The 457,844-nt window shown below is 63.7% G+C and carries 400 protein-coding genes, 1 tRNA gene, 12 pseudogenes and 1 riboswitch (1 of these 414 running past the window's edge); of the genes and pseudogenes, 223 read left to right on the top strand and 190 right to left on the bottom strand.

The window, feature by feature from the left end; all coding sequences use genetic code 11:
- From doeB to AB3X96_RS11320, 10 genes are all read right to left on the bottom strand, one after another.
- On the bottom strand, positions 1-492 hold the beginning of the coding sequence (doeB, locus tag AB3X96_RS11365; protein WP_368589782.1) for a N(2)-acetyl-L-2,4-diaminobutanoate deacetylase DoeB. Its footprint begins 534 nt before the window's first position; the window shows 492 of its 1,026 coding nt (coding positions 1-492); its start codon is at positions 490-492; the stop codon falls past the left edge of the window.
- 53 nt (positions 493-545) lie between these two features.
- On the bottom strand, positions 546-1,550 hold the full coding sequence (locus AB3X96_RS11360; protein ID WP_368589781.1) for a cyclodeaminase: 1,005 nt from the start codon (positions 1,548-1,550) through the stop codon (positions 546-548).
- Positions 1,547-2,578: a hydroxyectoine utilization dehydratase EutB gene (gene eutB / locus AB3X96_RS11355; RefSeq protein ID WP_368589780.1), complete on the bottom strand. Its 1,032-nt coding sequence runs from the start codon at positions 2,576-2,578 to the stop codon at positions 1,547-1,549. The genes AB3X96_RS11360 and eutB overlap by 4 nt, the downstream gene beginning before the upstream one ends.
- A 182-nt stretch (positions 2,579-2,760) precedes the next feature.
- Positions 2,761-4,158, bottom strand: a complete 1,398-nt coding sequence (locus AB3X96_RS11350) for a PLP-dependent aminotransferase family protein (protein ID WP_368589779.1) — start codon at positions 4,156-4,158, stop codon at positions 2,761-2,763.
- A gap of 236 nt (positions 4,159-4,394) precedes the next feature.
- On the bottom strand, positions 4,395-4,931 hold the full coding sequence (locus AB3X96_RS11345; protein ID WP_368589778.1) for a chromate transporter: 537 nt from the start codon (positions 4,929-4,931) through the stop codon (positions 4,395-4,397).
- Positions 4,932-4,973: 42 nt separating this feature from the next.
- Positions 4,974-5,597 carry a chromate transporter gene (locus AB3X96_RS11340; RefSeq protein ID WP_176106903.1) on the bottom strand — a complete coding sequence of 208 codons (624 nt, stop codon included), beginning with the start codon at positions 5,595-5,597 and terminating at the stop codon, positions 4,974-4,976.
- A 10-nt stretch (positions 5,598-5,607) separates the two neighbouring features.
- Complete coding sequence (locus tag AB3X96_RS11335) at positions 5,608-7,236, bottom strand: efflux transporter outer membrane subunit (RefSeq protein WP_368589777.1); 1,629 nt, start codon at positions 7,234-7,236, stop codon at positions 5,608-5,610.
- Positions 7,233-10,547 (bottom strand): efflux RND transporter permease subunit, encoded by a 3,315-nt coding sequence (locus tag AB3X96_RS11330; RefSeq protein ID WP_368589776.1) that lies wholly within the window; start codon positions 10,545-10,547, stop codon positions 7,233-7,235. Before AB3X96_RS11330 ends, AB3X96_RS11335 begins: the two co-directional genes overlap by 4 nt.
- Entirely contained in the window at positions 10,544-13,669 is a 3,126-nt protein-coding gene (locus tag AB3X96_RS11325; RefSeq protein WP_368589775.1) for an efflux RND transporter permease subunit, read from the bottom strand. The genes AB3X96_RS11330 and AB3X96_RS11325 overlap by 4 nt, the downstream gene beginning before the upstream one ends.
- A 15-nt stretch (positions 13,670-13,684) precedes the next feature.
- Positions 13,685-14,956 carry an efflux RND transporter periplasmic adaptor subunit gene (locus AB3X96_RS11320; protein WP_368589774.1) on the bottom strand — a complete coding sequence of 424 codons (1,272 nt, stop codon included), beginning with the start codon at positions 14,954-14,956 and terminating at the stop codon, positions 13,685-13,687.
- A gap of 439 nt (positions 14,957-15,395) precedes the next feature.
- Between AB3X96_RS11320 and AB3X96_RS11315 the strand changes: the two genes are divergently transcribed.
- Positions 15,396-16,286: a 2OG-Fe(II) oxygenase gene (locus tag AB3X96_RS11315; RefSeq protein WP_368589773.1), complete on the top strand. Its 891-nt coding sequence runs from the start codon at positions 15,396-15,398 to the stop codon at positions 16,284-16,286.
- 131 nt (positions 16,287-16,417) lie between these two features.
- Here the strand turns inward: AB3X96_RS11315 and AB3X96_RS11310 are convergent, their stop codons facing one another.
- The 8 genes from AB3X96_RS11310 to AB3X96_RS11275 all read right to left on the bottom strand — a co-directional run bounded on the left by AB3X96_RS11310 (position 16,418) and on the right by AB3X96_RS11275 (position 24,558).
- A complete protein-coding gene (locus tag AB3X96_RS11310) occupies positions 16,418-17,425 on the bottom strand; it encodes a response regulator (protein ID WP_368589772.1) in 1,008 nt (335 codons plus the stop codon).
- Positions 17,425-18,549: an ATP-binding protein gene (locus AB3X96_RS11305; protein WP_368589771.1), complete on the bottom strand. Its 1,125-nt coding sequence runs from the start codon at positions 18,547-18,549 to the stop codon at positions 17,425-17,427. Before AB3X96_RS11305 ends, AB3X96_RS11310 begins: the two co-directional genes overlap by 1 nt.
- Before the next feature lie 8 nt (positions 18,550-18,557).
- The gene (locus AB3X96_RS11300) at positions 18,558-19,913 is read right to left on the bottom strand and encodes a sensor histidine kinase (protein ID WP_176106911.1); all 1,356 of its coding nucleotides are present in this window, start codon (positions 19,911-19,913) and stop codon (positions 18,558-18,560) included.
- Positions 19,914-19,935: 22 nt separating this feature from the next.
- Positions 19,936-21,327 (bottom strand): class I SAM-dependent methyltransferase, encoded by a 1,392-nt coding sequence (locus tag AB3X96_RS11295; RefSeq protein ID WP_176106912.1) that lies wholly within the window; start codon positions 21,325-21,327, stop codon positions 19,936-19,938.
- 612 nt (positions 21,328-21,939) lie between these two features.
- Positions 21,940-22,347 carry a DUF2000 family protein gene (locus tag AB3X96_RS11290; RefSeq protein ID WP_368589770.1) on the bottom strand — a complete coding sequence of 136 codons (408 nt, stop codon included), beginning with the start codon at positions 22,345-22,347 and terminating at the stop codon, positions 21,940-21,942.
- 45 nt (positions 22,348-22,392) lie between these two features.
- Positions 22,393-23,238 carry a helix-turn-helix domain-containing protein gene (locus AB3X96_RS11285; protein WP_368589769.1) on the bottom strand — a complete coding sequence of 282 codons (846 nt, stop codon included), beginning with the start codon at positions 23,236-23,238 and terminating at the stop codon, positions 22,393-22,395.
- A 117-nt stretch (positions 23,239-23,355) separates the two neighbouring features.
- On the bottom strand, positions 23,356-23,877 hold the full coding sequence (locus AB3X96_RS11280; RefSeq protein WP_368589768.1) for a hypothetical protein: 522 nt from the start codon (positions 23,875-23,877) through the stop codon (positions 23,356-23,358).
- A gap of 84 nt (positions 23,878-23,961) precedes the next feature.
- On the bottom strand, positions 23,962-24,558 hold the full coding sequence (locus AB3X96_RS11275; protein WP_368589767.1) for an isochorismatase family cysteine hydrolase: 597 nt from the start codon (positions 24,556-24,558) through the stop codon (positions 23,962-23,964).
- A 232-nt stretch (positions 24,559-24,790) separates the two neighbouring features.
- Between AB3X96_RS11275 and AB3X96_RS11270 the strand changes: the two genes are divergently transcribed.
- Both AB3X96_RS11270 and AB3X96_RS11265 read left to right on the top strand, forming a co-directional pair.
- A complete protein-coding gene (locus tag AB3X96_RS11270; RefSeq protein ID WP_368589766.1) occupies positions 24,791-25,786 on the top strand; it encodes an aldo/keto reductase in 996 nt (331 codons plus the stop codon).
- A gap of 93 nt (positions 25,787-25,879) precedes the next feature.
- Positions 25,880-26,278 (top strand): hypothetical protein, encoded by a 399-nt coding sequence (locus AB3X96_RS11265; protein ID WP_368589765.1) that lies wholly within the window; start codon positions 25,880-25,882, stop codon positions 26,276-26,278.
- Between the two features lie 10 nt (positions 26,279-26,288).
- Here the strand turns inward: AB3X96_RS11265 and AB3X96_RS11260 are convergent, their stop codons facing one another.
- A complete protein-coding gene (locus AB3X96_RS11260; RefSeq protein ID WP_368589764.1) occupies positions 26,289-27,908 on the bottom strand; it encodes a DHA2 family efflux MFS transporter permease subunit in 1,620 nt (539 codons plus the stop codon).
- Positions 27,909-28,110: 202 nt separating this feature from the next.
- Between AB3X96_RS11260 and AB3X96_RS11255 the strand changes: the two genes are divergently transcribed.
- Positions 28,111-29,352: a cystathionine gamma-synthase family protein gene (locus AB3X96_RS11255; protein WP_368589763.1), complete on the top strand. Its 1,242-nt coding sequence runs from the start codon at positions 28,111-28,113 to the stop codon at positions 29,350-29,352.
- 66 nt (positions 29,353-29,418) lie between these two features.
- Here AB3X96_RS11255 and AB3X96_RS11250 read toward each other — a convergent pair whose 3' ends face one another.
- A complete protein-coding gene (locus AB3X96_RS11250) occupies positions 29,419-29,787 on the bottom strand; it encodes an NUDIX hydrolase (RefSeq protein WP_176121004.1) in 369 nt (122 codons plus the stop codon).
- Positions 29,788-30,027: 240 nt separating this feature from the next.
- Between AB3X96_RS11250 and AB3X96_RS11245 the strand changes: the two genes are divergently transcribed.
- A complete protein-coding gene (locus tag AB3X96_RS11245) occupies positions 30,028-30,939 on the top strand; it encodes a CHAD domain-containing protein (protein WP_368589762.1) in 912 nt (303 codons plus the stop codon).
- A gap of 786 nt (positions 30,940-31,725) precedes the next feature.
- Here the strand turns inward: AB3X96_RS11245 and AB3X96_RS11240 are convergent.
- Entirely contained in the window at positions 31,726-33,381 is a 1,656-nt protein-coding gene (locus AB3X96_RS11240; RefSeq protein ID WP_368589761.1) for a hypothetical protein, read from the bottom strand.
- Between the two features lie 522 nt (positions 33,382-33,903).
- Here AB3X96_RS11240 and AB3X96_RS11235 point away from each other — a divergent pair.
- Positions 33,904-34,074: a hypothetical protein gene (locus AB3X96_RS11235; RefSeq protein WP_176378694.1), complete on the top strand. Its 171-nt coding sequence runs from the start codon at positions 33,904-33,906 to the stop codon at positions 34,072-34,074.
- Between the two features lie 147 nt (positions 34,075-34,221).
- Positions 34,222-35,637 (top strand): UbiA family prenyltransferase, encoded by a 1,416-nt coding sequence (locus AB3X96_RS11230; protein WP_368589760.1) that lies wholly within the window; start codon positions 34,222-34,224, stop codon positions 35,635-35,637.
- A 120-nt stretch (positions 35,638-35,757) separates the two neighbouring features.
- On the opposite strand, the gene AB3X96_RS11225 is transcribed toward AB3X96_RS11230, so the two are convergent.
- Positions 35,758-36,174, bottom strand: a complete 417-nt coding sequence (locus tag AB3X96_RS11225) for a cupredoxin domain-containing protein (protein WP_368589759.1) — start codon at positions 36,172-36,174, stop codon at positions 35,758-35,760.
- Between the two features lie 324 nt (positions 36,175-36,498).
- On the opposite strand from AB3X96_RS11225, the gene AB3X96_RS11220 reads away from it, so the two are divergent.
- Positions 36,499-37,047 (top strand): carboxymuconolactone decarboxylase family protein, encoded by a 549-nt coding sequence (locus tag AB3X96_RS11220; protein WP_368589758.1) that lies wholly within the window; start codon positions 36,499-36,501, stop codon positions 37,045-37,047.
- 130 nt (positions 37,048-37,177) lie between these two features.
- Here AB3X96_RS11220 and AB3X96_RS11215 read toward each other — a convergent pair whose 3' ends face one another.
- From AB3X96_RS11215 to AB3X96_RS11200, 4 genes and pseudogenes are all read right to left on the bottom strand, one after another.
- Positions 37,178-37,894: an O-methyltransferase gene (locus AB3X96_RS11215; protein WP_368589757.1), complete on the bottom strand. Its 717-nt coding sequence runs from the start codon at positions 37,892-37,894 to the stop codon at positions 37,178-37,180.
- 22 nt (positions 37,895-37,916) lie between these two features.
- Positions 37,917-38,034, bottom strand: a pseudogene (locus AB3X96_RS11210) (4Fe-4S binding protein).
- Between the two features lie 2 nt (positions 38,035-38,036).
- A complete protein-coding gene (locus AB3X96_RS11205) occupies positions 38,037-38,345 on the bottom strand; it encodes a hypothetical protein (protein WP_368589756.1) in 309 nt (102 codons plus the stop codon).
- A 12-nt stretch (positions 38,346-38,357) separates the two neighbouring features.
- Positions 38,358-38,945, bottom strand: a complete 588-nt coding sequence (locus AB3X96_RS11200; protein WP_368589755.1) for an RNA polymerase sigma factor — start codon at positions 38,943-38,945, stop codon at positions 38,358-38,360.
- Here AB3X96_RS11200 and AB3X96_RS11195 point away from each other — a divergent pair.
- Both AB3X96_RS11195 and AB3X96_RS11190 read left to right on the top strand, forming a co-directional pair.
- Positions 38,869-39,087, top strand: a complete 219-nt coding sequence (locus tag AB3X96_RS11195) for a hypothetical protein (RefSeq protein WP_368589822.1) — start codon at positions 38,869-38,871, stop codon at positions 39,085-39,087. The genes AB3X96_RS11200 and AB3X96_RS11195 overlap by 77 nt on opposite strands.
- Positions 39,084-39,821, top strand: coding sequence for a transporter substrate-binding domain-containing protein (locus AB3X96_RS11190; RefSeq protein WP_368589754.1), 738 nt, complete (start codon positions 39,084-39,086; stop codon positions 39,819-39,821). Before AB3X96_RS11195 ends, AB3X96_RS11190 begins: the two co-directional genes overlap by 4 nt.
- 55 nt (positions 39,822-39,876) lie before the next feature.
- Here AB3X96_RS11190 and AB3X96_RS11185 read toward each other — a convergent pair whose 3' ends face one another.
- Positions 39,877-41,076, bottom strand: coding sequence for a TIGR03118 family protein (locus AB3X96_RS11185; RefSeq protein WP_368589753.1), 1,200 nt, complete (start codon positions 41,074-41,076; stop codon positions 39,877-39,879).
- Between the two features lie 332 nt (positions 41,077-41,408).
- Between AB3X96_RS11185 and AB3X96_RS11180 the strand changes: the two genes are divergently transcribed.
- Positions 41,409-41,741, top strand: coding sequence for a hypothetical protein (locus AB3X96_RS11180; protein ID WP_368589752.1), 333 nt, complete (start codon positions 41,409-41,411; stop codon positions 41,739-41,741).
- Positions 41,742-41,902: 161 nt separating this feature from the next.
- On the opposite strand, the gene AB3X96_RS11175 is transcribed toward AB3X96_RS11180, so the two are convergent.
- Entirely contained in the window at positions 41,903-43,120 is a 1,218-nt protein-coding gene (locus tag AB3X96_RS11175; protein WP_368589751.1) for an FAD-dependent monooxygenase, read from the bottom strand.
- A 125-nt stretch (positions 43,121-43,245) separates the two neighbouring features.
- On the opposite strand from AB3X96_RS11175, the gene AB3X96_RS11170 reads away from it, so the two are divergent.
- A complete protein-coding gene (locus tag AB3X96_RS11170) occupies positions 43,246-44,190 on the top strand; it encodes a LysR family transcriptional regulator (RefSeq protein WP_176120990.1) in 945 nt (314 codons plus the stop codon).
- Between the two features lie 39 nt (positions 44,191-44,229).
- Here the strand turns inward: AB3X96_RS11170 and AB3X96_RS11165 are convergent, their stop codons facing one another.
- Complete coding sequence (locus AB3X96_RS11165) at positions 44,230-44,847, bottom strand: dihydrofolate reductase family protein (RefSeq protein ID WP_368589820.1); 618 nt, start codon at positions 44,845-44,847, stop codon at positions 44,230-44,232.
- 478 nt (positions 44,848-45,325) lie between these two features.
- Here AB3X96_RS11165 and AB3X96_RS11160 point away from each other — a divergent pair, with 478 nt between their 5' ends.
- A complete protein-coding gene (locus tag AB3X96_RS11160; RefSeq protein WP_368589819.1) occupies positions 45,326-46,330 on the top strand; it encodes a DMT family transporter in 1,005 nt (334 codons plus the stop codon).
- 31 nt (positions 46,331-46,361) lie between these two features.
- Here the strand turns inward: AB3X96_RS11160 and AB3X96_RS11155 are convergent, their stop codons facing one another.
- The 3 genes from AB3X96_RS11155 to galU all read right to left on the bottom strand — a co-directional run bounded on the left by AB3X96_RS11155 (position 46,362) and on the right by galU (position 49,420).
- Entirely contained in the window at positions 46,362-47,429 is a 1,068-nt protein-coding gene (locus AB3X96_RS11155) for a rhodanese-like domain-containing protein (RefSeq protein ID WP_368589750.1), read from the bottom strand.
- 57 nt (positions 47,430-47,486) lie between these two features.
- Positions 47,487-48,143 (bottom strand): peroxiredoxin, encoded by a 657-nt coding sequence (locus AB3X96_RS11150; RefSeq protein ID WP_176106935.1) that lies wholly within the window; start codon positions 48,141-48,143, stop codon positions 47,487-47,489.
- Between the two features lie 377 nt (positions 48,144-48,520).
- The gene (gene galU, locus AB3X96_RS11145; RefSeq protein ID WP_368589749.1) at positions 48,521-49,420 is read right to left on the bottom strand and encodes a UTP--glucose-1-phosphate uridylyltransferase GalU; all 900 of its coding nucleotides are present in this window, start codon (positions 49,418-49,420) and stop codon (positions 48,521-48,523) included.
- 740 nt (positions 49,421-50,160) lie between these two features.
- On the opposite strand from galU, the gene AB3X96_RS11140 reads away from it, so the two are divergent.
- Positions 50,161-52,143, top strand: coding sequence for a phosphatase PAP2 family protein (locus AB3X96_RS11140; RefSeq protein WP_368589748.1), 1,983 nt, complete (start codon positions 50,161-50,163; stop codon positions 52,141-52,143).
- Positions 52,144-52,247: 104 nt separating this feature from the next.
- Here AB3X96_RS11140 and AB3X96_RS11135 read toward each other — a convergent pair whose 3' ends face one another.
- Genes AB3X96_RS11135 through glnH form a run of 5 tightly spaced genes read right to left on the bottom strand, consistent with a single transcriptional unit; the run spans position 52,248 to position 56,442 of the window.
- Positions 52,248-53,246, bottom strand: coding sequence for a MurR/RpiR family transcriptional regulator (locus AB3X96_RS11135; RefSeq protein ID WP_176106948.1), 999 nt, complete (start codon positions 53,244-53,246; stop codon positions 52,248-52,250).
- Positions 53,182-54,267 (bottom strand): C45 family autoproteolytic acyltransferase/hydolase, encoded by a 1,086-nt coding sequence (locus tag AB3X96_RS11130; RefSeq protein ID WP_368589747.1) that lies wholly within the window; start codon positions 54,265-54,267, stop codon positions 53,182-53,184. Before AB3X96_RS11130 ends, AB3X96_RS11135 begins: the two co-directional genes overlap by 65 nt.
- A 10-nt stretch (positions 54,268-54,277) precedes the next feature.
- Complete coding sequence (gene glnQ / locus AB3X96_RS11125) at positions 54,278-55,015, bottom strand: glutamine ABC transporter ATP-binding protein GlnQ (RefSeq protein ID WP_368589746.1); 738 nt, start codon at positions 55,013-55,015, stop codon at positions 54,278-54,280.
- Positions 55,012-55,668, bottom strand: a complete 657-nt coding sequence (glnP, locus tag AB3X96_RS11120) for a glutamine ABC transporter permease GlnP (RefSeq protein ID WP_018438276.1) — start codon at positions 55,666-55,668, stop codon at positions 55,012-55,014. Before glnP ends, glnQ begins: the two co-directional genes overlap by 4 nt.
- A 27-nt stretch (positions 55,669-55,695) precedes the next feature.
- A complete protein-coding gene (gene glnH / locus AB3X96_RS11115; RefSeq protein WP_368589745.1) occupies positions 55,696-56,442 on the bottom strand; it encodes a glutamine ABC transporter substrate-binding protein GlnH in 747 nt (248 codons plus the stop codon).
- A 441-nt stretch (positions 56,443-56,883) separates the two neighbouring features.
- Here glnH and AB3X96_RS11110 point away from each other — a divergent pair, with 441 nt between their 5' ends.
- The 12 genes from AB3X96_RS11110 to AB3X96_RS11055 all read left to right on the top strand — a co-directional run bounded on the left by AB3X96_RS11110 (position 56,884) and on the right by AB3X96_RS11055 (position 68,785).
- On the top strand, positions 56,884-57,465 hold the full coding sequence (locus AB3X96_RS11110) for a cytochrome b/b6 domain-containing protein (RefSeq protein WP_368589744.1): 582 nt from the start codon (positions 56,884-56,886) through the stop codon (positions 57,463-57,465).
- Positions 57,466-57,468: 3 nt separating this feature from the next.
- A complete protein-coding gene (locus AB3X96_RS11105) occupies positions 57,469-58,263 on the top strand; it encodes a molybdopterin-dependent oxidoreductase (RefSeq protein WP_368589743.1) in 795 nt (264 codons plus the stop codon).
- A gap of 49 nt (positions 58,264-58,312) precedes the next feature.
- On the top strand, positions 58,313-58,927 hold the full coding sequence (locus AB3X96_RS11100) for a hypothetical protein (RefSeq protein WP_368589742.1): 615 nt from the start codon (positions 58,313-58,315) through the stop codon (positions 58,925-58,927).
- 257 nt (positions 58,928-59,184) lie between these two features.
- On the top strand, positions 59,185-61,569 hold the full coding sequence (locus AB3X96_RS11095) for a bifunctional salicylyl-CoA 5-hydroxylase/oxidoreductase (RefSeq protein ID WP_368589741.1): 2,385 nt from the start codon (positions 59,185-59,187) through the stop codon (positions 61,567-61,569).
- Complete coding sequence (locus tag AB3X96_RS11090; protein WP_368589740.1) at positions 61,566-62,339, top strand: SDR family NAD(P)-dependent oxidoreductase; 774 nt, start codon at positions 61,566-61,568, stop codon at positions 62,337-62,339. Before AB3X96_RS11095 ends, AB3X96_RS11090 begins: the two co-directional genes overlap by 4 nt.
- An 8-nt stretch (positions 62,340-62,347) precedes the next feature.
- Positions 62,348-62,887: a MarR family winged helix-turn-helix transcriptional regulator gene (locus AB3X96_RS11085; protein WP_368589739.1), complete on the top strand. Its 540-nt coding sequence runs from the start codon at positions 62,348-62,350 to the stop codon at positions 62,885-62,887.
- A gap of 19 nt (positions 62,888-62,906) precedes the next feature.
- Entirely contained in the window at positions 62,907-63,758 is an 852-nt protein-coding gene (locus AB3X96_RS11080; RefSeq protein WP_368589738.1) for an enoyl-CoA hydratase family protein, read from the top strand.
- Between the two features lies 1 nt (position 63,759).
- Positions 63,760-64,971, top strand: coding sequence for an acyl-CoA dehydrogenase family protein (locus tag AB3X96_RS11075; protein ID WP_368589737.1), 1,212 nt, complete (start codon positions 63,760-63,762; stop codon positions 64,969-64,971).
- Positions 64,968-65,408 carry a thioesterase family protein gene (locus AB3X96_RS11070; RefSeq protein WP_176120955.1) on the top strand — a complete coding sequence of 147 codons (441 nt, stop codon included), beginning with the start codon at positions 64,968-64,970 and terminating at the stop codon, positions 65,406-65,408. The genes AB3X96_RS11075 and AB3X96_RS11070 overlap by 4 nt, the downstream gene beginning before the upstream one ends.
- Positions 65,408-65,803: a RidA family protein gene (locus tag AB3X96_RS11065; protein ID WP_176366474.1), complete on the top strand. Its 396-nt coding sequence runs from the start codon at positions 65,408-65,410 to the stop codon at positions 65,801-65,803. The genes AB3X96_RS11070 and AB3X96_RS11065 overlap by 1 nt, the downstream gene beginning before the upstream one ends.
- 84 nt (positions 65,804-65,887) lie before the next feature.
- Positions 65,888-67,528, top strand: coding sequence for an AMP-binding protein (locus tag AB3X96_RS11060; RefSeq protein ID WP_368589736.1), 1,641 nt, complete (start codon positions 65,888-65,890; stop codon positions 67,526-67,528).
- A gap of 33 nt (positions 67,529-67,561) precedes the next feature.
- Positions 67,562-68,785: a dienelactone hydrolase family protein gene (locus AB3X96_RS11055; RefSeq protein ID WP_368589735.1), complete on the top strand. Its 1,224-nt coding sequence runs from the start codon at positions 67,562-67,564 to the stop codon at positions 68,783-68,785.
- An 89-nt stretch (positions 68,786-68,874) separates the two neighbouring features.
- Here AB3X96_RS11055 and AB3X96_RS11050 read toward each other — a convergent pair whose 3' ends face one another.
- Complete coding sequence (locus AB3X96_RS11050; protein ID WP_368589734.1) at positions 68,875-69,249, bottom strand: hypothetical protein; 375 nt, start codon at positions 69,247-69,249, stop codon at positions 68,875-68,877.
- On the bottom strand, positions 69,246-70,460 hold the full coding sequence (locus AB3X96_RS11045) for a DUF6402 family protein (RefSeq protein ID WP_368589733.1): 1,215 nt from the start codon (positions 70,458-70,460) through the stop codon (positions 69,246-69,248). The genes AB3X96_RS11050 and AB3X96_RS11045 overlap by 4 nt, the downstream gene beginning before the upstream one ends.
- Positions 70,461-70,764: 304 nt before the next feature.
- On the opposite strand from AB3X96_RS11045, the gene AB3X96_RS11040 reads away from it, so the two are divergent.
- The 3 genes from AB3X96_RS11040 (at position 70,765) to AB3X96_RS11030 (ending at position 73,951) form a co-directional block, all read left to right on the top strand.
- Positions 70,765-71,439 (top strand): glutathione S-transferase family protein, encoded by a 675-nt coding sequence (locus AB3X96_RS11040; RefSeq protein WP_368589732.1) that lies wholly within the window; start codon positions 70,765-70,767, stop codon positions 71,437-71,439.
- Positions 71,440-71,578: 139 nt separating this feature from the next.
- Positions 71,579-73,072, top strand: a complete 1,494-nt coding sequence (locus AB3X96_RS11035; protein ID WP_368589731.1) for a DHA2 family efflux MFS transporter permease subunit — start codon at positions 71,579-71,581, stop codon at positions 73,070-73,072.
- Positions 73,073-73,117: 45 nt separating this feature from the next.
- Positions 73,118-73,951 carry a GyrI-like domain-containing protein gene (locus AB3X96_RS11030; protein ID WP_368589730.1) on the top strand — a complete coding sequence of 278 codons (834 nt, stop codon included), beginning with the start codon at positions 73,118-73,120 and terminating at the stop codon, positions 73,949-73,951.
- A gap of 58 nt (positions 73,952-74,009) precedes the next feature.
- Here AB3X96_RS11030 and AB3X96_RS11025 read toward each other — a convergent pair whose 3' ends face one another.
- Together AB3X96_RS11025 and AB3X96_RS11020 are read right to left on the bottom strand one after the other, a co-directional pair.
- Positions 74,010-75,374, bottom strand: coding sequence for an MFS transporter (locus AB3X96_RS11025; protein WP_368589729.1), 1,365 nt, complete (start codon positions 75,372-75,374; stop codon positions 74,010-74,012).
- A gap of 355 nt (positions 75,375-75,729) precedes the next feature.
- A complete protein-coding gene (locus AB3X96_RS11020; RefSeq protein WP_368589728.1) occupies positions 75,730-76,602 on the bottom strand; it encodes a GyrI-like domain-containing protein in 873 nt (290 codons plus the stop codon).
- 149 nt (positions 76,603-76,751) lie between these two features.
- Here AB3X96_RS11020 and AB3X96_RS11015 point away from each other — a divergent pair, with 149 nt between their 5' ends.
- The 3 genes from AB3X96_RS11015 (at position 76,752) to AB3X96_RS11005 (ending at position 79,751) form a co-directional block, all read left to right on the top strand.
- The gene (locus AB3X96_RS11015; RefSeq protein ID WP_368589727.1) at positions 76,752-77,135 is read left to right on the top strand and encodes a hypothetical protein; all 384 of its coding nucleotides are present in this window, start codon (positions 76,752-76,754) and stop codon (positions 77,133-77,135) included.
- A 401-nt stretch (positions 77,136-77,536) separates the two neighbouring features.
- Positions 77,537-79,111 (top strand): PQQ-binding-like beta-propeller repeat protein, encoded by a 1,575-nt coding sequence (locus AB3X96_RS11010; protein ID WP_368589726.1) that lies wholly within the window; start codon positions 77,537-77,539, stop codon positions 79,109-79,111.
- Between the two features lie 142 nt (positions 79,112-79,253).
- The gene (locus AB3X96_RS11005; protein ID WP_368589818.1) at positions 79,254-79,751 is read left to right on the top strand and encodes an N-acetyltransferase family protein; all 498 of its coding nucleotides are present in this window, start codon (positions 79,254-79,256) and stop codon (positions 79,749-79,751) included.
- 75 nt (positions 79,752-79,826) lie between these two features.
- On the opposite strand, the pseudogene AB3X96_RS11000 reads toward AB3X96_RS11005, so the two are convergent.
- The 3 genes and pseudogenes from AB3X96_RS11000 to AB3X96_RS10990 all read right to left on the bottom strand — a co-directional run.
- Positions 79,827-79,949 (bottom strand): annotated as a pseudogene (locus AB3X96_RS11000) (flavin reductase); the annotation flags it as partial.
- A gap of 168 nt (positions 79,950-80,117) precedes the next feature.
- Entirely contained in the window at positions 80,118-80,453 is a 336-nt protein-coding gene (locus tag AB3X96_RS10995; protein WP_176106988.1) for a hypothetical protein, read from the bottom strand.
- A 203-nt stretch (positions 80,454-80,656) separates the two neighbouring features.
- Positions 80,657-82,258 (bottom strand): PLP-dependent aminotransferase family protein, encoded by a 1,602-nt coding sequence (locus AB3X96_RS10990; protein WP_368589725.1) that lies wholly within the window; start codon positions 82,256-82,258, stop codon positions 80,657-80,659.
- 93 nt (positions 82,259-82,351) lie between these two features.
- On the opposite strand from AB3X96_RS10990, the gene AB3X96_RS10985 reads away from it, so the two are divergent.
- The 8 genes from AB3X96_RS10985 (at position 82,352) to AB3X96_RS10950 (ending at position 92,461) form a co-directional block, all read left to right on the top strand.
- Positions 82,352-83,086: a GNAT family N-acetyltransferase gene (locus AB3X96_RS10985; RefSeq protein WP_368589724.1), complete on the top strand. Its 735-nt coding sequence runs from the start codon at positions 82,352-82,354 to the stop codon at positions 83,084-83,086.
- A gap of 208 nt (positions 83,087-83,294) precedes the next feature.
- The gene (locus tag AB3X96_RS10980; RefSeq protein ID WP_368589723.1) at positions 83,295-83,957 is read left to right on the top strand and encodes a VC0807 family protein; all 663 of its coding nucleotides are present in this window, start codon (positions 83,295-83,297) and stop codon (positions 83,955-83,957) included.
- Positions 83,958-84,177: 220 nt separating this feature from the next.
- Entirely contained in the window at positions 84,178-85,695 is a 1,518-nt protein-coding gene (locus tag AB3X96_RS10975; protein ID WP_368589722.1) for an efflux transporter outer membrane subunit, read from the top strand.
- Positions 85,696-85,749: 54 nt separating this feature from the next.
- Positions 85,750-86,901: an efflux RND transporter periplasmic adaptor subunit gene (locus AB3X96_RS10970; protein WP_176378731.1), complete on the top strand. Its 1,152-nt coding sequence runs from the start codon at positions 85,750-85,752 to the stop codon at positions 86,899-86,901.
- Positions 86,902-86,917: 16 nt separating this feature from the next.
- On the top strand, positions 86,918-89,986 hold the full coding sequence (locus tag AB3X96_RS10965; RefSeq protein WP_368589721.1) for an efflux RND transporter permease subunit: 3,069 nt from the start codon (positions 86,918-86,920) through the stop codon (positions 89,984-89,986).
- A gap of 95 nt (positions 89,987-90,081) precedes the next feature.
- Entirely contained in the window at positions 90,082-91,050 is a 969-nt protein-coding gene (locus tag AB3X96_RS10960; protein ID WP_368589720.1) for a zinc-binding alcohol dehydrogenase family protein, read from the top strand.
- Between the two features lie 150 nt (positions 91,051-91,200).
- Complete coding sequence (locus AB3X96_RS10955) at positions 91,201-91,788, top strand: DUF4337 domain-containing protein (RefSeq protein ID WP_176106995.1); 588 nt, start codon at positions 91,201-91,203, stop codon at positions 91,786-91,788.
- Between the two features lie 55 nt (positions 91,789-91,843).
- Positions 91,844-92,461, top strand: coding sequence for a LysE family translocator (locus AB3X96_RS10950; protein ID WP_368589719.1), 618 nt, complete (start codon positions 91,844-91,846; stop codon positions 92,459-92,461).
- A gap of 25 nt (positions 92,462-92,486) precedes the next feature.
- On the opposite strand, the gene AB3X96_RS10945 is transcribed toward AB3X96_RS10950, so the two are convergent.
- The 5 genes from AB3X96_RS10945 to AB3X96_RS10925 all read right to left on the bottom strand — a co-directional run bounded on the left by AB3X96_RS10945 (position 92,487) and on the right by AB3X96_RS10925 (position 96,532).
- Positions 92,487-93,761, bottom strand: a complete 1,275-nt coding sequence (locus tag AB3X96_RS10945) for an RNA polymerase sigma factor (RefSeq protein WP_368589718.1) — start codon at positions 93,759-93,761, stop codon at positions 92,487-92,489.
- Between the two features lie 16 nt (positions 93,762-93,777).
- Positions 93,778-94,191 (bottom strand): YciI family protein, encoded by a 414-nt coding sequence (locus AB3X96_RS10940; protein ID WP_176106998.1) that lies wholly within the window; start codon positions 94,189-94,191, stop codon positions 93,778-93,780.
- A gap of 179 nt (positions 94,192-94,370) precedes the next feature.
- Positions 94,371-94,724 carry a YciI family protein gene (locus tag AB3X96_RS10935; protein WP_176106999.1) on the bottom strand — a complete coding sequence of 118 codons (354 nt, stop codon included), beginning with the start codon at positions 94,722-94,724 and terminating at the stop codon, positions 94,371-94,373.
- Positions 94,725-95,047: 323 nt separating this feature from the next.
- The gene (locus tag AB3X96_RS10930) at positions 95,048-95,521 is read right to left on the bottom strand and encodes a hypothetical protein (RefSeq protein ID WP_368589717.1); all 474 of its coding nucleotides are present in this window, start codon (positions 95,519-95,521) and stop codon (positions 95,048-95,050) included.
- Between the two features lie 738 nt (positions 95,522-96,259).
- A complete protein-coding gene (locus AB3X96_RS10925; protein WP_368589716.1) occupies positions 96,260-96,532 on the bottom strand; it encodes a DUF1488 domain-containing protein in 273 nt (90 codons plus the stop codon).
- Positions 96,533-96,877: 345 nt separating this feature from the next.
- Here AB3X96_RS10925 and AB3X96_RS10920 point away from each other — a divergent pair, with 345 nt between their 5' ends.
- Positions 96,878-97,363: an N-acetyltransferase family protein gene (locus tag AB3X96_RS10920; protein ID WP_368589715.1), complete on the top strand. Its 486-nt coding sequence runs from the start codon at positions 96,878-96,880 to the stop codon at positions 97,361-97,363.
- A gap of 48 nt (positions 97,364-97,411) precedes the next feature.
- Entirely contained in the window at positions 97,412-97,762 is a 351-nt protein-coding gene (locus AB3X96_RS10915; RefSeq protein ID WP_368589817.1) for a DOPA 4,5-dioxygenase family protein, read from the top strand.
- A gap of 26 nt (positions 97,763-97,788) precedes the next feature.
- Here the strand turns inward: AB3X96_RS10915 and AB3X96_RS10910 are convergent, their stop codons facing one another.
- The 5 genes and pseudogenes from AB3X96_RS10910 to AB3X96_RS10890 all read right to left on the bottom strand — a co-directional run bounded on the left by AB3X96_RS10910 (position 97,789) and on the right by AB3X96_RS10890 (position 102,626).
- Complete coding sequence (locus AB3X96_RS10910; protein ID WP_176107002.1) at positions 97,789-98,103, bottom strand: high-potential iron-sulfur protein; 315 nt, start codon at positions 98,101-98,103, stop codon at positions 97,789-97,791.
- A gap of 36 nt (positions 98,104-98,139) precedes the next feature.
- Positions 98,140-98,829: pseudogene (locus AB3X96_RS10905) on the bottom strand (nitroreductase).
- 110 nt (positions 98,830-98,939) lie between these two features.
- The gene (locus AB3X96_RS10900) at positions 98,940-99,662 is read right to left on the bottom strand and encodes a PepSY-associated TM helix domain-containing protein (RefSeq protein WP_368589714.1); all 723 of its coding nucleotides are present in this window, start codon (positions 99,660-99,662) and stop codon (positions 98,940-98,942) included.
- Entirely contained in the window at positions 99,659-100,342 is a 684-nt protein-coding gene (locus tag AB3X96_RS10895) for a Fe2+-dependent dioxygenase (protein ID WP_368589713.1), read from the bottom strand. Before AB3X96_RS10895 ends, AB3X96_RS10900 begins: the two co-directional genes overlap by 4 nt.
- A gap of 79 nt (positions 100,343-100,421) precedes the next feature.
- A complete protein-coding gene (locus AB3X96_RS10890; RefSeq protein WP_368589712.1) occupies positions 100,422-102,626 on the bottom strand; it encodes a TonB-dependent receptor in 2,205 nt (734 codons plus the stop codon).
- A gap of 479 nt (positions 102,627-103,105) precedes the next feature.
- On the opposite strand from AB3X96_RS10890, the gene AB3X96_RS10885 reads away from it, so the two are divergent.
- The gene (locus AB3X96_RS10885) at positions 103,106-104,101 is read left to right on the top strand and encodes an aldo/keto reductase (RefSeq protein ID WP_368589711.1); all 996 of its coding nucleotides are present in this window, start codon (positions 103,106-103,108) and stop codon (positions 104,099-104,101) included.
- Between the two features lie 47 nt (positions 104,102-104,148).
- Here AB3X96_RS10885 and AB3X96_RS10880 read toward each other — a convergent pair whose 3' ends face one another.
- Positions 104,149-104,730 carry a YbhB/YbcL family Raf kinase inhibitor-like protein gene (locus tag AB3X96_RS10880; protein WP_368589710.1) on the bottom strand — a complete coding sequence of 194 codons (582 nt, stop codon included), beginning with the start codon at positions 104,728-104,730 and terminating at the stop codon, positions 104,149-104,151.
- A 142-nt stretch (positions 104,731-104,872) separates the two neighbouring features.
- Here AB3X96_RS10880 and AB3X96_RS10875 point away from each other — a divergent pair, with 142 nt between their 5' ends.
- Positions 104,873-105,295, top strand: a complete 423-nt coding sequence (locus tag AB3X96_RS10875; RefSeq protein WP_368589816.1) for a type VI secretion system amidase immunity protein Tai4 — start codon at positions 104,873-104,875, stop codon at positions 105,293-105,295.
- A 7-nt stretch (positions 105,296-105,302) separates the two neighbouring features.
- Here the strand turns inward: AB3X96_RS10875 and AB3X96_RS10870 are convergent, their stop codons facing one another.
- From AB3X96_RS10870 to AB3X96_RS10855, 4 genes are all read right to left on the bottom strand, one after another.
- Positions 105,303-106,127 carry an ROK family protein gene (locus AB3X96_RS10870; RefSeq protein WP_368589709.1) on the bottom strand — a complete coding sequence of 275 codons (825 nt, stop codon included), beginning with the start codon at positions 106,125-106,127 and terminating at the stop codon, positions 105,303-105,305.
- Positions 106,128-106,191: 64 nt separating this feature from the next.
- Entirely contained in the window at positions 106,192-107,811 is a 1,620-nt protein-coding gene (gene zwf, locus AB3X96_RS10865) for a glucose-6-phosphate dehydrogenase (protein ID WP_368589708.1), read from the bottom strand.
- Between the two features lie 110 nt (positions 107,812-107,921).
- The gene (locus tag AB3X96_RS10860) at positions 107,922-110,693 is read right to left on the bottom strand and encodes a glucosidase (protein ID WP_368589707.1); all 2,772 of its coding nucleotides are present in this window, start codon (positions 110,691-110,693) and stop codon (positions 107,922-107,924) included.
- A 52-nt stretch (positions 110,694-110,745) separates the two neighbouring features.
- Positions 110,746-112,716, bottom strand: a complete 1,971-nt coding sequence (locus AB3X96_RS10855) for an amylo-alpha-1,6-glucosidase (protein WP_368589706.1) — start codon at positions 112,714-112,716, stop codon at positions 110,746-110,748.
- Between the two features lie 210 nt (positions 112,717-112,926).
- On the opposite strand from AB3X96_RS10855, the gene AB3X96_RS10850 reads away from it, so the two are divergent.
- Positions 112,927-115,062: a phosphocholine-specific phospholipase C gene (locus tag AB3X96_RS10850; protein ID WP_368589705.1), complete on the top strand. Its 2,136-nt coding sequence runs from the start codon at positions 112,927-112,929 to the stop codon at positions 115,060-115,062.
- A 77-nt stretch (positions 115,063-115,139) separates the two neighbouring features.
- On the opposite strand, the gene AB3X96_RS10845 is transcribed toward AB3X96_RS10850, so the two are convergent.
- From AB3X96_RS10845 to AB3X96_RS10835, 3 genes are all read right to left on the bottom strand, one after another.
- A complete protein-coding gene (locus tag AB3X96_RS10845) occupies positions 115,140-116,057 on the bottom strand; it encodes a dihydrodipicolinate synthase family protein (protein ID WP_368589704.1) in 918 nt (305 codons plus the stop codon).
- Between the two features lie 324 nt (positions 116,058-116,381).
- The gene (locus AB3X96_RS10840) at positions 116,382-117,497 is read right to left on the bottom strand and encodes a succinylglutamate desuccinylase/aspartoacylase family protein (protein ID WP_368589703.1); all 1,116 of its coding nucleotides are present in this window, start codon (positions 117,495-117,497) and stop codon (positions 116,382-116,384) included.
- Positions 117,498-117,533: 36 nt separating this feature from the next.
- Positions 117,534-118,301, bottom strand: coding sequence for a transporter substrate-binding domain-containing protein (locus tag AB3X96_RS10835; RefSeq protein WP_368589702.1), 768 nt, complete (start codon positions 118,299-118,301; stop codon positions 117,534-117,536).
- 114 nt (positions 118,302-118,415) lie between these two features.
- Here AB3X96_RS10835 and AB3X96_RS10830 point away from each other — a divergent pair, with 114 nt between their 5' ends.
- A complete protein-coding gene (locus AB3X96_RS10830) occupies positions 118,416-119,336 on the top strand; it encodes a LysR substrate-binding domain-containing protein (RefSeq protein WP_368589815.1) in 921 nt (306 codons plus the stop codon).
- Positions 119,337-119,346: 10 nt separating this feature from the next.
- Here AB3X96_RS10830 and lysA read toward each other — a convergent pair whose 3' ends face one another.
- Positions 119,347-120,603 carry a diaminopimelate decarboxylase gene (gene lysA / locus AB3X96_RS10825; RefSeq protein ID WP_368589701.1) on the bottom strand — a complete coding sequence of 419 codons (1,257 nt, stop codon included), beginning with the start codon at positions 120,601-120,603 and terminating at the stop codon, positions 119,347-119,349.
- 119 nt (positions 120,604-120,722) lie between these two features.
- Between lysA and AB3X96_RS10820 the strand changes: the two genes are divergently transcribed.
- Positions 120,723-121,661, top strand: coding sequence for a LysR family transcriptional regulator (locus AB3X96_RS10820; RefSeq protein ID WP_368589700.1), 939 nt, complete (start codon positions 120,723-120,725; stop codon positions 121,659-121,661).
- Between the two features lie 215 nt (positions 121,662-121,876).
- Positions 121,877-122,731, top strand: coding sequence for an oxidoreductase (locus AB3X96_RS10815; protein ID WP_368589699.1), 855 nt, complete (start codon positions 121,877-121,879; stop codon positions 122,729-122,731).
- A 33-nt stretch (positions 122,732-122,764) separates the two neighbouring features.
- On the opposite strand, the gene AB3X96_RS10810 is transcribed toward AB3X96_RS10815, so the two are convergent.
- The 6 genes from AB3X96_RS10810 to AB3X96_RS10785 form a co-directional block, all read right to left on the bottom strand.
- Positions 122,765-123,199 (bottom strand): rubredoxin, encoded by a 435-nt coding sequence (locus AB3X96_RS10810; protein ID WP_368589698.1) that lies wholly within the window; start codon positions 123,197-123,199, stop codon positions 122,765-122,767.
- 71 nt (positions 123,200-123,270) lie between these two features.
- On the bottom strand, positions 123,271-123,396 hold the full coding sequence (locus AB3X96_RS10805; protein ID WP_368589697.1) for a hypothetical protein: 126 nt from the start codon (positions 123,394-123,396) through the stop codon (positions 123,271-123,273).
- Positions 123,397-123,626: 230 nt separating this feature from the next.
- Positions 123,627-124,817 carry a Rieske 2Fe-2S domain-containing protein gene (locus AB3X96_RS10800; RefSeq protein WP_368589696.1) on the bottom strand — a complete coding sequence of 397 codons (1,191 nt, stop codon included), beginning with the start codon at positions 124,815-124,817 and terminating at the stop codon, positions 123,627-123,629.
- A gap of 224 nt (positions 124,818-125,041) precedes the next feature.
- The gene (locus tag AB3X96_RS10795) at positions 125,042-126,493 is read right to left on the bottom strand and encodes a glycosyltransferase (RefSeq protein ID WP_368589695.1); all 1,452 of its coding nucleotides are present in this window, start codon (positions 126,491-126,493) and stop codon (positions 125,042-125,044) included.
- Positions 126,494-126,556: 63 nt separating this feature from the next.
- Entirely contained in the window at positions 126,557-127,156 is a 600-nt protein-coding gene (locus AB3X96_RS10790) for a cytochrome b (protein ID WP_368589694.1), read from the bottom strand.
- Positions 127,157-127,276: 120 nt separating this feature from the next.
- Complete coding sequence (locus AB3X96_RS10785) at positions 127,277-128,254, bottom strand: LysR substrate-binding domain-containing protein (RefSeq protein ID WP_368589814.1); 978 nt, start codon at positions 128,252-128,254, stop codon at positions 127,277-127,279.
- A 179-nt stretch (positions 128,255-128,433) separates the two neighbouring features.
- Here AB3X96_RS10785 and AB3X96_RS10780 point away from each other — a divergent pair, with 179 nt between their 5' ends.
- A complete protein-coding gene (locus AB3X96_RS10780) occupies positions 128,434-129,417 on the top strand; it encodes an aldo/keto reductase (RefSeq protein ID WP_368589693.1) in 984 nt (327 codons plus the stop codon).
- Positions 129,418-129,438: 21 nt separating this feature from the next.
- Here the strand turns inward: AB3X96_RS10780 and AB3X96_RS10775 are convergent, their stop codons facing one another.
- On the bottom strand, positions 129,439-130,104 hold the full coding sequence (locus AB3X96_RS10775) for a TetR/AcrR family transcriptional regulator (RefSeq protein ID WP_368589692.1): 666 nt from the start codon (positions 130,102-130,104) through the stop codon (positions 129,439-129,441).
- 74 nt (positions 130,105-130,178) lie between these two features.
- Between AB3X96_RS10775 and AB3X96_RS10770 the strand changes: the two genes are divergently transcribed.
- On the top strand, positions 130,179-130,823 hold the full coding sequence (locus tag AB3X96_RS10770) for a glutathione S-transferase C-terminal domain-containing protein (RefSeq protein WP_368589691.1): 645 nt from the start codon (positions 130,179-130,181) through the stop codon (positions 130,821-130,823).
- A gap of 9 nt (positions 130,824-130,832) precedes the next feature.
- On the opposite strand, the gene AB3X96_RS10765 is transcribed toward AB3X96_RS10770, so the two are convergent.
- Positions 130,833-131,717, bottom strand: coding sequence for a LysR family transcriptional regulator (locus AB3X96_RS10765; RefSeq protein ID WP_368589690.1), 885 nt, complete (start codon positions 131,715-131,717; stop codon positions 130,833-130,835).
- Between the two features lie 186 nt (positions 131,718-131,903).
- Between AB3X96_RS10765 and AB3X96_RS10760 the strand changes: the two genes are divergently transcribed.
- The 3 genes from AB3X96_RS10760 to AB3X96_RS10750 all read left to right on the top strand — a co-directional run bounded on the left by AB3X96_RS10760 (position 131,904) and on the right by AB3X96_RS10750 (position 135,033).
- Positions 131,904-132,128, top strand: a complete 225-nt coding sequence (locus tag AB3X96_RS10760; protein WP_368589689.1) for a hypothetical protein — start codon at positions 131,904-131,906, stop codon at positions 132,126-132,128.
- Positions 132,129-132,314: 186 nt separating this feature from the next.
- On the top strand, positions 132,315-133,577 hold the full coding sequence (locus AB3X96_RS10755) for a multidrug effflux MFS transporter (RefSeq protein WP_368589688.1): 1,263 nt from the start codon (positions 132,315-132,317) through the stop codon (positions 133,575-133,577).
- Between the two features lie 55 nt (positions 133,578-133,632).
- On the top strand, positions 133,633-135,033 hold the full coding sequence (locus AB3X96_RS10750) for a DHA2 family efflux MFS transporter permease subunit (RefSeq protein WP_368589687.1): 1,401 nt from the start codon (positions 133,633-133,635) through the stop codon (positions 135,031-135,033).
- Positions 135,034-135,065: 32 nt separating this feature from the next.
- Here AB3X96_RS10750 and AB3X96_RS10745 read toward each other — a convergent pair whose 3' ends face one another.
- Entirely contained in the window at positions 135,066-135,785 is a 720-nt protein-coding gene (locus tag AB3X96_RS10745) for an SDR family oxidoreductase (protein WP_368589686.1), read from the bottom strand.
- Between the two features lie 82 nt (positions 135,786-135,867).
- On the opposite strand from AB3X96_RS10745, the gene AB3X96_RS10740 reads away from it, so the two are divergent.
- Entirely contained in the window at positions 135,868-136,818 is a 951-nt protein-coding gene (locus AB3X96_RS10740) for a LysR family transcriptional regulator (protein WP_368589685.1), read from the top strand.
- A 93-nt stretch (positions 136,819-136,911) separates the two neighbouring features.
- On the top strand, positions 136,912-137,316 hold the full coding sequence (locus tag AB3X96_RS10735) for a DUF3224 domain-containing protein (protein ID WP_368589684.1): 405 nt from the start codon (positions 136,912-136,914) through the stop codon (positions 137,314-137,316).
- Between the two features lie 105 nt (positions 137,317-137,421).
- On the opposite strand, the gene AB3X96_RS10730 is transcribed toward AB3X96_RS10735, so the two are convergent.
- Complete coding sequence (locus AB3X96_RS10730; protein WP_368589683.1) at positions 137,422-139,689, bottom strand: glycoside hydrolase family 3 C-terminal domain-containing protein; 2,268 nt, start codon at positions 139,687-139,689, stop codon at positions 137,422-137,424.
- A 199-nt stretch (positions 139,690-139,888) separates the two neighbouring features.
- On the opposite strand from AB3X96_RS10730, the gene AB3X96_RS10725 reads away from it, so the two are divergent.
- Both AB3X96_RS10725 and AB3X96_RS10720 read left to right on the top strand, forming a co-directional pair.
- A complete protein-coding gene (locus AB3X96_RS10725; RefSeq protein ID WP_368589682.1) occupies positions 139,889-140,908 on the top strand; it encodes a helix-turn-helix domain-containing protein in 1,020 nt (339 codons plus the stop codon).
- 7 nt (positions 140,909-140,915) lie between these two features.
- A complete protein-coding gene (locus AB3X96_RS10720) occupies positions 140,916-141,527 on the top strand; it encodes a hypothetical protein (protein ID WP_368589813.1) in 612 nt (203 codons plus the stop codon).
- A gap of 1 nt (position 141,528) precedes the next feature.
- Here AB3X96_RS10720 and AB3X96_RS10715 read toward each other — a convergent pair whose 3' ends face one another.
- A complete protein-coding gene (locus tag AB3X96_RS10715; RefSeq protein WP_368589681.1) occupies positions 141,529-142,461 on the bottom strand; it encodes a LysR family transcriptional regulator in 933 nt (310 codons plus the stop codon).
- Between the two features lie 186 nt (positions 142,462-142,647).
- Between AB3X96_RS10715 and AB3X96_RS10710 the strand changes: the two genes are divergently transcribed.
- From AB3X96_RS10710 to AB3X96_RS10700, 3 genes are all read left to right on the top strand, one after another.
- Positions 142,648-143,937, top strand: a complete 1,290-nt coding sequence (locus AB3X96_RS10710) for an MFS transporter (RefSeq protein ID WP_368589680.1) — start codon at positions 142,648-142,650, stop codon at positions 143,935-143,937.
- A 74-nt stretch (positions 143,938-144,011) separates the two neighbouring features.
- Positions 144,012-145,547 carry a M81 family metallopeptidase gene (locus AB3X96_RS10705; RefSeq protein ID WP_368589679.1) on the top strand — a complete coding sequence of 512 codons (1,536 nt, stop codon included), beginning with the start codon at positions 144,012-144,014 and terminating at the stop codon, positions 145,545-145,547.
- A 217-nt stretch (positions 145,548-145,764) separates the two neighbouring features.
- Positions 145,765-146,100, top strand: a complete 336-nt coding sequence (locus AB3X96_RS10700; protein ID WP_368589678.1) for a DUF4148 domain-containing protein — start codon at positions 145,765-145,767, stop codon at positions 146,098-146,100.
- On the opposite strand, the gene AB3X96_RS10695 is transcribed toward AB3X96_RS10700, so the two are convergent.
- Positions 146,094-146,642, bottom strand: coding sequence for a hypothetical protein (locus AB3X96_RS10695; RefSeq protein ID WP_368589677.1), 549 nt, complete (start codon positions 146,640-146,642; stop codon positions 146,094-146,096). The two genes, AB3X96_RS10700 and AB3X96_RS10695, sit on opposite strands and share 7 nt — an antisense overlap.
- A gap of 762 nt (positions 146,643-147,404) precedes the next feature.
- Between AB3X96_RS10695 and AB3X96_RS10690 the strand changes: the two genes are divergently transcribed.
- Complete coding sequence (locus AB3X96_RS10690) at positions 147,405-148,016, top strand: hypothetical protein (RefSeq protein WP_368589676.1); 612 nt, start codon at positions 147,405-147,407, stop codon at positions 148,014-148,016.
- A gap of 81 nt (positions 148,017-148,097) precedes the next feature.
- Here the strand turns inward: AB3X96_RS10690 and AB3X96_RS10685 are convergent, their stop codons facing one another.
- Together AB3X96_RS10685 and AB3X96_RS10680 are read right to left on the bottom strand one after the other, a co-directional pair.
- Positions 148,098-149,408: an MFS transporter gene (locus tag AB3X96_RS10685; protein ID WP_368589675.1), complete on the bottom strand. Its 1,311-nt coding sequence runs from the start codon at positions 149,406-149,408 to the stop codon at positions 148,098-148,100.
- A 178-nt stretch (positions 149,409-149,586) separates the two neighbouring features.
- Positions 149,587-150,681, bottom strand: coding sequence for a tartrate dehydrogenase (locus tag AB3X96_RS10680; RefSeq protein WP_368589674.1), 1,095 nt, complete (start codon positions 150,679-150,681; stop codon positions 149,587-149,589).
- Positions 150,682-150,805: 124 nt separating this feature from the next.
- Here AB3X96_RS10680 and AB3X96_RS10675 point away from each other — a divergent pair, with 124 nt between their 5' ends.
- From AB3X96_RS10675 to AB3X96_RS10590, 18 genes and pseudogenes are all read left to right on the top strand, one after another.
- The gene (locus AB3X96_RS10675; RefSeq protein ID WP_368589673.1) at positions 150,806-151,732 is read left to right on the top strand and encodes a LysR substrate-binding domain-containing protein; all 927 of its coding nucleotides are present in this window, start codon (positions 150,806-150,808) and stop codon (positions 151,730-151,732) included.
- A 220-nt stretch (positions 151,733-151,952) separates the two neighbouring features.
- Positions 151,953-152,369 (top strand): annotated as a pseudogene (locus AB3X96_RS10670) (BPSL0067 family protein).
- 556 nt (positions 152,370-152,925) lie between these two features.
- On the top strand, positions 152,926-154,224 hold the full coding sequence (locus AB3X96_RS10665) for a TAXI family TRAP transporter solute-binding subunit (protein WP_368589672.1): 1,299 nt from the start codon (positions 152,926-152,928) through the stop codon (positions 154,222-154,224).
- A 236-nt stretch (positions 154,225-154,460) separates the two neighbouring features.
- Positions 154,461-154,664 (top strand): DUF3562 domain-containing protein, encoded by a 204-nt coding sequence (locus AB3X96_RS10660; protein ID WP_176107043.1) that lies wholly within the window; start codon positions 154,461-154,463, stop codon positions 154,662-154,664.
- 142 nt (positions 154,665-154,806) lie between these two features.
- Entirely contained in the window at positions 154,807-155,268 is a 462-nt protein-coding gene (locus AB3X96_RS10655) for a GNAT family N-acetyltransferase (protein ID WP_176107044.1), read from the top strand.
- A 192-nt stretch (positions 155,269-155,460) separates the two neighbouring features.
- On the top strand, positions 155,461-155,757 hold the full coding sequence (locus AB3X96_RS10650; RefSeq protein ID WP_176107045.1) for a hypothetical protein: 297 nt from the start codon (positions 155,461-155,463) through the stop codon (positions 155,755-155,757).
- Between the two features lie 102 nt (positions 155,758-155,859).
- On the top strand, positions 155,860-157,572 hold the full coding sequence (locus tag AB3X96_RS10645; protein ID WP_368589671.1) for an acid phosphatase: 1,713 nt from the start codon (positions 155,860-155,862) through the stop codon (positions 157,570-157,572).
- A gap of 216 nt (positions 157,573-157,788) precedes the next feature.
- Positions 157,789-158,148, top strand: a complete 360-nt coding sequence (locus AB3X96_RS10640) for a DUF3564 domain-containing protein (RefSeq protein WP_013092796.1) — start codon at positions 157,789-157,791, stop codon at positions 158,146-158,148.
- Positions 158,149-158,469: 321 nt separating this feature from the next.
- On the top strand, positions 158,470-159,219 hold the full coding sequence (locus tag AB3X96_RS10635) for a DNA/RNA non-specific endonuclease (protein ID WP_368589670.1): 750 nt from the start codon (positions 158,470-158,472) through the stop codon (positions 159,217-159,219).
- Complete coding sequence (locus AB3X96_RS10630; RefSeq protein WP_368589669.1) at positions 159,212-159,472, top strand: hypothetical protein; 261 nt, start codon at positions 159,212-159,214, stop codon at positions 159,470-159,472. Before AB3X96_RS10635 ends, AB3X96_RS10630 begins: the two co-directional genes overlap by 8 nt.
- 309 nt (positions 159,473-159,781) lie before the next feature.
- On the top strand, positions 159,782-160,897 hold the full coding sequence (locus AB3X96_RS10625) for a SpoIIE family protein phosphatase (RefSeq protein ID WP_368589668.1): 1,116 nt from the start codon (positions 159,782-159,784) through the stop codon (positions 160,895-160,897).
- 12 nt (positions 160,898-160,909) lie between these two features.
- Positions 160,910-161,473 carry a SiaB family protein kinase gene (locus AB3X96_RS10620; protein ID WP_368589667.1) on the top strand — a complete coding sequence of 188 codons (564 nt, stop codon included), beginning with the start codon at positions 160,910-160,912 and terminating at the stop codon, positions 161,471-161,473.
- A 19-nt stretch (positions 161,474-161,492) separates the two neighbouring features.
- Complete coding sequence (locus AB3X96_RS10615) at positions 161,493-161,888, top strand: DUF1987 domain-containing protein (RefSeq protein ID WP_368589666.1); 396 nt, start codon at positions 161,493-161,495, stop codon at positions 161,886-161,888.
- A gap of 1 nt (position 161,889) precedes the next feature.
- Positions 161,890-162,615, top strand: a complete 726-nt coding sequence (locus AB3X96_RS10610) for a GGDEF domain-containing protein (RefSeq protein WP_368589665.1) — start codon at positions 161,890-161,892, stop codon at positions 162,613-162,615.
- Between the two features lie 136 nt (positions 162,616-162,751).
- Positions 162,752-164,746 (top strand): putative bifunctional diguanylate cyclase/phosphodiesterase, encoded by a 1,995-nt coding sequence (locus AB3X96_RS10605; protein ID WP_368589664.1) that lies wholly within the window; start codon positions 162,752-162,754, stop codon positions 164,744-164,746.
- 148 nt (positions 164,747-164,894) lie between these two features.
- Positions 164,895-165,281 carry a hypothetical protein gene (locus AB3X96_RS10600; protein ID WP_176107054.1) on the top strand — a complete coding sequence of 129 codons (387 nt, stop codon included), beginning with the start codon at positions 164,895-164,897 and terminating at the stop codon, positions 165,279-165,281.
- Positions 165,282-165,522: 241 nt separating this feature from the next.
- Complete coding sequence (locus tag AB3X96_RS10595) at positions 165,523-165,840, top strand: hypothetical protein (RefSeq protein WP_368589663.1); 318 nt, start codon at positions 165,523-165,525, stop codon at positions 165,838-165,840.
- A 129-nt stretch (positions 165,841-165,969) separates the two neighbouring features.
- On the top strand, positions 165,970-166,509 hold the full coding sequence (locus tag AB3X96_RS10590; RefSeq protein WP_368589662.1) for a DUF962 domain-containing protein: 540 nt from the start codon (positions 165,970-165,972) through the stop codon (positions 166,507-166,509).
- 20 nt (positions 166,510-166,529) lie between these two features.
- Here the strand turns inward: AB3X96_RS10590 and rarD are convergent, their stop codons facing one another.
- Entirely contained in the window at positions 166,530-167,420 is an 891-nt protein-coding gene (rarD, locus tag AB3X96_RS10585; RefSeq protein ID WP_368589661.1) for an EamA family transporter RarD, read from the bottom strand.
- Positions 167,421-167,976: 556 nt separating this feature from the next.
- Here rarD and egtD point away from each other — a divergent pair.
- Positions 167,977-168,960, top strand: a complete 984-nt coding sequence (egtD, locus tag AB3X96_RS10580; protein ID WP_368589660.1) for an L-histidine N(alpha)-methyltransferase — start codon at positions 167,977-167,979, stop codon at positions 168,958-168,960.
- 102 nt (positions 168,961-169,062) lie between these two features.
- Here egtD and AB3X96_RS10575 read toward each other — a convergent pair whose 3' ends face one another.
- The gene (locus AB3X96_RS10575; protein ID WP_013092809.1) at positions 169,063-169,356 is read right to left on the bottom strand and encodes an acylphosphatase; all 294 of its coding nucleotides are present in this window, start codon (positions 169,354-169,356) and stop codon (positions 169,063-169,065) included.
- A gap of 144 nt (positions 169,357-169,500) precedes the next feature.
- Between AB3X96_RS10575 and hpnA the strand changes: the two genes are divergently transcribed.
- Both hpnA and AB3X96_RS10565 read left to right on the top strand, forming a co-directional pair.
- On the top strand, positions 169,501-170,511 hold the full coding sequence (gene hpnA, locus AB3X96_RS10570; protein ID WP_368589659.1) for a hopanoid-associated sugar epimerase: 1,011 nt from the start codon (positions 169,501-169,503) through the stop codon (positions 170,509-170,511).
- A gap of 99 nt (positions 170,512-170,610) precedes the next feature.
- A complete protein-coding gene (locus AB3X96_RS10565; RefSeq protein WP_368589658.1) occupies positions 170,611-171,177 on the top strand; it encodes a hypothetical protein in 567 nt (188 codons plus the stop codon).
- 92 nt (positions 171,178-171,269) lie between these two features.
- Here AB3X96_RS10565 and AB3X96_RS10560 read toward each other — a convergent pair whose 3' ends face one another.
- Together AB3X96_RS10560 and hpnC are read right to left on the bottom strand one after the other, a co-directional pair.
- The gene (locus AB3X96_RS10560; RefSeq protein ID WP_368589657.1) at positions 171,270-172,442 is read right to left on the bottom strand and encodes a glycosyltransferase; all 1,173 of its coding nucleotides are present in this window, start codon (positions 172,440-172,442) and stop codon (positions 171,270-171,272) included.
- Entirely contained in the window at positions 172,442-173,308 is an 867-nt protein-coding gene (gene hpnC, locus AB3X96_RS10555) for a squalene synthase HpnC (protein WP_368589656.1), read from the bottom strand. The genes AB3X96_RS10560 and hpnC overlap by 1 nt, the downstream gene beginning before the upstream one ends.
- A gap of 377 nt (positions 173,309-173,685) precedes the next feature.
- Between hpnC and ispH the strand changes: the two genes are divergently transcribed.
- Together ispH and hpnH are read left to right on the top strand one after the other, a co-directional pair.
- Positions 173,686-174,630 carry a 4-hydroxy-3-methylbut-2-enyl diphosphate reductase gene (gene ispH, locus AB3X96_RS10550; RefSeq protein ID WP_368589655.1) on the top strand — a complete coding sequence of 315 codons (945 nt, stop codon included), beginning with the start codon at positions 173,686-173,688 and terminating at the stop codon, positions 174,628-174,630.
- Positions 174,631-174,640: 10 nt separating this feature from the next.
- Positions 174,641-175,795, top strand: coding sequence for an adenosyl-hopene transferase HpnH (gene hpnH, locus AB3X96_RS10545; protein WP_176107065.1), 1,155 nt, complete (start codon positions 174,641-174,643; stop codon positions 175,793-175,795).
- Between the two features lie 115 nt (positions 175,796-175,910).
- Here the strand turns inward: hpnH and AB3X96_RS10540 are convergent, their stop codons facing one another.
- The gene (locus AB3X96_RS10540; RefSeq protein ID WP_176107066.1) at positions 175,911-176,513 is read right to left on the bottom strand and encodes a phospholipid-binding protein MlaC; all 603 of its coding nucleotides are present in this window, start codon (positions 176,511-176,513) and stop codon (positions 175,911-175,913) included.
- Between the two features lie 210 nt (positions 176,514-176,723).
- On the opposite strand from AB3X96_RS10540, the gene AB3X96_RS10535 reads away from it, so the two are divergent.
- Positions 176,724-179,339, top strand: coding sequence for an MMPL family transporter (locus tag AB3X96_RS10535; RefSeq protein WP_368589654.1), 2,616 nt, complete (start codon positions 176,724-176,726; stop codon positions 179,337-179,339).
- Positions 179,340-179,341: 2 nt separating this feature from the next.
- Complete coding sequence (locus AB3X96_RS10530) at positions 179,342-180,361, top strand: VacJ family lipoprotein (protein WP_368589653.1); 1,020 nt, start codon at positions 179,342-179,344, stop codon at positions 180,359-180,361.
- A 97-nt stretch (positions 180,362-180,458) separates the two neighbouring features.
- On the opposite strand, the gene AB3X96_RS10525 is transcribed toward AB3X96_RS10530, so the two are convergent.
- Positions 180,459-180,944 carry an acyl-CoA thioesterase gene (locus AB3X96_RS10525; protein ID WP_176107069.1) on the bottom strand — a complete coding sequence of 162 codons (486 nt, stop codon included), beginning with the start codon at positions 180,942-180,944 and terminating at the stop codon, positions 180,459-180,461.
- Between the two features lie 265 nt (positions 180,945-181,209).
- The gene (locus AB3X96_RS10520; RefSeq protein ID WP_368589652.1) at positions 181,210-181,686 is read right to left on the bottom strand and encodes a DUF3828 domain-containing protein; all 477 of its coding nucleotides are present in this window, start codon (positions 181,684-181,686) and stop codon (positions 181,210-181,212) included.
- Between the two features lie 68 nt (positions 181,687-181,754).
- Between AB3X96_RS10520 and AB3X96_RS10515 the strand changes: the two genes are divergently transcribed.
- Both AB3X96_RS10515 and AB3X96_RS10510 read left to right on the top strand, forming a co-directional pair.
- Positions 181,755-182,210 carry a hypothetical protein gene (locus AB3X96_RS10515; protein ID WP_368589651.1) on the top strand — a complete coding sequence of 152 codons (456 nt, stop codon included), beginning with the start codon at positions 181,755-181,757 and terminating at the stop codon, positions 182,208-182,210.
- Between the two features lie 60 nt (positions 182,211-182,270).
- Positions 182,271-182,486, top strand: a complete 216-nt coding sequence (locus AB3X96_RS10510; protein ID WP_368589650.1) for a hypothetical protein — start codon at positions 182,271-182,273, stop codon at positions 182,484-182,486.
- A gap of 23 nt (positions 182,487-182,509) precedes the next feature.
- On the opposite strand, the gene AB3X96_RS10505 is transcribed toward AB3X96_RS10510, so the two are convergent.
- From AB3X96_RS10505 to AB3X96_RS10475, 7 genes are all read right to left on the bottom strand, one after another.
- Positions 182,510-183,268: a phosphorylase gene (locus AB3X96_RS10505; RefSeq protein ID WP_368589649.1), complete on the bottom strand. Its 759-nt coding sequence runs from the start codon at positions 183,266-183,268 to the stop codon at positions 182,510-182,512.
- Between the two features lie 3 nt (positions 183,269-183,271).
- Entirely contained in the window at positions 183,272-185,356 is a 2,085-nt protein-coding gene (gene shc, locus AB3X96_RS10500) for a squalene--hopene cyclase (RefSeq protein ID WP_368589648.1), read from the bottom strand.
- The gene (gene hpnE / locus AB3X96_RS10495; protein WP_368589647.1) at positions 185,353-186,621 is read right to left on the bottom strand and encodes a hydroxysqualene dehydroxylase HpnE; all 1,269 of its coding nucleotides are present in this window, start codon (positions 186,619-186,621) and stop codon (positions 185,353-185,355) included. Before hpnE ends, shc begins: the two co-directional genes overlap by 4 nt.
- Before the next feature lie 4 nt (positions 186,622-186,625).
- A complete protein-coding gene (gene hpnD / locus AB3X96_RS10490; RefSeq protein WP_176378802.1) occupies positions 186,626-187,474 on the bottom strand; it encodes a presqualene diphosphate synthase HpnD in 849 nt (282 codons plus the stop codon).
- A gap of 232 nt (positions 187,475-187,706) precedes the next feature.
- Positions 187,707-188,657 (bottom strand): diguanylate cyclase, encoded by a 951-nt coding sequence (locus tag AB3X96_RS10485; protein WP_176107077.1) that lies wholly within the window; start codon positions 188,655-188,657, stop codon positions 187,707-187,709.
- Positions 188,654-189,277 carry a chemotaxis protein CheC gene (locus AB3X96_RS10480; protein WP_176107078.1) on the bottom strand — a complete coding sequence of 208 codons (624 nt, stop codon included), beginning with the start codon at positions 189,275-189,277 and terminating at the stop codon, positions 188,654-188,656. Before AB3X96_RS10480 ends, AB3X96_RS10485 begins: the two co-directional genes overlap by 4 nt.
- Positions 189,270-189,635, bottom strand: coding sequence for a response regulator (locus tag AB3X96_RS10475; protein WP_176120865.1), 366 nt, complete (start codon positions 189,633-189,635; stop codon positions 189,270-189,272). The genes AB3X96_RS10480 and AB3X96_RS10475 overlap by 8 nt, the downstream gene beginning before the upstream one ends.
- 604 nt (positions 189,636-190,239) lie before the next feature.
- Between AB3X96_RS10475 and AB3X96_RS10470 the strand changes: the two genes are divergently transcribed.
- Positions 190,240-192,534 (top strand): response regulator, encoded by a 2,295-nt coding sequence (locus AB3X96_RS10470; protein ID WP_368589646.1) that lies wholly within the window; start codon positions 190,240-190,242, stop codon positions 192,532-192,534.
- A 236-nt stretch (positions 192,535-192,770) separates the two neighbouring features.
- Positions 192,771-193,943, top strand: coding sequence for a hypothetical protein (locus AB3X96_RS10465; protein WP_368589645.1), 1,173 nt, complete (start codon positions 192,771-192,773; stop codon positions 193,941-193,943).
- Between the two features lie 104 nt (positions 193,944-194,047).
- On the opposite strand, the gene AB3X96_RS10460 is transcribed toward AB3X96_RS10465, so the two are convergent.
- Positions 194,048-194,605, bottom strand: coding sequence for an NADPH-dependent FMN reductase (locus tag AB3X96_RS10460; protein WP_368589644.1), 558 nt, complete (start codon positions 194,603-194,605; stop codon positions 194,048-194,050).
- Positions 194,606-194,894: 289 nt separating this feature from the next.
- Between AB3X96_RS10460 and AB3X96_RS10455 the strand changes: the two genes are divergently transcribed.
- Positions 194,895-195,110, top strand: a complete 216-nt coding sequence (locus AB3X96_RS10455; protein ID WP_176107084.1) for a hypothetical protein — start codon at positions 194,895-194,897, stop codon at positions 195,108-195,110.
- 81 nt (positions 195,111-195,191) lie between these two features.
- Here AB3X96_RS10455 and AB3X96_RS10450 read toward each other — a convergent pair whose 3' ends face one another.
- Positions 195,192-195,326 (bottom strand): hypothetical protein, encoded by a 135-nt coding sequence (locus AB3X96_RS10450; protein WP_260331982.1) that lies wholly within the window; start codon positions 195,324-195,326, stop codon positions 195,192-195,194.
- 452 nt (positions 195,327-195,778) lie between these two features.
- Here AB3X96_RS10450 and AB3X96_RS10445 point away from each other — a divergent pair, with 452 nt between their 5' ends.
- Both AB3X96_RS10445 and AB3X96_RS10440 read left to right on the top strand, forming a co-directional pair.
- Positions 195,779-196,387, top strand: coding sequence for an RNA polymerase factor sigma-70 (locus AB3X96_RS10445; protein ID WP_176107085.1), 609 nt, complete (start codon positions 195,779-195,781; stop codon positions 196,385-196,387).
- Entirely contained in the window at positions 196,374-196,580 is a 207-nt protein-coding gene (locus AB3X96_RS10440) for a zf-HC2 domain-containing protein (RefSeq protein ID WP_176120862.1), read from the top strand. The genes AB3X96_RS10445 and AB3X96_RS10440 overlap by 14 nt, the downstream gene beginning before the upstream one ends.
- A gap of 24 nt (positions 196,581-196,604) precedes the next feature.
- Here AB3X96_RS10440 and AB3X96_RS10435 read toward each other — a convergent pair whose 3' ends face one another.
- On the bottom strand, positions 196,605-196,892 hold the full coding sequence (locus tag AB3X96_RS10435; RefSeq protein WP_368589812.1) for a DUF1272 domain-containing protein: 288 nt from the start codon (positions 196,890-196,892) through the stop codon (positions 196,605-196,607).
- A 180-nt stretch (positions 196,893-197,072) separates the two neighbouring features.
- Between AB3X96_RS10435 and AB3X96_RS10430 the strand changes: the two genes are divergently transcribed.
- Positions 197,073-198,056 (top strand): sulfonate ABC transporter substrate-binding protein, encoded by a 984-nt coding sequence (locus AB3X96_RS10430; protein WP_368589643.1) that lies wholly within the window; start codon positions 197,073-197,075, stop codon positions 198,054-198,056.
- Between the two features lie 54 nt (positions 198,057-198,110).
- Here AB3X96_RS10430 and arsC read toward each other — a convergent pair whose 3' ends face one another.
- On the bottom strand, positions 198,111-198,470 hold the full coding sequence (arsC, locus tag AB3X96_RS10425; protein WP_176120860.1) for an arsenate reductase (glutaredoxin): 360 nt from the start codon (positions 198,468-198,470) through the stop codon (positions 198,111-198,113).
- 726 nt (positions 198,471-199,196) lie between these two features.
- On the opposite strand from arsC, the gene parA reads away from it, so the two are divergent.
- Entirely contained in the window at positions 199,197-199,859 is a 663-nt protein-coding gene (gene parA, locus AB3X96_RS10420) for a ParA family partition ATPase (RefSeq protein WP_013092840.1), read from the top strand.
- Positions 199,860-199,883: 24 nt separating this feature from the next.
- Positions 199,884-200,939, top strand: coding sequence for a ParB/RepB/Spo0J family partition protein (locus AB3X96_RS10415; protein ID WP_368589642.1), 1,056 nt, complete (start codon positions 199,884-199,886; stop codon positions 200,937-200,939).
- A 59-nt stretch (positions 200,940-200,998) separates the two neighbouring features.
- On the opposite strand, the gene AB3X96_RS10410 is transcribed toward AB3X96_RS10415, so the two are convergent.
- A complete protein-coding gene (locus AB3X96_RS10410) occupies positions 200,999-202,348 on the bottom strand; it encodes a replication initiation protein (RefSeq protein ID WP_368589641.1) in 1,350 nt (449 codons plus the stop codon).
- Between the two features lie 1,965 nt (positions 202,349-204,313).
- On the opposite strand from AB3X96_RS10410, the gene AB3X96_RS10405 reads away from it, so the two are divergent.
- Positions 204,314-205,543, top strand: coding sequence for a DNA-binding protein (locus tag AB3X96_RS10405; RefSeq protein WP_368589640.1), 1,230 nt, complete (start codon positions 204,314-204,316; stop codon positions 205,541-205,543).
- A gap of 70 nt (positions 205,544-205,613) precedes the next feature.
- Here the strand turns inward: AB3X96_RS10405 and AB3X96_RS10400 are convergent, their stop codons facing one another.
- The 3 genes from AB3X96_RS10400 to AB3X96_RS10390 all read right to left on the bottom strand — a co-directional run bounded on the left by AB3X96_RS10400 (position 205,614) and on the right by AB3X96_RS10390 (position 207,924).
- On the bottom strand, positions 205,614-206,696 hold the full coding sequence (locus tag AB3X96_RS10400; protein WP_368589639.1) for a tyrosine-type recombinase/integrase: 1,083 nt from the start codon (positions 206,694-206,696) through the stop codon (positions 205,614-205,616).
- A gap of 114 nt (positions 206,697-206,810) precedes the next feature.
- Positions 206,811-207,209, bottom strand: a complete 399-nt coding sequence (locus AB3X96_RS10395; protein WP_368589638.1) for a DUF2471 family protein — start codon at positions 207,207-207,209, stop codon at positions 206,811-206,813.
- Between the two features lie 67 nt (positions 207,210-207,276).
- Positions 207,277-207,924, bottom strand: coding sequence for a helix-turn-helix domain-containing protein (locus AB3X96_RS10390; protein ID WP_368589637.1), 648 nt, complete (start codon positions 207,922-207,924; stop codon positions 207,277-207,279).
- Between the two features lie 137 nt (positions 207,925-208,061).
- Between AB3X96_RS10390 and AB3X96_RS10385 the strand changes: the two genes are divergently transcribed.
- Together AB3X96_RS10385 and tdh are read left to right on the top strand one after the other, a co-directional pair.
- Positions 208,062-209,267, top strand: coding sequence for a glycine C-acetyltransferase (locus tag AB3X96_RS10385; protein ID WP_368589636.1), 1,206 nt, complete (start codon positions 208,062-208,064; stop codon positions 209,265-209,267).
- Positions 209,268-209,295: 28 nt separating this feature from the next.
- A complete protein-coding gene (tdh, locus tag AB3X96_RS10380) occupies positions 209,296-210,327 on the top strand; it encodes an L-threonine 3-dehydrogenase (RefSeq protein WP_368589635.1) in 1,032 nt (343 codons plus the stop codon).
- Between the two features lie 41 nt (positions 210,328-210,368).
- Here tdh and AB3X96_RS10375 read toward each other — a convergent pair whose 3' ends face one another.
- Positions 210,369-211,019, bottom strand: coding sequence for a YceI family protein (locus tag AB3X96_RS10375; protein ID WP_368589634.1), 651 nt, complete (start codon positions 211,017-211,019; stop codon positions 210,369-210,371).
- 123 nt (positions 211,020-211,142) lie between these two features.
- Here AB3X96_RS10375 and AB3X96_RS10370 point away from each other — a divergent pair, with 123 nt between their 5' ends.
- From AB3X96_RS10370 to AB3X96_RS10355, 4 genes are all read left to right on the top strand, one after another.
- Entirely contained in the window at positions 211,143-211,814 is a 672-nt protein-coding gene (locus tag AB3X96_RS10370; protein WP_368589811.1) for a TetR/AcrR family transcriptional regulator, read from the top strand.
- A 9-nt stretch (positions 211,815-211,823) separates the two neighbouring features.
- Complete coding sequence (locus AB3X96_RS10365; RefSeq protein ID WP_176378817.1) at positions 211,824-212,303, top strand: nuclear transport factor 2 family protein; 480 nt, start codon at positions 211,824-211,826, stop codon at positions 212,301-212,303.
- Positions 212,304-212,552: 249 nt separating this feature from the next.
- Positions 212,553-213,068 (top strand): hypothetical protein, encoded by a 516-nt coding sequence (locus tag AB3X96_RS10360; protein WP_368589633.1) that lies wholly within the window; start codon positions 212,553-212,555, stop codon positions 213,066-213,068.
- A 324-nt stretch (positions 213,069-213,392) separates the two neighbouring features.
- Positions 213,393-213,590 (top strand): hypothetical protein, encoded by a 198-nt coding sequence (locus AB3X96_RS10355; RefSeq protein ID WP_368589632.1) that lies wholly within the window; start codon positions 213,393-213,395, stop codon positions 213,588-213,590.
- A gap of 307 nt (positions 213,591-213,897) precedes the next feature.
- Here the strand turns inward: AB3X96_RS10355 and AB3X96_RS10350 are convergent, their stop codons facing one another.
- Together AB3X96_RS10350 and AB3X96_RS10345 are read right to left on the bottom strand one after the other, a co-directional pair.
- Complete coding sequence (locus AB3X96_RS10350) at positions 213,898-214,101, bottom strand: type IV toxin-antitoxin system AbiEi family antitoxin domain-containing protein (RefSeq protein WP_368589810.1); 204 nt, start codon at positions 214,099-214,101, stop codon at positions 213,898-213,900.
- Entirely contained in the window at positions 214,074-214,574 is a 501-nt protein-coding gene (locus AB3X96_RS10345) for an AbiEi antitoxin N-terminal domain-containing protein (RefSeq protein WP_368589631.1), read from the bottom strand. Before AB3X96_RS10345 ends, AB3X96_RS10350 begins: the two co-directional genes overlap by 28 nt.
- Before the next feature lie 353 nt (positions 214,575-214,927).
- On the opposite strand from AB3X96_RS10345, the pseudogene AB3X96_RS10340 reads away from it, so the two are divergent.
- A pseudogene (locus tag AB3X96_RS10340) lies at positions 214,928-215,204 on the top strand (transposase); the annotation flags it as partial.
- Positions 215,205-215,862: 658 nt separating this feature from the next.
- Positions 215,863-215,955 (top strand): annotated as a pseudogene (locus AB3X96_RS10335) (hypothetical protein); the annotation flags it as partial.
- Between the two features lie 7 nt (positions 215,956-215,962).
- Here AB3X96_RS10335 and AB3X96_RS10330 read toward each other — a convergent pair.
- Positions 215,963-216,451 (bottom strand): Lrp/AsnC family transcriptional regulator, encoded by a 489-nt coding sequence (locus tag AB3X96_RS10330; protein WP_176124932.1) that lies wholly within the window; start codon positions 216,449-216,451, stop codon positions 215,963-215,965.
- 76 nt (positions 216,452-216,527) lie between these two features.
- Here AB3X96_RS10330 and AB3X96_RS10325 point away from each other — a divergent pair, with 76 nt between their 5' ends.
- The 5 genes from AB3X96_RS10325 (at position 216,528) to AB3X96_RS10305 (ending at position 223,981) form a co-directional block, all read left to right on the top strand.
- Positions 216,528-217,949 carry an MFS transporter gene (locus AB3X96_RS10325; protein ID WP_368589630.1) on the top strand — a complete coding sequence of 474 codons (1,422 nt, stop codon included), beginning with the start codon at positions 216,528-216,530 and terminating at the stop codon, positions 217,947-217,949.
- A 404-nt stretch (positions 217,950-218,353) separates the two neighbouring features.
- Positions 218,354-219,943 (top strand): gamma-glutamyltransferase family protein, encoded by a 1,590-nt coding sequence (locus AB3X96_RS10320; protein WP_368589629.1) that lies wholly within the window; start codon positions 218,354-218,356, stop codon positions 219,941-219,943.
- Between the two features lie 26 nt (positions 219,944-219,969).
- Positions 219,970-221,217, top strand: coding sequence for a diaminopropionate ammonia-lyase (locus AB3X96_RS10315; RefSeq protein ID WP_368589628.1), 1,248 nt, complete (start codon positions 219,970-219,972; stop codon positions 221,215-221,217).
- A 14-nt stretch (positions 221,218-221,231) separates the two neighbouring features.
- Entirely contained in the window at positions 221,232-222,503 is a 1,272-nt protein-coding gene (locus AB3X96_RS10310) for a M20 family metallopeptidase (protein ID WP_368589627.1), read from the top strand.
- 17 nt (positions 222,504-222,520) lie between these two features.
- Positions 222,521-223,981 carry a winged helix-turn-helix domain-containing protein gene (locus tag AB3X96_RS10305; RefSeq protein ID WP_368589626.1) on the top strand — a complete coding sequence of 487 codons (1,461 nt, stop codon included), beginning with the start codon at positions 222,521-222,523 and terminating at the stop codon, positions 223,979-223,981.
- 114 nt (positions 223,982-224,095) lie between these two features.
- Here AB3X96_RS10305 and AB3X96_RS10300 read toward each other — a convergent pair whose 3' ends face one another.
- The 7 genes from AB3X96_RS10300 to AB3X96_RS10270 form a co-directional block, all read right to left on the bottom strand.
- Entirely contained in the window at positions 224,096-225,610 is a 1,515-nt protein-coding gene (locus tag AB3X96_RS10300) for an alginate export family protein (protein ID WP_368589625.1), read from the bottom strand.
- 92 nt (positions 225,611-225,702) lie between these two features.
- Complete coding sequence (locus AB3X96_RS10295; RefSeq protein WP_368589624.1) at positions 225,703-226,398, bottom strand: YoaK family protein; 696 nt, start codon at positions 226,396-226,398, stop codon at positions 225,703-225,705.
- The gene (locus AB3X96_RS10290) at positions 226,395-227,309 is read right to left on the bottom strand and encodes a glyoxalase (RefSeq protein ID WP_368589623.1); all 915 of its coding nucleotides are present in this window, start codon (positions 227,307-227,309) and stop codon (positions 226,395-226,397) included. The genes AB3X96_RS10295 and AB3X96_RS10290 overlap by 4 nt, the downstream gene beginning before the upstream one ends.
- Positions 227,310-227,349: 40 nt before the next feature.
- A complete protein-coding gene (locus AB3X96_RS10285; RefSeq protein ID WP_368589622.1) occupies positions 227,350-227,796 on the bottom strand; it encodes a DoxX family protein in 447 nt (148 codons plus the stop codon).
- A gap of 1 nt (position 227,797) precedes the next feature.
- A complete protein-coding gene (locus AB3X96_RS10280) occupies positions 227,798-229,687 on the bottom strand; it encodes an amidohydrolase (protein WP_368589621.1) in 1,890 nt (629 codons plus the stop codon).
- A gap of 28 nt (positions 229,688-229,715) precedes the next feature.
- Entirely contained in the window at positions 229,716-229,883 is a 168-nt protein-coding gene (locus tag AB3X96_RS10275) for a DUF1427 family protein (RefSeq protein ID WP_013092658.1), read from the bottom strand.
- Between the two features lie 169 nt (positions 229,884-230,052).
- Complete coding sequence (locus AB3X96_RS10270) at positions 230,053-230,739, bottom strand: hydrolase (protein ID WP_368589620.1); 687 nt, start codon at positions 230,737-230,739, stop codon at positions 230,053-230,055.
- A 286-nt stretch (positions 230,740-231,025) separates the two neighbouring features.
- On the opposite strand from AB3X96_RS10270, the gene AB3X96_RS10265 reads away from it, so the two are divergent.
- Positions 231,026-231,307 (top strand): XapX domain-containing protein, encoded by a 282-nt coding sequence (locus AB3X96_RS10265; RefSeq protein WP_368589619.1) that lies wholly within the window; start codon positions 231,026-231,028, stop codon positions 231,305-231,307.
- Between the two features lie 277 nt (positions 231,308-231,584).
- Here AB3X96_RS10265 and AB3X96_RS10260 read toward each other — a convergent pair whose 3' ends face one another.
- Both AB3X96_RS10260 and AB3X96_RS10255 read right to left on the bottom strand, forming a co-directional pair.
- On the bottom strand, positions 231,585-231,938 hold the full coding sequence (locus tag AB3X96_RS10260) for a hypothetical protein (protein ID WP_368589618.1): 354 nt from the start codon (positions 231,936-231,938) through the stop codon (positions 231,585-231,587).
- Positions 231,939-232,284: 346 nt separating this feature from the next.
- Entirely contained in the window at positions 232,285-233,280 is a 996-nt protein-coding gene (locus AB3X96_RS10255; protein ID WP_368589617.1) for an alpha/beta fold hydrolase, read from the bottom strand.
- A 491-nt stretch (positions 233,281-233,771) separates the two neighbouring features.
- Between AB3X96_RS10255 and AB3X96_RS10250 the strand changes: the two genes are divergently transcribed.
- Positions 233,772-235,352 (top strand): cation:proton antiporter, encoded by a 1,581-nt coding sequence (locus tag AB3X96_RS10250; RefSeq protein WP_368589616.1) that lies wholly within the window; start codon positions 233,772-233,774, stop codon positions 235,350-235,352.
- A 41-nt stretch (positions 235,353-235,393) separates the two neighbouring features.
- Positions 235,394-235,572, top strand: a pseudogene (locus tag AB3X96_RS10245) (pirin family protein); the annotation flags it as partial.
- Between the two features lie 14 nt (positions 235,573-235,586).
- On the opposite strand, the gene AB3X96_RS10240 reads toward AB3X96_RS10245, so the two are convergent.
- From AB3X96_RS10240 to AB3X96_RS10230, 3 genes are all read right to left on the bottom strand, one after another.
- Entirely contained in the window at positions 235,587-237,293 is a 1,707-nt protein-coding gene (locus AB3X96_RS10240; RefSeq protein ID WP_368589615.1) for an FAD-dependent oxidoreductase, read from the bottom strand.
- 717 nt (positions 237,294-238,010) lie between these two features.
- Positions 238,011-238,403, bottom strand: a complete 393-nt coding sequence (locus tag AB3X96_RS10235) for a TetR/AcrR family transcriptional regulator C-terminal domain-containing protein (RefSeq protein WP_368589614.1) — start codon at positions 238,401-238,403, stop codon at positions 238,011-238,013.
- On the bottom strand, positions 238,324-238,491 hold the full coding sequence (locus tag AB3X96_RS10230) for a TetR family transcriptional regulator (protein ID WP_368589613.1): 168 nt from the start codon (positions 238,489-238,491) through the stop codon (positions 238,324-238,326). The genes AB3X96_RS10235 and AB3X96_RS10230 overlap by 80 nt, the downstream gene beginning before the upstream one ends.
- On the opposite strand from AB3X96_RS10230, the gene AB3X96_RS10225 reads away from it, so the two are divergent.
- Positions 238,458-239,456, top strand: coding sequence for an XdhC family protein (locus AB3X96_RS10225; RefSeq protein ID WP_368589612.1), 999 nt, complete (start codon positions 238,458-238,460; stop codon positions 239,454-239,456). The two genes, AB3X96_RS10230 and AB3X96_RS10225, sit on opposite strands and share 34 nt — an antisense overlap.
- Positions 239,457-240,179: 723 nt before the next feature.
- A pseudogene (locus tag AB3X96_RS10220) lies at positions 240,180-240,419 on the top strand (flavin reductase); the annotation flags it as partial.
- Between the two features lie 144 nt (positions 240,420-240,563).
- Here the strand turns inward: AB3X96_RS10220 and AB3X96_RS10215 are convergent.
- The 5 genes and pseudogenes from AB3X96_RS10215 to AB3X96_RS10195 all read right to left on the bottom strand — a co-directional run.
- Positions 240,564-242,213 carry an NRAMP family divalent metal transporter gene (locus tag AB3X96_RS10215; RefSeq protein ID WP_368589611.1) on the bottom strand — a complete coding sequence of 550 codons (1,650 nt, stop codon included), beginning with the start codon at positions 242,211-242,213 and terminating at the stop codon, positions 240,564-240,566.
- A gap of 46 nt (positions 242,214-242,259) precedes the next feature.
- Entirely contained in the window at positions 242,260-242,400 is a 141-nt protein-coding gene (locus AB3X96_RS10210; RefSeq protein ID WP_368589610.1) for a hypothetical protein, read from the bottom strand.
- A gap of 710 nt (positions 242,401-243,110) precedes the next feature.
- The gene (locus AB3X96_RS10205) at positions 243,111-243,491 is read right to left on the bottom strand and encodes a BON domain-containing protein (RefSeq protein ID WP_176107117.1); all 381 of its coding nucleotides are present in this window, start codon (positions 243,489-243,491) and stop codon (positions 243,111-243,113) included.
- Between the two features lie 870 nt (positions 243,492-244,361).
- The gene (locus AB3X96_RS10200; RefSeq protein WP_368589609.1) at positions 244,362-245,120 is read right to left on the bottom strand and encodes an SDR family oxidoreductase; all 759 of its coding nucleotides are present in this window, start codon (positions 245,118-245,120) and stop codon (positions 244,362-244,364) included.
- Positions 245,121-245,173: 53 nt separating this feature from the next.
- Positions 245,174-245,401, bottom strand: a pseudogene (locus tag AB3X96_RS10195) (helix-turn-helix domain-containing protein); the annotation flags it as partial.
- Positions 245,402-245,409: 8 nt separating this feature from the next.
- Here AB3X96_RS10195 and AB3X96_RS10190 point away from each other — a divergent pair.
- The 5 genes and pseudogenes from AB3X96_RS10190 to AB3X96_RS10170 all read left to right on the top strand — a co-directional run.
- Positions 245,410-245,568 (top strand): annotated as a pseudogene (locus AB3X96_RS10190) (phosphohydrolase); the annotation flags it as partial.
- A gap of 90 nt (positions 245,569-245,658) precedes the next feature.
- On the top strand, positions 245,659-246,648 hold the full coding sequence (locus AB3X96_RS10185; protein ID WP_368589608.1) for a LysR family transcriptional regulator: 990 nt from the start codon (positions 245,659-245,661) through the stop codon (positions 246,646-246,648).
- Between the two features lie 104 nt (positions 246,649-246,752).
- Positions 246,753-247,946: a CaiB/BaiF CoA transferase family protein gene (locus AB3X96_RS10180; protein WP_368589607.1), complete on the top strand. Its 1,194-nt coding sequence runs from the start codon at positions 246,753-246,755 to the stop codon at positions 247,944-247,946.
- Positions 247,943-248,908 (top strand): hydroxymethylglutaryl-CoA lyase, encoded by a 966-nt coding sequence (locus AB3X96_RS10175; protein WP_368589606.1) that lies wholly within the window; start codon positions 247,943-247,945, stop codon positions 248,906-248,908. Before AB3X96_RS10180 ends, AB3X96_RS10175 begins: the two co-directional genes overlap by 4 nt.
- A gap of 75 nt (positions 248,909-248,983) precedes the next feature.
- On the top strand, positions 248,984-250,315 hold the full coding sequence (locus tag AB3X96_RS10170; RefSeq protein ID WP_368589605.1) for an MFS transporter: 1,332 nt from the start codon (positions 248,984-248,986) through the stop codon (positions 250,313-250,315).
- 393 nt (positions 250,316-250,708) lie between these two features.
- On the opposite strand, the gene AB3X96_RS10165 is transcribed toward AB3X96_RS10170, so the two are convergent.
- Complete coding sequence (locus AB3X96_RS10165; protein ID WP_368589604.1) at positions 250,709-251,440, bottom strand: GntR family transcriptional regulator; 732 nt, start codon at positions 251,438-251,440, stop codon at positions 250,709-250,711.
- Between the two features lie 161 nt (positions 251,441-251,601).
- Here AB3X96_RS10165 and AB3X96_RS10160 point away from each other — a divergent pair, with 161 nt between their 5' ends.
- The 4 genes and pseudogenes from AB3X96_RS10160 (at position 251,602) to AB3X96_RS10145 (ending at position 258,118) form a co-directional block, all read left to right on the top strand.
- A complete protein-coding gene (locus tag AB3X96_RS10160) occupies positions 251,602-252,822 on the top strand; it encodes an alanine--glyoxylate aminotransferase family protein (RefSeq protein ID WP_368589603.1) in 1,221 nt (406 codons plus the stop codon).
- Positions 252,823-252,998: 176 nt separating this feature from the next.
- A complete protein-coding gene (locus tag AB3X96_RS10155; protein ID WP_368589602.1) occupies positions 252,999-254,285 on the top strand; it encodes an MFS transporter in 1,287 nt (428 codons plus the stop codon).
- Between the two features lie 2 nt (positions 254,286-254,287).
- Positions 254,288-255,038 (top strand): annotated as a pseudogene (locus AB3X96_RS10150) (2-keto-4-pentenoate hydratase).
- Between the two features lie 47 nt (positions 255,039-255,085).
- Entirely contained in the window at positions 255,086-258,118 is a 3,033-nt protein-coding gene (locus AB3X96_RS10145; RefSeq protein WP_368589601.1) for an FAD-binding and (Fe-S)-binding domain-containing protein, read from the top strand.
- 38 nt (positions 258,119-258,156) lie between these two features.
- Here the strand turns inward: AB3X96_RS10145 and AB3X96_RS10140 are convergent, their stop codons facing one another.
- The gene (locus tag AB3X96_RS10140; protein ID WP_368589600.1) at positions 258,157-259,032 is read right to left on the bottom strand and encodes a helix-turn-helix domain-containing protein; all 876 of its coding nucleotides are present in this window, start codon (positions 259,030-259,032) and stop codon (positions 258,157-258,159) included.
- A 234-nt stretch (positions 259,033-259,266) separates the two neighbouring features.
- Here AB3X96_RS10140 and AB3X96_RS10135 point away from each other — a divergent pair, with 234 nt between their 5' ends.
- The 4 genes from AB3X96_RS10135 to AB3X96_RS10120 all read left to right on the top strand — a co-directional run bounded on the left by AB3X96_RS10135 (position 259,267) and on the right by AB3X96_RS10120 (position 263,726).
- The gene (locus AB3X96_RS10135; RefSeq protein ID WP_368589599.1) at positions 259,267-260,169 is read left to right on the top strand and encodes a DMT family transporter; all 903 of its coding nucleotides are present in this window, start codon (positions 259,267-259,269) and stop codon (positions 260,167-260,169) included.
- Between the two features lie 328 nt (positions 260,170-260,497).
- The gene (locus AB3X96_RS10130; protein ID WP_368589598.1) at positions 260,498-262,681 is read left to right on the top strand and encodes a hypothetical protein; all 2,184 of its coding nucleotides are present in this window, start codon (positions 260,498-260,500) and stop codon (positions 262,679-262,681) included.
- A 94-nt stretch (positions 262,682-262,775) separates the two neighbouring features.
- On the top strand, positions 262,776-263,033 hold the full coding sequence (locus AB3X96_RS10125) for a hypothetical protein (protein WP_176107130.1): 258 nt from the start codon (positions 262,776-262,778) through the stop codon (positions 263,031-263,033).
- 93 nt (positions 263,034-263,126) lie between these two features.
- Positions 263,127-263,726 (top strand): LysE family translocator, encoded by a 600-nt coding sequence (locus AB3X96_RS10120; RefSeq protein ID WP_368589597.1) that lies wholly within the window; start codon positions 263,127-263,129, stop codon positions 263,724-263,726.
- Positions 263,727-263,770: 44 nt separating this feature from the next.
- Here AB3X96_RS10120 and AB3X96_RS10115 read toward each other — a convergent pair whose 3' ends face one another.
- The 4 genes from AB3X96_RS10115 to AB3X96_RS10100 form a co-directional block, all read right to left on the bottom strand.
- Entirely contained in the window at positions 263,771-265,501 is a 1,731-nt protein-coding gene (locus AB3X96_RS10115) for an FAD-dependent oxidoreductase (RefSeq protein WP_368589596.1), read from the bottom strand.
- A gap of 118 nt (positions 265,502-265,619) precedes the next feature.
- Entirely contained in the window at positions 265,620-266,612 is a 993-nt protein-coding gene (locus tag AB3X96_RS10110) for a DedA family protein/thiosulfate sulfurtransferase GlpE (RefSeq protein ID WP_368589595.1), read from the bottom strand.
- Between the two features lie 407 nt (positions 266,613-267,019).
- Entirely contained in the window at positions 267,020-267,271 is a 252-nt protein-coding gene (locus AB3X96_RS10105; RefSeq protein ID WP_008921056.1) for a hypothetical protein, read from the bottom strand.
- 499 nt (positions 267,272-267,770) lie between these two features.
- Positions 267,771-269,171, bottom strand: a complete 1,401-nt coding sequence (locus AB3X96_RS10100) for a GntP family permease (protein WP_176107134.1) — start codon at positions 269,169-269,171, stop codon at positions 267,771-267,773.
- Between the two features lie 329 nt (positions 269,172-269,500).
- Between AB3X96_RS10100 and AB3X96_RS10095 the strand changes: the two genes are divergently transcribed.
- The 7 genes from AB3X96_RS10095 to AB3X96_RS10065 all read left to right on the top strand — a co-directional run bounded on the left by AB3X96_RS10095 (position 269,501) and on the right by AB3X96_RS10065 (position 278,758).
- The gene (locus AB3X96_RS10095; protein WP_176378835.1) at positions 269,501-270,967 is read left to right on the top strand and encodes a sigma-54-dependent Fis family transcriptional regulator; all 1,467 of its coding nucleotides are present in this window, start codon (positions 269,501-269,503) and stop codon (positions 270,965-270,967) included.
- Positions 270,968-271,071: 104 nt separating this feature from the next.
- Complete coding sequence (locus AB3X96_RS10090) at positions 271,072-271,335, top strand: hypothetical protein (protein ID WP_176107136.1); 264 nt, start codon at positions 271,072-271,074, stop codon at positions 271,333-271,335.
- A 518-nt stretch (positions 271,336-271,853) separates the two neighbouring features.
- On the top strand, positions 271,854-272,057 hold the full coding sequence (locus tag AB3X96_RS10085) for a hypothetical protein (RefSeq protein WP_018438439.1): 204 nt from the start codon (positions 271,854-271,856) through the stop codon (positions 272,055-272,057).
- A gap of 142 nt (positions 272,058-272,199) precedes the next feature.
- Positions 272,200-273,399 (top strand): serine hydrolase domain-containing protein, encoded by a 1,200-nt coding sequence (locus AB3X96_RS10080; RefSeq protein ID WP_368589594.1) that lies wholly within the window; start codon positions 272,200-272,202, stop codon positions 273,397-273,399.
- Positions 273,400-273,524: 125 nt separating this feature from the next.
- Entirely contained in the window at positions 273,525-273,824 is a 300-nt protein-coding gene (locus AB3X96_RS10075) for an H-NS family nucleoid-associated regulatory protein (RefSeq protein WP_176120804.1), read from the top strand.
- Between the two features lie 709 nt (positions 273,825-274,533).
- A complete protein-coding gene (locus AB3X96_RS10070; RefSeq protein ID WP_176107139.1) occupies positions 274,534-276,135 on the top strand; it encodes a peptide chain release factor 3 in 1,602 nt (533 codons plus the stop codon).
- Positions 276,136-276,307: 172 nt separating this feature from the next.
- Positions 276,308-278,758 (top strand): GNAT family N-acetyltransferase, encoded by a 2,451-nt coding sequence (locus AB3X96_RS10065; protein WP_368589593.1) that lies wholly within the window; start codon positions 276,308-276,310, stop codon positions 278,756-278,758.
- A gap of 42 nt (positions 278,759-278,800) precedes the next feature.
- Here AB3X96_RS10065 and AB3X96_RS10060 read toward each other — a convergent pair whose 3' ends face one another.
- Complete coding sequence (locus tag AB3X96_RS10060; protein ID WP_368589592.1) at positions 278,801-279,346, bottom strand: hypothetical protein; 546 nt, start codon at positions 279,344-279,346, stop codon at positions 278,801-278,803.
- A gap of 128 nt (positions 279,347-279,474) precedes the next feature.
- Complete coding sequence (locus AB3X96_RS10055; RefSeq protein WP_176366385.1) at positions 279,475-280,260, bottom strand: IclR family transcriptional regulator; 786 nt, start codon at positions 280,258-280,260, stop codon at positions 279,475-279,477.
- 246 nt (positions 280,261-280,506) lie between these two features.
- Here AB3X96_RS10055 and AB3X96_RS10050 point away from each other — a divergent pair, with 246 nt between their 5' ends.
- From AB3X96_RS10050 to AB3X96_RS10035, 4 genes are read left to right on the top strand one after another with little or no spacing between them, the layout of a single operon-like run.
- Positions 280,507-281,547: an aldo/keto reductase gene (locus tag AB3X96_RS10050; protein ID WP_368589591.1), complete on the top strand. Its 1,041-nt coding sequence runs from the start codon at positions 280,507-280,509 to the stop codon at positions 281,545-281,547.
- Positions 281,548-281,554: 7 nt separating this feature from the next.
- A complete protein-coding gene (locus AB3X96_RS10045) occupies positions 281,555-282,385 on the top strand; it encodes an amidohydrolase (protein ID WP_368589590.1) in 831 nt (276 codons plus the stop codon).
- A gap of 33 nt (positions 282,386-282,418) precedes the next feature.
- A complete protein-coding gene (locus tag AB3X96_RS10040; protein ID WP_013092903.1) occupies positions 282,419-283,162 on the top strand; it encodes an SDR family oxidoreductase in 744 nt (247 codons plus the stop codon).
- A 52-nt stretch (positions 283,163-283,214) separates the two neighbouring features.
- Entirely contained in the window at positions 283,215-284,063 is an 849-nt protein-coding gene (locus AB3X96_RS10035) for an ureidoglycolate lyase (protein WP_176107145.1), read from the top strand.
- A gap of 86 nt (positions 284,064-284,149) precedes the next feature.
- Here the strand turns inward: AB3X96_RS10035 and AB3X96_RS10030 are convergent, their stop codons facing one another.
- The gene (locus AB3X96_RS10030) at positions 284,150-284,584 is read right to left on the bottom strand and encodes a PaaI family thioesterase (RefSeq protein ID WP_013092905.1); all 435 of its coding nucleotides are present in this window, start codon (positions 284,582-284,584) and stop codon (positions 284,150-284,152) included.
- A gap of 283 nt (positions 284,585-284,867) precedes the next feature.
- Here AB3X96_RS10030 and AB3X96_RS10025 point away from each other — a divergent pair, with 283 nt between their 5' ends.
- Complete coding sequence (locus AB3X96_RS10025) at positions 284,868-286,490, top strand: methyl-accepting chemotaxis protein (RefSeq protein ID WP_368589589.1); 1,623 nt, start codon at positions 284,868-284,870, stop codon at positions 286,488-286,490.
- A gap of 130 nt (positions 286,491-286,620) precedes the next feature.
- Here the strand turns inward: AB3X96_RS10025 and AB3X96_RS10020 are convergent, their stop codons facing one another.
- Together AB3X96_RS10020 and AB3X96_RS10015 are read right to left on the bottom strand one after the other, a co-directional pair.
- Positions 286,621-286,824, bottom strand: a complete 204-nt coding sequence (locus AB3X96_RS10020; RefSeq protein ID WP_013092907.1) for a cold-shock protein — start codon at positions 286,822-286,824, stop codon at positions 286,621-286,623.
- Positions 286,825-287,122: 298 nt separating this feature from the next.
- Complete coding sequence (locus AB3X96_RS10015) at positions 287,123-288,256, bottom strand: AGE family epimerase/isomerase (protein WP_368589588.1); 1,134 nt, start codon at positions 288,254-288,256, stop codon at positions 287,123-287,125.
- 457 nt (positions 288,257-288,713) lie between these two features.
- On the opposite strand from AB3X96_RS10015, the gene AB3X96_RS10010 reads away from it, so the two are divergent.
- From AB3X96_RS10010 to AB3X96_RS09990, 5 genes are all read left to right on the top strand, one after another.
- A complete protein-coding gene (locus AB3X96_RS10010) occupies positions 288,714-290,084 on the top strand; it encodes a hypothetical protein (protein ID WP_368589587.1) in 1,371 nt (456 codons plus the stop codon).
- Between the two features lie 162 nt (positions 290,085-290,246).
- A complete protein-coding gene (locus AB3X96_RS10005; RefSeq protein WP_176107149.1) occupies positions 290,247-290,405 on the top strand; it encodes a hypothetical protein in 159 nt (52 codons plus the stop codon).
- Between the two features lie 428 nt (positions 290,406-290,833).
- On the top strand, positions 290,834-291,148 hold the full coding sequence (locus tag AB3X96_RS10000; RefSeq protein WP_368589586.1) for a hypothetical protein: 315 nt from the start codon (positions 290,834-290,836) through the stop codon (positions 291,146-291,148).
- Between the two features lie 164 nt (positions 291,149-291,312).
- Positions 291,313-292,239 carry a 3-hydroxyacyl-CoA dehydrogenase family protein gene (locus AB3X96_RS09995; RefSeq protein ID WP_368589585.1) on the top strand — a complete coding sequence of 309 codons (927 nt, stop codon included), beginning with the start codon at positions 291,313-291,315 and terminating at the stop codon, positions 292,237-292,239.
- 73 nt (positions 292,240-292,312) lie between these two features.
- The gene (locus AB3X96_RS09990) at positions 292,313-292,924 is read left to right on the top strand and encodes a flavin reductase family protein (protein ID WP_368589584.1); all 612 of its coding nucleotides are present in this window, start codon (positions 292,313-292,315) and stop codon (positions 292,922-292,924) included.
- A gap of 4 nt (positions 292,925-292,928) precedes the next feature.
- On the opposite strand, the gene AB3X96_RS09985 is transcribed toward AB3X96_RS09990, so the two are convergent.
- Positions 292,929-294,368 (bottom strand): polyhydroxyalkanoate depolymerase, encoded by a 1,440-nt coding sequence (locus AB3X96_RS09985; RefSeq protein WP_368589583.1) that lies wholly within the window; start codon positions 294,366-294,368, stop codon positions 292,929-292,931.
- 240 nt (positions 294,369-294,608) lie between these two features.
- Between AB3X96_RS09985 and AB3X96_RS09980 the strand changes: the two genes are divergently transcribed.
- Complete coding sequence (locus AB3X96_RS09980) at positions 294,609-295,262, top strand: glutathione S-transferase family protein (protein WP_176107154.1); 654 nt, start codon at positions 294,609-294,611, stop codon at positions 295,260-295,262.
- 44 nt (positions 295,263-295,306) lie between these two features.
- Here AB3X96_RS09980 and AB3X96_RS09975 read toward each other — a convergent pair whose 3' ends face one another.
- The 3 genes from AB3X96_RS09975 to AB3X96_RS09965 form a co-directional block, all read right to left on the bottom strand.
- A complete protein-coding gene (locus AB3X96_RS09975; protein ID WP_368589582.1) occupies positions 295,307-297,277 on the bottom strand; it encodes a Cache 3/Cache 2 fusion domain-containing protein in 1,971 nt (656 codons plus the stop codon).
- Between the two features lie 183 nt (positions 297,278-297,460).
- Positions 297,461-300,124, bottom strand: coding sequence for a heavy metal translocating P-type ATPase (locus AB3X96_RS09970; RefSeq protein ID WP_368589581.1), 2,664 nt, complete (start codon positions 300,122-300,124; stop codon positions 297,461-297,463).
- Between the two features lie 95 nt (positions 300,125-300,219).
- Positions 300,220-300,867 carry an FMN-binding negative transcriptional regulator gene (locus AB3X96_RS09965; protein ID WP_176123370.1) on the bottom strand — a complete coding sequence of 216 codons (648 nt, stop codon included), beginning with the start codon at positions 300,865-300,867 and terminating at the stop codon, positions 300,220-300,222.
- Positions 300,868-301,162: 295 nt separating this feature from the next.
- On the opposite strand from AB3X96_RS09965, the gene AB3X96_RS09960 reads away from it, so the two are divergent.
- On the top strand, positions 301,163-302,581 hold the full coding sequence (locus AB3X96_RS09960; RefSeq protein WP_368589580.1) for a DUF1254 domain-containing protein: 1,419 nt from the start codon (positions 301,163-301,165) through the stop codon (positions 302,579-302,581).
- A gap of 213 nt (positions 302,582-302,794) precedes the next feature.
- On the top strand, positions 302,795-306,577 hold the full coding sequence (locus AB3X96_RS09955) for a DUF748 domain-containing protein (protein ID WP_368589579.1): 3,783 nt from the start codon (positions 302,795-302,797) through the stop codon (positions 306,575-306,577).
- Positions 306,578-307,596: 1,019 nt separating this feature from the next.
- Here the strand turns inward: AB3X96_RS09955 and acnA are convergent.
- The 6 genes from acnA to AB3X96_RS09925 all read right to left on the bottom strand — a co-directional run bounded on the left by acnA (position 307,597) and on the right by AB3X96_RS09925 (position 315,876).
- Complete coding sequence (gene acnA, locus AB3X96_RS09950) at positions 307,597-310,311, bottom strand: aconitate hydratase AcnA (RefSeq protein WP_368589578.1); 2,715 nt, start codon at positions 310,309-310,311, stop codon at positions 307,597-307,599.
- Between the two features lie 42 nt (positions 310,312-310,353).
- Positions 310,354-311,805, bottom strand: a complete 1,452-nt coding sequence (locus tag AB3X96_RS09945; RefSeq protein WP_368589577.1) for a bifunctional 2-methylcitrate dehydratase/aconitate hydratase — start codon at positions 311,803-311,805, stop codon at positions 310,354-310,356.
- 24 nt (positions 311,806-311,829) lie between these two features.
- Complete coding sequence (locus AB3X96_RS09940; RefSeq protein ID WP_176107162.1) at positions 311,830-312,333, bottom strand: hypothetical protein; 504 nt, start codon at positions 312,331-312,333, stop codon at positions 311,830-311,832.
- A 100-nt stretch (positions 312,334-312,433) separates the two neighbouring features.
- The gene (prpC, locus tag AB3X96_RS09935; RefSeq protein ID WP_368589576.1) at positions 312,434-313,621 is read right to left on the bottom strand and encodes a 2-methylcitrate synthase; all 1,188 of its coding nucleotides are present in this window, start codon (positions 313,619-313,621) and stop codon (positions 312,434-312,436) included.
- A gap of 57 nt (positions 313,622-313,678) precedes the next feature.
- Positions 313,679-314,695, bottom strand: a complete 1,017-nt coding sequence (locus tag AB3X96_RS09930) for a CoA ester lyase (protein ID WP_368589575.1) — start codon at positions 314,693-314,695, stop codon at positions 313,679-313,681.
- A 197-nt stretch (positions 314,696-314,892) separates the two neighbouring features.
- Positions 314,893-315,876 (bottom strand): malate dehydrogenase, encoded by a 984-nt coding sequence (locus AB3X96_RS09925; protein ID WP_018438465.1) that lies wholly within the window; start codon positions 315,874-315,876, stop codon positions 314,893-314,895.
- A 538-nt stretch (positions 315,877-316,414) separates the two neighbouring features.
- Between AB3X96_RS09925 and AB3X96_RS09920 the strand changes: the two genes are divergently transcribed.
- The 24 genes from AB3X96_RS09920 to AB3X96_RS09805 all read left to right on the top strand — a co-directional run bounded on the left by AB3X96_RS09920 (position 316,415) and on the right by AB3X96_RS09805 (position 341,870).
- Positions 316,415-317,215: a GntR family transcriptional regulator gene (locus AB3X96_RS09920; RefSeq protein ID WP_176107165.1), complete on the top strand. Its 801-nt coding sequence runs from the start codon at positions 316,415-316,417 to the stop codon at positions 317,213-317,215.
- A 157-nt stretch (positions 317,216-317,372) separates the two neighbouring features.
- The gene (gene sdhC / locus AB3X96_RS09915; RefSeq protein WP_062128183.1) at positions 317,373-317,789 is read left to right on the top strand and encodes a succinate dehydrogenase, cytochrome b556 subunit; all 417 of its coding nucleotides are present in this window, start codon (positions 317,373-317,375) and stop codon (positions 317,787-317,789) included.
- A 3-nt stretch (positions 317,790-317,792) separates the two neighbouring features.
- Positions 317,793-318,161, top strand: a complete 369-nt coding sequence (gene sdhD / locus AB3X96_RS09910) for a succinate dehydrogenase, hydrophobic membrane anchor protein (RefSeq protein WP_013092932.1) — start codon at positions 317,793-317,795, stop codon at positions 318,159-318,161.
- Between the two features lie 4 nt (positions 318,162-318,165).
- Positions 318,166-319,941: a succinate dehydrogenase flavoprotein subunit gene (gene sdhA / locus AB3X96_RS09905; RefSeq protein WP_368589574.1), complete on the top strand. Its 1,776-nt coding sequence runs from the start codon at positions 318,166-318,168 to the stop codon at positions 319,939-319,941.
- A gap of 26 nt (positions 319,942-319,967) precedes the next feature.
- Positions 319,968-320,672: a succinate dehydrogenase iron-sulfur subunit gene (locus tag AB3X96_RS09900; protein WP_368589573.1), complete on the top strand. Its 705-nt coding sequence runs from the start codon at positions 319,968-319,970 to the stop codon at positions 320,670-320,672.
- A gap of 85 nt (positions 320,673-320,757) precedes the next feature.
- Positions 320,758-321,030, top strand: a complete 273-nt coding sequence (locus tag AB3X96_RS09895) for a succinate dehydrogenase assembly factor 2 (RefSeq protein WP_008924386.1) — start codon at positions 320,758-320,760, stop codon at positions 321,028-321,030.
- 72 nt (positions 321,031-321,102) lie between these two features.
- Positions 321,103-322,404, top strand: a complete 1,302-nt coding sequence (gltA, locus tag AB3X96_RS09890; protein WP_368589572.1) for a citrate synthase — start codon at positions 321,103-321,105, stop codon at positions 322,402-322,404.
- Between the two features lie 319 nt (positions 322,405-322,723).
- Positions 322,724-324,133, top strand: coding sequence for a 3-isopropylmalate dehydratase large subunit (gene leuC, locus AB3X96_RS09885; RefSeq protein ID WP_176378862.1), 1,410 nt, complete (start codon positions 322,724-322,726; stop codon positions 324,131-324,133).
- Between the two features lie 5 nt (positions 324,134-324,138).
- Entirely contained in the window at positions 324,139-324,297 is a 159-nt protein-coding gene (locus AB3X96_RS09880; RefSeq protein ID WP_013092936.1) for an entericidin A/B family lipoprotein, read from the top strand.
- Positions 324,298-324,382: 85 nt separating this feature from the next.
- Entirely contained in the window at positions 324,383-325,036 is a 654-nt protein-coding gene (leuD, locus tag AB3X96_RS09875; RefSeq protein WP_368589571.1) for a 3-isopropylmalate dehydratase small subunit, read from the top strand.
- Between the two features lie 86 nt (positions 325,037-325,122).
- Positions 325,123-326,190: a 3-isopropylmalate dehydrogenase gene (gene leuB, locus AB3X96_RS09870; RefSeq protein ID WP_018433950.1), complete on the top strand. Its 1,068-nt coding sequence runs from the start codon at positions 325,123-325,125 to the stop codon at positions 326,188-326,190.
- Between the two features lie 327 nt (positions 326,191-326,517).
- A complete protein-coding gene (asd, locus tag AB3X96_RS09865; RefSeq protein ID WP_368589570.1) occupies positions 326,518-327,639 on the top strand; it encodes an aspartate-semialdehyde dehydrogenase in 1,122 nt (373 codons plus the stop codon).
- Positions 327,640-327,777: 138 nt separating this feature from the next.
- Entirely contained in the window at positions 327,778-330,279 is a 2,502-nt protein-coding gene (locus tag AB3X96_RS09860; protein WP_368589569.1) for a FimV/HubP family polar landmark protein, read from the top strand.
- Positions 330,276-331,088: a tRNA pseudouridine(38-40) synthase TruA gene (gene truA / locus AB3X96_RS09855; protein ID WP_368589568.1), complete on the top strand. Its 813-nt coding sequence runs from the start codon at positions 330,276-330,278 to the stop codon at positions 331,086-331,088. Before AB3X96_RS09860 ends, truA begins: the two co-directional genes overlap by 4 nt.
- Positions 331,085-331,795 carry a phosphoribosylanthranilate isomerase gene (locus AB3X96_RS09850; RefSeq protein ID WP_368589809.1) on the top strand — a complete coding sequence of 237 codons (711 nt, stop codon included), beginning with the start codon at positions 331,085-331,087 and terminating at the stop codon, positions 331,793-331,795. The genes truA and AB3X96_RS09850 overlap by 4 nt, the downstream gene beginning before the upstream one ends.
- Positions 331,796-331,858: 63 nt before the next feature.
- Entirely contained in the window at positions 331,859-333,052 is a 1,194-nt protein-coding gene (trpB, locus tag AB3X96_RS09845) for a tryptophan synthase subunit beta (RefSeq protein WP_013092943.1), read from the top strand.
- 9 nt (positions 333,053-333,061) lie between these two features.
- The gene (locus AB3X96_RS09840; protein ID WP_368589567.1) at positions 333,062-333,976 is read left to right on the top strand and encodes a site-specific DNA-methyltransferase; all 915 of its coding nucleotides are present in this window, start codon (positions 333,062-333,064) and stop codon (positions 333,974-333,976) included.
- A gap of 80 nt (positions 333,977-334,056) precedes the next feature.
- Positions 334,057-334,869, top strand: a complete 813-nt coding sequence (gene trpA, locus AB3X96_RS09835) for a tryptophan synthase subunit alpha (protein WP_368589566.1) — start codon at positions 334,057-334,059, stop codon at positions 334,867-334,869.
- A gap of 78 nt (positions 334,870-334,947) precedes the next feature.
- Positions 334,948-335,820: an acetyl-CoA carboxylase, carboxyltransferase subunit beta gene (gene accD / locus AB3X96_RS09830; RefSeq protein ID WP_013092946.1), complete on the top strand. Its 873-nt coding sequence runs from the start codon at positions 334,948-334,950 to the stop codon at positions 335,818-335,820.
- Positions 335,821-336,051: 231 nt separating this feature from the next.
- Positions 336,052-337,362, top strand: a complete 1,311-nt coding sequence (gene folC, locus AB3X96_RS09825; RefSeq protein ID WP_368589565.1) for a bifunctional tetrahydrofolate synthase/dihydrofolate synthase — start codon at positions 336,052-336,054, stop codon at positions 337,360-337,362.
- Positions 337,363-337,391: 29 nt separating this feature from the next.
- Positions 337,392-338,354 (top strand): SPOR domain-containing protein, encoded by a 963-nt coding sequence (locus AB3X96_RS09820; RefSeq protein ID WP_368589564.1) that lies wholly within the window; start codon positions 337,392-337,394, stop codon positions 338,352-338,354.
- A gap of 7 nt (positions 338,355-338,361) precedes the next feature.
- On the top strand, positions 338,362-338,913 hold the full coding sequence (locus AB3X96_RS09815) for a CvpA family protein (protein WP_368589563.1): 552 nt from the start codon (positions 338,362-338,364) through the stop codon (positions 338,911-338,913).
- Between the two features lie 89 nt (positions 338,914-339,002).
- Positions 339,003-340,553 carry an amidophosphoribosyltransferase gene (gene purF / locus AB3X96_RS09810; protein ID WP_176107179.1) on the top strand — a complete coding sequence of 517 codons (1,551 nt, stop codon included), beginning with the start codon at positions 339,003-339,005 and terminating at the stop codon, positions 340,551-340,553.
- Between the two features lie 120 nt (positions 340,554-340,673).
- On the top strand, positions 340,674-341,870 hold the full coding sequence (locus AB3X96_RS09805) for an O-succinylhomoserine sulfhydrylase (RefSeq protein WP_368589562.1): 1,197 nt from the start codon (positions 340,674-340,676) through the stop codon (positions 341,868-341,870).
- 17 nt (positions 341,871-341,887) lie between these two features.
- On the opposite strand, the gene AB3X96_RS09800 is transcribed toward AB3X96_RS09805, so the two are convergent.
- Entirely contained in the window at positions 341,888-342,676 is a 789-nt protein-coding gene (locus AB3X96_RS09800; RefSeq protein ID WP_368589561.1) for a helix-turn-helix domain-containing protein, read from the bottom strand.
- 19 nt (positions 342,677-342,695) lie between these two features.
- Complete coding sequence (locus AB3X96_RS09795; RefSeq protein WP_176107182.1) at positions 342,696-343,037, bottom strand: FKBP-type peptidyl-prolyl cis-trans isomerase; 342 nt, start codon at positions 343,035-343,037, stop codon at positions 342,696-342,698.
- Positions 343,038-343,234: 197 nt separating this feature from the next.
- Here AB3X96_RS09795 and AB3X96_RS09790 point away from each other — a divergent pair, with 197 nt between their 5' ends.
- Both AB3X96_RS09790 and AB3X96_RS09785 read left to right on the top strand, forming a co-directional pair.
- Positions 343,235-344,056, top strand: coding sequence for a sensor histidine kinase (locus AB3X96_RS09790; RefSeq protein ID WP_368589560.1), 822 nt, complete (start codon positions 343,235-343,237; stop codon positions 344,054-344,056).
- A gap of 90 nt (positions 344,057-344,146) precedes the next feature.
- Positions 344,147-345,490 carry a hemolysin family protein gene (locus AB3X96_RS09785; RefSeq protein WP_368589559.1) on the top strand — a complete coding sequence of 448 codons (1,344 nt, stop codon included), beginning with the start codon at positions 344,147-344,149 and terminating at the stop codon, positions 345,488-345,490.
- 40 nt (positions 345,491-345,530) lie between these two features.
- On the opposite strand, the gene treY is transcribed toward AB3X96_RS09785, so the two are convergent.
- The 8 genes from treY to AB3X96_RS09745 all read right to left on the bottom strand — a co-directional run bounded on the left by treY (position 345,531) and on the right by AB3X96_RS09745 (position 365,243).
- Positions 345,531-348,398, bottom strand: coding sequence for a malto-oligosyltrehalose synthase (gene treY, locus AB3X96_RS09780; protein WP_368589558.1), 2,868 nt, complete (start codon positions 348,396-348,398; stop codon positions 345,531-345,533).
- Positions 348,395-350,593 carry a 4-alpha-glucanotransferase gene (malQ, locus tag AB3X96_RS09775; RefSeq protein WP_368589557.1) on the bottom strand — a complete coding sequence of 733 codons (2,199 nt, stop codon included), beginning with the start codon at positions 350,591-350,593 and terminating at the stop codon, positions 348,395-348,397. The genes treY and malQ overlap by 4 nt, the downstream gene beginning before the upstream one ends.
- Complete coding sequence (treZ, locus tag AB3X96_RS09770; protein ID WP_368589556.1) at positions 350,590-352,494, bottom strand: malto-oligosyltrehalose trehalohydrolase; 1,905 nt, start codon at positions 352,492-352,494, stop codon at positions 350,590-350,592. Before treZ ends, malQ begins: the two co-directional genes overlap by 4 nt.
- 135 nt (positions 352,495-352,629) lie before the next feature.
- Entirely contained in the window at positions 352,630-354,843 is a 2,214-nt protein-coding gene (glgX, locus tag AB3X96_RS09765; RefSeq protein ID WP_368589555.1) for a glycogen debranching protein GlgX, read from the bottom strand.
- Between the two features lie 116 nt (positions 354,844-354,959).
- A complete protein-coding gene (gene glgB, locus AB3X96_RS09760; protein WP_368589554.1) occupies positions 354,960-357,170 on the bottom strand; it encodes a 1,4-alpha-glucan branching protein GlgB in 2,211 nt (736 codons plus the stop codon).
- Positions 357,163-360,630, bottom strand: a complete 3,468-nt coding sequence (gene treS / locus AB3X96_RS09755) for a maltose alpha-D-glucosyltransferase (protein WP_368589553.1) — start codon at positions 360,628-360,630, stop codon at positions 357,163-357,165. The genes glgB and treS overlap by 8 nt, the downstream gene beginning before the upstream one ends.
- Positions 360,627-364,079, bottom strand: a complete 3,453-nt coding sequence (locus AB3X96_RS09750) for a maltotransferase domain-containing protein (protein ID WP_368589552.1) — start codon at positions 364,077-364,079, stop codon at positions 360,627-360,629. The genes treS and AB3X96_RS09750 overlap by 4 nt, the downstream gene beginning before the upstream one ends.
- Positions 364,080-364,580: 501 nt before the next feature.
- Positions 364,581-365,243 carry a DUF1345 domain-containing protein gene (locus AB3X96_RS09745; protein ID WP_176123338.1) on the bottom strand — a complete coding sequence of 221 codons (663 nt, stop codon included), beginning with the start codon at positions 365,241-365,243 and terminating at the stop codon, positions 364,581-364,583.
- Between the two features lie 337 nt (positions 365,244-365,580).
- Here AB3X96_RS09745 and AB3X96_RS09740 point away from each other — a divergent pair, with 337 nt between their 5' ends.
- From AB3X96_RS09740 to AB3X96_RS09725, 4 genes are all read left to right on the top strand, one after another.
- Positions 365,581-366,207: a sugar dehydrogenase complex small subunit gene (locus AB3X96_RS09740; RefSeq protein WP_368589551.1), complete on the top strand. Its 627-nt coding sequence runs from the start codon at positions 365,581-365,583 to the stop codon at positions 366,205-366,207.
- A gap of 80 nt (positions 366,208-366,287) precedes the next feature.
- Positions 366,288-367,889, top strand: a complete 1,602-nt coding sequence (locus AB3X96_RS09735) for a GMC family oxidoreductase (protein ID WP_368589550.1) — start codon at positions 366,288-366,290, stop codon at positions 367,887-367,889.
- Between the two features lie 20 nt (positions 367,890-367,909).
- The gene (locus AB3X96_RS09730; protein WP_368589549.1) at positions 367,910-369,340 is read left to right on the top strand and encodes a cytochrome c; all 1,431 of its coding nucleotides are present in this window, start codon (positions 367,910-367,912) and stop codon (positions 369,338-369,340) included.
- A 189-nt stretch (positions 369,341-369,529) separates the two neighbouring features.
- Complete coding sequence (locus AB3X96_RS09725; protein WP_368589548.1) at positions 369,530-370,267, top strand: metallophosphoesterase; 738 nt, start codon at positions 369,530-369,532, stop codon at positions 370,265-370,267.
- A gap of 37 nt (positions 370,268-370,304) precedes the next feature.
- On the opposite strand, the gene AB3X96_RS09720 is transcribed toward AB3X96_RS09725, so the two are convergent.
- Both AB3X96_RS09720 and AB3X96_RS09715 read right to left on the bottom strand, forming a co-directional pair.
- Positions 370,305-371,006 (bottom strand): RES family NAD+ phosphorylase, encoded by a 702-nt coding sequence (locus tag AB3X96_RS09720; protein ID WP_176107197.1) that lies wholly within the window; start codon positions 371,004-371,006, stop codon positions 370,305-370,307.
- Positions 371,003-371,365, bottom strand: coding sequence for an MbcA/ParS/Xre antitoxin family protein (locus AB3X96_RS09715; RefSeq protein ID WP_018424156.1), 363 nt, complete (start codon positions 371,363-371,365; stop codon positions 371,003-371,005). Before AB3X96_RS09715 ends, AB3X96_RS09720 begins: the two co-directional genes overlap by 4 nt.
- Positions 371,366-371,551: 186 nt before the next feature.
- Between AB3X96_RS09715 and AB3X96_RS09710 the strand changes: the two genes are divergently transcribed.
- Complete coding sequence (locus AB3X96_RS09710; RefSeq protein WP_368589547.1) at positions 371,552-372,178, top strand: hypothetical protein; 627 nt, start codon at positions 371,552-371,554, stop codon at positions 372,176-372,178.
- Between the two features lie 44 nt (positions 372,179-372,222).
- Here the strand turns inward: AB3X96_RS09710 and AB3X96_RS09705 are convergent, their stop codons facing one another.
- A complete protein-coding gene (locus AB3X96_RS09705; RefSeq protein WP_368589546.1) occupies positions 372,223-373,074 on the bottom strand; it encodes a LysR family transcriptional regulator in 852 nt (283 codons plus the stop codon).
- A gap of 98 nt (positions 373,075-373,172) precedes the next feature.
- On the opposite strand from AB3X96_RS09705, the gene AB3X96_RS09700 reads away from it, so the two are divergent.
- The 7 genes from AB3X96_RS09700 (at position 373,173) to AB3X96_RS09670 (ending at position 379,173) form a co-directional block, all read left to right on the top strand.
- Positions 373,173-373,562 carry a tautomerase family protein gene (locus AB3X96_RS09700; RefSeq protein ID WP_368589545.1) on the top strand — a complete coding sequence of 130 codons (390 nt, stop codon included), beginning with the start codon at positions 373,173-373,175 and terminating at the stop codon, positions 373,560-373,562.
- Positions 373,563-373,736: 174 nt separating this feature from the next.
- The gene (locus AB3X96_RS09695) at positions 373,737-374,069 is read left to right on the top strand and encodes an ArsR/SmtB family transcription factor (protein WP_368589808.1); all 333 of its coding nucleotides are present in this window, start codon (positions 373,737-373,739) and stop codon (positions 374,067-374,069) included.
- Positions 374,070-374,082: 13 nt separating this feature from the next.
- Positions 374,083-374,577, top strand: coding sequence for an arsenate reductase ArsC (locus AB3X96_RS09690; protein WP_368589544.1), 495 nt, complete (start codon positions 374,083-374,085; stop codon positions 374,575-374,577).
- Between the two features lie 18 nt (positions 374,578-374,595).
- A complete protein-coding gene (gene arsB / locus AB3X96_RS09685; RefSeq protein ID WP_368589543.1) occupies positions 374,596-375,663 on the top strand; it encodes an ACR3 family arsenite efflux transporter in 1,068 nt (355 codons plus the stop codon).
- 36 nt (positions 375,664-375,699) lie between these two features.
- Positions 375,700-376,422: an arsenical resistance protein ArsH gene (arsH, locus tag AB3X96_RS09680; protein ID WP_368589542.1), complete on the top strand. Its 723-nt coding sequence runs from the start codon at positions 375,700-375,702 to the stop codon at positions 376,420-376,422.
- A gap of 62 nt (positions 376,423-376,484) precedes the next feature.
- Entirely contained in the window at positions 376,485-377,873 is a 1,389-nt protein-coding gene (locus tag AB3X96_RS09675; protein ID WP_368589541.1) for an NAD(P)-binding domain-containing protein, read from the top strand.
- Between the two features lie 49 nt (positions 377,874-377,922).
- On the top strand, positions 377,923-379,173 hold the full coding sequence (locus AB3X96_RS09670) for an MFS transporter (RefSeq protein WP_368589540.1): 1,251 nt from the start codon (positions 377,923-377,925) through the stop codon (positions 379,171-379,173).
- Here AB3X96_RS09670 and AB3X96_RS09665 read toward each other — a convergent pair.
- Entirely contained in the window at positions 379,170-379,418 is a 249-nt protein-coding gene (locus tag AB3X96_RS09665) for a hypothetical protein (protein WP_368589539.1), read from the bottom strand. The two genes, AB3X96_RS09670 and AB3X96_RS09665, sit on opposite strands and share 4 nt — an antisense overlap.
- 104 nt (positions 379,419-379,522) lie before the next feature.
- On the opposite strand from AB3X96_RS09665, the gene AB3X96_RS09660 reads away from it, so the two are divergent.
- Both AB3X96_RS09660 and AB3X96_RS09655 read left to right on the top strand, forming a co-directional pair.
- Positions 379,523-380,227, top strand: coding sequence for an SDR family NAD(P)-dependent oxidoreductase (locus AB3X96_RS09660; RefSeq protein ID WP_368589538.1), 705 nt, complete (start codon positions 379,523-379,525; stop codon positions 380,225-380,227).
- A gap of 85 nt (positions 380,228-380,312) precedes the next feature.
- Positions 380,313-381,158, top strand: a complete 846-nt coding sequence (locus tag AB3X96_RS09655) for a TOBE domain-containing protein (RefSeq protein WP_368589537.1) — start codon at positions 380,313-380,315, stop codon at positions 381,156-381,158.
- Between the two features lie 59 nt (positions 381,159-381,217).
- On the opposite strand, the gene AB3X96_RS09650 is transcribed toward AB3X96_RS09655, so the two are convergent.
- The 4 genes from AB3X96_RS09650 to AB3X96_RS09635 all read right to left on the bottom strand — a co-directional run bounded on the left by AB3X96_RS09650 (position 381,218) and on the right by AB3X96_RS09635 (position 384,290).
- Positions 381,218-381,928: a sulfate/molybdate ABC transporter ATP-binding protein gene (locus AB3X96_RS09650; RefSeq protein WP_368589536.1), complete on the bottom strand. Its 711-nt coding sequence runs from the start codon at positions 381,926-381,928 to the stop codon at positions 381,218-381,220.
- A gap of 1 nt (position 381,929) precedes the next feature.
- Positions 381,930-382,604: a molybdate ABC transporter permease subunit gene (gene modB, locus AB3X96_RS09645; protein WP_176123321.1), complete on the bottom strand. Its 675-nt coding sequence runs from the start codon at positions 382,602-382,604 to the stop codon at positions 381,930-381,932.
- 21 nt (positions 382,605-382,625) lie between these two features.
- On the bottom strand, positions 382,626-383,399 hold the full coding sequence (modA, locus tag AB3X96_RS09640) for a molybdate ABC transporter substrate-binding protein (protein ID WP_368589535.1): 774 nt from the start codon (positions 383,397-383,399) through the stop codon (positions 382,626-382,628).
- Positions 383,400-383,588: 189 nt separating this feature from the next.
- Complete coding sequence (locus AB3X96_RS09635) at positions 383,589-384,290, bottom strand: phosphatase PAP2 family protein (protein WP_368589534.1); 702 nt, start codon at positions 384,288-384,290, stop codon at positions 383,589-383,591.
- A 359-nt stretch (positions 384,291-384,649) separates the two neighbouring features.
- Here AB3X96_RS09635 and AB3X96_RS09630 point away from each other — a divergent pair, with 359 nt between their 5' ends.
- Positions 384,650-385,828 carry a PHB depolymerase family esterase gene (locus AB3X96_RS09630; protein ID WP_368589533.1) on the top strand — a complete coding sequence of 393 codons (1,179 nt, stop codon included), beginning with the start codon at positions 384,650-384,652 and terminating at the stop codon, positions 385,826-385,828.
- A gap of 109 nt (positions 385,829-385,937) precedes the next feature.
- A complete protein-coding gene (locus AB3X96_RS09625; protein WP_176107213.1) occupies positions 385,938-386,120 on the top strand; it encodes a DUF3563 family protein in 183 nt (60 codons plus the stop codon).
- Here AB3X96_RS09625 and AB3X96_RS09620 read toward each other — a convergent pair.
- From AB3X96_RS09620 to AB3X96_RS09590, 7 genes are all read right to left on the bottom strand, one after another.
- A complete protein-coding gene (locus AB3X96_RS09620) occupies positions 386,117-386,575 on the bottom strand; it encodes a TspO/MBR family protein (protein WP_368589532.1) in 459 nt (152 codons plus the stop codon). The two genes, AB3X96_RS09625 and AB3X96_RS09620, sit on opposite strands and share 4 nt — an antisense overlap.
- A gap of 44 nt (positions 386,576-386,619) precedes the next feature.
- Positions 386,620-388,119: a deoxyribodipyrimidine photo-lyase gene (locus tag AB3X96_RS09615; protein ID WP_368589531.1), complete on the bottom strand. Its 1,500-nt coding sequence runs from the start codon at positions 388,117-388,119 to the stop codon at positions 386,620-386,622.
- A gap of 185 nt (positions 388,120-388,304) precedes the next feature.
- Positions 388,305-388,724, bottom strand: a complete 420-nt coding sequence (locus tag AB3X96_RS09610; RefSeq protein ID WP_368589530.1) for an organic hydroperoxide resistance protein — start codon at positions 388,722-388,724, stop codon at positions 388,305-388,307.
- Positions 388,725-388,895: 171 nt separating this feature from the next.
- Entirely contained in the window at positions 388,896-389,348 is a 453-nt protein-coding gene (locus AB3X96_RS09605) for a MarR family winged helix-turn-helix transcriptional regulator (RefSeq protein ID WP_176367595.1), read from the bottom strand.
- Between the two features lie 174 nt (positions 389,349-389,522).
- A complete protein-coding gene (locus tag AB3X96_RS09600) occupies positions 389,523-390,329 on the bottom strand; it encodes a BPSS1780 family membrane protein (RefSeq protein WP_176107218.1) in 807 nt (268 codons plus the stop codon).
- On the bottom strand, positions 390,320-391,315 hold the full coding sequence (locus AB3X96_RS09595; RefSeq protein ID WP_368589529.1) for a homoserine kinase: 996 nt from the start codon (positions 391,313-391,315) through the stop codon (positions 390,320-390,322). The genes AB3X96_RS09600 and AB3X96_RS09595 overlap by 10 nt, the downstream gene beginning before the upstream one ends.
- Positions 391,316-391,529: 214 nt before the next feature.
- The gene (locus AB3X96_RS09590) at positions 391,530-391,871 is read right to left on the bottom strand and encodes a hypothetical protein (protein WP_246392159.1); all 342 of its coding nucleotides are present in this window, start codon (positions 391,869-391,871) and stop codon (positions 391,530-391,532) included.
- A 248-nt stretch (positions 391,872-392,119) separates the two neighbouring features.
- Between AB3X96_RS09590 and AB3X96_RS09585 the strand changes: the two genes are divergently transcribed.
- The gene (locus AB3X96_RS09585) at positions 392,120-393,646 is read left to right on the top strand and encodes an AMP nucleosidase (protein ID WP_176110515.1); all 1,527 of its coding nucleotides are present in this window, start codon (positions 392,120-392,122) and stop codon (positions 393,644-393,646) included.
- 262 nt (positions 393,647-393,908) lie between these two features.
- Here AB3X96_RS09585 and AB3X96_RS09580 read toward each other — a convergent pair whose 3' ends face one another.
- Positions 393,909-394,652 (bottom strand): TIGR00730 family Rossman fold protein, encoded by a 744-nt coding sequence (locus AB3X96_RS09580; protein ID WP_368584119.1) that lies wholly within the window; start codon positions 394,650-394,652, stop codon positions 393,909-393,911.
- Between the two features lies 1 nt (position 394,653).
- Here AB3X96_RS09580 and polA point away from each other — a divergent pair, with 1 nt between their 5' ends.
- The 3 genes from polA to AB3X96_RS09565 all read left to right on the top strand — a co-directional run bounded on the left by polA (position 394,654) and on the right by AB3X96_RS09565 (position 399,880).
- Complete coding sequence (gene polA, locus AB3X96_RS09575) at positions 394,654-397,395, top strand: DNA polymerase I (RefSeq protein WP_368589528.1); 2,742 nt, start codon at positions 394,654-394,656, stop codon at positions 397,393-397,395.
- Positions 397,396-397,552: 157 nt separating this feature from the next.
- Positions 397,553-398,908, top strand: a complete 1,356-nt coding sequence (locus AB3X96_RS09570; protein WP_368589527.1) for an NAD(P)/FAD-dependent oxidoreductase — start codon at positions 397,553-397,555, stop codon at positions 398,906-398,908.
- Positions 398,909-399,007: 99 nt separating this feature from the next.
- Complete coding sequence (locus AB3X96_RS09565; protein WP_176378912.1) at positions 399,008-399,880, top strand: dienelactone hydrolase family protein; 873 nt, start codon at positions 399,008-399,010, stop codon at positions 399,878-399,880.
- A 108-nt stretch (positions 399,881-399,988) separates the two neighbouring features.
- Here AB3X96_RS09565 and AB3X96_RS09560 read toward each other — a convergent pair whose 3' ends face one another.
- Together AB3X96_RS09560 and AB3X96_RS09555 are read right to left on the bottom strand one after the other, a co-directional pair.
- A complete protein-coding gene (locus tag AB3X96_RS09560) occupies positions 399,989-400,858 on the bottom strand; it encodes a sulfurtransferase (RefSeq protein WP_368589526.1) in 870 nt (289 codons plus the stop codon).
- A gap of 149 nt (positions 400,859-401,007) precedes the next feature.
- Positions 401,008-402,114, bottom strand: coding sequence for an aromatic ring-hydroxylating dioxygenase subunit alpha (locus AB3X96_RS09555; RefSeq protein ID WP_176107226.1), 1,107 nt, complete (start codon positions 402,112-402,114; stop codon positions 401,008-401,010).
- Positions 402,115-402,434: 320 nt separating this feature from the next.
- Between AB3X96_RS09555 and AB3X96_RS09550 the strand changes: the two genes are divergently transcribed.
- From AB3X96_RS09550 to folE2, 4 genes are all read left to right on the top strand, one after another.
- On the top strand, positions 402,435-402,743 hold the full coding sequence (locus AB3X96_RS09550) for an exodeoxyribonuclease VII small subunit (RefSeq protein ID WP_368589525.1): 309 nt from the start codon (positions 402,435-402,437) through the stop codon (positions 402,741-402,743).
- Positions 402,740-403,621, top strand: a complete 882-nt coding sequence (locus AB3X96_RS09545; RefSeq protein WP_368589524.1) for a polyprenyl synthetase family protein — start codon at positions 402,740-402,742, stop codon at positions 403,619-403,621. Before AB3X96_RS09550 ends, AB3X96_RS09545 begins: the two co-directional genes overlap by 4 nt.
- Before the next feature lie 88 nt (positions 403,622-403,709).
- Positions 403,710-405,617, top strand: coding sequence for a 1-deoxy-D-xylulose-5-phosphate synthase (gene dxs, locus AB3X96_RS09540; RefSeq protein WP_368589523.1), 1,908 nt, complete (start codon positions 403,710-403,712; stop codon positions 405,615-405,617).
- 243 nt (positions 405,618-405,860) lie between these two features.
- Positions 405,861-406,667, top strand: coding sequence for a GTP cyclohydrolase FolE2 (gene folE2 / locus AB3X96_RS09535; RefSeq protein ID WP_176107229.1), 807 nt, complete (start codon positions 405,861-405,863; stop codon positions 406,665-406,667).
- Between the two features lie 97 nt (positions 406,668-406,764).
- Here folE2 and tsaD read toward each other — a convergent pair whose 3' ends face one another.
- Positions 406,765-407,793 (bottom strand): tRNA (adenosine(37)-N6)-threonylcarbamoyltransferase complex transferase subunit TsaD, encoded by a 1,029-nt coding sequence (tsaD, locus tag AB3X96_RS09530; RefSeq protein WP_368589522.1) that lies wholly within the window; start codon positions 407,791-407,793, stop codon positions 406,765-406,767.
- A 145-nt stretch (positions 407,794-407,938) separates the two neighbouring features.
- On the opposite strand from tsaD, the gene AB3X96_RS09525 reads away from it, so the two are divergent.
- The 8 genes from AB3X96_RS09525 to AB3X96_RS09490 all read left to right on the top strand — a co-directional run bounded on the left by AB3X96_RS09525 (position 407,939) and on the right by AB3X96_RS09490 (position 417,226).
- A complete protein-coding gene (locus AB3X96_RS09525; RefSeq protein ID WP_368589521.1) occupies positions 407,939-409,156 on the top strand; it encodes an NAD(P)/FAD-dependent oxidoreductase in 1,218 nt (405 codons plus the stop codon).
- A 68-nt stretch (positions 409,157-409,224) separates the two neighbouring features.
- Positions 409,225-409,437 (top strand): 30S ribosomal protein S21, encoded by a 213-nt coding sequence (rpsU, locus tag AB3X96_RS09520; protein ID WP_008919901.1) that lies wholly within the window; start codon positions 409,225-409,227, stop codon positions 409,435-409,437.
- Between the two features lie 233 nt (positions 409,438-409,670).
- The gene (locus tag AB3X96_RS09515; RefSeq protein WP_368589520.1) at positions 409,671-410,117 is read left to right on the top strand and encodes a GatB/YqeY domain-containing protein; all 447 of its coding nucleotides are present in this window, start codon (positions 409,671-409,673) and stop codon (positions 410,115-410,117) included.
- A gap of 117 nt (positions 410,118-410,234) precedes the next feature.
- Positions 410,235-412,109: a DNA primase gene (gene dnaG, locus AB3X96_RS09510; protein WP_176378919.1), complete on the top strand. Its 1,875-nt coding sequence runs from the start codon at positions 410,235-410,237 to the stop codon at positions 412,107-412,109.
- A 91-nt stretch (positions 412,110-412,200) separates the two neighbouring features.
- The gene (gene rpoD / locus AB3X96_RS09505) at positions 412,201-414,591 is read left to right on the top strand and encodes an RNA polymerase sigma factor RpoD (RefSeq protein ID WP_176107234.1); all 2,391 of its coding nucleotides are present in this window, start codon (positions 412,201-412,203) and stop codon (positions 414,589-414,591) included.
- A 153-nt stretch (positions 414,592-414,744) separates the two neighbouring features.
- Positions 414,745-414,832, top strand: a tRNA-Ile gene (locus AB3X96_RS09500).
- A 197-nt stretch (positions 414,833-415,029) separates the two neighbouring features.
- Positions 415,030-415,200 carry a hypothetical protein gene (locus tag AB3X96_RS09495; RefSeq protein ID WP_368589519.1) on the top strand — a complete coding sequence of 57 codons (171 nt, stop codon included), beginning with the start codon at positions 415,030-415,032 and terminating at the stop codon, positions 415,198-415,200.
- 883 nt (positions 415,201-416,083) lie between these two features.
- Positions 416,084-417,226 carry a porin gene (locus tag AB3X96_RS09490; RefSeq protein WP_176123242.1) on the top strand — a complete coding sequence of 381 codons (1,143 nt, stop codon included), beginning with the start codon at positions 416,084-416,086 and terminating at the stop codon, positions 417,224-417,226.
- A gap of 150 nt (positions 417,227-417,376) precedes the next feature.
- Here AB3X96_RS09490 and AB3X96_RS09485 read toward each other — a convergent pair.
- Positions 417,377-418,219, bottom strand: a pseudogene (locus AB3X96_RS09485) (porin); the annotation flags it as partial.
- A gap of 91 nt (positions 418,220-418,310) precedes the next feature.
- Between AB3X96_RS09485 and AB3X96_RS09480 the strand changes: the two are divergent.
- Positions 418,311-418,667 carry a transposase gene (locus tag AB3X96_RS09480; RefSeq protein ID WP_368589518.1) on the top strand — a complete coding sequence of 119 codons (357 nt, stop codon included), beginning with the start codon at positions 418,311-418,313 and terminating at the stop codon, positions 418,665-418,667.
- Positions 418,668-418,685: 18 nt separating this feature from the next.
- Here AB3X96_RS09480 and AB3X96_RS09475 read toward each other — a convergent pair whose 3' ends face one another.
- Positions 418,686-419,426, bottom strand: coding sequence for a Crp/Fnr family transcriptional regulator (locus tag AB3X96_RS09475; protein WP_176123241.1), 741 nt, complete (start codon positions 419,424-419,426; stop codon positions 418,686-418,688).
- 182 nt (positions 419,427-419,608) lie between these two features.
- Here AB3X96_RS09475 and AB3X96_RS09470 point away from each other — a divergent pair, with 182 nt between their 5' ends.
- Complete coding sequence (locus tag AB3X96_RS09470; RefSeq protein WP_368589517.1) at positions 419,609-421,243, top strand: acyl-CoA synthetase; 1,635 nt, start codon at positions 419,609-419,611, stop codon at positions 421,241-421,243.
- 72 nt (positions 421,244-421,315) lie between these two features.
- Here AB3X96_RS09470 and AB3X96_RS09465 read toward each other — a convergent pair whose 3' ends face one another.
- Positions 421,316-421,954, bottom strand: a complete 639-nt coding sequence (locus tag AB3X96_RS09465) for a LysE family translocator (protein ID WP_368589516.1) — start codon at positions 421,952-421,954, stop codon at positions 421,316-421,318.
- A 462-nt stretch (positions 421,955-422,416) separates the two neighbouring features.
- Here AB3X96_RS09465 and AB3X96_RS09460 point away from each other — a divergent pair, with 462 nt between their 5' ends.
- A complete protein-coding gene (locus AB3X96_RS09460) occupies positions 422,417-422,683 on the top strand; it encodes an H-NS family nucleoid-associated regulatory protein (RefSeq protein WP_176107241.1) in 267 nt (88 codons plus the stop codon).
- Between the two features lie 95 nt (positions 422,684-422,778).
- Here the strand turns inward: AB3X96_RS09460 and pcaG are convergent, their stop codons facing one another.
- Together pcaG and pcaH are read right to left on the bottom strand one after the other, a co-directional pair.
- On the bottom strand, positions 422,779-423,366 hold the full coding sequence (gene pcaG, locus AB3X96_RS09455; RefSeq protein ID WP_176107242.1) for a protocatechuate 3,4-dioxygenase subunit alpha: 588 nt from the start codon (positions 423,364-423,366) through the stop codon (positions 422,779-422,781).
- Positions 423,367-423,369: 3 nt separating this feature from the next.
- Positions 423,370-424,074 carry a protocatechuate 3,4-dioxygenase subunit beta gene (gene pcaH, locus AB3X96_RS09450; RefSeq protein ID WP_368589515.1) on the bottom strand — a complete coding sequence of 235 codons (705 nt, stop codon included), beginning with the start codon at positions 424,072-424,074 and terminating at the stop codon, positions 423,370-423,372.
- 111 nt (positions 424,075-424,185) lie between these two features.
- Between pcaH and pcaQ the strand changes: the two genes are divergently transcribed.
- Both pcaQ and AB3X96_RS09440 read left to right on the top strand, forming a co-directional pair.
- Positions 424,186-425,208, top strand: coding sequence for a pca operon transcription factor PcaQ (gene pcaQ, locus AB3X96_RS09445; RefSeq protein WP_368589514.1), 1,023 nt, complete (start codon positions 424,186-424,188; stop codon positions 425,206-425,208).
- A 274-nt stretch (positions 425,209-425,482) separates the two neighbouring features.
- A complete protein-coding gene (locus AB3X96_RS09440) occupies positions 425,483-426,610 on the top strand; it encodes a 4-hydroxyphenylpyruvate dioxygenase family protein (protein WP_368589513.1) in 1,128 nt (375 codons plus the stop codon).
- 55 nt (positions 426,611-426,665) lie between these two features.
- Here AB3X96_RS09440 and AB3X96_RS09435 read toward each other — a convergent pair whose 3' ends face one another.
- Positions 426,666-427,598, bottom strand: coding sequence for a LysR substrate-binding domain-containing protein (locus AB3X96_RS09435; RefSeq protein WP_368589512.1), 933 nt, complete (start codon positions 427,596-427,598; stop codon positions 426,666-426,668).
- Between the two features lie 126 nt (positions 427,599-427,724).
- Between AB3X96_RS09435 and AB3X96_RS09430 the strand changes: the two genes are divergently transcribed.
- Positions 427,725-428,762: a DUF1338 domain-containing protein gene (locus AB3X96_RS09430; RefSeq protein WP_368589511.1), complete on the top strand. Its 1,038-nt coding sequence runs from the start codon at positions 427,725-427,727 to the stop codon at positions 428,760-428,762.
- A 62-nt stretch (positions 428,763-428,824) separates the two neighbouring features.
- Positions 428,825-431,797, top strand: a complete 2,973-nt coding sequence (locus AB3X96_RS09425; RefSeq protein ID WP_368589807.1) for an FAD-binding and (Fe-S)-binding domain-containing protein — start codon at positions 428,825-428,827, stop codon at positions 431,795-431,797.
- Positions 431,798-431,822: 25 nt separating this feature from the next.
- On the opposite strand, the gene AB3X96_RS09420 is transcribed toward AB3X96_RS09425, so the two are convergent.
- Positions 431,823-432,458 carry a helix-turn-helix domain-containing protein gene (locus tag AB3X96_RS09420; protein WP_176107248.1) on the bottom strand — a complete coding sequence of 212 codons (636 nt, stop codon included), beginning with the start codon at positions 432,456-432,458 and terminating at the stop codon, positions 431,823-431,825.
- Positions 432,459-432,640: 182 nt separating this feature from the next.
- Positions 432,641-433,462 carry an oxaloacetate decarboxylase gene (locus tag AB3X96_RS09415; RefSeq protein ID WP_368589510.1) on the bottom strand — a complete coding sequence of 274 codons (822 nt, stop codon included), beginning with the start codon at positions 433,460-433,462 and terminating at the stop codon, positions 432,641-432,643.
- Between the two features lie 229 nt (positions 433,463-433,691).
- Between AB3X96_RS09415 and AB3X96_RS09410 the strand changes: the two genes are divergently transcribed.
- Complete coding sequence (locus AB3X96_RS09410; protein WP_368589509.1) at positions 433,692-434,003, top strand: hypothetical protein; 312 nt, start codon at positions 433,692-433,694, stop codon at positions 434,001-434,003.
- A 188-nt stretch (positions 434,004-434,191) separates the two neighbouring features.
- Here AB3X96_RS09410 and AB3X96_RS09405 read toward each other — a convergent pair whose 3' ends face one another.
- The 3 genes from AB3X96_RS09405 to AB3X96_RS09395 form a co-directional block, all read right to left on the bottom strand.
- Positions 434,192-434,503, bottom strand: coding sequence for a DUF4148 domain-containing protein (locus AB3X96_RS09405; RefSeq protein ID WP_176378933.1), 312 nt, complete (start codon positions 434,501-434,503; stop codon positions 434,192-434,194).
- 191 nt (positions 434,504-434,694) lie between these two features.
- Positions 434,695-435,789: an aldose epimerase family protein gene (locus AB3X96_RS09400; protein ID WP_368589508.1), complete on the bottom strand. Its 1,095-nt coding sequence runs from the start codon at positions 435,787-435,789 to the stop codon at positions 434,695-434,697.
- Between the two features lie 34 nt (positions 435,790-435,823).
- Positions 435,824-437,044: a XylR family transcriptional regulator gene (locus AB3X96_RS09395; protein WP_368589507.1), complete on the bottom strand. Its 1,221-nt coding sequence runs from the start codon at positions 437,042-437,044 to the stop codon at positions 435,824-435,826.
- A gap of 322 nt (positions 437,045-437,366) precedes the next feature.
- Between AB3X96_RS09395 and xylA the strand changes: the two genes are divergently transcribed.
- From xylA to AB3X96_RS09365, 6 genes are all read left to right on the top strand, one after another.
- On the top strand, positions 437,367-438,689 hold the full coding sequence (gene xylA / locus AB3X96_RS09390) for a xylose isomerase (RefSeq protein WP_368589506.1): 1,323 nt from the start codon (positions 437,367-437,369) through the stop codon (positions 438,687-438,689).
- Positions 438,690-438,818: 129 nt separating this feature from the next.
- Positions 438,819-439,847, top strand: a complete 1,029-nt coding sequence (xylF, locus tag AB3X96_RS09385; RefSeq protein ID WP_176107254.1) for a D-xylose ABC transporter substrate-binding protein — start codon at positions 438,819-438,821, stop codon at positions 439,845-439,847.
- A 95-nt stretch (positions 439,848-439,942) separates the two neighbouring features.
- A complete protein-coding gene (gene xylG / locus AB3X96_RS09380; RefSeq protein WP_176107255.1) occupies positions 439,943-441,502 on the top strand; it encodes a D-xylose ABC transporter ATP-binding protein in 1,560 nt (519 codons plus the stop codon).
- Entirely contained in the window at positions 441,499-442,698 is a 1,200-nt protein-coding gene (locus tag AB3X96_RS09375; RefSeq protein WP_368589505.1) for a sugar ABC transporter permease, read from the top strand. Before xylG ends, AB3X96_RS09375 begins: the two co-directional genes overlap by 4 nt.
- Before the next feature lie 291 nt (positions 442,699-442,989).
- On the top strand, positions 442,990-445,260 hold the full coding sequence (locus tag AB3X96_RS09370; RefSeq protein WP_368589504.1) for a molybdopterin cofactor-binding domain-containing protein: 2,271 nt from the start codon (positions 442,990-442,992) through the stop codon (positions 445,258-445,260).
- A gap of 55 nt (positions 445,261-445,315) precedes the next feature.
- A complete protein-coding gene (locus tag AB3X96_RS09365) occupies positions 445,316-445,777 on the top strand; it encodes a (2Fe-2S)-binding protein (RefSeq protein WP_368589503.1) in 462 nt (153 codons plus the stop codon).
- 214 nt (positions 445,778-445,991) lie between these two features.
- On the opposite strand, the gene AB3X96_RS09360 is transcribed toward AB3X96_RS09365, so the two are convergent.
- The 7 genes from AB3X96_RS09360 to AB3X96_RS09330 all read right to left on the bottom strand — a co-directional run bounded on the left by AB3X96_RS09360 (position 445,992) and on the right by AB3X96_RS09330 (position 454,846).
- The gene (locus tag AB3X96_RS09360) at positions 445,992-447,569 is read right to left on the bottom strand and encodes an efflux transporter outer membrane subunit (RefSeq protein WP_368589502.1); all 1,578 of its coding nucleotides are present in this window, start codon (positions 447,567-447,569) and stop codon (positions 445,992-445,994) included.
- Complete coding sequence (locus tag AB3X96_RS09355; protein WP_368589501.1) at positions 447,566-448,576, bottom strand: efflux RND transporter periplasmic adaptor subunit; 1,011 nt, start codon at positions 448,574-448,576, stop codon at positions 447,566-447,568. The genes AB3X96_RS09360 and AB3X96_RS09355 overlap by 4 nt, the downstream gene beginning before the upstream one ends.
- Positions 448,573-448,782, bottom strand: coding sequence for a DUF1656 domain-containing protein (locus AB3X96_RS09350; protein ID WP_368589500.1), 210 nt, complete (start codon positions 448,780-448,782; stop codon positions 448,573-448,575). The genes AB3X96_RS09355 and AB3X96_RS09350 overlap by 4 nt, the downstream gene beginning before the upstream one ends.
- A gap of 70 nt (positions 448,783-448,852) precedes the next feature.
- The gene (locus tag AB3X96_RS09345) at positions 448,853-450,955 is read right to left on the bottom strand and encodes an FUSC family protein (protein WP_368589499.1); all 2,103 of its coding nucleotides are present in this window, start codon (positions 450,953-450,955) and stop codon (positions 448,853-448,855) included.
- A gap of 6 nt (positions 450,956-450,961) precedes the next feature.
- Entirely contained in the window at positions 450,962-451,582 is a 621-nt protein-coding gene (locus AB3X96_RS09340; RefSeq protein WP_368589498.1) for a MarR family winged helix-turn-helix transcriptional regulator, read from the bottom strand.
- Between the two features lie 84 nt (positions 451,583-451,666).
- Positions 451,667-453,325: an ATP-binding protein gene (locus AB3X96_RS09335; protein WP_368589497.1), complete on the bottom strand. Its 1,659-nt coding sequence runs from the start codon at positions 453,323-453,325 to the stop codon at positions 451,667-451,669.
- Positions 453,326-453,328: 3 nt separating this feature from the next.
- A complete protein-coding gene (locus AB3X96_RS09330) occupies positions 453,329-454,846 on the bottom strand; it encodes an ATPase domain-containing protein (protein WP_368589496.1) in 1,518 nt (505 codons plus the stop codon).
- Positions 454,847-455,042: 196 nt separating this feature from the next.
- Here AB3X96_RS09330 and AB3X96_RS09325 point away from each other — a divergent pair, with 196 nt between their 5' ends.
- Entirely contained in the window at positions 455,043-455,483 is a 441-nt protein-coding gene (locus tag AB3X96_RS09325; protein WP_368589495.1) for a hypothetical protein, read from the top strand.
- A 13-nt stretch (positions 455,484-455,496) separates the two neighbouring features.
- On the opposite strand, the gene AB3X96_RS09320 is transcribed toward AB3X96_RS09325, so the two are convergent.
- Entirely contained in the window at positions 455,497-456,117 is a 621-nt protein-coding gene (locus tag AB3X96_RS09320; protein WP_368589494.1) for a histidine phosphatase family protein, read from the bottom strand.
- 77 nt (positions 456,118-456,194) lie between these two features.
- Positions 456,195-456,350: riboswitch (cobalamin riboswitch) on the top strand.
- A gap of 40 nt (positions 456,351-456,390) precedes the next feature.
- Between AB3X96_RS09320 and AB3X96_RS09315 the strand changes: the two genes are divergently transcribed.
- Positions 456,391-456,612: a CbtB-domain containing protein gene (locus AB3X96_RS09315; protein ID WP_013093044.1), complete on the top strand. Its 222-nt coding sequence runs from the start codon at positions 456,391-456,393 to the stop codon at positions 456,610-456,612.
- An 11-nt stretch (positions 456,613-456,623) separates the two neighbouring features.
- A complete protein-coding gene (locus AB3X96_RS09310; RefSeq protein ID WP_368589493.1) occupies positions 456,624-457,364 on the top strand; it encodes a CbtA family protein in 741 nt (246 codons plus the stop codon).
- 171 nt (positions 457,365-457,535) lie between these two features.
- On the opposite strand, the gene AB3X96_RS09305 is transcribed toward AB3X96_RS09310, so the two are convergent.
- The coding region (locus AB3X96_RS09305) for a hypothetical protein (protein WP_368589492.1) at positions 457,536-457,844 on the bottom strand (309 nt) is incomplete at its 5' end.

Here is a 457,844-nt window from a genome sequence, read left to right as displayed (position 1 = left end):
CGCGTCGGGCAGCACGTGAATCGCGGCGAACGGCACGAAGTCGAGCGTGCGGCCGCCCGCGTGCAGATCGAGCACATAGTCGGCGAGCGGCAGCAGATAGCGCTGAAAATAATCGGCGATCTTCTCGGTCACGGTGCCATCCGGCTTGCCCGGAAAGCTGCGATTCAGATTGCCGCGATCGATCGGCGACGTGCGCGTGCCCGCGCGAAACGCCGGAAAATTCATGAAGGGCACGATGATCACGCGCCCGCGTACGTCACTCGCCTTCAAGGTGGCGGCGAGCTTCGACAGCGCGATCGGCCCTTCGTATTCGTCACCGTGATTGCCGCCCGTTAGCAGCGCGGTCGGTCCCTCGCCGTTGCGGATCACGGTGATGGGGATCATCTCCGCGCCCCACGCGGAGACATCGTGAGAATGAGGCAGCTTCAGGAAACCATGCTGTTCGCCGTCGGCGTTGAAATCGACCGTCGGTTGAATCGGGGATGCCCGCATCTGTGCTACTCCTTCGTGAGCCGCTTGTGCGGCGTTTTACCGTTGATCGCGCGTCATTTCAGCGGCGCGCCGTTGCCAAATGTCGTCCCCGCCTTCGCGGCACGCGCGCGCTGCAAGGCGAGCGCGGCAATCGCGGTGTCCTGCGCGCCGGTTCCGGTCAGATCGCAGATCGTCACGTCGGTGTCGCTCGTGCGGCCCGCCGCCTGTTTGGCTATCACCTGACCCAATTCGACGATCGCCGCATCGTCACGCATCGTGCCCGCGGCAATCGCGTGATGCAGTTCGCCGAGCACCCGCGTCTGCTGCGCGCGGTCGCACACGTAGCGCGCCGCCGCGAGCGCGGCCGGCGCGATTTCGTTCTTGTGTTCGGCGTCCGAGCCCATCGCGGTGATGTGCAGGCCCGGATGCAGATCGGCGGCTTCGATGAGCGGCGTGCGGCTCGGCGTCGTCGTGATCGCCACGTCCGCTTCGGCGAGCGCGTCGTGAACGCTGGCCGCGACGTCGCAGCGCACGCCGAGCGTGTTGTTCGCTTCTGCTGAGAAACGTAGCGCGCTCGCCGCGTCGCGCGCCCACACCCGTACGAGTTCGACGCGGCGCACCAGCATCAGGGCGCGCAGTTGCAGGCGCGCCTGCTCACCCGCGCCGATCACCGCGACGTGCGGCGTGTTGGCTTTCGCGAGCCAGCGCGCCGCGACCGCGCCGGCGGCCGCCGTGCGTATCGCGGTCAGATAGCCGTTGTCGAGCAGCACCGCCTCGGTCAATCCGGTCTTCGCCGACAGCACCAGCATCAGGCCGTTCAGGCTCGGCAAACCAAGCGACGGGTTATCGAAAAAGCCCGGACTGACTTTGATTGCGAAGCTGTCGAGGCGCGGCAGCCATGCCGTCTTCACATCGACTTCGCCGTTATGCGCTGGCAGATCGAGCCGCAGGATCGGCGGCATCGCGACCGCTTCGGTCGCGAGCGCGACAAAGGCGGCTTCGATTTGGTCGATAGCCGCGAGATCGAGCGGCACGAGATTGCGAAGCTCGGCTTCGCCAAGGAGCGTGATCGAGGTCATGATGCGGTATGTGGGTTCGGTGGCGGTGCGGCTTGCGATGTTTCGTTGCCGACGATCCGCCGATGCAGATCCATATCGATGTTCGCGCCCGTCACGACGAGCACGAGCGGCCCGCGTGCGATGCGCTCAGCGGGCAGCGCGCGATCGAGCACCGCGGCAATCCCCACCGCCGCCGCGCCTTCGACGACGAGCCGTTCCTGCCGATACGCATGCGCGATACCGCGCGCGATCGACGCCTCATCCAGCAGCACGGTTTCGTCGATCAGATCGCGCGTCAGCGCGTACGTGTAGCGGTTTTCTAGTCCGATGCCGCCACCGAGCGAATCGGCCAGCGTATCGACTTCCTCGACCAGCACCGGCTGACCGACCGCGAGACTCGCGTGCATCGCGGCGCCGCGCGCCATCGTCACGCCGGTCAAACCGATCGCGGCACTCGTGCTTCTCGCGGCGAGCGCGATGCCGGCAAACAGCCCGCCGCCCGACAACGGCACGACGATGTTCGCGACGTCGGGCAAGGCCTCGACGATTTCGAGCCCGATCGTCCCTTGTCCAGCGATCACGCGCGGATCGTCGAATGGCGGCACGTAGGCATAACCTTCTTCGCGCGCGAGTCGCAATGCTTCGTGCTCCGCCTCGTCCTGGCTTTGGCCGGTAATCCGTACGTGCGCGCCGAGTGCGCGCACCGCATCGACCTTGTTGGCGGGCACGAGGCGCGACAGACACACGGTTGCGTCGATACCGAGCGCGCGCGCCGCATGCGCGAGCGCGCGGCCATGATTACCGGTCGATGCGGTCACCACGCGAGTGCAGCCCTGCTCGGCCAGTTGCGCGAGCGCATTGGTCGCGCCGCGCAGCTTGAAGCTGCCGGTCGGCTGCACGGTTTCGAGCTTCAGATAGACCGGCGTGCCGGCGTGCGCCGACAGGCTCGGTGATTCGACGAGCGGCGTACGGCACACGCGGCCGTCGATACGGCTGCGCGCGCGGTAAATGTCGGCTAACGACAGATCGGCTGACGATGGAACGGACATGCGCGAGGCCCTGCATCAAAGTGGTCGATTCGCTATTCGATGCGGGCACGGCTGTCGCAGATAAACGCAGTGATTCGCGGCCGCATCGTTTTCCATGCAGCCCAGTCTAGTGTTCTAAAAAAGGATTTCTATTGTCCTAGTTCATTTCGGTCAGAGTGCACGCAATTCGCGCACCCGCGCGATCAGGTGAAGTCGTGCACCTGCGGGTATTGCTCGAACACATCGTGCATCGTTTCGAGCGCGGTTTTGTAGGTGTCTTCGCTAACCTCGGCGCCGACGCAAACGCGCACCGCATTAGGCCGGTCCGCGTCGCGCACGAGGAATGGATCGGGCGACGTCACCGCGATGTCGCGGTTGCGCAGTTCGCGCACCAGCCGGTCGGTGCGCCAGTGATCGGGCACCCGCAACCATGCCGACAATGCCTGCGGATGCGCGCCCAGGACATATTTACCGAGCGTCTGCTGCAATTGCGCCTGACGCCGCCCGAGCCGTTCACGCTGAATTTCGACGAGCCGCGCGGCCGTGCCGTCGACGATCCAACGCGTGGCGATCTCGGCCATCGGCGGGGTCGCCATCCAGCTGCTCACGCGCAGCACGCTCTCGGCGCGCAGCGCGAGCCGGCGCGGCGTCGTCAGATAGCCGATGCGCAAACCGGCCATCACCGACTTCGTCAAGCTCGTGCAGTAGAACGACAGATCGGGAATCAGGCTCGAAATCGGCGTGGAATGTTTGGCGGGCAACGGGCCGTACACGTCGTCCTCGATCACGTAGACGCCGTAGCGTTCGGCGATTTTCGCAATCGCGCGACGCCGCGAATCGGGCATCAGCGCGACGGTCGGGTTGTTCAGCGTCGGCGTGCAGACGAGCGCGGAGATGCGCTCGCTGTCGCACATCTCCTCGAAGTGTTCGGGGTGTATGCCGTACTCGTCGATTTCGAGGCCCTTCAGCGTGAAGCCGAGCACGTTGGCCGAACCTATCACGCCGTGATCCGTCAGGCTTTCGCACAGCACGGTGTCGCCCGGTCCCACCAGCGAAGCAAGCGCGAGAAAGATGCCGTGCGCGGCGCCGTTGGTGACGAGCAGCGTATCGGCCGAAGCCGGCATGCCGAGCGACGCGAGCCACGCAATGCCCGCCTGGCGATGATGCTCGAAGCCCGCGATCGGCCGGAACGCGCGAATCCACGGCTGATCGTCGAGCGTCGAGAGCGTCGCGCAGACCTTGCGCCACATCGCATCGTGCTCGGAGGTGTGAATGATGCGCGCGATCGAAAAATCGACCACCGAGCGCTCGGCCGTATCGAGCATGTAGCTCGACATCGTTTCGGTGACGCGCGCCGCGACGAAGCTGCCGCGCCCTACCTCGCAGCGGATCAGCCCTTGCCGCTCCAGTTCCTTGTATGCGTTGGTCACGGTCTGCACGCTGATCGCGAGTTCGGCGGCGACGTCGCGCTGCGGCGGCAGGCGCGCGCCCGGCGGCAGCGACGTGTTCTCGATGTCGCCGGCAATCGCCTTGACCAGCCGCTTGTATTTCGACTCCACGCCGTGCACCGCGCGCACGGCCTCGCGCCATTGCTCGATCACCGTTGCTCCTCCGTTTATCGCGACGCCGGCTCCGTTTGAAGTCGTGTCGTCTTGCCTGATCTCCAATAGTGAGGCAAAAACGGGGCGGAAAATAATTGTCCTAGAGCAATTGGGGCGAAAAAATGTGGGGCGGGATGCAGGCGATTTTTTGGTTCATCGCCTGAGCACAGTCACGGCGGGAAATCGCGTCAGATACTGAACGTCTCGACTGGCGAAGGTAGTTGTGTTCCCCCGCGCTACAGCAACCCCGCAAAATGCATCAGCACAAAAACGATCGCCCCTCCCGCGATCAGCACCAATGCATTGATACGCGTCCTCATCACGAGCACGGTCGCGATGGCCGCGGTGAGCCACGCAATCCATCCGCCTTCGAGGTCCTTGATCAGCACATAGACGGCCGCGAGAATCAGCCCGGCGGCCACGGGGCGCAGCCCAGCCTGCAACGCATTCAGCCAGCGCGCGCCTTCGTGTCGATTCCACACGTGCACGACGCCATACATCAGAAACGCCGTTGGCCCGAAAAGCGCAACGGTTGCGACGAGCGCGCCGCCGACGCCGCCGACCTGATAGCCGATCAGCGTCGCAAGCAACGAGCCGGGACCGGGCGCGAGCCGCGCGATCGCGAAGTCGCTGAGAAATTGCGCATGGGTCATCCAGTGATGCACGTCGACGACCTGGCGTTGCACTTCGGGGATGATCCCCTGCCCGCCACCGACGGTGACGAGCGACAGCGGCGCGAAAACCGAAAACAGCGCGATAAGAGTTCTGAGCACGGCGGAAGCTTTAGTGGGTTTGACTTGTGCGACAAAAGCCGATCAGGGCTGGCGCGCCTCGCGCACGTACTCGTAGCCAACGCTCAACGCGCCGGCGATCAGCACGGTCCACACCAGCGACACGCGAAACACCGCGGCGGCCGCGAACGTCGCGAGCAGCACCAGATAGGGAAACACGCGGCGCGGCAAGCGGCGCGCCGCGGTGATCGCCATCGACAGCGACAGCCCGATCGCACCGGCCGCGGCGCCAGCGAGCGCAATATGCGTGAGCGGAAACGACGCGATCGCCGAAAAGAACGCGCCCAGCAGAATGATCACGACGGCGGCCGGAAAAATGATGCCAAAAAATCCCGCGACGGCGCCGCGCCAACCGAGCAGCCGGTAACCGATCCAGATCGCCAGATTCTTCACGTTGACGCCGGGCAGCGCCTGCGACAACGCGAGGCCGTTGAGAAATTCGTCTTCGCTCATCCAGTGCCGGTCGTGCACGAACTCGCGCATGAACCAGCCGCTCAAGCCGCCGCCAAAACTCGTCAGACCGATGCGAGCGAAGATCAGAAAGAGGCCCAGCGAGGTCACATCGCGAGGCGGTGTGTGGTGTGGCGCGTCATCTTCGGGTGCCGATACCGGGCCGCTGACGTGGTGCCCGTGGATGCCTTTGGCCAATTGCTCGTCCTTAGTCGTTTTGATCGTGCCGCGCTTGCCGCGCGCCCGGCATGATAGCCGCAGATGTCCCCGCTGACGCAGCCGATGGAGCAGACGCAGCCGACGGCGAGGAAGCCGCAGACGCAGCCGGCGATGCAGCCGCCGCCGGATGCCGCGGATCATGCAGCTCACCGGTCGACCACCCGCCGCCCAGATCGCCAAACAACGACGCCGCGTGCAGCAAGCGGGATTCCTGCACGTTCAGCGCGGTCTGCCGCGTGGTCAGCTGCGTCGCTTGCGCGGTCGCGACCGTCGTGTAATCGACGGTGCCCGCCTGGTACTCGTTGAACGCGATCTCCGCGCCTCGGTCCGCATCGCGCACCGCCGTTTCGAGCACGTCCGCCTGCTCGGCGAGAATGCGCAGGCCGGACAGATCGTCCTCGACGTTCTGGAACGCGCCCAGCACCGTGCCGCGATAGTTGGCAACGGCCGAGTCGTAGGCCGCCTTCGCCGCATCGACGTTGGCGCTGCGCAGGCCGCCGTCGAACAGCGTCTGGGTCGCGCTGCCGCCGAGCGACCACACATAGTTCGCGACCTTCAGCAGACCGGACAGCGGCGACTGCGTGAAACCCGCCGCGGCCGACAGCGAGATGTCCGGGTAATACGCGGCCACCTCGACACCGATCGCCGCATTCTGCGCGGCCATCTTGCGTTCGGCGGCGGCGATGTCGGGCCGGCGTTCGAGCAGCGTCGACGGCACGCCGACCGGCACCGACGGCAGCGCCGGCATCGCGGTGCTATGCGTGATCGACAGCTCCTCCGGGTTCTTGCCGACCAGCACCGCGATCGCATGCGCTTGCTGCGCGCGCGCGACGCCGAGCGCGATCAGATCGGACTTCGCGGTATTCAACTGGCTGCGCGCGGTGATCACGTCGCTCGGCGGAATGGTGCCCGCGCGATCCTGCTCGGTGACGACGTCGAGAGAATGCTGATATGCGACGACCGTTTGCTGCAGCAGGTCGATGTTCGCGTCGCTGGTGCGCAATTCGATGATCGCCGTTGCGAGCGCGACCTGCTCGGAGAGCGTCGCATTCGCGAGCGTCGCTTCGCTCGACTGCGCGCTCGCGGCGTTTTCCTCGACGGTGCGGCGCACCTGACCCCACAGGTCCGGCGCCCAGCTCACGTTGCCTTCCAGCGAACCCGAATTGACGATGCGCGTCGACGTACCATTGACGAAGCTTCCCGCTGCACTGACCGAACCGCTGCTCGCGCGTTCGCGCGTCGCCGAGCCGGTTGCGCCGATCGTCGGGAACAGCGCCGCGTGCGCGGCGCGCACTTCGGCGAGCGCTTGCTGGTAGTTCGCGTAGTCCGCGCGCACGGTCTGGTTCGACACCGCGACGAGCGGTTCGAGTTCGTCGATCAGCGGATCGTTGAACGAGGTCCACCACGTGCCCTTCGGGCCGGTCGCGTTCGGCTCGGCCTGGGTCCAGCCCGGCAGCTCCGAGTACGTGGCGGGCACGCTGACCTGCGGCCGGTGATATTCCGGGCCGACCATGCAGCCGGCGTTGAACAGCGCGAGCAGCGCGACGGCGAGCGTCGCGACGCCCGGCAACCCGGCGCGCGGCCCCGTCATTCGTTCAGAAGAAATCTTCATCGTCATGCCTTCGTACCCGGTTGTCCCGGCGTCGCGTCGCGGTTCCAGCGCAGCCCCGCGGACCATCTGACCAGCCGTGCGCGCAGGCGGTCGAGATACAGATAAATCACCGGCGTCGTATAGAGCGTGAACATCTGGCTCAGAATCAGCCCGCCCATCACCGTGATACCGAGCGGCTGGCGCAGCGAGCCGCCCTGGCCGATGCCGATCGCGAGCGGCACCGCGCCGAGCACGGCCGCGAACGTCGTCATCATGATCGGCCGCAGACGGATCAGCGCGGCCGCGTGGATCGCGTCGCGCGCGGGCATCCGGTCGTGGCGCTGCAACTGGATCGCGACGTCGACCATCATGATGCCGTTCTTCTTGACGATACCGATCAGCAGGATGATGCCGATCATCGCGATCACCGAGAACGGCGTGCCGAAGATCAGCAGCGCGAGCGTCGCGCCGATGCCCGCGGACGGCAGCGTCGACAGGATCGTCAGCGGGTGGATCGAGCTTTCGTACAGCACGCCGAGCACGATGTAGACGACGCCGAGCGCCGCGAGAATCAGCAGCGGCACCACGCCCAGCGACTGCGAATAGGCCGCCGCCGCGCCCGCGAACGAGCCGTGAATGCTCGCGGGCATGCCGATGTCGCGGATCGTCTCGTTGATCGCCGCGCCTGCCTGGCTCAACGACCCGCCGGCCGGCAGGTTGAACGAGATCGTCGCGGCGACGAGCCCGCTCTGGTGGTTCACCTGCGTCGACGTATGGCTGTTCCTGTACGACGTCAGCACCGAAAGCGGCACCATCGTTTCGGCAGCCGTACTATCTGCGCTGCCGGTCGAGCTGCCGCCCTTGCTATTGGCGATGCTGTTGTTGGTCGCGTTCGACTGCGCGTCCGAGTTGCGCGAGTTCGTGTTCGACGATGCGCTGGCCGTGGTCGCGCGAGTCGTCGCCGACACCGTGCCATGCGGCATCTGCGTCGCGGCCGTGCCGGCCGGATTACCCGCGGACGCGCTCAGATAGATCTGGCTCAGCGTCTCCGGATACTGCCAGTACTCGGGCGCGACCTCCATCACCACGAAGTACTGGTTCAGCGGGTTATAGATCGTCGACACGGTGCGCTGGCCGAACGCGTCGTACAGCACATTGTCGATCTGGTTCGGCGCGAAGCCAAAGCGCGCGGCGGTCGCGCGATTGATCGTCAGGTAGGTCTGCAGGCCGTTCTGCTGCAAGTCGGAGTTCACGTCGAGCAGCCGCCCTCGCTCCTTCGACAATGCGACGACGAGTTTCGGCGTCCACGCGAACAGTGCGGCGGAATCGTCGCTCGTCAGCGTGTACTGGTACTCGGCCGCCGATTGCCGCCCGCCGATGCGCAAGTCCTGCTGCGCCTGCAGAAAGAGCCGCGCGCCCGACACTTCGTCGAGCTTCGGACGCAGGCGGTTCACGACCTGGGTGGCCGTCGCGTGCCGCTGCGATAGCGGCTTCAACTCGATGAACACGTTCGCGGTATTGAGCGCGCGTCCGCCGGTAAAGCCCGCGACCGACTGCACCGCCGGATCTCTCTGCACGATCGACTGCAACTGCGCGAGCTTCTTCTGCATCGCGGTGAACGAAATGCTCTGATCAGCGATGATCTGCCCGATCACGATGCCGGTGTCCTGCTCGGGAAAGAAGGTGGCGGGCACCAGCTTCAGCATGAACACGTTGCCAACCAGCAGCGCGAACAGGAGCAGGATCACCAGCAGCGAATGATCCAGCACGGCCGTCAGCGAGCGCGCATAGACATCCTTGAAGCGATCGAACTGCCGCTCGATCCACTGCGCCCAGCGCGCTTTCGAATGACCCGTGTTGTCGCGGCTCAGCACGTACGCGCACATCGCGGGGGTGACCGTCAGCGAGATCACCAGCGAGATCAGGATCGCGATCGACAGCGTGATCGCGAACTCATGAAACATCAGTCCGACGATGCCCGGAAACAGAATGATCGGCAGAAACACCGCGATCAGCGACAGACTCATCGAAATCACCGTGAAGCCGACTTCGCCCGCGCCCTTCACCGCGGCCTCTTTCGGACTCAGTCCCAGCTCCATGTGCCGCACGACGTTTTCGAGCACGACGACCGCGTCGTCGACGACGAAGCCGGTGCCGATGGTCAGCGCCATCAGCGACAGGTTGTCGATGCTATAGCCGAGCAGATACATCGGCCCAAAGGTACCGACGATCGACAGCGGCAACGCGACCGCCGGAATCAGCGTGGCGCGCGGCGACTGCAGGAAGATGAACACGACGCCGACCACCAGCAGCACCGCGATGAACAGCGTGCGCTCGGTATCGCCGACCGACGACGTGACCGACTGCGAGCGATCGATCGCGACATCCACGTGCACGCTGCTCGGCAACGTCGCTTCGATCGCCGGCAGTACGTTGCGGATCTGCTGCACGGTGCTGACCACGTTGCTGCCCGGCATCGGATAGACGATCACCAGAATCGCCGACTTGCCGTTGAAAAGCCCGGCATTGCGGATATTTTCGTTCGAGTCGCGCACCTGGGCGACGTCGCGCAACTTCACCGGCGCGCCGTCGCGATACGCGACCACGAGGTCGCGATACGGCGCCGCGTGCGTGATCTGATCGTTCGAGGTGACCACGTAGCGCTGATCGCCGACGTCGATATGCCCCTTCGCGCTGTCGGCATTGGCCGCGCTGATCGCCGCGCGCACGTCTTCCATGCCGATGCCGTAGCTATTGAGCTTGCCCGGCTGCAACTCGACGCGCACGCTCGGCAACGCGCCGCCGCCGAGCGTGATCTGGCCGACGCCCTGCACCTGCGACAACTGCTGCTGGATCACCGAATCGGCGGAGTCGTAGAGTTGCGCTTTGGTCAGCGTGTCCGAGGTCAGCGACAGCACCACGATCGGCGCGTCGGCCGGGTTGTACTGGCGGTAGCTCGGATTGCTGCGCAGCGTGGTGGGCAGATCGGCGCGCGCGGCCTGGATCGCCGCCTCGACGTCGCGCGCGGCGCCATTGATGTCGCGCTTCAGACCGAACTCGACGATGATCATCGACGAGCCGACGTAGCTGATCGAGGTCAGCTCCTCGACATCGGCGATCGTCGCGAGCCGCCGTTCGAGCGGCTCGGCCACCGTCGACGCCATGATGTTCGGGCTCGCGCCGGCCATGTTGGCCTGCACGACGATCACTGGAAACGCGATGTTCGGCAGCGGCGCGACCGGCATGCGGAAATAGGCGAGCGTGCCGGAGATCAGGATCGCGATCGCGAGCAGCGTCGTCGCGACCGGTCGCCGGATGAAGAGCGCCGGGATGTTCACCGCGTGCCCTCCGCGCCGCCTGCGTTGCGCTTAGCGCGCTCGGCGCGCCAGCGGTTCACGCGCGTGGCCATCCGGTCGAAGAACAGATAGATCACCGGCGTGGTGAACAGCGTCAGCACCTGGCTCAGCGTCAGACCGCCGATGATCGCGAGGCCGAGCGGGCGGCGCAGTTCCGAACCGGTGCCGGTGCCGAGCAGCATCGGCAGCGCGCCGAGCATCGCCGCGAGCGTGGTCATCAGGATCGGGCGGAAACGCAGCAGCGACGCCTCGAAGATCGCCTCGCGCGGCGCCTTGCCGTGATTGCGTTCGGCGTCGAGCGCGAAGTCGACCATCATGATCGCGTTCTTCTTGACGATGCCGATCAGCAGCACGATACCGATGATGCCGATCACGTCGAGATCCATCCCGGCGAGCATCAGCGACAGCAATGCGCCGATGCCCGCCGACGGCAGCGTCGACAGGATCGTGACCGGATGGATGAAGCTCTCGTACAGCACACCGAGCACGATATACACGGCAACGAGCGCGGCGATCAGCAGGTAGACCTCGCTCGATAGCGAATCCTCGAACGCCGCGGTCGCGCCTTGCAGCGACGACGTGATCGACGGCGGCAGGTCGATCGCCTGCTCGGCCTGGTGAATATCCTTGACCGCGGTGCTCAGCGACGCGCCCTTCGCGAGATTGAACGAGATCGTCACCGACGGGAACTGCGCAAGGTGACTGATCACGAGCGGGGCCTTCCTGATCTCGATCTTCGCGATGCCGGACAGCGGCACCTGACCCGTGCTGCTGGTCTGGCTCGGCAGATACAGATTGCCGATCGATTGCACGGTCGGCATCGACTCCGGCTTCGCGACCAGAATCACGCGGTACTGGCTCGACTGCTCGAAGATCGTCGACACGATGCGCTGGCCGAGCGCGTCGTACAGCGCGTTGTCGATCGTCGCGGGCGTGATGCCGAAGCGCGCGGCCAGTTGCCTGTTCACTTCGACGTTCACGCTGAGGCCGTCGGTGTTGAGGTCGCTCTGCACGTCGGACAGCGACGGAATCTGCTTCAGACGCGCGACGAGTTCCGGCACGTACTTCTGGAACGCCTGCTGGCTCGGTCCACGCAACACGAAGCTGTACTGGTTCGGCGACACGGTCGTGTCGAGTGTCAGGTCCTGCTCGGGCTGCATGAAAAGCTTCACGCCCGGCACATGCGCGACTTCCTGCGCGAGCCGGCGCGCGATTTCCTGCGCGTTGTCTGAACGCTTGTCCTTGTCGCGAAGATTGATCAGGAAGCGGCCGTTGTTCAGCGTCGCGTTGGTGCCGTCGATGCCAACGTACGACGTCAGCGACACCACGTCCGGGTCCTTCAGGACCGCATCGGCGAGCGCGCTCTGCCGCTTCACCATCGCCGCGTACGACACCGAGTTGTCGGCGACGCTGATGCCCTGGATCACACCGACGTCCTGCACCGGAAATAGCCCCTTCGGAATCACCACATACAGGATGCCGGTCAACACGACGGTGGCGACCGCGACCATCAGCGTCAGCGTCTGATGGTCGAGCACCCAGCGCAGGCCACGCTCGTAGGCAGCAAGCGTCTTGTCGAACAGACGCTCGCTGATGCGCTCGAAGCGGCTCGGATGCCGCTCGGCCTGCGCGCGCAGCATCCGCGCGCACAGCATCGGCACCACCGTCAGCGACACGACCGCCGAAATCACGATCGTTACCGCGAGCGTCACCGCGAACTCGCTGAACAGGCGCCCGATCACGCCGCCCATGAACAGCAGCGGAATCAGCACCGCGATCAGCGAAATCGTCAGCGACAGAATCGTGAAGCCGATCTGCCCCGCGCCTTCGAGCGCGGCTTCGAGCGGCGACATGCCCTCTTCCAGATAGCGCACGATGTTCTCGATCATCACGATCGAGTCGTCGACCACGAAGCCGGTCGCAATGATCAACGCCATCAGCGACAGGTTGTCGATCGAATAGTTGAGCTGGTACATCACCGCGAGCGTGCCGATCAGCGAGACCGGTACCGAGATGCTCGGAATCACAGTGGCGGGCACGTTGCGCAGGAACACGAAGATCACCGCGACGACCAGCACGATCGCGAGAATCAGCTCGAACGCGGCGTCCGCGACCGACGCGCGAATCACGCCGGTACTGTCCGACACCACCGTCACTTTCATGCCGGCCGGCAGCGTCGATTCGAGCTGCGGCAGCACCTTCATGATCTGATTGACCGTCTGGATCACGTTCGCGCCGGGCTGGCGCTGCACGTTCAGCACGATCGCGGGCGAGCCGTTGTACCACGCGCCGCGCTCGACGTCCTGCGCGGCCTGGCTCACCCGCGCGACGTCGCGCATGTAGACCGGCGAGCCGTTCTGATAGGCGATCACCGTGTCCAGATAGTCTTTCGGGTCGGTGATCTGATCGTTGCCGTTGATCGTGTAGTCGAGATCGGGGCCGTCGAAATTGCCCTTCGGCTGACTCACGTTCACGTAGCTGAGCAGCGTGCGCAGATCGTCGATATTGAGGCCGTAGGCGGCGAGCTTGTGCGGGTCGGCCTCGACGCGGATCGCGGGCACGTTGCCGCCGCTCGTCGTCACGACGCCGACCCCCGACACCTCCGAGATCTTCGTGCCGAGGCGATTGTTCGCGACGTCCTCGAGCTGCGTCAGCGACATCGACTTCGACGTGACCGCGAGCGTCAGAATGGGCTGGTCGGCGGGATTGACCTTCGCGTACGTCGGCGGCGCCGGCAGGCCCGATGGCAGATAGCTGTTCGCCGCGTTGATCGCCTGCTGCACGTTCTGCTCCGCGATGTCGAGGTTCAGCGACAGATCGAACTGCAGCGTGATCACCGACGCGCCGTCCGAGCTGTACGAGGTCATCTGCTGCAGGCCCGGAATCTCGCCGAGCTGCACTTCGAGCGGCGCCGTCACGGTGGTCGCCATCACCGTCGGGCTCGCACCCGGATAGAAGGTCTGCACCTGAATCGTCGGATAGTCGACGTTCGGCAGCGACGACACCGGCAGCACGCGCATCGCGATCAGACCGATGAGCACGAGCGCGATCATCAACAGCAGCGTCGCGACCGGGCGAAGTATGAACAGGCGGGAAATGTTCATCGGCGCGGCGGTCCGTTACGACGAAGCGGCTTCTGACGCGGCCGCCGCGGGCGATGCCGCCGCGCTCGACGCCGGCGCTCCTTCGGACGCCGCGGCGGGCGCCTTCGGGCCGGCGGCGGCCGCGCCGCTTGCCGCGGCGGCGGACTTCTGATGCGCCGGCTGGATCTTCGCGCCGTCGTTCAGACGATCCGTACCGTCCGTCACGACCTGGTTGCCGGCCGCGAGACCCGACTCGATCACCGTATTCCTGCCGTCGCTCGGGCCCAGCTTGACCTTGTGCACGGACACAGTGCTGTCCGGATTGACCAGATAGACGAAGTCGCCCGGCGCGCCGGACTGCACCGCGGCGGTCGGCACGAGCACCGCGTTCTGCATCGTGTCGACGAGCAGCTTCACGTTGACGAACTCGTTCGGGAACAGCGCTTCGTCGTCGTTCGCGAAGGTCGCGCGCAACGTCACGGTGCCGGTCGCGGTCGCCATCTGGTTGCTGACCGCGTACAGCGTGCCGGTCGCGATCTCGCGCGAATTGTCGCTCGAATACGCGGTGACCGGCAGCTTCGCGCCGGTGGACAGACGCTGCACGATCGACGCGAGCGAATCCTGCGGCACCGTGAACTGCACCGTGGTCGGCTTCACGGTCGTGATGACGACGATGCCGGTCGTCGACGATGCGGTCACGTAGTTGCCCGGATCGACGAGCCGCAAGCCGACCTTGCCCGCGATCGGCGCGGTGATACGGCAATACGCGAGGTCGAGATCGAATTGGGCGATGTTGGCGAGATCGACCTTCACCGCCGCTTCGTCCTGCTGCACGAGAAACTGCTGATCCGCGTAGGTCTGCTGCGCGATCGACTTGCGCTCGTTCAGCTGCGTATAGCGCTCGAGATCGGCGCGCGCCTGCGCGAGCAAAGCGCGGTCTTTCGCGAGCGTCGCCTGCGCCTGCTGCTTGCTGATCTGATACTGGCGCGGATCGATCTGCGCGAGGAACTGTCCTTTTTGCACCTCCTGCCCTTCGTGATAGCCGACCTCGGTCAGATAGCCGCTCAGCTGCGGCAGCACGGTCACGGTCGCGATCGGAATGACGGTGCCGAGCTCGCTCAGCGTGACCGGCATCGAACCGAGCGTCGCCTGCGCAACGGTGACGACGATCGCCGCGTTCTCGCGCGCTGGCTTCTTGCGCGTCAGCAGATGAACCACGACGAGCGCGACCAGCACGAGCAGGACAACCGCGAAGATGATGAGCCCGCGTCGCGAGCGCTTTGGCGGCGGGGACACGGTTTCGCTCATGTTGATCTCCGGGAACGGATATTGGTGTCGAGATTCGGCTGGAAGCTCGTCCTCTGACGGGACTGCGCAAAAGTGACACGGTTCGCGCGCGTTGTCATCAGTCGAAGCCCTCGGGTCCTGTTGTTATGAAGACGTAAGAAAGCGGGACGCGACTTTGGCGTGGGGCATGCGTGAATGTAGCCGGCTTGCGCAGGGCTTGAGTTACAGGGGTGCAACATGTTGGCGGGTGAAAGGATCGGGGTGTCGATCAGGCGGCGCGCGGGCGGCGGACATCCGCATGGGTCGAGTTTTGAGCGCGGCGGGACAGCGCAACATGCGGTAACAGACGACAGCCAAATGAAAACCGGGCCGTCCGTCCAGAGTCGTCACATTCGTCCGATATCATCGCGAGCCAGCGTCGCGCGCCGCGACTGTCACGACACCCCACAAGCTCGCCCCGATGTCCATCACCGTCAATTTCCCCGCCGAAGTCCGCGACTGGATCGCCGCCAATCTTTCGCGCGGCGTCGCGCCGCAAGCGATCGTCAACGAACTGGTGAGCCGCAACAACGCGGCCGAGCTGGCCGCGGCGATGGTCGAGGCGGTCGCGTCGGCGTTCCTGTACGGCATGGCGCTGCCCGGCGACAAGCTCGAAGTCGGCGGCGCGCCGCTCAGCTACCAGCCCGAGCCGCTGCGCGTGCCCGAAGGTCCTCTGATCCAGCTCGGCGAGCGCAAGGTGCGCGTGCTGTCGCGGCTGCAACGACCGGCCGCCGTGCACCTCGCCAACTTCCTGAGTGCCGACGAATGCGAGCAGCTGATCGCGCTCGCACAGCCGCGGCTGGACCGCTCGGCCGTCGTCGATCCGGTGACCGGCCGCGATGTGATCGCCGCTCATCGCAGCAGTCTCGGGATGTTTTTCCGTTTGGGCGAGACGCCGCTGATCGCGCGCATCGAGGCGCGCATCGCGGAACTGACGGCGACGCCGGTCGAGAACGGCGAAGGCCTGCAAATGCTTCACTATGAGGAAGGCGCGGAGTCGACGCCGCACGTCGACTATCTGATGACGGGCAACGCAGCGAATCGCGAGTCGATCGCCCGCAGCGGCCAGCGCATGGGCACGCTGCTGATGTATCTGAAAGACGTGGAAGGCGGCGGTGAGACGGTGTTTCCGCAGCTCGGCTGGTCGGTCGTGCCGCAGCGCGGGCATGCGCTCTACTTCGAATACGGCAACCGCTACGGGATGTGCGATCCGAGCTCGCTGCACGCGAGCGCGCCGCTGCGGTCAGGGGACAAGTGGGTGGCGACCAAATGGATTCGCACGCGGCGCTTCGTGCCGCGCATTCAGGCTTGAGAAGGATCGACCGAAGCGGGGACGGCTCGTGCGAGCCTTGGTCAGCTTCGCGCTGCTAGCCGAGGCGGGCTGCGGCGCGAAGCCAGTGTGAGTAGGGGCGCGTCAGACGCCGCGCCCTCTAAGCAAACTGATCAGAACTGCTCGATCCACGTGGCGAGGCGATCGGCGGCGAACTCGCTACCGCGCTGCGCCGGCCGGAACGCGATCGCATTGCCTTCGCGTGCCGGCTGCAATGCACCGTCAGTGCCGTCGAGCCACAGCAGGCTCGCCAGCCATGCCGCGTGTCCGCTCGACACCGTGTTGTTGCCGGGCTCCGCGAGAAACTCCGCGAGTATGGCCGGCTGGTCGCACACGAGACCATCGCCTGCGCGGCGCACATTGATGCCAGCCTCGGAAAACGCCCCGGCCAGCGCCGTCAACGCGTCACTCGCGGTCACGCTCGCGCCGCCGTGCCGGTTGCGCAGCGTGGCGAGGTGCGCCGCGACCGCATGACCGAACGCGCCGCTGCGGGCACTCTCGGCCGCGATCAGGTCGGAGTAGTCCTGCAGCAGCCAGTCCGGCTCGGAGTTCGGCACTTCGGCGAGCACCGCCGCCGCAAGATACGTCTCGACCGGCTGGAAGCGCTCGGGCCCGATCAGCGTAGCCGACAGCGAACGCACCAGACCAATGCGGGTGGCGACCACCTGCTTTTGCAGCACGCCTAGCTTCTCGCGCACCAGCGTGTCGCGCTCCTTGCGCAGCTCGGCCAGTTCGAGCGCCTGCTTCAACTCCATGCGCAGCGCCGTGATGTCCCAAGGCTTCTTGATGTAGCGATGGATGTGGCCGAGGTTGACGGCCGCGACGGTCTGATCGATTTCCGAATACGCGGTGGTCAGAATCCGCACGACATGCGGAAAGCGCTCGCTCGCATAGCGCAGCAGCTCGTTGCCGAACTCGCCCGGCATGCGCTGGTCGGAGACGAGAACGCCGACCCTGTCGCCGTGCTCGTCGAGCAGCGCCTTGCCCTCTTCCACCGAGCCGCCAGTCAGGACCGGCGCCAGGCTTCCGATGGCACGCTGGAAGTACTTTACGGCGGTAGCTTCGTCATCGACGAAGATGATCGCCGGCGCCAACTCCTCTGTGGCTTTTGCTTCGTTCATCAACAACTCCTGTGCGTTTGACCTTTGATATGGGGGAAATCCAGCACTACGGTGGTGCCTCCCCCCGACGTGGACTCGATCCTGAGTCCGCCGCCACAGGACTGCATGACACGGTTGCATAGAATCAGGCCCAAGCCGTTCCCCCCGGATTTCGCGTGCGTTGTAATTGGGTCCGTCAACAGGCGGTCTTTGATCTCGGGCGGAATTCCGGGCCCGTTGTCGCAGATGCCGATGCTCGGGTGGGGTACCGTCGCTACGGTAAAGCGCACCGACGGCGACGGCACATCCGCGAGCGCGCGCAACGCGTTGGACAACAGCGACGAAAGCACTAGCGCCACGCAATTCGGCTGCGTGAGCACCGCAAAGTCGCTTTCGACATCGACATGCACCCACGAGCGCTGCGTGGTCGTAAACGGATACGTATCGAGCAACGCCGAGATCAGCCCATGCGCGGTGCTCTCGATACGCGCCTCGTCGCCCTCCTGTTGCCGGCGCCGCCCGTTGTGCACCGAGCGCCAGAACGACGACACCACCGCCATGCAGTACTGCGCACTCTCGCGCATCGATTTCGCGGCACCGAGAATTTCGCCTTCGGCATCGCGCTCCGCGTCGGTGCGATCTTCGATGCTGTGCGCGTTCAACGCGATCGCCGCGAGCGGCGTGTTCAGTTCGTGCGCGATGAACGCGAGGGTTTCGTCGATCGCGATCAGACGCTGATTCTGCATCGCGCGTTCGTGGTAGCGGTCAAATGCCAGTTGCAGCGTATCGCGCACCGCCGCCGGCTTCAGCGGCTTTTCGAGGATGCGGAACACCTCACCGGTGTTGACCGTCTGCAACAGCATCTCGACGTCTGCGTAAGCAGTGACCAGAATCCGCACGATGTGCGGATACTCCAGCGCCACCTGGCGCAGCAGGTCGCCGCCGTCGCGCCCCGGCATGCGGAAGTCCGTGACCAGCACCGCGATCCGGGCACTGTCCTGCTCGAGGATAGCGATGGCCTCGTCGCTGCTCGTCGCGAGCAGGACCTCGTAATCGGCACCGACCGTGCGCGCGAAATATTTGCACGCCAGCTCTTCGTCATCGACGTAGAGAAGAGTGGGCTGTGTCTGACGGATGTCATTCATGGTGTTTCTCAGGGTGCGGGCGACAGATCGAAACTGAACGCAGCCCAACTTCCCAGCTCGCTCTCGGCAAACAGCAGGCCGCCATGGCGCTCGATCACCGCATAGCTGATCGACAGTCCGAGGCCCAGGCCCTGTCCCACTTCGCGGGTGGTAAAGAACGGTTCGAACACGCGCGCGATATTCTCCGGCGCGATGCCCGGCCCATTGTCTTTCACCGTCACGTGCAGGCGCTCTTCCGTCCATCTGACGTTGACGTGGATCGCCGGCGCGGGCGTGCCCGCCTTGCGCATCGCCAGCACCGCGTTCGACAGCAGGTTGATCAGCACGCCGATGATGGCCGCCTCGTCGCCCTGCACCAGCGTATCCGCGGGCAGCTCGCGCGTCACGGTGACGCCGCGCAATTCATGCCCGACGAGCCGGATCGCCGAATCGAGCGCCTTTTCGAACAGGAACGGCGTGCCCAGCTCCGCCTCGGCGCCGGGCTTGCGATACGCGAACGTCTTCAGGTCCGACACGATGTGCTGGATGCGCTGCATGCCCTGCCGCGCATCGACCAGACATTCCTGCAGCGTCGGCTCCTTCTTCGAGATCGGTTCCTCCAGCGCAACCTCGATCGCCATCAGGCAGAAGTTCACCGGGTTGTTCACTTCATGCAGCAGGCCCGCCGCGAGCGTACCGATCGCCGCCATTTTTTCCTGCTGCAGCAGTTGGCCCTTGATGTCGAGCAACTGCCGATTGATCACTTCGAGCTCGGCGTTCTTCGCGGAGACCTCCGCGTTTTTCTCGGACACCTCGGCCTTCAGGCGAAACAGCATGAAGCGCACGCGTTCATTGAAGAACGTGTAGACCGCACTCGCGGCCGCGGCGAACAGAAGCAGCAGAACATTGACGGTCAACGTGCCGAGCGGCAAGCCGTCATGCGGAGGCAACAGGCAGGCCAGCAGATACAGAAGGCACGACAACACGCCAAACACGAGGTTTTGCCACAAGCCAAACGGCAAGGCAATGCCGGACGCGAAGATGGCCAGATTCAGCCCCATATAGTAGGGCGACAGCACGCCATCGGTGCGCCAGATCATCCATGAAATCATCACCTGCGGCAGCAGCAGCCAGGACAGCGTCAGCCATGGAGTAAGCCGTCGCCCCATGTCGGTGTCGAGCAAGGCGACGATACCGCCGATCATCAACGACACGAGCAGCCGCGCGAGCGCGAACGACGTCTGATACTGCGGATACTGCGCGTAATCCAGCCCCACGCCGAGCAGCACGAGCGCAATCGCGGTGCACGCGCCACCCCGGCTGAACGTGACGCGAAAGTCGGCGAGCTCGGTTTGATAGCCGCTCTGCAGGGGACTGGTAGTCATGGACAGGGATGTCGACACGGTTTCAGAGGATCGTTGCTTCCGCGAACACATTCACCCCGGTCTCGTCGACGTAGAGCTTCTGGTCAGTGGAGTTGGGGGGAAGCAGCGAGCTCATGCCGCTCTCGTTCCGATAGATCAGGTACCACTCGAGCAGATGCTCCATCCCGTACTTCTCCGGATTCGCGGAATGGACGTTGGTGACCAGCAAGTGGCCGCCGGGTCGGGTGCGAGCGGCGAAGTAACTGAGCAGACGTGCGCAGACCTTGTCCGACAGATAGTCGAACAGACCGGCGCAGTACACCGCGTCGAATTCGCGCGCGGAGGGGTCCGTGGAAATCTTACGCTTGAGCAGGTCGTGCACCGACTGATGCACCATTTGCACCGAGGCTTTATGGCCCGCGGCGTGCGCCGAGCTCTCGATCGCGTCCTTCGTAAACGCCAGCGTTTCCTCGCTGAAGTCGACCAGCTCGAACGACAGCAGCTCCGGATGCGGATATTCACGCACGAACCGCTGGATCTCGAAAGCGGGCCCGCAACCGACGTTTAGAATGCGGAACGGCCTGCCGGCCGCGCGCGCCGCCTCGGCCTGCCGCGTCAGAAAGTCGATCAGCAGCGTGATGCGGTTGCGGTGCGCGGTCGCGACCGCCGCCTGCAGGAACGCGGTATTGACGATCTGAAAGTAAGTGGTCGGCCCCTGCTGCGGATCGCTGAGGATCTGATTGACCATCTCGTAGTCGCCGGCATAGCCGAGCGGCTTGGTGAACGTGCGGTAGACGAACGGCGCGCGCAGCAGCAACGGATGCAGCGCCGATTGCGCATAGGTACGATGCACGGGTGCGATCTCCGCGTCGACGCGCTCGGCTTCTTCCTCGAGACGGTCGAGGTAGGACTTGATCTTGAGCATGATCGGCGTGGCGAGCTCGTAGAACAGGTCCTCGCGCAGCCGGCCGCCTTCGGTCTTCGGCAAGCTCTCGGTCAGATCGACCTGCTCCACCCAGCGCGACACTTCCGACAGAAACGCGCGCATCTCGTTCACGACGATCTGATAGTCGCGGCGGATATTGAAGCGCGCGTCCCAGTCGCTAATAAAGAGTTCCGCTTCCCGCCCGACCGACTTCGCTTCATTGGGCAGAACGCTAAGCTCGCGCCATTCGTCGATGAGTGCCAGTGAAACCACCGCGGTCAGACCGGTGTTCACCAGACTCACCACCACCGCCTTGCCGAGATAGGCATTCTTGGTGCCCATGCGCACGCTCAGTTCGCTTAAGACTTCGCTGACCTGCACGATGGAATAAGGGTTATAGACCTCCATGACCAAAGACTTTCTCTGGAGGTTAATGATCGTCCCACGCACATGCTCGCGCTGCGAGTTGCGGAAGCTGACCACCGGGTCGATTTGCGTTTGAGAGTACACGGTATTAGTACCTGAGGAATCCGGGAACGCAGCAGGGTGTTGGAGAAGTCCAGTGAATGGCTGCCGCACGCACGACACCAGCGACAAGTCGTGGACGCGTTTCAAACCACAGTTGAGCTGGAAACACCAAAGCCCTTTGCCAGAATGGCTCCAGCGGCTTGCAGTGTAACATCAACAGATTCAATTCTGAATGAGGTTCAATTTAGGTTGAAACGTATACGCAAGGTTTTCTTGCGAGCATGTCCATGCTATTGAAAGCAGTTTTTGCAAAGAATAATTTGAAACGAGTTGGCGACCGCGTCGGCGCAATCGCCGACAATTCGTTTCCCGACAAAGACTTGCAATCGCATTGCCACGACGGCGACACGATCCGCTAAAGAGGGGGAGCGTTACGTGTGCCTTTCCGATCTATGCCCGTTGGATAGACCTGTGCTTTGACGCATTACCGCTTCGAGACTCGAAACGATGTGAAATGAAGCGGCAATTGATGCCTCGTGCATTCGCCGAATAAGCTTTTTTGTTTTAACGCAATTCAGGTCCGGCGCGGCAAACGCTTTTTTAAGCTTCGGCGCGAGTGCCGTCGACAATCGAGCGGCTCGCGCACTCGTCGACTCACTCGTGCAAGGCCAAACCTTTCACGGCCTTGTCGACGGCTTTCTTCGGTCCGTGCAGCGCGAGACCGACGAGGTCGAGATTGGCCGCGTCCTCGGCGCGAAACACTGCGCGATTCGCCGCGTCATGCCCCGTCGAAAACATCGCGTGCACATACGGCACGATTCTGAGCTCGCGCGACAGCGCCTGCCGGTGCGCACCCTGCAGACCGGAGCGGTCGGCGGCGAACACCATCATCGGCTGGCCGAGCATGCGGCCGTAGCGGTGCCCGGCGGCATCCTCGTAGGGCTCGCCCAGCGCATCGGGCGCCGCGGCCGCGACGCCGATCGCGAGAAACGCGACCACATTGAGCTTCTGCCAGACCGCGAGATCGCTGCGCACGATCAGCGCCACTTTGGTATCGAACATGACGACTCCTTCGTTGAGCCGCTCATGATCGACGATGCCGCGCGATCAGTCTGGAACGTTTGTGCACATCTGCCGGTACGCGGCTGGCGTCATCCGGTACGCGCGACGAAACCAGCGGCCGAGATGGCTCTGGTCGGCGAAGCCGACTTCGGCGGCGACCTGCGCAGGCGTGCGGCCGGCCGCGAGCAGGCGCCGCGCGGCGCGCAGGCGCAGGCGCACCAGATACGCGTGCGGCGACGTGCCGAACGCGCGCTGGAACAGACGCGTCAGCCTGAACCGGTCGATGCCGGCAACTTCGGCGAGTTCGTCGAGCCCGGGATTGCCGTCCATCTGTTCGTGCAGCAGATCGCGCACCCGCGCGATCGCGGGCGACGCGGCGGAGTCGCCGGCGAGCGGCGCGTCGCGCAGCTGTGCGCCGAGTCGCAGCAGCAGACGATCGAGCGTCTGGTCGCGCGCGAGCCGACCCTCGTTGCCGTGAATCGCGACGAACGCCTGGCGGATCGCATCGACGAGAGCATGGTCGTCGACGAGCGTATGGCCGAACGCCGCCTCGACGCCGGCCAGTCCCGGCAGGTCGAGCCGGCGCGCCGCGCGCTCGACCCAGCCTTGCGGCAGATACAGCATCGCGTACGTGAAGCCGGCCGCCTCGGGCGCGTGACCGTCGTGCAGCGCGCCGGGCTCGATCAGGATCGCGCGGCCCGGCACGCTGGTGTGCAACGACCGATGACACTGGAAGCGTTGCACGCCCTGCTCCGTGTAGCCGATCAGCATGTCGTCGTGATCGTGCGGATCGTAGGCGTGGCCGCTGAAATGCGCGCGCAGGCTTTCAATGCCGGTTTCGGCATCGCGGCGGGCGGTTAGCCAGTTGGCGGGATCGAGTGGAGTGGGCATGGGTTGGAGCTGACGGCCCGCGGGCGATGCGGCCAGCGGATAGTGTACGGCAGCGTGGGAATCGGGATCGGCGGGCTCGCCAGCGCCTGGCGCATGCGAAGCGAGCCGCGACCGGGTTCACGGCTTCTTCGAGCGCGGCGGCCGGGCGTTGACGAAGGGGTTGTAGCCGTGCGGGCTCGCCGGCCGATCCGGTTGTTGGTTCGTGCGGCGGCGCTTGCCGGGTGGTTCGTTGCCGGACAATTGCGCAAGCAGTTCTTGCGATTCCGTTTCCGTTTCCGTTTCCGTTTCCGTTTCCGCTTCCGTTTTGTCCGCCGGCGCTACGGCTTTTCTACCGCGTCTCGCGGGCTCCGGTTCGGCTTGCGAGGCGACGCCCGCGATGTGTTCGATCACGGACATGAAGGATGCCGATGACGATCGCAGCGGCTGTCCGGGCAGCATCGTCAGCACGACGATTTCATGCAGTGAACGGCCATCGACTGAACGGCCCTGCACGGGGCCATGCCAGTCGACATCGGCTTGTGCGAAAGCGCCGACGACACGTTCAAGCACCGCCGGCGACAGCACCCCGCCGTCGTACAAGCGGATGACGACGCGCTCGAAAATCTGAAACGAGCTGATGTCCGTTGCTTTCGGCGCCACGGTTTGTCGCCTGGTGAGTTTGTCTTCCGGTTTCAGTCAGCAAATGGCATGCCGAGGCTAACGGGTCGAGTCGTCGGTATCGGTCTATGCGAGCAGTAGCAACGCGTCCGCCAGTGACAGCACCGTCGTGCGTGAATCGAATGCCGTAGCAAACAGATGTTCATGGACCACCTGGTCCGGGTCGTAACAGCAATCCTTGACCGTGTACAGGCGGAAGTCCGCGTCGCTCGCGTACGCGACCGAGGAGAGCACGACTCCGGTCGACGCGATGCCGACCATCATCAGCGAATCGATACCTTGCGCGGAGAGTCGCGCCTCCAGGTCGGTGCCGAAGAACACGCTCGCACGATGCGCGATCACGAGTGGTTCGTTGGCCTGCTGGCCCAACTCCGGCGCGGTCCGGTCTTCGAGGAAGAGGCCAAGTTTTTTGATTCCCTGCCCGTTCCTGTTCAACGGGCTGACTTCCGAATAGCCCGGACTGAACCTGAGATTGGCGAAATAGACGCTGACGCCTTTGGCCCGGGCCGCGTCGCATAACCTGCGCGTATTGGCGAGCAACGCCGGCGCGACCGATGGAAATAGTCCGAGAATGTCGGTCTGGTAGTGCATCACGATGAGCGCGGTTCGCGATGGTGCGATGGCCTCGTTCGCGATGTCGTCAGAACCTGCGTTGCTTGTCATTGCGCCACCTTTTTTCCGGTTCCACGTCCTGTTGTCAGAGCGGCCGTTCCGGTGCCGTGGCAATCATACTTCATCGCATCGCGGGCGAGCATCGGCTCCGCCCGGTGCATGCTCCATCCGCTTCAACGTCCGTGCCCGCTTGCTACACTACGTACCAAGGTCGCCGGCACTCCTGCAAGGACAATGAAGCACCTGCGACGTAACTTCGCAAAAACAGAGGATGAACATCCAAATGACGCTTTCGACGAGAAAATTTGGTCGTACCGGCTGGAATGTGTCGGAAATCGGTTTTGGGGCATGGGCGATCGGCGGCTCGTGGGGCAGTGTTGCGGAAGATGACGCCAAGGCCGCGCTGAACGCCGCGCTCGATAACGGTGTGACGTTCATCGACACCGCCGATGTCTACGGCGACGGTCGCTCGGAACGGATCATCCGGGACGTGCTGCGGCAACGAGGCGGCGAACGTCCCATCGTCGCCACGAAGCTCGGGCGCCGACTCGACCCGCATGTGACCAGCGGCTATCTGAACAGGCGCGAGCTCGAAGCGTTCATCGACCGGAGCCGCTCGAACCTCGGCGTCGACACGCTCGACCTGGTGCAGCTGCATTGCCCGCCGACCGAGGTCTACTACCGTCCCGAAGTGTTCGACGCAATGGACGACTTCGTCGCCGCCGGCAAGATCCGCTATTACGGCGTGTCGGTCGAAAAGGTCGAAGAAGCGCTGAAGGCGATCGAATATCCGAATGTGGTTTCGGTGCAGATCATCTACAACATGTTCCGTCAGCGTCCCGCCGATCTGTTCTTCAGGCAGGCGCAAAAGAAAGACGTTGCGGTCATCGCGCGAGTGCCTCTGGCGAGCGGCATGCTCACGGGAAAGCTGTCCGCGGAATCGGTTTTCGCGTCGGACGATCATCGTGCATTCAATCGGCATGGCGAGGCGTTCGATGTCGGCGAAACGTTCTCCGGCGTGCCCTACGACATCGCGTTGAAGGCGGTCGACGAACTGCGCGGCCTCGTACCCGTGGACGCCTCGATGGCGCAACTGGCCCTGCGCTGGATCCTGATGGAGGATGCCGTCTCCGTCATCATCCCTGGCAGTAAAAACGCCGCCCAGGCGGCGTCGAACGTATCGGCCGCGAGCCTCGCGCCGCTGTCCGACGAGCTCATGCAGCGGGTCCGGGAAATCTATCAGCACCATATCGCACCCCACGTCCACCAGCGCTGGTAAAGGCAACGCGGTGGCGGCTTCGCCGCGGGCGCATTCGACATGCAGGGAGCACTCGGAGTAAATTGTGCTGGCACCTCGACTCTGGAGAACCTCATGACGGACATCGCACTTGCACGCAAAGATGCTTGCCTCGCAGTGGTTCATGCGGTACTGACGGACTTGAGCGACGACAGCAATCTGATTGGCGCGGCGCTACGTGTTGCGGATTACCTCGTCGATGATCTCGAAGGCAAGATCACCGAGACCGACGCGATCCTGCTCGCCGTCACCGCGCTAACCAAGATCAATCGCGCGATTCGCGAGTGGAACGACGTGGACGGCAACGCGATGGACGCGATGAGAGTCGCGGACTTCGTCATCGATGAACAAATGAACGGGTACGACAGCGCAACCATTCCGCATCAGCCTACTTCGTCCGCGGAAAGAATCGAGGCGCGAGCGGCCGCGGTGATCCGCCCGACGGGGTCGCCGGTACGGCCCGTTCACCACTGAGTTTCGACTCTCACTGCGGGCGCGCTACCGCAGCCCGATTCATCGGCTGGAGGGTGGCCATCGCGAGCCCCGCTCCAGCGAACGCGCACGCGGCGCAAACGAGGGCGACGGCGCGCAGCGCGTCGGTCATCGAATCGGCTTGCGCGCGCGCCACGGCTGCGTCGCGCGGCGTAGGCGAGGCGCTTGCTGCCGCTCCCGCTTGCTCCACCGGCGCCAACAGTTGCCCGCTCTGGCGCACATCTTGCGGTACGTGCAGTTCGTCGAGGCGCGCCGATAGCGCCGCGTGGTGCGACCACAGGAAGACGATGCCGAGCACCGCAATCGCCAGCAGGCCTGCCACGCGCGCAACCGCGTTGTTGATGCCGGACGCTACGCCTGTGCGGTCGCTCGGCACCGCGCCCATCACGGTCGTAGTGAGCGGCGCGACGGTGATCGTCATGCCGAGCCCAAGCACGACGAGCGCGGGGAAAAATCCAGTCAAGTAGCTGCCGCGCACGAACGGCAGCGCCAGCAGCGTGAAGCCGATTCCGGCGACGCCCGGGCCAACGGTCAGCAGCGCGCGCGAACCGAAGCGGCTCGTCAGACCGCCGGTGAAGCGCGATAGCAGACCGATGATGAAAGGCACCGGCAACAGCGCCGCGCCCGCTTGGGTCGCGCTGAAGCCATGCGCGCGGATCAGCGTGAACGGCAGGAAGAAGAACGCGCCGCCAAGGCCAAAGTAAAGCAGCAGGGTGACGAGATTGGCACCGGTGAAGTCGCGCGAGCGAAACAGATCGAGCGGCACCATCGGGTTAGAGCTGCGCGCTTCAACGATCACGAATGCCGCGAGAATCAGCACGCCGGCGCCAATCGCACCGAATACGAGCGGATGCGCGAAGCCACGCGCCGATGCTTCGGTCAGGCCGAACGTGAGCGCGGCCAGTCCCGTGGCCGCGCTCAGTGCGCCGGGCCAGTCGAGCTGTCGCGGCGCATCGGCGCGGTGGCTGTTGGGCACCGCCAATATCGCGAGCGCGATCGTCAGCGCCGCGAGGGGGACGTTCAGGAAAAAGATCGCGCGCCACGACCACGCATCGACGAGCCAGCCGCCCGCCACCGGCCCCGCGGCCGACGTGATCGCGCCGACGCCCGCCCAGGTGCCGATCGCCCGTCCGCGCGCGGCGTCGTCGAACACCGCGCCGATGATCGCGAGACTGCTGGGCACGAGCAGCGACGCGCCGATGCCCTGAACCGCGCGCGCGGCGACCAGCGCAGACGCATTCGGCGCAAACCCGCAAGCGACCGACGCCAGCGTGAAAAGCCCGACGCCCGCAATGAACACCGTGCGCCGGCCGAGTTTGTCGCCCATCGATCCGCCGACCAGCACGAGGGAGCCGAGAAACAGCAGATACGCGTTGACGACCCACTGCATCGCCGCGACGCTCGCGCCGAGTTCGCTCTGAATGGACGGCAGCGCGACGTTGACGACGGAGCCATCGATGAACGCCATGCTCGAACCAGCGATGGTCGCGGCGAGCGCGAGCCGCTTGCGCCGGCACGGGCGGTCGATCGTGAGGGGCTGTGTGCGAATGACGAGCTCGTCGCACGGACTCGCCTGCGCGGCAATGATGCGCGCCGTATTCGGCTTGGCCACGTTTCCTCCAGTGCTGGTCGATGGAGATTTAGAGCCTGTGCGTGCCACCGAGGCTAGTCAACCCCGCAGCGCAACATCGCGGAGCGCGTTTTGTCCATTCGGAGCGCCCGGCGCCGCCGGGCGGGACGCTAAGGACTTCGCCGGCGGAGGGTTACAGGCGATAATCGGTCGGAAGCAATCGATCTGAAAAGGCGGAGAAGGAATGGACAAGCAAGGTTTCACCACTGGCATCGTTCACGGCGACAGAACCGCGGGCACTGAGCACGGCGCCTTGCGTCAGCCAGTTCATACGTCCGTGCAATATGGTTTCGAGCGCGTCGAGGACCTGATCGGCGTGTTCCAGGGCACGAAGAAAGGCGGCTTCAATTACGCACGGCAAGGCACCCCCACCACCGCCGCGCTCGAGCGCAAGATCACCAGCCTCGAAGAAGGCGTCGGCACGGTCTGCTTCAGCACCGGCATGGCCGGCATCACCGCGACGTTCCTCACGCTGCTGCGCGCGGGCGATCATCTCGTGTCGAGCCGTTACGTGTTCGGCAACACCAACAGTCTGTTCGGCACATTGCGGGCGCTCGGCGTCGAAGTGACGACCGTCGACGCGTGCAACCTCGACGACGTGGAGAACGCAATCCGGCCGAATACGCGCATGGTGTTCGTCGAAACCATCGCGAATCCGGGCACGCAGATTCCGGACCTGCAAGGTATCGGCGACGTGTGCCGCGAGCGCGGCATCGCGTACGTGGTCGACAACACGATTACCTCGCCTGCCTTGTTCAAGCCAAAGGCGGTCGGCGCGAGCCTCGTCATCAACTCGCTGACCAAGACCATCGCGGGTCATGGCGCCGCGCTCGGTGGCGCGGTGACGGATACGGGCCTGTTCGACTGGAGCGCGTATCCGAATATCGCCGACGACTATCGGCGCTCGGCGGCGAAGGATCAGGGGCTTCTGCAGATCCGCAAGAAGGGCCTGCGAGACATGGGAGCGTCATTGTCGTCCGAGCAGGCGCACTCGATCGCGATGGGCGCGGAAACGCTCGCCTTGCGCGTGAAACAAAGCAGCGACAATGCGCTCGCGCTCGCGCAGTTTCTCGAAGGGCACGAAGCGATCGGCAAAGTGTTCTATCCTGGCCTGAAAAGCCATCCACAATACGAGATCGCTCAGACGCTGTTCAAGGGCGCGTCATGGCTGTTGTCGTTTGAATTGCTCAACGCGGATCGCATGGTCGAAGTCGTCAACGCGCTCAAGCTGCCGGTCAAGGCGACCGGTCTCGGCGACACGCGCACGCTGATCATTCCCGTTGCGCCGACGATCTTTTTCGAAGCCGGGCCGGAAACGCGCAAGACGATGGGGATTTCCGACGGCATGCTGCGGCTCTCGGCGGGCATCGAGGACATCGACGACCTGATTGCCGATTTTGCGCAGGCGCTGAAATTGGCGGCGTAGTTGGCGGGACTTTGAAATTGGGGTGAGACTGGTGCGCCGGTCTCGCTCGTCTCACCGCTGGCAGTGCTACTTCCTGCGCCGCTGATTCATCAGCTTCACGATATCGGTCGTCGGCCCGCTGGTCACGAGGCGAGGAATGTCGTCCAGGTGAAACCAGCGACACCTGGATATTTCGTTACTCGGGCGAGCTTTGGCGCGATTCGGAATTTCGCAGGAAAACACGTGATGGTGCTTCTGCTTGCCGCGGAAGTCGAATAGGTGCTTGGCTGACTTCCCGGAGAGTTGTGTTTCTTCCTTGAGCTCCCGAAGTGCGGCGTCGGTGCGGTGTTCGCCGCGCTTGAGAATCCCGCCCGGCAAAGCCCACTTTGATGCACTACGTGCGACCAGAAGGATTCGCTTACCTCTGCGACAGATCACGGTGGCGCGTTTCTTCAAACCGAACTCCCACTTATGCCCTGGATGCTCTCAAGACGCTCACGACGCGGCGGCGTATCGGGCGTTATCAGACATAGTTGAGCATGCTAATACAGAACCGCAGAATGCGGTGATGTTTTCGAAGCGAGGACCATGACCGCGCGGCACGTTAAAGCCCGTCATCAGCGCGTCACAATCGCGGCGGTCGAAACTCCTGTGGTAAGGTCTCGGCAGTATATTTTTTCCGATTCGAGGGCTGCAATGGATATGGATGGTGACTGGTCCTTGCCACGGCCAAATGCGCTCTTCAAGGTCAACCACCGGACGGCCGGTTCATCACTGTCTAAATCGAGTTCCATTGCCAGTACCTTCTCGTCGCTCGCGGCGCCGGTGGTGGCTGAAGCCGTGCAAAGGGCAAAAGAGCTATCCACGCAGAGCGACGCCGAAGGGTTTCATCAGCTTCGCGTTGCTTTCAGAAAGCTTCGGGCTTTGTACTGGGCGTACTCCCCATACCTCGGGGACGAATCGACCGCCCAAGTCACAGAAGAATTCAAGCGTCTTGCGGCCGTCGCAGGCGGAACGCGTGACTGGGACATAGCAGGCGATCTGCTGAAAGCCGCCCAGCAGTCCGGCGCCTCGATCGAACCGCTGGTGGCCGCGGCGCGCGAGAGGCGAGCGCAGGCGGTCGTGCATAGTCAGACGATGATCAAAAGCGACGATGTCGAGGCGTTCCTGAACGATGCCCTGCTTCGCGCGCAAACCACACTGCTGTCGCGCTGCGACGGTCTACCCATTCGGGCGTTCGCCGAAAAGCGTGTCCGTTTAGCGCAACGCGCACTTCAAAAGCGCAGCAAACGCGCTGCACGTAGCGTGGACCCCCACGAGGAGGATCTCCACGATGTCAGAAAAGCAGGCAAAAAACTGAGGTACCTGCTGGAGTTTTTTCAACCCGTTATCAAAGGTGGACACGGTCGCACCATCAAGGAACTGACATCCGTGCAGAACAAGCTGGGGCAGTTCAACGACATTGCCGCAAGCGAGGCGCTGATTCGCAACGCGTCCTTCAATGAAGTTCCACCCGAGGTCGTGCAGGAATCGCTGCAATGGTTGGAAAAACAGAAGTCCCTACGGATGCAGGCGGCATCGCGACAGGTTCGAGCCATCTCTAGCTGAGACGGGGATCAGTTCGTTGACGCTCGCTTTGCGTCATCTCCCGAATAGCTTCTTTCGCGCGACGCTGCAAATGCGTCTTTGATGTGGGCATTGCCAGGTTCGGCGGCGAGCGAATATGCCTGCTTTTCGGTCATCCAGTACCGCTGGCTGGCTGCTTCCCGGTATCGATAGCCATGACGGCCTCCTCACCTTGCAAAGACAGGGACCATCCACTGGATCAGATCCAATTGCGGATCGGGGATTGGATCGCAGAGCCCTAAACCCGATTGGCAAAGAAGCGCGGCGGGCAAGCTGAATCGGACCGTATCGGACTCAATCCGGCCAGGCGCGAGCGGCGGGCTCGACGGAGGTGTCGTTGTTCAAGCGCCAAACATCATCGACGATGTGATCGCGATTACGATCACAAATCCCGGTCCGCGTCCGGTTCCGCACAATCTGAATATCCAGGACTGGAACTGAAATGTCGAAAATCTCTGTCATCAGCCAAAATGGCAAATTGGTAGGAACCTGGATACCGCCGCAGAACGCAAGATCTCGGGTGCCGATTTCAGTCCCCGTAGCCGGGCCCAATCAGACTCTTCACGAAATCGACATTGAGGACCCAGAATCCTTCGTGCGCCGGAAGGCTCTTCCCGAGTTGCACAGGTTGGTCAGACAGCGTTTGGGGCTCAAATAGATCGGTGCCACTCGACAGTGATCTTCAGCGAGCAGACCCGCCGAAGTCCTGCAGAACAATGATGACCCATTCTGTCGCTTGAGCAATAGAGAGGATTACGCGCTAGACGCCTACTTCTTCATTACCATCATCTCGTCGAAGTTCACGGGACAACTCGAATTGGCCGGATGCCTCCCCGCCGCAACAACAACGAGACGGTCGTCGCGCAAATCCGCTTCCCAATTCATCTCCGAAGATGCTAGCAATATTGGTTCTTCACCGCACATGGTGCGCACTGCAGCCACCTGGTTTTTGTAGTGCGTTTCCTTCAGCAGGAGGTAGCCGGTAACGCTTGCCGCGGCGAGAACCGAGTTCGCGATGGCGACGGCGACTACCACATGGAATAGTTTCCGAGCGGATGAAAAGCCCGCAATGACCAGAAAAGGGACCATATAAAACATCGGGACGTAGCGGGCCCACCACGATTGCGGATGTAGCAGCACGCTCGCTAACGTCGCGAGAAGAAATATCTTCGCAATCTCACCGCCGCCTCTCCTCCTCCAGAACAAAGAAGCGATGCACGCAATAAACATAACCCCGAAGAAGGGTCCGAATGCGCCAAAACGCGTAGCAGCCGTGTGCAGCGCGATAAACGCGTCTCGCAAGTGTGCGTACGACGGGACGAAGGTAGGCTCCGCGTTCTCGCACGGCCTGCAATCCAGTGGCAGCGAGAAATACGAGAGGAATATCCTTTGCAAAGGATTCATTGCAAGAAAGTCTGCTGACACTCTTCCACCGATGATATCGATCTTGTCGCTGCCCAGCACGGGGTAAAAAATGTGTTTTCCAGCGACTATGTTCTCCACGTACGGCGAATAGCCGATCACTACGATAGCAACAAAAGACCAGATGACCAGCTCTCCAATAACTCCCCGGTTCTGAGTCAGAAAGCGTCTCTTTTCGCCGCCAATAAACGCCGCTGTGAAGAGAACAGCAATCGAGATGGCGGCGAAGGCGGGTCCTGTCAGCTTCGAGCCGATCAGAAGCACGAGTGCGATACCTAGTTGAACTCTGGAATAAGGCCTACGCTTGAGGGCGAAAAGCAAATGGACAGAAAAGATGACCCAGCAGAAGTAATGCGCAGCGTCGACATAAAAACTCGTCACCTGGCCGAGCACCACCGGGTTATAAACGCAGCAAGCCGAAGCAATCAGTGAAGCTCTGGCAGATATTCCCGTTGACTGGAGCACACGCATTAGAGCAACACAGGCAGGAACACTGAGCAATAGCGTAAATGACTTTCCACTATTGAATCGTGAAGCCAGAACCTTGGCCGTGTATGCAAAATATTCAAATGCCTTGGGGTAGTGTTCGGCCCAGAAGCTTCCGCCCAGTGCGTCGGTATCGGCGATGCCGTTTAGGGTGTGGTCTATCGATAGCGGTGTCGCGACGTGGTAGTTCAAGCCGTCGAAACTGAATTCTCGCAGGAATCCGAACGCAAACAACACTACCGCGATGAATAGTACCGTAACGATCGTGGTGCGCCATTCGAAACGGGAAACATAGCCATAGATGACGACGGCTACAACGATCGCGAACGCCCAGATTCCCGCCAGCACGCCGCTATTGATGTCGAAGTTGTAGAGGATTGCGGCATATAGCGACGAGCCGAATACGAAAATGAGGATCTGGTCGCACAGCTGCGTCCAGTTCACACGCTCGAGGGCGGCTTGCATCCTCATCGATTTCCGCGTGGAGTTCACGCGCTGAGTGGCGTCTTTCGTCATCGTGGAAATGCGGGCCTTCTCTGGTTGATGGAGACCCCTCGTCCGTCGACGCATGGCCGCCCTCTATCAGGTCACCGCTCTGACCATCGAAGCATGCCCACGACAACACAACGCACGGCCGGGGTTGGGATGAACGAAGTAGAGGAGGAACGATAGCGACGTCGAACACTGCCGATTATGTGCATTTGTGTGGCGTTGCACAAGCTCGCATTGCGCGAACCGCCAAGGCGCTTTTCTGCTGTCGGAGCGCCGCAAAATAACGCGGCTCGATGGGTGGGTGCCTCGAAAGTCGAGGCGTGCACCCTGACGGGGTGAGTGTTCAACGTTATCGGCCAATATCACCACATTCCGAGCCCCTGTCACACCGCTTAGAGCCGGCAGGTCTATGCTCGCTGCAGGTTCTAACGTTTCGCTGCTGCGCAGCGAACGGGCAATAGCCAGCGATTGGCTTCATTGTCCGCGCACGAATCTGTCGTGCTACCCCTATCGACAGATCGATGCGGTCAGACAAGGGTCGAGTGCATGACGATCACGATCTTCATGCAGGGAGCGTGCGCGCACCCTTCACTGCAGCATGGCGCGTTCCAGCCGCAGTTGCGCTTCTCAAGTAGAAAAATTCACTGGAATCAGGAGATGTTCGTGGCTGGCAGAGCCGGCGATTGCGCTCGCCAGACTCCTTTTGCAACGCCATGAAAGTCGAGAACCCGACCGAGCCGACGACGCAGAAATGGGTCGCGGCAGCGGCGCGTGCGCTCGCGGGCTGCTCCAGCGGCTCAATGCGGCTTTGCATTGCTCAAACTTTGGAAGGTTTGATGACGATTCAGGTACATCGAGGTCACTATGGCTGCCATTCCACTTTGCGTTGATCTGGACGGGACACTGACGTCCAGCGATCTTCTGATCGAGTCGTTTTTCGCCCTCGTCAAGCGTAATCCGCTCTATCTGCTTTATTGTCTGGAATGGTTGCTGCGTGGAAAGGGTTATCTAAAAGCGCAGATAGCCGAACGCGCCGCAATCGACGTGTCACTGCTGCCATACAACGGACGCCTGATCGACTTCCTGAAGAAAGAGAGCGCGGCCGGCCGCGACCTCTATCTGTGCACTGCGGGGAATCAACGGTTTGCCGAACAGATCGCGCGTCACCTCGGATTCTTCAAAGGGGTGATGTCGAGCAACGAGTCGATCAATCTGTCAGGCACGAACAAGGCGTCGGTTTTAACGGCGGAGTTTGGCGTGCAAGGGTTCGACTATTGCGGAAACGCGCGAGCCGATCTGCCGGTGTGGAAGCAGGCGCGCACGGCGATCGTCGTTGGAGGAACGAGCATCCAGGCGGCCGCGCGGAAGGTGAATCAAACCACGGTCATCTTCGATAACAAACGGTCTCTCTTCAGACTGGCCGTACGGGAAATGCGCGTCTATCAGTGGGTGAAAAACCTGTTGATCTTCGTGCCGCTTCTTGCGTCGCATCGCTTCACGGATGTCGACGCACTGAAGGTTGCCGGGATCGCATTTCTTTCGTTCTGCTTGTGTGCGTCTTCGGTATATATATTGAATGACATGCTCGATCTCGACGCGGACAGGCGCCATAGTCGCAAGTGCAAACGTCCGTTTGCGTCAGGCGAATTGCCGCTAGTTAGCGGCATTGGCATGTTGTTCGTCCTGTTGCTGGCGTCGGCGAGCCTGGCGGCTTTCCTGCCGCCGGCGTTTCAGCTCGTGCTAGCGTGTTACGTCGCAATGACACTCGCTTATTCCTTCCACCTGAAGCGGGTGATGCTCGTAGATGTCTTCACGCTGGCTGCGCTCTATACCACCCGCATCGTGGCCGGGGGCGCGGCGGTCGATGTCGTGCCGTCAGACTGGCTAATCATGTTCTCGGTGATGATATTCCTCAGTCTCGCGTTGGTGAAGCGCTATACGGAACTCGACAAAATGCAGCGGGAGGGCAAGGACTCCACGTCTGGCCGAGGTTATCTGACGGCGGACATGAGCATCGTGCGCTCGTTTGGACCCGCTGCGGGCTATGTCGCGGTACTCGTTCTTGCGCTCTACATGAATTCTGCTGCCGTGACGGGGTTGTATCGTCATCCCCACAGGCTTTGGATCTTCTTTGTTCTCGTGCTGTACTGGATCAGCCGCGTCTGGATGGTAGCGTTCCGAGGCCAGATGCATGACGACCCGATCGTATATGCGTTCAGGAACCGTTCTAGCCTGGTCATCATGATGCTTTGCGTAGCCGCAGTCCTTTTTGCGATTTGATCAAACGCTAGCTCTTTATTCTGCGCCCAGCCATGCATGCACAGAACCACGGTCCGCTGCGACTGTCACCTGGTGAAGGCGAACACCGTTTGCGGTGGCTCGCTTGTGAGTAAGCATGCTCTACGGCGTGACGACGAGCGCCGTGTGCATTCCCGCTGCATAGTGTCCCGCCTTGTTGCAGATTAACGCGTAGTGGCCAGGCGCAAGCTTGAACGACACGCGCTTGCTCTTGCCCGGCGCGATGTCTTCCACTTCGCCGATCTTTTTCAGCCTGCGCTCCAGCACCTGTCCTTTGCTGACGGGCAGTGCATCGTCCGAGAGATCTGTCTTGAGCACCACGAGTTCGTGTTCCATGTTGTTGTCCGCAGCATTCTTGACTTCAAGCGTGATGGGACCCGCCTTGACGGTGTGCGTCCCGAGCTGGATCGAGTTCGATAGCAATGTTGCATCAACGGTTTGCTCCGCCCAGCTTGAATGCGATGTCATCCCAAGCGCGATCACAGCCGCGAGGATGGCGATCCTGTAAGTGCCATACATGGCACCCTCCTTTGAATCGACATATCGCGCGTGTCTGGCGTCGAGCGCTTGCCGCGGCCAATTCATCGGACAAGCAGGTACCCCTGCCTGTGCGATGGCATTAGCGCTTCGTGAATTGCGCGATACGTGCAGTAAACGTGCGCGGCGGAAGGCTTATTCCGTAAGTCCGCTGAGGCGCGGCATATCGCTTTGCTCGCCGCGCCCCGTGAATAGTGTGGTTCGTTTATTACCTGCCATGTAATTGGCGGGACTCGCGCCTCTGACTAATCTGTGCATGTCGCCCGAACGTACCCAGCGATATCCCCCGAACCTCAAGGAAATACCATGGCCAACTTTCCCACCTATACGCTCGAATCCGCACCCGAACAATCGAAGCCCGCGCTGAACAGCCTCGCCGAGATCTTCGGTATGGTGCCCAATATGCCTGCCAAAATGGCGGGCTCACCGAGACTGATCACTGCCCTCGTGGGTGTGTTCAATCAGGCGCACGGCGGCAACCTCGACGAACAGCAGATGCAGGTACTGCTGCTCACGAATGCGGTGACCAATGGCTCCGCCTGGCCGGTCGCATTCCACTCATTCCTCGGGCTTAAGGAGGGCCTGAGCGAGACCGACGTGCAGGCGATCCGCGAACGCCGCTTCCCGCAGGACGCCAAGCTTGCGGCGCTGTCACGCCTCGCACGCACGCTGATCGAAAAGCGCGGCCGCATCGACGACCACGACATCGCTGCGTTCACCGAGGCCGGCTTCGATCAGGCGCTGGTGCTTGATGTCGTCCTCGTGGTCGCCGCCTCGACGATGACGAACTACACCGCGAACGTCACCCAGCCGCCGCTCGAAGAACTCTTGCAGCCCTACGAATGGAAGGCTTGATGCAAGTTGGGGCGGCGTGAAGAGCAATAGAGCCCGCTGCCGCGGAATGCCTGATAAAGCCCTTTCCTCACGGGGAAAGGGCCTTTTCGCCTGCATGCCTGTTCGGTCAGGCACATGAACCGATTTCTGCCTAAGACACGACAACGGTAAATTCGACCCCCGATTCGAAGTTCAGCGTCGTGGTGGAAAAGCGCGAATCGCCGTCGAGATAGCGCTTGTATGGCCGAACGGCGTCCTCGGCTGTGTACATATTGTCGGCGAGAACGATCGACCCCGGCCGCAGCAGGCGCTCGATCCCCTTGAACAGATTCAGATAGCTGTCGGCCCATATGTCGATAAACACCATGTCGAAAGTACCGTCCAACTCGGCAACGGTCTCGAACACATCGCCCTCCCGCACGTCGACATAAGCGTCTACGCCCGCCATTCCGACATGGGCCCGAAGTTGCGCGCACTTGCCGGCATCGAGTTCAGTCGCGACAACCATGCCACTGCCTAACATGCGAAGAGCCTCGGCGAAATACAGCGTGGACACCCCGCACGAACTGCCGAGTTCGAGGATTCGAGCTGGTTTGTGCGAAAGCACCATGTTGCGCAAAAACCTTCCCGTTTCCGCCGACACCGCCAACGATAAAGGCGGGCCTTGCGACGATTCGAAATCTTCGCTGGATAGTCCGAGCGTTTCGAGAAACCGTCCACGGAGTCGCGGCGCGAGGGTTTCGTAATCCTCCGACAGAGTCAGAAACTCCTCACTCGATCCCTGGAATTGCGCGCGTGCGCGGGCTATCACCTCGGTCTGACTCTGTTCGTGAAGCCGTCGCAGAAGATCCGTGGTTGACGAAGCCATATGCGCTCCTTGACGTGTACCGCTATGCCGTTCTGGCGAGCTTGATCGCGCCTTCGGGGCACGCCGCCACACAAAGACCGCACGACCGGCGCAATCACGCCCGACCGCTGTTTGCAGTCGACCGTCGATTCCTCGCGCATGTTCAATCTCCCTCGCGCCGGTCGCGGTCCGATCGCCATGCCGCCCGAAAATGCTCGCGCTCTTCAGGCGTCATCGCTTCCCATTTTCGCCAGTGACGCCGTCCGCGCCAGCCGCCATGTCCGCGGAATCCGCCAAACAGGATGCGGCTCAAAACCAGCAAGCCCAACGCATGCGCGAAGTCGATCGCGCGGGCGCCAACGAATAGCGCCGGCATCACCCAATTCCATAGCGTCATCACCACCAACCCGAGCACGGCTATGGCGACCACCACGAGCAGCGCTTTACCCACGCATCTGATTCGAAACTTCATCCGTCGACTCCTCTAAATATCCAATTCGTCGTAAATGGCCTGCAGTCGGGCGCGCAGATGCAAGACCGCGTAGCGCTTGCGCGCGAGCAGCGTGTTGAGCGCGACGCCGCTTTCCGCCACCATGTCTTTGAAGGACCGCCCCTCCAGTTCGTGCGCGATAAATACCTCACGTTGATTCGGCGGCAATTCATCGAGCGCATCCTGCAGAGCCTTGAGCAATACAGCGCGAGCGTAGAGGGCTTCGGGACCGGCATCGTGCGCCGGTAGCGCGAGGTCGAGGCGATACTCGCCGCTGGCGTCGTCCTCGGCCTCGGCCTCGGACAGATCCGCCAGCGGTTGCTCCTTCTTCTTGCGAAAACGATCGATGATGCGATTGCGCGCCGCGCGAAAAAGCCACGCGCTCGCCTGTTCGATCGGAGCCGGAAGCCGGTAAGCCTGCACGAATTCGTGGAACACATCCTGCAGGATGTCCTCGGCATCGTCCGGGTCGCGTATCCGACGCCGGATAAAATTGACGAGCCTCGTGCGCTCGCGCACCACGGTCGCGGTGATGTCGCTGTCTCGGTCGGTCATCGGGTGCGCGGTGGGTGGCGGTTCCATGCGCCTGAAGACGTTTCAGCAGCGCGAATATTGTGGCGAGCGCGAAAATTTTTTCCCTGAGAAACTGCCGATTCGCGCGATGCAATGCGTAGCAGGTTTGCGACCGTTACGTAACGGCAAGAAGTGGGAGACCCAGCCATGAAGGTCACGATTGCGTACATCGAAGAGCCCCCGTTCGGTTGGACGGAAACAGATGGTACTGCCAGTGGCGCTGACATCGCTCTGGCCGACACGGTGCTTCGGGCGATCGGTGTCACCCGGATCGAGCACCATCTGACATCGTTTAGTGAACTCCTGCCCGGCGTCGAAGCAGGCAGGTGGGATATGAACGTTCCGCTGTTCGTCACGCGTGAACGCGCCGATAGGGTCGCGTTCAGCGTCCCCGTATGGGGGATCGCAGACGGTTTTCTGGTTCGGACTGGAAACCCGAAAGCGCTCGACAGCTACGCGTCACTCGCCAAACGCGCTGACGCGCGCGTTGGCATCATAGCCGGACAGGTTCAGCACGACTCAGCGAGAGCATCTGGCGTAAGCGAGGATCAGATTACCGTCTTCGAGCATCAGGCCGATGCTATCGAAGCGGTGCTCTCCGGCGCCATCGATGCCTATGCGAGCACGGCCTTGGGGAATCGGATAGTGGCGAACCGGATCGGAGGCTCAATGCTCGAGGCCGTCGCGCACGAACCGGGAACGAAGGGCCAGCAGCAGAAGCCTCCGCTCGGGGCATTCTCGTTCAATAGAAGTAACAGCAATCTGATCCAGGCGGTAAACCAGGCCCTTCGTTCATATCTGGGCTCACCGGATCATCGTGCTCGCATGGCGGCTTTCGGCCTGACACACAACGAGATCGATCCCGCTCTCGCGGGTCGAGGATAAAGAAATCCCGCCGCTCTCGCATCAAGAGCGGCGCTTGTCCATTGCGCGCTTGGCGCTACATTCCAACGCTCATCCCTCCGCCCGCGCTTGTGCCCGTGCCCGTGCCCGTGCCCGTGGGCGTGGTCGTGCCCGAGCTCGACGTTGCCGGATTCAGATCGATTCTTCCGTAGACGCCATCTGCTTCGTCATTCGGGCCTGCCGCGAAGAAGAGCGTGCTGGAAGGCTGATTGCTGAGGTCGTTGCCGAACGCGATGCCCCATATGCCGTGTTCGACGATCGGGCTGTTGTTCGGTCCACTGATCGGTCCCATCGACTGCCCGCTCGATGCGTTGAACGCATTGATCATGCCATCACCGAAATTGCCGATTATGATTGCGCCGCTCATCGAGCCGAAACTCGCGGGCGCCTGCGCAATACCCCACGGCGCGTTCAGCGGACCGCCTGTTGCGAAGCGTTGCTTCAGATTGCCCGCGGTGTCGTACACATCGACCATGCCGAGCCCCGCGCCCGGGACATCGTCGTGTTTGGCTGCGTCCTGCATTGCATAGGTGACGAACAGATTCGAGCCGATCGCCTGAATGCCGAACGGCGCGAAGCCCGCCGGCATCGCCGGGTCCGTGAAGGCGCCGGGCATCGAGACCTTCGTGAACGAGGTATCGAATACGTCGATCTTGTTGTTATGGAAGTCCGTCGCGTAGAGGAAGTTGCCATTGTTCATGGCGGCGAGCGCGAGGCCCTTATAGACGGCACCACCGGCACCATCGTCGTACATGACGAACGCATTGGTCGGCCCGACGGCGGGCGCCCAAGCGGTGATGGTGCCGCCTTCGCCCGTGAAGATGAATGCAGCGACTCCGGACTTGCCGTTTTCCGTGACGAGGAAGCTTTGTGTTCCGTTGAACACGATGCCCGTCGGCGATGCGGAGCCGTTCTTGCCATCGGGTATCGTGACGACCAGCGATTGCGGCACGCCATTGCCGTCATACAGCGTCGCGACATTGGTGCCATTGTCCGCGACCCAGGCGAAACCATTGGGATTGAAGGCGACGCCCCAAGGGTTTTTCAGATTTGCGTCGGTGTGTGCGGCCGGCACCGCGCCATCGGATACGAGCGCCGTCGCTGTGAACGACGACTGAACCGGCGGGCTCGTGCTGCTCGAATTCGAGCTACCGCCGCCCCCGCCGCCGCATGACACCAGAGTCGCGACGGCCGCGCCGCATGCAACGACGCCGAATATAGCGAGTAGAGACTTCATGACCGCACTCCTTGTTCTGCCCCAAAGGACCTAACGCTCAATGAACGAGCACGGCATGGGGTTTATTCCGGCGGAGCGGCTGATTTCGCGGCAGATCTCGTGCGATCGCCATGGTCGCGTTCGTCCAGACAAAAGCGATTGGTACGCAACGAATACGGGGTGTGACTATTCCATACGTGCGGCCAAAAACTTGTATCGAACCGTCATTGCGTGAAATTCAACCGTCGATTCAGCACTGAGAAAACGCGCGGCACGCTGATTGCGACATTTCCTGTAGCGCAGGCGACAACTGTCTGCGTCTATCTTCCAGTCCAATCAAGGAGGGGCGGATCATGAGCAAGGCAACCATAACAGTAGTCGCGGCCGTCGCCGCACTCTCGCTGTCGGGAGGCGCTTTTGCGCAGATGGCCGGAGGTCAGAGCGGCAGCGGTTCGACCGGAAACGCAGGCAGCACCGCCAGTCCGTCGAATCAGATGAACGGCACAACGTCAGGCGGCTACGGCATGCCAGGCAACACCAACTCGGACAGCGGCATGGGCGCCAAGGCGCCGAACTCGGGCCTGCCGAGCAACGACACCGGCTCGACGACCGCCACCCCCGCGCCCAAGACCAACAACACGCTGGCGACCCCGAGCGTGGTATCGCCAGCCGCTACCGGCCATTAACAGCTGGCAAAAATGACCGTCGGCTGCGAACCAGTGCGGCACAAACGCTCCGTTCGCAGCGGCGTAGGTGTAATTGCGACCGGCGCCCAGTTTGTCGAATAGCAGATGCATGGCCGTCACACGCGGCCAACCGCCTGGCTATCGATGCGTCACGGACAGACTCAAAGCCACGTGCCCCCTTGCCGGTCGCTCGGCTCCTGCGCGAGCGCATCGAAGTCGTGAATCCAGTCGAGGTGATGCAGCATGCTATCGCGCGCCCCAAGCCGCGCGTTGCGTTCCTGCGCGGCGGGGCCGTCCGGCAGATGCAGGACGTCCGCGGTGCTGATCGACGCGTATTGCACCTTGCGCGTGCGCCCCCGGCGCAGACGCTCGTAGCCCTCCTGCGCTTCCCGCCAGTTGCCTGGGCCCGCCTTGGCCAGTTGTGCGGCCAGCACCACGGCATCTTCGATCGATTGATTGGCGCCCTGGCCGTGATGCGGCACGAGCGCATGCGCGGCATCGCCGATCAGCGTCACGCGACCCTTGCTCCAGCGGCCGAGCGGCGGACGGTGAAACAGGCCCCAGCGCTGACTGATCGGCACCGCCGTGATCATCTGCACGACGGCCGGATGCCAGTCCTTGAAGAGGCGCAGTTGTTCGCCTTCGGTCGATGGCATGACCCAGTCGCGCGACGGCCACGGCGACGGATGACGCTCGACCAGCAGGAAGTTCTGATCGCCGTTGTCGCCGATCGGATAGTGCAGCAGATGGCCGCCGGGCCCGACCCAGAACTGGATCGTCTCCGGATCGGGCAACAGGTCCATGCGCTCGGCCGGTACGATGCCACGAAAGCCCGAGCAACCGGAATACAGGACGTCGTCGTAGCCGAGCATCCAGCGTCGCGTGATCGAGCGTGCGCCGTCGGCACCGATCACGAGATCGGCATCGATACGCCGACCGTTGTCGAACGCGAGGCTCACACGATCGGGATGCTGCACGAGATCGACCAGCCGATGACTGAGCTCGATGTGCTCGAGACCGACCGCCTTCGACAGCACCGCCTGCAGATCGGCGCGATGGACGCCCCAGTACGCGCCACCGAACTGCTCGCGATAGCTGGGCATGCCGCGATGATGGCCAATCACGCTGCCGCTGCGGCCGTCACGATAGATGAGCCCCGGTACTTCGGCGCACACGTCGTCGAACGCGGAGCGTAGTCCCATACGCTCGTAAAAGCGCGTCGCGTTGGCCGACAGCGCGACGGCCGCGCCCACTTCGCGCAACTCGTCGGTCTGCTCGTAGAGTTGCGCATCGATGCCATGCTCGCGTAGTGCGAGCGCCAGCGTAAGGCCGCCGATGCCGGCGCCGACGATCGCGATGCTCAGGTCCATCCGGGTCATGATTGTGTCTCCGATATGCGGGTTTATCGTGTCGGTATTTTCAGCACTAGACCGTCATTGCTCAATAAGATGAAATGAATCTCCTTCATCACCGAAATGAATGATCTTTAAGTCATGCCGAAGCCATGGAACTGAGCGATCTCGACCTCAACCTGCTGCTGCTATTCCAGCGGCTGATGCAGGAGCGGCGCGTGGCGAGCGTCGCCGAGCAAATGAACATGAGCCAGCCGGGCGTCAGCAATGCGCTCGCGAAGCTGCGCCGCCTGCTGGGTGATCCGCTGTTCGTGCGCGCGCCGGGCGGTGTGGTGCCTACCCCGTTCGCGCTGCGTCTCGCGGAACCGGTCTCGCAGGCGCTCGCCACCTTGCACGCCGCGCTCAATCCGGTGACGGGATTCGATCCGCTGCGCGCAATGCGAACGATGACGATCGGTATGACCGACATCGGTGAAGTCGTGTTTTTGCCGGCATTGCTGGAACGATTGTCGCGCGTCGCGCCAGGCGTCGCGATGAATACGGTCCGCAATACGAGCGTCAATCTGAGCAAGGAGATGGCCGACGGCCGCGTCGATCTGGCGATCGGACTGTTGCCGCAGTTGAAGGGCGGTTTCTATCAGCGGCGTCTGTTCGATCAGCGCTACGTCTGTCTGTTCAGACGCGGCCACCCACTCGAAGAGGCGCCGCTCACGCTTTCCGCGTGGCGCGAAGCCGAGCATCTGGTGGTGGTGTCGGCCGGCACCGGCCACGGTCAGGTGGACGAGTGGCTGAAACGGCGCGGCGTGCGGCGTCAGGTGCGACTGACGGTGCCGCACTTCATGAGCGTGGGCTACATCCTGCAACGTACCGACCTGATCGCCACGGTGCCAGAGCGTCTCGCACTGGAGTTGGCCACGCCGTTCTCGCTCAGCCTGCGTGCGCTGCCGATGACGCTGCCCGCCGCGCCGATCCATTTGTTGTGGCACGAACGGGTCCATCACGACGAAGGCAATCGCTGGCTGCGCGAGGTCGTGATCGACCTGTTCGCGGATACGGCGACGAGTGGCAGGCGAGCGCGGGACGTGAGGAAGAAATAGGGCTTTTTTTGTAAACGTCGATCCTCCGAAGCTTCACGTCTACTCGAACACTCCGGTTCGCACCTCGCCATTGCGCGTGTAGCGCGTGATCAGCACGCCGCCGGGCGTGCTCGTCGCCTGTTCCAGCGTGAAGGCCGACGCTTGTGCGTCGTTGCCGAACAGACGTTTGCCGTGCCCGAGTATGACGGGGTAAATCAGAAGCCGGAGCTCATCCACGAGGCCCGCGGCCAGCAGTTGGCGCACCATGTCGCCGCTGCCGAACGTCAATAGATCGGCACCGTCCTGAAGTTGCAGCGTGCGTATCGCGTCGGCAAGGTCGCCGTTCAGCGGGTGGCTGTTGTGCCAATCGAGCGTATCGGATCGATGCGTGGCCACGTGCTTGCGGACCTGATTGAACTGGTCGGCCATGCCGCGGCTGCGTGAATCGGCCGGGACATGGGGCCAATAAGACGCGAATATGTCATACGTGCAACGCCCGAGCAGCAACTCGAACGGCTGAGCGAGCAGCTCGTGCACACTCACGCCGATCGCTTCGTCGGCGTAAGGGACGATCCAGCCGCCCAGGCGAAAGTTGCCACTGGCATCCTCCTCGGGCCCGCCGGGGGATTGAGTGACGCCATCCAGGCTGACGAACATGGAAACGATGTGCTTGCGCATGATGGGCTCCTGGTCGATGAAGCTGATCGGTTTATCTTTACGACGAACGACTCGCACGCGGATCGACAATCGGCGTGCGGACTGCGTGAAGCCGCGCAAGCGGGCATCGCGCGATCGGCGCAGAATAATTGGACCCACGGGTGCCTGCGCCGCAGGTGTGAAGGTGCGCACCACTCGCCAGCGTATGGTCGGAAGATCGCCCGACACAGTGATGCGCACATAGCAGCCGGCGTAACGTCCGGTCGCCCGTGGCCTTTCGCGCAATGGCCGATGAGTGTTCGCGGCCCGAATTCGCGTAGACGTTCGACGCATGGCTAGATGCGAGGCAACCGCTCCTCCCTGACATTACAATTGCATTTGCGTATAATTTCGCGAAGCCTTCATGCGGTATCACTGAAAAGCAAATAAGCGATACCGCGATAAAAAAGCACTGCTGTGGCCTGCCCACATAGTGCACAAAGACAACATCACCCGAAAAATGTCCGTGCCTTCAGCCACAACCGGATCGCGCGATTCCGCGCGGTTTTTCACCCAACCGAAAGTGCTCGTCATCGTGGCGACGCTATGCTGCCTGCTTTGGGGCAGTTCATACCCGGCAATTAAAATTGGCTACGCGTTACTCGGAATCACACAAAACGATATTCCTTCGAAGCTGATCTTCGCGGGCTACCGGTTCGTGCTCGCGGGACTGTTGTTGTTGATTCTTGCTGCCTTTTCAAACAAGCCTGTTTTCGAATTGAATCGACGCAATAGCGGACAGCTGATGCTATTGGGTTTCACGCAAACGGCCATTCAATATGTTTTCTTCTATATCGGTCTCGCCTACACGACCGGCGTTCGCGGTTCGATCCTGAACTCGACGACGACCTTCTTCAGCGTGCTGCTTGCCCATTTCATCTACAAGAACGATAAGGTCTCGCCACGCAAAGCGCTTGGATGTCTGCTGGGATTCGTCGGCGTGATGGTCGTCAATTTCGGCGACGGTCTGTTTGAATTTGCATTCACCTTGCTCGGCGAAGGCTTTATCGTGATTGCCGCATTCGTGCTATCCGCTGCATCGATTTACGGAAAGCGCATTTCGCAGAGTATGGACGTCATGGTCATGACGGGTTATCAACTCGGGTTTGGCGGCGTCGTTCTGCTTGCGGCGGGGTACGCGACCGGTGGTTCGTTGCACGCGTTCACGCTGGGATCGATGGCTTTGCTGGCCTACCTGGCGTTGCTGTCTGCAGCGGCCTTCACGTTGTGGAGTCTTCTGCTCAAATATAACCAGGTCGGCAAAGTTACCGTTTTCAATTTCCTGGTGCCCGTGTTCGGTACCGTGCTGTCCGCGATTTGCCTGAACGAGAACATCATGGAATTGAAGAATCTCGTCGCGCTGGTGCTGGTATGCGGAGGAATCTGGCTGGTTACGCGCTCGGCGCAACGGAGCGCTGGCTATTCGAAGGCTGGTGTCGCCGTGGGCCCTCAGGGTCGCGGCTGAGTTCGCGGGGTTCCGTAGCGTCGGCTTCCCGTCAAACGCTGTCCGACGCAACCGGCAACCCCTCCGTCCGCCACCGCAGCATCCCACCGGCAAGATTCGCCACCTTGCCGAACCCCGCCTTCGTCAACAATACGCTCGCCTGCGCCGAGCGCACGCCGGACCGGCACACCGCGACCACCGGCCGCTCGCGATCCAGTTCTTCGAGCCGCGCTGTCAATTGCGACAGCGGCACCAGCTTCGCGTCCGGCAGATGACCCAAACGATCGATGAACTCCGGCGCCTCGCGTACATCGACGATCTGAAATTTCGCGCCATGCTCGAGCAGCGCCATCGGCTCGATTTCCCACACGCCGCTAAAGCGCAGCGTCAACGGTGCCCAATCCGGTGTTTCGGTCGCAACTTCGGCGCCGCCTTCCGGCTGCCCGCAACGCATGTTCGCGGGCACCGCGACCGCCATCTGCTTCGGATGCGGCAAATTCAGGTTGTTCATGTACCCGGCAAAATCACCGACGTCGACGTCGCCGCCCAGACGCGGATTGAAGCGCCGCTCCTCGGTCACGCTCGTCACCGTGATGCCGCGATAATCGTGCGCGGGATAGTGGAGGCAGCCGTCCGGCAGCGACAGGATCTGCTCGCGCACGGACGCGAACAACTGCTGCGGACTGCCCTGCTGGAAATCGGTGCGGCCGCAGCCGCGAATCAGCAGGCTGTCGCCGGTAAAGGCCATGCTCTGATCGTCGAGCACGTAGGTCAGGCAGCCATTCGTATGGCCAGGCGTCGCGCGCACGGTCAGGTGACGCGTGCCGAAGTCGATCCGATCGCCATGCGCGAGCAGCCGCGTCACGCCTTTCGCCCCCACGACCGCGGCAAGACCGATCTCGCTGCCGCAACGCAAACGCATGCGCCATGCGCCGGTTACGTGATCGGCGTGCACGTGGGTATCGAGCGTAGTAAGCAGCCAGAGGCCCAGCTCGCGCAGCAGTGCCTGATCGCGCGGCACCTGCTCGTAGACGGGGTCGATCAGCACCGCCTCGCCGCTGTCGCCGAGCAGGTACGTGTAGGTCGAAGAAACAGGATCGAACAGCTGACGAAAAATCATCTGTATCTCTCAAGAAGATCGGCGAGGCGGCCGCGAACGGCCGCCGTGCCGCATCTGTCAGCGCGGTTGCTTGGTGGTGCGCAGATACGGTTTGATGGTCTTGAAGCCAGGGAACACCTGCTGCGCCTCTTCGTTGCTGACCGCCGACGTGATGATCACGTCTTCGCCCTGCTTCCAGTTGACCGGCGTCGCGACCCTATGTTTGGCGGTCAGTTGGATCGAATCGAGCACGCGCAGGATTTCGTCGAAGTTGCGGCCGGTGCTCATCGGGTAGGTCAGCGTCAGCTTGATCTTTTTGTCGGGACCGATGATGAAAACCGAGCGCACGGTCGCGTTGGTCGCTGCGGTGCGGCCCTCGCTGGTATCGCCCGCGTCGGCCGGCAGCATGTTGTACATCTTGGCGACTGCGAGGTCGGTGTCGCCGATCATCGGGTACTTGACGGCGGCGCCCTGCGTTTCCTCGATGTCCTTGGCCCATTTTTCGTGGTCTTCGACCGGATCGACCGATAGCCCGATCAGCTTCGCGTTGCGCTTGGTGAACTCCGGCTCGATCTTCGCCATGTAGCCCAGTTCAGTCGTGCAAACCGGCGTGAAGTCTTTCGGGTGAGAAAACAGGATCGCCCATTGGTCGCCGATCCAGTCATGGAAATCGATGGTGCCCTGCGTGGTCCGCGCGGTGAAATTGGGCGCGGTGTCATTGATACGAAGTGACATATTGCCGTCCTGTGAAGTCGTGGTTAAGCGGAAGACCCGAGCGAGGCCTGTCTGCAACGGTCCAACACGAGCCCGGTTAATCTCGGGGATCGAAAATCACCAAGGCTCACAACGATAGATGAAGCTTTCGAGGCGCATACTCGCGCGGCAAGTAGCGCATCGCCGCATCGCGCAGTGAGAATTCAAATATAGCGCGTTACGCGCAAGCCCATGCTGACACCCATCGAAATCTGGCCGGCTGGCCACTCCGGAATGGCTGACAGGAATGACGTTCATCGGTAAATCATGGACATTCGATGCGTCGGCGTGTGTGCGATAGCGCACAGATTTACCGGGCCCTGCTTTGAACAGACCGTGCCGTCGTCCAATGGGCGGCGCTAATGCGTGGTGCCCAGCGCGGCCGTCTCGCCGTCGAGCCGCTTGCGCAACCAGGCGCCGAATGCATCGTGCACTTCGTTATGCCGCAGCGCGAAGTCGACGGTCGCCTGCAGATAACCGAGCTTGGTCCCGCAGTCGTAGCGTTTGCCGATGAATTCATACGCGAGCACCTGCTCTTCCTCGAGCATCGAATGAATGGCGGGTGTCAGTTGAATCTCGCCGTGAGGGCCGGGCCGCTGCGCGCGCAAGTGGTCGAATACCGCTGGCATCAACACATAGCGCCCCGCGACGCCGAAGCACGAAGGCGCTTTTTCCGGCGCGGGCTTTTCGACGATGCTCGACACGTTGATCACACGCTCGTCCCAATGACGTCCGCCGACCACGCCATGCGCGCAAGCGCCGTCCGCTTCGAATTCCTCGACCCCGATTACCGACGAATCGTAATGGCTGAAGATGTGCACCATCTGCTCGAGAACGGGCGGCTGACCCTCGAGCAGATCGTCGGCGAGAACGACCGCGAACGGCTCGTCGCCGATCAGTTTTTGCGCGCACAACACCGCATGCCCGAGTCCGAGCGGCTCGGCTTGCCGAACATAGATGCAGCTGACGTTGGGCGGTTTGATGCTTTGCACGAGTTCGGCGAGGTTTTGCAGCCCGCGCGCCCGCAGCACGTGTTCGACTTCGTAGGATTTGTCGAAATGATCTTCGATCACGCGCTTTCCGCGGCCCGTGATGAAGATCAGCTCGGTGATACCCGCGGCAACCGCTTCTTCGACCGCGTATTGAATCAGCGGTTTGTCGATGACCGGCAGCATCTCCTTCGGACTCGCCTTCGTGGCCGGCAGAAATCGCGTGTCGATTCCCGCGACCGGAAACACCGCCTTGTGAACTGCGAGCATGATGAACTCCTCGTCCGGCTGGTAGACGGAGCAGCACGGCTGTAGAGCATGGCCGGATGCCGCCGGCTGGGCGTCCCGCTTCGGCTGGCCAGTGCTGCGCGTCGGAGCGTGCGGTACTGATGAAGCGCTTGCAACAAACGTGGCTTCCGTCCGCTCGCAAACATCTGCTGAATGCTCGCCATGATGGCACGGTTTGCCGGCGGATGTGGATATTCGCCCTTGCGGCGCGTCAGTCAGCAGCGCCGGGCGACTCGGGAGAACCCGGGTCGTCAAGGGGACAGGCTCGGGCTAAGCGGCTTTTAAGCTTGCAGGGCGTAACTTCATACCCACGCTGAATGCCGGGCGCCCCGTCGATCGCTGCCTGGCCGCGATCCATCTCAGCGTGCCCGTGAGCGCTCGACATTCCGCACAAGCGCGTTTCGATACTCACGCACGCCTGACTCCCTGTTCACATGCGGACGTCGCACGTCCGATCCGACTTTGATATGAAAAAGCTAGCGCGCTCGATTGACTTCATTCTGTTGACCGCCGCGTCGGTGGGCCTCGTCATGTTTGTCGTCTGGCGAGTGGCGACGGTAAAGGGTTGGCTTTAGGGGTTGGCTTTAGGGGTTGGCTTTCTCCCTCTCTGCGCTCAGACGTCTGCGATGCATGTCCCCCTTGCCTGAAAATAGGTCGCAACAATGCCGTAATAATTCATCCGCACAATTCGACGCCACCAACAACGACAAGAAAGTCTCGTGATGACTCATCTTCGCGTCTCTCTTCCGCTGCGCCTCACTATTCTCGCAAGCGTGGCGGCACTAGCCGCGTGCGGTGGCAGCAATGACTCTTCTACGCCGACGTCCTCGAATACTTCAACGACAACGGCGACGGCCTCGATCCCGGCTCCGCCTGCCGACCCCGGTTTTGTCGACAACGCCGCAATCCCCGACGTGCCCGCGTTCGTCGACACGATTGCGACCAACCAGCGCGGCGACGCTCGATATGCGACGCTCGCCACGAATGCGGGCGTGCGTGTCGTCTCGCGATTCCTCGATATCTGGCAACCGTTGACCGAGATCGTCGATGCGGGCGTATCCGCCCCCGCCAATGGTTCGTTTCCGGCTGTCGTGCAGTCCACGTGGACCGGACTACCCAATGACGGTACGCCGGGTGGGGCGGTCGTGAATAGCGCCGTCCATGCCGCAAATATTCAATTCGTGGTCACCGAAACGACCAACCGCACCCAGGCGCAGGCCGATGCAGCCTACTACGACGACCGGCGCGGCAAAGGCTACAGCGTGACCGACGGCATGGGCCCGCTCACCAACGCGTGGCGCACGGCGGCGCAGCAGACGACGACGATCACGTCGATCCCGGCGGATGCGACGACCGTGCTGTACAACGACGCCGGCAACAACATCGGCGTCGGCAGCAGTGGCGGCAATAGCAATTTCGGCCAGGTTGTCGATCTGCTCAGCAATATGGGCAACAACGCATCGACCGAGCCGGCCAAGCGCTTCTACAAATACGCGCGGCCGTACCGCTGGAGCACGAGTGTCGTGGTAGCTCCGACTCTGGTGCCGGCCGAGAGCACCACGCCTTCGACCGATGGCGGATATATCAGCGGTCACGAGGCGGAGGCGATGCGCGACGCGATGACAATGGCCTACGTGCTGCCGGAGCGGTTCCAGGAGATGGCGAGCCGCGGCCTCGAACTTGGCGAAAACCGTATTTTTGCCGGTATGCATTCGCCGCTCGACGTCATTGCTGGTCGAATGTTTGCACTCGCGGCGACTGCTGCGAATCTCTCCGATCCCAGCAACGCCACCTTGAAGAGCGCCGCATTTAGCCAGGCGCACGCAGCCCTGATGCAGTCGACCAACACCAATTCGACGAACTTCGCCGCTTTCGCCCACTCCGGCACGGCAGCGACGGACCGCTTCGCCGACTATGCGACGAACAAAGCAGACTTCACCCGCCGTATGACGTTCGGCTTTGCTCCGATCGAATCGACCGATGCGCCTCCCGTCGTGCCGAAGGGTGCGGAAGTATTGCTGGAGACGCGCTTTCCGTATCTGAGCGCAGCCCAGCGCCGCGTAGTGCTCAAGACGACCGAGCTTCCTTCCGGCTATCCGGTCATGGATGACGCGGAAGGATGGGGCCGCCTCAACATGTTTGCGGCCGGCGACGGATATGGTGCGTTCAATGGCAGCGTCATCGTTTCGATGGATGCGTCCCAAGGCGGATTCAACGCGTCGGATCTGTGGCGCAACGACATTTCCGGCGCGGGGATGTTGACGCTGCAGGGTAGCGGTACGTTGAAGCTCGGTGGCAACAACACCTGGTCGGGCGGTTCCCTGGTAAGCGGCGGTGTGCTCGAGGCGGATTCTCCGAATGCGTTCGGCACGGGCGACGTGTATGTGGGTGCGGGCGGCGTCACCATCGCGGCGACTTCGCCCGTGTCCATCGTCGGCAAGTACACGCAGCTCGCTGGCACGACGCTCGAACTCGACATCGACGGTAATGGCGCTGGCCAATTGCACGTTGGTAATCAACTCACCATCGCAGGCGGCACGCTGCACGTGAAGTTCGTGAACGGCTTTGCGCCCAAGGTCGGCGACACCATCGATCTGATCGATGGCAATGGGGCGAACAAGCAGTTCACGACGATCACGGTCGACGGCCACAAGGCGACACCCGTCTATTCGGCGAACGGGGTGTCGGTGCACATCGATTCGTAATCCGGCGGATGCGTGAGCTACGGACCGCGCTCGGCCCTCGTAAAGCGAGGGCCGCTCTCGTCAAGTCAGCGCGCGCAGAACGGAGTTCGCACCCCTCGCCAGCATTAGTCCGTCTCGATCCCCAACGCGGTAATCAATCGTTCGCGCCGCGATAGCGCCTGCAAAGACCGCTTCCCCAGATGCGTCGCGACCAGATTGAGCAGGCCTTCGCAAAAGATCAGATACGCGCCCATGCTATTGCTGAAGAAACTGCTGTCATGCGGAATCAGGAACGCGTGGCGCGCGGGCGGCACCAGTGGAGACGCGAGCGTATCCGTGATCGCGATGACCGTCATACCCGCCTCGGCCGCTGCCTTCGCAGCTTCAGCGACGCTGCGCGTGTAAGGCGAAACGCTCGTGACGACCACCACATCGCCCGGTTGCAACTGCGCGAGTCCTTCAGCCACGCCGAGCCCTTGCGCATCTAGCAGTGCGACGTCGGTGCGGATCATCCCGAGCCCATAGCAAAGAAAGCTGGCGAGCGCGCTGAACTGCCGCAAGCCGTGCACGCGCACGCGCGGCGCCCCCGCCAATAGCGCGGCCGCGCCACGCAGATCGTCAGCCGATAGCCGCGCGAGAAACGTCTCCACATTGACGATGGATTCGTGCGCGAGTTGCACGACGACCTCGACCTCGGGCGAGGTTCCGCTATTGACGGGCGTGTGCGCACGCTGCTTTTTCCCTGCAACGAGCCGCTCCGCCTGATTCGTATAGAAATGCCGGTGACGCTCCGCCAGCGAATCGCGAAACACGCTCTGAAAATCCGCGAACCCTGTATAGCCGAGCTTCGTGCTGAGCCGCGTCAGCGTCGACGCATTGACGTCGAGTGCCGTCGCCAGATCGGTGATGGTCCGCACGGCCACTTCCTCCGGCCGTTCGAGCAGCCACGCCAGCACGGCGTGCGCCTTACCGCCGAGCGACAGGCCCGCCTCGTCGCGACCGATGCGCACCACCAGTTCGCGCAGCGCATCGACGCTGCGCGGCGCGCCAGCGACGGCTTCAGGCGCGCTCGCCTCGTCCTTGTTCGCCGGCTTGCGGCGCTTCGTGCGTAGGTTTGTGTCCATTGATCAATCGATATCGCGGCGGCGTCCCTGGTTGTTCATAAACGTCCCATTCTATGTGAGACGCCCTGATCACGATATCAGCGGTTGCGAGCGTGTTTTCGTCGTCGGGATCGGCGGGGTCGGTGCGGTAGATCGGCAGCGATTCGTCGTGCGTGTCGGCGAGGATCGCGAGCGGCTCAGGCGCATGCCCCGCTTCGCTTGCGTCCCGCAACATCCGGTCGCCGCGCGCCTGCCGACTACGCGATGAATCTGTCACGAGTTGGGCGAAGCCCCGCATCGGCGGATGAATCGCGTGATTCGCATGCAATGACGGCTGCGTGATCTCCTGCACGGAACAACCGTGCGCGCTGTACTCGACGCTCAGCAACGGCGCGCTCGCCCGATGCGCAAGCGTCAGATGGAAGCCGCCCGCGCGGGGGTTGTCGCGCACCACGGCAACGGCCGCATCGAGGTCGCGCGCGTCCAGCAGGGCGCGCGTGAGCACCATGCGCGGCACGCCCGCCTCGGTCTGGCGCACCCGCAGGTTGTTCACGGTGACGGCAAGACCCGCGTCCGTCACGGCGAACGTATGGCCCGGCAGCGAGCCCGGATACACGAACGCCGCAAAGCCCGGACTGCCGTCGATCCGACACGCGGCAATCGCGCAATGCCCCGCGAAGCCGGGGTCGCCGTCTTCGTTGTGACTGATGCGCTTGCCATCAACCGATGGCAATTGCACCGTCGTGCAACCGTCGGGCGACGCAGCCCACAGGTCGCCGCGGCAGTTCCACAGGAACACATCGTCGAAGGGCAGTCCGAGGCCGTTGGCAAGCCCCTGCAATTCCGCCCAGATTCGCGGAAAGCGCTGCCGCGTATGTGCGGAAAGCGCGGCCGCGAGCGGCGTGCCATGCCATTGCATGACGTCGCGCCAGGCGGCCGATTGCACCAGGTGGCGATGCACGGCCAACGCGCCGAAACGGCCTAGCGCGTCGCCCGCGTCGAACGGCGACCCGGAGATTTCGATGAATCCAATTGCAGACATGAGTTCGAGATCATTCGACGTGTTGAAGGAAATCGCGCAGGCGCTGATTCGGCGGATTGTCGAGCAACTGCGCGGGCGGCCCGTCGACCGTGATGTGGCCGTCCTCCATGAAGATAAGACGTGTGCCGACCTTGCGCGCGAACGTCATTTCGTGCGTCACGACGACCATCGTCATGCCCTCTTCGGCCAGCGACTGCATCACCCGCAGCACTTCCTGCCGCAGTTCGGGATCGAGCGCCGAAGTCGGCTCGTCGAACAGCATCAGCTTCGGTTTGACAGCCAGCGCACGCGCAATCGCGACGCGTTGCTGCTGACCGCCCGACAACTCGCTTGCATAGTGCCCGACGCGGCCCGCCAGGCCGACTTTCGTCAGCAGCTCGTGCGCGAGCGTTTCAGCGTCGGACTTGCTCATGCCGCGCACCTGACGCGGACCGAACGCGACGTTTTCGAGCGCCGTCAGTTGCGGGAACAGGTTGAACTGCTGAAACACCATGCCCGCTTCGCGGCGAATCTCGCGCACTTTCTTCGAGCCGCCGTGCACGCTGATGCCATCGACGATCAGATCGCCGCCGTCGATATGCTCCAGCGCATTGATACAACGCAGCAGCGTCGATTTGCCCGAACCCGACGGCCCGATCAGCACCACGACTTCGCCCGCGCGAATGTTCAGATCGACGCCGTCCAGCACGGTGGTCTGCCCGAAGCGCTTCGTGACCTGCTTGAACTGCACCATATCGAGCGCGCTCATAGTATCCGCATCCTCTTTTCCATCGTGCGCAGACAGAACGTCAGCACACCGATCATGCACAGATAGATTGCGGCCACGGCCGTCCAGATTTCAACGGCCCGAAAATTCGCCGCCATGATTTCCTGACCCTGACGCGTGAGTTCACCGACGCCGATCACGATGAACAGCGACGTATCCTTCAGGCTCACGATGAACTGGTTGCCAAGCGCAGGCGTCATGCGGCGAATCGCAACGGGCCCGACGACGAACCCGAGCACGCGCCACATCGGCATGCCCAGCGCGAGTCCCGCTTCCTTCAATCCGCGCGGCACCGACAAAAACGAGCCGCGCACGATCTCGGCGATATACGCGCCCGAATTGACGATGATCGACACGATCGCGGCCGTCAACGCATCGACGCGCACGTTAAGCAGCACGGGCAGAGCGAAGTAGATGAACATCACCTGCACGACGATCGGCGTGCCGCGCACGAACTCGACGTACGCGAACGCGATCTTCTGCATGAAGGCGTTCCCGTACGCCCGCATCAAGCCGAACAGAAAGCCGACCGCCAGGCCTCCCGCAAGGCCCGCGATGGTGATGAGCACCGTCAGCTTCGCGCCCTGCAAGAGTGCCGGTAACGCATCGACGACGACTGACAGATCGAACTGCATGACTTGCCTCCCGCAGCCGTTGCGTTATCAGGACTTCGTCGGCTCGGCGCCGAACCACTTCTTGTAGATCGCCGCGTAGCGACCGTCAGCCTTGATCTTCGCGAGCGCCGCATTGACTTTCGGCACGAGCGGGCTGCCCTTCGGAAAGCCGATGCCGTATTGCTGCGCCATCATCTGCGAACCGACCGCCTTCACATGGCCCTTGCCGGCCGTGTTGATGTAGTAGAGAACGTTCGGCGTGTCGTGCATCGCTGCATCGACGCGTCCTGTCTGCAACTCCAGATACGCGTTGTCGATGTTCGGGAACTGGCGCAGATCGGTACCCGCGAAGTGCGTCTTCGCGTAATCCGCCGCCGACGTCCCCGTCTTGATCGCGAGCGACTTGCCCTTCAGGTCGTCCGGGCCCTTGATCGCGCTGGTGGCCGGCACCATCAGCGTGAAGCCGCTGTCGTAGTAGCCATCGGAGAAGTCGATCACTTTCTTGCGCTCGTCCTTGATCGTGATGCCCGCGAGCGCGACGTCGACGTTATGGGTTTGCAGCGCCGGCAGGATGCCGCTGAAATCCATCGGCTGCAGCTTGTAGTCGAGCTTCAGGTCCTTCGCAATGGCTTCCCACAGGTCGATATCGAAGCCGACGTATTTGTCGCCCTGCTTGAATTCGAACGGCACGAACGCCGTGTCGCAGGCGACCAGCAAGGTCTCGGCCCGCGCGGCATGACCGAGGACGGAAACGGCGACGAGTGCAGCCGCGGCGAGCTTTGCTACGAGTTTCATGACGACCTCTTCGAGGTGGGGTTGAGGAACGACAGCAAACCGATTTGCGATGAGTATCTTCCCGCAAATTTATTTGCACAATAGTTTGACGCGCAAATTTGCTTGCGAACCGGGTATACCCCGATGGGAGATGTCGGACGGAAGGCGCTGGGTGCCGAAGCGTGTCTTTGCGCCGAAGTGCTTTGCCCGGCGCAATACGGCATGCCGGATGCTGCGAATCCCTTGGGGCGGGACGGCTTTCGCGCGCGGTGTGTGTCGCTATTGAAAGTCGATTGCAAGGGAAAATCTTCACTCGCGACGGAATAACGGTCGATCGATCGCGTTAGCCCTTGTGTTGCAGATGGCAGCCTGACGGTCGGAGCGTGATTCGGTGTCCGACCGGCTTGCTCCCGCGCTACTGGAATGAATGCCACCGAATCTGGAGTGATCTTGAGTCACAACATGGTTCAACCCGGATGGGTACGGATTACGCACTGGATCAATGCTGTCGCGGTCGTGCTGATGGTCATGAGCGGCTGGCAGATTTACGATGCGTCGCCAATCTTTCCAGCCATTCAGTTTCCACCTTCGATCACACTTGGCGGTTGGCTCGCCGGAGCGCTGCTATGGCATTTCGCCGTGATGTGGCTGCTGGTCGCCAATTTCCTGGTCTATCTCGCGCTGAATCTGGCGTCCGGACGCTTGCGACGCAAACTGCTGCCCATCAGGCCGAAACAGCTGGCCGCCGATCTGGCCGCCGCACTGCGCGGGCGCCTGAAACACGACGACCTCGCGCACTACAACTCGGTGCAGAAGCTCGCCTATCTCGTCGTGATCGCCGACATCGTGCTGATCGTGTTGTCGGGGCTCGTCATATGGAAGTCGGTGCAGTTCCCGCTGCTGCGCACGCTGATGGGCGGATATGACAATGCGCGCGTCGTGCACTTCGTATGCATGAGCGTACTGGTGGCGTTTTTCATCGTTCACGTCACGATGGCCGCGCTCGTGCCGCGCTCGTTACTGTTGATGATACGGGGACGGTAAATCGTGACGATCCGCAAACGCACCGCGCCACCAGGCACTTTTCTCGCGACGCATGCCGAATCGATCATCCGTGACGCACAGCGCGAACTCAGATCGCCCGCGCGCCGCCTGTTCGGCCGGCAGCTGCTGACCCTGGGCGGCATCGCGATGCTCTCCGGTTGCGATCTGACCAACGACAAGGCGGTGGACACCGCGCTGCGCCGCATCTCGCTCTTCAACGACCGCGTGCAGGCGCTGCTGTTCGATCCGGACAAGCTGGCGCCCACGTATCCGGAATCGTTGATCACGCGGCCGTTTCCGTTCAACGCGTTCTATGAGATCGACGACGTACCCGAGATCGATGCCGCGACCTACCGTCTGCAGGTCACCGGCCTCGCGCACGGCAAGCGCACCTGGTCGCTCGACGAACTGCATGCGCTGCCGCAGGAAAGCCAGATCACGCGCCTTGTCTGCGTCGAAGGATGGAGCGCGATCGGCCGCTGGGGCGGCGTGCGCTTTTCCGAATTCCTGCGTCGTGCGGGTGCGGACACGACTGCAAAGTACGTGTCGCTGCATTGCGCGGACTACAACTACTGGACCAGCATCGACATGCCGACGGCGCTCCACCCGCAGACGCTCCTCACGCTGACTTACGACGGTGACGTGCTGCCGCCGAAGTATGGCTTCCCGATGAAGCTGCGCGTGCCGACCAAGCTCGGCTTCAAGAATCCCAAACATCTCGTCGCTATCGAAATCACCAACCAGTATCCGGGCGGCTATTGGGAGAACCAGGGCTACAACTGGTTCAGCGGCTCGTGAAGCAATGATGTCTTTCCCCCGTCCTTCAACCATCCAGTTGGGAGGTTCTATGACACTCCGCATCAAACTTGGCGCAGCCTTTATGGCTGCCGCGCTCGCGAGCGCTGCTTTCGCGCAGGCGCCGGCGACGACGCCCACGCGCATCCGTGGCGAAATCGTGTCGCAAAACGGTGAGACGCTCAAGGTCCATCGCCGCAGCGGCGATACCGTGTCGGTCGATGTAAAGCCGGATGTGCGTGTCTCGGCTGTGAAAACGATGCAGCTATCGGATATCAAGCCGGGTACGTTTATTGGCACGGCTGCAACCACGGGCACCGACGGCAAGCTGACGGCAACGGAAGTGGTGGTGTTCCCCGAGTCCGCGCGCGGCACGGGCGAAGGGCATTACCCGTGGGACCTGGGCCCGAAAAGCTCGATGACCAACGCGAACGTCGACTCCGTCGTGCAGAGCACTAACGGACGCGACCTGAAGCTGTCGTACAAGGGCGGCAGCAATGTGGTGACGGTGCCGCCAAACGTGCCCGTCGTCACGTTCACGCCGGCGGAGCACAGCGATCTTACGGCCGGCAAGAAGGTGTTCATTGTCGCAACGCCTGCGTCGCAGGGAAGTTACGTTGCGCAACGCGTCGTGGTCGAAAAGGACGGCGTGGTACCGCCGATGTGACCGCTGACCTTCGCCTCGGCGAGCGCCACGCACGGCGTCATGTGTCGACGCCGTGCATGCCGACGCATGGTCACGATTGATTTCCCTGGATGGGGTGCATTCATCTCGCTGCCCGCCGACCGCGCAGCCGCACGAGCATCGTCTGCGGATTCATGCGGGCAAAATTCCTCCATGCCGGCACTCCCGAAAATTACTTGACATCTAAACTATCAAAACCTAAATTAATCTCAACGCGGAGTTCATTTTGGGGAACCAGCATGCGCATAGTCTGTATCGGGGGCGGCCCGGCCGGTTTGTACTTCGGTCTGTTGATGAAGAAGCGCAACCCCGGCTATGAAGTCACGGTGATCGAGCGCAACCGCCCCTACGACACCTTCGGCTGGGGCGTCGTGTTCTCCGACCAGACGCTCGGCAATCTGCGCGCCGCCGACGCCCCGAGCGCCGAGGCGATCCTCGACGCGTTCAACCACTGGGACGACATCGAGATCCACTTCCGCGGCCGCAGCGTGCGTTCGTCGGGCCACGGCTTTTGCGGCATCGGTCGCAAACGCCTGCTGAATATCCTGCAGGCGCGCTGCGAAGAACTCGGCGTGAAGCTCGTGTTCGAAACCCAGGTCGTGGACGACAGCGCATACGACGCGGACCTGATCATCGCGAGCGACGGCCTGAACAGCGCCGTGCGCCAGAAATACGCGCACACCTATCAGCCGGACATCGACGTGCGCGACTGCCGCTTCGTGTGGCTCGGCACGAAGAAGCTGTTCGACGCGTTCACGTTCGCGTTCGAGGAAACCGAATTCGGCTGGTTTCAGGCGCACGCCTACCGCTTCGACGATCAAACCTCGACGTTCATCGTCGAAACCCCGGAACGCGTATGGCGCGCCGCCGGTCTCGACGAAATGAGCAAGGAAGACAGCATCGCGTTCTGCGAGAAGCTGTTCGCGAAGTACCTCGACGGCAATGCGCTGATGTCGAACGCGGCACATCTGCGCGGCTCGTCGCAATGGATCCGTTTTCCGCGCGTCGTCAACAAGGAATGGGTGCATTGGCGCCGCAATGCGAACGGCACACGAACGCCAATCGTGCTGATGGGAGACGCCGCACACACCGCGCACTTCTCGATCGGCTCGGGCACCAAGCTCGCGCTAGAAGACGCGATCGAACTCGCGAACAGCATCAGCGCGCATCCGGGTTCACATCCCGACGATCTGGCCGCAGCGTTGAAGCACTACACCGAAGTACGCAGCGTCGACGTGCTGCGCATCCAGAACGCCGCGCGCAATTCGACCGAATGGTTCGAGCACGTCGATCGCTATACGTCGTTCGAGCCGGAACAGTTCGCCTATTCGCTGCTCACGCGCTCGCAGCGCATCTCGCACGAGAACTTGCGCGAGAGAGATTCGCAATATCTGTCCGGCTTCGAAGACTGGCTCGCGAAGCGCGCGGGCGTCGAGCGCGCGGCGGACAAACATTCGATTCCGCCGATGTTCACGCCCTTCAAGGTGCGCGGCGTCACGCTGAAGAATCGCGTGATGGTGTCGCCGATGGCGCAGTACTCGGCGGTAGACGGCGTGGCAGGCGACTACCACCTGATGCATCTCGGCGCGCGCGCAATGGGCGGCGCCGCGCTCGTGATGACCGAGATGACCTGCGTGTCGCCCGAAGCGCGCATCACGCCGGGATGCCCCGGCATGTACGCGCCCGAGCATCTGGCCGCGTGGAAGCGCATCGTCGATCTGGTGCATCTGCAATCGGATGCGAAGATCGGCATCCAGCTCGGCCACTCCGGTGCGAAAGGTTCGACGCGCGTCGCGTGGGAAGGCATCGACCAGCCACTCGACGAAGGCAACTGGCCGCTCGTTTCGGCGTCGCCGCAGCAGTATCTGCGCGGCATCAGCCAGCATTCGCGGGAAGCCACGCATGAAGAGCTACGCGCAATCGAGCAGCAGTTCGTGAAGGCGACGCGCATGTCGATCGAAGCGGGTTTCGACTGGCTCGAATTGCACTGCGCGCACGGCTATTTCCTGTCGAGCTTCCTGTCGCCGCTGACGAATCACCGTACCGATGAATACGGCGGCTCGCTCGAAAACCGTCTGCGTTATCCACTGCAGGTATTCAGCGCGATCCGCGCGGTGTGGCCGCAGGACAAGCCGATTTCGGTGCGGATTTCCGCGCACGACTGGGTCGAAGGCGGCAACACGCCCGACGACGCCGTGAAGATCGCGCAAGCGTTCAAGGCCGCCGGCGCGGACATGATCGACGTGTCGTCGGGCCAGGTCAGCAAGGAAGAAAAGCCCGTGTTCGGCCGCATGTTCCAGACGCCGTTCGCCGACCGCGTGCGCAACGAAGCCGGCATCGCGACGATCGCGGTCGGCGCGATTTCCGAAGCGGACCACGTGAACAGCATCATCGCGGCGGGCCGCGCGGACCTGTGCGCGATCGCGCGTCCGCATCTCGCGAATCCGTCGTGGACGCTCAACGAAGCGGCGAAGATCGGCTATCTCGACATCGCGTGGCCGAAGCCCTACACCGCCGCGAAAATGCAGCTCGAACGCAACCTCGAACGCGAGCGCGCGCATGCCATCGCCAACGCCGGCCTGACGGCGCAACAACGCGCGCAACGCGCCGAAGGAACCGTGTGAACACGTCAGACACCTCTCTCGCCGGTCAACACGCGGTCGTCACCGGCGGCGGCAGCGGCATCGGCGCGGCCATCGCGCAGGCGCTGCTGCACGCCGGCGCGCGCGTCACGCTGATGGGCCGCAACGCACAACGCCTCGAAGCGCAGCGCGAACAATGCGCGGCACTCGGCGATGTCGCGTGCATCAGCATGGACGTCACGCAAGAAGAGTCGGTGGCGCGCGCATTCGGTGAGGCGGGCGCCGTCGATATCCTCGTCAACAACGCGGGGCAGGCGCAGGCCGCGCCGTTCACTCACACCGATCTCGCGCTCTGGCAGCGCATGCTCGACGTGAATCTGACCGGCGTGTTTCTGGGCACCCGCGCTGTACTGCCGGGCATGCTCGAGCGTGGCTATGGCCGTATCGTCAACGTCGCAAGCACCGCGGGGCAGATCGGCTATGCGTACGTCGCCGCGTATTGCGCCGCGAAGCACGGCGTGATCGGTCTCACGCGCGCGCTCGCGCTCGAAACCGCGACGCGCGGCATCACCGTCAACGCCGTGTGCCCCGGCTACACCGAAACCGAGCTGCTGCATGCATCGCTCGAACAGATCACGAGCAAGACCTCGCGCACCGAAGCCGAGGCGCGCGACACGCTGCTGCGCTCGAATCCGCAGCGCCGCTTCGTGAGTCCGGAGCAGGTCGCGAACGCGGTGTTGTGGCTGTGCCGCCCCGGCTCGGATGCGATCACGGGGCAATCCATTTCCATTTCGGGTGGGGAAGTAACGTGAGCAAATCAATGCAAGCAAAAAAGTCGGCCGATGCGAAGCCGTCGCGCAAAGGCGTCGCCCAACCCGCGGAGAACGTCGTGGACCTCGAAATGAGTACCGGTGCGGACAGCCATATGGGCCTGCGTCTGTGGTTGCGCATGCTGACCACCACCAACCTCGTGCAGGCCGAATTGCGCAAACGTCTGCGCACCGAATTCGACACCACGTTGCCGCGTTTCGATCTGATGGCGCAACTCGAACGACATCCCGAAGGCCTGAAGATGACCGAGCTGTCGCGCCGTTTGATGGTGACGGGCGGCAACGTCACCGGCATCACCGATCAGCTCGAAAAAGAGGGGCTCGTCACGCGCGATACCGACCCGAACGACCGCCGCTCGATCAGCGTGTGCCTGACGACCGCTGGCCGCAAGGCGTTCGACAAAATGGCCGTCGTGCACGAGCAATGGGTCGTCGAAATGTTCGGCGGCCTGAGCCTCGACGAAAAGATGAAGACCCATCAGGACCTCGGCAAACTCAAGCGGCATTTGCTCGACAGCCTGAAAGGCTGACTTCGCACTGGAGGAATCCATGACACGATCCAACGCCGACGCACTGTTGGCCGGCAACCGCCTGACCCTGGCAGGCTATGAGGCGAAGCACTTCGGCTGGTCGGTGACCAGCAAGGTCGCGACGATCACGCTGAACCGCCCCGAGCGCAAGAACCCTCTGACCTTCGAATCGTATGCGGAGTTGCGCGACCTGTTCCGCGACCTCGCGTACGCGACCGACGTGAAAGCCGTCGTGCTGCACGGCGCGGGCGAAAACTTCTGCTCGGGCGGCGACGTGCACGACATCATCGCGCCACTGATCGATCTGCCGATGCCCGAGCTGTTGCTGTTCACGCGCATGACCGGCGACCTCGTCAAGGCCATGCGCCATTGCCCGCAGCCGATCATCGCGGCCGTCGACGGTGTCTGCGCGGGCGCCGGCGCAATCCTCGCGATGGCTTCCGATCTGCGCCTCGGCACCGCGCGCAGCAAGCTCGCGTTCCTGTTCACGCGGGTCGGCCTCGCCGGTTGCGACATGGGCGCATGCGCGATGCTGCCGCGGATCATCGGCCAGGGACGCGCCGCCGAGCTGCTGTTCACCGGCCGCTCGGCAACCGGCGACGAAGCTCACGCATGGGGCTTTTACAACCGCCTGTGCGACCCGGCCGCGCTCATCGAAGAGGCACAGAAGCTCGCCGCCGATCTCGCGTCCGGCCCGACCTTCGCGCACGGCATGACGAAGAAGATGCTGCACCAGGAATGGAGCATGAGCATCGACGAAGCGATCGAATCCGAAGCGCAGGCGCAGGCGATCTGCATGGGCACGCGCGACTTCGAGCGCGCGTACGACGCGTTCGCGGCGAAGACACGTCCGGTGTTCGAAGGAGACTGAGTTGAGCGCCGACCATCAGAACGCGCCGATCGACTTGCATAACCCGCTCGCGTGGCCGTTTTTCGAGCCGCGTCATCGCCAACTGGCGGCCGGCATCGACGCGTGGTGCCGCGAGCATCTCAAGCATCAAGATCATGGCGACACCGACGCGACCTGCCGCCTGCTGGTGCGTGAAATCGGTGAGGCCGGCTGGCTGAAATACGGCGTCGGTGGCGTCGCTTATGGCGGCCACGGCGACACGATCGACACGCGCGCGGTGTGTCTGCTGCGCGAAACGCTCGCGCGCTATTCGGGCCTCGCCGATTTCGCACTGGCAATGCAAGGCCTCGGCTCGGGCGCGATCTCGCTCGCCGGCACGCATGAGCAGAAATCGCGCTATCTGCCGCGCGTCGCGAGCGGCACGGCGATCGCCGCATTCGCGCTGTCGGAGCCGCAAGCGGGCTCGGACGTCGCGGCGATGGCGCTGGCCGCACGCGAAGAGGGCGACCACTACGTGCTCGGCGGCGAGAAGACGTGGATATCGAACGGCGGCATCGCGGACTTCTACGTGGTGTTCGCGCGCACCGGCGAGGCACCGGGCGCGCGCGGCATCAGCGCGTTCATCGTGGATGCAGAAACGCCGGGCCTGGACATCGCCGAGCGCATCGACGTGATCGCGCCGCACCCGCTAGCGCGTCTTAGCTTCACGAACGCGCGCGTGCCGAAGAGCCAGATGCTCGGCGCGCCCGGCGAAGGCTTCAAGATCGCAATGCGCACGCTCGATATTTTCCGCACGTCGGTGGCGGCCGCATCGCTCGGCTTCGCGCGTCATGCGATGGCCGAAGGCCTCGCGCGCGCGGCGTCGCGCAAGATGTTCGGCCAGACGCTCGGCGACTTTCAGTTGACGCAGGCGAAGCTCGCGCAGATGGCGCTGACGATCGACAGCAGCGCGCTGCTCGTCTATCGGGCCGCGTGGCTGCGCGACCAGGGCGAAAGCGTCACGCGCGAAGCCGCGATGGCGAAGTGGCACGCGAGCGAAGGCGCGCAGCAGGTGATCGATGCAGCCGTACAGCTTTACGGCGGCATGGGTGTGCAAAGCGGCAGCGCGGTCGAGATGCTGTACCGCGAGATCCGCGCGCTGCGCATCTACGAAGGCGCGACCGAAGTGCAGCAGTTGATCGTCGGCCGCGATCTGTTGAAGGCGCATGCCGCCGCGAACGGTAACGCGCAATGAGTACATCGTTCGAGCGGCCCGTCCGCATCCGCTTCTCGCACTGCGATCCCGCGGGCATCGTGTACTTTCCGCAGTACCTCGTGATGACCAACGTGCTCGTCGAAGACTGGTTCAACGAGGGCCTGCGCATCGACTACGCGCACATGATCGCGCGGCGCCGCATCGGCCTGCCGATCGTCAAGCTCGACTGCGAGTTCTCGCGGCCGAGCCAGATGGGCGAAACGATCCTGCTCACGCTCGAGGTCCACACCATCGGCCGCAGTTCTATCGGCATCGAGATTCACGGGCATTGCAACGGCGAAACGCGCTTTCGTTCGAAACAGGTGCTCGTGTTCATGTCGTTCGACAGCGCCAAATCGATCGATATTCCCGGCGACATCGCGAGCGCGCTCGCGGCGTACGCTCCATCGCCCTCCCCCATCGAGGCTCAGCGCTGATGAAAAAAGCTCTCCTTCCCGCCGGCTGGGTCAAACCGCGCGGCTATGCGAACGGCGTCGCGGCGAGCGGCACACAGGTGTTCATCGCTGGCCAGATCGGATGGGACGAACAGGCGCAGTTCCATTCCGATGATTTCGCGCTGCAGTCCGAGCAGGCGCTGAAGAATCTGCTCGCCGTGCTGCGCGAAGCGGGAGGCAAGCCCGAACATCTGGTGCGCCTCACCTGGTACGTGACCGACAAGCGCGAGTACCTCGCATCGCTGAAGGACATCGGCCGCGTGTTTCGCGAGCTGATCGGCGACTACGACATCGCGATGAGCGCGGTGCAGGTCGTCGCGCTGATGGAAGACCGCGCGAAGGTCGAGATCGAAGCCACCGCGGTGATTCCGCACTGAACGTCATACAGGTACCGAACGCACAGGCAAGCCCTTCACACCGAACGAAGCGCATTTTCCGGCTCAACGCCCCGGGAGACCATGATGGAACCGTCAGCACACGTCGATACTTTCGCGCGCGACAATCTTCCGCCGCAGGATCAATGGCCCGTCTTTCTGCTCGACAATCCGGACGTCGCCTATCCGCCGCGGCTGAACTGCGCGACGGAACTGCTGGAGCGGACCATCGAGGCGGGGCATCGCGACCGGCCGGCGATCTGGTCCGACGTGCATGGCAAGCCGCAAGCGACCAAGTACGGCGAACTGCTCGCGCTGGTCAACCGCAGCGCGCATGTGCTCGTCGATGAAATGGGCTTGCGGCCCGGCAACCGCGTGCTGCTGCGTGGACCGAACACGTTGCAGATGGCCGTCGCCACACTCGCGGCGCTGAAGGCGGGGCTCGTCGTCGTGCCGACCATGCCGCTGCTGCGCGCGAAGGAACTCAAGCAGATCATCGAGAAAGCGCAGGTCAGCGCCGCGCTTTGCGACGCGCGCCTGACAGCGGAACTCGAGCGCTGCACGAATCCGCGCGACGAGTTCTACTGCGCAGTGCTGAAGCAGACGCGCCGCTTTCACGACGATTCCGCCGATTCGCTCGAGACGCTCGCCGCCAACAAGCCCGAGCACTTCACCGCATGCGACACCGCCGCCGACGACGTCTGCCTGATCGCGTTCACGAGCGGCACGACCGGCGCGCCGAAAGGCTGCATGCATTTCCATCGCGACATGATCGCGATGTGCGATCTGTTCCCGCGTCATGTGCTGAAGCCTTCCGCGAGCGACATCTTCTGCGGCACGCCGCCGCTCGCGTTCACGTTCGGGCTCGGCGGCCTGCTGTGCTTTCCGCTGCGCGTCGGTGCGTCGACGGTGCTCGTTGAAAAGCTCACGCCGCAGACCTTGCTCGACGTGGTCGAACGTTTTCATGCGACCGTGATGTTCACCGCGCCGACGTTCTATCGGCAGATGGCGCCGCTCGTCGCGCAACACGACGTGTCGTCGCTGATAAAGACCGTGTCGGCCGGCGAGGCGCTGCCCGATTCGACGCGGAGTCTGTGGCGCGACGCGACTGGCATCGACATGATCGACGGCATCGGCGGCACCGAGCTGATTCACATCTTCGTTTCGTCGCAAGGCGCGGAGATCCGCCCGCACGCGATCGGCCGCGCGGTGCCGGGCTACGTCGTGCAAGCCGTCGATGACGACATGCACCCGGTACCGCCCGGCACGATCGGCAAACTGGCGGTGCGCGGGCCGACCGGCTGCCGCTATCTGGCCGACGACAGACAGTTGCACTTCGTGCGCGATGGCTGGAACCTGCCGGGCGATTCGGTCTATCTCGACGCGGAAGGCTACGTGTTCTACCAGGCGCGCGCCGACGACATGATCGTGTCGGCCGGCTACAACATCTCCGGTCCTGAAGTGGAAAGCGTGCTGATGCAGCACGAGGCGGTGGCCGAATGCGGCGTGATCGGCGTGCCCGACGAAACGCGCGGGCAGATCGTGCGGGCCTTCGTCGTGGTGAACCCCGGCTACACGGCCGACGATAAACTGGTCGCGCAACTGCAGGATTTCGTTAAGAATAACGTCGCGCCGTATAAATATCCGCGCGTCATCACGTTCGTCGGCGCGCTGCCGCGCACCGAAACGGGCAAGCTCAAACGTTTCGAGTTGCGCATGATGACGTAACCCGTATAGATCATAAGACTGGAGACAGACCGCATGGCCGGCTCTTTCATCGAAGTCCTCGCCCACGATGGCGGCCGTTTCAACGCTTACGTCGCGCGCCCCGCGCAGGGCTCGGGCCCGGGGCTCGTGCTGCTGCAGGAAATCTTCGGCGTCAATGACACGATGAAGGCGACGGCCGATCGCTACGCCGAAGAAGGCTACGTCGTGCTCGTGCCCGATCTGTTCTGGCGCATCAAGCCGGGCATTTCGCTTGGCTACGGCGACGCCGATATGAAACAGGCCCTCGGCTATCTGGGGCAGTTCGATACGGATGTCGCCGTGAAGGACATCGCCGCCACGATCGCCATGTTGCGCGAACTGCCCGAGCAGGCCGGCAAGGTGGGCGTGGTCGGCTACTGCCTCGGCGGCAAGCTCGCGTTTCTGAGCGCGGCGCGCACCGAAATCGATTGCGCGGTCAGCTATTACGGCGTGGGGCTTGACGCGCATCTCGACGAAGTATCGGCAATCAACTGCCCGATGGTGTTCCACTTCCCTGAAAACGACGCGCACTGCCCGCCCGAAACGCGCGAACGCATCGGCGCCGCACTGCGTACGCGGCCGCAGATCGAGCAATATGTGTATCCCGGCTGCAATCACGCGTTCGCCGCGCCGCAGCGCAAGCAGTACGACAAGCCCGCCGCGATGATGGCGTACTCGCGCACGCTCGCGCTGCTGCGCAAGGTGCTCGGTCCAGTCTACGATCTGAACACGCTGTGGGAAGCGCATTGCTATCACGAGTTCGCGACACGCGACGTCGATGCGGTGATGCCGACGATGGTCGCCGAGCCCTACGTCAATCACGTGCCGACGATGACGGGCGGTGTCGGGCATGACAATCTGAAGCGCTTTTACACGCAACATTTCGTCAACTCGAATCCGCCCGATACGAAGCTGATCCCGATTTCGCGCACGATCGGCTCGGATCGCGTCGTCGATGAGTTCATTTTCAGTTGCACGCATAGCTGCGAGATCGACTGGCTGCTGCCGGGCGTCGCGCCGACCGGCAAGTACTTCGAGGTGCCGATGCTCGCCGTGGTGTGCTTCCGCGGTGACAAGCTTTATAACGAGCACATCTATTGGGATCAGGCTTCGGTGCTCGTGCAGGTGGGGTTGCTCGATCCGGAGGGTTTGCCGGTGGCGGGGATTGAGAGTGCGAGGAAGTTGCTGGATGAGACTTTGCCGTCGAATGGGTTGATGGGGGGTAAGTCTAAGGTTTAAGGAGGTGGTGCTGCCGTCGCTGTGCATCGTCCGAATGACTCGCGCCGGCAGCGCGTATTAATGACGGCATGCGAGGACGAAGAAGCTCGTCATCCCCTCGATGAAAATCTGGCGATCATCCGGTCATAGAATGACGGCGGCAGTTTTATGAACGACGCGTCGTCGCCGCCACGGGAAAATGAAACGCCTTCGTCGTCCACCCAGATCAATTCAGGAACAGGTGTGCTGAAGGTTCTGCGCACCAGCAATTTGCCTGACGAGGCGTCGTAGACCTGACCGCGATAGTCCGGATCGTTGCCGCCTCGCCATTGGAGCAGGCATCGCTCTGCAATGTAGCGGCCGTTTTTTGACGTGCTTTTGATGCATTCGCTCGCATTCCCGGTATCGGCGTGCGTCGCGACGAGAAGTACGGCAAACACTGCAAGCACTATCGCGGCCGATCCGATCGATCGCCGCCGTTTCATAAATACACCTTGATCGGTGGGTCGATTCGAACAAACTTTCGATCCGAATAGATCACGAAGTCACCTCCTCGGTGGTGTTTTATTGCCCACTCTCTAAAGTCCTTATTGTGAACCGGGTAGTACACGTTGCCATTGACCTTCGGGTTCCCCAGTGCAACCGGATAGGAAAAGTACAATCGCGGTTTGTTCAGGTATGACATGGCGCCGTTGTACGCCAGAACGATCACTCCGTTCTTGCTCCAATGACCGAGATATTGCGATACTTCGCCAGGCTTGTCGGTGAAGTCGTAGCTATCCTTGATATAAACATAGATACCCGAGATTTCTGCCACCCTGGAATTGCCTTCCCTGCGAAAGTCGGCGTACCCCAAGGCTGCGTATATGCAGAATGACCCCAGCGCGCCGGTCAGATCGTCCGGGACACCGTTGTTGTGGAAACCTGCATAGAGGAGCTCTCCGATCTTCTGAGATAGCGAACTTCCGACCTTCACATATTGAAACTGGAATTTCTGGTGAAGCTTCGAAAGATTCTCTCCGCACTCGGTTCTCGAATCAAGACATGGTCTTCCAGCATATGGCTGGAGAATCTCCTTAAGCGCCTGCCTTGCCCGTGACGTACGAATATGCGTCGCTATCAACTCCTCGTATTGGTCTTTGGCTCGTCGATGTTTCAATACCCATTCGAGCTTGATCGTTGTCGTGTCGTACATATCCGGAGGATAGTGCTCCCCTTTCTGATTGACTTCACCGACAACGTCTTTATCGGTAGGAGCGTAGTTGAGTTCGCCGGCAAACCACCGCTCCATTAGCTTTGCCGACACTGGCATAAATTCCTTGCGCATAGCGCCGGGAATCTCCTGAATGTCGAACGACGGGACAATCTTCTCTTGTTTCTGCTTTGCATGCCGTACTGGCGGGAGGTCCTTCGGCGGATCGGGCGCATCCAACCAGGACTTGAAGCGCGACAAGGCGCCGGTTATTTTCTCTATATCATCGAAAAATTTGACCGATGGATCGGATCGGCCCGGCTTACGGGCGAGTTTGCTCGGTGTCACCTTCGGTTCTGGTGGCTTTGGCAGCAGCGGCGGGGCTTTATCCATTGAAAGCCGCGCTTCCCGAACAACGGTGCAACCCTCGGCACCATCGAATCGCTTCCACCGCCACAGAAGCTTGTTTACCTTGAAATAGGGAATCTTATCCTCGTCGCTCATAACTAGATCGTCTTATTCAATTTTTCCAGGCCCGGATACGCGAAACTCCGGCTGAAAGCTATCTCCTCTTCAATTTGATTTTTGACTGTCAAATCAGTTGATCGCAATCAGAGAATGCTGAAAACGGCTCGGAGCAGACATCCGAGCCGTAAGATATGTTTCCTGCAGCGGACCATTAATGTTCAGTACATCGACGTCTTCTTCACCGCGAGCCTTTCTTCGTGTATAGAGCACCGACACTAGAACACCGCCTCCTCACAAGCCGCCTATCATGTAACGCTCCAACCATCACCGCACGCCACTCATGCTCACCGTCCATCATCTGAACAACTCCCGCTCGCAACGCGTGCTGTGGCTGCTCGAAGAACTCGGCGTTCCGTACGAGATCAAGCGTTACGAGCGTGATCCAAAGACGATGCTCGCGCCGCCCGAACTGCGTGCGATCCATCCGCTCGGCAAGTCGCCCGTCATTACCGACAATGGCCTCACGATCGCCGAGTCGGGCGCGATCATCGAGTACCTCGTCGACAGATACGGCGCGGGGCGCTTCGCGCCGCCGTCTGGCACGCCGGAGCGCTTGCGCTATACGTACTGGCTGCACTACGCGGAAGGCTCGGCGATGCCGCCGCTGCTGCTCAAGCTCATCGCGCGACGCATCGCCAACGCGTCGATGCCATTCTTCGCGAAGCCGATCGCACGCAAGATCGCGGCGAGTTTGCAAGCGAACTTCGTCGATCCGCAATTGAGGCTGCATTTCGGCTATATCGACAACGAGCTCGGCGCGACCGGCTGGTTCGCCGGCAACGACTTCACCGCCGCCGACGTCCAAATGAGCTTCCCGCTCGAAGCCGCCACCGCGCGCGGCATCACTGCGCGATTGCCCGCGATAGGCGCGTTTTTGCAGCGCACTCACGCCCGGCCCGCGTATCAGCGCGCGCTCGAACGCGGCGGCAAATACGAAATTCTCACCGGCGATTGATGCGGAACCGCGCGCCGCTTCGCGCGGCGCAGCCGCCCAGGATTTCGTAGTTGGACGCGAAATGCGCGGGTGCTAGACTCGAAAACCCATCGTCGGTGATCGACCGAATCCGCGTAAATCCGCGTAAAGGGGCACCCGCATGACCCACTCCCTCCACGGCAAGCAACGTTGGCTCGCACTGATCGTGCTCTGCCTCGGCGTGCTGATGATCGTGCTCGACACGACCATCGTGAACGTCGCGCTGCCGTCCATCGCCGCCGATCTCGGCTTTAGCGAAACCTCCCTCGTATGGGTCGTCAACGCCTACATGTTGACGTTCGGCGGCTGTCTGCTGCTCGGGGGACGGCTTGGCGATCTGTACGGACACCGCAAGCTGTTCCTGTGCGGCATTACGCTCTTCACGCTCGCTTCGCTCGCCTGCGGCCTCGCGAATTCGCAAGTGCTGCTGGTCGCCGCGCGCGCCGTGCAGGGCCTGGGTGGCGCGATCGTCTCGGCAGTCTCGTTGTCGCTGATCATGAATCTGTTCACCGAACCCGGCGAACGCGCGAAAGCGATGGGCGTGTATGGCTTCGTCTGCGCGGGCGGCGGCAGCATCGGCGTGCTGCTCGGCGGACTGCTCACCAATCTGCTGAGCTGGCACTGGATCTTTCTGGTCAACCTGCCGATCGGCATTGCGGTGTACTCGCTGTGCCTCGGGCTCTTGCCCGCCGCGCGCGGACACGCGCACGGCGAACGGCTCGACGTGGCCGGTGCGCTCAGCGTGACCGCATCGCTGATGCTGGCGGTCTATGCAATCGTCAACGGCAACGAAGCGGGCTGGACTTCTGCGCAAACGCTCGGCCCGCTGTGCGTCGCGCTCGCGCTGCTTGCGGTGTTCCTCGCAATCGAGGCGAGAGTCGAACATCCGTTGATGCCACTCGGTCTGCTGCGTTTGCGCAATGTCGCGACCGCGAACGTGGTCGGCGTGTTATGGGCGGCCGCGATGTTCGCGTGGTTCTTTATTTCGGCGCTGTATCTGCAGCGCGTGCTCGGGTACCGGCCGTTGCAGGTGGGGCTCGCGTTTCTGCCCGCGAATCTGATCATGGGACTCTTTTCGCTGGGATTGTCGGCGCGTGTTGTGATGCGTTTCGGGCTGCGCGGGCCGCTCGCGGCGGGCCTGCTGATCGCTGCATGCGGGCTCGCGCTGTTCGCGCGAGCGCCCGTCGACGGCAGCTTCGTCCCCGACGTGTTGCCCGGCATGTTGCTGCTCGGCTTCGGCGCCGGCATCGCATTCAACCCGCTGCTGCTCGCCGCGATGAGCGATGTCGATCCCGCCGATTCGGGCCTCGCGTCGGGCATCGTCAATACGTCGTTCATGATGGGCGGGGCGCTCGGGCTCGCGGTGCTCGCGAGTCTTGCCGCGGCGCGCAGCGAGGCAATGCAGGCGTCGTCGAGCGCGGCGGCCGCGCTGAACAGCGGGTATCACGTCGCGTTTCTGTTTGGGGCGGTCTTTGCGGCGGCGGCCGGCGTGCTGGGTGGGCTGTTGCTGAGGCCGGGGCAGGCGGGCGGCGCTGCGGGCGCGCAGAGTGATGTGGTGGAGTCGCCCCGGCCCTCCGCCGCGACTGCAAAACAGCAAGCGCGATCAAATGCCTGAGTTCGCCGCTGACTATGCTGGCTTCATGCTGACATGAGAGCTGACATGAACCCGGTTGGAAAAGCGCTCTGGTATATCGAAAGCCACTTCGCGGGCGAATTGACGCTCGACGACATCGCCCGCGGTGGCTGCGTATCGCGCTTTCATCTCGCTCGCGCGTTCGAAGCGGCCACCGGGATGCCGGTGATGCGCTACGTTCGCGCACGGCGTTTGAGCGAGGCCGCACGACGTCTCGCCGATGGTGCGCCCGACATCCTCGCGGTCGCCCTCGACGCCGGTTACGGCTCTCACGAAGCATTCACGCGCGCGTTTCGCGACCAGTTCGGGCTCACGCCCGATGCGCTGCGCGCGCGGGGTCATCTCGACAACCTGAGCATCGTGGAGCCGATCAAAATGGACGAAACCCTTCTGACCCATCTGGAACCGCCGCGCTTCGAAGACGGCAAGCCGCTTCTCATCGCTGGACTGAGCGAGCGCTATACGTGCGAGACCAGCAAGGCGATTCCCTCTCAATGGCAGCGCTTTGGCGCCTGGTACGGCAGGGTGCCGGGACAGGTCGGCAAGGTGGCTTATGGCGTTGGCTATAACGCCGACGAATTGGGCAACTTCGACTATATGTGCGGCGTCGAAGTCAGCGATTTTTCCGCATTGCCGCCGGAGCTGAGTCGCGTACGCATCGCGGCGCAACGCTATGCGGTGTTCAGTCATCGCGAGCACATCTCGGGCATTCGTCGCACGATGAATACGATCTGGAATCAGTGGTTGCCCGCATCAGGGCACGTGCCTGCCGATGCACCGCATTTCGAACGGTATGGCGAGCAGTTCGATCCGGTGACGGGAATGGGTGGAGTCGAAGTCTGGTTGCCGCTGATAAGCTGATGCCTGATTCGGCGGATGGCCGCGGTTGGCCGCTGCGACCGGCCATCCGCCTGATCGATCACGGAGTGGCGTGTCCCCGATCATGCAATGCATGCACGTCGTCGTATTCCCGCGAAATGTCCTTATTCGTGTAATCGCTCAATCGCATAGCGGCGGCCACGCTAATCACCGCACACACGAACACATACCACGCCACCGCAAATCCCGAATGGAAGTAGGCATAAAGCGCGGTCGCAATCAACGGTGCCGGACCGCCAGCGATGACGGAAGCCAACTGGTATCCCATCGACGCGCCGCTGTAGCGCAAGCGCCCCGTGAACGATTCTGCGATCAACGCGGCTTGGGGACCATACATCATTGCGTGCGGCACCAGCGAAAGCACGATCGCCGCGAAGATCCATCCCGGGTTATGAGTTCCGACCATGACGAAGTACAGGAAACCGAATAGCCCGACAGCAGCGGCGCCTATCACATACATGCGTCGGCGTCCGATCAGATCGGACACGTGACCGAACAACGGAATCGTGAAGAATTCCAGCACCGAAGCAGCCAGCACCGCGGTGAGCAACAGATCGCGTGTAACGCCCAGACTCATCACGCCATAGGTGAAGATAAAAGCCGTGAAGATATAGAAAGGCGCCTGTTCGGCCATACGCGCAAGAGCCGACAGAAGAATGTCTTTCGGCTGCCGGCGCAAGACTTCACGCATTGGCGCCTTTTCGATCCTGCGCTCAGCGAGAAGCTTCGCGAAGATCGGCGTCTCGAGGATACTCAAGCGGATATAAAGGCCAATCGCGACCAGCGCAATACTGAGGAAAAACGGCACTCGCCAGCCCCACGCGAGAAACGCGCTACCGGAGATCCGACTGGTGGCCAGTACCACCAGATTCGCGACGAACAATCCCGCCGGTACGCCGAACTGCGGCCACGACGCGACGAAACCACGGTGCTTGTTGGTGCGTGCCCATTCCATCGACATCAGCACAGAACCGCCCCACTCGCCTCCCACGCCCACACCCTGAATAAAGCGCAGAGCCGTGAGCGCGATGGCCCCCCAGATGCCGATCGACGCGTAGGTCGGAACGAAGCCGACGGCGAATGTCGCGACTCCCATCAGCAATAGCGTCACGATCAACGTTGCTTTACGTCCGATGCGATCGCCATAGTGGCCGAAAATCGCCGCGCCCACCGGCCGCGCGATAAAGCCGACGGCGTAAATCAGAAAAGCCTGGAGTGTGCCGACGAGCGGGTCCGATTCAGGAAAAAACAGCTTCGCGAATACCAGACCAGTGACCGTGCTGTACAGGAAGAAGTCATACCATTCGATCGTGGTACCAATCGTGCTGGCGATGACAGCGCGGCGCAACTGGCGCCGTGCCTCCTCATCGGAGAGGGGCATAGCCCCAGATTGCGTGGCGGCCATTTGATATCTCCCCAAAATGGACGGGTGACATCCTCAGTTGACACTTAGGATATTGGGTGGTTCCGGTGATTAGGCGAGATGCCGAAAGCGGAACCGCCTTTCGGCTCCTGTCCTGGCCGAGAGCCTGAATCGATGAAAACCCGTATCTGAACCATTATTCGCAGAGATCGGGGCTTTGTTTCAAAGATACATTCCGCAACTGCATTTTTTGCCGCATCTACAATCCGGCCATCATCGCTTCAATGCAATTGATACCGACGCGAAAATTCGATCGGAGCCCGAATGAACCCAAACTTCGCAGACCTCGCGCAGAACGGTTAGGCATCTCATATGCTGATCGACTCCGTTCCCCGAGTCACACCAACGGAATGTAGATATCCGTCTGCCATTGATCGAATGGCGTCTCGGGATAGACGCTCAGGTAGTGGAAAAACAGCGGATGATCTCGCAACTCTTCTCCACTCGAAGGCAGCCAGTCCCGATAGATCGGGTAGATCGTCTCGCCGATGTGATCGGTCGATCCCGCGTGTCGCACCACTGCGCACCGTCCGCCCGGCATGACGAGTTCGCGCACGCCATAGCGATTCGGTGCGACCGGCTCGTCGATCTCTCCGCAGATATCGAAGCGGAATTCCTCCGCTGGCACGGTGTCCGGATTGCCGTGCGGGATGCCGAAGGTCCTGCTCGACCCCACCGGCGATTGTCCGCTTTGAATACGCCAATCGATGAACTTGCGCGCACTCTCGTTGACGAGTCCAGGTGAACCACAATGCTCGAGCGCGGCAACCCGGGTTTCCGCAAAATCGACGATTTTCACTTGCATGGTCAGTCTCCTCGAAAGATAGGGAACAATAAAACTCGCACTCCAGAACTGCCATGCTGGATGCCGTCGAAACGCGCTCGGCGCCATGCCGAACGCACGCTTGAACGCGCGGCTGAAGGCTTCGGGACTGTCGAAGCCGGCGTCGAGCGCGGCATCGAGAACCGAGCACGACGCCCGCGATGCGAGGCGGTGAGCCGCGCGACGCAAGCGCATCAACTGCACGTAGCGTGCGACGGGCACGCCGACATACGCGACAAACTGTCGATGGAAATGGAACATCGAGAAGTTTGCGATACGGCTTAGCGCGTCGACCGACAGATCGCCCTCGAGGTTTGCGTCGATATAGGCGAGAACGGCCTCGAAGCGTTTAGCGTAAGCGGCGGTGGCGTCTGTGTGAGTTAGCATGGTCTGGATCGTGCGAGTTCCGATATGGTCGCCGAGGTTGGACACATCTTACCTAGCCGGACTTGCTCGATCTTCGATTGGCTCGCTGCCGAGCCTGGACAATCTGCGTAAACTTATTCCTTTGCGTCGCTTCCTGAGATTATCCGCCGATGCCCTCTTCGATCAGCAATTCGCTCCTCTGGATCTTCGACGCGTTCGAACGCGATCCGACTTATCTGCGCCGGCGGATGTTTGGCAGCGATGCCGCGTATATCGACGGCCTGTTGTGTCTGGTCGCGGCCGATCGCGATAAGCCGTGGAATGGCCTGCTCGTCTGTACATCGCAGGAACGCCATGCTGCGCTGATTGCCGATCTGCCTGCATTGCGGCCTCACCCTGTACTCGGGAAGTGGCTTTATGTGCCGCAGGAGGACCCTGCGTTTGAAGACACTGTCGAGCAGTTGACGGCGCTCGTTCTGGAGCGGGACTCGCGAGTGGGGGTGGAACCAAAGCCGAAAAAGCGGCGCGGAAAGTCGGTATTGCCGGAGGCTTGAAGCGCGTCAGACTCTTGCCGGCGAACCCGGCAAGCCTTCTTTGCCTTTCAGATACCCCACTCCCTCCGCCAGACCAAATTCACGCCGTGCCCCATCCCTCGACCAACGCACATCGAATATCGCAACGATGCCGAGAACTCATTTTATTCAAATAGCATAGATACTCGAAATAACTTCGCAATGTAGAAATCACCATTTGATTCGGTGTGCCTGACATGAAGCACTCTGTGCGATTCCGCACATTACGCCAATGCGCCTTGAGTAGGCGTTCACTATATTTTCGATTGCCCCACCACCCTACGGCCAAAGATTGTTTAGTTAGTCGGTCTTATTAACAGTCTTTATTCCGGCTTCGCAAAAAGCGCAAACGCAGCTTTCCAAATAATCACTGAGGAGACGACATGAGAACTGACACGTTGCATTTAACGTGTGCGCTGCTATTCGGTTTGACAACGAGCAGCATTGCCTACGCGACCGATTGGACGACCTCCGGAAACGATTTGATGAACTCCCGAAATCAGGCGAATGAATCGGCGATTGGTCCGAAGACAGCGAGCTCCCTTCACAAGCTCTGGGCAACTGATACGAGCGGAAACGTGACGGCGACCCCTGCTCTCGATGACAGCTATGCCTATTTCCCGGATTCCGCGGGCTATCTCTACAAAGTCGACAGGAAGACCGGTCAAGTTGTCTGGAAGAACCTCGTATCGTCCTACACGGACATCCCTAACGACTACGCGCGTGCAACGCCCGCTATCTCCGGAAACGTACTGATACTCGGCAATCAAAGCGGCAAACTGTCGAGTCCGCAACCGGCCCAGGTCTTTGCCGTCGACAAGAACACCGGCCTGCGGCTTTGGCACACGCAAGTCGATCCAACCACGTATTCAATGGTCACGCAGTCTGCCGTCATCGCGAACGGTACGGCTTTCGTAGGAACCACATCGAACGAAGAATTGATGGCCGCCTATGTCCCCCCGCCTGCGTGGCAGTGGAGTTTCCGCGGCAGCGTCGTCGCGCTCGAGGTCGCGACCGGCGCAATCAAGTGGCAGACATACACGATGCCGACGGGTTATTACGGCGGCTCCGTCTGGGGAAGCACGGGCGCCGTCGACGTCGATCGCAATACGGTGTTCATGGGTTCCGGCAACAACTGGGCAGTACCTCAGGCCGTACTCGATTGCATGAACAGCGGCGGCACGCCGACATCGTGCATCGACCCGAACGACCACTTCGACTCGATCCTCGCGCTGGACATGACGACGGGCGCAGTCAAATGGTCCGCGCGCGGACTGCCGTACGACACGTGGAATGTCGGCTGCGGCCTCAACGTCCCGGGCGTCTTCACTCTTCCGCCGAACGCCAACTGCCCCAATCCGCAGGGTCCGGACTGGGACTTCGCGCAAGGGCCGATGCTCTTCGGTGGCAATGGCAATGCCGGCCGACTGGTCGGCGCGGGACAAAAGAGCGGGATGTTCTGGGCCTTCGATGAAGAAACGGGCGCACTGCGTTGGTCCACCCAGGTCGCCCCCGGCGGACTCACAGGCGGTCTGCAGTGGGGATCGGCCAACGACGGCCAATTTATTTACGTTGCGGCATCGAACAGCGGGATGACCGGCTCGGGCACGACGCCAGGCGTATGGCAGTTGGCGAACGGCGGCGGCACCACCACGTCGGGCGGCTGGGCATCGCTCAACGCGAATTCCGGCGCGGTGAAGTGGACCACGCCGGACCCACTCGGAAGCCGCGCGGAGGCAGCGGTCAGTGTCGCGAATGGCGTGGTGTTCGGATGCAATCTCGACTACACGAAAGGCACGATGTACGCGCTCGATTCTTCCAACGGAAAAGTACTGTGGTCATTCGATAGCGGCGGCGCGTGCAATGCCGGACCGGCCGTTGCGGACGGCGTGGTGTTCTGGGGCTCTGGTTCAACGAACGGACCGGGGCCGCAAAAATTGTTCGCCTTCGGTCTGTAGGAAACGCCAAAGGCCTCGTCCTTTCACGGCGGGGCCTTTGGCTCTTTGCTACGATGTGAGTCTGTTCCGAGGCCGGCGCATTTGGCGCGTGCGTACCGCCAGCCGGACCGGAATCACCACCGAACTCACCGAGCACCAGACCTTGACGATCCACATCCGCCCCGCCACCGCCTCCGACGCCCCCCTGATCCTGCGCTTCATCACCGAACTTGCGATCTACGAGAAAGCCGAGCACGAAGTCGTCGCCGGTATCAAAGACATCGAGAAAAGCCTGTTTTCCGAGGGCGCGCCCGCGAAAGCGCTGATCTGCGAAATGAACGGCGAGCCCGTCGGTTTTTGCGTGTACTTCTTTTCGTATTCGACGTGGCTCGGCAAGCAAGGGCTTTATCTGGAAGACCTGTACGTGTCGCCCGCATCGCGCGGCAGCGGCGCGGGCAAACAGATGCTGCGCCATCTCGCGCAAATCGCCTGCGAAACGGGCTGCGGCCGCTTCGAATGGAGCGTGCTCGACTGGAACGAGCCGGCCATCGGCTTCTACAAGTCGATCGGCGCGAATCCGCAAAGCGAATGGGTGCGTTACCGTCTCGCGGGCGACGCGCTCAAGGCATTCGCCGAAGGCGAAACCGCACCGAACACCTAAGCGCGAACACTGAGCGAAGGCCGCGACGGGCGCCACCTCGAACGCATCGCCCGTCGCGAAGAAAGTGCCGCCTGCCGCCCACGAGGCGGCCATCACGTTCGATCGACCAGTGTGCGCGCTGGTGATCAGCGTCACGGGTCCGTGATTGAGCAGTTGAGTCGCGCGCGACAATTCCACGGGTTCTCGGGTGGCGTTCATGGCATCCGATGGCGTCGAAAGGATGACGCTGATCGTAGTGGGGCGGGAGAAATGCGATGCGCGCAGTGCGCAGCCGCAGTGTGGAGCGATGGGCGGGCAAATCGAGCTGCCAGGCGGCAGCCCACGAGCCGCCGCCCGACCAGACTTCAAGCGAACTTCAATGGCCGCTCAATGATGCGGCGCCTTGCCGTTCGGCACCACATTGTGCGGCTTGTGCTGCTCTTCGCCGAGTCCCGGGAAGAACGCGTTCCAGGCGGCGCGCACACCCTGCGCCGCGGTGGCCTCGGCGCTGACCGACTCGGCCGCGCCGTCCGCGGCTTTCGACGGATCGGCGGATAGGCCGCGCCAATGCGTGAACACGAGCAACGGCTTTTCGGTCCATACGCCGTCGCCAAATTTCGCAAACGCCGTGTCCCCGCTCGCCAACTGCACCTCGTACCAGCCTTCGCGTACGGGTGTATGGATGGCCAGCTCAAACCACGGGGTCGGTTCGATTTCCTTCATATCGTCTCCGGTCGGATAAATCGTCATCGAAAACCACACTCAATGCATTGTTCGTGCCCATCGCCGGCGCCACACCTGCGACGCGGCGGGCCGCGCAACCACGGCACATGCGGGCAGACCCAGCCAGACCCAGCACCTCCGAGCGAAGTCGCCGCGCATACGACACGATAGCGCGACATGGTCCGGGCGGACAAACGTAAAACTTACATATCCTGGGTGGCGGGCGTACGACGTTGCGGGGTGGGCTTTTTGCGGGAGCGGGCGGGTTTTCCAGCGGGTTTTCCGGCGGATTTTGCCGCGCGCTTCGCAGCCGGTCGCGCCTCGCTCCGCATCTCACGCACCAGCTCCGCCAGCGCTTTCACCGCCGGCCCCAAGCGCTCCGCCTCCGTATTGCCATACCCGATCACGAGCCCGTTGGTCTGCTCCGACGCCCCCATCGCGAACCCCGACAGCGCGCGCGGACCGAGCCCCAACGCCTGCGCCCGCGCCGTCAGCGCGCGATCGTCGAGCGACGCGGGCAGCCGCAGCGTCAGATGCATCCCGCAATCGCCGCCAAGAATCGTCGCCGCCGGAAAATGCTCGGCCAGCGCGTCGCGCAGCGCCTGCTGGCGCTCGCGGTACAGCCGCCGCATCCGCCCGAGATGCCGCCCGAATTCGCCGCTTTCGAGGAAATGCGCGAGCGCCAGTTGCTCCAGCCGGTGCCCGCCGCGCAGCATCTCTTGCAGCGCAACAGCGGCATGCGCGGCGATCGCCCGAGGCAGCACGACGAAGCCGATGCGCAGCGCCGGAAACATCGTCTTGCTGAACGAGCCGACGTACAGCACGGGCGCCTCGTCGACGAGGCCCTGCATGCTCGCGATCGGCTCGCCGGTGTGGCGCACCTCGCCGTCGTAATCGTCCTCGATCAGCCACGCGCCGCAACGCCGCGCCTCTGCAATCAGTTCGAGCCGCCGCGCCACCGACAACACCGCGCCGGTCGGATACTGATGCGCGGGCGACGTGTAGATCAGCTTCGGCGGATGCGTGCGCCACGCGTCGGCCGGCACGGCCATGCCTTCGGCATCGACGGGAATCGGCAGCAAGCGCAAATCGCCCGCGTTGAAAGCGGCCTTCGCGCCGCGGTAGCCGGGGTCCTCGGTCCATGCGATATCGCCGGGATTGGTCAGTAGCCGCACGCACAGGTTCAGCGCCTCCTGCGCGCCCTCGGTGATCACGACCTGCGAGCCGTCGCAGCGCACGCCGCGCGCCATCCGCAGATGCGCGGCGATCGCGTCGCGCAACGCCGGTTCGCCGGCCGGCGTGCCGTAGCCGAGCGCGTGCGGTAAGGCGCGCTCCATCGCACGTTCGAGCGCGCGCCGCCACGCGGCCAGCGGGAAGCGGTCGAGCGCGGGCGTGCCGGGGGTCAGCGCATAGCTGTTGTCGGCGTGCTTGTGCGTCGCCGCGAACTGCTCGACGCGCGTCGCGTACAGGACCTCCGGCGCGGCCGGCGCCGTCGCCCGCTCGCCGCGCGCGGCGGGGCTCGACAGCGGACTCACGCGCGTGCCCTGACGATCGGCGATGACGTAGCCCACCGCGGCGAGATGTTCGTAAGCGATCACGACGGTGTTGCGCGACACGCCCATTTCGGCGGCGAGCAGCCGCGACGACGGCAGCAACGACCCGGCCGGCAGACGGCCGGCGTGAATCGCCTGCTGCAGACGTTCGATCAGCTGCTTTTGCAGCGGCGCGGGCCGAGTGGCCCCGCTGGCGCCGCTCGCGGCGGAAACGTCGTTCGCATGGACGAGCGGTCCGATAATTTCGATCATGGTGGCTGGACCTATCGAATAAGCGTCTCGTGGATCTTTTGAACATACCACGTTTGCCGTATCGTTCCTGCATCGACGACCAGGAGGAAGGACATGGAACCCACACGTAACGCCTACGGCCAGCCGATCGGCGCGCCCATGCCCGGCTGGCACGGCGCGCAGCCGCCGGGCCGCGAGCCGCTGAGCGGCCGCTATTGCCGGCTCGAAGCCGTCGACGTCGAGCGCCACGCGGCCGACCTGTTCGACGCATACCGCTCGGCCACCGACGGCCGCGACTGGACCTATCTGGCGGTCGGCCCGTTCGACAGCCTCGCGGCCTATCGCGAGCACCTGACGCGGATGGCGGCATCGAAAGATCCGCTGCACTACGCGGTGATCGACCTCGCGACGGGCAAGCCGGTCGGCACGCTGTCGCTGATGCGGATCGATCCGGCCAACGGCGTGATCGAAGTCGGCCACGTCACGTATTCGCCGCGACTCAAGCGCACGCGCGTCGCAACTGATGCCATGTACCTGCTGCTCGCCGAAGTGTTCGACAAGCTCGGTTACCGCCGTTTCGAATGGAAATGCGATTCGCTGAACGAGCCGTCGCGCAAGGCTGCGCTGCGCTACGGGTTCACGTTCGAGGGGATCTTCCGGCAGGCGATCGTCTACCGCGAGCGCAATCGCGACACGGCGTGGTTTTCGATCATCGACAGCGAATGGCCGGCGTTGCGCTCGTGTTATCAGCGGTGGCTGGACGCGGGCAATTTCGATGCGCAAGGGCAGCAGGTCGAGCGGCTTGCCGATCTGATCGCGCAGCGGCGAGCGGCGGACGAGGCCCGGTAAAACCAGGCGATCGCATCGGCGCGCCGCCGATGCCCCGCACGCGGCGCGCTTGCACCAGCCTTTCGCTGCGCGCCGCCCACCCCGGCAACGCGCGCAACTTCGCCCTACACTGGCTCCATACGTTCGTGCGCCGCTGCCGAAGCGCGATTGTCACAGCGCACCAGCATGTGCCGCGCATGCCTCCTTCCATGCCGTTACAGCCCAGCCGATGAAATCCCGCCTGCGCTACCTGAGCGCATTGCTCTTCAATCTCGCGCTGCCCTTGCTTGTCTACCGGCTCGCGTTTCCGCACTGGGGGCAGACGGGCGCGCTCGCCGCATCGGCGTTGCCGCTGATCGCATGGATGACGGTGGATCTGCTGCGTTACCGGCATTTCGACGCGCTGAGCGCACTCGTGCTCGCGGGCGTGCTGCCAGCGCTCGCCACGAGCCTCGTGTTCGGCGACGCGCGTCTACTGTTGATCGAAGATCCTATGGTGTCTGGCTTTATCGGCATCACGTTTCTCGCGTCGCTCACGCTGCGCAAGCCGATGGTGTTCTATCTGGCGCGCTCGACGATGTCGCGCGAAGACCATCGCAGCGTGGAAGTGTTCGAGCGACATTGGCGCGATCGTCCGATGCTCTCCGCCTATATTCGCCTGATGACACTCGTCTGGGGGATTGGCATGATCGGCGAGAACATCCTGCGAAGCGCGATCGTGCTGCATTGGCCGAACGACCCGCGCTCGGCGCTTGCATCCACTGCGCTGCGTTATGGTGTGTACGTATCGCTGACGCTGTGGACGATCCTGATTCGCCGGCGTATCAAGAGGGACGCGCAGCGCTATCCGGCGGATGAGCAGGCGGCGGAGAGTTCGGCCGCAAATGCGTGAATGACCTCGCCGGCCGTGGCAGACAGCGCGCAGCTCCAGCCGTTATCACCACCCTCCTACGTGATCTCGTATCCGCCTTCCGCGGTTAGCGCCCGCGAGGCCAAGCGCGGCTCGCGCCGTGCGTGGTAAATTCCAGCGTCGGCAAGACAACTCCAAGAACGTTCGGGTGCCCTGAACATCTTCGTCCGGTCCACCCGCCCCTGGCGTACAAGGTAGATCGATGATCGACGTGAGTCAGCGTATTGTCTGGCGGCGCCTCTACGTTGCGCTGTGCAGTTGCATCGCGCTGGCCGGCTGCATGGTCGGCCCCGACTACCACGTGCCGCCCGCGCCGGCCACGAACACTTTCACCCCCACGCCACTGCCCGACCAGACCGCCTCCGCGCCCGGCCCCGCCGGCCTGCCGCAGCGTTTCGCGCCGGCCCAGGACATTCCCGCCGCGTGGTGGACGCTGTTTCATTGCGAGCCGCTCGACGCGCTGATCCGCGAGGCCATCGCCAATAGTCCGAACATGACCGCGGCCCAGGCCGCGTTGCGCCAGGCCCGCGAAAACTACATCGCGCAGGCGGGGGGCACCTTGCTGCCGAGCGTCGACGCGCAACTTAACGCCACGCGCGAAAAGATCAACGGCATCGCGTTCGGTCAGCCCGGCCTGGTCGAAGAATTCAATCTCTACAACGCGTCGGTCAACGTCTCGTACAAGCTCGACGTGTTCGGCGGCGCGCGGCGCGAACTCGAAGCGCTGCATGCGCAGATCGACTATCAGCGCTTCCAGCTGCAGGCCGCCTATCTGACGATATCGGCCAACATCGTGACCGCGGCGGTCAAGGAAGCGTCGGTGCGCGCACAGATCGACGCGACCGAGCGGATCGCCACCGAGGAAGAGCAGCAGCTGAACGTGCTCGACCAGCAACTCTCACTCGGCGGCGTGAGCCGCGCGGCCGTGCTCGCGCAGGAAACGCTGCTCGCGCAGACCCGCGCGACGCTGCCGCCGCTCTACCAGCAACTCGATCAGGCGCGCCATCAGCTTGCGGTGCTCGCCGGCAAACTGCCGAGCGACACGGGCGTGCCCGAATTCACACTCGACATGTTCTCGCTGCCCGACACGCTGCCCGTGAGCCTGCCGTCGTCGCTGGTGCGCCAGCGCCCCGACATCCTCGCCGCCGACGCCACGCTGCATCAGGCGAGTGCGCAGGTCGGCGTCGCGACCGCGGCGATGTATCCGCAGATCACGTTGTCCGCGAGCTACGGCGCCGAGGCGCTGACGCCCGCGCAAGTGCTCAGGGCGGGCAGCACGATCTGGAGCATCGGCGCGGGCTTGCTGCAACCGGTCTTTCACGGTGGCCAGCTGAGCGCGCAGAAGCGCGCGGCCGAGGCCGCCTATGAGCAGGCCGGCGCGCAATACCGCGAGACGGTGCTGCTCGCGTTCCAGAACGTCGCGGACACTCTGCGTGCGCTCGAACACGATGCGACCGGCCTCAAGGCGCAGACCGACGCGTCGCGCGCCGCGAGCGATTCGCTCGAACTGACGCGCGGGCAGTATCGCGTCGGCGGCGTGAGCTACCTCGCGCTGCTCGACGCGCAACGCCAGTATCAGCAGACAGTGGTGAGTCTCGCGCAGGCGCAGGCCGCGCGTTACGCCGACACGGCCGCGCTGTTCCAGGCGCTCGGCGGCGGCTGGTGGAATGGCGCGGCGCCCGAGTCGGCCGCCGCGCCCGCCGCCGCAACGCCACATTGACCGTGCCCTGACACAACCCTCAGCCCTCGCCCCAAGCCGAGCAAGGACATCACGATGGCCGAAAGAAAACCGATGACGAAGCGCATGGTGATCATGTTGATCTGCGTCGGCCTGCTGCTCGCCGGGCTGGTCGGCTTCAACCTGTTCCGCGCGCACATGTTCGCGAAGTTCATGGCGGCCAACACCACGCCGCCCGCGACGGTGTCGGCGGTGGTGGTCCACTATCAGTCGTGGCAGCCGCAGCTCGCGGCGGTCGGCAGCCTGCGCGCGGTGCGCGGCGTCGACGTGACGACCGAAGTCGCCGGCCTCGTGCGCCAGGTCGCGTTCGTGTCGGGGCAGGAAGCGAAAGCCGGGCAGATCCTCGTGCGACTCAATGACGACAGCGACGTCGCGCTGCTGCAATCGCTGCAGGCCGCGGCCGACCTCGCGCAGACGGTCTACGAGCGCGACCGCGCGCAGTACGACATCAAGGCGATCGCGAAAGCGCAGCTCGACGCCGATGCGGCGGACCTCAAGGGCAAGAAGGCGCAGGTCGCGCAACAGCAGGCGCTCGTCGACAAGAAGACGATTCGCGCGCCGTTCGCGGGGCGCCTCGGCATCACGACGATCAATCCGGGGCAATACCTGAATCCGGGCGATACGATCGTCACGCTGCAAGCCATCGATCCGATCTACGCCGACTTCTCGGTGCCGCAACAGCAGCTCGGCCAGCTCGCGATCGGCGCGACCGTCAGCGTCGATACCAACGCGTACAGCGGACGAAGCTTCACCGGCAAGATCCAGTCGATGAGCCCGAAAGTCGACAGCGCGACGCGCAACGTGCAGATCGAGGCGAGCGTCGACAATCGCGAGCGCAAGCTGCTGCCCGGCATGTACGCGAACGTGAAGATCGACTCGGGCGCCGAGGAGCGCCACTTAACGCTGCCGCAAACGGCGATCACCTACAACCCGTATGGCGCGACCGTGTTCATCGTGAAGCCCGGCACGCAGCCCAACGCGCAGGGCAAAACGCTGCCCGTCGCGCAGCAGGTGTTCGTGACGCCGGGCCCGACGCGCGGCGACCAGGTGGCGATTCTGAAGGGCGTCGACGACGGCACGCAGGTCGTGACGAGCGGCCAGCTCAAGCTGAAGAACGGCACGCCGCTGATCATCGACAACCGCGTCCAGCCGTCGGACAGTCCGAATCCGACGCCGCAGGAACAATAAGCGAGGCCGCCCGATCATGTTCACGGACATCTTCATCCGCCGGCCGGTACTCGCTTCGGTCGTGAGCCTGCTGATCCTCGTGCTCGGGCTGCGCGCGCTCGCGGTGCTGAAGGTCAGCCAGTATCCGCAGACCGAGAACGCGGTCGTCACGATCACGACGGCCTACTATGGCGCGAACCCGGACACCATCGCCGGCTTCATCACCCAGCCGCTCGAAGCGGCGATCGCGCAGGCGCAGGGCATCGACTATATGTCGTCGACGAGCATCACGGGCGTGTCGACGATCGTCGCGACGCTGCGTTTGAATTACGACGCCAACCGCGCGCTGACCGAGATCAACACGCAGATCGGCTCGGTGCGCAACCAGTTGCCGCCGCAGGCGCAGCAGCCGGTGCTGACGGTGCAGACCGGGCAGACCACCGACGCGATGTACATGGGCTTCTACAGCAGCGTGCTGCCGAGCAACAACGTCACCGACTACCTGTTGCGCGTGGTCAAGCCGAAGCTCGACTCGATCCAGGGCGTGCAGACCGCCGAAGTGCTCGGCGGCCGGCAGTTCGCGATGCGCGCGTGGCTGGATTCGGCGCGGCTCGCCGCGCACGGCGTCAGCGCGAGCGACGTGTTCGCCGCGCTCGGCAACAACAACTATCTCGCGACGCTCGGCACGACGAAGGGGCAGATGGTCAGCGTCGACCTCGAAGCGGGCACGGACCTGCATACCGTCGACGATTTCAAGCAACTCGTCGTCAAGCAGAAGAACGGCTCGATCGTGCGTCTCCAGGATGTCGCGAACGTCGTGCTCGGCGCCGACAGCTACGACTTCAACGTCGCGTTCAGCGGCAAGCGCTCGGTGTTCATCGGTATCAAGGTCGCGCCGGACGCGAACATTCTCGATGTGGCCAAGCGGGTGAAAACCGTGTTCCCCGATCTGCAGAGGCAGTTCCCGACCGGTATGACGGGCGACATCGTGTATGACGCGACCGACTTCGTGAACACCGCGATCAGGGAAGTGATCAAGACGCTCGTCGAAGCGCTCGTGATCGTCACCATCGTGATCTTCCTGTTTCTCGGCAGTTTCCGCGCGGTGATCGTGCCGTTGATCGCGATGCCGCTGTCGCTGATCGGCACGTTCTTCGTGATGCAGGCGCTCGGCTATTCGATCAATCTGCTGACGCTGCTCGCGCTCGTGCTCGCGATCGGGCTCGTCGTGGACGACGCGATCATCGTCGTCGAGAACGTCGATCGGCATATGAAGCACGAAGGCAAGACGCCGTTCGACGCGGCGCTGATCGCCGCGCGCGAACTCGGCGGCCCGATCGTCGCGATGACCGTCGTGCTGATCGCCGTGTACGCGCCGATCGGCTTCCAGGGCGGGCTGACTGGCGCGCTCTTCACCGAATTCGCGTTCACGCTCGCGGGGGCTGTGACGGTATCGGGCGTAATTGCGCTCACGTTGTCGCCGATGATGTGTTCGCGCTTCTTTCGCGCCGAGCAGGAGTCGGGACGTTTCGCGCGTTTCGTCGACCGTCAGTTCGAGCGCGTGCATCGCGGCTATGGCCGCCTGTTGCATGCGACGCTCGATACCTGGCCCGTGTTCGTGATCATGGGCGCGCTGCTGCTGTGCGGCACCGTGTATCTGTTCATGACCTCCAAGTCGGAACTCGCCCCGCAGGAAGACCAGGGCGTCGTGCTGTCGCAGATCATCGGGCCGCCGAACGCGACGATCCAGCAGATGCAGACCTACGCGGACCAGGTGTTCGATGCCTCGAAATCGCTCCCCGAGTACTCGCAGATGTTCCAGCTGACGGGTTCGCCGACCATCAACCAGGGCATCGGCGGGGTGCTGTTCAAGACCTGGGATCAGCGCGGCAAAAACGCGACCGTACTGCAGGAGGAATTGCAGCAGAAGTGGAATCAGATCGCGGGCGCACGCGTCGCAGCGTTCCAGTTTCCGCCGCTGCCGGGCTCGCAGGGCTTGCCGGTGCAGTTCGTAATCAGCACGACCGAGCCGTTCCAAAACCTCAACGAGGTGTCGCAAGCGGTGCTCGAAAAAGCGCGCGAGAGCGGCATGTTCTTCTTCGTCGATACCGACCTGAAAATCGACAAGCCGGAAGCGGTGCTCGTCGTCGATCGCGACAAGGTGGCCTCGCTCGGGCTGTCGCAAAGCGACGTCGGACAGGCGCTCGGTTCGGCGCTGGGCGGCGGCTACGTCAACTATTTCTCGATCGCGGGGCGTTCGTACAAGGTGATTCCGCAGGTGCTGCAGACCGATCGGCTCAATCCGTCGCAGGTGCTCGACTACTATCTGCGCACGCCGGACGGCAGCGTGATTCCGGCCTCGACGGTCGCGCATATCAAGCACAGTGTCGTGCCCGAATCGATCAATCACTTCCAGCAGTTGAACTCGGCGACGATCTCCGGCGTGACCGTGCCGGGCGTGTCGCAAGGCCAGGTGCTCGATTTTCTGCGCAAGGCGACCGCGCAGGTCGCGCCGGCCGGCTATTCGGCCGATTACTCGGGAGCGTCGCGCCAGTTCGTGCAGGAGTCGGGCGGCTTCGTCATTACGCTGCTGCTTGCGACGATCATCGTGTTCCTCGCGCTCGCGGCGCAATTCGAGAGCTTCCGCGATCCGATCGTGATCCTGATCTCGGTACCGATGGCGCTGTTCGGCGCGCTGATCTTCATCAACATCGGCCTGACTACGCTGAACATCTACACGCAGGTCGGCCTCGTCACGCTGATGGGACTCGTCAGCAAGCACGGCATTCTGATCGTGCAGTTCGCCAACGAACTGCAGCGCGCGGGCCGCGGCAAGCGCGAAGCGGTCGAGGAAGCCGCGGGCGTGCGGCTGCGTCCGATCCTGATGACGACCGCCGCGATGGTGCTCGGCGTGGTGCCGCTCGTGATCGCGTCGGGCGCGGGTGCGGCGGGCCGCAACGCGATGGGGCTCGTGATTTTCACAGGGATGTCGATCGGCACGCTGTTCACGTTGTTCGTCGTGCCGGCGATGTATATGTTTCTGGCCGCCGATCATCAGCGGCATGCTCAGGCGCCGAAAGCCGGCGAGGCGGGTCAGGCGGGTTAGGGCCTGGGTGTTCGCGTACCCGCTGCGCGTTCGTCACCTAGACTACGGAGCATTCGCTGCGCAACGCGGCGCAAGACCAACCGGAGCCACGCACGATGAAAGCGATCCAGTTCAAATCTTTCGGCAACCCCGAAGTGCTCGAATACGTGGATCTGCCGACGCCGCAGGCCGACGCGGAGCATGCGGTCGTGCGGGTCATGGCGGCCTCGGTCAATCCGAGCGACGTGAAGAACGTGGCCGGCCGTTTCGAACATACGGTGCTGCCGCGCATACCGGGACGCGACTTCAGCGGCGTGGTGGTGGATGGCCCGGCCGCGTGGCGTGACGCCGAAGTGTGGGGCACCGGCGGCGACATCGGCTTCACGCGCGACGGCACGCACGCCGAGTACCTCGGCATTCCGGTCGCGGCGCTGTCACGCAAGCCCGTTGCGCTCAGCCATGTCGAGGCGGCGGCAATCGGCGTGAACTTCGTGGTCGCGTGGCTCGGCACCGTCGAATACGCAAGGTTGCAGGCCGGCGAGACCGTCGCGGTGCTCGGCGCGGGCGGCGGTGTCGGCGGCGCGGTCGCGCAGATCGCGAAGGCACGCGGCGCGCGCGTGATCGCCGTCGATCGCCGGCCGCTCGATCCGGCCACGCCCGCGGGCCGCCTGATCGACGCCTACGTGCCGTTCGACGAACACGCGGCCGAACGTGTGCGCGAGCTGACCGGCGGCGCAGGCGCGGAAGTCGTCTACGACACGGTAGGCGGTGTCGCGTTCGAGACCGCGCTGAGTCTCGCGAAGCGGCGCGGCCGCGTGCTCGAAATCAGCGCGACCGGCAAGCGCCGGGTCGAGTTCGATCTGATCGATTTCTATCACAACGAGACGCAATTGCTCGGTGTCGACAGCGCGAAGCTCGGCGTGGCGCAATCGGCGCCGCTGATGACGTCGCTCGTCGAGGGCTTCGACAGCGGCAAGCTGAGCGGCCCGGCGATCGCACAGGAATTTCCGCTCGCCCGCGCGCGCGAAGCCTACGAGGCGGTCGCCGCCGGCACGCGCGGGCGCGTCGTGATTCTTATGCAATAACCAACCTCCGACACAGGTCTTTGCAACCCGCTGGCGGCGACACTGCATTGAAGCCGCGGCCTCAGGCCGCCCGCAACACGCTAAGATTGAGGCCGCCGGGCGCCCGCGCCGCCCGGCGAGAACGACAAAAGCATTGCCTCGGAGAATCTGATGTCTGATGAATATGAAGTGCACGGTCCGCACGACCACGCCGTCGAACACGCCGGCCACGCCGGGCATCACGACGCCGATCCGTTCGCGAGCCGGATGGCCGTGATGACCGCGATCCTCGCGACGATCGGCGCGCTGTGCGCGTACCAGAGCGGCAACGCCGAAAACCTCGCGCTGTTCTTCAAGAACGAAGCCGCGATCAAGAAGACCGAAGCGTCGAACCAGTGGAGCTACTACCAGGCGAAGGGCGAGAAGGAGAACCTCGCCGAACTCGGCGCGGCGCTGTCGGCGCCCAATACCGACGCGCACGCGAAATTCGTCGCCGACGTCGAGAAATACAAACAGCAGAAGGAGCCGATCCGCGCGAACGCCGAAGCCATCGAAAAACAGGTCGTCGCCGCCGACACGCGCAGCGAAACGCTGCTGCACGGCCATCATCGCTGGGCTCAGGCGACGCTGCTGATTCAGGTCGCGATTGCGCTGTGCGCGATCACGCTGCTCACGCGCAAGAACTGGCTGCGCAATGTGTCGTACCTCGTCGCGGGAGCAGGCGTTCTGACCGCGGGCGCGGCGTTTTTCGGGCTATGAGCGAGGTGCATCGGTTGCCCTCTTTGAGCTGGAGCTTTTCAACAGGGAGTGTGTCGTGATCGATGGGTCCGCCGTGGTCGGCGTGTTTTCCGTGTATGTCGCGGGCGTCGTGAGTCCGGGCCCGAACTTCGTCGCGGTCGCGCATAAGGCCGCTTCGGCGACGCGCATCGAAGCGCTCGCGATGGTCGCCGGCATCGTGCTCGTCAATCTGTTCTGGGCAAGTTGCGCGATTCTCGGCGTCGGCATCGTGTTCGCGGCGTTCCCGTGGCTTGCGCTCGTGGTGAGGATCGTGGGCGCCTGTTATCTGCTGTGGTTCGGCGGGCGGCTGATCTTCAATGCGTCGGCGGCAAGGCAGGCGGTGCTCGTCAAAGCACCGGCGGGTGGCTTCAGGCAGGCGTTCGCGCAGGGTTTCGCGACCAACATCGCGAATCCGAAGTCGATGGCGTTTTTTGCCGCGGTGTTTTCGTCGGCGGCGCCCGCGCACGTAAGTACCGGCACGTTTGCCGCGATGCTCGGCATGGTGTTCGTCGTCGCGAGCAGCTGGTACGGGTTCGTCGCGCTGGCGTTGTCGCATGCGCGGATCGCGTCGGTGTATCGGCGCGGCAAGATGTGGGTCGATCGCGTGTGCGGCGGGTTGATCGTTGCGTTGGGAGTGCGGCAGTTGATTCGTTGAGGCGGCACTCGGAGGTGCCCAAAACTCAATGCGCAAGCCCGCGCGCACGCTCCAGCAACAGCTCGCGCTCGCGCGTATTGCGCGTCATCGCCGCGGCGCGCTCGAACTCAGCGCGCGCTTCGTCGATGCGTCCGAGCTTGACCAGCAGATCGCCACGCACGCTCGGCAGCCAGTGATAATTCTCGAGCGCTGAACCAGCGGCGAGCGCATCGACGATCTCGAGTCCGGCCGCCGGCCCGAACGCCATCCCCACCGCGACCGCGCGATTCAACTCCACGACCGGCGATGGCGCGACCTGCGCCAACGCATCGTAGAGCGCGACGATCTGCGCCCAGTCGGTGTCCTCGGCGCGGCGTGCCCGCGCATGACACGCGGCGAGCGCCGCCTGCAACGCATACGGCCCGCTTGCGCCGCCGAGTGCATGCGCGCTGTCCAACGCCGCGAGGCCGCGGCGAATCAGCAGCGGGTCCCAGCGGCTGCGATCCTGATCGAGCAACAGCACCGGCCGCCCCTGCGCATCGGTGCGCGCATGCGTGCGCGACGCCTGGATCTCCATTAGCGCAACCAGACCGTGGACCTCGCTTTCGTCGGCGACGAGTCCGCTCAACACGCGCCCGAGCCGCAGCGCCTCCTCGCATAGCGCCGGGCGCATCCAGTCGTCGCCGGCAGTGGCCGAATACCCTTCGTTGAAAATCAGGTAGATCACCTGCAGCACCGACGCGAGCCGCGCCGCGCGCGCGTCCGCCTGCGGCACCTCGAACGGCACGCGCGCCGCCGACAGCGTGCGCTTTGCGCGCACGATCCGCTGCGCGATGGCCGGCTCCGGCACGAGAAACGCGCGCGCGATTTCGTCGGTGGTAAGGCCGCCGAGCAGGCGCAGCGTCAGCGCGACGCGCGCATCGGTCGACAGCACCGGATGGCACGCGGTGAAGATGAGCCGCAGCAGATCGTCGCCGATGTCGTCGGCGCGCGCGGCATCGAGCGCATCGACGAAATCGGGCACCACGTGCGCCTCGATCGCGTCGAGATCGTGGCCGAGCTCCTCGCGCTTGCGCGCATGCAGCGCTTCCTGGCGCAGGCGATCGAGCGCGCGGTTTTTCGCGGCCGTCATCAGCCAGGCTCCGGGGTTGTCGGGCACGCCCGCGTTCGGCCAATGCTCGAGCGCGGCCACCAGCGCGTCCTGCGCGAGTTCCTCGGCGAGCCCCACGTCGCGCACGATCCGCGCGACGTGAGCGATGACCTTCGCGGATTCGATCCGCCAGACAGCGTCGATCGCACGATGGGTGGCCTGTATCGTCACGGCGTCAGCCTTCACCTCAGCGGTGATCTTCTTCGAGCTTGCGAAAGCGCTCGACTTCCGGCCCCGGCTCGAAGTCGTCGATCTCGAACAGCTGCCGCACTTCGATTTCGCCATCGGCGTGCTCACCGAACGGGGCCGGGAAACGCCGCGCCCATTCCATCGCCTCGTCGCGCGAGCGCACCTGGATCAACGTGTAGCCAGCAATCAGCTCTTTGGTCTCTGCAAACGGTCCGTCCACGACACTCCGTTTGCCGCCGCTATAGCGCACGCGCCAGCCTTTCGAGCTCGGCTGCAGGCCGGTTGCGTCGAGCAGGACACCGGCCTTCGAGAGTTCTTCGTGGTAGGCGCCCATCGCGGCGATCAGCGACGGTTCGGGCATCTCGCCGGCTTCGCTCGCGGCCGTGGCTTTTACGATGATCATGAATCGCATGTCGTTGCTCCTTGTTGTTAGTGGTTCGTGGTGAGTGGATTCGCGTGAATCGCTTGAAGAGGCCATTCCGGGCAAGCCCCTTGCTCACACGACGCGCGATGCAAGGTCAGATCGACACCCGCGGCGGTCCCGGCATCCCAGGGAAAACACGAAGCGGATGACGTGAGAGCCACCCGTGGCTAGATGAAGCACGGGCCGAGCTTGCGGACCTCGACCGTGCACCACGCCGCCGCCGGACAGGTTTGCGCGATCGCCACGGCCTCTTCGCGGCTGTCGCAGTTCAGCAGAAAGAAGCCGCCGATCATCTCCTTCGCCTCGGCGAACGGCCCGTCGACGAGCTTCGACTGGCCATTGCGGACCTGCACGCGCACGGCGTCCTTCTGCGAAGTCAGCGATTCGACCGCGAGCAGCTTGCCGCGCGCTTTCAGGTTCTCGGAGAACCGCACCATCTGGTCATAGAGGTCGCGACCGGCGGCTTCGCCGCGCTCCTCGCGTTGGTCCGTGGGTTCGACGATCAGCAGCATGTAGGACATGGGGTGTCTCCGACAGGGCTCGGTTGTATGCGCGGGTCGGCATCGCAACGACGTCAGCGACGCCTGGCCTCGGCGGCATAACAGGTAGGCAGGTAGACAGATAGATAGGTGGCAATCAGGCGCAGCCAGTCTAGCAAGCGGGAACCTCAGCGGCAAACGCGCCCGGCGGGACTTCTACGGACACTCGTAACGAGCCGCGCGCGCATCAGCCGGCCGCGCGCGACACGTCGATGCCGCATTCAAGTATTCTCCGGAATCAATTTACGTCCGCGCCGAATGTGAAAAGCGCCCCTATGTGGGGCGTTTTGCATGTTGCGGGACGCTCAAACTGGCGCTTCCGCCAGCGCTCTCAGCCGTGCGGAGCGCATCAGACCTTCGATCATTTTCGCTTCCGCGCTCACCAGCTCGCTCAGCGACGCGGCCGACAGCTGTCCGTCGAAGATCGCGAGCGCCGTGCACAGACGTGCGTAGTCGTCGTCTTCGAGCGACCAGCGGCCGGTCTTGCGCTCGCGCATGTCGAGCCGCACCATCGCCGCATGCGCGCTTTCGATGTCCGCGAGCGCGTCGGCGCCCAGTCCGGCGCGGGTCAGTTCCTGCGACACCAGCAGATGCCGGCTCAGCGTAGTGTGCAGCATGCGTGCGCCGTGGCCGCGGCGGAAGGCATCGAGCGCGGCGTAGGCCTGCAACAGCATGGTCTGCGTGACCGGCGCGTGCGCGGTGCGGCTCTGCGTCAGGGAACGCAACAACGGGGACATGGCCGTGCGGCCGGGCTTGCGAACTCGCGATTTGCTGGACATCGATTCAACCTCCTTCTTTCGGCAGCGCGCCCGGACTTCGGCACGCGACGGCGGCAAACGCCGCGCTCGAACGTCCGACGCATTTCGCGCCCGACAGTTCACGCTCTGCGACGTGCCGGTTCTTCGACGTATCGAAGAACACACTGTCCCCATATCGGTTCGAAGCCGCCGGAGACAAGCAGCGCGTTTCGTTGCGACGAAAAAAAGCCCTGTTCCGCGAGGGAACAGGGCTGACAGGATGGAACAGTGGAGCAGGCGCGTGGAGTGCCTGCAAACCTATAACCACCTAACCTGCAAAGCTATTGCTTACGTGTACTGCAACGGCAATTTCTACCGCTCGACAGCAAGTTTCGAACTGTCGATTCAATTCACTTCCAAATACCACTGCATGTGGGCCGGTCCTCGTTATTTCCTACTGCTGGCCGCTACCCCATTTGCTTCGCGCGCGTGTTCGATGCATTGCGCGCTTTGTATTGCGTCAACTGCGACTGCGAACTGCGAACTGCGAACTGCGAACTGCGAACTGCGAACTGCGAACTGCAGACTACTTCATCAACGGTACGGTTCAAATCCGACACGAGGGGAAGTCGCATCGATGGAGTTCGGTGATTTGTCGCTCCATGGAAAAGAGTGTAGGCGCGCACCCGCGAATGCAATTGCGCGAAGCGAGGGACATTGGCGGCTTAATTTGGCGAATCGATGTAACAACGGGCTTTTCGGCCCGCCGCGCCACGCACGTCAACCGCGTGTAGAGAAATCGTCGATCGTTAGCAAGACCTTCTCACCGGGACGCGCGAGCATTTTTCGTTCGGCGATCGCGGTAATGCGTTGGCGCCCATCCGCGAACGTCTTCAGAATGCGCGCCTCACCCGCGCCGCGTTGCAACCAGAAGTGCTGTTCGAGCGCCTCGCGCGTGACCGCGCATTCAAGGTCTCGTCCCCGCGACGAAAGCTGGAAAATCACCGCCCGTCCATCTGCCGAGACGCTGGGTACCGCCTCGATCATCGTCATAGCACACCTCGCAACGTTGATTACGACGTTCGCCGTATGACGCGAACGTCCCCGGAAAATCATCTGACGCTCGCCGCATCGCGAGGCGCGTTTTGTCTGTTCGTACGGTGGTGCGGATAGCGCGGCCGCGATGGAGCCAGACGCTAGAGCAAAGCGCATGCCATCCAACGCCGATAGCGTCACAGGCACTCGCGGCACCGGCAACGATAACCGCATCGCAAAGTGGGAAGACCGCAACCTGGCCGCGTGGTAAAAAAGCGCAGCGGACGCGACAATCGACGAAAATTCTTACTCGCGCTTCGCACGATCATCGCGTGCCCGATCGCGCGCTACCACCTTGCCGACATGACCGCCCCACTGCCCGACCAACGATCCGGGTTGACCTTGCGCCCCGCGCAACCCGACGACGAACCCTTCCTGCTCGAACTGCGCAAGGCGACGATGACCGAACACCTGGCGCGCGCCGGCGAGCCGACCGACGAAGACGCCCATCGCGCGCGACTGCGGCATCGCTACGACGCCGCGCAGGTGATCTGCATCGGCGGCGCGCCCGCGGGCCTGTTGAAGGCGCATCGCAACGACGACGAATGGTTCGTCGCGCAGTTGCAGATCGCGCCGGCGCTACAAGGCCGCGGTATCGGCGAGCAGGTGCTGCGCACGATCCTGCGCGCCGCCGCGGCCGAAGCGCTGCCGGTCAGCTTGCAGGTGCTCAAGGGCAATCCCGCCAAACGGCTGTACGATCGTCTTGGCTTCGCGATCGTCGGCGAGGATCAGACACAGTTTCACATGCGCGTTGCAGCGCGCGCGCCGGCGGAAAACGAAGCAGAATGAATGTCGGATAAAGACTGATATGGAACGAGCCTGGCAATGAACTCTGATATGAACTTTCGCGATGCTTCAGCAATACAAAGCTGGCACGCGCACATTTATTTCGACGCGGCGAGCCGCGACGCCGCGTGGGCGTTTCGCGAGCAGATCGACGCGCATTGGGGCGACAAACTGCAGATCGGGCGCTTCCATGAACGGCCGGTCGGCCCGCATCCGATGTGGTCGTATCAGCTCGCGTTCGCGCACCAACAGTTCGCCGACGTGGTCAGCTGGCTCACGCTCAATCACGGCGCGCTTGATGTCTTTCTGCATCCGAATACCGGCGACGCGCTGCGCGATCATCGCGACGCCGCCGTGTGGATCGGGCACTCGCACGAGCTGGCGTTGAAAGCACTGCTGTAGCAGCCGCGAACGATGCAGCGGCGCGCTTACATATTCGTGTACGCGCTGCACCAGCCGCGCGACGCGACCTGTTTGGCGCCGAACAGCGTGCAGCCGCCGTACGCATCCGACGCCTTGCCCTGGAACAGCGAGCAGTTCGCGCACGATTGCCCGGCCGCGAAGTTCGGGAATTTGGCCTTGTCGACCTTCGACGCATCTTCGGTGTAGCCGACCTTCTGCGCCTGCGGATCGCTCTCGCTCAGCGCATTGGGAACGGTCGCGGCGAACGCGACGCGAGACAGCGCGAGCGACGAGCCGACGCCCGCGCTGACCAGCAGGAAATGGCGGCGCGATGTTTTCATTTTCGTTTGCCTCTGGGTGGGGACTGAGGTCTGCGGTCAATCGAGAAAGCGCGTGAAGCGCTCGACCGGCTCGCGCTCGGGGCGCAGCGTATTGACCAGCGCGTTGGGATCGGCGAAGCCGAGCGACATGCCGCACACGAACTGCTCGTTCTAAGGCAGGCCGAGATGTTCGGCAATCAGCCGATGAAACTGCATGAACGCGGCCTGCGGACAGGTGTCGAGGCCGCGTCCGCGCGCGGCGGTCATGATCGCCTGCAGGAACATGCCGTAGTCGAGCCAGCTGCCGCGCTGGAGGCTGCGATCGATCGTGAACAGCAGGCCGACGGGTGCGTCGAAGAAACGGAAGTTGCGCGAGTGCTGTTCGTGCATGCGCGCCTTGTCGCCCTTCTCGATGCCGAGCAGGCCGTACATATCCCAGCCGATCTTGCGGCGCCGGTCGATGTACGGCGACTGCCATTGGCGCGGGTAGTACGCGTACTCCTCCTGGTACAGCTGGTCGCGCTGCGGATCGTCGTAGGCCGCGAGCAGATCGCGCGACAGACGCGCGAGCGATTCGCCCATCAGCACGTATACCTTCCACGGCTGCGTGTTGGTGCCCGACGGCGCGTAGCTGGCGGCTTCGAGAATGGCTTCGATGTCGGCGCGCTGCACCGGTGTAGGCAGAAAGGCGCGCACCGCGCGTCGCGTGGTCAGCGCGGTGTCGACGGGGTTCGCGGGAGAGGTCATCGGCGAATGGCGGCAGAGCCAGCGAAGTAGGTCTGCGACGATTCTAGCGCGTACCGCTCCAAGCCTGCCCGCCAGCGCGCAGGCTTCGTCCAGGGCGTTGTGCTGCGCCCTTACATCGTCCCCAACGCCAACGCCGCCGCAATCGAACCCGCCACGAGCACGAGCCCCACCGTCTTACGCTTGTTCAACTCGGTCCACAACAGCACGCCCGTCAGCGATAGCAGGATCAGACTGCCCGCGAGCGTATCGATCAGCAGCACCCAGCCGATGCTCAAGCCCACGCCCTTGTGCATGTTCGTCAGCATCGCGAGAACGGTGTTCGCGCTGCGCTTGACCGTCACGGTGTTATTGCCCACCCAGTATTCGGCCGAGGTGTTTTCTTTCGGCGACGCGAAATTTAGCTGCCAGTGCTCGGGCTGCACGACGCTGCGATCGCCCCATGCCACCGCATGCGCGGGTTCTTTCTGCACACGCCCCGGATTGCCGGCGATCTTCAGCTCCTGCTTGAGCCACTTCGCGAGTTCGCGCGGGGCTTCCGGTACCGGATGCGGCAGCGGCACCTGCATCACCGAGACCTGCGGCTCGCCGGTCGACACGCGCAGCGGACCGCCGCGATGGTTCAGGAAGAAGCCCGTCGTGCCGAACAGCAGACCGAGCGCCGCGCCCCACAATCCAACCCAGCCATGCACGTTGCGCAGCCACTTGATGAAAGTCGCGCGGCGCGAGCGCTGCTGGCGCGCCTTCAGTTCATCGCCATCGAGCCGACGCGGTTCGTGCGCGCCATGTTGGCCGGCCGCCGGCGGTTGCATGTCGAGGGTGTCCGATTCGCTCACGTTTCACTCCAGGTACGCAGCAGATTGTGATAACAACCGACGAGGCTGCGTCGCGCAGCCTCGTCGGCATGGGTTGCATTGAGCCGTTGAATCGCGGTGTCCATGTCGAACAGCAGCGCGCGATGCGTGTCGCTGCGCACGAGACTCTGCACCCAGAAGAAGCTCGCCACGCGCGCGCCGCGCGTGACGGGCGTCACCCGATGCAGACTCGTCGCCGGATAAACGATCATGTCGCCGGCCGGCAGCTTTACCTGCTGCACGCCGTAGGTGTCTTCGATCACGAGTTCGCCGCCGTCGTATTCGTCTGGCGCGCTGAGAAACAGCGTCACCGACACGTCGGTGCGCAGCTTCACGCCGTTCGGCAGCACGCGCACCGCGCCGTCGACGTGGCTGCCGAACTGCATGCCGCCCTCGTAGCGGTTGAACAGCGGCGGATACACCTGGTTCGGCAGCACCGCGCTGATGAACAGTGGATTGCGCTCGATCGCCGCGACAATCACGTCGCCGAGTTCGCGCGCGATCGCAGAGTGCTCGGCGATCTGCTGATTGCGCTTGACCGGCGCGCCCTGATAGCCCGCGGTCGCGCGGCCATCGACCCACGCGTCGCCGGCTCGATCGAGCCGCTCGCGCACGAAGCGCAATTGCCCGGCGTCCAGTACCTTCGGAATGTGCAGCAGCATAGTGTGTCCTTCGAGTCGGCTTGCCGTTTGCAAAGCGGCAAGCCTAACGGATGCGCTCAGTGCGTCGCAAAAGCGGCCATCAGAAGCGGTAATCGAACGTCGCGAGCAACGTGCGGCCGATGCCCGGCACCGAACGTCCGCCGTCCGACGGAATCAACGCGTCGTAGTAGTACTTGTTGGTCAGGTTCAGCAGGTTCAGGCGCACGTCGTACTTCTTCGCGTGATAGGCCGCGGTCGCGTCCCAACGCGTGTAGCCCGGCACCTTCACGAAGTTCGTGTTCGATGCATAACGCGACGACATATAGATCGGACCGCCGCCGATTTCCCAGTGCGGCGTGATCGCGCACGTGGTCCAGAACGTCAGCGTGTTGCGCGGCGTGTTCGCCGGCGTGTGGCCCTGCGTGCCGTCGGCCGCTTTCAGGATCTTCGCGTCCATGTACGTGTAGCCGCCGAAAATCTGCCACTTGTCGGTGATGTGCCCGGTCACGCTCGCCTGGAAGCCGTCGACGCGAATGTCGCCGGCCAGCTCGTATTCGGTCGGCGAGACCTGGGTACGCGCGTTGTCCTTCTCCTCGCGGAACAATGCCGAGGTCAGCGAGATGTTGCCGCCGAACAGATCCCACTTGCCGCCGACTTCATACGACTTCGTCGATTCCGGTGCGAGGTTCTGCGTGAGGTTCGTGACCGTCAGGTTTTCGAGCGACGGGTTGAACGACGTGCCGTACGACACGTAGTACGACTGCCAGTCGGTCGGCTGATAGATGAGGCCCGTGCGCACGCTCGTGAAGTAGTTGGTCTGGCTCGCGAAAGCCGGCGCGCTGACGGTGTTGTGGATCTCGGCCGAGAAGCGATCCCAGCGCAGACCGCCGATCAGCTTCCAGTGCGGCGTCAGCGTGATCGTGTCGTTCAGGTAGGCGGCGATTTCGTTCGCGCTCGAATCGGCGTAGTTGCCGACCGTCGTCGTCACGTTCGACGGCGTGCCGATGATCGGCGGATTGAGCATCGGCACGATCGGCAGGTTGTTGCGCGTGTATGCCTGGTTCGTATAGCTGTCGTGGCCTACTTCGACACCGGCAATCACGTCGTGCCTGACCGGCCCGGTGTCGAATTTGTATTCGACCATCGTGTCGTTGTAGATCGCGTGATTCTGGATCACGCGGTCATGGCTCTGCAGCTTGATGAACAGGGCCGACGGCGGCAGCGTCGTGAAGTTGCCGTTGCTCAGCGCAGTGCTCGACGACAGCGGCCCGGTCAGCACCGCTTGCGGCGCGGTTTCGCGCGCGTCGGTCATCGAGTGCGAGATCTGCGTCTGGTTCGTCAGCGTCAGGTCGTCGGAGAACTTGTGCTTGATCGCCCCGGTGAAGATCTGCACGTTCTGGATCGTGCGGTCGCTGGTCAAACCGTAGAACGTGTTTTTCGGCACCGGCGACGGGCGGCCGTTCAGCGCCTGGATGCCGTAGTCGGGCATGTCGTTGTTGCGCTGGATCAGCGCCGACAGCGTGATCTCGGTAGGCGTGCCGATACCGAAGCGCAGCTCCGGCGCGACGCCGAAATCCTTGTTCTTCATCACGTCGCGCGTCGAGCCGAGGCTCTGGCCGAACGCGTTCAGGCGGATCGCCGAGGTGTCGGTGAGCTTGTGGTTCACGTCGACGGTGGAGCGGTAGCGGTCGTTGGTGCCGATCATGCCGGAGACTTCCGCCGAGTCCGTCAGGTTCGCCTTCTTGCTGACCTGATTGATCACGCCGCCCGTCGAGCCGCGGCCGAACAGCATCGACGACGGACCATATAGCACCTCTAGCGCTTCGAGGTCGAACGTGTCGCGGTAGTACTGGTTGCGGTCGCGAAAGCCGTCCAGATAGATGTCGTTCTGCGCGGTGAATCCGCGCAGGTTGATGTTGTTGCCGATCTGGCCGCCCTCGGCCGCGCCGATCGTCACGCCGGGTGCGTTGCGCAGCGCGTCCGTAAACGACGTCGCGCCCTGCGAAGCGAGCAGGTCGCGATTGATCACGGTGACGGTCTGCGGAATGTCGCGCAGCGCGGTCGGGGTCTTCGCACCGACGCTCGCGCGCTCGGCCTGGAAGTCCTGCTGAACGGTCTGAGCCTGCACGCCGATGGTCGGCAGCGTCTGCGCGGCGGCGGGTGCGTTGTTCTGTGCGTTGGTTTGTGCGTTCTGCGGCGCGCTGGAGGCGGCCGGTTGCGACGCGCTTTGCGCGAGCGCAGGCGTCGCATAAGGAATGGCAAAAGCGAGCGCCAGCGCTGTCGCCAGCGGCGTGTGATTGAGCATGGAAATCCCGTCAGAAATGCGCTTTGTCGAATTCGCATCAATGACGTCGAATTCATGACAAAAGCGCAAATGGCTGGCTGCCGCTCTCCGTTGTGTGAGATGGAGATGACGGGATGGCTGGCTGGTTTAAATGAGAATCGCTATCATTTCATACGCACAAGAAGGCATCAATCGCGGCGTACATTACTTCGCGTAATGGTTTTGTTTCTGTTTTTTACTTTTCGAAAGCAATACGTAAACTTAAGGGTTCTACTTGCGCAGATTCATTACTATTTGTAATTCGTTGCTTGCAAAAGGCTTATGAGTGACGTACTCAGAGCGAATTCAACCTTACGCGCTTTCTTTCATTTAAATAACATTCCACCGCGGCGGTCGCGCACATCGAATCGCGAATCCGTTTATCCTTTTTACAACACCGCATACAACATGAAAGTCCCACCCTTCCGGCAAATGCTTTCGTCCCCTCTGGAGTCGACTCTATGCAATATCGCCAACTCGGCCGCACCGGCCTGACCGTTTCGCGCCTGTGTCTCGGCACCATGACTTTCGGCCTGCAAACCGAAGAAGCCGCATCGCACCGCATCCTCGACACGGCCGCGGACGCCGGCGTCAATTTCATCGATACCGCGAACGTCTACCCGCTCGGCGCCGGCGAAGACCTGTCCGGACGCACCGAGGAAATCGTCGGACGCTGGTTGAAGGGCAAGCGCGAGCGCTTCATCGTCGCGACCAAGGCGGTCGGCAAGATGGGGCCCGCCGCGTGGGATCAGGGCGCGTCGCGCAAACATCTGCTCGATGCGATCGACGCGTCCTTGCAGCGCCTCGGCACCGACTACGTCGACCTGTACCAGCTCCATTCCGACGACCCGAAAACCCCGCTCGACGAGACGCTCGAAGCACTCGATACGATCGTGCGCTCCGGCAAGGCGCGCTATATCGGCGTATCGAACTTTCTTGCGTACCGGCTCGCGCGAGCTTTGGGACGCGCGGACGTACTGCGCGTCGCGCGCTTCGTGTCGGTCCAGCCGCGCTACAACCTGCTGTTTCGCCAGATCGAGCGCGAGCTGCTGCCGCTGGCCGCCGAGGAGCAGCTAGCCGTGATGCCGTATAACCCGCTCGCGGGCGGACTGCTGACGGGCAAGCATCGGCTCGATGCGACGCCCACCGAGGGGCGCTTCACTGAAAGCGTCGGCAAGGCTGGCGCGATGTATCAACAGCGCTACTGGCACGAGCGCGAATTCGACACGATCGAAAGACTGAAGGCGATCGCCGCGCCGACCGGCGAATCGTTGGCGAAGGTATCGCTTGCGTGGGTGCTCGCGAATCCGCTGATCACGTCGGCGATCATTGGTGCGAGTCGCGCCGAGCAGTTGAGCGATACGCTCTCGGCGGCCGAGTTCACGCTCGACGACGCAATCAAGACTCAGCTCGATGACGCGAGCGTGCAGTATCGATGGGGGGATGCGGCGCGCTAAGCGCCCTTCTGCAGATCAAGCGCGGCCCGGCGTTCGCCCGCGCGACTTCATCGTCCGTAGCGCAGCACGGTGCTCGTCGCGGCGAGCACGTGATCCTTGATCGCGGCGAGGAACGCATCGCGCGTCAAGCCGGCCGGCAATGCGTCGGGCGGCAGATCAAGCGCATAGACCTGCGCGACGTAGTGATGCGGCACATCGCCGACTGCCGGACACGGGCCGTAATAGCCGGGGCCGCCGGTGCGATTCGTGCCGGCGACGCTGCCCGCCGGCGCGGCTTCGCCCTCGGCGAGTCCGGTGGTACCCGGTGCGATGCCGTACACGATCCAGTGCACGACGCCGAGGCCTTTCGCGCCGTCGGGATCGAAGATCGTCACCGCGAAACTCTTTGCGCCGGCCGGCGCGTTATGCCATTGCAATGCGGGCGACACGTTGCCGCCGCCGCAGTTGTTCGCGCTCGCCGCATGGCTCGCGTTGAGCGTGCCGCCATCAGCCAGTCCCGGTGACGACACTGCGAAGGACGGTGCTGCGAAGGACGGTGCCGCGTAGGCATGTGCGCTCGCGTAAGCGAGCAGCGCGCACGCGACAGCGGAGAGGAGGTGCCGCGCGAGGGCCGAGTGGATGCGACTCATGGGGCGTCTCCATTGAGAGTTTATGCATCAACTATAGCGAGAATGTTGTTTTGAGATGGAAGAGGCGGCATATTGCGCACGGAGCGAACTTCTGGAGTTTGCCGTGAAGAAGGTTTGGGTGTGCATCGTAACTGCTTCTGCCATCATCTTCGGTGTGTCTGCTTGCTATGCGAAAGCCGATCAAGTCGCGACTCCACAAGCTGGAGCACGCACTCATGCACAGAATTACAGAGACATGGTTCTGGCTACTTGTATCGCGAACGCCTACAAAAACGACAAAGATGCTGCTATCGATGCCGGAAGCAGCGTCAGTGCATTGCGAGACTGGACTTACTATGACCTGGAGAAGGCTCCAGACGCGATCAAAACCTTGGTGGACAATTATTTGGCTCGAGATTATCAAAACCCGCTGGTCGAATCGGAAACTGAAGGTATCCGATTCGACTTCCTGAAGTGCCTGGACCTGTATCACAGTAAGGAATTGGACGAACAGGTAAAGCGCTTGGTCGTCAACCCCAAGCGCACCTACAGGCAAGATAATCCGTTGCCGGCAAGACCGAAGTAACTTCCCCTCACTTCGGCTTAAACCGCCCCGTCTTCTCCGTCGCCTCCGGATACTGCCGCGTCTCGCGCACCGACAGCGGATGCCACAATTTCGCGCCGCCCTCGATCCCCGCGTCGTTCGATACGGTCGCCACGTTCGCCGGCAGCTTGAACTTGATGCGCGCCGCGTTGCCGCCGCCGATCCACAGCTTGTCGTAATTGACCAGTGACTCGAGAATGCCGATCACCTTCTCGACGCGCCGGCTCCAACGCTTGTTGCCGACCTGCTCGCGCGCGGCCTCGCCGATGTATTCGTCGTACGCGACACCCTTCTTGCTGACCGGATGATGCGCGAGCTCCAGATGCGGCATCAGCTCGCCATCGCGAAACATCGCAGTGCCGGCGCCGGTGCCGAGCGTCAGCACGAATTCGAGGCCGTGGCCTTCGATTGCCGCGAAGCCCTGCATCTCGGCGTCGTTGATCATTCGCACCGGCAAACCGCCCAGGCGCCGCGCGAGCGAATCCGCGAGCGCAATGTCGTGCCAGCCTTCGATGCCGAAATGCGGCGCGGTCAGAATGCGGTTATTACGCACGACACCCGGAAAGCCGATCGAGATACAAGCGGGCTGCACCTGCTCGATGAGCGGAGCTACGAGTTGCGCGAGCGCGTCAACCAGTTGATCCGGCGTGCACGGATGCGGCGTCGCAACGCGCACGCGCTCGGTTTTCATCTGCCCGTTGGCGTCGATGATCGCGGCCTTCAGGCCGGTGCCGCCGACGTCGATCGCGAGGATGTGCTCGCTGCCGCTTTTCGGCGCGTTCCGTTTCACTGCTTTCTTGTTGCGTGTTGGCACGATGTCTCCCGATTGTGGTGAGGCGGTTGTGATGCGCGAACTGCGGGTTCATTCAAAGGTGCCGCTACGTCTTGCCACCGGGCGCTTTCTGCTGCAACGGCCGCCACGCGTGGCCATCGCGCGCGAGCAGCGCGTCGGCTTCGGCCGGCCCGTCGCTGCCTGCCGCATAACCGTGCACGGGCAGAACACCGCCGTTCTTCGGATGCAGCACGTCGTCGACCGCACACCAGGCCGTCTCGATGCCATCGGCGCGCTGGAACAACGTCGCGTCGCCTAGCATGCAGTCGTATAGCAGCGTCTCGTATCCGACGTTCGCGCGCTCGTCGAAGAAGTCGCCATAGTTGAATGACGACTGCACCGCACCGATCTGCATCACCGGGCCCGGCGCCTTCACGTTGAAATCGAAACTCGAGCCGTGCTCGGGATCGATGCGCAACGTCAGCACGTTCGGCGTCAATGCGTTGACCGGCGTGTCGCGGAACAGGCGGAACGGCACCGGCTTCAACTGCACCGAAATTTCGGTGCGGCGCACTGAGAGCCGCTTGCCGGTACGCAGATAGAACGGCACGCCGGCCCAGCGCCAGTTCTCGACGAACACGCGCGCCGCCGCGTAGGTTTCGGTCGTGCTGCCGGGCGCGACGTCGGGCTCCTCGCGATAGCCCACACCGGCGGACCCTTTTTCATACTGGCCGAACACGACGTCGTCGGGCTTGAGCGGCTGGATTGCGTCGAACAGCTCGACCTTCTTGTCGCGGACGGCTTCGGCGTCGAACGAATTCGGCGGCTCCATCGCCACGATGCCGAGCAGCTGAAACAGATGGTTCGGCACCATGTCGCGAAACGCGCCGGTCTGCTCGTAGAATCTGCCGCGCCCTTCGACGCCGATCGTTTCCGCCGCCGTAATCTGCACGCAGTCGATGTACTCGCGCCGCCAGACCGGCTCGAACATCGCATTCGCGAAGCGCACCGCGAGAATGCTCTGCACGGTGTCCTTGCCGAGAAAATGATCGATGCGGTACACCTGCGACTCCCGCGCATACGACAGGATGTGCGCGTTCAGATCGCGCGCCGATGCGAGATCGGCGCCGAACGGCTTCTCGATCACGAGACGCCGAAAGCCGCCGTTCGCGCCGTCGCCTTCCTTCAGCAGGCCGGTTTTGCCGAGCCGCTCGGCGATCGGTTTGAAAAAGCGCGCGCCGACCGCGAGGTAAAAAATCACGTTGCCGACTTTCGACTGATCGAGCTTCTGTTTCAGCTTCGCGAACGTGTCGTCGGATTCGAACTCGCCCGCGATGTATTCGAGGCGCTGCGCGACCCAGCTCCACGCGTTGTCGTCGAGCTTGCCGGCGTGGAAGGTGCTGGCTTTGTCGGCGGCGAATTTCTGCAGCGACGTATGCAGTTCGTCGCACCATTCGCGCGTTTCGCGCTCACCGTGATTGACGCCGATGATCTTCATGCTGTCATCGAGCAGGCCATCGACTGAGAGGTTGTACAGCGCCGGCATCAACAGACGTTTGGTCAGATCGCCCCCCGCGCCGAAGATCACGAGCGTGCACGGCGGCGCGGGCTTCTTGCCGGCCGGCGACGACAGCGTGTCGTATCGGTTCGAAATGAGCTTGCAGCTCAAGGCGGGCGTTGCGTTGGGTTGATCGGAAGAGGCGGAAGAGTTCGGTGTAGTCGACATGAGATTCACCTGGAACTTGGAAAGCCGAGAGAACGAACGTGGCGATACATGAAAGACCACGCGCGCTGCCGCACAGTTCAATCGCCTTCGCGCGCGAGCGCGCGGCGTGCTTACTTCGTCGTCGCGGCCGCGAGCGACGGTACCGGTTCTTTCACCGGAATCGGCGCGGGCGCCGGCTCCGGTTCCCCCGCCAGCGGCACGTTGCCCGATGCCGCCATCGCGCGCGGCTGCAACAGCAACGCGACGAGCCCGGTCCAGCCGGTCTGATGCGAAGCCCCGACGCCACGACCGTTGTCACCATGAAAATACTCGTGGAACAGGATCAGATCCTGCGAACGCGGGTCCGCCTGCAACAGCGGATACGCGCCCATCACCGGCCGCTCGCCGTTCTTGTCCTTCAGGAACAGCGTGGTCGCGCGGCGCGCGAGTTCGTCGCCGATTTCGCTCAACGAGAACTTTTGGCCCGACCCGGTCGGATACTCGACGCGGAATTCATCGCCGTAGTAACGATGAAACTCGTACAGCGATTCGATCAGCAGATAGTTGACCGGCATCCACACCGGCCCGCGCCAGTTCGAATTGCCGCCGAACACACGGGTATCGGATTCGGCCGGCAGATACTTCACACAGAAGCTGTTGCCGTTGTGTTCGAACACGAACGGATGGTCGCGATGGCAACGCGACAACGCGCGCACGCCGTGATCGGAAAGAAATTCGCTTTCGTCGAGCGCGCGCCGTAGCAGCGCCTTCATCCGATGCCCGCGCAGCAGCGACAGCAGCAGCGCGTTGCCCTTGCCGGGCTCGTTCCAGCGCGACACCAGCTTCGCGAGATCGGGCCGATGCTCGAGAAACCATACGAGGCGCTCGCGCAAGCCCGGCAAGCCGCCATGCAAACGCTCTTCGAGCACATGCACGGCGAACAGCGGTATCAATCCGACGATCGAGCGAACGCGCATCGGCATGTTGCTGCCGTCGGGCAAGCGCAGCTTGTCGTAGAAGAATTCGTCCGCGCTGTCCCACAGGCCCGTGTCGCAGCCGTCGTCGCAACTGACCGCTTCCGCGATGTACAGGAAGTGCTCGAAGAACTTCACGCCGATATCGACGAACACGTGATTCGCGTAGGCGAGTTCGAGCGCGATACGCATCAGGTCGAGCGCATACGCGGCCATCCACGCGGTGCCGTCGGCCTGGTCGATGTGGCCGCCGGTCGGCAGCGGCGACGAGCGGTCGAAGATGCCGACGTTGTCGAGACCGAGAAAACCGCCCTGAAAAATATTGTGGCCGTCGGCGTCCTTGCGGTTCACCCACCACGAGAAATTCAGCAGCAGCTTGTGAAACACGAGTTCCAGAAAATCACGGTCCGCCTTGCCGGTCAGCGCGCGATCGATCTCGTACACGCGCCATGCGGCCCACGCATGGACAGGCGGGTTCGCGTCACTGAGCGCCCATTCGTAAGCGGGCAACTGACCGTTCGGGTGCTGATAGCGGTCCTTAACGAGCAGCAGCAACTGCTTCTTCGCGAACGCCGGATCGATCAGCGCGAACGCGGCCGCGTGAAACGCGAGGTCCCACGACGCGTACCACGGGTACTCCCACTTGTCCGGCATCGACACGATGTCCGCATTGCACAGATGTCGCCAGTCCCTGTTGCGGCCCTGCTTGCGCGCGGCGGGCGGGCTCGGCTGCAGCGGGTCGCCGTCGAGCCAGCGTTGCACGTCGTACTGGTAGTACTGCTTCGACCACAGCATGCCGGCGAGCGCCTGACGTTGCACGAGGCGCGCATCGGGGTCGGTGATCTCGTGCTGCAATGCGCCATAGAATTCGTCGGCCTCGGCGAGGCGGCGCGCGATCAACGCGTCGGCATCGAATGGCGCTTCGTCGCTCGCCGCTTGCGGGTGCCAGCGCAGATACACGACCGCGCTTCCATGCGGCCCGAGTTCCAGCGGTGCATGTGCGGCGGCCTTGGTACCCGCGTCGCGACGGATCGCGTTCGCGTCGCCGTGCACGAGGTAATCGTTGAAGCCGTCCTTGAACGGGCCCGCGCCGTCCATGCCGAACAGCCGCTTCACGTTGGTGTCGTTCTCGCAGAACAGCCACGCGAGTTGCGGTGCGTCCTTCGACCACGCGGTCACGACGATCGGCTCATGCACATGATGATGGCCAAGCAGACGCACCGCGCCGTCGTGGTCGGTGCCGGCGACGAGCTTCGGCTTGTCCTTGTTCTCCTTCCACGACCACGAGTTGCGCGCCCAGATCTGCGGCAGCACATCGAGCGACGCCGCCTCGTCCGCGCGATTTTCGATCGTCACGCGCATCACGATGTCGTCGGGCGTGTGCTTCGCGTATTCGACCTGCACGTCGAAATAGCCCAGATCGTCGAACACGCCGGTATCGAGTACTTCGTACTCCGGCATGTCGCCGCCGCGGCGCGCGTTTTCGTCGATCAGGTTCTGGTACGGATAAGCCGCATGCGGGTACTTGTACAGCATGCGCATGTAGGAGTGCGTGGGCGTGCCGTCCAGATAGAAGTACAGTTCCTTCACGTCCTCACCGTGATTGCCCTGCGCGTTGGTCAGGCCGAACAGGCGCTCCTTGATGATCGGGTCCTTGCGGTTCCACAGCGCGAGCGATACGCACCAGCTGAGCCGGTCGTCGCCGAACCCGGCGATGCCGTCTTCGCCCCAACGGTAGGCGCGGCTGCGCGCATGGTCGTGCGGAAACGAGTCCCAGGCGGTGCCGTTCGCGCTATAGTCCTCGCGCACCGTGCCCCACTGGCGCTCGCTCAGATACGGCCCCCAGCGCTGCCAGTGGCCGCATTCGGGCGAATGCAGCCGGGAACCTTCGATCGTGGCAAGCAGATTGGCAGCGCGCAGCGGTGGCATGAGAACGTCCTTGCAACAAGCCTGGCGGTAGGACCCAACATCGTAGCGCGGTTTACGCCCCGTCGCGCTCGAATCGGGCAAGCAGACTTTCGACGCGCAGCATTTCACCGAGCGACCATGCCTGGAACGGCGTGCCGGCGGGCGCGTACGGCGCGTCGCCGTCGGCGATCTCGGACAGGTGGTCCAGGCCCGCGTGATCGAGATGCGCGTACAGCGGGGCGAGAAAACGCCTCCTCGCCTGTGTGAGATTCGTGGCGCTTGCGCCATTCACTCGCAGCCACGCATCGACGAACGGGCCGATCAGCCACACCCACACGGTGCCCTGATGATAAGCGCCGTCGCGTTCGAGCGGCGCGCCGCCGTAGTGGCCACGATAGGCCGGATCGGAAGGCGCGAGCGAGCGCAGGCCGAGCGGCGTCAGCAATTGCGCTTCGACCTGAGCCACGACCGCGCGCGCCGCCGCGCCTTCGAGCAGCGGAAACGGCAGGCCACCGATCGCGAAGATCTGGTTCGGCCGGATCGAGCGGTCGACCGTGCCCGGCACATGATCGACGTCGACGTTATCGAACAGCGTCTGCGTGGCCGGATCGACGAAGCGCCGGTGAAATGCGAGCGCCGCGCGCTCGGCAGCCTGCCGCCACTGCGGGTTCCATGCCGACGCGATTCGCAGTGCGTTGATCCATAGCGCCTGCACTTCGACCGGCTTGCCGATGCGCGGCGTGACGATCCAGTCGCCGACTTTCGCGTCCATCCAGGTCAGTTGCACGCCGGGGATGCCGGCGCGCAGCAGACCGTCGTCGGGACAGCAGCCGATGTTAAAGCGCGTGCCGTTCGTGTAGCCGGTCAGGATCGTTTCGGCGGCTTGCTGCAGATGCGAGCGCGTCCGCGCGCTTGCATGAGGCGTAGCCAGAAAGTCGTGAACGGCGACGATGAACCATAGCGACGCATCGACCGAGTTGTATTCGGGCGCGTCGCCGTAGTCGGGGAAGCGGTTCGGCAGCATGCCGTCGGACAGCGTGCCCGACCATTCGAGCAGGATCGCTTCGGCGTCGTCGAGACGGTTCGACGCGATCAGCAGGCCGCGCATCGCGATGAAGGTGTCGCGGCCCCAGTCGGTGAACCACGGAAAGCCCGCGAGGATCGTGCGGCCTTCGTTGCGCGTGACGACATAGGCGTCGGCCGAGCGTTGCAGGCGCGAGCCGAGTGCGGCCCGGCGTCGTTGTTCGGTGTCGGCGAGTTGGGAGGCGCGGGCGGTGGTCCGGGGATTGTCGTTGGTGCTCTGGGTGGCGGCCGTGCTCGCTGCACTCAGAATCATCACCGCTTCGCCCTCGGCGAGATCGAAGCTGAACACGCCGGGCGCCGCGAGGTCTTCGCTGCAATCGAGACCGCGCTCCTGCTCGCGCACGTAGCAGAAGTTGCGATACCAATCGGGCGCATGCGTATAGGTGCCGTTCGTCGCCGCCCGCACGACCGGCAGTCCGCCATAAGGCTGCCAGTTCGCGCACGATTGATCGGCGTTGACCTGCGCGCCGAAGTCGAAGGCCGGATTCTCGTGATGCAGCGCGTGATAATCGCGGCCCGACAACAGCGGTCTGACCTTCAGCACGGGCGCATCGAGTTCGCCGCCTTCGAGCCGCCAGCGCAATACCGTTTCGCACGTCGCTTTGCTGACGAACACGTCGGCGATCATCGCAGTATGCGTATCGAGTTGAACGCGCCAAGTCGGCCACGGCGCGGTATCGAAACCGAGCAGGTTGCCGCGCAGATCCGGATAGATCAGGTCAGGCCCATAGCGTTGCATGGTCAACGGGAAACGCTCGCCGCCCGCCTCCACCCACGCCTCGATGCCGTTGACGAGCACCATGCGCCCGCCCGGCGCGCGCGTCGCGGCTAGCAGCAGAGCATGGTAGCGGCGCGTGCGCAACATACCGACCGTGCCCGACGCAAAGCCGCCGAAGCCGTCGGCTTCGAGCCATTCGTCTTCGAGTCGAGAGATGTCGATGGGTGGATCGATGCGAGTCATTGAATCGTGCTCATACGCAAATCGGAATGCAGCAAACATAGCGCAGATGGCAGCGCCATGAACATCGATCTTCCCAATACTTTCCATTTTCTTTCGATCAACCGACGACTGGCCCGCAACTGATCGGCAAGAGCAACGCGTCACCGACGGCGAAACACCCCAACGGCGCGTTCACCCGCTATTCTTCCTGTACGCAGAAGGTGATATTCGATGACATCAACTAGCCGTCGCCGTTTCCTGCAAACCGTGGCTTCATCCGCAGGCGCCGCCGCCGCGATGACCGCATTGCCCCAGTCGATCCGCAACGCGCTGGCAGTGCCCGCGTTTTCGCGCACGGGCACGATTCGCGATGTCGAGCACATCGTCGTGTTCATGCAGGAGAATCGCTCGTTCGACCACTACTTCGGTCATTTGCGCGGCGTGCGCGGCTACAACGACCGCTTCCCGATCCCGCTGCCGAGCGGCCTGCCGGTGTGGAATCAGCCGTCGAAGGAAGACCCGGCGAGGCCGGTGCTGCCGTTCCACCTGAACACCGCGACGACGAGCGCGCAGTGCGTCGGCGAACTCGACCACACGTGGTACAAGACCCATTCCGCGATCGACGGCGGCCGCCACGACCAGTGGCCCGCCAACAAGACCGACATGACGATGGGCTACCACCTGCGTAGCGACATCCCGTTCCACTACGCGCTCGCCGACGCGTTCACGATCTGCGATGCGTACTTCTGCTCGCTGCCGGGACCGACGCACCCTAACCGCGCGTATCTGATGACCGGCATGGTCGACCCGAGCGGCACGCTGGGCGGCCCGCTGCTCGACAACAACGATTGGGCGGACGGCGATCGTCCGCCGAACTATCAGTTGCTGTCATGGACCACGTATCCGGAGCGTCTGCAGGCAGCGGGCATTTCATGGCAGATCTATCAACAGGGCACGACGGGCTTCGATCCGCTGTACGGCAACTACGGCACCAACGTCCTGCAGAACTTCACGAACTTCATCAACGCGCGGCCGGGTTCGCCGCTCCACGAGCGCGCGCAAACCGTGCGCACGATCGACGACCTGAAGGCCGACGTGCTCGCGAACCGGCTGCCGCAGGTCTCGTGGCTGTGCCCGCCGGCCGCGTATTCGGAGCATCCGCGCTACACGCCCGCGTACGGCGCCGAATACACGTCGCAGATTCTCGACGCGCTGACGTCGAACCCCGAAATGTGGAGCAAGACCGTGCTCTTCATCATGTACGACGAGAACGACGGTTTCTTCGATCACCTCGTGCCGCCGCAACCGCCGACGAAGTCCGCGCAGGGCAAGTCGACGGTGACGACCGACGGCGAGATCCACGACGTCGTTAATCCGCTGCGCGGCGGCAGCTACAGCGCCGACGGCTGTCCGTATGGCCTCGGACCGCGCGTGCCGATGACGATCGTGTCGCCGTGGACCAAGGGCGGCTTCGTATGCTCGCAAGTGTTCGATCACACGTCAGTGATCCGCTTCATCGAAACGCGCTTCGGCGTGCATGAGCCGAACATCACGGCATGGCGTCGCGCGGTGTGCGGCGACCTGACCACCGCGTTCGACTTCCGCACGCCGGATTCGAAGATGCCGACGCTGCCGGATACCAAAAGCTACGTGGACATGGCCGACAACCAGTGCAGGACGCAATCGAAGCCGACCGTGCCGACGACGCCGACTCCGGTCGAAGCGCAGGAAGCGGGCATCCGCTTCGCGCGCGCGTTGCCGTATGAACTGCATGCGAACGGCACGGCGAATGTGGGCAACAACACGTTCGAAATCACGCTCGGCAATACCGGCGAGCAGGGCGCGCACTTCTACGTGTACGCGACGAATCGCGCCGACGGTCCGTGGCGCTACACGGTCGAAGCGGGCAAGTCGCTCAGCGATACGTTCGACCTGAGCGCGACGAACGGCGTGTATGCGTTTGACGTGTTCGGCCCGAACGGCTTCGTGCGCAAGTTCGCGGGCCACACGCTGGCGAGTGCGCAGAATGGACACGGCAACGACAAGCCGGCTCAGCCTGAAGTGACCGCGCGATACGGCGTCGCGAATGGCAACGTGTTCCTGAAGTTCACCAACAGCGGTGGTGGCATCGCGCATCTGACGGTGATCGACAACGCATACGGCGCGCGGCCGCGCACCGTGGTCGTGCCCGCCAATGCGCGTATCGAAGAAGGCTGGGTGCTTGCGTCGAGCCATCACTGGTACGACCTGACGGTGACGAGCAGCGACGACGCACGCTTCTCGCGCCGCTTTGCCGGTCACGTCGAGAACGGCCGGCCGAGTATCAGCGATCCGGCTGCGGTTGCGCCGGTGCTGACGGCGAGTTGATGTCTGCGCTCGCGGTTGGGTTCGGCATCCTGTTCCCCCTACCAGGCGGACAGGATGCCGATGTCTTTCAGGCGTTCTTAAAGACCAACGTCCGGCAGCGTCGGACGCGTAGCGAGCGCCTTTGCGACGATTTCTTTGACTTCGGCGAGCGTATCGCCTTGCAGCGCGAGGCGTGGCGGACGCGTGACGGCGCTGCCGCGCCCGAGCAGTTCCTCGCATAGCTTGATGCATTGCACGAGGTCGGGGCGCGCGTCGAGGTGCAACAGCGGCATGAACCAGCTATACAGCGCCAACGCTTCATCGAAGCGCTTTTGGGTGGCGAGGCGAAACAGCGTCTCGCCTTCCTTCGGGAACGCGTTCGACATGCCCGACACCCAGCCTTCCGCACCGACCGCGATGCTTTCGACCACCACGTCGTCGAGGCCGGCGAACAGCACGAAGCGGTCGCCCACCGCGTTGCGCAGATCGATGAAGCGCCGCGTATCGCCCGACGAATCCTTGAAGCAGACAATGTTCTCGCAGTCCTGCAGCGCGATCAGCACGTCCGGCGTCACGTCGTTCTTGTAGATCGGCGGGTTGTTGTAGATCATCACCGGCAGGTCGGTGCTGGTCGCGACCGAGCGGAAATGCGCGGCGGTTTCGTGCGGCTTCGCGGAATAGACGAGCGCCGGCATCACCATCACGCCGTCGACGCCGGCACGCGCGGCTTCACGCACCGTCTGCCGTGCAAACTCGGTCGTGAACTCGGCGACGCCCGCGACGACCGGCACCTTGCCGCGGGACGCGTCACGCGCGGCCTCGATCACCTGCAGTTTTTCCGACGTGCTCAGCGAAGTGTTTTCGCCAACCGTGCCGCAGACCACCAGACCCGACACGCCGTCCTTGACGAGATTGCTGACCACGCGGTGCGTCGCGTCGATGTCGAGCGAGAAATCCGGCTTGAACTGGGTGCTGACGGCGGGAAACACCCCGCTCCATTGGATAGCCTTGCTCACTTTATCCGTCTCCTTCAAAAAGCCGGCCGCGCCGACACACGTTGAGTATGACGACGAGTATCGACCTTTGTCCGGAAGCGGGCTTGGGCTTTTTCGCGGCTGAAAGAGATTAAATCCGCACAGTCGGCGAGACGCGGAATGGCCGCGTCGGATCGCGCCATCCAACTTCACGGCAACGCGGCTGCGGCGCATGTGGGCGCCGTCGCGCGAGGCGTTGACGCGGTCCTGGATGCCGAGTCCGGCATAGCGGCATGCGATGCGTCGTAACTCGTGCCGCCGGCGCGGAGGCGGTGCGACGAAGAGCGCGGGCCCTCTGTCAATCGATCAGGCGCCCAGCAACACGCCCGTTCTGATCGGCCGCGTGCCGGTCACGCGACCGAGCGGCGCACCGGCCGTCACGAAACGGATCGCGCGTCGCATATACAGCACCCCTTCGGTCTGGCTCGCGATCGTGGTCGTCTCGTCGGTCAGCGGATCGACGATATCGAACAGCGGCTGGCCGACGCGGATCGTGTCGCCGATCTTCGCGCGGTGCACGAGAATCCCGCTTACCGGCGCATAGAACTGCTCGCTGCCCGCGAGCGGCGTCGCCGGCGACAGAAGCGGCGGCAACGGCTTGGCCTCACCGCGAATCGCACCGCGCCACACCAGATAGTCGACGAGCGCGTCGGCATCCTGCTGCGCGACTTCGTAAGACACGTCGCGCTGGCCGCGGCATTCGACCGTCACCGCGATCGACCCGGTCGGCACCGGCTTGCTCGCCGGCATCTGCTGCTGCAACTTCCACCACAGCAGGCTGTGCGTTTCGTCGAACGCGCCACCGCCCGAATCCGTCGCGAGCAACGAGGCCTCGGCGCCGAGGTAGCGCGACAGCGGCTCGAACTCGGCCCACGCGGCCTCGCTCGTGTACACATGCATCGCAGCTTCGAGCGAGCAATGCAGATCGATCACGACGTCCGCGTCGCATGACAGCTTCAGCAGCGCCAGTTGCAGCGACTCGAATTCGGTCAACGGCTTCTGTCGCGCGAGTTCGGCCGTGAGCAGTGCGCGCACGATGCGGCGGTTCGCGTTCGCGTCGGCTCCCAGCGCCTCCTTTGCATCCTCGACGAGCTTCGTGAACTGCACGAAATGCCGGTTGAAGTTCTTGCCGCTGCCGAGATCGAAGCGGCCGACGAACTGACCGAGCACGTATTGACTGAGCCCGACCGGATTCGACACCGGCACGAGCACGATTTCCGCATTCAGCGCGCCGGCCTGTTCGAGGTCCAGCAATCTCCGCTTCAACAGCACCGTGGTCAGCATCGACGGCGTTTCGTCGGCATGCAGCGACGCCTGGATGTAGATCTTCTGCCCGCTATTGGCCGGGCCGAGATGAAACGACACCAGCTCGCGGTGCGTGCCGATAGCCGGCGACAGAAGCGGAATCGATTGCCTGTTCATGAAGGGAAAGCCGTGAAGAAAAGTTGGAAACCTCGATCAATTGCCGTACGGATCGAAGTCGAAGTACTTCTTCGCAATCTGCGCATAGGTGCCGTCCTGGCGCATCGACGCGATCGCCGCGTTGATCGATGCCTGCACTTCGGTTTCATCCTTGCGCAAGCCGATGCCGACGCCGCGATCGCCCATCGAAAGCGGCTCGCCGACAAACGCGAAGCCCTTGCCCGCCGGCGTACGCAGGAAGCCGTAATCGGCCTCGACGGTGCCGAGCAACGCGCCGTCGAGCCTCCCGTTGCGCAGATCGGCGAACACCTCGTCCTGGCTCTTGTAGGCGACCACGTTCGCGCCGAGCGGCGTCCAGTTCTCCAGCGCGTAGCCCTCGAACTGCGTGCCCGACTGCACGCCGATCTGCTTGCCGGCAAGTCCGCTCGCCGTAGGCGCGAGCGATGAGCCTTGCCGCGCGATCAGCCGCGACTTGAACTGGAACAGCTTCGACGAAAACAGGATCTGCTGCTCGCGCTTTTCGGTGATCGCCATCGACGACATCACCGCGTCGATCTTGCGTGCCTGCAGCGCCGGAATCATGCCCGAAAACTCGAGTTCGACCCACTGGCAGTGCGCGTGGATGCGCCGGCAAATCTCGTTGCCGAGATCGACGTCGAAGCCCTTCAGACTGCCGTCGGGTGCCTTCGAGTCCATTGGCGGATAGGTCGGGTCGATGCCGAGGCGCAACGTGTTGGCGTCAGCGGCGAACGCGCCGCTGCTGAAAGCCAGCGCGGCGCAAAGAGTCATCAGCGAAGTTTTCATGGACGGCGACGGGAGCGGATCAGGACAGCGCGATCGTAAGCTGCCGCCGCGCCTCAAAGAAGTCCCGTTCGGACTATCATGATCACTTTTACCGATCACCAGTCCCTGACGCCAATGGCATTGACGATTTCGCAGTTGCGCGCATTCACGGCGGTCGCCGAGCATGGCAGCATCCGCGCGGCATCGCGCGCGCTCGGCATTGCGCAAAGCGGCATCACGCAGCAGTTGCAGAACCTAGAATCGATGCTCGGCGCGACGTTGTTCACGCGCACCAATCGCGGCATTGCGCTGACCGCGCTGGGCCAGCGGCTGCTCCAGCGGGCCGGCGCGATCCTCGGTGAATGCGAGCGGGCCGAGGAGGACGTACGTCAGTTGCGCGGCGACTACGTGGGCGAGGTCACGTTCGGCATGACGACCGAGCCGCTCGTCGACGCGTTCGCGCCGGTGCTGATGGAGTTTCGCACACGCTTCGAGCGCGTCGCCGTGCATCTGCGCACGGGCACGTCGCGCATGATGATTTCGTGGATCCGTGAAGGCACGTTGGATTTCGCCGTCGCGCTCGTCTCGAAGCAGACCGATACCGCCGATCTGTCGGTCACGCCACTCTATCCGTCCGACCCGGTGATCGTGTGCCGGCGCGGTCATCCGAAGGCGGGTGCGAAGTCTCTGGCCGAGCTCGTCGATTGCACGTGGGTGACGACGCGCTCGCCGAATCTCACCGAGGAGCCGCACGTCAACCGCTTGAGTCATCTGTTCGACAGCCACGGTTTGCCGCCGCCGAAAATCGTCGCGACCGTCGAGGGCTTATACGAGACGTTGCATCTGGTAGGCGCGACGGATTGCCTGTCGCTCGAATCGTCGGTCATTACGAAGCGGGGACCGTTCGCGGACATGCTGACGACGATCCCGGTGCGCGAGCGCGCGTTGCAGCAAAACGTCTGTCTGCTGCAACGCGCGGCGATTCCGCTGACGCCAGCCGCGCAGGAGTTCGCGACGATGATCGCGTCGTACACGCGCACGGTGCGGGCGCGTTGAGCCTTGAACTTCAACCCGCCGTTTCTTCGAGCGCGATCAATTCTTCGATGCGTTGCCTGCGCCGGATCAGCCGCGCATTGCCGCGCTCGATCAGCACCTCGGGAGCAAGCGGCCGGCTGTTGTAGTTCGATGACATCGACGCGCCGTACGCGCCCGCATCATGAAACACGAGCAGGTCGCCCACTTGAGGCGCGGGCATCGAGCGGCTCGTCACGACACCGCCTTCCGCCTGCGTAAACACGTCGCCGGCCTCGCACAACGGCCCCGCTACGCTGAACGAGCCGACCGGTGCATCGCTCGGCGTGCCGTCGCGCCTAAGCACGCTGATCTCGTGATGACTGCCGTAGAACGACGGCCGCACGAGGTCGTTGAAGCCCGCGTCGAGCAATGCGAATTGCCGCGACGGCCGCCGGTTCAGCGCGTGCACTTCGGCAACCAGCACCCCCGCCTGCGCGACCAGAAAGCGCCCCGGTTCGATTTCGAGCCGCACACGATGCCCAACCTGTGCTTCGATGCGCCGCCGAGTATCGTCCCACAGCCGGAAATAATGCGCGGTATCGACGCTAGGCTCGCCATCGCGATACGGAACCGACAAACCACCACCCGCGGAAATCGCCTCGATATCCTGATCGAGTTGCGACACTCCATCGACCATCGCGTCGCAAACTTTCGCGAGATGCGCGTAATCGACACCGGAGCCGATATGCATGTGCAGCCCGACGAGCTTCAGCCGATAGCGCCGCACCAGTTCGAGCGCGCGTGGCAGGTCATCGCGCCAGATGCCGTGCTTGCTGTGCTCGCCGCCGGTGTTGGTCTTGCTGCTGTGGCCGTGACCGAAGCCGGGATTGATCCGCAGCCACACGCGATGGCCTTCGCTCGCATGTCGTCCGAACCGTTCGAGCATGTCGAGCGAGCCGGCGTTGACCGTGATCCGCTCGTGGAGCACGGTGGCTAGCGTCGCGTGGTCGAGCACGTCGGCGGTAAATACCACGCCTTCGGGTGCGTCGTGCGACATAGGTTGAGTCGCAAACCCCGCCGCAAAACTGCGCGCCAGTTCGCCTGAAGAGACTGCATCGACCATCACGCCTTCGTCGCGCATCAGCTTCAGGATGTGCACGTTCGAACAGGCCTTCTGCGCGTAGCGGATCGTGTCGAAGCTGCGCAACTGCCCGATGCGCTGGCGGATCGCGTCGGCGTCGTACACCCATAGCGGCGTGCCGTGCTGGCGCGCGAGATCGGCGAGTTGATGAGGGTTGAATGGCGTCATGGTCGGTTGCATGTCGAAGCTTTGCGAAAGCGTTAGCCGACATGATGAGCCGCGGCGATCATTCAGTAAAATACCAATCTATCGCTGATCTATTCACTTCTGATATATCCCGAACCACAATGGCGCTCACGCACCGGCACATCGAAATCTTCCGCGCGCTGATGACAGCCGGCAGTGTCACCAAGGCAGCCGAGATGCTGTTCACGTCGCAGCCCACTGTGAGCCGCGAACTGGCGCGCATGGAACAGAGCATCGGCTTCGCATTGTTCGAGCGCGCGCAGGGCCGGCTGCGTCCAACGCAATCCGCGCTGACGCTGTTCGACGAGATTCAGCGCGCGTATGTCGGGCTCGAGCGCGTCGCGTCGACGGCGGCCGCGCTGCGCGAATTCAAGGGCGGCCAGTTGTCCGTGATCGCGCTGCCGGTGTTTTCGCAGTCGATCCTGCCGGGCGCCGTCAAACGCTTTCACGATGCGCAGCCGGGTGTCAGCGTATCGATCGCGACGCAGGAGTCGCCGTTTCTCGAAGAATGGCTGACCGCGCAGCGCTACGACCTCGGCCTCACCGAGCACGACGCGCCGCCGCCCGGCACGCGGCTCACGCCGCTGATCGCCGTCGATGAAGTGTGCGTGCTGCCCGACGCTCACCCGCTGCTCGCGAAACGCGTGATCGCGTTGAAAGACTTCGCTGATCAGGCGTTCATCAGCCTGTCCGCCAACGATCCGTACCGGCTGCAGATCGACGAAGCGTTCGCGCGGGCTGGCATCGCGCGCCGCCTGCTGATCGAAACGCCGACCGCGGTGTCGGTGTGCAGCTTCGTGCGGCAACGGCTCGGCATCGCGATCGTCAATCCGCTGACCGCGCTCGATTTCGCGGGCCGCAATCTGCATATCCGGCCGCTCGCGCTATCGCTGCCTTTTCGCGTCAGCGTGATCCGTCCCGAGCACCGGCCCGCGCATCCGCTCGCGGACACGTTCGTCGGCGCGCTGCAAAGCGAAGCCGCCGCGCTGCGATTACAATTGAAACGTCACACCAGCCCCACGCGGTCCTCGCAGTCATAGCAGTCACGGCGGCGCCCGTCGTCATCACCCGGCGAATCCGCGCAGCAGCACGCGCGCTCACGCGGGCCACCGCCCGAACCGTCCGCCGCGCGAACCGGGCACGCTTCAAGCTGACATCACCCGCATACCGATTGCCGACGCGCCGCGCGTTCGCGCCGCATCGGCGCGCCGTTTTCGAGTCCTCACGTCATAGACCCTCAACAGGAGTGTTCCACATGATGAATCGAGACAATCCCGTCTGGCTGATCACAGGCTGTTCCACCGGCTTCGGCCGCGAGCTCGCGAAGCTCGTGCTCGAACGCGGCTGGCGCGCGGTCGTCACCGCGCGCGATGCATCGAAAGTGAAGGACATCGCCCAGGGGCACGGCGAGCGCGCGCTGGTGCTGCCGCTCGACGTGACCAATCGCGCGCAGATCGAAACCGTGGTCGCGCAGGCAAAGCGCCATTTCGGCCGCATCGACGCGCTCGTCAACAACGCGGGCTACGGTTATCTGGCCGCGATCGAGGAAGGCGACGACAGCGAAGTCCGCGCGATGTTCGAGACCAACGTGTTCGGTCTCATCGACATCACGAAGGCCGTGCTGCCGATCATGCGCGAGCAGCGCAGCGGTTTGATCGTCAACGTGTCGTCGATCGGCGGCATTGCGAGTTTCGCGGCGACCGGCTTTTATCATGCGACCAAGTACGCGGTCGAGGGGCTGTCGGAATCGCTCGCGCTGGAAGTGAAGCCGCTCGGCATCGGCGTGCTGATCGTCGAGCCGGGGCCGTTCCGCACCAACTGGGCGGGGCCGTCGATCAAGCAGTCGGCGACGCTGATCGACGACTACGCGTCGACCGCCGGCGAGCGCCGCAAGCAGACCGAAGCGCGCAGCGGCAAGCAGGCCGGCGACCCGGTGCGCGCCGCGCAGGCGATCATCGATGCGGCGTTGTCGGACACGCCGCCGCTGCGTCTGCTGCTCGGCAAGGCCGCGCTCGATCTCGCGTACAAGAAGCTCGATTTCATGCGCGGCGATTTCGACACATGGCGAGCGACGACCGAGGGCGCGGACTATCCGGAACGGACGGCGTAGAGCAGGTTTATCAGGCGAGCCTCGGCGCGCCCCTTAAAACTCCACCAACGCAAAATCGTCCTTGCCCACATCGCACAGCGGGCAGCGCCAGTCGGCCGGCACATCGGCCCAGCGCGTGCCCGGCGCGATGCCCTCTTCCGGCACACCGGCGGCTTCGTCGTAGACCCAGCCGCAGATCACGCAGACCCATTGCTTGAACTCCTCGGCCGTGGCGGCGTTCGCGGCCGACGGCGCATCGGGCGTAGCGGACGCGGCGGCATCCGCCGCGTTCGTGCGCGCCGTCGCATCGAGGCTCACGACGAGCGGCGCGACCGTGCCGCTACCGGTTCCCGCGAGCCGCGCCTGCAAGCTGTCGAGCAGGCGCTGCGCTTCGTCGTGGGTCAGATCGATCCAGTACGGATCGCCGGCGCCATCGTTGAGCCGCTCGGGGGAAAACTGGATTTCTACGGCTACGCCCTTTTTGTACATGGCAATCGGAATCTCGAGAAAGCCGGCGACGCGCGCCGGCGAAAGGCTGCCCGCGCGACGCGGGCGCTGCTTCAGTGCGCCTGTACCAGCACGTTCAGCGCGTACGACGCGATCAGGCCCGCGGCGCCGATCAGGCCAAGCAGTTGCAGCAGAGTGAGGGATTTACGCGAGGCGGCGGGGGTTTGTTGCGTGGTCACGAGCGAGTCTTGAAGTTTGGAAAAAGCGCAATGGTACACGGGTGCGGACGCGACGAATGTCGATTGGCGCAAACTCGCGAGCAATAACAGTACCGTGCGACATTATCGCCGCTTGCACGCCGCGCATTGTCTACCGTGCTGAGATGGATTAATTCCCAGCAGAGGAGAAAGCCGTGGCGGGACGGGTTGCGCCGCGCCGGTGAACACACCCGCGCCGCGCCGCGCTGCGTTCAGGTCTTCGCGAGCGGATTGCCGTGACGCGAATCCCAGAAGCGGATCACCGAGGTATCGCCAGTGCCCGCGCCGACCACCTGGTCCGGCGCGCCGCACTCGCGCAGCAGCGCGCGCAGGTCGTTGATGACCGGGAACACCTCGTGATTCCAGTCGGCTCCCTGCGAATCGTGGGCGCGCTGCTCCGCCTCGACGATCTCGCGATCCTCCTTGAAAATACGCTCGGTGAACCAAACGAGCAGCGGCCATGCGAGATTCATCACGCCCGGAATGCCGGGCTTGCGGATCGACAGCAGCCCGAAGGTTCGGTTGGTGCGCTGCTCGCGATCGAGCGGCACATAGACGATCCACAGGTCCATCACCAGCGTCTTGTCGTCGTTGCGGATCTGCAGGGTCTGGTATGGGTATTCGGTGCGGATCGTCATCACGTCTTTATGGTTGAAGCCACCGGTCTTGCGTCTCTCGCCGAACACCATCGCTTCGCCAATCGGCTGCTGGCCCGCCATCCGCGCGAACGTATAGTCGATCTCGACCCAGCCCTCACCGCGCCGCCGCCCGAGCGAACGCGCGCGCATCTGCCCCATCTGGCGCCGATGCAGGAACTGGTGATTCATGTCCATCAGGTTCTCGTGCATGAACGAATAATGACACTTGACCGGACGGCCGAAGCGGCGCGTCTTGTACTTCGGGTTCGACACCGAGCAAAAGCCCGGCAGCGGCCGTTCCTCGGCGAGCGCAGCATCGCCGGGAAACACGAAGATCAGTCCCTCCACTTCCTGACACGGATATGAGCGCACGCCGTTCGGCAGACGCTCGCGGCCGAGGTAGGGCACATCGATGCAGGTGCCCGAACAGTCATAGGTCCAGCCGTGATAGCCGCAGCGAATCGATTCGCCGTCGACCACGCCCTGATGCAGCGGCACCTGCCGATGCGCACAGCGATCTTCGAGCGCGAACACCTTGCCGCTCTCGGTGCGCGCGAGCACGATCGGATCGCCGGCGAAGGTCACGCCGAGCGTCTTGCCGCGCTTCACTTCATGCGACCACGCGAGCGGATACCAGTAATCGGGATGAATGGCGACGCGGCGCAGATCACGCACCGGCGCGTCGTGAGTGGCTTGAGCAGGCGCGGCGGCAAGCGCGGCGCCGGCGATTTCCTGTTCCTGTTCTAGCGGGGGAACTGCATGCATAGGTCAAGCCTCCGTGCACGAGCGGATAGAAGGTTGCCGCGCTGCATGGCAGTGCGGCATCTTTACCAGTCTACTTGATGCAGCCGCCGCATGGCACTGTGGCGGGCATGCGCGATGCGTCGCAGCACACATTGCGCATCAGCCGCATCGGCGTGAAGGTCTACCTTTACCACACCCGCCCTACAGAAACATTGACCTGGGTTATGAGCTGTCCATCGACGTGCTCAATCGTCGTCGCGAGCGACGAGCCCGGTGCGCCGTTGCACGCCCCATGCGCGGCCGCCGCGCAAAAAGTGCAGCCAGCCGAGCGCGGCGCCCAGATGACGCGCGAGCTGGAACGTGAACGGCTCGGCGACGGCCGCGAGCATCGCCATGCCGAGGCTGTTGCCGCTGCGCTCGCCGGTCCAGCGCCGGTACAAATGGATGCTCCAAAGGTAAAACGCCAGATCGATCGCCGTTTTCAGACCGATCACGCTGAAGATCGACACGACGATCGCGCCATGTCCGCCGAATAGAAAACCGAGTAGCAATGCGAATGCCGTGAGGCCGTAGATCGGCTGCATCGTGTCGACCGCCTTGATCGGCAGCATCAGCATCCCGAGCGTGCCGTAGCGCGGATTGCCGGTCATGTCGCGGTTCCAGTACTGCGTCTGCAGGAAGCCCGCGAACCAGCGGCGACGCTGGCGCAGAAAGCTTGCGAGGGTGTCGGGCGCATCGGTGCGCGCATGCGCTTCGCCGACCACGCGCACGTCCCAGCCGAGCTCGTGATCGACCGAATAGCGGCGCAGCCGGTGAATCAGCTCGTAGTCCTCGACCAGACACTGCGGATCGAAGCCGCCGACCGCGACAAGCGCATCGCGGCGGAACGACGCGAATGCGCCCGAGATCAGCAGCAGGCTGTCCGCACGCATCCACGCGAAACGCGCGATGAAGTTGCGCATGTACTCGTAGGTCTGGAACCACTGGAACACGCGGCCCGACAGCGACTTGCCGCAGACCGGCACGAGAATGCCCGCCGCCGCGACGAGCGACGGTTCGCTCGCGAACGCGGCGCGCATCGCGTAGGTGGCGTCGTCGTCGAGCAGCGTGTCGGCGTCGACGGTCATCACGGTGTCGGTCGTCATCACAGTGATCGCGGCGTTCAGCGCGCGCGCCTTGCCGCCGTGCGGCACGCGCAGCCAGAACAGATTCGGATGCAGCGAACTCGGCGCGCTCAGCACGCCTTCGGCGGCGGGCGTGAGGCCGAAGCGTTGCGTGAGCAGGTCGGCAGTGGCGTCGGTGGAGCCGTCGTCGGCGATCACGATCTGCGCCGGGCCGTGCGTTTGCCTCAGCAGCGCTGCGAGCGTCACCGGCAACACGGTGGCCTCGTTATGCGACGCGACGATGACACCCATGCCCGGCAGTTCGCGCCGTTCGTAGTCGGCTTCGAGCGGCGCCGCGCGGCGCGTGAGCGGCAACGATTTCCACGTGACGAACGCGAGCAGCAACGTGTCATAGACGACATACGCAATCCCTGTGGACCACGCAAGCGCACCGCGCAGAAAGAACGCGCGCGCGAACAGCAGCGCCCACAGCACGACGACGCTGGAATGGATCAGCGTGCTCCAAAGCGTCGCGCGACGCGGCAGGATGCGTGGTGACGCGGCCGCGAGTGCCTGTTCGAGGGTCTTCTTCAAAGCGAATATTTCAGGTTGGAGCTGGTGGCGGTTGGTTGATGAAACCGTGTTCGTGCCGCGGCTTTACGGCTTCATGCGCTTCAACACCGATTTGCGATCGAGCCATTCATGCTTGAGCGCGCCGCCGATATGCATCGCCAGCAACGCATAAAGCGTATAGGCGAGCCACGTATGCAGCGCGCCGAAGCGATCGTGCAATGTCTCCTTCAGCGTCGGGTCGAGGTGCATCACATAGCCGATACGCGGCCATTGGAACAGGCCGAACCACTGCATCGGATGCGTGGCCGCGTCCTTCCACGCGGAATCGTGCAGCCAGCCGGACAGCGGCAACGCAATCATCAGCAAATACAGCGCGAAGTGCGCGAGATGCGCGGCCATCTTTTCCCACGACGGAAACTCGCGCGGCAACGGCGGCGGCTTGTGCGACAGGCGCCACAGAATGCGCAGCAGCGCGAGCCCGAGCACCGTGATGCCGACCGATTTGTGCGTGTCGATCACAGGACGCACCCAGTCGTCGGGAAGCGAATCAGCGGACAGCGCGAGCACGACGTTGACGATCATCAGCAACGCGATCAGCCAGTGCAATGTCATCGCGGTGCGCGTGTAACGCGGCGGGTAAGTCGCATCGGTCGAATCGGCCAGGGAGTTCGCTTGGGTGTTCATAGGGGTTCCGTTCACGAAGGCGATGAAAGGCGCGAAAGATGTTTGAAAATCGACGCTGCCGGTATCAGGCAAACGCCCAAGTTTGCCGTCTTATTCCGCAAAGCGCTTAACGTGCATGTTTCAGTTTGTTTCGGGCTTTTGATTTCGCGCACCAACTCGTTTCACGGGATGACGCGGGTCCTTGTTCCGCTCATCGCTCAACTGCCGCTCGCCCCAAGCGCGCACTGCTTCGGCGAACAAACGCAGCGCGGTCGGCGGATGACGGTTGGCCGGGTAGTACAGGCACAAGCCCGCGAAGGTCGGGCTCCACTCCGGCAGCAACTGCACGAGCCGGCCGCTCGCGACGTGTTCGGCCACATGGTCGAGCGGCACCCAGGCGATGCCGATGCCGGCCAGCGCCGCTTCGACCATCAGGTTCACATTGCCGAGCGTCATCGGTCCATCGACGTCGAGGCTCGCGCTCTTGCCGCGATGCGTGAGGTCCCAGCGATACAGCGTGCCGCTTTCAAAGCGAAAGCGAATGCAACGGTGCCGCATCAGATCGTGCGGCGCCTTGGGGGCGGGATGACGCGCGAGATACTCGGGCGACGCGGCCGCCACCAGACGCATGTCGCGCCCGAAGCGGACCGCGATCATGTCGCGCGGCACGTCCTCGAGCACGCGGATGCCCGCATCGAATCCTTCGGCGACGATATCGACGAGCCTCGAATCGACCACGAACTCGACGTGAATCTCCGGATAGCGCGCGAAGAAATCGGGCAGCACATGCCGCACGAGCTGTTTCGCGGACGCCTCCGAAGCGCTGATGCGGATCGTGCCCGACGGCCGGTTGCGCGCGGCCGTGACTTCCCCGACCGCGTCGTCGAGATCCGCCAGCGCCGGACGCACGCGCCGTAGCAATTGCTCGCCAGCTTCCGTCAACGCGACCGAACGCGTGGTGCGATTGAAGAGCCGCACGTCGAGACGCGACTCCATGTTGCGCATTGCGTGACTCAACGCCGACGGCGACAGCCCGAGCACGCGCGCGGCGGCGCTGAAGCTGCGCTGCTCGGCGATCGTGATGAAGGCGGTCAGTTCGGTAAGGCCCGCGCGCGGCAGTCGGGAATTCGCCATTTGTGAATTCAATTCAATACGTCATGCAAGTATAGAGATATTGTTGAGCCGAACACAGCAACCTAAACTCGCTTCCAGTGCCACGACTCGCGTGGCTCGTGTCGCATTCAAAGCGTCGTGGTCCCGGCAGCAGCCGGGGCCGGGCGCATCAACTGGAGCATCGTATGCAAACACGTCAACTCGGTAAAAGCGGCCTCGAAGTATCCGCGCTCGGCCTCGGCTGCATGGGCCTGAGCTTCGGCTACGGCCCTGCCACCGAAAAAGCGGCCGGCATCGAACTGATCCGCGCGGCCTTCGAGCAAGGCGTCACGTTCTTCGATACCGCCGAGGTCTATGGTCCGTTTGTGAACGAAGAGCTGGTCGGCGAAGCGGTCGCGCCGTTTCGCGATCAGGTGGTGATCGCGACCAAGTTCGGCTTTCAGGACGGCGACACCAAAAAGCCGCTCAACAGCCGGCCCGAAAACATTCGCGCTGTCGCCGAGGCCGCGTTGAAGCGTCTGAAAACCGACCGCATCGATCTGTTCTATCAGCATCGGGTCGATCCGAACGTGCCGATCGAGGACGTCGCCGGTGCGGTGAAAGATCTGATCGCCGCAGGCAAGGTCGGGCACTTCGGCCTGTCCGAAGCGGGCGTGGAGTCGATCCGCCGCGCACACGCGGTGCAGCCGGTCGCGGCGTTGCAAAGCGAGTATTCGCTGTGGTGGCGCGAGCCCGAAGCCAGCGTGCTGCCGACGCTCGAAGAACTCGGTATCGGCTTCGTGCCGTTCAGCCCGCTCGGCAAGGGCTTTCTGACCGGCGCGATCGACGAACGCACGACCTTCGACAAGAGCGATTTCCGCAATATCGCGCCGCGCTTCTCCGAAGAGAACCGCAAGGCGAATGCCGCGCTCGTCGAGGTGCTCGGGCGGATCGCGGACGGCAAAGGCACGACGCGCGCGCAGATCGCGCTAGCGTGGCTGCTCGCGCAGAAGCCATGGATCGTGCCGATTCCGGGCACGACGAAGCTCCCTCGCCTCGCGGAGAACGTCGGCGCCGCCAGTGTCGTGCTGACGCCGGCGGATCTCGCCGACATCGAAGCGGCGCTCGAGCAGATCAAGGTGGTGGGCGAGCGCTATCCGGCGCAGCTTCAGCGGTTCATCAACCGCTAGGCGGTGCGCGGTCGCGGCGCTTCAGGTTTTGGACCTGTGCCGCGGTTTGCCTGGCTTTTTGCCCGGCGCCCCGCAGATCAGCGCGACGCCAGCCTGCGCCGTCGCGCGCAGCGACTCGCACGAGTCGCCCGCGCGCGAGCGCAGCGCGAGAGTATGCAGAATCGCCGATGCGACTTTGGCGAGCAGCGCGGGACTCGCGGCCGCATCGAGTTCGCCTTGCGCTTGCGCGCGTTCGAACCGTCGCTCGAACTCCGCATCGAACGTGGCAAGTCCGTGCGCGAGCTTGTCACGTACTTGCGCATCCGCTCTCGACTCCACCGCCGCCGTGCCGATCAGAAAGCACCCGCGCGCCACCTCGCCCGGTGGAAAGTAGAGCGCGAGCGAGCCTTCATATACGGCCAGCAACGCCTCGGCGAGCGGCCGGTCACCATGCAGCGCGGCTTGCATCGCATCGCGGCCAAACGCGATGTAGCGATCGAGCGTGTCGAGATACAGCGCGTGCTTGTCGCCGAAGGCGCCGTACAGGCTCGGCCGGTTCATGCCGGTCGCCTCGCTCAACGCGTCGAGCGACGTGCCCGAGTAGCCGCCATGCCAGAACGCGTCGCGCGCATCGTTCAGGGCCTGTTGCGAATCGTAGCTACGCGGTCGTCCGCGCGAGCGTTTTTCCGTTTTTGTACCGGTATGCATAAAATTCTCTGGCGTCATCCATTTTTGTTCACTATAGTACAAAAACACCTTCACCGACGACCGGAGACATCAGCATGGAGCTTTATTTTTCGCCGCTCGCGTGTTCTCTCGCCACGCGCATTTCACTTTACGAGGCCGGCGCCGATGCGCGCTTTGTCGAAGTCGACACGAAATCGAAGCGGCTGCGAGACGGCTCCGATTTCTATCCGATCAATCCACTCGGCCAGGTTCCCGTGCTGCGCACCAACGACGGTTGGCTGCTGCGCGAAAACACCGCGATCCTGCCTTATGTCGCCGATGCCTTTCCGGCGGCCGCGCTCGCGCCGCTTGCCGGCACGGCGGAACGCGCGAAATTGCAGGAGTGGCTTGGCTTCATCAGCACGGAGCTGCATAAGGGAGTATTCGTGCCGCTGCTCGATCCGGACGCGGCCGCCGACGTTCTTAGCTATACACACAAGAAGGTGGCGTTGCGATTGAACGTGCTGGAGCAGCATTTGCATGGACGCGAGTTTTTGCTGGAGCGGTTCTCCGTCGCGGATGCTTATCTGGTCACTGTGTTGAACTGGGCGCGCTACAGCGGTGTCGAGCTCGCGCAGTGGCCATCGGTGCAGCAGTACTACGAACGCACCGCGCGTAGGCCATCCGTTGCAAAAGCGATGGCGGAGGAGTACGTGCTTTACCGCGAGGAACAGGACAGACGCAAAGCCGCGGCCATGTAGTCTTGTTCACTAGTTCAACCGCAAACTCCGCAATACGTCGAGCACATACTGAGTCGGACGCTCCACCGTCCCCGCGCGAAAGGCCAGGCCCAGCTGCCGCCATAACGCCGGGCGCAGCGGACGTGTGACGATGCGAGTGTCGGCCGTTGAGCGGCGCGCTTCCTGCGGCAGCAGCGCGGCGCCGTATCCCGCCGCCACGAGACTCTTGATCGCATCCGAGTAGTTGAGCTGGATGCGCGGCGTGGGATGCTGCCCCGCCGCGCTGAACCATTCCGTCGTCAAACGGGAAAGCCGCGTGGTGGCGTCATTCAGGATCAGCGGCTTCGCGGCGATCCATTGCGGCGTGATGCGCGCCGGACACGGCCACCCGGCCGGCATGAATGCGACCACCGGATCGCGGCGCCATTTTTCGATCGATAGCCCGCGTATCGGCGCTTGCGGCAGCGCCACGATGCCCACCTCGAGCGACTCCTCCGCGAGTCGCGTCAGCGTTTCCTGCGAAGTCAGCACGGCGATTTGCACGTCGATGCCGGGATGGTCCTCGGCCAGCCGTTCCAACGCCTGCGGCAGCAGATTCGCGATGGCTGCGGTGGAAGCGCCGAGCCGAACCCGTCCGCCGAGCCCTTCCACCTGTCGCCGCACGTCTTCCAGCGCCTGCTCGGCATTCCCCAGCAATTGACGCGCATAGGCCACCAGCGTCTCGCCGATCGCCGAGGCCCGCACCTGGCCGCGTTTGCGCGACAGCAGCGGCGCGCCGACGCGACTTTCGAGATCCGCGATATGCAGACTGACCGTGGGTGGCGCGAGATGCAAGACGCGAGCGGCCTCGGCAAAAGAGCCGAGGTCGGCGACGACAACGAGGGTGCGCAGGCGGTCGAGACTGATCTCTCTCATCGGAGTCGGAATGGCATTGGTCAGAAAAGCTGAATCACATGGTCAGTAAACTCAACTTTTCCAATCTTACGTGCAGATGGAAGATGGTGGCGCTGGTTTTTGAATGCTGACTATCGGGACATCGGCATGAACTCATCTTCAACTAGAAGTTGCGAGCCGCAAGACGCTTCTCATCCGCTAGACGCAATGTCGGACGACGCCAGGTCGTTGTTGCTCGGGTTCGTCTTTACAGGCGTCGTGCTGGCCCTCGCCGTGATGGCGATGATCTGGACGGCGTCTCGCCCCCCGCTCAAAGGCAAGGACTGCTCGGACCGCATCGCAAACGGCGAACACGGGAGCTTCGTCGCGTTCTTCCAGGACCCGGCGGAGCAGGGAGCGTTGCTGCGGTCGATCGAAGATTGCGCGAGATGAGCGTCGTTGCGGCGGGATAGCGCGCCGGTCGGCCGCGCCATCCCACACCCTCGCCAGGGAATATCCCACTTCCCGCGATACCACGTGCACAATACCCGGCGATAATGCCGGGGCACCCGCGTCTTTTCCGTTCGATATCCGAACGCGCCGATGCCCGCGCCGCCAGTGTTCCCTTTCGATGCACCCATGAGCCACGCTACCGCCGACCAACCCGCCTCCGCCGACTCCGCTCCGAACTCGCCGCGCTTCCTGTTGTTCCTGATCTGCCTGTTCGCATCCGCCGGACAGCTCGCCATCGACATCTACGTGCCCGCGCTGCCCGCGATGGCGCACTACTTCGGTACCTCGCCGCAAGCGATCCAGACCAGCGTCACCGGCTACATGGCCGCCTACGCGTTCGGCCAGCTGATCTTCGGTCCGATTGCCGACGCGTATGGCCGCAAGCGCGTGCTCGCGTTCGGCCTGGCCGTCTACACGGTCGGCTGTCTGCTGTCGCTCGCGGCGCCGAATCTCGAGACGTTCATCCTCGCCCGTGCGTTGCAGGGCTTCGGCATCGCGAGCACGAACCTGCTCGCGAAGGCGATCATCACCGATTCGTTCGCGGGTCAGGCGTTGCTGCATGCGTTCACGTACATGTCGATCGCATGGGGGCTCGCGCCGATCGTCGCGCCGGTGATCGGCGCGCATCTGCAGACGGCGTTCGGCTGGCGCGCGTGCCTCATGTTCCTGCTGATCTATTCGCTGGTGATGTGGGCGCTCTTGTGGCGTTATCGCGAGACCTTGCCGAAGCCCGTGCATCTCGAACCGCGCACGCTGACCGCGAACGCGCGCAAGGTGCTCGCGAGCCCCGTGTTCCAAAGCTGTTTCCTCGCGCAGGGCCTGTGCTACAGCATCCTGCTCGTGTTCAACATCGTCGGGCCGTTCATGGTGCAGACCACGCTGCACAAGCCGCCGACCTTCTTCGGCTATCTCGCGCTCGGAATCGGCATGATGTACTTTCTTGGCGGTCTGTCGAATCGGCTGCACGGTCCGCGTCTGCCGAGCGCCGAGCAGCGGTTGCGCATCGGCGCGCGGCTGATGGCGGCCGCGTCGGTTGTGATGCTGCTGCTCGCGCTGACGGTCGGCCTGCGCGTGTGGACGCTCGCGACGCCCGTGCTGGTGATGGGCTTCTGCGCCGGCGCGATGTATCCGACGCTGATGGCGAAGGGCAACTCGCTGTTCCCGCACATCGCAGGTCTGACGAGCGCGATTCTCGGCTGTGCGCTGCTGCTGGTGTCCTCGGCCATGATGGGGCTGGCCGGCTTCGTGTCGGTGCAGGTGCTCACGCCACTCGCGCTGTTCTTCGTGGTCCTCGCGTTCGTCGTGGTGATGATGGTGACGAAGCTGCTGCGCCATCTCGAGCAGGTACAGCCCGCGGCCGCGGCGACCGCGAGCGGCAACGCAGCGTGAGCCGGTACATGAGCCTGACCGAGCGCCAGACCTTCATCCGTACACGCGCGGACCGATGAGCGGCATGCGCGAGCACATCTCCGCGTCCGCTTCCGAGCGGATCGATCCCACCGTCTGGAAGGTCGCGGCGGTCGTGTCGATCGGTTCGTTCATGTCGCAGATGGATTCGACGCTCGTCAACGTGTCGCTGTCGACGATCGGCCATACGCTCGATGCGTCGATCGCCACCGCGCAGTGGATCGTCAGCGGCTACCTGCTCGCGATGGCGTTGATGTTGCCGCTCAACGGCTGGCTGGTCGACCGCATCGGCGCGAGGCGGCTGTACCTGTTCTGCTTTTCGACGTTCACGATAGCGTCGATGCTGTGCGGCGCGGCGCAGACGATCGGCGAGCTGATCGGCGCGCGCATCTTCCAGGGCCTCGTTGCCGGTGTGCTCGTACCGATGGCGCAGATGATGATCGGACGAGTGGCTGGCAGGAACCTCGAGCGCGTGATGGGCTTCACCGCGCTGCCCATTCTGCTCGGTCCCATTCTCGGCCCGGTGCTGGCCGGGCTCGTCCTCGCGCACGCGAGTTGGCCGTGGCTGTTCTTCATCAATGCGCCGGTGGGCGCTGTCGGCATCGCGATGGCGGTGTTGCTACTGCCGCGCGATGCCCCTGCGTCGCAGAAGCGGCCGTTCGATTTCACCGGCTTTGCGCTGATCTCCCCTGGGCTGGTCGCACTCGTCTATGGACTTCAGAACGCGTTGCGCGCGGTGGGCCTCGCGTGGCTGCTTGCGGGCGTCGTGTTTCTCGTCGGGTTCGTGCTGTACGCGTTGCGCAAAGGCGATGCCGCGCTGATCGACGTGCGCATGTTTGCAAGGCGTACGTTCTCGGTCGCGGCACTCGCGCAGTTCTCCGCGAACGGGATCATGTATGGACGACAGCTTGCAGTGCCGCTGTTTCTGATCGCGGGCTGCGGTTTGTCGGCCGCGCACGCGGGCGGCCTGCTCGCGGCGACCGGGGTCGGCATGATGTGCTCGTTCCCGCCGATCGGCTGGTTGACCGAGCGGCTCGGTTGCCGCGCGCTCGCGGCGGCCGGCGCATTGCTGGCGTTTCTGAGCACGCTCGTGTTTCTGTGGATGAGCATTGCTTCGTTCTCGGCCGGATGGGCCGCTGTCAGTCTGTTCCTTGCGGGCGTCGGTCAGGGGACGATCAGCGTGCCATCGATCTCGGCCGCGTATTCGTCGATCGCGAGAGAACGGCTCGCGGTCGCGAATACGGCGTTGAACATCGCGCAGAGAGTGGGCGGTCCGTTCGCCACGACGCTGCTTTCGATGGCGATCGCGTTGACGCTGCACGGTGCTTCGGATGTACAGCCCAGCCGATTTCTGCCGATGTTCGTGCTGCTGGCCGCACTGCATTTGCTGTGCTTCGCAGCGACGATGTGTCTGCCGGTTCGGGTTCAGAGGGCGTAGGACGCCTCAGCGCAGATTCCCGCGCCCGTGCTTCACAGTAGTCGCAAGCCGCCGTCACACTCGATCACCGCCCCCGTCATAAACGTGTTCTCCAGCAGAAACTGCAGCGCGTGCGCGACATCGTCGGCCTGGCCGACGCGCCGCACCGGTAACGTTTCGCGTTGCTGCCGAAACAGCTCGCTTTTCACGCTTGCCGGAAATCTGTCCCACCACGGCGTATCGATCACCCCCGGCGACACCGCGTTCACGCGCAGCGGCGCCAGCTCGCGCGCCAGCGTGCCGATCATGCTTTCGAGTGCGCCGTTGATCGCGCCCAGACCCGCCGTACCCGGATTCGCGATGCGCGCCGAAATCGCGGTCAGAAACGTCACACTGCCATCGCGACGCAGCGCGGGCAGCGCGGTCTGCGCCGCTTCGAGCTGCGGCCAGAACTTGGCCTCGAAGCCGCGCCGCAGCGCGGCCAGATCCAGCTCCGCAAACGGCCCCGCGCCTTCGCCGCCCGACAGCGTCATCACCAGATGATCGATCCGGCCGAGGCCGCCGAAAAAGCGTTCGAGCGCCGCGCGATCGGTGCAATCGAGCGCGTCGCCCGTCACCTGTGCGCCGATGCCGCTCAGCGCATCGTCCAGCTTGGCGCGGTCGCGCCCCACCGCGACGACGCACGCGCCAGCCGCCGCGAGCCGCTTCACCGTCGCGAGCCCAACACCCGACGAACCACCCAGCACCACGACCTTCTGATTTTGCCAGTCCATTTCATTGCTCCTGAGAGTGAACGGAAGACCCCGTGGCAGTAGAATGCGCGTTGCGTGCCCATCATTCAAATCGTTTAACGTCATGGCTAACATCATTGAAAATGATTTTCGGCGCTTCGACCTGAACCTGTTGCTGACCTTGCGCGCGCTGCTGGAAGAGCGCAGCGTCACGCGTGCCGCGCAGCGGCTGTTTCTTGGCCAACCGGCCGTCAGCGGCGCACTGAAACGCTTGCGCGAGACCTTCGGCGACGAGCTGTTCGTGCGCACGCCGCAAGGCATGACGCCGACGCCGCGCGCGCTCGAACTCGCGCGGCAGATCGAGCCATTCCTGCAATCGCTGCATCAGGCGCTCACGCAGCCGTCCGTGTTCGATCCGGCCCGCGCGCAGCGGGTGTTCCGCATCGGCCTCAGCGATTCGCTCGAACTGCTGCTGATGCCGGAGATCATGGCGCGCCTCGCCGTCGCAGCGCCCGGCGTGAAGCTGATCGCACGCTCCACCGATTCGACGCGCGCCGCCGCGATGCTCGACGATGGCGCGATCGAACTCGCAGTCGGCGTGTTCCGCGAGTGCGTGCCGTGGCAGCGACTCATGCCGCTGTTTTCATGGCGCTTCGTGAGCGTCTACAACCCGCAACTCGTCAAGACGCGTCGCAAGCATCTGTCGATGGACGAATTTCTGTGCCACCGCCACGTGCTGACTTCGTTCAGCGCCGAGCTGCGCGGCTTCATCGATGAACGACTGGAGCTGCAGGGACTGAAGCGCGAGGTCGTGTTTTCTAGTTCGAACTTCGCGACCAGTCCGTTCATCGTGCAACGCACGGCGGCGATCGCGACCGTGCCGGAGTTCATCGGCCGCGTCTGGCGCGATACGCTCGGTCTCGCGCTCAGCCCGTTGCCATTCGAAGTGCCGGGCTACGAAGTTTCGTTGATGTGGGCCGCGGCGCACGATCAGGACCCGGCGTTGGCGTGGTTGAAGCGCGAGTTCGCGGATGCGTTCGGCACGGCTTACAGCACGGCGCGTGCGGCTAATTGACAGCGACGTGTGCTACGGTTCATCAGCGTCACATTGCGTTGCGTCTCGTTTCACCGCTTCGCCATCGCCCGTTCAAGCCAGGAGGAAATCCCGATGACTCAGCACATCGCAAAAGGCACCTTCATCGTCTCCCTTCAACCGATGCCGTTCGAAAACGCGGAGGCCGAATCGAAGCTCGGCCGCATGTCGATCGACAAGCAGATCTCCGGCGATCTCGCCGCGACCACCCAAGGGCAAATGCTGAGCGCGATGACGAACGTCAAAGGCTCGGCTGGCTATGTCGCGCTCGAACAGGTCAGGGGCACGCTGGCGGGCAAGCAGGGTACGTTCGTGCTGCAGCATATCGGCGTGATGAATCGCGGTTCTGCGTCGCTGGCGGTGACGGTCGTGCCCGATTCGGGCACGGGCGAGCTGAGCGGCATTGAAGGCGAGTTCAAGATCGACATCGTCGATGGCGCGCATTCGTACGAGTTCGCTTATCGGCTGCCCGGCGGTTGACATGCCGAAACCCGAGCGGCCTCGACACGAGCTAGCCGGGCAGGCAGGACACGGAGCTAGACCCCGTACCCTGCTGCCGGGTTTGCGGGTTCAACACCTCGGCGCTCAATGCCCCGCGATCGTCAGCGATGCCGTCAACGCATTCGGATCGCGCGAAGAAGCCCCCGCGATCATTTGATAGACGCCGCCGTTCAGCTTCCACACGTGATTGGTCGCGTCCCACGTCGACAGCAGCTTCGGCGCAATCGATACGCTGACCTGCTGCGACTGCCCCGCCTGCAGCGCGACCTTTTGCCAGCCGACCAGGCGCTTCGGGGGTTCGCCCAGACCGCTCGGCAACGCGGCATAAACTTCGGCGATTTCCGCGCCCGCGCGTGAGCCGGTATTCTTGACGGTAAAGGTCACAGTCACATTGCCACTCGCATCCACTTGCGCGTTGAGGCCCGAGTAGCTGTAGCTGGTATAGGACAGCCCATAACCGAAAGGGAACAGCGGCGCGATCTGCTTGCCGTCATACCAGCGATAACCCATGAAGAGCCCTTCGCTGTAATTGACGGTCGTATCGGTGGCCGAGATCGTCGGCTGCGGCAGATCCGCGTCCTGCATCGGGAACGTGATCGGCAATTTGCCGGATGGATTGACGGCGCCGAACAGCAGATCGGCAATCGCCTGGCCGCCCTGCACGCCCGGATACCAGGCTTCGAGCACGCCATGCACGTTGCCGAGCCACGGCATCAGGACCGGGCTGCCGTTTTCGAGCACGACGATCACGCGCTTCGCTTGCGCCGCGACCGCGGTGATCAACGCGTTCTGATCGTAGCTCTGGTTATAGCTGTCGGTCGCATTGCTCGGCAGGCTCAGACTCGACAGATCCGCGCCTTCGCTTTCCCATTGCGTCGCGAACACGATCGCCACGTCGGCCTTCGCGGCCGCGGTGGCCGCCGCCGCCGCGTTCGTGCCGTCGACGAAGGTCACGCTCGCGTTCGGCGCCTTCGCCTGAATCGCGGCTAGCGGTGCCGACTTGTACCATGTCGCGCAGGTGCTCAGCAGCGGCGACGGCGACACGCAACCGGACACCGCGTTGCCCGCGGCCGCCGGCACGGCGCCCGAGCCGCCGCCCGATAGCACGCCCGCATCCGCGTGACCGCCGATCACCACGATGGACGACAACCCCGCCGCGTTCAGCGGCAGCACCGGCTGCGAATCGCCGCTCGCCACCGCGTTCTTCAACAACACCGACGACTGCTGCGCGACCTGCAACGCCAGCGCATTGCCCGCGGTTTGATCGACACTTCCGCCGGTGGTCGGCGGCGAATCGAAGACGCCATAGCGGATCATCGTGCGAAGCTTGCGCTGAACCATGTCGTTGAGTCGCGACATTGGCACGCTGCCGGCATTGACCGCGCTCGTCAGCGCGGTGTTGAAATACGACGTCAGCGTGAAGCCTGGAATCGATGGTCCGCCGCCGAGATCGCCGGGCTCTTCTTCATCGAGGCCGGCCAGCGCCGAGGCGACCGTACTGTGCGTGGCGGTCCAGTCCGACTGCACGACGCCCTTGAAGCCCCACTCGTTCTTCAGCACGGTGGTCAGCAGATACGGGTTTTCGCACGCATACACGCCGTTCACCAGGTTGTACGAACACATTACGTTGCCGGGCGTACCTTGCGTGACGCCGAGTTCGAACGCGAGCAGCTCGGTCTCGCGCATCGTGCGTTCGTCGACGACCGAGTTGCTCGTCATGCGGTTCGTTTCCTGATCGTTCATCGCGTAGTGCTTGATCGTCGCTATGACGTTCTGCGCCTGCGTGCCGATCGTGCGCGCGGCGCTCAGCGTGCCGGTCAGTACCGGGTCTTCGCCCATGTATTCGAAGGTGCGGCCATTGCGCGGTTCGCGCGCCAGATTGACGCCGCCGCCGAGACCTTCGCCATAACCGAGCACGCGCAGCTCCGTCGCGATACGCGCGCCGTACTCGTTCGCGAGCGCCGGGTCCCAGCTTGCCGCGAGCGCCACCGGCGCGGGCAGCGCCGTCGCATTCGACTTGACGACATTGACGCCGCCCGCCGAATCGGCCATTGCAAGGCCCGGAATGCCAAGCCGCGCGATGCCCGGAATGTAGCCTGCTCCGTTGACGCCGGCCGGATACGGACCGCCCAGTCCCGCGTTGGGGATGCCGACACCGTGCACGAGCTGGATCTTTTCGGCGGTCGTCATTTGCTGGACCAGCGCGGCGGCACGCGCATCGGCGCGTGCATCGGGATCGCTCGGCAACGGCGGGTCACTGAGGCTGCTGCCATTGCCGCAGGCGGCGAGTACCACCGCGACACCGCAGGCGATGGCGCTTGCGGCAAAAGGTATCGTCAGCTTGCTTATCATCGTCTCGCTCCTGGTTGTCGTTGTCGGTCATGTGATTTGCATTGCATAACGTTGTCGTCCTGTTACGCTTAGCGCTCGCGGTAATGCGCCGAAAGAAATTCTAGGGATGCGCTCGAAGCGCGCTTGACCGATGGGTGCAGCACTTGACCGATGAAGAGTCAGGAAAACCCGCAGACAGGTTTCGACCGGAGGAGGCACAGTGGATTTGCGTCAGAAGTCCGTATCAGCGCGCATCTATCGAGGATTGCTCGACGCGGCAGAGCGTGAGGGTCTCGATCGCACCAAAGTGGCTCACGAGATCGGCATCGCGGAGGCAGACATCGACGCAGCGGATGCGCGGGTCCCGGGCGACAAACACGTCGCAACGCTGCGGCTTGCGGAAAGCTGTCTGATGCGCGGCGCCCCCGAGGGCGACGTGCTGGATAGTCTGCTGTATTTCCCCGAGCTCGCCGGCGTGCTCTGCAATAGTCCGACGCTGCGCGATGCGTTGCGCAATTACGTCACCTACCGCGACCTGATCGGTAATGTCGACTGGCTCGTCGTGCAGGAGCACGGCGACGAAGTCGCTTTCGAATACGTGACGGAAGGCGAAGGTCGCAACGCATCGAGCGCGCTCGGCAATTTCGCGCTGATCGCCAGAGTGGCGAAGCTCTACGACGCGCGCCTGCGCGTGCGCGACGCAGGCATCACCGATGCGCGGCTCGGTGCGTTCGGCGCGCTGTGCGGGACGTTGGGCGTGCGCGTTCAACTCGATCAGGCGTGCAATCGGATGGTGTTGCAGTCGTCGGCGCTGGATCGCGCGTTCGAGGTCTACAACGCGCCGCTTTCGAAAATTCATATGCACGCCGCGCATGGCATCTTGCAGCGGATTCGCGAGCAGGGCCGCTTTTCTCCGACGGTCGAGCGATGTCTGCGTGACGTGCTGCGCGAGCAGGCGGATGCGATCGATCCCAAGAGCCTGCAGACGATCGTCTGCGAGAGGCTGTCGCTGACGCGCTGGACCTTGCAACGCAAGCTCGCCGCGGAGCGCAAAACCTTCACCGAAGTGCTGACGCAAACGCGCATCGACGAAGCGCGTACGCTGCTCGCGCATACGCCGATGTCGATCAGCGAGATCAGCGAGCGGGTCGGCTTTGCATCGACGACAGCGTTTACGCGGTTCTTTACGCGCGCATGTGGAGCACCGCCGGCACGATATCGAGGACAGTGCCGGGTGTGATCCTCCTATGATGCGCGTCTTTCAGGACATGACCCGACTGTTCGGCGTGATGGGGGCGATCGTTTCGCTGATCGCGTTTCTGCCTTATGGACTTGCGATCTGGCGCGGCACCGTACGTCCGCATCTGTTCACGTGGCTGGTCTGGTCGGTCGTCACGGCGATTGCGGCGGTCGGGCAATTCGTCGCCGGTGCAGGCCCTTCGGCGTGGTCTACGGCGGCGATCGCGGCCACCTGCTTCTTTGTTCTCGTCGCGAGCGTCTTTCGGGGTGAACGCCGGCGGACCACTTTCGATTGGCTTTGCCTCGTCGCCGCGTTGTCGGCTATTCCGCTCTGGATACTCACCAATGATCCGACTTGGTCGATCTGTCTTGTCACGCTGATCGAACTCGTCGGCCTCGGGCCGACGGTGCGCAAGACCATTCTTGATCCGTGGAGTGAGAGTCTTTTGTACTTTGCGCTATGCGTTCTTAAATACGCGCTCGCGATTCTCGCGCTGCCGAAATGGAGTGTGGCCGTGGCGTTTTATCCGGCCGTGAATATCGTGGCGTCCATCGGGGTCTGTTCGTTGATGGTGGTGCGCAGGCGGCAGGTGGGGGCCTATTGCGCGCGGTCGCAGTGACTCAACCCGATTCACCTTTGCGCGCCCCCCCAAACATCGTCATGCGCTGCAAGATCCACGCGAGCAGTTCGTGCGCGGCCGCGACGAGCGGCCGCCCGGATTTCACCAGCACGCGCGCCTTCGTGCCTAAAAACAGCGCGTGGTCGATCGGCACGGTCGCCAGCTCGCCAGCCTGAATCTCGCGCGAGGCCGCGAATTCTCCGATCAGCGTCGCAAAGTTTTCATCGGCGACAAACCGCTTGAGTGCCGTTAGCGAATTGGTGGTGAGCGTCGCGCGGATCTCAACGTGTTCGACGAACGCGAGCATCGTTGCGAGGTGCCCGATGCCGAACGTGCTCGGCATCAACGCCAGCGGCCACGCGAGCAGATCGTCGATCGTGGCGGGCTTGCCGCGCCGCGCGAGAGGATGGTCGCGGCGCACCAGCAACACCACGGGCTGCGCGGAACTCGCGCGATATTCGACGCGCGGATGCGGCGGCGGATTGAACGCGAGCCCGATATGGGCGCGGCTTTCCGCAACTGCGTCGAGCACGTCGTCGACTGGCAGCACGGTGAGGCCGATATCGACCTTCGGGTATTGCACACAGAACGGCGTGATGACCTCGGCAATCAGCGCATCCACGTAACCCTCGCTGACGGCCAGATCGACGCGGCCTTGCTGCAAGCCGCGCAACGCGTGCAGCTGATCCTCGAACTTCTCCTGCTGCGCGCGATAGCCGCGCCAGAACTCCAGCAGATGCGCGGCGGCCTCGGTGGGCCGGACGCCGCGCGCCTGCCGCTCGAACAGCTGCACGCCCAGTTCGTCTTCGAGCAGCTTGATCTGCCGCGTGATCACCGAGGGCGACGTGTTGAGGCTGTCCGCGGCACCGCGGATCGTGCCGTGCCCGAGCACCTCATGGAAATAGCGCAGCCGCTGCTGATTGATTTCGCGCATCACATCCCCGTTAGCCTGTGTGGCTCCGTTGCTCTGTGAGGAACGATATGTGAACTTTGTTGCTCTTGCTAGCAAGGATTGCCCTGGTCAGGATGGTGTTGCGCACGATGCGCATCACATCTATTGCATGCGACCAGAGCAAGCGCCAAAGCGCTGCCCCCGGTCGACACACATTCGGAGACAGACATGGCGGCCATTCTTCCGACCGCGCGAGGCGGCGACGCTTCGGCACTCTATAGCAAGATCAACGCGCGTTTGCTGCCGTTTCTTCTGATCTGCTATCTGTTTGCTTACCTCGATCGCGTGAACGTCGGCTTCGCGAAGCTGCAGATGCAGACCGATCTCGGCTTCTCCGATGCCGCTTACGGTGTGGGCGCGGGCATCTTCTTCATCGGCTATGTGCTGTTCGAGCTGCCGAGCAATCTGCTGCTGCCGCGCATTGGCGCGCGCAAGACTTTCGGCCGCATTCTCGTTCTCTGGGGCATTACATCGGCCTGCATGCTGTTCGTGCGCAGTGTGCCGGCGTTCTACGCGATGCGCTTCCTGCTCGGCGTGTTCGAGGCCGGCTTCGCGCCGGGCATGATCTTCTATCTGTCACGCTGGTACGGGCCGTCGCGCATGGCGCGCGCGATTGCGATGGTGTTTCTGGCCGGCCCGATCGGCGGGATAGTCGGCGGGCCGGTATCGGCGGCGATCATGAGCACGCTCGCGGGCAAGGCCGGGCTCGCCGGCTGGCAATGGATGTTTCTCGTCGAAGGCCTGCCGTGCATCGTGCTCGGCATCGCGACCTTCCTCTATCTGCCTGACCGCCCGGCCGACGCCGCGTGGCTCAACGACGCCGACAAGCGTCAGCTCGAGGCCGAAGTCGGCATGGCGCAGGCTCATGCCACTTCGTTTCGGCATGTGCTGCGCGACCGCAAGGTCTATGTGCTGGCGTTCGCCTACTTCTGCATCATTGCTTCGATCTACGCGATCAGCTTCTGGCTGCCCGCCATCCTGAAGGCCCAGGGCGTAAGCGACCTGATCACGCTCGGCTGGTACACGTCGATCCCGTACGTTGCCGCGGCGGTGGGCATGCTCTATATGGGCTCACGTTCGGACCGGCTCGGCGAGCGACGCCTGCATTGCGCGGCGCCTGCGGCCGCCGCCGCGTTGCTGCTGGCAGCTTGCGCGGCCGCGGGCAATCATCTCGCGCTCACGCTGACGCTGCTCACGCTCGTGACGATGGCGCTGTGGATGGCCTACACGGTCTTCTGGGCGATTCCGCCCGAGTACGTCAAGGGGCCGGCCGCCGCGGGCGGCATCGCCCTCATCAACACCATCGGGCTTTCTGGCGGCTTCTGGGGGCCCGCGGCCATCGGCTGGATCAAGACGGCCGCCGGCAGTCTTCAGCCCGCGCTGCTCGCAATGGCTGGCGTGTCGCTGCTTGCCGCGCTGCTGATCTTTCCGCTCCGGCTCGCTGCCACGAAGCCCTGACCTTGTGCCGCGCTTTCAAGGAGCGCCAAGAAATCCTTTCGATTAGCCATCCTTTATCAACGAGGTAACGGGAAATGAAGATTCTCATCGCAGGCTTCCAGCACGAAACCAACACGTTCGCCCCGACCAAAGCAAGCTGGCAGAGCTTCGTTCAGGGCGAGGGCTTTCCGCCGCTCGCGCGCGGCTCCGGCGTGCTGGCGCTGCGTGATGTGAACATCCCCGCCGGCGGCTTCATTCAGGCGGCGGAAGCGGCGGGCCATACGCTCGTGCCGGTGATCTGGGCAGGCGCGAGCGCCTCCGCGCATGTGACAGAAGACGCCTACGAGCGCATCGCGGGCGAAATCGTCGAGGCCGTGCGGCGTGGCGGTTTCGACGCCGTCTATCTCGACCTGCACGGCGCGATGGTCGCCGAGCATCTCGACGACGGCGAAGGCGAACTGCTCGCGCGCGTGCGGGCGATCGTCGGCCGCGAAATCCCGGTGGTGGTCTCGCTCGATCTGCACGCCAACGTAACCGAGCAGATGTTCGCGCACGCGGATGCGATGGTCGCGTACCGGACCTATCCGCATGTCGACATGGCCGAGACCGGCGCTCGCGCCGCGCAAATCCTGATGCGCCTCGCAAAAGAGCCGGAGCGTGGCCTTAAGCACGTCGTGCGCCGCATTCCGTTCCTGATCCCCGTCAACGGCATGTGCACGCTCGCCGAACCGGCGCGCGGCACGTACGATCGTCTCGCGGCGCTGGAACGCGACGGCGTCGTCTCCCTGTCGTTCGCGCCAGGATTTCCGGCGTCCGATTTTCCCGAATGTGGCGCGGCGGTCTGGGGCTACGGCTTCGACGAGGCCGCCGTGACCGCCGCCGTCGATGCGCTGGCCTCGACCATCGTCGCGCAGGAGCGCGACTGGGAAGTGCGCTTCCTCGACCCGGACGCCGCCGTGCGCGAAGCGATGCGGCTTGCCGAACATGCGATTCGACCCGTCGTGATCGCCGATACGCAGGACAACCCGGGCGTGGGCGGCGATTCGAACACGATGGGTCTCGTGCGCGCGCTGCTGCGACACGGTGCGAGCGACGCCGCCGTCGGCCTGATCTGGGACCCACGCGCGGCGGCGAAGGCACACGAAGCGGGGCTCGGCGCGACGATCAAGCTCGAACTCGCGGGCGGCTCCGGCGTACCTGGGGACGCGCCGCTCGCCGGGCGCTTCGTGGTCGAGCACCTCTCCCACGGACGAGTGCGCTTCGATGGCCCCATGATGAACGGTATGTGGACCGATATCGGGCCGGTGGCGTGCCTGCGCATCGACGGCGTCAGGATCGCGGTCAGCTCGGTCAAGATGCAGATCTTCGATCGCAATCTCTATCGCGCGGCCGGCATCGAACCCGAACGGATGAAGATCCTCGTCAACAAGAGTTCAGTTCACTATCGCGCCGACTTCGACGCGATCGCCGCCGCCCATCTGGTGGCGAAAGCGCCTGGCCCGATGGCCGCCGATCCCGCAGATTTGCCGTGGCAGCGGCTCGATCCGCGCCTGCGGCTGCGGCCGAACGGCGCGTCGTTGGGCGAGATGCGCGGTAGTGCCGAACTCGCGGCCAGTAACGGTGCGCGGTGATTTCGACGAGTTTCGTATCGTTATGTATCCACCGGGCTGACCGACAAACACCGTTGCAAAAGTCGGGGTTCGCGGAAACAGGCGGGATACATGAGGGGGTTCAAATACGTCCATGCCAGTCGGCGGTGCCGCAAAGCAAAGCGGACGTCGACGCGACTGGATGCACGGGCCACGCAACCGTGGTCTGAACCAACTCAATTGCTCTCAGGTGGATACCATGAAACTCGTCAAGTCGCTGATCGTTGCCGCTATTGTCGCTGTCCCCGTCGTTTCGTTCGCGCAGTCCAACGCGCCGGTTACGCGTGCCCAGGTTCGCGCGGAACTGGTCCAACTCGAAAAGGCGGGTTACAACCCGGCTGCGGATTACAACACCTATCCGCAGGATATCCAGGCCGCCGAGGCGCGCGTGAGCGCGCTGAACGGCGCGGCGGCGTCGGCATATGGCGGGGCGGCGAACGGGTCGTCGGCGGCCGGAGCTGGCGCGGTCAAGGTCCCGGCTCTGTCGCAGCAACAGGACGTTGCCGCCCTCGCCTCGGTCTACGCGCATCATTGATGTTTGGCGAGCGCTGCCCATGTGGGCAGCGGCAATGGAAGACGGCCCGCTTCGAGCGGGCCGTTGCGCATGCACCGGATATCGGCAATCGGGAGGCTTCCAGGCACCGACCAGAGATACGTCGTGAGCCCGAGCGACACCGCGCGCCAGAAGCCGAAACGTTCGGGACCGGCGAAAGCATGCGCGACCAGGCCGCTGCGCACCATATATCCCGCAATCGGCAGACTCACCAGCAGGTAGATCGCGAGCGCGACGATCGCCGGCATCGCCGCAATCACCATCGACCATGCCGGCGAACTCCTCGCGACATCAGCCGTAATCACATGCTCGGAGAATCTCATCAGCGGCACCGCCGCGCGCGGCACCAGAAAGTGAAACGCCACCACGGCGACGATGAAAAGCAGCGTACTCGCGAGCCACTGACGCCACGCGCACGACCACCACACGTAAAGACGCCGCCCGAAACTCATCGCGCGGTTGACGCTGAACAACGCGCCTCTATCCGTGAGCGCCGCAACGCACACCAGCACGACGAACAGCACAGCAGCGAAACGCGTGCTGTCCCCTTGAGGCCGCAGCAGTGGCGGTCGTCGCCCAAAAAGTTCCGCAGATGGCGGGCGATGTAGTCCGAGGGATCGAGCGCCTGCGAAGTGTCGTGCGTTGCCATCTCATGTCCGTATGCCGTGAACTCAAGGTGCAAGGTCGTGCAGGAGAAACGCGACGGCCGGAAAAGGCCGCCGATAACATCATCGTGCTTCAGCATAGACGGCGCGCGGCATCACCGCAGCGAACTCGCCAGGAAAATGAAGCGGCCGCTCAAGCTTTCAATCAGCTCGCTCTGTCGTCTCGTTATCGCGCACGCTCTTTTGCCGGGCGTGACGACGTTGCACATTAGCCACGCGGAACCCCAAAGAAACCGCAATCATTCGCGGCGCGCGATCTGAATGTGCCTTCCTTTTGTCCGATATTCATCAGGTCTGCGCAAATAGCGTGGATTACACTGGTTTTCGCCATGCGACTTTAAAGCGTGGCTGACTCACGAAGTCACCATTGCGCGGACTTTCGTGCATCCTTTCCGCACGTATCCGCCGACACCGGGCGAAACACGACTGCCCGGCGAAAACGTTTCGTCATTCACCACTTTGGCCCCACCTCTGGTCCTTCAACCGACGGCGACCAGGCGTCGCTGCGGCCATTTCATATCGACTATTTTCGTTTGATTGATCCAGGCCCCGATCCCGGCAGCCGAACGGCTGTTGCACGCCGCGATTTCATGCGCCTGATTTGCTAACAAGGAGATGAAGATGAAGACCCGGCATATAAGCGTTTGGACGGCGGTAACCGTTGCAATTCTGTCGCTGAGCGGCACCGCGCAGGGCGGCGGCAGGGGTGGTGGCGACGGTGATGGCGACGGTGGTGGTCGCGGGGGCCTTTGCTCCAAGGCAACGCTAAAGGGACCCTATGGGTTCATCGGTCACGGAGAGATTCTTGGATTGCTCGATTCGACGAACACGCTGCATCCGTTCACGAGCCCGTTGATTTACGATGACGTCGCCCTGGTGACGTTCGACGGCAGCGGTGGTTTCACACGCACTGACGTTGGGAACATCAACGGCGTGCCGAAAGCCGGCTCGACTACCTTCAATCCTCACCAGACCGGCACCTACACGGTGAACTCCGATTGCACCGGAACGATGTCGGTCCGCTACATTACCGGAGGACCTGTGGCGGCTGGCGTCGAGACTGACCTGAACATCGTGATCACTTCGGACGGGACGCAGATCGAATCCGTGGTCTATCGGGCGAGTGTCCCGACAGCCTCGTCGACTCCTGACTACAGCTGTCCGATGAATTGCGTGCAAGGTGTGCAGGAACACTTTGAAGGGAAGAAGGTTCTGGTCTACGGGTTCCGGTAGTCGAGTGCTAACGCATCGGATGAGTTCACGTTCGCCGCCGGCCTTTCAGCCGGCGGCGCTCCCGTATCATCGATGCTTCGCTCAGTGACCTTGCCGCTCGCCCACCGCGACCGGCGCGTGCCTGGTCTGGCGGCTCAGCATCAGCGTCACGACCGCCGACACCGCCAACGTCGCGCCGACCACATAAAGCCCCGCCGTATAGCCACCCGTCACGTTCTTGAGCCAGCCGATCGCAAACGGCCCGACGAAGCCGCCGAGGTTGCCGATCGAGTTGATCATCGCAATCCCCGCCGCCGCCCCGGCGCCCGACAGGAACATGCTCGGCATCGCCCACAGCGGCGCCTTCGCGGCGCTGATGCCGACGTTCACGACGACGAGCGCAAGCACGATCATCAACGCGGTGCTCGCATTGCCGGCGAACACGAAGCCTACGCACGCAAGCGCGCACGGAATCACGACGTGCCACGTACGTTCGTCGGTACGATCCGAGTGCTTCGCCCAGAGCACCATCGCGATCACCGCGAGCACGCTCGGCACACCGGCAAGCAGCCCGGTTTCGAACGTGCCGAAACCATATTGGCGGATGATCAGCGGCGCCCACAAGCCGAGCGTATAAAGTCCCGCCGAGGTGCCGAAGTAGATCAGCGCGAGCGCGAGCACGCGCGGATCGCGCAACGCGCTGAGCGCGCCGGCCGTGTGGCCTGCATGCGCGTGCCGCGCGTCGGCTTCGAGCTTCAGCTTCGCGATCAGCCAGTCGCGCTCCTCGGGCTGCAGCCACTCGGCTTGCGCGGGCTTGTCGGTCAGATACTTGAGCACGCAGAAGCCGAGGATGATCGCCGGCAGGGCTTCGAGTATGTAGAGCATCTGCCAGTCGGCGAGTCCGGCGATCGGCGGCAGTTTCATGATCGCGCCGGAAATCGGCGAGCCGATCGCGGTCGAAATCGGCGCGGCCGCCATGAACCACGCCGCCGCCACCGCGCGTTGCCGCGTCGGAAACCACAGGCTCAGATACAGGATGATGCCGGGAAAGAAGCCCGCTTCCGCGACGCCGAGAATGAAGCGCAGCGCGTAGAAGCTGTTCGGCCCGACGACGAACGCGGACGCGAGCGACACGAGCCCCCACGACACCATCACGCGAGCAATCCAGCGGCGCGCGCCGACCTTGTGCAGGATCAGGTTCGACGGTACTTCGAACAGAAAATAGCCGATAAAGAAGAGCCCGCCGCCGAGGCCGAACGCGGTCGGCGAAAGACCGATCGCCTTGTTCATCGACAACGCGGCGAAGCCCACATTCACGCGATCGAGAAAGCTCACGAAGTACAACAGCATGACGAACGGGATGATCCGCAGCATCAGCTTGCGGGACACCCGGCTTTCGAGTTCCGAAGTCATTGTCTCCTCCTGCTGCGCGCGGCAGTGGACCGCGCGCGAGCCTCGCGCCGGCCGACGTTGGGCCGAGCTAGTCGAGTCAAGGTTGGGTGCCGGCCACGTGGTGGCCGGGGCGTAGACCGTGCGCCTGGGTTGCGCGCGGTTCCCGCTTGGTGCCGGTCAATTCAAGCGAAGCCGGCGTTCAAGCCGCGTTCTCCGCGGGCGTCGCCGCCTGCTCGATGAACGCGCATACGGCCGCCGTCACCTGCGCGGTCGTGGCCGTGCCGCCGAGGTCGCGGGTATGCAGCGACTTGTTCGCGGTGACCGCTTCGACGGCCTGCATCACACGCCTGGCCGCGGCGAATTCGCCGAGGTGTTCGAGCAGCATCACGACCGACCAGAACGTGCCGACCGGATTCGCGAGCCCCTTGCCCATGATGTCGAACGCGGAGCCGTGGATCGGCTCGAACATCGACGGATAGCGGCGCTCCGGATCGATGTTGCCGGTCGGCGCGATGCCGAGGCTGCCCGCGAGCGCGGCTGCGAGGTCGCTGAGAATATCGGCGTGCAGATTGGTGGCGACGATCGTGTCGAGCGTGGCGGGACGATTGACCATGCGCGCGGTGGCCGCGTCGACGAGTTCCTTGTCCCACGTGACGTCCGGAAACTCCCTGGAGATTTCGAGCGCGATCTCGTCCCACATCACCATCGCGTGACGCTGCGCGTTGCTCTTCGTGATCACGGTCAACAGCTTGCGCGGGCGCGACTGCGCGAGGCGGAACGCGAAGCGCATGATGCGCTCGACGCCGGCGCGCGTCATGATCGACACGTCGGTCGCGGCTTCGATCGGATGGCCCTGATGCACGCGGCCACCAACACCCGAGTATTCCCCCTCCGAGTTTTCGCGAACGATGACCCAGTTCAGGTCCTCGGGCTTGCAGTACTTCAGCGGCGCGTCGATGCCGGGCAAGATGCGTGTCGGGCGCACGTTCGCGTATTGATCGAAGCCCTGGCAGATCTTCAGACGCAGACCCCACAGCGTGATGTGGTCGGGAATGTCCTTGTCGCCCGCCGAGCCGAACAGGATCGCATCCTTGTTGCGGATCGCATCTAGCCCGTTGGCCGGCATCATCAGGCCGTGCTGGCGATAGTAGTCGCCGCCCCAATCGAAGTTCTCGAACTCGAACGTGAAGGCGCGCGTGGTCTTCGCGAGCGCTTCGAGCACCTGCGCGCCGGCCGGCACGACCTCCTTGCCGATGCCGTCGCCGGGAATGGTTGCGATGCGATAGGTCTTCATGTCTGCGTCCTGTGCTTGGTGAATGGCGTGAGTGGACTCTAGCGCGATCGCATGGGTAAAAACCGGTGCTAAACTCAAAGCATCTTTAACTTGCATTCACAAATGCGAAGGCGTGGAAACGACGATGCGTGACACCGTGCAGCCAGCGGATCTGGGCTTTTTCTCGACGCTCGCCGCGAGCGGCAGTCTCAGCGCGGCCGCGCGCGAACTCGGGCTGACCGCGGCCGCCGTCAGCAAGCGCCTCACGCAGATGGAACAGCGCGCGGGCGTCGCGCTCTTGAACCGCACGACGCGCCGCATGATGCTGACGCCCGAAGGCGAGCTATACCTCGAACGCGCGCGGCGGATTCTCGACGAGATCGACGAACTGGCCGAACTGCTCGGCTCCGCGAAGAAGACACCGAAGGGTTTGCTGCGCGTAAACGCGACGCTCGGCTTCGGGCGCAGCCATATCGGACCGGCGATTTCGCGCTTCGTCGCGCGGTATCCGCAAGTGTCGGTTCAACTGCAGTTGTCGGTCACGCCCCCGCCGCTCACCGACGACAGCTTCGACGTCTGCATCCGCTTCGGCGAGCCGCCCGATACGCGCGTAGTCGCACGCCGGCTTGCGCCGAACCGGCGTCTGCTGTGCGCGGCGCCGTCATATCTCGCGGCGCACGGCACGCCGCTCACGGCGCACGATCTGACGCGCCACAACTGCATCGGCATTCGGCAGGGAGACGAAGCGTATGGCGTGTGGCGGCTGACGTCGGGACGCGGCGCCGCGCGCAAGACCGAGGCGGTGCGCATCAAGGGAACGCTGACCACCAACGACGGCGAGATCGCCGTCAAATGGGCGCTCGAAGGACACGGCATCCTGATGCGCGCGGAATGGGACATCCGGCAGTATCTGGCGGAGGGGTCGCTCGTTCAGTTGCTGCCTGATCACGACACGCCGAATGCGGACATCTTCGCGGTGTATTCGCCGCGGCATCAGATGTCGAATCGGATTCGCGCGTTTGTCGAGTTCATTGCGCGGGAGTTGGGGGGTGAGGTGGGGGTGGTTGTGTAGTGCTGCGGAGCGGTTAACTCGTCGCGGAGCTACTCGACACATTGCGACACATTGATCGGGAGGCTGTTTCTTGGTCGCTAGATGTTGAATCACAATCTGGACGGCCTTATCAGCAGATCGGCATTATCTGAAAATCGAGTACTGCTTGTTTTTGCACGATTGCCTCGATAGTGTGTGCTGAGTCTTATCGCCTTTCACTGGCTGTGGAGAAGTAGAAAAGATGCGCTATGTCGCTGATACGGAAAAGGCAGATGACCTGATCAACCAAGGGCATCTGATTGGGAATGGCCAGTGCGTTACACTCGTTCATGCTGTTGTGAGTATTCCGCCGTCTTCCTTATGGAAAAGGGGAGACCGAGTCCAAGGCAATTTCCTCATCGCCAAAGGAACCGTAATAGCCGCATTCGACAGCAATGGACGATATGGAAATCACACGAACTGAACCAGCCATGCGGCAATTTATTTCGGGCAAACACTGGATGGAATCACTGTAATTGACCAGTGGAATGGCCATACCAAACAACCTCCGCATCGGCGTACTATCCATTTCCGTCGCGGCCATGGAACAGCAAATATGGTCACTGCGACGATGGTGGGATTGCTGAAGGCTATTCCGAGACAATCGCTCGATTGCTGATTGACCACTGGAAAGCACTGCCGGAACTCGATGCACAAATCAAGCTCGATCCGCCACTAGAATCGTTCGTGCTGCGTCACATTAATTCAACGCTTGATACTGCCGACCTTGCAAAGATCGTTACGCTCTCTACCAGATCTTGTCCAAAAGGCATGAGTTCACTGTGTAAAGCATTGCTAATGCCGCATCGCAGGCTGAACAGTAACCGCTGCGACGGCTACGCGTGCGTGCGTATGTGCTGCGCCTTGCTAATGGGATCGAAGGTGCCTCCTACACCGCAACTCCCTCTGACTGAACGAACGACGCGCGTGTTCGTACGGCGGGAGGGCCTGTACGACTGCAATCTGTAGCACGAAAATCGCGATCGCCACAGTCTGTAACAGACCCCGCCTCTTTTCACTGCACATCACTGGCTATCGAATAAAACTCCCCGATATCATAAAGTTGAGGGATCAAACCCCGATCCGACTCCTTTACTCACCAAGGCCGGACCTGACCAAACCGGGTAATGATGCCGAGACCAGACCCCGCGCCGTACCGCAGCCCGAGAACCCCGATGACACGGCGGCGCCGGCGTCTTCTGATCATCGGCGCGATCGTGCTGGTCGCCGCATTCGGCTGGATGGTCGCGCTGATCCTCGAGCCCGCGTTCCAGCGCACGATCGTCATCACTTCCGGCGCAGACGGCGGCATTTATCGCGGCTTTGCCGATCGCTACGCGCCGCTGCTCAAGCGCGAAGGCATCAAGCTCGACATCCGCAGTTCGTCCGGCTCGGTCGAAAACTACCAGCGCCTCGCTGACCCGGACAGCGCCTATCAGGTCGGCTTCATCCAGTCGGGCACGACCCGTCCGAAAGACACGGACAATCTGCAAACCATCGCCGCCGTATCGTACGAGCCGATCTGGGTGTTCTATCGCGGCAACGCGACGATCGACCGGCTGTCGCAACTGCGCGGCAAGCGCATTTCGATAGGCGTGCCGGGCAGCGGGCTGCTCAACGTCTCCCAGGTGCTGCTCGGCTACAGCGGCGTCACGAGCCAGAACTCGACGCTGCTGCAGATGGACGCGAACGCCGCATACGAAGGGCTGGAAAGCGGCCAGATCGACGCGGCGTTCTTCATCGGCCGGCCCGACGCCGACATGCAGCACACGCTGCTGACCAGCAACCTGAAGCTGATGAGCTTCGCGCAGGCCGATGCACTGGCGCAAAAATTCCCGTCGCTGTCGAAGATCGTATTGCCGCGTGCTTCGACGAGCGTCGCCGACGATCTGCCGCGCAGCGACGTCACGCTGCTCGCGGCGACGGCGCTGCTGGTGTCGAAGGACACGCTGCATCCGGCGCTCGTCTATCTGCTGCTCGACGCGGCGCGCACGGTGCACGGCGGCGAGGACTACTTCACGCCGCTCGGCACGTTCCCGAACCTGAACACCGAAGAATTCCCGATCTCCGACGAAAGCGTGCGCTACTTCAAATCGGGCCGGCCGTTTCTGTATCGCTACCTGCCGTTCTGGCTCGCGAGTCTGATCGAACGGCGGCTGCTGATCCTGGTGCCGTTCCTCGCGCTGCTGATCGGCCTCGCCCAGGCGCTGCCGCGCATGCTCGAAGCGCGTATGAAGAAACGCCTGTTCGTGTGGTACCGCGCGATCAAGGCGCTCGAGGACGAAGTATGGAAGAACGCCGAGCCGACTCGCGCGCAGGTCGCGCAATGGAGTGACGAGATTGAAAACATCGACGCGAACGCTAGCCAGATCCGGATTCCGTACCGCTACTTTCAGGACGTTTACGCGCTGAAGCAGGCGATCGGCGTCGTGCGCGACCGGATCGCGCACGTAGCGCAGAAGATGGAGAAGTAGAGACGCCGCTCCTTACCCCTGCACGTTTCCCGGGTATTCACCACCGCCGTACCGGTTGATTTTCCGCGCGCCCTCGCCGCAGGGTCGCTTGCCGCAGCGCAAGAAGAAAATCTCTGTGAAATCGGTCGGACGATAGGCCGATTTAATTGGCGTGCTCGCGAATCGCATCCTGTAATGGACTCCTGCCGTGCGCGTACCGTCCATCCAGTCCGCCGCACACTAACCGGAGAGCGTCCATGTCGCAGCCCGAGCCGAATGTAGACGAAATAGTCCGCAGCATCGCCGAAGAAACCGACACGCCGACCGAAACGGTGTCCCGCATGTACGCCGATACGCTCGCCGAATTCCGGAGCGAGGCGCGCGTGTTCGACTACGTGCCGCTGTTCGCCGCGAAGAAAGTCCGCAACGAGCTTCGCCAGAAGCATCCTCGCAAGCACTGACTCGCTGCAGGCGGTGATGCATCGGCTCACCGCACTGCCGCAAGCGTCGTGGCTCCAGATCTGTCGTTCATGGTGGAGCTAACAATCACGTCGCAAATTTTCTATGCTGGCGGTTCCACAGCTTTCCACAGGAGCCGCCCACATGTCCGCCCCGCTGCAGATTCGCGCCGTCACCCGCGACGATTTCGATGCATGGCTGCCGCTATGGGACGCCTACAACGCGTTTTATGGCCGCTCGGGCGAGACCGCGTTGCCGCGCGAGATCACGCAAATCACCTGGAATCGCTTTTTCGATGGCTACGAGCCGATGCATGCGTTCGTCGCCGAACGCGCCGGGCAATTGCAGGGCATCGTGCATTTTCTGTATCACCGCCATACGACGATGGCGGGACCGATCTGCTATCTGCAGGACCTATACACGCTCGATAGCGAGCGCGGCAAGGGTGTCGGCCGTGCGCTGATCGAGGCCGTCTATGCGCGGGCACAAGCCGACGGCGCGCAACGCGTCTACTGGCAGACGCACGAGACGAACCGCACCGCGATGCAGCTCTATGACAAGGTCGCGGACAAGTCCGGCTTCGTGGTTTATCGGAAAACGCTTTGACGCCTGATCGCGGCTCAGCGGATGCGTGCTGAGCCCGATCGCGTCGCGCTATGCGGTTCATGCGATTCAATTCAGGACGATAGCGCGAAGCATGCGGCGATTCGGCCACGCGGTGCTATGCTTTGATCCGGTCCAGCGGCGCGGTGTGTCCCAGCCGCGCGCTCGCGCCGCCCAAGCGTAGGAGGCCACGTCATGCCCAACGCGATCCAGATTCAGGTTGCCGACTCGCATCTTTATCCGGGCTGCGCGGTGCGCATCGCCGAACTTCCCGAACCGGCCGGCGCGCCGAACCTCGCCGAGGCGCGCGTCGAGTTCGCGGATGGCTCCGGCGCGCACGCCACCTATCATCGGCGCGCGCATGACGAACTCGAATTGACCGTCGACCGTTACGCGACGCAAAAGCGTCATCCGATCGACGCACGGCACTGGCTACTATTGGCTGTCGATGCCACGCATCACAGCTGGCGCGTGAAGCGTCGGCTGCCGTAAAGCCGCGAGGCCTGCCGGCCTCGGCGGACCCCATAACCGGTGTCGCGCGCGCCGCCTCCAGCGGTGCGGAAGCGACCGTCACGTCTCCTTCGGAACTCACCGATGACCGACCACGATCCTCACCTGCCGCCGAAACTGGACAACCCCGATTCAATCGACAACACCAACGACGCCCCCGACGATCCCGAACGCCGGCGCGTCCTGACCGGTCTCGCGGCAGTCGGCCTCGGCCTCGCGCTGCCCGGCTGCAAAACGGGCGAGGCATTCGCGGGCAACGGCCCGCCGCGCAGCGCCGCCGACTTGCGGCTCGACGCTGCGCTGCACGATCAGGTGAAGAACATCGTGGTGATTTACGCGGAGAACCGCAGCTTCGCGAACCTGTACGGCAACTACCCGGGTGTCCAGCATCCGCTCGACGCGGTCACCGCCGAGCAATACGTCCAGCTCGACCGCGATGGCAAGACGCCGCTACCGCGGCTGCCGGCGATCTGGGGCGGGCTCGTGCCGCAGGCGCAGGAAGTGGACGGCAAGCGCTATATGATTGGCGAAAAGGATCTCGATCATCTGCGCAACCGGCCGTTCCAGATTGTCGATGCGCACGGCGCGCCGCTGCCGACCGGCGTGATCACCCGCGATCTGATCCATCGCTTCTATCAGAACCAGATGCAGATCAACGCGGGGCGCAACAACCAGTTCGCCGCGTGGGGCGATTCGGGCGGCCTCGTGATGGGCCACTACCGCAATTCCGCCGACTCACTGCGTCTCTGGAATCTGGCGCAGCAGTACACGCTGTGCGACAACTTCTTCATGGCCGCTTTCGGCGGTTCGTGGCTGAATCACATCTTCCTGATCTCGGCGCAGGCGCCGTACTACCCGGACATCCACAACAGCCCGGCGAGGAAGATGGTGTCGGTCGTGGAAGGCGACGATCCGACCGGCACCCGTTTGAAGCTCGCGCCCAATTCGCCCGCGTCGGCGCTCGACGGTCCGCCAAAGTTCGTCAATGACGGCGCTTTCACCGCCGACGGCTACGCAGTCAACACGATGGCGCCGCCGTATCAGCCGAGCAGCGTGCGTCCAGCCGAAGGCGGCGACCCGGCATTTGCTGATCCGTCGGACCCGCGCGTGATGCCGCCGCAGAATTACGCGACGATCGGCGACCGGCTGACCGCCAAGGGCATCGACTGGGCGTGGTACAGCGGCGCATGGCAATTCGCGCTCGATCATCGCGATACGGGATCGATGCCCGACTTTCAGTATCACCATCAGCCGTTTAACTACTTCGCCAATTACGCGCCGGGCACGGCCGCGCGCCGCCGCTATCTGCGCGACGGCGGGATGGGCAACGACGCGTCGACCAATCGCCTGATCGCCGACATCGACGCGGGACGTTTGCCGACCGTCACGTTCTACAAACCGCAGGGCGACCTGAACATGCACGCGGGCTATGCCGACGTCGCCTCGGGCGACCGTCACATCGCGACGCTGATCGAGCATATTCAGCGCGGGCCACAATGGCAGAACACGGTCGTGATCGTCACCGTCGACGAGAACGGCGGTTGGTGGGACCACGTCGCGCCGCCGATCGGCGATCGCTGGGGGCCGGGTTCGCGCGTTCCCGCGCTGGTGATCTCGCCGCTCGCGAAGAAGGGTTACGTCGATCACACGGTGTACGACACGAACTCAATTCTGCGTTTTATTAGTCGTGTGCATGGACTCGCTCCGCTCGATGGCGTGGTAGCGCGCGACAAGGCATTCGCCAGCAACGGACTCGCGCCGCTCGGCGATCTGACCACTTCGCTCGATCTCGCTTGACGCCTGTCGGCTGCGTTGATTTGCCGCGCCTCGCGGTGTGCATGTGCTCATTCCAGCATGCATATCGCGTACGGCGCGCCGCTTCGAGCATGCATCGTACCTCGCCTCACGGTTTGGCGAATTATTTTTCCATTCGCAAATCATGCCTTTGTCTTGCATAAAGCGCCGCGCCGCCTAGACTGGTAAAGCCCTTCGCAATTTATGAACGGAACTGCTATGCGACTGACCATCCTGATCAACGGTTCCGATCCCACCGTAAGCCATGATTACGCTGTGCTCTGGCTCGATACTGATGAACATCGGTGGTCGAGAGAAGCGCATCAAGGGATCGACTTGCCCCCTTGGGGTGAACTGCGCGACGAGAACGGCGTGACCACGCTGTGCGCACCGAGCGCCGACGCGCCGCTCTGTACGTTGCGCGGTCTGCACGTCGATCGCAAGGAACGAGTGAGCGCCGCGCAAGGCGCCGCAGCATGGACCGCGCTGCGAACCCGCAAGGCGACTAGCGGCTTCTGGCGTTTGCAGGCGGTGGATCGTCAAAAAACTCGCGCTGAAAACAGCGTGTTCGGTAATTAATCTCCGGCGCGCTTCGCCGCGCTGCCTCTTTTCCGGTCGAAACTTCCGGCTCGTTCTGCGAGCACTGCTCGAGCGCGTAAATCTGTTCGTGCGCAAACGAACATAACGTACCGCGAGAACGCAGGTCTTAAGACCTTCTTAAGATTGCGTGAGTAGAGTCGGAAGTCCACGCATTCGGGTCGCTGCAAAGCGGCCCACTTTTTTGTGCGGCGCACGCCGCCTCTTCTGTTTCCCATCCCCTTTCTTTGATTCGCATGGTGCGGTCGCTCGATGCGGGCCGCGACGCTATACTTGCGTCCCCTTTCATCGAACCACCGACACATGAAGAAGTGGCTTGCCTGTCTGTTCCTCGCCGTCGCCGCTCATGCGGGCGCGGCGCCCTCCTGCACCAGTTTCACGCCGAATGCGCAATGGCCCGTCCTCACCAATCAGAAGATGGCGCCCAAAACGCGCATGCTTTGTTATAGCGATTTCGCGGTGCTGCATTCGGGTATCACGCACGGTCCGCTGTGGTCGGCCGAGCATCTGACACGCGAGCACATCGAAGAGGCGAAGGACATGGTGCGTACCAACAAGTTCTTCGAAGACTCGCGTCTGCCCGAAGGCGAAGGCGCGACCCTCGCCGACTACAAACGCAGCGGCTTCGATCGCGGCCATATGAGTCCGGCGGGCAATCGCTGGAACAATGAGGCGATGGCGCAATCGTTCTCGCTCGCGAACATCGTGCCGCAAGACCGTCAGAACAACCAACGATTGTGGGCACGCATCGAAACTGCGGTGCGTAAGATCGCACTAGCCTACGACGACACGTACGTCGTCACCGGACCTCTGTTCACCGGACAGCAATTGCAGACGATCGGACCGACGCGCGTGTTCGTGCCGACCCAGTTGTACAAGGTCGTCTATGTGCCGTCGCGTCAACTGGCATTCGCAGTCGTGGTTGATAATGTAGCGACCAACCGCTACGACATGCGCACGATTCACGAGCTCGAAGCAATGTCGGGCATCCGCTTTCCGGGCATTCCGGATAACCTGAAGAACCAGCGGCCAGGAGGACTAAAAGGTGTTTAAGCCCTATTCGAACGATGAGGATGTGCTCAACATTCAGGGCGATGCGCTCACGCTCAGCAACGGCACGACGCGTGTCGTGCTGAACGGCACGCTCGAATTGACGCGCGATCAACGCGGCCTGAAGGCGGCGCTCGCGCTGAAGGAAGCGCTCGACGCGATCGTCGCGAGTCTTCAGGCGCAGAAGGATTTGCCGGCGAAGGTGCAGGACGAGCCGGATGCCAAGCCGGGTGTCGTGCAGAATCCATTTGAATAAGTGGACCTTCAGCGTTGCATTTGCGCAACCTCGCAGCCCGCAAGTTTTACTGATGTCGGTCACGCAAACCTTTGCGTGACCACTCGTTTTCCAATCTCGCGCCAATCGAGCGGATCGCCTCCGCTCTGTCACATAAAGTACATGGAGAAACCTTAGCGTGCGAGGTTTCCTCATACATCGACTGGCGTCGCCATGCATCCAGCGTTCTCGAGATTTCGCCGTTCTTCCGCACAGGGGAATCCGCGCACAGCCGGAGACTTGTGCCATGAAGTTCCATCCGTAGACGTTGAAGACCCCAACTCCGTGGTCATGGAGATCTTCTCGGCGCGCCGCGACATGCAGAGCCTCGCTGTCATCAATGACCACCGTCCCATCGGCCTGATCAACCGCGATATCTTCATGTCGCAGATGAGCAAGCCGTTCCATCGCGAGCTTTACGACAAGAAGAGTTGCATCGCGTTCATGGACAAGGACCCGCTCATCGTCGATGCCGACGTGAGCATCGAAGCGCTGACCTTCAGGACCGTCGAGGCCGGAGAAAAAGCACTGGTCGATGGTTTCATCGTGACACGCGACGGACTCTTCTCAGGTCTCGGCAGTGGTCTGCAATTGATCAGCGCGGTCGCGGAAATGCAGGCGGAGAAGAACCGCCAGATCATGCAGAGTATCGAGTACGCCAGCGTGATCCAGCGCGCCATGTTGCGCGCTTCCAGCGAGACGCTGTCAATGAAGCTGCGCGACGCGGCGATGGTCTGGGAACCTCGCGACGTAGTCGGCGGCGACTTCTATCATTTCGCGGCCTTTCCGACCGGCTGGTTCGGCGCTGTTGCCGATTGCACCGGACATGGCGTTCCCGGCGCCTTCATGACCTTGCTTGCTTCGGCGTCGTTGTCGAAGGCGCTCGAACAGATCGGGCCGCGCGACCCCGCCGCGCTGCTGGCGGCCGTCAATCGCAACGTCAAGGCCTTGCTGGGGCAAGTGAACAGTGCCGACGAAGGAACCCAATCCAACGACGGCCTGGACACGGCACTCTTCTGGTTCGATGCGACGGAGAGCATGCTGCATTTTGCCGGCGCGAGGATCGCGCTGCACATCCTGTCACCCGATGCCGCGGAGTTCGAGACGATCAGCGCCGACCGCATGGGCGTCGGTTACGTGGACAGTCTCGCCGACTATGCGTGGAGCTTGCGCTCGATTCCGGTCACCGCGGGTAGCCTGCTGTTCATCTATACCGACGGCCTCGCCGATCAGATCGGCGGTCCGCGCAACATTTCTTTCGGCCGGCGCCGTGCGCTCGACCTGATCCTCGAAAACCGCGCCGAAACCCCAGCGACGATTTGCGAGCGCGTCCGGCTCGCGCTCGCGGAATGGCAAGGCAATCAACCGCGCCGTGACGACGTCACGCTTTTCTGTGCCCGCATTTAGTGAATTCCCAGAATGTCTCAACTACTAGAACAAGACAGCGCCTTTTTCGAACTCGCGCAGCGGCGCAATGTGCTCTTCTATCACAAGGGCTACTTCTCCCATAACATCGTCGCGTCGATGGGCGAAGTCGTGAAACTGCAACTCGAAGTCGCCGGCGTCAGCGGTCCGACCCGCCGCAAACTCTTCTCGTCTTTTATCGAGCTGGCACAGAACATCGTTCATTACTCGTCGAACGCGCTGGAGCCAGGCGGCGAAGGGACGGGCGCGATACGCGAGGGCGCGGTGTGCATCTCCAGGCACGGCGAGCATCACGTGATGTTGTGCGTCAATCCCATCGCGACCGCCGAGGTCGAGGGCCTGCGCAACAAGCTGGAGCCTCTGCGCAGCATGTCGCTCGAAGAAATCAAGCAGGCGTACAAGGTGACATTGCGCGCCGACGCGCCGAAGGACAGCAAGGGCGCCGGCCTTGGCTTCCTGACGATGGCGCGCGATGCGAGCGCGCCGCTTGAATTCGCTTTTCATCCGCGTGCCGACGAACCCGGCACCACGCTGTTTTGCCTCATGGCCATCATCTGAGCAGGAAGGCACAAGAACAATGGAAAACCTACACATCCCCGCGACGACGACGTCGCCCGAAGTCGACTTTCGCTTCGACCAACACGCGTTGTCGATCAAGGGTGAGTCCTACCCGGAAAATGCAGCGGCTTTTTACGCGCCGATCATCGAGCTGATGCGCAAGTACCTCGCAGCGAACACCGGGGCCGAAATCACCATCGACGTCGCGTTGACGTACTTCAACAGCTCGAGCACCAAGATGCTGTTCAGCATCTTCGACGCGCTCGATCAGGCGGCGGAATCGGGAAGCCGCGTGTCGATGAACTGGTATCGCGACGAGGAAGACGAGACCATTGCCGAATTCGGTGAAGAACTGAAGGCCGATTTCCGCGCGATCGAGTTCACCGATCGCCCCATCGCGCAGCAAGGAAAATAAGGTGCGTTCGACCTCTTCCCGTGACGTGTCCTCGGGCGGCGCACCCGATCTGTTCCAGAACGAGAGCACGGCGCTGGCAAAGGCCCGCGCGATGCATTCGATCATCGATGCGGATGCCGCGGAGTATCGCGAGTCGCTGGGCGAACTGATCGAGCACTTCCAGCGCCTGATGCGCGAAACACGGCGCCTGATCGGCCGCAGCGACCGGGCAGAACGCGAGATGCAGGTGCTGGCTCAGCAGTTGGCGTATCGCGCCTCGCACGACGCGCTGACGGGCGTACTGAACCGCAGCGCCGTGATCGAGCGGACCACCAAGGTCTTGCGCACCAGCAGCGCGGTGATGATCATCCTCGACATCGACGAATTCAAGCGGATCAACGACGACTACGGCCACCCCACTGGAGACGCGGTCATTTCGGGGGTCGTCGATTGTCTGCGCGGAATCGTCGGGGAACAAGGCTTCATCGGGCGAGTGGGCGGTGAGGAGTTCACGGTGCTGCTGCCCGGTCATGAACCGGCCAGTGGCGCCATTCTTGCCGAGCGCATGCGAGAAGCCATCAGTGACTCGCTGGTCGTTCCGCCGGTCGAGCGCCGCATCACGGCTAGCTTTGGCGTCAGCATCAACGCAGTCGGAACCTGTTTCGACACCGCATACGGTCTCGCCGATGCGGCTCTGTACCGCGCCAAGCGAAGCGGTCGCAACCGCGTGGAATTTGCCGATCGATAGGTGGATAAGCAGAGCCATAGCGCGCCATTATCGGGTAGATCCCCAGCGCCCTAAGGCAAGTCATGCAGCCACCTGAACATTCACTATCCGGGCGGGCCGGTTTCCGCCCGCGCCGGGTTGACGGAAAGGAAGCGCCTTGGGACAGGAAGCAACGCGCAAAGCCGGTACTGTCATAGCCGTGCTTGCCATTCTCGCTGTCATTGCGACGAGTACCTTCCTCGCAATCCGCCAGAGCAGCGAGCAGGACAGTTCGCTTCGGACGATCCAGGCTTCCGGTCGGCTGCGCCACGACCTCGACCAGGTTCAGCATGTCATGCTCGACGAGCATGCGACGCTCTACACCTCGATAGCCACGGTGCCGCTATACAACCGCGCGGCCTATAGCTTTCCGATGCTGGAACTGCTCGCGTTGACGCGCGACGCGCGCGAGAGCTGCAGCGAGAATCAGGAATGCATATCGCGGCTGTCGGACCTGGACGACATGATCGGCAGACTCAGCGAGCAGAGCTTCGGTCTTGCGCGCATGATCGCGGAGCATCCCGGCAGCGTGGCAGTGGGCGACCCCCGACTCGAGGAAATCGACGCCTATTTCTATAGCGTCCTCGAACGGGTAGTCGACGTACGACTCGCGGCCGATGCCAAGGTCGCTTCAGTCGTCAGCAAATCCTCGCTGGACGGGAAGTGGTTTACGCGCATGCTGTTGGGCTGCGGCGTCGCTTCGGCCTTGTTGCTGCTTTCGCTGATTCACTGGAACGGCCGCATTGGAGCGCATCTTCGCCGCTCGCTCAAAAGACTCGAGCATCAAGCCAGATACGATGCCCTGACCGAGCTGCCGAACCGGGTGCTGCTCGGCGAACATCTTTCGGCGTCGCTGGCGCGCGCGGCAGCGACAGGCCAGAACGTTTCCGTCCTGTTCCTCGATCTCGACCGGTTCAAGGACGTCAACGATTCGCTCGGACACCGCATCGGCGATTTGCTGCTGCAAGCCGTGGCGCGAAGGCTTCAGCGCCTGCTGCGCGCGACGGATTTCGTCGCGCGCTACGGGGGCGATGAATTCGTCATCGTCGCGGAACGAGCCGACGCGACGCAACTCACCGAAATGCTGGACTCGCTGATTCATGAGATGAGCGAGCCGTATGGCATCGGCGAGCACGAGCTTTATCTCGAAGCAAGCATCGGCGTCAGTACGTTTCCACAAGACGGCGCGAAGCCGGAATTGCTCACGCGCAATGCCGATGCCGCGCTGTACGTGGCGAAATCGCGCGGGCGAAACGGCTATCAATTCTACGAGCCGGAGTTGAGCCGGGCGGCCGCCGAGAAGTTGCGGCTCACGACGCGACTGCGGCGCGCGGCGAAAGCCAATGAGTTGTATCTGGCGTATCAGCCGCAGATCGACATGAAAACCGGATGCATCGTCGGTGCCGAGGCGCTGTTGCGGTGGCACGACGACGAACTCGGTGAGGTGTCGCCGGCCGTCTTCATCCCGCTTGCCGAAGAAACCGGTCTGATTCAGAGCATCGGCACCTGGGTATTGCGGCAGGCGTGCCTGCAGGCGAGCGCGTGGGTGCACTCGGGGCTTCCCCCGGTGCGCATCTCGGTCAATGTTTCGCCACTTCAGCTCGAGCGGGCGGACCTCCCCGGCGTGGTGCGCTCGGCACTCGAGGACGCCAACTGGCCCGCCGAACTACTGGAACTCGAAGTCACCGAGGGCACGCTGATGCGCAACGCGGAAGAAGCGCAACGGGCTTTTCGCGAGCTGCGCGAGCTTGGTGTTTCCATCGCTATCGACGACTTCGGCACCGGTTATTCGAGCCTCAGCTATCTGAAACGCTTTAGCGTCGATCGCATCAAGATCGATCGCGCCTTCGTTTGCGAAATCGGCAGAGACAAGGAGCTCGAAGCGCTGTCGCTTGCGATCATCGCGATTGCTGAAACGCTGAGCTTCGATGTGGTCGCGGAAGGGGTCGAGCTCGAGGTCCAGCGCGAGTTTCTGGTCCGCCACGGATGCACGGTGGCCCAGGGTTTCCTGTTTAGCCCGGCGGTCTCGTCGGAGGCTTTAGCGCAATTGCTCGGCAAGACCGCGGTCGCGTCTTCATTGAGCGTGGCGACTTTCCGTGGATTCGCTTTGTGAGCCGCAAGATGTATCCGCGCTGACGCACTACTTACGTTTTGTCACCAGCGCAGCGTCAACTCCTGTATTCCGCCCTACGTTAAACCGGCAGCGCTGAAATAATTCAGCCGCGACAAACGAATCCACCGATTCAACCAGGAGTCACATCATGAAGACGCTTTTCGCCGCTGTTGCTTCCGCACTGCTCGTGTCGACCGCATTTGCTCAAACGGCCGCACCGTCCGCCGCACAACCTGCGCAACCCGCGCAAGCCACGCAGCTGCCGACTGCCGGCCAGGCGAGTCTGAAAGCAAGCACCGCGGTACAAGCCGGTGCGACGGACGACAGCGCGGCCGCAGCGAAAGCGCCCGCCGAAGCCGCCACGCAAAAGCACGTGAAAAAGACTTCCGCCCATACGAAGAAGGCCCACAAGTCCACAGGCAAACATGCCGTCGAAACGAGCGCCGCGAAGACTAAAACGGAGAGTGCGAAAGAGGCCAGCACTGCCCCGGCGAAAGCCGACGGCGCACAAGCCGACACGACCAAAACGCAATAACACGTGATCGGTTTCGGCGCTGACCGGCCATCCAGGTGCTCTTCAAATAGAAGCTGATCGAAGCCGGGCCGTGCCGTTCAGGGAGGGCGAGTCTTATGACTCGCCTTTTTTTACGCCGTGTGCCATGCCGTGTCGTATCTTTTTGCCGACAGACCCGCGAATTTTTGCACCGTCTTTACCCGCGGGCGATTACGCTCGAATGGTTCCAATTCACCATCGCGTTACACGAACGCCGCATCACATGGCTCTCACGCAATCGCTCGACACGCTCTCTGCGCAACCTGCCAGCAAGCAGGTTCAACACAGCAACGTCATTCCGTTTCCGTCGGCGCGCTCGCTTCTACTCGTGACGCTGCCGCGCCCCCACCTGCGCGCACTGCTTCATTCGCCGCTCGGCGTCTATGTCATCAACACGGAAACCGTGCGCGGAGAAGTCCGCGTGCAACTCGACATCGCGCGCGAAGACCTCGACTTCACGTTGCACACGCTGCTCACCACGTTGCCCGCCGCGACGATCGGCGCCTTGAAACGTCGCGTCGGTCACCCGGGCGCGCGTTAAACGCGCTCGGCGAGCACCGCACAAACCATGGACAGCATCCGCGGGCGATCGTCGCTGATCGCCGGCTACCCGATGGTTTGAAAATCCGCTGCGCGCGATTATGCTGACGTTGACACAGGAGCGGCACTGATGAGACCACTGACGCAGCAACTCACGCAATACGCGGCCTACCACCGCGACCGGCGCAATATCGCCACGCACTTCGTCGGCATCCCGATGATCGTGCTCGCGCTCGCGGTGTTGCTGAGCCGTCCGTCGTTCGGTGCCGGGATGTTCCCGATCACGTTGTCGCCAGCGTGGCTGTTGTTCGTGGCGGCGACCGTCTATTACCTCGCGCTCGACGTGCCGCTCGGCGTGCTGATGGCCTGCATCTCGGCGCTTTGTGTCGGATTCGGCGAGTGGATCGCCGCGCAAACGACGCTCGTGTGGCTCGCGACCGGCATTGGCCTCTTCGTGATCGGCTGGGTGTTCCAGTTCGTCGGTCACCTCGCGTACGAGCATCGCAAGCCGGCCTTCGTCGACGATGTGATCGGCCTTTTGATCGGCCCGCTATTCGTGCTCGCCGAAGCGCTGTTCGGTGTCGGCTGGCGTCCCGAACTTCGCGACGCGATCGAGGCGCAGGTAGGCCCGACGCGCATCAATCCACAGCGCACCGAAGCGCATCGCTGAGCGGGCGCCGCCGTTCAGCTCTACGCAAACCGCACGAAGCGCACGCTGTGCAGCGCGGTCAGCGCAACGGCGATCCAGATCGGCACATAGGTCGCGAGTTGCGCGACGCTCAGCGTTTCGCGCAGCAGCGTGATCGATACGCACACGAGCAGCACCGGCTCGACGTAGCCGAGGATGCCGAACAACGCGACCGGCAGCAGGCGGCTCGCCTTCAGATACGAAGCGAGCGCGAGCGTGCTCAACGCGCCGAGGCCCGGCAATAGCAGAAACCACATTTCCGCGCGTCCGGCGATCGCTTGCAGCGAACCGCCGACGAGAATGAACACGATCGCCACCGGCATCAGCAAGGCCATTTCGACGGTGAACATCGCGAGCGAATCCTGATTGATCTGACGGCGCAGCATGAAATAAGGCGGATAGCCGAGCGCGACGACGAGCGTCGGCCACGAAAACGCGCCGGTCACCCACAGCTCGTGCGCGACGCCAACCGCAGCGCAGGCGACCGCGAGCCACTGCAACGCGTCGAGCCGCTCGTGATAGTGGAAGCGCCCGACCAGCACCATCACGAGCGGCAGCAGGAAATAACCGAGCGACACTTCGAGCATGCGCCCATGCAGCGGCGCCCACAGAAACAGCCAGAGCTGCACGCCGAGCAAGCCCGCGGTCACGCTCATCGCGATGCCGAGCTTCGGCTGCTTCATCATTCGGACAACCAGCGCGCGCAGAATCGGCAGACGCTTGCGCACCGCGACGAGCAGCAGCGCGCCGGGCACGGTCCACACGATGCGCCACGCGAAGATGTCGAGGCCCGAAAGCGGTTTCAGCAGCGTCGCGTAAGCGGACAGCAATGCGAACATCGCCGACGCACCGACCGACAATGCGATCCCGCGCCTGAAGTCGTTGTGAGTCATTACGCGGTCCGGAATCGGTGTGACGCTTGGGCTTGTGGCGCGCGACCCGGGCTCGCGGCGTTCGTTGTCGTCATGAATATGATGTCTCGTGAGCAGGCAGGCATGCGGGCAAAGCGGCCGACGCTGCATTGTTGCTCTGAAGCGGCTCTGCAAAAAAGCCGGAAAACGGGCATTCTAGACGGGTTAGTCGACGATGGGCCTGCGCTTTTTCGTCAATCGGCTGCAATTAGTCGTGCGCATTGCGCGTCAATGCACTAGAACATAACTTCATGCGCGCGGCCGACGAACCCATTTAGTTCGTCAGCGCCGTGCGCGAATCTTGCTACCCAGTTTTGCACGCTGTGGCCGCATCACCCACGACAACGACGGCCACAGTGGCACGAAACCAGCAGCACCCACGAGCCGGGTCGGCGAATGCAACTCCGAGCGTAGTCTTGGAGGCCGCCATGAACCGACGTCCGCGCATCTCGCCCACGGCACGCGTCAACCGCGTTTCACCGCGCATGCCACCACCCGGCAGCAATCCCGCTCATCGAATGTGACTACTGGAGCCAGCATGACCCAGCCAGCCCTATCGCTTAGCAACTCCCCTTCCGAACTGCGCCGCGCCTTCGCCGCCGCCGTTCACGCCGGCCTCACCCACACGCCGCAAAAAGAGCTGCCGTCGAAGTATCTGTACGACGAAGTCGGCTCCGCACTTTTTGAAGTGATTACCGTATTGCCCGAATACGGCGTCACGCGCGCCGAAGAACGGCTGCTCACGAAGCACGCGGCCGACATCGTCGAGCATTTGCCGCATGACGTGACGGTCGCCGAACTCGGCAGCGGCAGCGGCCGCAAAACGCGGCGCATTCTCGAGGCGCTGTGTAAAAAGCGCCCTACTTCTTACTGCCCGATTGAAATATCGCGCAGTGCTTTGCAGTTGTGCCGGCGCGAACTCGGCGACATCGAGCGGATTTCGATCGTCGGCTATGAGCGTGACTATCTGGCCGGTCTCGCTGAGGTGAGCCGGCAGCGCGCGCCCGGCGACCGCTTGCTGGTGCTGTTTCTCGGCAGCACGATCGGCAACTTCGGCCGGCTCGCGGCAACGCGTTTTCTGCGCGACATCCGCAACATGCTCGCGCCCGGCGACGCGCTGCTGCTCGGCACCGATCTGATCAAACCGACGCCGGTACTGATCGCCGCGTACGACGACGCGGTCGGCGTGACCGCGTCGTTCAATCTGAACCTGCTCGCGCGCATCAACCGCGAACTCGACGGCGACTTTCCGCTCGATGAGTTCGAGCACGTCGCGCGCTTCAATCCGGACGCGCGCAGCATCGAGATGCATCTGCGCGCGAAGCGCGATGTAACCGCTCACGTGCGCGCCGCAAAGCTAACGGTGTCGCTGAAGGAAGGCGAGACGATCTGGACCGAAAGCAGCCACAAGTATCGCGCGGACGAATTGCCCGCGATCGCCGATGACGCCGGCTTCGTGTGCAGCCATCAATGGATCGAGGATGAGTGGGGATTCGCGGAGAGTTTGCTGGTGGCGCGCTAAGCGCTGAGCACGCGGTGAACCGCGGCCGATAAAGGCATCAACGAAAAAGCGGCGCGCCCTCCTCTGGACGGCGCGCCGCTTTTTTAACTCGCCAGCTCGAACTCAATGCTGCTCGAAGCGCTCGTACCGCTTGTCGGTTGCGCGCTCCTCGCCGCTCACCTCGGTCACGCGCGCCGCCGGCGGTCCGTGACGCAGCCACGACAGCATCCGGTCGATCTGATTGGCCGGTCCCTGCAACATCGCTTCGACCGAACCGTCGTCGAGATTCGCGACCCATCCCTTGATGCCAAGGGCGTGCGCCTGGCGCACCGTCGCCAGGCGAAAGCCAACGCCCTGCACGGTGCCGCGCACCCGCGCGTAATACGTTTCGATCCGCTCATCCAGATCCGGGGCCATGCCGCTACCTCCTTTTAATGCCTGACAGTCTTTCAAGCCGGCATTCTAGTCGTGTCGCGGCGAGCGTGCTCGACAACCCCCGCCCCCATCCCTCGCGTACGCCACGTACAATCCGTCGACCGTCACGCAGGAAATGGAAACACAATGACCGAACAGAATCGCGATCTCGTGCTCGTGACCGGCGCGTCCGGCTTCGTGGGCTCGTCGGTGGCGCGCATTGCGCAGAGCAAAGGCTTTCGTGTGCGCGTGCTGGTGCGCGCGACGAGTCCGCGCAAGAACGTCGAATCGCTCGATGCGGAAATCGTCGTCGGCGACATGCGCGACGAAGCATCGATGCGCAACGCGCTGCGCGGCGTGCGCTATCTGCTGCACGTGGCCGCCGATTATCGGCTGTGGGCGCCGGACCCCGGCGAGATCGAGCGCGCGAACCTCGCAGGCACCGAGGCGACGATGCGCGCGGCGTTGAAGGAAGGCGTGGAACGCATCGTGTACACGAGCAGCGTTGCGACGCTGAAGGTGACGAGCTCCGGCCAGTCCGCCGACGAAACCGCGCCGCTTCGCGCCGACCAGGCGATCGGCGTCTACAAGCGCAGCAAGGTGCTCGCCGAGCGCGCGGTCGAGCGCATGATCGCCGAGGACGGCCTGCCCGCGGTAATCGTCAATCCGTCGACGCCGATCGGCCCGCGCGACGTGAAGCCGACGCCGACCGGCCGCATCATCCTGGAGGCGGCGCTCGGCAAGATTCCCGCATTCGTCGATACCGGGCTGAACCTCGTGCACGTCGACGATGTCGCCGCCGGCCACTTCCTCGCGCTCGAACGCGGCAAGATCGGCGAGCGCTATATTCTCGGCGGCGAAAATCTGCCGCTGCAGCAGATGCTCGCCGACATCGCGGCGTTGACGGGCCGCAAGGCACCGACGCTGAGCCTGCCGCGCTGGCCCTTGTATCCGCTCGCGATGGGCGCGGAAGCGGTCGCCAAGTTCACGAAGCGCGAACCGTTCGTCACCGTCGACGGACTGAAGATGTCGAAGAACAAGATGTATTTCACGTCGGCGAAGGCGGAACGCGAGCTGGGGTATCGCGCGCGGCCTTATCGCGAGGGTCTCGGCGATGCGCTCGAATGGTTCCGGCAGACGGGGTATCTGAAGCGGTAAGCGACAGCGGTAAGCAATTTGTTACAAGTCCCGCGCCGGCGACGGGTCCAAGCCCGCGTGCAGCGGGTAAAATCGCGGGTCCTACCTGAGAAACCTCGCATGAATCTTCACGAACAGCTCGGCGCGCTGGAAATGGGCGTCGATCAGCTCATTCAGGCTGTCGTGGCCACGCAGGCCGAGAACACTCCCGAGACAAACGCTGACGCGGCGGCCTCGCCCGCGGCGGCGGAGCATGCCGCGCACGACACAGCGGCGCAAGCGGCAGCGGAACAGCCCGCGAGCCCCGCAGCAAACGCCGCAGCAAACGCCGAAGCGATCGATAAGCCGGCCGCCCCGCAATTGCGGCCGACGCTCGAAATCAACCGCCCGGCGCGTGACGAAATCACGATGACGATCGGCAACCAGACCGTCGCGCTGCGCCCCGAGCAGATCAGCCGGCTGATCGAGGAACTGTCGAACGCGCGCGCGTCGATGACGCCGGAGCAGCCGCAGGGCATCCCGCCGGGCTGGCAATTCGTGTCGACGAAGAATCCGATGATGGCCGTGCAGAAGCAGTCGAGCGGCGACCGTTTGCTCGTGATGCGCCACACCGGCCACGGCTGGGTGCCGTTCACGTTCTCGCCGGACGTCGTGATCCAGATGTACATGATGCTGACGAACGCGTGACGAGAAGCGCGTGACGTAAAAAAAGCGGCCTGGGGCCGCTTTTTTTACGTCTGCATTCTGCCGGGAGCATCATTGGCCTGCGCCAAACGAATTCACCGCTCCTGCATCGGCGCCTGCACGCGCGCCTTCCACTGTCCACCCTTGCCACGCCAGTAACGCACCGCCGACGCGAACGTTGCGCCGACATAGAACAGTGCCACGAGCGGCAGAAACGACGCCCACAGCGGCGAGCGCCGGTAGTAAACCAGCATCGGCGCATACGCGCAGCACATCGCCGCCCACGCGATCCAGGCCGGCCAGCCGAGCGGCCCGAGAATCAACGCCGCGAGCGGCGGCAACAGATAGATGAGCGCCATTCCCACCAGCGTGCCCGCGAGCAGCAGCGGCGAGTAGCGCAACTGCGTGAACGCGGTGCGGGCGATCATGTTCCAGATGTCGCGCCAGCTATCGTACGGACGCAGCGACACGCTCTTCGCCGCCACGTCGAGGCGGATCGGATGACGCCCGGTGCCGCGATGCTTGATGCGCGCGGCGAGACTGCAATCGTCGATCAGTTCGCCACGGATCGACTCGATGCCGCCCGCCTCCTCGAGCGCCGCGCGGCGCACCAGCATGCAGCCGCCCGCCGCGGCCGCCGTACGGTTGCGCGGATTGTTGACCCACGCGAACGGATACAGCTTCGCGAAGAAGAACACGAAGGCCGGAATCAGCGCTTTTTCCCAGAACGAATCGCAGCGCAGCCTGACCATCAGCGAGACGAGGTCGCGCTTTTCGGCATTCGCGCGCGCGACGAGCTGCGTCAACGCCTCGGCGGGGTGGCCGATGTCGGCATCGGTCAGCAACAGGAACTCGGCCGGCAGATCGAGCGTGCGCGCCGCCTCGATGCCCTGTGACTGCGCCCACACCTTGCCGGACCAGCCCGGCGGCAACGGCTTAGCGCTCAGCACGGTGAGGCGCTCCGGACATTGCAGCTGCAGCGCGGCGGCACGCGCGGCGTCGGCGGTGCCGTCGGTGCTGTGATCGTCGACGACGATCACGTGGAACGCGCCCGGATAGTCCTGCTTGAGCAGCGACGTCACCGCCTCGGCGATCACGTCGACTTCATTGCGCGCCGGTACGACGGCCGCGACGGCCGGCCATGCTTCGCGCGCCGCGATGGTCAGCGGCGCGGCGGGGCGCGCGCGCCAGAAGCCGCCGCGCGCGAACAGCAGCACGCACCAGATCAGCAGGGAAACACACGAAAGAATGAACAGGACCGCCGCCATTAAGCATTACCCTCGATTGAGCGCGCCGCCATGCCGACGCGCCTGGATAGTTGCATTGTCAGGGTGCGTGCCGCCACCACGCACCAGTCGAACATATTGAGCACCGGGCGCTTGCGGAACACCTCGTAGTCCGCGCGCTCGATGCGCTCGAGATACCGCAGTCCGGCATGCACCGCGCCGCTCAGCTCGATGCCGAGCCGCCCCGGCATGCGCAGCGCGAGCGGCGCGCCGCTGATCAGCGTGGCACGCACGAACGCGATTTCGTGGGCCATCAGCGCGCGCCACGCGTCATCGACGACCCCCTCGGCAATCTGCGCCTCGGTCACGCCGAAGCGCCGCAGATCGGCTTGCGGCAGGTACACGTGCTGTCGTTGCCAGTCGGCGGCGACGTCGAGCCAGAAGCTGATCAGCTGCGACGCCGTGCAGATCGCGTCGGCGTCGGCGAGATTGTCCGGCGTCGCCGCGCCGACCAGATGCAGCAGCACATGCCCGATCGGATGCGCCGAACGGCGGCAATAGTCGACGAGCGCGGCGCGATCCGGATAGCGATTCGTATCGATGTCCTGCGCGCAGCCGTCGAGCAGATCGTAGAACGGTTCGAGCGGCAGCTCGTATTGCGCGATCACGCCAGCGAGCTTGCCGAACAGCAGCGCATGCACGGGCGCGGCGCGCCGTTGCGCGATCGCGTCGAGACCGGCGCGGAAATCGGCCAGACGGGCGTGCCGCTCGGCGGCGTTCCACTGACCTTCGGCGGAGATATCGGCCGCGGTGCGCACGACCTGATAGATAATACCGACAGGCGCGCGTAGCGCCTTCGGCAGCAACACGCTCGCGATCGGAAAGTTTTCGTGTTGATCGACGTCCATCCAGCGAGCCTCGAAACCATTCTGTAATACAGCGCGATGTCCGCGCAGCAAGGATCGGTAGTTTAAGGGTTCCGCGGTGACGGTGCAGTGTGCGGTCATGGCGGGGCGCATAACGGGGCGATCTGGCGCTGGCTCCTTACATCGTTGTAACGCTCCGTAGCCCCGCTCCTCCGCAAGGCCCAGCGGATGCGGCAAGCGCCCAACACGCGGGCCGCACCAGAAAGCAAAGCAGCCCCGATAGCGTTAGAATGCGCGTTTGGTTTTGCTGTACCGGCCGGTCGCCGGGGCTCAAGACGTCAACTAATCATGATGAGCGCGGCGATAAAGTCAGCTTCACGACTTCTTCGAAACCCGCGTTAGTCGGAGTTCGCCAACTTATGCGAGTCATCCTTGCCCAGCCGCGCGGCTTTTGTGCGGGCGTTGTCCGCGCAATCGAAATCGTCGATCGTGCGTTACAGCAACACGGCGCTCCCGTGTACGTCCGTCACGAGATTGTCCATAACCGTCATGTGGTCGACAATCTGCGCCAGAAGGGCGCGCGTTTCGTCGAGGAACTCGATGAAGTGCCGCAAGGTGCTGTCGCGATATTCAGCGCGCATGGGGTTGCGCAAACCGTCGAACGTGATGCCGAAGCGCGCGGCCTCGACGTGCTCGACGCCACCTGCCCGCTCGTGACCAAGGTGCATGTGCAGGGTCGCCAGTACGTGGCCGCCGGCCGCACGCTGATCCTGATCGGCCACGCCGGCCATCCCGAAGTGGAAGGCACGATCGGCCAGATTCCCGGCACGGTGCTGCTGGTGCAGAGCGAGGCAGAAGTCGCGAAACTCGAGTTGCCGGTCGACACGCCGCTCGCCTACGTGACGCAAACCACGCTGTCGGTCGACGACACGCGCGGCATCATCGACGCGCTGCTGCACCGCTTTACCGACATCGTCGGTCCCGACACGCGCGACATCTGTTATGCAACGCAGAACCGCCAGGCGGCGGTGCGCGAGCTGAGCAAGGAGGTCGATGTGCTGCTGGTGGTCGGCGCAACCAACAGCTCGAACTCGAACCGGCTGCGCGAAATCGGCAGTGAGAGCGGCGTGGCGAGCTACCTCGTCGCCGACGGCTCCGAAGTGAAGCCGGAATGGTTCGCCAACGTGCACACGGTCGGCATCACGGCCGGCGCGTCGGCACCCGAAGAAATGGTCGAAAACGTAATCGATGCGCTGCGCGCATTAGGACCCGTCGATGTCACGACGATGGCGGGCCGTGAAGAAAAAGTCGAATTCAAGTTGCCATCGAAGCTGATGCAACCTCTCGCTGCACGCGAAGTTTAAGGAGGACGCCTTGTCTATTCCGCTGCTACAGAAAGTCCGCGTCGGCGCATACATCATGCGCCAGCATCTCTCCGGCAACAAACGCTACCCGCTCGCCCTGATGCTGGAGCCGCTGTTTCGCTGCAATCTCGCCTGCAATGGCTGCGGCAAGATCGACTATCCGGATCCGATCCTGAACCAGCGTCTGTCGCTCGAAGAATGCCTTCAGGCAGTCGACGAATGCGGCGCGCCGGTCGTCTCGATCGCCGGTGGCGAGCCGCTGCTGCACAAGGAAATGCCGCAGATCGTCAAGGGCATCATGGCGCGCAAGAAGTTCGTGTACCTGTGCACGAACGCGCTGCTAATGGAAAAGAAGATGGACGACTACGAGCCGAATCCGTACTTCGTGTGGTCGGTTCACCTCGACGGCGACAAGGAAGCGCACGATCACTCGGTGTCGCAGGAAGGGGTGTACGAGAAGGCCGTCGCCGCGATCCGCGAAGCGAAACGCCGCGGCTTCCGCGTGAACATCAACTGCACGCTGTTTAACGACGCGGAGCCGGAGCGTGTGGCGAAGTTCTTCGACACGCTGGGCCCGATGGGCGTCGACGGCATCACGGTGTCGCCGGGTTATGCGTATGAGCGCGCGCCCGATCAGCAGCACTTCCTGAATCGCGACAAGACCAAGCAGTTGTTCCGCGAGATCTTCAAGCGCGGCAACAACGGCAAGAACTGGTCGTTCAGCCAGTCGGCGATGTTCCTCGATTTCCTCGCGGGCAACCAGACCTACGAATGCACGCCGTGGGGCAACCCGGCGCGTACCGTGTTCGGCTGGCAAAAGCCGTGCTATCTGGTCGGCGAAGGCTACGTGAAGACCTTCAAGGAACTGATGGAAACCACGGACTGGGACAAGTACGGCACCGGCAACTACGAGAAGTGCGCCGACTGTATGGTCCACTGCGGCTTCGAAGCGACGGCCGTGATGGACACGGTCGCGCATCCGCTGAAGGCGCTGAAGGTCAGCATGCGCGGTCCGAAGACCACGGGCGCGTTCGCGCAGGACATCCCGCTGGATAAGCAGCGTCCCGCCGAGTACGTGTTCTCGCGTCACGTCGAGATCAAGCTCGAAGAAATCACGCGCGCCGGCAAGGGCAAGAAGGTGGAGACCGCGACGGCCACGCACTGACGCGTTGCACAGCAGGCGCCCGGGCGCCTCCTATCAAGCATGAAAAAAGCGCAGTGGCCAATCAAGGCCACCGCGCTTTTCTTTTACCGGTTAACGCTTCTGCCGACCGACCCGCTTATGCGCCGCGCGCATTATGTTCGGTCAGGAATTTGATCAGCCCGTCGATGCCGCCTTTGGCGATCTGATCGGCGAACTGCGTCTGATACACCTGGATCAGCCACGCGCCCATCATGTTGATGTCGTAGATCTTCCAGCCCGACGGCCCCTTGGTGAGCCGGTAGTCGATTGCATCGTCGCCGCCGGTGCTGATCACGTGTGATTGCACGACGATGTCGGTCGCGCCGGCGGGCGCGCTGACCGGCGCAAACTGGAACTTCACTTCCTGGTCGCGCAATTGCGATAGCGACGCGGCGTAGGTACGCGTCAGCAGCAGCGTAAACTGCTCGTACAGTTGTTTCTGCTGTTCCGGCGTCGCGGTCGCCCACGGCTTGCCGACCGCGATACGCGTGGTGCGCTGGAAGTCGGTGGCGGGCAGGAAGTGCGTCTGGACGACCTGGGTGATCTTCGCCATGTCGCCACCGCGCGCCTGCGGGTCAGCCTTCATTGCAGTCACCGTGCCCTGGACTGCACTTTTTACCACCGCGTCGGGTGCGCTCTGCGCAAACGCCGCCGTGGATACCACGGCCGCAGCCACAAAAGCAGTCAGATGTCGTTTCATACGCTTGTCATGACTCGAAAGAAGTAGCGCCGGCGGGCCGCAGCCCCGCGGCTAAAGAAGGTAGACCAGTATAGCGGGGATTACGTTCCCATCCTGGCGAAGCTGTCAGGAGTCGTACTTGCTACCGAAGTCGGGCTTGCTTGCCCGGGCTCTGTATACTTATGCACCTTCGTCAAAAACAACACCCGTGATAAGGCCACGTCCGCCTACATGCTGAAGCCATACATCGTCCGTCTCGTCGCGTACTCGGTGCGTCATCCGCTCAGGATCATCGCGCTGTCGATCGTGCTCGCTGTCCTGAGCGGCATATACGTCGCGCATAACTTCAGGATCAACACGGACATCAGCCGTCTCGTCGAGACCAACAAGCAATGGGCGGCAGCCCAGAATGCGATCGACGCAGCCTTCCCCGACCGCGGCAACACCATGCTGGTGGTGGTCGAGGCGCGCGCCCCCGAATTCGCCGACGCCGCCGCCAACGCGCTGACCGCCGCGCTCAGAGCCGATCCTAAAGAGTTCACGTCGGTCTCGCAGCCTTCCGGGGGCCCGTTCTTCGAACACAACGGCCTGCTGTTTCCGTCCACCGACGAGGTGATGTCCACCACCTCGCAACTCGTGCAGTCGCGCCCGCTCGTCAATCAGCTTGCGCATGATCCGAGCCTGACCGGTCTCGCCGGCACGCTGACCACGAGCTTGCTGCTGCCGCTGCAACTCGGCCAGGTCAAACTCTCCGATATGAGCCGGCTGCTTGCGCAAAGCGCGAACACGCTCGATTGCGTGCTGGCCGGCCAGCCCGCCGCGTTCTCATGGCGCGCGCTCGTCGATAGGAGCGCCGCCACCGATCCGGCGCGTTCGTTCGTGGTCGTGCAGCCGGTCGTCAACTACGATGCGCTGGAGCCGGGCGCAAGCGCATCGAGAGCAATTCGCGCGACCGCGGTGTCGCTGCATCTGCAGGAGCGCTACGGCGCGACGATCCGCCTGACCGGCGAACAGCCGCTCGCCGACGAGGAGTTCGCGTCGGTGCAGGACGGCGCCGTGCTGAACGGCATCGGCACTTTCATCGTCGTGCTGATCATTCTGTGGCTCGCGCTGCGCTCGGGCCGCATGATCGCGGCCGTGTTCATCACGCTGTTCGTCGGCCTCGCGATCACGGCCGCGCTCGGCCTGTTGATGGTCGGCGCACTGAACATGATTTCGGTCGCGTTCATGGTGCTGTTCGTCGGGCTCGGCGTCGATTTCGGCGTGCAGTTCGGCGTCAAGTATCGCGAGGAGCGCAACCGCGACGACCGGCTATCGGCCGCGCTGATGCACACCGCGCACAGCATCGGCGTGCCGCTCACGCTCGCGGCCGTGGCAGTCGCGCTGAGCTTCTTCTCGTTCCTGCCGACCGCGTATCGCGGCGTGTCGGAGCTTGGGCAGATTGCGGGCGTCGGCATGTTCGTCGCGTACTTCACCAACATGACGCTGCTGCCGGCGCTGCTGAAGCTCTTCAATCCGCCGGGTGAAGTCGCCTCGCCGGGTTTCAAGCAGCTAGAACCCGTCGACGACTTCCTCGATCGCAATCGCAAGCCCGTGCTGATCGGCACGCTGATCGTCGTGATCGGCGCGGCGCCGCTGCTCGCGCACCTGCGTTTCGACTTCAATCCGCTGCATCTGAAGGACCCGCATACGGAGTCGATGGCGACGTTGCTGTCGCTGAAGGATTCGCCCGAAGCCGCGGTCAACAACGTGCAGGCGCTGGCGCCGTCGCTTGCCGACGCCGATGCGATGGCCGAGCGACTGCGCAAGCTGCCGGAAGTGGGCCGCGTCAACACGCTGAGCACCTTCGTGCCGGCCGAGCAGCAGCAGAAGATGATGCTGATTGCGAGCGCAGCGCAGCAGTTGCTGCCGGCGCTGCAACAGCAGCCCGCGCCGCAGGCCACCGACGCGGTGCGCGTTGCCGCCTTGAAGCGCGCGGCGAATCAGTTGTCGCTCGCCGCTGAGGACCACCCGGGAGCGGGCGCGGCGGAGGCGCAGCATCTATCGGCGACCTTGCAAAAGCTCGCGGCCGCCGACGCCGCCACGCGCGAGCGCGCCGAAGTCGCGATGTCCGACACGCTGCGCATCGCATTGAAGCAGCTGGAGAACCTTCTGCAGCCGACTGAAATCACTCAGGAGACGCTGCCGCCAGGCATCACCGCGATGTGGATCGGCAAGGGCGGCCACGCGCTCGTCGATATCGCACCGAAGGTGCCACCAGGCGTCGATCCGAACGACGACCAGATGCTCGCGCGCTTCGCGCGCGCGGTGAAGCAGGCCGAGCCGGGCGCGATCGGCGGACCGATCTCGATCATCCATTCGGCCAACACGATCATCAAGGCGTTCTTGCAGGCGGCCGTCTATGCGCTGCTGTCGATCGCGGTGCTGCTGTGGATCGCGCTGCGCCGGGTCGGCGACGTGCTGCGCACGCTGGTGCCGCTGCTGGTCTCCGCGTTGGTCACGCTCGAGCTGTGCGTGGTGTTCGGGATGCCGCTGAACTTCGCGAACATCATCGCGCTGCCGCTGATGCTCGGCGTCGGTGTCGCGTTCAAGATCTACTTCGTGATGGCGTGGCGCCACGGCCAGACCGGCCTGTTGCAGTCGAGCCTCACGCATGCGGTGCTGTTCAGCGCCGCCACAACGGCCACCGCGTTTGGTAGCCTGTGGCTGTCGCACCATCCGGGCACGTCCAGCATGGGGAGGCTGCTCGCGCTTTCGTTGTTCTGCACGCTGATCGGCGCGGTGGTTTTCCAGCCGGTGCTGATGGGCAAGCCGCGTCAACGTCGCGGGAAGCAAAAAGGAATATAAGCATGAAGCTGCGTAACGCCGCGCTGGCGCTCACCGCCGCGGGTCTCATTTCGGGCTGCGCGACCGCCCCGGACCGCAAGCCGGGCGATCCGTTCGAGCCAGTGAACCGCGCGATCTTCACTTTCAACGACGGAGTCGATCGCTATATCGCCGTGCCGGTCGCGAAGGGCTATCAGAAGGTGACCCCGCAGCCGCTGCGCACCGCCGTCAGCAATTTCTTCTCGAACCTCGGCGATCTCACCAACGCAGCGAACGCGCTGCTGCAACTGAAGATCACCGACGCGACCGAAGACATCATGCGCTTCGCGTTCAACTCGGTGTTTGGGATCGGCGGCCTGCTCGACTGGGCGACGCCGGCCGGCCTGCCCAAGCATCATCAGGACTTCGGTCTGACGCTCGGGCATTGGGGCATTCCGTCAGGTCCGTATCTGGTGCTGCCGCTGTTCGGGCCAAGCACGGTGCGCGACAGCATGGGGCTCGTCGTCGATGTGAAGTTCAATCCGCTGAACTATGTCGAACCGGCGACCCGCAATCCGCTGTACGTGCTGCAGTTCGTCAGCACGCGGTCGGATCTGCTCGGCGCGACCAGCCTTCTTGAGCAGGCTGCGCTCGACAAATACTCGTTCGTGCGTGATGCCTATGTGCAGCAGCGCCTTGCGCGTCTGCGCGGCACGAGCAATAACCCCGCGCCGCTGCCGGAGTACGACGATCACAGCGATACCGGCCCCGCTGCTGCCCCCGCGGCAGGCGCGCCGGTGGGCGGCGTGCCAAATTACTCCGATCCGGGCGATGTGGGCGAAACGCCGAATGGGGCTTCGGGAGCCGGTGGCGCGGCCAAGGGCGCGCCCGGCGCGCTGCCGAATTACAACGATCCGGGTGAGTCCGCACCGGCCCCCAATGGGGCTTCTGGCGGCGCGACCAAAGCGCCTGGCGGGGATCTGCCGAACCACGCCGTTCCGGGGGACAGTGGCGCGGGTGCAATGCCGGCTGCGCCTGCTGTGCCGGCGTCGTCCCCGCAATAGCGCTCCAAAGCACAACGGGGCGCCGTAGATAGGCGCCCCGCGTGGAAGTACAGTCAACCATCGCCCGACCAAACCCGCGGGCTTTACTACAGCCCGCTCAGTGCAGGCTCTCGACCTCGCTGCGCGCCGCGCCCCGATCTTCCTCCACCGCAGCGACTGGTGCCGGTTGCGGCACCGGCTTGGAGTTCGCACGATAGTGAGCGAACTGCTCGTCCGCATAACGGATACGCGTGCGCCCGTGCGGCGCCGGATCGCCGTTTTCATCGAGATTGACGAACACCATTTTCTCGACCGTCAGAATGCTCTTGCGCGTGATCTTGTTGCGCACTTCGCAGCGCAGCGTGATCGACGTGCGGCCGAAATGCGTCGCGGTCATGCCCAGTTCGATGATGTCGCCCTGGCGCGCCGAGCTGACGAAGTTGATCTCTGACATGAACTTGGTCACGACCCGCTGGTTGTCCAACTGAGAGATCGCGTAGATCGCGGCTTCTTCGTCGATCCAGCGCAGCAGGCTGCCGCCGAACAACGTCCCGTTGGGATTCAGGTCTTCCGGCTTGACCCATTTTCTTGTGTGGAAATTCATTTGGTACTCCGTGTTCGAGGCTCCCGGGCGGGCACGTCATGCGCCAGAACCTAGGGTTAACACTAGCATTGTATCAAATATAAGGGTTTTCCCTAGTATTCCAAAGATTGCATAATTAATTGTGCTGATAGTCTTGGATTCGTCCGAGCGGCAGTCGACCCCTGTTCCGGCACCCGCGGCTGCGCAACCGCTTAACGGACTCGCGCTGGCGGGACAGACTGAAACGCCCGCTCGACAGCGGGCGTGTAGGTTGAGAGGGTATTTCCTAATCCATCGGGTCATACTGGTGGAATCCTTGGTAGCCGGTTGTGTCCTCTACCTTGGTTATCCGCCAGTGTCCGTTTTCCTTTGCGACGAATACCACCAGATTCTGTTTTTCCCCTAACCCGAAGGTCACCGGGATTACAACCTTTCCGCCGAGCGCGATCGCGGGATGCAAAGTCATCGTTTTGAGCCATATTTGTGGATCGATGTCTTGCACTCGCGTGAAATAGTCCGCACCGCCCGGCAAGCGCTTATGGCGATAGTCGTCCCGCAGATTATCGACGGTTGGTTTCGCCACATAGTTGTAAATGTGGCTATCCGTCAATTGATAAACGCTGCCCTCCTGCTGCAAATACCAGGTGTAAAACGCCTTCACAGCGGTTTCTGGTGCATCCGGAGTCGCTGCGGTGGCTACACCCGGCTCGAGCGCCCACGCAACAGCCAGTGAGGCAAAAACGCCCAAAATAAATTTAATCATCGTCAGTCGTGCCGGAATATTTTGTATGCAGGTTTGATGGTTCGATACGCCTGCCCCGGATAAAAGCCATGCAGTTGTCGAAAGTCCGATATCCACATCTGACCGTCAAACATCGCCATGTGGCCAAATGGATGACCCGTAATTGGCTGTATAACTACCACGTCCGCGCGCTGCGGACTACCGTGTACCCCGCGAAACCCCGCTCTGATGAGCGACGAGCCGTAATCTTTCGCGTGCGCCTTGTGCGCAATCCGCAGTCCTCCCGCTTCAATCGCGCGCCTCGTGTACTCCGCACATCGGCTCTGGCTCGATGGCCTGGCGTTATCTTGCAGGTATCGTACGGCGTCGGCTTTGTTCCATGCCATTTTAATCAGACTCTAAATATGGGGGAGCCTGATATTTACCGTCAGTCGATGGGCAAGTCGATTATTAATATAGAATTTGACCAGAATTTACAATTAGGTTCGCCATTTTTATTGCTGAGGATGCAATCTCAAAATAAAAAGCGTGCATTCATCGGCTAGAATCTTCTCGTTTTTTTAACGGGAGTACGCCTCCCTGGCACTCCACCGAACTGAACTGTTATGAATTGGATCGTCGATAAAGCGGCGCTTTTGCTCGCCGCTATCGCCTGTGCGGCGATCGCATGGGCGCTGATTCACTACAGCGGCCAGTGGTTTGCGCTGCTGCTGTTCATACTCGCCGGGCTTTACGCAGACAACCAGCGGCTGCGCAACCGCCTAAAGGACTTAGGCGAAGACCCGAGTCGCCGCTCCAAGGGCGGGTCACGAACACGCTAGCGACTTGCTGCCATCGCCGTCGCTCAACCGGCGACACCCGTGATCCGCAGCACGCCGCCCTTCCCCAACGCCTCCCGCGTCTGGACCAGCGTAGTCCGCGCGGCGCGCGCATCGCCGGCGAGTCGCAGCAGCGCACCCAGTTGCGATGGCTGCCGCAGCAATTCGCGCAGAATCGGCCCGATCGCGGTGGTGCCGTCGTCGCGCAAACCCGCCGTCGCGGCCGGCGGCAGCGAGCGCCAGGCCGGATCGACGACCGCTCGACACACGGCGAACGGCAGACCGTGCGCGGCAGCGGTCGCCCCCGCGATGTGCGATTCCATGTCCACCGCAAGCGCGCCGGTCGATTCGTGCAGCGCGCGTTTGTCTTCCGCGGTGATCAGCGGCGAAGCGAACGCCGCCGTCGCGCCACGGCGCACACGTCCCGCGAGCCCTTCGGCCGTCCTGACGTCAGTTACCGCGGCGGCAATCCGCTCCGACCACTGCCGATCCGTGTCGATGCGTCCAAACGGTCCATGCACCGCATCCGCGACGATCAGCGTCCCCGGTTCCAGATCCGGCGCGAGTCCGCCCGCCGTGCCGAAACTGACGATCCCCGCCGCGCCGCGAGCGACCGCCGCGCTCAGCGCGCGCTCGAGCAGATCGGCGCGCGCCGCGTACACGACCTCGACGCGCTCGCTGCCGTCGCCGCGTGCGATGCGCGCCTCGAACGCCATGCCCGTCACGACGATCACCGGCAAACGGCTATCGCCCGTCCCGACGGACGGCGTCATCGACACGGACATCCGTCACATCCCGACCGTGACGCGCGTGAGCCCATTGCGCTTCAGATGACGGAAGCGCGCGAGCGCCCACAGCGGGAAGAATTTGCGATAGCCGTGGTAGCGCAGATAAAACACGCGCGGGAAGCCCGTCGCGGTAAAGCGCGTTTCGTCCCACAGCCCATGCTCGCGCTGCTCACGCTGCAGATAGTCGATCCCACGCGCCACCGCGTCGTGATCGACCTCGCCCGCCGCCATCAGCCCGAGCAGCGCCCAGGCGGTCTGCGAAGCGGTGCTCGGCGCGCGCTCGTAGCCGCGGTAGTCGAGCTTGTAGCTCTCGCCGCCCTCGCCCCAACCGCCGTCCTCGTTCTGAATCGACACGAGCCATTGCACCGCGCGCCGCATGCGCGGGTCGTCGTGCGCCATGCCGGCCGCGTTCAGCGAGCACAGCGCGGTCCATGTGCCGTAGATGTAGTTCAGACCCCAGCGGCCATACCAGCTGCCGTCCGACTCCTGCTCCTGCAGCATGTAGTCGAACGCGCGCTGCGCCGGCTCGCTGTTTTGCGGCAACTCTCCGATCTGCGCGAACATCGACAGACAGCGGCCCGACACGTCCGCGGTCGGCGGATCGAGCAGCGCGGCGTGATCCGAGAACGGGATGTTGTTCAGGTAGTACTGGGTGTTTTCCGGCTCGAATGCACCCCAACCGCCTTCGCTGCTTTGCATGCCGACTACCCATTCGCGCGCGCGGACAATCGCTTCGCGATCGACATCGGACTTCGTGAGCGCAGCCGAACGATGCATCGCCATCACGACCACCGCGGTATCGTCGACGTCCGGGTAATGCGCGTTGTTGTACTGGAACGCCCAGCCGCCCGGCCGCACGTTCGGGCGGCGCGAAATCCAGTCGCCGCGCACATCGAGAATCTGCAGCGGACGCAGCCACCCGAGCCCGCGTTCGGCCGCCTGTTCGGCACGCGCTTCGCGGGTTTCAAGCAAAGCGTGCGCGGCGAGCGACGTATCCCACACCGGCGACAGACACGGCTGGCAATACGCTTCGTCGTCCTTGACGACGAGCAGCTTGTCGAGCGACTTGCGAGCGATCGCGCGGTTCGGATGATCGGCCGGATAGCCGAGCACGTCGTACATCATCACCGAGTTGGCCATCGCCGGGAAAATCGCGCCGAGGCCGTCTTCGCCGTTCAGCCGTTCGTCGACGAACGCGACCGCCGCGCGGATCGCGCGTTCGCGGCTCGCCTTCGGCAACAGGCCATCGACCGCGCGCAGCACCGTATCGACACAGCGGAAAAAGCCGAACCAGCCCGCGTGCTGATGCGGTGCGCGCTCGTTCATGCCGGTGTTCACCGGCGCGCCGCGGAACAGCTCGTCGATGCGCACCTTGCGCGGGTTGCGCGCGAGCGGCCGCTTCGCATTCAGCACGAGCAGCGGCACGATCACCGTGCGCGCCCAGTACGACACCTTCGACAGATGGAACGGGAACCACATCGGCAGCAGCATGATCTCGACCGGCATCATCGGCACCGCGCGCCACGACACCACGCCGAAGAGGGCGAGCAGAATTCGCGTGAACACGTTCGCGTGTTCCGCGCCGCCGTGCGCAAGGATCGCGTCGCGCGCGCGCACCATGTGCTCGGCGTCGACCGGGTCGCCGATCATCTTCAGCGCGAAGTACGCCTTCACACTCGCGCTGATGTCGAGCGCGCCATCGGTGAAGAGCGGCCAGCCGCCATTCGGCAACTGGATGCGGCGCAGATAGCGCGCGATCTTCTGTTCGAGTTCGAGGTTCGGCGTCTCGCCGAGATAGTGAACCAGCAGCACGTATTCGGCCGGAATCGTCGCGTCGGCTTCGAGTTCGTAGATCCAATGGCCGTCCGACTGCTGCGCGGCCAGGATCGCATCGGTCGCGCGCGTGATCGACGCGTCGAGCGGGCTCGCGCCGGCAGTTTGCATGGCCGACGGCGTTGCGGTTGCCAATGCGTCCGCCACGGCGGGCGCGTTGGCAACCACGGCAGCTTCGGCCAGGTTCGGCGCCGCATCGGCGGCTTCGGGCAGCACCGCGTCGAGCGGCTGGGTTTGAGATAAGTCGTTCATCGGCGTTCCATCTGTTGATTCAGCAGCGTATCCGCGGCCTTCTGGCCGGAGCGGATGGCCCCTTCGAGCATCGCGGGCAGGCCGGTGGACGTCCAGTCGCCTGCGAGCAGCAAATTGTTCCAGCGAGTGCGTGTGCCCGGTCGCAACGTCTCCTGCTCGGGCAGCGCGGCAAACATCGCGCGCGGTTCGATCACGACCTGCCAGCGCGGTAGCGGCGCGAGCGGCAGTTTCACCGCCGGTGCGACCTCGGCCCAGACGGTCGCCGCGAGCGCGTCGTGCGGCATGTCGAAGAGCCGCTCGTCACCGTGGAGCGTCACCGACAGGCGGTCGTCGAACGCAAACAGCCATTCGGCCGTTCCGTTCAGCAGCGCGCTGATCTGCGGCAGACCGACCGGCGGCTCGACCGCGAAATGCACGCTCAGCGCGGCCGCGAAACGCGTCGGCGCACGCAGCCCCGGCACCAGCGCCGCTGCGGCTTCGGGCGGCAGCGCCAGAATCACCGCCTCGTTCGCGCCGAGCGCGATGCTCTCATCGGCGAAATGCAGCGCCTGCACACGCGCCGGGTCGGCCGCGAGCGCGATGTCGCGCAGACGCGAACCGAGCCGGATCGTCGCGCCGCCGTGCTGCAGGAGCCGCAGCGCCGGATCGACGAACGCACTGCCAAGACCATTACGCGCAACGAGCGGCCGGCACGCGAGCCCGCCCGCGAACAGCGTTTCGCGCACGAGCGCGCCGGTCAGTTCGGCCGAACCGTCGCGCGGCTCCAGATTCAGCAGCACATGCAGCAGCGGCCGCAGCAGCCGGTCCCATAGCGGACCGTCACAGCGCATCGTCTGCGCGACGCTGCGGCCGGGCTTCGCGAACAGCAGCGGCACGAGCGACAGGTAATCGGTCGGTACCGTGTTCGGCACGCGCGCATGCGCATCGAAAATCCACCACGGCAAACGCCCCGGCGACAGACGCACGCTCCAGCGCGAACGCGTGGCCAGATCGACGAACGGATACTCGGGCTGCGCGGGGCCGACCAGTTCGTCGGCGGCGCCGATCGCACGCACGTAATTCAGCGTCGCGGCATTGGCCGACAGCACGATGTGATTGCCACTGTCGAGCGTCGCACCGAGCCTCGCGTCGTAGTACGAACGGCAGCGGCCGCCCGCGTAATCCTGCGCTTCGTGCAGCACGACCCGCGCGCCGCGCCGCTGCAACTGCACAGCGGCGGCGAGCCCGGCCACGCCCGCGCCGACCACGTGGACGAGCTTCGGCATCAGCTCAGAAAAGCGCGTAACGCGCGACGATCCACAGCAGGCGAAGCTTCGGCTTGCTGACCTTCGTGCGCGGAACGTCGAAGCCGCGCTCCAGCGTACGCTCGAGCAGCACGCGATAGACGCCCGACATGATGCGCGGCGCACGCACTTGAGCGCGCGGCTCGCGATCCATGATCGCATCGGATTCGGCGAAGTGCTGCTTCGCGCGCTCGGCGAGCGTCGCGCAAACGAGCGGCAGCGTCGGGTCGTCGGCGATCTGCCGCGGGTTCGTGGCCGCGATGCCTTCGCGCGCGAGCAGCTCGCGCGGCAGATAGCAGCGGTTGATGTCGGCGTCTTCGTCGATATCGCGCAGGATGTTGGTGAGCTGCAGCGCGCGGCCCAGATGGTGCGCGAGCAGCCGGCCCGGCTCCTCACGCATCCCGAATATCCTCACCGACAGACGGCCGGCCGCGCTCGCGACGCGGTCGCAATACAGGTCGAGCGTGGCGTCGTCGGGCGCGCAGATGTCGGCGGCGGCGTCCATCGCCATGCCGTCGATCATCGCGTGAAAATCCTCGCGTTGCAGATGAAACGTGTGAATGTGCCGCGTCAGCGCGCGCAGCGACGCCCGCGGCTGGCCGGCATAGCACGCGTCGATGTCCGCGCGCCATTGCTCGAGCCCGGCCGCGCGCTCGGCGCGCGGCAGGCTGCTGTCAGCGATGTCGTCGACGGCGCGGCAGAACGCGTAGACCTGGTACATCGCATCGCGCTGGGCCGCCGGCAAGATGCGCATCGCGAGATAAAACGAGCTGCCGGACGTGGCGGCAGCCGCGTCGATTTCAGTATCGTCCACGACGAGATTGGAAACAGCCAAGACGATCTCCGCTGGAGGCGCCCGCTGAAAGGCGTTCAAAGAGGTTTTTATGCCGACCCGCAAGGCAGTGTGCCCGCGCGCGCGGACACGCGCGAAACATCCGGCTGGGCGGCCGGAAACGGCGAAAAGTATAGCAATCTTTGCCGGTGACCGCAGATTGGGCGGCCAATGAGGACGCAAAGAAAGGCCGCCGGGCGCGGCGAGCTGGAACCGCACCGCCCTCGCTAGCGAATCAGGCCCCCGCGAGCCGGAACGCGACCGCGCAGTTGCGGCCCTGGCGCTTTGCTCTGTAGAGCGCCGCGTCGGCCTCGTTGATCAGCACGTCGTACGCGGGTACGCCCTCGCGCGCCGACGCGCCGCCGAGGCTCGCGGTGACCGGCACGCTGGTGCCGATCAGCTCGACCGGCGTTTCCTCGATCACGCGACGGATCTTCTCCGCCACCAGCATCGCGTCGTCGAGCGGCGTGCACGGCAGCAGCAGCGCGAACTCCTCGCCGCCGAAGCGCCCGAACGTGTCCTGCGCGCGCACCACACCCGCGACACGCTGCGCCATCACGCGCAGCACCGTATCGCCGACGCCGTGACCGAACTGGTCGTTGATCCGCTTGAAGTGATCGAGATCGAACAGCAGCATCGACATGTCGCCACCGTAGCGCTGCCAGCGCGTGAACTCGTCGCGCAGCCGCGCTTCGAAAAAGCGCCGGTTCGCGATGCCGGTCAGCCCGTCGCGATTCGCATACTCCTGCAGCTTCGCAACCGCCTCCTCGCGCTCGCGCTGCACAATGCTCACATGCGTCACGTCGGAGATCGTCACGCACACGGCCACCACTTCGCGGCCGCGCATCAGCGGCATGAACGTGCAGTCCTGCTGCATGAAGTCGACCCCACCGGTGATCGGCCGGTCGTGATCGAACTTGAACAGATAGGGGCGCTGCTCCCACGAGCTGAACGCGAAGCTGCCGAGCTGGAATACGCTTTCGATCTTGCGCGACAGCCACACGCGCGGCAGCTCCGGAAAGTTCTGGTAGATCGAGCGGCCGACCACCTGCTCCGCCGACAGGCCGCTATGGTCCTGCATGAAGCGATTCCACATCAGCACGTTCAGTTCGCGATCGAGCACGAAGATGCCAAAACCGACCCGCTCGACCACGAGGTCGCTCAACGATTCCACTGGGACATTCATAGACTGGACAGCAGCGCATCGAGCGCTTCGTTCATGTGACGGATCGAGTCTTCGGCCATCAGCATCACGAGATGCGCGCGAAAACTCTGATGTTCGAGCGCGAAGTTCACTTCGACGAGCAGCGCCACCTGCCATTGCAGCACGCCGGGCTGGAACACTTCGTCGAGCGTCAGCGTGTCGCCGAGCACGCCCGGCGCGGAAAACACCGGCGTGCGGCCGAGCTGGTCGAGTATCGACGACACGCACGCGCCCGACAGCAGGTTCGCGACGTCGAGCATCAGTTCGCGCTCGCCGATCGCCTCGTAGCTCGAACGCGCGTACGGGTCGCTGACCAGCGAACACAGCTGCGCGATGCTGTCGCTGCGACAGATCACCAGCACCTCGCCCTTGATGTCCGAGCGAAAGCCCTGACGCACCGCGCTGACCGTGTCGTCGATGTGGGTCATCTCGCGCAGCGTGCGCGCCGCATCGCTCACCGCGACCATCTTCACGCGCGGCACCGACAGCTCGATAAACGAATCGAGCAGTCCCGCGAGCCGCGTCGCGGCCCGGCCCATCGCAAGGTTGGCGATTTCCTGTAGCGCGTCGCGCTGGTCTTCGGTGAAGGCGGGCTCAGACATACAAGCCGTACTCCTTGAGGATGGGCAGGACCGCTTCCGGCGTCACCGGCTTGGCGATGAACGCGATCGCGCCGAGCTCGCGCACGCGCTCCTGGGCGAGCGGCTGCACGTCGGCGGAAACGACGATCACGAAGGTATTGAGGTCCTCGTGCTGCAACGCTTCGAGAACCTGGTAGCCGGTCATGTCCGGCATCGTCAGATCGAGGAACATCACCGAGGCCTTGCCGTCGCGATACAGCGCGAGCGCCTCGCGCCCGTTCGTCGCGTAGGACACGTCGACAGCCCAGTCGGGCGGCAGTGCCTTCGTGAGCAACTTGCGGGCGAGCAGCGAATCATCGGCGATCACAATGGGCAGCATGGCAACGGCGGGTCGGGCGGTTTTTTAGGCGGGCGGATAAAGGAATCGGCTCGTTCGTTTGCGCGCTTTCCGCGCCTGGTCGTTTGCGTTTTGTTCGTCCCGACAGCGGAGGACAGCACGCCTTCACGTGATGCCGACCGATGCGCGACCAGGTACAGTGGCGCCTGTCGAATTGCAATTGCCTATGGCGAGAGGGGTGCTAATGCAGCAGGACGCGTTTTGGCGGACCTCGACGATCCGGCGCACAGAGGTGGCAACGGCCTTTTATCGTGGCGAGGATTGTCGAAGCAAAGCCGCGCAAAAGCAACTCGCCGAAATCGCCGACGGTAACGATCTGTTTCCAGACTAGGCTAATTTGAGAAATAGTTCTATCGTCAGGACCGGCAATCTTTTAACTTTATCCTTTTGTGTACGTTTGCGCTTCCCGATTCCTCACTGTTTTAAAGCCGCTCTTAAAGAACGGCCGGTACGGTGGACGCGCGTCCCCGACGCTTTGCGGCAAGTTTTTCCGCGCTCCGTCTATGCTTGTTCTGAAGGCGGCATGGTGCCGGCAATGGCCCGATACGGGGCTGCCACATTCGAACGACTTTTCGCGTCAACGACAATGACATCAGACCAGGTCGACTCCGTGCGAGCGGGCCGCCTTTCGGGTCGTCCTCCCCGCGAGCAGGACGACGCGTCGTTTCCCGCCGTACCGGAACAGAACTTCCAGGTACGTCGCATCACACTGATCGCGCTGCTGGTCGCGGCGATCGTGCTGCCGTTCGTCTACGTCGCGGCGATGGCATTCAGCGATCTGCGCTCGCGCGAGGCCGATGCGACCGAGCTGGCGCTGCGTACGGTGCGGGTCGCCGAAGAACACGCATTGAAGGTGTTCGACATGAACGAGACGCTGAACTCGCGCATCGTCGATCTGACCGAGGGCCTCGACGACGACGGCATCCGCGCGCGCGAACACACGATTCACGACAAGTTGCGCACGATGGGCGGCGGCTATCCGCAGGTGGCTTCGGTGTCGATCTACGGCGAACAGGGCGCGCTGCTGGCGAGCAGCCGCCTGTATCCGGCGCCGGAAATTTCGGTCGGCCAGCGCGACGATTTCGTCGGCATCCGCGGCGGCAGCGTGATCGAACGCGTGTCGAAAGTGATGACGGGGCACGTCAGCGGCGAGCAGGTGTTCAACATGGGCGTCGCGCGCCAGCAACTCAACGGTTCGTTCGCGGGAACGGTGTCGATCGCGCTGCGGCCCAGCTATTTCGATGCGTTCTATCGCGAGTTGCTCGGCAACAGCGACGACACGCCGATCATCATGAGTCTCGTGCGCACCGACGGCGCGGTCCTCGCGCATTACCCGCGCGGCCCCCGCGAGCCGACCGCGCTCGCACCGGATTCGCCGTTCGCCGAAGCGGTTTCGCACGGGCAGCGCTCCGGCGTCGTGCGGATGCACTCGAGCTTCGCCGACGGCAACCTGATCGTCGCATTCCGGCACGTCGGCTCGTATCCGGTCTACGTGCTGTGTGGCTATCGCACGTCGGCGATCTGGGCCGCCTGGTACAGACACCTGAGCGTGCTGATCCTGTCGATGTTCACGCCGTCGATCGCCCTGTGGTGCGTGATCTGGCTGTCGCTGCGCCGCCTCGGCGCCGAAGAGGAAGCGTGGCAGCGCTGGCAGGCCGAGGCATCGATGCGCCGCTCGATCGAATCCGCGTACCGCCAGTCGCGCAAGATGGAAGCGCTCGGCACGCTGGTCGGCAGCGTCGCGCACGACTTCAACAACCTGCTGATGATCCTGTCGGCCAACGTGCAGATCGTGCGACGGCGCGGCGTCGGCGGACTGGAGCGCGAACTGTCGGCGATGGAGCGCGCGTTGAAGAGCGGCCAGTCGCTGACGCGGCAGCTACTCGGCGTCGCGCGCAAGCAGCCGCTGCGCACCGAGACGCTGTCGCTCCAACGCTGGCTGCCGTCGTGCCGCGAGCTGCTGCGGGCGTCGCTCGGCGCGAAGGTGTCGCTCGTGATCGATAGCGGCGTCGACACCTGGCCGGTCCGTGTGGATGTTGCCGAGCTCGAGCTCGCGCTGATCAACGTCGCCGTCAATGCGCGCGACGCGATGGCCAACGGCGGGCGCTTCACCGCGCGCGCGAGCAACCTCGTGTTCCGCCACGAGGACGGCTTTCCGCTGACCGGCGAGTTCGTGCAGCTGTCGCTCGAGGACACCGGCGCCGGCATGGCGCCCGACGTGCTCGCGCACGCGTTCGAGCCGCTTTACACGACCAAGTCCAAAGGCATGGGCACGGGGCTCGGGTTGCCGCAGGTCTTTGCGTTCTGCGAGGGCTCGGGCGGGCTCGCGGCAATCGACAGTGCGATCGGCGCGGGGACCGCGGTGCGGCTCTATCTGCCGCGCGCGTCGACCGAGCCGCAGACGACCGGACCCGCCGAAGCGCTCGCGCCCGCAAGCGACGCGCCGCACGGTCTGCGCGTGCTGCTCGTCGAGGACAACGAAGAAGTCGCCGCCGGCACCGAGGCGCTGTTGCAGATGATGGGCCACCAGGTGAGCTGCGTGTTCAACGCCGACACGGCGCTGCGCGTGCTCGACGACGCCCGCGCGAAGCGCGCGGACACCGGCGAGCCGCTGCCGTTCGATCTGGTGCTGTCGGACATTCACATGCCGGGCAAGATGAACGGCATCGATCTGGCCGAAGCGGTGCTCGGATTCGACCCGCCGCTGCCGGTCATTCTCGTCACCGGCTACGCGGAAGAGCTCGACCGCGCGCGGCACGTGAACGTGCGCGTGCTGTCCAAACCATTCGATATCCGACTGCTCGAACAGCTGCTCGAAACGATCCAGCACAACGCCGTGCAGACGAGCGCCGATACCGCCACGGATCCGGCCGATACCTGACGTCCGCGTCGTCCCGGCGTCATTTACCAGACCTTGTAAAAAGCGCGGCGCTCGCACGCCGCGCCTTTTTCGTCGCGAGCCCGCGTGATGCGTAGCGCAGGGGGCATCGCGGGCGCGCACGGGACGCAGCGCCGCCGCGCGTCGGTGCGGGGGCATGATCGTTGCGTGCCGGAAGACGGCAAGGGGACGGCGCCTCGGGCGCCGCCCGTTCCAGCAGAACATGTCGGGAGACAACCATGCAACATCTCGTGATTGGTTTATTCGACACTTACGTGCAGGCCGAAACCGCCCGCGACACGCTCGTGCAAACCGGTTTTGCGCGCGAGAAGATCGAGTTGCAGGCGAACGCCGAACCATCGGTTGGCTCGGCCACCAGCGAAGTCGCCAACGCGGGCGTGCTCGCGAATATCGAGCGCTTTCTCGCCAGCCTGTTCTCGACCGGGCCGCGTCCGTCGGACACCGCCCGTTATGCCGAGGCGATGCGGCGTGGGGCGGTGCTCGTGTGCGTTCATGCCGCGAGCCAGTCGCATGCGGAACTGGCGCGCAACACGCTCGTGCGGCTCGGCGCGACCGATATCGGCGACCGCCTACCCGAAGCGGACACCCCGGTCGCCTCCAACCGCGACCACTCGGTGCTCGATGAGTTGGGCATCGGCGCGGTGATGCCGGGTACGCCGCGTACCTCGAGCGTGACGACCGAGGCGGGCGCGACGCCGGGCATGCGGGACACCACGGCAACACCGGAGGCGGGTGTGAGTTCAAGCAGCGGCGCAACGGGTGCGGCGGGCATCAGCGAATCGACCGGAATCGCCGGCGCGACGGGCGCCACTTCGGCAACAGGGACGACCGCGCCCGACACCATGCCTCCTCCTGCGACTCCGCGCCCCGATCCGCTGACCGCCATGCCGCCGCCGGACATCGGCGCGGCCGCCGAGCCGTTCGCGCCGCCGCCGCTCAGCGAACGGCCGATGAGCGATCCGGTCAACGAACCCATCGCCGATCCTCTCACCGGCGATGTGGGACGCAGCGCCATCGCCGCCGGCTCCGTGCCGGGTTCGGGCGCGCTGATGCAGCCCCAGCCGTCCGACGTCGTCCCGGAAGGCGGACAGCCGGGCACCGGTCCCGGCGCGCAGATGCCGAACGAATATCTGGAGTACGAAGAAGACTTCCGCACGCACTATGACGAGCAGTACGCAGCCGCGAACGCGCGCTACGAAGACTACGTGCCGGCCTATCGCTACGGCGCGGAGATCGGTCGCGACGCGCGCTTTCGCGATCGTCCGTGGGAAGAGATCGAGCCCGAAGCTCGCCGCCATTGGGAAACCACGTCGCCGGAGAGCACGTGGGAGCGCTTCAAGCTCGCGGTGCGTCATGGGTGGGAGCGGGTGACCGGGCATCACCACGTGTAGGCGATGCAGCGGGCGAAATGGGCGCGGCCGCCTCGCGCGGCGCGCGCCGTGTCCTCGTTGCTTCGGCGGACGGTCAGGGCGCGGTCGGCGCCGCTAAGTCTCGATTACGCCACCGCCCCATGCCGCTTGATCCACGTGACGTAGCGGTCCATGAACGATTGCAGGAACTTGCGCGTGCCGTCGTTGACGATCTCGCCTTTTTCGTTGATCACCGACGGATCGTGCTTGATGAATACTTCGGGCTGCCCCATCGTCGCGACGTCGAGATAGGCGAGCACGTTGCGCAGATGCTGTTGCGCGAGCGCCGTACCGGTGGCGCCGACCGAGGTGCCGATCACCGCGCCGGGCTTGTTGCCCCACGAATTCGTGCCCCACGGCCGCGAGCCCCAGTCGAGCGCGTTTTTCAGCACGCCCGGCATCGAGCGGTTGTATTCAGGCGTCACGAACAGCAGACCGTCCGCGGCTTGCACGCGCTCCTTGAGCTTCTTGCCGGCTTCCGGATAGTCGGCGTCGTAGTCCTGCGAGTACAGCGGCAGAGAGCCGATATCGATGTATTCGAAGGTGAAATCGGCTGGAGCGAGATAAATCACCGCCTGAGCCAATTGGCGATTGAACGAATCCCGCCGCAGGCTGCCGACGACCACTGCAATGTGATAGGCCATGTTCGCTTCCTCAGTTAGTGCGCTCGACGCGCAAAGAGTAGGACTGTTCATGATAGGCAAAAGCCGCGTGAAACGCCTGGGCACTGGCGGATTTGGCTAGGCGATAGCGGATCGGGAAGGGTTCTTGCGGCACCTGTCGGTGGATAACCTCGCCACTCGAAAAGTTATCCACAGAATCGCTGAATAACCTTGTGGATAAGTTGAACTTTTACCTTGTCAATCAAGCATGCCTTCGGGCTAGGGCGATCTGAGGCAAATGGACACCATCGACCTTCTGGAGGACCGGATCATGAGTCTCGACTACGCGGGAAAATCCCACGACGAAGCGGTTGCCGCGCGCAAGAAAGCGCGGCAGCGCGCGCAGGAGCCGGCGGGCGGCAAGATGGCCGTCGACGGCGTCGAAGCCGACGCCACGCATAGCTGCGGTGAGCTGTCGGAGCAAGGCAAACAGGTGTGGCGAACGGGCGCCGGACTCGATGGGGGAGGGAAGGCACCGAGCCGCTAGGGCTGAACGCTGAATGCAAAAAGGGCGCCGTTGCCGGCGCCCTTTTCTTTTGCTTGCTTGCTACGTATGTCGACGTGCCGATCAGTTGCCGAAAAATACGTTGCAGTACGACTTCGGGCCGTTGCAGGCCGAAGCCGGAGCGTCGGCGTGAGCGATGCCCGAAGCAGCTGCGAACAGTGCGGCCGAAGCGATCAGGGCGGAGAAAATGCGTTTCATGGTTCGGTCCTCGTTTTGCGTATGGTTGCGCGATCTCATCCGATCGATGGCGTGAAGAATAGCGAGCGCATCCGCGTCCACAAACAGCGAAGACGAAAAGACATTTTTTTATAAATTGAAATAATCGTTATTGCCTCAGCGCACGGAACTGGTGATGGGCCGCGACGCGTTGATTGACCGATGCGGCGATTCAAAAGCCTTCTCGCGGGCAGGCCGAAATATCATTTCTTGCAACAATTAATTTCCGGTGTCATAAGCCGCCGCGCCGCGCGACCAAGCTCCTCGGGCCATCGATTGCCAAGGGATATATGTTCAATACCGATTCGTTAGGGCAGGAACGTGGGGGAAAATGGCGCACACATCCGCAAATCGCGCGAGGACGACCATCCGCTCATGAATCCCGACGTTTCAGCGCAACACGCGCAGCCGACCGTACAGCGACGGAGCACGCCGTGACGCAGCCAGGCGGCCCGTCGCTCGACGATCCCATCTATCTCGCGCAATTGCGGCGCGACCTCGTGCGCTTCGCCCGTCTGCAATTGCGCGATGCCGCGGCCGCCGAGGACGCCGTGCAGGAAGCGCTGACCGCCGCGTGGACTCAGGCAGCGCGTTTTTCCGCGCAGTCGGAGCACAAGACCTGGGTATTCGGCATCTTGCGCCACAAGCTCGTCGACACCCTGCGTGCGCGCCAGCGCACGGTCAATCTGTCGTCGCTCGAAGCCGAACTCGACGGCGAGGCGTTACTCGATCGCGAGCTTTTCAAGGACAACGGCCACTGGTCGCGCGAGACCAAACCGCGTCCATGGCCGACACCCGAAACCGCACTACGCCAGCAGCAGTTCTGGACGCTGTTCGAAATGTGCCTCGAGCATTTGCCCGAGCACATCGGACGCGTGTTCATGATGCGGGAGTTTCTCGACCTCGACATCGCGGCGATCTGCGCCGAACTGCAGATCAACGCGAATCATTGCAGCGTGCTGATCTATCGCGCGCGGCTGCGGCTGCGCACGTGCCTGAGCGAAAAGGGCCTATCCAGCGAGGACGCGAATGGGGAAGTGTAAGGACATCACGCGGCTGCTATCCGACGCGCTCGACCGCTCGCTGTCGACTGGCGAATGGCTCGCGATCCGCCTGCATCTGCCGACCTGCAGCGGGTGCCGGAACTATCGCAAACAGATCCGCCTGCTGCGGGTCGCCGCGCATGTGGCGAGCGGAGTCGCGAGCGCCGACGGAGCGGTGAGCGGCGACGAGTGATTTGTCGCTTTGCCACTTGACGGTTCAGTGCTCACCGGGCGGCGCGTCGCAATAGCGTTCGAAAAAGCGGGCATGCGACGCTTCATCGATTCCGACGGTATGCGCATCGGCACGCGCGGGATGTTTCGCGAGTTGCGCGCGAGTGCGAATCGGGCGATGCGCGAAACTGCCGTCGCAATTCGGACACACGTTGCGCAGCCTCGTCAGCGGGCAGACCTCACAGAACCTGCATTCGTAGATGCAAATCATCGCGTCGGGCGCGTTCGGCGGAAGTGACTTGCCGCGCGAGTCGCTGACCGACGCCGCGGTAATGCCGGTCGATTGAAGCGGGAGGGGGTGGGTCGGGCCTTCGGCGTTACGCAATGCTTCGCTAGGGCCGAATGATTTGCTTATGCGAATTTATCGGTTCGTCCAGGCGGGCGGACGAATTATCGTCGGAGCCAATCGAACCAGTCTTGGTGTCCGTTAAATTCTCTTTCGACGAGTATTCTCATGTCCCGTGATCCGCTGCTGACGCGCCGTACGTTTCTCGCCGGCGTAGGCGCAACGCTGGCCGCCGCCGCGTTGCCGGTCTTCTCCACCACCGCATTTGCCGCCGATGAACATGCAAAAGAACTTCGCATCGGATATCAGAAAGCCGCGAGCACCCTGGTATTGCTGAAGGCGCACGGCACGCTCGAAAAGCGCCTTGCGCCACTCGGCATCACTGTCAAATGGACCGAGTTTCCGGCTGGGCCGCAACTGCTGGAAGGGCTGAACGTCGGCGCGATCGACTTCGGCTATGTGGGCGAAGCGCCGCCCGTGTTCGCGCAAGCCGCGGGCGCCAATTTCGTTTATACCGCGTATGAAATTCCGACCCCGCACGCCGAAGGCATCCTCGTGCATCCGGACGCGCCGATCAGAAGCTTGGCCGATCTGAAGGGAAAGAAGATTGCGCTGAACAAGGGCTCGGATGTGCACTGGTTTCTCGTCGCCGCGTTGCAAAAAAACGGCGTGAAGTTCAGCGAGATCCAACCCGTGTATTTGCCGCCTGCCGATGCACGCGCGGCCTTCGAACGCGGGGCGGTCGATGCGTGGGCTATCTGGGATCCGTTTCTCGAAGCCGCCAAAAGGCAGACGAACGCGCGGCTGCTTGCCGATGCGGAAGGTATCGTCAGTCACCACCAGTTCTTTCTGAGCGCGCGACCCTTCGCGCGACATAACGGCGACGTTCTTGCGATCGTGATCGATGAAGTCGGCAAGGAAGGGGAGTGGGTGCGCGGCCATTACAGCGAGGCCGCCGCACAACTGGCGCCGATTCAAGGGCTCGACGCTAGCGTGATCGAATCAGGCTTGCGCCATTACGCGCATATTTATAAGCCCGTCGACGCGAACGTGCTTGCGGAACAACAACGCATTGCGGACACGTTCACCGAACTGCGCCTGATCCCGACGAAGATCGTGACCAAGGATGCCGCGCTGTCGGGCAAAGCCTAGCGCAGCGGTTCGAGGTCGCATCGCGCAAATCGCTTGACTTCGACCGTCGCGCGATCAATCGAAAAGCGCGGCGACATTTTCGGGCGGGCGGCCGATGACGCCACGCCCGTTTCTCACGACGATCGGTCGTTGCAAAAGAATCGGATGCTTCGCCAATGCTTCATAGAGCTGGGCGTCCGTCAGCGACGGGTCGGCGAGATTGAATTCTTTATATTCGGCCTCGGTGTCGCGGATCATTTCGCGGACCGGACAGCCAAGTTGAGCATTGAGATTCTTGAGCTCCGCGACGGTCAGCGGCTTCTTCAGATATTCGACGATTTCCGTCGGTTCGTTTGCGGGGTTGTAGGTGTTCGCGACGAGTTCGCAGGCAGCGCGCGATTTGGAGCAGCGCGGGTTGTGGTAGATGGTGATCATGGCTGGGTTGAGGGCTTGCGCCGTTGAAGGTTGCTGTGACGGTTAGAAGGGTTCGGGAATTTTAGCGGGTGACTTGAAGGCGTGGCGCGGAATGATTGCCCGCCATGCGCGTTGTTTGAACGATCGGTAGGGTGGGTCGGTTTATGCGCATAAACCGATGCTGGCTTCCGAGGTGAGCCGGTATCGTTCAATGCTCGCAGCGTCAGTTCTCATCGAGCCTGCGATTCGCTTGCGCGGGCGCAATACCCTCTACAACCTATATTCACTCGCTGATGAAGCGCCGCCCCCACGTCTGCCGCTTGCTGCCGCGACGGCGAAGGAGCCGCCTCGGACGACTCGATGGCGAATGCTCCACCGGGCCAATTGCCGCGCGAACTTTATGCGCATAAAGTCTGGCCTGCATGGGGTCGCTCAGATGTGGGCACTCCTTTGCTCCGCGAGATCAGCTCGCGAATCGCGACTAGTTGCCGACGACTGGGTACGCAGCCCGCGAGCACTCATTCCTCTCGTCCCGTCCCCTCCGAGATATAGCGATCAGCAACGCTTAAGCCTCAGTCTATCCCTGCCCTGACACCCCACACGATCCCGGGGCACACTGCTGATGCCTCTTTATGCGCATAAACCCTTTGCCGAATGGCCTATTTCCGAATTTCCCTTACTTAAATCATTTGAAATAGCAATTCAACCAGGTAAAATCCATTTGCGTCTAAAAAGAGGAGGTGAAATTTGGCGGCAGAAATCATCGCGGTAACACAGCAGAAGGGCGGGGTCGGGAAGAGCACCATCGCGATGCATCTCGGCGCTGCATTTCACGAGAAAGGCAAACGCGTTCTCGTCGTCGACGCGGATGGCCAAAACACTCTGATTCACTGGGCCAGCGCTGCCTCCGACGGCGACATTGGTATCCCATTCGCCGTCGTCAACCTGTCCGAAGCAGGCAGCCAGATCCATCGCGAGATCAAGAAGTTCGTGGCGGACTACGACATCATCGTCGTCGACTGCCCGCCCTCCATCACCGAAAAAGTCTCCGGCGTCGTCCTGCTTGCAGCGAGCGTCGCGGTGATCCCAACTTCGTCGTCCCCCGCCGATTACTGGTCGAGTATCGGCCTCGTCAAGCTCGTTCAGCAGGCGCAGGTCATGAACGAAGACCTGCGTGCCGTGTTCCTGCTCAACAAGACAGAAGAAAAACGGATGCTGACGCGCGAGCTGAAGCGCGCGCTCGAAGAACTCGGCTTCCCTCTCCTCAAGACCCAGATTCCCACGCGCGAAGCCTACAAGCAGGCAATGGCGTTGGGGCAAACGGTGCTTCAGATGAACGACCGCGGCGCGAAGCTCGCCGCGCTCGAAGTACGGGCGTGCGCCAACGAGATCGCCGCCTTGCTCCCGTGAATTTATGCGCATAAAGGACCCTGAATGAAACCGTCCCAATTCGCCAAAGGCTTTCAAGCACGTCCTGACACGACTAGCAGTGAAAAGCGCACCGCACTCGACCGTCTGAATGCGATCGACGGCCTGGTTAAAAATGACGCGAAAAACTCCGCGATCGCCGGGCGTCCGATTCCGGCCGTCGTGCCGTCGCGTCTGCAGGACGCCGAGATCCCTGATCCGGACAACGAATCGGCGGCCTACCGCGCATGGCGGCTCGAGCACGGCTATCGTCCCGGCCAGATCATCGAACTGGCGCTCAAGACCATCAAGCCAAGCCCGTTCAATCCACGGTACTTCTATGTGAAGTCGTCGATTGCGGAGCTTGCCGTCAATCTGGCGAAGCAGGGGCAGCAGCAGGCGATTCACGTCATTCCCGACTACGACAACCCTGGCACCTACTTCGTCAGTGACGGCGGCCGACGCGTGCGCGCGCTGAAAGAAGCGAACAAGGAGTCGGTAAAAGCGATCGTCATCGATCTGCCAATCGGCATCCAAAGCTACAAGCTCGGCTACGACCTCAACGTGCAGCGCGACTCGCAGACCGTTTTCGACAACGCGATCGTGTGGCGACGCTTTCTCGACGAGCGGCATTTCCAGAGCCAGAAGGAACTGGCCGAACATCTCGGGCTCGACGAATCGACGGTCGCAGTCGCGCTGTCCATCGCCAAGCTGCCGGAAACCGTGATGCAGGAGATGGTCGCGCGCCCTGACCGCTTCGGCTCGAACATGGCATACCAGGTCGGCCGCTATCACACGGCTCGCGGCGCGGACGCGACGCTGCGACTGATCAACCGGATCCTTTCCGACGATCTGAGCACACGCCAGGTCGCCGACATCGTCAAAGGGCGGGCGACCGCGCCGGAAAGCACCAAACCGGCGGGCCGGCAGCGCTATGCGCAACGTCTGGAAATCAAGCTTGGTGGTGTGTCGGTCGGCGATCTGAAGTCATATGGGGACGACCGACTCGAGTTGCGCCTGAAAGGCCTCACGCGTGAAAAGCGTGACGATATCCTGCGGCAGATTGAGAAGATGCTGAAGTAAGACATGAGGGGCGGTGCGCGTGCACCGCCCCTTGTCTTTCAAACGCCGTTATCGACCCATCAGGCCGCGCGCGACTGGTTAAGGGTGAAGGCGAGCAGATCGCCGTCGGTGGGTTCGCCCCAGGTCCTGCGCGCGAGCCAGTCGAAGAACGCCGTTTCCACGATCTTCGAATCGAGCCCGCGACGCCGCCAGTCGTCGCGCATGTGCGTGCCGAGCCCCGGCAACTCTTCTTCCTCGAACGATTGCCGCGCGATATCGCGCTCCGACTCCCCCTGTTCGTTGTACAACTCGTAGGCCTGCTTGCGACGGTAAGCCGAGTATTCGCCGAGCAGACGCGCCTTCAGATCGTCGGCCGGCGATGCCAGGGCCTTGCTGGTGCCGCCACCTGCCGGCAGCGCCTCGACCGGCGGCGCATAGCCCTTCTTCAACGCATCCTTGAACAGCGCCGGCGCGCTACGCACCGGCGGCAGCGACGTGCTGCGCATCCGCTGCTCGGTCATCTGCAACGCGGCGCGGATCCGGTTCTCTTCGCTATCCGCGTAAAGCGTCTGCGCTTCCTTCAGCGGAATGCCGATCTTCACCATCCGGTCGACCAGCGTGCTGTCGAACACGTTCGGATGTTCGTCGAGCGCGAGCATCGGCTGCTTGCGCTCGGTCACGCGGAACTGGATTTCGGCGACGCGCCGACCCTCGCGATGCTCGATCAGTTCGACGAAAATGTTCGTGACCGCGTTGACCTCGGCGATGGCCGGGCGCAGGTAGTCGCGCTTGAAATACTTGTACTCGCGCTTCGCCTCGTCGCCGGCTTCGGTATCGGGCGTGCCCGACAGAATCGGCCGCCACCATTCCCAGGTCTCGCGCATCGTCAGATGGCTCGGGTTGGTCAGGTAGCGCACGCAGATCTCGTAGAGCGCGAGGCCCGCGCTGCTGCGCAGCTGGCTTTGGAACTGCAGACTCAGCCGTGCATACTGAACCGGATCGAGCAGCTTCTTCTTGATCTTCGGCGCAAACGAAAACTCGACCCAGACGCGACGCGTGGTCGGATCTTCGAGAATTTCCGCGTCCGCGATCAGCGTCGAAATACCCCATTTGCGGCCGGGCTTTTGACTCGAGGTGCCGGTGCTCCACTCGACCTGCACTGACACCATGCGCCGCAGGTGCTCCTTGACGAGCGCGGTGTCATTGGAATCGAACGCGGAATTAGCGACGATGTCGGACAGCAGCGCCCGATAGGTGTCGCCCGATTCATCCGCTTGCTGGGCCACCGCGAGCAGAACGTTAAAGAGCTTGCGGGTGAGCAACGTGATCTTGCCGCTCTTGGGCTGGATCGCAATTGCCTCGACGGCTTTGCGCAGCTCAGCCGAGCTCGGGCTGACAACATCGGTCTTTTTCGCGCGCTTCGTGGCCATGCGTCGAGGTGAGGGAGGGGATTTCGCGAGAGCATACCGGCTGTGGTGATACGCGTCTATAGCGCCCATCTCACCATTGCCGGTGAAGCGAGTTTACGAAGCGCACCTCACCTCGAGCAAGTCCCGAAAACCCTCACCTCGCCCGCGCGCCACGAGGATCGGGCTCTCCTTGCCGGTCGCGGCGTTTGCGAATCCGGCCCGTTTCGCTGCGTACCGGAACGGGGAGCACCTGATCCCGAATCTTCTCACCTCAAAAATTTTCGCGGATTTTTCGGGACGTCGTGTATACGGACAGTGTGTGGAGCCGGTGGGACTTCGTCTTGCGGCCTCGCGACGGTTTCCTCGATTCTCGCGTGCTGCCGGGCGACGCAAACTCCGCATCAATAATTGGAATTCACGCACGATATCGGACCCGCGGCGCGATGCGGGCGAGCAACGTTCGACTGCGCGGCGCCTCTACTGACGACTCGACCGGCACCGCCGAGAAACCTGCCCCCGTTAACCATCGTTTGCGACTTCGAGCTTCGACCGAACTGCCGTAGAACGGGAGACGAGCCGTAGGCAAATCCTCACCACTCCGGTGCTCCCGAAAACTCTCACCGCAGCACCGCCGAACGGGACAACACGACTCGCGTTTGTGTCGCGCCAGTACCGCATTTCCCAAATGTGATCTCCTGAAAAGCCTCACCTTTGAGGCTGCTGGAGGTCCAAACGTCCCTGTCCTGAGAACTCCTGAAAACCCTCACCTTTGCTGTCGGAAAGGAAAAATTTCCATAATTTCAATAGCTTGCGCCAATTTCACCGAATGTTCGCACCTGGGTGTCCCCGTAAAATCTCACCTTAAGCCGGCTTTTTCGCACCGCAGCACTCTTCATCGCCTTCTCCTGACCTCCCGAAAAGCATCACCTTTGCGATCAGAGACCAGGTATCCCTACTCCCGCCAATTGCCATCAGCCGGGCATCTCCGGCCCGCAGCCTCCATTTCGGTCCCGAATTTCCTCACCTTAACGCTCAGAACCAAAGCCAGAGTGTCCCGAAAAGCCTCACCTTCGGCGAAATCGCCGGCTAAACCAGCGCGCGGATCCGCCTCATCAGCCGGCGCCCCGAATCCCCTCACCTTTCCAATCGCGAGCGATTCCAGCCAGGTGGTCTTTTGGGTCGTCGACGCGTGACAATTCATCTTCGCTCCCGTAAAACCTCACCTCAGCGGTCTGGATGCTCAAAAAGAAAGCAAAATTGGCCACCAGGCCCCGAAAAATCTCACCTTCGTTTCATGTTCTCTCCCGCCAGCGCTCACCTAAGGGGATAACCACCCTAAAAAAGCCCCCAAAAACCACGCTCGCGAGCGTCCCGAAAACCCTCACCTTGGTGGCCCCCAAACCGAATGGGTACTTTTGAGGGCTGTCGGGCGCTTCGCGCTCATGAGGTCCCGCAAAACCTCACCTTTGCCCGAACCCCACGTATACGGCGTTTCCTGAACCCGCTCACGTTCCATCCCGGACCCGCTCACCGAGTGCCCCGAACCTCATCACTCGAGTTTCCCGCAGACCCTCACCAAGTCTCCCGCAAAGTTTCACCTTGCCGGGCTGAAAGCCCCGTCAGACAAGGGTTTGCCGAGGCGTTAACGTTTTTAACAAGGGTTCAAAGGTGTTTACTTTTATTACTCTCAAGCCTTGGACCCCGCGAGTCCCGTGAAACACGGGTCTTACAACCCACAGCCACCGGTGATCAATCGTGAAACAGTGCGCGATCCCGGGAGAATCTGACAAAGCGCTTCTAATACAATGGCTTATTGGCTATTCTTCGTTTTGTTTCACGATAGAAAACGGTACGGACGTGTTTACTATCGCGATTTGCCTGCAAAACTCCGTCTGTATACGCCAATCCGTTCGCCGCCGATAAATCGGTAGCAAACACTACGTAAATTGTTATGATCCATCCAATTCGAGCCACATCGAGGTAAACATGAATCTGGATCAGGAGCGGCAAGCCATTCGCAATGAGCTTGAATCGATGCGTGCGCAGGGCGTGCGCCGCCAGGATCTGTCACTGCATGCATGCAAACGGCTCTTTTTCGATCTCGGCATCCGGCCATCGATGGCGGCCGTGCGCGATCTCACGCAAACCGGCAGCGCGAGCGACATCCCGAAAGACATCGATCATTTCTGGGAGCGCATCCGCAACGTTTCGCGGGTCAAAGTTGGAGCAGGCGCGATACCGAAGGCACTTGAAGATCGCGCCGGCGAACTGCTGGGCGCGCTATTCGAAGAAGCGGTCGTGCAGGCCAAAGCGTCGCTCGATGCCGAACGTGAAGAGATCCGCGCGCAGATCAGCGCCGCCGAAGTTCGCGTACGCGACGCCGAAATTCGTCGGGATGCGGCCGACGACTCTATCAGGCGCAGCGAAGCGCGCGCCGAAGCCGCGTGGGAGCGGGTTCGCGCGCTCGAAGCTCAGTTATCGAGCGCGACTACGCACGGCAGCGTTCACCTTGAAGGTATGCAGGCAACCACGCGCCGGCTCGACCAGGAAAACGAGGCGCTGCGGCAACGGCTCGAAAACGAACAAGCCACCAATGCGACGTTGCGCGACCGGATCGACGCGTTGCACGTCGAACTGCGGCAAAGCACCGAGCACTATGCGCAGCAGATCAAGGATGCGGTCGCCGAAGCGGAGCGGCGCGTCAAGCCGATGCTGGTCGAACTCGATTCGCTGCGCAGCATGGCCGCGACGTATCAGTCAGGCGTGCGCGACGCGAGCCGCAAGGAATTCGAGTTCATTCAGCAGATTGCCGCCGCCAAGGCGCGCGGCGACCGGCTCGAAGCGCAGCTGCGCGAGCAGTCGGATGAAGTCGATGCGCTGACCAAGGAAGTCGCCGCCCTGCGTGGCCAGCAGGGCATCGATCCGGCCATCGCCGTGCTGCTTTGCTCGCTGGTCAGCGAGGGGCGGCTCACGAGCAAAGAGTTGAGCATGATCGGCACCGCGGCCGACGGCCACGTGACGCTGCCCGCGCGATGCCCGAAATGCGAGGAAGGTGAACCGGAGCTGTCGCACGTCGATCACCGTTTCGAATTGGTGTGCCCGGAATGCGAGCACTCCTCCGGCCTCGGCGAATCGCGGCTCGCGGCGGTCAACCAGTTTCTGTCGAACGAGGCGTCCACCGCGCCGTCGTCCCGCTCCGTGCACACGATCCGTTAACCAGAAACGGCCAATCCAACGGAAAAAACGTCAAAGGTGAGGAAATTCGGGAGCGTAAAGGTGAGGTTTTTCAGGGCTCGCCGGCTCCCGTTTTCCTCGTCAAACGCCCGTCACGCCGGGGCTCGGCCAACGGCGCCGCCGCCGGATCGGGCTCCTCTGTCGCGGGCGAATCCTGCTGATCCATCCAAGTTTGCCACGCGCGATACAGCCGGTTCGCGGACACCGCCTGCACGAAGCCGAGCCATTGACCGACCTGTTCGGCCTCCACTCCGCTTTCGAAAAGGTCTGCCGCAAACGTGTTGCGCAAGGTCTGCGGACTCGCGCGCGATTGGCGCGATGCGGCAATTCCCGCTGCGTCGACGAGTGCATCCACCGCGCGCAGCATCGTGGCCTTGTGCATCGGCCTGCCGGACGGCGACGCGGGAAACACGAGGTTGCCGGCCAACTCCGTTAGCCGACGTTCGGCGAGCCAGGCGTCGAGAATCGCCGTTGCGAAAGGCGCGAGCCGTGTGCGGCGTGTCAGCACCGGATTCGGCGACTCGATCGTGACCCACGGCGAGCCCTCTCTCACGCAACTAACCGTAAGCGCTCCCGCTTCGCCCGTCTTCAGTCCTCCACCCAGAAACACGGCGATCAGCGCGCGATCGCGTCGCTCTCTCCAGCGCTGTGCGGTCGACAACGCCGGCAACGGCGCGAACAATCGCGCGATCAACGCTGTGCGTTCCGCATGCGTGAGAAACCCGGTCGGCTCGTTGTCGCGAGCATTGCGCCACGCGGCTTGCCCATCCTGAGCAATGAAACGCGCCGGGTTGGTCGACGCCGATTCGATCTCGCGCACGTGATCGAGCACCCGCTCGATAAGCCGTAAATAGCGGACCCGTTGCGTTTTGCGAATCTCGAGGCCGGCGACGAATTCGGCGATCGCGGGCGTGTCGACCGTCGCGAGGCTTTGTTGCCGCGCGCCGAGCCAATCGAGAAACTGCCCCCACTGCGCCTGATAGACCAACGCCGAAGAGCGACGGAAATGCTGCTTCGCGAGCCACGCATCGAACGCGACCTGCGGGTCGCGACGCCAGTCTTCGCGTTGCTGATCGAACAGATCGGTAGAGGGCGCGGGACGGGGAACGGGGTCGGACAGATGGGGAGGTGACATGGGCATCCTTCTGTTAGTTGCTCCGTTCGGTCCGCGTATTGTAGGCGCTCACCGCAGCACGGCCGACTTCGAGGAACGGATGACAATCCGAGCCATCCCGACATGGCGCCGCCATCAGCCGCCCCATGCCCGGGCGCGCTTCAAGGACGCATCGACCGGCCGTGGCAGCGCCGCGCGGCGCGCGGCTTCCTCGTACGCATTGACGGCAAACGCAAAAACGGCGGGCAATGCATTGGACGTGCCGAAATCCACGCCGTCATCGGTTTCGGGATAAGGCAGATCGGACGGGCGCTGGAACAGCCCGAGCATCAGCGCGTCGTGCCGGCTGGCAAAACCGAGATCGGCCAGCGCCTCGGCTTCGATGGCATGGAGCAGACGCCACGTGAGCGGCACCTGCTTGACGATGTAGCGCGCGGCGATGCTGCGCACGATATGTTCGAGATCGCGCGCGGCGGTCTGGTAGCGCAGCGCGGCGAGCGTTTGATCGGTAGGGTCGGTTTTCAGGTTGTTCATTCTCGGCTCCAATCGACACCTGATACTGTACAAACATACAGTATCAGGCGCAACCTGGCCGAACGGCCTAGCCGTGAATCACCACTAGCAGCGCCTTCGCCTCGCTCTTGCCGACGTTGCGAATCGCGTGCGGTTCATCCGCGACGTAGCGCGCAGTGTCCGCGACCTTGAGCCGCTTCGTCGCGCCGGCCGCCTCGATTTCGATCGAACCGTGCAGCACGGTCAAATGCTCGCGCGTGCCAGGTTCGTGCGCGTTCGACACCAGTGCCCCGCCAGGCTGCAGCGTCAGCTCGTACCACTCGAACTTGCCGGCCAGCTCGATGGGTCCCCACACACGCAACTGGTATTTCGCTTCATGACCGCTTAGCGTAGGAATATCGTGCGGTCCCGAAACGGCGATCGCCTCGGGCGACTTCGGCGGCGCAAACAACGAATCGAGGCTCACGCCGAGCGCGTTGGTCAGCCGCCAGGCAACCGCGATCGTCGGATTGGCCTTGTCGCGCTCGATTTCCGACAGCATCGATTTCGACACGCCGGCCGCTCGCGACAGATCGTCGAGCGTCAAGCGCCGCTCGGCGCGCAGCCGCTGAATCTGCTCGCCGACGCGCGGCGGCGCCGCAATCGCCGCATTCGGCGGCAATGCCGCGCTAGCGGAGGTGGACGCCGCAGTGGCCGCGGCGCGGCGTGTACCCGAACTTGCCATTTCCTGACCCATCGTTTAGAGTTGTTCGATATATCGGATTTTAGTTCGGAAAAACGAAAAAATCCGATAAAGCTGACAACCGACTATAACAGGCCGCCCTTCCCGCGCCCATGCGAACGCGGGCGCCGTCACCCTCAGGAGTCCCGTTCATGCGTGACCAATACCTTGCCCATCTGCGCGGCACCCTCGACCAGATCCGCGCCGACGGCTTCTACAAGAGCGAGCGCGTGATCGCGAGCCCGCAGTCGGCCGACGTGCGTCTCGCCGACGGCAGCGATGTGCTGAACTTCTGCGCGAACAACTATCTTGGTCTCGCCGACGACCCCCGGCTGATCGAAGCCGCCAAGCAGGGCCTCGATAACGACGGCTTCGGCATGGCGTCGGTGCGCTTCATCTGCGGCACGCAAACCGTGCACAAGCAGCTCGAGGCGGCGCTCGCCGCGTTCCTGCAAACCGACGATTGCATTCTCTATTCGAGCTGCTTCGACGCGAACGGCGGCCTGTTCGAAACGCTGCTCGACGAAAACGACGCGATCATCAGCGACGAGCTGAATCACGCGAGCATCATCGACGGCGTGCGGCTGTCGAAGGCGAAGCGCTTTCGCTACAGGAACAACGACCTCGCCGATCTCGAAGCGCGTCTGCAGGAGGCCGATGCGGCTGGCGCGCGCTTCAAGCTGATCGCGACCGACGGCGTGTTCTCGATGGACGGCATCATCGCTAACCTCGCCGGCATCTGCGACCTGGCCGACCGGTACGGCGCGCTGGTGATGGTCGACGATTCGCACGCGGTCGGCTTCATCGGCGAACACGGCCGCGGCACGCCCGAGCATTGCGGGGTGCTGGCGCGCATCGACATCATTACCGGCACGCTCGGCAAGGCGCTCGGCGGCGCATCGGGCGGCTATGTCGCGGCGCGCAAGGAGATCATCGAGCTGCTGCGGCAGCGCTCGCGCCCGTACCTGTTTTCGAACACGCTGACGCCGAGCATCGCCGCGGCGTCGCTCAAAGTACTCGAATTGCTCGCCAGTGATGAAGGCGCGCAACTGCGCGCACGGGTGCGCGAGAACGGCGCGCATTTCCGCCGCGCGATGAGCGCGCTCGGCTTCACGCTCGTGCCGGGCGAACATCCGATCATTCCGGTGATGCTCGGCGACGCGCAACTCGCCGGAAAAATGGCCGATGCGCTGCTCAAGCAAGGCGTCTACGTGATCGGTTTTTCGTTTCCGGTAGTGCCGCGTGGCCGCGCGCGCATCCGCACGCAGATGAGCGCCGCGCATACGCCGGAGCAGATCGATCGCGCCGTCGACGCGTTCGCGCGCGTCGGCCGCGAGCTTGGCGTGATCCAGGCATAGTCGCCGCGTGATTGGAACGGAGAAGCAGATGAAAGCATTGGCAAAACTCGAACGGGGGCCGGGCCTCACGCTGACCGACGTGAAGAAGCCCGAAGTCGGGCACAACGACGTGATGATCCGCATCACGCGCACCGCGATTTGCGGCACCGACATTCATATCTGGAAGTGGGACGACTGGGCGCAAAAGACGATTCCGGTGCCGATGCACGTCGGCCATGAATACGTCGGCGAAATCGTCGAGATGGGGCAGGAAGTGCGCGGCTTTGCGATCGGCGATCGCGTGTCGGGCGAAGGACACATCACCTGCGGTTTCTGCCGCAACTGTCGAGCGGGCCGCCGTCATTTGTGCCGTAACACGATCGGCGTCGGTGTGAATCGCGAGGGCGCGTTCGCCGAATACCTGGTGATTCCGGCCTTCAACGCGTTCAAGATTCCGCCCGAAATCTCCGACGATCTGGCCGCGATCTTCGATCCGTTCGGCAATGCGACGCATACGGCGCTGTCGTTCAATCTCGTCGGCGAGGACGTGCTGATTACCGGCGCGGGGCCGATCGGCATCATGGCGGTCGCCATCGCGAAGCACGTGGGCGCGCGCAACGTCGTGATCACCGACGTCAACGACTATCGCCTCGACCTCGCGCGCAAGATGGGCGCGACGCGCGCGGTGAACGTGTCGCGCGAATCGTTGCGCGACGTGATGCACGATCTGCACATGGCCGAGGGCTTCGACGTCGGCCTCGAAATGTCGGGCGTGCCGAGCGCGTTTACGGACATGCTCCAAGCGATGAACCACGGCGGCAAGATTGCGCTGCTCGGCATTCCGCCCGCGCAAACCGCGATCGACTGGACTCAGGTGATCTTCAAAGGCCTCGAAATCAAGGGCATTTATGGGCGCGAGATGTTCGAGACCTGGTACAAGATGGTCGCGATGCTGCAAAGCGGCCTCGATCTGTCGCCGATCCTCACGCACCATTTCAAGGTCGACGACTATCAGGAAGCCTTCGCGACGATGCTTTCCGGCGAAAGCGGCAAGGTGATTCTCGACTGGACCGCTGCCTGAGTCGGCATCTCACTGTCTGAACGCCAACGCCCGCAGCGCGCTCACGCGCCTGCGGGCGTTTTCACGAATTCGGCCTGGATGCGCACGTGAATATCGTCGCCGACGGCCGGATACCAGGTCGTCAGACCGAACTTCGCGCGGCTGAAATGACCGTCGGCGGCAAAGCCGAGCGTGTCTTTCTTCGTCAGCGGATCGGGCGCGAAGCCGTTGAACGTGACGTCGAGCGTGACCGGCTGCGTGACGCCGCGGATCGTCAGGTCGCCGCTCAGCGTGCCGCGCGCTTCGCCGGTGCGCTCGAAACGCGTGCTCGCGAAGCGGATCTGCGGATAACGCGCGACGTCGAGCATGCTGTCGCTTTTCACCATCTTGTCGAGCAGCGGCACGTTCGTGTCGATGCTCGCGGCGTCGATCGCGACCGACGCCGTACTGCGGTTGAGGCCGCCGTCGTTCCAGTCGAGTTCTCCCTGCTTGCGATTGAAACGCATCGTAAAGCGCGTGTATTTGAAGTGATCGATATCGAACGTGATGCTCGTATGGTCCTGATCGATGTCGTAGCGCCCGGGCGGCACGCGCGCCTCGTTCTGACTGACCGAATGCGTGAGCACCTGGATCGGCGTGCAGGCCATCGCGCCCAGCAGCGTTGCGCCGCGCAGCGCGCGTAGCCATGCGGTGCGAACGGGGGATGTTTTCATCGGAGCGATTCCGGTTGAGCGGTGGACAAGCGATCTCCATCAAGATAGCAGCAAGCGTACCCATCGCGCGGAAGCTCGAAGAAAAACTTGACGAGAGAGAATGATCGTTCTACCTTTCTGTCGATGACACACGATTCGAATCCGACTGCCCAAAACGACGCGGCCCAGCCCGGCACCGCGCGCGACCGCCTGCTCGATGCCGCGGAGGCGCTCATTTACGCCGGCGGCATCCACGCAACCGGCGTCGATGCGATCGTGCGGCAGTCCGGCACCGCGCGCAAAAGCTTCTACACGCATTTCGAATCGAAAGACGCGCTGATCGCGGCCGCGCTCGAACGGCGCGACGAGCGCTGGATGAACTGGTTTATCGCCAGCACGCAACGGTACGGTAAGAATGCGCGCAAACGCCTGCTCGGCATGTTCGACGTGCTGCGCGAGTGGTTCGCATCGGCTGATTTTCATGGCTGCGCGTTTCTGAACGCGGCCGGCGAAATCGAATCGGCCGACGATCCGATCCGCGTCGTCGCGCGCAAACACAAGGCACGTCTGCTCGATTTCGTGCGCGCCGAATGCGACGCGTTCGCGGCGCAAGCGCAAATCGATGCGCGTCGCGCGGCGCCGCTCGCGCGGCAATGGCTCGTGCTGCTCGACGGCGCGATCGCGGTGGCGCTCGTCAGCGGCGAAGCCGCTGCGGCGCTCGACGCGCAGGCGGTCGGCAAGACCTTGCTCGATGCGGCAGCGAAACCCGCTGCCATCAAACGGCCGCCATCCCGGCGCACCGCACGACCTGACTGAGGAACCATCATGGCCGATACGATCGAAACCCGCCCGCCGCTGCCGCCGTTCACGCGCGACACCGCGATCCAGAAAGTGCGCGCCGCGGAAGACGCGTGGAACACGCGCGAACCCGAGCGCGTCTCGCTCGCGTACACGACGGATAGCATGTGGCGCAACCGCGCCGAATTCGTGCATGGCCGTGCGGAGATCGTCGGATTTCTGCGCCGCAAGTGGGCGAAGGAGCTCGACTATCGGCTGATCAAGGAGCTGTGGTCGTTCACCGACAACCGCATCGCGGTGCGCTTCGCGTACGAATGGCACGACGATTCGAACAACTGGTTCCGCTCGTACGGCAACGAGAACTGGGAGTTCAACGAGCACGGTCTGATGGCGCGTCGCCACGCAAGCATCAATGACCTGCCGATCCGCGAAGCCGACCGATTGTATCGCTGGCCGCTCGGCCGGCGGCCCGACGATCACCCCGGCCTGTCCGATCTCGGTCTGTAGACGTTCCCACCACGTTCATCGCCGACGGCGCGCCCGCTGCGCGCCGCGAACTTCTTCACCGCGTGTTCATCAGGACGCCATCGGTTCTCCTTTATCCTGGCGGTTCCGGCTGCGGGGCACGTCGCATGCCCGGCCGGGCCGAGCGAGTCCTCAACATCGAGCGCGCGGCTTCAGGTACAGTGCGCGTCGGGCGGCACGCGGATCGCCAGAACACGATGACACCGGCGCTCGACCGGTGACGGAGAAGAAATGCACTTCAGGCAGATGAACAAGAATATCCGGCGCGCCGCGGTGGCGCTTTTCGCAAGCTTCGCGGCGGTCTCCACGGCACACGCGAGCTGGTGTGACGGCGGTGTATGGGTCGACGCGATGCTCGGCTCGTATCACATCAATCCCGATCCCGATACGCACTTCGAGCAGTTCAACCCCGGGCTGGGCGTCGAATGCTGGCTGAACAACCAGTGGGCGCTGACGGCCGGCGGCTTTCGCAACTCGCTGCGTCGGCCGTCCTACTATGGCGGCGCCGTGTGGGCGCCCGAGTTCGCGCATTGGGGCATCGTGCGGATCGCGGCGATCGGCGGGATCATCTCTGGCTATAACTACGGCAACTGGGGTCTCGGCAGCAATCATACGATCGGCCCGGTGGTCGCGCCGATCGTGATGCTCGAATACAAGCGCGTCGGCGCGAACTTCATCGTCATTCCGCCGATCCCTTCGGATAATCTGCCCTTTACGATTGGTTTTCAGGTGAAGATGAAGTTCTGACGGAGTTATCGCAGCACAAAAAAGATGCGACTTTTCGGAAATCACCTAAATCGCACAACAGAGTTGCGACCTTCCGTCTCACATTACGAAACGTGCTCGCTTTGCCTTACGGAGCGCAGATGTGTGCGATTGGGTGTCAGCGGTCCAACTGCGACCAACTCGGCGAATTTTTTTCTTGCGGCGGAATAGCTTAGTTCGTTATGCGAAGCTAAAAGTTGCGACCTTGCTTATCGCATAAGGCTCCCGAGGTGATTCGTACGTGACGATGGGGCAGCTCAACCCGACTGCACATTCGTCTCCATTTCGGATGAGTCAACGGGAGATATGTCCAAAACTCACTTCGGTGAACCGCTGAACTGGCATCCGTTCGCCTTCTCAAAATCTTCGCGGATGGGTGAGCTGTTCCAGGATGGTGAGGACTTCCAGAAAGGTGAGGATCTCCAGGGAGGTGAGGATTTCCAGGGGGGTGGGTGTGAGGATTTCCAGGAAGGTGAGGGCTTCCAGGAGGCAAACATGCGTTGAAAATAAGCTGAGCGCTTTCAGTTGTCAGCGACGCAGTAAGAAGTGGCGAATCGAACGCATGTCTCGTGGCCGGTGATGAATCTGGCTCACGCGCTTTCACCAAAGCCCGCATGTGGGCGTCAAGGACGGTGAATGAGTTCGGGACGGTGAGAATTTCCAGGAGCTAAGACGATGGACAAATTCGTATCTCCCGAAAAGGCTCACCTTGCCTCCGGCGGCTGCAGCGAAATGTGTGCGAATTGGCGTGAGGAAATGCGTCCCATGCGACGTCGCCGCAGACGTTGACCGATCGAGTGAGCCGCCGATCCTACGGTTTTAGCGTAAGTCGGCGACCATCCTTTCCGCTTCGTGACCATCGCTTTCCAGGACTACGCACCTCGACGTACGCCTGAAGATTGTTGCCCCATGCATGTCCGCTAGTTCGTCCCAAATCTCGCACAAGTTTGAGAACTTTCACTCGAATGCAGTACCCGAGAATTGAGACTAAAACGTCAACGCGAAGATTACGCATGAGTTCAGCGAGATGCATTGCCTCTTCCAGCGTCTGTCTTTATCACCCGCCTTGCCGATGGAGCTTGCAAGTTCAAGAAGGGCAAGTTCCGGGATTGAAACGAGAATTTCGTTGTTCTTGTTGGGTAATGGACGTAGCCAAGCTGCTATTGGCGCATTGTTTTGAAACAACTGGGTGGTCTGAAAGCTGAAGGGCATGTGTTCGCCAACCCAGTCCGGAAACCTATACGACTGGAAAGCCAATAGAGCGATTCTGGGGCGGAACGCTATGTTGTGTCTTATCCCTTTCCAATCAAGCGCGGTCTTTCCTCCGACGTGAAGGCAAGGCACGCTTCGGCTCAGATAAGCAATAACGCCGTCCGTCGATAATTGGTCCCCAACGAGCAGATAGGCCCCCTTCGAGAGGCGCTTGAGCCAGCCGGCACGAACCAGGTAACTGGTCTCTGATGCTCCAATCCCCAGCGTCCGTAACATTTCCGGGTCGAGAGGTCGGCCGCGGGGTGCCTTCTCGAGTAGGCGTTGTACCGTCGTATTAGCCAAGTATCAGCCTTTTGCGTAGCTTCTAAGCCGTACCACGCGAATCTGTCACAGTTGGTGCAAGCAAAGTACGTTAAACGTGTCTCAATCCTCACCCGCGCTGGTTCGCCGTTCGTGCGACTGTCCGCTTCCGAGGAACATGTACGCTGCTGCCAGCGCCCCCAGTGGGACGAGGTGATGTCCGCTGATTTGCCTTGCCTTCAGACTAATTGTCTGCATCACGTTTGTAGTGGCCGCTGATGCCTATTGCATGCAAATAGCACTGAAATTACCTTCTCTGGGGAATCTACCGCCGGATCCGACGGTGGGAGCACGAAGGCGTACTGGAGGCCATGCAGCGCCGGTTTGACCGGAAGCCTGATGCGATGACCATCCGGCGAATTACGGTCGAGCACGTCTTCGGTACGCTCAAACACTGGATGGGACCCGCACACTTCCTGACCAGGACACCTGGACGGGGTGAGTACGGAGATGAGTCTTCAGGTTCTGGCGTACAACATCAAACGAGTCATGAACTTACTTGGCGTTACAGAAGCGATGAAAGCAATCAAAATGGCCGCAAGCTGAAGCCCCGAGGGGTTTTGTCGCGTGCGCTCTGCTCGGTTAGGTCGATCGCTTCGTATTGAACTCAATCGACATGATCCTCGAACTCGCGCTCAGTCGCAGAGATCTCGTTTCCACACGATCTCGACCCACTCCGGTCAGACAACTTGTTCCAAACCGGTCAGTCAGCCAATTTCAAGTTCGCGAACTGGAATGCCAGTAAGCGGCCGTTGGCGACCTCACCCCATCGGCCAGGAGCAGCCACTCGACTTGAGCGCGTAGATCGTCAACAATCACGGCCGCAGACATCCCGGGCCGCCGACTTGCGTCTATCGGAACATTACTGAGCGTATTCAGAGGCCCCTTTTACTACGCCGCAGCGCCCATCGCCCACCCGCGAAAAACCGGAACGCTCTGATTCCCCCTCCCTCAAGACACCAACGATCCCGACCATGACCCGTTATCACGTTATTCCCGGCTTTACCGCGTCATGTCGCCGAGCAGGCGCGCAAACAGAGCAGACAATGCTCAATATGAAGCGTACACCTAACGCCACCGGCCTCGATTGAACGACGTTTTGAGTGTACGCGTCTTCCTGACTTACTTCGGGCGCGACTATGACGAGATAAACTAGGTCTACCGGTCTTACTTCGAAGACGACCACCGTCCAGCGCGAACCTGTGTCGGCGTGACAGAACTGGTTCGCAGCGTCTTAGTTGAGATCGACTGCGTCGCTCGCCGACCAGTTGACCCCAAACTCCAGCCAGCAACATGAGGTGACTCTACAGATCAAGGGGAATCGGCATCGCGAACTTCAGCTGATTCATGACAACGAGTGTATTGAAGCGACGCACATTGTTGTTTCCGAAAAAGAAGTGGCGCGTGAAGTTCTCGTAGTCGGGCATGCTTGAGGCCGAGATCATCATCACGAAGTCGACGTCGCCTGTGACGTAGTGGCACTGGATGATCTCGGGCGCCTGCATGACCGCCCGTTTGAAATCGTCAATCATGTCTGCGCGCTCGCGCTCAAGGGATACGAGCGCCAGCATTGTCATAGATTTGCCGACGCGTGACGGGTCCACAACCGAAACATCCTTGACGATCACCTTCGCCTCACGCAGACGTTTCAGCCGTCTCAGGCATGACATGGAAGAGAGGTTGACCCTTTCTGACAGCTGTTGTGCAGTGAGCTGATTATTTTCCTGTACGGCGCCCAATAGCTTCAGATCAAACGTATCCAGCTCCGTCTTGTGGTCGGTGCTTTTTTTCATTCCCGTGCCCGTTTATGTTGAAAATTAACACACCGCGGCGTGCTTCTATTATTTTACATCGGAGGTCTTCCATAAAATGAAATTGTTCGTCAAACAAGGAGGGGACAGCGTGTTCAGCCATAAACAGGGAAGCACGATTGCGGGGCGCCTGGATCGCATTCCCACGCATTCGTTTCATACCCGCCTCCTCGGTCTGGTTGGTGGCGGGATGCTTGTCGATAATTTCGACATCTATATTGCTGGGTCGGTCCTCGTCGTCCTGTTGCACAGTGGCTGGTCGACACTTTCCTCGAACGCTGCGTTTGTTTCCGCAACATTCGCCGGAATGATGATCGGTACGTTTGCAGCGGGGTTGATCGGCGATCGATATGGCAGAAAGCTTACCTTCCAGATCAACCTTGCAGTATTCGGCCTTGCCTCAATCGGCGCAGCGGCCGCTACCAACATAGATCTACTCATCGCGATGCGATTTATCTGCGGCGTGGGCCTTGGTGCAGAGATCGTCACCGGTTACAGCACACTTGCTGAATTTGTTCCGCCCCAGTCGCGCGGCAAATGGCTTGCCCTGCTGTCAACGTTCTCTTCCTGCGGACTTCTTACAGCAACGCTCTTCAGTTATTTGCTGATCCCCATTGCTGGTTGGCGCATTATGTTCGCGATCCCCGGCGTTGCAGCGCTATTCGTTCTGTGGCTGCGAAAGGCTATTCCCGAGTCGCCGCGCTGGCTGGAGATGCGTGGACGACATGCCGAGGCGGACGCCATCGTCTGCTCCATCGAGGACTCCGCACGTAAGACCGGTGCAACATTGGCTTCCCCCGCCGCTTTTCCCATGCGCACTTCGGAATCGATCTGGCAGTTGAAGTTTCTACGACCGCTCGTCCTCGGCACGATCATGCAGGTTGTGCTTTTTACGGTGCTCTATGCACTTGTAGCATGGCTCCCCACGTTCCTGGCACGGCAGGGAATGCCGATCAACCAGTCATTAAAGCAGTCTGCAATCATGGCACTCGGTGGTCCGGTGGGCGCGTTTGTCGCCCGCCTGCTTGCCGATCGTCTGGGCCGCCGCAAAGGGATCATTTTCGGGTCTGTAATCGCCGCCGCGATGGCCGCCGCCTTCGGCCACGTTTCGTCGCCCATGGTGGCGATGTCATTCGGCTTCGCAACGTATGCATCGCTCTTCTATCTGCTGGCCACGGTGCAGGCCATTTACCTGCCGGAGATCTTTCCGACAGAAATCCGGATGCGCTGCAACGCCGTGTGCGTTGGCATTGGCCGCGCAAGCGCGATTGGTGCTCCTTTCGTCATCGTCTACCTCTTCGAACATGGTGGAGTCACCGCGGTCATCACGTTGATCTGGATACTGTTTGCAGTTCAGGCTGTGTCGATGGCCGTTCTCGGATCGGAAACGAGCCGCAAGCCGCTCGATGATGTTGGAGGGAGCCCTGTTGATCAACGTCCGCCCCGCTCAACTGGAAGAACTGCTGCGTGGAGCCAGTAATGATGTATCGAGCGAACGATCGCATGCTCACGCCCCGGGCGTTGCGCTCTGCCGTACGAAAAGGCACCTATAGAGGCCATACGGCAGGACATGCGCCTGGCTATGTGCAGGGCAATATCTGCATCGTTCCGCGTGATTTATCTTCCGACACTGGGGACCGATATCGATATTCGCACCGATGTGCCGCGATATCACGTCCTCGAGCACGGCGTACTCACCGCGGAGGTTCAGGACTTACGTGCGTTGTGGCACGCTGACCTTGTGACATTCTTACTCGGCTGTTCGTAGCTCGCCGCCCCGCACGCGCGGCCGCCACTTTGCATCACTCACGCACTGTCGTCGATGTTGGTAACCGATCTGCGAAACGCGTCTCTGGCTGTTATCTGACCTACTGGAAATGTCTCATGCGTGACTTTGAACTCCCCGGGCGTTCTGAGGCTCTTGGCACCCGCGGTATGGCCGCCGCCTCACATCCTCAAGCCACCCTTGCTGCGCTCGACGTCCTGAAGGCAGGCGGCAATGCTGTCGATGCAGCGATTACAGCGGCCGCAGTGCTTGCGGTCGTTGAACCCACACAGACTGGAATTGGTGGCGACTGCTTCGTCCTGCTAAAACGCCCCGAGCAATCAATCATCGCACTGGACGGTGCTGGTTGGGCGTGCGCTGGCGCAAGCGCGTCGGAGTACCGGGCGTCTGGCGTAGCTGGAATCAATCCCCTCTCGGCACATGCAGTGACGGTGCCCGGCTCCATTCGGACGTGGGCCCAACTTGCACGGGACCACGGGACCCGCCCGTGGCCCTCCCTGCTGCACCCAGCCATCGAGGCAGCCGCGAACGGCGCGCCGGTCACAGAAAGGCTTGCACGAGACTGGGCCCGACAGACGGTCAAACTGAGCAACGACGCCGACACCGCGAGGGTTTTCCTTCATAGCGACGGGAGCGCTTATCAGGCCGGCGAGTTGCACAGGCAGCCCGCCCTCGCGGAAGCGCTGTCATCGATTGCGTCGGATGGTCCAGACGTTTTCTACGAGGGATGGATCGCCGAGGATATCGTGACCAAGCTGAGAACGCTTGGCGGTTATCACCGGGCCGATGACTTTGCGGACTGGCGTCCTCGTTACGTCACCCCGATCTCCACTTCATACCGCGGGTACGAGCTCTGGGAGTGCCCACCGAGTGGGCAGGGAATTATTGCTCTCGGAATGGCCGCGATGCTCGAACGCTTCGATGTGTCGAAGTTTGGTCCGCTCTCGGTGGAACGTTTCCATCTTCAAACCGAAGTGGCCCGACTGGCCTATGCCGAACGCGATCATTATCTATCCGATAGCGAAGATCCGGACACAATCGTGCAGCACATGCTTGCCGCAGACAGAATTGACCAGCGCATTGCGCGCATCCGGATGAATGGCCGAATGGCCGACGCGGCTCCAATGTATGGGCCGGCTCACCGTGACACGATCTACCTGACCGTCGTTGACAAGGACGGACTCGCGGTCTCCTTCATCAACTCGATCTTTGATGACTTCGGCAGCGGACTGATTGCTCCACGTTCGGGCATCCTTCTTCACAACCGTGCTTGTGGCTTTGTGACGGACCCTGCTCACCCTAACGCCATCGCCGGCAGAAAGCGGCCGATGCATACGATCATACCCGCGATGCTGACCCGAGACGGCGAAGCCGTCATGTCATTCGGCGTCACCGGCGCGCATTTCCAGCCGCTCGGACAGATTCAGGTCCTGACAAACATCGTGGACTACGGAATGGGAATCCAGGAAGCACTCGATCACCCCCGCATGTTTGCCCATGGCGACACGCTTCATCTTGAACACACTGTGCCTCAGCCAGTCTGGAGCGGACTTCGCGCGCTCTCCCATTTCCCTCAGCCGGCTCCGAATCCACTGGGGACAGGACAGGCCATCTGGATTGACAGGGCGCGCGGACTACTCAGGGGCGGTGCCGATCCACGTCGCGACGGCGTTGCGCTCGGCTATTGATCAATCACTTTTACAGGAAACATTCCGTGACGAAGCTCGTGTCCGGCCCGTTGGGCTTTCTCCTTAATCCGCAACCGCCGCGCCAACATCCATATCACCTTGGCGGACTCAGCGAAATCCTGAACCTGCACGCATTGAACGAAGCGAGAGCCGAGATCACGACGTGGCCCGGTTACGCCGTCACGCCTCTCGTCGCGCTTCAAGGGCTCGCTTCGAAGGCCGGACTCGGGAACATCCTGTACAAGGACGAAGGGTCGCGCTTCGGACTGGGCAGCTTCAAGGCTCTTGGCGGTGCGTATGCAGTATTGCGCTATTTGAAAAAGGAAGTGTCGAGGCGGCTCGGGGTGGAACCTGACACGTCCTCCCTCATTCGTGGCGAGCATCGGGAGATCACCGAGATGCTTACCGTCGTCTGTGCGACCGACGGAAACCATGGCAAGTCGGTTGCCTGGGGGGCGAGAAACTTTGGCTGCAAGTGCGTGATCTATGTCCATGCACACGTCAGCCAGGCGCGACGTGACGCGATCGCAGCCTACGGGGCGAGCGTGCTTGAAGTCAAGGGCGCCTACGACGACGCCGTGCGCAAGGCCGCCGACGATGCGTTGGAAAATGGATGGCAGGTTATCTCGGACACGTCCTACGAGGGATACACGGAAGTACCGCGCGATGTCATGCAAGGTTACGGCATCATTGCCGCAGAGGCCGCGACCCAGTTCCCCGCCGGCGTGCGTCCCACTCACGTCTTCGTACAGGGTGGCGTTGGCGGGGTTGCGGCAAGCCTGTGTTCGTGGTTCTGGGAGAGCTACGGAAGCGATGCCCCGCGATTCATCATTGTCGAGCCAGCTAATGCCGATTGCCTGATCCGTAGCGCTGGGGCGGGCAAACCCACTCCGGCCGCGGGCGACCTGGACACCATCATGGCCGGCCTCGCGTGCGGCGAGGTATCGGTTATCGCATGGGAGATTCTGCGAGAAGGCGCAGATGCGTTTCTGACAGTGACAGACGAGGCGGCCGCGAGCTGTATGCGCCTGCTTGCCGACGCCCCGTTCGGCGACGCCAGAGTGGTTGCGGGCGAATCAGCGGTTGCAGGTCTCGCGGCAGTACTGCTCGCCGCAACTGATCCGCAAAAGCGCAAAGCGCTGGGCTTGTCGGAATCGAGCGTCGTGATGCTGGTTGGGACCGAGGGCGCGACTGACCCGGCCCTTTATGAACAGATCGTCGGGCGTAGTGCCGATGCAGTACGCGACAGCATGCTGCAAGTGGCCGACGCGTGATTTGAGGGATTCATATGAACTCGACAGTAGTGGAAGCGATTTGCATTGGAGCCTACGATGCGCAAGTGGTGCGAGCCGTCGAGGAAGAAGTCGAGGCCTCGCGGGAAAATCTCGTTGAACTTTGCGGCGCGCTTGTCGCAGCGGAAAGTGCAAACCCGCCCGGCAACACCGCTGCAATGGCACGCACTCTTGAGGCCTTCCTGCGAAGGCACGACCTGCCGGCGAAAACCGTAGCAGCGGACGCCGAGGCACCGAACATTGTCTGCACGGTAACAGGAAGCCGCCCCGGCGCACATGTGGTGTTCAATGCCCACATGGACACCATGCTCGCGGGCGACGAGTCCGCGTGGACGGTTCCTCCTCTGGAACTGACCCGAAAGGACGGCCGACTGTATGGCCTCGGCATGGGGAACATGAAAGGCGCGCTCGCAGCGATGGCGCTCGCGATGAAGATCGTCCAGCGCCGTCTGCCCCAGCTAGCCGGAAAGTTGAGCCTCACCGCAGTATCGGATGAAGTCATGTTCGGCTCGCGCGGCTCGCCTTACGTGCTGAAGCAAGATCCCGAACTGTACGGTGACTACCTAATCAGCGGCGAAGGACCAGGGTGGATGAATTTCGCTGTCGCAGAAAAGGGGCTGCTCTGGATCGACATCACCGCGAAAGGGACGGCTGGCCATTCGTCTCGTGCGCTCACGGGACAAACCGCCGCCGCAAGAATGGCCAAGTTTATGTGCGGGCTCGACCAGCTGAACGACTTCTACGCCGATTTGCCCAAGGAAATCGAGGGCATTGAGGGAGGCGAAGACGATGTCGGCTTCCGTCTATCCGCGAGCGTTGGAAGTATCGAAGCAGGAAGCGTACGCAGTCTCATTCCACCGGTCGTTCGTGCCAAGGCCGACCTGCGCCTGCCCCCCGGTCTATCGATCACCGATCTCAAGGCACGCATCGACGAAATAGCTAAAAGCTGCGAGGGTATCAGCATCGAGTATGCAAAGGGATGGCCTGCAAGCTGGGCTCCGCTCGACAGCGATCCCGTGAAAAGCCTCGCGGGTGCAGTCGCAGCCGTTCGCGGAGTAGCCCCACGCTATGTAGTCAGACTCCCGGGCTCGGATGCGCGTTTCTGGCGCGACCACGGAATCGCTTCGGTCTGCTATGGTCCGCAGCCCACCCTGTCCTCGGGGATCGATGACTATGCTGTCGAGCAGGATGTTCTTGATTGCGCTGCCATCTATGCGCTGACTGCGATGCAGCTCATGTCCGCAAAGGCGTGGCCTCCGGGCAATTAAATATCGGGAGATCGTACATGTCTATTTCCCCTGCTGGAGGCGACCTTATGAAAATCGGCCGGATCGAACTCGACATGAACGCGCGATGTTTGCGGCGCGATGGCCAGGACCTTCGACTGGGCTCGCGCGCCTTCGACCTGCTGGCGACGCTCGCCTCGGCGAACGGTCGAGTGGTGTCGAGGTCCGAGCTGATGCAGACGGTCTGGCCCGGCACCGTCGTCGAAGACTGCAATATCGACGTCAACATCTCTGCGCTGCGCAAGGCGCTGGGCGATGACCGGGACCTCATCGTCACGGTCGCGCGCCGTGGCTACCGGTTGGCCCCGTCTCGGGGCGTACAGCCGAAACTCCGTACTGCCGCCAGTCCGCGGCCGCTCCCGCGCCGCGTCGGGAATCTCGTCGGGAGAGACGGGGTCGTCGCCAAGGCAGCCGAGGCATTGGTCGACTCCCAGGTGCTTACCTTGACGGGCGCAGGTGGTGTCGGAAAATCGAGTCTTGCACTTGAACTCGCCTATCGGATAGCGCCGTCATGCCCGGCGACGGTGGCCTTTGTCGATCTTTCATCCGCAGCCACGATCGACGAGGTGCTGAGAGCGATCGCGTACGGTTGCGGTGTCGACATGCCGGAGGACGTCGTCTGTTCCGAGCGTCTGGGCGCAGCGCTGTCGAATGCGCCGTGGTTGTTGATACTCGATGGTGCGGAGCACGTCATCTCAGTGGTTGCACAAATCGTGGAAGCATTGTTGGCGGCAAGCCTGAATATCCAGTTCCTGGTGACGAGCCGGGAGCCGCTGAAGATTCGCAACGAGACGGTTTTCCGGGTGAACCCGCTTGGCGTTCCCAAACTGACGGACCGTTGCGACGAGATGTTGGACAGCCCGGCTGTCCAGCTCTTTGTCCACCGTGCGCAGCAGATGCATCCGAGGTTTGTCCCTAGCATCGGCGAGATAGCGAGCATCGCAAACATTTGTCAGCGCCTGGATGGTATTCCACTCGCAATCGAGTTGGCCGCCGGCAGGGCGGAATTGTTGGGCGTCGAAGGCGTGCAACGGCTGCTGAGCGATGGGCTGTCGTTCCTGTCCGGGGGATACCGCACTGCGACGGCGCGGCATCGCTGTCTACGGACGGCCTTCGATGTCAGCTTCGACCTGTTGAGCGACTCGGCCCAGTCCCTGCTCGTTCAACTTTGCCGGTTCGTCGGACCGTTTAGCTTCGATTCGCTGCGTGGAGTCGTCAACGACATGGCAGTGACGACAGGCAGCTTGATTGAAAACATCGATGAGCTTGTCTCGAAGTCGCTTGTCAATGTCTGTATCGACGGGCCGGAGGCGATGTATAGCCTGTTCGAATGCACCCGGACGTACGTCGCAGAGAAATTCCAGTGCGCGTCGAATGAGCACGTCGCCAGCAGGGCAGTTCAAATACCTGTCGAAGGCGACCTTAGCTTTCTCGGCGAGCTATTGCCCTTAAGCGTCTGAACGACGACCCCGTCGATCGGGCCAGCCGTAGTCAAAGCGCGAACGACGTAGACACAGGGCGCGATCCCTCAACGCTTCCGACGCCGCCGGGATCGGCACGATAGCCGGCAAGTCCTACCACCCGTACTTGAGTTCGACGCCCGCGTAATCGGCATTGCGGCCGCCCGCCTTACGAATCGAGTCTCCCACCTGGAAGTGCACGGCTTCGACCGAACCTACCAGGTTCGCCGCAATCGTCCAGTCCGCGCGCAATTGCACGTACATACCTGTCCACAGACTGCCTTTTCCCGCCGTGCCCGGCACAGGCTGATTCGGCTGCTGGTACACGGCGTCGCCAGTCGTCTCGCGCCACTGGAAGCCCAGCGCGCCAAGCAGCGTGAGACTGGCCGAAGGCTTGAGCGTAATCGACGGTTTGATATGGATCAGGTTCGCGTAGCCGGTATAGCCCGCCAGCGTGAAGTAATAGCCGTTCGGAAATAGCGGATTGAAGGTCTCGAGCCGACCATCATGCGGGTGCCGGTCGCCGGACGCCGCATCGATCTGCAGTGCGACGCGCGGCGTCCACGGCATGTCGAATTTGTAACCTGCGAGCGAGCCAACCGCCCACGCGAGCACCGTACTATTGCCGACCGTTCCCGTCTGCAGCATCGCCTCCGCATCCCAATCGACGCCGCCACGCGTGCCGAAATAGCGCAGGTCCCAGACGTCGCGGTGCTCAGAACCCTGAGCGTCGAGGTATCGCGCGTTGGCGTTGTTATAGCGGGACCAGTACCCGGACATGTCACCCGGCCCGACGGATTGCCGCTCGAAACGCACGCCGCTGAAAGTGAGATTGCGGTTCGATACATCGTCGAACACGGTCGCGTTGCGGTACTGCACGGGCTGGGTTGCGTAGGCGATGAAGCGCCACTTCTGGTATTCGTAGTCTGCCCAGATGGCATCGAAAGCCTGTCGTACGTTCGGGCCATCCCGTACGGCAATGAAACGCTGCAAGTCGAATGCCATTTGCTGGCGGCCAACGCGAAACTTGAACGTACCGCCACCGAGCGCTCCAGTGTAGGCTACGAATGCCTGCTCGAGATCGAGGGGATTCTTGTCCACCGGCGTGACCACGTTTTTGCCAAATGCTCGCGCATCCTCAAGTTGGACGAAAAACTGCCAGTGCTCGGCGAGATGTGCGTCGGCATGCACTTCGATGCGCTGAAGCAGATAGGTATCCGACTGCGCAGAGCCGACACCGAACAGCGGGGCGTCATTGGTTTCGATACGCTCACGCAGGTTCGCACCAAGCGACAGATATGACGCGGGGTCGCCGCCGAGCGGAATGTACTTGAGGCTGTCGAGCGGCTTGCGCGGAACGCACGGGTTCGCAAGCACCGACCAGTCTTCCTGCCAGCGGTTGAACATCACGGCAGGACGTTTGACGTTACACGCGTCGCTCGATGCGGCGTCGTTCACTGCCGTGCCTGCGGTCGCGCCGACCGGGTCAGCCGCGAGGCTCGCGTCTGCAACCGGTTGCGCAGCCGTTTGCGCGAACGCCGCGTCGGCGCCCGCCAGCAGCAGCCCGGCGATGGCCGTCAAGCGCGCGGCCTGCGCGCATCGGCGCGCGCGCATCGTACTCGATACCATGGATTTCCTTGCCTTTGTCGGCTTATGTTTGTGTTGGCCCGTCCCACTCACGCGCCGAGCCTGCGCAGGATGATTCCCTGCACCGCCTGGATTCATGAGTGCCCCGGTGCAATCGCGCGCTCATGTTCTCCCGTGGTCGCCGCGAGCCCGACGAGGGCACACGCCGGAGCAAGCAGCGCCCAGAAGCCCATGTAGACCACCCCTAGTGCCCCGGCCACCGCGCCGACTGCGAACGCGACGATGGCCGGCATCATCGAGCCGAAGCGCGAGCGCGCCGCGGTGCGCACGCTGTCGGGCGTGCCCGGCGACAGCATGTCGATCACATCCAGAACGGCTTGCGTGACATTGCCCGTCATGACGGTGTTGGGCACACCAGGGCGTTGGACCAGGCGCGGATGCGCATTCTGCACACCCATCGCGAACGCCCCCACGACGCCCGCCAGGATGACAGGCAGGCTATCTGGCTGGCTGACCGGCGTCGCCCATACGCCGGCGAGGCAAAAGCCGACGATCAACACGGCCTGCACCGCATAAAGCAAGCGTGCGCCCTGACGCGCCTGCCCCTGCGGGAGCCACCGCACGAGCAGGCTGCTGAGAACGACCCCGCCGATAAACGCGGGGAACACGATCAGCTTGAGCAGCACGCCCTGCCCGGAGCCGGCGATGCCGGCGCCGATCAACACGAAGTTGCCCGTCACGTGTGCGGTGAACAAACCGAACAGTGCAACGAAGCTCAGCGTGTCGACGAAGCCGGCGATCGCGGCAAGGATCGTGTCCTCGAACTTCATTGCGCCGCGCCCGCGTGAATTTCGGCGATATAGCCGCCCGGGAACTGCACGAGCGCGGCATCACGGCCGGCCGAGTTGAACGGCGGCACGAGCACATTGACGCCAGCGGACTTCGCTTTTTGAAGCGTATCGCCCAGATTCGATACTTCGTAGCCGGTCACTTCGCGCCCGAACGGGTAAGGCAGATGACCGTCCGTCACGAGCACGGTCATCTTGCCGAACGGCGATTCGATTCGAATGCGGCGATAGGTGTCTTCAGGTCTGCCGATCTCGACACCCGGCGCCGTCAGGTCATCGGACACCACCTTGCCATGTGAGAATTTGACGAAATCGTGAACCAGCTTGTGCACGCTTTGCGCCGATACGTAGACCCGATTCTCGGGAATGGTCTGCAGCTTGTCGTAATGCGGGGCCTCGGTATGCCAGTACAGCTGCATGTTGGTGCCGCCCGGCCACGTGATGATCGCATCGCGGCCGATCGGGTCGGGGAACGTATCGACGATCACATCCGCGCCGAGTGCGCGCGCCGACTTCACCGCCAAGTCCATGTCCGTCACGAGGTAGCCCGTGCGCTCCGCGCCGAACGGATACGGCATGGGCGTCTTGAAGCCGAACACGGAGATCGTGCCTGCCGGAGTAAATACGAGCTGCGACATCGTCTGGCTCGGTGTCGGCGTGACCTGGAACACGCCCTGCTTCGACTTGCTGCCGCCGAACGTCGCCACGAAGCTGTCGGTGAAGCGGTCGAAGTCCTCCGGTGCCACGTACACGTGTGTCGTGTCGTACTGCGGACCGACGGCGACCGACGGCGATTCGGTCGGCATGACGGGCGGCTTCGCTAAAGCAACGGGTGCGGCGGCGAGACCGCCCGCGATCATCAGGGAAACTAAGGCAGTGCGAATTGCTTTCATAGCGGAATTTCCTTGATATTTCATCGTACTGATTAATCTGTCAGGCTCGGCTCTCGCCGACCGGATGCTGCGTATCGTCGAGCAGGGTCGCGAGCACGAGCCCCGCGATCAGTCCCAGATGCTCGAAAAAACTGTTGAGCGCCATGAAGCGCTCGACACCGGCATGGTTCCAGAAGTCGTTGGCAACCAGCATCGCAACGACGGTCAGCATGCCGAGGCCGCCTGCGCCGAGCCACGTGAAGCGGCGCAATACCACGCACAACGAGCCGACGATCTCGACCGCCACCGCGAGAGCTGCCCACAGGGCGGCCGGGTGCAGGCCGAAGTGCGCCTGCTCCGCAATCGCGCCGTCGAAGTTCAGCGCTTTGCTGACGCCGCCAATAAGGTAGGCGGAGACGAGCGCAAGGCGGACGAGCGGGCCAACCCAAGGCTGCGATAGCAGCGCGCGAACCCATGGGGGGTTTCTAGCGCCGTTCCATATCGTCATGTCAGATCGCCCAGCATGAGCAGCCGAATGCGCCCCAGAAGCCCTTTGCATCCGAAGTCGGCAATGCACTGGCCCACGCGCTCGCGTGCGCATGGCCGTGCAAACCGCAGGCGCTCGCGCAGGCGCACATCGCGGCGGCAGCGGCACCTGCGAGGGGCGCGCCCTCGCGACGCGTAGCGCCCCAGCCGCCGTAGCCGCCGTATTGCCGCACCGGCGACCAGTCCGGCATTGCGGGCGGAATTGGCTGATCGTGTTGCGAGAACGGGCCCGTGCCCCAGACGACCTTTCCGCCGACCACCGTGAGCAACGCGGTGGTACCGGCGATGTCGTCCTCCGCGCATGAGAAGAAGTCACGGTCCGGAACCATCAGGTCGGCCAGCTGCCCGGGCGCGATGCGTCCCTTCTTGCCCTCTTCGTTCGAGAACCAGGTGACGTGCTCCGTCCACATGCGCAGCGCCGTATCGCGATCGAGCAGATTACGTTGCGGGTATATCCGCAGACCGCCAACCGTCTTGCCGCTCACGAGCCATGCGAGCGACACCCAGGGGTTGTACGACGCGACGCGGGTCGCATCGGTGCCGGCCGAGACCTTGATGCCCTTCTCGAGCATTCTCTTGACGGGCGGCGTGGTTTGCGCCGCCTGGGCGCCATAGCGCTCGACGAAATACTCGCCCTGGTAGGCCATGCGATGCTGAACCGCGATGCCGCCACCGAGCGCTGCAATGCGATCCATCGAGCGCTCCGAAACGGTTTCCGCGTGGTCGAAGAACCAGTTGATACCGTCGAGCGGAATATCCTTGTTGACCTGTTCGAACACATCGAGCGCACGGCTGATGGTTTCGTCGTAGGTCGCATGCAGGCGCCACGGCCAGCGGTTCTGTGCGAGTACCCGCACCACGCCTTCGAGCTCGCCTTCCATTCCTGGCGGCAGTTCGGGGCGCGCCACCCGGAAGTCCTCGAAGTCGGCTGCCGAAAACACCAGCATTTCACCAGCACCGTTGTGGCGGAAGTAGTCCGAACCATCGTGATACTTGACCGATCCGGTCCAGTTCACGAAGTCTTCCTTTTCGGCCTGCGGCTTTTGAGTGAAGAGGTTGTACGCGATGCGCACCGTCATTTCGCCGGCATCATGGAGCTTGCGGATGACTTCGTAATCGTCCGGGTAGTTCTGCGAGCCGCCGCCGGCATCGATCGCGCCGGTCACACCAAGGCGGTTGAGCTCGCGCATGAAATGGCGCGTCGAATTGTATTGATACTCAAGCGGCAGCTTCGGGCCTTTCGCGAGTGTCGCGTAGAGGATCGACGCATTGGGGTTAGCGAGCAGCAGCCCGGTGGGATTGCCCGCGCTGTCGCGCATGATCGTGCCGCCCGGCGGCTCCGGCGTGTCCTTCGTATAGCCCACGACGCGCAATGCGGCGGCGTTGAGCAGCGCACGGTCGTACAAATGCAGGATGAACACTGGCGTATCCGGCGCGACGGCGTTCAGCTCGTCGAGCGTCGGCAGCCGCTTCTCTTCGAATTGATGCTCGGTGAAGCCGCCGACCACGCGCACCCATTGCGGCGCGGGCGTGATTGCAACCTGCTGCTTGAGCATCTCCATGGCAACGGCGAGCGAGCGTACACCGTCCCACCGCAGCTCCATGTTGTAGTTCAGACCACCGCGAATCAAATGCAGGTGATTGTCGATAAGGCCAGGCAGCGCGGGCCGGCCACCGAGATCGATGACTTTAGTCGCACGGCCCGCAAGCGGCATGACGTCCGCATCGCTGCCGACCGCGACGAAGCGGCCGTCGGCAATCGCCACGGCACTAGCGACCGGGTTCGAACGATCCAGCGTCGTGAACCGTCCGTTATGCAAAATCAGATCGGGATGGGTAGCGGTTGCGCCCATTTGCGTTTCCTCGTTTCTATCAGTTCGATTAAAAGCCCAACAACTGCCTCAGGGATGGCACGGCCTGCGCGCCGATCAACATGCCAAGCAGGCCGATGAGGGCAACGAGCGGAGGCGCGGGTGAGCGGACCTTGATCACGCTGTAGATCACGCCTATCAGCATCCCTGCAGCGAGGGACAGCAGATAAGATTCCATTCGATCAGTCTCTCTGTGAGGTTGGAATGCTGATGCGAGACCTCGCGGTTCCATCCGGGTATCTCGCGGGGGATGCACTGCAGCGCAGCGATTGGCAGACCGCATGCGCTGCCGCCGCCTTCACGCGGAGCGCATCGCCCCGGTTCCGGCGATCGCTACGAAGAGGCGATTAACGTGCCGGTACGGCCGGCAGCACCTCGTGCGGCGTAGCCGTGCGCTGCGCAGCCTTGTGGACCATCGTGTATGCGTAGTCGACGCCCATGCCGTACGCGCCCGAGTGTTCCTTCGCGATCGCCATCACGGCGTCGTAGGTCGTGCGGTGAGCCCAGTCGCGCTGCCATTCGAGCAGGACCTGCTGCCACGTGACGGGCACGGCGCCCGCCTGGACCATACGCTGCATCGCGAAGTCATGCGCGTCTTTCGACGTGCCGCCCGATGCGTCGGCCACCATGTAGATCTCGTAGTCGCCTTCGAGCATGGCGCACAGCGCGAACGTCGTGTTGCAGACCTCGGTCCACAGACCCGCCACGACCACCTTCTTGCGGCGATTCGCCGCGAGCGCGTCGCGCACTTTCTGATCGTCCCACGAATTCATCGACGTGCGTTCGAGCACCTTATGCTCGGGGAACACGTCGAGCAGTTCCGGATACGTGTAACCCGAGAAACTCTGCGATTCGACCGTGGTGATAGTGGTCGGAATGTCGAACACCTTGGCCGCCTTGGCCAGACCGACGACGTTGTTCTTCAGCACCTGACGGTCGATCGACTGAACGCCGAACGCCATTTGCGGTTGGTGATCGATGATGATCAGTTGGCTATTCTGCGGAGTGAGTACTTCGAGCTTGGAATTGTTCATGACGGGTATTTCCTTTGAACCGGAGAGAGGAGGAAGTCGCCATGCCGGCCTGGCAGGCGGGCGTCCGACGTGCATTGGCGCTGGGCGATTCGACATCCAGCTGCGGTTATTTGACACGTAAAGACAGACCAGCAACAACTAAAAAAGGGATTAAATTTTATTGCCCGAATAATTAATCTTAAAAACCCTTAATTGGGATTTTCTTAATGCAGAGTAACCGCTAGGCTTTCCACGAATTCGCTCGGTAGATCCTGTCACGGGACAGGTCGTCAATGAGGCTCGCACTATGAAACCGTATATCCTTTCCCTGTTGGCCGGCATCCTTGCCGGGGTCGTCTACGGTGCGATCGGCGTGCAATCGCCGGCGCCGCCCATCATTGCGCTGATGGGCCTGCTGGGCATGCTGGCCGGCGAGCAGATACTGCCGCTCGCGCGCAGGGTGCTCTCCGGTTCGAAGTTAGGTGCCGCATGGCGCGAGGCGAAATGCGGCCAGCACATGTTCGGCTCGCTGCCGGGCGCTCACGGCTCCAACGCAGCCGCAAAGGACCCGCAGTCATCCTCATTCTGATCGGCATCTCTCGGGCGTCGGCCTCGAAGTGCCCAAGAGAACCCTCCAGTTATCTCGTCCAATCCCTCCAGTCACGCGCTGACGACATACGTCGTTCGTCGCGTGACCGAAGCCTCCTTCACGCGAGCTCGTCGCGCACCAACTTCTGCTCGCCGTCCGCGCTCGCGACTCTGGAACACGTATTCAATCACACCGCCGGCGGCGAACCTGCACTCACATGCCTCACGACTGCGCTGGACCTTCGGTTGTGCACGGGCATGCACCCTGCGTCGCCGCTTCACCAAAGCTGCGGTACGCCTGAGGCGATCGTCTTCACAGCGGTCTTGCCGCGGCGGAGCAACTTGACCTGAGACTGCGCGATGTCGCTCCATGTCTGCTCCGCTCGGCGCACGGCGCAATCGAACGACTCGTCTTCCACCGTGCAGCGACCGTCTACAGTGATCAGCCACCCCTTGCGCGTACGCGTGCAACTCACGCGCCCGTCTTCCATCAGGTCGGCGTACCAGCGCCAGACACGCGCATCGTCAGCGTTCGCACGAACGGCGGCAGCCAGCCGCGTGATCTCGAGGTTATGCGGATGCGATCCTTGCTGTTTCAAACTCATTTCATTCCCTTTTTCGAAGCCACTCAAAACCGGCGCCGGGCGCAAAAGGCCTGTTACGCGAGCGCTCGCTCAAAACGCAACGCAGCCGCAGCCGGGAGCGCCCTGGAAACCGCACAGTCCGGCGCAGGCACCTTGCTACGCCATGCCCAGCCGCGCGCGCGCCGGCGTACGCCCAACAGGGTCGAGGGCTGCAGTCCGCGTTTGAACCGCAGCAGGGCGAGCTCACCATGCCCCGCCGCACGGCGGGGCATGGTGCCCACGATTGGCACCCAGCTTAGGTGGCGCGCGCCTGAAAGGCCTTGTGACAGGCGAAGAGTTCCGACCCGACGCGCGTTGCCTGGCAAGCGAGTGACGCAGATCTCGTCGTAGTGCCTCAGAGTTTGAGGAACTCGAGCAGGTCGGCATTGACCTGATCGACGTGCGTGCTGCACATGCCATGCGGCGCGCCTTTGTAGACGTTGAGCGTCGCGTTCTTGACGATCTTCGCCGAGAGCTTCGCCGAATCGTCGATCGGCACGATCTGGTCGTCGTCGCCGTGCAGGATCAGTGTGGGAACACTGATCTTCTTGAGGTCGTCGGTGTAGTCGACTTCAGAAAACTGCTTGATGCACTCGTATTGGCCTTTGATCGAACCAGCCATGCCCTGGCGCCAGAAGTCCTGCACGAGGCCCTGGGAGACTTTCGCGTCGGGACGGTTGAAGCCGTAGAACGGCGTGGTCAGGTCCAGATAGAACTGCGAGCGGTTCGCCGCCACCCCGGCGCGGATGTTGTCGAATACCGACATCGGCAGACCGTTCGCATTGTTCGCCGACTTGACCATTTGCGGCGGCACCGCGCCGATCAGCACGGCCTTGGCCACGCGCTTTTCGCCATGGCGGCCGATGTAGTGCGCCACCTCGCCTCCGCCCGTGGAATGGCCCACGAGCATCGCGCCCTTCACGTCGAGCGCGTCGAGCACAGCCGCGAGATCGTCGGCGTAGGTGTTCATGTCGTTGCCCTCGGACGGTTGGCCCGAACGGCCATGGCCGCGGCGGTCGTGCGCGATCACCCGGTAGCCACGATTCACCAGGAAGAGCATCTGCGCGTCCCACGCGTCAGCCGAGAGCGGCCAGCCGTGCGAGAAGACGACCGGCAAGCCGGTGCCCCAGTCCTTGAAAAAGATCTGCGTGCCGTCCTTCGCGCTCACGAAGTTGCCGCCGTGATGATGCGAGGTGCCGGGCGTATGCGCCGAGCCGCCCGTCGCGGACGCGGCTGCGTGCGCGGACAGGGTCGATATCGCGGCCGCGGCGCCGGCGATGCCCGCACTTGCCGAAAGCAGCCTGCGGCGCGACGCCGAAGGCATGGTCGAATCGATTTGCTTTATGTTCATTCTGGATCTCCGTCGTTGCATCGCCGCGCGCGAGCGTGGCGACTGCCTTGCGTGTTGAGATGGATAGCGTTGCGGCGAAGAGCGGGAACTCGCTGAGAAGCGCCACAGGCCGGCAGGCACTCTAATCACTCAAGCGGCCGAAGTCTTTGGCGCAAACTTAAAAGTCCTTAACTGAACCCGTCATGCCTTTGCGCCCAGCCAGGTACAAAAGCCTGGCCGCGATTCGGCGCCGTCTTCGCGCTAACCAACGACCCAAAGCCCGATTGAACGGATATGCCGCATGTGCCAGAGATTAAATGTTCTTAATCGGACGCTTCCCGAACCAGACACACCTATACTTTTTCCGCGAGCCTTTTCGCGTAGTTCCTGTCACGCCACGTTCACCAATCGAGACTCGCACCATGAAACGGTACATCCTTTCGCTGCCTCGCGATATTCTCGCCGGCGTCGTCTACCGTGTGATCGACGTTCAATCCCCGAGCCGCTAGCGGATGAACAACGTCGAATTTTTTCACTACCTCCTGCTGTTGATCTGCGGCGCAGGTGCCCTCACGTGGCTCGCGGAGCGCATCGCGGTCCCGCCTGCCGTCGTTCTGTTGCTCGGCGGATGTGTGATCGCAGTCGCCGGCAGGCGCGTACCCGACGTGGACCCGAATCTGCTGCTCACGGCCGTGCTGCCGCCGCTGCTGATGTCGAGTTCGTTCTATACGGCGTGGAAGGAATTCCGGCGTGGCATCGGCACGATCGTTTCGCTAGTGCTCGGGGCCGTGACGTTCACGACCGTCGCGGTGGCTCTGGCCGTGCATGCCTTCAACCTGAACCTGCCGTGGGCGGCATGCTTCACGCTCGGTGCGATCGTCTCGCCGCCCGACGCGGTCGCCGCCAAGGCGATCCTTCAACGTCACCCGCTACCCGCCAGGCTCGTGGCCGTGCTGGAAGGCGAAAGCCTCGTGAACGACGCGTCTGGCCTGCTGCTCTATCAGATGGCGGTTGCGGGAGCGCTAGCCGCGACGATCACGGTCACGAGCGGAACCGTGCTGTTCTTTACGCTTACCCTGATCGGCGTCGCGGTCGGCATCGTGTGCGGCCAGGCCATGTGTTGGGTGTTGCCGCGTCTGGGCGATCCGATGCTCGGCATCGTCGTGACCTTCGTGATGGCGTGGGCGAGCTACGGTATCGCGGAGGCCGTCGGAGGCTCGGGTGTGCTGTCCGTGGTGACTTGCGGTCTCGTGCTCGGCATCCGGCAGCATCGGGTATTCGACGCCGATATACGCATCAAAGCCAAGGCGACCTGGGAAGCGGTCGTGTTCGTGCTCGAGGCGCTGGTCTTCATCCTGATCGGCCTCACACTGCATGCGCTCCTCTCGCGGGTGAATCACGAATCGACTGTGTTGTTGGCCGGACTGCGTGTCGCGTTGCCGGCGACTGCGGCAGCCATCGTTGCGCGGCTCGCGTGGGTGTTCGCTGCGATCTGGCTGCCCGACCAGATACGCGCGAAACGCCCGGGCCGCCAGCCGTGGACCTTCAAGGAAGCGCTCGTGCTCGGTTGGGCCGGTATGCGCGGCGTCGTCAGTCTTGCGGCCGCAATCGCGCTGCCAGCCAGTTTCCCCGGCCGCGACCTGATCGTCTTCAGCACGTTTTTGCTGATCATCGCGACGCTTGTCGTGCAGGGCGGCAGCCTCGCGCCGCTGATCCGGCTGCTGAAGCTGCGCCCGACGGCCCGTCACACCATGTCCGAGCATGAGGCGCGCGCCCATGCGTTCGGCGCCTCTCTCGCTGCGCTCGAACAACTCGACGAGCGCTCGTCCGGCATCGAACGCGCGACGTTCGAACGTCTGCTGGCCGAATATCGGATTCGCGTCACCGCGAACGAAAGTGCCTACCGGTTGGGTGCGGACCGAATCGAACACCGTGCGCACTTCCTGCGTGTCGAGCTAGAACTCGTCGGCGTGTCGCGCGGGGCATTGCTCGGCTTGCATCGCGACGGCAAGGTGGACGACGCGGTCCTGCATCGCATCGAATCCGAGCTCGATTTCGAGGAACTGCGGCTGCTGCGGCTGCTCGAGCCGTAACGGCTTGAATCCACGTCGGCCCTCAACGAAAGGTATTGATCATGCCCACTACGACTAAGGCTCTGCTCACGTCGCGCGAAAGCGACATCGGCAACCTGATCGTGCGTTGCGTGCTTCCCGCCCGCGCCGCGCGCCTCATCGGACCTTCATTTTCTTCGACCATATGAGGCCATCAGTGCTGCCCGCGCGCAGCGGCGTGGACGTGCTTCCGCATCCGCATAGCTCGTTGCGGCCTCAAGCAGCCTTGACGCGCGCCTGGTCCCGACTGAGCCACTGATGAATTTGACTGACAACCGCTGCGCCGTCTCCTACGGCTGCCGCCACCCGCTTCGGCGCGCCCGAACGAACGTCGCCAATCGCGAAGAGCCCCGGCACATTCGTCTCGAGCGGGAAGCGCTGAGCGCTTGCGCTCGCATCGGGCGGCCCCGTTTCGACAAAGCCGCGCTCATCCAGTTGAACGCCCATCGATGTCAACCAGTCTGTTTTTGGATCCGCGCCGATGAACAGGAAAAGATGCCGTACCTCTATGAGCTCGCTGCCCTTGTCGTGATGAAAGACGCGAATACGCTCAAGACCATCGTCGCTCGCTTCCAGTGATTCGAGCGTGCATCTTGCGCAGATCGACACGTTTGGCAGAGCGTTGAGCCGGTCTATCAGGTAGCGGGACATGGTCGCTTCGAGACCGTCTCCACGTATCAGAACGCGTATGCTTTTGGCAAAGTTGGCAAGAAAGACGACAGCCTGACCAGCCGAGTTACCCCCACCTATCAGCACAACGTCTTTCCCGCTGACGAGACGCGCCTCGATGGGCGACGCCCAATAGTAGATCCCTCTGCCCTCGAAGCGATCAAAGCCCGTCACGGAAGGCTTTCGATACACCGCTCCGCTCGCGACCACGACCGTCCGCGCACGAACGCGCTGTCGATCGGACAGCGCGAGCATGAAGTTGCCCGCCGCGCCCTGGACCCGATGGACCGCAGTGGGAATGGCCACGTGAACACCAAATTTCAATGCCTGCTGAAACGCTCGTGCTGCAAGGGCTTGCCCCGATATGCCAGTCGGAAAGCCGAGATAGTTTTCGATACGTGCGCTCGCACCGGCCTGACCACCCGGCGCGCGCCGATCGAAAACGACGACCGAAAGCCCTTCCGAGGCTGCGTAAACGGCCGCCGCGAGGCCCGCCGGACCCGCACCGATGATTGCGATGTCGTAACGCTGCGACGCACTGAACGTCGGCACGAGGCCTAGCCGGGTGGCGAGCTCCACTTCGTCGGGCGCCCTCAGGACCGACCCGTCCGGGCAGAACACAAGCGGAAAATCCTCAGCGGTCGAGGTGAGGCCGGCAAGCAGTTGCACGGCGTCCGAATCCTTGTGTGCATCGATCACCGCAGCCGGATAGGCATTACGCCGCAAAAAGCCTTGCAGGCGGACCACCCTCGCGTCGTCACCCTTGCCGACGATAATCGGACCGAGCCCCTGCTCGATGAGCCCGAGACGCCTCAGGATCAACGCGCGCATGATGTGCTCGCCCAACTGCGCATCCGCGATGATCAGCGCCCGCAACTGGTCCGAGTTCAGGACAAGCGTCTCGCAGTCAGCCATGGCAATTGCGTCCACCAGCGACGGTTTGCCGGTGAGTTGAGCCATTTCGGCCATGAAATGGCCGTCATGATGGTCTGTCACGACCGTGGTACGTCCTTGCGGATCACACGAATAAATCCGGACACTCCCGTGCAGCAAGATGAATAGCCCTTCGGCAACGCGCCCCGTCCGGAAAATCGAATCGCCAGCCTTGAACGCCTTGCGGCGGCCATAGCGGCTCGCACTACGGATCTCCGCATCAGAAAGGCGCGGAAACATTTGGTGCTGCCGATACTCAAGGGACGAAAATGGAACTTCAGCGTCGACTCGGCCTGCGTCCGTATTACCTGCGTCGATCATATTTGCCTCGCCGGTCGACCAAGTTGAGTAGAGTCAGAATGTTAGCGACAGGGAGCCTAAAATTTCTTGTCGCGACGCTGAATAGTTCTGAAGAGAGCAGCAACCGTTTTGGTCAGCGACGCGAGCGTTTGGGAAATCGCAATGAAGTCAGGAATGAATCGGGAAGCTGGACGCAAATGTGAACGAGCAGGTACCGGGGCGAATTTGTACGGTCAAGCGCACCGCGCCGAGGCCCTCACTTACCGCCAACTCTGCGTGTTACAACTTGCGGCATAAATTCACCAATTAACTTCCAAACGGAAGTTTTATGGTCTCTTCCACAACACGCTGTGGAAGAACTCGATTGGCTTTCCGAAAATCACCCAAATAGCTTCCGCTTTGGGTGGAACCTGACGTAAAAACGGGGCCTCGGTCACGGTCTTTTTACTCAAATAACTTCCAAGACCGACAACTTTCAACCATAAATCTTCCGTCGTGGCAAAAGCTCGTCAACCATCGTTGCGGCTGGCCCCGTAAGCGTCTGTAAACGCTACCAAGCAAAAACGTCCACGCCGAGCTTGTCAAGGTTGTAAGCAGCTGGAATGGGTACTTCAGCTGATGATGCTCGGGTTCCGGGTGAACGACAGCTTTCGCTGTCGTTGAGCGACCGTGCACGTTTAAGACACTATGACTTTCCGTGAGGCAGAGGCTGGCCCGCCGTGAGGAATCAAACTCGGATTAGCATCTCTGCCAGAGCCGCACAAAATCATCGTTGGGGATCGCGTAGTCAATCTGCATCAGACGGGGAAAATAAAGCGATTCGCCCAACATTCCTATAAATTCGGCGCGGGCAAGTTGCACGTCGCCGATCGCCAGCCAGCCTTCTTCCACCCGCTTTGTCAACCAGGCATCTGTCACATCGCTGAACAGATCTTTCGCGCGCTGGAGGCGAAGTCCGATGTCGGGAAAGCATTGCACTTGTGCAATGACGAGCCGCATTGCGGCAATCATGTTGGGATCAGAAACAAGCTCGTTGTATGCGCGGGCAATCTCACGCAAGCCCGTCTCGAGCTCCGGCGGCACGGTGTGATCCTTCCAGCGTGCGAACAGCTGATGGAAGAGGTGGTCCATCAGCTTCGCTGAAGAGGATCTCCTTGCCGGGAAAGTGCTTGTACAGGGTCGCAAATGAAACGCCCGCACCGTCGCCGATGGAGTCCATCGTCGTCGTGTCGTATCCGTTCGCCAGAAACGCCCCGATTGCGACCTCCAGGATCAGCCTGCGTTTTTCCTGTGGGCTCTATTTCGGGCGGCTGCATCGAAGATGACCTCGTCGACCAGATGCGTCGGTACGGCGTCGCGCAAAGGACACCGGAAGTGGTTGAATATGGCGTGAGCGCCAAAGAGGCGCGTCGCTTCGGGTTGCCTTGCGGAGGGACGATGCAGCTCGTGCTTGAGCCGATTACGCGGCAAAGCGGCATGCAGACCCTGCACGAAGCGCTCAGTCGCGGCGAACTGGTGGCGCGCACGCTAGACATGGCAACGGGTGCTGTCACACTTGGTGCAGCGAGCACGACTGATGGCGTGTACTTCAACGAGACGCGTCTGACGACGATTCACGGGCCCCGCTACCGTATGCTCGTGATTGGCGCGGGACAGCTCTCGCGTTACTTATGCCAGGTCGCGATAGGACTCGATTATCAGGTAGTGGTGTGCGACCCGCGCGAGGAGTACGTGCACACATGGGATGTGCCCGGCACGACGCTCGTGCGCACGATGCCCGACGATACGGTCCTGGATATGAAGCTCGACGAACGCAGTGCGATGATTACACTTACGCACGATCCAAAGCTCGATGATCTCGCGCTGATGGAAGCGCTGAAGACATCCGCGTTTTACGTCGGCGCGCTTGGCTCGCGGCGCAATAATGCTGCGCGGCGAGAGCGGCTCAAAGAGTTCGATCTGAGCGACGCACAGCTTGCACGATTACGCGGTCCGGCCGGGATCTATATCGGCAGCCGCACGCCCCCCGAAATCGCGATATCGATTCTCGCTGAAGTGACGGCGGCGAAGAACAGCGTGTTGCTACCGGCAATCCTCAGGGTCGAGCGTGGGAAGACGGAAAAAGAAGTCACGAATGACACAGCAATAAATGCGGGGCATCTCACATGGTTGGATGAGCCCTGACTTCCCGGTGTACAGCCACGAGGCGGCCGAGCGCAGCTTCCCTGCATGATTTCACGCAGTTCGGAAAGGTCGGTCTGGGAATGGCCAGCCTCTGTCACCGCGGACAGGTCGCATCTTTTTTGTGCTGCGATAGGAGTCGGAAGCAACGAGGGCGATGGCCCTAAGGTGAGGTTTTTCGGGAGCAAAAGGCTCCCGCCTCACCCGGATCTAGCAATTGCCGCGAGCATGAAGCCTCGAATGCGGGGTTGATCTCCTGGAATTCCTCACCTTTGCGAACCCGCGTCGTTCTCCTGACTCCTGGAAATCCTCACCACCCCTGGAAGATCTCACCTTTGCAGGCTCGCTTCGACTTTTAGCCCTGAATTCCAGCGTACTTTTCTCGCACTGAACACCGACGTGCTCCGCGCTGGCTGCTCCGAAACGCCGTTATTCACCGTAACGCTGAAGCCAGCGAGGCACGTTTCGCGCGCTTTGACGCGCCTCCTCCTCGTCGCCGTTCCGATGCACACGGCGCGAGCCGTCGCACATCCCGCCAGCCGCTCCCGTAAATCCTCACCGTAGCGCCACCTCCTGGAACTCCTCACCGTTCGCGAGTCGCCCGATGCGGCCGTGGCCCACGCACGCCGTTCATATCGACCATTTTTGCCCCGAATATGACCGCGTTTATCGCCGCTGATATCGTGCAGCCATGTCGTCCGTATGTGATTCCGGGCACGCCGGGCACATTTTGCGGGCATGACCGGTCTTTCGATGGAGGATCGCTTCAAGCTGCCCGTATGGGATCAGGGCGAAAACGATGTGCCGGTGCTGCGCGGCGCACTAGCGAGCTTGCAGGGGAAGATCGTCGAAGCGAAGGAAGTCGGCTCGCACTCGGTCATGTTCGTGGAGACCGCGCAGATTTGCGTGCGCGCCGATGGCGACAGTCTGATTTACTTCGACCGGAATTTTAACCGGGTGCCGCGCGTGGAAGGGGCAATGAGTTCAATGAGTTGTTCGAAGCGCTGCCGGCCGGCTCAGGCTCCGGCAGCGCTTGCGTTGTCGCTCCGGACGTGGCTCCCGTAAAACCTCACCATTGCCCGGACCTCCTGGAACTCCTCACCTTTCGCACTACTTCAGCAGCGCCATTTGCACGACCTTGACGATCACGAGCGCGATCGCGATCAGCAGATAGCCGCGCAGCACGCCCATCCATACGCGTTTGGCGAGCGTCAGGCGCGGCGGCGGCAGTTCGTCGAGCGGCGGCATGCGCCATGTGTTGCGCGCTTCTTTCGTATAGACCGGAGCCGGCTCGGCTGCGGCGGATTCGCCGCGCAGTTTGCGAAGCCCGATGCTCGCCGCATACCCGCCGACCGCGAGCAACGTGCCGCCCGCCAGTACTTCGATGATCGTTTCCGCCGCGATGTCCGGATAGATCACCGACGCGGTCAGGATGATCGACAGCATCACGAGCACCCAGATCACTGAGCCGGTAAACAGATTGAGCTTCTTCGAGTTGGCCCACGGACCGAGCACCGCGCGGTCGTTGCACAGCAGCAGCAGGAACACGGTCGCGCTCGGCAGCAGCACGCCGGCGAGCGTTTGCACCGCTTCGGTCAGCAGACCGAGCGGGCTGCCCGGAATCAGCACCAATACCGCGGCGGCTGCGACGATCGCGAAGTACACGACGTAGAAGCCCTTCGCGTCCGACACGCTACGGTGCAGCGAATGACGGATCTTGAACACGTCGCCGATCGCATAGGCGGTCGATAGCGACACGGCCGCCGCGCCGATCACGCACGCGTCGAACAGCGCGATCGCGAACAGCACCGCCGAGGTCCGTCCCGCGTATCTCTCCAGACCGGCGATCACACCGCCCGCGTCCGTGAAGTTGCCGAAGCCGGGCCGGCCGTCGAACAGCGCCGCGCTGAACGAGATCATCGCGACTGCGCCGATCAGCACGAACACGATGCCGATCCACAGGTCGGCTTTTTCGTAGTTCATGAAGCGCGGCGTGATGCGCTTGTCGACCACATAGCTCTGCTGGAAGAACAGCTGCCAAGGAGCGACCGTCGTACCGACGATGCCGATCACGAGCAGCATCACGTCGGATAGCTTCGAATGCGCGGGCCAGTTCGGAATGAAGAAGTCGCGCGCGATCTGGCCGACCGGCGGATGAATCGACACGAGCACCGGCACGAGCAGCAGGCTCAACACGCACAGAGCGACCGCGAAACGCTCGAAGCGGCGGAAGTCGCCGGTGCTGACGGCGGCCATCGTCAGCGCCGCGGCGATGCACACCCCCGCGATCTTCGAGACGCCGAAGAAGTCGAGCACGAACGTGATGCCGATGAATTCCGTCACGATGGTCAGCGCGTTCAGCAGGAACAGATCGACGACGCTGAACGCGCCCCAGAACTTGCCGAAGCGCTCGAAAATAAGCCGCGCGTGGCCCACGCCCGTGACCGCGCCGAGCCGCAACACCATCTCCTGATTGACGAACAGCACCGGCACCAGCAACAGCATGGTCCACAGTAACGTGGTGCCGTAGTTCTGGCCGGCCTGCGTGTAGGTGCCGAATGCGCCCGCGTCGTTGTCGCCGACCATCACGATCAGACCGGGGCCGAGGATCGCGAGCAGCGTGCGCACGCGCGCCCACCAGCTGGTGCGCGGTGCGATGTCATGGTGAGCGATCGTGCCGAGCGCGCCCTTGATATCGCCTACGTGTGCCGAATCGAGCACGGCGCTGCGCGCGGAGGAAATGTTCGTCGGAGTAGACATGTCGTTCTCTCCCGGTTGTAGTTGTCGGAGGTCGGGTCGCGAAACGCTATGCCACGCGCGACATCACGCGACGGCAGAAGGCGATGAACGGACGCGATTCGCGCGGGTGCAGCACGAGCAGAGCGTCGTAAAACGCGCGCGATTCCTTTACGCGCGGGAACTTCGAAAGAAGGAGGCCGAATTGCATTGGGTATCTCCGTGCGCCGGTTTCGACGCGCTGGTGGAAAGCCAGCAGACACGGAGGCCGCGTATGCCGGGCGCGGCGATAGAGGTCTACTCGCTTTCCTCAGTTAATAGAACAGGGAAGCGGCATAAGGGATAACTGTCACTGCCAGGCATGGCGGCTCCTTGTTGGCGTGTAGCGTGTATGAGCGATTGATACGTTCGCTAAGCACGTTGCTACACACGTGTTTATCCACGCGTTCGCGCGCATTGCGTTGAACTGACTGCGTTGACTGACAACGCGCGCGCAAACGCGACCGCAAGCACGAGGCTCGCGATGCGACGCCGTATCAGCGCAGGGACGCGTTTGAACGCGGCGTTCCTGTCATGCGGAGACGACGTTACGTTAGGTGCACGGGAAAAGACTGTGGCGCGCACCGTCTGCCTGCTGGCAAGACGGCGGCTGATGAAGAGAGCGCGGACGTCCTGCCGGTCAGGCAGCGAAACTGTTCGAAAGTCGGCTACTGCAGGTGTCCAAGGCGTAGGCCCCATTGGTGATGATTCTTGAATTCTAGGGTTCGGTTTCCGCCGAGGTCAACCTGTTTCTCGAGCAGAGCGGAGAAAATGTGCGGCGCGCAACGCCGCGCACTGTGAACGACGTGCGGATCGACGCCGATAGAGGGGGAAGGTCGAACAGGCGGCATCGATCCATCCGGCCGATGCCGCCACCCAAGCTTACTGATTGGCGCGCCGTCGCACCGTCAGCCGGTTATGCACGCTTCTGACGCCGCGAACCGATCGCGCCGCGTTGCCGGCTCGCCCGATTTGCGATTCCCGCGGAACCGTGCCGCTTAGCGTGACGATGGCGTGGCGCGATTCCACACGGATGTTCGCCGAATTGAGGTTCGTGGTGCGCGTGAAAGCGCGGCGGACGTCGCGGACGATCGCGCTGTCGGACCGGTTAGCGTGCCGGTTCGAAGCCGCTGGGGCCGGCTGGCTTTGCATCGACGCATCGTTCGGCATCTCGCGCGTCTGCGCGTTCGCATAGGTCGCGCAAGTCGCGATGGCCATCGCGACCATTGCGCCGAGGATTCTTCTCGCGCCGTTTGTTTTCATTCTTCCTCCTTTGCCGGTTTGCCAGGAACTGCCGTTCGAGCCGCGTGTTGCCAGCGTGGAAGAGGCGACGCAACGCACCGCCGCCTCGCGACGAGTAATCGACCGTCGGCTCCGATTATATTCTGCGGCGCAGGCGTCGATATCGATAGGTGAGAAGATTCGGGAGCGGCCGAGGTGAGAATATGCGCACCTGTACGCGCACTTCAAAACTAAAGGTGAGGGTATTCGGGAGTCGCCTCGACGGTGCGATAAGTTGCGAATGGCTTTTTGAGAAGCATGGTTCCGGTCAGAAGCGCAATGCGGTGAGGCCGTCTCGCAGGAAGCCGGCGAGGGCTCACGTCGGTTACTGGTTGTGCCTGATCGAATGATCGTGGCGGGTGCGGCACGCGAAAGGTGAGAACTTTCGGGAGTCGCGCGGCGGCGGCCCTTTTGCAACTAACCGGCCGTGCCAGAAGCGAAATAAGCCGTGCGGCAAGCAGCGTGCGGCAGTGCACGCATTTTGCGTATCAGCCATAGGTGAGGAGATTCGGGACTCAAAACGCGTCTCATGCAGTCGCCAATCATTGCATCCAGCGCGTTGGCCGCTCGGCGGCTGTGTAACCTAAGTCGTTGAATGTCCAGGCGATCTGCCGCTTACGCGGCCCGCATCGGCGACGCGAACCGACTGTGTTCGATCAATGGTGAGGATTTTCGGGAGCAGTGTGTAAGAGCCACGCCGCCCGCGCTGAAATGCCCCCGCGAGCCCTCATTTCACCGCAAAGGTGAGGCTTTTCGGGAGCACTGACGACGCTTCCAGACGCCGATTCACCGCCACTCCGTGCCAAAGGTGAGGCTTTTCGGGAGCGGCAGCACTCGCCCGCGATCACCCGTTCAGGCCGGTTTGGCGATCTCGCGAATGTCCGCGACCGGCGTCTGCCCGAAAGCATCGCTAAGCGCGTAGTCGATCAATCGCTCCGCGGATTGCTCGGGCGTCGACAGTTGGCCGTTGCGCTTCAGGTCTTCGAAGCGCTGGCGCATCGGAAATTGCTCTTCGCCGCTACCGCGAATTTGCGCCTGCATGTCCGTATCGATCACACCCGGCGCGAGGCTGCAGATGCGCAGTGCGCGAGTCGCATCGAGCGCGACGGCGCGCGCGTGATGATCGAGCGCGGCCTTGGTCGCGCAGTAGATGCTCCAGCCCGGATACGCGTTGCGCGCCGCGCCGCTCGAAATGTGCACGATGCGCCGGTCGGTTGCGTCGACGGCCGCGGCGGCGAGCGCGCTCGCGAGCATCAGCGGCGTCGCGACGTTCAGGCTCACCGCGTCCGCGACGTTCGCCGCGTCCTGACCTTCGATGGGCCCCATCGGTTCCACCGTGCCCGCATTGTTGATCAGCAGCACCGTCTGCGCGCCGCGCACGAAGTTGCTCAGCGCGTCGGTGGCGATCCATTGCGCGACGCGTGCGGGCTCGGCGAGGGGCAGCTCGATCTCTTCGAGCTGCGCGGCAAAGCGCGCCTCTAGCGCCGCATTGCGCGAGCGCGACAGACCCAGCACCGTGACGTTGCGCGCGAGCAGTTGTTCGGCGAGCGCCGCGCCCAGGCCGCGCGTATGGCCGGTGACGATCGCGCGGATCGGAGAAGATGAGGTCATGTCGTTCCTTGTGATCGTTGTCTTGCAGAATCGTCGATTTTCTCACGCCGTATTCAGGCCGACCGAAAGCGCTCGCGATACTGCATCGGCGTCACGCCAAGCCGCTTCGCAAACACGATGCGCATGCGGTCGGCGGTGCCGAAGCCGCAATCGTAGGCGATCGTCTTCAGCGCCGCGGCGCTGCTTTCGAGCAGCTTGCGCGCGGCATCCACGCGCGCGCGTTCGACGAATTCATGCGGCGTCACGCCGGTTTCCTGCACGAACACGCGCGCGAAGTTACGGTGCGCACTTCAAGAAAGGCATCATCGATGCGTTCGCGCACGGCACGATCCACAAGCCGCACACGACGTTCGGCAACGTGAAGGCCGACGTGCTCGCGCTGAAAGACCCGCATTATCATCGCGAGAACTTCTGCACGATGATTCTGGGTTCGGCGTGGAAGTCGTGAGCGACCGATTGGCCAACTGAGCGGGCGCGGCCCCACGATTTGCGCAACTCGCGTCAAAATAGGCGCATCGCACTTCTGCGCCGCCGCCCCATGGTCATCAAAAACCTTCTCCGCAAGCTCGATCTCACCACGCTGCAGCTCTTCCTCGCCGTGTTCGAAGAGGGCACGCTCACGCGTGCCGCCGAGCGCGAGGCGATCGCGGTGTCCGCCGCCAGCAAGCGGCTGGTCGAACTCGAGCAGGCGGTCGGCGCGTCGCTATTTCAGCGCAACGCGCGCGGCATGACGCTGACGCCGGCGGGCGAAACACTTCTGCATCACGCGCGCCGGGTGCTGCGCGACATCGAGAGCATCGGCATCGAACTGGCCGGCCATGCTAGCGGCGTGCTCGGCTATGTGCGGATGATGGCGAACCTGTCCGCGATCGTCGAATTTCTGCCCGAAGATCTGCGCGCGTTCCAGTCGCTGCACGAACGCGTGAAGGTCGATCTCGAGGAGCGGCCGAGCGGCGGCGTCGTCAAAGCCATCGACGAAAGCCTCGCCGACCTCGGCATCTGTTCCGGCGACGCCGACACGCGCGAGCTGCACGTCGAGCACTACCGGCGCGATTCGCTCGTGATCGTGATGCGCGATGATCATCCGCTCGCGGCACGCACGAGCATCACGTTCACCGAAACGCTCGATGGCGATCACGTCGGCCTGCATTCGGCGAGCTCGATCAACGCGCGCACCCACCTCGCGGCGCGCCAGGCCGGCAAGCCGCTGCGGTTGCGCATCCATGTGCCGGGCTTCGATGCGGTTTGCCGGATGGTGCAGGCGGGCATGGGCGTCGGCGTGCTGCCGCAAAAGGTGTATCAGCTGATGGGCCGCCCGCTCGGTCTCGTCGGCATGCCGCTCGACGACGACTGGGCCGAGCGCAGCCTCGTGCTCGTCGTGCGCGACGTCGATGCGTTGTCGCCGGTGAGCCGGCTGCTGTTCGATCATCTGCGCACGGTCGAAGCGCGCGAAACGGCAGCGGACGCTCAGCCCGAACCCGCTCCCATCACCACCGAACCACCGCGCAGGTCCCGCGGCCGCCGCTAAGCGTTCGCCGTTCGCGAACGGTCGTTGGCGAATTGCGGTTGGACGCCGCCACCACGCCGCTTCTAAGCTGTCTTCCAATACGAAACGAGTTCGGAGACAGCAACATGGATGGACCACTAAAGGGTATTCGTGTCGTCGAGATCGGCACGCTCATTGCCGCGCCGTTCGCCGCGCGACTGATGGCCGAATTCGGCGCGGACGTGATCAAGATCGAAGCGCCCGAGACCGGCGATCCCCTTCGCAAATGGCGCAAGCTGCATGAAGGCACGTCGCTGTGGTGGTATCTGCAGTCGCGCAACAAGAAGTCCGTCTGCGTGAATCTGAAATCGGCCGATGGCGTCGAGGTCGTCAAGCGCCTCGCCGCCGATGCCGACGTCATCATCGAAAATCTGCGTCCTGGTGCGCTCGAAAAGCTCGGCCTCGGCTGGGACGTGCTGCACGCGCTGAACCCGAGACTGACGATGGTGCGCATTTCCGGCTACGGTCAGTCCGGCCCATATCGTGACCGTCCGGGCTTCGGTGCGATCGGCGAGGCGATGGGCGGCATCCGCTACACGACCGGTGAAGTCGACGGCGCACCGGCGCGCGTCGGCGTGAGTCTCGGCGATTCGCTCGCGTCGCTGCACGGCGTGATCGGCGCGCTGATGTCGCTGCTGCGCGTGAAGACCGGCCAGGGCGAAGGGCAGGTGGTCGATGTGTCGCTCGTCGAGAGCGTGTTCAATCTGATGGAAAGCCTCGTGCCCGAATACGACCTGCTTGGCCATGTGCGCGAGCGCAGCGGCGGCGCGCTGCCGGGCATCGCCCCTTCGAACACCTATCGCACCGAGGACGACGGCTATGTCGTGATCGCCGGCAACAGCGATCCGATCTTCAAGCGCCTGATGCATCTGATCGGCCGCCCCGATCTCGCCGACGATCCCGCGCTCGCGCACAACGACGGCCGCGTGAAGCAGGTCGCGCTGCTCGATCAGGCGATCACCGAGTGGACCTCGCATCACGCGACCGAAGACGTGCTGGCCGCGCTCGAACGCGCCGAAGTGCCGGCGGGCCGCATCTATTCGGTGGCCGACATCGTCGCCGATCCGCATTACCTGGCGCGCGACATGTTGCTGCAGGCGCAATTGCCGGGCGGCGCGTCGGTGAAGATGCCGGGCATCGTGCCGAAGCTGTCGGACACGCCGGGCGAAGTGCGCTGGCAAGGGCCGACGCTCGGCGAGCACACCGGCAGCGTGCTCGGCGAACTTGGATTCGCGAGCGAAGAAATCGAGCGTCTCCGTCGCGAGGGAGCGGTGCAATGAATTCCTCGATCTTTTCCACGCACGAGGCAGCGTCACTCGACCAGCTGATCGTGCAGGAAGTCGCCCCGCGCGATGGCCTGCAGATCGAACCCACCTGGGTTGAAACCGCCGACAAGGTCGCGCTGATCGACGGGCTATCCACCTGCGGATTCACGCGTATCGAAGCGGGTTCGTTCGTGTCGCCGAAGGCGATTCCGGCGTTGCGCGACGGCGAGGCGGTGTTCCAGCGGATCGAGCGGCAACCCGGCGTGATCTATGTCGCGCTGGTGCCGAACCTGAAAGGCGCTGAGCGTGCGTTGTCCGCGCGCGCCGACGAACTGAACCTCGTCATGTCCGCGAGTCAGACGCATAACCGCGCGAACATGCGCATGAGCTGCGAGTCGTCGCTCGCGGCGTTCGACGACATCGTGCGTCGAGCGCTGGCCGCGGGCGTGCGGCTCAATGCGACCGTGGCGACCGCGTTCGGCTGTCCGTTCGAAGGGCGCATCGACGAAGACCGTGTGATCGGCATCGTCGACGCATATCGCGAGATGGGCATCGAGGGCATCACGCTCGCCGATACGACCGGCATGGCGAATCCGCGCCAGGTCGCGCGGCTCGTCGCGCGCGTGCTCGAAACGCTGCCGGCCACGGCGCTCACGCTGCACTTTCATAACACGCGCGGCCTCGGTATCGCCAACGTGCTCGCCGCGTATGAAACCGGCGCGCGCCGCTTCGATGCGGCGCTCGGCGGCCTCGGCGGCTGCCCGTTCGCGCCGGGTGCGTCGGGCAACATCTGCACCGAAGACCTCGTGAACCTGTGCGACGAAATGGGCATCCCGACCGGGATCGACCTGCCGAAGCTGCTCGCGCTGTCGCGCGGCTTGCCTGCATTGCTCGGCCACGACGTGCCGGGGCAAGTCGCCAAAGCAGGCCGCAATTGCGATTTGCATCCGGTGCCCGACTACGTTCGACAGATCTGAACCGAACCCGATAAACAACCCATCAACCGATCAAACGACCGGACGGCACCGCCGAATCCGGCATTGGAGACAAGCATGAGCGACCTGGGCGTAGTGGCGGGCAGTACCCGCGAACATGGCGCGGACGATCTCGCGGCGATCGTCCGCAAAGTTGCGTGGCGGCTGATGCCGCTCATCATGATCTGCTATCTGTTCGCGTTCTTCGATCGCATCAATATCAGCTTCGCAAAGTTCCAGCTGCAAAGCGATCTGGGCTTGTCCGATACCGCGTACGGTCTCGGCGCGAGTCTGTTCGTGATCGGCTACGTGCTGTTCGAGGTGCCGAGCAACCTGTTCCTGTACAAGGTGGGCGCACGACGCTGGATCGCGCGGATCATGATTTCGTGGGGACTCGCGACCGCGGCGATGGTGTTCGTCAACAACGAATGGCAGTTCTACGGGCTGCGCTTCGTGATCGGCGCGATGGAAGCGGGCTTCGCGCCCGGCGTACTGTACTACCTGACGCTGTGGTTTCCGACCGAATATCGCGGCCGCGTCACGTCGATGCTGTTTCTCGCATCGGCGTTTTCGGGGCTGGTCGGTGCGCCGCTCGCTGGGCTCGTCATCGGTCATATGGACGGCGTGCTCGGCATGCCGGGCTGGCACTGGCTGTTCCTGCTCGGCGGCTTGCCGTGTGTGGTGCTCGGTTTGCTGGTGCTGAAGCTGCTGAAGGATCGCATCGACGATGCAGGCTGGCTGTCCTCGGCGGAGAAGAGCTTGCTCGCCGGGCAGATCGCGCAGCAAAGCCGCCCGGCGCCGACCGGCCATTCGCTGCTGGGCGCGCTGAAAACGCCGGGCTTCCTGACCCTCGGACTCGTGTACTTCCTGATTCAGATCGCGTCGTACGGTCTGAATTTCTGGGCACCGCATCTGATTCACGTGGCGGGCACGAAGAATCCCACTGTAGTCGGCCTGCTGACGGCGGTGCCTTATGTGTGCGGCGCGATCTGCATGGTGGTGGTCGGGCGCCTGTCGGACGCGAGCGGCGAGCGGCGCAAGTTCGTGTTCGGGCTGCTGTTGATGTCGGCGCTCGGCTTCTTCGCCGCGGGCTACTTCGACAAGCAGACCGCCTTGCTGGTGGCCGCGCTTGCGGTGATGGGCGCGGGCGTGGTCGCATCGATTCCGGCATTCTGGGCGCTGCCGCCCAAGCTGCTGACGGGCGCGGGCGCCGCGGGCGGTATCGCGTTGATCAACACGCTCGGGCAACTCGGCGGGATCGTGAGCCCGGTGATGGTGGGCCGTGTGAAGGATCTGACCGGCAGCACGACGCCGGCGCTGTATGCGATCGGCACGATGAGCGTGGTATGCGCGCTGATCGTGCTGTATGGGCTGCCGGAGTCGCTGCGCAGCCGTGAAACGACGCAGTGAAATCGATGTGGACGGCGCGGTCGTTCGCTTGCATCAGGCGACGTGCCGCGCCGCTGCCCGCTCCCGCGTCCGCGAGCGATAGGCCTGCCGCATCAATCACTTGGCAGGCCTGTGCGCAGGTTGTCCACAAGCTTGTTCCCAAATTATGTGGACAACTGCTCTTCGAGGTTGGTCCGACTGATACGGCATCCTTGCCAAGCCCGCTCTCCGCTATCACGGACTCCGTAGCGACGCTCGCTGCCTACGCGTGCACCGCACGCGGATAGTTCTCACGCTTCAAGCACTTAAGCTCGCTGTGCGAAGGTTGTCCACAGGCTTGCCAACAATTTAGGTGGACAAGTTTTGTTTGCCGATGGGGTGACGAGGAGCGGGACTCGGCATCGGTTGTCCGCATCACGCCTTCAACACGGAGGCCGAAGCGACCACTTCCTCCTGCACCGGCACCTGCAACACCGCATCCCGCTTATCGAGCAGATGCTGACGCAAAATCGCGCTGAGCTTCTTGCCGTCGCGAGCCTCGAGCGCCTTCAGCATTTCATCGTGATCGTGAATCGCGCGGTCCCACTTCGGCGTCTGATAGTTCGAGCGAAAGCGCAGCGCCTGCAGCCGCCGGTTGACCGACACATAGGTCTGTCGCAGCGCTGAATTCCTCGCCGCTTCGTTGATCTTGTCGTGAATCGCCTGGTTGCGGCTGTAGTAGCCCGGCAGATCGTTCTGCGCGCGGCACGCGAGCATCGCGTAATGCAGGGCCTTGATTTCGGCGAGTTCGGCCGCCGTGATGCGTTCGGCTGCGAGTTCGCCCGAAAACGCTTCGAGGCCGCTCATCAATTCGAAGGTTTCGCGCACTTCCGCCTCCGACATTTTCGACACCGACGCGCCCCGATTCGGCGAAATCTCGATCAAACCCTCGGCGGCCAGCACCTTCAGCGCCTCGCGCAGCGGTGTGCGCGAAATGCCGAGCGTTTCGCACAACTCGCGCTCGTTCAGTTTCTTGCCGGGCTCCAGCACCCCCTCGACGATGAAGCGGCAGATGTGCTCCACCACCGTGTCATGCAGGCGCTGACGCTCGACCTTCGGCATCAGCGGGGCAGCGGTCACACCCGCGTCGAAATCCGAATTTTGCATACAAAAACCCTAAGCGTTACATGATATCGGAACCATATCGATTAGTTAGTCAAGCGCAAACGCGGGTAAACACGGACCTCAACCAGCATATTTCGTCTTGGGAGCGTCACGGTTCTTCTGATACAGTTTTTTGAATGCAAAATTCAAATTGGAGGAGCCCGATGCTGAAGCTAGATTTTCATCCCGCTGGCCGTCACTTCCTGCAGATTCCGGGGCCGAGTCCGGTGCCCGATCGCATCCTCCGCGCGATGAGCTACCCGACCATCGACCACCGCGGCCCCGAGTTCGGCGAACTGGGTCTCAAGGTGCTCGACGGCATCAAGCAGATCTTCAAGACGCAGCAGCCGGTCGTCATCTATCCGGCGTCCGGCACGGGCGCATGGGAAGCCGCGTTGTCGAATACGCTGAGCCCCGGCGATCACGTGCTGATGTTCGAGACCGGCCACTTCGCGACGCTATGGAAAAAGATGGCCGAGAAGCTCGGCCTGAAGCCCGAGTTCCTGGGTCTGCCAGGCATCGAAGGCTGGCGGCGCGGCGTGCAGCCGCAGATGATCGAAGAGCGCCTGCGCGCCGACCCGCAGCATGCGATCAAGGCGGTCTGCGTCGTGCACAACGAAACCTCGACCGGCGTCACGTCCGACATCGCCGCCGTGCGTCGCGCGATCGACGCCGCGGGTCATCCGGCGCTGTTGCTCGTCGATACGATCTCCGGTCTCGCGTGCGCCGATTACCGCCACGACGAATGGGGCGTCGACGTGACCGTGTCGGGCTCGCAAAAGGGCTTGATGCTGCCGCCGGGCATCAGCTTCAACGCGATCTCGCCGAAGGCGATGGCCGCCAACCAGCACGCGAAGCTGCCGCGCAGTTTCTGGGACTGGTCGGAAATCGTCGAAATGAACAAGACCGGCTACTGGCCGTACACGCCGAACACGAACCTGCTGTACGGCCTGCACGAAGCGATCGAGATGATTCTCGGCGAAGGGCTCGACAACGTGTTCGCGCGTCACGAGCGGCTCGCCGAAGCGACTCGCCGCGCGGTGCGTGCGTGGGGGCTCGAAATCCAGTGCGCCGATCCCGCCGTCTATAGCCCGGTGCTCACGGGCGTGATGATGCCCGACGGCGTCGATGCCGACGCGGTGCGCAAGCTGATCTACGAGCGCTTCGACATGTCGCTCGGCACGGGCCTCGGCAAGATGAAAGGCCGCATGTTCCGCATCGGTCATCTCGGCGATTGCAACGACTTGACGCTGCTCGCGACCCTGGCCGGCTGCGAAATGGGTCTGCGGCTTGCTGGCGTGCCGATCAAGCAAAGCGGCATGCCGGCCGCGATGGAGTGGCTGAGCCACGCACCGAAGACGCCGGGGTTGAAGGCCGCGGCATAAGCGCCAGCAGCAGGAAACAACCCGCAACGCCAGGGAGCGCATTTCTCATCGAGCCGCGCGCAGAACGCGGCCATAACAACATGCAATGCGTCCATAACGGCTGTCGCGGCCGACGGGCGACGACGCAGCGCGCCACTTCAGGCGCGCCGTCGACACATGCCACGGAGAGAGAGACGATGAAACGGTTTCGTTTGACCAGTGCGACCAGTATCGTTCTAGTGATGCTCTGCATCATGTACTTCATCACGTACCTCGATCGCGTGAACGTCAGCACCGCGGCCGCGGGTTTCGGCAAGGAATTCAATCTCACGCATACGCAGGTCGGCCTCGTGTTCTCGGCTTTCGCGTATCCGTATCTGCTGTTTCAGGTGATCGGCGGCTGGGTCAGCGATCGTTTCGGCGCACGACGCACGCTGCTGTTTTGCGGTGCGATCTGGGGTCTCGCGACGGTGTTCACGGGCCTCGCGGGCGGCCTCGCTTCGTTGCTCGCCGCGCGGCTCGTGCTCGGTTTCGGCGAAGGCGCGACGTTCCCGGCCGCAACGTCGGCAATGTCGCGCTGGGTCGCGAAAGAAAAACGCGGCTTCGCGCAGGGCATCACGCACGCGGCGTCGCGAGTCGGCAATGCGGTCGCGCCGGCGCTCATCGTGCTCGTGATGACCAGCTGGGGTTGGCGCGAATCGTTCTATATCTGCGGCGCGCTGAGCCTGGTGTGGGTCGCCCTGTGGGCGATCACGTTCACCGAGCATCCGAAAGATCATCCGCGCATCACGCCCGAGGAACTCGCGGTGCTGCCCGCGGTGAAGCCGAAAGTCGCAGGCCTGCCGTGGGGCAAGCTGTTTCGTCGCATGACGCCGGTCACGATCGTCTACTTCTGCTACGGCTGGACGCTGTGGCTGTTCCTGAGCTGGATTCCGCTGTACTTCCTGCATAACCATCATCTGCAGTTGCAGAAGTCGGCGATCTTCGCGTCGGTCGTGTTCTTCGCCGGCGTGATCGGCGATACGCTCGGCGGCCTCGTCACCGATGCGATTTTCAAGCATACCGGCAGCCTCAAACGCGCGCGCAGCTGGATGGTGTCGGTGTGCATGCTGTTCTGCCTGCTGTCGCTGATTCCGTTGATGTTCACGCATGACCTGACGCTGTCGATCGCCTGTCTCGCGTCGGGCTTCTTTTTCGCCGAGATGACGATCGGCCCGATGTGGGCGATCCCGATGGATATCGCGCCGGAATTCTCCGGCACCGCGAGCGGCATGATGAACACGGGCTCGGCGCTCGCCGCGATCATCTCGCCGGTGATGGGCGGCTTCCTGATCGACCATTTCGGCAACTGGGATCTGCCGTTCGTCGGCAGCATGTTGCTAATGGGCATCGGCGTCGTGCTTGCGTTCCGCATGCAGCCGGAGAGCCGCTTCGAACTCAGCGCGTCGGAGAAGGCGCAGGTTTCCACCCGGGTAGGTACGTAAACATGACTTCGCCACTGAGCCAGCTTCTTGCCGATGCGCGTCGCAGTCGCGCAGTGCTCGATGCGTTGCCGCCCGAGCAGATTCCAGCCGATGCCGACGCGGCCTACGCAATCCAGCACGAAATCCTGAGCGCGTGCGGCGCGCGAATCGGCGGCTGGAAGATCGGCGCGAAATCGGCGAGCGGACCGATTCAAGGCGCGCCATTGCCCGACACCGATCTGCACGCCGATGGCGCGCGTCTGTCGCGCGAAGGTTTCGCGCCGCTCGGGCTCGAACTCGAGGTCGCGTTCCGTTTCGGCCGGCGCTTCGAACCGTCCGCGACGCCGTACGAACGAAGACGAAGTGCTCGCGGGCATCGGCTCGATCGGCGCGACCATTGAGATCGTCGCGAGCCGCTATGCGGAGTGGCCCGCCATCGACAAACTCGCGCAGCTCGCGGATCTGCAGAATCACGGCGCGCTGATCGTCGGTGAATTCGCGCGGTATCGGGAGGACTTTCCGTACGTCGCGCCGTCGCTGAGTTTCGAGTTCAACGGACGCAATGTCGTCGCAACGACGCCCGCGAATCCGGCCGGCGATCCGCGGCGGCTGTTGACGTGGCTCGTCAATCACGCGAGTGCGCGCGGAATCGCGGTGACCCCGGAGATGGTGATCACCGCCGGTTCGTACACCGGCATGTTCTTTCCGCGCGAGGCAGGCAACGTGAGCGGGCATATCGAAGGACTCGCGCCGGTGCATCTGACGCTGTACTAGGTAATTCGAGCCGCGCGGCTCACGCGCGCTCCTCATAGGCCGATGAAATGACGAATCCCACTGCGGGCTTGCTCGTCAAGCCGATCCATCTGGTCCCCTCCGCCGCGCGCGCCACGAGTCCGCTCGCGCAGCATCTGCGCAAAGCGCTGCGCGGCGATGTGCTGTTCGATCTCGCGAGCCGCGGCCGCTACGCGACCGATGCGTCGATCTATCAGATCACGCCGGTCGGCGTCGTGGTGCCGCGCGATCAGGACGACCTGCGCGTCGCGCTCGAGATTGCGCGCAGCGAGAAAGTACCGCTGCTCGCGCGCGGCGCGGGCACGAGCCAGTGCGGGCAGACGGTCGGCGAAGCGCTGGTGGTCGATACGAGCAAGTGGCTTAACAACATCGTCGCGTTCGATGCCGACGCGCGCACCGTGACGGTCGAGCCCGGCGTCGTGCTCGATCATCTGAACGCGTGGCTGAAGCCGCATGGACTGTGGTTCCCGGTCGATGTATCGACTTCCGCGCAGTGCACGATCGGCGGCATGGCGGGCAACAACTCGTGCGGCTCGCGCTCGATCGAATACGGCAACATGGTGCACAACGTCGACGCGATCGACGCGATTCTCGCCGACGGGAGCGAAGCGCGCTTCGCGTCGCTGCGCGAGACGCCGCAAGGCGAGCGCTTGCAGCAGATCGTCGCGGGCGTCACGCGGATCGCGCAGCGCGAGCGTGATGAAATCGTCGCGCGCGTGCCGAAGGTGCTGCGCCGCGTGGCGGGCTACAACATCGATCTGTTCGACTGCCAGAACCCGCGCGCCTATACCGATGACGGCAGCGCGAACCTCGCCCATCTGCTGGTCGGCTCGGAGGGCACGCTCGCGTTCAGCCGGCAGATCACGCTGAAGCTCGCGCCGCTGCCCGCGCACAAGGCGCTTGGCGTGGTCAACTTTCCGACCTTCCGGCAATCGATGGCGCTCACGCAGCACATCGTCAAGCTGAAGCCGGTCGCGGTCGAACTGGTCGATCGCACGATGATCGATCTCGCGTTGAGCAATCCCGCGTTTCGTCCGGTGATCGAAAAGGCGCTGGTCGGTGAGCCGCAGGCGATTTTGCTCGTCGAGTTCGCGGGCGAGGATCGCGACGCGCAGCTAGCGTCGCTGAAGCAGCTCACCGAGTTGATGGGCGAGCTTGGCCTGCCCGATTCGGTCGTCGAGATGCCGGACGCGAATGCGCAGAAAGCGCTGTGGGAAGTGCGCAAGGCCGGGCTCAACATCATGATGAGCATGAAGGGCGACGGCAAGCCGGTATCCTTCATCGAAGACTGCGCGGTGCCGCTCGAACATCTGGCCGACTACACGAGCCGCCTGACCGACGTGTTTCATCGCCACGGCACCGAAGGCACCTGGTACGCGCATGCGAGCGTCGGCACGCTGCACGTGCGGCCGATTCTCGACATGCGCCGCGACGGCGCGACGAAGATGCGCGCGATCGCCGAGGAAGCGGCCGCGCTCGTGCGCGAGTACAAGGGCGCGTATTCCGGCGAGCATGGCGACGGTCTGTGCCGTGGCGAATGGGTCGCGTGGCAATACGGGCCACGGCTCAACGAGGCGTTCAGCGAGATCAAGGCGCTGTTCGATCCGGACAATCGCTTCAATCCCGACAAGATCGTGCGTCCGCCGAAGATGGACGACGCGCGCAATTTCCGCTTTGCGCCGGGCTATAACGAACTGCGCATCGAAACGGAACTCGACTGGTCGACGTGGAACGTGAAGCGCGATCCGCTGACGGGAGAAGAAAGCGCGCCGAGCAGCGGCGACGACCTGAGCGGCGGCCTCGCGAAGGCGGTCGAGATGTGCAACAACAACGGCCACTGTCGCAAGTTCGACGCGGGCACGATGTGCCCGAGTTATCGCGTGACGAAGGACGAGCAGCATCTGACGCGCGGGCGGGCCAACACGTTGCGGCTCGCGATTTCGGGCCAGCTCGGCGAAAGCGGACTCGCGAGCGATGACGTGAAGGAAACGCTCGACCTGTGCGTATCGTGCAAGGGCTGCAAGCGCGATTGCCCGACCGGCGTCGATATGGCGAAGTTCAAGATCGAGGCGCGCGCGGCGCGGGTGAAGACGCATGGCGTGCCGCTGCGCGACAGGCTCGTCGCGTTCATGCCGCGCTATGCGGGCGTGGCGAGCCGCATGCCGGGACTGCTGGCGCTCGCGGACAACGTGCCGGTGCTGTCGGCGTGGTTCAAGCGCTCGGTCGGGTTCGCTGCCGAGCGGAATCTGCCGCGGTTCAAGAAGGCGTTTCTGGCCGATGCGGTGCCCGCGAAGGCTGCGCGCAGCGCTGCGCAGCCGTCCGCACTGAAAGAAGTTCTGCTGTTCGTCGATACCTTCAACAATCACCTCGAGCCCGACAACGCGCGTGCCGCACGACAGGTGCTCGAAGCGTCGGGCTACACGGTCCACTTCAATGCGCGCCCGGGCGAGCGTCCCGTGTGCTGCGGCCGCACGTTTCTCGCGGCGGGTCTCGTCGATGAAGCGAAACGGGAGGCGCGGCGCATGCTCGAACTCTTCAGGCCGTTCGTCGAACGCGGCGTGCCGGTGGTAGGGCTGGAGCCATCGTGTCTGCTGTCGTTGCGCGACGAATTCCTGCAGTACGGTTTCGGCGACGAAGCGCAGCGCCTCGCGCAGCACGCGTTTCTATTCGAGGAATTCCTCGTGCGCGAAGAAAAGGCCGGACGTTTGCAGCTCAAATTGAAACCGCTGCCGATGCGGCAGGCGCTCGTGCACGGCCACTGCCATCAGAAGGCGTTCGATGCATTCACGCCGGTGCAGACCGTGCTGAAGTGGATTCCCGAATTGAAGGTATCGACGGTCGAATCGTCGTGCTGCGGTATGGCCGGCAGCTTCGGCTATGAAGCGGAGCACTACGCGACCTCGCAGGCGATGGCGGAGTTGTCGCTGCTACCCGCGGTGCGCAAGCTCGACGCCGCCACGGTGATGGTCGCCGATGGCACCAGCTGCCGGCATCAGATTTACGATGGCGCGGGCGTCGACGCGATCCACGTCGCGCGCGTGCTGGCGATGGCGCTGCAATGACGCGGAGCTAACCGGAAAGCGAAACTCGAACGCGAGACTCAAACGCCGATAGCCTGCCGGAACCCGCTCGGCGTCACCCCGACAGCCTCGCGAAACCGGTGGCTAAAGTGACTCGCGTTCGCATAGCCGCATTGCGAGGCGATCTGCGCAAGCGGCAACGTCGTCGTGCGCAGCAGCGTGCGCGCGCGATCGAGCCGTTGCCGCGCGATCCAGGCGGCCGGCGGCAACCCGAACGACTCGCGAAACATCCGCACGAGATGAAACTCCGACAGCGCCGCGACACCCGACAACTCACCGAGCGTCAACGGCTGCTCGAGACGACTGTCAATATAGTCGCGCAGGCGGCGCCGCGTCGCGGCCGACAGGCCGCCCTTCAGCGCCACGTTCGCGCGCCGCACGCCTTGTCCGTGCAACAGCAGGCTCAGCACTTCGTGCGCGGTCTCGTTGGTGCGCAGCAGGCCGTCGGGACTTTCCCACTCCTCGTCGACGAGCGCCTGGCACAGACTCGCAATGCGCGGGTCTTCGAAATAGGTCCGATCGGCGAGCGTCAATTCGCGCGGCTCGCGGTCGAGCTCCTGTACCGCGCGTCGCGTGAAGTGCTCGGGCAGGAAGTACAGGTGCATGAAGTGCATATGGCCGCGCACCCACCAGCGCGATTCGTGATCGCCGGGCAGTGCGCACAGCCGCGACGGCGCGCCGTAGCGGCCCGGCATTTTCTGGCGCTCGGTGCGATAGCCGCCGTCCAGATAGCACGACAGCGTGTGATGGCCGGGCCGCTCGTAGATGGTCTCGGCTTCCTTCGTGTCGCGGGTCCATAGCGCGATCGCGAGTCCGTCGCCGAGCCACGCGAAGCGGTCCAGATGCGCATTCGCACTGGCGAGCGTGTGACAGACCGACTGCAGGCCAAAAGGCATGCCGGCGGCGGCTATCACGGGGGCGGACGGGCTGGCGGTCACGGCGGCGAGCGGAGGTTTTCCGGTGATGCGTAGGGTTGAGCGGCCAGTATACGGCGCGGCCAGTCTGGCCGCTCATTGCCACGAAAAAGTGCGCAATTTTGGACAATTGCGGGCGGCGGCGCGGTTGCATAGTCGAACTATCGTCAATGCTGCGCGTTATGGCAGCCTGTCATTGCAGTCCGAGGCCCGACCATGAATCTTTTGCTTTATGCCGTCACCGTGCTGATCTGGGGCACCACGTGGATCGCGATCAAATGGCAACTCGGCGCGGTGCCGCCGCCGGTATCGATTGCATGGCGTTTCTGGATCGCCGCGCTGCTGCTGTTCGCGCTGCTGCGCATCATGCGCCGGCCGATCTGGCCGCCGCTCGGCGCCTGGCGCTACCTCGCCGCGCAGGGCCTCGCGCTGTTCTGCCTGAATTTCCTGTGCTTCTACTACGCCGAACAGATCGTGCCGAGCGGACTCGTCGCGGTGGTGTTCTCGACCGCGCCTCTGCTGAACTCGATCAACGGACGGCTGTTCATGGGCAGGCCGCTGCAGCCGAGCGCGATTGCGGGCGCATTGCTCGGGCTCGTCGGCATCGTCTGTCTGTTCATGCAGCAGATGGCCGGACATCTCGGCGATCACACCGCGTGGCTCGGACTCGGCGTCGCGTTTCTCGGCACGCTGTGCTTCTCGGCCGGCAACCTGCTGTCGAGCCGCATGCAGTCGATGGGCCTGCATCCGTTCGCGACGAATAGCTGGGCGATGCTGATCGGCGCGGCTGTCCTGACGCTCGGTAGTCTGTTCGCCGGCTATTCGTTCGCGGTTGAACCATCGGCGCGCTATCTTGGCGCGCTCGTGTATCTCGCGGTGTTCGGCTCGGTGATCGGCTTTACGGCGTACCTGATGCTGGTCGGCCGCATGGGCCCGGAGCGCGCCGCCTACTGCACGGTGCTGTTTCCGATCGTCGCGCTCGCGGCGTCGACGCTATTCGAGGGTTACCGCTGGTCAGTGCTCGCGGTGGTTGGTCTGCTGCTCGTGCTGGCCGGCAATGTGGTCGCGTTCGATCTGACGCGACGGATCTTCGTGCGTCGCCGGGCGGCGCGAACCTGATGCGCATCGCGCTCGAGGTGAGGATTTACAGGAGCAGAAAAAGCGCCTGAATCTCGTGCCGGTGAGCTTTTACGGGGACCGGTTTTTAGCGGATTCGTGAAGTAAAGATTTTGTTGGAAACGTAAATCGATGCAAATGGAATGGAATTGGATGTGGCGGCATTCAGTTATCATTTTTTATCAATAAGTTTGCTATTTTTATGTGAGAGGATAAAACGCCAACTCTGATGTACGCGCATCGTGACGCCACCGGCAATGATGCGCGTACAGGCGAAGCACGCCGCTCTGTCTTACCGTGCGTGCTTCGCGTCTAGCAAGGATCGACCGCCGTGAAGCTTTTGCCCCGTCTTGGCCTGGCCGTGGTTCTAGTCCATAGCCTGATTTCCCCGAATGTCTCCGCCCAATCCCAATTGAATTACACGACTTCATGGGTCGGTAATAGTTTCGGATTTGGCGACGGCAAATGGATGCAGCAGGATATTCAGGCCATTAGCGTCGATGCCAATGGCACCGTTTATACGAATGCGCCGTGGGACGAAAGCGGCAGCGAAATCGCCGCCTATCGTGCGGGCGACAAGCTCGCGGTTGCCGGTTCGACGCACGGCTGGGGCGCGGCCGGCGGCGACGCGGTGGCGGTGAATCACAGGTACCTGTACGCGGCGATGTCGATCGGCAACGAAAGCAATGCGCTGGTCGGCGCCGACTATCCGCCGGCGAATCAGACCTGGTACGGCATCACGCGACGCACGCTCGCGAATCTCGCGGACGGCGCGCCGTTTTCCGGCGGCATCGGCAATAGCGCGAACGCGACGAAGAACAGTTTCGTCGCGGTACAAACGGTGAAGACCGGCATCGACGCGGGCATTCGCGGCCTCGCCGCGACCGACAGCGAGCTCTATGTGGCCGACACGTACGGCAACCGGATCGTCGTGTACGACGCGCAATCCATGCAGCCGCTGCGTTCGTGGAGCGTCGCATCGCCCGCGCGCATCGCGATCGACACCGACTCGACGCTGTGGATCATCAGCGGCTTCGGCAAGGGCAGCCTGAGCATCCTGCACTACCGCGCCGACGGCACCGCGCTCGCCGGTCCATTGGCGCTGCCCGCCGGAACCGTGCCGACCGACCTTACGGTCACGCCATCCGGCCACCTGCTGGTCGCCGACAACAGCGTTTCGCAGCAGATTCTCGTGTTCAACAAAGGCGCGGGCGGCCGGATGCAGGGCGGCACGTCGATCGGCACGCGCAATGGCGTCTTCCATCCGGTGCGCGGCGTGCCCGGTGACACGCGTTTCAACGGCATCACCGGCATCGGCGTCGATGCGGCCGGCAATCTGTACGTCGCGCAAAACGGCGAAGGACCGCGCGCGCTGGGCTCGGCATCGGTCGGGCAAGGCGCGGTGCTGGAGAGTTACGTGTACGGCACGCGCGTGCTCAACTGGCGGCTCTACGGCCTGAACTTCGTCGATAGCGGCGCGTTCGATCCGGCCACGCCCGCTTCGATCTACACGGGCTCGAAGCGCTTCACGCTCGATTACCGGCAGCCGGTCGGCCACGAATGGTCATATGCGGCGTTCACGCTCGATCGCTTCGATTACCCCGACGACCCCGCGTTTCACGAGCCGCGCGGCGTGCGCGGCGAACCGATGGTGCGCAGATTCAAAGGCCAGCGTTTTCTCTATACGCTCGATCCGGGCGCGCACTACCTGAACGTCTATCGCTTCGATGCCGCGCATGGTGAGATCGCGATTCCGTCGGGGATGCTCGCGCAGAATCCGCTGCCGGGCAGCTGGCCCACCGCGCAACCAACTTACGGCGAATGGTTGTGGCGCGATAGCAATGGCAATGGCACCGTCGATGCGAGCGAGATCAGCGGCAATCCGTCGACCGGCAGCACGGTCGGCAACGGCTTCTGGTGGGTCGACGATTCCGGCAACGTGTGGCTCGCCACGCCATTGAGCGGCGTGCGCGAGATGCCGCTGCAAGGTCTCGACGCCGCCGGCAATCCGATCTACACGTACGCGAGCGCGAAGCTGTTCGCGATGCCCGCGCCGTTCACGCGGCTCGCGCGGCTCGTCTATGTCGCAGCGACCGACACGATGTATCTGTCCGGTTTCACGAGCGCGATTCCGTGGGACCCGACGCACTGGAAGGAAGCGGGCCCGATGCTTGTGCGCTACGACAACTGGAGCAGCGGCACGCCGACCCTGACTTACACGGTCTCGCTGCCGTGGAACACGCAAAGCGATCCGCAGACCACCACGGTCGGTGTCGCGGTGGCGGGCAACTATATCTTCGTCGCCGAGCTGTACACCGATCGCATCGACGTCTACGACGCGCGCAACGGCACGGCGGTCGGTTACATGACGCCGGGCGCGAGCGTCGGCGGCACGAGCGGCTGGGTCGACGTGTATCTCGGCATCAGCGCGGTGCAGCGCGATAACGGCGAGTACGTGGTGCTGGTCGAAGACGACGCGCGCGCGAAGCTGCTGATGTATCGCTGGACGCCTTGACGTGGATCGCCGTCGCGCCGAACACGAATAGACGGCGGCGCACGATCGGTATATAACAACTTTACCGATGCACTTAAAGGAGTGGTGTTCGATCATGACGCAAGACGTTCCTCCCAAGCCGCCCTCCGACGATCGTCCGGAGATCGAGCAGCTCGACGCGGCGCTCAGTCACGTCGATCAGCAGATGTCGTCAGGTGGCATTGCGTCGGGCGCGGCGAAAGGCATTGTGTACAGTCTGATCGAAACGCTCGGCGCGCTGGTCGGTGATCCCGATCTGCCGGAGCACGCGCGTTCGGGGTATGAAGGACTGCTGGAGGCCGCGCGCGAGCTGCGCGCGAAGCTGGAGCGCTGAGCGGACCGTTGAACCGGCGGGTCCGCATCGGCGCAGCCATCGAGCTGTCTGTGCTACAAAGGCGCACTGTGTAACTCACGGTGCGCTTTTTTTATGCTCTCTGCGACCGAGATCGCGTTGCTGGCCACCGGCATCATCGTGGTACTGGTGACGCCCGGCCCCACCAACACGCTACTGGCGGCGGCCGGGTTGCGCGCCGGTTTGCGCCGCGCGCTGCCGCTGATCGCCGCCGAACTGGCAGGCTATCTGGTGTCGATCTCCGCGTGGGGACGCTTCTTCGCGCACGCGGCGCAAGCGTGGCCGTGGCTGCCGTCGCTGCTGCGCGTGGCCGCGAGCGTATATATCGCGTGCCTTGCGGTCGATATGTGGCGCGCGGCGGTGGCACTGCCCGGCTCGACGCAACGCGCTGGCAACGTGCGCGCGCTCTTCGTCGCGACCTTGCTCAATCCGAAAGGGCTGCTGTTCGGCGGCACGATCTTTCCGGCCGCCGCGTTCATGCACTTGCCCGCATATCTGCTCGCGATGGCGATGTTCGCGTGCCTCGCCGCGCCGATCGCACTCGCGTGGATCGCGTTCGGCGCCGCGCTCGGCAGAGGCCGACTGGGCTGGCTCGAACCGGCGAGGGTGCAGCGCGGCGCGTCGATCGTGCTCGGCGTGTTCTCGGTGTCGCTCGCGTGGGCCGCGTTGCACTGAAGACGGATGCGGTAAAGACGAGGCGCTAAAGACCGCACCGAGACTCACGCACCGAGCGCCACCTCTTCCCCGCTCATCTGCGCCAGCAACTGGTGAATCTGCGCGACTACGGCTGCGCCTTCGCCGACCGCTGCGGCCACGCGTTTCGTCGACCCGGCGCGCGCATCGCCGATCGCATAGACCCCTTCGACCGTAGTCCCGAGATCGCACGCGGTGGCCGAGCCGTCCGCGCTGATGCCGGTCAGCACGAAGCCTTTCGCGTCGAGCTGCACGCCGCAGGTGCGCAGCCATTCGGTGTTCGGGTCCGCGCCGGTGAAGAGAAACAGATGCCGCGTGTCGAAGTGATCGACGCCGTCGGGCAGCGGCCGCTTCAGCGCGACCGACACGAGCCCGTCCTCATCGCCTTCGAGCCGGCCGACTTCCGAATTCGGATGCACGTACACGTTCGGCAGCGAGCGGATGCGGTCGATCAGATAGCGCGACATCGTCGCCTCGAAACCGCTGCGGCGGATCAGCACGTGAACCTTGGCCGCGTGCGTCGCCAGATAGACGATCGCCTGGCCGGCCGAATTGCCGCCGCCCACCAGCACGACTTCCTGGCGCTTGCACAGCTTCGCCTCGACCGGCGACGCCCAGTAGTAGACGCCGCGTCCGTCGAAGCGCTCGAGCCCGTCGAGCGCAGGGCGCCGGTACACGGCGCCGCTCGCGATCACGATCGCCCGCGCGCTGATGTGACCGCCGCATTTCGTTTCGAGCCGATAAGGTGTCTGCCCGCAATGCAGCGCCTGCACGCTGACCGGAATTGCAACGTGCGCGCCGAACTTCTGCGCCTGCACGAACGCGCGGCCGGCAAGCGCCTGGCCCGAGATGCCGGTCGGAAAGCCGAGGTAGTTTTCTATGCGCGAGCTCGCGCCCGCCTGGCCGCCCGGTGCGCGGCTGTCGAGCACGATCACCGACAGCCCTTCGGAGGCCGCGTACACCGCGGCGGCGAGTCCGGCCGGTCCCGCGCCGACGATCGCGACGTCGTACACGTAGGTGTCGTCGAGATCGGGCAGCAGACCTAAGCGAGTGGCAAGCTCCGGCATGCTCGGATGACGCAGCACCGTGCCGTCCGGGCAGATCACGAGCGGCAGGTCCTCGCGCTGCGCGGCGAACTGCTCGATCAGCCGCAGCGCGTCTTCGTCGCGTTCGTCGATCACCGAATGCGGATGGCCGTTGCGCGACAGGAAGCCTTGCAGCATCACGAGCCGCGGGTCATTGCTGTTGCCGACGAGGATCGGGCCGCCCGCGCCCTTTTCGATCAGCGACACGCGCCGCAGAATCAGCGCGCGCATGATGCGCTCGCCGAGTTCCGCTTCGGCGACGATCAGCGCGCGCAGCCGGTCGGGCGGAATCAGCAGCGCTTCGACGGCGCTGGTCGCGAGGCCGTTCACCAGCGAGGGCTTGCCCGACAGTTGCCCGACCTCGGCCAGGAAATGCCCGGCGCCGCGCTCGCTGATCACGTGCTCGCGGCCGATACCGTCACGCTGATAGACCTTCACGCGCCCTTCGAGCAGCACGAACATGCCGGGGCCGGTGTGGCCGGTCTCGAACAGCAACTCGCCTGACTTCCAGCGACCGATCTCGCCGAAGCGGCGCAGCCGGTCGATCTCGGCGCAAGTGAGCTCCGGAAACATCTGATGCAAACGCGTCGACAGCGAAGAAAACGGCGCGTCGGCGACGACTCCCTGCTGTCCTTCCACTTCTTGAGTCGAAACGTCCTGAGTCGAAAGCATTGAACCGCTCCTTCGATGTTCATAGCACGATTGAACGCAAGGCAACGCAATGCGCGCTCACACGCCGGGACGAGCCGTGCCGCGCGCGTCAGGCGGACGATGCCGCCGCTGATTTCTACTAGACGGCTTTGGGCGCGATATCGTCGACGGTGACTTCCGGCGGCGGCATTTCGGGCAGCGAGTCGACCGGCTTGCCCGAGTCGCGCCAGGCTTCCATGCCGCCGCGCAGCGGCAGCACGTCGGAAAAACCGGCTTCGGTGAGCTGCTTGGCCATCCATGCCGCGGAAATCTCGTTCGGGCAGGAGCAGTAGATCACGAGCTTCTGATCGCGTGGATAGCTGGCGACGATGCCGTCGAGTTGCCGTTCGTCGGCGAATTGCGCGCCTGGAATCACGAACGGATCGAGCTTGCGCTTCTCCTGCGAACGGATGTCGAACACGACCGGTGGCTGACCAGCCTTGAACAGATTCGCGAGATCGTCGACCTCGATGCGCGCGGACGCGAGCTTCGCAATCAACTGACGACGGCGGATCCACCGGTACGCCGCGTACAGCACCAGCAACGCGACGACGACCAGCGCCGCCGTGCGCCCGAGCCGCCCGGCGATCGCGAACAGCATGTCGATCTGCCGCGCGAACAGCGCGCCGATGATCAGCCCGGTGCCGGACCACAGCGCGGCGCCGACGCCGTCGTAGGTGAGGAAGGTGCGGTAGCGCGTGCCCATCGCGCCGGCCATCGGGATCGATACGATCGACAGTCCCGGCACGAACTTCGCGACCGCGAGCACGCGCACGCCCCAGCGGCCGAAGAAGCGCTCGGTCTTTTTCACACAGGTGTCACGCGACAGCGACAGCCGGCAGATCGTCTTCAGCGTATTGCCGCCGTAGATGCGGCCCGCGACGTACCACGCGCTGTCACCGATCAGCGTCGCGAAGATCGACAGCACGAGGACAGGCAGCAACTGCGTGCCGACTGAGCCGGGGTGCATCGCGGCCATCGCGCCGAACAGCACGAGCGACGGCATGGCTGGCACCGGCAGCCCGAGCGCGGCGGCTAGCACGTTCGCGAAGACGAGCGCCGGTCCATATTGCGCGACGAGGTCATGTAGCATCGGTTTAATATCCGCGGCCCTTGCGGGCGCAGCGCGGTAAGGAACGCAAAGGGGAATGCAAGGATTATGGACGTATTTTCAAGACGTGCAACCGACCTGGAAATCGGCCCGTCTTGTGGCTGCAGTCAGGTCTGCATATAAGGCCACATGCCCCGCTACACAAGCGTGGCAACCGCGTGTGACAAGTGGTAGAAGGCCGGGTAAGCAGGCTCGACGAGACGCGCGAAAGCGCTTGCAAAAACCCGTAGGAAAGCAGTGATTGGCGGTTCGAGCGCAACAAGCGGAAGCACGGCGACGCACGCGGGCGCGCCCAATGCGAACAATTCCGCGCTGCCGCGTCGAAGCGCGACGCCACCAGCGCGGGGAGGCTGACGAGTCACGCGTCGGTGATACGCCGCGCGCCTGCTTCACTGACGATGGTTGTGCTGCTCGCCCGGCAACTCGGCGCCATGCGCGCGGATCGCGGCGATCAGCTCCGCGGGCGTGATTTCGTAGCGCACTTCACGATGTATGCCCGGCTTGCGCTCATCGACCTCGATCAGCAGGATGCCTTTGCCGTCTTCGGTCGATTCGAGGCGCAGCGAGCGAAGTTCGCGCGCCGTTGCGTCGTCGTATTCGGTGAGCAGGGCCATTGACCCGGAGGACCCGGTAATGCGCATCGAAGTTGTCCTTGTTGCGTTGGTGATGGAGCCATTGTACGGGGCGGATGGCGTGCCGTCTGCCGCGTCGTCGTGCCGTGTTGCGTCTGCCTCTGTCTCAATCTCGCCCGGGTTTAGCGCATTCGCGGTTGCCGAGCGAGCAACCAGTTTAACGCGACTCCTCGTTGCGACGGCTGCATTTTTCATGCCCCGCGGCGGCGCGGCTTGCGTTCGGGTTTTGTCATGCGGGTGACGCGGGCGCGGGCTAGGCGGCGTCCGGCGGCACTCTCGCTGTGGTTGGCGTCGCTCCCGGATTTCCTCACCTTTCGCGCACGAATCGCGCGCTGAAAAAAATAGCCCGTCCGGATAGGACGGGCCGTTAAACGCCGTTGTTACTCGGGTCAGCCTGCCCTTGCAACATTGGGCGCTGACGCCTCCATCCTCGTGCTTCGTCGGCGGTCTGTCGAGGTGGGACTAATGCGGATCTATCAGATCAAAGTGCTGCTTTCCGGTTCGACGTTCACACGAGGCCCGTCGTGTAATACACCAGGATCACGAAGAACACCGCGAGCGTCTTGATCACCGTGACCGCGAAGATGTCGCGATACGACTGCCGGTGCGTGAGACCCGTCACCGCGAGCAGCGTAATCACCGCGCCGTTGTGCGGCAGCGTATCCATGCCGCCGCTCGCCATCGCGACCACCCGATGCAGTACTTCGAGCGGAATATTCGCGGCCTGCGCGCCCTTGATGAACGTATCGGACATCGCGGCGAGCGCAATGCTCATACCGCCCGATGCCGAACCCGTGATACCCGCCAGCGTGCTGACCGACACCGCGGCATTGACGAGCGGATTCGGAATGCTTTTGAGCGCATTGCTGACGACGAGAAAGCCCGGCAGCGCCGCGATCACACCGCCGAAGCCATATTCCGACGCGGTATTGAGCGACGCCAGCAGCGCTCCCCCCACCGCTGCCTTGGTGCCGACCGCAAAGCGGTGGCTGACGCGGCCGAACGCCGTCACGATGACCATGATGATGCCGAGCAGCAGTGCGCCCAGCACGGCCCAAATCCCCACCAGAGCCTTGACGTTCGTTTCGACCGGTGCATGCAGGCCCGGCAGGATCTCCGGCGTGACCGTGAAGGACGGGCCGTACCAGGTCGGAATCCAGCGCGTCAGCAAGAAGTTCGCGACGCCGACCACGATGAGCGGCGCGATCGCCAGCAGCGGATGCGGCAGTTCTTTCGATTCGACGCGCTCCGGCTCGTTGACGAGTTCGGTGCCGTAACCCTCGCCGGTCGCCATCGCGCCGCGGCGGCGCCATTCCAGATACGTCAGACCGACCACGATGATGAACAGCGAGCCGAGCACGCCGAGCGTCGGCGCGGCCCACGAGGTGGTCTTGAAGAACGTCGTCGGGATGATGTTCTGGATCTGCGGCGTGCCGGGCAGCGAGTCCATCGTGAACGAGAACGCGCCGAGCGCGATCGCGCCGGGCATCAGCCGCTTCGGAATGTTGCTCTGGCGATACAGCTCGGCCGCGAACGGGTAGACCGCGAACACGACGACGAACAGCGACACGCCGCCATAGGTGAGCAACGCGCACACCGCGACGATCACCGCGTTCGCGCGCGAGCGACCGATATAGCGGATCGCGGCCGCGACGATCGACTCGGAGAAGCCCGACAGCTCGATCACCTTGCCGAACACGGCGCCGAGTAGGAACACGGGGAAGTACAGCTTCACGAAGCCGACCATCTTGTCCATGAAAATACTCGTGAAGACCGGCGCGACGGCGGCGGGCTCGGTGAGCAGGACGGCGGCGAGCGCCGCGATCGGCGCGAACAGGATTACGCTGTAGCCGCGATACGCGGCCAACATCAGAAACGCCAGCGCGGCGATAACGATGAGAAAGGTCATTGAGTCTCCATAGCCTGGTTGTTCTACCTTTTTTGCCGTCCTGATCAAGCGACGGCGCGGCGCGGTCGAAACGCAGATTCCATGCCATGCCCGGCGTTTGTCCGCTGAAGCGCTGCGGCGCCTTGCGCGGGCGTGCAGCGGCGGCCCGAGGCATCGTTGGCGGATTGTACCCGGGTGTCTCAGAAACGGGACTTCAATCCGGCCAAGATCACCTGAAACCAGGGTAAGTCACGATGCATAAGGCCTGTCGCCTGTCTCTGTTTGGAGATAAATTTGTCTAGCAATTGAGATTGACTGCAAACAAAACGATAAGCGGAGACAACGACAGCATGATGACCGACTGGACGGGCCTGCCCGCCACCTATGACGACGTGCTGCGTCGGGCGATGGAATCGCTGTTCCGCACGTTCGAAAACTTCAGTGAAGGCACCTTCATCGTAGACGGGCAGGCGCGCGTTGTCTGGATCAATAAACGGTATGCGGCGCGCTTCGGCTTTTCGGACCCGCAACAGGCGATCGGCCGCGATTGCGAAGCGGTGATCCCGAACAGTCTGATGCGCGAAGTCGTCAACACTGGCAAGCCGATCCTGCTCGACATCATGGAGACCGATCGCGAGCCGCTCGTCGTCACGCGTCTGCCGCTGAAGGACGATGCCGGCGCGACGATCGGCGCGGTCGGCTTCGCGCTGTTCGACGAGCTGAAAGCGCTGTCGCCGCTGTTTTCGCAGTACTCGCGGCTGCAGCAGGAGCTGATCGCGACGCGCCAGTCGCTCGCGCAGGCGCGCCGCGCGCGCTATACATTCGGCAGCTTCGTCGGCACGAGCGCGGCGTCGCTCGAAGTGAAACGCCAGGCGCGGCGCGCGGCGCAACTCGAAGCGCCGGTGCTGCTGCTCGGCGAAACCGGCACCGGCAAGGAACTGCTCGCGCATGCGATTCACGGCGGCTCGGCGCGCGCGCATAAGCCGCTCGTCAGCGTCAACGTCGCGGCGATTCCCGACACGCTGCTCGAAGTCGAATTCTTCGGCGCCGCGCCCGGCGCGTACACCGGTGCGGATCGCAAGGGGCGGGTCGGCAAGTTCGAGCTCGCCAACGGCGGCACGCTGTTTCTCGACGAGATCGGCGATATGCCGCTGCCATTGCAGGGCAAGCTGCTGCGCGTGCTGCAGGACAAGGAGTTCGAGCCGCTCGGCTCGAACCGCGTCGTGCGCGCGGATGTGCGGATCATCGCGGCGACCTCGGCCGATCTACCCGCGCTCGTCGCGGCCGGACGTTTTCGCGCGGATCTGTACTACCGGCTCAACGTGCTGACGATCCTCGCGCCCGCGCTGCGTGAGCGTCCATCCGACATCGAGGCGCTCGCCTACGCGATGCTCGAGGATCTGGCCGCGCAGGCGGGCGGCGGCAGCCACTTCGAATTACACGACGACGCGTTGCGTCTGCTGTGCGCGTACGACTGGCCCGGCAACGTGCGCGAGCTGCGCAACACGTTGGAGCGCGCCGTGATGCTGTCCGACAGCGAACGCATCGATGCGCGCGTGCTTGCGCCGTTCATCGGCTCGGGGCAGGGAGGCGCGACGGCGTCGACGCGGACCCCGTCTGTCGCGGCTGCCAGCGTGGACGTTGCTGCCACCGCGGAACCCACTTCGTGGAGCGACGCGATGGCCGCCTTCGAAAAGCGCTTTCTGTGCGACGCGTTGCGCGCGAACGGCGGCCGCGTGATCGACACTGCGAAACAGATCGGCATGGGCCGCGCGACGCTGTACAAGAAGATCGCCGCGCACGGCATCGACGTTTGACGCGCCGCGCCGCGCCCGCCCGGCCGCGCGGCGCGAACTGACGCAGCACGAGGGGAGCGTGGCACAATCGCGGGATCGAAAAACAAGACGTGACCGGGGTCTCCATGAAACGCCTTTCCTTCTTCGCGCGCCGCTCGAGCATCATGCTGGCCGTCGGCGCGATCGTCGCGCTTGGCGGGTGTAGCAGCAGCGCGCCGCTGTTCCTGCCGGACGGCCGCTTAACCACGCTCGTGCAATGCCCGGTCGGTTCCGACTCGTGCTCGCAACAGGCGGCCGCCAGTTGCAATGGCGCATTCGACGTCGTGCGGCAGTCGAGCCAGGGCGGCACGCTGAGCCTGATCTACGCGTGCCGCGCGACCGCGAAGTAAGCACCTTAAGCCGCGCCGGTGCAACGCCGGCGCGCGCGGCAGTTCGATTCGCAGGCGGCATTGGTTTTTTTCACCTGTTCCAGGTGATTTCCTGCCAAGTCCCGATACGCTTGCGGTTACCACATGGCTGTCATAAATTCATGTGCCTAATGTGGGTCCGATCCGCGATTAGCATGCGAATTGGGTTAAGTACGCCGCGCGCGGCTTTTTTACAACGTTGAGTCGCTGTACACCGATTATCCTTTGCGCCCCGACAACGATTAATCTTTACCTTCGGGGCGTCCAACGAAGTTCAGTGCGGCAGGCAACGGAACGTGAAATTTGACAGCAGTATTCTTTTTAAACCGTTGGGAATTTAACCCCGGCGAGAAGAAACTGCCGGTTTTTTCCGGCGCAGAAAACGAAGAGGAAGATTTTCCCGCTACTGGCGGGCATTAGTTCGGGTCGCGCGGGCCAACGCGACTTATGCTTTCGATTTTTTTGCTTCAACACTAATTCAATAGAATCCGGGGAAAGCAATGAATCATCAGCAACTCGAAAAAGATATCGAGCATCTCGAACAGATAATTTCCCATATTTCCGCAGAAGACCGTATTCCGTTGTCTTACTGGCGAAACCGCCTCCAGCACGTTTCCGGCGCGGTTATCGTGCCGGCGCAGGCCACCCGTGTCAAACGCCTCGATGCCGCGCTTTGCGCATTGGAAAAACGGCAGAAAGCCTGAGTGTCGTCACTAAGTCCGCCAATCGGAATCGGCAACCAGGAAAGCCGTCGTGTGCGCTTTCACCGGACCGGTTATATCTATCGGTTGATCGCCAAAGTGACATGGGCGCGCGCACGCTTTCTTTTACCGACACAGGACGAACATGCAGATAGCAGGGCTTGCCGCGACCCGGCTCGCGAGGGTGACCACCACGATGCAGGGCTACGTGGAGCGCGGCGAAGTGGCGGGGGTGGTGGCGCTCGTATGGCGGCGCGGCGAACTCGGCTACTTCGAACCGATAGGCCTACGCGACGAAGCCGCGCAATTGCCGATGGAGCGCGACACGCTCTTTCGCATCGCTTCGATGACGAAGCCGGTGACGAGTGCCGCGATCATGATGCTGATTGAGGAAGACCGCCTCGCGCTCGATGCGCCCGTTTCGCGGTGGCTGCCCGAGCTTGCGGCGCCGCGCGTGCTGCGTGATCCGAGCGGCCCGCTCGACCAGACCGATCCGATTCGCGCGCCGATTACGGTGCTCGACCTGCTCACGCATCGCGCGGGCTTCGCGTATCACTTCACGGCGACCGGTCCGCTCGCCGAAGCGTACGCAGCCGCGTTCAACGGCTTCGAGGCCAGCGGCGGCAATAGCGCGTGGCTCGCGCGCATCGCCGCGCTGCCGCTGATGTTCCAGCCCGGCTCGCGCTGGCACTACGGCGTGGCGACCGACGTGCTCGGCGTTCTGATCGAACGCGTGAGCGGCATGCCGCTCGGCGAGTTTTTCCGCACGCGCATTTTCGAGCCGCTCGGCATGCGCGACACCGCGTTCTGGGTGCCCGACGCGCAGCTTGCTCGCCTCGCCACCGCGTACAACATCGATCCGGGAACGCGGCGTCGCGTGGTCGAGGATCATGCGGCGGCTAGCCGCTGGGCCAATCCGCGGCGCTTTCAGAGCGGCGGCGGCGGGCTGGTCTCGACCGCCGAGGACTATCTGCAGTTCGCGCAACTGCTGCTTGGGCGCGGCCGCGTCGGCGGCACGCGGCTGCTGTCGCATCGCTCGGTCGACCTGATGCGCAGCAATTTCCTGAGCCGCGACCAGCGCCGCCTGCCTGCGTTCGGTCATGTGATCTGGGCGGGGCAGGGCTTCGGCCTCGGCCTGTCGATCGTCGATGATCCGGCGCAGCAATTGCCGCTCGGCTATCGCTCGCTCGGCTCGTTCGGTTGGCCCGGCGCGTACGGCACGAGCTGGTTCGCCGATCCGGTCGAGAACATGATCGGCCTGATGCTGATCCAGCGCCGCTCGATCGACCCGTTCCCGATGGCCATCGACTTCGAACGCCGCGTCTACGATGCGATCGACGATTGAGCGAGGCCTTCGCGCCTGCGCTCGGCCGCGTGATTCACTATCCTGTGATTTATTCGTCTGATAGTGTCCGCTAACCATTCATCGCGATTCATCGCAGTGCGTCCAACCGAGGGGGGAACACCGGCATGGCCTCTTACAAACAGTTGACTGCGCAACTCGAAAAACTTCACAAGGAAGTCGCAGCCGCGCGCGACAAGGAAGTCGCGCAAGCTATCGCCGATATCAAGCAGAAGATTGCCGAATACGATCTGACCGCCGAAGAACTCGGCTTCACGAGCGCCGCGCCGAAGCCGCGCCGCAAGTCGTCGGCGACGGCAGTCGCCAAGTACCGCAATCCGAAGACCGGCGAAACCTGGAGCGGCCGTGGACGCTCGCCGGCCTGGCTCGTCGGGAAAAATCGCGAGCGGTTTCTGATCGAAGGTTGAATTTCGCCGTGGATGCCGATGCGTCCGTGTTCTCTGAAGTGATGCGTCGTTTGACTCGTTCCGCACCGTTGCGAAGGTCCCGAAAACGCTCACCTTTGCGTGACGCCTGAACGTGTCCAGCGAGATTCACCGATGCGTTCGAATCTCGCGGGATGCTTCGGTGAGCCTGGCTTTGTCGCGCGACGCACCGCCGCGGGTGCGAATCACCATCGTGTCGCGCCGCTCCTCACAGCTCGCCGCAAACCCGCGCCAGCCTTTGCCGGCGGGCGTTTCCAGGCGTCGAGCCGGAGCCCGTTCGTAGCGTTGCGACGCTTTACCGCGGTTTTCCCGCACATCGCGGTTGTGGTGCGTGCGCCGCGGCAGGTGCGTGCATGCGCTTCCCGATCCTCACCTTTGGCCGCGAATCATATCCGCCGCCGCAAGTCCCGAAAACGCTCACCTTTGCCCGCGGGCATGCGCGGCGAGGGACGCTTGCGCGGTCGCCCCGTCCGGTGCCGCGGCCCTTTCCCCCGGCCGTCGCGCCAGACGTGTATCATTCGCACCTTGCGCCGTTTTTGCACCAGCGATTCCCGCATTGTCGAACCAGTGCCGGCCGATTCCGGCCCGCGCCCGACTCCCGCAGCTCGACGCCGCCGCGCCACGCGCGGCATGCCGGCCGCCCAAAGCCGCCGGGAACCGCCCGAACCCCTTTCCGTGACCGCCAGACCCGATGTCAGTCTCCGAACTCAAACGCCGCCGCACGTTCGCGGTCATTTCCCACCCGGACGCGGGTAAAACCACGCTCACCGAAAAGCTGCTGCTGTTTTCGGGCGCGATCCAGATCGCCGGTACGGTGAAGGGCCGCAAGAGCAACCGCTACGCGACGTCCGACTGGATGGAGATCGAAAAGCAACGCGGCATTTCGGTCGCGAGCTCGGTGATGCAGTTCGAGTACGGCGATTGCGTGATCAACCTGCTCGACACGCCGGGCCACGAGGACTTTTCCGAAGATACCTACCGCGTGCTGACCGCGGTCGACGCCGCCGTGATGGTGATCGACGGCGCGAACGGCGTCGAAGCGCAGACGCTGAAGCTGCTCGAAGTCTGCCGCAGCCGCAAGACGCCGATCGTCACGTTCATCAACAAGCTCGACCGCGAAGTGCGCGAGCCGCTCGAACTGCTCGACGAAATCGAGCAGCACCTCGGCGTGGCGGCAGTGCCGTTCACATGGCCGATCGGCATGGGCAAGGATTTTCAGGGCGTCTACGACGTCCAGCGCGATCAGGTGCGGGTGTTCCGCGCCGGCCAGGATACGGCCGGCGGCGCGGTCGAAACGCTGCAGGCACTGAGCGACGAGGAAGGCGAGCGCCGTTTCGGCCACGCGTGGGTGCGTGCGAAGGAAGAGATCGATCTGATCAGCGGCGCGACGCCCGAATTCGACCGTGAGCAGTTTCTGGCCGGGCAGCAGTCGCCGGTGCTGTTCGGCTCGGCGATCAACAACTTCGGCGTGAAGGAAATTCTCGACGCGCTGGTCGACCTCGCGCCGCCGCCGTCGATGCGTATGACCGTGCAGCGTCCGGTGCAGCCGGAAGAGTCGAAGTTCACCGGCGTCGTGTTCAAGGTGCAGGCGAACATGGACCTCGCGCACCGCGACCGCGTCGCGTTCATCCGCGTGTGCTCGGGACGTTTCGAGCGCGGCATGGCGGTGAAGGTCACGCGCTCGAACAAGACGTTCCGTGCGAACAACGTGGTCACGTTCCTGTCGCAGCGTCGCGAGACGGTGAGCGAGGCGTATCCGGGCGACATCATCGGTATTCCGAATCACGGTACGCTCAGTCTCGGCGATACGCTGACCGAAGGCGAGCAGCTGCAGTTCGTCGGCCTGCCGTTCTTCGCGCCGGAAATTTTCCAGACCGTCGAAGTGGTCGATCCGATGCGCGCGAAGCAGCTCGGCGAAGCGCTGAAGCAGCTCGGCGAGGAAGGCGCGATCCAGGTGTTCCGTCCCGAAGCGGGCGGTCTGATGATTCTCGGCGCGGTCGGGCAACTGCAGTTCGAAGTGGTGTCGCACCGTCTGTCGACGGAATACAAGGTCGACGTGCGGATGGCGCCGGCGCGCTACCGGCTGTCGCGCTGGGTGACCTGCGACGATCCGGCCGAGCTGCGCCGCTTCACCGACTCGTACTCGGCGCGCATCGCGCTCGATGCGTCTGATGCGCCGACCTACCTGGCCTCGCACGTGTCGGAGATCGAAGTCGCGCAGAAGGCGTGGCCGAAGATCGTGTTCAACGAGTTGCGCGAACACTCGGGGGCGCCGTTCAGGAAGGCGATGTAAAGCGGCGAGTCCGCTGGTTTCGAAGCTAAAAAGCCGCGTCGATCGACGCGGCTTTTTTCTTTTCGGTCGCCACGACGTCCCGGCGGCAGCGCGCGACTTCGCCTATGCTGACGGAACCACCCGCCCCGCCGCGAAGCCGGCTCCAATTCCTGTCCAACCGCATGGAGCGCCCGTGACCGTTCGCAACCTCGACGCGTTGTTTCGCCCGAAATCCGTCGCCGTGATCGGCGCGTCCGAGCGGCCGGGCAGCATCGGCGCGATGGTCTGGGCGCGCGTGCTCGAAGGCGGCTTCGACGGTCCGCTGTGGCCCGTCAATCCGAAGCACGCCACGCTCGGCGTCCACCCGGTGATCTCCGACGTCAGCGATCTGTCGCAGGCGCCCACCGTCGCGGTGATCTGCACGCCGCCCGCGACCTGGCCCTCGTTGATCCACAAGCTCGGCGGCATGGGCACGCGCGCCGTGATCATCGTCGGCGAAGTGCGCAGCGATGAAGACCGGCTCGAACTGCGGCACGCGCTGTCGGCCGCGCGGCCGCATCTGTTGCGCATCGTCGGGCCGGGTAGTCTCGGCGTGGTGTCGCCGGCGCTCGGCGCGCATCTGGGCGCACCGTCTTGCACGGTCAAGGCGGGCGGGGTCGCCTGGGTGTCGCAGTCGAATGCGCTGACCAACGCGGTGCTCGGCTGGGCACGCGCGCGCGGGCTCGGTTTTTCGCATGCGGTGGCGCTCGGAGCGGAGGCCGACGTCGATGCCGGCGACGTGCTCGATTACCTCGCGAGCGACCCCGGCACCCGCGCGATCCTGGTCGAACTCGACAGCGTGCGGGCGGCGCGCAAGTTCATGTCGGCCGCGCGCGCGGCGGCGCGCAACAAGCCGGTGCTCGCGCTGCGCTCCGGCCGCGACGATCCCGCCGACGGTCTCTATACAGCGGCGTTCCGGCGCGCGGGCCTTGTGCGCGTCGACGCGCTCGACGATCTGCTCGACGAAATCGAAACCCTCGGCGTCGGCCGTGTGGCGGCGGGCGCCACCGCGACGCTGATTACCAGCGACCGGGGTCTCGCGACGCTCGCGCGCGACGCGTTCAGCGCCGCCGGCGGCCTGCTCGCGCCGTGGCCGGCCGCGGCGTCGGACGCGCTGTGCGAAGCGCTGCCGCTCGCGGTGGGCGGTAATCCGCTGCTGCTCGGCGACGGCGCTCGTCCTGAGCACTTCGGCACCGCGCTGAAGCTGCTCGGCGAGTATCGCGAGACCGGCACCGCCGTCGTGGTGCACGCATCGACGCATGGCGCGCCCGTCGACGACGTCGCGCAGGCGCTGATCGAGCATCAGCGCTTTGCGTATCGCGGGCTGCTCGCATGCTTCTTCGGCGGTGTCGATGCGGCGAGGCGCGACGCGCTGCATGCGCAGGGCATCCCGGTGCACACGACGCCGCAGCGGCTCGCGCGCGCGTTCGCCCGTCTGGTCGATTACCGGCTGGGTCGCGAATTGCTGATGCAAACGCCGGAAGGCCTGCCCGCGCAGATTCCCGAGTCGATCGACGCCGCCCAGGCGCAGGCTCGCGAAGCGTTGGCGGCGGGCGAAAGCGAGCTCGCCGGGGACGCGGCGGCGCGGTTTCTGGCGCGATTCGGGTTGCAGGTGGAGGGTGCGGAAGAAGGGGGCGCCACTGCGCCCGGCCCCGCTGCGCCGTGCGCCGATGCCGACAGCGCGACAAAACCCATCGTCGACGTCGCCGTTGAACTGCACGACGACGACAACTTCGGCCCCGTGTTCCGCTTCGCCGCGCCGCCGATCGACGGCGTTTCCAGCGGGTTGCACGTGTACGGCCTGCCGCCGCTCAATCCGATGCTCGCGCGCGATATCGTCACCCGTTCGCAATACGCGAGGCTGGTCGCGCCGGAGCCGACGCTCGCCGCGTTGACGGCATTGTCGCAAGCGGTTTGCGACGTGCGCGAGATCGTCGGCCTGTCGTTGAAGCTGAGGGTCTACCGGGACCGCGTGACGGTGGTCGATCCGGTGTTGCGGGTCGGCGGGAAGCGCAGCCGTCTCGCGATCGTGCCGTATCCGCGCCGCTTCGAGGAAATGATCGACTGGCAGGGTATGCGTATAACGGTACGGCCGATTCGCCCGGAAGACGAAAACGCGCATCGCGAGTTCGTGAACGCGATGACGCCGGAAGATTTGCGGCTGCGTTTTTTCGGTGCGGTCGGCGCGTTCGACCACTCGCAACTCGCGCGCATGACGCAGATCGATTACGACCGGGAAATGGCGCTGATCGCGACGGTCGAGAACGAAGACGGCGTCGCGCAGACGCTCGGCGTGGTGCGCGCGGTGGCCGATCCCGACAACGAGACAGCCGAATTCGCGGTGACCGTGCGCTCGGATCAGAAGGGGCGCCGCCTCGGCCAGTTGCTGATGCAGCGGATCATTGCGTACGCGCGGGCGCGCGACACGCACTGGCTGATCGGTGAGGCGCTGCGCGAGAACACCGCGATGATCGCGCTGGCGAAGGCCAGCGGCTTCACGATCACGCGGACCGAAGACCCCGGCGTGGTCGGCTTCCGGATGGCGCTCGACGAAACGGCGGGGGCGGAGCCGAAGTCCGCCGCGCAGAATCAGCCGGGGGTTTGAGCGGCTTACGTCGCGAGCCGCTCAACGCACGGCTTCATCACCTCACGCCGCCAGCTTCTGCGCTGCCTCATCGACTTGCGCGCGCGTGACCGACAGCTCATCGAGCCATGCCTGTGCATACACCGCGCCGGTTTCGCGCTCGAGCCGCGCGATCGTCGCGGCGCAGCGGTTCGCGTCCTTCAGCGTCGAAATGAACGATTTCACCGACTCGCCGCCCTTGAACGCGTCGAACAGCGGCACGCGAATTTCATCGGGCAGCGGGCGGGTGGTCCATTGGTACGGCTTGCCGTTGAACGTCAGCGACGGCGGCAGCACGCGCTCCTTGCGCGCGGCCGGAATCAGGCCGTAGGTGCGCGCCGCTTCGCCGATCTGCTCGGGCGAAAACAGCTCATCGGGCGTGATGTCGAATTGCTGGATGAAAGTCTCGATGCTTTGCATCGCGGCGGCGCGGTCGTCGCGGCGCTTCTGCGCGTGAGCGACGATGTCGCGCAGTTCGTCGGCTTCTGCCGCGGTGATCGTGAAGCTCGACTGGTTCTGCTGGAGTTCGGAAAAACGCTGGAATTCGGAATCGGTCAGAAGTTTGGCCATTGCTCAATCGATGCGCGCGCATGAGCCCGTCATGCGGCGGTATTTTGGAAGGGCCGCCATTCTAAACCAAGTGCGCGTGCGTGCAGCCGCACGAACGTCGTCGCGCAACTTGCCGCGCACCTTGTCAATCACGCGGCCTGCTCGCGGAACATCGACAGCGCCTGCACCGTGTCGCGCAGCAGCGTGGTGGCCGCTTCGAGCGTCGGCGCGACGTATTCGTCGATCCGCCGCAGATACGGACAGGTGAGCACCGCGATCGCTTGTCCCGACGGCGCGAGGATTGGGAACGTCACGTCGGTGACGCCGAAGGTCTGCTGGCTGTCCTTCTGCCAGAAGCCCGCCGCGCGGATGCGTTCGCAGGCCTCCTCCAGCGCGTCGCGATCGAGCGTCACTTCGCCCTTCACCTTGGTGTGCTCGGCAAGCATCTGCTGACGCTGCTCGACGCTCTGGAACGCGAGCATCACGCGCCCCGAGCCGGTGTCGATCAGTCCGACCCGCGAGCCGAGCCGCACCGACATGCCCCACGTGCCCGGCCCGTCGACCTGGGCGATCACCAGCAGGTTGCCGCGGTCGTAGACGACGAGGTGGCACGACTGCTCGGCCGCGTCGGCGAAGCGTTGCATCAGTGGCAGTGCTTCGGCGATCAGTCGGTTCATCGGCGGATGACGGTGCGCGAGCGCGAACAGCTTCAGGCTCAGCGAGTAGCGGTCGCCGGCCGCCGAGCGCACCACGTATTGACGCGCGACGAGGCGTTCGAGCATCCGGTACATCTCGCTCGCATTGCGGCCCAGCTGGCGCGTGATTTCGGCGCGCGTGAGTCCTTCCTTCTGCTCGGACAGCAGCTCGAGAATGTCGAGGCCTTTATCCAGTGCGGGGGCGCGGTAGCGGTCGTCGTCTTTGTCTTCGGCGTCCATCGTGAGGGTAGGGGATCGTCGGGATTTCTTATTATCTGGCGCGCGCAGCGTTTCGCGAACTGAATGTCTGCTGTCCAGGGAAAACCCCCGGGCATCGCGTCGCGCAGTTTTCTTGACTTGGAAAAATTCGAATATGAATAATACGTTCATTGGTGAATGAATGCACACGTGAGCGAGGCGCGCCATTTCTGGCTGCGCTTGGGCCCGTCGCATGGTAAAAACACCACAAAATAGGGAGACACGCTCATGTCGGCATCGATCGGATCCAGGATCGGGCAACGGCGCCGGATCGGCCGCGGCTCGTTGCAGGTGAGCGGACTAGGGCTCGGCACGGCGCCGCTCGGCGGCCTGTATCGCGACCTGTCCGACGAGGAGGCCCATGCGACCATCGCCGCCGCCTGGGACGCGGGCGTGCGCTACTTCGACACCGCGCCGCACTACGGCAACACCAAGGCCGAGCATCGGCTCGGCGCCGCGTTGCGCCACTATCCGCGCGGCGAATATGTGCTGTCGACCAAGGTCGGCCGCCGCTTCGTGCCGCGCACGTCGCCATTCGACGACCGCGAAGGCTGGCAGAATCCGCTGCCGTTCGAAGCGATCTACGACTATACGCACGACGGCATTCTGCGTTCGTTCGAGGACAGCCAGCAGCGCCTCGGCATCGTCGATATCGACATCCTGCTCGTGCATGACATCGGCCGCGTCACGCACGGCGACCGGCATCCGCACTACTGGCGGCAACTGACCGAAGGCGGCGGTTTCCGCGCGCTGGAGCGCCTGCGTTCGACCGGCGCGATCAAGGCGGTCGGCCTCGGTGTCAACGAAGGCGCGGTGATTCTCGACGCGATGGCCGAGTGCGATATCGATTGCGCGTTGCTCGCGGGGCGTTATACGCTGCTCGAGCAGACCCCCCTCGATGACCTGCTGCCCGCCTGCGAGGCGCGCGGCGTCAGCATTCTGCTCGGCGGCGCGTTCAATTCGGGCATTCTGGCGCGCGGCGTCGAAGGCGATCTGAAATTCAATTACGGCGCAGCGCCGCCCGAGGTGATCGAGCGCGTCGCGCGTCTCGAAGCGGTGTGCCGCGCGCACGATGTGCCGCTCGCCGCGGCCGCGTTGCAGTTTCCGTATGCGCATCCGGCGGTCGCCACCGTGCTGACCGGCGCGCGCAGTGCCGACGAATTGCGCGAGAACGTCGCGTCGTTCGAGCAGCCGATCCCCGCGGCCTTATGGTCCGCATTGCGCGACGCGGGCCTGCTCGACCCGCGCGCGCCCGCGCCCGAGGACTGAACCGACCATGCCGATCGACGCTCATCAGCACTACTGGGACCCCGCGCGGGGCGACTACGAGTGGCTGACACCGGAGCTGAAAATTCTCTACCGGCCGTTCGGGCCTGATGATCTGACGCCGTTGCGCGAACAGGCCGGCATCGACCGGACCGTGGTCGTGCAGGCCGCGCCGACGCTCGACGAAACCCGCTACCTGCTCGACATCGCGCGGCACGAGCCGTCGATCGCGGGCGTGGTCGGGTGGGTGCCGCTGCTGTTGCCGAACGCGCCCGATCTGATCGAGGCGCTCGCGCGCGAGCCGAAGTTCAAGGGCGTGCGGCCGATGCTGCAGGACCTGCCCGACGACGGCTGGATCGCGAACCCCGACCTCACGCCGGCGATCGACGCGCTGATCGCGCACGACCTCGCGTTCGATGCGTTGATCTACGCGCGTCACGTACAGTACGTCGAGATTTTCGCGCAGCGTTTTCCGGCGTTGCGCATGGTGGTCGATCATGGCGCGAAGCCGCCGATCCGCTTCGGCCAGGCGGGCTACGATGTGTGGCGCGATGCGATTACCCGGCTCGCCGCATTCCCTCAGGTGCACTGCAAGCTGTCTGGTCTCGCGACCGAGGCGTCGCCCGGCTGGACCGAGGACACGCTGCGGCCCTACGTCGAGCATCTGCTGAACACGTTCGGCCCGGCGCGGCTGATGTGGGGCAGCGACTGGCCCGTGCTCGAACTGAACGGCGATTATCTGCTGTGGCATTCGGTGGCGACCACGCTGCTCGCGTCGTTGAGCGACGCCGAGCGCGACGCCGTGTTCGGCGAGAACGCCGCCGCGTTTTACCGGCTTTGATTTCGTTAGCAGCCCATTCAACTGGAGTCGTAGATGACACAAAGACTGGCCGGCAAAACGGCCCTGATCACCGCGGCGGGACAAGGTATCGGTCTCGCCACCGCCGAACTGTTCGCGCGCGAAGGCGCGCGCGTGATCGCCACCGATATCCGCATCGACGGACTCGCTGGCAAGCCGGTCGAGGCGCGCAAGCTCGACGTGCTCGACGGCGCGGCGATCAAGGCGCTCGCCGCGGAAGTCGGCACGATCGACGTGCTGTTCAACTGCGCGGGCTACGTGCATGCGGGCAATATCCTCGAATGCAGCGAGGAGGACTGGGATTTCGCGTTCGACCTCAACGCGAAGGCGATGTACCGTATGATTCGCGCGTTCCTGCCAGCCATGTTGGAACGGGGCGGCGGCTCGATCATCAACATGTCGTCGGCGGCGTCGAGCGTGAAGGGCGTGCCGAACCGCTTCGCGTACGGTGCGTCGAAAGCCGCGGTGGTCGGGCTGACGAAGTCCGTCGCCGCGGATTTCGTTACGCGTGGTGTACGCTGTAACGCGATTTGCCCGGGCACGGTGTCTTCGCCGTCGCTCGAACAGCGGATCGCCGCGCAGGCGCAGGCGCAGGGCGCGTCCGTCGATGCGGTGCAGGCCGCGTTCGTCGCGCGTCAGCCGATGGGCCGCATCGGCAAGCCGGAGGAAATCGCCGCGCTCGCGCTGTATCTCGCGTCCGACGAGTCGTCGTTCACGACGGGCCAGCTCCATGTGATCGACGGCGGATGGTCGAACTGATTCTGATTGGTTGACGAACCGAACACTACTGAACGTAAAGGAAAGTGCAACGATGAAACTGCTTCGTTATGGGCCGAAGGGCCAGGAAAAGCCGGGCCTGCTGGACGCGCAAGGCAAGATTCGCGATCTGTCGAAGGTGGTGGGCGATATCGACGGCGCTGTGCTCGGCGATGAAAGCCTCGCGAAACTGCGCGCACTCGATCCGGCAACGCTGCCGCTCGTCGAAGGCAATCCGCGCGTGGGCCCGTGCGTCGGCAAGATCGGCAAGTTCATCTGCATCGGCCTGAACTACGCGGATCACGCGGCGGAATCGAATCTGCCGGTGCCGGCCGAACCGGTCATCTTCAACAAATGGACGAGCGCGATCAGCGGCCCGAACGACGACATCGAAATCCCGCGCGGCTCGAAGAAGACGGATTGGGAAGTGGAACTCGGCGTCGTGATCGGCAAGGCGGCGAAGTACGTCGACGAAGCGAACGCGCTCGAGCACGTGGCCGGCTACTGCGTCGTCAACGACGTGTCGGAGCGCGAATGGCAGATCGAGCGCGGCGGCACGTGGGACAAGGGCAAGGGCTTCGACACGTTCGGCCCGATCGGCCCGTGGGTCGTCACGCGCGATGAAGTCGCCGATCCGCAGAACCTGAGCCTGTGGCTCGAAGTGGACGGCCATCGCTACCAGAACGGCAGCACGAAGACGATGATCTTCAGTGTCGCGAAGCTGGTGTCGTATGTGTCGCAGTGCATGAGCCTGCAGCCGGGCGACGTGATCTCGACCGGCACGCCGCCGGGCGTCGGCATGGGCGTGAAGCCGAACCCGGTATTCCTGAAGCCGGGGCAGACGGTGCGTCTGGGTATCGAAGGGCTGGGCGAGCAGACGCAGAAGACTTACGCGGCGGAGTAACGCGCTTTCTCTTCCTGTCTTGTCGCTGTGAAATGCGAGGCCGTTCCTGTTACGCGCAGGAGCGGCCTTTTTCATGCCGCGCGGCTTTAATTGCCCGCCTCCTGCTCTCCATTCTCCCCAATCCGATTCACGGTCCCCTGCGCCACCGCCACCAGCTTCTCGCGATTCCCCTCCATCACGAACACGCTGCACTGGCAGGTCGCCTGATGCCGGCCCGCATAGACGACGCTGGCGCGCGCGATCAGCGTGCCCTTCACTGCCGGGCGCAGATAGTTGATCTTGTATTCACCGGTCACGACTCGCGGACCCAGCGACAGCGCGCCCGCGAACGTCAACGCATTGTCGGCGAGATAACTGATGACGCCGCCATGCACGAAGCCATGCTGCTGCCGCAGTTCATCGCGAATCGGCAGACACAGGGTGAGCTCTTCGCTGCTGGCGTGCATCAACTCCGCGCCTAGCAGCATGCTGAACGGCTGGGCGTGCAGTGCGCCGCGCGCCCGGTCGAGTAGGTCGGTCATCGTGGTTCCTTCGTGCAGGGTCGGGGTGGTGCATCGGTGCAGCAGTACATCCGCACGGCGAGCGCCACGCGGTCCCTACCCACTCTAGGAAGTGCCGCTGCGCTGCGCAAGGTGATTCCTCGCGATGAACGCAGCATTGTTGCGCAAAACGACCACAATCGCGACGATCGCCGATGAAACCTGCACGTAGGGCGATTTTTGCGGGATTTGGCCTCAAGCCATTAATCGGGCTGCCGTTAACCCTGGTGTAGCCTCCGTCATCCTTTGTTCCCAGGTGTCCCCGATGTTCAGCAAGATCAAGGTCGCATCCGGCCTGCTATGTGTTCTGGCCGCGTTCTGCGTCTTCCAGCTCGTCACGGTAGGGTTGGGCTTCTGGTCGCTGACCCGCACGCACGACGACGTCGGCGATCTGGCGAGCATCGCGCTGAAGCAGGTCGACGCGGTCAACCAGACGACGCAGCGCCTGATGGACGCGCGCATCAACCTGTCGCGCGCCGGCACGCGCATGGTGCGCGGCGGCGCCGAGCCGACGGACATCGTGCAGCACGCTCGCGAACAGCTCGCCGCCGCCGATCAGTCTTTCGCGGGCTTCATGAGCGCCCAGAAGACCAGCGACGAAGACAGCGCGCGCGCCACCGCGCTCGCCGAACGCTACAAGACGCTGCACGGCGCGCTCGCTGAGCTCGTGCAGTATCTCGACTCGAACAACATTCAGGCCTTCCTCGATCAACCCACGCAATCGTTTCAGGACGCCTATCTGGCGGAAGTGCACAACTTCGAGCAATTCGGCGACGCCGCGAGCCGCGCGTCGCTAGCTTCGATCGATGCGCGCGTGGCGGCGTTTCGCATCGTCAGCGTGGTGATTCTGCTCGTGCTGGTCGCCGGCACGCTTGCCGTCTATACGGCGCTGCGCCGCGGCGTCGTGGCACCGCTCGAGGAGGCGGGCCGCCACTTCGAGCGCATCGCGCAAGGCCGTCTCGATCAACCGATCGCCGCGCGCGGCAGCAACGAAATCGGCCGCCTGTTCTCCGGCCTCGCGACGATGCAGGCGAGCGTCGCACGCACCGTCAGTAGCGTGCGCGAATCGGCCGACTCGATCCATCTTGGCGCCAACGAAATCGCGACCGGCAACGCCGATCTGTCGGCGCGCACCGAAAATCAGGCGGCATCGCTCGAGGAAACGGCGTCGAGCATGGAAGAACTGACGGCGACCGTGCGCCAGAACGCCGATCACGCGCGCGAAGCCAACGCGCTCGCCGAGACCGCGCTCGATGCAACGTCGCGCGGCAGCGAAGTCGTCAACCAGGTGGTCGACAAGATGCGCGGCATCGCGCAGAGCTCGGACAAAATCGCCGAGATCATTTCGGTGATCGACGGTATCGCGTTCCAGACCAACATCCTCGCGCTCAATGCCGCCGTCGAGGCGGCGCGCGCCGGAGAGCAGGGCCGCGGCTTCGCGGTCGTGGCCGGCGAAGTGCGCGGCCTCGCGCAACGCAGCGCGCAATCGGCAAAGGAAATCAAGACGCTGATCAGCGAATCGGTCGCGGAGATTCAGGGCGGCTCCGCGCTGGTCGAGCGCGCTGGCGAAGCGATGAGCCATGTGTCGGCGTCGATCTCGCGCGTCACGCAGATGATGGCCGAAATCAGCGCGTCGTCGCTCGAGCAGAGCACCGGCATCGAGCAGGTGAACCAGGCGGTCGTGCAGATGGACGAGATGACGCAGCAGAACGCGGCGCTCGTCGAGCAGGCCGCAGCGGCGGCTGCTTCGCTGCATCAGCAAACCGAGCAATTGAAACAGGCCGTTTCCGTGTTCGAAATTTCTGAAAGTGTGTTGCGCACGCAACAGCGCAGTGCAATGTCCGCAGTAAATGCTGAATTCGCATTAACCGGAATGCATGCGCTTTAAGCAGCGACGCTTGAAAACGCGACGCAGAAATAGAAAATGGCCCGCGTAAAGCGAGCCATTTGCATTAGACGCAGGGGCCTTTAGAGGCCTATCGCGACGCCCAAGTCTGTCTCAAAGTACCTGAAGGTACTTAGATCGACTGGATGTTTGCAGCCTGCTTGCCCTTCGGGCCTTGCTTGACTTCGAACGACACTTTCTGGTTTTCCTGCAGGGACTTGAAGCCCGATGCCTGGATTTCCGAGAAGTGTGCAAACAGGTCTTCGCCGCCGTCGTCCGGGGTGATGAAGCCAAAGCCCTTTGCATCGTTAAACCACTTAACAGTACCTGTTGCCATTTTTGATCCAAATAAATGTTGTGTATTGCATCGCGACCGCATTGCTCGAATGCAAAGCAAGCGCGAGGGAAGAGTTGTATCACGTCTTTATGACAGACGCCAATCAACATGCATCCGGGTATTCCCGGTTTTGATGTTTTTTCGCGCTTTGAGAACGTTTGGCGAGAACTTTTTTCGCGCCAGGGTTTACCAGCGGCATTAATTTCCTCGCCCCCCGGCGGCGGATCGTCGTCCCTGCATGCGGCTCCTTATTGAGACGATCGAACGTTCAATTTCATTTATCGATGTCCAAATTCGGCTAAGTTCCCCCGCCCGATTCGGCACCCACGGGCAGCGCCGCGTAGGCGGTAGCCAAGTGATAAGGCGTGGTTGACGGCATGTCGGTGCGCGCAACTTCACCGCTCGACGTCTTGCATTCGAACCAGCCATGTTCATGCAGAAAGCATCGCTGAAAACGCGCGATCTGTTGCGGCAGCGCCGCGCGCACGGCCGGATCGTCGTGACAGGCGAGCGCGCGCAGGTATTCCGTCTGCGCCCAGATCCGCTGAGTCGCGTCGCTGATGTTGCCAGCCTCGTCGAGCGATGCGCACACCCCGCCGTTGTTCGGGTCCACGCCATGCTGCTGCGCGAAGGCGAAAGCGCGCGCCAGCGCTTCCGTTAGCCCCGTTCCGTCGAACAGCGCGCCCGCCTGCCTGACCAGCCAGTACCACTCGAACTGATGTCCCGGCTCCAGACGATTGCCGCTCGCACCGATCGGCAGTTCGGCGATGCAGCCGCTCGGCGCATGCACGAAGTGTCGCGCGACCGCGCCAGCGAGGCGGCGCAACGCGGCGCCGAAGACGTTGTCGCGCGTCGCCTGGCAGGCGGCGAGCCATGCTTCGGTCAGATGCATCAGCGGATTCTGCAGCGGCGTGGCGGTGACTTTCGAAAAGTCGACGTTCAGCGCGGCGTTGAACATATCGCCGTCGGCCGCGAAGTTCGACTGGATCAGCGCGGTCGTGCTGTGTACGAGCTTCAGCGCGTCGAGGTTGGCGGAGCGCCGCGCGTATTCCGCGCAAGCGAACACGACGAACGCGTGCGTGTAGAGGTCCTTCGTCGTGTCGAGCGGCACGCCGAGCGCGTCGACGCTATAAAACCATCCGCCGTGGTTGGGGTCCCGAAAGGTGCGCGTCAGCGAATCGAACAGCACCCGCGCGTGTTCCATGTCGCCCGCTTGCGCAAACGTGAACAACTGCCGCGCGCACGCCATCGCCCGATAGCGTTGCGCGGGCAAAGGCTCGGCTCCGGTGGCGTCGAGCGCTTCGTAGGGCAGCTGCAACGCGTGGTTGAAGCCGGGCCCGCGCCACATCGGCAGCACCACGTTCGCGAAGTGCTCGCGCAGCGCGTTCGCGGCGGTGGTCGTCGAAGCGGGGGGAAGGGTCGTGCTTGGCATTGTCGGTTGGTTCGGGCGCGTAACGTGCGCAGTGTATCGAGGCGGCGCTCAGGGTGGCGGCTCAGGGGTCCGCTCGGACGGGTCGCCGTGGTCTGCGGCCTAGCATAAAGCAAACGCCTCGCGCTGACACCTCGAGTCAAGCAAGCATCCGGAATGCTCGACGCCTACGAGGCGTGAGCCTTCGCTGCCGCTCATTTCAAATAAGGAGGAACGACGATGCTCGGTGATCTCATACGGGTCGATCTGCGCGCGCCTTCGGCAATTGCAGGGCGTGCGGGAATTCCGCAGCGACGACGCGAGGTCGTGAAACGCGCGAGGGGCTCGAAAGCGCGCAAATCGTCGGGGAATGGCTTCGGCGCGGGCGGAGCGCCATGCGACAATGCTGGCTCTAAATATTCCAACGGCAATGACGAGCGGCATCCGGCGCCCGTTCCTGGCGACGACCGCTTTTTCCTCTATGGCAGATTCCGCAGCATCCCCGCAGTCCAGGCCCCGGCGCGTCGCTTCGAAGAAGCAGCGGCAGGGCGCCGTCTCCACTGAAACCGAAAACAAGCTGGCGCGCGCGGCGCGCTCGGCGCAACGCCTCGCGCAACTGAGCGGCGTCGCGCGCGACGACAGCACGCTCGACCTGTTCCCCGACGATCCCACCCGCGCGACGCTCGAAGCGATGAACATCGACGTCCGCCAAGGCACGCTGCACGGGTTCGAATTGCCGGACGTGGTGCTGCAGGCGGTCGGCGCATTCGATGAACACATGGCGCTCGACAAGACTGCGCGACGCGCACCGCGTGCGGCGAAACTGGATGTACCGATGCCGGTGAACGAGCAGTTGAGCGGGTTTGACGTCGAAGCGGCGATGGCGGCTGCGGATGCGCCCGCAAGCGAGCCCGCGAGCGGCGCCCCCGACGATGCAACGCCGAACGCCGGAGCAAACACCGACGACAAACCCACCCCGCCTTCGCGTGAGTCATCCGCGCCGCTGAGCTCGGCGATGGCCGCTGCGACCGTCGCGCGCAGCGTGACCGCATTGCGTCAGGCGGCTGAAGCGGAGTCGGCAGCGACGGCGGGCGCGGGCAAGCCGCAGCAGCGTTTCGCCGCGACGTTTGCGAAAGCCGCGACGGCATCGCGCGATGCGACTGCGGCTGCGATTCCAGCGTCGTCCGCAACGTCCCCCGCGACCGACGACAGTAGCGCGCGCAAGTCCACCAACGAGTCCGTGACACGTACTCAGTCCGCCTCGCCAGAGGCTGTGACGCCGAAACAGGACAACAAGTCCTCGACCACCGCGCCGTTGACGACACCCCGGCCCGCGTCCGCGGACAACCACACCGGATTCGCCACGTCATGGCGTGACGCGCGCCGCACCGACGCGGCTGCCACCGCGCTACGCTCGGAACCGGAACTCGACCGCGCGCGTGCCACCGCGTTCGCCGATACGGTCGATGCGCTCTATGGCGTGATCGCCGATCAGCGCCGCGCCGCGACCGATCATTCGCGGCGCGTGAAGTGGATGCTGTCGATCGTGGTCGGTGCACTGCTGGTGACGGTGGCGATCGGCATCGCGCAGACGCTGCTGCTGATGCGCCTCACGCACGAGACGACGGCCCAGCAACAGCGCATCGAACAGATGATGCAGAACCAGCAAGCGGCGATGGTGAGCCTGCTCGACGCGCATACGGCGATGGCCGCGACGGCGAAGGCGGCGTCGGCGACCGCCGCCGTCACGCCCCCCACCGCGGCGCTCCCCAACGCGCCCTTACAGCCCAGCGCTGCGCCGACACACGCGAGGCATGCTCGCGCTCAGCACGGCCGCCCACCCGGTCGTTGAATCGGGGATGTTGTCGCGATGCAACACCTCCCGGCCCCGTGACTTCGCGACAACCACCGCATCGAAATTTTGCTGCATTGCACTAGCTTTTTCCTAGGGAAAACCCCTATAATCATGGCTAAGGGAAAACCCTAGCAATGCAGTCACTAACCGGGAGTCGCCATGAGCTTCATCTTTGCACTGTTCCAAAAGATCAGCGACCTCTTTGCGTCGCCTCATCTGCCGCTGGATTCGGACTATTCGTATGCGGCGCGTGCCCGCGAAGCAGAGCGTCTGCGCCGCGCGCAGTCCACGCTGTTCGGCATCAAGCTGACGGACTAAGTCCAGCCGTACCTTCCTCAGCGCGACACGACGCGCTGGGGCGCGCACCTCGGGTGCGTTTTCATTGAGCCACTATTCGCGAAATGCGAATCGTGGCTTTTTGGTTTTGGCGGCGTTTTACCGCGATGCACCAGTGCGCTTGCGGAATATTTCGGGGCCGAAATGAATGTAACCGGCTTTCATGCTGGTTCAGCGGGTAGAACGACAGCGCCGCCGTGTAAGCCTTGTTCAATGCAGTGAGAAAGCGAAATCGAGCTTCCGTCAGCCGCCTCCGACTATGAAATGCACGCTTACAAGTGCTAACGTCTTCACGCGATGCGGGCCGCTAAAGTGGCTCTCAAGCGTACGGCGTCTGGTTCGGAAGTGAATCGCACGATCCGGGCAAACACGGACGCTGGCCTGGAATAGAACTTTGACGGGAGGTCATTATGAAAACCTTTGGCAAGGCATCGCGCTCGCTGATCGCAACGCTGCTCGCGGGCGGCGCGCTCGTCGCGGCCGGTAGCGCATTCGCGCAAGACCGCGTGATCGTCGAGCACCGCCCGGCGCCGGTCGTGTACGGTCAACCGCACATGATGCCGGCGGGCGTATCGATCGACATCGGCTGGCACGGCGATCGTTACTGGGACGGCCACCGCTACTGGGCGCACGACGACTGGATGCGCCGTCATCCGCGCGACTACGATCCGCACCATCGAGACGGCTATCACGACGATCACCGCCCGCCGCCCCCGCGCTACTAATGCGCACCTGACCGCGCCGCAACAGGCGGCGTGAGTCCACGAAGCCGGTCTTCCCTCCACGGAAAGACCGGCTTCGTCGCATTTGGGCTTGCAAGTCCCACCGGGGGAATGCAGCGTGCTGCGCTATGCTTCGGGACTTTGATCGACGGTAGCGGGGAGTGCGTGTGGACAAGACGACGCAGGATGTGGCGATAGGGGTGGTGGGCACCGGACTGATGGGTGTCGGCATTGCGACGCAGGCCGCACTGCATGGATACCGGACGATCGTTCACGACGTCGATCCGGCCCGGCTCGCGAGCGTCGCGCCGAAAGCGCAAGCGGTGCTCGACGAGCTGATCGACGCGGGCCGGATCGACGATGCCGCCAAACAGGCGGCGCTCGCGCGCATCGAAACGCATGTGCAGCTCGCCGCGGTCGCGCAAGCGCGCTTCGTGATCGAGGCGATTCCCGAGGTGCTCGAACTCAAGCATCGCCTTTACGCGACACTGACCGGCCTGCTCGCCGACGATGCGATCCTCGCGAGCAACACCAGCGGCTTCCCGCCCGACCAGCTCGCCACCCCGCTGCGTGCGAAGGAACGCTTCGTGATCGCGCATTTCTGGAACCCGCCGCACATGATTCCGCTCGTCGAGGTCGTGCCGGGCACCGAGACCGCGCCCGAAGTCGTGCAGCAAACCGCCGGGCTGATGAGCGCGATCGGCATGGAGCCGGTCGTGCTCGCGAAGGCGATTGCTGGCTTCGTCGGCAATCGGCTGCAATTCGCGGTGCTGCGCGAGGCCTTGCATATCGTGCGTTCGGGGGCGGCAACGCCAGAAGTCGTCGATCGCGTGATGAAGGCTTCGCTCGGACGCCGCTGGGGGATCGTCGGACCGTTCGAAAGCGCGGATATGGGCGGGCTCGACACCTTCGTCGACATCGCGTCGCATCTGATGCCGCAACTCGCAAAGGACGAGGACGTGATCGATCTGCTGCGCGCGCAGGTCGACGCCGGGCGGGTCGGCGTGCGCAGCGGCGCGGGTTTTCACGACTGGGACGAAGCGCGGATCGCGCGGGTCAAGGAGGGGCGCAAGCGCGTGATCGGGCGCGGCTAGTGCTGTATAAGTAGCCGTTCCGGATCTGCTTCTGCGCCGCTTTTTGCGCTGACCATCACACGAGTCTCAAGTCATGTCTCACTACTTCTACGATCCCGCCGCCGGCCACGGCCTGCCGCACGATCCTTTCAAGGCGATCGTCGCGCCACGGCTGATCGGCTGGATTTCGTCGCGCGATGCGCAAGGCGCGCTCAACCTTGCGCCATACAGCTTTTTCGGCGCGTTCGCGACCTTTCCGCCGATCATCGGTTTCAGCAGCGAGGGCCGCAAGGACAGCCTCGCCAACATCGAGGCGACCGGTGAATTCGTGTGGAATCTCGCCACCCGGCCGCTTGCCGAGCAGATGAACCGCTCGTCGGCGCCGGTCGCGCCGCACGTCGACGAGTTCGCACTGGCCGGGCTCACGCCCGCGCCGGGCCGCAACGTGGCGGTGCCGCACGTGGCCGAATCGCCCGCCGCGCTCGAATGCAAGCTGCTGCAGATCGTGCGTCTGCATGATGTCGACGGCAAGCCGATGGACAACTATCTGTCGCTCGGCCAGGTGGTCGGCGTGCATATCGACGAGGCCTATCTGAAGGACGGCCTGTTCGACACGCACGCCGCGCAGCCGATCATGCGCGCGGGCTATCGCGCCGACTATGCGCAGATCGGCGAGATGTTCCAGATGATCCGGCCAACGGCCTGAACGCTCAGGACGTCACGGACGGCGGTTTGCGTGACGGCTGCCCGGACGATTGGGCCGAGGAATCGCCGTTGCCGCTCTCGCTCCCGCCCACGGGCGCATCCACCTCCACTCCGACAACAGAGGCCGCGACCGGCGCGGCCGCCGTGACTTCGGCCGCGGTCGCCGCGGGCACCGGCTGGATCGGACGCGCGCGTGAACTGACGAGCACCGCGCGCGGTTCGTTGTCGTAAATCACGGCCCGCACGCGCGGATAAATGTGCCGCTCCCAGCGACGTCCGCTGAACACGCCGTAGTGGCCGACGCCCGTCTGCACGTAATGCGTCTTCAGGTACGGCCGCAGACGATCGCAGATGTCCTGCGCGGCGAGCGTCTGACCGACCGCGCAGATATCGTCCTTTTCGCCTTCCACGGTCAGCAATGCGGTGCGGCGAATCTTCGACGGCTCGACCAGACGCCCCTCGACTTCGAGCGCGCGCAGCGGCAGCGCATGCTGCTGAAAGACCGTGTCGACGGTTTCCAGATAGAAATCGGCCGTCAGATCCATCGTCGCGAAGTACTCTTCGTAGAACGTGCGAATCGTGTCGGCCTTCTGCGGATCGCCCTTGCCGCGCTCGTAGTACATCGTTTCGAACGAGTCGGCGTGGCGGCCCGGATTCATCGCCATGAACGAGGCCAACTGAACGAAGCCCGGATACACGCGACGCTGCGCGCCCGCAAAGCCGAACGGCACCGCGCTGATCAGGTTGCGCTCGAACCACTCGATCGGCCGGCTCCGCGCCAGTTCGTTGACACGGGTCGGATTGATGCGCGTGTCGATCGGGCCGGCCATCAGAGTCATGCTGGCCGGCTGCGCAGGATGGTCGTCGGCGGCCATCAGCGCGACGGCGGCGAGCGCCGCGACGGTCGGTTGGCAGACCGCCAGCAGATGCGTGCCGGACCCGATCGTCGCGGTGAAGTCGATCACGTGGCGCACGAACTCGTCGAAGCCGAAGCGGCCCTCGCCGAGCGGCACGTCGCGCGGATTGTGCCAGTCGGTGATATAGACGTCGTGCTCGGGCAGCATCGTGCGCACGGTTGCGCGCAGCAGCGTCGCGAAGTGTCCCGACATCGGCGCAACCATCAGCACGCGCGGCTGCGGCGTCGAAAGCACGGCGTCCTTGCGAAAATGCAGCAGCGAGCAGAACGGCGTGCACGCGACGACTTCCTCGACCACCGCGACCGGCCCGCCTTCGGTGACGACGCTGTCGATGCCGAACGGTGGCCGCGTCGGCGTGAGTCCGCCGAGTATCAGCAGTTCGCAGGTCGCGCGCAGCGAGCGTCCGTGGGGCGTAGCCGCGAATGTCGGCCACGCATCGAGCGAGTGGTTCGCCAGCGCCGCGCCGTGTCGCAGCGGTAGCAGCATGTCGGCGCAGGCCTGATAGGCGGGATAGGCGAACAGATTCATACTTTCACTCGAATGCGCCAGAAAAACAGGAACCCGAATAAAAGCAAGCGGTGCGCCAGGCGCTGGCGCGCGTCGCCCGGTGTGCCGCGGTATGTCGCGGCATGTCTCGCGTGCGTCGGCATATCACTTGCGTGCGTAGGCGAAACGGGCCGGCCTTGCCGCGCTTTGGTGCGCGCGCGCACCGCGGCGTGCATGAGTGCAAGCACGCGCGGCGCGATACCCGATCTGGAGGACACACGCATGGGAAATACTACGCTCACGATCAGCAGCAGGAACTATTCGTCGTGGTCGCTGCGCGGCTGGCTGCTGACGAAGTTCAGCGGCTTGCCGTTCGAGGAACTAGTCGTGCCGATCGACGACCCCGCGACGCGCGCCGAACTACTGCTGCTCTCGCCGTCGATTCTGGTGCCATGCCTCGTGCACGACGGCGTCAAGGTCTGGGACACGCTGGCGATTGCCGAATATCTGAACGAGCTGAAGCCGCAAGCCGCGCTGTTGCCGCATGAGATCCGCGCCCGCGCGCATTGCCGCTCGATCTGCGGCGAGATGCATTCGGGGTTCGCGTCGTTGCGCTCGGCGCTGCCGATGAACCTGAAGGCGCATTTCCCGGGCTTCAAGGTCTGGGCGCGCGCGCAGTCGGATATCGAGCGGATCGTGACGATCTGGCGTGAATGCCTGAAGGAGTACGGCGGTCCGTTCCTGTTCGGCGAGCGGACCGCGGCGGACGCGATGTACGCGCCGGTGGTCACGCGTTTCGTGACCTATGACGTGCAACTCGAGCCGGATATCGTCGAATACGGGCAGCACATCATGGCGCTGCCCGAAATGCGCGAGTGGATCTCGCTAGCGCGGCAGGAGGTCGAGGAGATCGACGAACTGGATGTCGAGTTCTGAGCGCGGCGGGCGCCGTGCGCCGCCGCCCGCAGTAGACAGATCTGTTAGCCGCGCTCGCCTTCGAGCTTGAACACGCTGACCAGCTGCGCGAGCCGCGCAGCCTGCTCGCGCAATTCGGCCGCGGCGGTTTCCGCATCGACGACGATCGTCGCATTCTGCTGCGTCGCCTCGCCGATCTGCGTGACCGCCCGGTTGACCTGCTCGATGCCGCCCGACTGCTCGCGCGACGCGACGTTGATCTCGCTCATGATCGCGCGGACCTGACCGACCTGAGTGACGATGCCTTGCATCGTCGCGCTCGCTTCTTCGGCAATCCGAAAACCGCTGTCGACGTTCGCGCCCGACGCCGCGATCACCCCCTCGATCTCCTTCACTGCCGCCGCGCTGCGCTGCGCGAGCGCGCGCACTTCCGACGCGACGACCGCAAAGCCCTTGCCGTGCTCGCCCGCGCGCGCCGCTTCGACGGCCGCGTTCAGCGCGAGGATGTTGGTCTGGAAGGCGATGCCCTCGATCACCGTCGTGATCTCGGCGATTTTCTGCGACGAGCGGCCGATCTCGCCCATCGTCGACACCACGCGTTCGACCGCCCGGCCGCCTTCGAGCGCGGCGTCGGCGGCTTGCGTGACGAGCGTGTTCGCTTCGGTCGCGTGATCGGCGTTCTGCTGCACGGTCGAGGTGATCTGCTCCATGCTCGCGGCAGTTTCCTCGAGGCTGCTTGCCTGGGTCGCGATGCGCATCGCGATGTTGCCGCTGCCGGCGGCGATTTTCTCGGTACCCGCCGACATGCCGGCCGACGCGTTGCGCACCTGCGCGACGATGCGCGCGAGCCCTTCGCCGATGCCGTCGATCGCCTGCATCAGACGGCCGATCTCGTCGGCGCGCGTGCGGCCGTGTGCCACGCGCACGCTCAAATCGCCCGCGGCGAGACGCTCGGACGCACGCGCGGCTTCGTCGAGCGGACGGCTGACGAGCCGCCGCACCGCGATGAGGAACACGATCGCGAACAGGCCGACCAGCGCGAGGCCGAGCAGCAGGAACGCGTTGCGGGTGCGCACGACGTCGGCCATCACTTCGTCGCGCGGCGCGACGCCGCCGACGAGCCACTGCCACTCCGGCACCGTGACGAACGACACGAACTTGTCGCCCGCGTCGCTCTCGCCGAGGGTCGCGTCGGCGGAGCGGTAGTCGAGCTCGCCCTGCTTCATGTCGAGCATGCGCTGATACGGTGCGTTCGCGTCGTCGGCTTTCTGGCCGGCGGCGGCCGGATGCACGAGCAGCTTGCCGCGCTCCGCGCCGCTCGACGCGTCGAGCACGAAGTAATAGCCGCTCGCGCCGATCTTCAGCGCGCGGATGCCGTCCTGGACCGACTGGATCTCCTTGTCCACGTCGACGCCGACGAACAGCGCGCCGATCACTCGGCCGCTCGCGTCGGTGATCGGCTTGTACTGCGTGATCATGCGCTTGCCGAACAGCGGGGCGAGGCCGGTGTACGTGCGGTTCGCGAGCAGCGGCGCATAGGCGGGCCCCTTGCGGTCGAGCAGCGTGCCGATCGCGCGGGTGCCGTCCTGCTTCTTCAGCGACGTGGTCACGCGCACGAAGTCGTCGCCGCTGCGCGCAAAAATGGTCGCGATCGCGCCGCTGCGTTGGAGGAACTGGTCGGGAATCGTGAAGTCGAGGTTCAGCACCTTGTCGCCGGCTTTGAAAGTCGGCGTCGCGGTGCCGCCGATATCGACCTTCTGCGTGTCGTCGAGCGAGAAGTCGGTGGGCAGGAAGCTAGCGAATAGCGCCATCGATCGATCGACCTCGGCCGACAGCGCCTTGTCGAACAGCGCGATCATCGCCGCGATCGAGCGGTCTTTGTCGGCGATGCGCGCGAGCACCTGGTCGCGCACCTGGTCGCCGGCGGCCCGTGCGAGCGCCCACGCGAAGGTGCTGAAAATGACCGCGACCAGCACGCACGAGAGCACGGCAAGCCGTGCGCCGACGCTGGCGCGGCGCGAGAAGAATGAGTTCATGGGCAGGCGTGAAATGGGGATTGGGCGATGCTCGTCGGGCGTGGCCGCGATCGGGCATCGGTTGACTGGTTTACGGCTCGGGAGACGGCGGGCTTGAGGGTGTATGAAAGGCGGCCGTAACGGGCTGAAAGGGGCCGCAATGGGCCCCCCAAAAGGACGAGACGGAAGGCCGGAAGGGTCTTCCTATGCTGCTTGGCGCGCCTGAGCGACGGTGCGACCGGGCGCTGTGCGCCAAGTCCGCAACAGCAGCGCATTGGTGACGACGCTGACGCTCGAAAACGCCATCGCCGCGCCCGCGAGCATCGGATTGAGCAAGCCGAACGCGGCCAGCGGAACGCCGATCAGGTTGTACACGAATGCCCAGAACAGGTTCTGCTGGATCTTGCGCCAGGTTCTGCGCGAGATGTCGATCGCATCGGCGACCAGCGCCGGGTCGCCGCGCATCAGCGTAATGCCGGCGGCGTGCATGGCGACGTCGGTGCCGGTTGCCATCGCGATGCCGATGTCGGCGGCGGCGAGTGCGGGCGCGTCGTTGATGCCGTCGCCCGCCATCGCGACGATGCCGGCGTGGCGCATCTTCAGGTCGCGGATCACGCGGGCCTTGTCGTCGGGCAGCACCTCGGCGTGGAATTCGTCGATGCCGAGCGCCCGCGCGACGCTCGCCGCGCTGCCGTGGTTATCGCCGGTCACGAGCACGCTGCGGATGCCCATTTGCGCGAGCCGCGCGACGGCCGCGCGCGCGGTCGGCTTCACCGTGTCGCCGAACGCGATCAGCGCGAGCGCTTCGGGGGAGCCGGGCTCGCGCGTCATCAGCCACGACACCGTGTTGCCCGCCGCTTCGAGTTCCTGCGCGCGCGCGGCGAGTGCGGGCGGCAGCGCGATATCGAGCTCATGCAGCCAGCGCGTGCTGCCGAGCGCGAGGGTGCGGCCGTCGACGTCGGCTTCGACGCCCCGGCCGGCGACGGCCCGAGCGGCGGTGGCGCTTGGCCCGCCGGCTTCGCCAGCGATTTGCCCGAGTTGATCCTCGTACGCGCGCACCACCGCCCGCGCCAGCGGATGATCGCTATGCCGCTGCACCGCCGCCGCGAGCACGAGCGCTTCGTCGCGGCTCACGCCGCCGGCCGGCTCGAACGCCGTCACCGATGGCTGGCCGAGCGTCAGCGTGCCGGTTTTATCGAACGCGACGATCGACACGCGATGCGCGATTTCGAGCGCTTCCGCGTCCTTGATCAGCACGCCGTGGCGCGCGGCGACGCCGGTGCCGGCCATGATCGCGGCGGGTGTCGCGAGTCCGAGCGCGCACGGGCAGGCGATCACCAGCACCGCGACCGCGTTCAGGATCGCGGTTTCCGCGCCCGCGCCGGCGAGCAGCCAGCCGATCAGCGTCAGAGCGGCGAGCGCGAGAATGGCCGGCACGAAGATTTCGCTGACGCGGTCAACCAGCCGCTGGATCGGCGCCTTCTCGGCCTGCGCGCTTTCGACGAGCCGGATGATGCGCGCGAGCGTCGTCTCCGCGCCGATCGCGGTGGTCGTCACCACGAGCGCGCCTTCGCCGTTGATCGAGCCGGCCGTGACGGCGTCGCCGGTCTGCTTCGGCACCGGCAGGCTTTCGCCGGTGATCAGCGCTTCGTCGATATGCGTGCGGCCGTCGAGCACCGCGCCGTCGACCGGCACGCGCTCGCCCGGCCGCACGATCACGATGCTGCCGACCCGCACCTGCGCGAGCGGCACCTCGCGTTCGCCGGCGCCGTCGCGGATGCGCGCGCGCTCGGGGCGCAGCGCGTTGAGCGCGCGGATCGCGTCGGTGGTCTGGCGCTTCGCGCGTGCCTCGAGCCATTTGCCGAAGCGCACGAGCGTGATGACGACTGCCGATGCCTCGAAGTACAGATGCATCGTGTCGCCCGGATGCACCGCGAGTTCGTAGACGCTGATGCCGTACGCCGCCGATGTGCCGAGCGCGACCAGCAGGTCCATGTTGCCCGCGCCGGCGCGCACCGCGCGCCAGGCGGCGCGATAGAAGCGCGCGCCGAACACGAACTGCACGATCGACGCGAGCACGAACTGCGGCCACGCCGGCAGCATCGCGTGCAGGCCGAACCATTCGCCGAACATCGGTGCGACGAGCGGCAGCGTCAGCAGCGCGCACGCGCCGACGCTCGCGAGGTCGCGGCGAATTTGAACCTGCTTGCGGTCGGCGGCCGGGGCAGGCGTCGTGTCGAGGATGTCGCTGACGGCGCCAATCGAGGCGGCCGTCGCCGCCGTCGCCGCCATTGTCTCGGCCGGAGCGACAGCAGCGGGCGGCGCGCTCAGCGTCGCTTCGTAGCCGGCCTTTCTGACGGCGGCGATCAGCGCGGCGGCATCGGCGGATGCGGTGCCTTGCGGATGAACGGTGGCGGTTTCGGTCGCCAGATTGACCGACGCGCGCGCGACGCCAGGCACCTTCGCGAGCGCCTTTTCGACGCGCAACGCGCAGGCTGCGCAGGTCATGCCGCCGATCTCCAGTTCAGTGGTCGGCGGCGTGTCGGCGGGTGTCGCGGCAAGCGTCGCGATTGTCTGTTCGGCGACATCGGCGTTGGCGACCGGTGTCGCTTCGTATCCGGCCTTGCGCACGGCCTCGGCCAGTTGCTGAGGCGCGAGCGTCGCGTCGCTTTCCACGCGGGCGCGCTCGGTCGCGAGATTCACCGATGCGCGCGCCACCCCCGGCAGCCTGGTCAGCGCTTTTTCGACGCGGCTCGCGCACGACGCGCAAGTCATCCCGCCGATGTCGAGTTCGACGACGCGCGTGAGTGAAGGGGAAGGGGAAGCGGCAGCGTCGGCGGGGCGCTGCGGGTTGGCAAGTCCGGTCATGGCAGGCAAGGCTCGTGGCGGCATTGGGCCGCATGATGAAGCCAGTATCGACCTTCCCATCACGGGAAGGTCAAGGCCGGATTATGCGCCCGCCGTCAAAACGCCGGCGGCGCATCGAGCATCGCCTGTCCCACCGCTTTCTGTTGATCGCCGTCGCGCGCGAGCAGCGTTTGCGCCGCGCCGCGCCGGTCTTCGGCCGCCTTGTTCTGGCCGAGCTTCCATTTGCCGACGAGCCGCGTCACTTCGATCTCGATACCGACGATCGCGCCGAGCATCTGCGCGATGTAGTCGGCCGGCGCGTCGCCCATCTTCCACGGCACCGGCTCGCCGGCTTCCATCTTGCGCGTGAGTCGCGCGACGAGGCCGCGTACGAACGATTCATCGTCGTGCACCACAATCCTGCCATGAGCATGTACGACCATATAGTTGTAGGTCGGCACCTGTTTGTGCGTTTCGTGTTTGCTCGGGTACCAGCTCGGCGAAATATAGGCGGTCGGCCCCTGGAAGATCACGAGCGCTTCGGGATGAGTCGCGGCTTCCTGCCAGACCGGGTTCGCCCGCGCGACGTGCGCGCGCAGCACCAGACGTGACGAATCCGCCGCGTCCGCCTGCGCCTCGAACGGCAAATGATTCGCGTCGAGCCCATTGGGGCCGTGCGTAATCAGCGCGCCGAAAGAGTGCTCGGCGATCAGGCGGTGAAGAACCTCTGGACGGTTCTCTTCGAAATGGGCGGGCATGTACATTGAAACGCTCCGAATGCAGGACGACGAAAGAGTGAGGGCGAATCGGCGAGACGGCGGATCGACGGATTCGCGAATCAAAAAGCATCGCGCGCTCGCGCGAGCCGATGGCGCGGGCACATAATGTGGCAACGACGCTGCTTTGTGCTTGCCTGGCTAGGAAGGATACGATACAACGCGAGGTTGTCGGAATCGCAATCCGCGGACTCGCTGCGCAGTGTTTCGGGAGAACCGCGCATGCACGTGGCGCTGCACACCGGCATCTCCTATAGGACTGCAGGCTCCGCACTCTGAACGAATGATAAAAAATCTCCGAGAACTGTTTTTGCTGCAACGAACCTGCGTATCGCTCGCGGGTATCGCACTGCTGGCCAGCTGCGCGTCGACCCCCACCGCGACGCAACAAAGCAACGGCTGGGTCAAGGACGAAGTCGCCGACTCGTACGTATTCGGCTATCCGCTCGTGCTGATGAGCGCCGCGCGCGATGCGGCGGTCGGCACCGAGCCGGGCCAGGCGCCTTTCAACACGCTGCGCCACGCCCAGGCGCTGCCGCCGATCGGCGCGACCAACCCGCCGCAGCCGAGCCTCGACACGCTCGACTCGACCGGCTGGCTCGACCTTGCGGCCGAGCCGGTGATCCTGGCGCTACCTGATTCGCATGGCCGTTACGTCGATGCACGCGTGCTCGACATGTGGACCAACGTCGCGTGGTCGACCGGACCGCAGTTCGCCGCGGGCACGGGCACGGCGAAGGGCCTGCGCGCGCAGACGATCGCGTTCGTCGCACCGGGCTGGAAGGGCGAGCTGCCGAAGGGCGCGACGCGCGTCGAAGTGCCAACCCGCAACGCCTGGATCAGCGTGCGCATCCAGTCGAGCGGAGCGCGCGATCTGAACGCGGTGCGCAAGATGCAGCGCGCGATCCGTCTGGAGCCGCTGAGCGTGTTCGTCGGCGACGCCGAGCCGGCGGTGCCGCCGCGCGGTTACGCAAGCGGCGTCGCGGGCCCGAGCGGCACGCCGGCGCAGCAGGTCGCCGCGCTCGATGCGAGCGGCTTCTTCGGCCGTCTTGCCGACGCGTTGCCTGACAATCCGCCGACACCGGCCGATCCGCATGCGCTCAAATTCCTCTCCGACCTCGGTGTGACGCCCGGCGATCCCGTGAAGCTGCCGAAGTCATCCGCTGTGCTCGCGGCCGGTCTCGCCGATGGTCGCGAGCGCGTCGCGACGCCGCCGTCGAATCTGCTGAGCGCGAACGGCTGGAGCTGGCTCGGCGACGGCGTCGGCAACTATGGTCCCGACTACGCATTGCGGGCGTATGCGGCGAGCGCGGAGTTGGGGATCGGTACGAAGGATGACGAAGTACGCGCGGTCGTCACGCAGGACAGCGACGGCAACACGCTGAACGGCGCGAATCGCTACGTGATCCACTTCGCGGCGAACCAGTTGCCGCCGGTGCGCGGATTCTGGACCATCACCGCGTACACGAAGGAGGGCGCGCTGAGCGAGAACGCGCCGGCGCGGCTCGCGGTTGGCGATCGCAATGGCGCGCGCCGCAATCGCGATGGTTCGCTCGACGTGGTCGTGTCGTCGACGCGCAGCCGCACCGGCAACTGGCTGCCCGCACCGCGCGCGGACATGCAACTGGTGCTGCGCCTGTATGCGCCGAAGCCGCAAGCCACCGACGGCAGCTGGCAGCCGCCGCCGGTCGTGCGGCAATGACGTGAACGGCGCGCGGGCAAACCGCGCGCCGTCCGGTGTCGTTATCTAACGCTCGCGATAATTTTCTTCGCGAGAAAACCGGTCGGTCAGCAGCACGAATCGTCAAGGTGGGCCTGACATTCCTGTCTAACCATTGATTCAAGACTTATACTGCCGCATGCGGGATTTCTGTTTTTCGCGGCGGGCTTGCCGCCGCATTCCTCCACATCGAGCATGGCAAGCCTCAATAAAGCATCGTTAGCCTCCTCCATTCAGACTGTGCGCGCAGTCGCGCAGTCGCACCGTACGCGGCGAATTCTCGTCGGTCTGTTGATCTTCGTCGTCGTGATCGGCCTGCTCGGCTTTTTCGCGGCGCCGCCGCTGATTCGCCATATCGCGAGCCAGCAACTGAGCAAGCAGCTCGACCGGCCGGCGTCGATCGGCCGCGTTGCACTCAATCCGTACACCCTGCGTTTCGAGGCCGACAACGTGCATATCGGCGAGCGCGGCGGCGCGGGCGACTTCGTCGATATTTCGCGGCTCATCGTGAAGCCGTCGTGGAGTTCGCTGTTTCGCGGCGCGCCGATCGTCGACGAAGTGCAGGTCGATTCGCCGCGCTTTCATCTCGTTCGCCTCGATGCGCAGCACTTCAATTTCAGCGACCTGATCGAGAAGTTCGCGAACCAGCCGGCAAAACCGAACAGCAAACCGACGCAGTTCTCCGTCTCCAACATTCGCGTCGAAAACGGCCAGGTCAAGTTCGACGACCACGTGCTCGGCACGAGCCACGTGATCGATCAATGGAAGCTCGGCATTCCGTTCATCGCGACGCTGCCTTCTAAGACCGATATCTTCGTCGAGCCGCTGCTGCGCGCGCGCATCGACGGCGACAGTCAGCTCGCGATCGACGGCAGGACCAAGCCGTTCGCGGCGTCGCGCGAGTCGGAAGTGTCGCTGCGCTTCGACGATCTCGACGTGCCGAAGCTGGTGTCCTACGCGCCATCGAAGCTGCCGGTGATCGTGCAGTCGGGCAAGCTGTCCACTGACCTGAAGCTGAACTTCGTGATGGCGAACGACACGCCGTCGCTGCGCGTGGCCGGCACCGTCGACCTGAACGACGTTGACGTGCAGGATCAGGGCAAGGCGCCGTTTTTCGCCGCGCGCGCGGTGCATGTAGCGGCGGCATCGCTCGAGCCGTTGAAGAGCGTCTATCACTTCGACGATATCCGCATCGACGCGCCGAGCGCCAGTGTCGCGCGCGACAAGGACGGTGTATTGAGCGTCGAGCATATGTTTGCGCCCGCGCCCGGAAAACCGGCGGCAAAGGAAACCGCTGACACGAATGCCAAGCCCAAAACCGCCGCCGCCGAAACAGCGGCCCCGCCGTTCGACGTCGCGATCAAACGTTTCACACTCAACGATGGCACCGTCAACGTACACGACGAGGCCGCGTCCCGTCCGGTCGAAGCCGGTCTGCAAAATCTCGCGGTCACGCTGACCGATTTCTCGACGCTCGCGTCGGCGCCCGCCCATTACACGCTGAACACGAACCTGAAGGACGGCGGCGGTTCGCTCGCCGCCGACGGCACGGTCGGCCTCGCAGCGAAGACGGCGAGCGCGAAGCTCGATCTGAAGTCGCTGAAGCTGCCGCCGCTGCAGCCGTATCTCGACACCGCGACGTCCGCGCAGGTGCTCGATGGTGCGTTGTCCGCGACGACGAATATCGACGCGAACTGGTCGAAGTCGCCCATGGCGCTGACGGTTGCGGACACGAAGCTGGACATGCAGAAGGTGAAGCTCGCGGCGCGCGGCGACAAGACGCCGGTGATCTCGCTCGCGCAGGGCAACGTGGTGGTCAGGCAGGTCGACGTCGCGGCGCGCACGGCCGACGTGACGAGCGTCGACGCCACCGGCCTGGCGGTCGACGCGCAGCGCCTGAAGGACGGCACCGTCAATCTGAACGCGCTCGCGGGGGCGCATCAACAGGCGACGGAGCGCACGGCGATTCACGCGGCGAAAAAAGCGCAGGCCGAGGGCCCCGCATGGCGCTACAAGATTGGCGAATTGACGCTCAAAGACGCGACCGCCGAGTTCACCGACAATATGACGGCGCAGCCGGTCAAACTGAGCTTCACGCCGGTGCAGTTGAAGGTGCAGCAAATCAGCGACGACCTGAGCCGACCGCTGCCCGTCGATCTGCAGGCGACGTTGAACAAAAAAGGCACGCTCGGCGTAAAGGGCGACGTCACGGCGACGCCGCTCAAGCTGGCCGTCAAGATCAACGCGAATCAGCTCGACGCGGCCGCGTTCGAGCCGTACTTCGGCAGCCAGCTGAACGCGTCGCTCGCTAGCGCGCTGCTGAATGCGAACGGCGATCTCTCGGTCAGCCAGGCGAAGTCGCTGAAGGCGAACTTTCGCGGCGACATGGCGCTCGTCGCCGTGCGCATGATCGACAAGGCGACCTCCGACCCGTTCGCGGGCTGGGGCTCGCTTGCGCTGACGAACCTGAAGGCCGATTACGACGAGCACGGGGGGACCGCGGTCGACGCGGGGCGTGTGACGTTCTCGAAGTTCTATGGCCGCGTGCTGCTCGACGCGCAAGGCAAGCTGAACTTGAAGGATGTGGTCGCGCACGAGGGCGGTACGACGCAGTCGCTGACGCGCAGCAAGAGCAGCTCGCACCCGATTCCGCTGACGCCCGAGGCGGTGTCCGAAGCGGTCGCGGCGTCGGCGCCGGCGGCGGTCGCGGCAGCATCGGCTGCGGCGCCGGGCAAGGCAACCACCACGCCTGCGGCCACCGCCACGGCCGCGACGCCGCCACAAAATCCGCTCAAGATGCACTTCGGGCAACTGGTGTTGCAGCAGGGCCGCGTGACCTACACCGACAACTTCGTCAAGCCGAACTACACGGCGAACCTCGTCGACATTCAGGGCACCATCGGCGCGTTCGGTACGGAAACGACCACGCCCGCACCGGTCGATGTCGCCGCGAAACTCGCGGCCAACGGTCCGCTGACGATTCGCGGCACCGTCAATCCGCTGATCGCGAAACCGGCGCTCGATCTGACCGCGACCGCGCACGACATCGAGCTGACCAACCTGACGCCGTATTCGGCGAAATACGCGGGCTATCCAATCACGAAGGGCAAGCTCAACGTCGATCTGCACTATCAGCTTGCGAACGACCAGCTGAACGCGAACAACCACCTGTTCATCGATCAGCTGACGTTCGGCGATCATATCGACAACGACACCGCGACCAAGCTGCCGGTGCGTTTCGCAATCTCGCTGCTGAAGAACTCGCGTGGCGAGATCGACGTGAACCTGCCGGTGTCGGGCTCGCTGTCGAACCCCGAGTTCAGCATAGGCGGGCTGATCTGGCATGCGGTGCTCAATCTGCTCGAGAAGGCGGTGACCGCGCCGTTCTCGCTGATCGCGCATGCGTTCGGCGGCAATGGCGAAGATCTCGGCTACGTCGAATTCGAGGCCGGCTCGGCCACGCTCACCGACGCCGACAAGCAGAAGCTCGACACGATCGTCAAGGCACTCACCGACAAGCCGTCAATCCGCATGGACCTGATCGGCCGCGTCGATCCGAAGGTCGACGAGCCGGCGCTGCGCACGCGGTACGTCGATCAGATGGTCAAGCGGCAGAAGATCAAGGACGCGGTGGGCAACGGCGAGAGCATCGATCCGTCGACGGTCACGGTCGATCAGAAAGACTACGAAAAGTATCTGACCAAGGCCTACAAGTCCTCCGACTTCAAGAAACCGCGCAACTTCATCGGCATGACGAAGACGCTGCCGGACGACGACATGAAGAGCGCGCTCGCGGCCAACGCGCCGATCGACGACGCAAGCCTGCGCCAGCTTGCGCAGCAGCGCGCACAGAGCGTGCAACAGTACCTGGAGGGCAAGATCGACAGCAGCCGCGTGTTTATCGTCGCGCCGAAGATGAATGCCGACGATATCAAGGACAAGGGTGCGACGACGCGAGTCGATTTCGGCTTGAAGTGATGGTGGCGGGCGATCAGGTCTGTTGCTTGTCACCCGACAGATTTTGCCGCGGCGTATCGAACAAGCGCGAACACATGGCGGTGGGAAATCGCCTTCGCCCAAGGCGGAGGCGGTATCCCGAGCACCTTTCTGCGCAATGGCATAAGCCTTGCAAGTGGTCCGGTCACTCCAATCCGGACACAAGGACCATTGCCATGACGACTCTTACCATCCACGATCTGCCGCGTGTCGATCTGCTTGACCGAAAAGGCATGCACGCCATTCGAGGCGGTTTGGCGGTCTCCAGCCTGCTAGCTCCCACGGAGCCATGTCGATTGGCCATTCCGACTGATCCCTGTCGGTCGGTCATTCCCACCGAACCCTGCACGTCCTTCGCGGGCTAGGTGCGTTCCCGTCGAGTTGGGCACCAGAAAAACAAACGCGCCGGACATTGCGTACCGGCGCGTTTCATGCAGGACACGTCTTCAGACGTATCTATCAGGACCGTTCAGTCCTGCGGGATGCTCGCTGGCTTTTACCGAAGCCACGCGAGCGGCTTACATGGCAGTGGTCAGAGTCAGTATTCAAAGGCATTCCCTCCAAGGTGAAGTTGAGCATTCAGCCTGCGTTGCATCAGGAGGACACGTCTCACGGGGCGCCGCAGCCAGGGGACGGCGTGCGGCCGTCATATGTGCGCTGTGCACGAGCGCGGCGCTGACGCCCGGGGGTGAGACGCATCCCACACACGTCTTCTCATGATCGAAGACGCCCTCGGCGGCTACTCCAACTACTTCAACTGTTTGCCGCCTCAAGGAAAATGTAAGGTATTTCCCGCGAACAAGAAACCAGGCAGGTTGTCGCGCGGCATGTTGTCGTGATGCCGAACTCCGCGTCAGGTTCGAGTCCCCTTCGCATCCTGCGTGGCACGCCGAGAAGAACTAAAAAAAAGCCCGACCTGAGGTCGGGCTCCAAAGTCGGCTGCGCCCTCCACAGGACGCAGCCCCTGCAAAACAGCGAGGCTACATGCGTTGCCGCGAGGCTCAAGCAGCCAGCAGCGAGCGCAGCACGAACGGCAGAATCCCGCCGTGCTTGTAGTAGTCGACTTCGATCGGCGTGTCGATACGCAGCAGCACCGGAACGCGCTTGTCGCCGTCCTTGCTGTGGATCACGAGCGTGACTTCCTGTTGCGGCTTGAAGTCGTCGCCGAGGCCTTCGATGTCGTACGTTTCTTCGCCGGTGATACCGAGCGACTGTACGCTATCCGAGCCCTTGAACTGCAGCGGCAGAACGCCCATGCCGACGAGGTTCGAACGGTGGATCCGCTCGAAGCTGCGTGCGACCACGGCCTTCACGCCCAGCAGCTGCGTGCCCTTGGCCGCCCAGTCGCGCGACGAACCCGTGCCGTACTCTTCGCCCGCGAACACGATGGTCGGCGTGTCGGCGTCGATGTACTTCATCGCCGCGTCGTAGATCGACAGCTGTTCGCCGCTCGGCTGGTGAATCGTCAGGCCGCCTTCGACGCGCGTGCCGTCCGCCTTTGCCGGGATCATCAGGTTCTTGATACGCACGTTCGCGAACGTGCCGCGCATCATCACGTCGTGGTTGCCGCGACGGGAGCCGTAGCTGTTGAAGTCGGCCTTCTGCACGCCGTTTTCCTTCAGCCAGCGGCCTGCCGGCGAGTCTTCCTTGATCGAGCCTGCGGGGCTGATGTGGTCGGTCGTGACCGAGTCACCGAAGATGCCCAGAGCGCGCGCGCCCTTGACCGGCGCGATGCTGGATGCCGGCGTCATCGAGAAGTCCTTGCCGAAGAACGGCGGCTCGGCGATGTAGGTCGACTTCGGCCAGTCATAGACCTGACCCTCTTCGCCCTCGATCTTGCTCCACAGGTCGCCCTTCTTCGTGAGCTGCGAGTAGTTCTTGCGGAACGCGTCGGCATCCATCGCGTATTTCAGCAGCGCGTTGACTTCGTCGCTGGTCGGCCAGATGTCGCCGAGGTAGATGTCCTTGCCGCCCTTGCCCTTGCCGACCGGCTCGGTCATCAGGTCGCGCGTGATGTTGCCGGCGATCGCGTACGCGACGACGAGCGGCGGCGACGCGAGGAAGTTCGCGCGGATGTTCGGGTGGATACGCGCTTCGAAGTTACGGTTGCCCGACAGCACCGCTGCCGCGACGATGTCGTTCTTCGTGATCGCTTCGTTCAGTTCCGGCGTCAGGTCGCCCGCGTTGCCGATACACGTCGTGCAGCCGTATGCGGCCAGCGTGAAGCCGAGCTTGTCGAGGTACTTCAGCAGGTCGGTCTTCGTCAGGTACTCGGTGACGATGCGCGATCCCGGAGCCAGCGACGTCTTGATGTGCGGAGCAACCGTCAGGCCAGCCTCGACAGCTTTCTTCGCGAGCAGACCGGCGGCGAGCAGCACGCTCGGGTTCGACGTGTTCGTGCACGACGTGATCGCGGCGATCAGCACGTCGCCGTTCTTCACGTCGACGCCGTTGCTCGTCGTGTATTGCGCGTCGAGATCGGCGGCCTTTTTCGCGAAGCCGTTTTCAGAGACCGGCTTCGAGAACAGGTCGGTGAAGGTCGACTTCACGTGGCCGATCTCGATGCGGTCCTGCGGACGCTTCGGGCCTGCCAACGACGGCGCGACCGTGGCGAGATCCAGCGTGACCACCTTCGTGTAATCGATGTCGCCATCGGCCGGAATGCCGAACAGCTCCTGCGCCTTGAAGTAGTTCTCGAACGCGGAGATTTCCGCTTCCGTGCGGCCCGTGCCGTGGAAGAACTCGATGGTCTTTTCGTCGACCGGGAAGAAGCCCATCGTCGCGCCGTATTCCGGCGCCATGTTGCCGATCGTCGCGCGGTCCGGCACCGACAGCGAGCGCGTGCCTTCGCCGAAGAACTCGACGAACTTGCCGACGACCTTCTCCTTGCGCAGCAGTTCGGTGATGGTCAGCACGAGGTCGGTCGCGGTCACGCCTTCGATCAGCTTGCCCTTCAGGTGCACACCGACGACGTCCGGCGTCAGGAAGTACACCGGCTGGCCGAGCATGCCTGCTTCGGCTTCGATACCGCCCACGCCCCAGCCCACCACGCCGATGCCGTTGATCATCGTCGTATGGCTGTCCGTGCCGACCAGCGAGTCCGGGTAGTACACGGTGTCCGCGCCGTCGGCCTTCTTGTGCACGCCGCGCGCGAGGTATTCGAGGTTCACCTGGTGAACGATGCCGACGCCCGGCGGCACGACCTTGAACGTGTCGAACGCCTGCATGCCCCACTTCATGAACTGGTAGCGCTCGTTGTTGCGCTGGAATTCCAGCTTCATGTTCAGGTCGAGCGCGTTCTTCTCGCGGAAGTGGTCGACCTGCACCGAGTGGTCGACGACGAGGTCCACGGGCACCAGCGGCTCGATCGACTTCGGATTCTTGCCGACGGCCTTCGCGACGCCGCGCATCGCAGCGATGTCGGCGAGCAGCGGCACGCCGGTGAAGTCCTGCAACACGACGCGCGACACGACGAACGGAATTTCATCGACGCGCGCCGCGTTCGGCTTCCAGTTCGCGAGTTGCGTGACGTGTTCTTCGGCGATTTTCTTGCCGTCGTAGTTGCGCAGCACCGATTCCAGCACGATACGGATCGAGACCGGCAGACGGTCGATTTTGAGGTTCAGAGCCTTGCCGAGTTGCGGCAGGGAGTAGAACTTGCCTTTGCCGGAACCGCTGTCGAATTCCTTGAGCGTTTTGTGGAGGTTGTGGGCCATGGTGTTTTCCTTGGTTTGGATCGCGGAACTACAGTACTCAGCCTAGATGACGTAAAGATCGACGTATTCATTGACCGGCGTCGCTTCGAGCTTGGCCTGATCGAGCGATACGTCGAGAATCGCCAGTTGTTGCTTGACCGGAAAGCGCCGCGCGAGGTTGGTCTTGAACTTCTCGACCAGCAACGGAATACCGTCCTCACGACGGCGCTTATGACCGATCGGGTATTCGACTACGACTTCCCCGAACTTCGCCCCGTCGCTGAATTCGATCGTCAGTGCATTGGCGATCGAACGCTTCTCCGGGTCGTGATAATCCTTCGTGAACTGTGGATCTTCTACGCATTCCATTTTCGCGCGCAACGCATCGATACGCGAGTCCTGCGCCACTGAGTCTTCGTAATCGGCAGCAGTCAGACGGCCGAAAATCAGCGGCACCGCGATCATGTACTGGATGCAATGATCACGGTCGGCCGGATTGTTCAGCGGGCCTTTTTTATCGATGATGCGAATCGCGGCTTCGTGCGTGCGGATCGTCACTCGGCGAATGTCTTCGACGCGCCGGCCTTGGCGCGAGAGCTGCGCATGCAGCGCGAGCGCGGCTTCCGCGGCGGTTTGCGCGTGGAACTCGGCCGGAAACGAGATCTTGAACAGCACGTTTTCCATCACGTACGAGCCGTACGGACGCTGGAACCGGAACGCGTTGCCGTTGAACAGCACGTCGTAGAAGCCCCACGTTTTCGCGCTGAGCACCGACGGATAGCCCATCTCGCCGGTCTTCGAGATCAGCGCGAGGCGCACGGCGCGCGCGGTGGCGTCGCCGGCAGCCCACGATTTGCGCGAACCGGTGTTCGGCGCATGGCGGTAGGTGCGCAGCGCCTGCCCATCGACGAGCGCCTGCGATACCGCGTTGATCAGCTCGTCGCGCGTGAGGCCGATCAGCTGGCCGACCACCGCGGTCGACGCGAGCTTGACGAGCAGCACATGATCGAGCCCGACCTTGTTGAACGAGTTCTCGAGCGCGATGCAGCCTTGAATTTCGTGCGCCTTGATCATTGCGATCAGGACGTCTTTCATCGTCAGCGGCGCTTTGCCGGCTGCGATGGCGGTACGCGAGAGCCAGTCGGCCGTCGCGAGAATGCCGCCGAGGTTATCGGACGGATGGCCCCATTCGGCCGCGAGCCAGGTGTCGTTGAAGTCGAGCCAGCGGATCATCGCGCCGATGTTGAAGGCGGCCTGAACGGGGTCCAGCTGGAACGACGTGCCCGGCACCTTCGCGCCGTTGGGGACGATCGTGCCTGCCACGATTGGTCCCATCAGCTTGGTGCAGGCCGGGTAGGTAAGCGCCTCGAGTCCGCAACCGAGCGTGTCGATCAGGCAATGACGCGCGGTTTCCAGCGCGAGCGCGCTGTCGATCCGGTAATCCAGCACGTAGTCGACGATATCGACCAGGACGGCGTCCGGGGCGGGTCGTACGTTGGAGATCGGGGCGGACATCGGGGGCTTCCCTGGCGGCGAAAATCAGTTGCCGGTCTTGTTGATCGCGTTAGATTGCGTTGCTGCCGGCGCGCCCTGTTCCATCGCGACCGTCTTGCACTCGTCGGCGAGACGCGAGCTGTCCTTGTCCTGGAACAGCATGGCCTTCGTCGGGATCACGACGAGGTCCATACCGGATGCTGCGTCGTGGAAGCGGTCAGCGCCCGTCGTGGTCGCTTCGCGCGGCAGGTTGTAGTTCTTGTTCGCCCAGTGAACGGTGACGATCTGGTCACGCTTCATGTCGCCTTTCATTTCGAAAGCCAGACCGTCCTTGCACGACCACTTTTCCGCGCCTTCCGGAATCGGATCGACCTTCGCTTCCTTCACCGGATTGGCCTTGCGCTTGACCAGGCGGCGCGGCTCCGGGCGCTTGGCGACGGCCTTCTTCGTGGTGGTGGTGGCCGTGTCCGCAGCAGCGGCGTCAGTCGCGACGGTCAGCATCGTCGTAGACAGGGCGCCAATCATGGCGGCGATCATCAGCTTTTTCATGGAGAAAACCTTTCTATCAAATCAGTTAAACAGTGCGCGGACGACCGGTCCGGCGGCCGCGCGGGTTGAACTGCACGCGCTGTGGAGCGCACAGCGACCGCTATTTTCTCCTATTTAGCGGCACGTACTTTAAATTCTCGGGTCCGGTGTAATTCGCGCTCGGCCGGATGATCTTGTTGTCGACGCGCTGCTCGATGATGTGCGCGCTCCAGCCGGCCGTACGCGAGATCACGAACAGCGGCGTGAACATCGCGGTCGGCACGCCCATCATGTGGTACGACACCGCGCTGAACCAGTCGAGGTTCGCGAACATCTTCTTCGCTTCCCACATCACCGATTCGAGGCGCTCGGCGATCGAGAACAGCTTCATGTTGCCCGCTTCCTTCGACAGCTTCTTCGCGACTTCCTTGATGACCTTGTTGCGCGGGTCCGAGATCGTGTACACCGGATGGCCGAAGCCGATCACGACTTCCTTGTTCTCGACGCGGCGGCGGATGTCGGCTTCGGCTTCGTCGGGCGTCTGGTAGCGCGACTGGATGTCGAACGCGGCTTCGTTGGCGCCGCCATGCTTCGGGCCGCGCAGCGCGCCGATCGCGCCGGTGATCGCCGAATACATGTCCGAGCCCGTGCCCGCGATCACGCGGCCCGTGAACGTCGACGCATTGAACTCGTGCTCCGCGTACAGGTTCAGCGACACGTGCATCGCATCGACCCACGCCTTCGACGGTTCGACGCCATGCAGCAGATGCAGGAAATGGCCGCCGATCGAATCGTCGTCGGTTTCGACCTCGATGCGCTTGCCGTTGTGCGAGTAGTGATACCAGTACAGCAGCATCGAGCCGAGCGAGGCCATCAGCTTGTCGGCGATGTCGCGCGCGCCGGGCAGGTTGTGATCGTCCTTCTCCGGCAGCACCGTGCCGAGCACCGACACGCCGGTGCGCATCACGTCCATCGGATGCGCGGCGGCCGGAATCCATTCGAGCGCGGCCTTCACGTTGGCGGGCAGGCCGCGCATCGACTTCAGCTTCGTCTTGTAGGCGGTCAATTCGGCCTGCGTGGGCAGCTTGCCGTGGACCAGCAGGTAAGCGATCTCCTCGAATTCGCACGCCTCGGCGATGTCGAGAATGTCGTAGCCGCGATAGTGCAGATCGTTGCCGGTCTTGCCGACCGTGCACAGCGCGGTGTTGCCCGCGGTCACGCCCGACAGCGCGACGGATTTCTTCGGTTTGAAGCCGCTTTGCGTTTCGTTGCCGCCTGTTGCGTCAGCGGCTTGCGTCGTCTCGCTCATGTTCCGCCTTCTCCTGTGTGCCGGCTCATCGTTGCCGCCGTTTGAAAAACGCGTCGCTTATGCCACTGACTGTCCGTTAGTGCCCACTTGCGCAAAGAGCGGCGCCGCTTCTTGCGGAACAGCGCGGCCGGTGCTCTGCGCGCGGCGCAGCACCGACCAGTAATAGCGGTAGCTCGCACGGTCGTGCAGCGTATCACCGTGACGCGTCGGGCCCCAATGCGCGGACTGCGCGGCCAACAGGATTGCCGTGGCCGTCGCGATTTCTTCGTCGCGCGGCGCGAACGCGGCGACGATCGCCTCGATCTGCGCCGGATGAATGCTCCACATGCGCGTGTAGCCGAATTCATTGCGGGCGCGCTGCGCGTCGTTCGCGACCACGCTCATGTCGCGCACTTCGGTGCTGACGTTGTGCGACGGCACCTTGCCGTACGCATGGCAGGCCGCCGAAATTTCGAGCTTCGCGCGCCGCACGAGCGGATGATCGAATTGGCCCGGCGAGCGCATCGCGGTATCGGGGATCGCGCCGTCGTGCGCGGAGACGAAGTCCATCAGGCCGAAGCTCAGCGCCTCGACGCCTGGCAGCGCGGCCAGTTCGAACACGCGCGTGAGCGCGCCGTGAGTTTCGACCAGCAACTGCACCGGCACCGGCTGCGCGATGCCGAGTTCGCGCCGCGTCGCCTCGATGAACGCGATCATTTCGGCGGCATCGAGGACGTTGCGGACTTTCGGCAACGTGATGTAGGCGGGTGCCCGCTTTGCGGCGCGCAGAATCAGGCGCACGTCGTCGCGCCAGTGCGCGTGAGCGAAGTCGTGGATGCGCACGCCGACGCGGCCGAAGCGGTCGTGCTCGCTGCCCAGCAGCGATGCGACCAGTTCCGCGTGCTCGGCCTCGCGGCCGACCTGCGCGCCGTCTTCGCAATCGAGCGTGATATCGAACACCGGGCCGAGTTGCTGCTGTAACGCGAGCGACTTCAGCATCAGCTTTTCGCTGCCCGCGTAGTGGTCGCAGGCAGGCAGCACAGCGGGCGGCGCTTCGCCCTCAAACAGCACTTCGGCGGGTGTGAGAACGCGCATCTTCGGCGTGTGGGGCGTGGTGAGGATTAGGAATGTCGGATTCGGGCGTGCTCTGCGCAAGCGCAGTCCGGCGACGGCAAAGCACGTTCGAATCAGAGGCGAATGGCGACGATCGCAGCGCCATGCGCACGAAAAAAAACCGGAACCCGCCGCGCTGACGCTTCGGAGTTCCGGTTCATCGGCATCAGATCAGATGCTTAGCCGAGCAGGTGCTGAACGCCGTCGCGCTCTTCCAGCAGTTCCTGCAGCGTGCCGTCCATCTTTTCGCGCGAGAACGCGTCGATTGCCAGACCTTCGACGCGCTTGTACTCGCCGTTTTCGCAGGTCACGGGCACGCCGTAGATGATGTCTTCAGGGATGCCGTACGAGCCGTCCGACGGGATGCCCATCGTGACCCACTTGCCGTTGGTGCCGAGCACCCAGTCACGCACGTGGTCGATCGCAGCGTTGGCCGCCGATGCCGCCGACGACAGGCCGCGCGCTTCGATGATCGCCGCGCCGCGCTTGCCGACGGTCGGGATGAACGTGTTGCGGTTCCATTCTTCGTCGTTGATCAGCTTGGTCAGGTCCTGACCTTCAGCCGTTGCGACGCGGAAGTCGGGGTACATGGTCGGCGAGTGGTTGCCCCACACCGCGAGCTTTTCGATCGACGCGACCGGCTTGCCCGACTTGGCCGCCAGTTGCGACAGCGCGCGGTTGTGGTCCAGACGCAGCATCGCGGTGAAGTTCTTCTTCGGCAGATCCGGCGCCGACTTCATTGCGATGTACGCGTTCGTGTTGGCCGGGTTGCCGACCACCAGAACCTTCACGTCGCGGCTGGCGACTTCGTTAAGCGCCTTGCCCTGAACCGTGAAGATTTCGGCGTTGGCCGACAGCAGATCCTTGCGCTCCATGCCCTTCGAACGCGGACGCGCGCCGACGAGCAAGGCGATGTCGGCGTCCTTGAACGCGACCTTCGGGTCGTCCGTGATCACGACGCCCGACAGCAGCGGGAATGCGCAATCATCCAGTTCCATCACGACGCCTTTGACGGCGGCTTGCGCTTGCGGCAGATCGAGCAGTTGCAGGATCACCGGCTGGTCCTTGCCGAGCAGGTCGCCATTGGCGATGCGGAACAGCAGGGAGTAAGCGATTTGACCTGCGGCGCCGGTGACGGCAACGCGCTTTGCGGGCTTAGCCATTGAGAAATCTCCAGGACGATGCGTTAGACGCTAGGGAAAACGCCATTCTATATGCGCGTTCAGCGAAGCGTTATGAAACACGGCGGAATTCACTGTTCGCGTGCGGGCTCGGAATGTGCCGAGACCGGGCGGCGCGTTGCGGCAAGACCGCCGTGCCGGAAATCCGTACTACCGAGCGGGACGGGATGGCCCAAGGCTTACGCCGGGCCGGCCCGCAACTGCACGGTGCGGCCTCCTGCGAACAGCGCGTTTCGGCGAGTGTCGGGCCAGCGGCTGCAACACGGAACAACACGCGAATGCAACGGATGGCGGCGAATCGAAACCTGGACTGCGTAGGGGACGGCATGGTGCAGAGTGGCGGCCGGAGCGTCGCGGCGCTGCATCAAACAGCTGCCGCAAAATCCCGCAAACCCTTGCTCGACAAGGAGTGTAGGAGTCGAAACCGACAAAGTCAACAGTATCTTATGTCTTATATAAGACACATCTATCGACGGGAAAACCCTAGACGTGCCCCGGCGCTTTATGATGAAATGCGCGCATGAATTCGAACCCGGCGAATCCTGTAAACCCGAATGGCCAGGGGGCCGCGGGCGAAGCTGTATCCGCTGTTTCCGCTGCTGCGTCGCCGACCTTCAGCCCCTTGTATCAGCAGATCAAGGGCTTGATTACGCAGAGCCTCGAAAGCGGCGAATGGAAGCCGGGCGAAATCATTCCTAGTGAAGTCGAACTGGCTGCGCGTTTCAAGGTGAGTCAGGGTACGGTGCGCAAGGCGATCGACGAGTTGGCCGCCGACAACCTGCTGGTGCGCCGTCAGGGCAAGGGCACGTTCGTTGCGACGCACAACGAAGAACGCGCGCAGTTCCGTTTCCTGAGATTGCTCGCCGACGACGGCGCGGAGCATCCGCACGTGAGCCGTCTGCTCGAATGCCGGCGGCTGCGCGCATCGGCGGAAATTGCTCGGCAACTCGATCTGAAGCCGGCCGATCCGGTCGTGCTGATCAAGCGTTTGCTGCAGTTCGACGGCGAAGTGACCGTGCTCGACGAAATCTGGCTGCCAGGCGCCGTGTTCCGCGGGCTCACGCTCGAGCGGCTTTCGGAGTACAAAGGTCCCCTCTACGCGATGTTCGAGACCGAATTCGGCACTCGCATGATTCGCGCGACGGAAAAAATCCGCGCGGTCGCGGCGGAGCCTTCCGTGGCGGACCTGCTGCATGTGCCGGCGGGTTTTCCGTTGCTCTCGGTCGAGCGCGTCTCCTATACCTATGGGGATCGGCCGGTTGAAGTCCGGCGAGGTTGGTATGTCACAACCGGGTATTACTATCAGAACGATCTCAGCTGAATCGGGCTGAAACGAGGCGCGGCGTCCCACACGCGTGCCGATCGGAAGGCGCTTTCATAGCGCGCGCAGCAAAGGACCTAGCGTGGTTTTCGCTGCAGCGCGATATAAAAAGGCGCTAAAATTGCGGATTAGTGTGACTACATAGTAGGGGTCTAGCATGGCAGAAGCGGTAAAGAAACCGAGGCCGGAATTCCGGAACATCGGTATTGGGCAAATATTGACGGCATACCGTCTCCCGCTGGCGGGGCGCGTGTCGATTCTGCATCGCGTGAGCGGTGCCTTGTTGTTTCTTTTCCTTCCTTTCCTGCTGTTCCTCTTCGATCAGAGCCTGACTTCCGAACTGAGCTTCGAAGTCTTCAAGGGCTTCCTCTCCAACATCATCGTCAAGCTGATCACGCTGGTTCTCGCGTGGGCTTTCCTGTTCCACTTCTGCGCCGGCATCCGTCACCTCGTGATGGATACGAATCATGATGCCGTGTCGAAGGAAAAGGGCAAGTCGACCTCTGTCGTCGTGTTAGTCGTGTCGTCGCTGCTCACCATCGCATTCGCGGCAAAACTGTTCGGAGCATTCTAAAAAATGGCAGCCAATAACCGAATCGGTTCGAAGCGTCTCGTCGTCGGCGCGCATTACGGTCTGCGCGACTGGCTCGCGCAACGCGTCACCGCCGTCGTGATGGCGGTGTACACGGTGATTCTGCTCGCGTGGTTCTTCCTCGCGCGCGACTTCTCGTACGACGGCTGGGCGTCGATCTTCGCGACGCAGTGGATGAAGCTCGCCACGTTCGTCACGCTTCTCTCGCTCTTCTACCACGCGTGGGTGGGTGTGCGCGACATCTGGATGGATTACGTGAAGCCCGTTGGCACGCGTCTCGTCCTGCAGGCGCTGACGATCCTCTGGCTGCTCGCATGTGCGGGCTACGCTGCGCAGATTCTCTGGAGAGTATAAAAGCATGGTTGCAATCAAGAATTCTCTGCCGCGTCGCAAGTTTGACGTGGTTATCGTCGGCGCGGGCGGCTCGGGGATGCGCGCGTCGCTGCAACTGGCGCGCGCCGGTCTGTCGGTCTGCGTGCTGTCCAAAGTGTTTCCGACGCGTTCGCATACGGTCGCTGCCCAAGGCGGCATCGGCGCTTCGCTCGGCAACATGAGCGAAGACAACTGGCACTATCACTTCTACGACACGATCAAGGGCTCCGACTGGCTCGGCGACCAGGACGCGATCGAGTTCATGTGCCGCGAAGCACCGAACGCCGTCTACGAACTCGAACACTTCGGCATGCCGTTCGACCGTAACGCCGACGGCACGATCTATCAGCGCCCGTTCGGCGGCCACACCGCGAACTACGGCGAAAAGCCGGTGCAACGCGCTTGCGCGGCGGCTGACCGTACCGGTCACGCGCTGCTGCACACGCTGTACCAGCAGAACGTTGCTGCCAAGACGCAATTCTTCGTCGAATGGATGGCGCTGGACCTGATCCGCGACGCCGACGGCGACGTGCTCGGCGTGACCGCGCTGGAAATGGAAACCGGCGACGTCTACATCCTCGAGGGCAAGACCACGCTGTTCGCCACGGGCGGCGCAGGCCGGATCTTCGCGGCATCGACCAACGCGTTCATCAACACCGGTGACGGCCTCGGCATGGCGGCCCGTTCGGGCATCGCGCTGCAGGACATGGAATTCTGGCAATTCCACCCCACTGGCGTGGCCGGCGCAGGCGTGCTGATCACCGAAGGCGTGCGCGGCGAAGGCGGTATTCTGCGTAACTCGAACGGCGAGCGTTTCATGGAACGCTACGCGCCGACGCTGAAGGACCTGGCGCCGCGCGACTTCGTTTCGCGTTCGATGGACCAGGAAATCAAGGAAGGCCGCGGCGTGGGTCCGAACAAGGACCACGTGCTTCTCGACCTGTCGCACATCGGCGCCGAGACGATCATGAAGCGTCTGCCGTCGATCCGCGAAATCGCGCTGAAGTTCGCGAACGTCGACTGCATCAAGGAGCCGATCCCGGTCGTGCCGACCATCCACTACCAGATGGGCGGTATCCCGACGAACATCAACGGCCAGGTCGTCGGTACGCCGAAGGGCCACGAAGAAGTCGTCAACGGTTTCTACGCAGTGGGCGAATGCTCGTGCGTGTCGGTGCACGGTGCGAACCGTCTCGGCACGAACTCGCTGCTCGACCTCGTGGTGTTCGGCCGCGCTGCCGGCAATCACATCGTCAAGCACGTGAAGGAACTGAAGGAACACAAGCCGCTGCCGGCAGATGCAGCCGACTTCGCGCTGTCGCGTCTGGCGAAGCTCGATAGCTCGTCGTCGGGCGAGTACGCCCAGTCGGTCGCGAACGACATCCGCGGCACGATGCAGAAGCACGCTGGCGTGTTCCGCACCTCGGCGCTGCTGGCCGAAGGCGTCGAAGCCATCCGCGAAGTGGCGGCACGCGTCGACAACATCCATCTGAAGGATAAGTCGAAGGTCTTCAACACGGCCCGCGTCGAAGCGCTGGAAGTGGCGAACCTGATCGAAGTGGCACGCGCCACGATGGTGTCCGCCGAAGCGCGCAAGGAAAGTCGTGGCGCGCACGCGCAAAACGACTTCGAACATCGCGACGACGAAAACTGGCTGCGCCATACGTTGTGGTTCAGCGAAGGCGATCGCCTCGACTACAAGCCGGTGCACATGAAGCCGCTGACCGTCGAATCGGTTCCGCCGAAAGCGCGTACCTTCTAAGGCACAAGTCAAAGGAATTGAGAGAAATGGCCAAGCGTACATTTGAAATTTACCGCTACGATCCGGACAAGGACGCCGCTCCGCGCATGCAAACGTACGAGATCGAAATCGACTCGCACGAACGCATGCTGCTCGACGCGCTCGTCAAGCTGAAGGCGCTCGACGAAACCCTGTCGTTCCGTCGCTCGTGCCGCGAAGGCGTGTGCGGTTCGGACGCAATGAACATCAACGGCAAGAACGGCCTCGCGTGCCTGACGAACCTGAACGAGCTGCCGCAGAAGATCGTGCTGCGTCCGCTGCCGGGCCTGCCCGTCGTGCGTGACCTGATCTGCGACTTCACGCAGTTCTTCAACCAGTATCACTCGATCAAGCCGTACCTGATCAACGATACGCCGCCGCCGGAAAAGGAACGTCTGCAGTCGCCGGAAGAACGCGACGAGCTCGACGGCCTGTACGAATGTATCCTGTGCGCGAGCTGCTCGACGTCGTGCCCGAGCTTCTGGTGGAATCCGGACAAGTTCGTCGGCCCGGCCGGTCTGCTGCAGGCCTACCGCTTCATCGCGGACAGCCGCGACCAGGCAACCGGCGAGCGCCTCGACAACCTGGAAGACCCTTACCGTCTGTTCCGTTGCCACACCATCATGAACTGCGTCGACGTTTGCCCGAAGGGCCTTAACCCGACCAAGGCAATCGGCAAGATCAAGGAATTGATGGTTCGCCGCGCTGTCTAGTATCAATGAGCCCCGCGCTCCTGTGGCGCAGGCTGTCCCCGAGAGGGCAGTCAGCGCGCCTGGGCGCGGCGCGGGGTGTACCGACATGACCGATACATCGCATCAGTCCGACCCTCTCCGCCGTGCGCGTCTTCGCTGGCGCGCACGGCGGGGCCTGCTGGAAAACGACCTGATTTTCGAGCGTTTTTTCAGCCGATATGAGCATGACCTCAGCGATGCCGACGTTGGCGCACTCACGCGCCTGCTCGAGCTGAGCGATAACGACCTGATGGACTTGCTGCTCGCACGCAAGGAACCAGAAGGCGATCTAGCCGACCCGGACGTGGTCCGGGTTCTGGAGTTGCTGCGCAATGCTTGAGCGCCGCCAGTCCGTTGTTCCAGGCGTGCAATTATCGAAACCCTGTATCCATACTTCGATTGAGGATGTGCTATGACCCCGTCAGATGTTAAAGCCACGCTATCGTTCAGCGACAATTCGCCGAGCGTTGAAATGCCGATTTACAAGGGCACGATTGGCCCGGATGTAATCGACATTCGCAAACTGTACGGCCAGACCGGCAAATTCACGTACGACCCGGGCTTCATGTCGACGGCGGCGTGCAATTCGGCGATCACCTACATCGACGGCGACAAGGGCGAACTGCTCTACCGCGGCTACGCGATCGACAACCTCGCGCAGAACGCCGACTTCCTCGAAACCTGCTTTCTGCTGCTGAACGGCGAACTGCCGAACGAAAAGCAGAAGACCGAATTCGTCGGCACCGTCACGAAGCACACGATGGTGCACGAGCAGATGCAGTTCTTCTTCCGCGGCTTCCGTCGCGATGCGCACCCGATGGCGATTCTGGTTGCCGCTGTCGGCGCGCTGTCGGCGTTCTATCACGACTCGCTCGACATCAATAACCCGCGTCACCGCGAAGTGTCGGCGATCCGCATGATCGCCAAGCTGCCCACGCTGGTCGCCATGGCGTACAAGTACAGCATCGGCCAGCCGTTCGTATATCCGAAGAACGACCTGTCGTACAGCGCAAACTTCATGCGCATGATGTTCTCGAATCCGTGCGAAGAGTACGTGGTCAACGACGTGCTGGTGCGCGCGCTCGACCGCATCCTGATCCTGCACGCGGACCACGAGCAGAACGCGTCGACGTCGACCGTGCGTCTCGCCGGTTCGTCGGGTGCGAATCCGTTCGCGTGTATCGCGGCGGGTATCGCGTGTCTGTGGGGCCCGGCGCACGGCGGCGCGAACGAAGCCGCGCTGAACATGCTGGAAGAAATCGGCTCCGTCGACAACATTCCCGAGTTCATCAAGCAGGTGAAGGACAAGAACTCGGGCGTGAAGCTGATGGGCTTCGGCCACCGCGTGTACAAGAACTACGACCCGCGCGCGAAGCTGATGCGCGAAACCTGCCACGAAGTGCTCGAAGAGCTGGGCCTGCACGACGACCCGCTGTTCAAGCTCGCAATGGAACTCGAAAAGATCGCGCTCGAAGACGAATACTTCGTGTCGCGCAAGCTGTACCCGAACGTCGACTTCTACTCGGGTATCGTGCAGCGCGCGCTGGGCATTCCGACGTCGATGTTCACGTGTATCTTCGCGATGGCGCGTACGGTCGGCTGGATCGCGCAGTGGAACGAAATGATCGCTGATCCTGAGCAGAAGATTGGCCGTCCGCGTCAGCTGTTCGTCGGCGAGACGCTGCGTCAAGCGAAGCCGATCGCACAGCGCTAAGCGCTGATCGACCTCGATACGCGCGCCTGGCCGCGGCATTCGTGCCGCGCACAAGCGCGAAATCGGAGCAAATAAAACGCCTCAACGGGTCTACCGTTGGGGCGTTTCCGTTTCTGCGGCCGCCGCGGATCGTGCATGCGGCGCATTGGCGCCGCCGCTCGCCGATGCTTGCCGGGTAACACCGATACAGGTATTGGCACTACCAGCCAACTCCATGTTTTTTATCGGTTTTTTCGCTGTTTAAGCAGCCCATCGCGGTGCGTCGCGTGGCATAATCGACCGACACAGTCAGCCCGCAGTCATTACTCCCCCGCATACCATGGCACAGACTCTCTACGACAAATTGTGGAACACGCACGTGGTCCACACGGAAGACGACGGCACCGCGATTCTCTACATCGACCGTCACCTGCTGCATGAAGTGACCAGCCCGCAGGCGTTCGAAGGCCTGAAAATGGCTCACCGTCCGGTGTGGCGCATCAGCGCGAACCTGGCCGTGTCCGACCACAACGTGCCAACCACGGACCGCAGCCACGGCATCGCCGATCCGGTCTCGAAGCTGCAGGTCGACACGCTCGACGCGAACTGCGACGCCTTCGGCATCACGCAGTTCAAGATGAACGACCAGCGTCAGGGCATCGTCCACATCATCGGGCCGGAACAGGGTGCCACGCTGCCGGGTATGACGATCGTCTGCGGCGACTCGCACACGTCGACGCACGGCGCGTTCGGCGCGCTCGCGCATGGCATCGGCACGTCGGAAGTCGAGCACGTGCTGGCCACGCAAACGCTGCTGCAGAAGAAGAGCAAGAACATGCTCGTCAAGGTCGAGGGGCAATTGCCGCGCGGCTGTACCGCGAAGGACATCGTGCTCGCGATCATCGGCAAGATCGGCACCGCGGGCGGCACCGGTTACGCGATGGAATTCGGCGGCTCGACGATCCGTTCGCTGACGATGGAAGGCCGCATGACGGTCTGCAACATGGCGATCGAAGCGGGCGCGCGCGCCGGCATGGTCGCCGTCGACGACACCACGATCGAATACCTGAAAGGCCGTCCGTTCTCGCCGCAGGGCGTCGAGTGGGATCACGCGGTCGAGTACTGGAAGCAGTTCAAGTCAGACGAGGGCGCGCATTTCGATCGCGTGGTCGAGCTGAACGCGGCCGAAATCGTGCCGCAGGTCACCTGGGGCACGTCGCCGGAAATGGTCACGCCGGTCGACGGCCGCGTGCCGGATCCGGAGCGCGAGAAGGACCCGGTCAAGCGCGACGCGATGGAGCGTGCGCTCAAGTACATGGCGCTCGAGCCGAACGCGCCGATCGAGTCGATCAAGCCGGATAAAATCTTCATCGGGTCGTGCACCAACGCGCGCATCGAAGACATTCGCGCCGCGGCTTACGTCGTGAAGAAGCTGGGCCGCCGCGTCGCGCCGAACATCCGTCTGGCGATGGTCGTGCCGGGTTCGGGTCTGGTGAAGGCGCAGGCGGAGCGTGAAGGCCTCGACAAGGTCTTTACCGAGGCCGGGTTCGAATGGCGTGAGCCGGGTTGCTCGATGTGTTTGGCAATGAACGCCGACCGGCTCGAGCCGGGCGAGCGCTGCGCGTCCACGTCGAACCGGAACTTCGAAGGTCGTCAGGGCGCCGGTGGGCGCACGCACCTGGTGAGCCCCGCAATGGCCGCGGCTGCAGCCATCGAAGGGCATTTCGTCGACATTCGCAAGCTTGGATGAATCGCATGATGAAGAACATGAATCGCATCACTCTATTGCGCCGCTTCGCACTCGGCACGCTCGCCGGGCTTCTGCTCGGCCTGGCCGGATGCAACACGGTGCACGGATTCGGCCAGGACATGTCGCACCTCGGCAATTCGATCAGCAATCACGCTGAGAAATAAGCGGTTTTTGATTTTTGCCGGCGATGCGGCGCGGAGGATTCCAACCGCCGGTCGCATCGCCCGCTCCTGAACAGGCGCAAGCGTCATGGATAAATTCATCGTACACACCGGCGTCGTGGCGCCGCTCGATCGCGAGAACGTCGACACGGACGCGATCATTCCGAAGCAGTTCCTGAAGTCGATCAAGCGCACGGGCTTCGGTCCGAACGCGTTCGACGAATGGCGCTACCTCGACCACGGCGAACCGGGTCAGGACAACTCGAAGCGTCCGCTGAACCCGGACTTCGTGCTGAACCAGCCGCGCTATCAGGGCGCCTCGGTGCTGCTCGCGCGCAAGAATTTCGGTTGCGGCAGCTCGCGCGAACACGCGCCCTGGGCGTTGCAGCAGTACGGCTTTCGCGCGCTGATCGCGCCGAGCTTCGCCGACATCTTTTACAACAACTGCTTCAAGAACGGCGTGCTGCCGATCGTGCTGACCGAGCAGCAGGTCGATCATCTGTTCAACGAGACGTATGCGTTCAACGGCTTCGAGCTGACAATCGACCTCGAAGCGCAAGTCGTGCGCACAGCCGGCGGCGGCACCGAATATCCGTTCGAAGTCGCGGCGTTCCGCAAGTACTGCCTGCTGAACGGTTTCGACGACATCGGCCTCACGCTGCGTCACGCGGACAAGATCCGCCAGTTCGAAGCGGAGCGTCTCGCGAAGCAACCGTGGCTGAACAATCGCCTCGTCCGTTAAGCGAACCCGTGAGAACTAAGCGCGTCTAGTCCGCGCCCGCGTCGGTTTGCGCGAGAAACACCCGAAAAAATCATCAAGGAATTCGCATGAAGATCGCAGTATTGCCGGGCGACGGCATCGGTCCCGAAATCGTCAAGGAGGCCGTCAAGGTCCTGAACGTGCTCGGCGAGAAGTTCGAACTCGAAGAAGCGCCGGTCGGCGGCGCGGGCTACGAGGCGAAGGGCCATCCGCTGCCCGATTCGACGCTCGCACTGGCGAAGGAAGCCGACGCGATCCTGTTCGGCGCGGTCGGCGACTGGAAATACGACAAGCTCGAACGTGCTCTGCGCCCGGAGCAGGCGATCCTCGGTCTGCGCAAGCACCTGGAACTGTTCGCGAACTTCCGTCCGGCGATCTGCTACCCGCAACTGACGGGTGCGTCGTCGCTGAAGGAAGAGATCGTTTCGGGTCTCGACATCCTGATCGTGCGCGAACTGAACGGCGACATCTACTTCGGCGCGCCGCGCGGCGTGCGTACGTCGCCGGACGGCCTGTTCGCCGGCGCGAAGGAAGGCTTCGACACGATGCGCTATTCGGAACCGGAAGTGCGCCGCATCGCGCACGTCGCGTTCCAGGCGGCGCAAAAGCGCGGCAAGAAGCTGACCTCGGTCGATAAAGCCAACGTGCTCGAAACGTCGCAGTTCTGGAAGGACGTGATGATCGACGTGTCGAAGGAATATGCGGACGTCGAGCTGTCGCACATGTACGTCGACAACGCCGCGATGCAGCTCGTGAAGGCGCCGAAGTCGTTCGACGTGATCGTGACGGGCAACATGTTCGGCGACATCCTTTCCGACGAAGCGGCCATGCTGACCGGCTCGATCGGCATGCTGCCGTCGGCGTCGCTCGACAAGAACAACAAGGGCTTGTACGAGCCGTCGCACGGTTCCGCACCGGATATCGCCGGCAAGGGCGTTGCGAATCCGCTCGCTACGATTCTCTCCGCCGCGATGATGTTGCGCTATTCGCTGAATAAGGCCGAGCAGGCTGATCGCATCGAAACCGCGGTGAAGAAGGTACTCGAACAAGGCTATCGCACCGGCGACATTCTCACGCCGGGTTGCAAGCAGGTCGGCACCGCCGCGATGGGCGATGCCGTCGTGGCCGCGCTGTAAAACGCGTGCCGTAGTCGGGTCACCAATACTGATCGTTAAAGCGCGAATCCGCCTTGAAATAGGCCGATTCGCGCGTAATACGGCGAAAAACGCCGCCAGTTTTCTGTTTTCGTGTATATTGTTGCGATGGCTCAGATCTCCCAAATCTCCTCGATTTCCAAATTGCACGGCACAACGGCCCGTGCAATCGAGTTCGCCATTACCATCAAAACCATTACCCCGAAAACGATCACGAAGCGCTGATCGTCCGTCGTGCCCGCCCATCTTCCCCGCGCGGTCACTGCGGGCAAAGATGCGGGGAAGTTTCCATTCGAAGGGTATGAAGTCATGAACGTAGGTCTCGTAGGTTGGCGCGGCATGGTCGGCAGCGTCCTGATGCAACGCATGCAGCAGGAAGGCGATTTCGACTTGATCGAACCGGTGTTTTTCAGCACCAGCAACGCGGGTGGCAACGCGCCGTCGTTCGCCAAAAACGAGACCAAGCTCAAAGATGCGACAAGCATCGAAGACCTGAAGAAGTGCGACGCGATCATCTCCTGCCAGGGCGGTGACTACACGAACGAAGTGTTCCCGAAGCTGCGCGCGGCGGGCTGGAACGGTTACTGGATCGACGCGGCTTCGTCGCTGCGCATGAAGGACGATGCGGTCATCATTCTCGATCCGGTCAACCTTGACGTGATCAAGAACGCGCTCGTCAAAGGTCAGAAGAACTTCATCGGCGGCAACTGCACGGTCAGCCTCATGCTGATGGCGCTGGGCGGCCTGTTCCGCGAAAACCTCGTCGACTGGATGACGGCCATGACTTACCAGGCCGCATCGGGCGCGGGCGCGCAGAACATGCGCGAATTGCTGTCACAAATGGGTACGCTGAACGGCGCGGTGAAGAAAGAACTGGCTGACCCGGCTTCGGCGATTCTCGACATCGACCGCCGCGTGCTCGAAGCGATGAACAGCGACAGCATGCCGACCGACCATTTCGGCGTGCCGCTCGCGGGCTCGCTGATTCCGTGGATCGACAAAGATCTCGGCAACGGCATGTCGAAGGAAGAGTGGAAGGGCGGCGCGGAAACCAACAAGATTCTCGGCAAGCCGGCCATGGGCACGCCGGGTTCGATTCCGGTCGACGGTCTGTGCGTGCGAATCGGCGCAATGCGCTGCCACTCGCAAGCGCTGACGATCAAGCTGAACAAGGACGTGCCGCTCGACGAAGTGAATAGCATCCTCGCGTCGGGCAACGACTGGGTCAAGGTCGTGCCGAACGAGCGCGAAGCGTCGATGCGCGATCTGTCCCCGGCGGTCGTCACCGGTACGCTGACGGTGCCGGTCGGCCGCGTGCGCAAGCTCGCGATGGGTGGCGAATATCTGTCGGCCTTCACGGTCGGCGATCAGCTGCTGTGGGGCGCGGCTGAACCGCTGCGTCGTATGCTTCGCATTGTGCTCGACAAGTAAAGTAAACTACGCGCTCACGACGCGTAGACAACTCAAGAAGCGTCGCGCTTGCGCGGCGCTTTTTTCATTCTGTGCTCCGATCATCTTGTCTCTTTCCACTCGCAAAAAAGGCTGCGCGCTGACGCGCCAGGAGTCCCGATGAACTTTCGACGCTCCGCTCTTCGGGCCATGTTCATTCGTCACGAGAAGGTGCGATCTAGCAGCCGTCCGGCGGCGATGGCCGCTGGTGCCGCTTTCGCCATTGCTTTGCTCGGCGGTGGCCCGGGCAATGCGCTTGCCGCGCCGGCTCGTGCCACGGGCACGCCGGATACCGCTTCCGCTGGCAGTTCCACTACCGCTGTCGTTGCCGTCGCCGCGGGCGCGCAGTACACCATACACGCAGGGCAGTCGCTGAACGATGTCGCGATCGCTATTACTCAGTCGCATGACCGCGCGGTTCTCGCGCGCGCGACGCGCGCATTGTTCGACACGAATCCGGCTGCGTTCATGAATCACGATCCGAGCCGCATGCGTGTGGGGGCGGTGTTGATTGTGCCGGCGCTCGATGCGTCGGGGGCCTTGGCGGCTTCGTCGACTGGGGCCGCGGCGGGGGCGTCCGAGTCCACGGCGGCTGTGCCCGCTTCCGCGCCGACGGCGGCACCTGCCGAGGCTGCGGCCAGCACGGCGAGTGCGGCCAGCGCCGCAGCTCAAGCGACGACGCCAGCCGCATCCGAGGTCTCTGGCGCGGCCAGCGCGGCGGTATCGACTGGCGCGGCGGCGGGCGGCTTGGCTTCGTCCGCGCCAGTGGCCGGTTCGGCGCCCGTGGCGGCGAGTGGCACCCAGGAATGGACCGGATCGATTCAATCAGCGGCGAGCGCGCCTGCCGGGCAAGCGCCGTCGGCGGCAACCGCGACTGCGCCGGCGGCCGCGGCCGCGCTGGCGGCTTCGCAGCCGCGTCAGCAGGTGTCGAGTCTGCAGCAACTGCTGGCGCTGAAAAACCGCGTGCTGATGGAATTGCAGAAGCACGGTATCGGCGGGGTGCCGGTCGCTTCGGGCCCAAAGCCGACGAGCGCTGCGCAGCCCGCAGCGGCAGGTTCAGCGGCGACAGTGCCCGTGGCGCCGCAGCACGCGAATGCGGCGACGTCGCCGTCGAATGAGGGCGGCCTGTCTCAGCGCAATTTGAGCATCGCGGCGGCGGTGGGTGCGGCATTGGTCGTTCTGCTCGCGGCTCTGCGCATGGGTCGCCGCAAGCGCGAAAAGGAGGCTGCGGCGCGGGCTGCCGAGACGACTGATACCGCAGTGGCGGGATCGGCGGATAACGCCGATTCGCACGATGGCAGCGCGGTGGCAGGGCAGACAGCGGTCACGGAAGCGTCGGGCGCGCAAGATCAGGAGCTTGCGCGGCAGGCTGCTGCGGCGGCAGCGGCGGAGCATGCGGCTGCGGAGCGTGAGGCAGCCGAGCGGGCAGCGGCACAAAGCGCGGCCGCAGAACGTGCAGAGGCCGAGCAGGCCGCTGCGGAAAGAACCGCAGCCGAACAGGCCGCAGAGGAGCGAGCAGCAGCAGAGCGAGCAGCAGCCGAGGAACATGCCGCGGCGGAACGCGCAGCAGCGGAACAAGCAGCAGCCGAACAGGCAGCGGCACGCGTCGCCGCCGAACATGCGGAAGCGGAACGCGCAGCAGCAGCGCGCATCGCAGCCGAGCGCGCCGCAGAGGAACAGGCGACACAGCATGCAGGCACGCCCGAACCTACCGCACCGACGGCGCCACTCGCCGGCATCCCGCCGTCCAGCGAAAGCGAGCCGTCCACTGAGCCTCCATCGGTCGCACCGGCCACCGACGAGACGCTGCGCTCCGCGGCCACGGCCGCCAATCTCGCCGCCGCGGCAGAGCTCGGCGCCGACGCGTTGCCGCAGGGACCGCTCGAACCGGCCATCGGCGCGACGCAGGACGAGAACGCGCATCGCGAGCAATGGGACGAGGAATCCACAGAAAGCCCGACCGCACCGCACACCGCGACGGCCGAACCGCAGTCCCCCCTGAACGTTCCACCCCCAGTGATCGATTTCACGCAACACCAGATCGAACCGCGCGCGACCACGTCGCTCGGTCAGCCGTTAGGCGACATCCCCGTGCCGACGCAACCCGCGCCGTCCGCGCCGACCGAATTCCCGCGCGACGCCGTCCACGCATTCGGCAGCCTGAACATGCCGCTGCCGCCGCGCATCGAAGTGCCCACCGTCGGCGAAGCGGTGCCGACCACGTCGCTGTCGACGCAACCGGTCGCATCGCCCGACACGACCGCGCAGCAGGCCTTCGGCGTCCACGGCGCGGACGACGACGCGCCGCACATCGCCGACCAGATCGCCGCCGGCACAGCGGGTCACGGCGCCGTCGCGGGTCTCGGCGCGGCTGGCTTCGGCGCGCTGAAGCTCGACTTCGACCTCGAGTTGCCGCCGAGCCCGGCCCAGCCGCTGCCGGCCTTCACGCCGGCCGATCTCGCCCGCATCGCGCGCAACAAGCTGGAGTTGGCCTCCGAGTACATCGAGCTCGGCGATCTGGGGGGCGCCCGCGCGCTCATCAACGAAGTGATCGAAGCGAACGATCCAGCCACGCGCACCGAAGCCCGCGCGTTGCTTTCGACCCTCGCGCCGCTGTCGTGAAGCGCATCGCATTAGGCGTCCAGTACGACGGCGCCGCGTTCGCTGGATGGCAGTCGCAGCCGCACGGCAACACGGTTCAGGACGAACTCGAACGGGCGCTGCGCGAATTCACGCGCACGCCCGTGCACACGGTGGTCGCCGGCCGCACTGACCGCGGCGTGCATGGCTTGGGCCAGGTCGTACATTTCGACACCGAACTCGACCGCGTCGATATCTCCTGGGTGCGCGGCCCGAACGCGTTTCTGCCGAAGACGATCGGAGTGCAATGGGCCAAGCCGATGCCCGAAGATTTTCACGCGCGGTTTTCGGCATTCGAGCGGACCTATTACTACGTGCTGTACGTCAGTCCGGTTCGCTCACCGATGCTCACGACCCGCGCCGGCTGGGTGCACACGCCACTCGACGTCGAAGCGATGCGCTGGGCCGCGGAGCATCTGATCGGCGAGCACGACTTTTCGGCCTTTCGTTCGTCGCAATGCCAGTCGAAGACGCCGTTCAAGCATCTGTACCAGATCGACGTCAAACGACAAGGTAACTTCGTGCATTTCCGCTTTCGCGCGAACGCCTTCCTGCATCACATGGTGCGCAACGTGATGGGCTGTCTGATCGAAATCGGCAGCGGCCGCCGCCCGGCCGCGTGGATGGCCGACGTGCTCGCGAGCCGCAGCCGCGACTGCGCGGCGCCGACCTTCATGCCCGACGGCCTGTATCTCGCGCAAGTGGGCTATCCTGAGCAATTCGGCGTGCCCGACCCGGCGACGGGCAGCGTGCCGTGGAGCAGCGTATGGACCGAGCAACCGGAAACATGAAAGCAGCAGAGACCCCCGCCAACCAGGCCCCAGCCACCGCCTTGCAAAGTGTGCCGCATCGCACGCGCATCAAGCTGTGCGGACTGTCGAAGCCCGCCGACATCGCACACGCGATTGATCTCGGCGCCGACGCGATCGGTCTGGTGTTCTATCCGCCGAGCGCGCGTTCGGTGAGCGTCGCGCAAGCGGTCGAACTCGTGCACGATGTGCCGCCGTTCGTGTCGGTCGTCGGCCTGTTCGTTAACGCAACGCCGGAATGGGTCCAGGAGGTCGCGAGCAATGTCAACCTGACGATGTTGCAGTTCCACGGCGACGAGACGCCGGAACAGTGCGAGACGCTCGCCGGAGTTGCGGGTTTGCCTTGGTTGCGTGCGCTGCGGGTCGCGGCGGATACTCGACCGGCCGATTTGGTAAAATCGGCGTTCAACTATTCAGCAGCCAGTGGCCTTCTGTTCGACACCCATGTCGAAGGCTACGGCGGCGGCGGGAAGATTTTCGATTGGTCACTTATTCCAGCAGAGCTCGCGCATCGGGCCGTTTTGAGTGGTGGGTTGAACACGCAAAACGTCAGTGATGCGATCCATCGCGTGCGCCCGTACGCGGTCGATGTCTCGAGCGGCATCGAAGTGCCGGGCGCCCGGGGCGTGAAAGATCACGCCCGGATGGCGGCGTTCGTACGCGCGGTGCGCGCCGCGGACGCTGAATGATTCAGGCTCGCGGGCGCTTTCCGAGGAAAGCGCCCGCGAGCCATCCTGAGAAGAGTGATCACCATGTACAACTTGCCTGACGAAAGAGGCCACTTCGGCCAGTTTGGCGGCGTGTTCGTAGCCGAAACTCTGTTTTCCGCACTCGACGAGTTGCGCGAAGCGTACGAGAAATATCAGAAAGACCCGGAATTCGTCGCCGAATATGAGCGCGAACTGAAGTATTTCGTGGGTCGCCCGTCCCCGATTTATCACGCACAGCGCTGGAGCGAATTGCTCGGCGGCGCGCAGGTTTATCTGAAGCGTGAAGATCTGAATCACACCGGCGCGCACAAAATCAACAATGTGATCGGCCAGGCGCTGCTCGCCAAGCGCATGGGCAAGCCGCGCGTGATCGCGGAAACCGGTGCCGGTCAGCACGGCGTGGCCACGGCGACGATCTGCGCGCGCTTCGGCATGGAGTGCGTGGTCTACATGGGCGCCGAGGACGTACGCCGCCAGGCCGCCAACGTGTACCGCATGAAACTGCTCGGCGCGACCGTCGTGCCGGTCGAATCGGGTTCGCGCACGTTGAAGGATGCGCTGAACGAAGCGATGCGCGACTGGGTCACCAACGTCGAAAATACCTTCTACATCATCGGCACGGTTGCGGGTCCGCATCCGTATCCGATGATGGTGCGCGACTTCCAGCGTGTGATCGGCGACGAATGCCGCGTGCAAATGCCCGAACTCGCTGGTCGCCAGCCGGATGCGGTCATCGCATGTGTTGGCGGTGGTTCGAATGCAATGGGTATCTTTTATCCGTACATCGACGACAAATCCGTGCAGTTGATTGGTGTCGAAGCGGCCGGCGACGGCATCGAAACGGGTCGCCACGCGGCTTCGCTGATCGGCGGCAGCCCCGGTGTGCTGCACGGCAATCGTACGTATCTGCTGCAGGATGAAGACGGCCAGATCATCGAGACGCATTCGGTATCGGCAGGTCTCGACTATCCGGGCGTCGGCCCCGAGCACGCGTGGCTAAAAGAGAGCAACCGGGCGCAATATGTCGGCATCACCGACGAAGAAGCATTGAAGGCGTTCCACGACTGCTGTCGCATCGAGGGCATTATTCCTGCGCTGGAGTCGAGCCACGCGCTCGCGTACGCCACGAAGCTCGCGCCGACCTTGTCGAAAGACAAGATCCTGCTGGTCAACCTGTCGGGCCGCGGCGACAAGGACATGCACACGGTCGCCGAGCGATCGGGTATCCAGTTCTGAGCCGCTGCGATGCGCGACGAGTTCGACGAGCCGCAGCCGGCGATTGAAACCACGAATCCGGCCGCCGAAGTACCGGCGGCCGCGGCATCCGCACCGCTGCTTGCGCAAGTGCCGGCCGGCATTCAGCTGTTGAACCGCGATTTTCTGACCGATGTAGCGAACATTCCCGACGGGTCGATCGACCTGATCGTCTGCGATCCGCCTTACGGGCTGGGGAAGGACTATGGCAACGACTCGGACATGCGCACGGGCGAGGAATTTCTCGTCTGGACGCGTGGCTGGCTCGAGCTGGCTGTCCCGAAGCTCAAGCCGTCGGGTTCGCTCTACATTTTCTGCACCTGGCAATACGCGCCGGAAATCTTCAGTTTCCTGAAGACGAAACTCGTGATGGTCAACGAGATCATCTGGGACCGGCGCGTGCCGAGCATGGGCGGCACCACGCGCCGCTTCACGTCGGTGCACGACAACATCGGTTTTTTCGCGGTGTCGAAGGACTATTTCTTCGATCTCGATCCCGTTCGCATCCCGTACGATGCAGTCACGAAGAAGGCGCGTTCGCGAAAGTTGTTCGAAGGAAGCAAGTGGTTGGAGCTTGGCTATAATCCGAAGGATGTCTGGTCGGTCTCGCGTCTGCATCGGCAACATGCCGAGCGCGTCGCGCATCCGACCCAGAAACCTCTGGAAATCGTCGAGCGGATGGTGCTGTCCAGCTGCCCGAAGGGCGGCCGCGTGCTCGACCCGTTTATGGGCAGCGGCACCACCGCAGTCGCTTGCGTCCGTCATCAGCGCGAGTTCGTCGGCTATGAGATCAACGAGAGCTATTGCGCGATAGCGCGCGAGCGCGTCAGCGCCGCCGCTACGCCTGCTCCACCGCGTCGGACCCGAGCGAAGCCGAAAGTGCAGCCGTCGACCGAATTGCAGTGAAAAGCGCGAAATATGCCGCTAATTTCGCCTAAAGGCGCGCTGCGATCAGCGCGCAGTAGCCCTAATTCGAGAATACTTCCATGTCCCGTATCAAGAACACGTTTGCCGCGCTGTCCGCCCAAGGTAAGAAAGGCTTGATTCCGTTCATGACCGCTGGCGACCCGGACCCGGCTCGCACGGTCGAATTCATGCACGCGCTCGCCGCCGGCGGCGCCGATGTGATTGAACTCGGCGTGCCGTTTTCCGACCCGATGGCCGACGGTCCGGTGATCCAGCAGTCGTCCGAACGTGCGCTCGCAAAGGGCGTGTCGCTACGTCACGTGCTGGCCGACGTCCAACGCTTCCGCGAAACCGACGACAAAACCCCCGTGGTGCTGATGGGCTATGCGAACCCGATCGAGCGGATGGGCGCCGAGGCCTTCGCGAAAGCCGCGAAGGAAGCCGGTGTCGACGGCGTGCTGGTGGTCGATTATCCGCCTGAAGAATGCGCTAACTTCGCTGAACAGATGCAGTCTGCCGGTATCGATCCGATCTTTTTGCTCGCGCCGACCTCAACCGACGAACGTATCGCCGAAGTCGGCCGTATCGCCAGTGGCTATGTCTACTATGTGTCGCTGAAAGGGGTCACCGGCGCCGCAAATCTGGACGTTTCCAACATCGCGAGTAAAATCCCGGCCATCAAGTCGCGCGTCCCCCTGCCAGTGGGCGTCGGTTTCGGCATTCGCGACGCGCAAACGGCGCGTGCGGTGGGTGAGGTGGCCGATGCCGTCGTGATCGGCAGCCGTCTCGTTCAATTGCTCGAACAGGCTGCGCCCGACACCGCTGCCGAGACGCTCAAGCGTTTCGTTGCCGAAGTGCGCGAGGCGCTCGATAGCGTCGCGACTGCCCGATAACAGTTATTTTTGTCGCGGTAACGTGAGCGGCGGGCTCGTCCCGCCGTTTGCGCGACTGCTGACCCAGAAGGATTTCCTATGAGCTGGCTCGATAAGCTGCTGCCGCCAAAAATCAAACAAACCGACCCGAAGAACCGCAAGGGAATTCCGGAAGGCCTGTGGATCAAGTGCCCGTCGTGCGAAGCCGTTCTGTATCGCAACGACGTGGAGGCCAATCTGCATGTTTGCCCGAAGTGCGACCATCACATGCGCATCGGCGCGCGTGAGCGGCTGGACAGCCTGCTCGATCCTGAAGGCCGCTACGAAATCGGCCAGGAGATCGTTCCGGTCGACGCGCTGAAGTTCAAAGATAGCCGCAAGTATCCCGAGCGCATCAAAGAGGCGATGGACGAAACGGACGAGACCGATGCAATGGTCGTGATGGGCGGCGCGATTCATACGCTGCCGGTCGTTGTGGCGAACTTCGAGTTCTCGTTCATGGGCGGCTCGATGGGGTCGGTGGTCGGCGAGCGTTTCGCGCGCGGCGCACAGAACGCCCTCGAACAAAAAGTGCCGTTCATCTGCTTCACCGCTTCGGGCGGTGCGCGGATGCAGGAAAGCCTGCTGTCGCTAATGCAGATGGCGAAGACCACCGCGATGCTCACGAAGCTGGCCGAAGCCAAGCTGCCGTTCATCTCAGTGCTGACCGACCCGACGATGGGCGGCGTGTCCGCGAGTTTCGCGTTCCTCGGCGACGTCGTGATCGCCGAGCCCAAGGCGCTGATTGGCTTTGCCGGGCCGCGCGTGATTGAACAGACCGTGCGCGAGAAACTGCCGGAAGGGTTCCAGCGCGCCGAGTTCCTGTTGCAAAAGGGCGCGATCGACATGATCGTCGATCGTCGCAAGCTGCGCGAAGAGATAGCGCAATTGCTGGCGCTGTTGAGCCATCAGCCGGCGGACGCGGTCGCGTAAGAACCGGGCACCGAAGCAATCAAGAAAATAGCGCGCCGCGTGAGCAATCAAGCGGCGCGCTGTCATTTCCGGGATAATTACGGTCGCCTGCGATGCCGTTTCGCGGTTTATGCGCACAAACCCGGTCTCCACCCATGACCGGCGACCCGCGACCCGGACCGCAACCGCCTGACCAGCACCCTTCGCAGCACTGCAGAACCGAACTACCGCGACTCACTCAAGATTCACCCGATGACGACATTCCCCACCCTCGACGCGTGGCTCACGCACCTTGAATCCGCGCATCCGGTCGGCATCGACATGGGTTTGAGCCGCATCTCCCAGGTACGCGATGCGATGCACCTGTCGTTCGAGTGCCCGATCATCACGGTCGGCGGCACGAACGGCAAAGGCTCGACGTGCGCGATTCTCGAAGCGATTCTGCTGCGCGCGGGCTACACCGTCGGTTGCCACACGTCGCCGCATCTGCTGTCGTTCAACGAGCGCGCGCGCATCAACGGCGCAATGGCGAGCGACGCAGATCTGCTGCCGCACTTCGAAGCGGTCGAAGCCGCGCGCCAGAGCCTGGCCAAACCGGTTTCGCTGACCTACTTCGAATTTACGACGCTCGCGATCATGAGTCTGTTCGCGTCGCGCGGCCTCGACGCGGTGATTTTCGAGGTCGGCCTCGGCGGGCGTCTCGACGCGGTCAATATCCTCGATACCGACTGCGCGATCATCACGAGCATCGATATCGATCACACCGACTATCTCGGCGACACGCGCGAAAAAATCGCCTTCGAAAAGGCCGGTATCTTCCGCCCCGGCAAGCCGGCAATCTGCGCGGACCCGGTGCCGCCGCAATCGCTGATCGATCACGCGGAAACGATCGGCGCACACTTGTGGCTGTTCGGCCGCGACTTCCGTTACGAAGGCCAAGCCGGCAGCGAGCGTCAGCAGTGGAGCTACGTCGGACCGACGCTGCGGCGCTCGGCGCTCGCCTATCCGTCGCTGCGCGGCGCGAATCAGCTGATCAACACGTCGGCGGCGCTGGCCGGGCTCGAAGCATTGCGCGACCGTCTGCCGGTGTCGGCGCAGGACATCCGGCTCGGCATCGCCAACGTCGATCTGCCCGGCCGTTTCCAGGTGCTGCCGGGCAAGCCGTCCATCGTGCTCGACGTCGGCCACAACCCGCATGCCGCCGCGGTGCTCGGGCAGAATCTCGGCAACATGGGCTTTTTTCCGTACACGTACGCCGTGTTCGGTGCGATGCGCGACAAGGACATCGCCGGCGTGCTCAGTCATCTGAAAGGCGAGATCGATCACTGGTGCGTGACCGATCTGCCGACCCCGCGCGCCGCGTCCGCGCAAGAGCTGGAAACCGCGTTGCGCGAGCTGGGCGTGGAAGACAGCGCCGACAGCAGCGTCACGCGTTACTCGACGCCGGCAGAGGCTTTCCAGGACGCGCTAAAACGTGCGTCAGAGAATGATAGAATCGTGGTTTTCGGCAGTTTCTATACGGTAGCGGGTGTGATGGCCTACCGGAAATCGCAGCAACACTGAGCGGGCGCCAGGCTCGAACCAAGCGATTCATGGGAATTTTCTCGTTCGGCAAGAAAGACGACGCGCCTAGCCGGCGCGGCGCAAACACCAGTTCCAATCGGGCCGCCCGCGGTGAGCGCGTCGAGCGGCGTACCCGCCGCACCGAGCGCACCGTCGATGCAGATGCAATGCTGCTCGACCCCACGCTGCCGGAAAAGCAGCGCGCGCGCCGCCGGCTCGTCGGCGCAATCGCACTGGTCGTCGCGGCGGTAATCATTCTGCCGATGGTGCTGGATTCGCACCCGAAGCCCGTCACCGACGACATCTCGATCGACATTCCTAGCCGGCCCGCGCCGAGGCTCTCCAGATCGACCGCCAACGAAGACGTGCAAGCTGGCGTCGCGCCGGACAATCCGCCGGCCGGCGACAGCGGCATCGCCGCGTCCAGCCTCGCGCCGGCAGCGACCGCGGCATCCGCTGCGACAACGGCGGCGGCCCCGGCCTCTGCCGCGAAACCAACGCAATCGACTCAATCGACCGCAGCGAAACAGGGCACGGCCCCCTCCGTCGCCACCGGCACCGTTACCGCCGCGACGCCGAAGCCCGCCGCGAAGCCGCAAACGCAGTCACTTGCTGCCAACACCACTCCCGCCGCGCCCGCCAAACAGACGAAACCACCCGCCGCCGCACCGTCGGCCTCGACTGACGACGACGCGAATCCGGCCACCGCCAGCGCCGACGCGAACTCCGGCACGCCGGCCTCGCCGCCGGGCAACCGTTTCGCGGTGCAGCTCGGCGCCTTCTCGAACGAAGCGAATGCGCGCAATTGGGCCGCGAAGTTGAAAGCGGCGGGCGTGCCCACATATACCGAGCACCGGAAGCAAGCCGACGGTTCGACGCTGACATTGCTGCGTGCGGGCCCATTCGCCGACCGCGCCGCGGCCACCGCCGCTGTCGCGAAGGTCCGCGAGGCGGGCCTCGTGTCGGGCTCGAACGGCGGCAGCGCACAGTAAGCGAGCGATGTTCACTGCCTTCGACTACGCTGTAATGGCGGTGATCGGTTTGTCGGCGCTGCGAGGCGCCTGGCGCGGTTTGCTGTCGGAAGTGTTTGGTTTGATCGGCTGGGTCGCGGCGTTTTTCGTCGCCTGCGAGTTCGTCGGCTACGTGGTCCCGTACATCCCGTCCACCTGGCCGGGCGGCGCGTTGACGCAGTGGCTGCTGGCTTTTTCGCTCGTGGTGATCGGCGTAGTGCTGGTCGCGAGCGTGGTGAGCGCGCTGCTCAGCCGTCTCGTGCAGGTCACGGGCCTAGGCGGTGCGGACCGCTCGCTCGGTTTGATGTTCGGCCTCGTCCGCGGGGTCGTTCTGGTGCTGATTCTGGTCGCCCTCGCAGGCTTGACCGAACTGCCCAAAGAGGAATTCTGGCGCAACGCGCTGCTTCGTCCATATGCGGTTGCGGGCGTACGCGCAATGAAACCGCTGCTCCCCGGGGCGCTCGCCGCTTACGTCCATGTGGACGATCTGGGCGCCCCGAGCAACGCGCAACAGGACTCCGGCGCATACCGGCTGCCATGACGGCGTAGCGCGTCCCGTCGCATCGAAGCGCGGGCGCGAGCATAGGCACCGGTCGCCATCACGAATTTTGTACCTTTGAAGGACATGCCATGTGCGGCATCGTAGGCGTAGTTTCCCACTCCCCGGTCAACCAGCTGATCTATGACAGCCTGCTGCTGCTGCAGCATCGCGGTCAGGACGCCGCCGGCATCGCGACGGCGAACGGCAGCAATTTCCACATGCACAAGGCCAACGGCATGGTGCGCGACGTGTTCCGCACGCGCAACATGCGTAGCCTGCCGGGCACGACCGGCATCGGCCAGGTGCGTTACCCGACCGCCGGTTCGGCGTCGAGCGAAGAAGAGGCGCAGCCGTTCTACGTGAACGCGCCGTTCGGCATCATCCTCGCGCACAACGGCAACCTGACCAACTGGCAGCAGCTGAAAGATGAGATGTTCCGCATCGATCGCCGCCACGTGAACACCAATTCCGATACCGAAGTGCTGCTCAACGTGTTCGCGCACGAATTGCAACTGTCGAGTTCGGGTCTGCAACTCGATCCGGCCGCGCTGTTCAAGGCGGTATCGGGCGTGCATCGGCGGGTGCGCGGTTCTTACGCGATCGTCGCGCTGATCGCCGGCTACGGTCTGCTCGGCGTCCGCGACCCGTTCGGTATTCGCCCTCTGTGCCTCGGCAAGCTGGAAACGGCTGAAGGCGTCGAGTGGATGCTGGCGTCGGAATCGGTGGCGATCGAAGGCATTGGTTTCGAATTCGTGCGCGACGTGCAGCCGGGCGAGGCGGTTTTCATCGACGCGGAAGGCCAACTGCATTCGCAGCAGTGCGCGACGGCTCCGAGCCTGAACCCCTGCATCTTCGAACTCGTGTATCTGGCGCGTCCGGATTCGGTGCTCGACGGCGTGCCGGTCTACAACGTGCGTCTGCGCATGGGTGACTACCTCGCCGAGAAGATCAAGCGCGAGCTGCCCGACGTCGCGATCGACGTCGTGATGCCGATTCCCGACTCGTCGCGCCCGGCCGCGATGCAGGTCGCGAAGAAGCTCGGCGTCGAGTATCGCGAGGGCTTCTTCAAGAACCGCTATGTAGGCCGTACCTTCATCATGCCGGGCCAGGCGGTGCGCAAGAAGTCGGTGCGCCAGAAGCTGAACGCGATGAACATCGAGTTCAAGGGCAAGAACGTGCTGATCGTCGACGACTCGATCGTGCGCGGCACGACGTCGCATGAAATCGTGCAGATGGCGCGCGATGCGGGCGCGAACAAGGTGATTTTCGCGTCGGCGGCGCCCCCGGTGAAATTCCCGAACGTCTACGGCATCGACATGCCGACGCGCGGCGAACTGGTCGCGCACGGCCGCTCGGACGAGGAAGTCGCGCGCATGATCGGCGCGGATCACCTCGTGTACCAGGACGTCGACGCGCTGAAGCAGGCGGTGCGCGATATCAACCCGGCGCTGAAGGCGTTCGAGGCTTCGTGCTTCGACGGCAACTACGTGACCGGCGACATCACGACCGAGTACCTCGACCGCATCGAAAGCGCGCGTCTCGCGCCGTCGTCGCAATCGGATCGCGATGCCGCGAGCGAAGCGATCGACGGTGGCGGCCCGGCGCGTTCGCAGCTGCATCTGCAACTGTCGGTGGGTTGAGCGCACACACCGCACCTTTCCGCACACGAAGCCCGCTTATGCCGACGCAAAGCGGGCTTTTTTGTTGCTGCCTCATTTAGCCGCCCAGGCAGCGACTGACTCCTGGAGACCAGACCCAACATGGACGACTCCCTGAACCTCGACTTCGACACGCTGGCCGTCCGCTCGGGCACCGCGCGCAGCGACTTCAACGAGCACTCGGAAGCGATCTTCCTGACCTCGAGCTTCGTCTTCGCGAGCGCCGCGGAAGCCGCCGAGCGCTTCAGGAACTCCGAAGACTATTTCACGTACTCGCGCTTCTCGAATCCGACCGTCTCGATGTTCCAGGACCGGCTGGCCGCGCTCGAAGGCGGCGAGGCCTGTATCGCGACCGCGTCGGGGATGGCCGCGATCATGTCGGTCGTGATGTCGACGTTGCAGGCGGGCGACCACCTCGTCAGCTCGCGGGCGCTGTTCGGCTCGACGCTTGGCATGTTCTCGCAGATCTTCAGCAAGTTCGGCATCACGACCACGTTCGTCGATCCGACCGATTTGAACGCTTGGAACGAAGCGGTGCGTCCCGAAACGAAGATGTTCTTCCTCGAAACGCCTTCCAACCCGCTGACCGAGGTTTCGGATATCGAAGCGATCGGCAGGATCGCGAAGGCCGCGAATGCGCTGTTCGTCGTCGATAACTGCTTCTGCAGCCCGGCGTTGCAGCAGCCGCTGAAACTGGGCGCGGACGTCGTCATGCATTCGGCGACCAAGTTCCTCGACGGCCAGGGCCGTGTGCTCGGCGGCGCGCTGGTCGGTTCGAAGCAATTCATCATGGAAAAGGTGTTTCCGTTCGTGCGCAGTGCCGGGCCGACGCTGTCCGCGTTCAACGCGTGGGTACTGTTGAAAGGCATGGAAACGCTGTCGCTGCGTGCAGAAAAGCAGTCGGCGAATGCGCTCGAAATCGCGCGCTGGCTCGACTCGCATCCGGCCATCAATCGCGTGTTCTATCCCGGACTCGAATCGCATCCGCAGCATGCGCTCGCGATGCGTCAGCAGAAGTCGGGCGGCGCGATCGTGTCGTTCGAGCTGAAGGGCGACACGCCTGAACAGATGCGTGCGAACGCATGGCGCGTGATCGACGGCACGAAGGTCTGTTCGATCACCGGCAACCTGGGCGACACGCGTACGACGATCACGCATCCGGCCACGACCACGCACGGCCGCATCACGCCCGAAGCGCGCGCGGCGGCGGGCATCAGCGAAGGTCTGATCCGGCTTGCGGTGGGCCTCGAAAACCCGGGAGATATCCGTGCGGATCTGCAGCGTGGGTTAAAAGGCTGACAGGACCTTCGCCGCCCTCAGTGCCGCAGCGCGCGCCACTGCCCGGGCGCCAGCCCAAAACGCCGCGTAAATGCGTGCGTGTAAGCGCTCTGATCGCCGAAGCCGATGTCGAGCGCAATATCGGTCAACGAAAGACGTGGGTCCGCGAGCAGCGTGATCGACGTGTCGAGCCGCAGCCGCTGCAAATAGCGATGCGGTGTCTCGCCGAACGCATCGGTAAACAGTTGGTGAAAACGCCGCATGCCGAAGCCGCAGTGCGCGGCGAGGTCTGCGATCTTCAGCGGCTCGGACAGATGCGCGCGCAGCCAGCGGTCGATGCGCGCGAAATCGAGCCGAACGCCTTCGCTCTGCGCACCGGCGAGCGCCCCGGAATCGACGACCAGCGCGGCGCCCAGACGTGCGGCGGCATCCCAATGGAAGCGACGATGACCGAAAGCATCGTCTTGCGTTTTGCCCACGCCGCCCGCCGCATGCGCGGCAATCGTGTGCACGAGTTGCGCGAGCGCTGGATCGACGGCCACGGCTCGCGCGCGCTCGAACAGCCGCTCGGGCACCGCTAGCGACGTCGCGGGCAAATCGAGTACGAGCTGCCGGTTGGTGCCGACGCCCGAATATTCGTGCCGCGCGCCGGCCGGGATCAGCCATGCGGAGCCGGCGTCGATCTGCTCCGCGACGCCGTTCACCGCCATCACCATCGCGCCGTCGAGCCCCAGCACGACCTGGTGGAAGTCGTGCACGTCCGACGCTTCGATCGCGCCATAGCAGCGCAGCGAAACGTTAGGGGCGGTGACGGCGGCGTGGCTCATAACAGCACTTAGGTGTGGCTCAGACTGCGAGCAGTTCGACTTCGAACACGAGCGTCGCGTTCGGCGGAATCACGCCGCCCGCGCCGCGCACGCCGTAGCCGAGTTGCGGCGGAATGGTCAGCTTGCGCTTGCCGCCGACCTTCATGCCTTGCACGCCTTCGTCCCAGCCCTTGATGACCATGCCGCCGCCCAGCACGAACGCGAACGGGTCATTGCGGTCCTTGCTCGAATCGAACTTCTGGCCGTCGGTCAGCCAGCCCGTGTAGTGCACGGTCACGGTCTTGCCGGCGACGGCTTCGGCGCCGGTGCCTTCCACGAGGTCTTCGTACTTCAGGCCGGATTCGGTCGTCACAGTCGACATGCGTTGCTCCTCAGATCAAAAAACGTAAAAGCGACATTGTAGGCGCGTTGACGCCGATCGCCGAATCTTGTCCGGTTTCGCGCATGGCATGCGGATTGCGGCGCGCCTCGCGGTTCGGCCTGGACTGGTCGGTCGAAACGGGATGCCTATAATGAGGCTTCCCCCCATCATCCAGCACTGCCTGAGAGGACTCGATCGTGACTACGTCACCCACCGGGACTGCTGGCGCCCAGCCGGCGTCGGCCGGCTTCGTCATCTCCGAACGCAGCGCGCTGCTGCGCGCGGAAACCGCGTTGTTCATGCGCGATCATGTGCTGTCGCTGGTGTCGCACGACCTGCGCGGTCCGTTGAATGCGATTCATAGCTGGGCCTACGTGCTCGAGCGCAAGCTCGACGCGAACGATCCCAACTCGCAGCGCGCGATCACCGGCATTCGCAGCGGCGTCGATCAGCAGGTGAAGCTGCTCGAGACGATCGTCGATACGACGCGCGCCGAAACGAAATCGCTCGCGCTCACGTATGAACCTTTTCCGCTGCATCCGCTGCTCGCCGAAACCGTCGAGGAAGTCCGCGCCGGCCTCGCCCGCGCGCGCGGCGTCGAAGTGCGGCTCGACTCGCAGATCGCCACCGAGCAACTGAACGGCGACCGCGCTCGTCTCGCCGCCGCGCTGTGGCTGATGCTGACGTTCGGCGTCGAAGCGAGCGCGCGGGGCGCCGAGGTCGCACTGGCCGCGCGCGCGGACAACGGCACATGGCATGCGAGCGTCGCGTACGAACCAAACGAGGCCGCGTTGAACGACGCGGCGCTGCCGCACGTGCTCGAAGCGTTCGCCCGCAAGCAGGCGGGCGAGCCGCGCGAGGCGAAGCGCATCGCGTGGGTGTTCGCGTTATGCAAGCGCGTCGCGGAGGCGCATGGCGGGAGCTTCGAGCAAAGCGATTCGACGGAAGCGGGCAGCGTCACCGCGACGCCCGCCACGCTCGTGCTGCGCGTGCCGTTCAGCGCGGCGGTGCCGAAATGAGCGTCGCGCGCGAATGCGTTCGCGCACAATAAAGATTTCATAGAGCTTTCAACCCTATACTGACAACTTTTGTTGCCGGAGCCCGTCGCTTTGATACAGGTTGTCGCCCTCATCGGTGCAATGTTTCTGGTTGCACTCAATGGCTTTTTCGTCGCTGCCGAATTCGGTCTGGTCAAACTGCGGCAGACCCGCGTGCAAAGCCTCGCCACCCGGCATGGCATGCGCGGCCGTCTGCTCGCGAAGGTGCACGGACAGCTCGACGCATATCTGTCGGCGTGTCAGCTGGGCATCACGCTAGCGTCGCTCGGGCTCGGCTGGATCGGCGAGCCGGCTTTCGCGCAACTGCTGATGCCCCTCTTCTCGTTGATTGGCGTCGAGTCCGAGAGGCTGATCCACGGCATTTCGCTGTTCTTCGCGTTTTCGTGCATTTCGTTCCTGCATATCGTGGTCGGCGAGCTCGCGCCGAAGTCTCTGGCGATCCGCGAGGCGGAGAAAATTTCGTTGTGGGCCGCAACACCGCTGTACGGTTTCTACTGGGCGATGTACCCCGCCATCTGGTTGCTCAACACGAGCGCGAACACGGTGCTGAAGGCCGCGGGCCTCGATACCGACCACGGCCACGACTCGCATTACTCGACCGAGGAACTCAAGCTGATCCTGCGCGGCCGCCGCGCGAACGTCGCGAGCGAACTCGGTTCGTCGAGCGGCGCGTACAGCCAGGACGAATGGAACACGATCGCGCATTCGCTCGACTTCTCGCGTATGACCGTATCGGACCTGATGCGGCCGTCGCATGAAATGGTCTGCCTGCGGCGCGATCTGCCGCTGCGCGAGAACATGCAGGTGGTCGCGCGGCACCGCTTCAGCCGCTATCCGCTGTTCGAGGATGCCGCGGGCGAACGCGTGGCCGGCATGATCCATCTGAAGGACCTGCTGCTCGCGCGTCAGGCGGGCAGCACGCTCGAAGACCTGTCGCGCTACGTGCGCCCCGTGCAGTACGTGAAGCCGGACATGCCGGCGCTCGAACTGTTCCGGCGCTTTCGCAAAGGCGCGCCGCACTTCGCGCTGGTCGGCCACAAGAACGAAAAACCGATCGGCTTCCTGACGCTCGACAACCTGCTCGGCGCGCTGGTCGGACAGATCCACGACGAGTTTCGCCAGGGCGACGCCGACTGGACCCGCATGGACGACGGCACGCTGATGGGCAAGGGCAGCTTGCCGGTGGTGTCGCTCGAACGGGCGCTGGGTATCGACATCGATGAGGGCAAGGCCGAGTCCGTGGGCGGCCTCGTGATCCAGGCCCTCAACGATCTGCCCGGCGAAGGGCAGCGCGTCGAGTTCGAAGACTTCGACGTGGTGGTCAAGAAGATGAAGGGACCGCGCATCGTGCTGGTGCGCGTGTATCCGAAGGTGTTCGACGACGAGGGCGGTTGAGGCCCGAGCCGACCCGAAGCCTCAACCCTGTTCATCCGCCTCAGCTTCGAGGCACCCCATCCTCCACCAGCACCGCGACCGGCATCGCGGCGAGCGCGTCGCGCAGATGCAGCAGCCCGTGATCGTCGACTTTCGGCGCGGCGGGGCTCAGCCAGTCGAACAGCGCGCGCGCCGACAGATCGGGCGGCATTTCGATGGCCGTATCCGCCCATTGCGCGGATTCGACGAGCGGCAGATCGGCATCGTCGCCAAGCAAGCCCGCCGCCAACCGGCTGGCGATCACTACGGCCCACGCATTGCCGTGGCGCCGCGCAAACGCGATCACATTCGACGCATGCGCGCCGCGCACCGTGAGCGGCAGATACGTGCCCTGACTCAGCAACTCCGGCAGATGCGTGCGCAGCGCCAGCACGCGTTGGATCACCGCGAGCTTCACGCGTCCGTCGCGCCAGTCCGCGAGGAATTCCGACGGCGGCGTTTGCGCTTGGGGCAGCCACGCCTCGCGTTGCGCGAAATCGACGGGCCGCCGATTGTCCGGATCGACGAGGCTGAAGTCCCACAGCTCGGTGCCTTGGTAAAGATCGGGGATTCCGGGTGACGCAAGACGCAGCACCGTCTGCTGCAGACTGTTGAGCGCGCCCGCGCGGCCAATCCGCTCGACGAACGCCGACAGCTCCTTTAGAAAGGCGTCGCGCCGCTGTGGCGCGAGGATGCCGAACAGGAACTCGCGGCAGCCGGCTTCGTAGGCTTCGTCGGGGGCGAGCCAACTGGTTTGCAGCTTCGCCTCGCGCAGTTCCTTCAACTGCCATTGCGCGACGCGTTCGGCCAGCTCCTTGACGCCGGCTTCGTCGTCGGCACGCAGATCGGGCGGCCAACAACCCACCAGCGTCTGGTACAGCATATCCTCGGCGGCGGGGCCGGGAGCCCATGCGTCGCTCTTGTCCTGGCTCACGCTGCTGATCGGCGTGCCGTCGAGCGCGCGACGCTGCGGCGCGTTCAACGTCGACCATGCACGCAGCGTCGCGCCCCATTCGTCGGCGATCTCACTCAACACCGCGAGCCGCGCGCGCACGTCTTCACCGCGCTTGTGATCGTGCGTGGCGGTCGCCAGCATCGCGTGCGGAAAACGTTGCGCGCGCTCGAGATTGCCCGCGTGAAACTGCTCGACCGACAGCGCGAACTCGCCCGGGTCCGAGCCGACTTCGTTGCGCGACAGCAGACGGCCATAGCGATAGCAGGCGGTGTCTTCGATCGCCTTGGCGGCGAGCGGCGCGGTCAGCTGCGAAAACAGCGTTTGCGCGCTGCGCCGGGACGATCCCGCATGCGGCGGCGCTCCGCCGCCTTGCGCCGGCTGCTGCGACTGCGCGCCGGGCCGCGCGGGCGGCGCCTCTTCGGCGCTTCCGCCGAGCCATGCATTCACGCGCTCGAGCGCCGCGTCGTCCGAGCGCGGCAGCGAAGCGCGCGCGCCCGCGAGCGCCTGCTCGAAATAGACGTTGTCGGCGGCGCTGCGCAGTCCGCCCAGCGGATACATGCGGTATACGGGGAAATGCACGACCAGTTCGGTCAGCACGCGGCGCAGCGCCGGGTACGTGAAGTCGCGCGTGCTCAGCGAATCGCGTGCGATCCGATGCAGCGCGCGCGCCGCGCGGTCCAGTTCCGCCGAGAAGTTTTCCGCGAGAATCTTGCGCCGTGCCGCGTGCGCTTCATCGGCGAAGCGCGCGCTGCGGCCGGTCAGTTCGGCCCACGTGTTGGCGAGCGGCTCGGCGCCGGCCGGATCGTGCAGCAGCGCGCCGACGTCGCGCATGAAGTCGTAGCCGGTCGTACCGTCGACGGGCCAGTCGTCGCGCAACGGCTCGCCGCGGCCGAGAATCTTTTCGACCACCACGTACGGCGCGGTGTCGCGCAACTCGCTGAGCCGCTGGCGCAAACGCTGGCAGTATTCGCGCGGCTCGGCGAGCCCGTCGATATGATCGATCCGCAAGCCGTCGATGAGCCCTTCGCGGTAGAGGCGAAAGATCAGCGCATGCACCGCCTCGAACACCTCGGGCCGCTCGACGCGCACGGCGGCGAGCGACGAGATGTCGAAGAAGCGCCGCCAGTTCACTTCGTCGGAGGCGGTGCGCCACCACGCGAGCCGGAAATGCTGCCGCTCGATCAGCCGATGCAGCCGGTCGCGCGTGACCGGATCTGCTGGCGCGTAAGTCTCCAGCACGAACTCGATTGCCGACGCGCCTTCGCGCGCGACGAACTCGCGCAGCGCGTCACGCGCCTCGGCGGCGCGCGGCTGATCGGCGGGCTGCGTCGTGAGTCCGTGAAAGCGATTGGCGAGCGCGCTCAGATCGGCGCGGTCGGCGCCTTGCAGGATGGCCGCGTAATCGACCGGGCAGACCGGGAACACGTGCGGGCCGTAGCCGATATAAAAGCGACCGCTGTCGGCGGCGAAATGCAGCGCGATGCGGCCCGCCACCAATTCATCGCCGTACGACGCCCCGAGCGTCGGCAGCAGCACCTTGCCGCGTAGCGCGGGATCGGGCGAATGCCAGTCGACGTCGAAATGACGCGCAAACGCGCTGTGGCGACCCCATTCGAGGATGTCGAGCCACCACGCGTTGCTCGAACCGCCGACGCCCATATGATTCGGCACGATGTCGACGATGAGCCCCATGCCGTGCGCGCGCAGCTTGTCGACGAGGCGCTTCAAGCCCGCCTCGCCGCCGTATTCGGCGCTGACCTGGGTGTAGTCGACGGTGTCGTAGCCGTGCATCGAGCCGGGCTCGGCCGTCGTGATCGGCGACGCGTACAGATGGCTGATGCCGAGCGCGGCGAAGTATTCGACGTGGCGCACGGCGTCGTCGAACGTGAAGCCCCGATGGAACTGGAGGCGCAGTGTGGAGCGTGGGACGGTCATGGCGTGTCGGGCTCCGCGGAAGTGTTCGGTGAAGGCGCGGCGGCGCGGCGAGCGCCGTCGACGGCCAGCAGTCGGTCGGTGAAGACGGGGTCCTCGAACATCGCGTCGATGGGCAGCGCCATGCGGCGGCGCCAGTTCGGATGTTCGTCGATCGAGCCTGGCAGATTCGGCTGCTCGGCAAGCGCGAGCAGGTCTTCGAGCGGGAACGTGACGAGCGGCCCGGGCGTCGCGGCGACGAATGCGAGCGCTTCGTCGACCGGCGGGTTGTCGGCGTCGGGCGGCGCGACGCCGGGTGCGGCCACGCCCGCTAGCTGGAACGCGCGCCACAAGTCGGCGCGTTCCTGCGCGCGCTCTTCGAGCGCCGCGTCTTCGGGGTCGCGGCCGTCGGCGCGCGCCATCGTCTGGCCGATGCGGTTGCGCCACATGATGTCGCTGCCGCGCCACCAGCCGGCGACTGTCGGCAGATCGTGCGTGGTCGTCGTGCCGACCGCATAGCGGTCCCAATCGGCCGGCGCCTTGAAGCCGTGGCCGTCCGGCGCGCCTTCGAACCACAGCACGCGAATCCCCTCGATGCCGTGCTCGTCGAGCCGCTCGCGAAAACCGGACGGCACGGTGCCGAGATCCTCGCCGATCACGATCGCGCGATGCCGCCACGATTCGAGCGCGATCAGCCGCAGCAGGTCTTCGAGCGGATAGCGCAGATACGCGCCGTTGCGCGCGCTTTCGCCTTCGGGCACGAGCCATAGACGCCGCAAGCCGAGAATGTGATCGATGCGGATGCCGCCGGCATGCGCGAACGCCGCGCGCAGCATGTCGATGAACGCGGCGAAGCCTTGCGTGCGCATCGCGCGCGGCGAAAAGGTGGTGAGTCCCCACGACTGGCCGGCCTGGTTGAACAGATCGGGTGGCGCGCCGACCGACACGCCCTGCAGCATGTCGTCGGGGTAGGACCATGCATGACTGCCGGCGCTGTCACAACCCACCGCGAGATCGGCGATCAGGCCGACCGCCATGCCGGCTTCGCGCGCGGTGTGCTGCGCGTGCAACAGGCCGCGCGAGGCCAGCCACTGCAGGAACAGATGAAAATCGACCTCGTTGCGATGCGCGGCGGCGAACGCGTCGACTTCGGGGCTGCGCGGGTCGCGCAACGCGTCGGGCCAATTGCGCCAATGGCCGTCGCCGCCTTGCGCGAGTTGCGCGGCTTGCAGCGCTTCGAAGCGCGCGTGATCTTCGAGCGCGCGCCCCGCGCGTTCGCAGAAGCCGTGAAATTCGAGTGCGCGCGGCGAGTGCTGCGGGCGCTCGTTCGCGCTGAACTGCTCGTACAGCGCGCGCAATACCGAGAGTTTCAACGCTGTCGCGTGCGGCCAGTCGATCAGCGGCAGGTCTTCGTATTTCGACGATGCGTTGCCGGCCTGCGCCAATGCCGATGCGCACGCGTGCGCGCCGAACACCGCCGCCGGATCGATATGTGTGACGTTGAGCCACAAACGCGACGACGGTGCGTACGGGCTGAAGCGCTCGGGCTGTGCGCTGAACATCGCGTGGGTCGGACTGACGGCGAGCGCGTGCGCGCCGCGCTGCGCGCCGTGCCGTGCAAGCTGCGCGAGCGCCGTGTAATCGCCGATGCCGCCATCGCCGACGCGACGCAAGCCATACAGTTGCGCAGCGATGCCCCAGAGTGGCGGCATGGGCGGCGAGACGTCGCCGTCGCCATCGCCGCCGTGCAGCGTGCGCCATGCGTCGGCGACGGTGTAGCAGCGCGGCGGTGCGACCGCGAGCGTCATGCGCTGGTCGTTGATCACGAGCGTGTGATAGCCGGCTTCGTCGATCGGCGCGAGCAACGCTTCCTCGCCTTTCGGCGCGGTGAAGCGGCCGTCGATGATCGCGCCGCTCTCCAGCTCGATCCGGTAATGGCTGCCCGACTTGACCGCGGCCGCCGGCAGCGCGATGCCACGCCCGATCACCGCGGTCATCAGCGGCGGCAGCCTGCGGCCCGATAGTTCGGCCTCCAGAGCAGCGGCGCTGTGGCGGATCTCGGTGGCGTTGCCGCACGGCAGACCCATGCGTTCGAGCAGCGTGCCGAGTGTTTTTTCAGGCACGTGCTGCGTGTTGTGGTGCGCGTCCTGCCACTCCACCTCGAAGCCTGCGCGGGTGGCGAGCGCGGCGAGCCGGTCGTTGGGGCGTCGGGTCGTCACGCGCGCTGCTCCTCGTGCGACGCGATGCGCGCATCGTGGCGGCTCGCGAATTCGTTGATGTCGCCGGTCAGCCATGCGATGCACGCATCAGCGGGCAATACCCGCGCGTCGGCCTGGTCGCGCGCGCGTGGCGGCGTCTCGAAAACGATCTTGCCGGCGGGGATGTCGTCGAGTGCGACGTTCTGTTGCGACAGATTCAGCGCGATCGACAGCGTCTCGCCATCGCCGAGTCTCCAGCGCGCGACCAGCGCGTTCGCGTCGCCGCCACCTGCGTCGCGCAGCACGGCCGCGCCGCAGGCCTTCGTATGTTTCAGGCGCGGCGTGATCAGCTTCGCGCGCACCGCGAGCGCGGACTTGTAGTAGTGCATCCAGTCGAGCCGATCCGGTGTCGGCTTCGCATCGGGCCCGGGTGGCGACGACGCGGCGAAGGTCTCGGCATCGTTCGGATCGGGAATCTGCGCGCGGCTTTTCTCGTCGCTGAACGCGGCGAAGCGCGCGAATTCACGGCGTCGCCCTTCGCGCACGGCGTCGGCGAGAGCGCCGGTGTAATCGGTGAAAAACAGGAACGGTTGCGTCGAGCCGTATTCTTCGTCCATGAACAGCAGCGGAATTTGCGGCGACAGCAACAGCAACGCGGTCGCGGCGCGCAGCGCGTCGTCGGAAGTCAGCTTGCGCAGACGTTCGCCGAACGCACGGTTGCCGATCTGATCGTGGTTCTGCAAAAACATCACGAACGACGTGGGCGGCAGATGCGCGCTCGCTTCGCCACGCGGCGCCCCATCGTGCAGCGGCGACGGCTCTCCCTGATACGCGAAGCCTTCGGACAGCACGCGCGCGAGCCGGCGAATCGGTTCGCTCGCATACGCGTGGTAATAGCCTTCGGTTTCGCCGGTCAGCAGCACGTGCAGCGTGTTGTGCGCGTCGTCGTTCCATTGCGCGTCGAAATGCGCGTCGAGCAGGCTCGCGTTGTTGTGCTCGTTTTCGAGCACCAGATGCACGTGGCGGCCATGCTGCACGCGCGCGCGGATATGGTCCGACAGCTCGCGCAGCCACGCGGGGTTGTCGATCGCATGCACCGCGTCGAAGCGCAGTCCGTCGAAGCGGTACTCGTTGATCCAGTAGACCGCGTTGTCGGTGAAGAAGTCGCTGACTTCGCTGCGCTCGAAGTCGATCGCGGGGCCCCATGGCGTGTTCACGCCCGCGCGGAAAAACGGCTCCGCGTAAGTATGCAGATAGTTGCCGTCCGGTCCGAAGTGGTTGTAGACGACATCGAGAAACACCATCAGGCCGACACCATGCGCGGCGTCGATCAGCGCCTTCAGTTCTTCGGGACGGCCGTAGGCGGAGTCGGGCGCGTACGGCAGCACGCCGTCGTAACCCCAGTTGTGACCGCCGGGAAAGTCGTTCAACGGCATCAGTTCGATTGCGGTGACGCCGAGCGCGGCGAACTCGGGCAGGCGTTTTTGCACGCCCGCATAGCCGCCCATTGCACCGACGTGCAATTCGTACAGTACCGTTTCTTCCCAAGGCCGGCCGTGCCACTCGGTGTGTTCCCAGTGGTACGCGCGCGGATCGATGACCTCGCTCGGGCCATGCACGTCCCGCGGCTGGAATCGCGAGGCCGGATCGGGCACTGTCTGCTTGCCGTCGAGCTGGAACCGATACAGCGTGCCCGCGCCGCTCTCCACGGTGGCCTCGAACCAGCCGTTGCCGGTCGGCGCCATCTCGTGCGTGCCTTGCGCGTGCCCGCTTTCGATGACCACCTGCACGCTGTTGCACGACGGTGCCCAAAAACGGAACCGCGTGCGCGGTCGCGTGCCGCTCGCGCCGATCAACTGCGCGCTGAACGGCAGGCAGTGCGCGTGATGATGCGTGTGAGGATCAATCGGACTATCGGACATGTCTTCACCATTCGACTCTGCAAACGCGCCTGGATAGCAAGGTGACGCGACGCAAGCATTGCGTCGCAACATTCTTGCCACCCCGGCTGCGTTGCGATTTGTCCACGCTCAAACTATGTCGCCGCAGTGCGTCGTTCATTGCGAGCCATCGTCGTTTGGTGTCTGCGCGCCGGGGTCGGGCGGCAGCGCGGTCAACAACCGAGGCCCATGCTGCGCGCCGGCCACCCAGCCGGCTTGCCAATCTGCTTCGCCGGTCGGCTGCGCGGCGAGTATCACGAGGCCGTGTGCGCCGACCTCGAGTTCTGCCGTCGCTAGCCGCTGCGGCGCGCGATCTGGATCGGCGGTGTCCAGCAGCACATGCCATTCCAGGTGCGGCGCGGGAGGCGAGAACTGCAGCGGTTCGTCGTGAGCGTTGAGCATCAGTAACAATACTTCGGTTTCGCCATTCAGGCCCGGTCCCGCGCGACGCAACGTGAACGCGCGCCCCTCCGGGTCCTGCCACGCTTCGATCGTCAGCGGATCGCCGTGTTCGTCGAACCAGCCGACGTCGAACAGGCCGGGCAGCACCTCACGGTCGCCGAACAGAAAGCGCGTTTCACGCAACAGCGGGTGGCGCTTTCGCAAGCCGATCACGCGCGCGACGAACTCGGTCATGCGCCGGCCTTCCGGCGAATCCGCAAGGTCCCAGTCGATCCAGGATAGGTCGTTATCCTGACAGTAAGCATTGTTGTTGCCGCGCTGGGTGCGCAGCGCTTCGTCGCCGGCGAGCAGCATCGGCGTGCCGAGCGCGATCATCAGTGTCGCGATCAGCGAGCGCGACACGCGGCGGCGCGTGGCGAGAATCGCGGGGTCGTCGGTCGCGCCTTCGACACCCCAGTTGCGGCTGCAATTCTCGTTGTGGCCGTCGTTGTTGTCTTCCTGGTTGGCTTCGTTGTGCTTCTGCTCGTACGCGGTGACATCGGCCAACGTGAAGCCGTCGTGCGACGTGACGAAGTTGAGCGACGCCCACGGCTTGCGATGCCGCCGGTTGAACAGATCGGCCGAACCGGTCAGGCGCGCGGCGAGGTCGGGCCGCAGGCCGGCGTCGCCACGCCAGAACCGTCGCACCGTGTCGCGGAAACGGTCGTTCCATTCGCTGAAGCCGGGCGGATGATTGCCTAGCTGATAGCCGCCAGGACCGATATCCCAAGGCTCGGAAATCAGCTTGCGTTGCGATAGCACCGGGTCCTGGCGCAACGCGTCGAACAGGCCCGAACCCGGATCGAAGCCGTGGCTTTCGCGCCCGAGCGTCACGCCGAGATCGAAACGGAAGCCGTCGATGTTGAACGCGGTCGACCAGTAGCGCAGCGAATCCATCACCATCTGCATCACGCGCGGATGCGGCAGATTGACCGTATTGCCGCAGCCGGTGTCGTTGATATGGTGACGCTCGTCGCCGGGGATCAGCCGGTAGTAGCTGGCGTTGTCGAGGCCGCGCCATGAGACGGTCGGGCCCATCTCGTTGCTTTCACAGGTGTGGTTGTAGACCACGTCGAGAATCACCTCGATGCCGGCCGCGTGAAGTTGCCGCACGGCGATGCGCATTTCATCGAGCCGGTGCGTGCTCAGGTAGGTCGGCTCCGGCGCGAAGAACGCGGCCGTGTTGTAGCCCCAGTAGTTGCGCAGGCCGCGCTCCACGAGGAAGCGGTCGTTTAGAAACGCGTGCACGGGCAGCAGCTCGACCGCGGTCACGCCGAGCTTCAGCAGATGCTCGATGAACTCGGGCGCGGCGAGCGCCGCGAACGTGCCGCGCTCATGCTGGCGCAGATCGGAGCGCAGCATCGACGCGCCGCGCAAGTGCGTTTCGTAGATCACGGTTTCGCCCCACGGCACGTCGGGACGCCTGTCGTGCGACGAGTCGAACGCCTCGTCGACGACGACGCACTTGGGCATCGCGGGCGCGGAATCGCGCCGGTCGATCGAAAGGTCCGCGCGATTCGAATGCACGCGATAGCCGAACAGCGCGTCGGACCAGCGAAACTGCCCGACGAGCTTGCGCGCATACGGGTCGAGCAGCAGCTTGTGCGGATTGAAGCGATGCCCGAAATGCGGCTGATACGGCCCGTGCGCGCGAAAGCCGTACGCGGTGCCAGGATGCGCGTTCGGCAGATAGCCGTGCCAGATCTCGTCGGTGCATTCGGGCATGGCGAAGCGGCGGATCTCCTTGCGTCCGGTGGAATCGAACAGGCACAGCTCGATTTTTTGCGCATTGGCCGAGAACACCGCGAAGTTGACACCCAGCCCGTCCCAGCTCGCGCCGAGCGGATACGGTGAGCCGGGCAGCAACCGGTCGGGCAACGCATGCGACATGTTTTCCCTTTCCTGTTCTGATTGTCGAGCTAGAGCCCGGGTCCGTCCGAGTCTTCATGCAACGGGGGGCGCGGCGCTTGCCTTCGCGCCGCGCGCCTGTGCTGCGGCACGTTTCCTTAGTCCGCGCGCAATACGATCGTTGCGAGTGGCGGCAAAGTCAGCGCGGCGGAATGCGGCCTGCCGTGGCTCGATAGCTGGTCGGAATGGATCAGCCCGCCGTTGCCGATGTTCGAGCCGCCGTACACGGCCGCATCGGTATTGAGGACTTCCACCCAGCGCCCGCCGCGCGGCATGCCGAGCCGATAGCCGAGTCGAGGCACCGGCGTCATGTTGCACACCACGACGAACTCCTGGCCCGCGCCGTCGGTGCGCCGATAGGCGAACACGCTGTTGGCGCTGTCGTCGCCGATCAACCATTCGAAGCCGCCCGGTTCGCTGTCGAGCAGATGCAGCGCCGGCTCGTTGCGATACAGATGGTTCAGGTCGCGCACCAGCAACTGCACGCCGTGGTGGGCCGGATCGTCGAGAAGATGCCAATGCGGCGAGCCGTCATGGTCGAACTCCGCCATCTGGCCGAATTCGCCGCCCATGAACATCAGCTTCTTGCCCGGGTGCGTCCACATGAAACCGAAGTACGCGCGCAGATTCGCGAAACGCTGCCAGCGGTCGCCGGGCATCTTGCCGAGCAGCGAACCCTTGCCGTGCACCACCTCGTCATGCGAAAGCGGCAGCACGAAGCGCTCGGAATACGCGTACACCATGCCGAACGTCATGTTGTGGTGGTGATACTGGCGATACACCGGGTCTTCGTGCATGTAGTGCAGCGTGTCGTGCATCCAGCCCATGTTCCACTTGAAGTCGAAGCCGAGACCGCCATCCGCGACGCGCGCGGTGACGCCCGGCCATGCGGTCGATTCCTCGGCGACCGTGATCGCGCCGGGTGCGCCCGGCACATAGCGGACTTCATGATTCAAGCGCTTCAGGAACGCGATCGATTCGAGATTCTCGCGGCCGCCATAGATGTTCGGCACCCACTCGCCGGCCGCGCGCGAGTAGTCGCGATACAGCATCGACGCGACCGCATCCACGCGCAGGCCGTCGACGTGATAGCGGTGCAGCCACGCGAGCCCCGACGCGATCAGGAACGCGCTGACCTCGTTGCGGCCGAGGTTGTAGATCATCGTGTTCCAGTCCTGGTGATAGCCCTCGCGCGGGTCGGCATGTTCGTAGAGCGGCGTGCCGTCGAAATCGATCAGGCCATGCGCGTCGTTCGGGAAATGCGCGGGCACCCAGTCGAGAATCACGCCGAGCCCCGCTTCGTGCGCGCGATCGACGAAACGAGCGAATTGCTCCGGCTTGCCGAAGCGCGCGGACGGCGCGAACTGTCCGAGCGGCTGGTAGCCCCACGAGCCGCCGAACGGATGCTCGGCGATCGGCAGAAATTCGATGTGCGTGAAGCCCATGCTCTTCGCGTAGGGAATCAGCCGCTCGGCGAGCTCTTCCCAGACGAGACCGCGCTGGCCTTCCTCGGCGATGCGCAGCCACGACTCCGCGTGCACTTCGTAAATCGCGATCGGCGTGCGCGCGGTCTGCTTGCCGGCGCGCGACTGGATCCACTCGTGATCGGTCCACGGAAACTGCTCGATCTCGTCGACGTGCGCGACGATCGACGCGGTGCCCGGCGGCATTTCCGTCTGCATCGCGCACGGATCGGCTTTCAAAGGCAGCGGATGGCCGTCGCGCGACAGCAGCTCGTACTTGTAGCGCGTGCCGGCGCCGACGCGCGGTACGAACAGTTCCCACACACCCGCCTGATGACGCAGCCGCATCGGATGACGGCGGCCGTCCCACGCGTTGAAGTCGCCGACCACCGATACGCGCCGCGCATTCGGCGCCCACACGGCAAAACGCACGCCCGGCACGCCGTCGATGTCGACTGGCCGCGCGCCCAGACATTCGAGCACCGCGTACGGATCGCCGTGTGCGAGACGTTGGAGCGGCTCGTCGCCGAGCACCGGACCGAACGAATAGGTATCCTCCACTTCCTGCACGACGCCATGCCAGTCGATGCGCAAGCGATACGGCATCGCCGACGTGATGCGGCCCGCGAACAGGCTAGGCCGGAGCTGCTCGAGCTCGCCGAGCGTCGCGCCATCGGCGCGCGAAATCACGGTGACGTGCGCGGCATTCGGCAGCAGCGCGCGCACGATCGGACCCGCGTCTGTCTGATGCAGCCCCAGCTGCGAAAACGGATCGGGGTGGCGCGCTTCGACGAGCGCGTCGATATCGACGGGTTGAAGGCCTGCGGCCGGATCATGCTCACTCATAGTCGCCCTCGGCCGGGTTGGGCGGCGTGGCGGAGCCGGACACCCGGGTTGATGGATCGAAATGCGGCGGTGCGCCGGTGTCGCCGAGCAGACGGCTCGTGAGCGCCGCGAGGCCGCGCACCGGTAAGCCGAGCCACGTCGGCCGGTTGGCCGCCTCGTAGCGAATCTCGTAAGCGGCCTTCTCGATCAGGAACAGATCGAGCAGCGCCTCTTCGGATTCGGGCGCGACGAGCGGTTCCGACGACTGAGCGGCGGCCGCGCGGTATTCAGCGAGGAACGCCGTGGTCGCGTGGGAGCGGAAGCGCTCGAACAGAGCACGCTTGCGATCGGCGGTCTGTTGCGGCGCGCTTTCGGTGGTCGATTGCGCGGCCGCGCTCGCATACGACAGCGAGCGCATCAGACCGGCTACGTCACGCAACGGGCTCGATTTCTGGCGACGCTCCTCGAGCGAACGCGCGGGCTCGCCCTCGAAGTCGATCAGATACGCGTCGCCGTGCGCGACCAATACCTGACCGAGATGGAAGTCGCCGTGGATGCGGATGCGCAACGCCCCCGCGTCGCCCGGCACGAGATTGTCGACCGCCTTGACCAGCGCGGCGCGCCGATCGATCAGACTTTGCGCGAGCCCCTTCGTGTCCGCGTCGCTCATCTCCGCGATGCGCGGCGCGAGCAGATCGAGCGCGCTCGCGAGCATCGTCTGCGTCGCGTCGACCCATGCTTTCACCTGTTCGGCGTTGGCATGTTCCGGCGCGAACGCGGGGTCGTCGCTCGGCGTGGCGAGCGCGACGTGCAGCTCGCCGAGCCGTCGGCCGATGATGCCCGCGAGTTCGCCGTAGCCGTCCAGCAGGATCGACTCGTTCGTGCGGTCGGGTGCGGTCTGCGTTTCGGTGTCGACCGCGATCGCGAGTTCGTCGACCGAGCGGCGCAGATAATCGAGCGACCAGTTCCACGCATCGCCCTGATTGTCGATAAAGCCCTGCAGGATCGCGAGCGTATGCGGCACGCCCTCGGGATCGACGCGCACCACTTCGCCATACAGCGGCGCGGTGTTCGCATAGCCGAGCTGCGTCAGATAGCGGCTGATTTCCGCTTCCGGATGGATGCCGCTGACGAGCCGCCGCACCAGCTTCAGCACCGCGGCATCGGCGATGATGAGCGAGCTGTTGCTCTGCTCGGCCGCAAGCCAGCGAATCTCGGGCCGCTCGCCGAGATTGTCGAGTTCGGTGAAGCGCTCGGTCGGCAGGAACTTGATTTCGCTCTTCTGCACGGTCGGCACGACCGCGTGTTCGCGCATCTTGCGCAGCACGTTGTGCGCGAAGATCGGCAGCGAGAACGCGTCGGTCAGATGGCCGACGTTGCGGCCGCGCCGCACGCGCGCCAACGCGAGTTGCAGGAATAGCGGCGTGGTGGTTTCGCCGCCCCACGTGAGCGCGATCGGCACCACGTAGCGCTCGGTGTGATCGCCGACGTCCGCTTCGATTTCAGTGAATGCGAAGCCGCCGTTCGGAATCGTGGTCAGCGCGGCGAGCCGCACTGCATGCATCTTCTGATCCTTCGACGCGAACCAGCGGCGCCGGCTCAGCCACGACGGCAGCACTTCGGATTCGAGCAGCCGCACGTTTTCGGGTGTCGGCCCGGTCTGCCCCTCGCGGATCACGATCGTGACGAACTCGGGCAGCGGCTCGGAATGCGCCTGCGCCCACGTCGGACGCCCACCGCCTTCGCACAGCATGAACCACAGGAAGCCGTACGGCGGGAACGTCAGCAGATAGGTCAGCTGACCGATCGCGGGGAACACCGAATCGGCGGTCATCTCGATCGGCACGAAGCCGTTGAATTCGGACAGGTCCAGCTCGACCGCCTGCGGCGCGCGCGACAGATTCGCGACGCACAGGATCGGCGCCTCGCCGGGCATCTCGCGCAGATACGCGAGAATCTTGCGGTTTTCCGGCTTCAGAAAGCGAATCGTGCCGCGCCCGAAGGTCTGCTTCGCGCGCCGCGTCGCCAGCATGCGGCGCGTCCAGTTCAATAGCGAGTGCGGGTCGCGGCTCTGCGCTTCGACGTTGACCGCGTCGAAGCCGTACAGCGTACCCATCACCGGTGGCAACACCAGTTGCTCGGGGTCGGCGCGCGAGAAACCGCCGTTGCGATCCGACGACCACTGCATCGGCGTGCGCACGCCGTCGCGGTCGCCGAGGTGGATGTTGTCGCCCATGCCGAGTTCGTCGCCGTAGTAGATGACGGGGGTACCGGGCATCGACAGCAGCAGCGAGTTGATCAGCTCGATGCGGCGGCGGTCGCGCTCCATCAGCGGCGCGAGACGGCGGCGAATGCCGAGATTCAAACGTGCGCGGCGATCGCTCGCATACGTGTTCCAGAGATAGTCGCGCTCGGAATCGGTGACCATTTCGAGCGTCAGCTCGTCGTGATTGCGCAGGAAGATCGCCCACTGGTTCGAATCGGGGAGGTCCGGCGTCTGCTTCATGATGTCGGTGATCGGGAAGCGGTCCTCGCTCGCGATCGACATATAGATGCGCGGCATCAGCGGGAAGTGGAACGCCATATGGCATTCGTCTTCGTTGCCGAAGTACTCCTTGACGTCCTCGGGCCACTGGTTCGCCTCGGCGAGCAGCATCCGGTTCGGATACTCGGCGTCGATGGTCGCGCGAATCCGTTTCAGGATCTCGTGCGTTTCCGGCAGGTTCTCGTTGTTGGTGCCTTCACGCTCGACCAGGTACGGCACCGCATCGAGCCTTAGCCCATCGATGCCCATGTCGAGCCAGAAGCGCATCACCTGCAGCACCTCTCTCATCACCGCCGGATTGTCGAAATTCAGATCGGGCTGGTGCGAGTAGAAGCGGTGCCAGTAGTACGCGCCCGCAACCGGATCGTGCGTCCAGTTCGACGGCTCCGAGTCGATGAAGATAATGCGCGTCTCCGCGTACTTCTGATCGGTATCGGACCACACGTAGTAGTTGCGATAGTTCGAGCCGGCCTTCGCGCGCCGTGCGCGCTGGAACCACGGATGCTGATCCGACGTGTGGTTGATGACGAGCTCGGTGATCACGCGGATGCCGCGCGCGTGCGCTTCCTGGATGAAGCGCCGCACGTCCGCGAGCTGACCGTAGTCGGGATGCACGTTGCGGTAGTCGGCGATGTCGTAGCCGTCGTCACGGCGTGGCGACGGATAGAACGGCAGCAGCCAGATCGCGTTGACGCCGAGCTCGGCGATATAGTCGAGCTTGGCGATCAAGCCGGGGAAATCGCCGACGCCGTCGTTGTTCGCATCGAAAAACGACTTGATGTGCACCTGGTAGATGATCGCGTCCTTGTACCACAGCGGATCGTCGCTGAGCGCCGCGGGCTTGCCACGCCGGCGCGTGCGTACCTTCGCCGCGGTGCCGACGGCCGCGGCCGTTTGCGCCTCGTGCGTGGATTGGGCTGGATCGTCGCGCTTCATGTTCCACCTTCCATCCAGGTTGGGGTGACAGCGTCTGCGGGAAGAGCGCTGTCGTGTTCGTGGTCGCTGTCCTCCGGGCGATCGGCGGGCAGGCCGCCTAGCGGCGCGATGCGCCAGATCGAGAACGGTTGGCCCGAGCCGAGCCGCACGTGCTGCCAGCGTCCGTGCCATTCGAAGCGTGCGCCGGTCATCTGGTCGATCACTTCGAGCGCGGCTTGGTCGTCCAGATGCCAGCGCTGGAACGTGTCCCACGACAACTCGATGTCCGCGCCCTGTTCGTTGAACGGATCGAGATTGATCGCGACGACGATCACGTTGTCGCGCGACTCGGTCGCTTTCTCGAAGAACAGGATGTGATCGTTGTGCGCGGAGAGGAACGTGAGACCGAGATGCGTTTGCAGCGCCGGATTCGCGCGCCGGATGCGATTCAGTGCGGTGATCTCGCCGACGATATTGCCGGGCCGGTGCCAGTCCCACGCGCGCAACTGATACTTTTCGGAGTCCAGGTACTCTTCGCTGTTCGGCAGCGCGGTGGCCTCGCACAGTTCGAAGCCGCTATACACGCCCCACAGACCGGCGAGTGTCGCGGCCAGCGCCGCGCGGATCAGAAAGCCCGTGCGTCCCTGCGATTGCAGATGGCGCGGGTTGATGTCCGGCGTATTGACGAAGAAGTTCGGCCGGTAGAAATCGCGCGCGCCGGTCTGCGTGAGCTCAACCATGTACTCGGTGAAGTCGCGCTTCGACTCGCGCCACGTGAAGTACGTGTACGACTGCGAGAAGCCGATCTTGCCGAGCCGGTTCATCATGCGCGGCCGCGTGAACGCTTCCGCGAGGAAAATGACATCAGGGTGCCGCGCACGCACGTCGGCGATCATCCATTCCCAGAACGGCAGCGGTTTGGTGTGCGGATTGTCGACGCGGAAAATGCGCACACCCGCGTCGACCCAGAACAGGATCACGTCGCGCAACGCGAGCCACAGGTCGGGCTTCGCATCGCGCGCGTAGAAGTCCGGGTTGACGATGTCCTGATACTTCTTCGGCGGATTCTCGGCGTAGCGCAGCGTGCCGTCGGGGCGCCACGCGAACCACGTCGGATGCTCCTTCAGCCACGGGTGATCGGGCGAGCACTGGATCGCGAAGTCGAGCGCGATTTCGAGGCCGTGCGCATGCGCGGCGGCGAGCATCGCCTTGAAATCGTCGAGCGTGCCGAGCTGCGGATGCACGGCGGTGTGGCCGCCTTCGGCCGCGCCGATCGCATACGGACTGCCCACATCGCCCGGCTGCGCGGTCAGCGTGTTGTTGCGGCCCTTGCGGTTCGCGAGGCCGATCGGATGAATCGGCGGGAAGTACAGCACGTCGAAGCCCATGTCGCGGATGCGCGGCAGTTTCGCGGTGACGTCCGCGAACGTGCCGTGGCGCGATTCGTCGTCGCTCATCGAGCGCGGGAAGATTTCGTACCAGCTCGCGAAATAGGCGGCGGTGCGTTCCGCGTCGATCTTGTAGGTCACCTGATCGCGGCTCAGAAACGGCCGGTGGCGCGCGGCGGTCATCGCTGTCGCGGTGGCGGGCGCGAGAATCAGCGCGAGCTTCTGTTCGGCGTCGGCCTTCTGGAAGTCGCGCACGATGTGTTCGAGCGATTCCTTGTCGGCGCCTTCGGCCGTCTCGACTTCGGCGAGCACGAGCGCGAACAGGTGCGCGGCTTCGTCGAGTTCGATCTCGACGGTCTGGTTCGCCTTCAGCTTCTTCTGGATGTGCTCGACGAGCGAGGCAAAGTCGTCGCGCCACGCAATCACGGTGAATTCGTAGCGGCCGATCCGTTCGAGCGGAATGCGCGCGCTCCACAAGTCGAGACCGGCCGGCGGTGCGGGCGACATCAGTTCTTCGTGCCACGCGGTTTCGTCGGCCGCGCGCCACAGCACGGCGGCCGCGATCTTGTCGTGACCCTCGGCGAAGATCGCCGCGCGAATCTCCGCGCGCTCGCCGACGCTGCGCTTGGCCGCGAAGCGGCCGTTTTCGACCGACGGCGACACGCTCTCGATCGCGACGCGCGGCGCCTCGATCGCGTCGAGCACGGTCTTGTGGCCGCTGCGCTTGCTGTTCGACTTGTCGATGGGCGGCGCGAGGTAGATCGGCTGTTCCGCGAACGCGCGCAGCAGCCGCACCGCGCCGGGCGCAAGCGCGAACGGCGCGAGTGCCGCGGGTTCGTTTCGGCCGCGTGCATCGAGCGGCACGAAGCGCGTAAAGCTGCCCGGCACGCCCGCGAGGAAGCGCGCGGGATCGACCCGCACTGGCGCGCCGAGTTCGGGATTCACGGCGATCAGGAGTGCTTCGCTGGCGTCGCGCAGGTCTGCCGCGTCGGCGCGCAGCAGAACCGCGGCCGATGCCCCGGGTCCGCTCAATTGGCGCAATTCACCGTTGGCGTGCAGCGTCGGAGTATTGCGCGCGAAGTCGTTCGCCTGGGTGACGGCGGCGCTCAGATCGAAACGGCGTGACTGCACGGCGCGCGCGAACTGCGCGGCGTCGCCGCGCGTTTGCGACATCGGTTCGGCGATGCCGTATTCGAAGCCCATCGGCATCATCCAGCCGCTGCCCACTGCAACCGACGTGAAGAGCGCGCGTCGATACGCCCGCTCGACGATCGCCGCATCGTGCACGTCGCTCAACTCGGCGGCGAGGCGCGTGCCGTACGGTGCCTCGGGAAAGGCGATCGGCGCGCCGACGCGCGCGAGCGCCGCATGCTCCTCGGCCATCCAGCTCGAACGGAAGTCCCACCAGCGCACCGACGAAAACGCGCTGTCGAAGCCGGCTGCCTCGAGCCCGGGCAGATCGCCGCGCGACAGGCCCGGCGTGGCCGCGAGAAAGCGCACGTGCGGATGCTTCGCACGCACTTCATCGCCGAGATGCCGCCATACGGCAGCCGGCACGCGATGCGGCGAATCGAAACGGAAGCCGCCGACCCCCGCCTCGGCGAGCGCGAGCAGTTGCTGGGTCCACCAGACGCACAGCGAGGCACTCGTCGCAGGGTCGTCGAAATTCGCGTAGGCGACGTTGTCTTGGCGATGCACGTGGCGCGGATCGAGCCGCGCGAGCTCGGACTCGCGCGCGTGAAACCAGTCCGAATGTTCGCTGTACAGCACGCCGTCGGCGGCCACGCGGTCGATCACCAGATCGATCAGCAGCGTCAGATTATTGCGGCGCGCGGCTTCGGCGAGCATGCGCACGGCGTCGGGCACCGAATGCTGTGCCTCGAACACTGGATGCAGCCGCGCGTGATTGCCAACCACCTGACCGTGGCCCGCCTGGCCAGGCTCGAACAGCCCGGCGATCAACGCGTGATCGAAGCCGAGCCCGGCCGCGTGAGCGAACTGCGCGGGCCAGGCATCGAGGGGCCCGACGAGAAGAGAGTGAAAAAAGTAAATCCGCGGCGCGTACCCGTTTGGAGGTTCCATCGGTCGTTTCCAGAGTTGTCCTGCTGCGGTGTGGATGCAGTTGGCATGCGATCACAGCGCTCATTGGGCTTCCCGAGCCGGATACCGCGCGATGCGTCAGCGGGGGCACGTACTGGTCAATGTAGTGCAAAGATCGTCACCCCGCTGGCCAGTCGCGGGTGCTTTCGCGCCAGACGCCGGTCCGGTGGGACTGGTCGTCACTCGTCGCGGAAAGGGAGCAAACCATGTGCCAACGCGGCGGCCCGCTAGCGGGAAAAGGGGGAGGTTACGTTGAGATGGCGGGTGCCGAAGGTGCGCGCCCGCACGGAGCGCGTGCGATTAAGCGGGCATTGTTACGCACGCCGCGGCTGGCGCGGCATGTAAAACGGGACGACGCGGGTCGGATTTACACGGACGGACGCGCGCAGCCAGCGTGGCGCTCACGTGGCAGCCATGTGGCAGCCATGTGGCACGCGCGTGGCATTCGCATGAAATTCATCCGAGCGCCGCGGAATGGCCGAGTCACGAACCCAGCAGCCCCGCCGCGATGTTCACGCACAAGCCGAGCACCGCGACGTTGAAGTAGAACGACAGGACCGATTGCGCGAGTGTCGCGCGACGAATTTCTCGCGAACGCAGGACCACGTCGGAGGTCTGCGACGCGACCGCGATCGTGAACGAGTAGTACAGGAAGTCCCAGTAGTTCGGCAGTAAATGATGATCGGGAAATTTCAACGCGGTCTCTTTCGCGTCGGTGCCGTAGTAGAGGCGCGCGTAGTGCAGCGTGAAGATGGTCGGAATCAGAAACCATGCGCCGATCAGCGTCAGACCGGTCAGCAGGTAGTGCCAGAAGGTCGTTGCGCCGCCCGAGCCCTTGGCCGTTGCCAGTTCGAGCACGATCGCGGCGATGCTTGCGATCGTAGCGACGCAGATCACGACCAGCACGACGCCCGCGTTTTCGTCGTCGCGTATCGCGCGTTCGCGCACGCGGTGCTCGTCGGCGAGAGCCATGTGCACCCAGATCATCAGCAGGTAGCTCCAGATGGCCGCATCCCAGCCGATCAGTGTGCGCGCCATCGGGCTCGTATGATCGGGCACGAGGAACGCGACGACGATCCCGATCACGAGGCCGATCACCGTGCGGGGCCGATTGCGAAGAACTTGCGGATAGTAGTTGATGGACATGAGTCGAGATGTACGACGAAGTGTAGGGCAGTCGGTGTCGCGGATTCTACGCGTGCAACGAGGACCGATTGTCGAATTGTGGGTCACAGGCTATAGTCTTTCGCAGCAGCCTTGCGCGCCGCTTTCAGTTGAAAGGCGATTGGCAGAAAACGGCAGCAATCGTTGCGCTCATGCATACAACGCCACACATGCGGCGCGCGTGAATCGCGCGCACGGATTCGAGACCGCTGAAGCGGCGTCAGACCAGGTTTGGGGAAGAGCAAACGAAGCGGCACGCGAACGGCATCATGCCTTCTCTGTGCAGCTCGTCGAGAACGACTCATCATCTGGAGCCCCCATGACAGATGTTCCTGAGGATAACGATGCGCGTCCCCACATGACGCATCGGCAAGGAGCGAAGTCCTATCGCAGTGCCACGCGTTTCACCGGTTTGTCCCCGTCGTTTTCCGCTTCGCGCAGGGCCTGGGTGCTCGGTTCGTGCGCGGCGGCCGCGGCGCTCGCGTTCGCCGGCGCGAGCCGTTCGCTGTCGTGGATCGCGCCCGTGTTCGCCGCTACGCCGCCAGCCGGCGGCGGACTCGATGCCTTCCTCGCGCTTTCGCAACACCTCACCGCCCGTAGCAGTTTCGACACCGTGCTCGGCCAGCGTGTCTACGAGGCGCTGTCGCGTGCCGATAACCAGTTCGCGCAGAACGTCGCCGCGCTGAACACCTGGCTGCAAGGCCACGGCGGCGTGCCGTCCGATACCGTCACGCAGGCGCTGCAGACCGACCAGCCCGCGCTCGCAAAAGCGGTCGGCGCGATCATGCGTGCGTGGTATCTCGGACTCGTCGGCGACATGCCGCACGTCCAGGTGATCGCGTATGAAAAGGCGCTGATGTTCGCGCCTGTGCAAGACGTGCTCACGATTCCCTCCTATTGCCGCGACGTGCCGTTCTACTGGACGCAGAAGCCGCTGCACGCGTGAGCCGCGCGGGCTCGCCAGCGGGCCACGCCAGCAGCGCACGAACCAAGCCCGCAACAGGCAGGGCACCGGAGAGAGAAACGATGGCAAACACACAATCCGCCGATATCGTCGTGGTCGGCTCGGGCGTCGCCGGCAGTCTGGTTGCGCATCAGCTGGCACTCGCGGGCGCGTCGGTGATCCTGCTCGAAGCCGGGCCGCGCATTGCGCGCTGGCAGATCGTCGAGAACTTCCGCAATTCGCCGGCCAAGTCCGACTTCGCGACGCCGTATCCGTCGACGCCTTACGCGCCGCATCCCGAATACGCGCCCGCGAACAACTACCTGATCCAGAAGGGCGATTATCCGTACAACTCACAATACGTGCGGCTCGTCGGCGGCACGACGTGGCACTGGGCGGCCGCCGCGTGGCGGCTGCTGCCATCGGACTTCCAGTTGCACAAGCTGTATGGCGTCGGGCGCGACTGGCCGTATCCGTACGAAGCGCTCGAGCCGTGGTACGTGGCCGCCGAAGTGCAGCTCGGCGTGTCCGGTCCGGATAGTTCGATCGATCTCGGTTCGCCGCGCTCGAAGCCCTATCCGATGCAGCAGTTGCCGCTGTCGTACATGGATCAGCGTTTCAGCGACGTGCTCAACGCGCAGGGCTTCAAGGTCGTGCCCGAACCGGTTGCGCGCAACAGCCGGCCGTACGATGCGCGGCCGACCTGCTGCGGCAACAACAACTGCATGCCGATCTGCCCGATCGCCGCGATGTACAACGGCGTGATCCATGCGGAGAAGGCCGAGCAGGCCGGTGCGAAGCTGATTCCCGAAGCGGTCGTGTATCGCATCGAAGCGGACGACAAAGGGCTCATCACCGCGGTCCACTACAAGGACCCGAACGGCAATAGCACACGCGTCACCGGCAAGCTGTTCGTGCTCGCGGCGAACGGCATCGAAACGCCGAAGCTGATGCTGATGTCGACCTCGGAAAAATTCCCGCACGGCGTCGGCAACAGCTCCGATCAGGTCGGCCGCAACCTGATGGATCATCCGGGCACCGGCGTCACGTTTCTCGCCAACGAACCGCTGTGGCCCGGCCGCGGCCCGATGGAGATGACCTCGATCGTCAACTTCCGCGACGGCGCGTTCCGCTCCGACTACGCGTCGAAGAAGCTGCATCTGTCGAACGGCGTGCCGACCATGGGCGTTACCGCCGATCTGCTGAAAAAAGGCCTGACCGGCGCCGAGCTCGACCGGCAGATTCGCGACCGCGCGGCACGCACGCTGAGCATCAACAGCTTTCACGAACATCTGCCGGAGCCGCAGAACCGCATCCTGCCGTCGGCGGATCACAAGGACGCGCTCGGCATTGCGCAGCCCGAGATCTACTACTCGATCAACGACTACGTGAAGAAGAGCGCCGCCGATACGCACGAACAGTATGCGAAGATCGCGGCGCTATTCGGCGGCACCGAAGTCTCGTTCGACGACAGCTTCGCGCCGAACAATCACATCATGGGCACGACGATCATGGGCAGCGATGCGGCGAGTTCGGTCGTCGACGCGGACTGCCGCACGCACGATCATGCGAACCTGTTCATCGCAAGCAGCGGCGTGATGCCTACCGCCGCGTCGGTGAACTGCACACTGACGATCGCGGCCTTGTCGCTGAAGCTGGCCGACAAGCTGAAGCGCGAAATCTGAGCGCTGACCGGAGAGCCACAATGCTGAAGAACACCTCTCGCGTGCAGCCGGATTCTGCGCGGATGCACTTGGCCCAGCGCCGCCGCTTCGGCGGTGCCGCGCTCGCGGCCGCGTTTTCGCTGTTCGCGCTGTCGATTGCGTGGCACGAGTCGCACGGCCCGGACGCAGTTTCGAGCGACGAAATGCCGATCACCCAGGCTCGCGCCGACGACGCGGCGCAGGCGTCGGACGGCGGCCCGGCCACGCGCGACGGCAGCGCCGCGAATGGCGAACTCGTGAAGCGCGGCCAATACCTGACCCGTGCCGCCGATTGCGCGGCCTGTCACACGGCCGACAAGTCGCGCCCATTCGCGGGCGGCCTGCCGATCGGCACACCGTTCGGCACGATCGTGACGCCCAACATCACGCCCGATCCCGACACCGGCATCGGCCGATGGAGCGACGCCGATTTCATGCGCGCGATGCACGAAGGCATCGGCAAGGGCGGTGAGCGGCTCTATCCGGCGTTTCCGTACACGGCCTACACGCGCGTGACCAATGAGGACGTGCTCGCGATCCGCGCTTATCTGAAAACGCTCACGCCGATTCACTACACGCCGCCCGCGAACAGCCTCAAGTTCCCGTTCAATCAGCGCTGGCTGATGGTGTTCTGGAACATGTTCAACTTCACCGAAGGGCGCTTCGTGCCGGACCCGAAGCAGAGCGCCGAATGGAACCGAGGCGCGTATCTGGTCGAAGGGCTCGCGCATTGCGAGGAATGCCATACGCCGCGCAATTTCATGCAGGGGCTGCAGTCCAGCGCGCGTTTCTCCGGTGCGGTGCAGGCCGGCTGGCATGCGTTCAATATCACGCCGGACAAGCTGAGCGGCGTCGGCACCTGGCGCGACGACGAACTCACGTCGTATCTGTCGACCGGCGCGGCGCCGGGCCGCGCGAACGCGGCCGGACCGATGGGCGAAGTGGTCGCGAACAGCACGCAGTATCTGACGCCGGTGGATCTGCGCTCGATCGTCGCATTCTTGCGCTCGGTGCCGGCCGTGAGCGGCGGTGACGCGCGTCCTCGTCATCAATGGGGAAATCCCGCCAACGATGTCGCTGCGCTGCGCGGCACCGCGATCACCGGCGTGAACGGCGCGCAGCTGTTCGTCGCCAATTGCGCGACCTGCCATAACTGGACCGGGCAGGGCGTGGGCGCGAGCGCGCCGGGCGCGTATCCGTCGCTGATCCACAACTCGACGGTCGGCGCGAACGACGCGAACAATCTCGCGTTGGTGATTCTGCACGGCGTGAACCGCACCACCACGCATGCGGACGTGCTGATGCCCGGGTTCGGCGGCCATCTCGACGACGAGCAGATCGCGGCGATCACCAACTACGTGACGAAACAGTTCGGCAATCCGCAGGCGACGATCACGACCGACCAGGTGGCGAAGCTGCGCACGCTGCAATAGCAGGCGAGGCGACTCGGGCGCCGCGGCAGGAGTGACTCGCGAAAATATGCAATTCCGGTAACGCATACCGCAAATGCGTCGTTTCAGCGTCGTTTTTGCGTCGTTCGATGTCTTTCTTGCTCGATGACGCGTGCGGATACGATAGGCACCCCGCATACGCGGGCGCGTCGGCGGCATTATCATGATGAGATGAATGCCACTCCCGCCAACTTCGTTCAACATCACGACGCCAACGAGGCCGGCCGCGATTTCGTGGTCGGCGATCTGCACGGTTGCGTCGATGCGTTGCGCTACCTGCTGCGTCAGATCGCGTTCGATCCGACGTGCGACCGGTTGTTTTCGGTCGGCGACCTGGTCGATCGGGGCGAGCACTCGGAGCAGGCGCTCGCGCTGCTCGCGAAGCCGTGGTTCTATGCGGTGCTCGGCAATCACGAAGACGCGCTGTGCGCGGTCGCCGACGGCCGCTTGCGGCGGCAGTGGTGGTACGGCATCGGCGGCGCGTGGGCGGCCGACGTGCCCGACGAACGTCTGCGTTACTACGCCGAGCATCTGCGCACGCTGCCGCTCGTGCGCGTGATCGGCAGCGGCAAGACGCGCTTCAACGTTCTGCACGCCGAATTTTTCGGCTCGGATGCCGATCTCGACGCGGGCAATTATTCGGCCGAAACGCGCCAGCAATTGCTGTGGGGTCGCGAGCTCGCGCTCGGTCACGGCGATCCGCTGCGGCAGCGCGGCCTGTCGCTGACCTATTGCGGCCATACGCCGGTACGCGACATCACGCAGATCGGCTCGCAGGTGTTCATCGATACCGGCGCGTTCGGGCCGGACGGCACGCTGACGATCGTGCAGCCGCAGGCGCTGCGTCGCTGGTCGATCTCGGTCGAGGCCGCTCGCGCGGAAGGCGCGGCGGAACTGGCCTTGCCTTGAGCGGCTGAAGTCGCCACGCGGCTGCGCCGCTCCTCTGTCACCCGACCTGGTTCAACTCGAACACCATATCCACGCTCGTGCCGTTCCAGTTGTATTCGAGGTATGCCGCGTGATGGCAGTCGCGCAGCAGCGTCGTGCGGAACGCCGCGAGGCATTCGCCGGCGCTGTCGCGCACCGACGGATAGACGATGCCCGGCGCGCCCGCCTCGCGAACCGCGCGCCCGAGCGCCTGGCCGGCAACGTAGTCGTCGGGCGATAGCACGGCTTCATCGAGCTCGGGGTCGCGACGCAAGTCGACCACGCCGCCTTGCGCGACTACCGTGTAAAGACGCATCTGCTGACGCATCGGCGGCTCGGCGGTCGCTTTGAGGAACTGACCGGTGTGATAGCGCGTTTCGGCGATCGCCGTCTCGCGTGAACGCGCACAGTAGAACACCCCATACGTGCCGTCGGAAAAGCGGCTGCCAAGCGGATTCAGATGCGTAAGCGCGGCCATGATCGGCCCGTAGCCCGGCCCGAAGCGGCGCTCCTCGCGCGGCACCAGATCGAGTTCGCCGATTTCGGTGCGCAGTCGGTCGTTGGTCATCGCTTCGAGCGCGTACAGCGCTTCGAAATCTTCCGGCGACGCGACGCGGTCGAACAGGTTGATGGCCGGAAAGCGCGTCGGAATCACACGATACGCGGGCGTCCAGTCGAGCGCGGCGCTGGTCCAGCGGTCCTGCCATTGCGGTTTTGTCACGCCCAGCCGCCTCGCATTGCGTCGAGATACTGGCGCACGGCCACGAGATCGCTGATGTTGCCCGCCAGCATGCGGTCCAGCGCGCGTTTGCCGCCGAACGGCGGCGCGCTGTTGGGGCGTTTGACCCAGGTGTCGGCGGCGCTCGGCTGCGGCAGCAGAATCTGCAGCGCCTTGTAGATGCCGAGCAGCAGCGACAGTCGCTCCAGCGTGTCGTGGCTGAGTCGCGCGGTCTCGGGCGTCGCCCTCCACTTGAAGAACGTCGAGCGGCCGGGCTTGCCGAGCAGCACGATCTGCTCGTCTGCGCTCAGGTCCCAGTCGCGCGCGATGTTGAAGAACGCACGCAGACCCGCCGCGGACATTTGCGTCAGCGTGGGTTCGGAAAGCGATCGTCGCGGCGATGCCTCGGACGAGGAAATTCGGGCAGCGTGAGCCATTTCGGGTAAGTCCCTATGTGTACTTTTTAATGATATTAGTCCATAAATGGATTTTTGCAAGAGAATATAATCCCGGCTCGTTTTGGCAGTCGTCGATCAGGAGAGCAGCAGATGCGGGTTCGAGCAGTGGCAGCGGCGCTGGCCGTGTGGTGTGTGTCGGAGGCGGCGTTGGCCGCCGGTTATGCGGAAGTATGGAATCCGCCGGAGGCGAGCGGACACGTTACCAGGCAGGCGCACGCGCGGAACAAGCCCGGAGCGGCGAAGGTGAAGGTGAAGGCGGCCACGCGGAGCGGCGTCAAGTCCAAGGTCGGTGCGCATGCGCAGCAGGCTACCAGTGTCCGGCACGCGGTGCCTCATGTCGCATCGGCCGGCGCGGGCCACGGCGGCAAGCTCGCGGGGCATGGCGGCGGCGTGAAAGTCGCGGCCTCGAGCCAGAACCGGTCGCACGCCACCGTGACCGCGCGGGCCGCGAAGCACGCGCAGCCGCATGTACAACTGGCGCACGCGAAACCGGCTCCAAGCAAGGTCGTGCATGCCGATTTCGCGGCAGCTCACGCCGCGCGTCCGCACGTGGACAAAGTCGCGGCCAAGCCGGCGGTTTCCCGTGCGAATCCGGTCAGGCCCGCGGTGCAGACTTCGCCGGATACGTCCGCAAACGTTAGCGACATCGCGCCGATGGGCTCCGCGCCCAATCCGGCGACTGCCAGCAGCGGTTCGCTGCCGCCGATCATCCACTGAGGCCGCTTCGAGCGGTGCGGCGTGGTCCGGCATCGGTCGCCGTGTCACGCCGCGGCGAGGCCGTTTGCGAGCAGCCGCAGCGTTTCCGCCGAGCGAGCCTCGCGCACGCGCGAATGCAGCGTCACACGCGATTCCGGCAGTGCCGGCAGGCCGAGCCGCGCGCCGACGTCGAGCAGACCGCCCGGCGCAACCCGGCGCGCGAGCGGGGACACGGCGAGCCCGGCGGCCACGGCCGCGCCCACCGCCGCGACACCACCACCCACAAACACCTCCTGCCATGCGACCCCCGCCGCTGTGAGCGTGCGCAGCGCGACGTCGCGCACGTTACATGGCGGGCTCAATAGCGCGAGCGCCAGCGGCTCATCGAGTCGCGGCAGCCACGTCGGCGTCGCGAGCCAGCCGAGCGGTTCGCTGAACAGCGTCTGCGCGTCGTCGCGCGGTGGTTCGTCGGCGCCGTAGCGGACGATCGCCGCATCGAGCCGGCGTTCGTCGAACTGCGCGAGCAGCGCCGCCGACGTGCCCATGTGCAACTCGACCACCAGACCCGGATCGTGCGCGTTGAGCCGGGCCAGCAGGTGCGGCAGATCAGGCCCCGCGACGTGCTCGCTGAGCCCGAGCACGAGCCGGCGCCGCTCCACCGATAGCGCGCCGAGCGCGCGCTCGTGCGCGTTCAGCAACTCGCGCGCGGCGCCGAGAAACGCGTGACCGTCGGCGGACAGACGCACGACGCGCGGAGTGCGCTCCAGCAACTGCTTGCCAAGGTGCGCCTCCAGTCGCTTCAGCTTCAGGCTGACGGCCGATTGGGTGGTGTCGAGCGCGTCGGCGGCGCGCGTGAAGCTGCGCAGATCGGCGACCAGCACGAAGGCCCGCACCGCATCGAGATCGAGGACTTTCATTTCAGATGGAAATGGATGAAATAGGCATGGATATCTGTTTATTATGATCTAGCGCGCCTAAGCTGTGTTCAACCCAACACCGCAACAAGGAGCCCGTCATGCCGCTCACCCGAATCTCACTGCGCGCCGGCAAGCCGGCCGACTACCGCCAAGCGCTGACCGCCAGTATTCAGCGCTCGCTGGTGGACACGTTCAACGTGCCGAAGGACGACATGTTCATGCTGATCACCGAGCACACCGCCGACAACATGATCTACGACCGGCAATACCAGAATATCGAGCGCGGCGACGATCTCGTCGTGATCCAGCTGACCGTCAGCAACACCCGCTCGGTCGAGCAGAAGAAGGCGCTGTACCGGCGCATCGTCGATGAACTCGGCAAGTCGCCCGGCGTGCGGCCCGAGGATGTGTTCATCAATCTCGTCGAGGTCGAGAAGGAGAACTGGTCGTTTGGGAATGGGATTGCGCAGTACGCCTCCCCGTTGTAGCCACGCATTGGGCGGGCGCAGATGGCTCACATGGGACGCCCGCCGCTTTAGCGCTGACTGGGCGCTATGCACAGCGAAGTCGCCACCCACCCTTGTTCTCCCGATCCGTCGAGCATCACGATCGATATTTCCACAAATCTTGAAATGTCGAAGCCATTGACGTATGCTCCGTCCATGAACCCGAACCTTGCTGTCCGTGCGCTCGGCGCGCTTGCCCATGACTCGCGACTCGCGATCTTCCGTCTTCTGGTTGTCGCGGGCCGCGAAGGCATGCCCGCCGGCGAAATCGGCCAACAGTTGGGTCTTGCTCCGTCGAGCCTGTCGTTCCACCTGAAGGACCTGTCTCACGCCGACCTGGTGAAGTCTCGTCAGGACGGACGCTTCGTCATTTACACGGCAAATTTCGACGCGATGACTGACCTGATCGGTTTTCTTACGGAGAACTGCTGTGCCGGCGCATCCTGCGCCGCGGGCGATGTTCCTAACGTCTGCAGCGGCAAACAATGACCGGAACGCCGTCATGACCACGAATGTTCTGATCCTCTGCACCCACAACTCGGCGCGCAGCGTGCTGGGCGAAGGCATGCTCAATCATTGGGCCCAAAAGCTTGGCAAGGATGTGCGCGCCTATAGCGCAGGCAGCGCGCCGAGCGGCCGCCTTAACCCATTCGCTCTGGAAGCGCTCACGAACGCGGGTATCGATACAGCGGGGTATCGCAGTAAAAGCTGGGATGAGTTCGTGGCGCAAGGCGCTCCGCAAATGCGCGTGGTGATCACGGTGTGCGACAGCGCTGCGGCGGAGGAGTGTCCGTACTGGCCCGGTAGTCCCGTCAAGGTGCATTGGGGATACGCCGACCCGTCCAATGCACCGGGGGGCGACGAAGGCAAACGGCAGGCGTTCGAGCTGACGCGCGAGGCGATTGGCTATCGCATGCTGCAACTTCTGGCATTGCCCCTGGATACCTTGAACAATGCCGAGCTTCAGCAAGCCCTGAACCGCATCCAGCAAAGCTGATTTCCGTCGAACAGTCGAATGAATACACCAAGCATCGCGTCGCCGACACAAGCGTCGAGGCCCGCCATCACTTTCTTCGAGCGATATCTGACCGTCTGGGTCGCACTGTGCATCGTCGTCGGGATCGTGCTGGGCCAGATCTTTCCCGGCGTCTTTCAGCGCATCGGGCGGATGGAATACGCACACGTCAACCTCCCGGTCGGACTGCTGATCTGGGTGATGATCATCCCGATGCTCATCAAGGTCGATTTCGGCTCACTGCATGAGGTCCGCCAGCACGTTAAGGGGATCGGCGTCACGCTTTTCGTGAACTGGCTCGTCAAACCGTTCTCGATGGCATTTCTGGGCTGGCTGTTCGTCAAGAATCTGTTCGCGCCCATGTTGCCCGCCGACCAGCTCAATAGCTATGTCGCCGGGCTGATCTTGCTGGCCGCGGCGCCGTGCACGGCGATGGTGTTCGTCTGGAGCAGGCTGACTGGTGGCGATCCGTTGTTTACGCTGTCGCAGGTCGCGTTGAACGACAGCATCATGATCATCGCCTTTGCGCCACTGGTCGGGCTGCTGCTTGGCATGTCGGCCATTACGGTGCCGTGGGCGACGCTGCTCACGTCCGTCGTGCTCTACATCGTCATTCCGGTCATCCTCGCGCAGATCTTGCGGAAGGCGCTGCTCGCAAAGGGGCCGCAGATATTCGACGCGTTCATGGCGAAACTGGGCCCCTGGTCCATCACGGCGCTGCTGGTGACGCTCGTGCTGCTGTTCGCGTTCCAGGGGGAGGCGATCATCAGGCAGCCGCTGGTCATCGTGCTGCTGGCTGTTCCGATCCTGATCCAGGTGTTTTTCAACTCGGCCCTTGCGTACTGGCTCAATCGTGCGGTTGGTGAAAAGCACAACATTGCCTGCCCGTCCGCGCTGATCGGAGCATCCAACTTCTTCGAGCTGGCTGTCGCGACCGCGATTGGTCTGTTCGGCTTCGAATCGGGTGCTGCGCTCGCAACCGTGGTCGGCGTGCTCGTCGAAGTGCCGGTGATGCTGGTCGTAGTGCGCGTCGTGAACTGTTCCAGGACCTGGTACGAATGTGCCTGAGCGGCACCGGAGAAAGTACATGAACCAAGGACAAACGTGTCTGACCGCATAGTTGATCTACCCCAACTCGACGCGGCGCTGTTTCGCGTGCCCGACATCGACCAGTTGCGGCCCGCGACCGCATCGACTCATCCACCGCGTTTCCTGCTGCTCTATGGCTCGCTTCGCGAGCGTTCGTTCAGCCGCTTGCTGACGGAAGAAGCCGCGCGTTTGCTCACGGCGATGGGCGCCGAGGTACGCACGTTTGACCCGAGCGGTCTGCCGCTGCCGGACGATGCACCCGATACCCACCCGAAGGTGGCCGAACTAAGAGAGCTGGTGCAATGGTCGGAGGGCATGGTCTGGTGCTCGCCTGAGCGCCACGGTGCGATGACCGGGATCATGAAGTCGCAGATCGACTGGATTCCGCTTTCGGTCGGGGCTGTCCGTCCGACGCAGGGAAAAACGCTTGCCGTCATGCAGGTGAGCGGAGGATCGCAGTCCTTCAACGCGGTGAACCAGATGCGTGTCCTCGGGCGCTGGATGCGCATGTTGACCATTCCCAACCAGTCGTCTGTCGCGAAGGCGTTCCTGGAGTTTGACGAGGCGGGGCGCATGAAGCCTTCCGCCTATTTCGACCGGGTCGTGGATGTAATGGAGGAACTGGTCAAGTTCACATTGCTGACCCGCGACATCGGCCCGTATCTGGTCGACAGATACAGCGAGCGCAAGGAAAGCGCCGCGGAACTGTCGAAGCGTGTGAATCAGACCGGCCACTGACTCCGCCATACGCAATCACTGTGCTCTCGATTACATAGAAACTACCCACTCAGGAGTTAGCCGTGTCTTCATGCTGCCGCCCGAAGAGCGCCCCTGCGCCCCAGGGTTCCAAACAACAGTTCGACTCGTCTCTGCCTGTCGCGATCATTGGTGGAGGCCCCGTTGGTCTCGCTGCGGCCGCTCATCTGATCCAGCAAGGGTTGAATCCGGTCATCTTCGAAGCGGAAGAGACGGTAGGCGCTGCGCCGCTGGCCTGGGGCCATGTTCATATGTTTTCGTCGTGGCAGTACAACATCGACCGCGCTTCGCGTGCGTTGCTCGAACGGCAAGGATGGTCGGCACCTGACGCTGACGCCTATCCGACCGGACGGGAACTGGCGGAGCAGTATCTGCTGCCGCTCGCCCGCACCCCTGAGATTGCTGGTTGCCTGCGTCTTGGCACGCGCGTCACTGGTATCGCCCGAATTCGCACGGGTAAGGTCAAGAACGCGCAGCGCGAGCAGCAGCCGTTCGAAATCCGCTTCGAGGGACGCAATGGCGAAGAAGGGCGCTTCGTTGCGGGCGCCGTCATCGTTGCGACCGGCACGTGGGGGAATCCGGCTCCGGCTGGCGCGTCCGGATTGTCGGCTATCGGCGAAAAGGCGGCTCACGGACATATCCGTTACGGCATGCCCGACGTTCTGGGCTCAGACCGTAGCCGTTACGCGGGCAAAAAGGTGTTGGTCATCGGCTCTGGACACTCGGCTATCGGCACGCTGATCGACCTCGCCAAGCTGGCAACGCAGGAGCCTGGCGCGACGCTCGTCTGGGCGATGCGACGCTCGCAGCCAGGTCAGGTCTACGGCGGGGGCGACGCTGACCAGTTGCCGGAGCGCGGCGCACTGGGTCAGCGGCTCGAGCAACTGGTCAACGCGGGTCGCATCGAACTGCTGATGCCGTTTGCCGTCGACGAAATCAGGCTGAACGGTAGTGCCCTCGAGGTTCGGGACGCTGACGGGCGTGCCGTCGAAGTCGACGAACTGATCGTAGCGACGGGGCTTCGGCCGGAGTTGCAGATCCTGCGCGAAGTGCGTCTCGATCTCGACGCGGCGCTGGAATGCCCTCGCGCCCTCGCCCCGCTGATCGATCCGAATTTCCATTCATGCGGCACGGTGCGGCCGCATGGCGCCGAGATACTGGCGCAGCCCGACAGGGGACTCTACATCGCCGGGATGGTCAGCTATGGCCGCGCTCTGACCTTTCTGATGGCGACGGGCTACGAACAGGTGCGCTCCATTGCAGCCTGGCTCGCGGGCGACATCGAGGCCGCGCGTCGCGTCGAACTGGAACTGCCGGAAACGGGTGTATGCAGTACCGACCGTAACGCGAGCGGGTATGACGGCAGCAAGAGTTCTTGCTGTGCGCCTACATCGGTGCCGGTCGCGGAGAAGGCATGTTGCGCGGCGCCTTAACAGGCAGCGTTAATTCAGGGCAAACCGGGGCACAACGGGGGCATAAGAAGTGACAGCGTTCGCGCAGCAGCAGGATCGAGGTTCGATCGCGACGTGGGCACTAGCCACCGCGCAACTCGTTTCGTGGGGAGCGATCTACTACGCGTTCTCGCTCTTTGTCGTACCGATGGAACATGCGCTCGGTTGGAGCCGGACATCGACCAACGCGGCGCTGTCTGTCGGGTTGCTCGTGTCCGGGCTGGCTGCGTATCCGGTCGGCACGTGGATCGACCGCGGTCGCGGCCGGGCCGTCATGGTGGGGGGATCGCTGCTCGCATCCGCAATGCTCGTGATGTGGTCGCAGGCAAACAGCCTGGCGATGCTATTCGTCGCATGGGTGGGCCTCGGCATCTCGATGGCGGCCACGCTGTACGACCCGGTTTTCGCAGTGATCACGCGAAATTATCCGGGCAGCTTCCGCACGAAGATCACGCTGATAACCCTTGTCGCTGGATTCGCGAGCACCGCATTCATTCCGCTCACGCAGTTGCTCATCAATCTGCTGGGGTGGCGTCACGCGCTGCTCGCGCTAGCGGCGATCAATCTTTGCGTATGCCTACCCATTCACGCACTGGCGATCCGCGGAAACGACGCGCGCCATGCTGCCGCGGTCGACAAGGGCGCGGTCAAGGCGGTGAACGCCGCGTCCACCCGGCGCGCGCTACGCTCACCGGTGTTCTGGGCGCTCGCGGTGTGCTTTACCGCCTACTACGTCACGTTCGCGGCGTTGACCTTTCACCTTGTTCCGCTGATGGCCGAGCGTCATGTCCAACAGTCCACCATCCTGTTGACGATGGCGCTCATCGGGCCGGCTCAGGTTCTCGCGCGTGTTCTGTGGTTCGCATTTGGACGCAACGTCTCTCCGAAGATCGTCGGCTTGGTCATCATGACCGCTTTTCCGGTGTCGGTGGTGATCCTGCTGATTGCCGGGGCATCGCCCGTGCTGCTGATCGTTTTCGCGCTGATCTACGGCGGAGCGAACGGCATGATGACCATCCTGCGTGGAACGATTGTGCAGGACGTAATGTGGGTCGAAGGATTTGGCGCGATCAACGGGCTGCTTTCTACGCCGTCCAATATTGCAAAGGGCGTCGCGCCGATTTCAGCCGCGATGATCTGGACAATCGGGCAGAGCTATTTTTCAGTGGAGTGGGCTGTGCTGTTGGTGTCACTGGTTTCTCTGGCGGCGTTTGGCGTGGCAATGGCTTGCGCGCGTCGAACCAATATTTCCGTGAATCCGGTGACGGAGCGGGCCGGCTAGTCCTTACCCCACCGCCAGCGCGGCGGCTCGCCCTTCAGCCAGCACACGACCGTGAGGGCCGCGGTTAATAGCGCGACCAGCAACGCGAACGTGAGCGGATGCCCCACGGGTTGAACCCGGAAAACGACCACTCCGAGCAACACGAAATACGCGAGCAGCGTCACCCATCCTTGCCAGCGCACGGGAAAGCCCCAGCCCCAGCCATAGCGTTTGGCCGGGAACCAGTATTCACGAGAAGGCGACATCGCGCGGTCTCCTGATTTGGGCGCTTGTTCATTGTCGACGATTTCGCGCGTGACTATATTTCGTTGACCGGTCTCAACCCGAGTCCATCGACAGGAAACGCTCCATGCAACCCGCAACCCAGCAAAAAACCGTGCTTCTGATCGGTGCTTCGCGCGGCCTCGGCTTCGCGATGGTCGAGGAGTATCTGAAGCGCGGCTGGCGAGTCATCGCCACCGGCAGGCAAAACTCTACGACCAGGCTCCTTCAGCTTGCGAAGGCGTCACATGCAGCACTCGAAGTCGAGACGGTCGACATCACGATTCCCGAACAGGTCGCCGCGCTGCGCGGCCGCCTCGAAGGTCGCCCGATCGACATGCTGTTCGTGAATGCCGGCGTCAAGAACGACGATCGTGAAACGATCGCGGATGTATCGACCGACGAATTCGTGCGCGTGCTGGTGACAAACGCATTGAGTCCGATGCGGGTCGTCGAGGCGCTGCAGGATCTCGTCCGGCCGAGCGGCACGATCGGCGTGATGTCGTCGGGGCAGGGCAGCGTCGCCAACAACGAGAACGGCAACTACGAGGTCTATCGCGGCAGCAAGGCCGCGCTGAATATGTTCATGCGCAGTTTTGCCGCGCGTCATCGAAGCGACACCAAAACCTTGCTGCTGATGGCGCCCGGCTGGGTGCGAACCGATCTGGGCGGGCCGGACGCGCGTCTGAGCATCGAAGAAAGCATCCCGAACCTGGTCAGCACGATCGACGCTTACCAAGGCCGCGCCGGTTTACATTACCTCGACTACCTCGGCAGAGTCGTGCCGTGGTGATCGGCAAGCGCAGCGCCGAGCGGCGCAAGAGCGCGTCGCTATAATGATTTTCCGCCCTACCACGTACTTTCGACCGCTGTCCGCCATGACCACCGACCGCCCCGATCCTCCGCGCGACGCCCTCGAACTCGCCGGCTCCGTCTGGTTTCAAGCCGGCACCCAGACGCTCGGCGGCGCCGCCCGTATCGCGCTACTCGCGGCGATCGGCGAGACCGGCTCGATCACGAGCGCGGCGAAGGCGGTCGGCATCAGCTACAAAGGTGCGTGGGATGCCGTCGATACGATGAACAACCTCGCCGGCGAGCCGCTCGTCGTGCGTCTGACCGGTGGCAAGGGCGGCGGCGGCACGACGCTGACGCCGCGCGCGGTGAAACTGATCGACACGTTTCGCGCGGTCGAGCGCGAGCATCGGCGCTTTCTCGAACGCGCCGGCGCGGCGATCGGCGAGGGCTTCGCGACGGACTGGGACCTGATCGGCCGCATCGGCGTGAAGACGAGCGCGCGCAATCAGTTCTACGGCACGGTGTCGGCGATCGAGCGCGGCACCGTCAACGACGAAGTGTCGCTCGCGCTGCCCGGCGGCCACACGATCGTCGCCGTGCTCACGCACGAGAGCACCGAAGCGCTCGGGCTCGCGGTCGGCGTGGCGGCGTTTGCGCTGGTCAAGGCGTCGTGGGTCGTGCTGCTCGTAGCGGGTGACGGCGATGGCGATGCGCCGTTGAAGTTATCGGCGCGCAATCAGTTGCGCGGCACCGTGCAGAGCGTGAAGCGTGGTGCGGTCAACGCGGAAGTGTCGCTCGGGCTCGAAGGCGGCGCGGTGATCACCGCGATCGTCACCAATGGCAGCGTCGACACGCTCGGTTTGCAGGAGGGCGCGAGCGCGGTCGCGGTGTTCAAGGCGTCGAGCGTGATACTCGGCGTGAAGGATTGAGGGTTGCCGGGGCGTAGTGGAGGCGCAAGCCAGGCCGCAAAGGACGCCAAGCCACCCGCTCAACGAGATGACGCCTCGCTGCGCGCATACCCGGTAAAAGGATGATCTTCGCGGCCCCGGCCGTCGCTGATCTGCACGACCTGATCGCCGAATGCGGCAACGTCGTCGGGATCGTGCGTGATCAGCACCATCGGAATATCGAGCCGCGTTTGCAAGTCCGATAGCTCGCGCCGCATGCGCTGGCGCAACTGGCTATCCAGCGCGGAAAACGGCTCGTCGAGCAGAAGCAGGCGCGGCTGCGAAACCAGCGCGCGCGCGAGCGCGACCCGCTGCTTCTGACCGCCCGACAGTTGCGCGGGATGATTGCCCGCCACGCCCCTCAATTCGAGCGCGTCGAGCCAGTAGTCGACCTCCGAGTGCGCGCCGCGCGCACGCGGATTGAGCCAGCCCCGGTGCAACCCAAAGCCGATGTTCTGCCGCACGTTCAGATGCGGAAACAGCGCGTAGTCCTGAAACAGATAAGCGATCTTGCGCGCCTGCGGCTTCTGATCGATGCCGACCTCGCTATCGAACAAGGTGGTGCCGTGCAGGGTGATGGTCCCTTCATCGGGACGCAGCAAGCCGGCGATCGCCTGCAAGGTCAGGCTCTTACCCGCCCCCGAAGGTCCGAACAGCACGAGCCGCTGCGTGTTCGCGCTGAACGCGATGTCGAGCGTGAAGCGCCGCTCGGCGGTCTCGAAAGTCTTGCGGATGGCGACGTTGAGCGGCATGTCAGCGGGCTCTCAGAAGCGTGTGCTGCGGCACGAGGCGTCCCGCGAGCAGCAGGATCGTCACGCACGCGACCGAGGTCACGAGCACGAGGAAGTTGGCGGTGCTGTCGTCGCCGGCCTGCACCGCCGAATAGACCGCGACCGACAGTGTCTGCGTGCGGCCCGGCAGATTGCCTGCGACCATCAGCGTCGCGCCGAATTCGCCGAGCGCGCGCGCGAACGCGAGCAGGCCGCCGGCGAGGATGCCGCGCGCCGCGAGCGGCAGCGTCACGCGGAAAAACACCGCGCCCTCGCTGATCCCGAGCGTGCGCGCCGCGTGCTCCAACTGCGGATCAACGCCTTCAAAGGCGGCGCGCGCCGACTTCAGCACGAGCGGAAACGCGACCACCGTCGACGCGATCACCGCGCCCTGCCACGTGAAGACGAGCTGGATGTCGAAGCGGTCGAGCCACGCGCCGATCACGCCACGTCGGCCGAGCAGCACGAGCAGGTAGTAGCCGAGCACGGTGGGCGGCAGCACCAGCGGCAGCATCAGCAGCGAATCGATCACGTCGCGCGCGCCGGAGCGCCAGCGCGACAGACCGAGCGCCACCGCGACGCCGAGCACGAGATTGAGCGCGGTGGCCCAGCCCGCGACCTTCAGCGACAGCAGCAGCGGAACCCAGGCCTGTTCCATGAGCGCGTGCTCTCCTGTGAATCAATGCGCCGGCCTGAAGCCGTATTTCCCGAGCACCGCCTGGCCGGCCGGCGACAGCACGAAGTCGATAAATGCCCGAGCGTCGGCCGCGTGATGGCTGCCTTCGACCTGCGCAATCGGATAGGTGATCGGCGTTTGCGTCGGCAGGCTCATCGCGACCTTGACCTTGTCGGGCATGATCGCGGCGTCGGTGCCGAACACGAAACCGGCGTCGACTTCGCCGCGCGCGACGTAATCGAGGCTCTGACGCACGTTCGACGCAAGCACCGCCTTCGCGTTGACCGCGTCCCACACGCCCGCGGCCTGCAGCGCGCCCTGCGTGTAGCGGCCGACCGGCACCGAGGCCGGATCGCCGAATGCGACGCGCTTGACGTTCGCGGTCGTCAGCGCGTTGAGGTTGGCGGGCGCGAGATGACTGTCGGCCGGTACGATCAGCACCAGCGAGTTGGCGGCGAAGTCGCGGCGCGTCGCCGGCACGATCACCTTTTCGGCGGCGGCCTTGTCCATTGCCTTCTGATCGGCGGACGCGAAAACGTCGACAGGCGCGCCTTTGACGATCTGTTGCATCAGCACGTCGGACGCGCCGAAGTTCAGGAGAACCTTGGTGCCTGGATGCTGCTGCTCGAATGCGTCGCCGACCGCCTTGAACGCATTGGTCAGGCTGGCGGCGGCCGAAACCACCAGTTCATCGGCGTGCGCATTCACGCTGACCATGACGGAGGCGGCGGCTGCGACGCACAGCGCGTATTGCTTCAGATGGCGAGAGAGGGTCATGGAGGACCTGAAGTCGGACCAGAACGGGAAGCAGTGGCTTAAAAACTCTATCGTAATATATGCGCGGTTATAGCGGTGGGCGAAACGACCGATTCGGCGTTGCGCTTCACGCATAGCGCGAGCGCAAGCGAAGTGTTACGAAACTGTAAAAGGAAGCTCGAAAACGCGCCGGAAGGGCCGGCGCAGCGTTCAGATGTCCGACCTGCGCATGGGCTCGAGCGTATTGCGCGTTTGCGACAGCGGCGCGGCCGACGGTCGAATGATGCGGGTGGACCGCCATGTTGCGCGGATGAACGGCCGGTCGTGGCCGGACACCTTCAACGCAATATGCGTGACCCAGCGCTGCGTGGGCACGTGCACGCCGTGCATCAAGAATGCGAGCACCATCATGCTGACGGCGACCGGCAGCGCCGATAGCCGGTCCGCTTCCGCATTCCACGCGATCCGCACGAACACGAGCGCGGCAAGCGCGCCGACGAGGCAGCCAGTCACCGCTTCGGACGGCGAATGCGCGCTCAACACGACGCGCGACAAACCCACCGCCAGCCCAGCGGCAAGCCCCGCAAGCACGCCGAGCAGCCGGATGGCGCGGCGCGCGGGCAATAGCATCAAAAATAGCGCGACCGGATAGACGGCCGTGGACAGCATGGAGTGACCGCTGACGCCGGTGAAATCGAACTCGCGCACGCCGACGCCCCAGCCGAGGAAGGCGAGCTTCGTCACGGTCACGACGCCGATCGCCGTACCCAGCAGCGCGAGCCAGCAGGCCGCGAGCCGCCACGAGTAGCCGACCGCCAACCACAGCGCTATGGCGAACGCGAGCGGCAGCGTCAAGCCGGCGCCGCCGAGGCTGGTGATCGAATACCACAGGTGGATCGGTAAATCGGGCATGGGCGAAGCGCGACCGGGTCGCGTGAAATCGGGTTGGTGGAAATCGGCGCGCAGCCGGCATGAAACGCCGATGCGGCCCGGATCGACACGTCGGGAGATCAACCGCCAGTATAGTCGGGTGTCGGGTGAACGGTCTCGCGGCGCGGAGCGCTTTTGCACGCCGAAGTGTGGGCTGCCGAACAGCTATCGACGTAGTTTGACGACAGGCCGCCGGCAAGGTTCGCGGTGGCTGAAATCGGCGCGAAGAGCGTTCCCGGTGTTCAGCAACGCAGGAAGAATGATGTTATTGTGCATTGCACAACTCCTTCTTTCCGCAGTATCTGCGGTCCGCATTTGTCCCTTTAGCGAGGTTATCGCCGATGGCAAAAAGCCTGTCGAAAATCTGGCTGCGCGGTTTCAAGCGCCTGCTCGCGATCCAAACCGAGCACGCGCAAAAAACCGCCAAGCGAGCACAGGCGCGACCGGCTCGCGCCGCTACCGCCAAACCGTCGAGCAAGGCTCATCCACTGAAGCCGACTGCCGCGCTGCGCGCGCCCGCGAAACGCGAAGCGCCGCGCGAGTCGCGCGTGCGTCCACGCGCTGCCGCATGGGCGAGCGGGGCGTGGACGCGCTCGTTCCATTCCGCGCCGGCCGCACCGGGCCGGCTGGTCAATCATCTGCAGTACGGGCTCTATATACCGTCCGGGCACGCGCACGAGGCGATGCCGCTCGTCGTGATGCTGCACGGCTGCACGCAGTCGATCGACGAGTTCGCCGAAGGCACGCGCATGAACCTGCTCGCCGACCGCTACGGCTTCGCGGTCGTCTACCCCGAGCAATCGAAGCACGCGCACTCGCACCGCTGCTGGCATTGGTACGACGCCGGCGACAACGCGGGCGGCGCGGAAGCGCGTGCGGTCGTATCGCTGGTGGATGCGCTGATCGAGCAGCATGGCTTTGACCGCGAGCGTGTGTACCTGGCGGGGATTTCGGCGGGCGCGGGGCTGACGGCGCTGTTGGCCGTCAAGTATCCGCAGCATTTCGCCGCTGTCGCGCTGCATTCCGGCCCTGCCTTCGGCGAGGCCCGCTCCGGCATTACCGCGATGGACGTGATGCGGCGTGGCGCGCGTCGCGAGCCGGTCGAACTCGTCGATGAAACGACGAACGTCGCGCAGTACCCGGGCATGCCGGCATTGATCATCCACGGCGACGCCGACCATGTGGTCGCGCCGGTCAACGCGGACCAGTTGGCGGCACAGTTCGTGCGTCTGAACCGGCTCATCGACGTAAACGGCGCGCGCAAAGCCGGCGAGACGCGCGAAGATCGCAAAAATGGCGTCGTGGTGCGCGATTATCTGCGCGGCGGGCGGCGTGTGGTGCGGGTATGTCGCGTGCAGGGGCTCGGCCACGCATGGGCCGGCGGCGACGATGCGCTGCCGTTTCATTCGTCCAAGGGTCCGGACGCGAGCGCCATGCTGTGGGAGTTTTTCCGGCATCAGCGTCGCACGGACGCGGGTCGCATCGCGGAAGGATTGGCGGCATCGTCGGCCGGTCGGTGACGTCCGAGCAACACCTCGAAAATGAATAGTGGCACGGACTCAGGGTTTTCCCTATAATACGGGTTATCCCTTAGGCGTAAACGCCTAACTATCATTGCCGAGGTGAACCATGTATCTGCTCAGCCGCCTGTTCCTGTTTTTGACCAAGTCGCCTGACCAACTCGCAAAAGAGCGCGCTGACGCTTATCTGGCTGAAGCGACCGATCTCTACGACCTCGAATTCCGTATGCGCAAGCTCGATCAGGAATCGAACGTGCGCGCGCCGTCGTGGATGAGCCAGCACTACGGCTAAGCAGCCGGATTCAGCTGCCACAACGCGTAGTTCAATAGCGCTGCATACGCGACCCACACGACGTACGGCACGAGCAGAACGCCCGCGAGGCGATCGCGCCGCCAGAACACATACGTCAGCATCACGATCAGCAGCAGCAAGATCAAGATGTCGATCAGCGCCATTTCCGGCCGATGCAGGCCGAAAAACAGCCACATCCACGCAGCGTTGAATAGAAGCTGCACAACCCACAGTACGATCGCCGCACTTGGGCCGTCGCGCTTCCACACGCGCCACGCGGAAAACGCCATCAGCACGTAGAGCACGATCCACACCGGCGGGAAAACCCAGTTCGGCAGATTGAACGCGGGTTTTTCCAGGCTCGTGTACCACGCGTCCGGCAGCGACAGACTCGCGGCCCAGCCGGCCGCCAGCGTCAGAATCAGAAACACGAGCAGCGACGGCAGACGGCGCATCTCCATCCCTCCAGATCTTCTTATTCAATGATGTGAGCGGGCACTCACTTTCCGTATCTAGCCAGTGTGCGCTCGCGGGCCTGTGCGTGATCGACGATCGGCTCGGGATAATTCCCGCCTAGCACCACGCCGAACTCCGCGAGCCGCTCCGCGCCCGCCAGCCACGGCGCGTGAATCCATTTTGCCGGCAACCTGGCGAGCTGGGGTAGATATCGTTTGATAAAGCGTCCGTCGGGGTCGAATTTTTCGGATTGCGTGACTGGATTGAAAATGCGGAAGTAGGGCTGCGCGTCGCAGCCGGTCGAGGCGGCCCACTGCCAGCCGCCGTTGTTGGCCGAGAAATCGAAGTCGTTCAGCAGCTCGGCGAAGTAGCGCTCACCGAGCCGCCAGTCAATGCCGAGATCCTTCGCGAGGAAGCTCGCCGTAACCATGCGCAGGCGGTTGTGCATATAGCCGGTCCGGTTCAACTGCAGCATCGCGGCATCGACGAGCGGATAGCCGGTGCGGCCGTCGCACCAGGCGGCGAACGCTGCGTCGGCCGAGGGGCCTTTTTCCCAGCGCAAATGCTCGTATTCCGGTTTGAACGACGCGCCTTTCGCGATGCGCTGATGGTGCGCGAGGACCATGAAGTAGAAGTCCCGCCAGATCAGTTCCGACAACCACGTTGCCGCGCCTTTGCTGTCGGGTTGCAGCGACATCTCGTACGCGAGCCGTGCGAGCGTGCGGATCGATACCGTGCCGAAGCGCAAATGCACCGACAGATAGCTCGGCCCCTTCGTGGCGGGGAAATCGCGCCGCTCCGCGTAGCTATCGATGCGCGTCAGGAAATCACCGAGCAACTGTTGCGCGCCGTTCATTCCGGCGGGTAACTGCAAGTCCGTCAGGTTGCTCGGCGCGAAGCCTAGCTGATCGAGTGTGGGCAACCGACGGTCGAGCTTGCGCGGCAGCGCCGCCAGATGCTTCGCGTAGGTCTCAACCGGGTAGGGCTTCAGGTCGAACGCGCTCAATTGCTTGAGCCACGCGTTCCTGTACGGCGTGAAGACCGTGAACGGCTTGCCCTGGCCGTTCAGCAGCTCGTCGCGCTCGAAAATCGTCTGGTCCTTGAACGTTAGCCACTGCCGGCCCGCATCCTTAAGACGCTCGCCGACTGTCGCGTCGCGTTCGATCGCAACCGGCTCATAGTCGTGATTCGCGAACACCGCATCGACGCGCAACTCCGCCGCGAGTTTCGGCACCAGCCCGGCAGGATCGCCGTATAGCACGACGAGGCCGCCGCCGAGCGCGCGCAACGCGCCGTCGAGCTCAGCCAGTGACGCGAGAATGAAGTCGATGCGGCGATCCCGCACCGGCTCGCCTGGGTGGCGCGTCTGCCAGGCATCGACGATCGGCTGCAGGATCGTCGTGTCGAACACGAACACGCACCAGACGCGCTCGCAATGTTTGAGCGCGTAGTACAGCGCGGCATGATCGGTGCTGCGCAGATCGCGGCGGAACCAGACGAGGCCGGCGTCGAAACTGTCGTGCAGGCGGCGGGCGCGTGTCATCGGAGGGGCAGTCGGGATGAAGGTAGTTCACGACCGGCATCGCACATAGCGTGCCGCACGCGCCAAAATGATCAGCGCCCGTCCCTATTGTGCAGGGTGCGGGCGCTGGTCGCGACGGCGCCGGGTAATGCGCCGTCAGCGGTTCTGCCTGGGCATTGCTGATCGGCGCGACGGCCGACCTGACCTCAAGCGACGTGCAGACGAACCGCCACGTTGTTACGCGTGGCGTTCGAGTACGGGCAGACCTGGTGTGCTGCGTCCACCAGTTCCTTCGCTGCTTGCGCAGCGAGGCCCGGCAGCGAGATATGCAGATCGATGTCGAGCGCGAAGCCGCCCTTGTCGTTCGGGCCGATGCCGACGTCGGCGGAAACCTGTGTGTCGGCCGGCAGGGCCTGCTTGCGCTGGCCGGCGACGAACTTCATGGCGCTCAGGAAACAGGCCGAGTAGCCGGCCGCAAACAGCTGTTCGGGATTCGTGCCCACCGCGCCATTGCCACCGAGCTCACGCGGCGCGGCCAGCTTCACGTCCAATGCATTGTCCGACGATATGGCGCGGCCGTCGCGGCCACCGGTGCTCGTTGCGCTTGCCTTGTAGAGGATGTTCATGGTGCAGCTCCTGGTCTTGGGTGTCGGGGTTGGCATGTTTGCCGCTGGCTGCCGGTTCGCCGGTCTGGCGAAGTGCTAGCGAAGCGGCATGTGAGTAAGATAGTACACAAATAATTTGTGTGCAAATGAATTTTGCGGCGAAGCCGGAACTACTCCGTTTCAGTTATCGCCCTACTGGTCCATGAAGTCGTTGAGCGTCGTGCGCAGGCGTGTGAGGTCGTCGCGCAGACGCAGCAGGAAGTCCGGTGACTGCTGCGTCGCGCAGAGGATCTCGCCGGGCACGTCGCGCGCCTGACGCTTGAGCGCCTTACCCGCGCCCGTCAAGCGAATGTAGACGAGGCGCTCATCGTCAGTGCCGCGCGCGCGCTCGACGAGTCCCTGCGCTTCGAGGCGCTTGAGCAGCGGCGTGACCGTCGCCGGATCGAGATTCAGACGCGTGGCCATGTCCTTGACGGTGACGTCGTCGGTTTCCCACAGCACGAGCATGGCCAGATACTGTGGATACGTGAGTCCGAGTCTTTCGAGCAGCGGCTTGTACGCTTTCGTCATCGCGAGCGAGGTCGAGTAGAGCGCGAAGCACAGTTGCTCGTCGAGCGTGAAGGGGAGAGCGGGGCGCTGGTTCATGATCCACCTCGGCGGAAAAAGGAGCGTGCAAATGGATTGCACGCAAATTATTGTGCCGCAAATCGATTCGGGATGGCGGGCGTCGAGCAGGTGTTTCGACAGAGAGGCCGGGAAGATGCGTGCGGAACGCGCAACGCTCGGGCGCCAGAACGGCACCCGCGCGGGAACGAAGGATCAGGCCGCCGGCGTGGTCGGCAGATCCGGCGTTTGCGGCGTCTGCACGCCGAAGCAGCCGCGATAGGTCGCGTAGAACGAGCAGTACAGCATGGTCGTGACGATCATCGTCGCGGGCATCAGGATCGCGAACGCGAAGTCCGCCGCGCCGAGCGCCTGCATCAGCGCGGACAGCCCGATCGACACGACCGTTGCGACTGCGAACCACAGCGCCGCGAACACGATGAAAGCGCCGCGATTGCGCCAGCAACTGACGACGCTGAAGAACATCGCCTTGACGGGCGGCACGTCGTGCCAGGCGGCGAGGATCGGCGAGAACCAGAACAGCATCGCGACCGGCACATAGAACGCGAGCGCGGTGACCACCGCGAGCGGGATATTGCTGTTGGCGATTGCGTTTTCATCCATCGACGCGTTGCCAAGCATCACTTTCAGCAGCATGCCGCCGTCGGCGAGCGCCGAGCCGGCCAGCACGAGCGCCATTGCGATCACATACAGCGCGCCGAGCACGAGCAGCCGCCGCGCAACCACCGAGCCATACGAATGAAAGCCGTCGACGAGAATGGTCGGAAACACCGGTTTGCCCGCGATCGTGTTGCGGCAAGCGGCCATGAAGCCGACCGCGACACCCGGAATGAACAACAGCGGCAACACGCCGCCGACCAACGGAATCTGCGACACGAGCGTCATCACCAGCAAATAGGTGAAGAACAGCGTCAGGAAGGCGAGGGGATTCTTGCGGAACAGCCAGATGCCCTGGCGGAACCACACGTAGCCGGTTTTCGCGGGGACTTCGATCAGTTGCATGGGGTATGGATGCCTGGATTCGCGACGCCCAGCAGGCGCTCGCGCAGAATGCGTTCGAAATGACCGGGGTCGTGCGGCTTCAGCAGTTCCGCCGCGCGCGGCAAATGAAAATCATACAGGCGCGAGACCCAGAAACGGTATGCACCCGCACGCAGCATGTCGCCCCAGTGATGGTTTTCCTCGACGGTGAACGGCCGCACCGTCTGATACGCGCGCAATAGCGCCTCGGTGCGTTCGGAGTCGAGCTTGCCGGTCGCGAGGTCGACGCACCAGTCGTTGACCGTGACCGCGACGTCGAATAGCCACTTGTCGCAGCCGGCGAAATAGAAATCGAAGAAACCGCCGAGACGCACTTCGTGGCCGGTCTCGGGCGCCGCATGCGCGAACATCGCGTTGTCGCGGAACAGGTCGGCGTGGCACGGACCCGAGGGCATTGCCGCGTAATCGGCGGAGGCGAAGAACGCCTCCTGATGCGCAAGCTCGGACGCCAGCAGATCGCGCTGCTCGCCTTCGAGATACGGCAGGATCGTCGGCACCGTTTCGCGCCACCACGGCAGGCTGCGCAGGTTCGGCTGATAACGCGGATAGTCGCGGCCCGCCAGGTGCATGCGCGCGAGCATGTGGCCAACCTCGGCGCAGTGCTCGACGCCGGGCGCGAGTTCGGGCGCGCCTTCGAGCTTCGTCACGATGGTCGCGGGTTTGCCGAGCAGCATGCCGAACAGCGCGCCGTCGAGGCGCGGCATCGGATCCGGTACCGGCACGCGATGCGCGGCAAGATGACGCATCAGGTCCAGATAGAACGGCAGTTGTTCAGCTGTCAGCTTCTCGAAAATGGTCAGCACGTATTCGCCGTGCGATGTCGTCAGAAAGAAGTTGCTGTTTTCAATGCCGGACGAAATGCCGCGAAACTCGACGACATCGCCGAGATCGTAGTGACTCATCCATTCTGCGAGTTGGGATTCGTTGACAGCGGTGAAGACGGCCATGCGGAAACGTCGGATCAGGTTGTTGGGGCTGGCGCGGTGCGGCCAGTGCGAGGTGAGACAAGCGAATGGGGTGCAGCGGGCGACGAATGCGGACCGGCGAAGTGTACGCGTCGCCGCATTCAGCGCAAGTTCATCGCGCAGCGGCCGCGATCGGGTGGAACCGGGGCACGACCGCGCGGCGGCCGCCGTTGCCGGCGTGCCGCTTTCGTAACGTTCAGTAGTGGAGATTCACCGACGGCAGGCGCGTGCTGGGCTTGCCGCTGTCGTGGACGGTGGGCGACGTGTCGGGCGACGCGCTCATCTGGTAGCGGGTACCGAAATTCGATTGCACGTTGATTTCGACCGGCTTGCCCTTGTCGCGGAATTCAGTGATTTCGGTGCCGTTCGGGCTGACTTCGTGAAAACTCGGCGTGCGCGGAACGTTGTTGATGTCGACCTTCGAGCTGACCTCTGCGGCTGGACGATTGATCTTGGCGAGATCCGGCAGACCGGCCCGTTCGTTGGCGGACTGGGGCACGCCGGCGGGCGGCGGTTCGTCGACGGGCTGGGCAGCCATCGCGGCGTTGCCGAAGGCGAGAGCCAGCGCAACAGCGATGGGAAGGAGCGGCTTCATGGTGATTCTCCAATTGGGTGCCCGGATTCTAGCAAATCCGGCCTGGCGTACGGGCGCTAAGCCTTATTTTGCGCCGCTTTCGCACAACATGCGCGCGTTCTCGCCAGCGCTGTTGCAAGCGTCGCCGCCGACATTTGGCAACAGCGGGTTCCGTGGTAATGTCGTCTCATCAAAAAGGGTGAACGATGATGATGAACAACGATATCAATCAGCGCACGGTGCAGACTCCCGCCAGCAGCTTCCCGACCGAGGGTTTCGACGACGCGGCCGAAGCCGTCACCCGCCTCGCCGCGATCTACGAGGCGAACACGTCATTCCTGCGCGATGCGTTCGCGCGCTATCGCCGCAACGAGCAGTTCGATCATCGCGTGCGCGCGTGCTATCCGTTCGTGCGCGTGCGTACCGAGGTCAACACGCACATCGATTCGCGCCGCTCGTACGGGTTCGTCGCGGGGCCGGGCGTGTTCGAGACGACCGTCACGCGGCCCGACCTGTTCGGCAACTACTATCGCGAGCAACTGCGGCTGCTGGCGAAGAACCATCACGTGCAGATCGAGGTCGGCGTGTCGGACCAGCCGATTCCGATTCATTTCGCATTCGCCGAGGGCATCCACCTCGAAGGCGATCTGGACCGCGAGCGCCTGTTCCTGATGCGCGACATCTTCGATACGCCGGATCTCGCGCTGCTCGACGACCGCATCGTCAACGGCACGTACGAGCCGCTGCCGGGCGAGCCGCATCCGCTCGCATTGTTCACGGCGGCGCGCGTCGATTTTTCGCTGCATCGGCTGAAGCACTACACGGCGACCTCGCCGACGCATGTGCAGAACTACGTGCTGTACACGAACTACCAGTTCTATATCGACGAATTCGTAAAGCTCGGCCGCGCCATGATGGCCCGTACCGACGACGCGGAGTTGCGCGCCTATCGCAGCGAATACACGTCGTTCGTCGAGCCCGGCGACGTCGTCACCTACAACGAGAATCTCGGCGAGCAGGCGCAGGAGGGCACGCCGCCGCCGCGTTTGCCGCAGATGCCCGCGTATCACCTGAAACGCGCGGACGGCAGTGGCATCACGATGGTCAACATCGGGGTCGGGCCGTCGAATGCGAAGACCATCACCGATCACATCGCGGTGCTGCGCCCGCATGCGTGGATCATGCTCGGCCACTGCGCGGGGCTGCGCAACACCCAGCGTCTCGGCGACTACGTGCTCGCGCACGGCTATGTGCGCGAAGACCATGTGCTCGATGCCGATCTGCCGTTGTGGGTACCGATCCCGGCGCTCGCCGAAGTGCAGGTCGCGCTCGAACGCGCGGTCGCGCAGGTCACGCAACTCGATGGCGTCGAACTGAAGCGCGTGATGCGCACGGGCACCGTGGCGAGCGTCGACAATCGTAACTGGGAGCTGCGCGATCATCGCGAGCCGGTCCAGCGGCTGTCGCAGAGCCGCGCGATCGCGCTCGATATGGAAAGCGCGACGATCGCGGCGAACGGCTTTCGCTTCCGCGTGCCTTACGGCACGCTGCTGTGCGTGTCGGACAAGCCGCTGCACGGCGAGTTGAAGTTGCCGGGCATGGCCGATCAGTTCTATCGCGCGCAGGTCGATCAGCATCTGCAGATCGGCGTGAAGGCGATGGAACTGCTGCGCATGAACGGGCTGCATCGGTTGCATAGCCGCAAGCTGCGGAGTTTCGCGGAAGTCGCGTTTCAGTGACTCAGGCCGAGGTGCTGATAACAGCCGAGAGGAGGGTAGTCTTCCTTATCAATCGGTTTCGTTAGGTGTCGAGGTGACGAGTCCCGATCACCACCAGCGAAGGTCAGGCCGCAATGCGTTCGACGCTAATCTGCCCAGCTTGTACTCGAAGCTCGCTGCAAAACGAAAGCGGGCAGCCCGAGGGCTGCCCGCCATGTGCGCGACCTGATGTGTGCGCAGTGCATCGTGCTCCGCGTAATGCGAGGCGCGCAGTGTCATGCGATCACAGGTAGAACATCCGGTCTTCGTCCGACTTGACCGGATGCGCTTCGCCTTCCTCGCGGTCTTCGTAGAACTTGAGCACCGCTTCGAGCACCTGGTCCGGATTGTCGATCACCTGCATCAGATCGATATCGGTCGGATTGATCAAACCCATCGGGATCAGCGAGCTCTTGAACCACGCGAGCAGACCCTCCCAGAACTCGCCGCCTACCAGAATGATCGGCACGTGGCGCGACTTCTTGGTCTGGATCAGCGTGAGCACTTCGGCCAGTTCGTCGAGCGTGCCGAAGCCGCCGGGCATCACGATCACCGCATCCGAATTCTTCACGAACGTGACCTTGCGCGTGAAGAAGTGGCGGAAGCGCAACGAGATGTCCTGCCACTGGTTGCCCGACTGCTCGTGCGGCAACTCGATGTTCAGACCGACCGAGGGAGCCTTGCCCGCATGCGCGCCCTTGTTGGCCGCTTCCATAATGCCGGGGCCGCCGCCGGAGATCACCGCGAAGCCGGCATCCGACAATTTGCGTGCGATCTGCGTGGCGAGTTTGTAGTACGGCGAGTTCGGTTTCAGGCGCGCCGAACCGTAGATGCTGACCGCCGGGCGAATCTCCGACAGGTACTCGGTCGCCTCGATAAACTCTGCCATAATCGTGAACATTTGCCACGATGCGCGGGCTTTTTTGGCCGTTGCGCGCTCTTGATCTGCGAGCGATCGCAGACTCGGAATCACTTTTCTCTTAGTCATAATGCCTGAAGAACGAAGCCTTGAAGGTAAGACCCTGCTGTTGGTCGACGGTTCGAGTTATCTGTACCGGGCCTACCATGCGATGCCTGATCTACGCGGCCCCGAGGGTGGCCCGACGGGTGCGCTCTACGGGATGATCAACATGCTGCGGCGCATGCGCAAGGAAGTCACAGCAGAGTATAGCGCGTGCGTGTTCGACGCCAAGGGCAAAACGTTTCGCGACGACTGGTATCCGGAGTACAAGGCGAACCGTCCATCGATGCCGGAAGATCTTGCCCGTCAGATCGAGCCGATTCACGTCGCGGTGCGTGCGCTCGGCTGGCCGCTGCTGATGATCGATCGTGTCGAAGCGGACGACGTGATCGGCACGCTGTGCACCGAGGCGGAAAAGCTCGGCATGAACGTGGTCGTGTCGACCGGTGATAAAGACCTCGCGCAGCTCGTGTCGAACCGCGTCACGCTCGTCAATACGATGACCAACGAAACGCTCGACCGCGACGGCGTGGTCGCGAAGTTCGGTGTGCCGCCGGAGCGCATCATCGACTATCTGTCGCTGATCGGCGATACCGTCGACAACGTGCCGGGCGTCGAGAAATGCGGTCCGAAAACCGCGGTCAAATGGCTGACGCAGTATGAGTCGCTGGATGGCATCGTCGAGCATGCGAGCGAGATCAAGGGCGCGGTCGGCGATAATCTGCGCCGCGCGTTGGACTTCTTGCCGATGGCGCGCAAGCTCGTCACAGTCGAGCGTCATTGCGATCTGACCGGGCACATCGTGTCGATCGAAGAAAGCTTGCCGAGCCTGCCCGAGTCGCGCGAAGAGTTGCGAGATTTGTTCACGCGCCACGGCTTCAGGACGTGGCTGCGCGAAGTCGAGATTGCCGACGCGGTCGAAGGTCCGGAAACCGACGTGCCGCCCGCGTTGTCCGTCGATCACGAGCGCCACTACGAGACCGTGCAAACATGGGAGCAGCTCGACGCGTGGCTGGACAAGATCAATGCGGCCGAAATGACTTCGTTCGATTCCGAAACCACGTCGCTCGACCCGATGGTTGCGCGGATCGTCGGCTTGTCGCTGTCGGTGGAAGCAGGCCGCGCCGCGTATGTGCCGCTCGCGCATCGCGGCCCCGACGCGCCGGTGCAGCTGCCGCTCGACGAAGTGCTCGCGAAGCTCAAGCCGTGGCTCGAAAGCGCGGACCACAAGAAGGTCGGCCAGCATCTGAAGTACGACGAACAGGTGCTCGCGAATTACGGCATCGAAATGCGCGGCGTCGAGCATGACACGCTGCTCGAATCGTACGTGCTCGAATCGCATCGCACGCACGACATGGACAGCCTCGCGCTGCGTCATCTCGGCGTGAAGACGATCAAGTACGAAGATGTCGCGGGCAAGGGCGCGCAGCAGATCGGCTTCGACGAAGTCGCACTCGAAAAAGCCGCCGAATATGCGGCCGAAGACGCAGACATCACGCTGCGTTTGCATCAGGCCTTGTATCCGCAAATCGCCGCGGAGAAGTCGCTCGACCACGTGTATCGCGAGATCGAAGTACCGACTTCGCGCGTGCTGCGCAAGATGGAGCGCACCGGCGTGCTGATCGACGCGGAGAAGCTGCGTCAGCAGAGCAGCGAGATCGCCACGCGTCTGATCGAGCTCGAAGGCAAGGCGTACGAACTGGCCGGCGGTGAATTCAACCTCGGCTCGCCGAAGCAGATCGGGCAGATTTTCTTCGAGAAGCTCGAACTGCCGGTCATCAAGAAGACGCCGAGCGGCGCGCCGTCCACCGACGAAGAAGTGCTCCAGAAGCTCGCTGAAGACTACCCGCTGCCGAAGATCCTGCTCGAGCATCGCGGCTTGTCGAAGCTGAAGTCGACCTATACCGACAAGCTGCCGCGCATGGTCAATCCGCAAACCGGCCGCGTGCATACGAATTACGCGCAGGCCGTCGCGGTGACGGGGCGGCTCGCGTCGAACGATCCGAACCTCCAGAACATTCCGGTGCGTACCGGCGAAGGCCGGCGCATCCGCGAAGCGTTCATCGCGCCGCCGGGTCACAAGCTCGTATCCGCCGATTACTCGCAGATCGAATTGCGCATCATGGCGCACATCTCCGGCGACGAATCGCTGATGCGCGCGTTCTCGCAGGGCGAAGACATTCACCGCGCCACGGCATCGGAAATCTTCAACGTGACGCCGCTCGAAGTGTCGAGCGATCAGCGGCGCGTCGCGAAGGTCATCAACTTTGGTCTCATCTACGGCATGAGCGCGTTCGGCCTCGCGTCGAATCTCGGCATCACGCGCGATGCGGCGAAGATGTATATCGATCGCTATTTCGCGCGCTATCCCGGTGTCGCTCGCTATATGGACGAGACGCGCTTGAGCGCGAAGGCGAAGGGCTACGTCGAAACGGTGTTCGGCCGCCGTCTGTGGCTGCCCGAGATCAACGGCGGCAACGGTCCGCGCCGCCAGGCCGCGGAGCGGGCCGCGATCAACGCGCCGATGCAGGGCACCGCTGCCGACCTGATCAAGATGTCGATGATCGCCGTGCAGAACTGGATCGAAGACTCGAAGATCGGCACGCGCATGATCATGCAGGTGCACGACGAACTGATTCTCGAAGTGCCCGACGCCGAGTTGTCCGAAGTCCGCAAGCGTCTGCCAGAACTGATGTGCGGCGTCGCCGCGCTGAAGGTGCCGCTGGTCGCCGAAGTTGGCGCGGGGCTGAACTGGGAGGAGGCGCATTGACATGCCCGTGACACCCGCACGATAACGTCGTGCGCATGTCACACATGAGTATTGGCCACTTGTGACTTCCCAGCCGGGTCGAGGACAATCGATTCAGGACGGCGCATTCATGCGCCGCGTCGCGACAGATAATTCATCGGCTACACGGAGAAGTGCAATGCATCGATTTATCGTCGTTGGCGGAGGTGCGGGAGGACTGGAACTGGCAACGCGTCTTGGCGATCGCTATGGGGCCGGCAAGAAAGGGCGCAGCGCGCAGGCCCAGGTCACGCTGGTCGACCGCTTTCCGACGCATATCTGGAAACCGCTGCTGCACGAGGTGGCAGCGGGCAGCATGGACCCGTTCACGCAGGAGCTCCCTTACGCGGCGCAGGCGCGCTGGCATGGCTTCGAGTTCCAGCAAGGCGATCTGACCGCACTCGACCGCGCGAACCGGCGCATTACGCTCGGCATCGTGCTCGACGACGACGGCGCTGAACTGCTGCCCGAACGCATGCTCAAGTACGACACGCTGGTCATCGCGATCGGCAGTACCACGGCGTTCTTCGGCGTCAAGGGAGCGGCCGAATTCTCGATTGCACTGGATACGGTTAGCGAGGCGGAGCGTTTCCGCAAGCGCCTGATCGCGGCGTGCATGCGCGCCGAACATCAGGCGCACGAGCCCGTCGAGTCGCGACCGGGACCCGGCACGTGGACGTCCAGCGAGCCGCGCATTCAGGTGGCGATCGTCGGCGGCGGCGCGACGGGGGTCGAGTTATCGGCGGAATTGCGCAATACCGCGCAAGTGTTGTCCGCGTATGGCTTGCACAAGCTCGATCCGCGGCATGACGTCGGCATCGTGCTGATCGAGGCGGGGCCGCGCATCCTGCCCGCGTTGCAGGAACGCGTTTCCACGGCCACCGCCGAATTGCTGACCAAGCTCGGCGTGAAGCTGATGATCGGCGAGACCGTGGCCGAGGTTGCGCCGGGCTACATCCGCACCGCCAGCGGTCACACGGTGCGAGCCGATCTGACCGTGTGGGCGGCGGGCATCAAGGCGCCGGTGGTGCTCACTCAACTCGATGGCTTGCCGGTCAACCGGCTCGGTCAGCTGATCGTGCGCCGTACGCTGCAAACCGAGATCGACGACAACATCTTCGCGCTCGGCGACTGCGCGGCCTGCGAGTGGCCGGGCAACGAGCGCAACGTGCCCCCGCGCGCGCAGGCCGCGCATCAGCAGGCGAGCTTTCTGATGAAGGGACTGGCGGCGCGCCTCGAGAACAGGCCACTACCGGAATTCACTTATCGCGACTTCGGCTCGCTGGTCTCGCTCGGACACTTCAGCGCGGTCGGCAATCTGATGGGCGGGGTGATCGGCGGCAATATGCTGATCGAAGGGCTGTTCGCGCGCTTCATGTACATGTCGCTGTACCGGCTGCATATCGCGGCGCTGCACGGCTATCCGCGCATGGTGCTGGACACCTTTGCGCATTGGTTGCGCCGTACCACGCTGCCGCGCGTCAAGCTGCACTGACTGCATCGGCGCGTGCGGACAATCTCCTCGGTTGAATCTGCAACGGGATGCGCGCAAGGCGTATCCTGTTGCCTCTAACAATTCTTCGAGGAGCGCCCCATGCTGAAGCCTGAAGTTGATTGTCTGATTCCGCACGTACCCTTCGATCGGCGCACCTTCATGAAGGCGGCGCTCGGCACTGGTTTCGCGGCAGCGGTGCTGCCCGTCTCGGCGCAGACCATCCATACCGACAGCGACGGCCTCGAAGCAGGGGAAGTGGCGTTCCATTCGGGCGGTACGCTGATACCGGCCTATCGCGCGCAGCCGAAGGGCAAGACGCATCTGCCGGTGATCCTCGTCGTGCATGAAATCTTCGGCGTCCACGAGCATATCGCCGACGTGTGCCGGCGCTTTGCGAAGCAGGGCTATCTGGCGATCGCGCCGAACCTTTACGAGCGCGAGGGCGACCCGACCGCTTACCCGAGCATGCAGCAACTCAATGAGCAGTTGGTCAGCAAAGTGCCCGACGAGCAGGTGCTGGCCGACCTCGACGCGGCCGCCGCGTGGGCCGGCGAGAACGGCGGCGACCTGAACCGGCTCGGCGTCAACGGCTTTTGCTGGGGCGGGCGCATCTCGTGGCTGTATGCCGAGCACAATCCGCGCGTGAAGGCGGGCGTTGCCTGGTATGGTCGCGTGACCGGCGCGAAGAATGCGATGACGCCGGCCAATCCGCTCGATCTCGTCGCCGACCTGCATGCGCCCGTACTCGGCTTGTATGGGCGCCAGGATCAAAGCATTCCGCAGGACACGCTCGAACAGATGAAGCAGGCGATCGCGCAAGGGCCGCAGGCGGGACGTGGCTCGCAGTTCGTCGTTTATGACGACGCGGGTCACGCGTTTTTCGCAGATTACCGTCCAAGCTACAAGAAGGCCGATGCCGAGGATGGCTGGCGTCGCACGCTCGTGTGGTTCAAGCAACATGGGGTTGCTTGAAACCCTCATGTATTTGCTTGGCTAGCGATAAATCCGATGAAAAAGGCCGTTGCCGCTTCAAGGCGGCAACGGCCTTTTTGTCTGATTACGACTCGCCGCGGCAAGTGCTCAGGGGTTCGCCCCGGTCGCCACCGGCCGTTTCGGATCGGAACTCCACTCGCTCCACGAGCCCGGGTACAACGCCGAGCCATGCAGGCCGGCAACCTCCATCGCGAGCGAATTCACGCAGGCGGTTACGCCCGAGCCGCATTGCAGCACCACGTGCTCCGGCGACGTGTCGCCGAGCAGCGCATGGAATTCCTCGCGCAGAGTGTGTGCCGGCTTGAAGCGGCCGTCGGCGGTCAGGTTGTCCTTGAAGAAGCGGTTCAGCGCGCCCGGGATATGGCCGCCGACGCGGTCGAGCGTCTCGTTTTCGCCGCGATAGCGATCGGGCGCGCGCGCATCGACGACGACCCGCTCCTTCGAGACGAGGTTGCGCTCGACCGCCTGGCTATCGATGGTCACCGCGAGCGGCGCGGCCGCCTTGAAGTCGCCGGTGTTCTGCGCGGGCACGGCCTGCGTCAGCGGCTGGCCGGCCGCTTCCCATGCCTGCAGGCCGCCGTCGAGCAGCGCGACCGCGTCGTGGCCGAGCCAGCGCAACAGCCACCAGACGCGCGCCGCGTACATGCCGCCTTGCGCGTCGTATGCGACGACCTGTTGACCTTGCTTCAGCCCTCGCGACTCGAGCGTTTCGACGAGCCGCGCGCGATCGGGCAGCGGATGCCGGCCGTTCGAGCCATTCTTCGGCCCGGATAGATCGCGATCGAGATGCAGATAGTGCGCGCCCGGCAGATGACCGGTCAGCCAGGCTTTCTCGCCCGCGTCGGTGTCGGCGAGGTCGAACCGGCAGTCGATCACGAACACGCTGCCCGGCGCGGCCGTGAGCCGCTCGGCAAGATTGGTCGCGGAGATCAGGGTGGTGTAATGAGTGTGGGGCATGAGCGTCTCCTCGATACGGGCGATGGCGGCTGCGGGCCGCGTCGTTCACGCGGCTGGCGCAATCGCCGGTCTATGTTGTTAGTCTAAACAAAAAAAGACGGGTCGAAGCCCGTCTTTCCTTGAGTCATCGATGCGCCACGCGGCGCGGATCAGATCGTGCCGAGTTCGCGTCGCAGAAACTCGTGGAAATGCTGCATGCCGTCTTCCATCGGGCTCTGATACGGACCGACCTGCGATTCGCCTCGCTCCATCAGCGCGAGACGGCCAGCGTCCATGCGCTCGGCGATCTCGTCGTCTTCGCGGGCCGTCTCCATATAGGCGGCGCGCTCGGCTTCGACGAAATCGCGCTCGAACAGCGCGATTTCCTCGGGGTAATAGAACTCCACCACGTTGGTGGTCTTCTGCGGACCGCGCGGAATCAGCCATGACACCACCAGCACGTGCGGATACCACTCAATCATGATGCCGGGGTAGTACACCATCCAGATGGCGCCGAACTCGGGCGGATTGCCGTCGCGAAAGCGCAGCACTTCATCGTGCCACTTGCGATACGTCGGGCTTCCCGGTTGCTCGAGCGCCTTGTGCACGCCGACCGTCTGCACGCTGTACCAGTCGCCGAACTCCCACGTCAGATCATCGCAATTGACGAAGCTGCCGAGGCCCGGATGGAACGGCGCGACGTGATAGTCCTCCAGATAGACCTCGATGAAGGTCTTCCAGTTGTAGTTGCACTCGTGGACTTCCACGTGATCGAACATGAAGCCCGAGAAGTCGAAGTGGCGCTTGGTGCCGAGGCGTGCGAGATCTTTCGCGACGTTGCGACCTTGTGCCTCGAACAACAGACCCTGCCAGTTCTGCAGCGGCGTGGCGCCGAGATTCAGGCACGGGTTGTCGGCGAAATGGGGCGCGCCGAGCAGCTCGCCCTTCAGGTCGTACGTCCAGCGATGCAGCGGACAGACGATGTTCTGCGTCTGCCCGCGGCCGTTGAGCATGATGGCTTGCCGGTGGCGGCACACGTTCGACAGCAATTCGACTTGCGACTGCTGGTTACGGACGAGTACCCGCCCCTCGCGTTCGCTGGGCAAGGCAAAATAATCCCCCGCTTCGGGCACCATGAGATCGTGGCCGATGTAGCGAGGACCTTTCTTGAAAAGGGTGTCGATTTCGCGCGTAAGAAGCGCTTCGTCAAAGTAAGCCGTGACTGGCAGCTGGCTGTGAACAGACCGCAACTGCAATGCATTGCTCAGATTGGACATTCCCACTCCCGATGAAGACGTGAAAGCAGTGAACAACCCAACCATCGAAGATTCGATTTAGGGAGCCCGCGATTATACCCGTTTCCCTGTGACAGGGACACTTAAGTCCCTGATTTGGGTTAAAAATGTCAAGAAAGTTCGGCATTTTCGCCGCAGACCTCGAGCTTTTTTTCTGCGAGACTTCAGGGTCGAAGCGGGGCAAAGGTGGGCATCGGACAGGCTCGAAGCAACGTGGCAAGGCGGGGCGCAGGCCTTCGAGCGGATCGAAAATGTCGCTTTTGCCGTAGAATGTCCGACTTGTTTTAATTTTGCGACTATTCATGGCGAAGACCGCATCGAACGATTCCGCCGCCGCGCCAGCCGAAAGCGGCGATAGCGCGCCGCTGCCGGAGAATTACGAGGCAGCTCAGACGGAGCTGGAAGAGCTCGTCGCGCGCATGGAAGGCGGCAGCCTGAGCCTCGAGGAATCGCTGGCCGCGTACCGTCGCGGGGCGGCACTTGTCGCATTCTGTCAACAGCAGCTCGAAAAGGTCGAGCAGCAGGTGCGGCTCCTCGATGGCGAGACCCTCAAGCCTCTGCCCATGAATACCGCAGGCACAGCCGCGACTGAGAGCGGGGACGACCTATGACATTCGAACAATGGACGCGCTCGGTGCTCGAACGCGTCGAAACGGCTCTGGAAAACTATCTGCCGGCCGAGACGACCGAACCCGCCAAACTGCACGAGGCGATGCGCTATGCGGTGCTCGGTGGCGGCAAGCGGGTGCGGCCGCTCCTGTGCCACGCGGCCGGCGAGCTGACCGGCGCGCGCGCCGAATGCCTCGATGCGGCGGCGGCGGCGCTGGAAATGATCCACGTCTACTCGCTCGTGCACGACGACATGCCCTGCATGGACGACGACGAACTGCGCCGCGGCAAGCCGACGGTCCACGTCAAGTATGACGAAGCGACCGCGCTTTTGGTCGGCGACGCTTTGCAATCGCAGGCATTCGTCGTGCTCACGTCCGACGTATTGGGCCAGCCGCAGCAGGCCTCGCTCGTGCGCGAACTCGCGCTCGCCAGCGGCTCGATCGGCATGTGCGGCGGTCAGGCCATCGATCTGGCGAGCGTCGGTCACACGCTGACCCGCCCGCAGCTCGAGACCATGCATCGCATGAAGACCGGCGCGTTGCTGCGCGCGGCCGTGCGCATGGGCGCACTAGCCGGCGAGACGCCGGACGCGCAGGCTCTGGCTTCGCTCGACGCCTACGCCGCCGCGGTCGGTCTCGCGTTTCAGGTCGTCGACGACATTCTCGACGTCACGACCGACTCCGCAACGCTCGGCAAGACCGCCGGCAAGGACGCGAAGGACGGCAAGCCGACCTACGTGTCGATTATCGGGCTCGACGCGTCGCGCGCGCTCGCGGCGCAACTGCGCAGCGACGCTCACGCCGCGCTTGCACCGTTCGGCGCTCGCGCACAGCGTCTTGCCGAACTGGCCGACCTGGTGGTTAACCGGGTCAGCTGAACGCGAAAGCCCGCCGCCGCGCACCCTCCATCCCCCGGGGTGCATGTATGAAGTGCGGGCGCGTAAGTTTTCCTACAATGGAACGACGATGTACGACTTGCTGAAAACCATCGACGACCCGGCAGCCCTGCGCCGCCTCGATCGCCGTCAATTGCAGCCGCTTGCGGACGAGTTGCGCGCCTTTGTGCTCGACAGCGTATCGCAGACGGGCGGCCATCTCTCGTCCAACCTCGGCACGGTCGAGTTGACCATCGCGCTGCATTACGTGTTCGATACGCCGCACGACCGGATCGTCTGGGACGTAGGCCATCAGACCTATCCGCACAAGATCCTGACCGGTCGTCGCGACCAGATGCACACGCTGCGTCAGTTGGGCGGCATATCGGGCTTCCCGAAACGCGACGAATCGGAATACGACACCTTCGGCACGGCGCACTCGAGCACGTCGATTTCGGCCGCGCTCGGCATGGCGATCGCGAGCAAGCTGCAGGGCGACAACCGCATGGGTATCGCCGTGATCGGCGACGGCGCGATGACGGCCGGCATGGCCTTCGAGGCCATGAACAACGCGGGCGTCGAAGACGACGTGCCGCTGCTCGTGATCCTCAACGACAACGACATGTCGATCTCGCCGCCGGTCGGCGCGCTCAATCGCCATCTCGCGCGTCTGATGTCGGGGCGCTTCTATGCGGCCGCGCGCGCGGGCGTCGAGCGCGTGCTGCGCGTCGCGCCGCCGGTGCTCGATCTCGCGCGCAAGCTCGAAGAGCACGCGAAGGGCATGATCGTGCCGGCCACGCTGTTCGAGGAGTTCGGCTTCAACTACATCGGGCCGATCGACGGTCACGATCTCGATTCGCTGATTCCGACGCTGCAAAACATCAAGGAACTGCGCGGGCCGCAATTCCTGCACGTGGTCACGAAGAAAGGCCAGGGCTACAAGCTGGCCGAGGCCGATCCGGTGCTTTACCACGGCCCGGGCAAGTTCAATCCGGCCGAGGGCATCAAGCCGGCCGCGACGCCGTCGAAGAAGACCTACACGCAGGTGTTCGGCGAATGGCTGTGCGATGCGGCCGAGCTCGACTCGCGCGTGGTCGGCATTACACCGGCGATGCGTGAAGGCTCGGGCATGGTCGAGTTCGAAAAGCGCTTCCCGGATCGTTACTTCGACGTCGGTATCGCCGAGCAGCACGCGGTGACGTTCGCGGGCGGCCTCGCCGCGGACGGCATGAAGCCGGTCGTCGCAATCTATTCGACCTTCCTGCAACGCGCGTATGACCAGTTGATTCACGACATCGCGCTGCAAAACCTGCCGGTGGTTTTCGCCATCGATCGCGCGGGTCTCGTCGGTGCGGACGGCGCGACGCATGCGGGCGCGTACGACCTCGCGTTCATGCGTTGTATCCCGAACATGACCGTGATGGCGCCGTCGGACGAAAACGAGTGCCGTCAGATGCTCTACACCGCGTTGCAGCAGTCGCATCCCACCGCTGTGCGCTACCCGCGCGGCGCGGGTACCGGTGTCGCGACCGTCAAGCAGATGGCCGCGTTGCCGCTCGGCAAGGGCGAAGTGCGTCGCGAGACGTCGGCGCCGTCCGGCAAGCGCATCGCGATTCTCGCGTTCGGCACGATGGTCGCGCCGTCGCTCGCGGCGGCCGAGCAATTCGACGCCACCGTGGCGAACATGCGCTTCGTGAAGCCGCTCGACACCGAACTCGTGCGCAAGCTCGCCGAGACGCACGACGCGATCGTCACCGTCGAGGAAGGCTGCATCATGGGTGGCGCGGGTTCGGCCTGCGTCGAAGCCCTGCTCGCAAGTGGGGTTATGCGCCCCGTACTACAATTGGGCCTCCCCGATCGGTTCATCGATCATGGGGACCCGGCCAAGCTGCTCGCCGCGTGTGGTCTCGACGCCGCGGGTATTGCCCGGTCGATCCGCGAACGCTTCCTCGCAAGCGGCGCGGTCGGCGGTCAGTCGTCGGTGAAGCGCGTCGCTTAAGCGCTGTCGCCTGTCGTGCCGCCGTGGGTACGACTCATGCCGCCGTCATGCGACGGCGGCTTCGGCAATCTCCAGTTTGAACCGAGGGGTCCTGCGGCCCGTCACCAACGCCGGCGGCAGCCGGCGTTCGCCGTTGCGCGCGCTGATCTGCACGGCCGCTGGGCGCTTCGAGCTCGCTGCGCGATCGTCGCCGATGCAGCGAGACCTGGACGCAGCCCGGCGCTTTCCAGAAAGGACAAAAGAATGAATCAGATGAATCCCGCCTTCGTGATGCCCGACGTGCAAAGCACCCCCGACACGCGCCAGATTCCGATCCAGCGGGTCGGCGTGAAGGGCGTGCGTCATCCGTTGACGGTTCGCACGCAAGCCGATGAAGTGCAGCCGACGGTCGGCACGTGGAATCTCGACGTGCATCTGCCGGCCGAGCAGAAGGGCACGCACATGTCGCGCTTCGTCGCGTTGCTCGAAGAGAACAAGGCGCCGCTCGAACCGGCTACGTTCCGCACGATGCTCGCGGCCATGCTCGACAAGCTCGAGGCCGAGGCGGGTCGCATCGAAGTGTCATTCCCGTACTTCGTGAACAAGACCGCGCCGGTGTCGGGCGTGCAGAGCCTGCTCGACTATGAAGTTACGCTGACCGGCGAGACCCGCCATGGCGCGACGCGGCTGTTTCTGAAGGTGCTGGTGCCGGTCACGAGCCTGTGCCCGTGCTCGAAGAAAATCTCGCAGTACGGCGCGCACAACCAGCGCTCGCACGTGACGATCGATGCCGAGCTGATCGGCGACGTCGCTGTCGAAGAGTTGATCCGCATCGCCGAGGAAGAAGCGTCGTGCGAACTGTGGGGTCTGCTCAAGCGTCCGGACGAGAAGTTCGTTACCGAGCGCGCGTACGAAAATCCGAAGTTCGTCGAAGACCTCGTGCGCGACGTTGCCCAGCGTCTGAATGCCGACGAGCGCATCGTCGCGTATGTGCTCGAAGCCGAAAACTTCGAGTCGATTCACAATCACAGCGCTTATGCGGTGATCGAGCAGGACAAGCGCCTCGCCTGATACGTTCTGCATCGGTCTACGCCGTTTCGTTGCAAAAGCATTGAACCCATAAAAAAGCCGCCTTTAAAGCGGCTTTTTATCGTCTTGCGGTGCCGGTTCAGTGCGCGAGCGACGTCAGATCCCACCGCGGCTTCACGGTGAACGCATAGTCGTTGACGGCCTGTTCGGGCCAGCGTTGCAGACGCAGCGCGCCGGCCAGCGCGATCATCGCCCCATTGTCCGTGCACAGCGACAGGTCGGGATAGTGCACGTAAAAATTGCGCTTCTGCGCGGCGGCCGACAGCGCTTCGCGCAACTGCCGGTTCGCGCCGACGCCGCCCGCCACCACCAGCCGGTTCAGCTTCGTGCGCTTGAGCGCCGCGAGCGATTTCGCGGCCAGCACTTCGACGGCGGCATCGACGAAACCGCGCGCGAGATCGGCCTTGGCCTGTTCGCAAATGTTCGCGCCGCCCAGCCGGTTTGCGTGCGTGAGTACGGCGGTCTTCAGGCCGCTGAAGCTGAAATCGAGGTCGCCGGAATGCAGCATCGGGCGCGGCAGCACGACTGCGCCGGGGGTGCCGAACTCGGCCATGCGCGAGACTTCCGGGCCGCCCGGATAGCCGAGGCCCAGCAGCTTGGCGGTTTTGTCGAAGGCTTCGCCGGCGGCGTCGTCGAGCGTTTCGCCGAGCGTCTCGTAGACGCCGACATCCGTCACGCGCATCAGTTGCGTATGGCCGCCCGACACCAGCAGCGCGACGAACGGAAACGGCGGCGGCTCGTCGACGAGCAGCGGCGACAGCAAATGCCCTTCGAGATGGTGAATGCCGACGGTCGGCTTGTTCCACGCCATCGCCAGCGAATTGGCGACGCTCGCGCCGACCAGCAGCGCGCCCGCGAGCCCAGGGCCTTGTGTGTAGGCGATCGCGTCGATGTCGGCGCGCGCGACGCTGGCGCGCTCCATCACCTCTTCGAGCAGCGGCAGCGCACGGCGGATGTGGTCGCGCGATGCAAGCTCCGGCACGACGCCGCCGTACTCGCGATGCATCGCAATCTGCGAATGCAGCGCGTGTGCGAGCAGGCCGCGCTCCGTGTCGTAGAGCGCGAGACCGGTTTCGTCGCAGGAGCTTTCGATGCCGAGAACGAGCATGATGAATCGCTTGAGACGGGCGCGCGCAATGCGCGTCCGAAAGTAAAAGGTAAGCCTGAAAGTATACCAGCGCGGACCAGCAGCCGCTGGCGGTCGGCAGCGCACGGGCATGGACGCGAGGGCCCGGCAGGTACAATGCCGCCCCATGGAATCCTTCGATATAACGGTGATCGGCGCGGGCGCGGCCGGCATGATGTGCGCTGCAGTTGCCGGTCAACTTGGTCGGCGTGTGGCGCTGATCGACCACTCGCAGCGCCTCGCGGAAAAAATCCGCATTTCCGGCGGTGGCCGCTGCAACTTCACGAATCTGTATGCGGGGCCGGCCAATTATCTGTCGGCGAATCCGCATTTTTGCCGCTCGGCGCTTGCACGCTATACTCCGCGCGACTTCATGGCGCTGCTCAAGCAACATCGCGTGACATGGCACGAGAAGCACAAGGGCCAGCTGTTTTGCGATCAGTCGAGCGACGCGGTCATCGACGTGCTTAAAAGCGAGTGCGACGTTGGGGGCGTTGCATGGCGCACGCCGCTGTCGGTCGAAGAAGTTCGCCAGGACGCCGAAGGGCGATTCCTCCTCGGCACGACGGCGGGCACGATCGCCGCCCGTGCGCTCGTGATCGCGACGGGCGGTCTGTCGATCCCGAAGATCGGCGCGACCGATTTCGCGTACCGGATCGCCAAGCAGTTCGGCCATAAGCTGATCGACACGCGCCCCGCGCTGGTGCCGCTGACCTTCGCGCCGGCCGACTGGGAGCCGTTTGCGGCGCTGTCGGGCGTGTCGCTCGAAGTCCAGTTGTCGACTGGCAACAAGAAGACCGGCGCCGAGTTCACCGAAGATCTGCTGCTCACGCACCGCGGCCTGTCGGGCCCGGGGGTGCTGCAGATATCGAGCTTCTGGCAGCCCGGCGAGCCGATTCACATCAATCTGCTGCCGGAGCGCGACGCCGCGGCTGCGCTCATCGACGCGAAAAACGGCACGAAGCGGCAGATCGCCAATCTGTTATCGGAATGGGTGCCGCAACGGCTCGCGCACGTATGGCTCGACACTCATCAGGTGGCCGCCGAGGCTCGCGTCGCCGATCTGCCGGACAAGTCGCTGCGCCGCATCGGCGAGGCGCTGTCGCGCTGGACGCTCACGCCGAACGGCACCGAGGGTTATCGCAAGGCCGAAGTGACGCGCGGCGGCGTCGATACGCGCGGTTTGTCATCGACGACGATGATGAGCGCTCGGGTGCCGGGTCTCTACTTCATCGGCGAGGCGGTCGACGTGACCGGCTGGCTCGGCGGCTACAACTTCCAGTGGGCGTGGGCGTCGGGTGTCGCGGCGGGGGAGGCGGCCGCCGAATATGCCCGGGGGGCTTGACGGCGCAATGGCTTTGTGAGAAAGCTCTGCTATACTCCTGAACCTTTACAAAGTTCCGTTATTGAAAAATGACGACCATCCGCGTAAAAGACAATGAGCCGTTCGAAGTCGCCATGCGCCGTTTCAAGCGCACCATGGAGAAAAACGGCTTACTGACGGAACTTCGCGCTCGCGAGTTTTACGAGAAACCCACAGCCGAACGCAAGCGCAAGAAAGCGGCGGCAGTGAAGCGTCATTTCAAGCGTCTGCGTGGCCAGATGCTGCCAAAAAAGCTCTACTGATTCTGGCGTTGCCCCGCTGTACGCGGCGCGGCAGCATCCCAGCCGATGGCGGCACCACAGTGCCATCACGGCAAACCCGGCCCATCGGGCCAGCCGGCAGGGTCGCATCCACTACGCATATTGCGCCAACCCGCTTGAGGAAGAAGTCCCAAGCGGGTTTTCGTGCTGATGCGGCGGTATCGCCGCCATCGACCGGCCGGTTTTTCAACTTTTCAACGCAATTCAGGTGAGTGATGAGTCTCAAGGACCGGATCAACGACGAAATGAAAGCTGCCATGCGGGCGCGCGAGACCGAGCGTCTCGGCACGATCCGCCTGCTGCTCGCCGCGATCAAGCAGCGTGAAGTCGATGAGCGGGTCACGCTCGACGATGCTGGCATAACCGCCGTGGTCGACAAGATGATCAAGCAGCGCAAAGATTCGATCAGCCAGTTCGAGGCCGCCGGACGCACGGATCTCGCGGACAAGGAAAAGGCCGAGCTGACCATTCTTTCCGCCTATATGCCTGAGCAGATGTCCGAAGCGGAAATCGTTGCCGAAGTGCAGGCGGCGGTCGCGCAAACCGGTGCTGCCGGCCCGCAGGACATGGGCAAAGTGATGGGCGTGCTGAAGCCGAAGCTGGCCGGCCGCGCCGACATGACCGCCGTCTCAGCGCAGGTCAAGGCCGCGCTCGCGAAGTAACCCTGTCGATTTGTCCGCGTCGCGCGCCTCGTAAAGACGGGGCGCGGGGCCCGGTCGCGGTGTCGGGCCCGGACTCCGGGCTTGGATTTTGAAGCTTTCCAGGCAGCGTCAATTACTGTGATCCCACCGTCATTCCTGCAGGACCTGCTCAACCGCGTCGATATCGTCGACGTGGTCGGCCGGTATGTGCAGCTGAAAAAGGGCGGCGCGAACTTCATGGGGCTGTGCCCGTTTCACAACGAGAAGAGCCCCTCGTTTACGGTTAGTCCGACTAAGCAGTTTTATCACTGCTTCGGCTGCGGTGCGCATGGCACGGCCATCGGGTTCCTGATGGAACACGTGGGCGCGTCGTTTCCCGAAGCGGTCAACGAGCTCGCGCAATCGGTGGGTCTAACTGTGCCGAACGAGCCTTCGCCCGGATATGGCGGTGGTGGCGGAGCTGGCGGCGGCTACGCGCCGGCGGCGTCGAAGGCCGTCACCACGGCGCTGTCCGATCTCATGCAGACCGCCTGCGACTACTACCGTAAGCAGCTACGCGGTGCGCCGGGCGCGATCCAATATCTGAAAAAGCGCGGTCTGACCGGCGAAATCGCCGCGCGCTTCGGTCTCGGCTACGCGCCCGAAGGCTGGCAAAACCTCGAGGCGGCGTTCCCGAACTACCGCGACGACGCGCTGGTCGAAGCGGGTCTCGTGATCGTCAGCGAAAAGTCCGACGCGCAGGGTCAGAACCGCCGCTACGACCGCTTCCGCGAGCGGATCATGTTCCCGATCCGCAATGTCAAAGGGCAGGTGATCGGCTTCGGCGGCCGCGTGCTCGACGGCGGCGAGCCAAAGTATTTGAATTCGCCGGAAACGCCGCTATTTAACAAGGGCAGCGAGCTGTACGGGCTGTTCGAGGCGCGTCTGGCGATTCGAGAGCAGCACTACGTGCTGGTCGTCGAAGGTTATATGGACGTGGTCGCGCTGGCCCAATTGGGTTTCCAGAACGCGGTCGCGACGCTCGGCACCGCTTGCACACCGATTCATGTGCAGAAACTGATGCGCCAGACCGATACGGTCATTTTCAGTTTCGACGGCGACGCGGCCGGCCGGCGTGCAGCACGCCGCGCGCTCGATGCGTGCCTGCCGCATGCCGCCGACAACCGGACGATCCGTTTCCTGTTCCTGCCGAGCGAGCACGATCCCGACAGCTACGTGCGCGAGTTCGGCACCGAGGCTTTCGCCGAGCAGGTCGAACGGGCGATGCCGTTGTCGCAGTTCATGCTCAACGAGGTGCTGACCGGCAAGGAGCTCGATCAGCCCGAGGGCAAAGCCCGCGCGCTGTTCGACGCAAAGCCGCTGCTGCAGGCATTGCCGGCGAATGCGCTGCGCGCGCAGATCATGCACATGTTTGCGGACCGGCTCGATGTGCCGTTCAGCGAAGTCGCGGCGCTTTGCGAAGTCGACGCGCGGATCGCGGCCGCGGCGCGCGAGGCGCCGGCCCGCAAGGATCGCCGCAGCGTGACCGGCATCGAGGAAAAGACGCTGCGCAACCTGGTGATGTATCCGCGCACGGTCGCGATGCTCGACGAAGAGGCCGAAGAGGCGCTGCTCACCGTGACCCGGCACGGCGAACTGTTCGCGGAAGTGACGACGCACGCACGCGCCCTCGGCGATTCGGCGGCGTTCCAGTTGTTGTCAGATCTCTTGCGAAATGGCGCGAACGCCCCAACTTTCGAGGAAATCTTTCGCAAAATTCTAGACTATGATGAAAACGTCCGGGATTTGCTGCTGAAAGACCCGCAGGACGCGGCCGTCATCGAGGAACGGCGCGAGCAGGAACGAATCGTCGGCGAGGAGTTGAAGGCCGCGATTTTGAAGATGCGATACGACGCTTATTGCGATCGTCTCGATCAGCTTTCGCGACAGTCACGACATACGCCGGAAGAGTTTGCCGAGTTTTCGGAGCTCAACCGGAAGCGGGCCGACATGAAGCGTCAACTCGGCCTGTAGCGGAGAGGCGAAAACCTCGGGTGCTATAATCGAAAGTTTCTAGCGGTTTGTTTTTTCAAGGGTTTTCCTAGCAAAGGCGAAAGGCGATGCGATGGCAAAGACGACAGGCGGAAATCAGACAACTGGCTCACGCGCTAAAGAGCGCACCGGAAAAGTTACCGAAGCCAGGCTGACTGCATCCGCCAGAAAAACGTCTGCTGTCAGCGTTGCGCCAGCTGCCGGGAAGAAGTCGTCGACCACTGCGGCCGCGCAGGCCGCACCGGTTCGGGCGGCGAAAGCTGTAGCACCGCCGGCTGCCAAGCGGGCGGGTGTCAGAAGCGCAAGGGAAGCGGCTGCCGTTCAGGACGATGCGGCAGCGCGCGTGACTTCAGTATCCACGGTTCATCCGGCTGTTGTCCAACAGCCGGGGGTCGAGACTACAGCCGGTACGGCGAACTCCATGACGAAAAAGCTGAATGAAGTACCCGTCGATGACGATGCAACCCAGGCCGAAGAAACCGCTGCCGCCGCACCGGGCAAGGTGGAAAAGGTCAAGGCTCGCGACCGTCGTGCAAAGGAAAAAGCGCTGCTGAAGGATGCGTTCGCGTCGTCGCAGCCTGGCACGGTGGAGGAACTCGAGGAGCGTCGCTCCAAGCTGCGCGCGCTGATCAAGCTCGGCAAGGAGCGCGGCTTCCTCACGTACGCTGAAATCAACGATCACCTGCCGGACAACTTCACCGAGACCGAGGCGATCGAAGGCATCATCAGCACGTTCAACGACATGGGCGTCGCCGTCTACGAACAGGCCCCTGACGCCGAAACGCTGCTGCTCAACGACAACGCGCCCGCGGCTTCGTCGGACGATGAAGTCGAAGAGGAAGCCGAAGTCGCGCTGTCCACCGTCGACTCGGAATTCGGCCGCACCACCGACCCCGTGCGCATGTACATGCGCGAAATGGGCACGGTCGAGCTGCTTACGCGCGAAGGCGAAATCGAAATCGCGAAGCGCATCGAAGACGGCCTGAAGCACATGGTGATGGCCATCTCCGCGTGCCCGACCACGATCGCCGACATCCTCGCGATGGCCGAGCGCGTCGCCAACGACGAAGTGCGCATCGACGAACTCGTCGACGGTCTGATCGACGCCGACGCGGAAGACGCCGACGGCTTCTCCGCGCAGGAAGCGGAAGCGATCGAGAACGAAGACGAGGAAGCCGAGGAAGAGGACGAAGAGGACGAGGAAGAGGACGATGGCTCGGCGCAAGCCACCGCCAACGCCGCACAGCTCGAAGCGCTGCGGCGCGCGTCGCTCGAAAAATTCGCGTTGATCAGCGAATGGTTCGACAAGATGCGTCGCGCGTTCGAGAAGGAAGGCTACAAGTCCAAGTCGTACCTGAAGGCGCAGGAAACCATCCAGAACGAGCTGATGACGATCCGCTTCACCGCGCGTACCGTCGAGCGTCTGTGCGACACGCTGCGCGCGCAGGTCGATGAAGTGCGTCAGGTTGAGCGTCAGATCCTGCATACCGTAGTCGACAAGTGCGGCATGCCGCGCGCGGAATTCATCGCGCGTTTCCCGGGCAGCGAGACGGACCTCGAATGGGCCGACAAGATCGTCGGGGAGGGGCATGTATATAGCGCGATCCTCACGCGCAACATTCCAGCGATCCGCGAACAGCAGCAGCGTCTGCTCGATCTGCAGGCACGCGTGGTACTGCCGCTGAAGGACCTGAAGGAAACCAACCGTCAGATGGCGGCCGGCGAACTGAAGGCGCGTCAGGCAAAGCGTGAGATGACCGAGGCGAACCTGCGTCTCGTGATCTCGATCGCGAAGAAGTACACGAACCGCGGTCTGCAGTTCCTCGACCTGATTCAGGAAGGCAACATCGGCCTGATGAAGGCGGTGGACAAGTTCGAATACCGTCGTGGCTACAAGTTCTCCACGTATGCGACGTGGTGGATTCGCCAGGCCATTACGCGTTCGATCGCCGACCAGGCGCGCACGATCCGGATTCCGGTTCACATGATCGAAACGATCAACAAGATGAACCGCATCTCGCGTCAGATCCTGCAGGAAACCGGTCTCGAGCCGGATCCGGCAACGCTGGCCGAGAAGATGGAAATGCCGGAAGACAAGATCCGCAAGATCATGAAGATCGCGAAGGAGCCGATCTCGATGGAAACGCCGATCGGCGACGACGACGATTCGCATCTGGGCGACTTCATCGAAGATACCAACACGGTCGCCCCGGCGGATGCCGCGCTGCATGCGAGCATGCGCGACGTCGTGAAGGATGTGCTCGACTCGCTGACGCCGCGCGAAGCGAAGGTGTTGCGCATGCGTTTCGGTATCGAGATGAGCACCGATCACACGCTCGAAGAAGTCGGTAAACAGTTCGACGTGACGCGTGAGCGGATTCGTCAGATCGAGGCGAAGGCGCTGCGCAAGCTGCGTCATCCGAGCCGTTCGGACAAGCTGAAGTCGTTCCTCGAAGGGAATTGACGGCGGCGGCCGCGGCTGGCCGCACATGATGCGATAGAAGGGGCCGCCCGGTCGTTTCGCGGAAGCGAAGCGGTTGCGCAGGCCCCTTTTTCGTGTAGTATGTCGGCCAATCGACGAAACGGGCCCGGCCTTCACGACCGGGTCTTTTTTCTTGGGCTGGACGCCGTGTTGGTTGCAGGCAGTGGACTCATAATCCACCTCCGAAAGGACATCGTGGGTTCGAACCCCACCCGGCCCACCAAAGTATCGAAAAAAGGGTTCCGAATTCCGGAACCCTTTTTGTTTTTGGGGCGGCCTTCATCGGGCGTGGCGTTGCAAGTTCGGTTTCGAGCCAGCGCAATATCCACAGGCGCCGCCGCGGGCGAACTGCCAGCGATCGCAGGAATAGCCGTTGCGCATCCAGCGTAGGGAGCTGTTCCCATCCGCCTGGAGGTCGTCATGCAAACCGACCCAACCATCGACCCCGTCGCGCCTCCGAAGCGGCCGCTGGAGGAATCCGACGGCGAGCCGCGTCCATTGCCCGACACGCCGCCCGACACCGACCCGCTCGCGCCGGGTTCCTCGCCCGAGGACGAGGAGGCGCTCAAGCGCGCTCCCCGCAAGCCATAAGCGGTGCTCGCGCGGAATCAGGGAAAGTCCGTGTAAATGCGGATGCCGCCCGGCCGTTAATTGAATGCGGAAGGCTTGTTGATGCACGCCGTCCGCTTTCAGCACGGGTCTTGTCACGCGGCGGCCGGCGCCGCAATTCACCTCCGGGCAATGCCCGTGCTGAAGGCTTCTTCGCTTAGTCGCGAGCGCATCTTATAGAGCCGTGACAAAGCGTGAAATAGAAGACCGTCGCAATGGCGGTTTCTCAAAAGTGAATGCTGATTCGACGAGGCAGGCTAGAACCGATGTGCTGCCGGGGAGTGGCAGCAATTGCTCAAGCTGGCCAATAAAGATCAAGTGAATAAGCGGTCTTGTCGATTGGACAAGTTAATCGGCCCCGCCTGAAACGATTAATTGCTATACGCTCGAAGCGGACTGCATTAACTCCATTAAGTTCCGGCCATCGCAAAATAAATTTCAAAAACGCGGAAAACCATCATTTGAACCGTTCGATTCCAAGAAATATCGACGGTCTTTTCGTCTGTTTGCTCCGACCCGATTACGTCACGCGTATTAAATCACTGTTGCAAACGCACAACTTCGAATATTGGTGCGTTGCAAATTGGTTTTGGCTGGGGCTGGCGATCCGGCACTTAGATCTTGCGATAAACGTTGGAAAAACAATAAGTTATCCTCGCCGGCCCCAACATTGTTGCGAAATTCGAAAAATCCTGTTGCGTGAATTGTCGGCGTCGATACCAGGGTGTCCCCCTACACTCACGCTTCGCTTCAAGGGTGCCCGGTCGATCCGAACGGGTCGGCCAAGCGGGCGGCGGCGGATGCGATGCATCGGCTGCTGAGGCAGGTCCTGCTCCCCGTATAAATTTTTCGAATTGGAGTTCCCATGAAAAAGAGTCTCATCGTCGTTGCCGCTGCCGCATCGTTCGCTTCGGTCGCTCACGCACAAAGCAGCGTGACCCTGTACGGTCTGATCGACGCAGGTCTGACCTACACCAGCAACGTTGCTGGCAGCTCCAAGTGGGCAGCAAATAGCGGCGGCATCGACCAGAGCCGCTTCGGCCTGCGTGGCTCGGAAGATCTGGGCGGCGGTCTGAAGGCAATCTTCACGTTGGAAAGCGGCTTCAACATCAACAACGGCCAGTTCGCCAACAACAAGGGCATGTTCAACCGTCAGGCCTTCGTCGGCCTGTCGAGCGCGCAATTCGGTACGGTCACGCTGGGTCGCCAGTACGACGCAGCGCAGGACTACCTCGCGCCGCTGACCGCAACGGGCAGCTGGGGCGGCACGTACTTCGCGCACCCGTTCAACAACGACAACCTGAACACCAACGGTGGTCTGTCGGTCAACAACTCGATCAAGTACTCGAGCGCTAACTACGCTGGCTTCACGTTCGGCGGCACGTACGGCTTCTCGAACCAGGCTGGCGGCTTCGCAAACAACCGTCAGTACAGCTTGGGCGCTGCTTACCAGTGGCAAGGCTTGCACCTCGGTGCTGCCTACGCTCAGCAAAACAACCCGGCTGCTAACACGAGCGGCGCATCGGACGGCGTTCTGGCGAACACGTCGGGCGTCCTGACGGGCAACTTCCGTCAGCGTCAGTTCGGCGCAGGCGCTTCGTACGGCTTCGGCCCGGCGCTGGTCGGCGTGGCCTGGACGCAATCGCGCGTCGACAACCTGGTCGGTGCAGCAGCTGGTCAGCGTCAAGGCCACACCAACAACTACGAAATCAACGGCAAGTACAACCTGACCCCGGCGATGGCTCTCGGCGTTGCGTACACGTTCACCGACGCACGCGGCTACGGCATCAATGCCGACGGTAACGACATGAAGACCCGTTACCACCAGATCGGCCTGCAGGCTGACTACTCGCTGTCGCGTCGCACCGACGTCTACGCTCAGGCTGTGTACCAGCACGCAATGGGCGACGGCGGCGTGGCTTCGATCTACAGCGGCGACAACACGGTTCCGACCTCGTCGTCGAAGAACCAGACGGCTGCTACGGTCGGTCTGCGTCACCGCTTCTAAGCTTCAGCAGAAGCTGCCTGTAGTACAGAAAGGTGCCGTTCGCGGCACCTTTTTTATGCGCGCGGCAGACCGGTAAGCCGGTTTCCGTATGCGAGAGCCAAAAAACGGGCGTCCCTGGGGACGCCCGTTTTGCGATGACGACCCGCAGCCTTAGAAAATCGTCCGCAGACCGAGCGCAACGCCGGTCTGGTTGTTGCGGCCCGGCAGTTCGACCGAGGCCGCGCCTGACACCTTGTCGAAATCGACGGTGCCGTACACCTCGGTGCGTTTCGACAGCGCGTACTCGGCCAGTCCGACGAACGTGTAGCGATAGCCGCTACCGACCTGACCATTGCCGATCGCCGCGTTCGACATATGGTCGCAGTACGCGGCGCCCGTCAGCGTCAGCGCGCGCGTGGTCTGCCACGTCACACCGGCGAACGGTCCGTTGTCGATGCGGCCCGAGCCCTTGACGATATCGACGCCCGGCACGAGCGTCTGCTGCGCGAGCGCGCTGTCGACGAAGCCGGTGTCGTCCTTCGAATGCAGATAGCCGACGTACAGCTTCGTCGAGCTGAACGCATAAACCGCGTTCGCGTTGAAGATGGTCTGCTTGTGATTGCTGTTGTCGCTGTTCTGCTGCACGCCGGCCGCGACCGACAGCGGACCCGCCACGTACGACAGCGTGAAGCCGTACATGTTGCCGGCGCCGAGATGGCCCGGCACCTGGCCCGAGAAGCCGTCCGCGCCGGTCGATGCGGAGTTCGTGCCGAACGAGTACATCGCGGCCACCGTCAGGCCGTTGAACATGCCCGTGTACTTGACCGCGTTATCCGCGTACAGCCCCGCGCCGAGCGCGCCAGGCAGCCACGAGTTCTCGTTGTAGTTGCCGACCGTGAGCGGGTCGTAGGTGTCGCCGAGCAGGTCGAACAGCGGCGTCTTCTGGCGACCGAGCGTCAGCGTGCCGTACTGACTGCTGACGCCGACGTATGCGTTTCGATTGAAAATGCGCTCAGGCAAGCTTCGAGTAGTCTCGAACGAGTTGACGTATCGACACTACTTTTGGAGCGACGCCGACACCCGCTTTACGCGTGCGCTTTCACGCATGAATAGCCCATCTTCCGAATCCATCGGGACGAGGCCGGTCGTTCAGGAGTTGACCGACGAGCAATGGCAGCAGATCGCGCCGCTATTCCCCGAAATCCTGCATCACGACGTCCCGCGGCGTGGTCGTCCGCCGATCGATATTCGCCACGTGCTCAATAGCGTGATGTGGGTGCTGCACACGCGCGCACCGTGGAGCGCGATGCCCGGGCACTACGTGCCGTACCAGACCGCGCATCGCTACTATCTGCGCTGGAAAAAATCGGGCGTGTTGAGCGCGATCATGCTCGCGCTGTTCAAGACCGACGCCGCTCTCGAAACGCGCGCGACACGCAAGGGCGGCGTGCGCGCCGGCTAGCGCGCGCCCGCCGCGCCGCTAGATCTGCTCTCGTCCGTACGCCTCTAGCCGCTCGAGATCGAGCACCTCGATCTGGTTATATGACAGACCCAAAATCCGCAGCTTCTCGAGGTTCTGCAGCGCCTGATTGATGCGCTGCCGCGACACCCCCGCGAGCAAACCGACCTCTTCCTGCGAAATCGCCAGTGTGTGGCCCGTGTCCGGATACAGATCCGGGTTGAACAGCTGCGCGAGCGATTGCGCGACGCGTGCGTCCACATCGAGCAGCCGGCTGTTCTGGATCGATGCGATGAATTCCCCCATCCGGTTGTTCAACTGCCGGATCACGAAACCCGTGAACGGCAGGCTCGATTCGAGCAGCGCATGGAAGGTCGCGGACGGCACGAACATCACGAGCGACGGCTGGATCGCGGCCACGTCGTACTTGCGCAACTCGCGCTTGATCACGCTGCCTTCGCCGAACCAGCCGCCCGGCGGCACCCCCGACAGCGTGCAACTGCGGCCCGACGCGTTGTAGATAGCGAGCTTGATGAGCCCCGAATGCACGCCGATCCAATAGTCGGACGGTTGCTGGCGACGCGCGATCCACGCGCCGCCTTCAAAGTGCTCGGCGTGCGCGCTGGCGAGCACTATCGCCTGATGCTCGGCGGCGAGCGCGCGAAACCAGGCGCAGGTGGCGAACAGCCGCGCGAGGTCGGCGGGCGCGACGCGTTGGGGCGGGCGGGAGTCGGCGCGGTCGGTGAAAGGAGCGACGGTCATTGGAGATAAGCGTCCTGGGAGCGGTTCCGGCTGAGCCAGGTCAAGGCGGGGCGCTAGCGGCGCCACTCTGTCATTTGAATGACAGACAGTTCATGACGACAATTGCTAGGCTAGGCCCTGGTTATTTATAGAAAGCGATCACAACAATCGGCGGCGCGGCTCGCGCCTCAGGAGACGAAGCAATGACACAGCACATGTTCGACGAAGGCCTCGGGCGGCGCGAGGCCAATTATGTCCCGTTGACGCCGATCGATTTCCTCGTGCGCGCAGCGCAAGTGTATGGCGAGCGGCTCGCGATCGTCCACGGGGAGATCCGCCGTAACTGGCGCGAGACGTATGAGCGCGCGCGGCGGCTCGCGAGCGCGCTGCACGAGGCCGGTATCGGCCGCGGCGATACGGTCGCCGCGCTGCTGCCGAACATTCCGCCGATGGTCGAGGCGCACTTCGGCGTGCCCATGGCCGGCGCCGTGCTGAACACGCTGAACACGCGGCTCGACGTCGCGACGCTGCTGTTCATGCTGCGCCACGGGGAGGCGAAGGCGTTGATCGTCGATACCGAATACGGCGAGTTCGCGCATCGCGCTGCGCTCGAATTCCCGGAACTGCGCGTGATCAGCGTGGCCGATGCGCAGGCCGCCGACGCCGCGCAGTTCATCCGCGCGACCGACTACGAGCAGTTCCTGCAAACCGGCGACCCGTCCTACGAGTGGACTCCGCCCACCGACGAATGGGACGCGATCGCGCTGAACTACACGTCGGGCACGACCGGTGACCCGAAGGGCGTGGTCTACCATCACCGTGGCGCGTATCTGAACGCGCTGAGCAACATTCTCGAATGGGATATGCCGAAGCACGCGGTCTATCTGTGGACACTGCCGATGTTCCACTGCAACGGCTGGTGCTTTCCGTGGACCGTGGCCGCGCGCGCGGGCGTCAACGTCTGTCTGCGCAAGTTCGACGCGAAGACCGTGTTCGAGCTGATTCGACGCGAGCACATCACGCACTACTGCGGAGCGCCGATCGTACAGAGTTCGCTCGCGAACGCGCCGGCCGAATGGCGCGAGGGCATCACGCATCGCGTGTCGACGATGGTCGCGGGCGCCGCGCCGCCGCCCGCGGTGATCGCGAAGATGAAGCAGATCGGATTCGACCTGACGCACGTGTACGGGCTCACAGAAACCTATGGCCCGGCGGCCGTCTGCGCGAAGCAGCAGGAGTGGGACGCGCTCGACGAGCAAATCAGCGCCGACCTGACCGCCCGCCAGGGCGTGCGGTATCACCTGCAGGCGGCGGTCGCGGTGCTCGATGCGGACACGCTCGCGCCGGTGCCGGACGACGGCGAAACGATCGGCGAGATCATGTTTCGCGGCAACATCTGCATGAAGGGCTATCTGAAGAACGAGCGGGCGACCGAAGCCGCTTTCAATGGCGGCTGGTTCCACACCGGCGATCTCGGCGTGCGCACGGCCGACGGCTATATCCGCATCCGCGACCGCAGCAAGGACATCATCATTTCGGGCGGCGAGAACATTTCGAGCATCGAGGTCGAGGACACGCTGTACCGGCATCCGGCCGTGTCGGTGGCGGCGGTGGTCGCGATGGCCGATCCGAAGTGGGGCGAGGTGCCGTGCGCGTTCATCGAGTTGAAGGAAGGCGCGCAGGCGACCGAGGAGGAAATCATCGCGCACTGCCGGCTGTTTTTGGCCGGCTTCAAGTTGCCGAAGGCGGTGCGCTTTGGCGAGTTGCCGAAGACCTCGACGGGGAAGATCCAGAAGTTCGAGTTGCGCGCGCGGATCAAGGCGGAGGGAAAAGCGTAACGCGCCGCGATTAACGCTGTTTCAGGGCGGCGCGCAGCGAGTCACGCCGGCGCGCGCCGCTTCATGTTGGCGTCAAATCCCAACCTTGTGCGCATTCAGAATCAGCCGCAGACCCAGAGCGGTCACCGCGCCCGCGGCGATGCGATCGATCCACGCCTTCCAGCGAAGATAGATTTCGCGCGGCCGTTGGCTCGAAAAGCACAGTGCGACGATCGTGTACCAGCCCGCTTCGATCGCGAAGATCGCCGGCGGCAGCGCGAAATAGCACCACACCGGCGGATGCTGCGGCAGCAGCGCGGCGAAGATACTGCCGTAATAGACGGCCGTCTTCGGATTGCTCAGCTGCGTGCTCAGGCCGATCCAGAACGACTTGCGCGGATTGACGCCGCTGCCGGTTTGCGTTTCGCCGAACGCGAGCGGCTTCGCGGCGCCGCGCCAGATTTTCGACGCCAGATAAACGAGGTAGACGCCGCCGGCCACTTTCAGCCCGACGTAGAGCCATTCGACCGTCGCGAGCAGCGTATAGAGACCGAGCAGCGCGATGCCGCTAAAAAACACACCGCCGATGCCCATGCCGAGCGCCGTCGCGAGACCGTCGCCGCGCGACAGGCCGATCGCGTTGCGCGCGACGATGACGAAGCTGGGTCCCGGACTCATCGCGCCCAATAGCAGCGCGGCGAGGATCGTGAGGATGGCGGTCGAGGCGGGCATGGTCGTGTCTCCTGAGATCGGGCCGATGCCAGATGTTCTGGCGAATCCCGGGTTTCGCATTGTCCGCCAATCGGGTGGTGGAAGCCACGATTACCGAAAACTCGGGAGTCCCGCAATTAGTACAATTAGAAAAACTTCTTTGCTGCGGCCAAAATACATCGAATGCTAGAATCGCTTTCGATACGCTGAAGTTCCCTCGCCACGACGAGGCGACGCACGAAGCGAAACACGGGCGCAATTCGAGCGCCTTCTATTCTTCGAGTAGCCGATTCGCTTGATCCCAGCGCTTTAATTCAGAATCTGACAGGCATCAGTTGCAAATGCGGGTTTTTACGCATTTGCAAGGATCGCTTGAATTCGTCGAATTGCTTTCGTTCAAAGTTGAATTAAGCACGAGCCTCGCGTTGTTATGCGAGTTGCCAGTTTGTCTAATGCCAGCAAGAGCTGCGACACCAATACGTTATGAAAGAACGAGAAGGACAACAACGACTGTTCGAACGCGACGAGAACCTGCGGGAGCGCATGATTGCGTGGATTCGCCGACGCATGGACGACCACAACATCACCCTCGAAGCGCTGGCCGAATCGCTCGAAGCCGATGCGAACGCCGTGGCCGCGGTGCTGTACCGCGACGCGTTCGGCAACACGTGGGACGGTCAGGGCGATAAACCGGCGTGGCTCGCGCGCGCGATTCACGCCGGACAAAGCATCGATCACTTCCGCTGCTAACGCGCGCAGGTGCACCGCGAAACGTCCGCGCGAAAAAAAGCCCGCACAAGGCGGGCTCGATTTTTACTGCTCGGAGCTTCGCGACGAATCGCGCATCACAGGTCGAAAAACACGGTTTCCTGATCGCCCTGCATGTGGATGTCGAAGCGGTACACGTTGGCCGTACCGGCAACGCGTCGCGCGATCAGCGTGTCACGGCGCTCGGCCGGCACCGACGCCAGCACGGCGTCCTGCTCGTTCGCCTGCGCTTCGTCCTCGAAATAAATGCGCGTGAACGTGTGCAGCAGCATGCCGCGCATCGTCAGGATCACGTCGATGTGCGGCGCTTCGTCGGGATTCGCGCGGCCCGGCTTCACCGTCTCGACGATGAAGCGCTTGTGCGGGTCCGTACCGGTACCGACGCGCGCAAAGCCGTGAAAGCCGGTCTTCAGGATGTCCTCGCGCGATTCCGGATAGTGGCCGTTCGAGTCGACCTGCGACATTTCGATCATCGCGTCGCCAACCACCTTGCCGTCGCCGTCGAACACCTGACCGACGATCGTGATGTGCTCGCCGGCCGCTTCCATGTCGGCCAGCACGTGCGTGAACAGGCTCTTGTAGTCGAAGTCGTATTGCTGCGGGCAAAGACCGTAGGCGAAGTACGGACCAACGGTTTGCGAAGGCGTTTGCTTGAGAGTCGTCATGGCTTAGCGCTCCATCGGGGTTTCGTTCGGGCCGCGCAGCACGATGTCGAAATCGTAGCCGAGCGCATAGGCCTCTTGCGTAATGTCGAGCGAGAACTTCGAGATCATGCGCTCACGGGCGTTTTCCGGAGTGCCCTGGTAGATCGGGTCGAACGCGAGCAGCGGATCGCCGGGGAAGTACATCTGCGTGACGAGACGCGAGCCGAAGTGGTCGCCGAACAGCGAGAAGTGGATGTGCTGCGGACGCCATGCGTTCGGATGGTTGCCCCACGGATACGCGCCCGGCTTGATGGTCAGGAAGCGGTAACGGCCATCGTTGTCAGTGATGCAGCGGCCCGCGCCGAGGAAGTTCGGATCGAGCGGCGCGTCGTGCTGGTCGGCCTTGTGCACATAGCGGCCGGCGGCGTTCGCCTGCCAGATTTCCACGAGCGTGTTGCGCACCGGACGGCCGCCTTCGTCGAGCACGCGGCCCGTCACGATGATGCGCTCGCCGAGCGGTTCGCCATTGCGCACCGCGTTGCGGGTCAGGTCGTTGTCGAGCGGATCGAGGTCGTCGCTGCCGTAGACCGGCACGCGCTGGTCGCGCAGACGTTCTTTCAGCGGAATCAGCGCACGGGTCGGGCCGCGCTTGACCGACGAACCGTACGGCGGATAGACGTACTCGGGATGGGACGCGAAATCTCGCGGGGAAAGAATTGAATCTTCCATGAAGTGTCTCCGTTGGAGGAATCGGGGGATGCGGCGTTATGACTCGCACTTTATACAAAGCAGGCGGTTATGAAAAATGACGTTTTTGCCCGTTTCGTATAACCTTCCGTTATGCAACGCAGTCTCGCGGATAGCCGCGTCAAATTTCGCCATCTCCAGTGCTTTCTGGCCGTCGCGCAGTTCGGCAGCGTCCAGCGGGCGGCGGACAGTCTGTCGATCACGCAGCCGGCGGTATCGAAGACGGTCGCCGAGTTGGAAACCATTCTCGGCGTGAAGCTGTTCGAGCGCGGCCGTCACGGCGCGGTGCCGACGCGCGAGGGGCAGCTTTTCATGCCGCACGCAAGCGCCTGCGTGAGCGCGCTGCGCCAGGGCGTCGATCTGCTGGCGCGCGCCGAGGGCGCGGCCGCCGCGACGCTCGAAGTCGGCGTGCTGCCCACTGTCGCCGCGGTGCTGGTTCCGCCCGTGCTGAGACAGTTCGCGACGCAGTGGCCACGCGTGATCGTGCGCCTCGCGACCGGCGCAAATCCGGAATTGCTCGAACGCCTGAAAGCGGGTTCGATCGAATTCGCGATCGGCCGCCTTGCGGACCCCGAGCGGATGGTCGGCCTGAGCTTCGAGCAGTTGTTTACCGAGCCGCTGATCGCGGTCGTGCGCGCCGGGCATCCGCTCGCGCAGGGAACGGCCTTGCCGGCCACGTCGCTGGAGGATTTTCCGATCGTGCTGCCGCCGTTCGGCACGCTGATCCGCCAGTCGACGGAAAGCCTGCTGAGCGCGTGGGGCGTGGCGCCGTTGTCAGGGTTCGTCGAGGTGTTGTCGGTATCGACGGGGCGTGCGCTCACGCTCGAAAACGGCGCGGTGTGGTTCGTGCCGCAAAGCGCGGTCGAATACGAACTCGCGCACGGCATGCTGGTGCGCTTGCCGTTGCCGTTTGCGGGCACCGGCGAGCCGGTGGGGCTGATCCGTCGCTCGGATACGCAGCCGTCGGCGGTGGGGCGCGCGTTTATCGAGGCGGTGCGCGAGGTCGCGCGGGGCAGAATGGCGGCGGTGTCGGGCAAGGATGCGGGCAAAAGCACCGGTAAAACCGCCGGCAAAACGGTGCGCAAAAGCGGCCCGGGCGACGCGCCGCTCGAGTGATCCGGCGGCCTGCCGCACGCATGCCCCCGAGCGCCCATCGGCATGCCGTTCTCCGTATGAACCAACCAGTACAAAATGACGGTTGCGAATGCCCCGCGACCCGGTGTAAAAACACGGTGCGAAAGCCGCCGCGGTCCGTTTTTTTCCGCGGCACGCCGCGTGCACGCCACGAGCGGGCACGCGTCACGCAGCCCATCGCGAGCGGCCGGAACGGTTCGCGCCGAACCCCGGAAAGACCGGCCACCGCATCGAAAGACCGTACAAGGAGATTGCCATGCCCAGCGACTTGCCCACTCCCGAGGCCGCGCAGCGCGCCGTGATCGCGCCGGAGCACAATCCGCTCGGCACGGCCGGCCTCGAATTCGTCGAGTTCGCCGCCCGCGATCCGCAGGCGCTCGGCGAGACCTTCAAGCGGCTCGGCTTCAAGGCGATCGCGCGTCATATCAGCAAGGACGTGACGCTGTACCGTCAGGGCGAGATGAATTTCCTGGTCAACGCGGAGCCCGATTCGTTCGCGGCGCGCTACGCGGAGGAATACGGGGTCGGCATCTGCGCGATCGGGATTCGGGTCGCCGACGCGCAGCGCGCGTTCGCACGCGCGGTGGAACTCGGCGCGTGGGAGTTCGAGGGCGAACGCCTCGGGGCCGGCGAACTGCTGATTCCGGCGATTCAAGGTATCGGCGATTCCCACATCTATTTCGTCGATCGCTGGCGCGGACGCGGCGGTCAGCGCGGCGGCCTTGGCGATATCTCGATCTTCGACATCGACTTCCGCCCCATCGAAATCGACACGGCCGAAGCCGATCTGAGTCACGCGGGCAGCGGCCTGATCGCGGTCGATCATTTGACGCAAACCGTTGGGGAAGGCCGCATGCAGGAGTGGATCGACTTCTATCGCGACCTGCTGAATTTCCGCGAGATTCACGAGTTGCACGCGAATTGGCACGTGTCGGCGGAATCGCGCGTGATGGTGTCGCCGTGCGGCGCGATCCGCATACCGCTGTACGAGGAGGGCACGCGCCGGACCAACCTGATGCACGAGTATCTGCCCGATCATCCGGGCGAAGGCGTGCAGCACATTGCACTCGCCACTGACGACATCTTCGCGTGCGTCGAGCGTCTGCTCGCGAACGGCGTCGAATTCGTCGAGCCGCCGCCGCGCTACTACGAGCAGCTCGATGCACGCTTGCCGGGCCACGGGCTCGATGTCGAGCGGCTGCGGCGCACGCATGTGCTCGTGGACGGTGAGATCGGCGCGGACGGCGTGCCGCTGCTGTTTTTCCAGACCTTCGTACGCCGTCGCGCCGGCGAGATCTTCTTCGAGATCGTGCAACGCCAGGGACATCATGGCTTCGGCGAAGGCAATTTGGCCGCATTGGCGCAGGCGCGCGCCTCCAACTGAGTCTCACACGGTCGCATGTGTGATTGATCCAATCACACATGCGACTGGCGTTTCCTCACGCTCCCTCGGGCCGCTCCGCCAACTCCGGATAAATCGCGCCGTACGCGGCCGCTTCGCGCAGCAGCCACTCGCGGAAATTCGCAAGCGGTTTGCCGTGGCTCAACTCGGTTGGGTACACGAGGTAGTACGCGGCGTCGGCAACGGCGGGTCCGTCGAACGGAATCACGAGACCGAACTGCTGCAACTGCGTGTCGACGAAGAAGCGCGGTACCAGTGCAATGCCGAGTCCGGCCGCGGCCGCGCTGATCAGCATCGTGTGCAGTTCGTAGCGCACGCCCTGCATCGTGCGATTGTCGTCGACGCCGAAATTTGCGAACCAGCTCGCCCAGCCATCGGGTCGCGTCGTCGAATGAAGCAGCGGATAGCTGAGTAGTTCGGCGACGTTACGGACCGGCCGCTTCAGCAGACTCGCCGCGCAGATCGGCACCACTTCCTCGCTGAACAGAAAATCGGCCGACGTACCCGGCCACGTCGGCTTGCCGTAGTGAATCGCCGCTTCGAAATGCGTGTCGGCGAACGGGAACGTCGCGGTACGCACGCCCATGTTCACGCGCACGTCCGGGTATTGTTCATTGAATCTCGCCATGCGCGGAATCAGCCATTGCGATGCGAACGTCGGCAATACCGCGAGTTCCAGATAGCCGCCGCCGCTGCCGTGCGCGATGATCGACAGCGTGTCGCGATCGAGGTGTTCGAGCGAGCGTCGCACCTGCGCGCTGTAGACCTTGCCCGCGCGCGTCAGCACCACGCGTTGCTTGACGCGCACGAACAGCCGCACGCCTAGATTGCTTTCGAGCGTATTGATCTGTCGCGACACCGCGCTTTCGGTGAGGAACAGTTCGCGCGCCGCATGCGTGAAGCTCTCGTGCCGCGCCGCGGCTTCGAACGCGAGCAGCGCGCCCATGTTGGGAATCTTGAACTTTCGCACGTTAATTCCAAAAACGCATCAAGTGGCGATTTTATCTCGCTTTACGGGGGCGGAGCGGATTTTGAATAATCTCGCCCGTCATGTGGCGCTCGTGCGGGCGCTCAACGTTTAGCGTGGAGAAGCCGAATGCGAAACCTGAAGAATGCGAACGTCGAACAACTGCTGGTGAAGCTGCTGGGCGCGGAGAAGACCGCGCGCCTGTTTGCGACGCTGAATCATCCGCATGTGTTGAACGAGTGGGAAAGCGGCAGCGTCACGCGTGCCGAACTCGCACAGGCGATGAACATGGCGCTGTTCGACGATCTGCTCGCGCGCTCGGAAAACGGCCGCCGCTATACGGAGGAAGCCGTCGCCGCCGGCGGCAGCGTGTACTTCGATCATGGCGCGCTGCGCACCGTGCGCTGGCCGCACAGCGGCGCGCTGCCGCCCGGCGAGGCCGCGTTCGCGCGCATCCTGCGGCCGCTCGGCTTTCGGATCAACGGCCGTTATCCACTCGATCGGCTCGGCATGACCGGCCGCGCATGGGCGCATGACGACGCGCCCGACGAGATCGCGCAGTTCTTCGTCAGCGAACTGCACCCGGAGCGTTTTTCCGCGGCGTTCCAGCAGGCGGTGACGAACGTGATCGGTGCATCGCGCGATCCGTTGACGCCGCGCGCTAGTGGCCTGTTGTGGGAACTCGAACGCGACGGCGTGCTGCCGATCGATGCGGCGCAAGAGTTGCTACCGGTAATAGTCGGTGCGTTCGCGCGTCAGCACGAGATGCCACGCGAGGCCGACTACGAAGTATTGTTGAAGGAGTCGGCGGAGATGGCGTGGATCGCGACCGAAGGTAACGCGTTCAATCACGCGACCGATCGCGTCGCGGATGTGTTCAAGCTGTCGGACGAACAGAAGGCGAAGGGTCGGCCAATGAAGCCGGACGTCGAGCATTCGCGTTCCGGGCGCGTGTTCCAGACCGCGTATCGCGCGGATCTCGTGCAACGCGAATTTCGCGCGGCTGACGGCAGTGTCGTCGCGCGCGACGTGCCGGGCTCGTTCTACGAATTCATCACGCGCAAGCGCAGTTTCGATCAGGACGCGCGCCGCTGGGAAACCGACCTGCGGTTCGACGCGGGCAACGCACAGGGCATCTTCCGCATGACCGCAAGCCAGGCGGCCTGAGCGCATACGACGGCGCAAGCGCCGGCATCGCAGAGAGGAGCGCAGTGGGGACGTCATTGTCATTGGATGAAGAGCGCCGGGTCGACGAGCGCGGCGCTTCGAATGAACCGCGTGTCGCAAGGCCTTTCGCGGGCAGCGCCGCGGTATTGCAGGCGCTCGAAAGCGATCTGCGCCAGCATGTGCGCGGCGAAGTGCGCTTCGATCGGGGTTCCAAAGCACTGTACGCGTCGGATGCGTCGAACTATCGGCAAGTCCCGCTCGGTGTGGTGATACCGGCCGATATCGACGATCTGCTCGCGACGCTCGCCGCATGCCGTCGCAACGACGTGCCGTTTCTCCCGCGCGGCGGCGGCACCTCACAGAACGGCCAGTGCGTAAACGTCGCGGTCGTCGCCGATGCGAGCAAGTACCTGAATCGCGTCGTTTCGATCGATCCGCTGGCGGGCGTCGCGATCGTCGAGCCCGGCGTCGTGTGCGACTCGTTGCGCGATGCCGCCGAACAGCACGGCCTCACGTTCGCGCCCGATCCCGCCACGCATAGCCGCTGCACGCTAGGCGGCATGATCGCGAACAACTCGTGCGGCGCGCATTCGGTGATGGCCGGCAAGACCGTCGAGAACATCGAGGCGCTCGAAATCGCGACCTTCGACGGCGCGCGTTTCTGGGTCGGCCCGACCTCCGAAGAAGAACTCGAACGCATCATCGCGGCGGGTGGTCGTCAAGGCGAAATCTACGCGGCGCTCAAGCAACTGCGCGACACGTACGCGGAACGGATTCGCGCGAAATTCCCGAAGATCAAGCGGCGCGTGTCGGGCTTCAACCTCGATCAACTGCTGCCGGAAAACGGCTTCAACGTCGCGCGTGCGCTGGTTGGCAGCGAAGGCACCTGCGCGGTCACGTTGCAGGCGAAAGTGAGACTCGTGAAGAGTCCGGCGAGGCGCGTGATCGTCGTGGTCGGCTTCCCCGACATCTATACGGCGGCGGACACCGTGCCGCATTTCATGCGCTGCGGGCCGATCGCAGTCGAGGGACTCGACCGCGCGATCATTCGCGGCCTGCAGGCGCGCGGGCTGAAGAAGGATGAGATCGCACTGCTGCCCGAAGGCGATGCATGGGTCATGCTCGAATTCGGCGCGGATACGCAGCATGAAGTTCTGCAACAAGCACGCGACGCCGCCGCGTATTTTCAGTCGGGCGCGGCGGGGCCGGAAATCTCGACGGTGCTCGTCGAAGAACGCGCATTGCAGGCGAAGGTGTGGTCGATTCGTGAGACTGGCGCGTCGGCGGTCGCGTTGTCGGTGGATCGCGACAAGCCCGATCCGGTGGTCGGCTGGGAAGATGCCGCGGTCGATCCGCTGCGGCTCGGCGATTATCTGCGCGCGTTTCAGGCGCTCGTCGATCGCTATGGCTACGAGACGAGCCTGTACGGCCATTTCGGCGACGGCTGCGTGCACGCGCGCATCACGTTCGATCTACGCAGCGCGGAAGGTATCGCGACGTGGCGCGGGTTCTTGCGCGAAGCGGCGGAACTGGTGGTCGAATTCGGCGGCTCGCTGTCGGGCGAACACGGCGATGGCCAGGCGAAGGCCGAGTTTCTGCCGATCATGTACGGCCCCGAACTGATGCAGGCGATGGAGCAGTTCAAGGCGATCTGGGACCCGGCGAATCGTTTGAATCCGGGCAAGGTCGTGCATGCATACCGCGCCGACGAAAACCTGCGCACGGGTCCCGCGTACAAGCCGGTGACGCTGCATACGAAGCTCGCGTTCGCGAGCCAGGAAGGCGACGGATTTCAGCGTGAGATCGAGCGCTGCATCGGCATGGGCAAATGCCGCTCGCTCGAAGGCGGCACGATGTGTCCGAGTTATCGCGGCACGCGCGAGGAAAAGTACTCGACGCGCGGGCGCGCTCATCTGTTCTGGGAAATGCTGCAAGGCGACGTGATCGCCGATGGCTGGAACAGCCGCGAAGTGAAGGAAGCGCTCGATACCTGCCTCGCATGCAAGGGCTGCAAGTCCGATTGCCCGACGCATACGGACATGGCGTCGTACAAGGCGGAGTTCCTTTCTCACTACTATCAAAACAGTCGCCGGCCGCGTCAGGCGCTGTTCATGGGGCGGATCGGCGAATGGGCGCCGTGGGCCGCGCGTTTTCCACGCGTGACCAACTTTCTGACGACGGCGCCCGGTTTGTCCGCGCTCGGCAAATGGATGGCGGGCGTGGCGCAGACCCGGGCGTTGCCGCGCTTTGCCGCTACGACTTATAGACGGAGCGCATCGTCGCAAGCATCCGCGATTGATGCGCGCGGCGGCGACGCAAAGAAAGTGATCCTGTGGGTCGACACGTTCAACGACCACTTCACGCCGGAGATCGCGCGGGCCGCAGCTGATGTGCTGACGCAACTGGGCTGGCGCGTCGTCCTGCCGAAGAAGCGTTTGTGCTGCGGACGTCCGCTGTACGACTTTGGTCTGCTCGAACGCGCGCGCGAACTGCTCACGTATATCGTCGACGATCTCGCGGACGACATCGCCGCCGGCGTGCCGCTGGTCGGTCTGGAGCCTGGCTGTCTATCGGTGTTCAAGGACGAGTTGCTGAAGCAACTCCCCAATCATGCGTTGGCGAAGAAGCTATCCACGCAAACCTATCTGTTTGCCGATTTCGTCGCGCGTCAGCCGTTCGAGTGGCCGACGCTCGAGGCCGATGTGATCGTGCATGGCCATTGTCATCAGAAGGCGCTATTCGGCATGCAGGGCGATACGGCGCTGCTGAACAAGCTCGGCGTCAGATGGAAACTGCTCGATACCGGCTGCTGCGGGATGGCGGGATCGTTCGGCTTCAATGTCGAGCATCACGCGTTGTCAGAAAAGATCGGCGAGGACAAGCTATTTCCGTCCGTGCGCGACGCGATGGCGGCGAATGCGCAAACGATCGTGCTGACCAACGGCTTCAGTTGTCGCGAGCAGATCGAGCACGGTACGGGCCGACACGCACTGCATATCGCGCAACTCGCGCAACGGGCGCTGGCGGCGCGCTGAGTGCGCGCGCGCCGTGCAGGGCGCGCTATTTCTTCGCTGAATCGTTCGCGGCAGGCGGTGTATGCGGAAGGTCCGCATTGGTCGCCATCCACAACACTTCGGCGTCTTCCTCGCTGGTCGACACCGCCGCGTGACCCGTGCGGCTGTCGAAGTAGAGGCTGTCGCCCGCGTTCAGATGTGTCGGCGCGTACAGCTCCGAATAGAGGCACACGCTGCCGCTGATCACGTAGAGAAACTCCTCGCCTTCGTGGCGGCCCCAGTCGTCGAAGGCGTCGAGCGTGTGCGCGGAGATGCGGATGCGAAACGGCAGCATCGCCTTGTGCGCGAGATCGGTGGCGAGCAACTCCATCTGATAGCCGCGATACGCGTGGCGCTGGCCTTCGTTTTTGCGCGTCAGCGCGCGCCGGCCGCTCGCGCTGACTTTCGGCGTCGAGCCGAACAGTTCGCCGATTTCGATCTTCAGGCCCAGCACGATTTTTTGCAGCACGTCGAAAGTGGGGGACATCAGGCCGTTTTCGATTTTCGACAGCGTCGAGCGCGAGACGCCGCACAGGCGGCTCGCGGTTTCGAGCGTCAGATCCTGCGCCTGACGGGCGGCGCGCACGCGCCGGCCGAGATCGGAGGACGCGGTGTCGGCGGATTTGGTGAGATGGGTGTCCATGAGGCTTGCTGCGGGTCAGGTATGCGCTTGATCGGGGCGAACAATGTTTCCGATCATAACATTTGGCTTGACGGCTGCCTCTGTGCGCCGATTCATGCGTTCGCGCGCTTTTCTCATCGGAAACGCCGCCACTTTCCCATCACTTCGATGCGGCGCGCGAACACCTGCGTGCACGGCGTTTTTCACGCGTTGCGATTGAAAAGCTCATTGAGCTGCTTGCCCGCCACCGCGCCGGTGAAGTCGAAGCGGCCATCGGCCAGCGCCTGAGCGGCCTGCATGAAGCCACCCCACGCCGCGCGCGCGAGCCCGCCCCCGACGCTGATCCGCCGGACGCCGAGCGCGGCCACGTCCCGCAACGTCAGCGTCGAGGTCGAGCCGATCAGCAGATTGACGGGCTTCGGCGCGACGGCCGCGACCACCGCTTCGATCTGCTCGCGCGTCTGGATGCCGGGCGCATACAGGCAGTCCGCGCCCGCCGCCGCATAGGCCTTCAAACGCGCGATGGCATCGTCGAGATCGGCCTTGCCGGCGAAGAAATTCTCCGCGCGGCCGACCAGCAGCGTATCGCCGCCGTTCTGATCGATCGCAAGGCGCGCGGCGCTGAGCCGCTGCACCGCGACGTCGACCGGAAACAGCGGCGCGGCGGGGTTGCCGGTCGAGTCCTCGATCGACAGACCCGCGACGCCCGTTGCCACCGCGAGCGCCACGCTCTCGGCCACTTCTTCCGGATCGCGGCCAAAGCCGTTTTCGAAGTCGGCATTGACCGGCAGCTCGGTCGCATCGACGATCGCCCGCAGGTGTGCGAGGATCGTTTCGCGCGGCAAGGTGTTATCCGCGTGTCCGGTCGACCACGCAAAACCAGAACTGGTAGTGGCGAGCGCCTTGAAGCCGAGCGTATGCAGATAACGGGCGCTGCCCACGTCCCACGGATTGGGCAGCACGAAACAGCCAGACGAGTGCAGCGCGCGGAAAGCGGCGCGTTTTTCAACGGCGGTGCGGGGCATCGCATGTCTCCTTGGAATGAGGAAGCGCGGCTCCCTCGTTGAGGGGAAAACGTCGGGTCAACTGATGCTTGGGCAAATCGGCATTCACAATGGGAAAGTCTATGTCCGTATCGAAAGCGCGGCCGATGATTGGTGGCGACTTTCGCGGGCGTTGCGAATAATTCAAAATGCCGACAGCGAACAAGTCGGCCCAGAAATGCGAAGGGCCCTTTCCCAAAGGAGGCGCGACATGAACATCGCGACGTGGATACGGTCGATCCCTGCCGTGTTGGTGCTCACGCTCGTTGGCTGCGCCGCGGGCGGCGGGAACGGCGGCGCGCAAACCCATCTGAGTGCAACGCAATGCCAGGACCTGACCGACCTCAAGAACAAGGCGCCGGCCACGCATCAGCGGAGCATGAGCGAACTGACAGCGCTGCAGCAAGCAGGCTACCACCCTGAACGACGCTTCGATCCTGACTATCCGGCGAGTCTCGAGCGCGCGCAGCGTCAGGTGAACATCTGGTATCAGACGGAATGCCCGCAGGCACGGTCTGGCTGAATCCGCGGCGGCGTGGGAATTAGCGGTACGGTTCGTGGGGCCGCAGATAAGTAGAAAAGCGAGCGCATGTGTTGAAAACATGCGCTCGCTTCATATCGGTACAAAACGGCGAAAATCGCAAAGACGGAAAAGCCGCTAACTCACGAATCCTTCCTCGCTGCGGAGATTCGCAACGCGTTTGCGGCTCGTTATTGACCGTCCGGATTGACTACCATCGGATGATGGCCCGATTGCGACGATCCGCCCATCGGCGACCCGTAACCCGAGGTATTGGCTTGTCCGTTCCCTTTCATCGCGGCGACACGTGCCTCGGCCGCCTGAATGTCCGCGGGATACTGGGCATCGAGCGAGATGGCCGGGTTATAGCCATTCTGTTCAAGTTGCTGCACTTCCGCTTTGACTTCGGCTCGCGTGACCGGCTGTTCCGATTGTGCGAACGACGCGACCGGCGCAGCAGCGATCACGGCCGTAAGCGCAACTGCCTGGATAAGCGATTTCATGATGTTTCCCTCCGTAGTTGTGTATCCGGCGCCGCAGGGATGCCGGCGCCATAAAAACAGTCTAGAAGGGTGCGTACTTCGGGAAAACCACTAGTCGACTAATTCAGTATTGCAGAGAACGGCTAGTCGGCGAACTGTAATCTGGCCGTCGCGGTGTTCGGAAAACACCGGAAAAGCGCCCGTAAATCCAGTCACACACCTTCGCGTACATCGACGCGGTAAGTCGTGACTTGGCGGTAGGTATCGCCGGGTCGCACGATCACTTCGTCGTGGCCGGCCATATTGACCTCGTTCGGAAAACCGCCCGCCTCGAGGCACAAGCCGGCGTGCCGTTGATAGCGAACGCCCCCGCGTCCCGGGTTGCCGTTCAACGCGTTGCCCGTGTAAAACTGCAAGCCCCGCTGATCGGTCGCGACGGTCAGTTCGCGTCCGCTGCCTGGATCATATGCGCAGGCAACTTCGCGCAGCGGCAGCGCGTGGCCATCGTCGCCGTTTATCGCGTCTGCCGGCGCCTCGCGCAGCACGTAGCAATGATCGAAGCCGCCAGCGCGCGCGAGTTGCGAGTGCGGCCAGTCGAGCCGTCCGCCGATCGGCGCGCTCTGCCGGAAGTCGAATGCGTTGCCCGCGACGTCGGCGAGCTTGCACGGAATCATCGTCGCGTCGACTTCGAAAAAGCGCTCGGCGTCGATCGACAGCACGTGGCCGCGAATGTCGGTGCCCGCGCGCCCGGTCAGGTTGAAGTACGGATGGCTGGTCAGATTGAGCGGCGTCGGCGCGTCGGTGATCGCTTCGTAGCCGATCGTCAGCGTGCCGTCGTCGTCGAGCGAATAGCGCACCTGCACCGTCACGTTGCCCGGAAAACCGGCGTCGCCTTCAGGCGACTCGAGGCGCATCAGCAATGCGCCGTCGTCCTCGGCGACGTCCCACAACGCGCGATGAAAACCGACTGTGCCGCCGTGCAGCAGGTTCGGACCTTCGTTGCGATCCAGCGTGTACTCGATGCCGTCGAGCGCAAAGCGCGCGCCCGCAATGCGATTCGCCCAGCGGCCGATCAGTCCGCCCATGTAGGTCGAGGCCGCCACGTATTCGGCGGGCGTGTCGTGGCCGAGCAGAATATCGCCGAGACGTCCGGCGCGATCCGGCGCGTGCCACGAAACCAGCGTCGCACCGAGGTCGCTGATGGCGACTTTCATGCCGTGTGCGTTACGCAGCGTATAGAGCCGGACTCGATCGCCGCCCTGCAGCGTGCCCCATGGTTCGGAAGAGAGTTGTGCGATGCTGATCATGTGGTCAGTGCGAAGAAAAAATGGAAAAGCATGCTCAGCCAGTGGTTTTCGTCTTCGGGCCCACGCGCTCCTGGTATTCGCGGGGCGTGCAGCCGAGTTCGCGGCGAAATACCGCGTACATGTATTGCAGCGACGTGAAGCCGCAACGAATCGCGACTTCCGCGCTCGACGCATCGCGTTTCGCCAGCAGCGACTTCGCGACGTCGAGCTTATGGCGCAGGATCTCCTGATGCACGGTGCATTGCCGCTCGCGCCGGAAATACTCTTCGAGCGACGAACGCGAAACGCCCACGTAGTCGGCCACCTGCTCGGTGCGGATGCCTTGGCACGCGTACTGGCGGATGAAATGGCGCGCGCGCATCACGTACGGACTCGCGAGCGGCTGATGCCGCGTCGATTCGAGCACGTTGATGCCGACCGGCGGCACCAGAATGCGGCGCCCCGGAAAGCGCGCGCCGTGCAGCATCTGATGCAGGATGTGCGCGGCGGTACGGCCCATTTCCTCAGTGCCCTGAATCACCGACGACAGCGGAATGCGCGTCAGCGTGCGCGTGAGCGGATCGTTGTCGATGCCGATGATCGCGACTTCCTCGGGCACCGGAATGCCCGCGATCAGACAGGCTTGGAGCAAATGCCGTGCACGCGCGTCGGTCACCGCGATGATGCCGACCGGCTTGGGCAGTTGCCGCAGCCACGTGGTCAGCTGTTCGATCGCCTGGTTCCAGGACGGCGCGCTCGTCGACAGACCGCGATAGATTTCGCTATCGATCTGCGCCGCGCTGTGTCCGTCCGCGCTGCGCAGATGCGCGAAGGCGAGTTCGCGCTGTTGCGCCCAACGGTTTTCCTGCGCCTGCGGCAGGCTGTACAGCGCGAAGTTTTCGAGGCCCGCGCCGATCAGATGCGTGTACGCGAGCGACACGAGCTTGCTGTTGTCGGTCGCGATATAGGGTAAATCCGAGGGGTACTGCGTCGGATCCTCGTACGACGAACCGACCGCGACCACCGGCAGCGGGCAGTCGCGCAGGGCTTCGCCGACGGCGGGATCGTCGAAGTCCGCGATGATGCCGTCGCCGTCGAAGCGCTGGATGCCGGCGAGCCGGCAGCGGAAGTCCTCTTCGAGGAAGAGATCCCATGCGACGCGGGTCGACAGCAGGTAGTTGCCGATACCGGTGATGATCTCGCGATCGTAGACCTTGTTCGCGTTGAACAGCAGCGCGATCCGATGGGTTGTCTGAGGTGCTTGTGGACGGGGCATGGCGGTGTGCGGCGTGCGGACGATGGACCACGCGCCTTTGTCTCCATTGTGTCGGGTGCCTGGGGGCAACTCCGTTTTTAAGCGTCTGGCTATTCTAGGCGTCGAATCGCGCGCCGGCAGTAAACAAACGCGCCGGCGGTAAGAAACATCAAGCGCGCTGCGAAATTTCGCAATTGCCGGCACATCGTGCAAGCGGCAGCATGGCGTCACCTCGTCGGCCTGCACGGCCAAGCCGCGCGGGTCGCGGTGAAGAATGCAAAGAAAACCTTTCATGGGACCCGGGTAGTCGCCTTGCGGCAACTCGGGCCGACTGGAGACGACGATGTCCTACTTCGAACACATTCCCGAGATTCGTTACGAAGGCCCGCAATCGGACAACCCGCTCGCGTACCGTCACTACGACAAAACCAGGAAGGTACTCGGCAAGACGCTCGAGGAGCATCTGCGTATCGCCGTGTGCTATTGGCACTCGTTCGTCTGGCCCGGCGTCGATATCTTCGGTCAGGGCACGTTCCGGCGGCCGTGGCAGCAACCCGGCGACGCAATGGAGCGGGCGCTTCAGAAGGCTGACGCCGCGTTCGAATTCTTCTCGAAGCTCGGCACGCCGTACTACACGTTCCACGATACCGACGTCGCGCCCGAAGGCGCGAGCGTCAAGGAATACAGCGAGAACTTCCTGCGCGTGTCCGACTACATCGCGCGCAAGCAGCAGGATACCGGTATCAAATTGCTGTGGGGCACCGCGAATCTGTTTTCGCATCCGCGTTACGCGGCCGGTGCCGCGACCAATCCGAATCCGGAGGTGTTCGCCTTTGCGGCGACCCAGGTGCGTCATGCGCTCGACGCGACGCTGCGCCTCGGCGGTGAGAACTACGTGTTGTGGGGCGGACGTGAAGGCTACGACACGCTGCTGAACACCGACCTCGTGCGCGAACGCGAGCAGTTCGCGCGCTTCCTGCACATGGTGGTCGAGCACAAGCACCAGATCGGTTTCAAGGGCACCCTGCTGATCGAGCCGAAGCCGCAGGAGCCGACCAAGCATCAATACGACTACGATGTCGCGACCGTGCATGGCTTCCTGCTGCAGCACGGTCTCGACAAGGAGATCCGCGTCAACATCGAGGCCAATCATGCGACGCTCGCGGGCCACTCGTTCCATCACGAAATTGCGACCGCGTTCGCACTCGGCATCTTCGGCAGCATCGATGCGAATCGTGGCGATCCGCAAAACGGTTGGGATACCGACCAATTCCCCAACAGCGTCGAGGAACTGACTCTGGCCTTCTACGAGATTCTGCGCCACGGTGGCTTCACGACCGGCGGCATGAACTTCGATGCGAAATTGCGGCGCCAGAGTGTCGATCCCGAAGACCTGTTTTATGGCCACATCGGCGCGATCGACAACCTCGCGCTCGGCCTCGAACGCGCGGCGGTGCTCGTCGGAAACGAGCGCCTCGAACAGTTCAAGCGGCAACGCTACGCGGGTTGGGATGGCGAGTTCGGCCGCAAGATCCTGTCCGGCGAGTATTCGCTGTCGACGCTCGCGGAGGACACGCTGGCGCGCGATCTGAATCCGCGGCATGTGAGCGGGCAGCAGGAACGCATGGAAAACATCGTAAATCAGGCGATTTATAGCGGACGTTGAATAAAGATTGCGCGGCCACGTGGACCGCGCGCACCAGCAAGCAGTGGGTTCTCGCTTGTCCGAGTCTGCGGCTCGCAGCGCAGACCGATACGTCCGGTATTCCGGCGATCACTAACGAAGGAGACAAAAATGAAGTTCGCAATGCGTCGTAACGTACTGAGCTCGCTGCTGTGCGGCGCGGTACTCGCCAGCCTGTCGCTCGCCGCGCCGCTCGCGCACGCCAGCAAGGATCACCCGGAAATCGGCTTCTGCATCGACGATCTGCGCGTCGAGCGCTGGTCGCGCGATCGCGACTATTTCGTCGCCGCGGCGGAAAAGCTCGGCGCGAAGGTGTCCGTGCAATCGGCCGATGCGAGCGAAGAGCGTCAGATCTCGCAGATCGAAAACCTGATCTCGCGTGGCGTCGACGTAATCGTGATCGTGCCGTTCAACTCGAAGACGCTCGGCAACGTGGTGGCCGAAGCACGCAAAGCGGGCATCAAGGTCGTGTCGTATGACCGCCTGATCCTCGACGCCGATATCGACGCCTACATCTCGTTCGACAACGAGAAGGTCGGCGAAATGCAGGCGCAGGGCGTCTACGACGCGCGGCCGAAGGGCAACTACTTCCTGCTCGGCGGCGCACCGACCGACAACAACGCGAAGATGCTGCGCCAGGGTCAGCTGAAGGTGCTGCAACCGGCGATCGACAAGGGTGACATCAAGGTCGTCGGCCAGCAGTGGGTGCCGGAGTGGAGCGCATCGACCGCGCTGCGCATCATGGAAGACGCACTGACCGCGAACAACAACAAGATCGACGCAGTCGTCGCGTCGAACGACGGCACCGCTGGCGGCGCGATCCAGGCGCTCGCGGCGCAAGGCCTCGCGGGCAAGGTACCTATCTCGGGTCAGGATGCCGACCTCGCGGCTGTGAAGCGCGTGGCTGCCGGCACGCAGACGATGACGGTCTACAAACCGCTGAAGCTGATCGCGGGCGAAGCGGCGAAGCTGTCGGTCGCGCTGGCGAAGGGTGACAAGCCGGCGTTCAACGCGCAGTACGACAACGGCAAGAAGAAGGTCGATACGGTGCTGCTGCAGCCGACCAAGCTGACGAAGGCGAACCTCGACACCGTCGTGAAGGACGGCTTTTACACGCAAGAGCAACTCGCGAGCAAATAACACTAAGACGGGTGTGATGTGAACGCCACGCTCCCGGGCCATCGCGCCCGGGAGCGTGCTCGAACATCGGCCCAACTTGCAGCGAGGCATAGCGAATGACGCAACCTCTTCTGACGATGCGCGGCATCGTCAAAGCTTTTTCCGGCGTGAAGGCGCTCGATGGCATCGATCTGACCGTATCGCCGGGCGAATGCGTGGGCCTGTGCGGCGAAAACGGCGCGGGCAAATCGACGCTGATGAAGGTACTGTCCGGCGTGTATCCGCATGGAACCTGGGATGGCGAAATAACCTGGGAAGGCGAGACGCTGAAGGCCGCGAGCGTACGCGACACCGAACGCGCGGGCATCATCATCATCCACCAGGAACTGATGCTCGTGCCGGAGCTGTCGGTCGCGGAAAACATCTTTCTCGGCAACGAAATCACGCTGCCGGGCGGCCGCATGAATTACGCGGCGATGTATCAGCGCGCCGACGAACTGCTGCGCGAACTCGGCATCAGCGGCATCAACGCCGCGCAGCCCGTGATGAACTACGGCGGCGGCCATCAACAGCTGATCGAAATCGCGAAGGCGCTGAACAAGCGCGCGAAGCTGCTGATTCTCGACGAACCGTCGTCGTCTCTGACCGCCTCCGAAATCGCGATTCTGCTCGACATCGTGCGCGATCTGAAACGGCGCGGCATCGCCTGCGTGTACATTTCCCACAAGCTCGACGAAGTCGCGGCAGTCTGCGACACGATCAGCGTGATTCGCGACGGCCGCCATGTCGCGACCGAGCCGATGCACGCGCTGACGACCGAGCGGATCATCGCGCTGATGGTCGGCCGCGAGATCAAGAATCTGTTTCCGCGCGAGCCGCATCCGATCGGCGACGTGATCTTCGAAGCCCGCAACGTCACCTGTTTCGACGTGACGAATCCGCGCCGCAAGCGCGTGGACGACGTGTCGTTCTCGTTGCGACGCGGCGAGATTCTCGGCGTCGCCGGGCTCGTCGGCGCGGGCCGCACCGAGCTGATGCAGGCGATCTTCGGCGCGTATGCGGGCATCAGCGAGGCACATGTCGTGCTCGACGGCAAGCCGCTGAAGATCCGCGCGCCGATCGACGCGATTCGCGCCGGCATCGCGATGGTGCCCGAGGACCGCAAACGCCACGGCATCGTGCCGGGCATGAGCGTCGGCCATAACATCACGCTTGCGGTGCTGCAGCGTTTCGCGTCGGGCGGACGCATCGATTCCGCAGCCGAACTCGACACGATTCATACGGAAATGAAGCGGCTTTCCGTGCGCGCGGCGAATCCGATGCTATCGATTGCAAGTCTGTCGGGCGGCAATCAGCAGAAGGCCGTGCTCACCCGCATGCTGCTGACCAACCCGACCGTGCTGATCCTCGATGAACCGACGCGCGGCGTCGATGTCGGCGCCAAGTACGAGATCTACAAGCTGATCTTCCAGCTGGCGCAGCGCGGCATGTCGATCGTGATGGTGTCGTCCGAATTGCCGGAAGTGCTCGGCATCAGCGACCGTGTGCTGGTGATCGGCGAAGGCGAATTGCGCGGCGACTTCGTCAACGACGGTCTCACGCAGGAAGACATTCTCGGCGCCGCGATCCGCCCCGTGCATCTATCTACGAACTCAACCGCAGCGAGTGCCGCATGACTCCCGACGTAACTTCCCAACGCACCGACAACGCCGCGCCGCGAGACACATTCGGCGGCACGCAACGGCTCCAGCAACTGTTCGCGCGCTACAAGATTCTCGCGCTGCTGATTGCCGTGGCCGTGATCTGGATTTTCTTTTCGGCGCTTACGCACGGCGCGTTCGTCACGCCACGCAACCTGTCGAATCTGCTGCGGCAGATGTCGATTACCGGCATGCTGGCGTGCGGCATGGTGTTCGTGATCATCGCCGGTGAAATCGACCTGTCGGTCGGCTCACTCCTCGGCTTGCTCGGCGGCGTTGCGGCGATTCTCGACGTGAACCGGCACTGGCCGATCGGCGTGACGATTCCGGTCGTGCTGCTGCTCGGCATCGTGGTCGGCTTGTTCAACGGCTGGTGGTCGACGTATCGGCGCGTGCCGTCGTTTATCGTCGGGCTCGGCGGCATGCTGGCGTATCGCGGCATTCTGCTCGGTATTACGGGCGGGTCAACGATCGCGCCGGTGTCGGACAGCTTCGTGTTCGTCGGCCAGGGCTATCTGCCGCGGCTCGCCGGCGACACGCTCGCCGTCGTGCTGTTCCTGCTGCTGGCCTTCCTGACGATCCGCCAGCGCGCCAACCGGCAGCGTTATCAGTTGCGCGTCGTGCCGTTCTGGCAGGACGTCGCGAAGGTGGTCGGCGCGGGCGCGATTCTCGCCGGCTTCGTCGCGATGCTCGACAACTACGGCGGCATTCCGGTGCCGGTGTTGCTGCTGCTCGCGCTGCTCGGCATCTTCACGTGGATCGCGACACAGACCGTGTTCGGACGCCGCATCTACGCGGTCGGCTCGAATCTCGAAGCGACGCGGCTCTCGGGTGTCAACACCGACCGCGTGAAGCTTGCGATCTTCGCGCTGATGGGGCTGATGTGCGCGTTCGCCGGCATCGTCAACACGGCGCGGCTCGCGGCCGGTTCGCCGTCGGCCGGCTCGATGGGCGAGCTCGATGCGATCGCCGCGTGCTTCATCGGCGGCACGTCGATGCGCGGCGGCTCCGGCACCGTGTACGGCGCGCTGATCGGCGCGCTGGTGATGGCGAGCCTCGACAACGGCATGTCGATGCTCGACGTCGACGCATACTGGCAGATGATCGTGAAGGGCGGCATCCTCGTGCTGGCCGTATGGATCGATGTGGTCTCGGGTTCGAACCGCCGTTGATCCGGTCGCATGATCGCCTGATTGAATCAAAGCGCAAGGTTCGCGGTGTGCCAGCGGTTTTAAGCACGCTCGCACACCGCGGCCCGCGCGATAGCAGTTAATGAAACACCCCACGACTTTCCCCCGCCGCTTTCAGTCCCCGCCTTTCCACGCCGCACGGCCGCTCCGGGTTCACGCGCGCATTTAAGTCTCACGCACGCCGATTCGTCTTATTACTATTCGCAGTCAAAGACGGGTGCATCAGCGCTGTCGCCGCTTTCCTACCATCGAGCCAGCCGAGCGAGTCATGCCATGTTGACGCGCAGAACCTTTCTGCTTGGCGGCGCCAGTGCGTTGGGCGGGCTGCTGGTCGGCTGGGGCGTGCTGCCGCCGCGCCAGCGCCTGATGACGTCGACGCCGCTGCCGACGCAAGGCACGCAGGTCGCGCTGAACGGCTGGGTCAAGATCGACACCGATAACCGTGTGACGATCATGGTGCCGAAGGCCGAGATGGGGCAGGGCATCCATACGGGGCTTGCGATGCTGCTCGCCGAAGAGCTCGACGCCGACTGGTCGCAGGTGCACGTCGAAGAGGCGCCGATCGACCGGATCTACAACGCGGTGCAGAGCATCGTCGACGATCTGCCGTTTCGCCCGGACGACGACAGCTATATCCGGCGCGGCACCGTGTGGATTACGAGCAAGGCGGTGCGTGAGATCGGCACGATGATGACGGGCGGCTCGTCGAGCATGAACGATCTCTGGACGCCGATGCGCGAGGCCGGTGCGTCGGCGCGCGTGATGCTGATCGGGGCGGCGGCCGAGCGCTGGGACGTGCCGGTCCGCGAATGCCGCGCGGAACAGGGCTACGTGCTGCATCCGCGGGGCCATAAGGCGACGTTCGGCGAGTTGTCGTCGGTGGCCTCAGGCCAGCCGCTGCCGCGCAGCGTCGTCCTGAAGCAGCCCGCCGACTTCAAGCTGATCGGCCAGCCCGTGCGGCGCATCGAAGCCGCGTCGAAAATCGACGGCGCGGCGCGCTTCGGCATCGACGTGCTGCCGAACGGCCTGGTCTATGCGAGCGTCGTGATGTGCCCGACGCTCGGCGGCACGGTCGCGCATTTCGACGCGACGCCCGCGCAAAAGATGCCGGGCTTCATCAAGGCGCTCGCCGTGCGGCCGTATGCGGGCGGCACCGGCGGCGTAGCCGTGATCGCGGACAATGCGTTTCACGCGATGAACGCGGTCGAGGCGATCAACGTGAGCTGGCATCACGGCGAGGCCGCGAAGCTGTCGAGCACGGAGGTGGATCGCCACCTCGTCGACGCGCTCGACCATACGGACGGTCACGTGTATTACGACATCGGCAACGTCGACAACGCGATGAGCCGCGCGGCGCGCAAGATCGAAGCGGTCTATCACGCGCCCTACCTCGCGCATGGCGCGGTCGAGCCGCTGAACTGCACGGTGCAGGTCGCCGACGGCGCGGCGACCGTCTGGCTATCGACGCAAATGCCGCGGCTCGCGCGGCACCATGCGGCGAAAGTGCTCGACCTCGACGTCGATCTCGTCGATGTGCAGACGCAGTTGTTGGGCGGCGCGTTCGGCCGGCGCCTCGAACTCGATTTCGTCGCGCAGGCCGCGGCGATCGCGCGCGAGGCCGATGGCCTCCCGGTGCAGACCATCTGGTCGCGCCAGCAGGATTTCACGCACGACTTCTACCGGCCCGCGTGCACGGCATGGCTGCAGGCCGGCTTCGACGAACAGGGCAAGCTGGTCGCGTGGCACGCGAAGTCGGCGGGCCAGGCGATCGTGCCGGATGCGCTCGCGCGCTACTACGACATGCCCCGCATTCCGATCGACAAGACCACCTGCGAAGGCGCGTTCGATCAACCGTACGAGTGGCCGGCCGCGCGCGTGTCGCACAAGATCGTCGAATTGCCGGTGCCGATCGGCTTCTGGCGCTCGGTCGGGCACTCGCATCAGGCCTTCTTCACCGAGAGCTTCACCGACGAAGCCGCCGCCGCGGCCGGCCAGGACCCGATCACGTTTCGCGCGATGCTGCTCGCCCAGCATCCGCGTCATCTGGCGGTCCTGAAGCGTGTCGAGAAGTTATCGGACTGGGGGCGTCCGCTCAAACCCGCCGCCGATGGCGCGCGCTGCGCACGTGGCGTCGCGTTGCACGAGGCATTCGGCAGCGTCGTGGCGCAGGTCGCGGAGGTGTCGATCGGGGCGAACCGGCAGATTCGCGTGCATCGCGTGGTGTGCGTGATCGATTGCGGCTTACCGGTGAACCCGAACCTGATCCGTCAGCAGATGGAAGGCGGCATCGTGTTTGGGCTGTCGAGCGCGTTGCAGAACGAGATCACGATCGTCAACGGCCAGGTGCAGCAGAAGAACTTCGTGGACTTTCCGGTCGTGCGGATGAACGTGTGCCCGGCGATCGAAGTCGACATCATGCCGAGCCAACTGCATCCGCAAGGTGTCGGCGAGCCGGGCGTGCCGCCGATCGCGCCGGCGGTGGGCAATGCGGTGTTCGCGCTGACGGGGCAGCGTTTGCGGGCGCTGCCTTTGCGGCTTGCATGACGGACGGCGGACAGGCAACAGCTTGCGATGCAGCGTGGCGACTCAGGAGGCAGGCATGGCGGTACTGAACATCAACGGACGCAGGGTGCTGGTCAATGCCGACCCGGACATGCCGCTGCTATGGGTACTGCGCTGCGATCTCGGCATGACCGGCACCAAGTTCGGCTGCGGCGTGGGCATCTGCGGCGCATGCACGATCAATCTCGATGATGCCGCGTGCCTCGCTTGCCAGACACCGATGTCGAGCCTGCATACGCAGAAGATCACGACGATCGAGGGTTTGCAGGGACGCGAGGCGCAGGCGCTGAAGACCGCGTGGCTCGAACTCGATGTGGTGCAGTGCGGTTATTGCCAGAGCGCGCAATTGATGGCGGCTTGCGCGTTGCTGAAGCGCAAGCCCGAACCGACCGATGCCGACATCGACGAGGCGATGACGCCGGTGGTGTGCCGTTGCGGCACGTATCCGCGGGTGCGGGCGGCGATACATCAGGCGGCGGCGAAGGCGCGCAAGAGCTGAGCCGCTGTTGCGGAGCGCCGCCCACCCAACTCAACGCGCAAACATTTCGACCACCGTAACCACCGCGGTGAAGATACCGATGCATCCGCCCAACGTGACTACGCCCTGCATGAATGGCGACATACGAGACCCCGTAGTTGAAGTGGTGTCACGTATTTAACCGAAAGAGAAAGCAAAAAGAAAGCTTGTCAAAAATAAATCGTAAGACGGCCGATCAAGGCGCTTTCGCAGTCGCGGCGCCCGACGCTCCCGACTTCGCGCTCGGCTTGCCCGCCACAGGTGTTGCCTGCAACTGCGGCCGCGTTTCTCCCGGCGTGCTTTGCCCGCCGACCTCCCACCCGCCGCCGAGCGACAGGAACAGATTGACCTGATCGACCGCCACCTGCCCTTCCGCCGCCGCGAGCTGCGACTTTGCGGACGTCAGCGTGCGCGTCGCGTCGAGGTCGGCGATGAACGACTCGCGCCCCGCGCGATACAGCCGATGCGTTTCATCCGCCGATTGCGCGGCCGACTTCAGCGCCGCGCGCAGCGCTTCGGCGCGTGCATAATCGGACGCGTAGGTCGCGAGGTTGGTCTCGGTTTCACGCAGAGCGCCCAGCACCACGCCGTCGAACTTCGCGAGCGCGACCTGGCTCGACGCTTCGGCTTCGCGGACCCGCTGCCGCGCGCCATTGGCCGGGAAGTTCCAGCTGATCAGCGGACCGAAGCCCCAACGCGCCGTCGGCTGGGTGGGAATGTCTTCCAGAATGCCGGTGAAGCCCGCCGACGCGCCGATGCTGATGCTCGGGTAAAGCGCGCCGGTTGCGACGCCGATGCGCGCCGTCGACGCCGCGAGCTGACGCTCGGCTTCGTGCACGTCCGGGCGCCGCCGCAGCAGCCCGGCGCCATCGCCGATCGGAATCGGCTGGTGGATTTGCGGCAGCCGGTCGCACGCGAGCACGGCCGGCGGCAACTGGGACGGTGACTGCGCCAGCAGCATTGCGAGCCGGTATTGCGCGATCTTGCGGCGCGCGGTGTAGCGCGGAATGTCGGCCGTCAGCGTCTCGACCTGGGTCTGGCCGCTCGTGACCGCGGTCTGGTTGCCGCGGCCCGCGTCGCGCAGACGACGCGACAGATCCACGCGCTGCTTCTGCAACGCGAGCGATTGCTGCGCGATGTGCAATTCCTCCGCCGCCGAGCATTGTTCGACATACGAGCGCACCACGTCCGCGACGACGGTGATGCGCGCGAGGTCGCCCGCGGCTTCCACCGCCTCGGTGTCCGCCGCCGCCGCTTCGACACCGCGGCGCAGCTTGCCGAACAGATCGATTTCGTACGAGACGTTGATGCCCATGTCGCCCAGATTGGCGACCGGCAGTTTCTCGAACAGCAGGAATTGCTCGGCCGATTCCTGCGCGCGCTGGATCGCCACCGACGCGTTGCCCGAGAAGCCGCCCTGCGCCTGCGCCACGCCCAGCGCTTCGCGCGAGCGCGCGAGATTCGCGGCCGCGACGCGCAGGTCGGTATTCGATTTCAACGCCTGTTCGACCAGACCGTTCAGCACCGGATCGTCGTACAGCTTCCACCAGACGGTCGGCGTATTGAGGTTCGACGTCAGCGTGGGATCGGCGCCCTCGATCGCTCCGGTGGCGAGCGGCGCATTGACGAGCGCCTGTTTCGGCAGCGTGTAGTTCGGCCCGACATTGATGCAGCCGTTCAGCGCGAAGGTGAGCGGCAATAACGGCAGCAGCGGCAGCAGCGGCAGCAGCGGCAAGCGCGGCGCCAGCGAGGACAAGGTACGCACGAACTTCATTGCGATGCGCCCGATGCTGCGGTGGCCGTTGCCCCGGCCGACCCGGAGCCTACGGACGAACCCGGCGCCAGTGGCGCAGCCGAAGCGGCGACAGAGCCAGATGCGCCGCCCGTGCCCGACACGGCTCGGGTCCTGACCGGCGACAGGTCACGCACCGACACCGTCGCGGTCCGCCCCGCGATCAGGCGAAAATCAGCGGGCACTTCGTCGAGGGCGACGCGCACCGGAATGCGCTGCGCGAGCCGCACCCAGCTGAACGCCGGGTTCACGTTCGGCAGCAGATTAGCGCTTTGCGTGCGGTCGCGGTCTTCGATGCCGGCGACGATGCTCTGCACGTGCCCGCGCAGCGGCTTCGGCTCGCCCATCACGATGATGTCGACCGGCTGGCCGATGTCGATGCCGCGCAGCTTGGTCTCTTCGAAGTAGCCGTCGACGCGGAACGAATGCATGTCGACCACCGCGACCACCGCGCGGCCCGCCGCGACGAATTCGCCGGCGCGCGGCGCGCGGTCGTTCAGATAGCCGTCGACCGGGCTTTTGACCGTCGAACGTTCGAGGTTCAGCTTCGCGGTGTCGATCGCGACGTTCGCGTCGGCAAGCGCGGCTTCGCCCGCGTCGACGCGCGAGCGGCTTTCTTCGAGCACTTCGGCGGCCACGAGATTGCCGAGCTGGCGGTTGCGCGCGTATTCGCGGCGCGCCTGATCGAGCGTCGCGCGGCGCTGCTGCGCGGTTGCCTCGGCCTGACGCAAAGCGAGCGTGTAGCGCGCCTGGTCGATCCTGAACAGCACCTGGCCCTGCTTGACCTGCTGGTTGTCCATGACCTCGACCGACGAAATCAGTCCCGACACGTCGGGGGCGACCTGGATCACGTCGGCGCGTACGTGCCCGTCGCGGGTCCACGGCGCGAACATGTAGTAGTTGACGAGTTTCCACAGCACGAATGCCGCGACCACTACGACGATCAGGGTCAGCAGGATCTGACCGACGGAGAACCAGGTTTTTTTCACGTTATTAGTCTGTGCGAAACGACGACGACAAGGCCCAGCACCAGCACATAGATGCCGAGATCGAAGATGGAGCGATGCCAGACGAAGCGGTAAAAGCCGGCGTAATCGAGCACGGTGCGAATGCCGAGGTTGACCAGATACGCGATCAACATCAAGACCAGCACGGACGGTACGAACACGCCGAAGATATCGATTTCACCGATCATCGCGGGAACTGGGAAAAGGGGAAGGCGGGGCGCGCCAGCGGGTACGAGCGGTGGCGCAAGAATGGGTACGTCACGCGGCGGCCTCCGGTTCGGTCGGCGTTGGTTTCGTGAGGGTCGCCGGAAACAGCGAAAGACGCAAGCCGACCAGCGCGTGCAGCGCATCGCGCAACTGGCGCGCCGAGGTTTGCGAGATCTCGGTCGGCGCCGCGGCGTTGGCGAGCCCCTGCGCGGTGACGCGCGCGACGGCCACGTCGATCAACGACATCAGGCTGTCCGGTACCGGCTCGCGGCGGCGTCGAGCGACGCAGCTCTCGTAGTATGTACGCACTCCATCCAGCACATGCTCGATCGCGCCGGCCGCTTCGCCGCCGAGCTTGCGTGTGAGGCGGCGCAGATCGAGCGCGTTGAACGCGATGCGCAGGTCGCGGAAGCTCTCGATCGACGGATGGCGGTAATCGTCGGTGGCCGCGAGGCGCGGGATCAATTGCATCAACCGGTCGAGCATGCGCGCGGCGAGGTTGCGCGGATCTTCGATCGGCCGCGTGGATGCGGTCAGCGCGACGTCGGCCCAGCTCGAGCGCAACAGGCGCGCCGCGGCGAGCTCGGCGCCGAACGGGCGCGTCACGCGGGTCCACAGATAGGCGTAGAGCAGGCCGGAAAGGCCCGCGAGGTTGGCGTTCAGGAAGGTCAGGAAGTTCGCGTCGTAAGCGTCCTGAATGCTGATGAAGGTGGCCGTGTTCACCGCGACCAGCACCGTCACCATGTTGAACTGCGGGCGTGGAATCAGCGTGCCGACCAGAATGAACGGCGCGGCGAACAGGATCACCAGCATCGCGAAGTCGTGCACCTGCGGCAGCACGACGAACAGATAGAGGCCCGCGGCCACGACGGCGACGCCCGTCGCGACGAAGAAGCGGAACACGAACGGCGCGGGCTCGTCGAGCGCGGCGAAGAAGCAGCAGGCCACTGCCGCCAGCGTGACCGCGCTCGCGCCGTCGTTCCAGCCCGAGCCGATCCACAGCGCGCACGCGAGCACCACGGCCGCGCCCGCCGACAGGGTCGCGAACAGCATCATGCCGCGATCGTAGAAGCGCTCGGTGCCGCCGAGCCGCCAGTGACGGAAATGCGGCCGCCACGAACCTTCCTCGCGCGTGATGATGATGCGCAGCGAGCGGCAGTCCTGCCACACGTCGATCACTTGCCCCAGGCGCCACAACGCGTTCGACAGCAGCGCGCCGTCCCAATGCGCGAGCGCGGCGGCAGGCGGGCGCATCGCGGCGATGCGCGCGCGCAGCGCGTTGGCGGTTTCGTCCGCGCGATAGCCCTCGCTCGGCTCGGGCAGCGGTTGGTCGAACCACTTGATGACGTCGTCGATCAGCGTCTGCAGCCCTTCGGGCCAGTGTTGCGGGCCGTTGTAGTAGAGCGCGAGCAGCGGATCGGCGAGCGACGACATGATAGGCAGCAGTAACTGCATGCGGCCGCGCAGTTCACGCGCGCGCGCGAGCACGTCGGGCCGGGTGTGATCGTAGGCGAGCTGGCTCAGCAGCAGTTCGAGACCGTTGATCGTGCTCGCGAGCCGTTGCCGCGCGCCGGAAATCGCCGAGCTTGCGATACGGCCCGATAGCGTTTCGGTCGCGTAGAACGCGGCGTCGCGAAACCATGCGTCGGTGCGCTCGATGATCGTCGGCGCGAGCCGGCTCGGAAACACCGCGCTGCCGACGATGCTCGCGCAGACGATGCCGACAGTGATCTCGAGGGTCCGGCTCACGGCGAGATCGAATACGCTGGTCGGATTCGTCACCGATGGCAGCGCGATGATCGGCATCGTATAGGCGGCCAGCATGAACACGTAGCTGCGAGCGGTGCGGTCCGATACCGCGAGGTACAGCATCGTGCCGGTCCACGCTGCGACGATCACGCTGAACAGGTACGGCGATTCGACGAACGGCGGCACCAGCAGCACCGCGCCCGACGCGCCGAGCACCGTGCCCAGCGCACGATAGATCGCCTTCGAGCGGGTCGCGCCGACGAACGGGTTCGACACGATGTAGACGGTGGCCATCGCCCAATACGGCCGCGGCAGTTCGAACGCGAGGCCGATGTAGAGCGCGAGCATGGCCGCGGCGAACGTCTTGACGGAGAACAGCCAGTCGCGGAGAGTGGGATAGACCATAAGCCGTTACGCGGAATCGGCGTTGTGCCGCGCGCTGGCTCGCGCGCCGCGCCTGGTGGACTTGCGCGCCTTGACGGTGCCGCGTGATTTGTCGGCCGGTTTGGCCGCGCTTTTGCCGCTCGTCCGTTTGACCTTGCTGGCAAGCGCCTCGCCTTTGGCCGGCTCGGGCTCGCCGCCGCCTGGTTCGGCACGTGCGGCGGCATCGGTCGTGAATGCGTCGAGCACGCGCAGCGCAGCTTCGAGATCGTCGCGCGATACACCTTTGAGCGCCTGCGCGCGCAGCGTGACCAGCTCTTCTTCCATCTTCGCGGTGACGGCGCGGCCTTCGTCGGTCAGGGCGACGGTCTTCGCGCGGCGGTCTTCGGGGTCTTCGTCACGGCGCATCAGGCCGGCCGCGCACAACTGGTCGAGCAGCCGCACGAGCGATGGCCCCTCGATGCCGATGTGATCGGCGAGCGTGACCTGACGCACCGCCGAGCCGAGCCGGCTTGCGGTCAGAAGCGGTGTCGCGCACGCTTCGGAGACGTTGAAGGCCGCGAGCACACCGTGACTCGTGCGCCGCCACTTTCTGGCGGCGACGACCAGCGTGCTGCTGACGGTGCGGCGCAAGGCATCGAGATTCGACATGGCCGGTATTGTATTTCCAAAATATTCGTTAGCAAACTATTGATTTGGAAATCGTGGCCGAACCGGAGCAGTCTGCGGTGCGAATCACGCAACCAGCCCAATCCGCACCGTGCGCGCCAGATCGTCGAGCTGGAACGGCTTGCGCAGGATCGTGCAATGCTTGACTGCGAGATCGGAAATGTTCACGTCCGCATAACCGGTCGCGAGGATCACCGGAAGATCGGCACGCAGCTTGCGCGCCGCGGCGATCACGTCGATGCCGTTCATGCCCGGCATCGCGAAGTCGACCATCAGCAGATCGGGATGATCGTCGACGAGGCGGTCGAGGCCCGCCTGGCCGTCGGCGGCCTCGGTCACCGTATAGCCGAGCATGCGCAACGATTCAACGAGCATCGCGCGCACCTCGTTGTCGTCCTCGACCACGAGCACGTGCTTGTCACCGGCTGCGTTCGCTTCCGCGTCGGACTCCGCTTCGTTCTGCGCGAGCACCCGCTCGCGCATCGGCAGCCAGATCTGCACCGTGGTGCCGGTGCCTTCTTCGCTGAAGATGCGCGCGGTGCCGCCCGCCTGCCTCGCGATGCCATATACCTGGCTCAGGCCCAGCCCCGTGCCCTTGCCGACCGGCTTGGTCGTGAAGAACGGATCGAACACGCGCGACACGACGTCGGGCGGAATGCCTTCTCCGGTATCGGTGACTTCGATCACGACGTAGCGGCCTTGCTTCAACGTCTGGTCGGGCGCATCGCGCAGGGTCACGTGAATGTCGAGGCGGCCGCCATCCGGCATCGCGTCGCGAGCGTTGATCGCGAGATTGAGCACCGCGAGCTCGAGCTGATTCGCGTCGGCCCGGGTCCACATTTCATTACGCTCGAAGTCGTTGCCATAGCGGATGCTGGAGCCGAGCGACACCGCGATGATGTCGCGCATGCCTTGCAGCAGCGCGACCACGTCGATCGCTTTCAGATTCGGGTTGCTGTTGCGCGAGAAGGTCAGCAGCTGGCCGGTCAGTTTCGCGCCGCGCTCGGTCGCACGTTTGACGGTGGCGGCCATGCCGCGCAGGCGTTCGTCGCCGCTCACGCGCGCGATCAGTTCCGCGTTCACCATGATCACGTTCAGCAGATTGTTGAAGTCGTGCGCGATGCCGCCAGTCAGCTGGCCGAGTGCCTCCATCTTCTGCGATTGCACGAGCACGGCCTGCACCTTCGCGCGTTCGTGGATCTCGGCCATCAGCCGGTCGTTGGCTGACGCGAGTTCGTGCGTGCGCGCGGCGATGCGGCTTTCCAGCGAATCGTTCAGCTGCTCCAGCGCGTCCTGTGCCTCGATGCGCTCGGCAAGCAGCCGTCGCGATTCATATTGCCGCCCGCGGGCGCGCAACGATGACGCGACCGCGCGCCGCAAGGTTTCCGAATTGAGCGGACGTTCGAGCACGACGACGTTGCCGAGCCGTTCGAGCACTTCGAGCCCGCGCGTGGAGCGATGGCCGATGCTGCGCGCGGCGAGCAGGATGAACGGGAAGTCGGACCATGCGGGCTGGCGTTCGAGCCACGCAAAGAGACCCGAGCCGTGGCCGTTCGCGAGCGCTTCCTCGGTGACCAGCGCGGTGCCCGCGCCGGCGTCGAGCTCGCTGGTGAGCGCGTCGGCGTCGTCGCAGGTCACGCAGGCGCGTGCGTCGTTGTGCAGCACAGCGGCGATCACTTCGGCGTCGCGGCCGAACGGTGCGAGGATGAGGACGCGCTGCTCCATCGCTTACTGTCCCGACGTGTCGATCAGATTGTTCGCCGCACCGAGCATCGCCGTGCTGCCGCGATACGAGGGCAGGCCCGACAGCACGCCCTCGAAGTCACGCAGCGCTTCGCCGACCTCGACGCCTTTGGTGCCGAGGCGGAACTGGCGGATCGTGCGTTCATGATCGTTCGCGCGGCTCTTGACGGCGGTTACCGCGGTCAGCACTTCGCCGTGATGCTCGAAGTAGCGGAACAGCACGACCACGTCGCTCAGATAACTGATGTCGACCTCGGTCTGCACCTCGCCGATGATGCCGTGCTGCCCGAGCACGAGCATCGTGACCACGCCCTGCTGATTCAGATAGCCGAGCAGCTCGTGCATGTGCAGCAGCAGGAAGCGCTCGCCGGGCATCGCCTGCAGATAGGCGTTCAGGCTGTCGACCGCGACATAGCGCACACCTTCGTTTTCGACCGCGTTGCGCACGTCGCTCGACAGCTCGCCCGGCGAAATTTCCGCGGGATCGATCTGGCGCAGCGTCAGCAGGCCGCTGTCGACATGCGGTGCGAGATCCATGCCGAGCGACGCGCAGCGCGTGACCAGGGTGCTGAGCGTTTCATCGAACACGTAGTACGCGCAGCGCTCGCCGCGTTCGAGCGCGGCAAGCAGGCACGACACGACGGTGGTGGTTTTGCCGACCCCCGACGGGCCGATGATCAGCGAATTGGTGCCGGGAACGAGGCCGCCGCCGAGCAGCGCGTCGAGGCCTGGCGTGCCGGTGCTCATCGGGCTCGTGCCGAATTCGCGGTGATGCTCGGCGGCGACGAGGCGCGGATAGACGCGCAGACCGCCGGTGTTCAGCGTGAAGTCGTGATAGCCCTCGCGGAACTTGATGCCGCGCATCTTCGCGATGCGCAGACGCCGGCGGTTGCCGCCGTAATCGTGGGCAATGTTGTCGAGGCTGATCACGCCGTGCACGATGCTGTGAAGCTGAATGCCGGAGGCGCTGGCCGACGTGTCGTCGAGCAGCAGCACCGTGCATGCGCGCGTCGAGAAATGGTGCTTGAGCGCGAGAATCTGCCGACGGTAGCGCAACGGGTTCTCCGCCAGCAGACGCAGTTCTGACAGGCTGTCGAGCACGACGCGCGCGGGTTTCAGTTCGTCGACGTGTTCGATCACGTTGCGCACGCTTTCGCCGAGTTCGACTTCGGCCGGGTGCAGCACGCTCTGTTCGTATTGCGGTTCGAGCCCTTCTTCGGGCAGCTGTTCGAGTATCTTGAAGCGGCTCAGATCCCAGCCGTGGCTGGCGCCGATCGCGAGCAGTTCGGCACGGGTTTCGGACAGCGTGACGTAAAGACCGGTCTGCCCTTCGTCGAGGCCCTTGAGTAAGAATTGCAATGCCAGGGTCGTTTTGCCCGTGCCTGGCGCACCCCCTACGAGGTACATGCGGTTCGGCGTAAGACCACCGCCGAGGATGTCGTCGATTCCTTCGATGCCCGAGGATAAGCGGGCGCGGGTGGAGGCGGCGGTGGTAGTCGACATGATGGTTGAAATGACGTCGGCAGTGGCTTTGATCGGAAGCGGCGCGATGTTGCGGCCGGTATGGCGCTACGCAATTTGTGTGCCGTCCTGCGCCGCCTGCGTGCTGGGTGTTCGCGCGTATGGGCATGAAGCGTGCTGTTGCGGGTGGCTCGTTGCGAGCTTTTTTCAGCAGCCCTCTGGAAGCTTCACGCGCAACATGAAAACCTATCGACTCTCCGCTATCACGCTTACCGCGGCATCGCTCGTTGCGCTGCTGCCGGTCGGCGCAACCGCCGACGACAGCCCCAGACCTTGCGGCGCGCTCAAACGTATCGTCGCCGCGGCGCCGGACGGCTTCACCTCGCTGACGCCCGACGACGGCAAAGGCGTCGCGCAACCTTATGGCGACGACGCGCAATGCTCAGCCGCGCATCGTAGTTTCCAGTGCACGTGGACGCCGCATCAGGCGGTGGGTTCGAACGCGGATGCATTGGAAGCGGTCGCGGCCGACATCGCGTCGTGCCTGCCCGCTGCAACGCACGATCAGAATTCGCCGGGACGTCAGCACTTTTATCTCGGCGCGAAGGATCGACGCACCGAAATTACGCTGACTCCCGAGGGGGCGAACCGGTTGCGGCTCGTGGTGTCGGGCAGGTAAGCGGCGGTTCCGTTCAGGCCGTGGCAGACGGCCACCATGACCAGCCGCGCCGCGAGTGGTGCAATTCGACGACCGACAGCGGCGTGATCTCGATGTGACAGAACACGGTTGGCGATGCGCCGAGGGCATGCACGATTGCCGCTCGCAGAAGCGTTGCGTGGGTGATCGCGACGATGGTTCGACCGTGTGCAGAGGCCGCGAAGCCTGCTTCGTTGACCGCGTTGCATGAGCGTACGTCTGCCTGTTGCGCGTCGAGCCACTCTCCGACCCGCCGCACGAGTCGATCGAACGATTCACCCCCGGGCGGTGCTGCGTCGGGCTCGCGTGTCCAGGCGGCGAGTTCGCGGGGGGCTTCGTCGGCAATGTCCGCGAGGCGCTGGCCGCGCCATTTGCCATAGTCGATATCCGCCAATGCGTCGGCAGGCGTGGCGCTCAGACCGAGCGCGGCGACCGTTTCGCGGGCGCTGGAGGCGGGGCTGGTGAATACGGTGGCGTCGGCGGGAAGCGCGAGACGGGCGCGCGCCGCTTCGGCTTCGGCGCGGCCGCGCGCGTCGAGCGGATCGTCGGCGGGGAAGCGGCCCGCGCGCTGCGCGGCCGTTGCCGCATGGCTCACCAGTAATAGTCGCGTATCCATTCTTTGCGTTGGCGCCTCATTCGCACTTGCCTGCGTGGCTTGACGGGCTCGCGGCGTGCGTTGCGCGTTGCGGCGTAGCCCTCGCCGTCGCGGAAGCCGCAGTTTAGCGCGTAGAATACCGACACTGCGAAGCACGGAAGCCGGTGAGAGCCCGGCGCGGTCGCGCCACTGTAATCGGCCTTGCAATCCACAAGAGCCGAAAGCCAGACCTGAGCTTCGCATCATTCCTCTGCAATCGACTATCGGGGCGCGTTACCCCAGGAGATGTCCATCATGACCGAAGCTGTTTTCGATCGCGCCGCGCAACCGGCGGCCCAGCCCACTCCCATTCCTTTGCGCGAACTGCTGCCGTGGGTCGTGTTCGGCGGCTTGCTGCTGTTGCTCGCGCTTTACTTCGTTGGTGCGGAACAGGGTGCGACGTCGCTCGTGCCCGGCATGTACGTGCATGAGTTCGTGCACGACGGCCGCCATCTGCTTGGCTTTCCCTGCCACTAACGGAGTTCGACATGGTAGGTAAATTGTTGGTGCGCGGGATGTTCGCGGGCATCGTCGCGGGCTTGCTCACGTTCGCGTTCGCGCGAATCGTCGGCGAACCACAGGTCGATCAGGCGATTTCATTCGAAGAGAAAGCGGCCGCCGCGCGCGGCGAGGCGCCCGAGCCCGAAATCGTGAGCCGTGAGACGCAGGCTGGCCTCGGCCTGCTGACTGGCGTGGTCACGTATGGCGCGGCATTCGGCGGTCTGTTCTCGCTGGTGTTTGCTTATGCGTATGGACGCGCGGGTTCGTTGAGCGTGCGCGCGCTGTCCGCGTGGCTCGCGCTTGGCGCGTTCATCGCCATCGTGGTCGTGCCGAATATCAAGTATCCGGCCAATCCGCCGTCGGTCGGTGATCCGGACACGATCGGCGCGCGCACGGGCCTGTTCTTTCTGATGATCGCGATTTCGCTCGCGACGATGGTGTTTTCGCTGAAGGTGCGGCGCCGCGCGGCGGCGAAGCTGGGTGCATGGAATGGCTCGATCGTCGCGGGGCTCGTATTCGTCGTGATCATCGCGGCCGTACAACTGTCGATGCCGGTCATCAATGAAGTGCCGGCGACGTTCCCGGCCGTGCTGCTGTGGAAGTTCCGCGTCGCGGCGATCGGCATGCAGGTGGTCATGTGGACGGCGATCGGGCTGTTGTTCGGCGCGATGGTCGAGCGCAGTGCTTTTATGCGTACGAATGCGCGGGTGACGATGAAGTCCGCCTGAATAAGACGGTGACGCGTGGCCGCGCAAGCGGCGACGCTTCGCGCGCAACGCGCGAGAATGGTTTTGGATCAAGTACTTGGCGCGGTTGTGGAGCGGTTATCCACAGCCTTGCGAACATTTTCTGTGGAAAAGCTGCTTAAAGGCTTTTCGCAACTCCACTCGACGCGGCGCCTAGGGGAATCCAATTGGACGCCTAACTAATTCATGTTGTACGCGGCGCTGCTCAATTTTTAAGCTCTTCAACTTTTTAAAATAATTTGTGAGAAGGGTATTGACGCGGCGCGGACCGCTCTCCATAATCTCGCTTCTCTGCTGCAGACGCAGCGACGCAAACGAAGCAGTGCCGGGTGGTAGTAGTTCAGGCGCTGCGGGTTGGGCGGATCGATCTTTAAAAACTAACAGCCGATAAGTGTGGGCGCTTGATGCGGAATGCGGCGGCGGATCCGGATGGATCTGCTGCAAGGCAAAAGTATCAGAAGC

Origin of the sequence: Paraburkholderia sp. BR13439 (assembly GCF_040948805.1) — a bacterium.
Classification (GTDB): Bacteria; Pseudomonadota; Gammaproteobacteria; order Burkholderiales; family Burkholderiaceae; genus Paraburkholderia; species Paraburkholderia youngii.
This window is presented reverse-complemented; position numbering and strand designations above follow the sequence as displayed.

What these genes read in the sequence shown, in the direction of transcription:
- AB3X96_RS11360 (WP_368589781.1), bottom strand. Translation starts at nt 1,550, where the DNA reads ATGACCTCGATCACGCTCCTTGGCGAAGCCGAGCTTCGCAATCTCGTG.
- eutB (WP_368589780.1), bottom strand. Translation starts at nt 2,578, where the DNA reads ATGTCCGTTCCATCGTCAGCCGATCTGTCGTTAGCCGACATTTACCGC.
- AB3X96_RS11335 (WP_368589777.1), bottom strand. Translation starts at nt 7,236, where the DNA reads ATGACGATGAAGATTTCTTCTGAACGAATGACGGGGCCGCGCGCCGGG.
- AB3X96_RS11325 (WP_368589775.1), bottom strand. Translation starts at nt 13,669, where the DNA reads ATGAACATTTCCCGCCTGTTCATACTTCGCCCGGTCGCGACGCTGCTG.
- AB3X96_RS11320 (WP_368589774.1), bottom strand. Translation starts at nt 14,956, where the DNA reads ATGAGCGAAACCGTGTCCCCGCCGCCAAAGCGCTCGCGACGCGGGCTC.
- AB3X96_RS11315 (WP_368589773.1), top strand. Translation starts at nt 15,396, where the DNA reads ATGTCCATCACCGTCAATTTCCCCGCCGAAGTCCGCGACTGGATCGCC.
- AB3X96_RS11310 (WP_368589772.1), bottom strand. Translation starts at nt 17,425, where the DNA reads ATGAACGAAGCAAAAGCCACAGAGGAGTTGGCGCCGGCGATCATCTTC.
- AB3X96_RS11305 (WP_368589771.1), bottom strand. Translation starts at nt 18,549, where the DNA reads ATGAATGACATCCGTCAGACACAGCCCACTCTTCTCTACGTCGATGAC.
- AB3X96_RS11300 (WP_176106911.1), bottom strand. Translation starts at nt 19,913, where the DNA reads ATGACTACCAGTCCCCTGCAGAGCGGCTATCAAACCGAGCTCGCCGAC.
- AB3X96_RS11290 (WP_368589770.1), bottom strand. Translation starts at nt 22,347, where the DNA reads ATGTTCGATACCAAAGTGGCGCTGATCGTGCGCAGCGATCTCGCGGTC.
- AB3X96_RS11285 (WP_368589769.1), bottom strand. Translation starts at nt 23,238, where the DNA reads ATGCCCACTCCACTCGATCCCGCCAACTGGCTAACCGCCCGCCGCGAT.
- AB3X96_RS11275 (WP_368589767.1), bottom strand. Translation starts at nt 24,558, where the DNA reads ATGACAAGCAACGCAGGTTCTGACGACATCGCGAACGAGGCCATCGCA.
- AB3X96_RS11270 (WP_368589766.1), top strand. Translation starts at nt 24,791, where the DNA reads ATGACGCTTTCGACGAGAAAATTTGGTCGTACCGGCTGGAATGTGTCG.
- AB3X96_RS11265 (WP_368589765.1), top strand. Translation starts at nt 25,880, where the DNA reads ATGACGGACATCGCACTTGCACGCAAAGATGCTTGCCTCGCAGTGGTT.
- AB3X96_RS11255 (WP_368589763.1), top strand. Translation starts at nt 28,111, where the DNA reads ATGGACAAGCAAGGTTTCACCACTGGCATCGTTCACGGCGACAGAACC.
- AB3X96_RS11245 (WP_368589762.1), top strand. Translation starts at nt 30,028, where the DNA reads ATGGATATGGATGGTGACTGGTCCTTGCCACGGCCAAATGCGCTCTTC.
- AB3X96_RS11240 (WP_368589761.1), bottom strand. Translation starts at nt 33,381, where the DNA reads ATGACGAAAGACGCCACTCAGCGCGTGAACTCCACGCGGAAATCGATG.
- AB3X96_RS11235 (WP_176378694.1), top strand. Translation starts at nt 33,904, where the DNA reads ATGACGATCACGATCTTCATGCAGGGAGCGTGCGCGCACCCTTCACTG.
- AB3X96_RS11230 (WP_368589760.1), top strand. Translation starts at nt 34,222, where the DNA reads ATGGCTGCCATTCCACTTTGCGTTGATCTGGACGGGACACTGACGTCC.
- AB3X96_RS11225 (WP_368589759.1), bottom strand. Translation starts at nt 36,174, where the DNA reads ATGTATGGCACTTACAGGATCGCCATCCTCGCGGCTGTGATCGCGCTT.
- AB3X96_RS11220 (WP_368589758.1), top strand. Translation starts at nt 36,499, where the DNA reads ATGGCCAACTTTCCCACCTATACGCTCGAATCCGCACCCGAACAATCG.
- AB3X96_RS11215 (WP_368589757.1), bottom strand. Translation starts at nt 37,894, where the DNA reads ATGGCTTCGTCAACCACGGATCTTCTGCGACGGCTTCACGAACAGAGT.
- AB3X96_RS11205 (WP_368589756.1), bottom strand. Translation starts at nt 38,345, where the DNA reads ATGAAGTTTCGAATCAGATGCGTGGGTAAAGCGCTGCTCGTGGTGGTC.
- AB3X96_RS11200 (WP_368589755.1), bottom strand. Translation starts at nt 38,945, where the DNA reads ATGGAACCGCCACCCACCGCGCACCCGATGACCGACCGAGACAGCGAC.
- AB3X96_RS11190 (WP_368589754.1), top strand. Translation starts at nt 39,084, where the DNA reads ATGAAGGTCACGATTGCGTACATCGAAGAGCCCCCGTTCGGTTGGACG.
- AB3X96_RS11185 (WP_368589753.1), bottom strand. Translation starts at nt 41,076, where the DNA reads ATGAAGTCTCTACTCGCTATATTCGGCGTCGTTGCATGCGGCGCGGCC.
- AB3X96_RS11180 (WP_368589752.1), top strand. Translation starts at nt 41,409, where the DNA reads ATGAGCAAGGCAACCATAACAGTAGTCGCGGCCGTCGCCGCACTCTCG.
- AB3X96_RS11175 (WP_368589751.1), bottom strand. Translation starts at nt 43,120, where the DNA reads ATGACCCGGATGGACCTGAGCATCGCGATCGTCGGCGCCGGCATCGGC.
- AB3X96_RS11170 (WP_176120990.1), top strand. Translation starts at nt 43,246, where the DNA reads ATGGAACTGAGCGATCTCGACCTCAACCTGCTGCTGCTATTCCAGCGG.
- AB3X96_RS11165 (WP_368589820.1), bottom strand. Translation starts at nt 44,847, where the DNA reads ATGCGCAAGCACATCGTTTCCATGTTCGTCAGCCTGGATGGCGTCACT.
- AB3X96_RS11160 (WP_368589819.1), top strand. Translation starts at nt 45,326, where the DNA reads ATGTCCGTGCCTTCAGCCACAACCGGATCGCGCGATTCCGCGCGGTTT.
- AB3X96_RS11155 (WP_368589750.1), bottom strand. Translation starts at nt 47,429, where the DNA reads ATGATTTTTCGTCAGCTGTTCGATCCTGTTTCTTCGACCTACACGTAC.
- AB3X96_RS11150 (WP_176106935.1), bottom strand. Translation starts at nt 48,143, where the DNA reads ATGTCACTTCGTATCAATGACACCGCGCCCAATTTCACCGCGCGGACC.
- galU (WP_368589749.1), bottom strand. Translation starts at nt 49,420, where the DNA reads ATGCTCGCAGTTCACAAGGCGGTGTTTCCGGTCGCGGGAATCGACACG.
- AB3X96_RS11140 (WP_368589748.1), top strand. Translation starts at nt 50,161, where the DNA reads ATGACTCATCTTCGCGTCTCTCTTCCGCTGCGCCTCACTATTCTCGCA.
- AB3X96_RS11135 (WP_176106948.1), bottom strand. Translation starts at nt 53,246, where the DNA reads ATGGACACAAACCTACGCACGAAGCGCCGCAAGCCGGCGAACAAGGAC.
- AB3X96_RS11130 (WP_368589747.1), bottom strand. Translation starts at nt 54,267, where the DNA reads ATGTCTGCAATTGGATTCATCGAAATCTCCGGGTCGCCGTTCGACGCG.
- glnQ (WP_368589746.1), bottom strand. Translation starts at nt 55,015, where the DNA reads ATGAGCGCGCTCGATATGGTGCAGTTCAAGCAGGTCACGAAGCGCTTC.
- glnP (WP_018438276.1), bottom strand. Translation starts at nt 55,668, where the DNA reads ATGCAGTTCGATCTGTCAGTCGTCGTCGATGCGTTACCGGCACTCTTG.
- glnH (WP_368589745.1), bottom strand. Translation starts at nt 56,442, where the DNA reads ATGAAACTCGTAGCAAAGCTCGCCGCGGCTGCACTCGTCGCCGTTTCC.
- AB3X96_RS11110 (WP_368589744.1), top strand. Translation starts at nt 56,884, where the DNA reads ATGGTTCAACCCGGATGGGTACGGATTACGCACTGGATCAATGCTGTC.
- AB3X96_RS11100 (WP_368589742.1), top strand. Translation starts at nt 58,313, where the DNA reads ATGACACTCCGCATCAAACTTGGCGCAGCCTTTATGGCTGCCGCGCTC.
- AB3X96_RS11095 (WP_368589741.1), top strand. Translation starts at nt 59,185, where the DNA reads ATGCGCATAGTCTGTATCGGGGGCGGCCCGGCCGGTTTGTACTTCGGT.
- AB3X96_RS11085 (WP_368589739.1), top strand. Translation starts at nt 62,348, where the DNA reads ATGCAAGCAAAAAAGTCGGCCGATGCGAAGCCGTCGCGCAAAGGCGTC.
- AB3X96_RS11080 (WP_368589738.1), top strand. Translation starts at nt 62,907, where the DNA reads ATGACACGATCCAACGCCGACGCACTGTTGGCCGGCAACCGCCTGACC.
- AB3X96_RS11070 (WP_176120955.1), top strand. Translation starts at nt 64,968, where the DNA reads ATGAGTACATCGTTCGAGCGGCCCGTCCGCATCCGCTTCTCGCACTGC.
- AB3X96_RS11065 (WP_176366474.1), top strand. Translation starts at nt 65,408, where the DNA reads ATGAAAAAAGCTCTCCTTCCCGCCGGCTGGGTCAAACCGCGCGGCTAT.
- AB3X96_RS11060 (WP_368589736.1), top strand. Translation starts at nt 65,888, where the DNA reads ATGGAACCGTCAGCACACGTCGATACTTTCGCGCGCGACAATCTTCCG.
- AB3X96_RS11055 (WP_368589735.1), top strand. Translation starts at nt 67,562, where the DNA reads ATGGCCGGCTCTTTCATCGAAGTCCTCGCCCACGATGGCGGCCGTTTC.
- AB3X96_RS11050 (WP_368589734.1), bottom strand. Translation starts at nt 69,249, where the DNA reads ATGAAACGGCGGCGATCGATCGGATCGGCCGCGATAGTGCTTGCAGTG.
- AB3X96_RS11045 (WP_368589733.1), bottom strand. Translation starts at nt 70,460, where the DNA reads ATGAGCGACGAGGATAAGATTCCCTATTTCAAGGTAAACAAGCTTCTG.
- AB3X96_RS11040 (WP_368589732.1), top strand. Translation starts at nt 70,765, where the DNA reads ATGCTCACCGTCCATCATCTGAACAACTCCCGCTCGCAACGCGTGCTG.
- AB3X96_RS11035 (WP_368589731.1), top strand. Translation starts at nt 71,579, where the DNA reads ATGACCCACTCCCTCCACGGCAAGCAACGTTGGCTCGCACTGATCGTG.
- AB3X96_RS11030 (WP_368589730.1), top strand. Translation starts at nt 73,118, where the DNA reads ATGAACCCGGTTGGAAAAGCGCTCTGGTATATCGAAAGCCACTTCGCG.
- AB3X96_RS11025 (WP_368589729.1), bottom strand. Translation starts at nt 75,374, where the DNA reads ATGGCCGCCACGCAATCTGGGGCTATGCCCCTCTCCGATGAGGAGGCA.
- AB3X96_RS11020 (WP_368589728.1), bottom strand. Translation starts at nt 76,602, where the DNA reads ATGCTAACTCACACAGACGCCACCGCCGCTTACGCTAAACGCTTCGAG.
- AB3X96_RS11015 (WP_368589727.1), top strand. Translation starts at nt 76,752, where the DNA reads ATGCCCTCTTCGATCAGCAATTCGCTCCTCTGGATCTTCGACGCGTTC.
- AB3X96_RS11010 (WP_368589726.1), top strand. Translation starts at nt 77,537, where the DNA reads ATGAGAACTGACACGTTGCATTTAACGTGTGCGCTGCTATTCGGTTTG.
- AB3X96_RS10995 (WP_176106988.1), bottom strand. Translation starts at nt 80,453, where the DNA reads ATGAAGGAAATCGAACCGACCCCGTGGTTTGAGCTGGCCATCCATACA.
- AB3X96_RS10990 (WP_368589725.1), bottom strand. Translation starts at nt 82,258, where the DNA reads ATGATCGAAATTATCGGACCGCTCGTCCATGCGAACGACGTTTCCGCC.
- AB3X96_RS10985 (WP_368589724.1), top strand. Translation starts at nt 82,352, where the DNA reads ATGGAACCCACACGTAACGCCTACGGCCAGCCGATCGGCGCGCCCATG.
- AB3X96_RS10980 (WP_368589723.1), top strand. Translation starts at nt 83,295, where the DNA reads ATGAAATCCCGCCTGCGCTACCTGAGCGCATTGCTCTTCAATCTCGCG.
- AB3X96_RS10975 (WP_368589722.1), top strand. Translation starts at nt 84,178, where the DNA reads ATGATCGACGTGAGTCAGCGTATTGTCTGGCGGCGCCTCTACGTTGCG.
- AB3X96_RS10970 (WP_176378731.1), top strand. Translation starts at nt 85,750, where the DNA reads ATGGCCGAAAGAAAACCGATGACGAAGCGCATGGTGATCATGTTGATC.
- AB3X96_RS10965 (WP_368589721.1), top strand. Translation starts at nt 86,918, where the DNA reads ATGTTCACGGACATCTTCATCCGCCGGCCGGTACTCGCTTCGGTCGTG.
- AB3X96_RS10960 (WP_368589720.1), top strand. Translation starts at nt 90,082, where the DNA reads ATGAAAGCGATCCAGTTCAAATCTTTCGGCAACCCCGAAGTGCTCGAA.
- AB3X96_RS10955 (WP_176106995.1), top strand. Translation starts at nt 91,201, where the DNA reads ATGTCTGATGAATATGAAGTGCACGGTCCGCACGACCACGCCGTCGAA.
- AB3X96_RS10940 (WP_176106998.1), bottom strand. Translation starts at nt 94,191, where the DNA reads ATGCGATTCATGATCATCGTAAAAGCCACGGCCGCGAGCGAAGCCGGC.
- AB3X96_RS10935 (WP_176106999.1), bottom strand. Translation starts at nt 94,724, where the DNA reads ATGTCCTACATGCTGCTGATCGTCGAACCCACGGACCAACGCGAGGAG.
- AB3X96_RS10930 (WP_368589717.1), bottom strand. Translation starts at nt 95,521, where the DNA reads ATGTCCAGCAAATCGCGAGTTCGCAAGCCCGGCCGCACGGCCATGTCC.
- AB3X96_RS10925 (WP_368589716.1), bottom strand. Translation starts at nt 96,532, where the DNA reads ATGACGATGATCGAGGCGGTACCCAGCGTCTCGGCAGATGGACGGGCG.
- AB3X96_RS10920 (WP_368589715.1), top strand. Translation starts at nt 96,878, where the DNA reads ATGACCGCCCCACTGCCCGACCAACGATCCGGGTTGACCTTGCGCCCC.
- AB3X96_RS10915 (WP_368589817.1), top strand. Translation starts at nt 97,412, where the DNA reads ATGAACTTTCGCGATGCTTCAGCAATACAAAGCTGGCACGCGCACATT.
- AB3X96_RS10910 (WP_176107002.1), bottom strand. Translation starts at nt 98,103, where the DNA reads ATGAAAACATCGCGCCGCCATTTCCTGCTGGTCAGCGCGGGCGTCGGC.
- AB3X96_RS10895 (WP_368589713.1), bottom strand. Translation starts at nt 100,342, where the DNA reads ATGCTGCTGCACATTCCGAAGGTACTGGACGCCGGGCAATTGCGCTTC.
- AB3X96_RS10890 (WP_368589712.1), bottom strand. Translation starts at nt 102,626, where the DNA reads ATGCTCAATCACACGCCGCTGGCGACAGCGCTGGCGCTCGCTTTTGCC.
- AB3X96_RS10885 (WP_368589711.1), top strand. Translation starts at nt 103,106, where the DNA reads ATGCAATATCGCCAACTCGGCCGCACCGGCCTGACCGTTTCGCGCCTG.
- AB3X96_RS10880 (WP_368589710.1), bottom strand. Translation starts at nt 104,730, where the DNA reads ATGAGTCGCATCCACTCGGCCCTCGCGCGGCACCTCCTCTCCGCTGTC.
- zwf (WP_368589708.1), bottom strand. Translation starts at nt 107,811, where the DNA reads ATGTCGACTACACCGAACTCTTCCGCCTCTTCCGATCAACCCAACGCA.
- AB3X96_RS10860 (WP_368589707.1), bottom strand. Translation starts at nt 110,693, where the DNA reads ATGCCACCGCTGCGCGCTGCCAATCTGCTTGCCACGATCGAAGGTTCC.
- AB3X96_RS10855 (WP_368589706.1), bottom strand. Translation starts at nt 112,716, where the DNA reads ATGACTCGCATCGATCCACCCATCGACATCTCTCGACTCGAAGACGAA.
- AB3X96_RS10850 (WP_368589705.1), top strand. Translation starts at nt 112,927, where the DNA reads ATGACATCAACTAGCCGTCGCCGTTTCCTGCAAACCGTGGCTTCATCC.
- AB3X96_RS10840 (WP_368589703.1), bottom strand. Translation starts at nt 117,497, where the DNA reads ATGAACAGGCAATCGATTCCGCTTCTGTCGCCGGCTATCGGCACGCAC.
- AB3X96_RS10835 (WP_368589702.1), bottom strand. Translation starts at nt 118,301, where the DNA reads ATGAAAACTTCGCTGATGACTCTTTGCGCCGCGCTGGCTTTCAGCAGC.
- AB3X96_RS10830 (WP_368589815.1), top strand. Translation starts at nt 118,416, where the DNA reads ATGGCATTGACGATTTCGCAGTTGCGCGCATTCACGGCGGTCGCCGAG.
- lysA (WP_368589701.1), bottom strand. Translation starts at nt 120,603, where the DNA reads ATGACGCCATTCAACCCTCATCAACTCGCCGATCTCGCGCGCCAGCAC.
- AB3X96_RS10820 (WP_368589700.1), top strand. Translation starts at nt 120,723, where the DNA reads ATGGCGCTCACGCACCGGCACATCGAAATCTTCCGCGCGCTGATGACA.
- AB3X96_RS10815 (WP_368589699.1), top strand. Translation starts at nt 121,877, where the DNA reads ATGATGAATCGAGACAATCCCGTCTGGCTGATCACAGGCTGTTCCACC.
- AB3X96_RS10810 (WP_368589698.1), bottom strand. Translation starts at nt 123,199, where the DNA reads ATGTACAAAAAGGGCGTAGCCGTAGAAATCCAGTTTTCCCCCGAGCGG.
- AB3X96_RS10800 (WP_368589696.1), bottom strand. Translation starts at nt 124,817, where the DNA reads ATGCATGCAGTTCCCCCGCTAGAACAGGAACAGGAAATCGCCGGCGCC.
- AB3X96_RS10790 (WP_368589694.1), bottom strand. Translation starts at nt 127,156, where the DNA reads ATGAACACCCAAGCGAACTCCCTGGCCGATTCGACCGATGCGACTTAC.
- AB3X96_RS10780 (WP_368589693.1), top strand. Translation starts at nt 128,434, where the DNA reads ATGCAAACACGTCAACTCGGTAAAAGCGGCCTCGAAGTATCCGCGCTC.
- AB3X96_RS10775 (WP_368589692.1), bottom strand. Translation starts at nt 130,104, where the DNA reads ATGCATACCGGTACAAAAACGGAAAAACGCTCGCGCGGACGACCGCGT.
- AB3X96_RS10770 (WP_368589691.1), top strand. Translation starts at nt 130,179, where the DNA reads ATGGAGCTTTATTTTTCGCCGCTCGCGTGTTCTCTCGCCACGCGCATT.
- AB3X96_RS10765 (WP_368589690.1), bottom strand. Translation starts at nt 131,717, where the DNA reads ATGAGAGAGATCAGTCTCGACCGCCTGCGCACCCTCGTTGTCGTCGCC.
- AB3X96_RS10760 (WP_368589689.1), top strand. Translation starts at nt 131,904, where the DNA reads ATGTCGGACGACGCCAGGTCGTTGTTGCTCGGGTTCGTCTTTACAGGC.
- AB3X96_RS10755 (WP_368589688.1), top strand. Translation starts at nt 132,315, where the DNA reads ATGAGCCACGCTACCGCCGACCAACCCGCCTCCGCCGACTCCGCTCCG.
- AB3X96_RS10750 (WP_368589687.1), top strand. Translation starts at nt 133,633, where the DNA reads ATGAGCGGCATGCGCGAGCACATCTCCGCGTCCGCTTCCGAGCGGATC.
- AB3X96_RS10745 (WP_368589686.1), bottom strand. Translation starts at nt 135,785, where the DNA reads ATGGACTGGCAAAATCAGAAGGTCGTGGTGCTGGGTGGTTCGTCGGGT.
- AB3X96_RS10740 (WP_368589685.1), top strand. Translation starts at nt 135,868, where the DNA reads ATGGCTAACATCATTGAAAATGATTTTCGGCGCTTCGACCTGAACCTG.
- AB3X96_RS10735 (WP_368589684.1), top strand. Translation starts at nt 136,912, where the DNA reads ATGACTCAGCACATCGCAAAAGGCACCTTCATCGTCTCCCTTCAACCG.
- AB3X96_RS10730 (WP_368589683.1), bottom strand. Translation starts at nt 139,689, where the DNA reads ATGATAAGCAAGCTGACGATACCTTTTGCCGCAAGCGCCATCGCCTGC.
- AB3X96_RS10720 (WP_368589813.1), top strand. Translation starts at nt 140,916, where the DNA reads ATGATGCGCGTCTTTCAGGACATGACCCGACTGTTCGGCGTGATGGGG.
- AB3X96_RS10715 (WP_368589681.1), bottom strand. Translation starts at nt 142,461, where the DNA reads ATGCGCGAAATCAATCAGCAGCGGCTGCGCTATTTCCATGAGGTGCTC.
- AB3X96_RS10710 (WP_368589680.1), top strand. Translation starts at nt 142,648, where the DNA reads ATGGCGGCCATTCTTCCGACCGCGCGAGGCGGCGACGCTTCGGCACTC.
- AB3X96_RS10705 (WP_368589679.1), top strand. Translation starts at nt 144,012, where the DNA reads ATGAAGATTCTCATCGCAGGCTTCCAGCACGAAACCAACACGTTCGCC.
- AB3X96_RS10700 (WP_368589678.1), top strand. Translation starts at nt 145,765, where the DNA reads ATGAAACTCGTCAAGTCGCTGATCGTTGCCGCTATTGTCGCTGTCCCC.
- AB3X96_RS10690 (WP_368589676.1), top strand. Translation starts at nt 147,405, where the DNA reads ATGAAGACCCGGCATATAAGCGTTTGGACGGCGGTAACCGTTGCAATT.
- AB3X96_RS10685 (WP_368589675.1), bottom strand. Translation starts at nt 149,408, where the DNA reads ATGACTTCGGAACTCGAAAGCCGGGTGTCCCGCAAGCTGATGCTGCGG.
- AB3X96_RS10680 (WP_368589674.1), bottom strand. Translation starts at nt 150,681, where the DNA reads ATGAAGACCTATCGCATCGCAACCATTCCCGGCGACGGCATCGGCAAG.
- AB3X96_RS10675 (WP_368589673.1), top strand. Translation starts at nt 150,806, where the DNA reads ATGCGTGACACCGTGCAGCCAGCGGATCTGGGCTTTTTCTCGACGCTC.
- AB3X96_RS10665 (WP_368589672.1), top strand. Translation starts at nt 152,926, where the DNA reads ATGACACGGCGGCGCCGGCGTCTTCTGATCATCGGCGCGATCGTGCTG.
- AB3X96_RS10660 (WP_176107043.1), top strand. Translation starts at nt 154,461, where the DNA reads ATGTCGCAGCCCGAGCCGAATGTAGACGAAATAGTCCGCAGCATCGCC.
- AB3X96_RS10655 (WP_176107044.1), top strand. Translation starts at nt 154,807, where the DNA reads ATGTCCGCCCCGCTGCAGATTCGCGCCGTCACCCGCGACGATTTCGAT.
- AB3X96_RS10650 (WP_176107045.1), top strand. Translation starts at nt 155,461, where the DNA reads ATGCCCAACGCGATCCAGATTCAGGTTGCCGACTCGCATCTTTATCCG.
- AB3X96_RS10645 (WP_368589671.1), top strand. Translation starts at nt 155,860, where the DNA reads ATGACCGACCACGATCCTCACCTGCCGCCGAAACTGGACAACCCCGAT.
- AB3X96_RS10640 (WP_013092796.1), top strand. Translation starts at nt 157,789, where the DNA reads ATGCGACTGACCATCCTGATCAACGGTTCCGATCCCACCGTAAGCCAT.
- AB3X96_RS10635 (WP_368589670.1), top strand. Translation starts at nt 158,470, where the DNA reads ATGAAGAAGTGGCTTGCCTGTCTGTTCCTCGCCGTCGCCGCTCATGCG.
- AB3X96_RS10625 (WP_368589668.1), top strand. Translation starts at nt 159,782, where the DNA reads ATGGAGATCTTCTCGGCGCGCCGCGACATGCAGAGCCTCGCTGTCATC.
- AB3X96_RS10620 (WP_368589667.1), top strand. Translation starts at nt 160,910, where the DNA reads ATGTCTCAACTACTAGAACAAGACAGCGCCTTTTTCGAACTCGCGCAG.
- AB3X96_RS10615 (WP_368589666.1), top strand. Translation starts at nt 161,493, where the DNA reads ATGGAAAACCTACACATCCCCGCGACGACGACGTCGCCCGAAGTCGAC.
- AB3X96_RS10600 (WP_176107054.1), top strand. Translation starts at nt 164,895, where the DNA reads ATGAAGACGCTTTTCGCCGCTGTTGCTTCCGCACTGCTCGTGTCGACC.
- AB3X96_RS10595 (WP_368589663.1), top strand. Translation starts at nt 165,523, where the DNA reads ATGGCTCTCACGCAATCGCTCGACACGCTCTCTGCGCAACCTGCCAGC.
- AB3X96_RS10590 (WP_368589662.1), top strand. Translation starts at nt 165,970, where the DNA reads ATGAGACCACTGACGCAGCAACTCACGCAATACGCGGCCTACCACCGC.
- rarD (WP_368589661.1), bottom strand. Translation starts at nt 167,420, where the DNA reads ATGACTCACAACGACTTCAGGCGCGGGATCGCATTGTCGGTCGGTGCG.
- egtD (WP_368589660.1), top strand. Translation starts at nt 167,977, where the DNA reads ATGACCCAGCCAGCCCTATCGCTTAGCAACTCCCCTTCCGAACTGCGC.
- AB3X96_RS10575 (WP_013092809.1), bottom strand. Translation starts at nt 169,356, where the DNA reads ATGGCCCCGGATCTGGATGAGCGGATCGAAACGTATTACGCGCGGGTG.
- hpnA (WP_368589659.1), top strand. Translation starts at nt 169,501, where the DNA reads ATGACCGAACAGAATCGCGATCTCGTGCTCGTGACCGGCGCGTCCGGC.
- AB3X96_RS10565 (WP_368589658.1), top strand. Translation starts at nt 170,611, where the DNA reads ATGAATCTTCACGAACAGCTCGGCGCGCTGGAAATGGGCGTCGATCAG.
- AB3X96_RS10560 (WP_368589657.1), bottom strand. Translation starts at nt 172,442, where the DNA reads ATGGCGGCGGTCCTGTTCATTCTTTCGTGTGTTTCCCTGCTGATCTGG.
- hpnC (WP_368589656.1), bottom strand. Translation starts at nt 173,308, where the DNA reads ATGGACGTCGATCAACACGAAAACTTTCCGATCGCGAGCGTGTTGCTG.
- ispH (WP_368589655.1), top strand. Translation starts at nt 173,686, where the DNA reads ATGCGAGTCATCCTTGCCCAGCCGCGCGGCTTTTGTGCGGGCGTTGTC.
- AB3X96_RS10540 (WP_176107066.1), bottom strand. Translation starts at nt 176,513, where the DNA reads ATGAAACGACATCTGACTGCTTTTGTGGCTGCGGCCGTGGTATCCACG.
- AB3X96_RS10535 (WP_368589654.1), top strand. Translation starts at nt 176,724, where the DNA reads ATGCTGAAGCCATACATCGTCCGTCTCGTCGCGTACTCGGTGCGTCAT.
- AB3X96_RS10530 (WP_368589653.1), top strand. Translation starts at nt 179,342, where the DNA reads ATGAAGCTGCGTAACGCCGCGCTGGCGCTCACCGCCGCGGGTCTCATT.
- AB3X96_RS10525 (WP_176107069.1), bottom strand. Translation starts at nt 180,944, where the DNA reads ATGAATTTCCACACAAGAAAATGGGTCAAGCCGGAAGACCTGAATCCC.
- AB3X96_RS10520 (WP_368589652.1), bottom strand. Translation starts at nt 181,686, where the DNA reads ATGATTAAATTTATTTTGGGCGTTTTTGCCTCACTGGCTGTTGCGTGG.
- AB3X96_RS10515 (WP_368589651.1), top strand. Translation starts at nt 181,755, where the DNA reads ATGCAGTTGTCGAAAGTCCGATATCCACATCTGACCGTCAAACATCGC.
- AB3X96_RS10510 (WP_368589650.1), top strand. Translation starts at nt 182,271, where the DNA reads ATGAATTGGATCGTCGATAAAGCGGCGCTTTTGCTCGCCGCTATCGCC.
- AB3X96_RS10505 (WP_368589649.1), bottom strand. Translation starts at nt 183,268, where the DNA reads ATGTCCGTGTCGATGACGCCGTCCGTCGGGACGGGCGATAGCCGTTTG.
- shc (WP_368589648.1), bottom strand. Translation starts at nt 185,356, where the DNA reads ATGAACGACTTATCTCAAACCCAGCCGCTCGACGCGGTGCTGCCCGAA.
- hpnE (WP_368589647.1), bottom strand. Translation starts at nt 186,621, where the DNA reads ATGCCGAAGCTCGTCCACGTGGTCGGCGCGGGCGTGGCCGGGCTCGCC.
- AB3X96_RS10485 (WP_176107077.1), bottom strand. Translation starts at nt 188,657, where the DNA reads ATGAATGTCCCAGTGGAATCGTTGAGCGACCTCGTGGTCGAGCGGGTC.
- AB3X96_RS10480 (WP_176107078.1), bottom strand. Translation starts at nt 189,277, where the DNA reads ATGTCTGAGCCCGCCTTCACCGAAGACCAGCGCGACGCGCTACAGGAA.
- AB3X96_RS10475 (WP_176120865.1), bottom strand. Translation starts at nt 189,635, where the DNA reads ATGCTGCCCATTGTGATCGCCGATGATTCGCTGCTCGCCCGCAAGTTG.
- AB3X96_RS10470 (WP_368589646.1), top strand. Translation starts at nt 190,240, where the DNA reads ATGACATCAGACCAGGTCGACTCCGTGCGAGCGGGCCGCCTTTCGGGT.
- AB3X96_RS10465 (WP_368589645.1), top strand. Translation starts at nt 192,771, where the DNA reads ATGCAACATCTCGTGATTGGTTTATTCGACACTTACGTGCAGGCCGAA.
- AB3X96_RS10460 (WP_368589644.1), bottom strand. Translation starts at nt 194,605, where the DNA reads ATGGCCTATCACATTGCAGTGGTCGTCGGCAGCCTGCGGCGGGATTCG.
- AB3X96_RS10455 (WP_176107084.1), top strand. Translation starts at nt 194,895, where the DNA reads ATGAGTCTCGACTACGCGGGAAAATCCCACGACGAAGCGGTTGCCGCG.
- AB3X96_RS10450 (WP_260331982.1), bottom strand. Translation starts at nt 195,326, where the DNA reads ATGAAACGCATTTTCTCCGCCCTGATCGCTTCGGCCGCACTGTTCGCA.
- AB3X96_RS10440 (WP_176120862.1), top strand. Translation starts at nt 196,374, where the DNA reads ATGGGGAAGTGTAAGGACATCACGCGGCTGCTATCCGACGCGCTCGAC.
- AB3X96_RS10430 (WP_368589643.1), top strand. Translation starts at nt 197,073, where the DNA reads ATGTCCCGTGATCCGCTGCTGACGCGCCGTACGTTTCTCGCCGGCGTA.
- arsC (WP_176120860.1), bottom strand. Translation starts at nt 198,470, where the DNA reads ATGATCACCATCTACCACAACCCGCGCTGCTCCAAATCGCGCGCTGCC.
- AB3X96_RS10415 (WP_368589642.1), top strand. Translation starts at nt 199,884, where the DNA reads ATGAAACCGTCCCAATTCGCCAAAGGCTTTCAAGCACGTCCTGACACG.
- AB3X96_RS10410 (WP_368589641.1), bottom strand. Translation starts at nt 202,348, where the DNA reads ATGGCCACGAAGCGCGCGAAAAAGACCGATGTTGTCAGCCCGAGCTCG.
- AB3X96_RS10405 (WP_368589640.1), top strand. Translation starts at nt 204,314, where the DNA reads ATGAATCTGGATCAGGAGCGGCAAGCCATTCGCAATGAGCTTGAATCG.
- AB3X96_RS10400 (WP_368589639.1), bottom strand. Translation starts at nt 206,696, where the DNA reads ATGTCACCTCCCCATCTGTCCGACCCCGTTCCCCGTCCCGCGCCCTCT.
- AB3X96_RS10395 (WP_368589638.1), bottom strand. Translation starts at nt 207,209, where the DNA reads ATGAACAACCTGAAAACCGACCCTACCGATCAAACGCTCGCCGCGCTG.
- AB3X96_RS10390 (WP_368589637.1), bottom strand. Translation starts at nt 207,924, where the DNA reads ATGGGTCAGGAAATGGCAAGTTCGGGTACACGCCGCGCCGCGGCCACT.
- AB3X96_RS10385 (WP_368589636.1), top strand. Translation starts at nt 208,062, where the DNA reads ATGCGTGACCAATACCTTGCCCATCTGCGCGGCACCCTCGACCAGATC.
- tdh (WP_368589635.1), top strand. Translation starts at nt 209,296, where the DNA reads ATGAAAGCATTGGCAAAACTCGAACGGGGGCCGGGCCTCACGCTGACC.
- AB3X96_RS10375 (WP_368589634.1), bottom strand. Translation starts at nt 211,019, where the DNA reads ATGAAAACATCCCCCGTTCGCACCGCATGGCTACGCGCGCTGCGCGGC.
- AB3X96_RS10370 (WP_368589811.1), top strand. Translation starts at nt 211,143, where the DNA reads ATGACACACGATTCGAATCCGACTGCCCAAAACGACGCGGCCCAGCCC.
- AB3X96_RS10365 (WP_176378817.1), top strand. Translation starts at nt 211,824, where the DNA reads ATGGCCGATACGATCGAAACCCGCCCGCCGCTGCCGCCGTTCACGCGC.
- AB3X96_RS10360 (WP_368589633.1), top strand. Translation starts at nt 212,553, where the DNA reads ATGCACTTCAGGCAGATGAACAAGAATATCCGGCGCGCCGCGGTGGCG.
- AB3X96_RS10355 (WP_368589632.1), top strand. Translation starts at nt 213,393, where the DNA reads ATGTCCAAAACTCACTTCGGTGAACCGCTGAACTGGCATCCGTTCGCC.
- AB3X96_RS10350 (WP_368589810.1), bottom strand. Translation starts at nt 214,101, where the DNA reads ATGCGTAATCTTCGCGTTGACGTTTTAGTCTCAATTCTCGGGTACTGC.
- AB3X96_RS10345 (WP_368589631.1), bottom strand. Translation starts at nt 214,574, where the DNA reads ATGTTACGGACGCTGGGGATTGGAGCATCAGAGACCAGTTACCTGGTT.
- AB3X96_RS10330 (WP_176124932.1), bottom strand. Translation starts at nt 216,451, where the DNA reads ATGAAAAAAAGCACCGACCACAAGACGGAGCTGGATACGTTTGATCTG.
- AB3X96_RS10325 (WP_368589630.1), top strand. Translation starts at nt 216,528, where the DNA reads ATGAAATTGTTCGTCAAACAAGGAGGGGACAGCGTGTTCAGCCATAAA.
- AB3X96_RS10320 (WP_368589629.1), top strand. Translation starts at nt 218,354, where the DNA reads ATGCGTGACTTTGAACTCCCCGGGCGTTCTGAGGCTCTTGGCACCCGC.
- AB3X96_RS10310 (WP_368589627.1), top strand. Translation starts at nt 221,232, where the DNA reads ATGAACTCGACAGTAGTGGAAGCGATTTGCATTGGAGCCTACGATGCG.
- AB3X96_RS10305 (WP_368589626.1), top strand. Translation starts at nt 222,521, where the DNA reads ATGTCTATTTCCCCTGCTGGAGGCGACCTTATGAAAATCGGCCGGATC.
- AB3X96_RS10300 (WP_368589625.1), bottom strand. Translation starts at nt 225,610, where the DNA reads ATGGTATCGAGTACGATGCGCGCGCGCCGATGCGCGCAGGCCGCGCGC.
- AB3X96_RS10295 (WP_368589624.1), bottom strand. Translation starts at nt 226,398, where the DNA reads ATGAAGTTCGAGGACACGATCCTTGCCGCGATCGCCGGCTTCGTCGAC.
- AB3X96_RS10290 (WP_368589623.1), bottom strand. Translation starts at nt 227,309, where the DNA reads ATGAAAGCAATTCGCACTGCCTTAGTTTCCCTGATGATCGCGGGCGGT.
- AB3X96_RS10285 (WP_368589622.1), bottom strand. Translation starts at nt 227,796, where the DNA reads ATGACGATATGGAACGGCGCTAGAAACCCCCCATGGGTTCGCGCGCTG.
- AB3X96_RS10280 (WP_368589621.1), bottom strand. Translation starts at nt 229,687, where the DNA reads ATGGGCGCAACCGCTACCCATCCCGATCTGATTTTGCATAACGGACGG.
- AB3X96_RS10275 (WP_013092658.1), bottom strand. Translation starts at nt 229,883, where the DNA reads ATGGAATCTTATCTGCTGTCCCTCGCTGCAGGGATGCTGATAGGCGTG.
- AB3X96_RS10270 (WP_368589620.1), bottom strand. Translation starts at nt 230,739, where the DNA reads ATGAACAATTCCAAGCTCGAAGTACTCACTCCGCAGAATAGCCAACTG.
- AB3X96_RS10265 (WP_368589619.1), top strand. Translation starts at nt 231,026, where the DNA reads ATGAAACCGTATATCCTTTCCCTGTTGGCCGGCATCCTTGCCGGGGTC.
- AB3X96_RS10255 (WP_368589617.1), bottom strand. Translation starts at nt 233,280, where the DNA reads ATGAACATAAAGCAAATCGATTCGACCATGCCTTCGGCGTCGCGCCGC.
- AB3X96_RS10250 (WP_368589616.1), top strand. Translation starts at nt 233,772, where the DNA reads ATGAACAACGTCGAATTTTTTCACTACCTCCTGCTGTTGATCTGCGGC.
- AB3X96_RS10240 (WP_368589615.1), bottom strand. Translation starts at nt 237,293, where the DNA reads ATGATCGACGCAGGTAATACGGACGCAGGCCGAGTCGACGCTGAAGTT.
- AB3X96_RS10235 (WP_368589614.1), bottom strand. Translation starts at nt 238,403, where the DNA reads ATGGACCACCTCTTCCATCAGCTGTTCGCACGCTGGAAGGATCACACC.
- AB3X96_RS10225 (WP_368589612.1), top strand. Translation starts at nt 238,458, where the DNA reads ATGAAACGCCCGCACCGTCGCCGATGGAGTCCATCGTCGTCGTGTCGT.
- AB3X96_RS10230 (WP_368589613.1), bottom strand. Translation starts at nt 238,491, where the DNA reads ATGGACTCCATCGGCGACGGTGCGGGCGTTTCATTTGCGACCCTGTAC.
- AB3X96_RS10215 (WP_368589611.1), bottom strand. Translation starts at nt 242,213, where the DNA reads ATGTCTACTCCGACGAACATTTCCTCCGCGCGCAGCGCCGTGCTCGAT.
- AB3X96_RS10210 (WP_368589610.1), bottom strand. Translation starts at nt 242,400, where the DNA reads ATGCAATTCGGCCTCCTTCTTTCGAAGTTCCCGCGCGTAAAGGAATCG.
- AB3X96_RS10205 (WP_176107117.1), bottom strand. Translation starts at nt 243,491, where the DNA reads ATGAAAACAAACGGCGCGAGAAGAATCCTCGGCGCAATGGTCGCGATG.
- AB3X96_RS10200 (WP_368589609.1), bottom strand. Translation starts at nt 245,120, where the DNA reads ATGACCTCATCTTCTCCGATCCGCGCGATCGTCACCGGCCATACGCGC.
- AB3X96_RS10185 (WP_368589608.1), top strand. Translation starts at nt 245,659, where the DNA reads ATGGTCATCAAAAACCTTCTCCGCAAGCTCGATCTCACCACGCTGCAG.
- AB3X96_RS10180 (WP_368589607.1), top strand. Translation starts at nt 246,753, where the DNA reads ATGGATGGACCACTAAAGGGTATTCGTGTCGTCGAGATCGGCACGCTC.
- AB3X96_RS10175 (WP_368589606.1), top strand. Translation starts at nt 247,943, where the DNA reads ATGAATTCCTCGATCTTTTCCACGCACGAGGCAGCGTCACTCGACCAG.
- AB3X96_RS10170 (WP_368589605.1), top strand. Translation starts at nt 248,984, where the DNA reads ATGAGCGACCTGGGCGTAGTGGCGGGCAGTACCCGCGAACATGGCGCG.
- AB3X96_RS10165 (WP_368589604.1), bottom strand. Translation starts at nt 251,440, where the DNA reads ATGCAAAATTCGGATTTCGACGCGGGTGTGACCGCTGCCCCGCTGATG.
- AB3X96_RS10160 (WP_368589603.1), top strand. Translation starts at nt 251,602, where the DNA reads ATGCTGAAGCTAGATTTTCATCCCGCTGGCCGTCACTTCCTGCAGATT.
- AB3X96_RS10155 (WP_368589602.1), top strand. Translation starts at nt 252,999, where the DNA reads ATGAAACGGTTTCGTTTGACCAGTGCGACCAGTATCGTTCTAGTGATG.
- AB3X96_RS10145 (WP_368589601.1), top strand. Translation starts at nt 255,086, where the DNA reads ATGACGAATCCCACTGCGGGCTTGCTCGTCAAGCCGATCCATCTGGTC.
- AB3X96_RS10140 (WP_368589600.1), bottom strand. Translation starts at nt 259,032, where the DNA reads ATGCCTTTTGGCCTGCAGTCGGTCTGTCACACGCTCGCCAGTGCGAAT.
- AB3X96_RS10135 (WP_368589599.1), top strand. Translation starts at nt 259,267, where the DNA reads ATGAATCTTTTGCTTTATGCCGTCACCGTGCTGATCTGGGGCACCACG.
- AB3X96_RS10125 (WP_176107130.1), top strand. Translation starts at nt 262,776, where the DNA reads ATGACGCAAGACGTTCCTCCCAAGCCGCCCTCCGACGATCGTCCGGAG.
- AB3X96_RS10120 (WP_368589597.1), top strand. Translation starts at nt 263,127, where the DNA reads ATGCTCTCTGCGACCGAGATCGCGTTGCTGGCCACCGGCATCATCGTG.
- AB3X96_RS10115 (WP_368589596.1), bottom strand. Translation starts at nt 265,501, where the DNA reads ATGCTTTCGACTCAGGACGTTTCGACTCAAGAAGTGGAAGGACAGCAG.
- AB3X96_RS10110 (WP_368589595.1), bottom strand. Translation starts at nt 266,612, where the DNA reads ATGCTACATGACCTCGTCGCGCAATATGGACCGGCGCTCGTCTTCGCG.
- AB3X96_RS10105 (WP_008921056.1), bottom strand. Translation starts at nt 267,271, where the DNA reads ATGCGCATTACCGGGTCCTCCGGGTCAATGGCCCTGCTCACCGAATAC.
- AB3X96_RS10100 (WP_176107134.1), bottom strand. Translation starts at nt 269,171, where the DNA reads ATGACCTTTCTCATCGTTATCGCCGCGCTGGCGTTTCTGATGTTGGCC.
- AB3X96_RS10095 (WP_176378835.1), top strand. Translation starts at nt 269,501, where the DNA reads ATGATGACCGACTGGACGGGCCTGCCCGCCACCTATGACGACGTGCTG.
- AB3X96_RS10090 (WP_176107136.1), top strand. Translation starts at nt 271,072, where the DNA reads ATGAAACGCCTTTCCTTCTTCGCGCGCCGCTCGAGCATCATGCTGGCC.
- AB3X96_RS10085 (WP_018438439.1), top strand. Translation starts at nt 271,854, where the DNA reads ATGAATCATCAGCAACTCGAAAAAGATATCGAGCATCTCGAACAGATA.
- AB3X96_RS10080 (WP_368589594.1), top strand. Translation starts at nt 272,200, where the DNA reads ATGCAGATAGCAGGGCTTGCCGCGACCCGGCTCGCGAGGGTGACCACC.
- AB3X96_RS10075 (WP_176120804.1), top strand. Translation starts at nt 273,525, where the DNA reads ATGGCCTCTTACAAACAGTTGACTGCGCAACTCGAAAAACTTCACAAG.
- AB3X96_RS10070 (WP_176107139.1), top strand. Translation starts at nt 274,534, where the DNA reads ATGTCAGTCTCCGAACTCAAACGCCGCCGCACGTTCGCGGTCATTTCC.
- AB3X96_RS10060 (WP_368589592.1), bottom strand. Translation starts at nt 279,346, where the DNA reads ATGGCCAAACTTCTGACCGATTCCGAATTCCAGCGTTTTTCCGAACTC.
- AB3X96_RS10055 (WP_176366385.1), bottom strand. Translation starts at nt 280,260, where the DNA reads ATGGACGCCGAAGACAAAGACGACGACCGCTACCGCGCCCCCGCACTG.
- AB3X96_RS10050 (WP_368589591.1), top strand. Translation starts at nt 280,507, where the DNA reads ATGTCGGCATCGATCGGATCCAGGATCGGGCAACGGCGCCGGATCGGC.
- AB3X96_RS10045 (WP_368589590.1), top strand. Translation starts at nt 281,555, where the DNA reads ATGCCGATCGACGCTCATCAGCACTACTGGGACCCCGCGCGGGGCGAC.
- AB3X96_RS10040 (WP_013092903.1), top strand. Translation starts at nt 282,419, where the DNA reads ATGACACAAAGACTGGCCGGCAAAACGGCCCTGATCACCGCGGCGGGA.
- AB3X96_RS10035 (WP_176107145.1), top strand. Translation starts at nt 283,215, where the DNA reads ATGAAACTGCTTCGTTATGGGCCGAAGGGCCAGGAAAAGCCGGGCCTG.
- AB3X96_RS10030 (WP_013092905.1), bottom strand. Translation starts at nt 284,584, where the DNA reads ATGACCGACCTACTCGACCGGGCGCGCGGCGCACTGCACGCCCAGCCG.
- AB3X96_RS10025 (WP_368589589.1), top strand. Translation starts at nt 284,868, where the DNA reads ATGTTCAGCAAGATCAAGGTCGCATCCGGCCTGCTATGTGTTCTGGCC.
- AB3X96_RS10020 (WP_013092907.1), bottom strand. Translation starts at nt 286,824, where the DNA reads ATGGCAACAGGTACTGTTAAGTGGTTTAACGATGCAAAGGGCTTTGGC.
- AB3X96_RS10015 (WP_368589588.1), bottom strand. Translation starts at nt 288,256, where the DNA reads ATGCCAAGCACGACCCTTCCCCCCGCTTCGACGACCACCGCCGCGAAC.
- AB3X96_RS10010 (WP_368589587.1), top strand. Translation starts at nt 288,714, where the DNA reads ATGGCAGATTCCGCAGCATCCCCGCAGTCCAGGCCCCGGCGCGTCGCT.
- AB3X96_RS10005 (WP_176107149.1), top strand. Translation starts at nt 290,247, where the DNA reads ATGAGCTTCATCTTTGCACTGTTCCAAAAGATCAGCGACCTCTTTGCG.
- AB3X96_RS10000 (WP_368589586.1), top strand. Translation starts at nt 290,834, where the DNA reads ATGAAAACCTTTGGCAAGGCATCGCGCTCGCTGATCGCAACGCTGCTC.
- AB3X96_RS09990 (WP_368589584.1), top strand. Translation starts at nt 292,313, where the DNA reads ATGTCTCACTACTTCTACGATCCCGCCGCCGGCCACGGCCTGCCGCAC.
- AB3X96_RS09985 (WP_368589583.1), bottom strand. Translation starts at nt 294,368, where the DNA reads ATGAATCTGTTCGCCTATCCCGCCTATCAGGCCTGCGCCGACATGCTG.
- AB3X96_RS09980 (WP_176107154.1), top strand. Translation starts at nt 294,609, where the DNA reads ATGGGAAATACTACGCTCACGATCAGCAGCAGGAACTATTCGTCGTGG.
- AB3X96_RS09975 (WP_368589582.1), bottom strand. Translation starts at nt 297,277, where the DNA reads ATGAACTCATTCTTCTCGCGCCGCGCCAGCGTCGGCGCACGGCTTGCC.
- AB3X96_RS09970 (WP_368589581.1), bottom strand. Translation starts at nt 300,124, where the DNA reads ATGACCGGACTTGCCAACCCGCAGCGCCCCGCCGACGCTGCCGCTTCC.
- AB3X96_RS09965 (WP_176123370.1), bottom strand. Translation starts at nt 300,867, where the DNA reads ATGTACATGCCCGCCCATTTCGAAGAGAACCGTCCAGAGGTTCTTCAC.
- AB3X96_RS09960 (WP_368589580.1), top strand. Translation starts at nt 301,163, where the DNA reads ATGATAAAAAATCTCCGAGAACTGTTTTTGCTGCAACGAACCTGCGTA.
- AB3X96_RS09955 (WP_368589579.1), top strand. Translation starts at nt 302,795, where the DNA reads ATGGCAAGCCTCAATAAAGCATCGTTAGCCTCCTCCATTCAGACTGTG.
- acnA (WP_368589578.1), bottom strand. Translation starts at nt 310,311, where the DNA reads ATGGCCCACAACCTCCACAAAACGCTCAAGGAATTCGACAGCGGTTCC.
- AB3X96_RS09945 (WP_368589577.1), bottom strand. Translation starts at nt 311,805, where the DNA reads ATGTCCGCCCCGATCTCCAACGTACGACCCGCCCCGGACGCCGTCCTG.
- AB3X96_RS09940 (WP_176107162.1), bottom strand. Translation starts at nt 312,333, where the DNA reads ATGAAAAAGCTGATGATCGCCGCCATGATTGGCGCCCTGTCTACGACG.
- prpC (WP_368589576.1), bottom strand. Translation starts at nt 313,621, where the DNA reads ATGAGCGAGACGACGCAAGCCGCTGACGCAACAGGCGGCAACGAAACG.
- AB3X96_RS09930 (WP_368589575.1), bottom strand. Translation starts at nt 314,695, where the DNA reads ATGCGCGTTCTCACACCCGCCGAAGTGCTGTTTGAGGGCGAAGCGCCG.
- AB3X96_RS09925 (WP_018438465.1), bottom strand. Translation starts at nt 315,876, where the DNA reads ATGGCTAAGCCCGCAAAGCGCGTTGCCGTCACCGGCGCCGCAGGTCAA.
- AB3X96_RS09920 (WP_176107165.1), top strand. Translation starts at nt 316,415, where the DNA reads ATGAATTCGAACCCGGCGAATCCTGTAAACCCGAATGGCCAGGGGGCC.
- sdhC (WP_062128183.1), top strand. Translation starts at nt 317,373, where the DNA reads ATGGCAGAAGCGGTAAAGAAACCGAGGCCGGAATTCCGGAACATCGGT.
- sdhD (WP_013092932.1), top strand. Translation starts at nt 317,793, where the DNA reads ATGGCAGCCAATAACCGAATCGGTTCGAAGCGTCTCGTCGTCGGCGCG.
- sdhA (WP_368589574.1), top strand. Translation starts at nt 318,166, where the DNA reads ATGGTTGCAATCAAGAATTCTCTGCCGCGTCGCAAGTTTGACGTGGTT.
- AB3X96_RS09900 (WP_368589573.1), top strand. Translation starts at nt 319,968, where the DNA reads ATGGCCAAGCGTACATTTGAAATTTACCGCTACGATCCGGACAAGGAC.
- AB3X96_RS09895 (WP_008924386.1), top strand. Translation starts at nt 320,758, where the DNA reads ATGACCGATACATCGCATCAGTCCGACCCTCTCCGCCGTGCGCGTCTT.
- gltA (WP_368589572.1), top strand. Translation starts at nt 321,103, where the DNA reads ATGACCCCGTCAGATGTTAAAGCCACGCTATCGTTCAGCGACAATTCG.
- leuC (WP_176378862.1), top strand. Translation starts at nt 322,724, where the DNA reads ATGGCACAGACTCTCTACGACAAATTGTGGAACACGCACGTGGTCCAC.
- AB3X96_RS09880 (WP_013092936.1), top strand. Translation starts at nt 324,139, where the DNA reads ATGATGAAGAACATGAATCGCATCACTCTATTGCGCCGCTTCGCACTC.
- leuD (WP_368589571.1), top strand. Translation starts at nt 324,383, where the DNA reads ATGGATAAATTCATCGTACACACCGGCGTCGTGGCGCCGCTCGATCGC.
- leuB (WP_018433950.1), top strand. Translation starts at nt 325,123, where the DNA reads ATGAAGATCGCAGTATTGCCGGGCGACGGCATCGGTCCCGAAATCGTC.
- asd (WP_368589570.1), top strand. Translation starts at nt 326,518, where the DNA reads ATGAACGTAGGTCTCGTAGGTTGGCGCGGCATGGTCGGCAGCGTCCTG.
- AB3X96_RS09860 (WP_368589569.1), top strand. Translation starts at nt 327,778, where the DNA reads ATGAACTTTCGACGCTCCGCTCTTCGGGCCATGTTCATTCGTCACGAG.
- AB3X96_RS09850 (WP_368589809.1), top strand. Translation starts at nt 331,085, where the DNA reads ATGAAAGCAGCAGAGACCCCCGCCAACCAGGCCCCAGCCACCGCCTTG.
- trpB (WP_013092943.1), top strand. Translation starts at nt 331,859, where the DNA reads ATGTACAACTTGCCTGACGAAAGAGGCCACTTCGGCCAGTTTGGCGGC.
- AB3X96_RS09840 (WP_368589567.1), top strand. Translation starts at nt 333,062, where the DNA reads ATGCGCGACGAGTTCGACGAGCCGCAGCCGGCGATTGAAACCACGAAT.
- trpA (WP_368589566.1), top strand. Translation starts at nt 334,057, where the DNA reads ATGTCCCGTATCAAGAACACGTTTGCCGCGCTGTCCGCCCAAGGTAAG.
- accD (WP_013092946.1), top strand. Translation starts at nt 334,948, where the DNA reads ATGAGCTGGCTCGATAAGCTGCTGCCGCCAAAAATCAAACAAACCGAC.
- folC (WP_368589565.1), top strand. Translation starts at nt 336,052, where the DNA reads ATGACGACATTCCCCACCCTCGACGCGTGGCTCACGCACCTTGAATCC.
- AB3X96_RS09820 (WP_368589564.1), top strand. Translation starts at nt 337,392, where the DNA reads ATGGGAATTTTCTCGTTCGGCAAGAAAGACGACGCGCCTAGCCGGCGC.
- AB3X96_RS09815 (WP_368589563.1), top strand. Translation starts at nt 338,362, where the DNA reads ATGTTCACTGCCTTCGACTACGCTGTAATGGCGGTGATCGGTTTGTCG.
- purF (WP_176107179.1), top strand. Translation starts at nt 339,003, where the DNA reads ATGTGCGGCATCGTAGGCGTAGTTTCCCACTCCCCGGTCAACCAGCTG.
- AB3X96_RS09805 (WP_368589562.1), top strand. Translation starts at nt 340,674, where the DNA reads ATGGACGACTCCCTGAACCTCGACTTCGACACGCTGGCCGTCCGCTCG.
- AB3X96_RS09800 (WP_368589561.1), bottom strand. Translation starts at nt 342,676, where the DNA reads ATGAGCCACGCCGCCGTCACCGCCCCTAACGTTTCGCTGCGCTGCTAT.
- AB3X96_RS09795 (WP_176107182.1), bottom strand. Translation starts at nt 343,037, where the DNA reads ATGTCGACTGTGACGACCGAATCCGGCCTGAAGTACGAAGACCTCGTG.
- treY (WP_368589558.1), bottom strand. Translation starts at nt 348,398, where the DNA reads ATGACCGTCCCACGCTCCACACTGCGCCTCCAGTTCCATCGGGGCTTC.
- treZ (WP_368589556.1), bottom strand. Translation starts at nt 352,494, where the DNA reads ATGTCCGATAGTCCGATTGATCCTCACACGCATCATCACGCGCACTGC.
- glgX (WP_368589555.1), bottom strand. Translation starts at nt 354,843, where the DNA reads ATGTCGCATGCGTTGCCCGACCGGTTGCTGCCCGGCTCACCGTATCCG.
- glgB (WP_368589554.1), bottom strand. Translation starts at nt 357,170, where the DNA reads ATGAGTGAGCATGATCCGGCCGCAGGCCTTCAACCCGTCGATATCGAC.
- treS (WP_368589553.1), bottom strand. Translation starts at nt 360,630, where the DNA reads ATGAAGCGCGACGATCCAGCCCAATCCACGCACGAGGCGCAAACGGCC.
- AB3X96_RS09750 (WP_368589552.1), bottom strand. Translation starts at nt 364,079, where the DNA reads ATGGAACCTCCAAACGGGTACGCGCCGCGGATTTACTTTTTTCACTCT.
- AB3X96_RS09745 (WP_176123338.1), bottom strand. Translation starts at nt 365,243, where the DNA reads ATGTCCATCAACTACTATCCGCAAGTTCTTCGCAATCGGCCCCGCACG.
- AB3X96_RS09740 (WP_368589551.1), top strand. Translation starts at nt 365,581, where the DNA reads ATGACAGATGTTCCTGAGGATAACGATGCGCGTCCCCACATGACGCAT.
- AB3X96_RS09735 (WP_368589550.1), top strand. Translation starts at nt 366,288, where the DNA reads ATGGCAAACACACAATCCGCCGATATCGTCGTGGTCGGCTCGGGCGTC.
- AB3X96_RS09730 (WP_368589549.1), top strand. Translation starts at nt 367,910, where the DNA reads ATGCTGAAGAACACCTCTCGCGTGCAGCCGGATTCTGCGCGGATGCAC.
- AB3X96_RS09725 (WP_368589548.1), top strand. Translation starts at nt 369,530, where the DNA reads ATGAATGCCACTCCCGCCAACTTCGTTCAACATCACGACGCCAACGAG.
- AB3X96_RS09715 (WP_018424156.1), bottom strand. Translation starts at nt 371,365, where the DNA reads ATGTCCGCGGCGGGTCTGCGTGCGTTCTTCAACATCGCGCGCGACTGG.
- AB3X96_RS09710 (WP_368589547.1), top strand. Translation starts at nt 371,552, where the DNA reads ATGCGGGTTCGAGCAGTGGCAGCGGCGCTGGCCGTGTGGTGTGTGTCG.
- AB3X96_RS09705 (WP_368589546.1), bottom strand. Translation starts at nt 373,074, where the DNA reads ATGAAAGTCCTCGATCTCGATGCGGTGCGGGCCTTCGTGCTGGTCGCC.
- AB3X96_RS09700 (WP_368589545.1), top strand. Translation starts at nt 373,173, where the DNA reads ATGCCGCTCACCCGAATCTCACTGCGCGCCGGCAAGCCGGCCGACTAC.
- AB3X96_RS09695 (WP_368589808.1), top strand. Translation starts at nt 373,737, where the DNA reads ATGAACCCGAACCTTGCTGTCCGTGCGCTCGGCGCGCTTGCCCATGAC.
- AB3X96_RS09690 (WP_368589544.1), top strand. Translation starts at nt 374,083, where the DNA reads ATGACCACGAATGTTCTGATCCTCTGCACCCACAACTCGGCGCGCAGC.
- arsB (WP_368589543.1), top strand. Translation starts at nt 374,596, where the DNA reads ATGAATACACCAAGCATCGCGTCGCCGACACAAGCGTCGAGGCCCGCC.
- AB3X96_RS09665 (WP_368589539.1), bottom strand. Translation starts at nt 379,418, where the DNA reads ATGTCGCCTTCTCGTGAATACTGGTTCCCGGCCAAACGCTATGGCTGG.
- AB3X96_RS09660 (WP_368589538.1), top strand. Translation starts at nt 379,523, where the DNA reads ATGCAACCCGCAACCCAGCAAAAAACCGTGCTTCTGATCGGTGCTTCG.
- AB3X96_RS09655 (WP_368589537.1), top strand. Translation starts at nt 380,313, where the DNA reads ATGACCACCGACCGCCCCGATCCTCCGCGCGACGCCCTCGAACTCGCC.
- AB3X96_RS09650 (WP_368589536.1), bottom strand. Translation starts at nt 381,928, where the DNA reads ATGCCGCTCAACGTCGCCATCCGCAAGACTTTCGAGACCGCCGAGCGG.
- modB (WP_176123321.1), bottom strand. Translation starts at nt 382,604, where the DNA reads ATGGAACAGGCCTGGGTTCCGCTGCTGCTGTCGCTGAAGGTCGCGGGC.
- modA (WP_368589535.1), bottom strand. Translation starts at nt 383,399, where the DNA reads ATGACCCTCTCTCGCCATCTGAAGCAATACGCGCTGTGCGTCGCAGCC.
- AB3X96_RS09635 (WP_368589534.1), bottom strand. Translation starts at nt 384,290, where the DNA reads ATGCCCGATTTACCGATCCACCTGTGGTATTCGATCACCAGCCTCGGC.
- AB3X96_RS09630 (WP_368589533.1), top strand. Translation starts at nt 384,650, where the DNA reads ATGGCAAAAAGCCTGTCGAAAATCTGGCTGCGCGGTTTCAAGCGCCTG.
- AB3X96_RS09625 (WP_176107213.1), top strand. Translation starts at nt 385,938, where the DNA reads ATGTATCTGCTCAGCCGCCTGTTCCTGTTTTTGACCAAGTCGCCTGAC.
- AB3X96_RS09620 (WP_368589532.1), bottom strand. Translation starts at nt 386,575, where the DNA reads ATGCGCCGTCTGCCGTCGCTGCTCGTGTTTCTGATTCTGACGCTGGCG.
- AB3X96_RS09615 (WP_368589531.1), bottom strand. Translation starts at nt 388,119, where the DNA reads ATGACACGCGCCCGCCGCCTGCACGACAGTTTCGACGCCGGCCTCGTC.
- AB3X96_RS09610 (WP_368589530.1), bottom strand. Translation starts at nt 388,724, where the DNA reads ATGAACATCCTCTACAAGGCAAGCGCAACGAGCACCGGTGGCCGCGAC.
- AB3X96_RS09605 (WP_176367595.1), bottom strand. Translation starts at nt 389,348, where the DNA reads ATGAACCAGCGCCCCGCTCTCCCCTTCACGCTCGACGAGCAACTGTGC.
- AB3X96_RS09600 (WP_176107218.1), bottom strand. Translation starts at nt 390,329, where the DNA reads ATGCAACTGATCGAAGTCCCCGCGAAAACCGGCTACGTGTGGTTCCGC.
- AB3X96_RS09595 (WP_368589529.1), bottom strand. Translation starts at nt 391,315, where the DNA reads ATGGCCGTCTTCACCGCTGTCAACGAATCCCAACTCGCAGAATGGATG.
- AB3X96_RS09590 (WP_246392159.1), bottom strand. Translation starts at nt 391,871, where the DNA reads ATGGCTGCCCAGCCCGTCGACGAACCGCCGCCCGCCGGCGTGCCCCAG.
- AB3X96_RS09585 (WP_176110515.1), top strand. Translation starts at nt 392,120, where the DNA reads ATGAACAACGATATCAATCAGCGCACGGTGCAGACTCCCGCCAGCAGC.
- AB3X96_RS09580 (WP_368584119.1), bottom strand. Translation starts at nt 394,652, where the DNA reads ATGACTAAGAGAAAAGTGATTCCGAGTCTGCGATCGCTCGCAGATCAA.
- polA (WP_368589528.1), top strand. Translation starts at nt 394,654, where the DNA reads ATGCCTGAAGAACGAAGCCTTGAAGGTAAGACCCTGCTGTTGGTCGAC.
- AB3X96_RS09570 (WP_368589527.1), top strand. Translation starts at nt 397,553, where the DNA reads ATGCATCGATTTATCGTCGTTGGCGGAGGTGCGGGAGGACTGGAACTG.
- AB3X96_RS09565 (WP_176378912.1), top strand. Translation starts at nt 399,008, where the DNA reads ATGCTGAAGCCTGAAGTTGATTGTCTGATTCCGCACGTACCCTTCGAT.
- AB3X96_RS09560 (WP_368589526.1), bottom strand. Translation starts at nt 400,858, where the DNA reads ATGCCCCACACTCATTACACCACCCTGATCTCCGCGACCAATCTTGCC.
- AB3X96_RS09555 (WP_176107226.1), bottom strand. Translation starts at nt 402,114, where the DNA reads ATGTCCAATCTGAGCAATGCATTGCAGTTGCGGTCTGTTCACAGCCAG.
- AB3X96_RS09550 (WP_368589525.1), top strand. Translation starts at nt 402,435, where the DNA reads ATGGCGAAGACCGCATCGAACGATTCCGCCGCCGCGCCAGCCGAAAGC.
- AB3X96_RS09545 (WP_368589524.1), top strand. Translation starts at nt 402,740, where the DNA reads ATGACATTCGAACAATGGACGCGCTCGGTGCTCGAACGCGTCGAAACG.
- dxs (WP_368589523.1), top strand. Translation starts at nt 403,710, where the DNA reads ATGTACGACTTGCTGAAAACCATCGACGACCCGGCAGCCCTGCGCCGC.
- folE2 (WP_176107229.1), top strand. Translation starts at nt 405,861, where the DNA reads ATGAATCAGATGAATCCCGCCTTCGTGATGCCCGACGTGCAAAGCACC.
- tsaD (WP_368589522.1), bottom strand. Translation starts at nt 407,793, where the DNA reads ATGCTCGTTCTCGGCATCGAAAGCTCCTGCGACGAAACCGGTCTCGCG.
- AB3X96_RS09525 (WP_368589521.1), top strand. Translation starts at nt 407,939, where the DNA reads ATGGAATCCTTCGATATAACGGTGATCGGCGCGGGCGCGGCCGGCATG.
- rpsU (WP_008919901.1), top strand. Translation starts at nt 409,225, where the DNA reads ATGACGACCATCCGCGTAAAAGACAATGAGCCGTTCGAAGTCGCCATG.
- AB3X96_RS09515 (WP_368589520.1), top strand. Translation starts at nt 409,671, where the DNA reads ATGAGTCTCAAGGACCGGATCAACGACGAAATGAAAGCTGCCATGCGG.
- rpoD (WP_176107234.1), top strand. Translation starts at nt 412,201, where the DNA reads ATGGCAAAGACGACAGGCGGAAATCAGACAACTGGCTCACGCGCTAAA.
- AB3X96_RS09495 (WP_368589519.1), top strand. Translation starts at nt 415,030, where the DNA reads ATGCAAACCGACCCAACCATCGACCCCGTCGCGCCTCCGAAGCGGCCG.
- AB3X96_RS09490 (WP_176123242.1), top strand. Translation starts at nt 416,084, where the DNA reads ATGAAAAAGAGTCTCATCGTCGTTGCCGCTGCCGCATCGTTCGCTTCG.
- AB3X96_RS09480 (WP_368589518.1), top strand. Translation starts at nt 418,311, where the DNA reads ATGAATAGCCCATCTTCCGAATCCATCGGGACGAGGCCGGTCGTTCAG.
- AB3X96_RS09475 (WP_176123241.1), bottom strand. Translation starts at nt 419,426, where the DNA reads ATGACCGTCGCTCCTTTCACCGACCGCGCCGACTCCCGCCCGCCCCAA.
- AB3X96_RS09470 (WP_368589517.1), top strand. Translation starts at nt 419,609, where the DNA reads ATGACACAGCACATGTTCGACGAAGGCCTCGGGCGGCGCGAGGCCAAT.
- AB3X96_RS09465 (WP_368589516.1), bottom strand. Translation starts at nt 421,954, where the DNA reads ATGCCCGCCTCGACCGCCATCCTCACGATCCTCGCCGCGCTGCTATTG.
- AB3X96_RS09460 (WP_176107241.1), top strand. Translation starts at nt 422,417, where the DNA reads ATGAAAGAACGAGAAGGACAACAACGACTGTTCGAACGCGACGAGAAC.
- pcaG (WP_176107242.1), bottom strand. Translation starts at nt 423,366, where the DNA reads ATGACGACTCTCAAGCAAACGCCTTCGCAAACCGTTGGTCCGTACTTC.
- pcaH (WP_368589515.1), bottom strand. Translation starts at nt 424,074, where the DNA reads ATGGAAGATTCAATTCTTTCCCCGCGAGATTTCGCGTCCCATCCCGAG.
- pcaQ (WP_368589514.1), top strand. Translation starts at nt 424,186, where the DNA reads ATGCAACGCAGTCTCGCGGATAGCCGCGTCAAATTTCGCCATCTCCAG.
- AB3X96_RS09440 (WP_368589513.1), top strand. Translation starts at nt 425,483, where the DNA reads ATGCCCAGCGACTTGCCCACTCCCGAGGCCGCGCAGCGCGCCGTGATC.
- AB3X96_RS09430 (WP_368589511.1), top strand. Translation starts at nt 427,725, where the DNA reads ATGCGAAACCTGAAGAATGCGAACGTCGAACAACTGCTGGTGAAGCTG.
- AB3X96_RS09420 (WP_176107248.1), bottom strand. Translation starts at nt 432,458, where the DNA reads ATGGACACCCATCTCACCAAATCCGCCGACACCGCGTCCTCCGATCTC.
- AB3X96_RS09415 (WP_368589510.1), bottom strand. Translation starts at nt 433,462, where the DNA reads ATGCCCCGCACCGCCGTTGAAAAACGCGCCGCTTTCCGCGCGCTGCAC.
- AB3X96_RS09410 (WP_368589509.1), top strand. Translation starts at nt 433,692, where the DNA reads ATGAACATCGCGACGTGGATACGGTCGATCCCTGCCGTGTTGGTGCTC.
- AB3X96_RS09405 (WP_176378933.1), bottom strand. Translation starts at nt 434,503, where the DNA reads ATGAAATCGCTTATCCAGGCAGTTGCGCTTACGGCCGTGATCGCTGCT.
- AB3X96_RS09400 (WP_368589508.1), bottom strand. Translation starts at nt 435,789, where the DNA reads ATGATCAGCATCGCACAACTCTCTTCCGAACCATGGGGCACGCTGCAG.
- AB3X96_RS09395 (WP_368589507.1), bottom strand. Translation starts at nt 437,044, where the DNA reads ATGCCCCGTCCACAAGCACCTCAGACAACCCATCGGATCGCGCTGCTG.
- xylA (WP_368589506.1), top strand. Translation starts at nt 437,367, where the DNA reads ATGTCCTACTTCGAACACATTCCCGAGATTCGTTACGAAGGCCCGCAA.
- xylF (WP_176107254.1), top strand. Translation starts at nt 438,819, where the DNA reads ATGAAGTTCGCAATGCGTCGTAACGTACTGAGCTCGCTGCTGTGCGGC.
- xylG (WP_176107255.1), top strand. Translation starts at nt 439,943, where the DNA reads ATGACGCAACCTCTTCTGACGATGCGCGGCATCGTCAAAGCTTTTTCC.
- AB3X96_RS09375 (WP_368589505.1), top strand. Translation starts at nt 441,499, where the DNA reads ATGACTCCCGACGTAACTTCCCAACGCACCGACAACGCCGCGCCGCGA.
- AB3X96_RS09370 (WP_368589504.1), top strand. Translation starts at nt 442,990, where the DNA reads ATGTTGACGCGCAGAACCTTTCTGCTTGGCGGCGCCAGTGCGTTGGGC.
- AB3X96_RS09365 (WP_368589503.1), top strand. Translation starts at nt 445,316, where the DNA reads ATGGCGGTACTGAACATCAACGGACGCAGGGTGCTGGTCAATGCCGAC.
- AB3X96_RS09360 (WP_368589502.1), bottom strand. Translation starts at nt 447,569, where the DNA reads ATGAAGTTCGTGCGTACCTTGTCCTCGCTGGCGCCGCGCTTGCCGCTG.
- AB3X96_RS09350 (WP_368589500.1), bottom strand. Translation starts at nt 448,782, where the DNA reads ATGATCGGTGAAATCGATATCTTCGGCGTGTTCGTACCGTCCGTGCTG.
- AB3X96_RS09345 (WP_368589499.1), bottom strand. Translation starts at nt 450,955, where the DNA reads ATGGTCTATCCCACTCTCCGCGACTGGCTGTTCTCCGTCAAGACGTTC.
- AB3X96_RS09340 (WP_368589498.1), bottom strand. Translation starts at nt 451,582, where the DNA reads ATGTCGAATCTCGATGCCTTGCGCCGCACCGTCAGCAGCACGCTGGTC.
- AB3X96_RS09335 (WP_368589497.1), bottom strand. Translation starts at nt 453,325, where the DNA reads ATGGAGCAGCGCGTCCTCATCCTCGCACCGTTCGGCCGCGACGCCGAA.
- AB3X96_RS09330 (WP_368589496.1), bottom strand. Translation starts at nt 454,846, where the DNA reads ATGTCGACTACCACCGCCGCCTCCACCCGCGCCCGCTTATCCTCGGGC.
- AB3X96_RS09325 (WP_368589495.1), top strand. Translation starts at nt 455,043, where the DNA reads ATGAAAACCTATCGACTCTCCGCTATCACGCTTACCGCGGCATCGCTC.
- AB3X96_RS09320 (WP_368589494.1), bottom strand. Translation starts at nt 456,117, where the DNA reads ATGGATACGCGACTATTACTGGTGAGCCATGCGGCAACGGCCGCGCAG.
- AB3X96_RS09315 (WP_013093044.1), top strand. Translation starts at nt 456,391, where the DNA reads ATGACCGAAGCTGTTTTCGATCGCGCCGCGCAACCGGCGGCCCAGCCC.
- AB3X96_RS09310 (WP_368589493.1), top strand. Translation starts at nt 456,624, where the DNA reads ATGGTAGGTAAATTGTTGGTGCGCGGGATGTTCGCGGGCATCGTCGCG.